Below are 461,373 nucleotides of genomic sequence, written 5' to 3'. Positions count from 1 at the left end.
CCTTACCAAGGCGGGCGGTGAAAGACTCGGACGACTCAACTGGGTTGCTAACGCCGTCGCGTAGTCGATCCGGCAGGGCAGAGACCACATCTAGAAGTGCAAGGTCATCTCGACGCTCCCGCTTCTCAAACAACGGCGCCGCCGCTGCCATGAGCAGAATGGAGGAGGGGCCTTTGGTCGGCCAGTGCCAGTCTCGGAACGCTTTCAAGTAGCGAACCACGCGCTGGAATTGCTCACCCTTTTCCTCGACCTCGTTCAGAAACCAAGCCTTGATAGGCCGCGGATCAGAGGCAACCCAATCATCGACACCATGCGCAAGGAGAACCTTGTCTTTGGGCAGTGCTGACCAGGCGTCACGCTCGGCCTTGATAGCAGCCTCAGCAATGGAATCAAGGGCGTAATGCTCCATCGTTGCTTTGGCGAGGGAGGTGAACTCTTCGTCAGGAATGGCGTAGAGCGGAACATCGATATGGGCGTGCTCGGCGATCACCATGCGAATGCACGTAGGCTTTTCCGTGAGCTCCCAACCCATACGATCGGCGAGTGGTGCAAGGGCTTCCTTCGCGGCATTGAAGAACACGCGGGCCGCAATGCTTGGCCTTTTGGTCTCAGATACAAAGCTCAGCGGAAGGTAGCAGCCGTCATCCAAGTCCGCCTGTTGGGGCGGCTGCGCCGGGGCATTGATCGTCTTGTAGGCCCAGGAGCCTTGGGTAAAGAAGCGCGGTTCCGGGACATCTTTGGTGTAGCCGCGTTCGCGAAGCACCCGAGGAATGCCGGCGCGGAGACAGTTCCGAACCTCAACACGAGCGTCGGAAATCACAGAGCGCTGAGCGGGAGTGAGATCAAGCGCTTCGCGCAGGCACGAGTTGCCATCAACAGTGGTGTGGAACAGTGAGCTCAGGTCTAGCATGACGTCTCCGGCGTATTCTTGTTGGGGCCGTGATAGAAGATGGGGCTCGGAGCATGATGGTTCCGGAAGGGCAGGAAATCTGCATCTCCCAATGCCCTCTGGGCCGCATGGACGCCGCGATCGCGCAGCGTGTTGGTTGCGCCAATAGACACGCGATCAAGGGCCTTAACGTCCCGGCTTTGGTCGGGCGTAGCCTGGTCATCGATCTGGTAATACTGCTTGCCCAGTGATTGCTTGAGCATGTAGTCGACGGATGATTCTTGGGCAGAGATCACAAGGTCGAACAATCCTCCACCCCATCGGCCAAAGCCTCGATCCAGGTCCGCCCCGCCGCGAACGGTGGCGCCAATGGTCATGGTGCCAATGGACAGCACGCGGATGATTGCTTGTGGGTCAGGCGCCAAGAACGTTCTGATCTCATGAAGCCCAAACAGACCAGGTGCATTACCAACAAGCCCACCGTCTGCATAGACGCCTCGACTATTGCGCGAGAGTGGGAAGTAGACAGGTGCAGCTGCGGTCGCTAGGGCTACGTCCACCACCGACATGTGGTGGTCGAGCTCAAAGGAGGGGTGGTGGGGCGTCTTGAAGAACTGACCGCGGCCGGTGGAGTAGTTCACCGCAGGAATGAGGACCCGATGTTTAAGGTCGCCGACCAAAGTGTCGCCAAATCGGTCTTGAAGCACGCCCTTGAGCCCGGCCGAATCGTGCTTTGCCTTCAACCAGAACCCGAGCAGCCGGCGACCCAGGCCGCGGCAGCCAAAGATCTTGCTGCCATGGTCCTCAAAGAGCCCTTTAAGCTCGGCAGCGGGAATATCCGCCGCCAAGCCCAGGGCCAGCATCCCTCCTGCTGACGTGCCGCAGATCAGGTCAAAGTGCGAGGCAATCGGCCTGCCCATCACCTTTTCAAGCTCTGCCAGTACCGTGGCGGTGTAGAGGCCGCGATACCCGCCCCCAGAGAGGGCGAGCACATGGTAGGTAGGAGGGGCGCTGATCATTGCCGTTAGCCCTCCGGCGGGTAGGAGTCGGGGCCGTGGCTGTCCTTGTCCCGGATCTGGCCGTTCGGGCGGTGGATCACCAGCTCTGACTCCTGGTTGCGTGCAATCTCGCGCGCAGCGTCGATGGCCTGCTGCTGAGTGTCATGCAGTGAGGTGGCGCGCTGATTGCCAGCGCCCCTGACCGCCCAACCGTCCTGGTGGGGAACAACATGTTGGTTCTTGCCTGCCATTTCACAGCTCCTTGATCAGGTTAAACAGCACTGTTGGTGTATCTAATTGCAGTTGCCTCGGGAAAAGCGATGGCGCACAATCTGTTGCTCCTCCAGACAACACCCTGAGCGTGAATCACTCAAGCCGGAAAGGCGAAAGTGTTGTCTGGATGGGCAACACCCTAGCAGGGTCAAAACCGGGATGCAAGTCTCATTTGTGAATTTCCCCGCGGGGCGCGGGGACGGTGGAAAGCGCCCCTTGCTGACCAGGAGTAAGTAATGCCGCAAACAGGCTTAGGCCTTGCCTTAAAAACGCTACGCGAGCGAGCGACCATGTCTTTGCGCGAATTGGGCCAGCTTTCGTCAATCGATCACGCGTATGTCTATCGCTTGGAGACAGGCGAGAAGACCAGCCCATCCCCCGATCTTGTCGACAAGCTGTTGCATGTGCTCAAGCCAGGGGAAAGGGATGAGGAAATGGTGTCGTGGCTCGTTGATCATCCTGAAGCGGATCCAAAGCTTGTTGAGTTTGTGTTACAAGACCCGACAATCAGTGTCGAAGTGTTCTCAGCAGCAGCAGGCATGAGGCACCGGGGCACAGCAAGGCCAGATCCGGCTCTGCTCATATCCAGAGTTCAAAAAGCGTTTCAGGATGACGACGAGGACGAGTAGCCATGGACGAGGTTGCTGTTAGGCAGAAAGCGAGATCCTTCATTGCTCGAATCGATCTGACGACGATTCGCGATGATCTGTCTCCTTACCTAGCGGCAGCCAACGCCAAGCTGCGAACGGAAGAGCTTGGCGTTGGCGAGTCCGGCTTTACGATCACAAAGGCTAGCGGTCGAAGCATCGTGACGGTGAACGGCCAGGAGACAAGGGAGCGGCAACGCTTCACGATCTGCCACGAGATTGCTCACATCGTGCTTGGATTGCCTTCATCGCATGAAGAGGTGCCCGCTTGGTCTTATGCCAAGCGACACATCAACGAGATTGCATGTGACACGTTCGCATCCGAGCTCTTGATGCCATATCAGCTCTGGCTTCCGCGCGTTCCCAAAGAAGAGCCATCGATTGAAGTTGTCCAAGAGATGGCTGTGCACTTTGGCACGTCATTCCCAGCCGCAGCATCTCGCTACGCGAGCCTCAGCGAGCGGCCCTGCGCATTTGTGACGATGGAGCGCGGAGGTGTCAGATACGCCGCACGCTCGACGTCTCTAAGGCAGGCCGGAGCGTGGATTTCGCCCAGATCGACCATTCCGTCAGGTTCGGTAGCCCATGGGCTTCGAGCAGCAGGAAAGAGCGCGGTAGGTTACGGCGAAGTCGCTCAAGATATCTGGTTCGACAACTGGGAGAGGAGTCTGGAACTGACGGAAATCAGTCGCCATTTCGCGGGCTCGGACACCACGACCTCACTTCTATGGTTCGACGCTGATGAACTTCCGACTAGAGAGGTTGATCGTTTTGGTGCGCGCGTCGATGAGGAAGAGGCGCTCTCTGAGCTCACCGGTGAGCTGTCTTGGTCCAAGCTGGATCGGCGCCGTTGATCGGGCTGCAACAGGGCGATTGCAAATGGCCATGATGCAGGGACAGGCCCTCATGCATCCAGCGAGGTGAAGGTGCAGCTTGGCTCCTAGCGTCCATTGAACGCGTTTGAGTAAAGCCCGCGAGCTGCTGCAAATCTCCATGTAAAGCAGACAGCAGGGAAGGGGCATTCTTCTCGGCCTTTCGTTAGTCTTGGGCATACTTTCGAAGCGGATGCGCCACTTGAGTGGATCCCTCTTAGGCAACGAAAACCGTTCAAAAATAGTGCATTTCAAGCTATTGCGCTTCCTGAATCTTGAGCCATAACCAATGGACTAAGACACTGGAAGCTTCATGACCATCGAACACACACGCATCAAAACATACAGCCGGGCCAAGGGCCATTCGGCGATCGCAGCCGCTGCCTATCGAGGGGGGGGGTTGCTTATTGACCCAAAATCCGGCGCGAAGCATGACTACCGAGGTCGGGCTGGGATCATTCAGGCGTGCTGCTTGGCTCCCGCTGGGTCGCCTGCTTGGACCAATGACCCGCAGCGCCTATGGGCGGCGGCTGAAGCGGCAGAGCGTCGCCGGAACAGCACCGTCTGCCGCGACTTCACCATCGCCTTGCCGCACGAGCTCGATGATCGCGAACGGTGGAGTCTTATTCTCGACATCTCGCATGCGCTGATCGACCGGTATGGCTTTGCATTACAAGCCAGCCACCACCAGCCAACCAAGGACGATCCTCGCTACTTCTACGCCCACCTCTTAGCGACGACCAGGCGTATGGAGGCCGCTGGCCTCACTGCTAAGACGAGAGCGCTGGACGGGCGTATCAACGGGTACGGTGAGGTGCTCTGGATTCGAGCGATGATCTCTGAGCGCATCAATGCGCATCTCGGTCTAGGTGAACTCCAGGTTGAGCGTAAGACCCAGGATCTAGCGGAGCGCCTTGCCACGCGTCGGGGGGAGGGAGTCGTTGGCGACGATCAAGCGAGCTTTGAGCAACTCTTGGGCCGCTACCGAAAGGAGGGCAAGCTTCTTCCAGTCCCAGCGGGCCACACGGCTGAGCGGGCGCGTGGCGAACAGTCCAGGGCGCTCCCCATGGTTGCCGGCACTGCTGCTGACGCGATCCCGTACAGCCTTGCCGCTCTACCGGTCGGTTTGGACATCAATGAAGGTAAGGGCGGCGAAGTTCAGTCAAGAGCTCCGGCAGAGCCACCGTGCCCTCAAGATAGGCACTGAGGGCATTAGCCATATGCTCGTCCAGGCCGAAGCCGGCGACTTGCTGATCGGCAAGCCAGCTTTCCACGTGAGCGTGGCGCAGCTGAGCTTCCCGTTCGTCCAAGAGTGTCTGTGAGTGGGTCAAGTCTTGTTTCATGCTAAGAATCCGAGTTGTGGCTTGCTCTGATTCCTAGCACAAAGCCCTCTGCCGTCAAGTCCTGCTAGTGGCTATGGCGAACTTGTCACAGCGTCGGTCCATCATTGATTGCTTGGTTCAACAGCTCATACCAGCGATTCATGTCACTCTCCCGGTAGAACTTGATCGTCCACACGGGGTGATCAGCATCGCGAACGCTAAGCGTCAGCGAGCCTTGGCGCTTGGAGTTGTGCCAGTGCTTTTCCCACGCACGGACATCGTTCAGCGGATAGATCTTCGTTGCCTGAGTCGTGCGGAGCTTGATTCGGGAACGCGCCACAGACAGCGCCAGGGCGCTGTTGCTGTGGAAATAGGAATGGTCGAACTCCGCCGCGAATGCTGCTTGGTCACCGCGTGACCTGAGAGTCCTGCCCACGCCTACGGCGAAAAGTGCGCCGGCGCCTACGACGAGCAAAAGGAAGAATGTGCCGACAGTCATTTGAGCTCCTCGGATGCAGGGGGGCGATTAAGCGATTAGCGGACTACTGGACTCGGCCAGTGATCTTCCAGGTGTCACCGACCTCGGTGAAGGTGTAGACGCCATCCATCTGGTTCCCAAAGTCGCGATCCATCGCCATCACCTGGCTCGACACCGCGCAGTTGTAGCTCGGCGTGCCCTCAGATTTGGCGCATTCCGCGCTCTGGAACTCCCGAATCTTCGCTTTTTCGTTGCTGTTGTCTTTAACGTACTGCAAGAAGGCGTTTTGCCGTTCGTCATGAGATGGGCCGCTTCCAGAGCAAGCGGCAAGGCAGGCGGTCAACACGCCAACGACGGCCACACGGAGCTTCAACATGACGGGTCCTTTCAGTGCGATGGGGCTGTGCCAGAGCCCGGGGTTGCGGCCAGGCCAAGAATACGATAAACGTAGTATACGGGCAACGTAATTTACGGCGAACGTAGCTTACGTTCATGCTTGGGGCATGAGTGCCCCCAACGCCCGCAGTGTCCGTGTCGTATTCGCCGCTCGCTTGAAGGAGCAGCGGCAAGCTAACGGGCTCAGTCAAAAGGCCTTAGGAGTGGCGATGGGACTGCCAGAAGATGTGGCCGGGGTTCGGATCAACAGGTACGAACGCGCGGTGCACGATTGCGACAGCGAGACCGCCCAGAAGCTTGCGCAGGCGCTTGGGGTGTCTGTGGCCTATCTCTACGCTGAGACCGATGAACTCGCCGAGTTGATTCAAGAGTTCACGCGCCTGCCCGCGTCGGAGCAGCGGGCGATCGTACAGGAGCTTAAGAAACGATCTGCCAAGCGCTGACGCGACAAGTGACACCGTCAGACGCCTAGTGGCGAACTGCCTCGCGCGCGCGTCGATTTAAGATCGATATGCCTGCAAGGAAAAAAGGTGGCAGTTGATTGATAGTCGGCTGGCGGGCTGTGCCTGTTGCCTGCGGGCCGCGGATGCACAGTTCGCCCCTGTCGCCGGCCGGCAGGGTCACGCCGCCGCCGTCCTTCACGCAGGCGTCGTTGGACGGAATCGGGAGACCGATCGCGCCGTCGTACTCGGCCAGATTCGGCGGGTTGATGCAGGCCGCCGGCGAGGTCTCGGTCAGGCCGTAGGCTTCGATCAGTGTGGCGTCGGTCTTCTTTCAGCACTCGGCCACGGCGCGCTTCACGGCCATACTGCTCCTCAGGGTCACCTTCAGCGATCAGTTCCTTGTAAGGGCTGCTCCATCCGTGCACGTTGGACAAGAAACCAACGTAATCACGTGTGGGCCGCCCCACAAAGGCTTGACGACATATCGTGCGTTGGCTTGCGAGTTCTGTTGGATCATCGTCTGGGGCAAAGAGAATCAGCCCTTTTCAGGCAACTTCGGCTCAGACGGCATATGCTGCCTTCGAGTCGGCTGGCGTTGCTTCTTCGTCATCCTGTATGAGATGGCGGGAGGAGGGCCTGCAGAGTGGTGGCGATGTCTTGGAATGCCTCGGGTCTTTTGCCGACTAAGTAGGCAAAAATGTCTTTTTGCGTTGCAATCTTTCGCTTCAAAATCTGTCGAATGAAACTCTTTTCCTTATCAAAAGTCATTCTTGGGATATGGAAAGGGAATTCTGGATCGAGCTTGCTTTCTGCGAGAAGATCCTTTTCGATGCTTTTGAGGGGTATTAAATGAATGCCGGGTCGCTGAACGTACTTTTCGTCTTTCTGGTCACCATCGACGATACCAATAACCTGATCCCGGCGGCCAAGAAAGTTCTCACGTTCGTTATCGGCAACTAATGCTCCCACCAAAGCCCCACTTCCCACATAGATGACCTTGTGGCTAAGAAGTGACGGCGCACAACGCTCCTCTATCAAGTAGCTGATGAAGGCTGTCAGCATCTTGTCTTCAGTCACAATGCATCGATCGAATCCAGCAAAACCAAACATCTTAGCCCTGGCAAAGCTAAAAGAGGTTGGCGCTATCGAAACGTTCCCATCGATGTCGTCCATGTAGAACAGTTCACCAGGCTCAAGCCTGTGCATGAGTGCGAGTGAGTGAGTGGTAAATAGTATTTTGCACCCATACAGGTTGCAGAAACTTCGGAGCCATCCCGCAAGATTTGCTTGTGCAGCGGCGTCGAGCGAAAGATCGATCTCATCAATGACCAGGAGCTTGGCCGAACCTTTGATGGTTCGGTAAAGGTTGATCAAGAAATACTCGCCGGAACTTAAGTAATCCTCCCTGATGTAGGTGTCATTCTCGCAAACTATCGCGTAGTAGCTTTTCCCTTTGACGCGGACTTCCACCATGGTTGAGAAGCGATCCGATCCATAGATTGCTGTCAGGAAGTCGATTAGTTCATCGGGCCGTGAGAATTTTCCAAATGTAATGGCCTTTCGAATGTCTAGGTCCGCTTCGCTGGCGCTCCTAAAATAGTTGAAGCGCATCCCGTACGGCAATGGGAGCTCGGCTTCGACCAGTTGTCGAAGCGCGGGAGGGATGGAGTCCCGGCAATTTAGTGAGCGAATTTTGTCATCGTAAGCGAACGTGACGCGGGTGTCCCCTGACTTGTAAGTGATCCGACTCTTACTTGAGAATGCGTAGGGAGTGGCCGTCCTGATGAAGGTGTCAGCGTTGGAAAGATTTCGAAGAGCACGTACCAGTGTCGTTTTTCCAGCCCCGTTACGACCGACCAGGCAGACAAGTCCTGTTGAAGACAGATCAAGGTCCAGACTCATACTCTTGACGTGTTGAATCGATTCAAGGTCTACGCGCAGACGGTTCATTTTGCTGACCTGTGCAGGACGCTGTCGATGACGGTGGTTCCGAACTTCGCTCTCAACTTCTCGAGATAGGAGGGGTCTGCCACATGAACGTAGCTGACCAGCCCGCTCAGCCTCTCCAGCCCCTCTTCCCACTCTTCGTTTCGTTCTTCTCGGAAGATCTTAGCCAGTCTCGGGCGATCACTGGTGTAGAAGTGGAGCCACGATTCAATGCGATTCCTGACTTCGCGATCAATCACGATAGTGCCAGTGGGAAGTATGACGCGACCGAGCACCTTCACCTTTCTTCCGACGGTAGTCAACTTGCTCTTGGCGAGATTCAGAGTAAATCCTTCTCCAAGCTCCGAAGCCAAGCATTCTTCGATCACTGCAGCGGCGTCAATTAGCGCTGTGCGGTCATCGGCGGAAATGATGATGTCATCAGCGTAGCGCGTGTAGATCCAGTCTCGATCAATGCTGATCGAGGAAAGGCGCGCATCAAATCCAGATAGGCAGGCGTTGCTTAGAATAGGGGAGGTGGAGTATCCAATAGGGAGCTTGCCGTCGATTGTGAGCAGCGCAAGGATATGCTCGAGATGGTCGTCGAGATCCCCCACGGCAACCTCAGCTTGCTTGAGTACATTCCTGACAAGATCTGAAGTAATGCTATCGAAGAAGCGCTCAAGGTCTGTCTGGAAGAAGGCGCGACTTTGCGCATGGGGTTCCACTGCTTGGAGCAGTGTCGTCCCCTTGCGGTATGCGAAGGACACCTTCTCGTCGACCAAGAGGTGCTCCAGCACGAAGCTGTGGAGAAATCGGTGAAAGTTCTTAAGGATGCCGGAGGGCTTGTGGATGGTGCGGCCCTTCCAAGAAACGCGGGTGCGATGCTCTTCAGGCTTGAGCGCCAGGAATTCATCGAACTGATACTTTCCGTGAAACATCGCGTCAAACAGTTGATGAAGTGGCCGCGGGGTCATAGATCGCTTGCCTCGAGCTAGTTTCAATGGGGTGAAGCGTAGCCGATTGTCGCTTGGGGCGGCACATACGAAATGCCCGGTCGGGCCTGAGCCTGCGACCGGGCATGCGTAAATCAATGAAACGCCCTAGGGACCAGACTGTTGACTGGAGCTACTCCTAGTCGCTGGTATGAAAAAATCCTAGCATTGAAACCTGGACGGGTCAAGCAATTCCCTGGATCAGTTAATTCCTGGTGCCATTGAGTATTGTGTCGATTGCGTTGCGCGAACTATGAGGCTTCCTCGACCTCGACCTTGTCACGCCGGCATCCAAGTTGCATGCCATGCCAACCAAACATGGCCGGCGGAGTGCGCGGGCCATGCTGGACATTACCGATGCGGCGGGCGGTTGCGCCTCCGTCGTATCGCAATTCGCGGCGCAGGTTCTTACCGACGTTGATAGCTACGGATCACCGTTTCTGCGGCTGCTCTCAATTGCCAATGTCTCTTGGGCAATCTTCCTGGCTCGCATGAAATGGGGGGTGCCTAACAGGGTGAAGACAACGACGACGATGACAGACCAAGTAAGCAAAGATATACGCACGCCACCATAAGCTACATGCATGATTAGATAGCTGACTAGCACGAAGGCAATGGCTTGGATGAGGTAAACAATGACTGCTCGCAGGAGCGTGGCGGCTACTTTTTGCATCAGTGGCTCTTCCCCTCGATAAGGGACTCCACGGCGAACCCGAAGTTGCCCGCCCGTTCCTCTGGATCTCGGCTTTTTCACGTTAGACCAGACAGCAGTATCGCCATGTGCCGAGCCCCCAGAGGATCATCGTACCGAGTGCGGCCGCGCTTATGGGAGAGCGCTCTAATCTTGCACGTTTTTGGAGCGGAGGAGGCGGGCCGAAGTAGCTCGCCATCTCGGCCAGGGGGGGCGGGTTGCATCCGGCCTTACATCGTTGGCTTGGAATGGGAGCTAAGCTTGAAGGCTATCCCGAGCCATTCCATTGCTTCGTCCAAGTTCAAGTGTAGGCTCGCGTAGGACTTCCTGAGCAGGGTCGGGGACAGGAGTCCGTCCCATTTTTGACTTGCCATGTTCTTGGCATCAGCCAGCAGCATGTCAATGGTGGGGAGCGGTTGGGAGGTGATTTCTGCCAAGAGCTTCGCAATCTCGCCCGTGGTCTCCGACCCGCGCTTGATCTCGACCCCAAGTTTTCCTGACTGCGCCCTGAGGCCTTTGGCGTTCAGAAGGCAAGCGATGGCTTCGTTTGCATCGTCGCCGAGCCAGGTCAACAGCAGCCACTCGCTGCCCTGATTGACCAAAAGCGCGGAGTCCAACGCATGCTTCGCGTAGGTCGCGCGCCCCTCATTTAAGAAGCGTTGCGCAGTGGCGTCGAGAAAGCGCGGTTCGACCTGCCCTCGGTAGAGCGCACGCATCGTTTGGCGGATTTTGGTATGGACGCGCCCGCCGCTGCCGTTGAACAAAGGTGGTGTTCCACCCTTGGAAGGGGCGACATAGATGGTCTTATGGGCCTCATCGATCTCCTCGACGAGCCAGGTGCGCCCGCCAAACAAGATGCGTTGGCCGACTGTGAGCATCTGCGAGATGGGCAGTGTCCCAAGCGATTTGCCCCCAGCGATGATCCGGAACTCCTCATCGACGGTAAAAGCGGCGTAGAAAGAGTAGTGGTTGACGATCTTGTCGCCCACAGGGCCGTGAAGCAAGAGTCCCGATCCGTCTTGGATCAGCACGTCTTGTTGGCCTAGGTGCCGAAGAAGCTCAATGAACGCGGCCGATGAGATCCCGTCGAAGGGAGCACCCTTGGCGCAGAGCATGCTGTAAGCCTGCGCTGCTTGGAGCCCACCATACTGGGCAATGGCCGACAAGAGCTGTTGAATCAACGTCGACATATGCGCCCCGTTGACGATCGGTGGCTCAAACCATTTCTCGATGAGCAAGTGCACGACCGCAATGGCGTGAATGGTACCGAGCCGGAGTCGGGTTGGGAGATCTGACTCGGCGTCGATCGCGTTCTCGACCACATATGCACGCAAAATGGCTGGCTCGCCTTCACGGCGCCCGGAACGCCCCATCCTCTGACGCAAGCTGGCGACTGAAGGCGGAACCCCGATCTGGGCGACGCTCTTCACGGCGCCAATGTCGATTCCCAACTCCAAAGTGTTGGTGCAAATGGCTGTGGCGGGCCGCTCTTTTTGTTTGAGCGCGGCCTCTGTGTCTGTCCGGATCTCCTTCGAGAGACTGCCATGATGAGGCCAGAACTCACGCGGCCGCTTGGCACCTTCGCTCAGCTCATTGAGCAGGTAAGTGTAGCGCTCAACTTCGCGCCGACTATTGGGAAAAACGAGGTTGCTGCTGCCGGCCAAGTTCGCATAGAGGTGTGCTGCGATTGTCTTGGAGGAGCTGTCTCCGCTCTGTTTTCCAGCTTGCGGGATCGGCTCCTCGAAGCCTTTGACAACAAGTTGAAGCTCAGAGCCAGTACCGGGTGCATCAACGATGGCTGCTTGGCCGTTGGGTCGCAAGAAGCAGGCGGCAGAGCTTAGATCCCCTAACGTCGCCGAAAGCCCAATGCGCGGCACTATGCGGCCAACCACAAGCTCGATGCGATGCATCAACGATTGAAGCTGCTTGCCGCGTTCGGTGCCGATGAAGGCATGGAGCTCATCAATCACGAGGAATGAAAGAGACTTGAAGATGCCTGCAACAGCGGTGCCACGGTTGCAGAGCATTGCCTCGAGCGACTCCGGTGTGATTAACAACACCCCAAGCGGCTTCTTGAAAAATCGTTGCTTGCTCGTTGCGCCGATATCGCCATGCCATGGCCATACCGGGATGTCCAAGTTCTCGCAGAGTCGTTCCAAGCGGCCGAACTGGTCATTGATGAGCGCTTTCAGGGGGCTGATATAGATGATCAGGCCCGGCGCTGGGCGCTCCAAGAAATGCGTCAGTGCCGGGAGGAACGCGGCCTCCGTCTTGCCGGACGCGGTGCTCGCCGCCACGATGACATCTCGATCACCTGGAAGGATGAGCGGTATGGCCATTTCCTGGACATCACGCAGCGCCTCCCATTGCTCCGCCCACAAGTAGCGCTGGATCTCTGGGTGAAGGAGGTGGAAGGCGCTGGATTGGCTCATGGGATCAGAGCTTAAACGAGCTTAGCTCGTCATCGGTCTGCACATCCAGGTCAGTGTCCCCACCGTGGTCTTCCGCGACTTCCACCGAGCCGATCAGGGACTGCCAAGTCACCCCTCGGTTTTGTTCAAGAACTGCGAGGAGGTTGATGAAGGCGGTGATGGTGGTTCGTGGAGTGCGGAAGAAGCTCTCGCCAAGGCGCTTGGAGCAGTGCGCCATAAACTGTTCGATGGCTTCGTTGGGCAGCAAATACTTCGCTTCATCGCCACTGGCGTAGACATGACGGATCTTGGTCAGCAGCACGTAGAAGTCTTCCGCCGTGAGGCTGGAGAGGCGCACAACCGGCCCGCTGAAATCGACAAGCCCGTTGCCGGCGAACGTGTTTTGCGCCAGGCGGCTTTGCAGGGCCTGATAGCTATAGACGCCGCGCCTGGTGTCCATGAGGAACTCCGGCGTCCCACCCAGGACAAAGCCAAGGCCAACCGCCGTTCCTTGGAGAGAGTCATTGAGCATGCGGAGCAGTTGCTCGTAGTTCGAATTGCGCGCCTGTGCGTTCGCGAGCTTGTAGAGGTTGACGAGCTCATCTAGACAGACAAGAAGTCCACTAAAGCCCGCCAAGCGCACGAAACGCCCCATCAGTTTGAGCTGATCATAGACAGAGGCATCGTCAACGATAGTGCGAACCCCAAGCGCGGCTCTGGCGTCTGTGCGGGTGGCGAACTCGCCTCGAAGCCAACGTATCGCATCGGATTTAAGTTGTTCGTTGCCTTCATCAAAGCCTCGGCAGTAGGCGGCAATCACATCGGCAAAGTCATAGCCGTTCACAAGCTCGGTCAATTGTTCGAGCTTGGCTCTGAGGACTTGTTCGGTCGGCACTCCTTGCGCCTTGGCATCGGCCTTTGCGGTGGAGATGAATTTCTCCACCACACCGGCCAGTGCACCTCCCTCAGGCTTCGTTCGCGTCGCGAGATTGCGCATCAGCTCGGCGTAAAGCGATCGGGCCTGTCCGCCGGAAGCGTGGAGGCGCCGGTCGGGGTTGAGGTCAGCGCTGGCCACCACCAGTTTTCGTTCCATCGCAATGGCGCGAACCAAGTTGAGGAAGAAGGTTTTACCAGCGCCATATTCGCCAATGACCAATCGAAATGAGGACCCGCCATCGGCGAGGCGATCAATGTCGCTCACAAGGGTTTCCACTTCACGCGCGCGCCCGACTTGGATGAGGTGTTGTCCAGCACGAGGGACAACGCCGGCGCGAAGCGACTGGACCACGGCATCCCGGTCCTTACTGCGAATGGGGCTACTCATTGCTCAATCTTCTCGATGAATTCAGGGTTGATCTCGAAAGGGTCATCGCCTTCGGAGAAGGGAAGGTCATAGGCGTCGAAAGAGGCGTCGTTGATTTGCTCCAACGCGCCATCAAGCATCAACTCCAAGTCCGAAGCGGTATCTTGGAGCTCTGCCCGGGTCCAAGTGGGGCGGGACAACATCAGACGAAGCAACGCACTGTGAGCGTCGTCCAGGCCAATCAAGCCGGTTTCCGCTGGCTCTTCCTCGATCACCGCGAGGCCAGGTGGAGGAGCCACTGGGTCAGGGAGCTCTTCGGCAAAGATGTTGGCCAAGAGGGCGGAGACTTTCGCAGTGTCGCGTTGGAGTGCTGCAATCCTCTCTGGGTCAAGACGAAATCCTGTTGCATCTGGTGCGGCACTTGCTCGGCGCGCAGTAGGTGCATGCACATCGCTAAATACGCGCTTGGGCTCAACGCCTAAGGTCTTGTAGACCTTCTCTAAGAACCGCACTTCCTCAGGTGAAACCATGCCGTCAACTTGCGCCAAGTTGGCCATGGCTGCGGCGATCGCTTCCTTGGTGTTTTGACCCAACGGATCAAGCTTCTTCTTCAACGAAGGAAGGTTGATGGGGGCGACCGACAGGAGGAGAAGATGCGCCCGGAGCCTGCGATGGTCCGCGGCACTGAGGTGGCTCCAAGCGTCAATCTCCCCAGTCAGGTGAGCGAGTTCTTCGGTGCTAAACGAGCCGTCCGATTGCGCAACCGTTGACGCCAGTTGTAGCGTCAGGAGCGCCGTCTGGTAGGAGTCAGTGTCCGCCTGGTGCGTTTGGTCGGGCAACATGGCAAAAAGCACCACGTGGTCATCGATACCCGGTGTGCGGGCGCCTTCAAGGACATTGGGCTCGATGCCAATGTGCGCCGATTCCAGAGCCCGCGCCAGATCTCGAACCTTTTCCCGTCCGAGCGCACCTGAAAGGCCCCCGAGACGGTCAAGCACGTCGGAAAAGGGAAGTGTGATCGTCGCCTCGCCCGTGTCAGCGTAGAGCTTAGCTAGGGCTATCCGAGGTGACTCCGGCCAGATGCTTGGCGGAAGCAAGAGCAATCCATCTAAGGTGTCTCTTGCCTCGGGCGTCTTGCCAATCAGTCGGCTAAACGCTCCGAGCTCCTGGGCGCACTGATTCACAATCGACGTAAGGGTGTTCAGTGGTGCGCGCAGTGCCGTGACATCGGGGATGTCGCCAAAGGATTTGGTGACAGGAGTCGTGCCATAGAGCCCGGGCGAGGCGGCTTGCCTGGCAAATTTCAGCTTGGTCTTGTTCTTGGTAAGGACGAGCCCTGAGCCAAAGAGTTCGCGGTACCGTTCTAAAAAGAGCCGGTCGAATTCGGTCTCACAGCGCGTTGCAGCTGTACGGATGGAGATGGCAGGATTGAGTTTTGCCCATGCAAGGGCGAGGGGACCCGGGATGGGGGCGCGATCTACCGAACACTGACCGAGTGCTAGACGGATGGTGAAAGGCACATCGATGCTGCGCTCAAAGGAAGGCAGCGGCTGCAAGTAGAGCTTTTCTGTTGCCGCGTCGAGCTCCATCCAGTCAAGCAAGCTGTTGATGGAAACACGCAAAGACCCGTAGGCTCTGCCGTAGATCGCATCAAGCTGTCGAAGTGCCGATTTGATTGCTGGCCAGTCCTTCTTGCTGCCGACATCCGTTACCCCGTCCAGTAAAACGCGACGTTCAATGCCGTAGAAGAAGAGGTGTACACAACCGTACGAGCACTCAGGGTCAGTCCGATCGGAAGCCAGCCAGCTGAGGTAAGCGCGTCGTTCCATCGGCGAGAACTCGGCATAGCTCAGCCGGTGCCCGAGAGTTTGAACACGGAAGTTCCCCGTAGGAGCGACGGCCAAGACGGCGTTCACCAAGCTTGGGTCATTGCCCCCGTATTTGGTGGGGAGCTTCACCCCTGTATAGAACAAGCCACCCCGGATGGTGATGCCCGCAATTTCGATGCTGTCCTCAGGACCGACCCATCGGGTGGTTGCCCAACCCTCGGGCGGACGGGGCACGGTGAATTTCCGCTGCTCCTCGCTGGGCATCGCTATCCGGTGGAGTACGTCGTGGCTTGCGCCTTGCCCCGGTGCTGCGCTGACCATTACGGCCTGAGGTGGCGCTGCTGGGAGCGGTGGGGGAATTGGCACGGCCGAAGCCCCCGTCACTTGCAGAGTTTGGCTTTTTGTAGTCTCAGAAGCTGTGGGCGTCTGATGGTCTTCTTTGGGGCGAGGCCGAGTGAAAGAGGGCACGATGATCAAGGGATCCTCATTGCCGGAAGATCCAGAGCGAGCGACGGCGGACCTAGCCTGGCGCTCGGCGACAGCCTTCATCGCGATGGTGAGGTTTCCCAGGGTGTCCTTGGCCGGAGCAATGCTACGCATCGCCTCGCGATCGGCCCCTGCCGATTGAGATTGTCTTTCAGTGACCGCGGTCATCGCAGCCGCGAGGTTCCCCAAGTCAATTTTTTGCGGGGGTGTTGCGTCCGGCGCCCCGTCTGGCTGGACCAACTGCCGAGTCGATGAGGCGACGTCGCCGACAGTCCTCCCTTCCATCGTACGCCCGCTGGCCTTTGTTCCACGCTCAATGGGGCGTGGCCCCATGTCCCCACCATCCGGGCCCGGTGGCGTGTTGACTGTTGAGTGCAGAGGTTTTCGACGCGGAGCGGTTTGGGTCAGTTCCGCTAATGTCGGCTGGTCGTCTGTGCCTGCCGCCGGGGCGGGCACCTTATTCGATTGCCAGCGAGAGTAGGCGTAAAACACGCCGCCGACCAAGGTGACGACGCCGAGCGTGATCCAAACTTCTTTCGGGACGAGTGCGATCAGGACCAAGATACCAACGATCAAAGCCCCGCCCGATTGCTTCCTCGATGCCATGTGGCCCCCTGCCTCTGGCTTTCCTTCAATCTCTATTGTATGCCTATGGCATTTGAACTCCAGGCTAGCGCTACTGGAGGACGAGCGTTACCTGGCAAAGAATCTCCAGGGGGCCGACGAGTGAAAAATGAACGGACTCCGCCGTGTTTCTCGGAGCAAGCGGGCTTGATCAGGGAGCTTAGGCAAAAGATACCTGACAATGATAGGCCGAAGGCGCTGGCCTAGACGTGCATTGGACCGAGTCGAGCCCGGGCAGGAGACTGCTGCGTAGGCCTCTCTCTTGAATACACGTAGCCAGCGCGGCAGCTGCGTCTCCTGTCTGTGCTCCGAAAGCTGCCCCCACAGAGAGATCGAGGGTCCGGCCGCCCTGAACGGCCGCTTTTATGAGCCAGGCCCCAGCCTTCTCGGCGTCCGCCGATGGATTACCTCGATCTCGCTAATAGAAGTGTGAATGTAAGGCCAGAGCTGGGGGCGGGCAATCTCTGTTTGAGGTCCCAGGTGCCCCGCTCTTCAAGGAACTGATACCAGTGAGGCAAGGGAGCGAATGCCGGACCACACGAGTCCCCGCGCGCGCGATACGCTGGGTCCGGCTCCCATGTAAAATGGCCTGACCTATGCAGGCAAAGATCAGGGAACGATATATGCCAAGCGACAACCGGGTTCCCAAGCGGCTTTACAAGTATCGGAGTTTCAGCAACTGGACGCTGTCGATGTTGGTCGACGACAACATCTACTATGCCGATCCCCGAACCTTCAACGATCCGCTGGATGCAAAGCCGAATCTGGCTCCCGATCTAGACAATGCGGGGCTTGAAGAAATTCTGGTGCGGCTCATAGAAGGGCGCGTTCACGAGGAGATGAAATCCGCCGCCAACGCCATACGCTACAAAGGGCCAAAGACAATTAGCCACATTGCTCGGCAAAGTCTGAAAGCAGCAGAGAACCGGATTGCTAGCATTCGCTACTACTCAACGGATCCTGAGCTAAAGGGGGGCGATCCGGTTCAGCGACTTCTCGCGCTGGACATTGAGGAGGAACTTCTTCGGATTTATACGAGGGGCATAGTTTCCTTGGCGGAACGCGCGACCTGTCCGCTGATGTGGAGCCACTATGGCGACCAGCATCGAGGGATATGTCTGGGATATTCGGTTCCGGACAGTGCAGTCGATGTCAGAAAAATTCGGTACGGAGGAAGTCGGGCCGTCCTAGCGAGCGATGTCGCTGCAATGCTGGCAGGAGACGACCTTGCTAGACAAAGGGTCGATGAAGCCGTTCTGCTCCGCAAAGCCCGGCCATGGGCATATGAGCGCGAGTGGCGCTTGATCGGAAAGCAAGGCGCGCTGCCATCACCTTTGGAGCTACAAGAGGTCATCTTTGGCATGCGTTGTGATTCGGCTGTGGTGTACGCGGTCATTCAGGCACTTGCCCCGCGCAGTCGTCAGGTTCGCTTCCATGAGATCAGGGAACAGCGCAGCAAATTCGTGCTCACCAAGCGGCAGGTTGATGTTGATGAGGTTGCAAACTCTAGGCCGCATCGAAGTCGGGAGCTATTGGAGGGCCTCGATGATTTCCAAGTTCAACCCAGTCTGAGGTAGCGGGTGCTCGAATGTGATAGCTACTCCTGGTGTTCTCACGTTGTTTTTCATGCTTTCGCGAGCATTCTGCCCATTGAGCATCGATGCGTCCAAGCTGTGCGTGATGTACATTTTCTGAGCGGATTGGCTGACGATGCTTCGGCACGTATGCTGGATTTCGAAATGGTTAATAACGTCCGCGTACAGCTTTGGTTAATTTATTTTTTCGCATCCCTTGGGTTTTTTGTCGAAATGTTCTCGCGGCACATCCTAAACGCGAACTACGTTCTGAAAGGGGGGCGGCAATAGCGCACTGATGGAATTTTCGATTCTCGAAATTCCGTGCGCTGCCTGCCGGCAGTGCGGAGGCCGTTGGCCTCCTCGTGTCCCACTCCGCGGTCCACAAAGCAAGGCAAAACCCTGTGATTTCGCGCACGAAATCGCCGCTGCTGTGAAGGCCTAGACGAATAATGCAAATGGCCTTTTGTTGGCTTCTCCAAAAATGAATAGGAGAAGTCGTGGCAATTTATCACTCACATATGAAGTCGTTTGGCCGAGGCAAAGGCGATAGCTCAGTGGCAGCAGCAGCGTATCGCGCTGGATTTGATCTCGTCGACGAGGCGACCGGGCTGTCGCACTCTTACTCGCGCCGGCACGGCGTTGATCACGCCCAGATGCTCGCCCCCAAGGGTGCTCCGGCCTGGTGCTTGGACACGCAAAAGTTCTGGAACGCCAACGAGTCCGCCGAGACACGCAAGAACGCCTTAGTCGCCCGCGAAGTAGAGGTAGCTCTCCCGCAGAGCTTAGATCAAGCACAACGGAAGGGCTTGGCTCTGGACCTGGGGCAGCTCTTGGTTGATCGCTATAAGGTCGCCGTCTTGGTGGCGATCCACACGCCCAGCCGGAACGGCGACCAGCGCAACCATCATGTGCATCTTTTGATGTCCGCCAGGCAAGTTGGTCCAGAAGGCTTTGGCAAGCGCGCAGCTGCTGAGTTCGATGGGCGGCAAGGGCAGGGCAGCAATGCCGTCAAGGAGCTGCGCTTAGCGATTGCAGCCACCATCAACAGGCATCTCGACATTGCCGGCATCCAAAAGCGGGTTGATCCTAGAAAATTGAAGACCCAGGCGCGAGAAGCGGCATTAAACGGCAACTTTGAACGTGCTCGGGAGCTGACCCGCACGCCAGGCAGGCACAATGGGAAGGTCAAGACAGCCCTAGAGCGAAAGAGCCGCCTGACTTGGTCTGTCCAGGGCCTTGGCGGCAAAGATGCGGCGATGAAGCTTGTTGCCACCATCTCGGCACACCAAGCAGCACTGATAAACGATCCGGACGTGCCGGAGAGTCATAGCCACGCCGCTGCCTTGCGCGATCAAGCAAAAGCGGCCGGGCTCAGGCCGCAGCAGGCCGGGGAGGAACATCCACGTGATGTCGTTAAGCGGGTGAGGGAGCATCTTTTGGATCGCCGTCCCATAGCCGCGCGCAGCTTCGATCAATACAGCCGGCAAACCCTACATCTCAGTCGAGTGCAGCGGATCACGAGAGCATCAGGACGCGATGCCGAGGTTCTCAATGCAGAAGCGGAGCTCGTTGAAGATTGGCTTGAAGCACAGCGAGAAGTTGCTCAGGACTCATTGGAGCTACTCCGAAGCATCCCGGGTATCCAAATTGAGCCGGAGTTCCAACTTGCCCATGCCAGCATCTTGTGCCGGCGTGTCGATGACTACGCAGGCAAAGCGTTCACCTTCGAAGACACTGAGGTGCTGGCTCGATGCCTGGCGAAATATGCACACATGATGGCGCGTCCGCATCGGGCGCGAATGGAGCTCTTGGATGCTCAAGCGAAGCTATCGGAGCATCTCGATGAGCCTAAGACGCAAGCAGCGACGCGTGCTCGTCAGCGGGTCTACCGCGCGAAGACCCATGTTTCGCCCCGAATTGCTGCCATCCAGCAGTGGCGTATTGACCAAGCTAGGAAACGCATGACTGAGGCAAAGGACGTGTTGGACAAGCACTTCATGGATACCATCACGGCAACCTTGCCAAATAGTCCACACCGAGATGTCGCTCCACCGCCCGCTCGCACTGATGAAGCGGGGAACTGGGAGCATAAGATGAAGGGGCGGCGACCGACGTTCTAAGTGGCTTGGAAAAGCACTGGCAAAAAAGATCCTCGGCAATGGGGATCTTTGCTGACTATTAGCCCGGATAAGCGGGGAATTTCTCGTCAGGATGCTTGGACTTCCACTCTTTGTATGCAGCCGTGCCTTCCCATGCAGCAAATGACCTCGGCGTACGCCCCCGGCCTGACCAAGTCTCTTGAGTGTGGGGCAGCCAATACTTGGCGGCGACGGCCTTCTTAGGGCCGGCATTCTTTCGAGGCTGACCGCTGCTCGCAGCGAGTGACGCGGAAATCTCAGCTCTTTGCTTGGCGTTGAAGTTCTTAGCGTACTGAGCAATGAGGTTCAGGATCTCCCCGTGGGCATCAGACGTCTGCTCTTGACGCAGTTGAGCCTCCTGGGCCTCGAGAGCTTGGATCTCATCTTGAAGCTTTTGCTTTGCGGTGAGGATGGAGTCAAGTGTCGGCTTTGTCATACGCTACTGGCTCTTTAAAATAGTTGCAGCAGGGCTGCGGCGCTTTCGGAGTGAAGGCTGAAAGGCTCCGCTCTACGGGTGGGTTCTGATGGCACTAAGCTGGCAGCGCTCCGGGCGCGCCTGCAATGCATGGCTTAGGGGCCTTGCAAAGGCTGCTATCAAGTTCTCTAGGATCAGGCCGATTATTGCATGCCCAAAGAAATATCGGGCGCCGCTGCGTGCCATGGATGGCTGGAATTGCACTTGAATCCGGTCGTTTCGCATTATGGCACCGTACCCGCGCCAGCATGCCGCTCGAGTCTCTTGGGCCCTCTCATCTTAGGAAAAGCTCGATGGAGACTAAACCGGAGACGTCAACATTGCGACCACCTGCCCACGTTGCTGAGACGGAGGAGGGCACAAAGAAGAACTTGCGGTTGTTGCCCCTTGTCCAAGAGTGCTTAAGAGCCGCCGAGGCGGCTGTAACGGGTGGACGGCCTCGATACCTAAGCAATGCAAAGCTGGCCACGCTCATGGATGTCACGTGGAACGGCTTGGAACTCATGCTGGCTGGTGGGAAGCTGATCTCAAAGCGTCTGGGGCTCGCTTTGCTATTAGGCGTGGCTTTTCTAGTCTATGTTTCCGTGATGGAAGGTTCCACAAGGTGGTCGTTCACGCCGCTCTGCTTGCTTTTTGGGGTGGCGTGCGTCGTTCTGTCCCCGCCTAGCCGGATCGCACTGTTGGACGTGAACGAGAGCGCGGTTGACCGAGTCGCTGACTTCATTGGAGCGCAGAAACTCGGCGAAAGGTCGCTAATCACTCTCGAAGGCGCGATTGAGGCTGCCTTGGCCAGAAGCACCGCCTGGACAGGAACGTTGCGCGGTTTTATGGCGATTGTGTGGGCGGTACTGTTCTGGTTCTTGTGCGAGCGGGTTTTCGGGCTGGATCTCAAGCCAGAGATACGCTCGTATAGCTTGACCTGGGCGGCGGCGGGTTCGCTGGGGCTGCTTGCAGGCCTAGGTGCCTTGGCTGCCTACAGCGCCGCAGCCAGCGCCATCCATTTCACCCTTCGCCTTGGGTTGGCCCAGGCAAAGATTGACGTGGCTTCTAGTCAAGTATGAGCGTGTGCTCGCGCGCCGATCCATTGTTGTGCGTAAAGTCGGCCTGCTCCATCGGTGGAGGCTTTGGGCGTTCGGTCGCCGGCTCCGGATGCCTGAACGGCGTGCCGGTATCTAGCCGACTCGTCACCCCGCACACAACGTTGCATCAGCGTCTACGTTCGCCGTAGACTCCAAGGACACTCACCAGGACACAGTCCGGTTTGAGTTCTGTAGGCAGATCAATGGCTTAGGGTCGGGCACGTTTAGTCCCACTCTCTCCGCCAATCATGCATAAGTCATTAATTCTAAATATGAATTTTTGATGTGTCCTGATTGGTACGCGGAAAGCATGCAGAGGCGACAATCGCATGCGCATCCCTCACCATTTGAGTCGGTCCGAGACCGGTCGCTGGTCTTTCGTCCAGCGCGTTCCTGTTGACCTCCAAGCTGTGCTCGACTGCCGGCTGATCAAACGCACCCTCAGAACGAAAGATCGAGTCCAGGCGCACGTGCGTGCAGTGGTGCTGGGCGCAGGCTATGCTCGGCTCTTCGCACAGTTGAAGGATCAACGCGTGGCCAAGCTCAGCAAAACGGATGCTGACCTCCTCATTGATCGTTTGACGAGTGCTGAGAACCTGCGCGAGCTCACGTTGAACCGCACCCGGGCAACGGACGGGACGGTCACGGAGCAATGGCAGATCGATAGTCCGAAGGACTTGAAGCTCTACCGGCGACTCATGGAGTTGGAGGCGATGGCGGCCACGCTCCAACAACCTGCAGCAGCCCACCGTGGACCGGCCCGCGAGATATGGCCACAGGCGACCCTCGCAGCCGCAGCACCGCCACCGGCTCAGGCGATCGAGACGATCGCGCTGGGAAAGGCCCGCGACGCCTTCCTGGCGACGCTCAAGCCTTCAACTCTGCCCAAGACCTACACGATCAAGAAGACCGCGATCGAGGCATTGGTGGCGTTCTTGGGGGCAAAGGCCAAGGTCCACACCATCACGCGATCGGACTTGGCCCGCTGGTATCAGGACATGCGGGAAAAGGGGGCTTCCACGCCAACCCTGACGAACAAGCAGTCCTACATCGGCGGCAAGGGTGGCTTTTTCGAGTGGGCCATGGCCTCTGGTCACTACCCGCGGGGCGACAACCCGGCTTCGGGCCATGTGAGCTACTCCCAACGTGAGAAGCGCGCCCGGAAGAAGCTGGGTTTCAAAGCCTACGATAGGACCCAGATCCAGGCTCTGTCCGCGCCCGAGGCGCTGGCCAAGCTTTCTGAATCGGCCCGCTGGGCGTCCCTCATTGGGCTCTACACCGGTGCCAGGGCGTCCGAAGTCGGTCAGCTCCTCATCAAGGACGTGTTTGAGGAGGACGGTATCCCGTGTATCCGCATCTCAGACGACGGAGAGCGCCAGAAGGTGAAGACCGAAGTGAGCCTTCGCACCGTGCCGCTACATCCTGAATTGCTCAAGATGGGACTCTTGGAGTGGGTCGACGGGAAGCGCGCGGCAGGTGAGACGAGATTATTCCCGCCGGCCAAAGCAACGGCGGTGAACGGGCAGGGCAACTGGATCACCAAAGCATTTAGTAGGCATTTGGCCGAGGTGGGGAAGGGCTGGGAGCCAGCCAAGCGCGGGTTCCATTCGCTCAGGAAGACGTTTATCCAGGAGCTACAGGGTGCTGGCGTAGTGTCTGAACTGCGTGCGCAAATTGTTGGCCATGAGTTGGATGATGAGCATCACTCAACCTATGGCAGAGAGTTCACGGTGCTTGAGAAGCTCAGTGGACTAGGGGGGCATTCGCCAGGCCTAACTTCCGTAGTTTGGTGCTTGCGGTGACCTTTGCTGCCTAGCCGATGGGAAAGATATGACGGGCAATTCATTAGTAGGAGTCCAAGCGATCGCTACGCTGGATTCAGAAGACACTGGGTAGCCGTTTACCGATGCGGGAGTGCAGGCTGAATTTGACCCGGCGTATTTTCCTCTAAGGTCAGGCGTCGGTTTCGCTCCCCATGCACCAGCCGGGCAGCTTGAACGAAGATCTTCAACACAAAGGGCAGGGGGTGTTTCTTTAAAGGAGAAGAGGGTCTGCTTATTCTTAAATGAGTTTTGGAATGGTGCAAATCATTCGGTGATGAGAATTTTTAGCGGATGACTTTTATGTCAAGGAGTAGAGATGTCTGAGGAAGAGAGCGATATTCACGTGCAGCCGGTATACGTGGCATTTCAGGGAGGGGGCGCCAAAGGCGCGATTCATATCGGGGCTCTTAGAGCGCTTGAATCTAATATCGTAGCGGAAAACTCTTTTGGCAAGACCCTTAAAGCGGAGATAGTGGGAGTAGCCGGCACGTCAGCTGGATCTATTATGGCTGCGCTTGTTGCATGCAAATATGAGGCTAATGAACTGTTTGCGAAGGACGATGAGCTAGTTTTTCTAAAAAAAATGATGGGGGGTGGGAGGGGCTCCTTAACCAGCATGTTTACCTGGCATGGATGGCTAAAAATTAGGTTGGCAAGTTTTGTCTCTAAGTTATCCACTGTGGCAGTAATTTCTCTCTCGGTTCTCTGCTCGCTAGTAATTCTTTTGTTGGCTAGCCCTCAAATTTTGCTGCGTAATTATGGGGATGCCTATGACACGGCCCTCCTGACTTCGTCCTATGTGGCTGCGGCTAGCTTATTATTTGCTTGGATTGCTATTTATGTATTTCGGCCCGGCCTAGCTCCTCTGACGGAAGTCCGCAGTGCCATAAATAGAGCGCTTCGAGACAGTAGTATTTTAAAAGAAAAAGGTTTCGCTGATGTGACGTTTAGACAGCTTGAGGCGGCCGGTGGCAGGTCTCTTAAAATAGTTTCAACAAATCTAACTACTAAGGGTATTCAGGTTTTTTCCGCGAGAGCAACTCCTGATGTCTCAATTGCAGATGCGGTTTGCGCATCAATTTGTCTCCCTTACATATTTAAGCCATATAAGGTTGCTGTTGATTATAAGGGGAAGTGCGAATTTGTGGATGGAGGCATTCTTTCCAATTTGCCGCTCTGGGTGTTCGACGAGGAGCGGCGCGAGGATGATTCAGGAAGTTGGACCATTGGATTTTCGATTGTGGGTGGGCAGTCAAAGAAATCTCATTGGCTTGGCGCAATTATTGATGCCGTTGTTGCTGGCCCCCCAGAGATCCATGCTCGTGGGATAGATAATCTCATGGTTGTTCCACTAAGCACTTCACTTGGGATGCTTGATTTTGGGTCGCCGCTCGATAAATTTAAAAAAGAAATTGCTGATGTTGAGCGAGCTGCTGGCAGTATCATAGTATCCCGTCTTGATGAGTGGCATGTGGAAAAGGTTCTTTTGCGTCTCAGAGAATCTCTTGTCGATTCATTCAAAAGTGAGCTGAGCAAACGCGGGATAATCAAGAGGGTGAGTCTGAAGTTGGCGATCGCGTGCCCAAGCGACGATGGCTGCAGGGTCACTCGTTTCTGGAGTGGTTATCAATTTTATGACATTCGGGAGCGGGCTGTCGGGGCTGACGTAGGTTCCAGCGTCGAGTTCAATTTGGATCGTGATAAGGACGCGATAAGGTTGGGCAGCAGTAATTGGCTTGTAATCCTGCCGCTTAAATCGCAGGCGAAAATAGCTGTGCCCCCTGTCATCCTTGTGGAGTCGCCGGATTTGACATGTAGCGACGTTTGTAGTATCTATGAATGTAACGCGGAGGAAGCTTTCGATTTGTTAAAAGAAACGTTATCTGACGCGGTGGATCAAATAAATTTTGAAAAGGCAGTTGGTTTGATTGTTTTCCCGGAGATCAAAAATGAAACGTGAAATCGCTGGCGAAATTTTCGACGTCAAGATTGTCGATAAAAACCGCGATCGAACAGAGCGCGTTGTTTCGAAAAAAAAGCCAGCTTTTAGGGTAACTGTCAAGCCAGCGAGTGCGTCCGAGACGAGGCTTGGGATTGCTACCCGCGCCATTCATAAGCAAAGGGACGGGCGCGAGGCAGTCCTCAAGGACAGCCCCTTGCTTACTCCAGGTGCTAAGCGCGACAAGCCGCTGATTTGATTTTCTGGCCTCAGAAAATTCTTCCGCTTGCCGCTAGTTGTTAATTCGAACCTACAGACCTTGCTCACTAAGTCAGCAGACTATGGGGCCGCGCTAGGCGGCCCTCGCTATGTTTGAGTTATTCAGGTCACATGGTCAGTTCGGCGTAGACTAAAAACAGAAAAGTCGGCAGCCCGCTCAGGAGCGCAAAGACCCCAAATGCGCCTAGCAGGGTCAGCGGGGTCATGACCCGCCGCTGCCACCAAGCCAACCCCTTGTCCGTGGCTTGGGTCACGCGCGCCTTGACCGGATGCCCCAGGGGCGCCTTCCGGCTTCCGCGTCGGGCGATGAGCGGCCCGACGACGAATCCGAAAGGTCCCAGGAGGAGCGAGGCTCCCGAATACCACCAAAAGAACCGGTCTCGCCGCAAGCTCCCCCGGCAGCCAGACACCCGATAAGTAGAACTTTCTGGCATCTTTAACCAGCCAGGAGGTTGCATGCGCACATCAAAATTCACCGAGACGCAGATCATCACGATCCTGAAGCAGGGCGATGCCGGGCTTGCGGTGAAGGATCTATGTCGCCAGGCCGGCATCAGCACGGCGACGTATTACCAGTGGAAGAGCGAGTACGGCGGGCTTGAGGCGTCCGAGCTTCGTCGAGTCAAGGACCTCGAAGCTGAGAACGCCAAGCTCAAACGCATGTATGCGGAAATGGCGCTGGACAACGCGGCGCTGAAGGACCTGATCGCAAAAAACTGTAGGGCCGGGTCAGAAGCGTGAGGCAGTGCGTTTCCTCACCGAGGTGCACGTGCGCCCCCTGAGCCGGTCCTGCGGTTACGTGGGTTTGTCTCGTGCGGCCTGGTATGCGCCGCCACTGGACTGGACCGTGCGCGATGCGGAGTTGATCTCGGCATTGGCCCGGCTGGTCGAGGAGCGGCCCAGTCGAGGTTTCTGGAAGTGCAGCGATCAACTACGCAAGAAGCGACCGGACTGGAATCCGAAGCGGATCTATCGGGTATACAACGCGATGAAGCTCAAGCTGAGAAGAGCGGCCAAGCGCCGTCTGCCAAAGCGCGAGCGGGTGCCGCTGTATGTTCCCAGGCATCCAGATACCGTCTGGTCCATGGACTTCATGAGTGACGCGTTGGCCTGTGGCAAACGATTCCGAACGTTCAATGTGGTCGACGACTTCAACCGCGAGGTGCTGAATATCGAGGTGGATACATCACTCAACTCTGGTCGCTTGGTGCGCGTGTTCGAGCAGCTCAAACGTGATCACGGATTACCGCAGGTTCTACGGTCGGACAATGGCCCTGAGTTCCTGGGCGAAGAATTTACCCAGTGGGCCAAACTCAGCGGCGTGGCGCTGCGATACATCCAACCTGGCAAGCCCAACCAGAAGGCCTTCATCGAACGCTTCAACCGCACGTTCCGTGAGGAGGTGCTGGACCAGCACCTCTTCGCACGCCTTGAGGACTACGTGAGGCAGCGCATTGGTGGATGATCGATTACAACGAGATTCGTCCACATGACTCGCTCAGCGGCATGAGCCCCGTCGAGTACCGTACCGCTCACACCAGAAGCTCTACTTTAGAAATGTCTGCTTGACGGGGGAGCTTACGCAATGAAGCGTTAGTCCACCGATACTGCACGCGTTCCAAGACCGACTTGTGCGTCTTGAACCAGCTCGCGCTCGAAGTCAGTTAGTGATGCGACACGTCCAACATCAAGTTGTCGTAGTTGGTCAATGGCTTGATCAACAGTGTCATGATGACCGAAGTGTGGACGCAATTTCTCTGCGATCTGGAGAGGAATTCCATACTCATCCAGTGCAACCAAACCACTTGTCGTGAACATGTTCTCAATCTTTGCGGCATACACGGAGTAGTCCCCCGATTCGCCATTCCGACTCATGTAGACGGCGCGCTGGATGCGGTCGAGCACCATTAGGTAGCGGGGGAAGTGGAAGCCAGCCCAAGTTCTGACGAAATCCAAGACTTCCTCAACTGCGCGGTCGGCATCTGGAGAATCTTGGTCGGCAAGCTCAAGAGCGATCAGGCGCCTAACGCTCTTGGCTGATGCCAGGCGGCTCATCTTCCATGCGAGTTGACTTCCAGATAAAACTGCCCCTCCGATCCGCTTCTTCCCAATCAAGAACTTCCATATCAATTCACAGGCGTACTTCAATTGCCCATAGTCTGGAAAGCCCTGCCAAAGTAGCATGCCCAATCCTTCGTTGCCGGCCGCCAACAAGTGCCTGGCGAGGGCATTTTGCGCGCCAGGGTCTATTCCTGAATTTCCCCGCAAAACGTCAATGGGCAAGAGCGAGCTTTTCTGAAGCGCGGTCATGCGGGCATGGGATTCTGGCGTCAGGAAATCTTGGTCCAGCTGAATGAGCAGGGAGTCTGGCGTACGGTCATCTTGATTGACCAGAGGAATGTCCACCAGCGGCAAGTCCGCCTGAGGCGGAGCGTTGAACAGGTACACCCGGCCAACATAGTGCCGCAGCATCCGTCCTGATCGGCCTCGGATGTTGTTGAATGTAAAGAAGTCGAACTTCTTTAAGGCCACCTTGTTGTCAAAAATGACAACATTCTTTGCTTTCGTGTTTACGCCTTCAATTAGCGTTGAGGTGCAAACAAGATAGGGAAGTCTACCGTGATTGAATTGACGTACAGCGTACTGCGCGATGGCGCGCGGGACCTTGCCGTGGTGAACCCCCACGCCCGTCAAGAAACCTCGAGCAACTGCCCAGTCGGGATGATAGTTCTTGGCGAGCCAGTCATAGGCGCCTTTGAGTTTGGGCTCCCTCGTGCCCAATCCAGCTGCCGCTAGGGCCGTTGCAACTCTTCGCGCGCTTGCGGGCGAAGCGCAGTAGATGAGGGTGGATTCATGAAGCCCTTGGCAGAGTTCTACGAGTGCCTTGATGTTGTCCCCGTCCTTCGGGCTGACATTGATCTGCTCAGTCACTACGGTGGCGTAGTCAGTGTCAACGAACATAGACCCTGTCAAGCTCGAAAGCTGAGCGGAGATTTCTCTGATGCTGGGTCCTAGCATGTAAAACTGTGCGCCGGTTTTCAGTAGGCGATGCAATGCTTGGTTTAGCAGTAAAGCGCGATCCGGATCTTGTTTAGGGTCTAGTTTGTAAAATTCATCGATAACGAAGAGATCGATTGAAGGGAGCGTGTCCACATCTAAGACACGTTCCTGGGTCATCACAAAGATGTTCTTGGAAGAAAGTTCCTGCGTGGGATGGGTGATCAGCTTGAAGGTGTTTCCGAAGCGTTCCGCCAAGCGTCGCCTGGTCTCATCGATCAGCGCAATAGTCGGCACCACAACGGCAACATTGCGGTAGCGCCCCGAAGCGACTAGCGCATCAATCAGTAGACTCTTTCCGAAGCTCGTTGGGGCACTCAGAACAATGCTCTGACCAGCAACCAACCTCTGGTAAATCTCGGCCTGCTTACGGTGTAGCACCACGTCTTCCATGCCAGTGGGGCGATGCGCCTCCAGGCAAGCTCCTCTCGGACACTGAGCTCTTCATTGGCGATATAAGGAAACAGACCTCGCGCGCGTGCCAAGCTCTCTACGATGACACTGCATTGCCCGAAACTGGCTTTGTTCTCCAGCGCATACAAAACAGCCTCTTGGACCGCAGTGTCGTCGAATTCCCCCAACTCTGCTCGACTGACAAGAGATGCCAGGTGCTGGGTGGCACGGAAAGGGTCCGCCTGGATGGAGGCGGGATCTGAAAACTGAAAGACGTCCGATGTCATAGGGCTTTCATTGCCTCAAGCTTCTGATGCAGGGCTTCTACCAGAATCTTCTTCGTTTTCAACGGCACCAAGAAGAGATGAATGCGGTGTGGGACACTGACAACGAGCCTGTCGAACTTTTCCTTGATGGAGCGCATTTCTGAGACCAAGGCCTGTCTGTATGCTTCAGAGGATGCGTCATGGTCGGCGGTGGCCTGGCCGTCGTAGGTGAGGAGAACAGGGATGCAAAAAGCTTCGAACACTTGGTCTAGCGACGTTCGCTCATTCAGCAAGGCTAGAAGTTGCCGCCCATGCGGCCAATCTCTATCAACCTTGTTGAGAATTGCGACGAACTCGCTACGTAGGTAGTCAGCCATCAGGTGCTGCTCCAGCTCCTTTGTCACATCGCGAATGGCAGAACCAATCTCTTCGTAAAGTTTAACCTCACCGAGCCAGAGCTCAAGTCCTGTCTCAGAAGGAACAACATGGACCGCGTCGAATCCCTTCACCGTGTCATTTGCGGAGTCCTTGTAATAAATTTTAGACACCGCTGGCAGGGTTCCCATCGTCGTTTTAAGAATGACGTGGAGCAAAAGCTCACCAAACTCGCCCCTGTTCTTGAACTTCCCTGTGCTGTAAACCGACTTTGCCGCCTTCCTGATCATTCGCACCGCCGACTCGTGGCCGATCTGGCTGTACTCACTGTAGGTAAGGCAGAAGTCTGGAAGTGATTCCATTAGATAGTCGACCAGCGCGGAGTGCCGCCACGTCTTCCCTTCATAGCCTGCACATAGGCCTGAGATCGACCTATCGGAACCGATTTCGTGCAATACGAGTTCTAGCATCCTTGATTCTCACGGCTTGAGACGAGCCGCCCCTGTGTTCACAATAGCAGAGGGGTGGTCTTTTCCGTCAACGGCATCCATGAGCACTGATGAGAGCGCTTTGGGGTCCGTCTGGAGGTCGCTCATCTGGCGTCGCGCGACGTTTCTTGTCTTGTCCGGACGCTGATGCGGAAAGCACTCACCAAAGCGCTTTGGCGAGTGCTCATGAGGTTAACGAGGGCTCTAAAGGCGGTGACACCAAGTAACTACGCTCATATGAGAGCGTGTTGGTTCCACCGGAGCGCCAGGTCAGAGGTCTGCCAGCTTAGGGTTGGAACTGGGAAGATGGGGCGCTGCGGCGAGGCGATAGTCCTGTGGTGCGAGGCGGCAGCCGAAGGCTTGAGAGGCGGGGATGACAGCCAATCTCAATCATTTCCTCGTGGCGCATGCGCTGCCACATGGGCAGCCCAATCCGACTGTTCATCTATTTGCAGAGGTCGTGGCTGGGCGGAAGTGATCGACAATGCCCCAGACAATGCCAGCGTTCGTATCCATTCGAGCGGAGTCTTCCCCGATCCACTGGCGAAGCTCGCTAATCAACCGACTAGGGACGGGGTGTTCCCTCACCTTGTCCATCGTTCTTTACTGTTCTGGAAGGTTGCGCTTTGGTAGACGCTTGCATATGAACGCATGCGACAGGGCTTGTTGATTTGCCGTCCCATCACTTTTGTTCATTGCTTTAATGGCTGTTGGGTAGCGGACTTCTAGCGTTTTATGAGATGGCTCGGACGTCAGTAGCCCATATTGTTAATATTTGATTAAAGCTGGTGTAGTTTAGTCGCTGATGTCTTCTCTCTGCACCTGCGCAAACCGTTTGGTGCTATAGCTATCAGCAGTCCATAGAGGCAGAAGGCCATGACCGAGAAGAACGATCAGCCCAGCGGAACCGCGAACGTTCTGCATCAGATGAAGGCCTACAGAGCGCTATCCGAGGAATACGGTGCCGAGGGTGCCAACTTGCTGGGTAGCAAGAGCCTGGAGAGAAACGGAGTGACGGTTCCCCCAGAAGGAGTGGGTCATTGGGCCCGGATCAACGCGGCTGCCGAGCAGGGTCGGATGGATCTTGAGTCGGAAGGGGCCGTGGCCGCTTGCAAGGTCAATGCGTTTGTCGGGGCACTGCTTGTGAGCAACGTCCCAGGATCTAGCAGGGCGGAACAGATCCCGGATGAGCTGGACAAAGCCGTGGAAGAGGAAGAGGAAGAGGAAGAGGATTTCGCGGACGCGGACGCGGACGAGGACGAGGACGAGGACGAGGACGAGGACGAACGCCCGGACTTCGGCTACGAGGATGAGGAAGACAACGACGAAGCTGCTCTAGATCACATCCATAAAATCAGTGAGAACGCCGGTGATTGAGGTTGCGAGCTGCCGTCAATTTCGGGGGCGGAAGGGTAAGGTTAGAGTTGGACACTCCCTTGGACACACTCTGCCGAAGTCTAGGTCGAATGAACCTAATAACGTCAAACGGTTGGTTTGAGCTGCATAGTGCCCCTGTTCCGTCTACAGGGGCTGAGAACGGGAAAAAATTGACCGGAAACCTGCCAAACGGGTTTCCGTCAACCGTTGGACGGGGCAGTGCTGGCAGCGCTGCTACGGAGAGGCCAAGGCGCGCCCCCGCCGAGTCGCCCCAGGAGAGTGGCCCATCACGCGCTTGTACGCGCGACTGAAAGCAGCCTGCGACGCGTAGCCAAGACGCTCTGCCACCACTTCAATGGATAGGCTTTGCTGGGTCAGCCACTGACTCGCCAATTGCATACGCAGCTCAGTCACGTATCGCAGAGGCGCGGTTCCAATGACGGTCTGGAACCGATCCGCAAAGACAGAGCGTGAGATGTTGGATTCTGCAGCCAGTGCTTCGACGGTCCAGTCACGCCCGGGGTCCCTGTGCAGGGCAAGCAACGACAGCGATAGACGAGGGTCGCGCATGGCCATGACCAGGCCCGAGGCTCCATCGCAACCGCGCTCGACCCAGTCACGCACGATCATGGCCGCGACGGCATCCGCCAGCCGGGCGAGTATGCCTGCATAGCCAATGCGTCCGGAACACACCTCGCGCTTCATCGCGTCGACCATCGGCAACAGCCCGGGGAACTGGGTGGCGTTGCCATCGGCCAACATCACGGCCGGCATCAACTTGCTCAGCCCTTGCATGCCACCCAGATCGAACACCATGCATCCGTGGAAGAGCACGGCGCTTGGCACTGCATGTGTGCTCGGGCATGTGTCTATCCCGCTCACTGCCTCACCCAGTGGAGCGGCGACTATCGTTTCCAGGCACTGGACGGGGTGGTCCTCGTCGGACAGCAATGCGTGGCCTTCTCCGCGGGGAAGAAGCACGACATCCCCGGCGGATAGACGGTGTTTGCTGCCGTCCGCGCCTCGAAGGATCGCACTGCCCACTGCCAGGTAATGGAAGTAGGCATGGGCTGGCTTCGGGGGAAATCCAAGTCCAAAGGTCGGCCCGGTCTGGATGCGTCGGTACTGGACGCCATGCAGTCGCATGCCGGTGAGCAGCTCGCTGATCAGGTCGGTGTGCTGGGCTGGAACCTGGCTCATTGCGACGGTCCGGGGTTTCGATCAAAAATATAGGTTGGACAATCATAGATCATCCTGACCTGCCTCCCTAGACTCTCGGCTGCACGAATGCACTGGGATCTTTGATGAGCAATGACGTAGTTGATGCCGCGGACGCGCCTGATTCTGTGGCCAGGGAGAGCGGGGAGCCGTCTTCATCGGCATGGGTGGCCGTGTTTTCGCTGGCCATGGGTGTCTTTGGGCTGCTCACGGCGGAATATCTGCCTGCGAGCCTGTTGACGCCGATGGCGGCGGACCTGGGGGTGTCGGAGGCGCTGGCCGGTCAAGCAGTGACGGTCACCGCCGTAGTCGCCCTGTTCGCCGGCCTGCTGGTACCTCGCCTGACCCGCTCGATCGACAGGCGCCTGGTGCTGCTGAGTTTCACGGGTCTGATGATCCTCTCCAACGCTTTGGTGGCGTTGTCTTCCAGCATGGGCGTCCTCTTGGTGATGCGCGTCCTTCTTGGCGTCGCGCTGGGCGGTTTCTGGAGCATGGCAGCGGCCGTGGCCATGCGGTTGGTACCGCCACAGCGCGTGCCTCGCGCGCTGTCCATCATCTTCAGTGGCATTGCGGTCGGCACGGTGGTGTCGGTTCCTTTGGGGAGCTACCTCGGCGGGCTGCTGGGCTGGCGCAGCGCCTTCTGGGCAGCGACGGCGGTAGGGGGACTCACGTTTGTGTTCCAGTGGTTCACGCTGCCCCGAATGGCGCCACGCAAGGCGGCGCTGCCAGAGTCGGTGGTGGGCCTGTTGCGCCGGCCAGGCATTGCGGTCGGAATGCTGGGCTGCGTTCTGGCGCACACCGGTCAGTACTCGCTCTTCACCTATATCCGCCCAACGCTGGAGAGCCTGGGGCAGATGAGCGCTGATGGCCTCGCGCTGATTCTGCTCGGATTCGGTGTGGCGAACTTTGTCGGCACACTCCTGGCGGGCTGGCTCATGGAGCGCAGCTTGAAAGTCACGTTGGTGATCATGCCCGCTTTGGTCGGCCTCGCCGCGCTAGGCATGGTGCTGTTGCCGGTGGGTGTTGGCGGGCTGTCGATCCTGGTCGCGCTCTGGGGCCTGGCCTTCGGTGGCGTGCCTGTTGCCTGGTCGAGCTGGGTCGCGCGTGCGGTACCCGATCAGGCCGAGAGTGCGGGCGGGATGGTTGTTGCTGCGGTGCAGTCTTCCATCGCAGCGGGAGCCGCCTTGGGCGGCCTGGTGTTCGGGCTGGGGGGCATCGTGGCAGTCCTCATCGTTGCCGCGGCAGTGATGCTCCTGGCCAGCCTGCTCATTGCATTCCGCGTCAGGGTGAGCTCGCCGACGTTGTCGGCAGGCCCGGCGTTTCATAGTTAGCCGACAGTCCACCACTTCCGCTAGAGTGTCGCACCCCGTTTGAACTGGCGCTCGCACCCGGGCATGCGCTTAGAGGATGTCGTTGTTGATGGTGTTGAAAGGTCTGGTGGTGTTGTTCTTGGTGTTGGCGTCGGTTCCTTGTGTGGCAGCAGAGCTGGTCGGACGCGCGACGGTCACGGACGGGGACACGCTCACCGTGGCGAAGCAGCGCATCCGCCTGTGGGGTATCGATGCGCCGGAAAGCGCCCAGCAATGCACTGCCAACGACGGACGTCCATGGCCCTGTGGCCGACGGTCCGCTGCTGCGCTGGATGGCTATGTGCTGGACAAGACCGTTCGTTGTCAGCCCAAGGACACGGACCGCTACGGTCGGGTGGTGGCGGAGTGCTTTGTCCAAGGGCAGTCGGTCAATCGGCGGATGGTGCGCGCCGGTTGGGCGGTCGCGTATCGCCAGTACGCGACGGCATTCATCGCAGACGAAGCCGACGCGCGCCAGCACCAGCGGAATCTCTGGCAGGGTCCGTTCCAGATGCCAGCTGACTATCGTCGCAGCAAGCGTGAGCAGGCGGCACGACAATCCCCAGTGGCCTCTCCGCCGGCGGCGGGAGGATGCCGCATCAAGGGCAACATCTCCCGCGAAGGCAGGAAGATCTACCACGTGCCCGGCCAGCGGGACTACGAGCGCACGAGCATCGACCTGAGCCGCGGCGAGCGCATGTTCTGCAGCGCTGGGGATGCCATGCGCGCAGGGTGGCAGCCGGCGAAGCGCTGAGCGTCTCACACCCTCCCATGCAGGCGGCGACGCAGCGCGCCCGCCGCTGCCGCGATGGCCATCGCGGGCACCGCGAGGACCAGTGCATATACCAGCCCGGCCAGCAGCAACGGGCCAACGCCCGACATCACGGCCACCACCGGCACCTGCAGCGCCATGAGCAACAGTCCCCATAGCCACGCCTTCCGGGGGAAACAGGCGCCCAGCACTGCGGCAATGGCCAACGCGATGGGATAGACGACGGTCCAGAATGCAGCCGCGTCCCAAGGCTCGCCCCCGGGTGTCCTCCAGGCCACCAGCACCCAGAACACCACGCCGACCTTCAGCGTGACAGCACCTGCTGCAAGAAGATTTCCCGTTATCCGCATCATTGGTCTCCCGCACGAAGATGCAGGATGCCACTGTTGCGTTGACGGTGCGTGAGTCATTCAGATCGAGCGCAACGCCTTACTCGTGATGCCCCTGACGAAGTGCCTCTGCATGCTCGAACAGCGCCTTGAGAATGACGACATAGGCCTTCCCGGTCTCAGCTCCAGACGTGTTGGTGAAGAAAACAATGCCCGTGCGCAGATCAGGGGTGGCGCGCAAACGTCGTGTAACGGAATGGCCGGTGTCATTTCTCTCTCGTCCTCGGCGAACGCCAGAAACCATCCCGAATCTCATGGCAGCGGACGCGTCAGCCAACCGTCTGGACATACTCCGCGGTCTCGTCTGAAAGCGCTCCCTACAACTGCCCCTTGATCCCCCGATAATCCCGCGGCGACATCCCCACCGTCGCCTTGAACTGCCGTGCAAATGCGCTTTGGTCCGCGAAGCCGCATTGCTGCCCGATGCTGGCGATGCTCTCATCGCCATGCAGCAGGCGCATCGCCGCTTCGATCCGCAGTTTCGTGAGCAGTTGCTGCGGGGTCACCTGGAAGACGCGCCGGAAGTGGCGCTCCAGCTGCGCAACGGACAGCTCGGCGAGATTGGCCAGTGACTGCACGCGCAGCTGTTCGTCGTAATGGTTCTGCATGTGTTCCAGCACCTTGTTCAACCGCTCGAACGCCGAGTGCTTGTTGTCGGGCTGGCCGAGATCGCGTGAAACACCGATGACGCCGGAGACCTCGTCGTTCTGGCACAACGGACGTTTGAATGTCAGGCACCAGCCCGGCATGCGGTTGGGATACAGATGCACTTCCAGTTGGTTGTCGATGACTTCGCCGCACAGCACGCGGCGGTCCTGGATGGTGTAGCTGCCACCGAGGGGAAGCGGGAAGAGCTCAAGCGCGGTTCTGCCGATCACGTCGCTGCGCTGCTTGCGGCCGAGGCGTCGCACCAGGGTCAGGTTGCAGTGCGTGTAACGTCCCTCCTGGTCCTTGATGAAGAACACCACTTCAGGGAGTTCATCGAACAAAGACTGCATTTCTTTGCCGGAAAGGTTGACGTCCATCGAATCCACTGGCGGTCTGCGGGAGGGCATGTGGCTCCGATCCTAGCGCAAAGCGGGGCGCCTGCAATGGGCATGGATTGTGCAGATTTCCGCATTTGCCACCGCCATTCCACGCTAGTCGCAGTGGTGGCCGGATGGGAGCATCGTTGCCATGCATACCATCGACGTGATCGACTCCCACACCGCCGGCGAGCCTACCCGGGTCGTCCTTTCCGGCTTCCCGGACCTGGGCGAGGGCAACCTTGCGCAGTGCCGTGAGCGCTTCCGTACCGAGTTCGACCACTGGCGCAGTGCGATTGCCTGTGAGCCTCGTGGCTCGGACACGATGGTCGGCGCGCTGCTGCTGCCGCCGCGTGATCCGCGCGCCTGTGTCGGGGTGATCTTCTTCAACAATGTGGGCTATCTGGGCATGTGTGGCCACGGCACCATCGGCGTGGTCCGCACGCTGCTGGAGCTCAGGCGGATCGGACCGGGACAGCACCTGATCGAGACGCCGGTCGGTAACGTTGGTGTTGACCTGGACGCCGCTGGCAACATCGCCGTCGACAACGTGGAAAGCTACCGGCATGCTGCGGGGATCGAGGTGGAGGTGGCCGGCCATGGCCGTGTGCGCGGCGACATCGCCTGGGGCGGCAACTGGTTCTACATCACCGAGCAGTCTCCCTGTGCCCTGGAGCTGTCGAACCAGCGCGAGCTCACTGCCTATACCGAGGCCATCCGCCAGGCGCTGGAGGCCGCGGGCATCACCGGTGCAGACGGTGGCGAGATCGACCATGTCGAGGTGAATGGCCTCGCACCGGATGGCAGCGGCCAGGCGCGCAATTTCGTGTTGTGCCCGGGCCTGGCCTATGACCGCTCGCCGTGTGGCACCGGTACCAGCGCCAAGCTGGCCTGTCTGGCGGCGGACGGCAAGCTGGCCGAGGGGGCGCGCTGGATCCAGCAGGGCATCCTGGGCAGCGCTTTCGAAGGCAGCTACCGCTTGAGCGGACGTGGCATCGCACCGCGCATCACCGGCACCGCGCACCTCACTGCCCGGGCCCAGTTGTTGATCGACCCGGCCGACCCGTTCGCCTGGGGCATCGGTGCCGAGGCCGGCGCGCACGGATGAACACCTACGACCTCATCATCGTCGGCGCCGGTATTGTCGGTGCAGCGTGCGCGGAAGCCGCCGCGGCCGAAGGCCTGCGCGTGGCGGTGATCGAGCCGGGCCCGGTCGGTGGCGGCTCGACGGCGGCGGCGATGGGGCATCTGGTGGCGATGGATGACGATCCGGCGGAGTTGGCGCTGTCGGCCTACTCGCTGCGGTTGTGGGAACGCTATGCGCGCCTGAAAGAGGCCGAGTTCAGCCGATGTGGCACCTTGTGGGTGGCACGTAACGCACGCGAGCTGGAGACGGTACCGGCCAAGATCGCCCGGTTGGCGCAGGCGGGCATCGATGCGGCACTGGTCGATGCCACGCAGCTTTACCAGTTCGAGCCGAACCTGGTGCCCGGCCTGGCCGGGGGCATGCGGGTCGCCAGCGAGGCGGTGGTGTATCCACCGCGCATGGCGCGTTATCTGGTCGACCAGGCCTGCCAACACGGTGCGCAGCTGTATGCCGGGCGCCGCGTGGTCGGGCTGCTCGATCACGGGGTGCGTCTGGATGATGGCGAAGCGTTGTCCGGTCCGGTGCTGGTGGCCAGCGGCGTGGATCTGCCACAGCTGTTGCCGGAGCTGCCGATGCGTCCACGCAAGGGGCAGCTGGTCATCACCGACCGCTACCCGGGCCTGGTCCATCACCAGCTGCTGGCCTTGGACTATGCGGATTCGGCACATGGCGATGCTGACACCAGCGTTGCCTTCAACGTGCAGCCGCGGCCCACCGGACAGATCCTGATCGGCTCCTCTCGCCAATTCAATGTGTCCGATCGTGACGTGTCGTTGCCGCTGTTGCGGCAGATGCTGGGGCAGGCGTTTGCGTTCCTGCCGGTGCTGCGCGATCTGCAGGCGATCCGTATCTGGACCGGGGTGCGCCCGGCCACGCCGGATGGGCGGCCTTACGTGGGGCCGGTACCGGGGCGGCGCAGTGTATGGGTGGCAGCGGGCCATGAAGGCTTGGGTGTCACCACGGCACTGGGCACCGCGCGTTTGATCGTGGACAGCGTCCTAGGCCGCACGCCGGTGATCGACCCGGCCCCCTATCTGCCGGACCGCGCGATCACCGAAGTGGCGGCATGAGCACGCGCGTGTGTCTGTCGGTCAACGCAACGCCCGTCCAGGTGCCTGAAGGGGCAACGGTGGCGGTGGCGGTGGCGATCGCGCTCGCCGGTGGCGCCTTCCGGACGTCGCGCGGCGGGGAGCCGCGCGCGCCGTTGTGCGGCATGGGCGTGTGTTTTGAGTGCCGGGTGCGCATCGATGGAATTGCCCAGCTGCGCGCCTGCATGACCCCGGCGCGCGAAGGCATGCAGGTACGTACCGATGGCTGAGTCCGTGCGGCATTACGACGTGCTGGTGGTGGGCGCCGGTCCAGCCGGGCTGGCCGCTGCCCGCGCCGCGGCTTCGCATGGCGTGCGCGTTGGCATCGTGGATGCGCAGGCGCGCGCCGGTGGCCAGGTCTGGCGTCACGATGTGGCGCATGGTGCGCCGCCGATGGCGCGACGCGCGCTGGACATCCTCGGTGCCGGCCAGGTCGAATGGCTGGCCCAGACCCAGGTGACGATGGCGCAATCGGGCTGGCTGCTGGCCGACAGCCCTGCCGGTCCCCGCGAACTGCACTACGGCAGCCTGGTGCTGGCCACCGGCGCGCGCGAGCTGCTGTTGCCATTCCCCGGCTGGACGCTGCCCGGTGTGACGGGTGCGGGGGGCGCGCAGGCGCTGGCCAAGCAGGGCTGGCCGCTGGCGGGCCGGCGCGTGGTGGTGGCCGGCAGTGGCCCCTTGCTGTTGGCCAGCGCGGCAACACTGCGTCGCCACGGTGCACGCGTGCTGGGGATTCATGAGCAGGCCTCGCGGCGCGCGTTGGCCAGCTTTGCACTGCGGCTGCCGCGCTGGCCGACCAAGGCCCTGCAGGCCGCTGCGCTGCAGATGCAGCTGGCCGGCATCGGCTACCACGCGGGGAGCGTGGTGGTGGGTGCGTATGGCGACACGCAGCTGCGCGAAATCGAGATCGAGGGTCCGCGCGGCCGCCACCATATCGCCTGTGATCAGCTCGCGGTCGGCTACGGCCTGGTGCCGAACACTGAACTGGCTGAGCTGCTTGGCTGCCGTCTGGAACGCAGCGGTGCGCACCCGCAGGTGGCGGTCGATGCGCTGCTGCGCAGCAGTGTGGCCAATGTCTTCGCGGCAGGTGAAGCGCTGGGCATCGGCGGGCGCGACAGCGCGCTGGTCGAAGGCGCCATCGCGGGCTACATGGCGGCCGGGGGCACCGATGCCGCACAGGCGCTGCAGTCGCGGCGCCGCCAGGTGCGCGCGTTCGCCACCGAACTCCAGCGCACCTTTGCGCTGGATCCGCGCGTCCACGCCCTGGCGCAGGACGACACTCTGGTCTGCCGTTGCGAAGACGTGCCACTGCGCGCGTTGCGTGGTTTCAACGACCCGCGCGACGCCAAGCTCGCCTCGCGTTGTGGCATGGGCGCCTGCCAAGGCCGTATCTGCGGCACCGCACTGGCCGAACTCGGCCTGGGCGATGCCGAACGTTTCACCGATGGCGGCCGCCGGCCGCCCTTGTTCCCGGTCCGCCTCGCGGCGCTGGCCGACTCCTTCACCGACGACTCGCAAGGGATACATCCATGAGCAATGCCTCTTTCTGGAAGGGCGTCCTGCCCGCCATCACCACCCCGTTCCATGCCGACGGCAGCGTCGATCACGCGTTCCTGGCCAAGCACGCGGTGCAGCTGGTCGATGCCGGTTCCACCGCGATCGTGCCTCTGGGCTCGCTGGGCGAAGCGGCGACGCTGAGCTTTGATGAGAAGGTGGCCATCGTCGCCACCCTGGTGAAGGCGGTCGGCGACCGCGTGCCGGTGGTGCCGGGCATCGCCGCGCTGTCCACCGAGGAAGCGGTCAAGCTGGCGCAGGCGGTCAAGGCCGCCGGTGCAGGTGGCCTGATGGTGCTGCCGGTGTATGTGTACACGTCCGATTGGCACGAGGCTGCCGCGCATGCGCGCGCCGTGCTGGGTGCCACCGATCTGCCGTGCATCCTCTACAACAACCCGGTGGCCTACCGCACCGACATCCTGCCGGCCCAGATCGCGCAGCTGGCCGGTGAGTTCGCCAACCTGCAGGCGGTCAAGGAATCCTCGGGCGAGATCCGCCGTTTCGCAGCGATCAAGGAACTGCTGGGCGACCGCCTGGTGCTGCTGGTCGGCATGGACGATGCGATCGTGGAAGGCCTGGCGATGGGCGCCGAGGGCTGGATTGCGGGCCTGGTGAACGCGTATCCGGTGGAGTCGGTGCAGCTGTTCGAGCTGGCCCGCGATGGCGGGTATGCCGCCTCTGCCGAGCTGTACAACTGGTTCCTGCCGCTGCTGCGCCTGGATACCGTGCCCAAGTTCGTTCAGCTGATCAAACTGGTCCAGGCCAAGGTCGGGCTGGGCAGCGAAACCGTGCGCGCTCCGCGTCTGGTGGTCGAAGGCGCCGAACGTACGGACGCACTGGCCATCATCGACCACGCCATTGCAACCAAGAAGGCCTGATATGACGCATGTCGAACCGCTTCTGCTGGCGGGACGCTGGCAACCGAGCCTGTCGCTGCAGGGAAGCTTCCGCGCGGCGGATCCCACCACCGGCGAGCGCATCGGACCCGCATTCCCCGTCAGCGGTGCGGCCGACATCGAGACCGCGGTCGCGGCGGCCAGTGCGGTGGCGGCCGAGCTGGCCGCCGCACCCGTCGAGCGCGTCGCGGCCTTCCTGGAGGCTTACGCCGACGCGCTGGATGCCGATGCGGACACGCTGGTGGCACTGGCCCACGCCGAAACCGCGTTGCCGGCCCCCACGCGTCTGCGTGGCAACGAACTGCCTCGCACCACCGGCCAGCTGCGCCAGGCCGCAGCGGCGGTGCGCAGCTTCAGCTGGACCCAGCCGGTGATCGATACCGCTGCGGGACTGCGCTCGCACCTTGCGCCACTGTCCAAGCCGGTGCTGGTGCTCGGCCCCAACAATTTCCCGTTCGCGTTCAACGCGATCGCGGGCAGCGATTTCGCCTCGGCGATCGCAGCCCGCAATCCGGTGATCGCCAAAGCCCATCCGCTGCACCCGGCCACCAGCCAGCGCATGGCGCAGCTGGCCCACACCGCGTTGGTACAGGCCGGGCTGCCGGCGGCGGCGGTGCAACTGCTGTATCAGTTCGACAATCCGCTGGGCCTGGCGCTGGCCGGCGACGCGCGGCTGGGGGCGATCGGCTTCACCGGCAGCCGTGGCGGTGGCCTGGCGCTGAAAGCCGCAGCCGACGCGGCCGGTGTGCCGTTCTACGCCGAACTCTCCAGCGTCAATCCGGTCTTCATGCTGCCGGGCGTGCTGGCCGAATGCGGGGAGCCCCTCGCGCAGGAGTTCTTTGCGTCCTGCACGCTGGGCAGTGGTCAGTTCTGTACCAACCCGGGCGCGGTGGTGGTGCCACACGGTGCCGATGGCGATGCCTTCGTTGCCGCCGCCACGTCGCACTTCGCTTCGGCCGCACCGATGGTGTTGTTCTCCCAGGGCGGCCTGGACCATCTGACCCACGGGGTGGCGACGCTGCGTGAGGCCGGTGCGCAACTGCTGGCCGGCGGTGCGGCGGGCGAGGGCGGTTATCGTTATGTGCCGACGCTGCTGAGCGTGGATGCCGAGGCGTTCATCGCCCAGCCGCAGGCACTGCAGACCGAAGCCTTCGGTCCGGTCAGTCTGCTGGTGCGGGTCGCGGATGTGGATGCGATGGCGCAGGTCGCTGCGGCGTTCGAGGGCAACCTGACCGGCACGCTGTACCGTGCGGCCGATGGCAGCGACGACGCGGCGTGGCAGCGGATTGCTCCGGTACTGCGCGCGCGGGTGGGCCGCCTGATCAATTCGAAGATGCCGACCGGCGTCGCGGTGAGCGCGGCGCAGAACCACGGTGGTCCGTTCCCGAGCACCGGCCACCCCGGGTTCACCTCGGTGGGCATGCCGGGTGCGATCCACCGCTTCGCGGCGCTGCACAGCTACGACGCGGTACCCGATCCTTTGCTGCCGGTGGAACTGCGCGACCGCAATCCCGGCGGCGTGCAACGCAACATCGATGGCGTTGGCACCACGGCGGATGTGGGGAGCGCGGCATGAGCGGGCAGATCGGTGGGCTCAGCCTGGCCGAGGCACAGGCCCAGCTCAAGCCTTGGGAGGATCGTGCGCCGGCCATCGCTGCGGACGAGTATCAGGCGCGTATCGAGCATGCGCGGGCGCTGATGCAGGCGCAGGGCGTGGATGCGCTGCTGGTCGGCGCGGGCACGTCGCTGCGTTACTTCAGCGGCGTGCCGTGGGGCGCAACCGAGCGTCTGGTGGGCCTGCTGCTGACGCTCAGCGGCGAGCCGCTGCTGGTGTGCCCGGTATTCGAGGAAGGCTCGCTGGATGCCGTGCTGAAGATCCCGGCCGGAAAGCGGCTGTGGGAGGAGCACGACGATCCGTATGCACTGGTTGCCGCAGTGATGGCCGAGCGCGGTGCGCGCACGTTGGCGCTGGACCCGGGCATTGCCTTCGGCGTGCATACGGGCCTGGCCAGGCACCTGCCTGCGGCCGCGATCGGCGATGCCACCGCGATCATCGACGGGTGCCGCATGTGCAAGTCGCCGGCCGAGCTGGCGCTGATGCAGCAGGCCTGCGACATGACCCTGCAGGTACATCGCCTTGCCGCGGGCATTGCTCGTGAAGGCATCGGTACGGATGAACTCGTGCGCTTCATCGACCAGGCACACCGTGCGCTGGGCGCCGACAACGGCTCCACGTTCTGCATCGTGCAGTTCGGCCATGCCACCGCGTTTCCGCACGGCATCCCGGGTGTTCAGCATCTGGCCGAGGGCCAGCTGGTGCTGATCGATACCGGTTGCACGGTGCAGGGGTACCACTCCGATATCACGCGCACGTGGATCTTCGGCACACCCGACGACGCGCAGCGCCGCATCTGGGCGCTGGAGCATGCAGCGCAGGCGGCTGCCTTCGCGGCGGTGCGTCCCGGGGTGACCTGCGCGTCGGTCGATGCTGCCGCCCGTGCAGTGCTGGAGGCGGCCGGGCTCGGCACGGACTATCGCTTGCCGGGCCTGCCGCATCGTACCGGCCACGGCTGCGGCCTCGCCATCCATGAGGCGCCTTACCTGGTGCGCGGCAATGACACCGTTCTGCAGCCCGGCATGTGCTGCAGCAACGAACCGATGATCGTGGTGCCGGGTGCATTTGGTGTCCGGCTCGAGGACCACTTTTTCGTGACCGCGCAGGGCGCGCAGTGGTTCACCCCACCGTCGTCGGCCATCGATCGCCCGTTCGCCTGATGCCTCTTTCGTGATCGCTGCTACTGGAGTTGATGCATGGCCCTGTTCCGTCCTCTCGCCATCGGTCTGCTGGCTGCCGCGCTGGCCACTGCCTGCCAACCGTCCACCGCCCCGCCGGCGGACGTTGAAAAACCGGCCGGCGCCGATGCCGTGGCCCCTGCGGCGAAGGCCTTCGATGCGCTGCTGGATGAGCAGTGGCAGTATCAGCTGGCGCACAGCCCGGAGTTCGCCAGCATCATCGGCGACAAGCGCTACAACGATCGCTGGACCGATTACAGCCTGAGCGCTGTTGCTGCCGATCGTGCAGCAACGGCCGGGCTGCTGGCGCGCTTCGATGCGGTCGATGCCACGGCACTGGATGACCAGCGGCAGCTGAGCCTGCAGATGATGCAGCGCCAGCTGCGCGACAAGCTGACCGCGATCGATCTGAAAACACATGAGATGCCGCTGGAGCCGGTCGGCGGCATTCAGCTGGGCTTGGCCGGGATGGGCGATGCCTTCCCGTTCGAGAACGCCAAGGACTACCAGGACTACATCGCGCGGCTCAATGCCGTTCCGGCGCTGCTGGCGCAGATCATCGAGGTCTCGCGGCAGGGTGCGAAGGATGGCCTGGTGCAGCCACGCTATCTGCTCGACAAGCTGCCCGCGCAGATCGCCAGCATCGCCGCACCAGCCGGTGCCGACAGTGCGTTCGCCTCGCCGTTGAAGAAACTGGACGCGGCCGTGGCCGACCCGGCGCAGCGCGAGGCCATCCGCACCCAGCTGATGGCTGCCATTGACGGGCAGGTGCGTCCTGCCTACACCCGTCTGGCGGCCTTCGTGAAGGACGAGTACGCGGCGAAAGGGCGGGAGCACGAAGGCCTCTGGTCGCTGCCTGACGGCGACAAGCGCTATCTGTTCGCCGTGCATACCCAGACCACCACCGACAAATCGCCCGAGGAGATCCATCAGATCGGTCTGGCGGAAGTCGCGCGGATCGAAGGCGAGATGACCCGGATCGCCATCGGGCAGGGCTACCCGGACCTGGCCAGCTTCCGCAAGGCGGTGGCCACCGAGAAGCGCCACTTCGCCACCTCCAGCGACCAGATCCTGACGTTGTATCGCGGCTACATCGCCGACATGGAGCCGGAGCTTCCCAAACTGTTCGGCAACCTGCCCAAGACGCCGCTGGAGGTGCAGGGGATGCCGGCCTTCCGTCGCCAAGCGCCCGGTGCCGAGTACTGGCAGAGCAATCCGCAGGGCACCAAGCCGGCGATCGTGATGGTCAACGCCAACGATGCGACCGAACGCACGCTGGTCAACATCGAAACCACGGCGTATCACGAAGGCGTACCGGGGCATCACCTGCAGATTTCGTTGTCGCAGACATTGCCGCTGCCGCCGTTCCGCCAGCAGGCCGGGTACAACGCCTTCATCGAAGGCTGGGCGTTGTACGCCGAACAGCTGGCCGGCGAGGTCGGCTTCTTCAAGGATCCCTACAGCCGGTACGGCCACCTGGCTGGCGAGCTGCTGCGTGCCAACCGCCTGGTGCTGGACACCGGCGTGCACTACAAGCGCTGGACCCGCCAGCAGATGGTGGACTTCTTCCACGCCCATCCCTCCGACGATGAGCCCAGCATCCAGGCCGAGACCGACCGCTACATCGTCTGGCCGGGGCAGGCCCTGGGGTACAAGATCGGCCAGCTCGACATCCTCGCCCTGCGCGCCCGTGCAGAGCAGGCGCTGGGTGACCGGTTCGACATCCGCGCGTTCCACGACGCGGTGCTGGGCGGCGGCGCGATGCCGCTGGACCTGCTCGACGCCCGCATCGAGGCCTGGATCGCCCAGACCCGGGCCGCACCGGTGCGCAGCGCCGACGCCACCGCCAAGGAGACCCCATGAATCTGCGTTCCCCTCTGTCGCTTGCCCTGCTGTTGGGCATCAGCGCGACCGGCCTGATGGCCCCGTCTGCCGACGCCGCAGGCGCGGGTGCCACCGCTGGCACCGCGACCGCCAATGACGCTGCGGCACGCTTCAAGGCGCTGTACACGCGCGAATGGACCTGGCGCGCGCAACAACAGGCCGGGGGCGATGACGAGAACGGTGGCGGCCGGCCGGCAGACCACCTGCCCAAGGTCGACCCGGCGACACAGGACATGCGCACCGCGTATTGGCAGCAGGTACTGAAGGAACTGGATACCGTTGCGCAGGCGCAGCTGCCGGCGGTGGACCAGGTGAACTACCAGGTCTACCGGCAGCAGATCGAGGTGCTGCTGGACCAGCAGCGCTACCGTGCCTGGGAGATGCCGTTCAACAGTGATACCGCGTTCTGGACCGATCTGGGGTTCACCGCGCGCGGCACCTTCCATAGCGCCGATGACTATCGCCGCTATCTGGCACAGCTGGCTGACATCCCGCGCTACTTCAACGACCAGACCGCCAACATGCGGGCCGGCCTGGCGCGTGGCTTCAGTCAACCGCGGGTGACCCTCACCGGCCGCGACCAGTCGATCGCCGATGTGGCGCAGGCCACGGGCGAGGCGAATCTGTTCTACACCCCGTTCAAGCAGATGCCGGCCAGCATCCCGGCCGCGCAACAGGCCCAACTGCGGCAGCAGGCGCTGGCGGCGATCTCCGGCAGCGTGATCCCGGCCTACAGCGCCTTGCTGCGCTTCATGCGCGAGGAGTATGTGCCCAAGGCTCGCACCACGCTGGCCGGCGAAGCGCTGCCCGATGGCAAAGCGTATTACCGCGCGCAGATCCGAGAGTTCGTCACCCGCGACATGTCGCCTGCGCAGATCCACCAGATCGGCCTGGATGAAGTGGCGCGCCTGCGCGCCGAGATGCAGCAGGTGATGGACGAGGTGGGGTACAAGGGCAGCTTCGCCGATTTCCTGACCTTCCTGCGGACCGATCCGCAGTTCTATGCCAAAACGCCGCAGGAACTGCTGAACCACGCCGCCTGGATCGCCAAGACCATGGACGGCAATCTCGGCCGCTACTTCGGTCGTGTGCCGCGCCAGCGCTTCACCATCAAGCCGGTACCCGATGATCTGGCACCGTTCTACACCGGTGGGCGCGGCGGGCTGGATACCTATTGGCTCAATACCTACAACCTGCCGTCGCGGCCGCTGTACGTGCTGCCGGCACTGACCCTGCACGAATCCTCGCCCGGCCACTCGCTGCAGATGTCGCTGGCGGCCGAAGACACGGGCCTGCCCGACTTCCGTCGTTACACCTACATCTCCGCCTATGGAGAGGGCTGGGCACTGTACTGCGAATACCTTGGTCAGGAGATGGGCATGTACACCACGCCCTACGAGCGCTTCGGCTACCTGACCTACCAGATGTGGCGTGCAGCGCGGCTGGTGATCGACACCGGCGTGCACAGCCAGGGCTGGAGCCGCGAACAGGCGCTGGCCTACCTGCGCGACAACGCGGCGCTGAGCGAGCATGAAATCACCACCGAGGTCGACCGCTACATCGCCTGGCCGGGCCAGGCGTTGTCGTACTACCTCGGTGAGCTGGAGATCCTCACGCTGCGCCGGAAGGCCGAGGTTGCGCTGGGCGAGCGGTTCGACATCCGCCACTTCCATGATGCGGTGCTGTCGCTCGGGTCGGTGCCGCTGCCGGTGCTGGAGGCGCGCATCGACCGCTTCATCGCCGAGGGCGGCACGTCGCCATGGGCGGATGGCCCGCGCTGACGCATCGAACCTTCTTCGCCTGCACGTTGCGGCGCTGCTGCCGCAACGGTAACGGCCCGCAACGTTTCACCGGAGCACGCTCATGGCTTCAGCAGGAAAGTTCCACAAACGCCTCAGCCTGACCGACCTGACCTTCATCGGCCTGGGCTCGATCTTCGGCTCAGGCTGGTTGTTCGCCGCCAGTCATGTGTCTTCCATCGCCGGGCCGGCCGGCATCCTGTCGTGGATCATCGGCGGCATCGCGGTGTTCCTGCTCGGCCTGGTGTATTGCGAACTGGGCGCAGCGCTGCCGAGGGCCGGCGGCGTGGTGCGCTACCCGGAGTACTCGCATGGCACGCTGCTGGGCTGGCTGACCGGGTTCATCACGTTGATCGCGTTCTCCAGCCTGATCGCGATCGAAGTGGAGGCCTGCCGGCAGTACGCCGCGGCGTGGTTTCCCTCGCTGAGCCAGCCCGGCAGCAGCCATCCCACGTTGCTGGGCTGGCTGTTGCAGTTCGGGCTGCTGGTTCTGTTCTTCCTGTTGAACTACTTCAGCGTCAAGACGTTCGCACGGGCCAACAACATCATCAGCGTGTTCAAGTTCCTGGTGCCGCTGCTGGTGATCGTGCTGCTGCTCGCGCACTTCAATCCGGACAACCTGACCAGCCAGGGCTTTGCCCCCTCCGGCATGGCGGGCGTGGAGGCGGCGATCTCCGCCGGTGGCATCATCTTCGCCTACCTGGGGCTGACCCCGATCGTGTCGGTGGCCAGCGAGGTGCGTAATCCACAGCGAACGATCCCCATCGCGCTGATCCTCTCGGTGGCGCTGTCCACGGTGATCTATGTGCTGCTGCAGGTGTCCTTCCTCGGCGCGGTGCCCGGCGATGTGCTGGCCAACGGCTGGGCCGGAATGGACAAGGTGTTCTCGCTGCCCTATCGCGATATCGCGCTCGCCCTGGGCATGGGCTGGCTGGCGACGCTGGTGGTGGCCGACGCGGTGGTGTCACCCAGCGGCACCGGCAACATCTACATGAACGCCACGCCGCGCGTGGTGTACGGGTGGGCACGCAGCAGCGGCTTCCTCTCCGTCCTGACCCGGGTGGATGCGAAGTCGGGCATTCCGCGCCCGGCACTGTGGCTGAGCTTTGCGCTGTCGGTGTTCTGGACACTGCCGTTCCCCTCGTGGGAGACGCTGATCGGGGTGGTCTCGGCGGCGCTGGTGCTGAGCTATGCCATCGCGCCGGTCACGGTCGCCGCGCTGCGCCGCAGTGCGCCGGACCTGGAGCGCCCGTTCCGGGTGAAAGGGCTGGCCGTGCTGGGGCCGCTGTCGTTCGTGATCGCCGCCTTGATCGTCTACTGGTCGACCTGGACCACGGTCTCGTGGCTGCTTGGCCTGCAGGTCGTGATCTATGTCGGTTATGTGGTGTCGCAGCTGTTCGATCCGCAGCGGCGCGCACGCGTGGTGCGTCAGGTGCGCAGCTCGGCCTGGCTGATCGCGTTCTTCCTTCTGGTGATGGGCGTGTCGTGGCTGGGCACGTTCGGGGGCATCGGTGTGATCGCGCACCCGTGGGATACCGCCTGTGTGGCGGTGATCGCCTTTTTCATCTATCAGTGGGGCGCGCGCAGCGGCCTGAGCAGCGCGGAACTCAAACTGGAGGAAGACGATGGTGAGTAAGTGGCAGGCACGGATCGCTGTGGCCTGCATCGCGTGGGTGGCTGCTTGGGCCAATGCCGCGCCAGGCGTCGCCGACTACGAGCGATCACTGGGTCTGCGCGAGGCATGGAGCGGGCTGACCCGCGACGTCGCCTTCCCGGCGCAGTGGCGCAGCGACGGTCACTTCTACTACCGACGTACGGTGGAGGGTGGCTTTGCGTTCGTGCTTGGCACACCGGGCAGCGATGCGCTGCAGCCGGCGTTTGATGCCGCACGGCTGGCGCAGGGGCTCTCCCAGGCAAGCCAGCAACCCCAGACTGCCCTGAAGCTGCCGTTCTCGCGGTTCGACTATGTGGCCGAAGGCAACGACCCGAACGGTGCGATCCGCTTCTACCAGGACAGCGACTACACGCCCTGGCGTTGCACGCTGCGTGACTACGTCTGTGCGCCGGTCGCCACACCCGGGCGGCCTCGCGGGTTTGGCGTGGTGCGCGACCTGCGCATCGCGGCCGACAACGCGCCGCGGCGCTCCCCGGATGGCCGGTGGGAGGCCTACGCCGAAGGCTTCGACGTGGTGCTGCGATCCATCGCCGATGGCGGTGTGAAGCGACTGACGCGTGATGGCCGCAGCGATGCGTTCTACGATCCGGAGACGCTGGCCTGGTCGCCGGATTCGCAGCATCTGGCGGTCTATCGGGTGAAGCCGGGGCTGGCCCGGCTGGTCAACCGGGTTGAAACGTCACCCCGCGGGCAGCTGCAGCCGCTGCTGCAGACGCAGCTGTATCCCAAGCCGGGCGATCCGGTCGACATCGAGCAGCCGGTGCTGTTTGATGTGGATGGCACCCGCAAGGACATCGATACCCCACTGCTGGCCAACCCCTACGAGCTCTCGCCGATCCAGTGGCGCAGCGACAGCAGCAGTTTCAGCCTGCAGTACGTGCAGCGCGGCTTCCAGGCGGTGCGCGTGGTGGCCGTGGATGCGGCCAGCGGCCACGCGCATGCGGCGGTGGAGGAAACGGCGAAGACCTTCGTGTATGCCGATCGCATCTACGCCCATGATGTGGGTGGGCTGGGCAGGGAGATGCTGTGGATCTCCGAACGCGATGGCTGGCGGCACCTGTACCGTGTGGACGGTACCAGCGGCAAGGTGTTGAAGCAGATCACCCGCGGTGCGTGGGTGGTGCGCGACGTGCTGCGCGTGGACGATGCACAGCGACGGATCTGGTTCACCGCCAGCGGTATGGATGAAGGCAAGGATCCCTACCAGCGGCATCTGTTCCGGGTGGATTTCGACGGCAGGGGACTGACCCGCCTGACCGATGCGCCGGCCGACCACGACATCGCGATCTCCGACGATGGCCTGTTCTACATCGATGTGTACTCGCGCCCGGACATGGCCCCCATCGCCGAACTGCGCAGCATCGACGGCACGCGGCTGCGTGAACTTGCGCGTGGCGACATCTCTCGGTTGCTGGCCGCCGGCTGGAAGCCCCCGGAGAGCGTCGTGGCGAAGGGCCGCGACGGCAGGACCGGCATCTGGGGGATGGTGGTGCGGCCGCGGGACTACGACCCGGGCAAGCGCTACCCGGTGATCGAGAACATCTACGCCGGTCCACACGATGCGTTCGTGCCGAAGACCTTCTGGCCGTTCGGGTATCACTCCGGCGGCGACAAGCAGATCGGCATGCAGGCGCTGGCCGATCTGGGCTTCATCGTCGTGCAGATCGACGGCATGGGTACCGCCCACCGCTCCAAGGCCTTCCATGACGTGGCCTGGAAAAACCTGGGCGATTCCGGCTTCCCGGACCGCATCGCCTGGCACAAGGCGATGGCCGCCCGCGATCCGTCGTACGACATCAGCCGCGGTGTGGGCATCTACGGGGCCTCGGCCGGCGGCCAGAGCACGCTGGGCGCGCTTGAGCTGCACCCGGAGCTGTACACCGTGGGCGTGGCGATGGCGGGCTGCTTCGACAACCGCATGGACAAGATCAGCTGGAATGAGCAGTGGATGGGCTGGCCGGTGGATGAGCATTACGCGCGCGCCTCCGGTGTGGTCAACGCAGCCGGACTTCGCGGCGACCTGCTGCTGGTCGTGGGCGAGCAGGACAGCAACGTCGATCCCGCCTCGACCGCACAGGTGGTGGACGCCCTGATCCAGGCAGGCAAGGACTTTGATCTGCTGAACGTGCCGGGGGGCGAGCATTCGGTCGGCCGCTCCACCGGTCCCATCGAGTACGTGACCCGCCGCCAGTTCGACTTCTTCGTCCGCCACCTGATGAAGGCGCCGACGCCGCACTGGAATTCGCGCGCGGCGCAACAGCAATGAGGATCGCCTGCCTGACCCGGCTGCCGCTGCGCCGCGTGGTTGCTGCGGCGATCATGACATTGGCCGGCCTGTCCACGACCGCCTGGGCAGCAGAGCAGATGCCCCGCTTCGTGACCGGGAACGGCCGCCACGCGCTGTTCGTGGATGGGGCACCCTATACCGTGCTGGCCGCGCAGCTGCACAATTCCAGTGCGTGGCCGGCGGTGCTGCCAGGTGCACTGGACCAGGTAGTGGCACTGAATGCCAACACGGTGGAGGCGCCGGTGTACTGGGAACAGTTCGAGCCCATGCCGGGCCAGTACGACACCACCAACGTGGACGCGCTGATCGATCAGGCCCGCAAGCGCAACCTGCGGGTGGCGCTGCTGTGGTTCGGCAGCTGGAAGAACGGTCAGATGCACTATGTGCCGGAGTGGATCAAGCGCGATGCCGGCACCTACCCACGTGTGCTGGATGAGCGCGGCCAGCCGGTGGATGTGCTGTCGCCGTACGCCGCGGCCAATGTGCAGGCCGACGCACGTGCGTTCACGGCATTGATGCGGCACCTGCGCAAGGTTGATGGCCAACGCCATACGGTGATCCTGGTACAGGTGGAGAACGAGCCGGGCACCGTGGGCGCGGTACGCGATCACGGCGCGGCGGCCAATGCCGCGTTCGCGCAGCCGGTACCGGCGGCGATCACCACCCGGCTGGGCAAGCCCCCCGGCACGTGGCGGCAGGTGTTCGGGCCGGACGCCGACGAAGCGTTCAATGCCTATGGCACCGCGCACTACATCGAACAGGTGGCCGCGGCCGGCAAACGCGCCTACCCCATGCCGATGTACGTCAATACCTGGCTGCGCTACAAGGGCAAGAAGTTCCCGGGCGTGGACTATCCCTCCGGCGGGGCAACGGTGAATGTCTTCGACCTGTGGCGTGCGGCCACCCCGTCGATCGATTTCATCGGCACCGACATCTACACCAGCGATTACAACGAATACACCAAGGTGATCGGCCAGTACGCCCGCCCGGACAACCCGGCGTGGGTCTCCGAGACCGGCTTCGAGCCAGCCACCGCGCCGTATCTGTTCCATGTGCTGGGGCAGGGCGGCCTCGGGTTTTCGGTGTTTGGCATGGATGGCCTGGACTCGCCCGAAAAGCAGGCGGCGACCGCTGCGCATGCAGCCAATTTCGGGCAGGTGGCACCGTTCCAGCGGATCCTCGCCAAGGCCGCCTTCGAAGGCCGACTGCAGGCCGTGGCCGAACAGCCGGGCCAGCCCACGCGCACGCTGAACTTCGGCGACTGGGACGTGCAGGTTTCCTATGGCGCGCCGTACTGGGGCGATGCGGATCCGATCCTGCCCGGCAACCCCGATCACGGCGGTCGCCTGCTGGTGGTGCAGACGGCGACTGACCAGTTCCTGCTGACCGGCTTTTCCGCCCGTGCGGAGTTCGTGCGCGTGGCGGACGATGCGCGGCACGGGCAGCTGCTGCGGGTGGAGCAGGGGCGCTACGTGGACGGCCAGTGGCGGTTCGAGCGACTGCTCAACGGTGACCAGACCGACTACGGGCTCAATTTCGTGCGCGATTCGCCACCGGTGCTGCGGGTCACGGTCGGCACGTATTGACGTGTGACAGTGATCGCGACGCTGCGCTGGCGCAGGGCGGTCTATGCGGAAAACCGCATCGAAGCCAGGGGTGCGCGACAAGACGCCGGGACCTGCGCCGCGCAGCATGAAGGCTGGTCATCGCAAGGCACAGGCAACATGGATCGCAGACGTTTCCTGCGTCAGGGCATGGCGGCAACCGCTGCCGTCGGTTTTCTTCCTGCGTTGAGCAGCCGCGCTGCCGACGCGCGCGGTACGGTGTCGGCACCCCTTGCCCGGCCCGTGCTGCAGCCTGCGGCATCGCTCGATCTCACCGGTTTCACCGTGCTGGCCAGCTTCCAGCACCGTGGCGTGGCGTGGACCGCGCATGAGGATCTGCGCACGCCACAGGGCGCGCTGGTCCTGGTCTGCGCGGACGGCCTGCTCGAGCTTGGCAAACGGACCGAGGAGGTGTGGGGCAGCGACACGCCCCCCTACCTCGGCATTCCGCTGGCGAAACTGGCAATGGCCGAGGCCGACCTGCTGGCCGACGCGCTGCTGCGCGATGGCGATCCGAGCGAACAGGCGGTGCGTGACGTTGCACCGCCTCCGGCTTCCCGGCTGGACCCCAAGGATCACAACGGTCGCCTGCCGTGGACCACCTTCGTGGGCACGGTGCAGGCCAACGACACCATGCAGATCTACCCCGATGGGCGCAGCCGCACCTATCGCGCGCTGCAGTCTTTCCCGGCGCTTGCCGATGCAGACACCGTCGCGCACCGGGCCGAAGGCCTGCTCGGTGGCTGGATGCCGGCGGTGCACAAGGTGGTTCCTGCAGGGGAGGGGCGCTGGTACGACGTGCTGGTGTTCGCCGATGTGAGCGCGCAGGACCGCTTCATCGTGCAGACCTGGCACCGCACGGTGCTGGTGGAGCAGGGCAAGGCGGTACGCACGGTGGTCGGCTACAGCTACCCCGATTTCCCGCCGCGTCGCACTGGCGCCAGCGTCGAGGATTTCTATCGCGGTGTGATCGACTTCGCCGCGAGCTGGCAGGCGCAGCTGGCCCAGGCCAGTACCGCGCAGCTGCCCGATGCCAGCTGGTCGGACCTGGCCCGGTTCGCGTTCGCGCGTGAGCTGGTGGTGCGCCCGGGCGGCGTGTACCCGAAGTACGGTGCGGTTGATCGGGATTACGTCGGCAACGAGTACGACGGCTTCCAGGACACGTTCACCAGCTCGCTGTACGCCAACCTGGAATGGGGGCGGTTCGACCAGGCCAGGGCAGTGCTGGACAACTACCTGAGCGAGTACACCCAGGCCGATGGGCTGGTGAACATGCGCGGGCCGGAAATCGGCCAGTTCGGGCTGACCCTGTCCCTGCTGGCGCGCTATCTGCGCTACACCGGCGATGCCGCGCTGCTGCGCAGGCACCAGGGCAAGATCGAGGCGACCGCTGCGCTGCTGGTGGAGCTGCATGATGTCAGCCTGGCGTTGCCACGCAGCGACCGCGGGCACGGGCTGATCCATGGCTGGAGCGAGTCCGATGCCTGTCTGTATCCCGATCCCACGTTGTGGTGGAAACCGTACTTCGGCAACAGTGCGCTGACCATCCGTGGGTGGGAAGACATCGCCGCCGTATGGCCGACCATCGCCGGCGCCCAAGGGGCCAGCCGCCAGTGGCGCCAGCACGCCCGGCAATTGCGCACGCGGCTGCTGCAGAGCATCCGCGCCGATATCCGCCATGACCTTCGACCCCCGTATCTCGGGCCGCTGCCGGGCACCACTGAAACCTTCCGCCAGGCGATGTCACAGGAGGATCCCAGCAAGAGCGAGCAGCTATGGTCGCATCGCGCCTACGCCGAGCTGCTGCAGGCCGATGTATTGCCACCGGAGATTGCCCACCTGGTGATCGACTGCCTGCGCGGCCACGGTGGCACCACACTCGGCATCGTCTCCAATATCTGGAAACCGAGCCCGGAAGGGCGCGACATCCTCGGGTTCATCTCCTATGGGCATGCGCAGCAGCTGCTCCGCCTGGACCGGATCGAGGAGTACCTGTTGTTCCTGTATGCGCACCGTTACCAGGCGCATACCCGTGGCAGCTGGACGGCAGGCGAGGTGGCCGGCATCACCGGCGGGATGCCGCTGTTCTGCATGCCGGCGCAGATGACCGTGCCGCTGCTGCTGCGCTGGATGCTGGTGTTCGACCAGGACCAGGACCTGTATCTGGCCCGCGCGGTGCCGCGGGACTGGCTGGCGACCGGCAAGCTGATCGAACTGCAGGAGGCGCCTACCCCGTGGGGCAGAACCGGCGTGCGTCTGCAGGCCGATACCGGGCAGCGCCGCATCGACGCCGAACTCACGCTGCCCGTCATGCGGCCCAATGCCATCTGGCTCACACTGCGCGCGCCGACCGGGACGCAGCTGCGTGAGGTGACGGTGGACGGACGACCGGCGAAGACGGCTGGGCCCCAGCACGACCGTGTGCAGATTCCGTTCGCTGCCGGTGCCACGGTCGTGGTGCAGGCCCACTACGACTGAGGACGCCGCCCATGCCCGCACTCCATCCTGACATCACGATTGATCCGTCGCGTCGCCGCTTCCTGCAATGGAGCGCGCTGGCCGCCGCCGCCGGCATGCTGCGCTTTCCACTGGAGGTGGCAGCATCGGTCGCAGGCACGGTCACCGCGCTGCCGTTGCAGGCGGTCCGGCTCACGCCATCGATCTTCCTGGACTCACTGCTGGTCAACCGCCGCTATCTGTTTGAACTGGAACCGGATCGGCTGCTGCACAACTTCCTGCAGTACGCGGGGCTGCCGCCGAAAGGCGCCGTGTATGGTGGCTGGGAAGGCGACACCATCGCCGGGCACACGCTGGGCCATTACCTCAGCGCGCTGTCCAAACTGTATGCGCAGACCGGGGACGCCCAGGTCAAGCAACGCATCGAGTACATCGTGGCCGAGCTGGCGCGGGCCCAAGCGCAGGATCCGGATGGCTATGTCGGCGGGCTGACCCGCAAGACCGATGCGGGCGAGATCGTCGGCGGCAAGAGCGTGTTCGAGAGTGTGCGCGCCGGCGCGGTGAATGGCAGCAAGTTCAACATCAACGGCAGCTGGTCGCCGCTGTACACCGTGCACAAGCTGTTCGCCGGGCTGCTGGACGCCGATGCGCTGGCCGACACCTCCCAGGCACTGCAGGTGCTGGAGCCGTTGGCGGCGTACCTCGCCGGCGTGTTCGACGCGCTCGACCACGCGCAGATGCAGTCGCTGCTGGCCACCGAATTCGGCGGGCTCAATGAATCCTACATCGAGCTTGGCGCGCGCACCGGCAATCCGCGCTGGATCGCAATCGGCAAGCGCCTCCGGCATGAAGGAATCGTCGATCCGGCCATTGCCGGCAAGGACGATCTTCCGCATCACCACGCCAATACCCAGGTGCCCAAGTTCATCGGCGAGGCACGTCAGTTCGAGGTCACCGGTGACGCAGACAGCGCTGCGGCGGCACGGTTCTTCTGGGAGACGGTCACCGGCCACTACAGCTACGTGATCGGCGGCAATGCCGACCGCGAGTACTTCCAGCAGCCTGACACCATCGCCGCCTTCCTCACCGAGCAGACCTGCGAGCACTGCAACAGCTACAACATGCTCAAGCTGACCCGGCATCTGTACCAGTGGACGCCACAGGCGCGCTACTTCGATTACTACGAACGCACGCTGCTCAACCACACCATGGCGGCGCAGCATCCCAAGACGGGCATGTTCACCTACATGACGCCGATGATCACCGGTGCCGAGCGGGGTTTCTCCGACATGTTCGATTCCTTCTGGTGCTGTGTGGGCAGCGGCATGGAAGCGCACGCGCAGTTTGGTGACTCGATCTACTGGCATGACGGGCAGTCGCTGTACGTGAACCTCTACATTCCCTCGCAGCTGGACTGGAAGGAGGGCGGGTTGGCGCTGGAGCTGGACAGCGACGTTCCGCACACCGGCAACGTGCGCGTGCAGGTGACCGGCGCTGACGAAAAAGCCCCCCGGCGTTTGATGCTGCGTATCCCGGCCTGGGCCGACGGACGGCATGCGCTGAAGCTCAATGGGCGGACCGTGTCGGCCACGCCGATGGAGGGGTACATCGCGCTGGAACGGCGCTGGAAGGCCGGTGATGTGGTCGAATTGGCGCTGGACATGCCGCTGCGCCTGGAGCCCGCCGCTGGCGACCCGGACACGGTGGTGGTCATGCGCGGCCCACTGGCACTGGCCGCCGATCTGGGCCCGCCCGCAACGCCGTACGACGCGCTGGATCCTGCCCTGGTGGCGGACGTGTCTCCATTGTCCGGCTTTGTCGCGCTGCGCGAGCCCACCCGCTTTCTGGCCAGTACCACCCGCCCGCGGGCGCTGGAGTTTTCCCCGTTCTACGCCCAGCACGACCGTCGCAGCGCGCTGTACTTCAAGCGCATGGACCCGGCCCAGTGGGCGGAAGAAGCGCAGCGCCGGGATCGCGCCAAGGCCGAGCATGCTGAGCTTCAGGCCAGTGCGGTGGACATGATCCAGTTCGGCAACGAGGCCTCGGAGAAAGACCATCGCCTGACCAGCGACACCTCGTTCGCTGCGGCCTACCGGCGTCAGCAATGCCGCGATGTACGCGGCAAGGGAGTCGTCACGTTCGTGATGAAGGGCAGTACACAGCCCTTGGTCCTGCGACTGCGCTTCTGGGGTAGCGACAAGGGCCGCTTCAACATCCTCGTCAATGGGGCGCTGGCGGTCGAGGTGGCGGTGGAGCGCGGGCAGGTGATCGACTTCGTCGACCGTGATTACCCGCTGCCGCATGCTCTGACCCGCACGGGCCAGCCGTTGACCTTCCGCGTCGAGCCCCAGCACGGTGACACCGCCGGACCGTTGTTCGGTGGCTGGCTCATGCCTGCATGAGGTGCGCCATGCCTTATTCCGCATCCAGACGCGATAAATGCGACAAGACGCCAGGTCCAGCCACCCGGCACATTGTGACCGTGAGATGAAAACGTTGTAGGCATCCAAACACCGTCTGCCCATGTGCGCCCTGGTGTGGAACGCCAGCTCGCAAGCCCCATCGAACCGATTCACTGGCGCATGCCGGTGCGGGGGACTGTTGCCCCTCGATACCGCTGGCCTGCACATGACCGAGGAACTCCGCCATGACGCCCCATCCGTCCCCCGCACCGCACGCGTTGTCGTTGTCCCGATCTTCCTTGGCAGCCCGCCGCCCACTCGCGACCGCGGTCGCTACCGTCGTGATGCTGGCGGCCGCTGTGCCGGTGCTTGCGCAGGACACGGCCGCCGCATCCGGCAGCGCACCTACGACCCTGGACAGCATCGTCGTCACCGGCTCGCGCCTGCGCCGCGTCGATACCGAAAGCGCCAATCCGGTGGTGACCGTCACCCAGCAGCAGATCGCCGCGACCGGCAAGGCAACGGTCGGCGATCTGCTGCAGGAACTGCCATCCATTGCAGGCAACTCGACCAATCCCAACACCAACAACGGCGGCGGTACCGGCGCCTCGACCATCTCGCTGCGCGGGCTGGGTGACAAGCGCACGCTCGTGCTGGTCAATGGCGTACGCCTTGCCTACAACGACGTCAATGCGATCCCGGCCACCATGATCGAGCGCATCGAGGTGCTCAGCGACGGAGCATCGGCGGTGTATGGCTCAGACGCCATCGGTGGTGTGGTCAACTTCATCCTGCGCGACACCTTCGAGGGCGCACAGTTCACCGCGGATTTCGGCACCAGTGGTGAACGTGACGGCAATCGCCGCAATTTCTCGCTCACCGGTGGCAAGGCCTGGGATCGCGGCAGCATCGTGGCTGGCGTGTCGTATCACAACCTGGACGCGGTTTCCGCGCTGAATCGGGACTATTCCAAGGATGCCCTGTACCTGAGCAACGGCGTGGCAGTCAAACAGGGTTCGTCCGCGACACCCACCGGGTCGATCAACTTCAACGACGGCTCGGCCGCATCACGTGCGCTGGCGGCGAGCAACGGCTGTTCGCGGGTGACGTTGAACGGGGGTGTGTCCGGCGCGACGGACCCGGGCGACTTCCACTGCTACACCGCCGCCAACGACTCGTATAACTATCAGCCCTACAACCTGCTGCAGACGCCCCAGGAGCGCACCAACGCCTTCGCGCTGGGCACGTTCCGGTTCACCGACAACGTCGAGGGCTACCTCAACACCTGGTTCAGCAAAACCGAATCGGCCTCGGTGATTGCACCGATCCCGATCTTCGCCAACGGCGACAACTTCCTGGTATCCGCGCAGAGCTACTACAACCCGTTCGGGGTCAATTTCGGCACCGATCGCACCACTGGCACGTCATACAACGATCTCAATACGCGGGCCACGGTGCTTGGCAATCGCCGTTACGAGTACAAAACCGAGAACGTCCAGATCAGCCCCGGACTTCGCGGTGGCTTTGGTGACAGCTCCTGGCGGTGGGACGTCAATCTGAACTATGGCCGGGTCAAGCAGACCTCGACCAACTACGGCTTCCTGGACTACGCCGCCTTCAACCGGGCGGTCGGTCCATCCTTCCTGGACAGCGATGGCACCGTCAAGTGCGGCAGCGCCGGCAGCGTCATCGCCGGTTGCACGCCGCTCAACATCTTCAACATCAACGACCCATCCAGCCTAGGCACCCTGCAGGCCATGGTGGTCAACCCGGTGGCGACCAGTGTGTATACGGTCAAGCAGTTCGAAGCCAATGCCAACGGGGATCTGTTCGAGCTGCCGGCCGGCACGGTGGGATTGGCCGCCGGTGTGTCGTATCGCAAGGAAACCAGCACCAGCAAGGCCGACGCGCTGTGGACGGGTGACGAGAACGGCTTGTGCGGCGTGATCGAGTTCTGCGCCTCGCAGTTGAGCGGGAGTTTCGACGTCAAAGAAGCGTATGCCGAAGCGTTGTTCCCGCTGCTGAAGGATCTGCCGGGCGTGCAGTCGCTCAACCTCAGCCTGGGCACGCGCTTCTCCGATTACAGCTCCGTGGGCAGCAAAACCAACAGCAAGGTATCCATCGAGTACCGACCCATCCAGGACCTGCTGCTGCGTGGCACGGTCTCGCAGGTGTTCCGTGCGCCTAACATCAATGAGCTGTATTCGGGCGTGGTGGGCGATGCCCCGACGGTCAACGATCCGTGCAATGGCTACACCGGTGGCAACGACGTGGCCTGCGCCAACGTGCCCACCAACGGCAGCTATCACCAGGCCGATGGCCAGATTTCGGGCAAGGCCTCCGGTGCCGAGGTGGCGGGCTACCAGCTCAAGCCGGAAACCGGCAAGTCGTATGACGTGGGCTTCGTTTACGATCCGCGCTGGCTGGAGGGGCTGTCGATCAGTGCCGACTGGTGGCGGATCGATCTGGAGGACACCATCACCGGTGTATCGGCGCAGACGGTGCTGAACCAGTGTTATGCCAACCCGGCCAGCGCGTTCTGCGCGCTGATCCATCGCAATGGCAACGGCACCATCAACTATGTGGCCGAACCGACCGTCAATCTGGGCACGCTGGCGACCCGCGGGGTGGACTTCAACACGACCTATCGGTTGCCTGTCACCCGCTGGGGCACGTTCTCGGCAGGGCTGAACGGCACCTACCTGGAGCGTTACGACGTGCTGCCTGATACCACCGACCCCAGCACGGTGACCATCCGCAATGGCGGCATGTACACCTATGCGTATGGCAACTTCCCGCGCTGGCGTGCGCTGGGGACGTTGAACTGGGCGCAGGGCGACTGGAGTGCTGCCTGGCGGGCACGTTACGTCGGCAAGACCCGGATTGGCAGCAGCGACCTGGATCAGGGCCTGTCGGCCGATACCGGTGAGGCCGGCGTGGTCCGCCGGATCGGGTCGTTCGTTTACCACAACGTGCAGGTCGGCTACACCGTGGCACCGTGGCATACGAGCATCGAACTGGGCGTGGACAACCTGACCAACAAGCAGGCTCCGCTGTACTACGCCAACAATGGCGGCAACGGCAATACAGACGTCGCCACCTACGATGTGCTCGGCCGGTTCTACTGGGCCCGCATGTCGGTGAAGTTCTAAGCAGGGGAGTTGATTTCCTGCCTGCCGCTCTCTGCCCTGAACGGGTCAGAGAGCCGCGGGGTCAAGCATCAACGGCGCGCGTCGTCGCGCGCCTTGCCCACGTCGCTTTGGACTTCGCCAACGCCCTTCTGGATCTTGCCTTCCACTTCTTTCGTCTTGTTGCCGGTGACCTTGCCGACGACTTCCTTTACGGTGCCCTTGACCTGGTTCTTGGCGCCTTCAGTGCGATTCTTGTCCATGGTTGACTCCACAAATGGTGAGAGAGAGGGCCCGTGTTGCTGGGCATGTCCACCCTGACGCGAGCGCAGTGGCGCGAAGGTGAAATCCGCCGTGGGCGCGGAATCTGTTCAAGCACGGGCAAGGTTGATGCTCACGTGCGCTGCACGTCATTCATCCGCATCGCGCTCATCCCACCCATCGCCATCCCATTGCTGGGGTTCAGCGATTGATGCGGCGGCATCCGGATCGACCGGCTCCAACAGGGTGTAATCGTCACGCGAAGGATCACGAAAGGCACGGCTGACCGGATAGGCCTCCAGCGCCGGTGTGGATGTGCGGGCACGCAACGCCGCAGGCGTCTTGAAGGCGCCACTCAGCCAATCCAGTGCGGTGGCTGGCGCGATGAATATCGGTCCGTCCGGTGTGAGTGGGGAGGGGATCGCGCTGTTCGGTCCGGTCAACACCGTAAAGCTGTCCAGTTGCTGGCCATCTTCGTTTTCCCAGTGTTCCCACAGCCCTGCGGCGAGCAGGGCACGCCCGTCCTTGCGCTGCACGAACAGCGGCCAGGGGGGCCGGCGCTCACGGTCCCATTTGTAATAGCCGGTCATGGGCAGCACGCAGGGGCGCTGCGCCCACGCCTGCGCGTAGATCCTGCTTCGCGGCGCGCGATCAAGGCGCGCGGTGACGGTTGTGTACGGGGTGGCGGGTTCCTTCGACCAGCGCGGCACCAGTCCCCACATCATGTCCGCCACGACGATCGTCCCATCGTGGTCACGGGCGATCAGCGCGGCGACGCCGCCTTTGGCGATGTTGTAGTGGTCCGGCGCGGTGACCAGGGCGCGTGCCAGCGACTCGGGAAGTCCGTCAGGAAGCGACTCCGTGTCAGCAATGGCTTGTGCAAAACGACGCATGGCGTTGTCTCATGGCCCCGGCTTTCGGGGCCGCTTCGCTCAGAGCAGCGCGACGCTGGAGGTCTGCGGCGCCATGTCGTTGCGGGCATCCAGCCGTGCGTGGCTGATGGCCTGGTGCGAGCCACACTGGTGGCAGCGGAACAGCGCGCCGCCGGGCAGGTGGATCAGACTGGCATCTGCCGAGGAGGTGGTGCCGCAGGGGCCACATTCGACGGTCAGCGCGATGATGCGTTCGACCGCGCCTGTGTAGGAATAGGCGGCCTCGAAGGCATGGACAACGAAGGGACGTGCGTGGGGCATCGTTGGTCCTGAGGGAGTGGGGTGGAGTGAGCATCCACCGGCGGGTGTGATGGCGTCGTGCTGGCCCTTTCCGATCAGGGTGCGGACTGAGGATCGCCCAGCGCCGCCTTGCGTGCCTGGAACACCTCCGGCGTCTGCGGCTTGACGAACAGTGCCACCAGTTCGGGATACTCCGCTTTCACCGCCTTTTCGATACGCGTGATGCACGCCTCGATCTGCGGCGTCGTCCGATCATCCTCGAACTCCGCGCTCAGCATCGCGACCACCTGGTCCGGGCCCATCTGCATCGTGGTCACCCCGTTGGCCCGGCGCAGGTCCGCATCGTGGGTGGCCACGGCAAGGATGCGCTTGGCCACGCTGGGGTGCGCAGGCTCACCTACCAGCAGGCCCTTGGTTTCGCGGGCCAGCAGGAAGGCGGTGACGGCCAGCACGCCGGCAATGCACAACGAGGCCACACCATCCAGGATCGGCATCTCGAGCAACTGTGCGGCCAGCAGGCCGATCAGGGCAAAGCCCAGCCCGAGCAGGGCGGCGCTGTCTTCCAGCAACACCGTGAAGGTGGATGGATCCTTGCTGCGGCGGAAGGCCTCGAAGTAGCCCATCGCGCCTTTGGTCGCGCGGAACTCGCGCAGCGCGATCCACCAGGAGGTGCCCTCGAACACGAGCGAGACGCCGAGCACGATGTAGCTGATCAGGTGGTTGGTGGCCGGCTCCGGGTTACGGATGTGCTGGATGCCTTCGTAGGCCGAGACACCGGCACCGGCGGCGAACACCAGCAGCGCGACGATGAAGCTCCAGAAGTACAGCTCACGCCCATAGCCGAACGGGTGCGTGGTATCGGGTTTCTGCTCGGCCCGGCGCAGGCCATACAACAACAGCAGTTCGTTGATGGTGTCCACCAGCGAGTGAACGCCCTCGCTGAGCATCGCCGAGCTGCCCGAGATGCCGGCGGCGATGAATTTGGCGATGGCGATGGCCAGGTTGCCGGCGAGCGCGGCGTAGATGACGAGACGGGAGCCGGTAGGCTTGGCCATGAGGGAGGCGCAGGGGAGGGGAGAAGCGCATCATCCGCAACCTGTTGTCCGGGCGGCGTGCAGGCCATCGGCGGCCCGGAAAGACGGCAGGATTCCACCGGCCCTCACCTTGACGCAGAATTGCAGGCGGTGGCGTAAATTGCTTTCCCGTTCTGGTGGGCAACCCGTTGGCCGCCGCCTTCCCCCCGCGCTCTGCAATACCTTCAGTTCAAGGTCTGGTGCCCCGATGACGTCTGTCTGTCCATCCTCTCCCGCGCCCGCGCCCGCGCCCGTGCGCGGTGCGCGCGCTCCGGTGCTGCTGTGGTGGTGCGCGTGAGCGGACCGCCGGGACGCTTCCCGGGCAGTACCGGGGGGGTGGCCGAGCAGGTCCGGGCGTTGGATTGGCAGGCCACGCCGGTGGGCGCGATCGAAACCTGGCCCAGTGCGCTGCGCAATGCCATCAACCTGATCCTGGCCTCGCCCGAGAGCATGTATGTGGTCTGGGGCGATGATCTGACCTTCTTCTTCAACGATGCCTACAGCCCGATCCTGGGCCCCCGCCTGGAGGGTGCGCTGGGCGCCCCGCTGAAGCAGCTGTGGGCCGATGCGTGGGATGCGGTGCGGGGCCCGATCGAGGCGGCATTTGCCGGCAATGCCTCGCGCTACGAAAACCTGCCCATTGCCATGAACCGCCGCGGTGAGCCGGAAGAGACCTGGTGGACCTTCTCGTTCTCGCCGATCCATCTGGACGACGGCAGCGTTGGCGGCGCGTTCTGTGTCACCAACGAGGTGACCAACATCGTTGTGGCCCAGCAACGCTTGGCCCGTGAGAACGAACGGCTGATCGCGCTGTTCGACAAATCGCCGATGTTCATGGCATTCCTGAGCGGGCCGGAGCATCGGGTGGAGCTGGCCAATCCCGGTTACGAGCGGCTGGTCGGCAATCGGCACGTGCTTGGCAAGTCGATCCGTGACGCGCTGCCGGAGATCGTCGAGCAGGGCTTCCTGCCGCTGCTGGACGAGGTGTATCGCACCGGCAAGCCCTACATCGGCAACGAGGTGGTGTACGACGCCCCATACCCGTCCGACCCCTCATCGGCCAGGCGGATGCTGGATATCGTGTTCCAGCCCGTGGCCGGGGAGGATGGCACCACGGCGGGCGTGTTCGTGCAGGGCCTGGATGTCACCTCCCACATCGAGCTGCAGCGCTCGATGCGTCGGGTCGAGGCCCGCAACCGCCAGATCATCGACAGTGCGAAGGACTACGCGATCGTGGCCTCCGATCTGGAGGGCAGGGTGACGTTGTGGAACGCCGGTGCCGAGCACATTTTCGGCTGGACGGAAGCGGAGATGCTGGGCCAGAGCGTCGAGGTGATCTACACCGCCGAGGACATCCAGGCCGAACGGCTGCGACACAACCGCGCGGTCTCGATCGCATCCGGCGGGGTCAGTGGTGAACGCTGGTTGATGCGCAGGTCCGGCGAGCGCTTCTGGGCCAATGGCGCGATGACCGTGCTTCGCGGCGAAGACGGGGCGGTACTGGGCTTCGTCAAGGTCCTGGGCGATCGCACCGAAGAGCAGCGGGCGAGCGCGGCGCTGGTGCATAGCGAGCGTCGCCTCGGCGCGCTGGTGAGTGCATCCTCGCAGTCGTTGTATGCGGTGAGCGCGGACTGGCGCGAGATGCGGCAGATCCTGCCCACGGGCGCGGAGCCCTCCAGCGAAGGCTTCCCGACGATCACCGATTGGCGCGAAAAGTACGTGCATCCCGACGATCTGCTGCTGCTGGAGCAGGCCATCGCGCGCGCGATGGAGCATCGTCAGCCGCTGGCGCTGGAACACCGGACCCTGCTGGCCGATGGCAGCGTGCGCTGGGTGCAGATGCGGGCGGTCCCGCTGCTGGACAGCACGGGGGTCATCACCGAGTGGTTCGGCACGGCGGCGGATGTGACCGAGCGGCGCCAGGCCGAAGACCAGCTGCGTGAGCTGACCCAGACTCTGGAAGAGCGCGTGCAGGCCCGCAGCGCTGAGCTGCAGGTGGCCGAGGAGCGCCTGCGGCAGAGCCAGAAGATGGAAGCGGTCGGCCAGTTGACCGGCGGTCTGGCGCATGACTTCAACAATCTGCTGACCGCCATCTCGGTGGGCCTGGAACTGCTGGAGTTGCGCATCGATCAGCAGCGCTATGACGATGTAGGCCGCTATCTGGAGATGGCACAGTCCAGCGCTGCCCGCGCCACCGCGCTCACCCAGCGGCTGCTGGCCTTCTCGCGCCGGCAGACGCTGGCGCCGACGCCGGTGGTGGCCGATGCGATGGTGCGCGGGATGCTCGACATCATCTCGCGCACGCTGGGGCCGTCGATCGCGATCTCCACGCACTTGGACTCCGATCCCTGGGCCGTGCTGGTCGATGTGCCGCAGATGGAGAATGCGCTGCTGAATCTGTGCATCAATGCACGCGATGCAATGCCCGACGGTGGCCCGCTGATCATCAGCGCCGCGAACGTCACCTTGCAGGGGCAGGCGGCTGCGCTTCTGGATACGCCGCCTGGCGACTACATCCGCCTTGCGGTCAAAGACGCCGGCACCGGGATGGACGCGGCGGTCATCGAAAAGGTGTTCGAGCCGTTCTTCACGACCAAGCCGATCGGCCAGGGTACGGGGCTGGGGTTGTCGATGATCTATGGGTTCACCCGGCAATCCGGCGGGCAGGTGCGGATCGATTCCCAGCTCGGCCACGGCACGACGGTGGAGCTCTATCTGCCACGATTCATCGGCGAAGCGGCAGGCGAGGCGGCGGAAGACACCGTGCGGGACGTGCCGGCGGCATCGGCACCGAGCGTCGGCACGATTCTGGTGGTCGAAGACGAGGAGGCGATCCGTGCGCTGCTTACCGAGGTGCTGGGCGGGGCCGGTTATCGGGTTCTGCAGGCACCGGAGGGGGGGCAGGCGATCGATACCCTGCGGTCGGAGGAGACCATCGATCTGCTGATCACCGATGTCGGGCTGACCGGTGGACTCAACGGTCGCCAGGTCGCCGACGCAGGACGTCAGGTCCGTCCGGGCTTGCCGGTGTTGTTCATCACCGGCTATGCCGCCTCTGCGGCGGTGGGTGCCGGTCAGCTGGAGGAGGGCATGGAAGTTCTCACCAAGCCCTTCACCACCACCGAGCTGGAGCGCAGGGCACGCGCGCTGCTGTCTGCCAGCGGCACTCGCTGAACGCGCTCGGGGCGTCTACACCAGCGCCCGGACGGTGCTGAGCAACTGACGGAGCGTGAACGGCTTGCGCAGCAGTTTGATGCCGCAGGCCAGAAAGTCGGGGCGGGCACCTGCCTGTCCGGCGTAGCCGGTGACCAGCAGGATCGGCATGGCCGGGTGGAGCGTGGTGGCGAGCGTGGCCAGATCGCGGCCATCCATGCCGGGGAGCCCGACATCGGAGACCAGCAGGTCGAACGGTCCTTCGCGTTTCAGGCAGCCCAACGCTGTCTCGGCGTCAGCAACATCCAGGACATCGAAACCGTCCTCGCTGAGGATGTCCTTGGTCATCTCCCGGATGGGCGCATCGTCTTCGACCAGAAGCACGCGGCATCGCGGGTGGTCTGTCACAACGGTCATTGCGGTGGCTCGCCCTCATGGCATGCAGGTAACTGCGTAGCGCTCCACCTTAGCGCCCGCGCATGTTAGCCCGCCGTGCAACGCACGGGAGGCCCGCGTCATGAAGGGTAAAGAGCTGCCGCCGCAGGCAGCTCTCTACGCACCGTTCAATTCAATGCGCTGCCGGCGTGGGCGGGGCTGTCCTCGCGGAGGGCGCCAAGAATCGAGCGTGCCAGGTCCGTGCGCGTGAACGGCTTGGGCAGGATGGCGATGTTGCGTCCGACGGCGCCACTGGCCTCGATATCGCGCGGATAGCCGGAGGTGAACAGGACGCGCAGGTCCGGCTGCTGGCCGAGCGCCTGCTTGGCAAGCGCCCAGCCGGACATGCCGGGCATGACGATATCGGAGAACAGCAGATCCACGTTGGCCTCGTTGCGTTCGAGCAGGCGCAGCGCCGAAGGCCCATCGTGCGCCTCCAGTACGCGGTAGCCCAGCTGACGCAGGGTTTCCACGGTATAGGCACGGACGTCGTCGTTGTCCTCGGCTACCAGAACGGTGGTTTCGTCCTGCGCCTCGTAGGCGTTCAATGCCTGGTCATCGGCGAGCCGGACGCTGGGCAGCGCGGTGGCCGAGCGCGGGAACAGCAGCGTGATCGTGGTGCCGACGCCCTCGGTCGAATCCAGCAGGACATGCCCACCGGACTGCTTGGCGAACCCATAGACCATCGACAGCCCCAGCCCGGTGCCGCGGCCGACTTCCTTGGTGGTGAAGAACGGCTCGAACACCCGTGTCATCACGTCGGCCGACATGCCTTGGCCGGAGTCACGGACCCGGACCATCGCGTATTGTCCGGACGGTACGTCCGGGTGCTGCGCGGTGTAATCCTCATCCAGATGGATGTTGTCCACTTCGATGGTGAGGCGGCCGCCTTCGGGCATCGCATCGCGTGCGTTGACCGCCAGGTTGAGAATGGAGGCCTCCAGCTGGCTTGGGTCGATCTCCACGCACCAGATATCCGGGCTGTACACCATCTCGATCTGCACCAGCTCGCCCAGCGAGCGCTGCAGCATGTCCTGCATGCCGCGCAGCTGCACGTTGAGGTCCACCGGCATGTTCTTCAGCGGTTGGCGACGTGAGAAGGCCAGCAGCCGCTGGGTGACATTCGCCGCGCGCATGACGCCCTTCATCGCATTGTCCAGGGCGCGCGAGGAGTTGCCGGCTGAATCGCCCAGGCGGTCGGTCAGCATCTTGGCGTATTCGACGTTGCCGGCGATGACGGTCAGGATGTTGTTGAAGTCATGTGCGATGCCACCGGTCAGCTGGCCCACCGCCTCGATCTTCTGGCTCTGTCGCAGCGCCTCTTCGGCCTGGCGCCGGGCCGTGGTTTCCACCGCTTCAGACACCACGGCGGTGATCTGTCCGTTGTGATCGAGCAATGGCCGGAAGGAAAACTCGAAGGCACGTTTGCCGGTCGGCAGGCGCAGCTCCAGTTCATGCCGGGAGGCCGTACCGGCTGCGGCCTGATCGACCGCCGCACAGACCACCTGCGGCACGCCGGGTGTATCGGCAAACCAGGCGGATTCGCAGTAGATGGCATCACGTACGTCGTCCTTGTCGGCCAGGATGGCTGCCAACGACGCGGAATTGGTGTCGATGATGCGTCCGTCCAGGCTCAGCAGATTCTGGTGCTGGAAGCTGGACTCGAACAGCGCCTTGAGCCGGCTCTCGCTGCGATGCAGCTCGGCAGTGCGCTCACCCACCTGGCGCTCGAGCGATGCATTGCTGGCGGTCAGCAGCGACTGCGCCAGTTTGAGCTCGCTGATATCGCGCGCCATGGCGTAATACCCCAGGACCGACCCATCCGGCGCCAGCTCGGGGACGCAGTCGATCTGGGCGTGGCGTGGCTCGCCGATGCTGCGACGGGACAGCATTTCGAAGCTGACTTTCTCCCCGCTCAGCACGCGCTCCAGGTGACGCTGCACCTCGGCGAAGCCCTCCTCGCCGATGACCTCGCGGGTGTGCTTGCCGACCAGGCTGTCCGGCGTCAGGCCGTGCCATTCGACATAGGCATTGTTGGCAAAGCGGAAGCGGTGGTCGTGACCGAAGTAGGCGATCAGGGCCGGCAGCGAGTCGGTGATGAGCTTCAGCCGCTGATGGCTGTCGTGCAGTTCGGCCTCGACGCTCAGCAGGCGCCGACGTTCGTCAGCCTCGTGGATGGCCCGCACGACCGCATCGGGCAGACGCTGCAGGCGCGACTTGACCACATAGTCGCGGGCACCGCGCTTGAGTGCTTCGACGGCAAGCTCTTCGCTGAGCGTGCCGGACACGAAAATGAAAGGAATCTCAGGGGCCAGCTCGCTGGCCAGGGCGAGGGCAGCATCGCCGTCGAACCCGGGCAGCACGTGGTCGGCCAGGATCACATCGAAGCCCCCGGCGCCCAGTGCCTGGACCAGGCCGTCATGGGACCAGGTGCGCTCGAACGTGAAGGGCAGGCCAGCACGTCGCAGCTGCGCCGTGATCAGCTCGGCATCCAGCGCGCTGTCTTCGACCATCAGAATCCTGATGGCCTTTCCTGTGGCAGCTTCAGCCATCGTGTCTACTCTTCCCGCCGAACAATGTGCCGTGTGGTGGCGGCTGGTTGGTGATGCCCCAGAACATGCCCAGCCCCTGGATCGCCTCGAGGAACTCCTTGAAGTCCACCGGCTTGACCACGAAGGCGTTCACGCCCAGCTCGTAGCTTCGGACCAGATCCTGCTCCTCACGCGATGAGGTCAGCATGACCACCGGGGTGCTGCTCAGGGCGCGGTCGCTGCGGATTTCCTTGAGCACTTCCAGGCCATTGAGCTTGGGCAGTTTCAGATCGAGCAGAACCACCACGGGGCCGCCATGCATCGCGCCTTCGTAGGGACCCTGGCAGCGGAGATACTCCAGCGCTTCCACGCCGTCGCGCACATGGGTCACGTCGTTGAGCAGCTGGCAGCGCGCAAGCGCCGCCATGGTCAGCTCAGCGTCTTTCGGGTTGTCTTCTACGAGCAGGATCGGTCGCAGATCTCTCATAGGTGGTCTCCAGTAACAAAGGGGATGGTGAAATAGAAGGTCGCGCCGGCGCCGGCGCCGACCTGGCCGTCGGCCCAGGTCCGGCCGCCATGGCGGGTGATGATGCGGTGCACGTTGGCCAGGCCGATGCCGGTGCCTTCGTACTCATCGACGTGATGCAGCCGCTGGAACACGCCGAACAGCTTGTCCACATAGCGCATGTCGAAGCCGCAGCCATTGTCTTTCACGAAGAAGATGTCTTCCGTGTCGTTGCGGTCGTGCCCGATCTCGATGCGCGGGTCGGAGGTGTCGCGGGTGAACTTGATCGCATTGGACAGCAGGTTCTGCCACACCAGCCGCAGCATGCCGGGGTCGGCCTGTACCTTGGGCAGCGCACCGATCTGCCAATCGATGGCCCGCCCGGTGTACTCCATGTCCAGCTTGTGGCGCACGTCATCCACCAGGGCGGTCATGTCCATCGCGATCTGGCCCATCGTCGAGCGGCCCATCTGCGAGAAGCTGAGCAGGTCATCCACCAGCGTCCCTGCCGATTTTGCCGATTCCACGATGGTGTCGAGGAATCTCTTTTCTGAATCGTTCAATCTCTCGCCGGCCGAGGACCACAGCAGCTCCGAGTAGCCCACGATGTGGCGGAAGGGCGCACGCAGGTCATGGCTCACCGAATAAGAAAACGCTTCGAGCTCCTTGTTGCTGCGCAGCAGCTGCTCATTGAGCGCCGCCATTTCTTCGGCTTTGCGCAGCACGATGTCCACGATCGCCGTGCGCAGTTCGAGCGAGGCGTCCCGGTCGACATCGTTCCAGGGCAGGGACCGCCTGCGCACGGTCTGCTTCCAGCCCTCGAAGGAGGTGCGCGGCGACAACGGTTCATCGCTCTCTTCCTTGCGCGGATCACCGCCCCAGCGGACGGTGCGCACCACTTCAGGCCGGAACCAGATCACGAAGCTGTCGTGGATCTGCGAGATGGAGATGGCCAGCACGCCACTGGCCACACCGGCGAAGGCCTCGGCCTCCTTCCAGTCCAATGGCAGGGTGTCGGTGCAGAAAATGTCGCCGTCCATCTGCTGTGCGGTCAACCACTGCACCAGTTGCATGACCTGATGCTGGCTCGGGCACTCACCATGCAGTATGCACTCGCCACGGTGCACGATCGCAGCGCCGGTGGACTCGGTCAGGGCCAGCAGGTTGCGCTGGTCGCGGCCCAGTGCGGCCATGAAATCGGTGTCACCGGCCATCCTGCCCATCAGCCGCACCTGGATGGCACGGCGCGCGATGCGCTCTTCGACCAGGACCGCGCGCTGTTTGACTGAAATCTGCAGCGACAGAATCTGGCCGATGAACTCGCAGGCCGTGCGGACGTGATACGGCACGCGGCGTGCGACCTGGTTGTGGCAGGAGATCAGGCCCCACAGCTCGCCTTCGGACAACACCGAGACCGACATCGACGCTCCGGTGCCCATGTTGCGCATGTACTGCAGGTGCACGGGGGAGACGCTGCGCAACATGGCCGGACCGAGGTCGGTGGGCGGTGCATCGGCGATGGCGGGCACACGCACCAGCGGCACGGGGGTGTAATGGCTGTCGGCGATCAGCCGGACCCGGTTCTGCCGGTACAGCTCGCGCGCCTGGGCGGGGATGTCCGATTCGGGGAAGCGCAGGTCGAGGTAGGAGGGCAGCACCGTGTTGCGGTCCTCGGCCACCACGGCGCCGTTCCAGTCCGGATCGAACTGGTAGATCATCGTGCGGTCGAAGCCGGTCAGCTCGCGGATATGCGCGGCAGCGAGTTCGCACAACGCCTGGGTCGTCGGCGCCTGCTCGATGGCGGCCATGAAGCGGCGGATCGAGGGATACAGGTCTTCCAGCGAGCCCGGTTCGCCGGCGACCGGTGCCTCGAGCTCCACGATGATGTCCCTGCCGATCCGGTGCGCCACCGTGTGGTGGTTGCCCGCGCGCCCCACCGGGTGCGCGCCGAGGAACTGCGATGCACCGTCCTGGAGGGTATCGATCACCGGCCTGCACCGGGAGAGGACCCCGCCCAGCACCGCATCCAGCGGCTGGCCCAGGGGGTCGCCCAGCTGCTCCAGCAGCTCGGGCCGGGCGACCGCACGGGCATTGACCGTCAATGTGGCCTGATCAAGGACCAGGACCAGTCCGTATGGCTGGATCGCCCCCGGGGTACGAATCGGCTCACGCGCGCAGCTGGACAGATCCAAGGCGCTTGCGCCGGAATTCCTCGAGGACATTCATTGACTCCTGCTGTTTTCAGTGCTGAAACCGCCCGAATGGCACGGCATCGCCTGAAAGGCAGGAGCACACCGTCCACTGCGACCCGGTGTTGCCACAGTTCCTTTATTTTTGCATAGGCACGGGTGCTGATTTGTGAGGATGCGACGGAGTTCCTTGCGCTGCGCGCAGGTCACTCCCAGCGATAGCGCACCGTTGCCGACCACAGCCCGCCCGAGCCATCGATGGGCCCACCATTGGCGTAGCGGTAGTATTCGTTCGCCGCGAGCAGCGGCTCGGGCAGTTTCGTGACCTTGCGGTCAAAGACATTGTCGGCGTTCAGGGCAATCTCCCACCCCCCTGCCAGGGTGGCGCCGAGTTCCAGGTCCGTGATCCAGAGCCCACCGATGTCATAGGCGATCTCGGCCTGCCCGGCATAGGGACCGCTGGTGGCCACCGTGGCGGGGGAACCATAGCGTTGGATGTCGCCATAGCGGCTCTGGCGCAGGCCGACACGGTAGCGCCCCAGGTTCCAGTCCAGGCCCAGCACCTGCCGTGACTTCGGCGCCTTGTAGAGCAGGTCGTTCTGCGAGCCAGTGCTGAACACCGGCACGTTGAAGGCCGCCAGCACCGCCGGCGTCGGCGCCAGGCCGGTGATCGTCGCGCGCGTGTGGCTGCTGGCCAGCGTCCAGCGCAGGCTCCCGCCGCGGCCAAGATCCCACCGGCCTTCCAGAGTGGCCTCCACGCCCTCGGTGCGGGTGTCGGCCGCGTTGATGAAGTAGCGCACGCCATCCTGGGCGCCCAGGCCCACCGAGGTGACCAGCGCACCCGAGCCCGGGTACAGCCCCTCGCGGAAGGTGGTGGACAGCGCGATACGGTCGTCCACATCAATGCGGTAGGCATCCACGGTCAGCGAGGCGCCCTGCCACGGCTCGGCAACGATGCCCAGGCTGAGGCTGCGGGACGTTTCAGGGCGTAGTGGTTGCGCGCCGAGGGCGATGGCTTGGGGCGAGCCGGCCTGCAGGATATGGTCGGTGTAGAAGTTGCCATTGGAGGTGTTGCGGTAGGCCTGCGCCGCCAGCGACGGCGCCTGGAAGCCGTTGCTGATCGTGCCGCGCAGGGCGAGCCTGGGGTGCAGCGCGAAACGGGTGGAGAGGCGACCGGTGGTTTCGCTGCCGAAATCCGAATAGCGCTCATGGCGGCCAGCCAGATCGATGCGCCAGCGCGCGCCCAGATCGGCGGCGACCCCGACGTAGACCGCGCCGCTGTTGCGGCTGACGTCCACCGCATCCTCCGGTCGGTAGCCTGGCAGTGCCTGCGATCCCCCCAGTCCGATGCCCAGCACCGTGCCCGCATAGGGACCATCGAGCACACGCTGGCCGCCGTGTGTGTAGGACTGCACATCGCCGGCGCCGATCCGGTAGCGCTCGTCGCGGTACTCCGCGCCCGCGCTGAACTCCAGCGGGGCGGACAACCATGCCGTCTGCAACTGGCGGCGCAGGTCCAGGTTGTGGGTCCAGGCGCTGTAGCGCAGGTCGCCGATGTAGAAGTCGGTCTGGCTGTCCAGCCCGTAGGTCGGGTTGATGCTGTTGTGGAGGTTGATGTCCATCGCATCGCGCCCGTAGCCGCTGCTGAGGTCCCAATCCCACTGGCCGAGTTGCCCGCGCAGGCCGAGCGTCAGCGCGCCATCGTTCTCATCGATGTGCTCGGTAGGGGCGAAGCCATCCGGATCGATGGCACGCACGACTTCGTTGCGCAGTGGCTGGCGGAAGTTCTGCGGTGCCCACGCATCGCGCTGGGCGAGGGTCAACAGCCCGTAGGCGTCGACTGTCGCCGCAAGTGGGATGCTGGCATTGGCGGTGGCGGTCTTGGTGCGGAACGCGCGGATGCCGCGGTTGCGCCAGGCGTTGTTGTCGCGGGTGGCTTCGCGCGGATCCGGCGTGGCGCCGGCGGGCAGCGTCGGGTTGCTGGCCTGGTTGCCACCGGGCCGGATCGCCGTACCGGCGGCGTTGCGGGGGAAGTAGTACAGGAACGTGTCGCGCGCGGGGCTGGTGTAGTCGGTGGCGTGCTGGTCGTCCAGCTGGGCGGCCAGATGCAGGTAGCCGCCATCACCGATGCCGAACCCCGCATCGGCCTGGACCACGCGCGAACGTCCATCGCCGGCGAAGTAGGTGCCATCGCGGTAGGAGACGTTGCCCCCCCGTGCGGCTTTGTTGGTCACGATGTTGATCACGCCGGCGATCGCGTCCGAGCCATAGATTGCCGAAGCGCCATCACGCAGCACCTCGATGCGTTCGATCGCGCCGGTGGGGATCAAGGCCAGATCGGCCGGGGCAGCGCCACCAAAGCCGCCCGCGCCCAGCAGTGCAGTAGCGTGGCGGCGCTTGCCATCCACCAGCACCAGCACGTGGCTGGAATTCAACCCGCGTAGCTGCCCGGCGCGGACCATGCTGTTCAGATCGCCGGTTTCCAGGGGCAGGTTGAAACTCGGCACCGTGGTGTTGAGCACATCCAGCAGGCTGGTCGCGTTGGCGGCGCGGATATCCTCGGCCGACAGCACATCGATCGGCGCTGCACTTTCCCGCACGGTGCGACCCTGCGCGCGGGTACCGGTGACGGTGACGGTATCCAGGGTGGCGGTGTTGACGCTGGTGGCAGCGTCCACCTCGGGTGCGCCGTGGGCGGTGAGGGGCAGCGACAGTGCCGACAGGACGGCGACAACCAACGGCAGGCGATGGTGCGTGGACAGCATGGAGGATCCCCCGGGGAATGGTGGGCCGCTGCGGCAGCGATTGCGGCGGACAGATGGACACAGGTGCAGACATGCACACCGGCAGTCGGCGTTGAAACGGCCGGGTCAGCAGGTGTGTTGGCGCGACTGGCCTGGACAACAGCGTTGCCCCGTAGCGGCAAGGCGCACGGTGCCGATCACGGCGACCGGCCTGCAGCAGCGGCCCAGCGGGCGAGATCCGCCGGATGCAACGGTCCGTTGTGGACCTGCAGGACCTTGCCGCGCGCATCGATCAGGACCGAGAACGGCAGCGTGCCGATGCGGTTCCCGAAAGAGGCCGCGGTGCCGGGCGGGCCGTCGCCCTCCACCAGCTGCGGGTAGGTGAGCTGAAGCTGGTCGCGCAAGGCCTTGGCGGCGTCGATATCGTCCAGGGCGATGCCGACCACGTGCACGCCGTCAGGCAGGGGCGTCTGCGCCTGCGAGAAGCGCTGCAGATCGGGCAGTTCCTTCAGGCACGGCCCGCACCAGCTGGCCCAGTAGTTGAGCAGGACCGGGCGGCCGCGCCATTGCGCCAGCGTCGCAGGGCGGCCGTCCAGATCCGTCCACTGCAGGGCAGGTGCCACCTGGCCGGCGGGCGGCGCGGTGGTCAGCGGTGCGGCGCGGGAGGCGATCGGCAGGGCAACGGACAGCGCGATGGTCAGCACGATGGCGAAACGGACGTGGGGCAGGGTCATGGCGGGGAGGCCGTCGAGGAGGTCGTGCGGGCCGCGAAGCGGTCGTCGGTGAGGGTGTGCAGGAACTGCTCGATGTCATCGATCTCCGCTTCGGTCAGGTGCAGCGGGTCGCGCAGCTGCGCATCGCGGCCGATCGAATCGGGGATCACCTTGCCGGGATCGTCGTAGTAGACGATCACCTCGCGCAGGGTGTTGAACATGCCGTTGTGCATGTAGGGGGCGGTCAGCGCGACGTTGCGAAGCCCGGGCACCTTGAATTCGCCTTTCTGCGCCGGATCGCCGGTGATGCCGCCGCGACCCTCGTCGTTGAACTGGCGGCCGTTGTAGATGCCGATGTTCTTGAAGCGGTCCGAGGTGAAGTCCTCGCCGGCATGGCAGCTCACGCACTGCGCCTTGGTGATGAACAGCAGGCGGCCACGCTTGGCGGCGTCGCTGATCGCGTCTTCCTGGCCCAGGGCGTAGCGGTCGTAAGGACTGTCCACGGTATTGAGGGTCTTCTGGTAGGCCGCCAGGGCACGGCCCAGGGTGCGCGGGCTCGGCGGCGCGTTGTAGGTGTCCTGAAAGCGCGCCACCCAGGTCGCATCTGCAAGCAGACGGGCGACGGCGTCATCCACCGGCAGGTCCATCTCCAGCGGGTTGGCGATCGGGCCCAACGCCTGTTCTTCCAGGGTTTCACTGCGGCCATCCCAGAAGAACCGGGTGCGGCCGGCGCTGTTCATGACGCTGGGGGTATTGCGGGTGCCTGCGCGGCCTTCCACGCCCAGGCTGACGGCGCGGTCATCGGCGAAGGCGCGCGCAGGCTGATGGCAGCTCGCACACGAGACGGTGCGATCACGCGACAGGATGGGATCGAAAAACAGCTGCCGGCCGAGCTGGGCGCGTGGGTTGTCACTCAGGTCGCCGTCATAGGTTGGCGCATCGGCGGAGAACACCGGCACCAGTACGGCGACACCGATCAGTGTGGTCAGCAGGGCGAGGGAGCGGGCAGGACGGCGCATGACAATGCCGCGCTCAACGCGCAGCGATCTCCTGCTGAACCAGTTCGCACAGGCCGCTTTCTTCAAAGCACACCTGCGCGCGCAGGGTGCCGTTCACCGGGGCGTTGCCTGCGGCGATGGGCAGACGCAGCTGCCCACGCTCGCTGAAGTAGGTGTAGCGATAGTCACCGGCAAAGCTGCGGCCATGGCCCTCGCGTGCGTCCACCGAGCGCAGCGGGCCTTCGGTCTGTGCCCCGTTCGCCAGGCTGATCCGCGCCGCCCGCGGGCCGATCTGCGGCTGCTCGAAATCCGAGGCATACAGGATCCAGCCCGGCTCGATGCGCGCGTCGATGACCAGCTCGCGGGTGCCGTCGGCACGCGCTTCAAGCCGGGGATCGAGCGCGACCTTCGGGGTATCGGCGGCGCCTGCGCCGGCGCTGGTCAGCAGCAATGTCGTGGCGATGGCGAGGAGGCTGCGATTCACTCCTTCGCCCCCTGGCCCTCGGTGGTGATGCGCAGCTGCACCTCGTCGGCGATGTTGGGCAGGAACCCGGTGAGGCCGAACTCGCTGCGGCGGATGACGGCGGTGGCATTGAAGCCGATCGTGGGGATCTTGCGGCTGGGATGCTCGCCGACCTTGTTGAGGGTGGCGTCGAGCACGACCGGGCGGGTCACGCCATGCAGGGTCAGATCACCGGTGATTTTCAGGCGACCGGTGCCTTGCGGCACCACCGAAGTACTGCGGAAGCTGGCTTGCGGGTGCGTGGCGACATCGAACAGCTTGTCGCCCTTGACGATCTCGTCCAGTTTCGGGACGTGGGTGGCCAGCTCGGCCAGTGGCAGCTCCACCTGCACCTGCGAGGCAGCGGGCTTTGCCGCGTCGTAGATGAGCGTGCCGCTGCTGATCGCTGCGCGGCCGGTCGGGAAGGAGAAGCCGTTGTGGTTCCAGGTGAACAGCACATCGGTGTGGGTGGGGTCGAGCTGATAGGTCACCGGCGCGGCGGTCGCCACGGCGGGGGCGCCGGAAAGGGCGAGCAAGGCCAGTAGCAGGGGAGTACGCATGAGAAGGTCTCTGGGCAGTGGCGCGCAGTCGCCCGCAGCGTCAAGAAGACGCCGTGTGGGGCGTGCGGTGCAGGAGGGAAGCAGCGGCCAGGGGCTGGCCGCCGCGGGGGATTACGGCGCGACCGCCAGTGACGCCGCCGTGGCCGGTGCAGCAGCGCTGGCCGCGTACGGATCCGGTTCGGCGATCAGTCCATCGAGCAGGCTGTTGAAGCGGGTCACATAGTCCTTGTGATACTCGCCGGTCACCGTGCCGGTATAGCCGGTATATATCTCGCGGACCTTGCCGTCGCGACCGATGATGATCGTGGTCGGGAAGGCGGCCATATAGTTCAGGCCCTTGAGTTTCTCGGTCGCCACTTTCTTGTCGGCGATGCCGCCGAACACGATGTCGTAGCGGATGTCGAAGTAATCCTTGAACGTGGTCAGGGTCTTCTGGAAGTAATCGAAGTTGTCTTCCTGCTCGAAGGCCACGGCCACCGCCTCCACCCCGCGGTGCTGGTTCTGCTTGAACCACGGCGCCAGGAAGTAGGTCTGGTCGGTGCAGTTGGGGCACCAGGTGCCGATCACTTCGACGATCACCACCTTGCCGCGGTACTTGTCGTCCTGCAGCGAGACCTGCTTGCCCTGCAGATCGGGGAAGCTGAAATCGATGCGCTCCTGGCCATCCTTGAGGAAGGTGAGTTTGTACGGATCGGGCAGCTCCACCTTGTCACTCTTCTCGGCCTCGAACTTGACCACGTTGTAGATGCCGCTGCCGAACGCGCCCTGGATGTTGCCGTCCTCATCGATCGTGCCGCGGATCAGCAACGGGCTCGGACCGCTGAAGCCGGACAGGTAGAAGCGGTTGCCCTGCACGGTGCCTTCCAGCTCGCGGGTATCGCCAACCACGGTCATGAACACGCCGGAGAGGCGGTTGCCCTCCTGCTTGAGCAGGGCGACCTGGTTGCGTTTGTCCTGACGGGCGGCCTTGTCGATGGTCTGCACGGCCCACTTGCCGCTGAGGTCCGCCGCCGGCGCCTCGTCCTGGCCGGGTTTGACGAAGCGCCAGGCTGCATTGTGTTCTGCGGTGAAGGCCAGGTTGCGCGCACCGTTGCGGCTTGGCACCAGGTCCTTGTACTGGCCAACGAGATGCTTGCCATCCTCGGAAACCTTGCCCTCCAGTACGGCATCGTAGGTGTTCATCCGCACCGAGAACGTCCCGTCGTCACGCGGAGTGACCTTGAATTTATCCGTGCGAGCGCCGTTGAGCAGGGTGAAGGTCGCGTCCTGCGCGCGCTTGCCCTTCACTTCGAAATTGAAGGGAATCGGGTCGCCATCGATGGTGAACTCGCCCCGCCAGATTCCTTCGGCGGGGAACGGTGCTTTCGCTGCAGCAGGTGCAGGCGCAGCGAACAACAGGCTTGAGGCGAGGAACAGGGTCGCGACGACGCGACCGGATAATGCCAGTGTCATGAGAGTGCTTCCAGATAATCCCCTTGGTCGCGCCAAGTCGCCGGCGATGCAGCCCCCGTTCCACTGCATCCGCAGAATGGCCGTCCCTGGCCGGTCATGTGCCATCCATGGCGTGATTGGATTATTGCCACGTGAATGTCGTAAAAGTTCATCGCCGCTTGGAACGCATCTTCATCAGCATATTCAGCGGCGCGACGATGGCAGGCTGATAACCGTTTTGATATCAGCGCCGCAGGCGGCTTTGGGGCACACCGTGAGCCATCCATCGCACAGGCGACTGTCGGTGTGATCCCGGTCCCGCATCCACACCGTCTTGTTTTCAGCCTCTCGCGTATTTCACAACCTGAAGCGCAGCCTGCCGATGCGCGCTGCGTCCGCAGTGCTTGAAAAGGAGTGTCATCCGCTATGAATACCCGAGGCGATTACGCCCACCCCGAGCCCGTCGCCGCAGCGACCGTCGCCGTGGTCACCCCACCGCCGGTGGTGGATCTTCCGCGCGACAGCGCAGTGTCGTGGGGCGCGATTCTCGCCGGCGCGATCGCCGCCGCTGCGCTCTCGCTGATTCTTGTCATCCTTGGTGTTGGCTTGGGCCTGTCGTCGGTGTCGCCCTGGTCGTTTGAAGGCGTGACCGCCGAAACGTTCGGTTGGTCCAGCATCGCCTGGCTGACCTTCACTGCGATCGCAGCCTCCGGCCTGGGCGGCTATCTGGCCGGCCGCCTGCGCACGAAGTGGAGCAACATCCACGGCGATGAAACCTACTTCCGCGATACTGCGCATGGGTTCGTGTCATGGGCCGTGGCGACGTTGCTGACTGCGGCGCTGTTGACCTCGGCCATCGGCGGCATCCTCGGTGCCGGTGCCAAGGTTGCCGGCGCCACTGCCGGTGCCGCCGCCTCGACCGCAGGCGGTATCGCCGCTGCCGGTGCGGGTTCGGCTGCGATGGGCAACGATCAGGGCGACGTGCAGTACTGGGTGGATTCGCTGTTCCGTGCCAACCCGACCGCTGCGCAGCCCGCGCCGCCGGCGGGTCCCGCCGGTCCGGCCGATGCGTCCGCACCCGCCCCGGCGCCCGTTGCCAATGGTGCACCGCTGCCGCCGCGGCCGATGCCGGGTGCCGACCGTCGTCCGGACAGCCGTGAAGTGCGCACCGAGGTCAACCGCATCATTCTCAACAGCTTGAAGTCCGACACCATGGACCCGGCCGACACCCAGTATCTGGGGCAGCTGGTGGCGGCGCAGACCGGCATGAGCCAGGCTGAAGCCCAGGCCCGGGTGACCGATGTGCAGACCCGCCTGCGTGCGGCGCTGGACAACGCCAAGCAGCAGGCCAAGCAGGCGGCCGACGATGCCCGCAAGGCAACCGCCTACGCCGCGCTGTGGCTGTTCATTACGCTGCTCATCGGTGCCTTCATCGCCAGCCTGAGTGCCACCTGGGGCGGCCGTCGCCGCGACCTGTGAACCTGACCACCTGAGGGAGGAAACACCATGAAGTACATTCTGCTGTGGATGCTGGGCATTCCGATTCCGTTGTTGCTCCTGTTCGCGCTGCTGCGCTGAACGACCCATCATCAGGCCGCCTCCGGGCGGCCTGATGCGTTTGCAGGGCACCCGTTTCATCAGCCCTTCCAAACGCGGCATCGCGCCTGCATGAACCGGTCAGCGACGTGCAGATCGTCTTCACATCATCAGCATCGCCCGTAATGCCCAATCTTCCTGAATTCATTTAAGCTTTGACGCTTACGACCCCCATTCATTCGAGTGACGGGTCGCCACCACACCCGGTGTTTCCCTCATCTTCCAGGACGTTCCCATGGCGGCTTTGCAGCAGCGCACGATCGATCTCATCCGCAGCCATCAGGAGCCGTTGCTGGCGGCATGGGCGGGCACTCTGGCCGGGTCCGCCCAGGCACAGGATGGCCGCCTTTCCGCCCGCGAGCTGGACACCCAGGTCCGCGAGTTCTGGCGCCTGTTTTTGGAGGCCCTGTCCGCGGCCGACGTCAGCTCCGTCGCGCGGGCCGAGTGGAAGGACATCCGCCGCTTCCTGGAGGAGTTGTCGCGCGAGCGCGTGCTGAAGGGCTTCAATTCCTCTGAGACCGCCAGCTTCATCTTCTCGCTGAAGCGGCCGCTGTTCGAGGTGATCCAGCAGGCCTACGCGAATGATCCGGCACAGCTGGGCGATCAGCTGTGGGCGATCTCCGAACTGATCGATCAGCTGGGCCTGCACACGGTCAGCGTGTTCCAGAAAACCCGCGAAGACGTGATCCAGCGGCAGCAGGAAGAGATGCTTGAGCTGTCCACGCCGGTGGTGAAGCTGTGGGACGGCGTGCTGGCGCTGCCGATGATCGGCACGCTGGATTCGCAGCGCACCCAAGTGGTGATGGAATCGCTGCTGCAGCGCATCGTGGATACCGGTTCTGAAATCGCCATCATCGATATCACCGGCGTCCCGACCGTGGATACCCTGGTGGCCCAGCATCTGCTGAAGACGGTCACCGCGATCCGTCTGATGGGCGCCGACGCGATCATCAGCGGCGTGCGCCCGCAGATTGCCCAGACCATCGTGCACCTGGGGCTGGATCTGCAGGGCATCGTGACCAAGGCCAATCTGGCCGATGCACTGGCGCTGGCGCTCAAGCGCACCGGCCAGACCGTTACCCGGACCGCCCGCTGAGATGGAGCGCATCCCGATCCTGCAGATGGGCGATCTGCTGCTGGTGACCATCCAGGTGGACATGCATGATCAGCTCGCGCTGACCCTGCAGGACGACCTCACCGAGAAGATCCGCAGCACCTCCGCGCGCGGTGTGCTGATCGACATCTCCGCGTTGGATATCGTCGATTCGTTCATCGGGCGGATGATCGCCACGATTTCGTCGCTGGCCCGGATCATGGATGCCACCACGGTGGTGGTCGGCATGCAGCCTGCGGTGGCGATCACCCTGGTCGAGCTGGGGCTGACGCTCAGTGGCGTGCGCACCGCATTGAACGTGGAGCGGGGCATGAAGCTGCTGCAGCGAAACGACGAAGACGACGACGCCTTATGAGTGCTTCCAGTGGTTCGCTGCCGATCCGTATCGAGCAGGATGTCGTGCTGGCCCGCCAGGCCGCCCGGCAGATCTGCGTGGCGTGCAAGTTGCGCCTGATCGACCAGACCAAGCTCGTCACCGCGGCCAGCGAGCTGGCGCGCAATGCCGTCATCTACGGTGGCGGCGGGACCATGGACTGGGAAGTGGTCGAGAAAGGACTGCGCAAGGGCGTACGGCTGGTCTTCGCCGATGACGGCCCTGGCATCCCGGATGTCGCACAGGCCCTGACCGATGGCTGGTCGTCCGGCTCGGGCATGGGTCTGGGACTGTCCGGTTCGCGCCGGTTGGTGGATGAGTTCGAACTGGAGAGTGCACCGGGGCAGGGCACCCGTATCACGATCACCAAATGGAGCTGAACTTCGGCGGCCAGGTGACGCGGATCGTGGTGGTCGAGGAGTCTTCACAGGTCGGGCAGGCCCGGCGCGAAGCGCTGGCGCTGGCCGATCTGATCGGCCTGGATGAGATGGACGCTGGCCGTGCGGCATTGGTGGCCACGGAGATGGCGACCAATGTGCTCAAGCACGGCCGCAGCGGTCGCATGTTCCTGTCCGCGGTGTGTGGTAGCGGCGGTAACGGCGTGGAGCTGGTGACGGTGGATGGCGGCCCGGGCTTCTCGTTGGCCGAATGTCTCCCCGACGGTTACTCGACAGGCGGCACCCAGGGCTTGGGTCTGGGCGCGATCCAGCGCCAGGCGACGGTGCTCGATGCCTGGTCCGATGCCAAAGGCGCGGTCGTCGTGGCGCGCATCTATGCCAGCCGTGCGCCAGGCGATATCGATGTGCCCTATGGCGCGCTGCGGATTCCGATGCGCCACGAGCTGGCCTGTGGCGATGCCTGGCATCTGCGTGCCGATGCTCAGACCGTGGCGGTCACCGTGATCGACGGGCTGGGGCATGGACTGCCCGCTGCCGACGCAGCGCAGGCCGGTGTGGCTGCCGTTGCACAGGCCTCCGCCGTTGGGGCGCCGGCCTTGATCGGTGTCATGCACGCGGGGATGTCCGGCACCCGCGGCGGTGCGGCGGCGGTGGCCTGCGTGGACGTGGCGAGTGGCCAGGTGGAGTTCGCCGGTATCGGCAATATCGCCGCCAGCCTGTGCGAGCCCACCGGATCACGCGGGTTGGCTTCGCACCCGGGCATCGTCGGGGTGCAATACCGCAAGGCACAACCATTCCATTTTCACGCGGCGGCAGGCACGCTGCTGGTCATGCACAGTGATGGACTGCAGGCGCGTTGGAGCCTGCGCGACTACCCCGGCCTGTTCCACCGCCACCCCGCGTTGATCGTGGCGGTGCTGCACCGTGACTTCGATCGTGGCCGGGATGACGCCGGCATTGTCGCCCTGCGTCTTGGAGACCTGCATTGAGCGCCTCACCCCATGACCAGGAGCTGCAGCGGCTGCGCCTGGAAGCCGATGCGCTGCGCGCTGAGTTGGATGAAACCAATCAGGGTGTGCTCGCCTTGTACGCTGAGCTGGACGAGCAGGCCGAGCAGCTGCGCGAGGTGTCCGAGCTGAAGAGCCGGTTCCTGTCGTACATGAGCCATGAGTTCCGCACGCCACTGGGCTCGATCCTGAGCATGACGCGGCTGCTGGAGGATGGCATGGATGGCCCGCTGACCGCGGAGCAGCGCCGACAGGTGCGTTTCATCAGCGCCTCCACCAGTGAGCTGCGCGAGATGGTGGACGACCTGCTGGATCTGGCCAAGATCGAGGCCGGGCGCATTACCATCTCGCCGGCCTGGTTCGATCTGATGGACCTGTTCTCGGCACTGCGTGGCATGTTCCGTCCGTTGGTGGAAGGCAATCAGGTGGACCTGCTGTTCGAGGACCCGCCAGTGATGCCGATGCTGTTCACGGATGACAAGAAGCTGGCGCAGATCCTGCGCAATTTCATTTCCAATGCGCTGAAGTTCACGCCCAGCGGCCAGGTGGTGGTATCGACCCAACTGGAGGGTGAGAACGCGGTGCGCTTCAGTGTGCGCGATACCGGCATCGGCATACCGGCGGAACTGCAGTCGACCCTGTTCGAGGATTTCGTGCAGGTCGATACCCCGCTGCAGAAGCGCCTGCGCGGCACCGGGCTGGGGCTGTCGCTGTGCAAACGCTTCGCCGAGCTGCTCGGTGGCCATGTCGGCGTCGAGAGCGAAATCGGGACGGGCTCGAACTTCTACGTGGTGCTGCCGCTGACCCTGGCCACGGAGGCCGTGAATGGCGATTCCTGATCGCATCCTCGTCGTGGATGACAACGTGGCGACCCGTTACGCGGTGCGCCGCGTGCTGGAGCACCACGGGTTCCATGTGGAGGAAGCCGGTACCGGCGGTGAGGGCCTGGCACGGCTGGCCGAGCATGATTTCGGTGCGCTGGTGCTGGATGTGAACCTGCCGGACATGAGCGGCTTTGATGTGGTGCGCCAGCTGCGCGAAGACGTCCGGCTGCAGTTGCTGCCGGTGGTGCATGTCTCGGCGGCGTCGATCGCCACCGGTGACATGATCACGGGCCTCAACGCGGGCGCGGATGCCTATCTGATCCATCCGGTCGATCCGGATGTGTTGTTGGCTACGCTGCGCAGCCTGCTGCGCGCCCGTCGTGCCGAGGAAGCCCTGCGCGAGACCGAGGCGCGCTTCCGCGAAATTTTCCGTCACATCAATGCTCCGATCGCGGTATTGGATGCGTCGCTCAACGCGCACGATGCCAACGATGCCTTTACCCGTCTGCTGGGTCAGCAGGCAGGACCAGGCCAACTCGATCAGCTGCTGCAGGATCAGGTCGCGCCCCTCAGCGCATTGAAGGTGGCCTTGGCCGAAGGCGAGCGCTGGCAGGGCACCTTCAGCCTTCGTGTCGGTGGCGCCACCCGCATGACGGAATGGCGGGTGACGCCGTACCAGGCCGCCGGGCAGGGGCTGGTGCTGATTGAAGACACCACTGAACAGCATGCGCGCGCCAACGAACAGCGGCAGGAACTGGAGAGCGCCACGTCCGAGCTCGCCTTCCAGATCGCCGAGCGCGAGCGCACCGAGATCGAGTTGATGCAGGCGCAGAAGATGGACGCGCTGGGTCAGCTCACCGGCGGCATCGCGCACGATTTCAATAATCTGCTGACCACGATCATTTCCGGGCTGGACATGATCGAGATCGCCGCCTCCAGTGGTAAATGGGACAAGGCTTCGCGCTACGTCGAGATCGCCACCGGCTCGGCACACCGTGCGGCCGCGCTGACCCAGCGCATGCTCGCCTTTGCCCGCAAGCAACCGCTCGATCCGCAGACCTTCGATGTGGTCGCGCGCGTGCGCTCGCTGGAAGACATGCTGCAGCGGTCGATCGGTGAGAACATCGAACTCGAGCTGGAGCTGGGCATTGAACCGCTGATTGCGGTTGCCGACCCGAACCAGTTCGAGAACGTGATCCTCAACCTGGTCATCAATGCCCGCGATGCGTTGGCCGGCCAGGGCCTGATCCGCATCCGCGCCGGGCGTGCCGAGATCGAGCGCGACCATGAGCTGGCGCCTGGCCATTACATCACCGTGACCGTGCTCGACAACGGTGTGGGCATCCCCGCAGAGCTGTTGACCAAAGTATTCGAGCCGTTCTTCACCACCAAGCCGCAGGGCGAAGGGACCGGGCTGGGGCTGTCGATGACTTACGGGTTCGCACGCCAATCCGGCGGCAGTGCACGCATTGCCAGCGAACGTGGCGAGGGGACCGAGATCGAGCTGCTGCTGCCCGAGGGCCAGCTCCAGCCTGCAGCCCACGACACCTCGGCACCTTTACCGCTGACCCGAGGCAGCGCCGAGCGGATTCTGCTGGTCGACGATACCGATTCGGTACGCATGATGGTCCGGGAGATGCTGGTCGAGGCCGGTTACCAGGTCGTGGAAGCCATCAATGCGCAGCAGGCCTTGTTGGAGCTGCATTCGGACCGTGAGCTGGACCTGTTGTTGTCCGATGTGGGTCTGCCGGGCATGAACGGCCGGGAACTTGCTGATGCGGCGCGGGTATTGCGTCCGCATTTGCCGGTGCTGTTCGTGACCGGCTATACGGAGAGTGCGGCCGTCCGCAATGAGTTCCTGGGGCAGGGCATGTCCCTGCTGCCCAAGCCGTTCAGCGTGAACGAGCTGCTCCGGGGCGTGCGGCAGATGTTCAACCCGGGCTGAGCGGCGGCGGGCGTGGCGTGGGTACAATCGCCACTATGCCCCGGGGGAAGACCGCGATGACGCCATCAGGTATCGGCCCCGCCGCCCGCGTACTGGCGCAACGGGAGTGCGACGCCATTGCCGACGCGCTCGAGTGCCAGCCGGATGTGCATGCGGCGGTGCATCGTGCACGCAAGACCATCCGCCGCCTGCGCGCGCTGCTGGCCTTGCTGGACAACAGTGCACTGACCACGACAACGGCGGATGCCGCGCTGCGCCGTCTCGGCAATGGCCTGTCAGCGTTGCGCGATGCGCATGTCGTGGTGGAAACCTGTGAGCGGCTGGCGGCGGCGCAGCCCGCTCAGCTGTGGGAAGAGGTGTGCCACCGCCTGACCGCGCGACGCGACGCAATCCTCGCGCGGACGCTGGCACACGATCCCGGGTTTGCACGCCGCCAAGCCGCACTTCTGCGTATCGGCACCGATCTGCAGGCGCAGCCTTGGGGCCTGCTGAAAGCAGCCGACGTCCGCAGGGGGCTCGCACGCAGCGAGCGCCGAACGGCCAATGCCGCCAAGCGCGCCGCGCGCAGTCACGATGCCGAGGACCTGCATCGCTGGCGCCGCAGAGTGCGTCGTCTGCGCATGCAGCTGGAGGCGCTGCCGATGTTGGCGCCGTCCCGCGCGGTGCCGATCAAGGGACATGGGCAGAACAAGCAGGCGCGGGCCCTGCATGCGTTGAGTGATCAGCTGGGCGGGCAGCAGGACCTGCGCATGGTCCGCAATCTGGTGCGGGTGATGCCCGGCCTGTCCGAGCGGCGGGCGCTGATCGAGCAGATTGATGCGGACATGCGGGACCGCCGCTTGATCTAGCGGTAGGCCCGAGGCCCGGTGTGCGCGGTCCCGCCCGCTTTCGGCGGCTTGTACTCGCAGCGTGGGTACCCCGAGCACGACTGGAACGCGCCATACGGCCCGGTGCGCGGCACGATCACGCCCACGCTGCAGGCCGGGCAGGCCTGCTCGTGAATCGTATCGCCGGCCATCGAGGTCACGCGTACCGCGCCGTCGTTGACCAGTTCGGTCAGGAACGACGAGCGGCGTCCCTGTACGGTGAACATCGCTACCGAGCGGCGCGCACGCGTCAGCGCGACGTAGAACAGGCGACGCTCCTCGCCCAGTGGATAGGCGTCGCTCTCGGGCATCGCCAGGGCCAGTACCGGGTCGTCGGCACGCGTGTTGGGAAAGCGCCGATCCAGCATGCCGGGCAGGATGACGTAGTCCGCCTCGGTGCCCTTGGAGCGGTGCGCGGTAAGGAAGCTGACCTCCATGTGCTGCCCATGGCGTGCGCGCCACGTGGTTGGCAGCATTGCACGGTCGGCGTTGTAGCGACCGAGCACGAACACCGTGACCTTGCCATCGCGGCCTGGCGGGACCTGGCCGGTCAGCAACTGCTGGTGCAGCTGCGCCAGATACTGTTCGACCGCCCCGACCAGCCGGTCGCGTGAGGCCACCTGGAAGGCCTGCAGTACCGCCCCGTACGCGGGCGTGACCGAGTGGACCTGCTTGGGAATCTGCGCCGGATTGCGTGACACGAAGGCGCTGGAGACATCGCACAGTGCCTGCGGGCAGCGGAAGGTCTGTTCGAGCTTGAGCACCTGGCCCTGGCCGAACCACGCCACGAACCCCGTCATCACCGAGACGTCTGCGCCGGCGAACCGGTTGATGGACTGCCAGTCATCGCCGACCGCGAACAGATGCTTGCCCGGCGCCTGTACCAGCGCACGGCACAGCCGTGCACGGGCGCGCGAGGCATCCTGGAATTCGTCGGCCATCACTAGATCGAACGGCGCGACATAGCGGCTCTGTTCCAGGTGTTCGGCGGCTTGGTTGAGCATGTCCTCGAAGTCGATGCCGCCCTCGGCGACCAGCGCATCGTCCCAGCCGTCCAGGATCGGGATGATCAGTTCGAGGAAGAGGCGGTAACGGTGCTTGAAGTGATCGTCGGGCAGCCGGCGCAGCCGCTCGACCATGTCCTCCACGTGCAGGCCGTTGCTCTTGGCGTGGCTGATGAACGTCCTTACCAGGCCGATCAGCTCGGTGTCCGGCATCGGCGTTGCGCCGCCATCAGGCAGTTCGCGGTCAGGATTCGGATCGAGTTCGATGCCACGCTGCGACAAGGCCTCGCCCAGCCGCACGAACAGTTCGCCGGTACGCAACTGCAGCGGGGTGGTCTCGATCCGCTCGCTGTCATGGCCGGTGCCTGGGGTGCCCGCGCGATGCGCCGGCGCTCGCTCGTACCCTTCCAAGGGGAGGTGATCGTGATACAGCGCTATGCCCGGATAGTGGAAATCCGGGCGGTACTGGCGGTACGCATCGGTCCCGGCATCGAATGTGCTGCGTCGTGCATAGGTGTACGCCACCCCGTTGTAGAACAGCCAGTCGGCGATCACGCAGTGCTCGATGCTGCACACGCGCTCGCCCTGCAAGGTACGCACGTACCCTTGGCCGTCCTTGTCCCACTCGTCGGCCTCCAGCGGACCGCCGATGACGGGCAGATCACGGCCGAACACCAGCCGGAACATGTCCCATTGCGTGCGGAAATGGAGGGAGCGGTCTTTCAGCGCGTCGATGATCTCGGCCAGCCGATGGAACCCCTGGGTGGCATCAACGGCCCAGTCGGGCACCTGCGGCATACGCCCGGTGGCCTGGGCAATGATGTGCCGGCCCAGCGCATGGAACGTGCGTGCTTCCACCTGCACCTGGCCCAGGCCGAGACGCTGGAAGGCGCGGTCGGCACGCGCCTGCAGTTCCGTGGCGGCGTCCTTGTTGAAGGCGAGCATGACGATGCGCTCGGGCGCGACCAGGCCGCGCTCGACGGCGTAGGCGGCCTTGGCGACCATCGTCGATGTTTTGCCGGAACCGGCTGCGGCGACCACCTGGACGCGGTTGTCGAAGCAGATCACCGCACGGGCCTGCTCAGCGGTGAGCGGGCGGCTTTCGACACGGTCCAGCAGGGGCCGGCAGGCGATCAGCTCGCGCGCCTCATGGGCCTCATTGCGGCGCGCCCACCGGGCTGGCCAGTCGGCCAACCAGAGCATCAGGGCTGCTTCGATGGCCGAGGGATCGCCGTCCAGCTCGCTGCGCAGGTCGGCGTCATCGAAGACCGCCCACAGTGCATCCTCATCGAGCGGCAGGGCGGGGCGCGCCTGCAGCAGTGCCTGCTGCTGGTCGTGCGTGAGCCACAGCGACTCATCGTCGGCCAGATCGGTCGCGGTCTGCACCTGCGCAAGCCAGCGCTGGATCGCGGCATGGGCCTGCTGGAACAGCGTGACCTGGTCGCGTTGACGCAGCGCGCCACGGCGTTGGCTCAGCGCCTCGGCCAGCAGACGGGCGGCGGCAGGGGACAGGCCGCCCAGCATCAAGGGGGCCTGTCCATCGCGATGCAGGGTGAGCCGTGCCCACGGCAGGCGCGGGTGCACCTGCAGCGCGGTGAGGGGCGCATGGTACGGATGACCGTCGATGGTCAGCAGCAGCTGGTCGTCTTCCAGGCGAAGGCGCCAGTGCGGCGATCGCGTGAGGCGTTGACCCCAGTCGCTCGGGGCCCATTCGTACGTCATCGGTAAGCGCTGTTTGATCGGACACCCATGATAAGGAAATGAAAAAATCCCCGCCTGGGCGGGGATGTCGAGTCGGCCTGCGATGGACGCGGTGCGCTTACTGCTGCAGCACCGGCTCGCTGCGGGAACGGCGGTCGACCAGCATCGCCACGCCCCACAACAGCAGGCCGCCCAGCGCGGTGGCCGCACCGACGTAGCCGGTCACGGCCGGGCTGAAGCCGGCGCCGATCGCCATGCCGCCGAACCACGGGCCCAGCGCGTTGGCGGTATTGAACGCGGCATGGTTGGAGGCCGCCGCCAGGGTCTGCGCTTCCCCGGCCACATCCATCAGGCGGGTCTGCAGTACCGCGGCCAGGGCGCCCATGGTGCCCACCGCGATGATCATCGGGAACACACTCCACACCGACTGCGCGGCCAGCGGGAACGCCAGCAGCACGATGATCGACCAGACCAGCACCACCGCCGCCGCGCGGAACTGGAAGCGGTCGACCAGCCAGCCGCCCGCCACGTTGCCGATGATCGCACCGATGCCGAAGATGCCTACCGCCAGCGGCATCCACGATTCGGCCAGGCCGGTGACCTGCACCAGGGTCGGGGCGAGGTAGGTGAAGACGCAGAACATGCCGGCAAAGCCCACCGAGCCGATCGCAAGCGCCAGCCACACCTGGGTGCGGTTGAACGCGCGCAGTTCGCGCATCGGCGAGGTGCGGACTTCATCCGGATCGGGCAGCAGGAAGCGCGCGATCATGGCCACCGTGGCAATCGCCAACACGCTGACCACGGCGAATGCAGTGCGCCAGCTGAGCTGCTGGCCGAGCCACGTGGTCAGCGGATTGCCGACCAGAATGGCGACGGACAGGCCGAGCAAGACCTTCGATACCGCCGCGCCGCGCTGGGCCGGGGGACTGATCGCGGCGGCCACCAGCATCGCCACGCCGAAGTACGCGCCATGCGGCAGACCCGCGACGAACCGGGCCAGCAGCATCGTGCCGTAGTTGGGGGCCAGTGCACTGGCCAGATTGCCGATGGCGTAAAAGCCCATCAGCGCCAGCAGCAGGTTGCGGCGGGCGAAGCCTGCACCGGCGAAGGCCAGCACCGGGGCGCCGACCACCACACCGACGGCGTAGGCACTGATCAGGTGACCGACCTGGGTCTCGCTGATGGACAGCCCGCGGCTGATCTCCAGCATCAGCCCCATGCTGGCGAACTCGCTGGTGCCGATGGCAAAGCCGCCCAGCGACAAGGCCAGCAGGATCAGGGTGCGCTCGCGCGGCGAGAGCCGGGCGGCCAGGGGGACGGAAGAAGAGCTCATTCAGGCGGCGTCGAACGGGGGAGCGCGGCATTGTACTGCTGCAGCGCAGCATAATCAGTGCATCCGGTAGAACACTGGATTCGGGGGACACCGCGCACCTGCGTCAAGGGCACCCGGGTAAGCCCGGGCGCCTGTCCGGCTGGGCTATTGCCGAGTCTTCACGGATAGCGCTCGGGCCTGAACGGAAGGCCTTCCGGCACGTCCAACGGGGGGCTGACCCCATGCGCACGGCTGAGAATCTCATTGGTCCGCTTCTGTTCGGCCAGGATCTCCCGCAGCAGCCCCTTGATGCCGAAGATGGCGAAGGGAACGAAGATCCACAGCAGCCCGAACAGCGCCCAGCCGAGGCCAATCAACAGCGAGAAACCGTCCAACATGTGCATTCCTTTGTACGTGGCAGAGACGTCCGTGCGCGCATGATAGCCGCTACACCGTTCGGGCGGCATGGGGGAGGCGCAGGCTTCGGTCACGGCCAGTCTCGCTCATTCGTGCGACAATTTGCCTTCAAAGCCACCACCTTTCGATGGCTGCGCCATGTGGTCATAGGGGTTGTGATGTCTATCAGTACGGGCTTTCCAGCGCTCATCGGCTTTGATCTGCCCGGTCTGCAGGACGGGGCTGGCGCGTCACGCGTGATCGTCACCGCGCTTCTGGACGACACGCCCCCCAATGACTGGATGCGCATCCTGCACCGTCTGGCGTGGCCATCGCTGCGCCTGGATCACGGCGTCGAGCAGATCCGGTTGGTCGGGCAGGGCATCCATTTCGTCGGCGCCATCAAGGACCCGCGCGCGTTGTCCGCGTCGGTGCGCGGTCTCTTCAACGAGGTCAACGCGAAGGTGCTGGATCGCCGCTTGGCCGCGATGGAGAATCCGCTCGACGAAGACGGTCCCGGCACGGCGCCCCTGGCGGATCCTGCGATCTCGGCGGATCCGCGTCTGGACGATGTCGCGGCGCTGCTGGCGATGCCTGCCGTGCCGGGCATGCTGGAGCTGGCCAGTGCGATGACCGGCATGCGTTTTGTCGCCGTGGCACGCGTCACGGCGGATCGATGGACTGCCTGTGCGGTGCATGACCATCTGGATTTTGGTCTGCGACCCGGCGAAGACCTGGTGCTGGAAACCACCATCTGCGATGAAATCCGCGAGCATCGCCATCTGGTGCAGTTCGATCAGGCCAGCACCCACCCAGTGTTTTCCAGCCACCCCACGCCGGCGTTGTACGGGTTCGAGAGTTACATCTCGGTGCCGATGTTCCGCCGCGATGGCGGCTTCCACGGCACCCTGTGCGCGCTCGATCCAAACCCCTCCAGGCTCGATGCCGCCACGGTGAAGGCATTCGAGATCCTGGCCGGCGTCATCGGCGCGCAGCTGGAGGTGCCGGAGGCGTCCGCCGAGGCGGGCCAGAAAGTGCCCAGCATGAGCGAGGCACTGTCGGTGCTGTCCGGTCAGGTAGACGCACTGGATGCGGCGATGCTGCCGGAGCAGTTCCGCACGGTGACCGCGCGGTTGCGTGAGCTGGTGGACGCGCGACGGGCGGTCCTGGGCTGATCGCACCGCTGGGCAGCGATGCGCAGATTGTCCCCTCAGCTGTCCACCTCGGCCCGCGCAAAACGCGCACGCCACTGCCCGTCCACCTCCACCTGCGCGACGAACATCTCAAACGGGCGCACCCACAGCCCGATCTCCGCATCCAACGGCCGGTACAACACCATCGGCATCAGGGTTTCGCTGTGTCGCACGACGCCGATCACCTCGTAGTTGCCGCCCTTGAAATGGCGGTAGTGACCGAGGGGCAGGGTAGGCAGCGGAGCGAGATCGGACATGGTCGGGCAGTGAGGGAGGCGGGCCGGGCATTATCGCCTGAAGTGCCGACAACGCCGCGCAGGGTCAGCCCGCATCCGGCAGCGGCCCCGCCCGGCACACGCTGACCAGCTGCAGCACGGCGTCAGGGTGCATGGGGCGTGCGAGGTGATAGCCCTGAGCTTCGTCGCAGCCCCACAGCCGCAGCAGCGAGAGTTCGGCTTCGTTCTCCACGCCCTCGGCCACCGTGCGGTACCCGAGCTGCCGCGCCAGCTTGATGATGGCCTCCACCTTCAGTCGCGCGGTGCGCGAGCGTGCCAGTCCGGTGACCAACGTCTGGTCGATCTTGATGTGGCTGATCGGTACCTCGCTGAGGTAGCCGAAGTTGCTGTACCCACTGCCGAAATCATCAATCGCGATGCGTACCCCGGCGGCGGCCATCTCCCGCAGCTGGGGAAGGGCTGCAGGATGGTGGTTCAGCCATTGGCCTTCGGTGATCTCGATTTCGATCAGGCCCGGTGCCAATCCATGCGCGTGCAGCCGCTCGGACAGTACGCTCCACACGCGCTGGTCGTCGAAATCGCGCGGTGAAAGATTGAGCGACAGGCTGAAATCGGGCACCCGCTTCTGCCACTGCGCCGCCTGGGCCAGCGCATGGTCGATCACCCAGCGGCTGATGGCGGGCATCAGCGCGGTGCGCTCGAGGACCGGAATGAACTCCCCGGGGCTGACCGGACCGAGCATCGGATGGGTCCAGCGCAGCAGGGCCTCGGCCGATACCGGCAGTCCAGTGATCAGATCAAAGCGTGGCTGGTAGACCAGGCTGAACTGGTGCTGGGCCAGGCCGCGGCCGGCGTCGGAGGCCAACCGATAGCGGCGACGCAACGCATCGTCGCGCTCCTGCGAATACCAGCACAGGCAGCTGTCCGTCTGGATGGCGTGGTGCATGGCGACCAGGCATTTGCGCACCAGATCGCCGGTCTGCCCGGGGGCCGAGAGAAAATCGCAGACGCCGGCATGGAACTGCGGCGACATCGGGATACTGCCGGCCATCAGTGGCCGACGCATGCGGATGCGGAGCCGATCGAGCAGCGCTTCGGTCTCTTCATGCGAGTGGTCGGCCAGCAGGAACGCAAAGCGGGTCACCCCGATGTGGTAGACCTGCGCCATGTCACGCAGCACATCCTGCACGCGCAGGGCAGCCTGGCGCAGCAGGGTCTCCACCGGCTTCATGCCCAGCGCCTGGCCGGCATCATTGGCGCTCTGGAGATCGAACACATCCAGCACCACGGCAGTGAACGCACGCGTATCGGCATGCCGGGACAGGGCGTTGAGGTCGGCCTGGAACTGGTGCCGGTTGGGCAATCCGCTGATCTGCTCGCGGCGGCCCAACGACATTTTCAGTTCCATCTGCGCGACGACCACGCGCGACAAGGTCTGCAACTGCAGCTGTTCTTTAGCAGACAGCTGCCGCGGTGCGCGGTCCATGATGCACAGGGTGCCGAGCGCGACGCCCGCCTTGGTGACCAGCGGCGCGCCGGCATAGAAGCGCAGCTGCTCCGGCCCGGTCACCAGGGGATTATCGGCAAAGCGCGGGTCCTGGCGCAGATCGGCGACCTGCATGACGGTGTTGGATCCCAGCGCACGCGCGCAGATCGAGGCATGCCGATCGGTGCGGCGTAGTGCCAGGCCCACGCCCGAAATGATGTGCTGGTGATCGGCGTCGAGGATGGACACCCATGCAATCGGGACGCCAAAGCTGAAGGCAGTCAACTCGGCGATGGGATCGAGCGCGGTACCCAACGCTGGATCCATCACGTTGAGCGCCTCGATCAACGCGATCCGATCTACATCATTGCTTCTGTCCAGCATCTACCGCGCCCTGTTCCGACTACATCGCCACTATCCGGGGTGTCATGCAGAACCGGTGTGAAGCAGGTGAAACGCGGATGAAGCGTTCACGCTGGCGGCGTGGCGCCCGTTCAGGGCGAGACGGGGGACTGCAGCAGGGTGACCAGCTGGCGCAGGCGATACGGCTTGGGCAGGAATTCGACATGCTCGGGCAGCGGCGGCAGCTGCGAGCGGGCGTAACCGGAGGCCAGAATGATGCGCGCATTGGGCAGCACATCGGCCACGTGCTCGCTCAGTTCCACGCCACTCATGCCATTGGGCATGCTGATATCGCTGAACACCACATCGAACCCACCCGGATCCTGCATCAGCCGCAGCGCGGCCGGGCCGTCATCGGCGGTGTGGATCTCGATGCCGAAGTCCTGCAGCGCCTGGCCGATCAGTTCACGCAGGTCCTGCTGGTCTTCGACCATCAATACGCGTAGGGGCTCAGACATGCTCGACTTCCTCAATGACAGGTAACAACAGGCGGACGGTGGTGCCCCGTCCGGGGGCGGTTTGTACGTCGACGAAGCCGTCGCACTGGGAGACGAAGCCGAACACCTGGCTCAGGCCCAGCCCGCTGCCTTTGCCGACTTCCTTGGTGGTGAAGAATGGCTCGCTGGCGCGCTCGGCGATGTCCGGGGGCATCCCGTTGCCCTCATCGGTCACCGCGATGGCGACATAGTGGCGGCGCATGGGCTGGGACAGATCCGGCGCCAGTCGCTGTTCGACCTCGGCCGTGATCGTGACCGTGCCGCCCTGGGGCATCGCCTCGCCACTATTGAGCACCAGATTCAACACGGCGCTGTGCAACTGTACGCCATCGGTGATGATCGGGGGCAGATCCGAGGTCAGATTCAGCTTTACCTCGATGCTCGCCGGGCAGGCGCGACGCAGCACCGGCAGGGCATCAAGCAGGAATTCCTGCACCACCACCGGTTCGCGCACCAGGGTCTGATCGGAGGAAAAGGCCAGCAGCTGGCGGGTCAGCAGCGAGCCACGGTCGGCGGCTGCCTGGGCCAGGTCCACCAGCTCCTGGGTACGCCCTTCGGCACCGGGGCGCAGGGCGATCAGATCCAGTGCGTTGCCGATCGTGGTCAGCAGATTGTTGAATTCGTGGGCCAGGCCACGGGTCAGTCGACCGACATTGTCCAGTTGCCGCTGCTGCACGTGCGCGCGTTGCGCATCCTGCAGCAGGCGCTGGGCCTGGTAGCGTTCGGTGACGTCCTGGGTGACTTTGACGAAGCCGAGCAGGCAGCCGTCTTCGCGGACCGGCTCGATCACCTCACCGGCGCGGAACCGCTCGCCGTTGCAGCGCACCCGCCAGCCTTCACCGATGAAGCGGCCGTGGTCGCGGGCGTAGTCCAAAGCTTGCTGCGGCACGCCGAGCTGCTGGTCTTCGGGGGTGTAGAACAGGCCGATATGCTGGCCGATCACCGCCTCGGCGGTGTAGCCCTTGACCCGCTCGCAGCCACGGTTCCAGTTGCAGATGCGGCCCTGCGTATCGAGCAGATAGATCGCGTGGTCGCTCACGTTGTCGATCAACAGCTTCAGCTGCCGACTTTCGTCGGCAAGCGGTGCAACGCTGGATACGGCCTGGACCACGACGGCTATCGACTCCCCCGATAAGGGACCGAACCGTAGGGGGCGGGATGTGAAGAACGTGTCAAGAACGTGCGCCAAACACGCTGACTTCTGGCGCTTAACAGCCGTTTACCGCTTCGGGTACCATCAGCCCCCTTTTAAGCTGGAACACGGCATGAATTCTGCGCCCACCTCCCGTGACCGTTGGATCTGGCTTGCGTCGGCCGCCTTGATGGCCGCCACGCTGGGCACGGAGATGGTGGTACCGCTGGGCTATGCGGTCTGGCTCACCTACTTCATGGCGGTGGGCATCACGCTGTTCCAGCGCCGGATGGAAGTGCCTCTGCTGGTGGCGATCGGGTCCTGCATCCTGCTTGCGGTGGGCTACAACGTGGCGCCGTCCAGCAGCAACTCGGCCTTCTCCTTCGTCAACCGCAGCATCGGCGGCGTTGCTTTCCTGATGATGGCGCTGACCGTGATGAAGGCCATCGGTGCGCGCCGGGAAGCGGCCGATGCGCTGTGGCTGCAGGCTGGCGAAAACGTGGTGGGCACCAGTCTGCAGGGCGATCCCACCCCGCGTGAACTGGCCGACGCGGCCATGCGCGCGCTGTGCGCGCAGCTCAATGCCGATGTCGGCGCCATGTATCGCCTGCAGGGCGAGCGGCTGGTGCTGGTCGGTGGCGCCGCGCTGCCTTCGCAGCTGCCGGAGACCCTGCCGGCGCATGCCGGCCAATGGGGCGAGATCATCCGCGAGGGCCGCGCGCGTCGGCTGGAGGACAGCGACAGCCCGCTGGATATCGATACCCCGCTGGGCCGCACCACGGTGCACCAGCGCCTGCTGGGCCCGATCACGGCCGACGGCGTGGTGATCGGCGTGATTGAACTGGGCCGTGCCGGCGTCTCGCCTGCGCGTGGCCTGGAGATGGCGCTGCTGCTGCAGTGCGCCGAGCCGATCGGCATCGCGCTGCGCGCGGCGCTGCTCAATGCGCAGCTGGTGGAACTGCTGGAGGAAACCCAGCGCCAGAGCGAAGAGCTGCAGACCCAGCAGGAAGAGCTGCGCGTGGCCAACGAAGAATTGGAGGAGCAGAGCCGCAGCCTGCTGCATTCACAGGCCAACCTGGAGCAGCAGCAGGCCGAGCTGGAACAGACCAACGTGCAGCTCGAGGAGCGCACCCACGAACTGGAGTCGCGTCAGCAGGCCCTGTTGCTGGCCCAGGCACAGCTGGTGCAGAACAGCGCTGAACTGGAGGCCAGCTCGCGTTACAAATCCGAGTTCCTGGCCAACATGTCCCATGAGCTGCGCACGCCGCTCAACAGCTCGCTGATCCTGGCCAAGCTGCTGGCCGACAACAAAGAAAGCACGCTGACCGCCGAGCAGGTCAAATACGCCCAGGCGATCCATTCCTCCAACAACGACCTGCTGGCGCTGATCAACGACATTCTGGACCTGTCGCGGATCGAGGCCGGCCATGTCGAGCTGGTCGAAGAAAACCTCGCGGTGTCCAGCGTCCTGCAGCGCCTGAAGGAAACCTTCGAGCCGATGGCCGTGCAGAAGGGCTTGAGCCTGGAGATCAGCGCCACGCCGGACGCGCCTACCCAACTGCTGGCCGACAGCCAGCGCCTGCAGCAGATCCTCAAGAACCTGCTGGCCAATGCGGTCAAGTTCACCGAACACGGCAGCGTGTCGTTGACGGTGCGCAGTGCCGGGGCAGGGCGGATCCAGTTCGCGGTGTCCGATACCGGCATCGGCATTCCGGAAGAACAGACCGCGGTGATCTTCGAGGCCTTCCGCCAGGCCGATGGCAGCACCCGCCGCCGTTACGGGGGTACCGGGCTGGGGCTGTCGATCTCGCGCGATCTGGCGGCCCGCATGGGGGGCAGCATCACCGTCTCCAGCGAGCCGGGCCGGGGCAGCTGCTTCACGCTTGAACTGCCGCTGCTGGCCGGTGGCGGTACCGGCACCGCGCACAACGTCGTGCACGACGTACGCCCCGCCACCGTGGCAGCACCGGCCGTGCATGCCGCTGCTCCGCTGGGCCGTGCCCACGCCGACGCCACGCCTGCACCCGCGCCTGCGGCCAAGGTGATGGATGACCGGGGCCGCCGCAGCCGCGCGGGCCGGATGATTCTGGTGGTAGAGGACGATGCGACCTTCGCTGGCGCGCTGGTGTCGATGGCGCATGAACTGGATTTCGACTGCGTGGTCGCCGGTACTGCCGAAGAGGCATTGGGCCTGGCTACCGAGCTGCGCCCGAACGGCATCCTGCTCGATATCGGTCTGCCCGATGTGTCCGGGCTCAGCGTGCTGGAGCGTCTCAAGCGCGACCCGGCGACCCGCCATATACCGGTGCATGTGGTCTCCGGCCTGGAGCGGTCGCAGGTGGCGATGGAGCTGGGCGCGATCGGCTACGTGATCAAGCCGGCCACGCGCGAGCGCCTGGTCGGGGCGATCCAGCAGCTGGAAGCCACCAGCCAGCGCGATGTGCGCCGGCTGCTGATCGTCGAGGACGACAGCGAGCTGCGCTCCAACCTGCAGTTGCTGCTCGGCCGCGACCAGCTCGAAATCACGGCGGTGGGCACCATCACCGAAGCGATGGCCGAGCTGGCCGGCTCCACCTTCGATTGCATGGTGACCGACCTGGCGCTGCCCGACGGCACCGGCTACGACCTGCTCGAGCGCATGGCCGGCAATGATGCGGTCGCCTTCCCGCCGGTGATCGTCTACACCGGCCGCGCGCTGACCCGTGATGAAGAACAGCGCCTGCGCCGCTATTCCAAGAGCATCATCATCAAGGGCGCGCGCTCGCCCGAGCGCCTGCTCGATGAGGTGACGCTGTTCCTGCACAGCGTCGAGGCCTCGCTGCCGACCGACCAGCAGCGCCTGCTGCGTGAAGCACGCCGCCGTGATGCGGTGCTTGATGGCCGCATCGTGCTGCTGGCCGAGGATGACGTACGCAACATCTTCGCGCTGTCCAGCGTGCTCGAGCCGCTGGGTGTCACCCTGGAAATCGCGCGCAATGGTCGCGAGGCGCTGGACAAGCTGCGCCCGGAGATCGACCTGGTGCTGATGGACATCATGATGCCGGAGATGGACGGGCTGACCGCCATGCGCGAAATCCGGGCGGACAACCGCTGGCGCGACCTGCCGATCATCGCGCTGACCGCCAAGGCGATGCCCGATGACCGCGAGCACTGCCTGCAGGCTGGTGCCAACGACTACATCGCCAAGCCGATCGACGTGGACAAGCTGGTCTCGCTGTGCCGCGTGTGGTGCTCGCGCCGATGAATGAAACGGAGTTGTTCGACCTGGAGCTGAAGCTGCTGCTGGAGGCGGTGTACCAGCGCTACCACTACGACTTCCGTGACTATGCGCTGGCGTCGCTGCGGCGGCGCATGCGCCATGCCATGTCGCGGTTCGACTGCCCGACCATGGGCGCGCTGCAGCACCGCCTGCTGCATGAGCCGGAGACGTTCGCCCAGGCCATGCAGTACTTCACCGTGCAGGTCTCGGAGATGTTCCGGGATCCGCCGTACTTCAAGGTGCTGCGCGAGCATGCGGTACCGGTGCTGCGCACCTATCCCTCGATCAAGTTGTGGGTGGCCGGCTGCAGCACCGGTGAAGAAGTGTGGTCGCTGGCGATCCTGCTGCATGAGGAGGGCCTGCTGGACCGGGCCATCATCTATGCCACCGACATCAATCCCGAAGCGCTGCAGGCCGCCGAGTCCGGCGCCTTCGCGCTGGACCGGCTTGCGCAGTTCAGCCGCAACTACCTGGCCGCCGGCGGCACCGGCTCGTTGTCGGATTACTACAGCAGCGGGTATGGCAGTGTGGTCTTCGACCGCCGCCTGAAGCGCAACATCGTCTTCGCCGACCACAGCCTGGCCACCGACACCGTGTTTTCCGAAGTGCACCTGGTCTCCTGCCGCAACGTGCTGATCTATTTCCAGCGTCCGCTGCAGGACCGTGCCATCGGCCTGTTCCATGAGGCGTTGGTACACCGCGGCTTTCTCGGCCTGGGCAGCAAGGAGTCGCTGCAGTTCGGCGAGCACGCGGCCGCCTTCGAGGCCTGCGCGCGCGACCAGCGCCTGTACCGGAAGCTGGCCTGATGCTCGGGATGTCGCAGCGCAGCCGGTTCGATCTGGTGGTCATCGGTGCGTCCGCCGGCGGCGTCAGTGCGCTGCAGGCGCTGCTGTCCGCGTTCCCGGCGACGCTGGATCTGCCCGTGCTGGTCGTGCTGCATCTGCCACGCGACCGGCCCAGCCGCATCGCCGACCTGCTCGACGCCGGCTGTCCGCTGCCCGTGCGTGAGGCCGAGGACAAGCAGCCACTGCAACCCGGGACGGTGACGTTCGCGCCACCGGACTACCATCTGCTGGTGGAGGACCGCGCCACGCTGGCGCTGTCCATCGATCCGCCCGTGCTGTTCTCGCGCCCGGCGATCGACCCCCTGTTCGAGAGCGCTGCCGACGTGTTTGGCGACGGCGTGCTGGCCATCCTGCTCACCGGTGCCAGCAGCGACGGCAGTGACGGGGTCGCCGCGGTCCGCCAGGCGGGCGGCGAAGCCTGGATTCAATGCCCTGAGGAGGCGTATTCCTCGATGATGCCCGCATCGGCCCTGGCACACGCCGGCGCCGACGCAGTGCTCCCGCTCACCTCCATCTGCACGCGTATGAAAGGTCTTACCCGATGAACCTGATCGAGCCCGCCGGGTCGACTGTCACCACCGATTGCGTGAAGCTGCTGATTGTCGATGACATTCCGCAGAACCTGGTCGCGATGGAAGCGCTGCTGCGCCGCCCGGGCCTGGAGATCCTGTGTGCCCCCTCCGGCGCTGAGGCACTGGAACTGCTGTTGGAACATGAGGTCGCGCTGGCGCTGCTGGATGTGCACATGCCGGAGATCGACGGCTTTTCGCTCGCCGAACTGATGCGTGGCTCGCAGCGCAGCCGCGACGTGCCGATCATCTTCCTGACCGCCTCACCGAACGACCCGGTGCGGGCCTTCAAAGGCTACGAAACCGGGGCGGTGGATTTCCTGCACAAGCCGATCGAGCCGCAGGTGATCCTGAGCAAGGTCAACGTCTTCATCGAGCTTTACCAGCAGAAGCAGCTGCTCAAGGCGCGCAACGAGGCGCTGGAGCATGCGCTCAAGCTCAATGAAACGATGATGGCGGTGCTGACCCACGACCTGCGTACGCCGTTGGCTGCGATCCTGCTGTGTGCCGACAAGTTGTCACTGGACCTGCCCGACGACAGCCAGGTCCAACGCACGCTGGTCCATCTGGAGAACAGTGCGCAGCGCATGGTGCGGATGGTCGAGCAGCTGCTGGACTTCTCGAAGATCCGCACCGGCGGGCTGCGTCTGTACACCACTGATTGCGACCTCGCCGAGCTTGCCTCGCTGGTGGTCGCCGAGATTGGTCGGGCGCATCCCCAGGCGACGATCGAGCTGCAGGTGCAGGGCGATGCCCATCTGCAGGGGGACCCGGATCGCCTGGCGCAGCTGCTGTCCAATCTCGTGAGCAACGCCGTGCTGCACGGCGGCGATGCGCCCGTGCTGGTACGCCTGGAAGGGGAGCGTAGCGGGCCGCTGCGCGTGCAGGTGCGCAACGCGGGCCAGATTCCGGAGGCCTTGCTGCCGCGGCTGTTCGAGCCGTTCAAGGCCAGCTTCCACGACAGCCGTGGGTTGGGGCTGGGGTTGTTCATCGCCAGCGAATTCGCGCGTGCGCATGGCGGCACGCTGGTGGCTGTCAACGAGGACAGTACCGTGTTGTTCGAGACGGTATTGCAGCGTCGGCCACGGTAGCGGCCACGCCCATCCCGGCAGTTGCCGGGATGGGCCATCGGGTCAGATCGGATCGCAGCACATGCGGAAGCCGTAGCCACCGTAAGTACAGCCGATATGGAAGTCACAGCCTGCCACCGGCACCGGCTGGCTGGAGGTGGCGAATGCCTGGCCGGAAGCAAAAGCCAGGGCGAATGCGACGGCGATACCACCAAAAACCGAGACGAGCTTCTTCGACTTCATGGTGCTTCTCCTTGGGTTGGTGACGCGGGTACAACGGGCAAACAACACTCAGCCGGCGGGCGCCGCGGCTGCTTTGCGGCCGGCGCGGACAACGAATGCACCGGTGATCGCGTTGACCGAACTGTCCTTGAGCTGCCCGACGTGGCGGTAGATGACCTTGCCGTCATCGATCACCACCACCATCGGCACCAGGGTGGCGCTGTAGCGCTGGGTGATCCGGGCATCCACATCGTTGATCACCGGGAAGGCAAAGCCGTGCTGTGCGGCGTAGTCCGGTGCGGCCTCATGCGGCGGGAGGCTGACGGCTATCATCTCGAAGGCGCGGTGGCCGTTGTTCCGACCGGCTGCATCCAGCGCTTGGATCTGCGGCACCGAGGCCAGGCAGAATCTGCATGACGGTGAAAAGAAGTAGAGGACCTGGCGCCCGCTCTGCGGGCCGGCAAGCGTCAGTGCCTCCCCATTGATGGCGGTGGTGGTGAGTGCCTCTGGCTCGGCACCTTCAGGCAGGCCATGAACCGCCTTGGAAAGCTGCTCGACTTTCGTCACCAGCAGTGCCTGCTGCTGGCGGAGGTGCCGGTTCTGTATCGCCAGCAGCGTCATCATCCCGGCCAGGATCACGATCAGGGCCAAACCACCGTACGTGCGTCGCGCGGATGCGTCCATGCTGCTCCTTGGCCTTCGGCCGGGTCCATGGCTGAGTGGGTTGAATACGTATCGGGCAGAAAAAATCATTTGTCAAACACAAGATCCTGTGAATGAGAAGTCGGTTCCATTCTGGTGCTGATCTATCGCGGGATCCGCGGGCGCAGCGTTCCGGAATCCTGTCGGGACAGTCTCAAACCCCCGTGAGGTAAACTGTTCCGGCGCCGCAGCCCTTCGCCACCGGCCCATTGCTGGAGCCACCATGCCGTCGTCGACCCGTAAAGCCGCCTCGCCCCTGATCGATGCCCAGGTGCATGTCGAGGGCTTCGTGCAGGTGCGTGAAGCGCGCCGGTCCGAGCTGGTCGAGGATTACGTGGAGCTGATCGCGGACCTGATCGCCGATGGCCGAGAAGCCCGCCAGGTGGATATCGCCACCCGGCTCGGGGTTGCGCAGCCCACCGTGGCCAAGGCGCTCAAGCGGCTGGTCAAGGAGGGCTGGGCGATCCAGCGGCCGTATCGCGGGGTGTTCCTGACCCCGGCCGGCGAGCAGCTGGCGGTGGAGATGCGCGCTCGCCATCAGACCGTGGAGCAGTTCCTGCTGGCCCTGGGCGTGGACGCCGATTCGGCGCGACGCGACGCGGAAGGGATCGAGCACCACGTCAGCGAGGCCACCCTGGCCGCGTTCGAGGCCTTCGTGCGCAAGGCCAACGGCCATGGTTGAGCGCCTCGCCCCGCCACCACCACTGGGCGTGCCCGTGCACGACCAGGATGAGCATTGGATGCGTCACGCGCTGGGCCTGGCCCAGCGTGCCGAGCGTGAATTCAATGAGATTCCGGTCGGCGCAGTCCTCGTCGGTGCCGATGGCACCGTGCTCGGCGAAGGCTGGAACCTCAACATTGCCGACCATGACCCCAGCGCGCATGCCGAGATCGTGGCGATGCGGCAGGCGGGCAGGGTGATCACCAACCACCGGCTGATCGGCAGCACGCTGTACGTCACCCTGGAGCCGTGTGCGATGTGTGCCATGGCCATTGTGCACGCACGGGTGGCGCGGCTGGTGTATGCGGCCACCGACCCCAAGACCGGTGCCTGCGGCAGCGTGTTCGATCTGATCGGCGACCCCCGGCACAACCACCGTGTGGAGATCCACGGTGGCGTACTGGCCAAGGATGCGAGCACCCGGCTGACGAACTATTTCCGCGCCAAGCGCGGCAAGCCGCCGCTGCTGCTGGAGTAAAGACCCCGCAGCGACAGGGTCGTGACGGGTTGGCGGTATCATGTGGGCCTTATCCATTCCCGGTCGCGGCGCAAGCGGTGGCCCAGCACAAGGCGAGCACATGGCGGACAACGGCGCAGAAGGCGAGCGACTGATCTGGATCGATCTGGAAATGACCGGTCTGGACACGGACAACGATTCGATCATCGAGATCGCCACCGTGGTCACCGACGCGCAGTTGAATGTGCTCGCCGAAGGGCCGGAGTTCGCGATCCATCATCCGGTGGAGCGGCTGGAGGCGATGGACGAATGGAACCGCAACCAGCATCGTCGCTCGGGACTGTGGCAGCGCGTGGTCGAGAGCACCATCACGCTCGGGCAGGCCGAAGCGCAGACCATCGCCTTCCTGCAGCAGTGGATCAAAGCGGGCGCCTCGCCGATGTGCGGCAATTCGATCTGTCAGGACCGTCGCTTCCTGCACCGTGAAATGTCGCGTCTGGAAAAGTATTTCCATTACCGGAATCTGGACGTCTCCACGATCAAGGAACTGGCCAAGCGCTGGGCGCCCGGCGTGGCCGCCGGCGTCGGCAAGACCGCCAGCCACACCGCGCTGAGCGACGTGCATGATTCCATCGAAGAACTGCGCCACTACCGCCAGTTCATGGGCGCGCTGTCGGGCCTGCCGGCCTGACCCGAACGCTGGGCATTGCCCGGCAACGCGGCCTGTGCGCAGGCGTTCAGCCACCGGCAGGCGAGGCAACGAGCGGTATACATTGGCGGCGCTATGATCGCGGCCATGAACGCCATCACCTCGCCGCAACCGCCGCCGCTGTCCTCCTCGATCCTGCCCACCTCGCAGGATTGGCGCGACCTGCAACGTGCGGTGGACCTGCTCGAATCGCCCACGCTGACCGCCAAGATGGCCAACCTGATCGGTTCGCCGCTGGAGTTCGCGGTCAAGCGCCTGCCGGATTCGGTATCGCGCCGCATCCATGGCGCGGTCGAGGCCGCGTTGTTCAAATCCGCCCAGGCCGCGTTGTGGACGATGGACAACACGCCCGGTAAAGCCGCCTCGACACGCTGGCACAAGCTTGCCGCAGCCACCTCCGGTGCGGTCGGCGGCGCGTTCGGCTTCACCACGCTGTTCATCGAACTGCCGGTGTCCACCACGATCATGATGCGTTCGGTGGCCGACGTGGCCCGCAGCGAGGGCTTCGACCTTCGCGAGATGAGCACCCGGCATGCCTGTCTGGAGGTGTTTGCCTTGGGCGGCAACTCAGGCAAGGACGATGCCAGCGAGACCGGCTACTACATCACGCGTGGCTTCACTGCCGAGGTGATGCGTCACCTGTCAGCCGAGCTGGCCGGCCGCGCGGTCGGCGGCAGCCCGGTGATGATCGGGTTGACCCCGAAGGAAGCCGGAAAATGGTTGGCCAAGCTGGTGGAGAAGGTCGCCGCGCGTTTCGGCGTGGTGGTCACCGAGAAGTTCGCCGCGCAGGCGGTGCCGATCGTCGGGGCGGTGGCCGGTGCGACGCTCAACACCATGTTCACCGACTACTACCAGGACGTGGCGCGCGGTCATTTCATCGTGCGCCGGCTGGAGCGGACCTACGGGTACGAGACCGTGCGGGCCGCCTATTCGATGCTGGCGGCGGAGCGTACCTGATTGCGATGACCGCCGAGGCCTGAAGGCGCTATCGACGTCACACAAAACAACACCCCGCTTGCGCGGGGTGTTGTTTTTCATCGCATTGCCGAAAGGATCAACCCTTGGCTTTGAGCTTGGCCAGACGCAGCCAGGTATCCACCACGGTATCCGGATTCAGCGACACCGACTCGATCCCTTCCTGCATCAGCCATTCGGCCAGATCCGGGTGATCGGACGGGCCCTGGCCGCAGATGCCGACGTACTTGCCCTTGGCGCGCGCGGACTTGATCGCCATCGACAGCAGCTTCTTCACCGCCGGGTTCCGCTCGTCGAACAGGTGCGCCACGATCGAGGAGTCGCGGTCCAGGCCCAGGGTCAGCTGGGTCAGGTCGTTGGAGCCGATCGAGAAGCCGTCGAAGATCTCCAGGAACTCATCGGCGAGCAGTGCGTTGGACGGCACTTCGCACATCATGATGATCTTCAGGCCGTTTTCGCCCTGCTTGAGGCCATTCTGTTCCAGCACCTCGACGACCTTGCGGCCTTCTTCCAGGGTGCGCACAAACGGGATCATGACCCACAGGTTGTCCAGGCCCATCTCGTTGCGCACGCGCAGCACGGCCTGGCATTCCAGGGCGAAGGCGGCCGAGAAGCTCGGATCGACGTAACGGCTGGCGCCGCGGAAGCCGATCATCGGGTTTTCTTCGTGCGGCTCGTAGTTGGTACCGCCGATCAGGTTGGCGTACTCGTTGGACTTGAAGTCCGACAGGCGCACGATCACCGGGTTCGGGGCAACCGACGCGGTCAGGGTGGCGATGCCTTCAGCCAGACGACCGACGTAGAAGCTGACCGGATCAGCGTAACCGGCGATCTTCTCGTCGATCTTCTTCTTGGTCGCCGCGTCCTGGCGGTCGTACTCCAGCAGCGCGTTCGGGTGGATGCCGATGTGGCTGGCGATGATCATTTCCAGACGGGCCAGGCCGATGCCGGCGTTCGGCAGCTGGCCGAAGTCGAAGGCACGTTCCGGGTTGGCCACGTTCATCATGATCTTCAGCGGCGCTGGTGGCATGTTGCCCAGATCCGTCGTGGTGCGCTCGAACTCCAGGATCCCGTCGTAGATGAAGCCGGTGTCACCCTCGGCGCAGCTGACGGTCACTTCCTGGCCGTCCTGGATCAGCTGGGTGGCGTTGCCCGAGCCGACCACGGCCGGCACGCCCAGCTCACGCGCGATGATCGCCGCGTGGCAGGTGCGGCCGCCACGGTTGGTCACGATGGCCGAGGCGCGCTTCATCACGGGCTCCCAATCGGGATCGGTCATGTCGGCGATCAGCACGTCGCCGGGCTGCACGCGGGCCATGTCGTCCAGGGTGCGCACCACGCGGGCGGTACCGGCACCGATCTTGGCACCCACGGCGCGGCCTTCGGCCAGCACCTTGCCGTCCTTCTGGTTCAGTGCGAAACGTTCGATCTGGGTGGCATGGCCACGCGACTTCACGGTCTCCGGACGCGCCTGCACGATGAACAGCTTGCCGCTGACACCGTCCTTGGCCCACTCGATATCCATCGGGCGGCCGTAATGCTTTTCGATCACCAGCGCCTGCTTGGACAGTTCCTGCACGTCCTCGTCGCTGATCGAGAAGGTGTTGCGCAGCTCGGCCGGGGTGTCTTCGATGCGCACGCGCTCACCGGGGACATCCGAATACACCATGCGGATCGCCTTGCTGCCGAGCGAGCGGCGCAGGATCGCCGGCTTGCCCGCGCTCAAGGTGGGCTTGTAGACGTAGAACTCGTCCGGGTTGACTGCACCCTGCACGACCATTTCGCCCAGGCCGAACGAGGAGGTGACGAACACCACGTCGCGGAAGCCGGACTCGGTGTCCAGGGTGAACAGCACGCCGGAGGAGCCCACGCCCGAGCGCACCATCAGCTGCACGCCGGCGGACAGGAACACGTCCTCGTGCTTGAAGCCGTGGTGGACGCGGTAGGCGATCGCGCGGTCGTTGTAGAGCGAGGCGAACACTTCCTTGACCTTGAGCACGACATCGTCGGCGCCGGTCACGTTGAGGAAGGTCTCCTGCTGGCCGGCGAAGGACGCATCGGGCAGATCTTCGGCGGTCGCCGAGGAACGCACCGCGACCGCGACGTCGCCGCCGCCGTTTTCGCTGCACAGCTTGGCGTAGGCGGTGCGGATGTCCTGGTCCAGCGCCGGGTGGAGCGGGGCATCGATCACCCAGCCGCGGATTTCCTTGCCGGCGATCGTCAGGGCACCGACATCTTCCACGTCCAGCGTGGCCAGCTTGTCGAAGATGCGCTTGGACAGATCGTTGTGGGCGATGAAGTCCTTGAAGGCTTCAGAGGTGGTTGCGTAACCGCCGGGGACAGACACCCCCAGACCGGCAAGATTGCCGATCATTTCGCCAAGCGACGAATTCTTGCCGCCTACGCGGGCCAGATCGGCCAGGCGCAGTTCGTGCAACCACAGGATATTCTCGTTCAAGCGCGATGCTCCGTTTGGCCATCGCCCGAGGCGGGCTGGATGGCCACGTCCGTAGGAAGAAGCCGATATGATGCCGGGCAGACCGCTGTCGGCACAAGCTTGTATCGACAGCCTTTTTAAGCTTCGGAGGGGGTAAAAGCCGTATGTCGACGATCCGTCCGGTGTTCTACGTGTCCGATGGAACCGGTATCACCGCTGAAACCATTGGGCATAGCCTGCTGACCCAGTTCTCCGGGTTCAGCTTCATCACCGACCGGATGTCGTTCATCGATGATCCGGAAAAAGCGCGCGAAGCCTGTGAAAGGATCCGTGCAGCGGGGGAGCGGTACCAGGTTCGGCCCATCGTGGTCAGTTCCTGCGTGGACAGCGGGCTGAGCATCATCCTGGCCGAAAGCGGCGGGTTGATGCTGGACGTGTTCGCCCCCTTCATCGAGCCGCTGGAGCGCGAACTGGCGGTCAACCGGCATTCGAGGGTTGGCCAGGCCCACGGCATGGTCGACTTCGAGACCTACCACCGCCGCATCAACGCGATGAACTTCGCGCTGACCCACGACGACGGCATCGCCATCAACTACGACGATGCCGACGTGATCCTGGTGGCCGTGTCCCGGGCCGGCAAGACCCCGACCTGCATCTACCTGGCCCTGCATTACGGGGTCCGCGCGGCCAATTACCCGCTGACGGATGAGGATCTGGAGCAGGACCGCCTGCCGCCGCGCCTGCGCCCGTACCGCAAGAAGCTGTTTGGGCTGACCATCGACCCGGACCGCCTGCAGCAGATCCGCCAGGAGCGCCGCCCGAACTCGCGCTACGCCAACCTGGAGACCTGCCGCCGCGAGGTCGCCGCGGCCGAGACCATGTTCCGGATGGAACGGATCCCGACGCTGAGCACCACCCACACTTCGATCGAGGAGATTTCGAGCAAGGTGCTGGGCACGCTGGGGCTGCAGCGCGAGATGTATTGACCGACGTGAACCGGTTGCGGGCCGCCCCTTTGGCCGGGCGGCTGCCGCCCCCACGTTGGGAGATCAACGTGTAGGATCGACCCATGGCCCAGGCATCGCCCCGTATCGAACGCATTCCCCGGCTCAGCCGCTTGAGCTGGCTGATGGGCCTGTACGCCGAGAACTACCAGCACCTCGTGCGCCTGTTCGCCCCCGCCGAGCTCGTTCCCGGCAGCTACGTCTCCTCGATCGGCGATGGGCTGGATGTACGCCTGGACGTCATCGAGTGCCACCGCTATACGGTGGAGCTGCGCCTGACCTACGACTTCGCCGACCCGGTCACCGGGCAGCCGGATCCTTCGGCCTATGTGCGCCTGTACCGTGACGCCCGCCAGGCCGAGACCACGCATTGCTACGTCGGTCGCCGCTGGCAGGACGTGATGGGCATGTACCCGCCGCCGGCCCAACTGATCAGCCACCGCATGCGGATGAACACCTTCCTCGGCAAATGGCTGGAATACCTGGCCGAGCGCGGCCACGGCGTGGCCACGCTGCGCCGCGATGGCACGGTGACGGCACCGGCCAACGCGCGCCGCACCAGCCTTGTGCCCTGAGCCGTCCCCGGGCGGATCACGCATAATCGGGGTCTGTGTTCCCGAGCCTGTGCGAAATGCCTTATACCCCCATCGTGGCCACCCTGGGCTACGTGCTGTCCGCCGACGGCAAGCAAGTGCTGATGATCCACCGCAATGCCCGTCCGGGCGACCTGCATCTGGGCAAGTACAACGGCTTGGGCGGGAAGATGGAGCGCGATGAAGATGCCGCTGCCTGCATGCGCCGCGAGATCCGCGAAGAGGCCGGCATCGAGTGCGGCACCATGCGCCTGCGCGGCACGATCAGCTGGCCGGGCTTCGGCAAGAACGGTGAGGACTGGTTCGGCTTCGTGTTCGTCATCGATGACTTCACCGGCACGCCGCTGACCTCCAACCCGGAGGGCACGCTGGAGTGGGTGGACGTGGACAAGATCGACAGCCTGCCGCTGTGGGAGGGTGATCGCAGCTTCCTGCCGCTGGTCTTCGACGACGAACCGCGCGCCTTCCACGGGGTGATGCCCTACCGCGACGGCGCCATGCAGTCGTGGAGTTACACCCGGCTGTAGTGCGTGATTGCCGGCCGGCGGCCGGCACTACCGGCGGGCGAGCAGCAGGTGGAAGTGCTTGGTCACTTCGCGCCCGTCGTTGCTGCGCCCGGTTTCGCGATGCGTGCGCCAGGCCTGCACCGTCAAGCCGGCGCTGCGCAGTGCCGACTCGACGTCGGCCAGTTCATGCAGATGGAACCCGTGCGCGGTGAACGGCAGGGTGCGCATGAAGGCGGCATCGCCGAAGGCCAGGCAGAGCCGCCCACCGGGGCGAAGCACGCGGGTCAGTTCGGCGAACGGGAATTTCAGTTCGTCCCAGAAGTACAGGGTGTTCACCGCCAGCGCCGCATCGGTGCAGGCCGAGTCCAGGGGCAGGGCATGGGCATCGCCGAGACGGACGTCGGCACGATCCTGCAGCCCGTGCGCGGCCAGCAGCGCGTTGCCCGCATCGACCATCGCCGTTGAGACATCGACACCCACGTAGCGGCTGCGCGGCGTGCGCAGCAGGTCCGGTGCGAAGGCCGCATTGCCCGGGCCGATCTCCAGCACCTGTTCGCCAGGGGTGACGGACAGCAGGGCGATGGCGGCCCGGTTGAGGTCGCCGTTGCTGCGGTTCATGGCGTCGGCCACGGCAAGCGCATGCTCACCGTGCGGGTGGCGCAACTGGGCGGCCAGATCATCGTGGGAAAGCACGCGCAAGACTCCTGTCGGTGGACGGCAGGACCTGGCGGCGGCGGAGTCCATCTACCAGCTTAGCCGACCGGCGGCCGCGGCGGGGAGGCATGCAGAGGGGAATCGGGCCGAGGCAATGAGGATCGGTGATCAACAAATGACCATCGTCGCGTCTATTGAGATCGAGTTGTCCACAGGGGGTGTGGATGACTCGTGGGCAAGTTTGTGGATAAGCCGCTTCGGCCCCCGCTGGCACTCGCTGTCAAGATGGGTGGCCAAAAATTCACCGCAGGTCGTCCCGGCGTGAACGGCGCGGCAAGGCCGGGGTACGGTGGCGTAGGGTGGGGTGTCCCGCTGTGGGCCGCTCGCGGTACTCTCTTGCGATTGCCGCCACCCGATCTTCCATGAAACGTCATTTCTCGATGTTGCGCGAGTTCCACCTGGCCGACTGGTTCACCCTGGCCAACGCGTTCTGCGGCACTGGGGCGGTCTTTGCCGCCATGCGCTACCTGCAGGATGGCGAGCGCAGCTATCTGCTGTTCGGCATGGCCCTGATCCCCTTGGCCTTCATCTTCGACGCGCTGGACGGGCGCATCGCGCGCTGGCGCAAGTCCAGCTCCACGCTGGGCCGCGAGCTGGATTCGCTGTCGGACATCATCTCCTTCGGCGTCGCGCCGGCGGCGCTGGCCTATGCCTGCGGCATGCAGGGCGGCTGGGACTGGCTGGTGCTGAGCTACTTCGTCTGTTGTGGCGTCAGCCGCCTGGCCCGCTACAACGTGACCGCCGAAGCACTGGCCGGCGAGGGCGACAAGGTGCCGTACTTCGAAGGCACCCCGATCCCGACTAGCCTGGCGCTGGTGGTGGTGCTGGCGGTGGCGGCAAGCGTCGGCGCGACCGGCGCGGACCTGTGGCTGGGCCAGTGGCAGCTGGGGCCGTGGCAGCTGCACCCGCTGGTGCTGCTGTTCGCGCTGTCCGGCTCGCTGATGATCAGCAAGACCCTGCGCATCCCCAAGCCGTGAGGCACGGCAGCGCGGCATTGCTATCATCGTTTCCCGAGACGGGAGGACGGTCATGACCACGGCGGGCAGCGGCAGCGGCGCAGGCGATGTAGAAGCCTTGGCGCGGCAGTATTTCAGTGCCTGGGGCGATGCCCTTCGGCACGCTGCGGCACCGCCCGGCCCCAACGCCGGCCCCGAAGGCCAAGGCGGCTGGCAGCAGGCGATCGACTGGTGGGCACAGATGATGCCCAACGCCGCCAGCGGCCCGGCCGATGAAGCCGTGCACCGCTTCCGCGAGCAGGCCGGTGGCTGGTACGGCACGATGCAGCAGGTCGCCGCGCAGTTTGCTGGTCGAGACACCACCAGCGCCGAGGTGGCGCAGGCGTGGCGCACGGCGGTGCTGGGGCAGGGCGATGGACTGCTGCAGTGGATGCTGCAGGGCGCACGCGGACATACCCACGCCGAGGGGCCGGATCTGCTGCAGCTGTTGGAGACCCTGCAGCGTCAGCTCGGGCCGTGGCTGCAGAGCCCGGCGTTTGGCCCCGGCCGCGAGCACCAGGCCCGCTGGCAGGCGCTGCTGCGGGCCCAGCAGGACTACCAGGCACACTCTCGCGATTACGTGGATCAGATCAAGCAGGCGCTGGACGATGCGTTCACTCTGTTCGAGCAGCGCCTGGCCGAGCACGAACAGCCGGGCAACCAGCTGACCAGCGCGCGGGCGATGTTCGATCTGTGGATCGATGCGGCCGAGGAGGCCTACGCGAAGGTCGCGCTGTCCGAGCCGTTCCAGGCGGTGTACGCCTCGCTGGGCAATGCCCAGATGCGGCTGCGCGCGGCCACCCAGCAGGAGATCGAACGGCTGACCGAGAGTTTCGGACTGCCGACGCGCACCGAAATGGATGCAGCGCATCGCCGGATTGCCGAGCTTGAGCGGCTGGTGCGGCGCATGGCCGGCGGCGCAGCCGCGGGTGCGGCACCTGCCAGCACGGCCAAGGTGCGCAAGGCTGCAGTGAAGCCAGCCGCCACGACCCAGCGCACACCCCGCGCGTCCAAGCCCGCCAAGCCCACCAAGCCCACCAAGCCCCGGAAGCGCAGCGAATGAAAGGCCCCCTGGGCTTCAACGCCGAAGACCTGCTGCAGGAAACCCTGGCCATGCAGCGCAAGCTGATGGACGGGCTGAAGCTGCTGCCCTCCGTGGACGATGTCGATTACGGCGTGACTACCCGCGAGGAAGTCTGGCGCGACGGCAAGGTCACGCTGTACCGCTTTGTCGGCACCGAGCCGCCGGTGCGTGCCACGCCGCTGCTGATCGTCTATGCGCTGGTGAACCGGCCGTACATGGTCGACCTGCAGACCGACCGCTCGCTGGTGCAGAAACTGCTGGCACTAGGCCACGATGTCTATGTGCTGGACTGGGGCTACCCGGACCGCTCCGAGCGCTACCAGACGCTGGAGGATTACCTGCTGCGCTTCGTGGATGGCGCGGTGGATCACCTGCAGGCGCACAACGGCGGCGAGCCGATCAACATGCTGGGCATCTGCCAGGGCGGCGTGTTCGCGCTGTGCTATGCCGCGCTGCGCCAGGCCAAGCTGGGCAACCTGATCACGATGGTCACCCCGGTCGATTTCCACACGCCGGACAACATGCTCTCGCACTGGGCGCGCCAGGTGGACGTGGACCTGCTGGTGGACACGCTGGGCAACATCCCGGCCGATCTGATGAATGCCAGCTACCTGATGCTCAAGCCGTTCCGGCTCAACGTGCAGAAGTACGTGGGGCTGCTCGACATCCTGGACGACAAGGACGCGCTGGAAGATTTCCTGCGCATGGAGAAGTGGATTTTCGACTCGCCTGATCTCGCCGGCGAAGCCTTCCGTGACTTCATCAAGCAGTTCTACCAGGGCAATGGCCTGATGCATGACGGCGTACGTATCGGTGATGACACCGTCGATCTCCGACAGGTCACGTTGCCGGTACTGAACATCTATGCCGAGCAGGACCATCTGGTCCCGCCGGATGCGTCACGCGCGCTGCGCGGCCGGATCGGCAGCACGGATTACACCGAGAGCAGTTTCCGCGGCGGCCACATCGGTATCTATGTCTCCGGGCGGGCCCAGCGCGAAGTGCCCGTGACCATCACCGGTTGGTTGAACGAGCGTTCGCAATGAAGCCTCGTCGCCTTCTCTGGCTGGCTGCGGGTCTGTTGAGCATCGGTACCGCCCACGCCGCACCCAGCGAAACCGCCCGCCGCGAAATCGCCGGCCTGATCGGTGCGCTGGATGGCTCCAGTTGCCGGTTCCAGCGCAATGGCAGCTGGCACGATGCGCCTGAAGCGCGCGCCCATCTGCAGCGCAAGTACGACTACCTGCTCAAGAAGGACAAGGTCGACACGGCCGAGCAGTTCATCGAACGTGCCGCCAGCCAGAGCAGCATGAGCGGCAAGCCCTACTGGATCGCCTGCCCGGGCCAGCCGGAGCAGGCCGCCGCCGTCTGGTTCGCCACCCGGCTCAAGGCCCTGCGCCAACGCACCCCGTAGACACGGTTCGCGCTAGAGTCGGCGCATTCCGGACCGAGACCCCGTGCATGAACACACCGCCGCGCCCGCTGTCCCGTTCGCTCAACGACCGCATGATCGCCGGCGTCATGGGCGGCATCGCGCACCGTTACGGCTGGAACGTCACCCTGGTACGGGTGCTGTTCGTGCTGATCTCGATCGGTTCGGCCGCCTTCCCGGGCATCCTGGTCTACCTGATCCTGTGGCTGTTGATCCCCAACGAGGCCGATTGAGCCTCTCGCCGGGGCTGTTGCGCGCGCTGCAGGGGCTTGGCGCGCTGTGGACCTCACCCAACACCCTGATCGGCCTGGCCGCCGGCACCGCCGGGATGCTGGCCGGTGCGCGCCCGTCATGGAACGGGCGTGACTGCGCGATCGTGTTCCGCGAATTTCCGTGGGGGCCAGGCGGGGCGATCACGCTGGGCAACGTCATCCTGCACACCGGGCCGGTGCTGGACGTGCCGTGCCGCACCTATGCGCACCAGGCCGGTCACGCCACCGAGCCGGTGATCGGGCTGCACGACCACGAGCGTGCGCACGTCTACCAGTATCTGGTGCTGGGGCCGTTGTACCTGCCGGTGTACCTGATGTGCGGTGGGGTCAGCGCACGCAATCCGTTCGAGCGCGCGGCCGATGTCTATGCGCTGCAGGGGCGGGGCTGGTGGCCGTCACGGCGCGCCGCGCAGTGACGTTATCTCCACGTTAAGTTCATGTAAGAAAAACGTCGACAACGCGGCGTCATCTGCATGCAAAAAAACGTTATTAGCCTGCATGACGAATCAGTCAGGTTCGCCGGGGTAAGCTTGCATGGCTGTATGAGCAACCGTTTTTCTGGAGGAATACATCACATGGCAATCGTTCTTTATGTCGGTGGTAGCAAGGATGGCGACAAGGGCCTGGTGCCCCATGGTTTCAGCAAGTCCCAGGCCGATACCGAGCTGGGTCCGGAGATCTACACCGAGCGGTTCATGGAACTGCAGGGTGTGGGCAAGGTGCGGGTGATGGCGTTGGAGTCGATGCACGACGAGATCGTCCACCAACGCGCGGCCGTGCATTACCGGTAAGCCAGTCACACCGCAGAGGTGCCCGGTTGTCGCGGGCGCCCGCGCCGGCATCCCAGCCCCACGCAGGATGCCGGCGTGAACGCAGGACCCCTCGTGTGGTCATCGCCACGGGGCGACAGGTTCGGCCCGGCCTGTCAACGGCTTTCCCCAGCCGCCGCGCATCGCCAGAATGGGTTCTTTCCGCAAAAGCGGCTCCGGCCGGAAGCAATGCCTGACATCAAGCTCGCGCAGCAGATCGCCCAGACCATCGCCGATGAGATCGGTGCCCAGACCGCCCAGGCGCTCGCCGCCATCGCCCTGTTGGACGAAGGCGCCAGCGTTCCGTTCATCGCCCGCTACCGCAAGGAAGTCACCGGCGGCCTGGACGATACCCAGCTGCGCAACCTCGAAACGCGCCTGACCTACCTGCGTGAGCTGGAAGATCGCCGCGCCGCGGTGCTGTCCAGCATCGACGAACAGGGCAAGCTCAGCGACGAGCTGCGCAATGAGATCCTCGGCGCGGACACCAAGTCGCGCCTGGAAGATCTTTACCTGCCGTACAAGCCCAAACGCCGCACCCGTGCCCAGATCGCGCGCGAAGCCGGCCTGGAGCCGCTCGCCGATGGCCTTCTGGCCGATCCGGGCCTGGACCCGCAGGTGTTTGGCGCGACCTTTGTCGATAGCGACAAGGGGGTGGCCGACGTCAAGGCGGCCCTGGAAGGTGCGCGCGCGATCCTGATGGAGCGTTGGGGCGAAGATGCCGCGCTGGTCGGCGAGCTGCGCACCTGGCTGGGCGAGAACGGCGTGATCCGCGCACGTGTCGCCGAAGGCAAGGAAGAGCAGGGCGCCAAGTACCGCGATTACTTCGAACACGCCGAGTCTCTGGCGAAGATTCCGTCCCACCGCTTGCTGGCACTGTTCCGCGCGCGCCGCGAGGAAATCCTGTTCCTGGAACTGGACCCGGGCAGCGATGCCGAGGCCGGCAATCTGTATGCCGAAGGCCGCGTCGCGCACAACGCGGGGATCCGCGATGCCGGCCGCCCCGGCGATCGCTGGCTGCTCGACGCCTGCCGCCTGACCTGGCGCGCCAAGCTGCACATGCACCTGTTGCTTGACCTGTTCAACCAGGCGCGTGAGAAGGCCGAGGCCGAAGCCATCTCGGTCTTCGGCGACAACCTCAAGGACCTGCTGCTGTCCGCCCCGGCCGGTCCCAAGGCCGTGCTCGGCCTGGACCCGGGCATCCGCACCGGCTGCAAGATCGCCGTGGTCGATGCCACCGGCAAGCTGGTCGCCACCGACACCATCTACCCGCACGAGCCGCGCCGCCAGTGGGACCAGTCGCTGCACACGATCAAGCAGCTGTGCGTGCAGCACAACGTGGAGCTGATCGCGATCGGCAACGGTACCGCCAGCCGCGAGACCGACAAGCTGGCCGGCGACGTGATCAAGGCACTGGACGACACCAGGCTGCAGAAGATCGTGGTCAGTGAAGCCGGTGCATCGGTGTACTCGGCCTCGGAATTCGCGGCGAAGGAGTTCCCGAACCTGGACGTATCGATCCGCGGTGCGGTGTCGATTGCCCGCCGCCTGCAGGATCCGCTGGCCGAGCTGGTCAAGATCGAGCCCAAGGCGATCGGTGTGGGCCAGTACCAGCACGACGTGGACCAGTACCGCCTGGCGCGCGCGCTGGATGCGCGGGTGGAAGACTGCGTCAACGCGGTCGGCGTGCACGTCAACACCGCCTCGGCGGCGCTGCTCTCGCGCGTGTCAGGGCTGTCGTCCACCGTGGCCGAGAACATCGTGAGGCATCGCGATGACAACGGCCCGTTCAAACGCCGCAAGGACCTGCTCAAGGTGCCGCGGCTGGGCGAGAAGACCTTCGAGCAGTGCGCCGGCTTCCTGCGCATCGCCGATGGCGATCAGCCGCTGGATGCCTCCTCGGTGCACCCGGAAGCCTACCCCGTGGTGGAGCGCATCGTGGCCGCCACCGCGCGCCCGATCAAGGCGCTGATCGGCGACGGCAGCTTCCTGCGCGGGCTCAAGGCGGAGCAGTTCACTGACGCCACCTTCGGTGTGCCGACCGTGCGCGACATCCTCAAGGAACTGGAAAAACCCGGCCGCGATCCGCGGCCGGAGTTCAAGGCCGCGCGCTTCGCCGACGGGGTCGAGGAACTGAAGGACCTCAAGGTCGGCATGATCCTGGAAGGCGTGGTCAGCAACGTCGCCGCGTTCGGCGCCTTCGTGGACATCGGCGTGCATCAGGATGGCCTGATCCACATCTCCGCGCTGTCCGATACCTACGTCAAGGATCCGCGTGACGTGGTCAAGGCCGGTGACATCGTCAAGGTGAAGGTGCTGGAGGTCGACGTGGCGCGCAAGCGCATCGCGCTGACCCGCCGCCTGGATGACACCCCGGCCCCGGCCAAGGCCCCCGGTGAGCGCGATGCGCGCCCGGCGGGGGGCGGTCGCCGGGACGGCGGGGCGGGCAATGGGCCGCGCGGTGGTGGTCGTGGCACCCCGCCCGGCCCGCGGCCGGGCAGTGCGGCGCCGCCGGCCAACAACGCGCTGGCCGATGCCTTTGCGCGGGCCAAGCGCGGCGGCTGAGGCCGGCACGGGGAGTCCCAAAGGCCGCCTTCGGGCGGCCTTTGGCGTTTCCGGCGACCGGTTCATGCCGGGGGCACTTCTGGTTTGACGCGCGTTTACGCAAACTCCGCGTTGAATGCCCGTATGGTGGATGGGCGGCGGGGAGGCCAGATGACCGACAAACAGGCAGCGCCGGGCGACCGGCCGGGCCACAGTGGTGACGCCGAGGCTGCCCTGCCGGCCATGGCCGAGCACGCCCGTCGCCTGGAGATGATCATCGAGGGCACCGCGGCCGGTACCTGGGACTGGAACATTCCCGACGGCCTGATGCGGGTGAACGAACGCTGGGCGCAGATCGTTGGCTATACGCGGGAGGAGCTGGCGCCGATCACCCCGGAGACCTTCTTCCGGCTGGTCCATCCCGAGGATCTGGCGCAGTCCAATGCGCTGTTGGACGAGCATCTGCAAGGCCGCTCCGCGCATTACGAGAGTCTGTGCCGGATGCGCCACAAGCAGGGTCACTGGATCTGGGTGCAGGATCGCGGGCGCGTCTACGAGCGGGATGGGCAGGGCCGGCCGGTCTGGATGGCCGGCGCCCATGCCGATGTCACCGATCTGCAGCAGGCCCGGCAGGATGCGGCGGACATGCGGCAGCGGCTGCAGGCCGTGGTCGATGCGTCCGACGAAGTGGCGGTGATCGCCACCGACATCGACGGCGTGATCAATCTGTTCAACACCGGCGCGCAGAAGCTGCTGGGCTACGCCGCCGAGGAGGTGATCGGCCGGGTCGACCTGGGCCGGTTCCACGATCCGGATGAAATGCGTGCCTATCTGCAGGCCGACGCACCGGCGGACGGGCAAGTACCGAGCATCTTCCAGGCGCTCACCGCGCGCGCGACGCAGGGGACCTGGTCACGTCAGTGGACCTTCGTGCGCAAGGACGGTGAGCGCCGCCAGGTGCGCTTGTCGATCAGTCCGCTTGACGGTGCGGGCGGCCGGATCGGTTACGTGGGCATGGCGGTCGATCTGACCCCGCTGCTGGAAGTGCGCGAGCAGGCCCATGTGGCGGCCAAGAAGTTCGCCGGCGCGTTCTCATCGGCGGCGCTGGGCATGGCCCTGGTCTCGCTGGAAGGTCGCTGGCTGGACGTCAACGATGCGCTGTGCGGGATTCTCGGCTACACCCGCGCCGAACTGCTGCAGATCGATTTCCAGACGCTCACCCACGCCGATGACCTGAACACCGATCTGGCCCTGCTTGGCGACCTGCTGGCCGGGCGTCGCGACCACTACCACATGGAGAAACGTTACCTGGGCAAGGCCGGCAACCTGGTCTGGGGGCGCCTCTCGGTCTCGCTGGTGCGCTCGGAGAGTGGGGAGCCGCTGCATTTCGTGTCCCAGATCCAGGATGTGACGGTGCAGCGCCAGAGTGGCCAGCAACTGCGCGAATCCGAACAGCGGACCCGGGTCACACTGGATGCGGTAGCCGACATGGTGCTGACCCTGGACCTGCACGGTGGCATCCAGTACGCGAACGCGGCGGCCACGCGCGCGCTGGCCGGCGAGGGGGCCGAATCACTGGCCGGTGGTCAGCTCCAGGACGTCATGGAGCTGACCACCGAGTACGCACCGCGCTCGCCGTTGGACCTGGCCGTGCTGCTGGACCCGGAGAGCAATGCCGTCGACCTCCATTCGGATCTGCTGCTCTCGGTGGGCGCCCACCTGTTGCCGGTGGACGTCACCCGGGCCTGGCTGCGTGGCGAGGACGGGCAGACCACCGGCGCGGTCTGGGTCATCCGTGATGTCACCCAGCAGCGCGCCCGGCAGCGGGAAGCACGGCACCTGGCCGAAGTCGACCCGCTCACCGAACTGAGCAACCGGCGCGGGTTCGAAGCCCACCTGCAACAGGCCATCACCCGGGTTGCCCGGACGGGGCAGTCGGCGTCGCTGATGTACATCGACCTGGACCGGTTCAAGCCGGTCAACGATACCCATGGCCATCTCGCCGGCGATGCCGTGCTGTGGGCGGTGGCGAGTCTGCTGCGCCATGGGGTACGTGATTCGGACATCGTGGCGCGGCTGGGGGGCGATGAATTCGCGGTCATCCTGGCCGGCTGTTCGCTCAAGCGCGCGCGCCGGATCGCCAGCGACCTGCTGGAGTCCCTGCGCGGGCTGTCCATTCCCTGGGACCTGCAGCGGCTGAAGGTGGGCGCCAGCATCGGCATCGCCCGGATCGGTGGCAGCATGAGCGTGGACGATGCAGTGGCCGCCGCCGATGCGCAGTGCTACCGGGCCAAGGCGATGGGACGTGACAACGTGCAGGTGGAGACCCTGGTGGCGGGGGACGTGGAGGTGCTTGAGAGCCAGGACGGCTCGGAGGGTGGCGAGTGAGCCGGTGCGGGCTGAACCGCAGCGCGCCCTAAAGCTCGCGCAATCGCGGCCGTTATATGACTCGCAGTCATTGCCTGCACACTCACGTGGATATCTGGCTTTACACCTGTTCGAACGGTTCATTGCCGCCGCCTGTCGCGGTGTTTGAAGCGCACTGAAGTAACGTCAGCCCCACTGGCGATCTTCGTGAGTCCAGCCAACGGAATACCGCTACCGGGCCACCGCCCGGGGTTGACCTATTCGCTAAACGGACACCGAGGTCTAACGATGCTTACTTCAGGCTTGCACACGCATGTGCCCGACCGTGCCTCCGATAGAGGTGCATGGTCCCCGCGACACGCTTTCGCCGCATTGTTCGCTTCCCGCCGCGGCAGGGAGGGCGCGGTCTCCGCCGCCCGACAGCGCCAGTGCGAGCTGGAAGACCAGGTCAAGGCCCTGCATCGGGTCCAGGCCGTGATCGAGTTCGACCTGGACGGCACCATCCTGCAGGCCAACGAGAACTTCCTGCAGACGCTCGGCTACACGCTGGACGACATCCAGGGCAGGCACCACGCCATGTTCGTCGATCCCGAGTACGCCAAAAGCAGGGAATATCGGGACTTCTGGGCGAATCTGGGGCGTGGCGAATTCGATGCGGGCCAATACCGCCGCATCGGCAAAGGCGGCCGCGACATCTGGATCCAGGCGTCCTACAACCCGGTGTTCGACGCCGACGGGCGACCCTACAAGGTGGTCAAGTTCGCCACCGACATCACCGCGCAGAAATTCCAGGCCGCCGATTTTGCCGGCCAGTTGGCGGCGATCAACAAGTCCCAGGCGGTGATCGAGTTCGATCTCGACGGCCGCATCCTGGCAGCCAACGAAAACTTCCTCGCCGCCATGGGGTATACGCTGGACGAGGTGCGCGGCCAGCACCATTCGATGTTCGCCGAGCCTGGGTACCGCGACAGTGCCGAGTACCGTGCATTCTGGGCGAAACTCGGCCGTGGCGAGTACGACGCCGGCCAGTACAAGCGATTGGGCAAGAGCGGGCGCGAGGTCTGGATCCAGGCGTCGTACAACCCGATCTACGATATGAACGGTCGTCCGTTCAAGGTCGTCAAATATGCCACCGACATCACCGCCCAGGTGCGTGACACCCAGGCATTGCAGGAGGCCGTTGCACAGACGCGCGAAGTGGTGGCCGCCGCCCAGAGCGGGGACCTGACCGGGCACATCGCCACCCAGGACAAAACCGGCCCGATCGCCGAGCTTTGCGAGGGCATCAATGCGCTGGTCGAAGCGATGGCCGGCATCATCGCCCAGATCAAGCTGGCCGCAGATACTATCGCCGTGGGTGCCAGCGAGATCGCCGAAGGCAACAGCGACCTCTCCGTGCGCACCGAGCAGCAGGCGGCCGCCCTGGAAGAAACGGCCGTTTCGATGAAGGGACTGACGGCTACCGTGCGGCGGACGGCCGACAATGCCGTGCAGGCCAACCAACTGGTGGGTGGGGCGGTGGAGGTGGCTGCGCAGGGTGGCCAGGTGGTGTACGAGGTGGTCTCGACCATGTCGCTGATCAACGACTCCTCGCGCCGCATCGTCGACATCATCGGGGTGATCGACGGCATCGCCTTCCAGACCAATATCCTTGCGCTCAATGCGGCCGTTGAAGCGGCGCGTGCCGGCGAGCACGGTCGCGGCTTTGCCGTAGTGGCGTCGGAAATCCGCTCGCTGTCGCAGCGCTCGGCCGAGGCGGCCAAGGAGATCAAGCAGCTGATCGGGGATTCGGTCGAGAAGGTGGGCGCGGGCACGCGCCAGGTCGAAAGTGCCGGGCGCACGATGGACGAGATTGTCGTCAGTGTGAGGCGGGTGAGCGATCTGATGGCCGACATCAGTACGGCCGCGCGTGAGCAGAGCGACAGCATCGAGCAGATCAACCAGGTGGTCGAGCATATCGACGAGAGCACCCAGCAGAATGCCGCCCTGGTGGAGGAAGCCTCGGCCGCCGCGCGCAGCATGGAAGAGCAGTCCACCCAGTTGCTGCAGACGGTGGCGGCGTTCCGGGTGGGGACGACGGGTGCGGTGGCGCGAGCGGCGGCGGCCAATGCCGTGCACGGGGGGCAGCCGCCGTTGCGGCTGGTCTGACTGCAATGCGGGAAACCCCCACCGCGCGCCGCGGTAAACCGTGATGCACACGGCGCGCGGCTTTGGGATACTCGATCTTCCAAGGACAGGTCGGAGTATCACAATGCGTATTGCACCACGGTTGAACATGCTGCTGGTCATTGGGATGGCCCTGCCTTGCACTGCGGGCGCGGCGTCGGCGGTGTTTTACGACGCACACACCGGTGCCTACGGCTATTCAATGAACAAACGCAGCATCAGCACGGCCATGCAACAGGCGCTGGGGTATTGCGCGCAGCGCTCACCTGACTGCAGCACTGTGGCCAGCACCTCGGAGGGCGGTTACTCGGCGCTGTATACGGGCACGGGTGCCATGGGTATTGCCCTGTCCGCACAGGACGATGCCGCTGCTCAGCGCAAGGCCGAGGCGATGTGCCGGCGAAAGGCAGGGGACTGCCGGCTGGTACTACTGTGGCGCGAAGAACCGGTGGCGCCGTCCGTGCCGCCGGTTCCTGCGATCCCGCCACATACCCTGCCTCCCATCGGGCCGGCCGGGTAACGGTCGCGGCGCTGCCGATCGGAATGAAAAAACGCCCCGGATCCGTCGATCCGGGGCGTTCTGGTTTTCCATGGTGCCGAAGGTGGGACTCGAACCCACACGCTTTTAAGGGCGGCGGATTTTGAGTCCGCTGCGTCTACCGATTCCGCCACTTCGGCTGGCTGGCCGCGTAGTGTATACAAAATTCACACATCTGTGCAGACCTGAATGCTTAAGTTCCTGTCAGGGTTTCACCTACACAGGACGCTATACTCATCGCGCTGAACCATACAGGGAGTCGTCATGAGCGCGCTGCAGGATCTTCGGGTACTGGTGGTCGAGAACGACGAAATGAGCGCGGCCCTGCTGCAGATGCAGCTGGTCCAGTCCGGCGCCATCGTGGTCGGGCTGGCGGCCTCGGTGGGCGAGGCGTTACGCCTGCTGGGCGAGACCCAGCCGCAGGTTGCCCTGCTGGACTATCGGCTGGCCAACAACGAAACCAGCGAGCCCGTCGCCCAGGCATTGGCGGCGCGCCAGATTCCCTTCGTGCTGGCGACCGGCATGGCCACCGCGCATCTGCCCGATGCCTTCCGTTCGGGCGTGATCCTGAGCAAGCCGTACCTGACTGCTGAATTGAACGCTGCCCTGGCGCGCGCGCAGGTCGGCGATTCCGTCGCCGGCTGAGCAGCGCTCACGCGGCTTCGGCGTGGGCGAGTGCCACCGGCTCGCGGTCGTCCAGGATCCGGTACAGCGCCGCAAGGTCCTGCGGATCCGGGTTCAACCAGGCATCCAGATGCGCCGGCCGGATCGGCACAATGCAGCGGTCATGGCCGGTGCGCGCCACGTCCATCGGCGGCGCGTCGGTAATGGCGGCAAACGACAGCAGCCGGCCTTCCGGCCCTTCCCACTCCGACCACAGGCAGGCGATCAGCAGGTCGCGCGGCGGCTGCGGGCTGAATTCCAGGACAACATTCTCGGCTGTTTCGCCTGGCGACAGCAGCCGCTGTTCCAGGGCGTGCCGCGGCACGTGCTCGTAGAACGATTGCACCACCACCACGCCATGCTGATGGCCAAACGCGGATTTCCAATACGCCTCGAGGCTGTCGCGGCGCGCGTTGTAGGTGCCGGGATACAGCACGTCGTTGCGCGCGGGCTTGTCCGGCAGCCGGCATTGGTAGCGCATCGGTTTGATCACGCGCTGGCCCTGCTCGGACACGATCACCGGTGCGTACACGCCTGGGAAGATGCGGCTGTCGCGTGGGACCAGGCCGGCGCGTTGCAGATCGGACAGGCGTGTCTGTGCGCGCTCGATGCGGTTGCCCGCGACGCGTACCTCGTTGCGTGCCTTCTGTGTGGGGCGCGCGGCCAGTTGCGCCTCGGCCGCCTTCAATCGCGCGCCCTGCAGCCGAACTTCTTCGTCGAGTGCCTGCATTTCCTCGGCATGCCACTGCTGGATCCGCGCCACGATCTCCTGGCCTTGGGGCGTGCGCGCGCCAGCGAAGCCATCGTCCATCGCCTTGGGGGTTTTGGGTCGCTGTTTGCCGGCGTCGTGGGCATACAGCTGGGCGAAGTCGTCCAGCGACAGCATGGCGCCGTACTCACGGACCAGCTTGGTGTAGTCGGCGCGGATCTGGGCGGAATAGCACATGGCAGGCAAACAGGGCGGGCAGGGGGACAGGATAGGCCTGTGGGTCGCACATCCTGCGAATCCGTTCGGGCATGCTGAGCGTCCATTCAGTACTGGATCCGCGTCATGTCGCTGCCCGTTGGTGTTCACTGCATTCCGGTGCCGCCCAGCGTGGAGGAGTATCGCGCGCTGCGGGTACTCGCCGGGCTGAGCCCCAAGACGGCCGAGGCGGCGGCACGTGGCCTGCCCAACACGGTCTTCGGTGTGAGCCTGCGCGAGGGGGATCGGCTGTTGGCCATGGGCCGGATCATCGGCGACGGTGGCTGCTTCCTGCAGGTGGTGGATATCGCGGTCGTGCCTGACCGCCAGGGGCAGGGCCTGGGCAAGGCCGTGATGCGTCGGCTGGATGGCTGGCTGCGGGAGAATGCGGTCGGTGCGTATGTGAGCCTGATCGCCGATGGCCAGGCGCACCGCCTGTATGCGCAGTTCGGTTTTGCCTTGACCGCGCCGCGATCGGCAGGGATGGCCAAGGTCGTGGCGTAAGGCCCATAAACAAACAGCCCCGACCGAAGTCAGGGCTGTTTGTTTGAAGCTGGCGTCCCCACGGGGATTCGAACCCCGGTCGCCACCGTGAAAGGGTGATGTCCTAGGCCTCTAGACGATGGGGACGCGTTAAACCGAATTTTTTGCTTCTATCGGACGGCCTGTGTCCGGAGAAGTGGTGGAGCCAGGCGGGATCGAACCGCCGACCTCCTGCATGCCATGCAGGCGCTCTCCCAGCTGAGCTATGGCCCCACAGTTGTGCTGCGAGCCGCCTATCATAGCGGCGGTCTTGCCGAATGGGAAGGGGTTGGTCAAACAAAAAGCCCCGACCGAGGTCAGGGCTGTTTGTTTGAAGCTGGCGTCCCCACGGGGATTCGAACCCCGGTCGCCACCGTGAAAGGGTGATGTCCTAGGCCTCTAGACGATGGGGACGCGTTAAACCGAATTTTGGCTTCTATCGGACGGCCTGTGTCCGGAGAAGTGGTGGAGCCAGGCGGGATCGAACCGCCGACCTCCTGCATGCCATGCAGGCGCTCTCCCAGCTGAGCTATGGCCCCACGTTGTACCGCGAGCCGCCTAGTATATCTGCCTGTTCACGTTTGTGGAAGCCTTTGAGGCATCCGCATCGCAACCGCAGTAGGCGGTGAACAAAAAGACCCGGCATGCCGGGCCTCGGTGTTCTTCTGATGAGTGGCGTCCCCACGGGGATTCGAACCCCGGTCGCCACCGTGAAAGGGTGATGTCCTAGGCCTCTAGACGATGGGGACGCATAAACTCATCAAATTGTTCAGCACACCCGAACGGCCTAAGGTCCGGAGTGGTGGAGCCAGGCGGGATCGAACCGCCGACCTCCTGCATGCCATGCAGGCGCTCTCCCAGCTGAGCTATGGCCCCACGATGCTGGAGGCGGAATTCTACGCGGCCGTGAAGCGTTCGCCAAGTCTTTTTTCTGAAATAACGAACAAAGCATGCACGCAGTGTCCAACGGCAGAGGCTGGCCTTTGCCCAGGCGAGTGCATCGACAGGTACGCGAAAAAACACCCCGCCGATGACGACCATGGATTGTGGTGTCACAAACAAAAAGCCCCGACCGAGGTCAGGGCTTAGTGCGTTGCAATTGGCGTCCCCACGGGGATTCGAACCCCGGTCGCCACCGTGAAAGGGTGATGTCCTAGGCCTCTAGACGATGGGGACGCACGAAAACTTCAAATTTTGTCACTGCAATCTGATCGGCCTAATGATCGGATTGGTGGAGCCAGGCGGGATCGAACCGCCGACCTCCTGCATGCCATGCAGGCGCTCTCCCAGCTGAGCTATGGCCCCACGTCGTGAGGAGCGAAATCATAGCGACGACGTTTTGGATTGGCAAGGAAAAAGTGAAGAAAGTTCATCATGCATGCGCGCTCATCGGCTGGGCAGTCGTTGATGGCGTAGACGCAATGCGTTGCTGATCACCGATACCGAACTCAAGCTCATCGCAACCGCGGCCAACATCGGCGACAACGCGATGCCGAGCGGATACAGCACGCCGGCCGCAACCGGAATGCCCAGCCCGTTGTAGAGAAACGCAAAACCCAGGTTCTGGCGCATGTTGCGCACGCTCGCCGTCGATAGCTGGCGTGCACGCAGGATGCTGCGCAGGTCGCCTTTCACCAGCGTGACCTGCGCGCTCGACATCGCCACGTCGGTGCCGTTGCCCATCGCGATACCGACATCGGCACTCGCCAGTGCCGGGGCGTCGTTGATGCCATCGCCGGCCATCGCCACCTTGCGCCCCTGCGCCTGCAGCGAACGGATCAGCTCGGCCTTGTCGGCGGGGCGCATCTCACCGTGCACCTCATCCAGGCCGAGCTCCGCGGCGACCGCGTTGGCCGTGGCGAGGCCATCGCCGGTCGCCATCACGATACGCAGGCCATCGCGATGCAACTGCGCGATCGCCTCAGCGGTGGAGGCCTTGATCGGATCGGCCACGGCGAGCAGACCGCCGAGTCGACCATCCACCGCGAGGTACATCACGCTTGCCGCGGCAGCACGCAGGTGCTCGGCATCGTCACGCAACGCGTCCAGCGCAATGCCGTGCGCATCCATCAGTGCCGTATTGCCCAGCAACAATCGCTTGCCCTCGACCACACCCTGTGCGCCCATGCCGGTGAGTGAATCGAAATCGACCACCTGGGCCAGCGTGACACCACGCGCACGCGCTTCGGCAACGATCGCTGCGGCCAGCGGATGTTCGCTGCCCTGGTCCAGGCTCGCCGCCCAGCGCAACACCGCAGCGGCGTCGAACGGTGCAACCGCCTGCACCGCGCGGAATGCCGGCCGGCCTTCCGTCAGCGTGCCGGTCTTGTCGATCACCAGCGTGTCGATCTGGCGCAATGCTTCAATCGCCTCGGCATCGCGGAACAGCACGCCATGCTGCGCGGCCCGGCCGGTGGCGACCATGATCGTCATCGGCGTCGCCAGCCCAAGCGCGCAGGGGCAGGCGATGATCAACACCGCCACAGCGCTCAGCACGGCGTGCGTCCAGGACGGTTCCGGCCCGAACAGACCCCAGCCGAAGAAGGTGATCACCGCGACGGAAAGCACGGCGAGTACGAACCAGTACGCGACGGTGTCGGCCATGCGCTGCATCGGCGCACGCGAGCGCTGGGCCTGCGCCACCAACTGCACGATCTGCGCCAGCATGCTGTCATCGCCGAGGCGGTCGGCACGGATCACCAGGCTGCCGGTGCCGTTGAGGGTGGCGCCGATCACCGTGTCACCGACGGCCTTGCCGACCGGGACGGGTTCGCCGGTGAGCATCGATTCATCGATGGAAGAGCGGCCTTCCAGCACTGTGCCATCCACCGGTACTTTCTCACCGGGGCGGACGCGCAGGCGATCGCCGGGTTGCAGGGCGGTGATGTCCACGTCCTCTTCGTGGCCATCGTCGCGCAGGACGCGGGCGGTTTTCGGCGCGAGGCCGAGCAGTGCCTTGATCGCGGCAGAGGTCTTGGCACGCGCCCGCAGCTCCATCAGCTGGCCCAACAGGGTCAGCGAGATGATCACGGCAGCGGCTTCGAAATACACCCCGACATGCCCATGCTGCTGGAACGAGGGTGGGAACAGGCCCGGTGCGATCGTGGCAACCACGCTGTAGCCATAGGCGGCCAGTACACCGGTCCCGATCAGCGTCCACATGTTCGGACTGCGGTTGCGGATCGACTGCGCCCAACGTTGCAGGAACGGCCAGCCGGCCCACAGCACCACCGGAGTAGCCAGCGCCAACTCGATCCACACCCGCAGGTCAGGCGACAAGCCATGCAGCAGCGGCGTCATCGCCAGCATGGCCAGCGTCATCGTGGCCACACTCAGTGGCAGGCTCCACCAGAAACGCCGGCGGAAGTCGGTGAGTTCCGGGCTTTCGCCCTCGTCGAGGGTGGGCATCATCGGCTCCAGCGCCATGCCGCAGATGGGGCAGGTGCCCGGGCCTTCCTGCACGATCTCCGGGTCCATCGGGCAGGTGTACATCGTGCCGGCCGGTACCGGCTCGGCCACATGCGAGGAGGGATCCAGGTAGCGCTGGGGATCGGTGATGAACTTGCGCCGGCATCCGTCGCTGCAGAAGTGGTGGTCGCTGCCGTCATGCCGGGCGTGATGGGCAGTGGTGGCGGGATCAACCGCCATGCCGCAGACCAGGTCTTTCACGGTGTTGGCACCGGCGGCCGCCTTGGTGCCGCAGCAACTGCCGCCGCCATGCGCGTGGGGAGTGCTCATGCGCGCGTCTCCGTCAGCGCCGCAAGGATTGGACACTGCTCCAGATCGCCATGGCCGGGGCACGCATCCACCAACTGCTTGAGCGCGGCGTGCATCCGCTGGAGTTCGCGGATGCGTGTCTCGATGTCGGTGAGTTTGACCACCGCGCTGTCGCGGACCTGGGCCATATCCTGGCCGCGTTGATCGCTGAGGCCGAGCAGTTCGCCGATTTCCTCCAGGGTGAAGCCCAATGCCTTGGCCCGCCGGATGAACTGCAGGCGGGTGAGGTCGTTGGCGCTGAAGACGCGGTAGCCGCCCGCGCTGCGTTGCGCAGTGGGAAGCAGGTGCTGCCGCTCGTAGTAGCGGACGGTATCGATAGGTACGCCGGCCTGGCGTGCGAGCTGTCCAATGTTCATGACCACCTCCTGGATGATGGGGTCATTCTGAACCTTGGAGTCTGGTCAAGAGTCAAGCCTTACTGAAACCCCACTGAAAATTCAGTCCGCGTGAAATTTGCAACTAGTTGCATGGCTGTCCATCCGGGACGGCCGTAGCCTCAGGCCATCTTACGTACCGCCCAGGTGTGCCGGGCCCCACGCCCGGCCGCAACGTTTCAGGAGTTTGGCCATGGATGCACCCCGTAACACGCTCCAGCCCGATCGCCGGCTGGACACCCCGACCCTGATGGAAGTGGCTGTAGTGGAATTTCCTGGCAGCCTGCGTGCTGCCGCGTCGGTGTTGTCCGAGCTGGCCCAGCGCTGCAATCGCACCGTCGCGGCAGGACGGCGCACCGGTGCCCGGATGCTGGTGACCCGCTGGACGATGTCCTCACGCGGCATGCAGCGCGTCGCCGGTGCCGAACTGTTCGGCGATGCGTTGCCCACGATCATCGTGATCCCGGGCAGCGAGTCCAGCTGGGCAATGGCGCCGCCGGATGAGCGCCTGCTGGCCTGGCTGCGTGAATGCCATGAGGGCTGCAGCCTGCTGGCCGGCTGCGACGAAGGCGGCCTGCTGCTGGCCGCTTCCGGCGTGCTGGCGGGCCGCTCGGTGAGTGTGCCCGATCCCGCGCGCTGCCCGGCACTGCGCACGATGGTGCCCAGCTGGCTGCCCAGTGAGCGCACCCTGGTTGACGATGGCGATCTGCTCACTGCCGCCGGGCAGGAGGCGTGGAAGTACCTCAGCCTGCGTCTTCTGGCCCGTGTGTACGGGCAGAGTGTGATGAACACGGTGATCCAGCAGCTGCAGCTGATGATTCCGCGCAACGAGCTGGACGATCTGGAGCGCTTCAGCCCCAACTTCGCGCATGGCGACCGCTGCGTACTCAAGGCGCAGCGCTGGCTGCACGGCATCGCCGCCCGTGGCGTGGGCCTGGACGACATCTGTACGCAGGCCGGGCTCGAGCCGCGCACGCTGCAGCGGCGTTTCCTGAAGGCCACCGGCATGCGCCCGATCGAATACTGCCAGCGGTTGCGCATCGCCAAGGCGCAGCTGCTGCTGCAGAGCGGGGGCGTGGTCGACCAGGTGGCGTGGGCGGTGGGTTACTCCGATCAGAGCGCGTTCCGCCGTCTGTTCCTGCGCATCGTCGGGCTGACACCGGCGCGTTATCGGCGGCAGGTGGCGGCGCAGCACCGCGAGCGTGCTACCAGCGGCCCATCCGGACGGCTGGCGGAGCCGATCCGCTCGGCTGCCTGAATCGTGCAGGGTCTTCGTGCTTGATCCCCCAGGGCCTTGCGGTGACCATGCCCGCGGGCCCCATGCAATGCAGCTGTCGCCCGGAAACAACCTGAGCGACGGTGGAGACGACGAATGATCAGTAGTGCAGGCCCGGTACCGCTTGCGGTGGTGTGGGTATTGGTGGCCACCGGCATCGCGATGCTGGTGGCCAGCGTCATGCGGGGGACGACAACCGAAGGCGCGCCGCGTCCTCGGTCGGTGGTGGTGGACATGCTGCTGCTGGGCCTGCTGGCGGGACGCGCCGGCTTTGTGATCCGGCATGCGGGCGACTATGCCGCCGATCCCTGGGCGATGCTGCGGATCGGCGATGGTGGATTCCTTCTGTGGCCGGCGCTGCTGGTGGGGTTGGGATGGGGCGCATGGCGTCTGCGTCGCTGGCCCGCACTGCGCCGTCGCGTGGGTGCCGCTGCGCTGGCGGGTCTGCTGAGCTGGGCGGTGCTGTCGACCGGTGCCGGGTGGCTTCAGCAATCACGGGTGACGTTGCCGGCGATCACGCTGAGCTCGCTGGAGGGGCGCCCGACCGCGCTGAACGATACGCAGGGCAAGCCGGTGGTGATCAATCTCTGGGCCAGCTGGTGCGGCCCGTGCCGCCGCGAAATGCCGGTGCTCGCCCGCGCGCAGCAGCGCCACCCGGATATCGGATTCCTGTTCGTCAACCAGGGGGAAACGCGCGACGAGGTCGACGCGTTCATGGCGGCCGAGCAGCTGTCGCTGCACAACGTACTGCTTGATGAAGACGCGCTCACCGCCGAGCAGCTGCAGGTCCACGCGTATCCGACTACCCTGTTCTTCGATGGGCAGGGCCGCCTGCGGCACCTGCACCTGGGCGAGCTGACCGCCGCGGGCCTGCAATCCAAGCTCGACGATCTGTAACGGTCGCGGGTCGTTTGTTCCATGAATCCTGGAGTTTCCATGACGTTGAATTCCCCGCGCACGCTGGTCACCGCGTTGCTCATCGCACTGGCCGGTTGCAGCCAGGCGCAGACGCCGAAGGCCGGCGATGCGGCAACGGTTCCAGCCGGCGGTGATCGCCCAGCGGTTCTGAAGGGCATCGAGAAGCATGGCTTTGAAGTGATCGGCGAGTTCGATGCGCCGGGTGGGCTGCGCGGGTTCGCCGGCGTGGTCGGCGGGCAGCAGCCGGCGGCCGCATATGTAACCGCAGACGGCAAGCACGTCGTGGTCGGCAGCCTGTTCGATGCCAACGGCCAGGACGTGGGCGAGGCACCGCTGGAAAAACTGGTGGCCAAGCCGATGTCCGAGCGTGCCTGGAAGAAGCTCGACGAGAGTGCCTGGGTGCGCGATGGCCGCGCCGACGCCCCGCGCGTGGTCTACACCTTCAGCGATGCCAATTGCCCCTACTGTCATCGCTTCTGGGAAGCAGCGCGCCCGTGGGTCGACGCCGGCAAGGTGCAGTTGCGCCACGTCATGGTCGGCGTCATCCGCGAAGACAGCCCGGCCAAGGCCGCGGCCATTCTTACTGCGCCCAACCCCAGCGCAGCACTGCTGGAGAACGAGCGGCTGTTTGACCGCGGCGGCATTAAGCCGGCGGCGTCGTTGACCGCCGAGGTAGCCAACAAGCTTGATGCCAATCAGGTCTTGATGATCGAACTGGGCTTCCAGGGCACTCCGGGCATCCTGTTCAAGGATGCGCAGGGCATGGTGCAGCGCCGCTCGGGCCTGCCGCAGGGCGATGACATGACGGTGGTGCTCGGCCCGCGCTGAGCGGCCCTTCATACGCTGCATCCCGCGCCGGGTCCTGCCCGGCGCGATGCGTCATGCCTTGCGCTGCAGCGTGGTGCGATCAACTTGATCTGAATCAAGGCCGCGTTTGCGTGGCTCGCTACGCTGGCCTCCATGCGCACTCTCCTGCATTGCCTGGCCCCTCCCACAAGCGCGCGCGTTCAGTCAGGAAACTGCCTTCAGACGTTCACGACGTTCTCACTGCCCGCTTGGTACTCAAGCCGCTGGCAGCGCTGCGCTGGCAGTGTTGCCCTCAGGGATGAGGGGATCCCGTGCGAGCGTACCCATGGCCCGCGACGTCATCGACGCCGGCTGGCGAGGGTGCATCCGGCTGTGTACGGGTCATGGAGGATGGGGTGATGCGCTTTGCCGTGTGGACGATCGCATGCGTGGCAGCGGTGGCTGCCGCGCCGGTGAATGCACAGGATTCGGCCGCGTCATTGCGGCAGGACATCCAGACACTCCGGCAGACGCTGGACCAGATGGAGCGACGCCTGCAGGCGATCGAATCGGGGAAGCCTCCGCCCATCCAGACGCGGATCGCGGCTCCCGCGGTACCCGGCACGATGGATCTTCCCGCTGCACCCCCGGCCGCGTTGGCGGCCCAGGCACAGGTGCCGGGCATGGGCCAGGCGATCCTCCCGCAACGCGACTCCGTTGCGGATCCGTCCACCGCCGCGTCCCGCCCGGACAGCGCTGCCGGTCCGACCGATCCCGAGCTGAAAGGCTTCTTCGCGATCCCCAACACCGACACCCTGATCCGCATCGGCGGCTACGCCAAGCTTGATGCGATCGCCGATGCGCGTGCGGCCGGCGACCAGGAACAGTTCATCACCTCGTCCATTCCGGTCGGCAGCGCGCACCGCGATGTCGCCAATTTCACCCTGCATGCCAAGCAGACCCGCTTCAGCTTCGAAGCACGGCGCCCGACCACGCATGGCAACCTGCGCTTCTATCTGGAGAACGACTTCTTCGGCAGCAGTGACAGCTATCAGTTCCGCCTGCGCCATGCTTACGGGCAGCTCGGTAATACCTACGCCGGCTATGGCTATTCGACCTTCATGGATGCCGACAGCCTGCCCGACACCCTGGATTTCGCCGGACCAGGTGGGGCGGGCTACCTGCTGGTGGCCGGCATCCACCATAGCTTCGCGATGGGCAAGGGCAACACGCTGACCGTGGCTGCCGAAGATCCGGATACCCAGTTGAGCAACCCTGCCGCGGGGATCATGCCGGTCGATCAACTGCCGGATGTCACCGTTACCGCCCGCATGGAGCGCGACTGGGGCCATCTGCAGTTGGGTGCGGTCGCACGCAGCCTCGGCTACGACGGTGATGCCGGTGATGGGCGTCGTGTCGCCGGTGGCCTGCAGCTCAGCGGCTCGGCTGCGGTGGGCGAACAGGACCTGCTGCTGTTCGGCATGCTCGGCGGCAAGGGCCTGGCGCGCTACACGGCCGATCTCACCGGCTCGGGCATGGATGCGGTGGTGGCCGCAGACGGGCGCCTGCAGGCGTTGTCGCTGTACGGCGGCTTCGTCGGGTACACGCACTACTGGTCGCCGCTCTGGCGCTCGAACCTGATCTACGGCCAGCTCACCAGCGGACGCAACGCGGCGCTGGCTGCCGATGCGTTCCGCCAGAGCCGCTATGGCGTCTTCAACCTGCTCTGGAGCCCGGCGCCGTCCTGGACGATGGGCATGGAACTGCTTTACGGACAACTGGAAGAGCAAAGCGGGCAACGCGGCGACACGATGCGGCTGCAGGGCAGCCTGCAATACAACTTCATCAAGTAACTCCATCCGCCCGGCATGACCGGGTCCCTGCCTGGCAAAGGAGCAAGCGTCATGGCACAAGCAAAGAAAATCGGGGTCGTCGGCGCCACCTTCCTGGTGGCCGGCAACATGATGGGGTCGGGGGTGTTCCTGCTGCCCTCCAGCCTGGCCAAGATCGGCACCGCCTCGATCTGGGGCTGGCTGATCACCACCGCCGGTGCGCTGCTGCTGGCCTTCGTGTTCGCCAAGCTCGGCAAACTGGCGCCCAAGGCCGGTGGACCGTATGCCCATGCGCGTGACTGGTTCGGACCCTACATGGGCTTCCAGACCAACGCCGTCTACTGGTTCGCCAACTGGATCGGCAATGTCGCCATCCCGATCGCAGCGGTGGGCTACTTCAGCTACTTCTTCCCGATCCTGTCCGAACCACTCCCGCGCTGCATCGCGGTGCTGGCGCTGGTGTGGGCGCTGAGCTTCGCCAACGTCATCGGCCCGTCGTTCGTCAGCAAGCTGCAGACGGTGACCACCAGCTTCGCGCTGGTGCCGATCCTGGGTATCGCGATCTTCGGCTGGTTCTTCTTTGATCCGACCATTTTCAAGGGGGCCTACAACGTCTCCGGTGAATCCAATTTCGGCGCGATTTCCAGTGCAGCGGCGTTGACGCTGTGGGCGTTCATTGGCGTGGAATCGGCGTCGGTGACCGCGGGTGTGGTCGAGAACCCGGAGAAGAACGTGGCCCGCGCGACGCTGGCCGGCGTGTTCCTGGCCGCGATCGCCTACATCGCCAGCTCCTCGGTGATCATGGGCATGGTGCCCAATGGCGACCTGCAGGTGTCCGATGCGCCGTTCGCGCTGGCGGCGGCCAATGCGGTGGGCGGCTGGGGCGGGGCGCTGGTGAGTCTGTGCGCCTTCGTGGGGGCGGCCGGCTCGCTCGGTGGCTGGATCCTGCTGACCGCGCAGAGTGCCAAGGCGGCCTCGGATGACGGCCTGTTCCCCAGCATCTTCAGCAAGACCAACAAGAACGATGTGCCGGTCAAGGGCGTGCTGATCGTGGCGGTACTGATGACCCTGGCGGTGCTGGTCACCTCCACGTCCAAGACCGCCTCGGCCCAGTTCGATGTGATCACCTCCGCGGCGGTGGTGTTGACCCTGCTGCCGTACATCTACTCCTGCGTGGCCTGCTATTTCGTGGTGGAGCGCTCGCACACGCTGGTCCATACCGGCGCGTTCTGGCTGCTGACCAGTGTCACCGTCGTGTACTGCCTGTGGGCGATCTTCGGCTCGGCCGGCAACATCGTGCAGTACGCCTTCCTGTTCGTGTTGTTCATCACGGTGTTCTATCCGTTCTTCAGCGAGAAGCGTCGCCGCCAGCGCGGCCAGCTGCCCGCGCTTGACGCCGCCGTCCGCACGACGCTTTCGTGATCTTCCCCCAGGAGAATCCCCGTGTACTTCAAGTCCCTTGATTACCCGATCATCGTCATCGACGACGACTACGAATCCCCGCGCATCGGCGGCATCCTGATCCGTGCGCTGGTGGACGAGTTGCGCAAGAACGGCCAGCGCGTCCTATGCGGCCTGACCCTGGCCGATGCGCAGGCCGGTGCGCGCACCTATGTGGCGGCCTCGGCGGTGCTGATCTCCATCGATGGCACCGAGGAAAATCCCGAGCAGTTCCAGCGGCTGCTGGGCTTCCTGCGTGAGCAGACGGCCCGGCGCGCCAACCTGCCGGTCTTTCTGTACGGCGAACGGCGCACCATCGAGAAGGTGCCGAGCAAGCTGCTGAAATTCGTGCACGGCTACATCTTCCTGTTCGAAGACACCAAGAGCTTCATCTCTCGCCAGGTGATGCGTGCGGCCGAAGACTACATGGCCAATCTGCTGCCACCGTTCTTCAAGGCCCTGATCCACCACACGGCCGAGTCCAACTACTCCTGGCACACGCCGGGGCATGCCGGCGGCGTAGCGTTCACCAAGTCGCCGGTCGGGCGTGCGTTCCACCAGTTCTACGGTGAGAACACGCTGCGCAGCGATCTGTCGATCTCGGTGCCGGAGCTCGGTTCACTGCTCGATCACACCGGCCCGATCAAGGAGGCCGAGAACGAGGCGGCGCGCAACTTCGGCGCCGACCATACCTTCTTCGTCACCAACGGCACCTCCACCGCCAACAAGATCGTCTGGCACGGGACCGTGGGGCGGGGCGATGTGGTGTTCGTCGACCGCAACTGCCACAAGTCGCTGCTGCACTCGCTGATCATGACCGGCGGCATCCCGGTGTACTTCACTCCGAGCCGCAACGCGCACGGCATCATCGGCCCGATCAGCCTGGATCAGTTCACCCCCGCGTCGCTGCAGCAGGCCATCGCCGCCAACCCGCTGGCCAGCAAGGCGTACAAGGCCGGGTCAAAGCCGCGCATCGCGGTGGTGACCAACTCGACCTACGACGGGCTCTGCTACAACGCGGAGAAAATCGCCGAGGAGATCGGCAGCGCGGTCGACTTCCTGCATTTCGACGAAGCCTGGTATGCCTACGCCGCGTTCCATCCGTTCTACGAGAACCATTACGGCATGGCCAAGGGCAAGCCGCGCGAGCAGGATGCGATCATCTTCACCACGCACTCCACCCACAAGCTGCTGGCCGCCTTCTCGCAGGCCTCGATGATCCACGTGCGCAATGCGGCCTCCCGTGAGCTCGATGCGGAGCGCTTCAACGAAGCCTTCATGATGCACACCACGACCAGCCCGCATTACGGGGTGATCGCCGCGTGCGATGTAGCCTCGAAGATGATGGAAGGGGCGGCCGGTGAGTCGCTGGTGCAGGAGATGCATGACGAAGCGATCGCCTTCCGCCGCGCGATGCTGCACGTGCGCGAGGATCTGGGTCGCGACGATTGGTGGTTCAGCGTCTGGCAGCCGGACAAGCTGGAGCGCTCGCTGGCCAAGGGCGATGCGCCGGCCCCGATGGTGGCCAAGCGAAGCGAGTGGTACCTGCAGCCGGGCGCGCACTGGCACGGCTTTGATGGCCTGGTCGATGATTACGTGCTGATCGATCCGATCAAGGTGACCCTGCTCACGCCGGGGCTGTCGATGGACGGCGAGATGGGCCAGCGCGGCATTCCGGCTGCGGTACTGAGCAAGTTCCTGTGGACTCGTGGCATCACGGTGGAGAAGACCAACCTCTATTCGGTGCTGTTCCTGTTCTCGATGGGCATCACCAAGGGCAAGTGGAGCACCCTGGTCACCGAGTTGATGGCCTTCAAGGAGCTCTACGACAGCAACGCGCCGCTGACCCGCGCATTGCCGCAGCTCGCCGCCGAGTTCCCGATCGCCTACGCCGGCTGGGGCCTGCGCGATCTGTGCGATGCGCTGCATGCCTTCAACGATGAGTTCGGCGTGGCCCAGGTGATGCGCGCGATGTACGTGGATCTGCCCGAACCGGTGATGACCCCGGCCGAGGCTTACGACCACCTGGTGCGCGGCCAGATCGAGCGGGTCGATATCGAGCAGATCAGCGGTCGTATTGCCGGCACCATGCTGGTGCCGTATCCGCCTGGCATTCCGACCATCATGCCGGGTGAGCGCTTCGGCGCCAGCGATGAGCCGATCATCCAGTCGCTGCGGATCGCCCGCGAGCAGAACGCGCGCTTCCCGGGCTTCGAGTCGGATGTGCACGGGCTTATCATCGACACCGACGGCGACGCGCCGAGCTACAAGGTGGAGGTGCTGAAGGTCTGACGCCTGCGCGGAGGACCTTCGGCCAGCGATGGATACAGCACGCGAGCAGCGGGTCCTCACATTCTCCATCGGGGTGACGATGGCGGTCAGCGCCATCGGCTTCATCGGCGGCCTGTTGGTGGGATCGCAGGCCATCCTGTTCGACGGCGTCTACAGCCTGGTGGATGTGGCGCTGACCCTGGTGGCGCTGTCGGTGCTGCGGCTGGTGGCGCGGGAAGAAAGCCCGCGCTTCCAGTATGGGTACTGGCACCTGGAGCCGATGGTGGAGGCGCTCGGCGGCGCGATCCTGTCGCTGGCCTGCATCTATGCGTTGGCCAACTCGGTGATCGGGCTGACCACCGGGGGTCATGAGGTCAAGGCTGGGCCTGCGCTGCTGTGGGCCGCCGTACTGTGCGCGAGCAACCTGGCCATGGCGGCGTTCGTGCGTACCCGTGCGATGCAGCTGCATTCGGCGCTGCTGTGGCTGGACGTGCGCGCCTGGCTGCTCAGCGGGCTGATGAGCCTGGCCGTGGTGTTGGCGTTCGCGATCGCGCTGCTGCTGCGCGGTGGCGAGCACGCCCACTGGATTCCCTACCTGGATCCACTGGTGCTGGCCGCAATCAGTGTCGCGGTGCTGCCGGTACCGCTGCGCAGCGCCTGGAAGGCCATGCGCGAAGTGCTGCAGGTGGCGCCGGATACGCTGGATGCGCGCGTGCAGGCGGTGATGAAGGACTTCGTCGCCGAGCACGGCTATCTGGATTTCACCAGCCACGTGGCCAAGATGGGCCGCATGCGGTTCGTGGAAATCCACATCCTGACCCGTCCGGAAACGGTGATCGGCACCATCGGCAACGTGGACGCGATGCGCGACGAGATCGCCGAGCGATTGGATGCGCGCGGCAGCGAGTTCTGGCTGACCATCGATTTCACGGCCGATCCGGCCTGGACCTGAGGCCGGGGACGGGACTCAGGGTCGCCCCAACAGGCGGCGCCACCAGGGTGCGGGCGGCGCGGGGTCGGGCAGGTGGGCCGGGGGCAGGCTGGCCCAGATGGGCTCGAAGAAGGCGATGTCCCCGTTGTCCGGGGCCATCCGCTTGGAGACCGAAGCCACCGGGAACAGCGTGAGCTTGGCGGGGCCGACCACCACCGGGTCGGTGCCGTAGGCGTCGGTCTGCATGCGCCAATCGCCGCCGCGATGGGCAATCACGTAATCACCGAAGAGGATGCCCAGGCCGCACGCCACGACGTTGTCGGCAGGGCGCTGGGCGACATCGTCGGCCTTCCAACGCCGGAAGGCCGTGTCCAGCGCGTTCGGGGTGACCTCGCTCGTGCCGGCATAGATCGTCAGCAGTTGTCGGCCCAGATCCCTGGATTCCTGTGCCCACGCGCTTTCCCGGTCCGAAAACCCGGCCAATGCCACGTCCTTGTCGCTCATGCGGTTCTCCGGCTGCCCGGTCGCGATTCTGGCAGCTCTGCACGGGCAATGCGACGGCGCATCGCAGCGTTGCAGTGCGCGCCGTTGACCTCAACCGCAGTTGAGGCCGGAGACTGCGCACTCACTCCCCGACGACGCCTCCCCTATGTTGACCGATACCCCTGTTGCGCCTGCTGGCCTGTTTGGTTTCATCAATCCGTCCGGGCTGTACGACCCGACCGCGAACGGCTATTCCCACGTTGCCGTGGTGCGGCTGCCCGCCCGCGTGATCCACATCGCCGGGCAGGGCGGGGAGACCGCCGATGGCGCGTTGTCGCCGCGCTTCGAGGCGCAGGTCGTCCAGGCGCTGGACAACCTGAGCCTGGCGCTGGCGTCGGCCGGTGCCACCCTGGCCGACGTGGCCACGCTGACCGTGCTGGTGGTGGATCACGATCAGGACCGGCTCGGCATCCTCTCTGATCAGATCGGCCGCCGCTGGCCCTTGGGCCGTGCGCCGACCTGCACGCTCATCCCGGTGCCGCGGCTGGCGCTGGAGGGCATGCTGTTCGAGATCGCGGCGACGGCGTACACCGGCTGAGCGATCCGGGTCGGGCCTTCTCATGTGATATACGAAACATATATGATGTGTATATCACTTCAGAGGGCTCGCCCATGGGTATCGTCAACATCGACGACGAACTGCACGACAACCTGCGCCGCGCCAGCGGCGTCTCGGGCCGCTCGATCAATGCCCAGGCGGGGTTCTGGATCAAGATCGGCATGCTGTGTGAAATGAATCCGGGTATGAGCTACCAGGAGATCGTCAGCCGTGAACTGCGTGCCGCCGGGGTCGAACCGGGCGCGTTGCGGGTGGCCGAGGCATGATCAAGACCGCTGAAGAACAGGCACTGATGCGCGCATCGGGACGCCTGCTGGCACAGGTGTTCGAAGCGCTGGACGAGCTGCCGCTGGAGGGCATGAGCACGCTGCAGGTGAACGATTGGGTCGAGCGTTTCATCGTCGATCAGCTGCACGCGCGCCCGGCGAGCAAGGGCCAGTACGGCTTTGCCTACGTGCTCAATTCCTCCATCGACAACGTGGTCTGCCATGGCGTGCCCTCACCGGATGTGATCCTGCGCAGCGGCAGCATCGTCAATCTGGACATCACGCTGGAGAAGGACGGTTACATCGCCGACTCCAGCAAGACCTATCTGATCGGCGAGGTGGACTACGCGGCCAAGCGGCTGGTGCGTGTGACCCGCGAGGCGATGTGGAAGGGGATCGGCGTGGTGCGCCCAGGGGCGACGCTGGGCGACATCGGTTTTGCGATCCAGCAGCATGCCAAGGCGCATGGCTACAGCGTGGTCCGCGAATTCTGCGGCCATGGCATCGGCCAGGAGATGCACGAAGAACCGCAGGTGCTGCATTACGGGCGCCGCGGCGACGGGCTGGAGCTGGAGGAGGGCATGACCTTCACCATCGAGCCGATGATCAACCAGGGCCGCGCCGCCATCGACATGAGTGACGACGGCTGGACCGTGACCACCCGCGACGGGAAACTGTCGGCGCAGGCCGAGCATACGGTGCTGGTGACTGCCGATGGCGTCGACGTACTAACGTTGCGGGCAGACGAGCGCGTGGTGCGCTGACGCGGCCACCGGACCTGGCTCGGCGACCTCATTCGCTGCGCGTGGACACCAGTTTGAGGAACGCCTCGTTCTGATAGCGGCTCATGCGCAGCTGCTGGCCGGTGTCCATGGTCACCACGTGGTGACCGTTGAACCACGGATGGATCGCCTTGACCCGGCGCACGTTGACGATCGCCGAGCGATGCACGCGCGCGAAATGCCGCGGATCCAGCCGGGCAGCGAGAGTGGTCATGGTCTCGCGCAGCTCGTGCATGCGGTCGACCAGGTGGATCTCGACCGTGTTGCGTGCCGCCTTGATCCAGACGATGTCCTCCACCGCCACCAGCACCACATGCTCATCGACCCGCACCGGGATGCGCTGCAGGTAGTCGTCCCGCTGGCGCAGTGCATCCAGCGCCTGCAGGATCTGCGCCGAGGCCTGTGCGCCCACGCCGCTCGCCGCCGACAGCCGCGCCTTCGCCCGCTGCAGCGTGGCGGCAAAGCGCTCCCGGCTGAACGGCTTGACCAGATAGTCCACTGCATTGGCCTCGAAGGCCTTCACTGCGTACTGCTCGTACGCGGTGACGAACACGGTGGCCGGCATTCGCGCCGCGCCGATTGTGGCCACCACGTCCATGCCGTTGATCGCGGGCATCTGGATGTCCAGGAACACCAGGTCCGGTGAGTGGCTGCGGATCGCGCCGACCGCCGAGATGCCATCGCCGCATTCGCCGACGATGTCGATCTCGGGATCATCGCGCAGCAACCGCACGATCGCATGCCGGGCGATCGGCTCATCATCGACCACCAGCACGGTCAGGCTCATGCCGGCGCGATCCCCGGCGTTGTACCCGGGGTGAATTCGGGTGCCTCGTCGGCACTGTCCAGTTCACGGAACGGCACGCGGATGCGGCAGGCCACGCCCTCTGGCCAGAGCATGTCCAGCCGGACATCGGCGGCATCGCCGTACAGTTCCTTCAGGCGCAGGCGTGTATTGGACATGCCGATGCCGTGCCCGGCCGATGCCGTTGGTTCGGCCGAAAGGGTGCTGTTGCGGTTGCGCACTTCGATGCACAGCGTGTCGCCATCGCGGCGGGCCTCGATCTCGATCGTGTCGCTGCCCACGCGCTGGCCGATGCCATGGCGCAGCGCGTTCTCCACCAGCGGCTGCAGGATCAGGCTGGGCACCGCGCAGTCCAGCGTGTCCGGAGCGATGTACGTGCGGGTGGTGAGCCGATCCTTGAAGCGGGTGCGCTGGATGCCCAGGTACAGCTCGATCAGGTCCAGTTCCTGGCGCAGGCTGATTTCCTGGCCGTCGTAGTCTTCCAGGAACGCGCGCAGCAGGTCGCTCAGGCGCAACAGCATGTCTTCTGCCGAGACCTTGTCCTCGTCGAGCAGGGTAATGATCGCGTGCAGGGTGTTGAACAGAAAGTGCGGCTGCAGCTGGGACTTCAGCGAGAGCAGACGCGACTGCGCCAGCTCGGTGGCCAGGTGGCTCGCCTCCAGTTCACGGCGGGCCTTCTCGGCGTGGAAATGGATGGCCTGCTGGATCGCGAACAGGGTCCAGTAGGTCAGCAGCCCGATGGCGAAGTGCTGCTCCAGGAAGTAACCCAGCTGCTCGAAGAAACCGCTCGGCTCGAACAAGGTGGAGACCATCGCGCCCACGACCATGGCGATGAACGTCATGCCGACGCTGGCCACCACCTGTGCGCCGAGCCCGTGCAGGCGCCCGCTGCCGCGTACCGGAAAGCGCTCGGCGAGGCGGAAGACCGTGGGTGCCAGGGCAGCCCAGGTGTACCACTGGATCAGCGACCAGCGCAGGAGATCCCAGAGGGGTTGTTGGCTGTTCGGCAGGCCGGCGTTGATCGAGGTCTGCAGGGCGAACACCACGGCCACCGCCGTCCACAGGGCGAGGTAGCGGGACAGGCGGATCCGGGTGCTGCCGAGGCGAATGTACATGGTCGATTCCGGGCCAGGCATCTCTGGCGACGCTCATCTTAGGCAGGCGGCGGGAGGGCGGGAAGCGCCATGACGGCCCATTACGATTGGCCTGGTCGTGGCGACGATTCGTCCCGGATCGGTTGGCCGATCCGGCCGGCGGGCGCGTGATGCGGGTGTCCATCACCTGCCTGGAGCACCGCCATGATCCTGATCCGCCCCCTTCTGCTCGTTTCGTTGCTGCTCGCCGGTGCCGCCCACGGCGGACAGGCGCGTTACTTGGGTCTGCTCAACCGGGCGCACGACAGCGTGGTGACCGTCGATGTCGCGCCAGCTGGCACGGAAGCGTTTGCGCCGCGGTCGATCGATATTCTTGCGGGTGGCGGCGGCAGCACCATGATCCGCCTGGCCGACGAAGGCTGCCGGTTCGACCTTCGCGTGGCGTTCCGCAACGGACGACGGGTGGTCTACCGCGATGTGGATGTGTGCAGGGGCGACACACTGGTCATCGCGCCGCTGAAGAAAACACCCGATGATCGTGCGGTTGCGCTGGAGTCACAGACGCCAACGCGTGGCCGGTAGCAGGGGGCGCGGCGAGTGCCGTTCGCCGTCCGCGCTTACGGACGCATACGCGGCATGCGCTGCTCCACCAGTGCCGCGACCCAGTCGATGAAGACCCGAAGCTTGGCGCTGACATGCCGGTTCGGGGGAAACGCAAGGTGCAGCGGCATCGCATCGATGCGCCACTCCGGGAACAGTCGGACCAGCTCGCCCGCGGCCACATGCGGGGCGGCCATGTAGTCGGGGAGCCACAGCGCGCCCAGGCCCGCCACGCCCGCGGCGAGATACGCGTTGCCATCATCGACCGCGAGCAGGCGGTGCCCCTTCACGGTGACCTGTTCGTCGCCGCGCTGGAGGGTGTAGGGCAGAACCGTGCCACTGCGCGAGCGCAGGTAGCCGACCACGCGATGCGGGGGCTGCTCCAGGTCCTGCGGATGCGCGGGGATGCCCGCCTGCTGCAGGTAGGCAGGCGAGGCGTGGATGCCGGCCTGCAGATCGCCGATATGGCGGGCGACCAGCGATTGATCGGTGATCTGTCCACCCCGGATCACGCAGTCCACGTTCTCGTCGATCAGGTCCACGTGGCGATCGCTGACGCCCAGATCGAGCTGGATCTCCGGATAGCGGGCAAGGAAGTCGGGCAGGGCCGGCACCAGCACCAGCCGCGCGAATGGGGCGGGCACGTCCACCCGCAGGCGCCCGCGAGGCGCCGCCGCCGCAGTGGACAGGCTGGTTTCAGCGTCGTCGATGTCGGCCAGCAGCCGGATCACCCGTGCGTAGTAGGCCGCGCCATCGGCGGTGACATTCACCTGCCGGGTGGTGCGGTTCAACAGGCGCACCCGCAGCCGGGCCTCCAGGTGCTGTACCAGCTGCGTGACCGTCGTGCGGCTCATCTGCAGCGTGTCGGCGGCCTTGGTGAAGCTGCCGGTTTCCACCACCCTGGCGAAGGCCTGCATTGCGTCGAACCGGTCCATCTGCATTCCACGGGGGCTGATTGTTTGGATTCTACAAACAATGTTGGCGGGGCGGCCGCGTTTATCAGGTGCCCATGGCGGTCTACTGTGGCGTTTCATTCATGACGAGCCGTTCATCGGCCCAGGGCAGAGGTTGACCATGGCAACACGTGACGTCGTTTTCCCGCCGGGCCGCCAGGCCCTGTACGAGCGCAACCGCTACTCGCCGGCAGTACGGTCCAATGGCTTCCTGTTCGTGTCCGGGCAGGTTGGTAGCCGCGAAGATGGTTCGCCCGAGCCCGAGCTGGAGGCGCAGGTACGGCGTGCGTTCGACAACCTCAATGCGGTGCTTGGCGCGGCCGGGTGCACGTTCGATGATGTCGTCGACGTGACCGTGTTCCTGGTCAATCCCGAGCAGATCTTCGAGCGGGTGTGGGCCGTCGTTCCGGAGTACTGGGGCGAGGCGCCGTATCCCACGCTCACCGGTATCGGCGTGACCTGGCTGTATGGATTCGACGTGGAGATCAAGGTGATCGCGAAGCTTCCGTAGCACGCCTTCACGCGATCACGGCTGCATTTTGCCGATAGTGGGCCGTCATCCTGCTTCCTGTTGCGGACCCACATGCCCCTGATTCCCGAGCGCGTGCAGCGCTGGCCCCGGCCGTGGCGCGTGGCGTTGCTGTCGCTGCTGGCGCTGTATGCGCTGTACCTGCTGGCGGGCAATGTGTTCCTCAATACGCCGCTGTTCGATGCGGTCACCAACCGCAAACCTGAAAAGTTCACCATGCAGACCGGGCCGGCGCTGACCCTGCTGCCCGGGCAGGCCGTGGTCTGGAACATCCGCATGCGCGGCCAGGCCAATCGCACGCAGTATGTGTTCCGTGCCGACCGGGCGAGTGCCTGGATCGATCTGCCGGCGCTGTTGCGCAAGGAAGTGCGCATTCCGCGCATTGATGCCACGGGGGTTGAAGCCGAGGTCGAGCGGGTTGAAAAGGCCATTCCCCCGCCGCCGCGGGGTGACCGTGGCTGGACGCTGCGGTTCGATGCGATCCACAGCGACACCATCCGCAGTGGGCGCTTCGGCAAGTTGCTGATCGTCGGTCAAGGGCGCGGCAATGTCGGTTTCCTCAAGCAGCTCAAGGGCGGGCCGTCGGAGCTGTTCGATTCCACGGCAGGCTTCGATGATGCCCAGGTCAGTTTCGACGGGGTCAACGTGCTGGACGATGCCCATATCGCCGCGCGCTTCCACTTCCCGCGGCACTATCGTGACGACGCGCCGGGACTGCAGAAACTTGGCATCACCTGGGCGCAGCTGCAGATCGATGCCCGCAGCCAAGGCCTGCGCATCGACACCGGTGGCCCGCACGTCAAAGTGGGCAGTGCGGTCTCCAATGCCCGCCTCACCGCGGACGTGACCCTGGAAGAGGGCGCGCTGCGACCGGGCAGCCGGCTGGTCTGGCGGCTGCCCCTGCATGCCGGCGTGCACGCCGATGACCGTGGCCTGCTGTCGCTGCAACTGGACGTGGCGCAGGACATGCGCGTCCAGGCCCGGCTCCCGCGTGACCCGGAAACGGGCAGCGAACTCAATGCCGATCTGCGCGTGACCGGCCGGAAGATTCCGTTCCAGGCGCCGGCCGAGCTGCTTCCACGGCTGTCTGGCAAAGTGCAGGGCGCCTGGCAGTTCCAGTCGCTCAACTGGATCAGCGATCTGTTCGTGAAAAAGCCGTGGTTCCACCTTGATGGCGGTGGGCTGCTCAAGGCAGACGTCATCCTCGCCGATGGTCAACTGGCGCCGGGCAGCACGGTGGATATCCCGCAGGTGGCTGCCGTGGCCGAGGTTGCAGGGGTCAGGATGCGCGGCGACGCCCACGCACAGGGCCGGATCGTGGAGGGCGAACCACCGCAGGCAGAACTGAAGGTGCAGATCCCGCGCTTCCAGGCTGCGCCCACCAATGCGCCGAAGGCGGTGCTGTTCGATGGACGCCAGCTGGCGCTGACCCTGCGCGGCGATGCGCGGTTGAAGGAATTGAGTGATGGTATGCGCGCCCAGCTGCGCTTCACCGATGCGCGGGTGCCCGACCTCACCGCCTACAACCGTTATCTGGGCAACGACAACGTGCGCCTGCTCGGCGGTACCGGTCTGCTCAGCGGTGATGTGTCGTTGGATGCCTCCGGTCGGGTAGGCAAGGGCAGTGCCGATCTACGCGGCACCGGGGCCCGGCTCAGTGTGGCGGGCATCGCGATGCGCGGCGATGCGCAACTGCGGGCGCGTCTGCAGCGTGCGGATTTCGACAGCCGCCAGTTTGATCTTGGTGGCACCACCGTGGACCTGCGCAACATCCACGTGGGTGATGAAAAAAGTGACGGACGTTGGTGGGGCAAGGTGGCCATCCGCAGTGGCCACATCGATGCGGCCGCGCCGTTCCAGGTGGATGGCCTGGCCGACCTGCGCCTGCGCGATGCCGGGCCATTGCTCGGCGTGTTCGCCCAGCGCAGCGAGTACCCGCGCTGGGTGCTCGGGATGCTGGATTCCGGGGAGGTGCAGGCCAGTGGGCAACTGCGCTGGCGCAGTGGCGAGCTGATCGTGGAGGATCTGCAGGCCGAGAACGAGCGGCTGTCCCTGCAGGCGCGGCTGGATCTGAGTCATGGCAAGCGCCGCGGCGATCTCTACCTGCGCTGGGGCGTGCTGGGGGCCGGCATCGAGCTGCAGGGCGAGCAGCGCAAGTGGCACCTTGCCGGCGCCCGCGACTGGTATGCCGAGCAGCCGCGGCTGCTGCCGGCCAAGCAGGCCGCCACGAAGCAGGGCAACGGCACGCCCTGAGGGAGTGATTGGCTCCCCTCGGTGGGCCCGGCTTGGTATCCTCGCCGCGCCCACTGTCTGGTGACAGCGTGCCTCTCGCCGTCATCGACCCGTTATCCCATGAGCAACAGCCCCCACCGCGTCCAAGGCCTCAACAACGATGAGGTGGCCGCCGATTGGCCCGCCATCACCGACCGGGAGGTCACCTGGCTGCGTGACCGGTTTCCGCAGCTGGGCGAAGCGAGCCAGGTGCTGTGGCACAGCCCGCGGCCGATGTCTGCCGCCGCCATTGTCGAGAGCGAACAGGGCAGGGTGTTCGTCAAGCGTCACCATGGCAGCGTACGCAGCGCGGCCGGGCTGACCGAAGAGCATCGCCTGCTCCAGCACCTCGCCGCTCAGGGCGTACCCGTGGTCGAGGTATTGCATGATCGGGACGGCGCAACCGCGGTCGAACACGATGGCTGGACCTACGAGCTGCATACCGTAGGCCGTGGCCAGGACATCTACCGCGATGCGCCGTCCTGGACGTTGCTGACCGACGCCGCACAGGCGCGCGAGGCCGGCCGGATGCTGGCGCGACTGCATCATGCGTCCGCCAGCCATCACGCGCCCCAGCGCAACACCCATCTGCTGGTCGCGCGCGATGATCTGATCCGCGCCGCTGATCCCATCGCCACCCTTCAGGCCGGACTCGACGATCGTCCGGGCTTGGCGGCCTACCTCGCGCGCCAGGATTGGCAGGCCGATCTGCAGCGGGCGGTGCTGCCGTGGCACGCCGGATTGGCCAAACGGCTGCAGGCCGAACCCCGCCTCTGGGCGCATAACGACTGGCATGTGTCCAACCTGCTCTGGCGTCCGGACGGCGAGAGTTACGTGGTGGATACCGTGCTCGATGTCGGCCTGGCGTCACCGACCAGTGCCTTGTTCGACCTGGCCACCGCCATTGAACGCAACGCGGTGGCCTGGCTGGCGCTGGAAAGCGGCGAGGCGGCCGTGCGCGTGGATATCGCGCTGGCCCTGCTGGCCGGCTACCGCGAGATCGTGCCGCTGTGTGCTGAGCGCGTGCACCTGCTGGCCGATCTGCTTCCTATCGTCCAGCTCGACTTCGCGCTGTCGGAAGTGGAGTACTTCGAGGGCGTGACGCACTCGCCGGCCAATGCCGACGTGGCCTACCACACCTTCCTGCTCGGGCATGCTGACTGGTTCAGCACCCCGGCAGGGCAGGGCCTGCTGAAGGCGCTGCATGCCGCCGCCTGAGGGCAGGCTCGCAAATCCGTACGGTTTGTAGTGAAATAGTCACAGAAGCGGGGGTGCCTGGTGAAACCAGGCTGAGAGAGTCCCTTGGAACCTGATCCGGTTTGCACCGGCGTAGGGAGCTTTGAGCAGCAGGCATACCGCCGTGATGGGTCGGTGCGCGTGCGTGCCTTCGCTTCGTCTCCCCCAGCTGATGACGAATCGAATGAACCGTTGCTTCCGCCCCACGCTGTTGTCCGCCGCCCTCTGCGCCGCGCTGCCTCTTCATGCCAACGATCTCGCGGACGCGCCCGAGCGCTCGCCGACCGAGCTCGCCGCCGTGCGCGTGCAGGCGCATCAGCCGGCAGCTACCACCACGCAGACCAGCAGTTTCGGCGCGGGTGACTGGAAGAGCACCCCGGCCTCGGTGAACGTCCTGGATCGCGATCTGCTGGACAGCCGCCAGGTGCGCACGTTGTCCGAACTGGCCAGCAACGATGCCTCGCTGGGCGACAGCTACGCGCCGGTCGGTTACTACCAGAACATCGCGATCCGCGGCTTCCCGCTGGATACCGGTACCGGCTACCGTTTCAACGGGCTGGCCATCACCGGCGAGCAGCGCCTGGCGCTGGAGAACATCCAGTCGGTGGAGATCCTCAAGGGTGAGGCAGGGCTCGCCGCGGGCGTCATGGCGCCCGGCGGCATCATCAATTACGTGGGCAAGCGCACGGCCGAGGTCCGCAACGTCACCCTCGGCACCGATTCGGAAGGCTCCCGCTACACCGCCGTGGATGTCGGCCACTGGCTGTCGCCTCGCTTCGGCGTGCGCTTCAATGCCGCATGGGAAGACACCGATTCCTACATCGACCATGCCGACGGCCGCCGCAACTTCTACTCGCTGGCCACCGACTGGCTGATCGGCGAACGCGGCAAGCTCGAGGTGGATGCCAACTACCAGACCAGCGCGCAGCGCTCAGCCTCGGGCTATCAGCTGCTGGGCGCCACCGAGTTGCCGCGCGGCGTGGACCGCAAGCACATGCTGGGCTATCAGGCCTGGCAGCGGCCGGTCGGCATCGACAGCACCAACCTCACTGCACTGCATACCTACGACTTCAGCCCGACGTGGCAATCGCGGGTGTCGGCCAGCTACAGCCGCTCGGTGATCGACGACAACGTCGCCTTCGCCTACGGCTGCTACTACGCCGCCGGCTGTGCCGATGGCAGCGTGCCGGGCAACTACTTCGCGCCCAACGGCGACTACGACATCTACGATTACCGCAGCCCGGACGACACCCGCCGCAACCTGGAATTCCGTGCCGAACTGCGCGGCAGTTTCGCCACCGGCGATATCCGGCACGAGCTGAGTGTGGGTGTGGACCGTTTCGAGCGCACCGTGGACAAGCGACGCAATGTCAATGAGTACGTGGGCACCGCCAACATCCACGATGCGCAGGTGCCGCAGTTCGAACCGTCGCCGCTGATGCCGGGCCCCTCCGCGCGGCGTCTGGACAGCGCGCAGACCGCGGTGTTCGCACTGGACCGCATGAGCTTCGGCGAGTGGCAGTGGCTGGCCGGCGGGCGTTTTGTCCGCCTGGACGAGCGTGCCTACGACAAGCGTGGCAACCCCGAGCGCCACAGCCGCCTGTCGCGCTTCCTGCCGCAGACCGCGCTGGTCTGGAAGGCGACCGACGAGGTCAACGCGTATGTCAGCTACGTGCGGGGCATTTCGCTCGGCCAGGAAGCGCCGTTCTGGACCTCCAACGAAGGCACGTTCCTGCCCGCGGTGCTGTCGCGCCAGACCGAAGTGGGCGTCAAGTATGTGCGCAGCGATGCGCTGACGTTGGGTGCCGCTCTGTTCCGCACTTCGCAGCCGTTCCAGTACGCCAAGCCGGACGGCAGTGATGCCGGCTACAGCTTCGTCCAGGAGGGGCAGCAGACCCATACCGGGCTGGAGCTCACCGCGCAGGGCCAGCTCACCGAGCGCCTGTCGCTGACCGCCAGCGCCAGTGTGCTGCGCGCCCGCGCCCGCGATGCCGGCACGCCGGACTACGAAGGCCACCAGCTGATCAACGTGCCCAGGACGCGCGCGACCGTGCATGCCGAATACCAGCTGCCGTTCGTGACCGGCCTGGGGCTGACCGGCGGCTGGCGTTACGCGGCCTCCAACGTGGCCACCGCCGATGGCCGCGTGAGCGCACCGGCGTACAGCGTGTTGGATGCCGGCCTGCGCTTCAGACATCAGGTGGGTGAGCATCCGGTGACCTGGAACCTCTCGGTGGACAACCTGTTCAACCGCTTCTACTGGCGTGACACCGGCAGCAGCTCGGGCGACTACTACCTGTTCCCGGGCGCACCGCGTCAGGCCCGGCTGTCGGTCACGTTCGCGCTATGAACCCGGCACTCCTGGAATGGTCGGCCGCGATCGTCAGCATGCTTGGCGTGTGGCTGATGACGCGCCGGGTGACCCTCGCCTGGCCGGTCGGGCTGATTTCGGTCGCGCTGTATGCACTGGTCTTTGTCGACGCACGGTTGTACTCGGACACGTTGCTGCAGGTCGTGTTCGGTGGCTTCCTGGTCTACGGCTGGGTGCGCTGGCGTGGCCAGGTGGAGGACGATGGCCGGGTCGCGATCATGCCGCTGGCGCGGGCGGCCATGTGGCGTGACCTCGGCATCGGCGTCGCCTTCGGCATCGCGCTCGGCGCGGCGATGCACTTCCTCACCAATGCAGCGCTGCCGTGGCTGGATGCAATGCTGGCTGCGCTGAGCCTGGTCGCCCAGTGGTGGCAGGCGCGGCGTCACACGGCCGCATGGTGGCTGTGGATCCTGGTCGACGTTGTCTACGTCGGCATGTACATGGTCAAGTCACTGCACGTGACCGCGGTGCTGTATCTGGTGTTCGTCGGCCTGGCCGTGATGGGGTTGCGGGCATGGACGGTGGCGCGCAACGACGCGCTGCTCCACAACGCAGAAGGGCGGCGCGGTTAAGTCCGCGCCGCCCTTCGTTGCTTCAGGTCTGCACTCGACCCGGCACGGTCAGAACCGCGCCGTGGCACCCACGAAGAAGGTGCGTGCGCCGCCGTCGTAGTTGTTGCCTTCCTCGATGGTGGAGACATCGCCGAGGTTGAGCACGCCCGCGCGCACGGTCAGGTGCTCGTTGACGTCGTAGCCGGTGACCAGGTCCCAGGTGGTGTACGCCTTGGCGAACGTGGCGCTGGTGGAGGACACCAGCTGCTCGCCGATGTGCTGCGCGCTCAGGTTGAGTGACCAGGCATCGGTCACCTGCCAGTCCAGCGAGGTATTGGCGGTCAGCTTGGGCACCACCAGCAGGCTGGCGCCGGTGGTGCGGTTCTTCGATTCCAGCATGCGCGTGGCGTTGGTGACCCAGTTCAGTCGCTCATGCAGGGGCACGGTCACACTGGCTTCGACGCCGCGGGTGCGGGCCTTCTGGATGTTCTGCGCGACCGTCCACCAGAATCCGTTGACGAAGCTGGTCGTCTGGCCGGGGATGTCACGCAGCGGGACCTGCTGGATCTTGTCATCGAAGTCGGTCAGGAAGTAGGTGGCCGAGGCCGACCAGCCGTTCTTGTCGTAGCCGACGCCCAGCTCGTAGTTTGTGCTGGTTTCCGGTTCCAGGTTCGGATTGCCGGCCATGTAGCAGCCGGTGGTGCCATCGGCGCTGATCGAGCGGTTGGTCCAGCCTTCCACGGTCAACGCGGTGCAGCCGTTGCCACCGGACTGGGTCGCAGCGCCCGCGGTGCCCTGCTTCAGGGTGGGCGCGCGGAAGCCCTGCGAGACACCGCCGCGCACAGTCCAGTCATCGGACGGGTGCCAGACGCCGTAGACGCGCGGGCTCAGGTTGTCGTCGTAATTGTCGGTGTTGTCCCAACGCAGGCCCACGGTCAGGATGAAGCGCTCGTGCAGCGTGATGTGATCTTCGGCGAACAGCGCCCAGGAGTCGGCCTCACTGACCGGGCTGATCCGCCCGGTACCGGTCCAGGTGACCGGCACGGTGCCGATGGTGTCGCCGTTCTTCAACTCTTCGCGCTTCCACTGCCCACCCACATTCAGGCTCTGCTCGAAGCCCCAATGGAAGCTGCGGGTGAACGCGGTATCGAACACCGTCTCCTTGGAGTGGTTGCCGACCACGCTGCCCTTGTCTTCGTAATCGTTCTGCACCAGCGTCGTCTTGGACGTGGCGGCATCGCCGTAGCGACCATCGTGCATGACCACGTAGCCGGTCTGCACCAGCTTGGACAGACCCCACGCACCGACCGCGCCGGCACCGCTGTTGCGCTGCTCGCCACGCGAGGCTTCAACGCCCACGGTGTGGTCATCGTTGACGCGCCAGTTCAGCAGGGCGTTGGCGTTCTCGGCCTTGTTGCCGGGCGTCTGGCGGCGGCCGGTATCCGATTCGCGGTTGGTGACATTGGCACCGACGCGCAGGCCCAGGTTCTCGGTCAGCGGACCACTGAACAGCGCGCCCATCTGGGTGGTATCGCCGCGGGTCGGGGAATCGGGCTTGCTGTAGTTGAAGGTGACAGAGCCGCCCCAGTCGTCGGCGATCTTGCGGGTGATGATGTTGATCACCCCGCCCATCGCATCCGAGCCGTACAACGAGGACATCGGCCCGCGGACCACCTCGATGCGCTCGATCATGTCCGGCGAGAGCCAGTTCAGATCCTGCGGACCCAGGTCATCGCGGTAGTTCACGCCGGAGGAATTGCCCTGGCGGCGGCCGTCGATGAGGATCAGGGTGTACTGCTCGGGCAGGCCGCGCAGGCGGATCTTGGACTGCGCGCCTGACAGCGCGTAGCCGCCGGTCACGCCGGGAACGGTGCTCAGCAGTTGGCCGATGCTGCTGACCGGCTTGCGTTCGATCTCCTCGCGGGTGATCACGCTGATGCTGGCGGGGGCGTCCTTGATCCACTGCTGGGCGCCGGTGGCGGTGACGACGACCGTGTCCATCTGCTTGGCCGAGGCGGCATCTGCGGAGGCATCTGCATGCGCTTGGCTCGCCAGAGCAAGGCCGATGGCGACAGTCAGGGTGGCAACGGAACGGCGGGAACGGGGAGAGGGGGGCAACATCGACGCAGTACTCCTGGGAAAAAGGGGTCCGCTGGCGATGGCTTGGGGACGTCCGTGTGGGGAATTTCAACAACTCTTAACAATCGTATCACGAACCATTCGCATTTGAAATGTAACGATACGTTTGCTGTGTGTCCCCTTTATCAGCGCCAGCTCGGCGGTTCCCCTTTCTTCCAGCAGATCAGGACGAGCGCTACCACGACCGTCCACGTGCACACCTGGAATGCCACCGGTTCTTTGAAGGGCGAGAACACGAACGGCCCGGCCGCCAGAAGGGCGAACGCGATGGCGTAAACCACCCATCCCTGCCAGGCGCACGGAAGGCCCCATCCCCAGCCATGGGACCGCGCGACAAACCAGTAGGGCTTGTCTTTCATTCCACCAAGACCAATTGTCCAGCAACCACCGGCCGCAGTGCCACCTTGTGGGTGATGCTGGTGATGGTCCGGCGCGGGTCGGTCGGGTGCGGCCGTGAGGCGGTGCTGCTTCTGCCCTGGCGCCACAGCCCGAACATCACGATCTCCGCGCCCACCGGGAAGGACTTCAGCCATGCCGCATCGGCGTGCCCGACGCTCACTTCGTAGAAGTCCCTGCGGTCGGTCACGCCGGTCTGCTGATACTTCGGAGCACAGTTGAGGAAGGTGACGCCATGGGGATCACCGGGCTGCGGCGTGCGATGTGACCGCACCGTCCCGAGCAGCGCCAGCGGCAGCTCGCTGGATGCCGTGCCCAGCCGTTCCCATGCTTCGTCGTAGCGGTCCTGGCCGTAAAGGAAATTCGCCCAGTCGACCCGCTTCTTGCCCAGGCGCAGGGTCAATTGCGAGGTCAGCAGCGCGTCGTCCTCGCACATCGCCTGCAGGATCAGCAGGTCGGTGAGGGTGCGCAGGTAACCGTCGAGTGGCGCGTCGGCCGGGAGCAGGGTCGGTCCGGCGCTGCGGCGCTTCAGGGCCTGCTGGAGAATCAACAGTCGCAGCTCATACGCGCCATCACCCAAGGCGGGCAGGAACTCGGGATCGGTTCCGCTGGCGAGCAGGGTCTGGAGATGTGAGGGGGCGTTGTAGCGGCACCCTGGCAGGTGCTCAGTCCCCTTGTTCAACGCGATGTACGCAGGAACCGAGGCGGGAAAGGCGCCGTCGGCACCGCTCCTGTCGTGCGCGGGGACGAATCGGACCGGCACGGCGCAGCCATCGCAGAGCAACGTGGGCAGGGTCTGCTGCGCGTCATGCCGCTTCTGCAGGTCGACCAACCGGTGCAGGGTGCCGTGCGTCCCCACGGCCTTGCGCATCTTGATTCCGCGACTCATGTGCAACCACTGCTTCGTTCAATGGCGACCATCATAGTCGCTTCGATCAGTCGCCCTGCGTCGCCAAACGCGGTGCCTGCTCAGCCCGGGTAGGACGGGAAGCGCTGATCCGGGTGCGTCTTCTTCCATTCGGTGTGCGCCACGGTGCCCTCCCACGCAAGGAACGCACCGGGGATGCGCCCGCGGCCGGACCAGGTCGCACCGCTGTGCGGCAGCCAGAAGCGCGGCGGCAGTGCTTCGCGGGGAATCTTGGCCGGCTTGGCGCGCGGGGTGGGACTGGCCGACCCCGCGTTCCCTACCGCTGCTCGGATCCTGCGCTGCTGTTCCGGGCTGAAATCGGCGTAGGAGGCGGTAAGCAGCACGAGTGCGCGCTCGAACGCCTCCTTCGTGGCGGCCCGCAGCAGCGCGCTTTCATCCATTCCCGATCGCGCGACCGCCGCTGCGAGGCTGGCGTTGATCTTAGATGCAGAGGGGGCGGTGGAGGACGTACGGGGCATGGGATTCCAAGGAAGCAGGGATGGACGGAGGGCACGATAGCAAATGCCAGCGTGAAGCCATCGGTTTGCGCAGGCTTACTCGTCGATCCTGCTGCCGGTCAGCAGCAGGCGGGCCTGCGACTGCCACCCGCCAATGAACAGATCGGGCTTGCCATCCCCATCCAGATCACCGCGCACCATGCTCCAGCTGCGCCCCACCGTGGTGCGGGGGATCACCGAGGCAGTGACGTCGGTGAAGTTGCCCTTGCCATCGTTCTGCCAGGCGCGAACCTGCAGCGGTACGAAACCGGGCACGTCGATCGCGCTGACGACCAGGTCCGGATGGCCATCCTCGTTGAAATCCACCACCGTCCCGCCCCAGCTGGAGAAACGATGCGCGGGCAGACGTGCGGCGGTGTCATCCTTGAAACGGGCCTCGCCTTGATTGATCAGCAGGCGCGTCTGCGGATCCTTGTCCCAGGCCTGGTTGTTGCTGGTGAGGTTGAAGAAGACCAGGTCCAGCCGCCCATCACCGTTCGCGTCGAACGCATGGACTTCCCGCGTCTCGGTGGGAATCTGCGCTCCCAGGCGATCGGTGGCATCGGTGAAGCGGCCGCTGCCATCGTTGATCAGCAGGCGGTTGACGGGATCCTGGCTGGCAATGGCCATGTCCAGATCGCCATCGCCATCCAGATCGGCCAGGGTAATGCCTTGTGCCTGCACGTTGATCGCGGGCAGGTGGCTGGTAGTGGCATCAACGAAGTAGCCCGGGCGCGCGCGGTCATTGAGCCAGAGGAACGGTTGCGCCACACCGGCTTTGCCCTCCGTCGTGTTGCCCACCACGATGTCGGGCAGGCCATCGCCGTTGACATCGCCGATGGCGACGCCGTTGGCCTGGCTCATCGCAGGAAGGCGCTCGCTGACCCGTACGAATCCACCCTTGCCGTCACCCAGGAACAGGTTGTGCTGCTCGGTGTCTTCAGCGATGAACAGCACATCGATATGACCGTCACCATCAACATCGGCCACGCGTACATGCTCGTTGTCGCCGGTGATCGCGCCGAACGCATCGGACGCATGTGCGAGCTTGCCGGCGCCATCATTGAGATAGAGCCGGTTGGCGCCATTCTCCACCGCCACCGCGACATCCAGATCGCCATCGCCATCGGCATCCAGCAACGCCGCATCCAGTGCATGGAGGTCCGCGTCGGTGGGAACATGGGTGGCGGTAACGTCGGTAAAAATGGTGCGCGACGGTTGCGAAGGGGCAGCGCACGCCGTGACCGAGACGCCTGAAAGAGAGGCGGCGAGGGCGAGGGCGGGGATCGGTGAGTGCATGCGGCTCGGGCTCCGAAGCGGTCATTGAGTGCGTCCGTTGCGCGGGACACGCGTGCCACTGTAGAGGCGCTGGCGTCGGCTTGGCGCGAGGGCATGGCCCCGCCAAGCTGTACTTTCGCCAAACTGAACAGGGGGCGGTTCATCCGCGGGTGCGCAATGTTCCGGCAATCTTCGGCCACCAGATTCGATTCCACACCGATACGTTTGGAGGATCCAACGATGCTCACCTCAACCGCTTTCAGCTTCCGTGGCCTGGCCATGGCATTGGCTCTGACCGCTGGCGTCATCGCCGCAGGCGATGCCTCCGCGCTGTCGCGCAAGGACAAGAACACACTGGTGGGTGCCGTCGTGGGTGGCGTCGCGGGGCACGTGCTGTCCAACGGCGACCCGATGATGACCGCAGGCGGTGCTGTGGCCGGCGGCGCGATCGGCAATGTGACCACCAAGGATCGCCGGGACAACCGCGACTATCGCCATGATCGTGATCGCCGCTATGACCGCGACCATCGTTACGAGCGCACCAGCCGCCACGATCGTCGTCACGACCAGCGTCGCTGGGACCATGACCGCCGCAACCACAACCGCGGCTGGCGCTGATCGGGGCAGAGCGGGGGCCGTCTGCTGGGCGACGGTTGATCATTCCGGGTTGCGGAGATCGACCGACGTCCTCTGAGCTTGGCCCAAAGCGGTCCCGCTTCGGACCGACAAGGATGTCGTGGCTTACAATCCCCCCGGGCTGATCCATTTCATCGGAACGAATCAGGGGGCGTCATGAGGACCGCAGTTCTTGCATTGATTTCGATCGTATCCCTCAGCGGGTGCGCCACCGTCGATCAGAAAACGACGTTCGATGGCAGCGATGGCAGTGCGTTCGTGGTTGTAGCCGTGGACAAGCTGCCCGAGCGGGTCGTGGGCAGCTACACCTTGCTTTTCAGCAGGGTCGACATGCAGTCGTCAACCTTCCAGTCCGAATGGTTTTCCATTGTTTTTGACGCTGGTGCGGGGACGTTCGTTGTCGATGAATTGAAGAAGCCCGAGAGCGTCTCCACGACGCTGCGTTTTGGTGCTCATTCGGTGGTGCCAGGCGACTATGCGTATGCAGCGAGGAGCGATCTTCAAGGCAATGTGGTGATGGAGAACTGCTATTCCGAAGGCGCGCCCGTGTTTCGCGTCGCTCCCGGCAAGGTCAGTGTAATTTCACTTGGTGACGTATTGAGCAACATGGGCGCCGGTTCCGCAGATGTACTGGATGAGGGTGCAAAGGTCCTGGCGGCGTACCCGAAGATCAACGCGCCGCTCGTACTGGCGCAGCAGGTTGGCTCGATCACATTCACGTCTGGCAAGGCCGTGGGCTACTCGACGTGTCGGAATCAGAACGTCAAAGGCTTGGAGGTCGTTTCGGCAAAGCCGTAGTGCATCCAGGGTATCGGTGTCGTCCGGCATGTCTGCACACGGCAGATGGGGATCAGGCGAGGCCACTGCCAGTGCGGTCTTCCCCTGCTTGGCGGCTGGCCAGCGCGAACACCTCCACAGGACCACTGATATCCAGTGAATGGGCGCCCGTGCAGGTCAGCATGCAGAGGGTGCGAGCAGGGGCCTGCACACCATGGCGGGCTGTCCCCCGGAAATGGCAGTCGGTCGGTTGTGCCCAATGGGTGCTCTTGAGGCTTTCGATCAGCCCATGCTCATTGCCATGGGCGACGCATCATCACTTACCGCCAAGTCGCGCGATCTGGCGATACTGCTGGCGCGTAGCCCTCCGCTGCTTTTTGGCCAGCCACCAGGTTCCGAGGGCCCAGAGGACGGCCCACATTGCCAGGCGGAGGGCGGCCTGCTGCCAGTCGGCGGTTGCGACCAGGTAACAGGTGACCACACTGACCAGCGCGTAGGCGCATAGCGCAAGGGAGGCCATTCGGGCCAGCCTCAGGTGCCGCAGCCTGTTGCGCAGCTGCACTTTCCGGATCGTCACGTACACCGACATCGGCTGATGGGCGGCGACCCGCTGATCGTACCCCTGTCGCAGCAGAATGCTCCAGCTCGTGATGAGGAACACCGAGAAAAAGGGGATCAGCAGCCATTGGCCAGGTGACAGTCCGCCGCTGGCTGCAGGCCAGCTGAGCAGCGCGATGCCACCGATCGTCACCGCGACATCGAGGGCGCGGCGCAGCTTCTCAAGGCGATGGTGCCTGCGGACCTTTCGCGCCATCGTGTCGGCAAGGTCTGACGGAGGTTGTTGGCGTTGCCAGAGCGTGCGGAGCGCGTCGTCATTGATGTCCATCGTGGATATCCTGTAGTGCCTTGCGGGCACGGTGCGCCCGCACGCCGACGTTGTCGGTACTGATGCCGAGCATCCCGGCGATCTCTTTGTAATCGAAGCCCTCCAGCTGCAGCAGGAGTACCTGGCGCTGGGGTAGCGGAATCAATCGCAGCGCGTCCAGCAGCCATTGCGTATCCGCATCGCCGGGGGCGGAGGATGCATCGGCAATCAACGCCAAGGCGTCTGGATCCACGCGCGGATGTTCGGGGTTGCGAACGGCTTGGCGTACGTGGCTGGCGCCAAGGTTATGCGCGATGCGAAGCATGTAGGCGCGAAGCCGGGCAGGGTCACGCAGTCGCGGCAATCCCTGCCAGACGGCCAGCAGCACTTCCTGCACCAGGTCCTCCTGCGCGGCAGGGTCCCGCTCGTAGGCGCGCACCGCCCGCCATATCAGGGGCAGATGCTGCTGGACGTCGGACCACAAGGGGTGCATCAGGGCGGAGTCTCCATGGGCTACACACCCACAGTCGTCGGGGGGAGACGATTTCTTACACGCTGTGTTGAGTTGATTGAGCAGTAAGAAACCGGTCCGCGGAGGTTACTACCAAGGGACTGGAATGCTCACGGTGAGCAGGTTCCGGCGAATCCCTCAGACAAGGACACGATGATGAAGGCGAAGATGAGACAACCTGTCGCGGAGGTGCAGCGGTGGATGGCAATTCCACTGTTCTGCGCATTCCTCGTCGGCTGCGCATCCAATGCAACGAGAAGCCTGGCACCAACGGGCGTCCTCTACCACGGCTTCGCTCTGCTCGATCCCACTGCGGAACGTGTGGTGGACAACGCCTACATCCTTGTTGCCCACGGAAAGATAGCAGCCGTCGGGACGGGGGAGTGGAAGGGCCGGGCCCCGCAGCGCGCCGTGGATATGACGGGACACTACGCCTTGCCTGGGCTGATTGATGGACATGCCCATATCACTTCGGGCCCCCACAGCATTGAAGTGATCGATGGCGCCAACGTCATCACCATCCCGAGTGTCGATGCGATCACCCGGCACAACGCAGCAGTCGCGCTTGCCTTTGGCGTCACCACCGTTCGCAACCCCGGCGGCGATCCTGCGGCGAACGCGCGCTACGACGCGCAGATCCGGAGTGGCGCCTGGCGTGGTCCAGAGGCGCTTCACGCCGGCTCGGTCATCCAGCCTCCCCCCTTTGGCGGTGGCGCGTTCGCCTATCCGCGCTCGGAGGCCGCATGGGACGCGGAGGCCCGACGGCAGGCGGAGATGGGCATGCGCTACTTCAAGCTCTACAGCGGCCTGGATGCCGATGAACTCAACCTGGGCATCCAGGCGGCGCACCGCAACGGTCTAAAGGCCATCGCTCATCTGGATGCCATCAGCTGGACGCAGGCGGCGCGGCTCGGCATCGATGGCCTGGAACATACGCTGCCCACCAGTGCAGCGCTGCTTGAGCCCGAACAGCGCGCCACCTACCTTGCAGAGCGTGGCGCAGACGCGCGCTATCTTTTCCGCTGGTTTGAACTGGCTGACTTCGATGGCCAACTCATACAGGAGATGCTCGCCGAGCTGGCCCAGCGCGGCGTAGTAGTAAGCACGACGCTGGGGGTGAATGAGCTGGCTTACAACAGTGATCGTCTGGACAGCGTGCTTCCGGCCGAAGACCGGATGTACGTCCATCCGGCCAACCTCGAGGCCCTGTTGTCTTTCCTGCCGCGCATGACTGAGCAGGACCACCGGCAGGCGAGGGCAGTGATGCCGAAGGTGCTTGAACTTGCTCGAAGGCTATATGTTGCGGGCGTACCCATTCTGGTGGGCACTGACGGGAATGGCGGAGGCCCGGCATACAGCCGCGAGCTGGAGCTTCACCGGCGTGCGGGCATCAGTCAGTGGGCTGTGCTGCGACTGGCGACGTCGGATGCAGCGGAAGCGCTTGGCATCGGCAGCCGCACAGGGCGTATCGAGCGGGGCATGGAGGCAGATGTCGTGTTCTTCGGGAGTAACCCGCTTGATGACCTTGGGGGACTGCGGAACCTGACACTGATCCTGAGTGATGGAGAGTCTGGAACCCCGAAGGAGATTCTTGGTACCGTGGACCTGGCCCCACCGCGATAAAGGTTGTTGCTCTAAGATCCCGCCGTATCAACGCGGTGACATAACATTCCATCGTCGCGAGAATCAGAATCGGCGGGAAACCTGCCATCGGACCGTCAAGGAGACGCGCCTGCAATGAGAAGGATGTCCATCCCCACTCTCCGTGGCGTAGCGATTGCCGTCGTCTGGTTGATGCCGTGACCGGGCCGGCGTACGGCGTTCTGCTGGATCGTTGGTCCCCACGCTGGCGCAGCGGCCTGTCGACCACGTCCGACCTGCCCGGGCTGCTGGCCGATCAACTCGATATGCCGCCCAGCGCATCCGATCTCGAGGACATCGGGCGCGGTTATGGGATGGACGAGGTACGTGCGCAGGAGCAGGAGCGCTGCTAACCGCAGGTAGAAGAGGTTCTGGATCGCCTGCGACCTACCGCATCTCCACCACCACCTTGCCCTTGGCCCGGCCACTCTCGACATGGGCCAAGGCGCTCTGGGTCTCCTGGAACGGAAAGACCCTGTCGATGACCGGGCGGATCGCACCAGCCTCCACCAGCGAGGTGATCTCACCCAACTGCTGCCCACTGGCCCGCATGAACACGAACGTGTAGGTCACGCCCTTCTGCCTGGCCTTGCTGCGGATGCCATGGCTGAGCAGGCGAATGACCTGCTTGAGCGGCCAGGCCAAGCCGCGCGCAGTGGCAAACGCGGGCGTGGGTGGCCTCGAGATGGAGATCAGATGCCCGCCCGGCCTGAGGATCTGCAGCGAGCGGGTCAGCTCATCCTTGCCAAGGCTGTTGAGCACCACATCGTAGTCACGCAGTTCCGTCGCGAAATCCTGCTGTTTGTAATCGATGACGACGTCTGCGCCGAGATCCTTCACCCACGCGACGTTGGCGGTACTGGTGGTGGTGGCCACCAAGGCGCCCAGATGTTTGGCCAGCTGGATCGCCACCGTCCCGACACCGCCGGAGCCGGCCTGGATGAAGACCTTCTGCCCGGGTTTGAGCTGGGCGGTTTCGACCAGCGCCTGCCATGCGGTCAGTGCGACCAGGGGCAGCGAGGCGGCCTCCACCATGGTGAGGTTGCCGGGTTTGAGCGCCACCGAGGCAGCATTGACCGCAATGAACTCGGCGAACGTGCCGATGCGATCATCGTCGGGACGGGCATACACCTCATCGCCGGGTTTGAAGTGGTGCACCCCGGCGCCGACACTTACCACCGTACCGGCCATATCGTTGCCAAGAATCAGCGGCAGGCGATAAGGCAGGATCAGCTTGAACTCCCCGGTGCGGATCTTGGTGTCCAGTGCATTCACGCTGGCAGCGTGCACGCGGATGAGAACATCGTCATCGCGCAGAGGCGGCTGCGGCGCGTCACCGATGCGGCCGGTCTCCTTTTTGCCATAACGGTCGATGAGGAAGGCTTTCATGGGCGGTGTGTCTCTGGTTGAGGGATGCCGTCGGGTTGCGGGGCGGGGAACGTGGTGGGCGCATCAGTTATCGAGGAACGCCAGCGCGTCCCGTACAAACTCACCGTGATACTGGAAGATCCCGCCATGACCGGCGTCGTCGTAGAGGACCAGCGTCGCATCGGGAATGCGGTGGGCCAGATCCCCACTGTTGGGCGTGGGGACCATGATGTCGCTGTCCCCATTGGCGATCAGTACCGGGATACGGATGTCGCCCAGGTCCTGGGGCGATTGCCTGCCCCACGCGGTGATCGCCTTCAGTTGCCGCAGGAACGCCCCGGGTGAGGCTGGCCTGTCGCGATCATTCGTGCGTTCCTTCAACCGTTGCAGGAACGCGGTGGCCGCCTGTCGGCTGCGGGCGCTGGCGGTGAAGAACAGGTAGTACTTGGGATCGCGCCGCGTCAGCAGGCCCTTGAGGATCAAGGGCCAGGACACGCGGCCCACCCGGTCGATGCCGTGGCCACCCGCCGGCCCGGTGCCGGTCAGCATGAGCCGCCGCACCAGGTCAGGCGCGTCCAGCACCACCTGCTGCGCAACGAAGCCGCCGAGCGAAAAGCCAAGCAGATCGACGCGGCCCAAGCCCATCGTGCGAATCAGCGCGATCGTGTCCTTCGCCATTTCCGCGACGGTTACCGGTGCTTTGCCACCTGATCCTCCAATGCCACGGTAGTCGATGGCGATGACGCGATGCCTGCTGGCCAGGCCATCCACGATGCGCGGGTCGAAGTTGTCCAGCACCGCGCCCCAGTGGTTGAGCATGACCAGCGGGATGCCGTGCTGCGGCCCCAGTTCGCGGTATGCGAACCGGGTGCCATCGACCTCCAGCGAGCGGGTCGGTGCACTCTCGAACGAACGTCTGGAGTCGGGGGGCGTGCTGGGAAGCGTCATGGTCGCGTACCTGTGGGGTCAGGGTTTCACTCAGTGGGGCGATAGCGTTCCGCCGCCTGCGCCTGCCGGATGTCCGAGAGCAGGCCCTGACGCGATGCGTCCAGCGTGTCCCAGCGTTCGGCCACATGCAGCGGTGGAATCGTGACGGTCTCGCGGCGATCAAAGCCGACCAGTGCCGCATCCACCAGCTCGCCGACATCCATCACCTCCGACAGCGTGTTGATGTCGATACCGGCCCGCTCCCAGATCTCGGTGCGTGTCGCCGCAGGCAGCACGGCCTGCACATAGACGCCCTTGGGCGACAGCTCCAGGCTCAGTCCCTGTGACAGGAACAGCACGAAGGCCTTGGTCGCACCGTAGACGGACATGCCGAACTCCGGCGCCAGGCCGACCACCGAGCCAATGTTGACGATCGCGCCTTCGCCGGCGCTGGCCAGCCGTGGTGCAACGGCAGCGGCAAGGCGGGTCAGGGCGAGGGTGTTCAGCGTGATCAGTTGTTCGATGCTGTCGGCCGACTGCTCGGTGAAGCCACCGGATTGGGCGATGCCCGCGTTGTTGACCAGGATGCCGATGCGGGCATCGTCGCGCAGGCGGGTTTCAACGGCGGCCAGGTCGGCGCGCTGGGTGAGGTCGGCCGGAAGTACGTCGATGGCAACGCCGGTGTCGTGGCGCAGGCGCGCGGCCAGTGCGTCCAGCCGCGCCGTGTCGCGCGCGACCAGTACCAGATCGTGGCCGCGGCGCGCGAAACGTTCGGCGTAAACGGTGCCGATGCCGCTGGAGGCGCCGGTGATGAGGACAGCAGGAAGCAGGCTCATGGTGTGTCTCTTGAAATGTAATGGGGCAACGGGGATGCAGCGCGGCGATGGCGACGGAGTTACTGCGCGAGCGTGTCGGTCAGGGCGGGGTAGTCGGTGTAGCCCTCCGCGCCGCCGCCATACAACGTGGCCGGGTTCAGGGCGTTCAAGGGCGCGCCGGTCTTCAGGCGTTCGACCAGATCCGGATTGCTGATGAAGGCACGGCCGAAGGCGAACAGGTCGGCCTTGCCACTGGCCAGATGCGCGTTGGCCAGTTCCAGGTCATAACCGTTGTTGGCCAGGTAGGTGCCGGTGAAACGGCGGCGCAGGCCGTCGAAGTCGAACGGGGCGACATCGCGCGGGCCGCCCGTCGCGCCTTCGACCACATGCAGGTAGACGATGCCCAGCGCGCTGAGCTGATCGACGATGTAGTCGTACTGCGGCTGCGGATCGCTGATGGTCGCGATGGCGTTGGCCGGCGAGACCGGCGAGAGGCGCACGCCGGTGCGATCGGCGCCGATCTCGGCTGCCACGGCCGCAGTGACTTCCAGCAGCAGGCGCGCACGGTTTTCGATCGAGCCGCCGTAGGCGTCGGTGCGCTGGTTGGCGCCGTCCTTGATGAACTGTTCGAGCAGGTAGCCGTTGGCACCGTGGAGTTCCACGCCATCGAACCCGGCGGCGATCGCATTGGCGGCGGCCTGACGGAAGTCGTTGACGATGGCCGGTAGTTCGTCGATCTCCAGTGCACGCGGCTCGGACACATCGACAAAGCCGTTGTGGACGAAGGTCTTGGTCTGCGCCCGGATGGCCGAGGCGGACACGGGCGCGGCGTTGCCGGGCTGCAGATCCACGTGGGAGATGCGGCCCACGTGCCACAGCTGCACGAAGATGCGTCCGCCGCGCGCGTGCACGGCGTCGGTGACCTTGCGCCAGCCATCGATCTGATCCTGCGTGTACAGCCCCGGCGTGTCCTGGTAGCCCTGGGCCTGCGCCGAGATCTGGGTGGCCTCGGTGATGATCAGGCCGGCCGAGGCGCGCTGGGCGTAGTAGGTGGCGGCGAGCGGACCGGGCACCAGACCGGCACCGGCGCGGTTGCGCGTCAGCGGTGCCATCACGATGCGGTTGGCCAGGGTCAGCGGGCCAAGGGGGTAGGGCTGGAAGAGTGTCGAGGTCGTCATGGCGGGTGGGGGGTCGTGGTCGTTGAGGGGTTGGCGCGGGCGGGCCGGCAGTGGCGTCGCCTGGAAGTGCTGCAATGATGATGACCATAATCTTAGATGTCAATGGTTTGATGATGATGGTCATCTATCCGTGGTAAAGTGCGGGTCTATCGCGGAAGAGCGGCAAGAGACAACGAGTCATGAAGGTCACCAAGGCACAGGCGCAGGCCAACCGGGCGCACATCGTCGACACCGCTTCCACGCTTTTCAGGGAGCGGGGCTACGACGGTGTGGGCGTGGCAGACCTCATGGCGGCGGCCGGCTTTACCCATGGCGGCTTCTACAAGCACTTCGGCTCCAAGGCCGACCTGATGGCGGAGGCGGCGAGCTGCGGCCTGGCGAAATCGGCCGATGCCGCGGCCGACATGGACCTGGCGAGCTTCATGAGCCATTACCTTTCCCGGCAGCATCGGGACGCGCCAGGCCAGGGTTGCACCATGTCAGCGCTGTGCACCGACGCGGCGCGTCAGCCGGATCCGGTCAAGGCGGCCTTCGCGGCAGGTATCGAGGCGCAGCTGGCCGTATCCCCCTACCCGGAAGGCCAGTCAGACGGCCTCACGTCCGAACAGGCGCGTGCGCGGCGTATCGCCTTGATGGCCCAGGCTGTCGGCGCGATGGTGTTGTCCAGGTCCTGCCCGGACGACTCGCCGCTGGCGGACGAGATCCTGGATGCGTGCCGGGAAGACGTGCTGGCGCGGCTGGGTGGTGTGCCCAACAGCCGCCGCTAGGGGTTTCCCCGCGAACACCCGATTCGCCGCCGCCACCAGCGGCACCGCCGTGATGCGGTGAGTGGCATCACGGTCATTCGCCGCGTGTTGCTTCAAAGCGGTAGGGATTGCCCTGATCGGAAAAGCGCAGCAAGTAGCGCGCAATGCGTGTCTTGCCATCGGACAACACATAGTCCACTTGCAGGCCGGTCCGAGGGTGTTCCTGCTCAGCACCGAGGTAGGTGTTGCTCGGATAGCTGAAGCCGCCATGGGGCGCCTCCCGTACGGCTGCACACGTGGCAAACAGCGGTGGCAGCGTGTACAGGCGCTCACCATGCAACAACAGCACCACTGTGTAGCGGACGGCTGTGCCACTGCTGGAATAGCGCATATCCAGGCAAACCGACGTGCCGCGCTGCCAGGCCGTTACGGCCGTCAGGTTCTCCGGGTCGATCGCCGTCTCGCTGCGCCAGTGCGATGACGCCAGGCTCACGGCACGGCTCAGGGGCCAGCGCCGCGTCCCCACCATCAACGCTTGGCCATCAAAGGCAACATCGATTCCACCCTTGGGCGGCGTCATGGGTAGATCGCCGGGCGTGGTCCACAACGGTTGGTCGTACCGGCGCAGCGCCTGGTGCATGGAGGTCACCCAGATGCAGTGCCGGGGTGATTCCGTGCAAGGCATGGCCAGCGACGTTCCCGATTCCGGAAACAAGGCACCGCCGAGTGACCGGTAGAAATCGCCATGACTGGTAAAGAAAACAGGTTCGGCCTGCGCCGCCGCCGGCAGGCACACGCTCAGCAGGACAGCCAACGCACGGGGTAGGGGGGACATTGTGCATTCCATGCGTGTATGGGCATCCAGGGTCTTGCGCATTTTTCAGGGGATGGCCGATCTGCCTGCGATGGACATCCGGTGAAAGGTACGAAGTAGTGCAGGCGAACCCGCGGAAGTGAGCGGGCACAGGATGATCAACGAGGCATCGACGATCCGCAAGGCTGGGTGCCGGGGGAGCTTGCGATCGCGGGGACCGGCTAGACGCTGGCTTGTTAGCTGCACCCAGCCACCCTAAGATCCAGCTTCCATGCCCTAGGACGATTGGTGTTGCAACTGCTGATCGCCCTGGATTCACTGGGCATGTTCGAGATGGCGCGACTTTTTTAAGTTACATGGAGCAGCGTTATTACGACCCCCGGCTTGGTGTCTTTCTATCAATAGACGAGGTCACCGCTGAGAGCGATCCGGTGGGCATGTTCAATCGATACCGGTACGCTGCAAATAATCCATATCGATATGCAGATCCGAATGGTCGCTTCTACACCAGCACCGGACAGTGCATGACTGAAGCGGAGTTCGACCGCGCTTGGAGGGGGGGCAAGGCGAGTGCTAAACGCAATTGGAAGTCCCCTTGGGACTGCCTTGGATATCGCAGATGGCGATTTTCAAGGTGCAATTGTCGGCGTGGCGCTATCGAGAGTTCCGGGTGGGAGGCAAGGTGCAGAGGCAGTTCATGCTGGTGGATTCGTGTTCAAAGGCCTTGGAGCAACACCAAAGCCGGGTGAGAGAACATTTAAGGGGATTATTTAGAAAGTAAAAGACGCATTTGGTGGAAATCCTACGGTATCTGGAGGAGGCCAAGACATCGGGCGCTATCGCACGGATGGACATGGATTTGATGGGCCAAGTGTTACTCCAAGAAATTCCCGGAATGTGGATCCGAGTGGTAATGTCAGGTGGGGGAATGGACAGGACAGAGCCCCCGCAAATAGAGGCATGAGAGAGCTAGGTAAGATCAAGGGGCGGGAGGTAGTATGTATCAGATTGGAATCGCGCTTGGTAGCGGGGGCGGCAATCGCGGCGAAGCGTCCGACGTTGATGGAGGGTGGGGGGATGTAATAAAGCCAGGGATCGAAGAGTTTTGGGGTGAGTTGCGCCCTGGCATTGAGCGCCTCTTTGATAAGTTTGGATGGTTCTGGCTGGCGCGAGTTGACATTGTTGCCGGTGATGAGAGCTTTAGTGTCGTAAAGTCTAAGTTGCTGGGTTTACTTCGAGAATTTGTCATGGATGACAAGGTGGATGGTTTTGAGAAATTCGTTTTCTTCTTGTCCGATTGGCCGGAGGATGATGTTGTAAGGTATGGTTCTGGAAGTATTGGTGATTTAAGTGGATACTTATCTCTCTTCTTCGATTGGGATGAGTGCACTTATATTCTTGGCCTGGATATATTCCAGCAAGGCGAAGGTACCCCCTTGCTCGTGAAATTGATCGAATCGCCCGCGGGGTGAAGCCATTTGCCAGCCGAGAGGTCGTCGGCTGTTAGATGGTGCTGGTGATTCGACCAGCCGGCCGGGCTTTCCTGGTTACAACAAAAGGCCCGCTATCAGACAAAGGACTTTGCGTATCAACCAGACAGATGCAGCCGAAATCGCGGTTCGCGGGCTCAGCGCTTACTGTTAGTACCCACCGACTCGTTCGGATGCTGTGCGAGGTAGGTCCTCTTCGCGTAGTCACACGCGCTGCTGCTTGCTAGTGAATTGGTCGTGGGTTCTGACGCGCTGATTGGGTTGATGCGATTCGGGGGCAGACTTCCCGTCGGCTTGGCGAGGGGAGGCTGAATCGCAAGCGCTGAAGTAGGCGGTTGCCAATGGTGTCTGCTGCTGGCCGAAAGCAGACATCGGCACATTGAGCCTCTGGGCCGAATTGAGTGGCGCGCCCCAGCCACGGCCGGGAGCAGTAGTTCTACTGACAACACTGCGGTAGTTATTCAGATTGCGGCTGGGTTCTTCCCGGCGACAATGATCAGAACTCGAATCGGGGATCTGTATGGACTGCTCAGCACTAGTCATCTTTGCCGCGATCTCTGCGCAGGCTCATGCACCTACAAGCGATCAGCCCATCAAGGTGACCCCTGACAACTTCGTTCGGGCCGAGACTGACATGTACATGGCGAAGGCCGTCGAGGAAGGCGCATTCGGGAAGCTCGTGCACGTGCGGAGTGCCCCTGCGATCGAAAAGCAATCAATCGTTCGGATGAATCGTGACACGCTCTACTCTCAAGGCGTGTTCGATCTGGACGCGGGACCGGTCACCATCAAGCTCCCGGATTCGGGGAAGCGCTTCCAGTCACTACAGGTTCTTTCTGAAGATCAGTACACAATCAAAGTCGTTTACGCTCCCGGCACGTTTACTTTCGACCGGGCAAGCGTCGGAACGCGATACATGTACCTGATCGCACGCACCCTCGCCGACCCTGGCAATAGCCAGGACCTCACGGCCGCACATGCGGCGCAGGATGGGATTAAAGTTCAGCAGGAGACAAACGGCTCGTTCCATATCCCTAAATGGGACACGGCCTCCAGAGACGGCGTCCGCAACGCGCTGAAAATCCTTGCGGCTCAGGGTGGTGGTACTGAGAAAGCGTTTGGCAATCGCACCGAGGTTGACCCGGTGCAACATCTCATTGGGGCAGCGGTTGGATGGGGCGGCAACCCGCTTTACGCGGCAAAGTACATCCTGGTGTATCCACCCGCCAATGACGGCACAACTGTGCACACGCTGCAGGTGAACGATGTCCCGGTAGACGGCTTCTGGTCGATCAGCGTGCACAACGCTGATGGGCTCTTCGAGAAGAACGATCTTGACGCCTATTCCCTCAACAACCTAACCGCCACGCCGGAAAAGGATGGGACCTACAAGATCCAGTTCGGCGGCTGCACCCGGGACACGCCTAATTGCCTGCCGATCGTCAAGGGTTGGAATTACACTGTTCGGCTGTACAGAGCCCGACCCGCCGCAATCGACGGCACATGGTCCTTCCCCGAAGCAAGGCCGGTGAAGTAGCTCGCATTGTGAATGGTCAGGGCGCGTCCTCTCCTGGCCGAAAGCTGACATGAGGACTACCTTAGCAACCCGCCAGTGCTACTGTTGGCTATCGACCCAGAGCATGCCGGGTGTCAATTGGATAATCTGTCCCGTGCGTTCAAATATTAAGTGGCTAGGTGCTAATGTCCGTCTTCGAGTTCAGGGCAAGGTGGAAGGAAGAATTGGTCTGCACCGGGCCGGGCGGCACGTTCGTGCTTGAGTTGCCAATGGGAATTCTTACTGCCTACCTCCCAACTGAAGATGCGTTCAAGAGAGCGGCGCCCTCATGGGCCGAGCACCTTTGGCTGGAGCTTAGAAGTGAGCTTGCACAGTGGTGCGTAACCAACAAGGCGCAACTGATCATAGACCCGACAGCAGGAGTCTACTAATTGATCGCAGCAGTCAAGCGCCAAGGTGGTTGTTGATAGTCGGACGACGTCTTGGATGTCTGCTTCTGGCCTTAACCGGACATGGAAGAACGGAACCGGGCATGTGGCGGTGTGATCGGTGTGCAGTGCATGGTGAGCGTGAACCCATACTCGAATGGTCACTGTTTGCCCGCATCGGCACACGGCGCTACCCTTGCCCGATGTCTATTTCACCCTCCGCAGCACTGGACGCCGGGCGCGGCCCCGCTGAGCACGACGTGCGCACGCAGATCATCGAGGCTGCCACCGCGCATTTCAGCCATTACGGCTACGACAAGACCACGGTCTCGGACCTGGCCAAGGCCATTGGCTTCTCCAAGGCCTACATCTACAAGTTTTTCGCCTCCAAGCAGGCGATCGGGGAGGTGATCTGCGCCAATTGCCTCGCCCAGATCGAGAGCGATGTGCATGCGGCCTTGCAGGGAGTGGACGCTGCGCCGGACCGGCTGCGGGTGCTCTTCACCGCCATCGTGGAGGCCAGTCTTCGCTTGTTTCTCCAGGATCGCCGCCTCTATGAAATCGCTGTGGCGGCCGCGACGGATCGATGGCCGTCGACCCAGGCCTACCAAGGCCGCATCCGGCAGCTTGTCGAGGTCATTTTGAAAGATGGCCGCGCCTCCGGGGCGTTTGAGAACCAGACACCGCTCGATCAGACCAGTCGCGCGGTGTACCAGATCCTGGTTCCGTATCTGAATCCGGTGACGCTTCCACACCTGTCGGTCATGCACGAAGAATCGCCCACCGCCCTGCAGGAGCTGGTTCTCAGGAGCCTTTCACCCCAACGGGTGTGACTATTGACGAAAACGGTCACTAGGAACAGAATGCGTCCGGATATCCCACTCCGGAAGGCCGTATGCGTCGCCGTTTTGTAGTCCTAGCCATCTCCTGCGTTGCTCCGTTGTTCCTTGTGGCCTGCGGCACGTCGGACGACATCGACCCCCGCACCGCGCCCCCCATCGTCCGGCTTGCCCAGGTCCAAGCGGGCGCGGGAAATGCACGCACGTTTACGGGCACGATCGCCGCGCGGGTGCAGAGCGATCTCGCTTTCCGAGTGGGTGGCAAGATCACTGAACGCCTCGTCGAGACCGGGCAGACGGTCAAGCGTGGCGATGTGCTTTACCGGATTGATCCGATCGATCTGAATCTGGCAGCGGCATCCCAGCAGCAAGCGGTGATTGCGGCTCGTGCGCAAAGCGTTCAGGCCATTGCCGACGAAGCGCGGTATCGAGATCTGGCCGCAAAGGGTGTCGTGTCCCGATCGGCCTACGATCAGATCAAAGCGGGGGCAGACGCAGCAACGGCGCAGCTCAAAGCAGCCGAAGCGCAAGCCCGGGTAGCGCGTAATGCCAGTCAATACACCGCGCTCGTTGCAGATGCCGATGGGGTGGTCATGGCCATCTCCGCTGAGCCCGGTCAGGTTGTGGCGGCGGGGCAGATCGTCGCCCGGCTTGCCCGTGCTGGGAGCAGGGAAGCGGTTGTTCAGCTCCCAGAGACGCTTCGTCCCCAGATCGGCTCTGTGGCCTCAGCATCCTCGTTCGGGGGCAGCGGCAAGATCCCGGCACGGTTGCGCGTGCTCTCTCAATCGGCAGACCCTGCCACCCGAACTTTCGAAGCCCGTTACACGCTGGAAGAGGGCAACACCCCATTGCCGCTGGGTTCAACGGTGGCCGTAGAGCTTGCAGGCGCCGCAGCTGTCGGCGTCTCGGCCGGAGTTGAGGTTCCGCTGGGCGCACTGTTCGATCCTGGCACCGGAACCGGCGTATGGGTGATCAACGGTGAGCCGCTCAAAGCCCGTTGGACGCCGGTCGCCGTCAAGCAGCTGGGCGATGATCACGCCTTGGTCGAAGGCGCATTGAAGGCCTCTGATCGCGTGGCGGCGCTTGGCGCACATATGCTCCGCGAAGGGCAGGTGGTTCGCCTGGCTGACAGCGCCAAGAGTGCCGCTGCAAACGGTGCCCATCAGTGAGTGGGTTCAATCTGTCGGCGCTTGCGGTGCGCGAGCGCGCCATCACTGTTTTCCTGATCTTTCTGATCTCCGTGGCCGGCATCGTGTCCTTCTTCCAGCTCGGCCGCGCTGAGGACCCTGCGTTCACGGTCAAGGTCATGACCATCGTGACGGCCTGGCCGGGTGCCACGCCCACGGAAATGCAGGACCAGGTCGCCGAGAAGCTGGAAAAGCGATTGCAGGAGCTTCGCTGGTATGACCGCAGCGAAACCTACACGCGGCCTGGGCTGTCCTTCACCACGCTGACGTTGCAGGACGGCACGCCGCCTTCGGAGGTGCAGGAGGAGTTCTACCAGGCGCGCAAGAAGATGGATGACGAAGCGGCGAAGCTGCCCGCAGGCGTGATCGGCCCGATGGTCAACGACGAATATGCGGACGTCACCTTCGCTCTGTTCGCACTGAAAGCGAAGGGTGAGCCGTTCCGCCTGCTTGCGCGTGATGCCGAGACGCTGCGTCAGCGATTGCTGCACGTTCCTGGCGTGAAAAAGGTCAACATCATCGGTGAGCAATCCGAGCGGATCTATGTGGAGCTGTCCCACGAGCGGTTGGCGAACCTCGGTATCACGCCACAGGAGGTCTTCGGAGCGCTGAACGGACAGAATGCCCTGACCCCCGCAGGCTCGGTCGAGGCCAAGGGTCCACAGATCTTCATTCGCCTCGATGGCGCACTGGATCAGCTGGACAAGATTCGCGATACGCCCATCGTTGCACAGGGAAAGACCCTCAAATTGCAGGACATTGCCACCGTCAAGCGGGGGTATGAGGATCCATCGACCTTCATGATCCGTAACGGCGGCGAGCCGGCCATGCTGCTGGGTATCGTCATGCGTGACGGCTGGAATGGCCTGGATCTTGGTGAATCCCTCGACGCGGAGGTCAAGAAGATCAATGACGGGCTTCCTGTGGGCATGGCACTGGACAAGGTCACCGATCAGGCCGTGAACATCAGCGCGTCGGTCGACGAGTTCATGATGAAGTTCTTCGCCGCGCTGCTGGTGGTGATGCTGGTGTGCTTTGTCAGCATGGGGTGGCGAGTGGGGGTCGTAGTGGCGGCGGCCGTGCCGCTGACGCTGGCTGCGGTGTTCATGGTCATGGCCGCAACCGGCAAGAACTTTGACCGCATCACGCTCGGCTCGCTGATCCTGGCACTGGGTCTGCTGGTCGACGATGCGATCATTGCCATCGAAATGATGGTCGTGAAGATGGAAGAAGGTTACAGCCGGGTCAAGGCATCGGCCTACGCGTGGAGCCATACGGCAGCGCCGATGTTGGCTGGCACCTTGGTGACTGCGGTGGGCTTCATGCCCAATGGCTTTGCACGGTCCACCGCTGGCGAATACACCAGCAACATGTTCTGGATCGTGGGCATTGCGCTGATCGTGTCGTGGGTAGTGGCGGTGTTCTTTACGCCGTACCTGGGCGTGAAGCTTCTGCCTGAACTCAAGACCGTGGAAGGGGGGCACAGCAGTCTTTACGACACGCCGCGCTACAACCGCTTCCGGTCGATCCTGGCGCGCGTGATTGCACGCAAGTGGCTTGCGGCGGGTTCGGTGATCGGCCTGTTCGTGCTTGCTGTGGTGGGCATGGGGCTGGTGAAAAAGCAGTTCTTCCCCATTTCCGATCGCCCGGAGGTGTTGGTCGAAGTGCAGATGCCCTACGGCACGGCGATCGAACAGACCAACCTGGCCACCAGGAAGGTGGAGCAGTGGCTCGCTGGGCAGGAAGAAGCGAAGATCGTCACGGCCTACATCGGTCAGGGCGCGCCCCGGTTCTACCTGGCCATTTCCCCGGAACTGCCGGACCCGGCGTTTGCCAAGATCGTGGTTCGCACCGACAGCCAGGAACAGCGCGATGCACTGAAAGCCAAGCTCCGTCAGGCCGTGGCCGAGGGCTTGGCGCCTGAGGCGCGGGTGCGCGTGACCCAGCTGGTGTTTGGGCCTTACTCGCCCTATCCGGTGGCTTACCGTGTCAGTGGTCCGGATCCGGACGTCGTTCGGGGCATTGCGGCCAAGGTCGAGCAGACCCTGCACGCCAGCCCGATGATGCGCACTGTGAATACCGATTGGGGCGTGCGCACGCCGACGCTGCACTTCACGCTGGATCAGGACCGTCTGCAGGCGATGGGGATGACGTCGGCATCCGTCTCACAGCAATTGCAGTTCTTCCTGAGCGGGGTGCCGGTCACTGCCGTGCGTGAGGACATCCGCACCGTCGAGGTTGTTGCTCGGTCAGGCGGGGACATGCGCCTGGATCCTGCCCGGATTGCGGACTTCACCCTGGTCGGGGCTGCTGGCCAGCGCGTGCCGCTGTCCCAGATCGGCTCGGTCGAGGTTCGGATGGAAGAGCCGGTGCTGCGCCGCCGTGATCGGGTGCCCACGATCACCGTGCGCGGTGACATTGACGATGCGTTGCAGCCACCGGACGCATCGGCAGCGATCAGCAAGCAGCTTGAACCCCTCATTGCCTCGCTGCCCGAGGGCTACGCCATTGCCCAGGCCGGGTCCATCGAGGAATCAGGCAAGGCAATGAGCGCCATGCTGCCGCTGTTCCCGATCATGCTGGCGGTAACGCTGCTGATCATCATCCTGCAGGTGCGGTCCATCTCGGCAATGATCATGGTCTTCATGACCAGTCCGTTGGGGCTGATCGGCGTGGTGCCAACCCTGCTGTTGTTCCAGCAGCCGTTCGGCATCAACGCGCTGGTGGGGTTGATTGCCTTGTCAGGCATCTTGATGCGCAACACGCTCATCCTCATCGGGCAGATCCACGAGAACGAAGAGGCAGGAATGGAGACCTTCCACGCCATCATCGAGGCGACGGTTCACCGAGCGCGCCCGGTGATCCTGACCTCATCGGCTGCGGTGCTTGCCTTCATTCCGCTGACCCATTCGGTGTTCTGGGGAACGCTTGCCTACACGTTGATCGGCGGCACCATCGCCGGCACGGTGATGACGCTGGTCTTCCTTCCGGCGATGTATGCCATCTGGTTCAAGGTCCGAGCGGAGAAGACCCCCGTTGCCTGACATTGGCCCGGACCTCTTTTATATGGGAAGTGATTCATGAGCATTGCTGACAAGGACCGCATCGTGGTGACCGGAATGGGCGTGGTCAGCCCACTCGGCTGCGGGGTCGAGACCGTCTGGTCGCGCCTACTGGCCGGGCGCTCCGGCATCGGGTCGCTGAGTGCTGATCTCTCCGCGGGAACCGGCTGCGAAGTCGGTGGACGGGTGCCTGACCGCGTTCAAGACCCGGAGGCGGGCTTTGATTCCACCGGCATCATCGCGCCGAAAGATCTCAAGAAGATGGATCGCTTCGTTGAGTTCGCGCTGGTCGCGGCCCATGAAGCGCTGGAGCAGGCGGGGTGGCGTGACGCCGACGAGCAGGGGCTGCTGCGCACGGCGACCGTGATTGCCACGGGCATCGGTGGCTTCGGATCCATCGTCAATGCGGTCCACACCACCGAAAGCCGTGGGCCTGGCCGGCTGTCGCCCTTCACCGCGCCGACCTTCCTGGCCAACATGGCGGCGGGGCAGGCGTCGATCCGTTACGGGTTCAAGGGCCCGCAGGGCGCGCCCGTGACGGCGTGCGCAGCGGGCGTCCAGGCGATCGGCGACGCAGCGCGCCTCATCCGGGCCGGAGAGGCGGACATCGCGCTGTGCGGTGGGGCGGAGGCCGCGATGCACCGGGTCAGCCTGGGCGGCTTCGCGGCTGCCAAGGCACTGAGCACGTCGTTCAACGACACGCCCCGTGCTGCATCTCGCCCCTTTGATGAACAGCGGGACGGGTTTGTCATGTCCGAAGGGGCAGGGTTGCTGGTGATCGAGCGCCTGGACCACGCCCTGGCGCGTGGCGCCAAGCCGCTTGCCGAACTGGTGGGCTACGGCACAGCCTCTGATGCCCACCATCTGACGGCCGGCCCCGACGACGGCAGTGGCGCGCGGCGGGCGATGGAGATTGCGCTGGCGCAGGCGGGTATCACGCCGGATCAGGTTGATCACATCAATGCGCATGCGACGTCCACCCAGGTGGGTGATCGGGCGGAGCTTGCGGCGATGCGGGCGCTGTTTGGTTCCCGCCCCGATCTTCTGATCTCTGCCACCAAGTCCAGCACGGGCCACCTGCTTGGGGCGGCTGGCGGCATCGAAGCCATTTTCACCGTGCTCGCGCTGCGCGATCAGGTCGCGCCGGCGACGCTCAACCTCCTCAGCCCAGATCCCTTGGCGGAAGGGCTGTCAATCGTCGCCGGGGAACCCCGTCATGCCGGCATGACGTTTGCGCTGACCAATGGTTTTGGCTTTGGTGGCGTGAATGCCAGTGCAGTATTCCGGCGCCTGTGAACAGGTCGATGAGCACGGGTGAGTCACCCACCTTCCCAAGCAAAACCGCGTTGCGCTGGAAGCGGGCGAGGGCGGAGAGCCGGCAGTGCATCCTGGACGCGGCCGGTACCGTCTTCGCGGAGGAGGGCTTTGAGCACACCACGATGAAGCGAATCGCCAGCGTGTGTGGTGTCACCAAAGTGACGAGCGCGTTTCTGTCGGCTCGACCTGCTCCGGCGACGGGGAGCGGTTTGTCAGCCTCCTTCTTGCAGAGCATGGCTTGCCTCAGGGGCGCAGGCGAGCGTCTGACAGTCATGCAACGGCCGCGCTGTTCCTACGCGCCTGCGACCTACGCGTCAGGTAAGCAGGGAGCCCGCTCCTCATGCAGGATGCATGGGTATGTCGGCTTCCCGCGCAGCGCCCTCGAACTGCGGGCGGCCGAACCAGTAGCCTTGCATCAGCCGGATGCCGAGATCGGACAGACAGTTCGCCTCATCACCGGTTTCTATACCTTCAGCAATCACATCGATATCCAATTGCCCGCACATGAATACCACGCCGGCCACGATGGCACGGCGTGACGCGCTTTGGTCGATGCCCCGGATCAACGCCATGTCCAGCTTGACCATGTCCGGCTGGAAATCGGCCAGCAGGTTCAGACCGGCAAACCCGGCACCGAAATCATCAATCGCGGTCTTGAAGCCCATCCGTTTGTATTCACTCAGGATCTCAGCCAGCCATTTTCCATCGCTGACCTGCTCTCCCTCAACGGTCTCGAAGATGATTCGCTCAACCGGGAAGCCGTGCCGATCCGCGGCCTGAAGCGTAGAGCGGATGCACACCTCGGGCCGGTAGATTGCATTGGGCAGAAAATTGATTGAAAGATGGGACGGTAGATTCAACGACGCAGCGATCCGGATCGCCTTCTCGCGACAGGCCTGGTCGAACGAATAGCGGTTGTCCGCGGTGATACGTGACAGTACCGAACTTGCGGGTTCCCCGGCAGGGCCGCGCACCAGCGCTTCATGTGCGAACACCTTTCGTGCATGAACATCCACGATGGGCTGGAATGCGTAACTGAAGTCGAACTGCAGCGGATTCGCATCGCGACAAAGGGCACATCCAGCGCGCACATCGATGGACGCCATGCGGTTTATTCCGTGTTCTGGTCAATGCGAGAAGGATAGCCGACGCCCATCACGGCCATGTCGACGCCGCCCCATCTCGGGGGCGTCGCGGTGCTGACCAGCCTGTCGATTTCCCGGTGGACGGGAACCTGAACAGGCGAACGGTGCTTCTGACGCTCACCGCGTTGATGGCGGTATCCGGCCTGGTGGTCTACATGATCGGCCGTGCGCTGATTGGCGTAGTGATCGGAGGATTCTGGTCATTCACCGACAACGCTGAGGCGGTGGCGGGTTGATCGTTGCGGTGGTGCAGTGTTCGACCGCGCTCGGATCGACCCTCGGCGGGTTGTTGTTGGATAGCGTCGGCTTGGCTTTTTCGTTTCTGGCCAGTGCGGGTGCTGGCGTCCGCGGCGGTGCTTGCCTATGTCACGGCTGCCGACGCTGCGGCCATCGATTCGGCGGTCGCTGCGCAGGCGCAGTGCTGATCCAGCAAGCTGCCCCGTCCTGACTTCTGCCTCGAGCGGAACGCTGCGTCTTGTATCACGGCCGCGGCAAGCCGTCATCACACTCCCTCTACGTCTCCCAGCTTCAACTGAATGCCGGTCATGGCGCTGGCGAAAACGCCGCTATAGTCCGAACACCCCAGACAAAGGAGGCACTGCAATGTTTCTGACCACAAAACAAATGACGACGGCGCGTACGCTGGCTGTGGCAATCATCGCTACCGTAGGCCTCAGTTCCTGCGCCACGTACAAGGACGAGTTCGCAACGATCAACTCACGCCTTGATCAACTCGATACGAAGGTGCAGGGCGCGGCCCAGAGCGCCGAGTCCGCCAATCAATCCGCACAGCAGGCCAACCAGCGTCTTGATCAGATTGAAGGCCGCGTCCAGCAGCTGGAACAGGCACCTCGCCGCAAGCCGCGCGGTTGATCGCTCCTGCACCATTGGTGAGGAACGTCTGAATCAGGGACCAGTGGCCCATGCAGGCCGCTGGTTTCCTTTGGCGGTACCGTCTGCATTGAAAGGAAGTGTCCCATTCGTACGCACTCATACCCCGTGAACCGTGCCCTTGCTGGTGCGTTGGCAATGGCGTTGGCATTTGCAAGTATCGGCACCGCTGGCGCTGAGGATGCGGCCGCGCCGCCGGCGGCTGCGGTTGACGAGCTGCCGCAAGGCCAAGAGGTGTCCGAGACGGTGATCGAGCTTGCCGGCTGGGTGGTCGCAAGCAAGGATGCGCAAGGCTATCCGTTCGCGATCATGGACAAGGCGGCGGCGCAGGTGCTGGTGTTTGATGGCAACGGCCGGCTTCGCGGCGCGGCGTCCGGTCTGTTTGGCTCGGCGACCGGCGACCACACCGCTCCCGGTGTTGCCGGGCTCGCGCTTCGCGAGATTCCGGGGCGGGACCGCACGACACCTGCAGGTCGCTTCGTGGGCGGTTACGGCCCGTCGATTGACGCGGGGCGCGTGCTCTGGGTGGACTACGAGTCCGCCGTCTCCATTCACCCGACCGCTACCGGCGTGCCGGCCGAGAAGCGCGCCGAACGCCTCGCATCGCCTTCGCCCGACGACAACCGCGTGACGCACGGCTGCATCAATGTCTCGCCAGGATTCTACGAACAGGTCATCCGTTCCACCTTCGAGCGGGGCGGTGTGTTCTATGTCCTGCCCGATAACGCATCGATAGCGGAAACCTTCCCGGAGTTCGCGAAAAGCCGTGAGGCTGCGCAGGACAGCGAAGCAAGCGGCGCACGTTCCGCTCGCAAGTAAAGCAGCAGCTTCTCGGGCCATCAGCGTCCAAGAGCATGCGTCCTAGAAGTAAAACCCGATGTTGAGGTTGAACCGGGAGTGCCAGCCTGTGCCGGCGCCGTCATCGATCCCGACCCCATTGCCGCCGGCAAACCACATGTTCTTGCCGGCGATCCAGTCAGCGTAGGTCAGCATCGCGCCCTTCTGCACACTGCAGCCGGTGACGTTCTGCCAGGAGTTCCGCAGCTGCGGAGCATCCTGCACGGGCAAGGTCATGCTCAGGTTGTTGTAGCAGGTGACGTTGTCCAGCCAGCGCGTCTTGCCGAAGGAATAGGCCACATTGGCGGTGGGGACATCGGCCTCTGCCGCGATCTCGAACGGCGCAAGGAACGCCGACATGGCGATGCGATCGCCCGGGATGCTGTAGCGGTAGCGCGCCCACTGCAGCTGTGTGGTCCAGCTGTCGCGCGTCCATTGCGCGTGCACGGCCGCCGCATGATGGCCGTAACGCTGCCCGGTCCGCACGTTCTCAACCCGTCCACTGAACGCAGAGCCGCCCAGCAGCAGGTCGCCGCCGGCCCAGGCCCGGCTGTGTTCGTAACGCAGGTGCAGCCTCCCGCGCTCACGGTAGGGCAGTGTGTCTGTCTGGGCCACGTCGAAGGAGTAGCGATCACTGCGTGCGCCGGTGCCGTATTCGTCGCCGACGAACCAGCCCAGGTGCCATTGGTCTGCGCCATCGCGGTGACGGATCACCATGCCGGGATCGTAGTCATCCTCGATGCCCAGGTAATAGCCGGAGCCGAACCAGAAACTCTGCGCGGCAAAGGGCAGCAGTCCGAACGGAACCTGCTGGATCCCGGCCTGCACGATGGTGTCCTCGCTCGCGTTCCAACCGACATAGGCATGGTGCACGGCATCGAACCCGTCATACCAGCGGTACTGCGCGGACAGGAACAGCGGGCCTGCACCGGCGTCGATATCTGCACGCAGCAGCTCCAGCTGCAGGCGGCTGGTGGGGCCGTAGTCCAGCCAGCCATAGTTGAAGCGCACCGCACCGCCGATGTCCACGTGCGGTTCTGTTGTCGAGGTGGATTCAGCGGCGTGCGCCGCAGAGGAGAGGATCGCGATCAACGCGAAGGTCAGCGACAGCGTGGAACGGTTTTTCATGGCAGTGGAAGACGTAGATCGCAGAAACATCGGCGCGCACTATAGCCTGCGTTCTCTGGTCACGCGCATGTCGAATGGTTCTTAAAGAACGTCGCCTTCACGCCGTTATCGCATGACGGTGCACTGCGTCCATTCCGGACCGTGGCCATTTTCATTCGAGTGCCATCCATGGGTTTTTCGTTGATTCGCCGTGACAGTGTCGCCGCACGTCTGATGCTCGGTACCGGTCTGCTTGCATTGGCCTGCTTCACCTTTACCGCGGTGGTCATTTACTGGCGAAGCAGTGATGCGCTGTCGACGTCAGCGCAGGACATGCTGCGCGAGGTGGCGCGGCACGAGGCGCGCAACATCTCCAGCGAGCTTGAGTTGGGCTTCGATACCGCCGCGTCGCTGGCCAATGCGCTGCGCACGCAGCACACTGATCCCCGCTTCAGCCGCGAGACCGCAGCGGTCGTGCTGCGCGAGCAGCTGCGTGCGCACAAGGACTGGCTGGGCATCAGCAGCACCTGGGAGCCGGACGCCTTCGATGGCAAGGACAGTGCGTTCGCCGACACCGAGGGCCATGATGTCAGCGGACGGTTCATGGCCTATTGGTCGTGGCAGAACGGAACGCTCGTGCGCGAGACGTTGCGTGACTACGACGTCCCGGGTGTCGGCGACTGGTACCTGAAGAGCCGCAACACCCATCGGCCCAATGTCATCGAGCCCTACGTCTACCCGCTGGCCGGCGTGGACACGCTGATGACCACGCTGAGCACGCCGATCATGGACGGCGAGCGCTTCCTGGGCACGGTCAACGTGACGCTGGCGCTGGATGCGCTGCAGAAGCGCATCGCCCAGCTGCATCCGTTGGGCGTGGGCGAGGCCAGCCTGCTGTCGCCGGCAGGCGCTGTCATGGCCAGCGCCGATGCGTCGGAGGTCGGCAAGATCCGTGACGACGCCGATACCCGCAAGGTGCTCGACGTCACCCGCAAAGGCGAGGTGATTGCCGATCAGGTCAGTGTGCGTGGTGTCGACTCACTGCGTTTGGTGGTGCCTCTGCGTCTTGGCGATGCGCCGGAGGTCTTCGCGCTGGGCATCACGGTCCCCACGAGCCACGTGATGGCGCCGGCGCGGTCGCTGCTGATGGTGATCATCCTGGTGGGCCTGCTCTCGGCGGCATTGTTGTGTGCAGCACTGTTCCTGTTGATCCGCCGCCAGGTGCTTGCGCCGCTGGCCGAGGCGGTGCGTGTCTCCAGTGCGGTCGCATCCGGGCGCCTTGACAGCCCGATTGCACCGCGGCGCATGGACGAGATGGGCCAACTGCTGCAGTCGATGGGGCATCTGCAGAATCAGCTGCGCAGCGTGATCGACGCCCAGGGCGAGATGGCCACGCGCCATGACCAGGGTGAGATGGGGTACCGGATGGAGGCATCCGCGTTTCCGGGTGACTACGGACGCATGGTGGCCGGCACCAACGCTCTGGTGGCCGCGCATGTCCAGGTGCAGCGCCAACTGGTGGAGGTGATGTCGCGTTATGCGGTGGGTGATATGACCGTGGACATGCCGGCGCTGCCTGGCGAAAAGGCCGCCATCAGCGACGCGATGGTGGCGACCAAGTGGAATCTGCAGGCCATCAACACCCAGATTCTCGCGCTGGCCCAGGCGGCTGCCGCCGGCGATTTCAGCAAGCGCGGCGACGCAGAGGCCTTCTCGCACGACTTCCGCGGCATGGTGGGCGGCCTCAATGCCCTGATGCAGACCACCGACACAAATTTGGCCGAGCTGTCGCGTCTGCTGCGCGCCATTGCCGCCGGCGACCTCAGCATCCGCATGGTCGGCGACTTCCAGGGTGTCTTCGCGCAGATGCGGGACGACGCCGATGCGACCGTGGAGCAGCTGACCGCCATTGTCGGCCGCATCCAGCAGAGCAGCGGCGCGATCAATCTGGCCGCCAGCGAGATCGTGGCGGGTAATGACGATCTGTCGCGCCGTACCGAGCAGCAGGCGGCCAGCCTGGAAGAGACCGCCGCGTCGATGGAGGAGCTGACCTCCACGGTGCGCCAGAATGCCGACCATGCGCGCAAGGCCGACGAGCTGGTGCAGAGCACGGCGCAGGTAGCCGGGCAGGGCGGCGAGGTGGTCGCCCAGGTGGTCACCACGATGGCGGGGATCGAGACGTCATCGCGACGCATCGCTGACATCATTTCGGTCATCGACGGCATTGCGTTCCAGACCAACATTCTGGCGCTCAATGCCGCCGTGGAAGCGGCCCGCGCCGGTGAGCAGGGCCGAGGCTTTGCCGTGGTGGCCAGCGAGGTGCGCACCCTGGCGCAGCGTTCAGCGGATGCCGCGCGCGAGATCAAGAGCCTGATCGAAGACTCTGTGGGCCAGGTGGAGGGTGGTGCGGTGATGGTGCGCCGTGCAGGCGCCACCATGGAGGAGATCGTCGCGTCGGTGCAGCAGGTCACGCAGATCATGGCCGAGATCTCCGCAGCGTCGCAGGAACAGAGCGCCGGCATCGAGCAGGTCAGCCAGACCGTGATCCAGATGGACGAGGCCACCCAGCAGAATGCCGCACTGGTGGAAGAAGCCAACGCCGCAGCGCGCTCGATGGAGAGCCAGTCCCAGGCGCTTCAAGGGGCGGTGGCGATCTTCAAGCTGGGTGACGCGCGCCGCTGACCGGTGCTGGATAAGGGCCGGATGCTCAGCGTATCCGGCCCGCCGCGTGCGGTTGTCTTATCGGCGCGGCGGCATCAACCGTCGAAATGCGCGCTCAGCGTCTCGATCTGCTGCTCGTGGACCACGGCGGCGACGTAACCATCCGGGCGCACCAGCACCCACTCGCCCGGCTGCCAGGGGTGATGCGCCCGGTACGGGGCTCGCCCGCTAGCGAGAGCGATGCGTCCGCGTACCCGAGATCGAGCTGCTGGACCTCCCGGCTGCGCGGCTGGATACCTTTGCCGCGTGAGCCGTGGAAGGGTCGGTCCCGCTGCTCCAGCAGCCGGAATGCCACGCCGCGGCGAGCCAGCTCTATGGCCAGGGTGAGGCCGGTAGCGCCAGCGCCACAGATCACTACATCAAGGTTGTTGCTCATGCCTCGCTCCAGCTGTGTGTAATATGCACGTACTTGGAGGAGATGCTATGCCCGTGAAAAAGAGGGTGCAAGATACACATAAGTCGGCCGAGCTGAAGTCGCTGCACCTCTCCATGGTCAGCCTTGCCAGCGTGATGAACCGCCCGCGCAATGATGAAATGCTGATCCAGGCCGCCGGCCTGAAGCTGGACCAGGCGCTGTTCCGCCTGCTGGTGATGATCGAGCGGGTCGGCCCGATCGGGGTGGTGGATCTGGCCGACCGGCTGGGCCGCGATTACACGACCATCAGTCGCCAGGTCGCCAAACTGGCGTCGATGGAACTGGTCACGCGTCGCGGCAATCCAGAAGACCGTCGCATCCGCGAGGCGACCATCGCGCCGAAAGGCAAAGACATGACGGACCGGCTGGACGCGGCCCGCGAGCGGATCGGACGGGAGATCTTCGCCTCATGGTCCGCGCAGGACGTATCGGAGCTGGTGCGATTGATGGCAAAGTTCGCCGGCGCGCTGGAATCCCGTGAGCGTGAGCCGTAACGGCACACCCGGCCAGCCTGCGGTGCCGCGCCCGGCATCTTGATCCCGCTGTCGAAACCTCACAAGGCATCACATATGAAGCGATTGTTGTTACTCGGGGTGCTGCTCGCCGTGTCCTCAACTGCCCATGCCATCGTCATCCGGCATGACGTGGATGATGCGAAGTATCGCGCTCCCGCTACCGAGTTTCCCGCACTCGTGGACATGCCCGGCGAGGGTCACGGCGCGCTGATCGCACCACAATGGGTGCTGACGGCCGCGCACACGCTGCCGATGCATGCCGACCTCAAGCAGGTAGTGATCAACGGAACGGCCCGGGACGTTGAGCGCGTTGTCGTCCATCCCGGCTACAGGACGCTGCCACAGACATTGATCGATCAGGCGATGGCCAGTGGCGAGGCAATGTTGATCGTGGTGTTCCTTGCATCGGGCGACGATGTTGCGTTGATCAGGCTGAAGGCGCCGGTGACCGACGTTGCGCCTGTGGCCATTTACAGTGGCACCGACGAGGCCGGTCAGATCGCGAAGATTCTGGGAAAGGGGGCTACGGGGACGGGCGCCACCGGGCATTCTCCCAGCGGCCCCAATCGCACCGAGCTGCGGCGCGCGTTCAACACGATCACCAGTGCCTACGACCGCTGGCTCTGCTATGTCTTCGACGAACCGCCGCAAGCGCTGCCCCTGGAAGGCGTGCTGGGCAACGGCGACAGCGGTGGCCCCGTGCTCATCGAGCGCGATGGTCAGTGGCTGCTGGCCGGGCAGGGCGCGTGGAAGGTCGTCCAGGGCAATGTGCTCACCGCCCGGCCCGGGCGCTATAGGCAGGTCACCTGCAATGTGCGTGTGAATCACTATCGTGACTGGATCGAGCGCATCATGGCCGAACCGGCGCAGACAACCGCAGTGGGTTCGATCCAGCCGATTGCACGTCCTGCCAGTGGCGAGCGCCGGCATGCGCCATGCAGCGCGTGACGTGTGGGCCATCCGTGGCCGACACGCGACACGCTGGTCAGATCAGCCCGCCTGACCCAACCGCACCTTCAACTGATCGATCTCCGCCTCGCTGACGCCGATGGACTTCAGATAGCCCTCGGCACCGCCGTACTGCGTATGCAGAGCGGCGAGAAACATCGCCATGTTCTCTGGCGCGGTGCCGGACATGCCGGCCATCTTCCTGCCGATCTCCGGGTTCTGCTTGATCAGCTCCATGATCTGCGCGTTCATCGCGCTGTCCTTGGGCTGGCCTTCGAGGTAGTGCGCGGAAATCGCATAGTTGTGCACGATCTCCGCCCGGGACACGCCCGCCAGGTCCAGCAGCAGCCCGGCGATGATGCCGGTGCGGTCCTTGCCCGCGGTGCAGTGGAACAGCACCGTGCCGTCGCGCTCGGCGGCAATGCGCTGGAAGACCTGCTTGAACTGCGGCTGGCTGTGATCCAGCCACTGCACATAGGCTGCGCCCAGCGAGTCGGGGAAGGTGGTCACCATTTTCTGCAGGTCCATCTTCTCGGTGCCCATCAGCGAGGTGCGCTGGTAGGCGAAGCGCGCGTCGCTGGCCAGCAGGTCAGGCGACTGCGCCTGCTCATCGGCGGTACGCAGGTCGATATCCAGCGTGACACCGGCAGCGGCGAGTGCGTCGCGGTCGGCCGCAGTCAGACGGCCCAGGTCCGAGGTGCGCACGAAGGCGCTGGCCGGGATCGGGCCATGGCTGCCTTGCAGGCCCGCAAAGGTACGCGTGTTCCAGGCGCCCTGCAGCGGGATGACGCGCTGCGCATCGGCGGCAACCGGCTGCACGTTGGCGCTTGCCGCAGTGGTGGGCGCGGCGGCGGCGGTATCGGTGACGGGCGAGCGGGCCAGTGCGAGGCCGGCGCCAGCGAGCATCGGCAGGCTGAGGGCAACGGCAAGGGCAAGGTGGGTGCGGCGCAGGTGCATCAGGATCTCCAGGGCGATCAGAAGGTGACGGTGACGTCCAGGCCATAGGTGCGCGGGTCATTGAAGATCCCGCTCTGGCCCAGTGAGGCGTTGTTGAGCTTGTAGAACAGGTGCTCTTCGTCCAGCAGGTTGCGCGCCCACAGTGAGACGGCCATGGTCGAGCCCGTGCTGTTGAGGGGGACGTCGATCAGGGCGACACGGGCGTTCACGATGAAGGAACTGTCGGTGAGCATCTGGTCGTACTCGCTGGTGTAGTACCCATCGGACCAGTTGCCATCCAGGTGGAACTTCAGCGCGGAGAAGTTGGCGAACGGCACCAGATAGTCCAGCGACACGCTGCCGGCGTTCTTCGGCGCCAGCAATGGCTGCACCGTGACCTGCACGCCGGCGCCGAACGGGTCGACCGCGCTCTGCGCATCGATGCGGGTGTAGGCGTAGTTCAACCCCACGGTGACGTTGTCCACCGGCATCACGTTGAACTCCAGCTCCGCACCGCGCGAGGTGCCGTTGCTGAGCGCGTTGGTGGTGACCATCGTGGTGCGGGTTTCGCCGCTGTTGGGATCGAACGGCAGCGAGAAATCCATCTGCTTGTGTTCGATCTTCGAATCGAACAGGGCCAGGTTCAGGCGCGCGCGGTTGTCCCAGAACTGCGACTTGAGCCCCAGCTCGATCGCCGTCACCTCTTCGGGCGCGAAGGCGGTATAGGTTGTCGAGCGCGAGTTGGCACCGCCTGCCTTGAACCCGGTGCTGTATTTTGCATAGACCATGGCGTTCTCGCCGAGGTCGTAGGCGATGTTCACCATCGGATCGAAGCGGCCCCAGGCATCATCGAAGGCGAGGTCTTTAGCCGCCCCATTGACGATGTACAGGCTGCCCTTCTTGTCATCGCGCGTGTAGCGGCCACCGGCGGTCAGGTGCAGGCGTTCGAGCGAGGCCGGCGTCCAGGTGGCTTGGCCGAAGATGCCCAGGCTGTCCGTCCACGCCTTGCTGGCGCGGTCGATGCGTACGTTGCCCAGGTTCAAGGGGTTGGTGGCCGGGTTGAGCGTGTAGCTGTTGCCGCCCGGGCCCCACAGCAGCATGTTGGGTGTCTGCGCGTTGTCGCCGGCGGTTTCGTGATAGTAGAAGGCACCGGCCAGGAACTGCACCTGCGAGGTGGTGCCGATCAGCTGGAATTCCTGGCTGTACTGGTGCTGGTAGACCTGGGCGAGGCTGTAGCGGCCGAACGGCGTGTTGGGGCCGCCATAGGCGGAGATCGCGTCGACCAGACCCATGTCGAACTGGCCCTGGGTCAGTTCACGGTAGGAACTGATCGACTTCAGTTCCAGGCTGTCGTTCAGGGTCCAACCAAGGTTGAGCAGATGCCCGCTGGTACGGCCGATGTTGTCTTCCTGCGGGCCACCGAGGATGGCGGAATCGCGTCGATCCTCGCTGGCGCCGGCTTTCTGCAGCGGACTCACGTAGGCGCCCGGCACCAGCAACTGGGTGTGGTACGGCGTGGTGGCATCGTAGGAGCGGTCGAAGGCATACAGCGCGGAGAAATCATCGCTGGGCTGCCACAGCGCGCTGAAGCGTGCGCCGCGCTTGTCGTAGCTGTTGAAGTCGCGCTCACCACGCATCGGGTTGTCGGTGGTACCGCCGCGTTTGGCCTGCACGGCGTCGATCTTGAAGCTCACATCGCCCACCTTCGGCAGGTCCAGATGCAGGCCGGTGGTGTAGCCGCTGTAGTTGGAGACGCCGGCGCTGACGCTGCCGCCAAACTCGCCGGTGGGCGGTCTGGTGACGATGCTGATCGCACCGCCTTCGGTGTTGCGGCCGAACAGGGTGCCCTGCGGGCCCTTCAACACCTCGATGCGCTCTACGTCATACAGCATGCTTCCCAGGCCCTGCGCGCGGCCCATGAACACGCCATCGACATACACGCCGACGCCGGCATCGCGCGCCGGCTGGTTGGCGTCACCGGAGGCACCGATCCCGCGGATGCCGATGTTCAGCGCCGAGCTGCGTGTGGCGAAGGGGGTGACACGCAGTGAGGGGATCGAGCCATCGGAGAGGCTGCCGATCGAGATCGCACTGCGGTCCTTCAGCGCTTCGGCATCCACCACAGACACGGAGATAGGGGTGTCCTGCAGATTGGCAGCACGCTTCTGGGCGGTGACGACCACCTGGTCCAGCGCGACCACATCGCGGGCGGCGGTATCGGCGGTGGCGACAGTGGTGACGTCATTGGCCACGGCGAGGCCGGGCAGGGCGGTAGCGATGGCAAGAGCTAACAGGCGGCGGTGCAGCTGGGCGTGGCGCATCGGGTTCGTTCACGGGAGGAGGGGGCCGGCGCAGTCTGTGCGCGCAGAATGACAGATGAATGACCGTTCATTCAGCCCCTGCGTGTCGTACCATCACCCCTCAACTGGACGCCATCTACGACGAGCAATGACGCTTACCCCCCTTTCCGGCACCCCTGCCGAAGACGCTGCAGCCGTGCGTGCCGAAGCGCAGCGCCAGCGGATCCTGGACGCCGCGCAACGCTGTTTCATCGCCCGCGGCTTCCATGCCGGCTCGATCAGTGACATCGCCGCAGAGGCGGAGATCAGCCAGGGCCTGATGTACCGCTACTTCGAGAACAAACGTGCGCTGATCCTGGCGCTGATCGAACGACAGCTCGCCTACGACCAGGACGCAATCGGCCACATGCCGGCGGCGGCCGATCTGGTTGACGGACTCCTGCGTTGCTACCAGCTGTGGGCGCGCGGGGAGACGCTGGAAACCCGTGGCAACGCGATCGCCAATGTCGCGCTGTATGCGGAGATCACCGCTGAGGCGCACCGCGATCCGGTGGTCGCGCAGGTGCTGCGCCGGCACGACAGGCAGACCAGCGAGGCCATTACCGGCTGGCTTCGGCAGCACGACATCGCGCGTGGGCGCACGCCGGAGGATGCCGATCTGGAACGGCGTACGTTGCTGATGCGGTTGCTGGTCGAGGGGCTGGCGATGCGCGCAGTGCGCGATCCAGACCTCGCGGCGGACACCGTGCGGGGCGTGCTCGCGCGCGCGATTGCGAGCGTACTGGACGAGTGAGGTACCCGCCGATCAGGGTGATTTAACAGGACGGTACAGCGCCGTACGCACACTGGTCTGGTCTGCAATGCCCCTCATGCACCCGAACCGGAGATCCCATGACCTTCAACGCCCTTCTTGCGACCAAAAGCGGTGACGCCATCAGTGCCGGCGTCGTCGACCTGACCGAGCAGGACCTGATGCCCGGCGACGTCACCGTTGCCGTGGAGTACTCCACGGTGAATTACAAGGACGCGCTGGCGCTGAGCGGCCGTTCGCCGGTGATCCGCACCTTCCCGCTGATCCCCGGCATCGATCTGGCCGGTGTGGTCGAAACCTCCACTCATCCCGGTTTCGCGCCGGGCGACCGTGTATTGGTCAACGGCTGGGGCTTGAGCCAGACCCATCATGGCGGCTATGCCCAGAAGGCGCGTGTACCGGGCGAGTGGCTGGTGAAAACGCCCGCTGCGTTTTCCAGCCAGGAAGCAATGGCCATCGGCACCGCCGGTTACACCGCGATGCTCTCGGTGCTGGCGCTGGAGCATGGCGGCGTGTCACCGGGGCAGGGCGACATTCTGGTCACGGGCGCCAATGGCGGTGCCGGGTCCATTGCGATCGCGCTGCTCTCCACGCTGGGTTACCGGGTCGTCGCGTCAACCGGCCGACGGGAGGAATCCGCCTATCTCAAGGAACTCGGCGCGGCGGAGATCATCGACCGCGCGACGCTTTCCGAGGCCGGAGCCCCGATCGCCAAGGAGCGCTGGGCCGGTGCGATCGATGCGGTGGGCAGCCACACCCTGGCCAATGTGCTGGCGCAGACCCGCTATCGCGGCGTGGTGGCTGCATTTGGTTTGGCCCAGGGCGCGGATCTGCCGGGCTCCGTCCTTCCCTTCATCCTGCGCAACGTGACCCTGGCGGGCATTGATTCGGTCAATGCGCCCTACGCTGCGCGAGAGCAGGCCTGGACGCGGCTGGCCACCGATCTGGATCTGGGCAAATTGGCCCGCACCACGCGGATGATCGGCCTGGCCGAGGTGCCGGCACTGGCCGAGCAGGTGCTGCAGGGGCGTGTGCAGGGCCGCACGGTGGTCGACGTCAACGCGTGATCCTGCCGCCGGACGCTGGCGAGGGGCGTTGGTTCCAGCCTCTCGCCAGTGCGCTAGGCCGAAGGCGGGTGGGGGCCCGGCAGCTGCTTGACCAGCTGTTCGGCCATGGCCTTGTAGATCGGCACGCGGCAGACCAGCCCGGAGACGCCGCGCGCAATCAGGACGGTCGCCAGAATGGGCAGCAGCATGTCGCTGCTGTCCGTCAGTTCCAGCGAGATGACCGCAGAGGTCAGCGGGGCCTGGGTCACCCCGGTCAGATAGGCGCACATGCCGAGCAGGACAAAGATGCGCTCATCGACGGACGGCATGATGGCGGCAAGGTTGTGTCCCAGCCCGGCACCAACGGCCAGTGCGGGCGAGAACAATCCGCCCGGAATGCCGGCAACGTACGACACCAGATTGGCGAGAAGTTTCATCAGGCCGAATTCGTGACCGACGGTTGCGCCGCCCTGGACCAGTCCCCTGGCCTGCTCGTAGCCGGTACCGAACGCACCCGCGCCGAAGGCGGCACCGAGCAGCACCAACGCAAGTCCGCACAGGGTGGCCAGCAGTACCGGGTGCCGCTGGCGCAGCCTGCCCAGCCATCGCGGTCGGCCCTCCATGGTGAGCAGTACCGCCTTGGCGAACACGCCACCGAGCAGACCTGCGACCGTGCCGCACACCAGGATCGCCAGCCATGCCTGCCCCAACGGGAGCGTGGCACTTACTTTGCCGAAGTAGGTGTAGTTGCCGAGCAGGCCCAGCGACACCACGCCCCCGACGATGACGGCAGTGAGCAACGTGCCTGAAAAACGGTGCTCGAAGCGGCCACTGAGCTCTTCAATGGCGAACACGATGCCAGCCAGCGGTGTATTGAACGCGGCGGCGATACCGGCTGCGCCGCCGGCCAGCAGGAAATGCGACAGCTCCTTCGGGTCACGGAAGCCGAACCAGCGCCCGAACATGTACATCAGGCTGGCACCGACGTGCACCGTGGGGCCTTCACGGCCCACCGATGCACCTCCGAGCAGGGACAGTGTGGTCAGCGCCAGTTTGCCGGCCGATACCTTCAGCGAGAGGTTGTCGCGCCGGAACTCGGGCGTGGCAACGTCCAGTGCGGCGATCACCTGTGGAATCCCGCTGCCACGCGTCGGCTTGAGTGCGCCACTGGTCAGCCATGCCAACAGGGCGAACACCGCTGGCGTCACCAGCAGCGCCCACCAGATCGAATGGGCGATGATCCACTGGAACACCCGGAAGGCCGCGTCGCTGGCCTTGGCGAACACGATCGCGACCAGGGCGACGGCTACCGCGCCGCCCCACAGCGCGGCACGCCGCTTCCACGCGTCCCTGGACAGGAGCGGGCGTTGAGAGTCCGGTGAAGTCATGAACCACATTGTCTCACGGGGGTCTGGCAGGCTTTTTCACTCAATCTGTCGGTTGGGTGATCGCCATGGATTACCGTCGCCCGTTGAGCGTGGAGGTGCCGAAGATCAACTGCTGGGCCATGGGCCGCCCGATGAAGCGTGCAGGGAAGATCGGTGCCGGGGCACTGGCCTCATCCAGCCGTCTCAGTTGCACATCGCTCAGCACCACGGTGAGCGCGCCGAGGTTGTCTTCTGCCTGCGCCACGGTGCGTGCGCCGATGATCGGTGAGACCACGGCCGGGTTGGCAAGCGTCCAGGCGATGGCCACCTGCGAGCGGGAGACTCCCAGTTCCTCGGCCACCTCACCCACTACCTCGGCGATGGCCAATGAGCGTTCGTTGAGATGACCGATCGATGCGATCACGCCTTTGCGGCTGCTCGCCACGTCCGCGCCATTTTCGTCGGACAGATCCTCGCGCGTGTATTTGCCGGTCAGGATGCCGCCGCCCAGTGGCGACCGGGGAAGTACACCCAGGCCCAGGGCCTGCGCCATCGGCAGCAGCTCATGTTCCACCGTGCGTTCCACCAGACTGTATTCGATCTGCAGCGCCACCAACGGGGCCCAGCCACGCAGGTCGGCCAGGGTCTGCAGTTCGGCCACGCGCCAGGCAGGGGTGTTGCAGATGCCCAGGTACAGCACTTTGCCACCTCGCACGAGATCGTCGAGTGCGCGCATCACTTCGTCCGGCTGGGTGGTGAAGTCCCACGCATGCAGGTACATCAGGTCGATCCGGTCGGTATCCAACTGGCGCAGGCTGGTCTCCACCGAGCGCACCAGGTTGTAGCGATGGTTGCCGCCGGCGTTGATGTTGGTGGGATCGCGGGCCATCGTGAATTTGGTGGCCAGCACCAGCCGGTCGCGCTGGGCCTTGGCGAAACGACCGAGGATCTGCTCGGCGGCTCCGTTGGTGTAGTTGACCGCGGTGTCGATGAAGTTGCCGCCACGGTCGAGGTAGGCATCGAAGATCCGCCGGGCCTCGGCGTCGTCTGCACCCCAACCCCAGTCGGCGCCGAAGGTCATCGTGCCCAGTGAAAGCGGCGAGACGCGCAGGCCGGAGCGGCCCAGCAGGCGATAGTGATCGAGCGAGGTGGGTGAGGTCATGCGGGCGTTCTCCATGGCGGGACAGGGCGGTGCCTGCGTGGCCCCATTGTTCCGGCAGCCCATGCCGGGCCGGTAGCAACGTCCTCCGGAATGCTTGCACGATCGTCCGGATGCGACGGATGATGGGGTCGCCCAGCGCATGATCGGAGATCCTTGGCATGACCTCATTGGCGCAGTTCCGTGACGCCATCGCCCGGCACGCGCCGAGGGATGGCACCTTCGCCTCCGTGCTGCCCGGGGTGAGATTGATCCGCTGCGCCACGCCGACGATGCCGATGCCGGTCATCTATGAGCCGACCGTCTGCTTCGTGGCACAGGGCCGCAAGCGCGCGACGCTGGGCGCCAGCGTGCTTCACTACGATCCCACCAGTTACCTGATGGCCTCGGTGGGTCTGCCGGTGATGGGCGCCGTGATCGAGGCGACGCCGGCGCACCCTTATCTGAGCCTTCAACTCGATCTGGATCCGGCACTGCTGAGTGAGCTTGCGCTGCAACACCCTCGACCGGCGGGCGAGCGCGCGGTCGCCGCGGGTCTGACCCTCACTGCAATGACGCCTGGGCTGCTGGACGCGTGTGCCCGGTTGGTCGCCTTGCTGGATGCGCCGGACGACGCACGGGCCCTGGGCGACCTGATCGTCCGGGAAATCCTGTACCGGCTGCTGACCGGCCCGAATGGTGGCGTGCTGCAGGCGATGACACGGGCCGACGGCCGGCAGGGGCAGATTGCCCGGGCGATTGTATGGATCCGGGCGAACTTCACGGGCGCCTGCCGGGTAGAAGAGCTGGCACGTGTGGCGGGCATGAGCCGATCCACCTTCCACCAGCATTTTCGGGCCGTCACGGCGATGAGTCCGCTGGATTTCAGGACGCAATTACGCATGCAGGAAGCAAGGCGCCTGATGGTGGGCGACGGGATGGAGGCGGCCAATGCCGGCTATGCGGTGGGCTATGACAGTCCCTCGCAGTTCAGCCGGGATTATTCGCGACTGTTCGGTGCGCCGCCGGCAACGGATGCCAGCCGCCTGCGGCTGGAAAGCAGGGCATCGCGCGTACGCAACTGAACACGCCGCCTTTCGGCGGCTCGTCCATCTTCTTTCTGCAGGCTCAGGGCGCGGGCATGTCCCGATAGAGCGCTTGGCTGCTCAGTACCTTCAATCCATCTGGACCGCTGTGGAGCAACCGCTGCTCGCCGACGGCCTGCTGCCACTGCAGCTGGAACCCTTCGGCGCCGGGCAGCCGGGCGGCCAAGGCGAGAAGATGCTCACGCGCCTGCGGACCGTCGCTGTCGAACTGCCCCCAGCGTTGGTCGTGGCAATGAACGATCAGACGATAGCTGCTCATGCGTGGGCCTTCTCAGTGTCGGCAGTGCGAACAGGCAACGCATCCAGCCAGCTGCCGAACAGATCGCGGGCGGCTGCCGCCAGCGGCGCGGCGTAGCGCTGGGCCTGCTCGCGCAGGGTGCGTGGGTCGATGCCTGCATGATCCAGTTCGTCGGCGTGGCCGATCAGCCAGGTTTCCAGGCGGGTGGCGTCCACTTCGGGGTGGCATTGCAGCGCGAGCGTATGGCGGCCGACGGCAAAGGCCTGCTGGGCGCAGGCGGCGGTCGCCGCCAATCGCGTTGCTCCGGCCGGCAGGCTGAAGCCCTCGCCATGCCAATGCAGGACAGGGATTCCAACCAGCGCGCGCAACGGCGACGCCAGTCCGGCATCGGTCAGCGACAGCGGTGCGAAGCCGATCTCCTTGCCGCCCATCGGCGTCACCGTGGCACCCATTGCGCGGGCGATCAGCTGTGCGCCCAAGCAGATGCCCACGGTCGGACGATGCGCCAACAGTCGATCCTGCAGCATCGACTGCAAGCGAACCAGGTGCGGGTATTTGTCGTGGTCATTGGCGCTGATGGGGCCACCCAGCACGATCAGCAGGTCGGCATGTTCGGCAGCCTCCAGTGGATCGATGCCCGCCTGGAGGCGCTGCAGCGCCCAGCCGCGCTCGGCAAGCAAGGGTGCCAGGGTCCCACTGTCTTCGAAGGCGACGTGATGGATGGCCACGGCGTGGCGACGTGCAGCAGGCATCATGGCGCGCCCTCCGTCGCAGGCGCTGGCCAATAGAAACTGTCCGGCGTCGAGCGCGCGCCGAAGATGGCCTGGCCCACGCGCACGACGGTTGCGCCTTCCTCGATGGCAATCTCCAGGTCACCGGACATGCCCATCGAAAGGTCGTCAAGGCGGATGCCCGGCGGCAGCGTGGGGCGCAGCCGTTCGCGTAGCTCGCGCAGACGCGCAAAGCAGGGGCGTACCTGTTCCGGGTCGGATGAGAACAGCGCCAGGGTCATCAAACCGCGTACACGCAGGTTGGAGAAGGCGGGCAGCTGCTGCACGAAGTCGGCGACCTCGATCGGGTCCAGGCCGTACTTGCTGTCTTCGCCGGAAGTGTTGACCTGCACGAACACATCCAGCGTGCGCTGCTCCAGTTCAAGACGCTGATCCAGTGCCTGCGCCACGCGCAGGCTGTCCAGTGCCTGGAACTCGCTGGCGAAGCGCGCGACGTCGCGTGCCTTGTTGGTCTGCAGATGGCCGATCACCGACCAGCGCAGGCCGGGCAGGTCGGCCAAGGCAGCCGCTTTGCGCTGGGCTTCCTGAACTTTGTTCTCACCCAGTTCGTGGCAACCGGCGTCCCAGGCCAGGCGCAGCCGGGCTTCGTCAACGGTCTTGCTGACCGGCAGCAGTCGCACGCTGGCCGGGTCGCGGCCGGCAAGCGCGCAGGCGCGGGCGATGCGCTCGCGTACCGCCTCGAGGTTGTGACGGATCTCGTCGACGGTGGTGGCCTGTGGCCAGGTGGGGGCAGCAATGGGCATGGACAGCTCCGGAGGCGGGGACGGCTGCACGGCGGCGGCGCACATGCAACACTGTCCCGTGACGATGGATATATTGGCATAGGACAAAATGAAAATCATCGGCCAGACCGCCAGTGCGGTGTTCGAGAGCATTCGTCAGCAGGTGCTCAGTGGTGCGTTGGCACCCGGGCAGCTGCTGCCACCGGTCCGTGACCTCGCGCTCGCGCTGGGAATCAACCGCAACACGGTCGCGTCCGCGTACAAACGACTGGATGCCGCAGGGCTGGCCCAGACCCAGGGCCGGCGTGGCACGGTAGTCAGCGCACGGCCCAGCCAAGGCGCGCAGGAAGGCACGCAGCCGGGCTCGGCGCTGCACGATCTGGCCAGTGGCAATCCTGATCCGCGCTGCCTGCCGGATCTGCGCGCGCTGTTGCCGGCGCGGTCGCCGCGTCTGTATGGCACACCGACGATCGATCCGGTCCTGGCCGCGCTCGCGCATCAACAGTTGGCCGGTGATTGTCCGTCCGGATATGCGCTGGAACTGGCACATGGGGCGGTTGACGCGATCGAGCGGGTGCTGGCGTGCTGGCTGGTGGCTGACGATCCAGTGGCGGTGGAGAATCCGTGCTTCCTCGGCAGCCTCAATACCTTGCGTGCCGCCGGTTACGACGCGCTGGCCGTGGCAATCGACGAAGAGGGCATGCAGGCCGAGGCACTTGAGCAGGCCCTGGCGACGGGCGCGCGGGCAGTGCTGCTGACCCCGCGGGCGCACAACCCGACCGGCGCCAGCCTCAGCCGGCGCCGTGCGCGCGCGCTGCGGCAGGTGCTGGAACGGTACCCACAGGTGCTGGTGCTGGTCGATGACCATTTCGCATGGTTGTCCCGGCAGCCGTATCACGCCGTGATTCCGCCAACGACCCGCCGCTGGGCACTGGTGCGCTCGCTGTCCAAGTCACTGGGGCCGGACCTGCGCCTGGCCCTGATCGGGTGCGATGCCGAGACGGCGGCACGGCTGCGCCTGCGGATGGCGCCGGGTACTGGCTGGGTGAGCCATCTGTTGCAGGACGCGGCGGCGGCGGCGCTGGGGTCGCCGCGGGTCGCTACGCGGATGAAGCGGGCCGGGGACGATTACCAAGCGCGGCGGGAACTGCTTCGCCAGGCGTTGCAGGATGAAGGCGTCGCGGTGCCTGCGGCGATGGATGGGTTGAATCTGTGGTTGCCGTTGAAGCAGGACAGCCAACCGCTGGTGATGGCCCTGGCCCAGCGTGGCTGGCAGGTGCGGGCCGGCGAGGTGTTCTCGGTGAATATGCCCGTGCACGGGCTGCGTATCACCACTGCAACGCTCACTGCCACGGAGGCACGACGCTTCGCCAAGGATCTGGGCGAGGCGATGGCCGGCTGAGCTCAGGGGGCGGCGGCGGCGTTCGGGCTGACGTAGTGCGACTGTCCGTTGTCATTGACGAAGATCAGTTCCGGCTTGCCCTGCCAGGAGGTCAGCATCGCACCGGTGCTGTTCTGGTGCTTGATCACCAGGGTCGCGCCACGGTCCGGATTGGCGGTCACCTTGAACACCTCGGTGGTGCCGGTGGCATCGTCCAGGGTGAGGATCGCCTCATCGCCGAGATCGGCGGTGCCGAAGCCGCCACGCTCGGCGCCATCCGCGCCCAGCAGGACCATGCCGGACAACGGTGAGGCGCGCGGACCTTGGCCGGCGTCCTGGGTGAGCGGATCGGGGACGGGGGCGCCGAGGATCACCCGTGCCTGGCCAGTGGCATCGCGGATCACCAGGCCGCGTGCGGTGATGACGCGCTCATCGGACTGGCTCTGATGCAGTTGCAGCGCGGTCCAGCCGGAGACAGCCAGAGCGAGGCTGGAAATGACCAGCGTGGTGACAGTCAACGCGCGCGACATGCAGTTCTCCGGATCCTTGGAAGGCTGCGACGATACCGGATAGGCCGTTCACGACACCAGTCGGAAAAGTCTGGAATTGCATTCAGAGCGTGAAGTCGGTCACGGGATGGCTCAGCGGAAATCGCGGCTGTGGGTGCGCACACCGTCGATCAGGGTGTCGATGTTGTGCATCTGGCGGACGATCAGGTGCTGCACGCCGTCCACGCGTTCGAGCCGGCCGTCGATCTGCATCAGTTGCGCTTCAACCAGCACGCGATGCTGGCGGTCGGCGATCTTGCGCCAGACCACCGCATTGACCATGCCGCATTCGTCTTCCAGGGTGAGGAAGGTGACCCCGCTGGCGGTCTGTGGGCGCTGGCGCATGCGCACCAGCCCGGCAAAGCGCACGCTGCGCCCGTGTGGCAGGGCGGCCAGTTCGTCGGAGCGGTGGCAGCGGCGCTGGCGCAGCTGGCTGCGGATGAAGGAAACCATGTGCCGGCCCAGCGTGGTGCCGGTGGTGTTGTAGTCGGCCTGCATGTCCTCGAACGCGCTGGGCAGCGGCAGCGGGACGGCGGCTTCGGCGGTGGCGCGTGCAGCCTCGAACAGCGGCAGCGGCTTTTCCACGCCGGAAACCTCCCAGCGCGCACGATGGCGATGGCCGCTCAATCCCTTGAGTGCACCGGCATCGGCCAGCAGGCCCTGGTGGCGACGGTCCAGCTGTGCGCGCTGGCTCAGATCGGCCACGCTCTCAAAGGGCGAACGGTGGCGTGCCTGCACCACGCCGGTGGCGACCGCCTCGCTGAAGCCATCGACCATGCGCAGCCCCAGCCGGATGCCGAACGGCCGTCCCGACGAGGTGGGCGGCACCAGCGTGCAGTCCCAGTCGCTGTAGCGTACGTCCACCGGCAGCACCGGCACGCCATGGCGGCGCGCGTCCTGCAGGATCTGGTCCGGGGTATAGAACCCCAGCGGCTGGCTGTTGATCAGGCTGGCGGCGAATGCAGAGTGGTGATGGCACTTGAGCCAGCAGCTGACATAGGTGATCAGCGCGAAGCTGGCCGCATGGCTTTCCGGGAAGCCATAACTGCCGAAGCCTTTGATCTGCTCGAACAGGCGCTCGCCGTATTCGCGGCTGTAATTGTTGGCGGCCATGCCGGCGAGCAGCTTGTCGCGGTGCGGCTCCAGTCCGCCGTGGCGCTTCCAGGCGGCCATCGAGCGGCGCAGTGCGTCGGCCTGCCCGGGGCTGAAACCGGCGGCGGCGACCGCCAGCTGCATCACCTGTTCCTGGAACAGTGGCACGCCCAAGGTACGCTTGAAGACCTTCTCCAGCTCGGGCGGGTAGTCGACCTCTTCGATGCCTTCTTCCTTGAGCTTCTTCCGTCGGTTCAGATACGGATGGACCATGTCGCCCTGGATCGGGCCAGGGCGCACGATCGCCACTTCGATCACCAGATCGTAGAAGCAGCGCGGTTGCATGCGCGGCAGCATCGCCATCTGCGCGCGCGACTCGATCTGGAACACGCCCAGGGTGTCGGCGCGGCAGATCATGTCGTAGGTGGGCCCATCGTCCTGCGGAATCTTCGCCATGGTCATCGCCGGTCCGCCATGCGCCTCCAGCATGGCCAGGCATTTGCGTACCGCGGTGAGCATGCCCAGCGCCAGGCAGTCGACCTTCATCAGGCCGGTGACATCCAGATCATCCTTGTCCCACTGGATCACGGTGCGGTTGTCCATGGCCGCGTTCTCCACCGGCACCATTGTGGACAGGGGGTGTTCGGAGATCACGAAACCACCCGGGTGCTGGGACAGGTGGCGCGGGAAGTCGACCAGTTCGGCGGTCAGGGCGACCACGCGCCGCATCAGCGGGGTCTCCGGATCGAAGCCGCGCTCGCGCAGGGCCTCGGGCAGTGGCTCGTGGCTGCTCCAGCGGTCCAGGCAGGCAGCCAGTTCGTTGACCTGGTCCGGCGGCAGGCCCAGTACACGCGCCACATCGCGCACCGCGCTGCGGCCACGGTAGCTGATCGCCACGGCGGTCAAGGCGGCGCGCTCGCGGCCGTAGCGGTTGAACACGTACTGCAGCACTTCCTCGCGGCGTTCGTGTTCGAAGTCGATGTCGATATCCGGCGGCTCATCGCGTTCGGCGGAGATGAAGCGCTCGAACAGCAGCGCCATTTCGCTGGGGTCGATCTCGGTCACGCCCAGCACGTAACACACCGAGGAATTGGCGGCCGAGCCGCGGCCCTGGCACAGGATCTGTTGGCCGCGCGCGAAGCGCACGATGTCGTGCACGGTCAGGAAGTACGACTCGTACTGCTTGGTGTGGATCAGTGCCAGTTCGTGTTCGATCTGGTGGCGCTGCTGGGGCGTCTCGCCCGCTGGCCAACGCCATTGCATGCCTTCTTCCACCAGCACCCGCAGCCAGCTGGCCGGGTCGTGACCGGCCGGCACCAGCTCGCGCGGGTAGGTGTACTTCAGTTGTTTGAGATCGAAGTGGCAGCGCTCGGCGATGCGCACGGTTTCGGCCAGCAGCTCGGGCGGATACAGCGTGGCCAGGGCCTGACGGGTGCGCAGGTGGCGCTCGCCGTTGGGAAACAACCGCCAGCCGGCTTCGCCGAGCGTGCAGTGGTGGCGGATCGCGGTGAGGGTGTCCTGCAGCGCGCGGCGGCGGCGCACGTGCATGTGCACATCGCCGCTGGCCACCAGTGGAATGCCCTGGTCGCGGCCGAAACGACGCAGGCGCTGCAGGCGCGCGCGATCATCGGCCTCGCGGTGCAACTCGACTGCCAGCCACAGCCGCTGCGGAAAGCAGGCCTGCAGCCACTGCGCATCCTCGATGCCCGGGGTAGGGTCTGCCCACAGGCACAGCAGGCCGGCGTGCAGCTGTGCGATGTCGCTGCGCAGGCAGCGGTACTCGCCCTTGGGCGCACGCCGGCGGCAGGTGGTGATCAGCTGGCACAACGCGGCGTAGCTGCCCTGGTCGGTGCACAGCAGCACCAGTTTCGGGCCGTCCTCCAGCTGGAATTCGGCACCGGTGATCAGGGGCAGTGCGTGCTTCTTCGCGGCCTGCCAGGCGCGCACGATGCCGGCCAGCGAGCACTCATCGGTGATCGCCAGCGCATGGTAGCCCTGGCCCTTGGCGCGCGCGAACAACTCTTCGGCGATGGACGCGCCGCGCTGGAAACTGAAGGCCGACAGGCAATGCAGCTCGGCGTATCCGGGCAGCGGTGCGCTCATGCGAACCAGCCGTGCAGCATGAACGGTCCGCTGCGTGCATCGGCGGCGGTGTAGGCCCAGCCGCGCTGGCCTTGCGTGGTTTCGACCACGTAATAATCGCGGCGGATGTCGTCGGCATCCCACCAACCCGACTCGATCCGCTCCGGCCCGGACAGGATGCGCAGGTGCGGATCCTGCAATGCCTGCGGCTTGGCCAGCAGCCAGCCCGGGCGCATAGGCAGTGCCGGGGGCGGGGCCTTGGGCACGCCCTGGGTGTCACCGGTCGCGCGTTCGGGCCGATGGTCGGCGCGCAGTCCCAGCCCCTGCACGGCGTCATCGCCGAGCCGGGCGCGAAGACGCTCGCGCAGCTGTTCCCAGGGCATTGCCTGCTGCGGGCGCGGGTCGAACAGATCGCGTGCGGCTGGGACGAACGGCGGCAGTTGCTCGGCTTGGAGGCGCAGGCCGCGGCTGCCGGCCGGCAACTGCAGATGATCCACGCGGTTGCGGGCCAGCTCGAACAGCATCGCCGGTTCGCGCTCGGGCGCGAGCAGGCCGATCGAGAGCCGCGTATCGGGATGGTGTTCGTGTTCGAACCACAGATCGAACTGCAGCACGCCGCCATCGCGTGAGCACAGGAATGCGGCCAGATCGGCCGTCAGACGCCGCAACGGAAACAGCATGGCCTGGGTGGACTCGACCTCGTACTCGAACTCGATGCGCGCATCGAAACGGTCCGGCGGCTGGAAGTAGCGCAGTGGCGGCGTGCTGATCCCACGCAGCGCATCCAGATGCGCCAGGACCTGCGGTGGGAAGCGCCGGGCCAGGCTCTCGCGCGGCAGACCGAAGGCGGCGCCCAGCGTTCGCAGGCCCGAGCGCGCCAGCACCGTAACCGCTTCGACCGGCAACCCGCTGCGTTCGATCGGCACCTGTGCCAGCGCGGCATCCAACTGATGTGCATCCACGCCGAGCCGGCCATGCACGCGGGCCAGCACGCTGGCGGCATGCGGATTGGGTGCGGCCACCAGCCGATGCCGGAAACCCAGTTCGGTCAGGCCACGGGTGAGCCGCTGCTCGACCTTCGGCCAATCACCAAACAGCGCGCGACTGGCGCGGATCTCCAACGCCAGCGCGTGCGGGAAATCCAGGCTGACCTGCGAGCTGATGCCGTACAACCAACTGGCCAACAGCTGCCGGGTGGCCTGTTCGGCGCGCGGGTCGTACTCCACGGTGAGCATGTCGCGGGTGAGCACCTGCGCGGCCGAAAGCAGCATGCCGCGGCGCAGCCCCCGCTGCCGCGCAGAGGGGCTGACCGCATGCAGCACGCGCCGCTGCGCCGGGCCGGTGACCAGCACCAGCGGCGCGGCCGGGCCCGGTTGCTGGCGCAGGGCAGCATCCAGCGCCAAGTGCGGCAGCAGCAGGCAGGCCCAGTCCATGGCGGCGGCTCAATGGGCCACGGCCAGCGGCAGCGGCTGGGCCGGTGCCAGCCCGCCACGGCATTTGAGGACACGCACCTGGCCATCGTCGAGCTGCAGGCGCAGCGCGGCCGGGGAGGGATTGCGCGCGTGCCGGGCATCGCGGAAGGAAAAGCCCAGGCACTGGCCGGTTTCGGCGGCCACCTGCAGCCGGCGCAGCGCCCGGTCATCGGCCTGCTGCGGCCAGCACAGCACCGCCGCGCACGCGGCCGAGCGGAGGCATTGTTCGGCGGCCCACAACGCATCGCGCGGGCTGGCCTGGACCACCTGCACCTGGCTCAGTGCCAGTCCCGCGCGGGCCCAGGCCGGGGCATGCGGCAGGTGCGGCGGGGCAATCAGCACCACGGTCTGCTGTTGCTGGCTCAGCCGCGCCAGGGTCGGCCAGACCAGGGCCAGCTCACCGACCCCGGGCGAGGCCAGCAGCACCTCCGACAGCGCCGAGGGCGGCCAGCCGCCGCCGGGCAGGCGGGCATCCAGCGCGGGGTGCCCGGTCGGGTGGGGCGCCACCTCCGGGAAGGCCGCACGCGGTTGCCCCCGCCAGACCCGGCGGGTTTCCAGCAGCCGGTCCAGGGCCAGCACGGCGCCCATCAGCGGGCCACCCGGCAGGGCTGGAACAGACGGAAACGGGCAGGAATCAAGGGCATGGCGGCGAGTATCGGCAGCACGCGTGTCAAAGGCTGAGACCGACAATCCTACCCGCAATTAGTAAAAATGCTAACGAATTCGGCAGCCGGATTCCGAACCGGTTGAGGGTGCTGAATGCTTCAGCAGCGCCGCCACGCAGGGCGTGGATCTCTGCGGGGCGGGGGACTCAGCGCCCCTGCGGATCGGGCCGGTGATGCACGTACTCGACCACGGTGCCGTCCGGATGCACGGCGTTGAAGGCCGCGCCAGTGGGCACGACCTGCAGTGGAAAGATGATCTGCGCCCCCGCCGCCACCAGCCGGTCGTAATAGGGCTGCACGTCATCCACCAGCAGCGTGCCGGTGGTGGAGGTGAACGGGGCCAGCTTGTCCGGCGCGCCTTCGATCAGCAGGAATGCCCCGACCATCGCCAGGCGCAGGCCGGCCTCGGGGAACGGAAAGCCCGCATCGGCGACCACGCCCTGCAACTGCTCGTAGAACGCCACGCGTGCTTCCAGTTCGCCCGGGCCGACGAACACCCGGATCAGCACCCGCGGGCTGCGTTGCCGGGAGGTATCGTTGCGGTCGCGCCAGAGTTGATCGAAGTGGCGGTGTGGGGGCATGCGGCGGCTCCGGGACGTGATCGCTCATTATCGAGCCGCGATCCGGCGGGAACCGGGAGGGACTCATGACCACCGGTGATGGTGTGATAACCCGTCATCGCCCACCACACCACCAGCGCGAGCAGCGACACACCGGCACCCGCCATGCAGACCCCGGGCCAGCCGAACGCGGCATGCAACGCACTGCCGGCCAGCGCACCCAGCCCGCTGCCGGCAGCGTAGAACAGCATGTAGGCGGCGATCACCTGGGCCTGTGCGTGCGCGGCTGCGGCCAGAATCCGGCTCTGGTTGGTCACATGCAGCGCCTGCACCGCCAGATCCAGCAGCAACACGCCGAGCACCAGCCAGCCCAGGTGGCGGGACATCGCGGCGATCAGCAGCCAGCTCAGCAGCATCAGCCACAGGGCACCGGTGGTGATCCGCCCGGCATGGCCCCGGTCACTCCAGTGCCCACTGCGTGCCGCCGCCAACGCACCGAGCAGGCCGACCAGCGCGAAGGCGCCGATGGCGGTGTGGCTGAGGACATAGGGCGGCGCGCCCAGCGGCAGGCTCATGCTGCTCCAGAACAGGCCGAACACGGTGAACAGCAGCAGGCCCAGCACGCCGCGCTGGCGCAGCACCGGCTGTTGCCGCAGCAAGGCTATCAACCCGGTTCGCGCGGTGGGAGGCGTCGAGACCGGCAGCCGTGGCAGGCGTGCCCACAGCAAGGTGCCCGTCACCACCATCAGCGCCGCAGAGAGCAGGTACACCGCCCGCCATCCGCCCAGATCGGCTACCGCACCGGCCACCACGCGCGCCATCAACAACCCGACCACCACGCCCGCCTGTGCGGCGCCGACCACGCGGCCGCGCTCGTGCTTGCCTGCAGCGGCGGCGGCATAGGCGATCAGCCCCTGGGTCATCGCGGTGCCGAGCAGGCCGACCGCCAGCATGCTCAGCAGCAGACTCCACGCCTGGGCGGCCAGCGCGACGGCCAGCAGGGCCAGCACCAGGCCACCGGTCTGGATCGCCATCAGGCGGCGACGGTCCATGCGGTCGCCGAGCGGGACCACCCACAGCAGCGCGGCGACCGAACCCAGCTGAGTCGCGGCGATCACCGCGCCGATGCGGGCGGTGCTGATCTGGAGATCGGCGGCCAGGGCGTCCAGCAAGGGCTGGGCGTAATAGACATTGGCCACGTTCAGGCCCGCGGCGCAGGCAAACAACAGCAGCAGGGCGAACGGGAGGCGGGAGGTAGGGGGTTGGGCGATGATCGCCATTATTTAGTCTCAAAATAGAACCAGTTGATTCTGGGTCATCTGGTTCTAAAATGAAACTTAGAAAGGAGTCCGCTCATGACAACCGATGCCACTACCTCCTGCCCGGTGGGGCGCGCGCTGGATCTGGTCGGCGACCGCTGGTCGCTGCTGATCGTGCGTGAGGCCTTCGATGGGGCGCGCCGTTTCAGTGACTTCCAACGCCGCTTGGGGATGTCGCGCAGCATGCTCAGCCAGCGCCTGCAGGCCTTGCTGGAGGCGGACGTGCTGGCCCAGCAGCCCTTGGGCGAGGGCCGGGGCTATCAGGAGTACGTGCTCACCGAGCGCGGCCGCGCGCTGTTCCCGCTGGTGGTGGCGCTGCGCCAATGGGGCGAGGCATTCCTGTTCGGGCCGGGCGAGCCGCGCTCGGTACTGCAGGCCGCCAGCGATGGGTTGCCGCTGGCACCGATGCAGCCGCGTGACCAACGCGGGCAGGTCGTGGAGGCCGCCGCTACAGCAGTGATCAAGCCGGTTTCGGCGTAAAAGGGAACGCCCCTGGCGTCTCAAATGTAAGCATCCTGTTGACAGGCATGAACAGGCTCGGACACTCTTCGGGGGTGAGGCGCTGGTCAGGGCCTCCCGGGTGGTGCGGCTGTCACGACGGGCGGAGGGGCCTGGACGTAGCCGTCATCGCCTTGCGTTGTAAACGGTTCCGCGCGCCCGCGCGTGGTTCCCGCCGACATGGCGCTGCACCCTTCTGCGGCAAGACTCCCTGGATTTATTGCGCAAGCAAAGGTGTTTCGTCCGCTCATGAAAACGATTTCAAAGCCCCTGGCCCTGACGGCCGCCATCGCGCTCTCGCTGAGCGCTTCCGCCTGGGCTGCCGCCCCGGTCGCCACCACCGACGCGTTCACCGTGCTCACCCTGGAACAGACCCCGGGTGATCTGGATGCGGCCGTGGTTGCCGCACAGTTGGAACAGCTGCAGGTCGATGCCCTGACCGTGCGCAACGTGGAGCGCCGCGCCGACCGCGTGGATCCGCTGCAGAGCCTGGCCGATGCGCTGGGTTATCACTATCGTTTCGTGACCGCCGATCCGGCCGCTGCGCAGCAGACCGGCAGCGTCGTGCTGACCCGCCTGCCGATCGAGGCCGAGTCGGGCACCGAGCGGCCATCGCTGAATTACCTGCGCCTCAACGATGGCCGCCACGTGGTCGCGCTGTACACCAGCGCCGCCGATGCCGCAGCACTGCCGCCGCTGGTCACCGGCTCGCGCCTGGGTGCACCGGCCGTGCTGCTGGGCGCGGTCAGCGCCGATGCGGCCACCACCGCGGGCTTTGATCCGTCGCGCGTCGCGCTGGAAGCCAACGAAAGCTACTTCAGCGATGGCTTCCAGTCCGCCACGTCGGCGGCGATCAAGCTGCGCACCCATGACGGCAAGAAGGGCACCACCGCAGCCACGCTGCTGACCCTGGGCTATGCCGCGCCGGTCGGTGGCGAAACGCCGTGGATGGACACTGGCCTGAACGCCGATGCCCGTGCCAAGGCGCTGGTCGCGCAGATGACCGTGGACGAAAAGTTCCAGATGCTGCACAGCTACTTCGGGCTGGGCAAAGACGGCGGTCCGCTGCCGGAAGGCGCGGTCGGCTCGGCCGGTTTCGTGCCGGGCGTGCCGCGCCTGGGCATTCCCTCGCAGCAGTCGGCCGATGCCGGTGTTGGCGTGACCAACCCGGGCGGCATCCGCAAGGGCGACCACGCCACCGCGATGCCGTCCGGCCCGTCCACGGCCTCCAGCTGGAACCCGGATATCGCCTTTGCTGGCGGCGCCACCATGGGTCGCGAAGCCTGGCAGCAGCGCTTCAACATCCTGCTGGCCGGCAGCGTCAACCTGCAGCGCGATCCGCGCAACGGCCGCAACTTCGAATATGCCGGTGAAGATCCGCTGCTGGCCGGTGTGCTGGTCGGTGAGTCGATCCGCGGCGTGCAGAGCCAGCACGTCATCTCCACGATGAAGCACTTCGCGCTCAACGACATGGAGACCTCGCGCAATTTCCACAGCGCCGAGATCGGCGAGCAGGCGATGCGTGAATCGGACCTGCTGGCCTTCGAGATCGCCATGGACATCGGCAAGCCCGGTTCGGCGATGTGCTCGTACAACCGCATCAACGGCACCTACGGCTGCGAACACGATTACCTCATGAACGAGGTGCTCAAGCAGGAATGGAAGTTCCCCGGTTTCGTGATGTCCGATTGGGGCGGCGTGCACAGCGGCTCCAAGGCGGCGCTGGCCGGTCTGGACCAGCAGTCGGCCGGTGAGGTGTTCGACAAGGCGGTCTATTTCGACGAGCCGCTGCGCCTGGCCGTGGCCGGTGGCGTGGTGCCGCAGGCGCGCCTGGACGACATGGTCGGTCGCATCCTGCGCACCATGTTCGCGCACGGCAACTTCGATCTGCCGCCGGTGCATGAGCCGATCGATGATGAGGCCGGCTTCCACGCCGCGCAGCGCACCGTTGAAGAAGGCAGCGTGCTGCTGCGCAATGCCGATGATCTGCTGCCGCTGGGCAAGGACGTGCAGCGCATCGTGATCATCGGTGGCCATGCCGACAAGGGCGTGATCGGTGGGGGTGGTTCGTCGATGGTGGGTTGGACCGCGCGGGGCACCAATGCGGTGCCGGGCGTGATGCCGACCACCTGGCCGGGCCCGGTGATCTTCCACCCGTCCTCGCCGCTGGAAGCGCTGCGCGCCGAGCGTCCGGATGCTCGCATCGATTACGTGGATGGCCGCGATGTGGCTGCCGCCGCGCGCGCTGCCGCTGCCGCCGATGTGGCCATCGTGTTCGCCACGCAGTGGTCGGCCGAATCGGTCGATCTGCCGCACATGCAGCTGCCGGACAACCAGGACAAGCTGATCGCCGGGGTGGCCAAGGCCAACCCGAAGACCGTGGTGGTGCTGGAAACCAATGGCCCGGTCGAGCTGCCGTGGCTGCAGCAGGTGCCGGCCATCCTGCAGGCCTGGTACCCGGGCATCCGGGGCGGTGAAGGCATCGCCGCGCTGCTGACCGGCAAGGTCAATCCGTCCGGTCGCCTGCCGGTGACCTGGCCGACCGATGTCAGCCAGCTGCCGCGCCCGCACGTCAATGGCCTGGGCTTCAACCCGAAGAACAAGCCGGATGACACCATCGATTACGACATCGAAGGCGCCAACGTCGGCTACAAGTGGTTCGCCGCCAAGGGCCTGACGCCGCAGTACGCGTTCGGCCATGGCCTGTCCTACACCAGCTTCGGCTACGACAACCTGCAGGTGGTGGTGGAAGGCCAGCGTGTGGTCGCCAGCGTGGACGTGCGCAACACCGGCAAGGTCGCTGGTGCGGACGTACCGCAGCTGTACCTGCAGCTGCCGCAGGGCAGCACCACGCCGATCCGCCTGATCGGCTTCCAGAAGGTGACGCTGCAGCCGGGCGAAAGCCGCCGGATCCGCATCGAAGCCGAGCCGAAGACGCTGGCCAGCTTCGATACCGCTGCCAAGCAGTGGAAGATCGCCGGTGGGCAGTACGAAGTGCAGCTCTCGCGCGCGGCCAATGCACCGGTGCAGCGCGTGCCGCTGGAGCTGGCCGAGCAGGTGGTCCGCTGAGCTGACGGGCAGGGCACGACCGTGGGTCGTGCCTCCGGTCACCCCGGCAGATGCTCGCGCAGGTGCGCCAGCAGCAGCCGGACCCGGCGCGAGGGCTGTGCAGTGTTGGGAAACACCGCATAGACGCCCTGGCGCGGGAAACGATGACGGCGCAGGATCGGCAGCAGCCGGCCCTGCGCCAGATCGTCATCGATCAACCACTGCGGCAACACGGTCGCGCCGGCCCCGGCCAGCGCGAATGCACGCAGGGTGGAGGCGTTATCGACCGTAACCACCGCATGGGCGGGGTTGCAGGCAAACAGCTGGTCGCTGCCATCGGGCGCCACCAGCGGCAGATCCGCCAGGCGCGGATACCCCAATCGCGGCAGCGTACGGACCCAGTCCGGATCATCGCGCGCGGCATCATCCGGCAGCATGGACAACAACGACGGCGCGGCGACCGCGTACAGCGCGTGTTCGTCCAGCAGAGTCGCGCGCAGCTGCGAGTCCTGCAGCCGCCCCAACCGGATCGCCAGATCGAACCGCTCGGGAATCAGGTCCGCCGGCGCCGGTGAGGTGGACAGGTGCAGGCGCAGCTCGGGATGCAGGGCACGGAACGACTCCAGCACCGGCACGACCCGGGCGATCGCGTACTCCGGCGTGGTGGTCAGCCGCAGCGTGCCACGCAGCTGCAGCTGTTCGCTGCGGGCCTCATCGATCGCCAGCTCGGCAGTCGCCAACAGGGCGGTGCAGTGCTGGTAGAAGCGTTCGCCGGCCTCGGTCAGTGCCAGGCTGCGGGTATTGCGCACCAGCAGGGTCACGCCCAGTTCCTGCTCCAGCCGTTTGAGGTTGAAGCTCACCACGGCCCGGCTCTGGCCAAGGCGCTGCGCGGCAGCGGTCAGGCTGCCGGCATCGACAATCGCCTTGAAGGTCTCGAAGCGGTCCAGGCTGACCATGGCGGCGCTCTGACTGTCAAAAATGGTTTGACAGTCTTGCATCCGGTTGCCCGTTTATCCAGCCGCCGCCAACGCGCATGCTGCCGCCTCGCAATCGGAGCACCGCATGACATACCGGGCCAGGGTGGAAACGCTGTACCTGCTGGGATTCTCGCTGGACCTGGTGAACATGTTCATCGGTACCGTCGCGTATCCGGCCATCGCCGCCGACCTGAAGGCCTCCGTGCCGCAGCTGGCGTGGATCGGCAACGCCTACATGCTCGGCCTGACCCTGGTGATTCCACTGGGCAGCTGGCTGGCCGCGCGCCTTGGCGAGCGCCGTGTGCTGTGCCTCTCGCTGGCCCTGTTTACCGTGGCCGCTGTGCTGGCAGGCACCGCGCCGAGCATTGAGTGGCTGATCGGCTGGCGCCTGCTGCAGGGGCTGGGTGGCGGATTGTTGATTCCGGTGGGGCAGGCGATGGCCTACCGCGAATGCCCGCCGGCCGATCGTGCGCGACTGACCGCCCGCATCATGGCTGTCGCGCTGCTGGTGCCGGCGCTGTCGCCCACACTGGGCGGCGTGCTGGTGGAGTGGGGCTCATGGCGGGGCGTGTTGCTGGTGAGTGTGCCGTTGGCCGTGGTGGGCTTGGTGCTGGCGGCGTGGTGGGTGGGTCCGGGGGCGCAGGTGGCAGTGCCGGCGCTGGACCGTCGCGGGCTGTTGCTGGGCTCCGTGGGCCTGAGCGTGTTGCTGGTCGCGCTGAGCCTGGTGGCCGAAGCGGGCCAGCGGATGTTGGGCGCCGCGTTGTTGGTGGTCGCCGGGCTGGTGTTGGCCTTCTATGCGCGCAGTGCGCGCCGTACGGCTCATCCGGTCCTGCACTGGTCGCTGCTGCGACATGCCTCGCTGCGGCTGGCGATGCTGGTCTATCTACTGGTGCCGGGCACCTTCATCGGCACGCAACTGGTGGCGACGCTGATGCTGCATCGGCAGGGTTACGGCGCCGCGGCCATCGGTGGCTTCATGCTCCCGTGGGCGATCGCCTCGGCCTGCGCGATCGCCATCACACGGCACTGGCTGCCACGGATCGGCGCACGCCCGCTGTTGAGCGTCGGCATGGGGTGCCAGGCCGTCGGCATCGTGCTGCTGATCGGTGTTCAGACCGGTCAGCTTTGGCTGCCCGCGGTGGCCTTCGCGCTGATGGGTCTGGGCGGGAGCCTGTGCAGCAGCAGCGCGCAGACGCTCGCCTTCCAGGGGCTGGCGGACGCGGAGCTGCTGCCGGGCAGCGCGCTGTGGAATCTCAACCGCCAGCTCAGTTTCTGCATGGCCGCCGCACTGCTGGCCTGTGTGCTGGCGGTGCTGTCCTCCGTGCTGCCAACGCACGCGTTCCCGCTCACCCTGATGCTGGCGACGGCCATGAGCCTGCTGCCGATGCTTCTGCTATGGCGCCTGCCGGCGTCTTCCCTTGCCTTGAGAGCCTCCCCATGAATGACACGCTTGCCTTCACCGAAATCCATGACCTGCATGTGCTGATCGAAGACTGGTTCACCGGCCGCTCGCCGGTGGCTGCGCTGGGCACACTGCTCGCCCGTTTCAGCGAGGACTTCAGCATGGTAGGGATCCGTGGCATCCGCCTGGACAAGCCCGCGCTCGCCGACCTCTTCGCCTCCGCCCATGGCAGCCGGCCCGGGCTGCAGATCACGGTCGATGCGATGCAGTACCTGCCGCTCGCGCCAGCCGCCTGCGCGGTGCGCTATCGCGAGGATCAGATCGGCGCGGATGGCACCGGCAATCGACGTGAGGCCTTGGCGGTTCTCGTGAGCCGCCCGGACGGCACGCTGCGCTGGCAGGCTTTGCACGAAACGGTGGTTGGCGGCTGAATGCGCGAAACAGCCCGACAGCACGCCGATCGGCATCTACCGGCGCAGGCCGCGCGGCGCTAGGCTGCGGGAGTTGCCATCACTGCCGGGAGAGCCCCATGCGTGTGCGTGTATTGCCAGTTGCGCTGTTGAGTCTGATGGTGGCCGCCAGTGTGTCGGCGCAGACCTCGCCGATGACCCCGGATATTCCCGCCAAAGGATTTGTGACGCCCACGGCGCAGGACAACTACGACAAGCGCGTGGTGATGGTGCCGATGCGTGACGGAACGAAACTCTACACGGTGATCGTGGTGCCCAAGGGCGCCAGGCACGCGCCGATCCTGCTGACCCGCACGCCGTACGATGCCGCCAACCGCGCCAAACGCATGGATTCGCCGAACATGCGCGACATCCTGCAGCAAGGCGACGAGGTGTTCGTCGATGGCGGGTACATCCGGGTGTTCCAGGACATCCGCGGCAAGTATGGCTCCGAGGGCGATTACGTGATGACCCGGCCGCTGCGTGGGCCGCTCAACACCACGAAGGTGGACCACGCAACCGACGCGTGGGACACCATCGATTGGCTGGTCAAGCACGTGCCCGAGAGCAATGGCAAGGTCGGCATGCTGGGCTCGTCCTATGAGGGCTTCACCGTGGTGATGGCGCTGACCAACCCGCACCCGGCATTGAAGGTGGCTGCGCCGCAGAGCCCGATGATCGATGGCTGGATGGGGGATGATTGGCTCAACTACGGCGCGTTCCGGCAGGTCAATTTCGGTTACTTCACCGGGCAGCTGGCCAAGCGCGGCAAAGGGCCGTCCATTCCCAGCGTGGGCTACGACGACTACACCACCTTCCTGCGCGCCGGCTCGGCCGGGGACTACGCCAAGGCCAATGGCCTGGATCAGTTGCCGTGGTGGCACAAGCTGATCGAGCACCCCAGCTACGACGCGTTCTGGCAGGAACAGGCGCTGGACGCGCGCATGGCCAGGACCGAGCTGAAGGTGCCCACGATGTGGCTGCAGGGCCTGTGGGACCAGGAAGACATGTGGGGCGCGGTGCACAGCTATGCGGCGATGGAGCCGCGCGACACCGGCAATACGCTGAACTATCTGGTGATGGGGCCGTGGCGGCACAGCCAGGTCAACTATGACGGCAGCAGTCTGGGCGCCTTGAAGTTCGACGGCGACACCGCGCTGCAGTTCCGCCGCGATGTGCTCAAACCGTTCTTCGATCAGTACCTGGTGGATGGCGCGCCCACGGCGCAGACGCCGCCGGTGCTGATCTACAACACCGGTGAAAACCACTGGGACAAACTGCAGCAATGGCCGCGCAGCGTGGCGCAGTCCAAGCCGTTGTATCTGCGCGCGGGCGGCAAGCTGTCCTTCGAGGCACCGCAGGCCGGTGAGGCGACCTTTGAGGCGTATGTGTCCGATCCGGCCAAGCCGGTGCCGTTCGTGCCGCGCCCGGTGCGGTTCGCCGACCGCGATATGTGGACGAGCTGGTTGGTGAAGGATCAGCGCTTCGTGGATGGCCGGCCGGACGTGCTGACCTTCGTCAGTGAGCCCTTGACCGAACCGCTGCGGATCGGTGGTGCGCCGCAGGTCAATCTGCAGGCGGCCACAAGCGGCAGCGACAGCGACTGGGTGGTGAAGCTGATCGATGTGTATCCCGACCAGACGCCGTCGACACCGGAGATGGGCGGTTACGAGCTGTCGGTCTCGATGGCGATCTTCCGTGGCCGGTACCGCGAGAGCTTCAGCGACCCGAAGGCGATCGCAAGCAACCAGGTGCTGGACTATAAATTCGGTCTGCCGACCGCGAACCATGTGTTCCAGCCGGGCCATCGGGTCATGGTGCAGGTGCAGTCGAGCCTGTTCCCGCTGTATGACCGCAATCCGCAGACGTTCGTGCCGAACATCTATCTTGCCAAGCCGGGCGATTACCAGAAGGCGACGCAGCAGATCTGGCACGCGCCGCAGCAGGCCAGCTTCATTTCATTGCCGGTGTACTGAGCGCAAGCGCGTTCCCGGTGCCACGCCGCGGCAGGGGAATGCCGCGCGCGTGGGGAGTGCCGACTGCATTGCATCGTCAAGGCACAGGCGCTAGCGTGCAGCTCCACTTTGTCTGATGCGACCGATGAAAAGGATGTTCGTGGTAAGCGCGCTGGTCTGGCTGGCAGGCGGCGCGCAGGCGCAGTCGTTCACCGCACTGGGCAACAGTTTCGGCGCCGAGGCGTTGGTGTCCATCGAGGGCCGCCTGCTGGTGCCGCCCAATGGCGCGCGCATGCAGCGCCTGTCCGCTGACCGTTGGATGCGTGCGCAGGGCCCGGCCACGCCGCAACAGTGGTATGACGATGCAGGACGCCTGCTGCGCGAGGACCGTGGTTACACCGAGTACCAGGAACCGTTCGTGCTACCGCAGGCCGCACCCGGTGATCCGTTGTGGAAGGCGTTCATCAAGCCGGACGGAGAGCCCACCGGCGGTTGGGGCGTAGTGGATGCGCTGGGGCAGGTCCGTCTTCCGGCGCTGAAGGATGGCGAGTGGGTGCCGTTGGCGGTACCCGATCGCGTGCTGTGGAACGCCCGTCGTGGTCCGCTGCGCTTCCGTGACCTGCACGGGCGCGCGGTCATGGAACTGGATGAGCGACAGGTCCAGTGGGTGGCCGGGCCCTTCGCCGGCCGCCACGTCTATGTTGCGTGCAGTGTCCAGGTACCTGAGCACTGCGACGTGCGGGATGAAGACGGCACGACGGTGTTTTCCGATGACATCGATGCGCTGTTGCCGGTACGCGACGGTGGCTGGTGGCTGCGGCAGGGCGAGCTGTGGCGGCGGGTGGATGCACAGGGCAGGACGACGGACAATGCGCGATACCAGCAGGATGGTCTGTATCCCCGGTACCGACAGTATGGCGGTACCGCAGGCCGGCGCGACTGGCCCGAGCGGGTCAACCGGCATGCCACCGGCAGCGCCGACGACACGCCCGAGCCCGGCTGGCTGATGGCCGACGGACACTTCGCCGCACAGCACGGCAACGTTCGCCTGGACTACTGTGGTGGCCGCTGGCAGGTGCTGGACGAGGAGGGTGTCCGCCCGCCCACCGCCGCCCCGGCCGCGCTGGCAGCGGTGCTCGACGAACCCGATGCAGAACAGCGGCAGGCACCGCCGTGGCGGGTGCGCCATGCCACCGGGAACGACACCGCAGCGGTGCTGGACTGCGACGGCGAGGTGGTGTTCGCGCCGCCGAACGTGGACAGCTTCGATGCGGTTGCGGGCGGGTTGCTGGGCACATTCGTCGGCGAGTCCTCACCCCGCCTGTGGTGGGATGGACGCACGGCCCACACGGTGCCTGCCGACATGGCCATCGACGATGACCACGTCACTCCGCCGTTGCTGTTGCTCCGGGAGCAGGCCGCCAGCGTCAACCACCTGTACAACCTGGAGCGTGGCCGCATCGTGGGTTGTCCGTTCGAAGGTGTGGTGCGCATGGACGGTGGCCGGGTGGTGTTCCGGCGGGACGGAAAACTGGGCATGCTGCTGGCCGATGGCAGCGAAGCGGCGCCGCCAGAGAGCTTCGATATCCTGCCCTGGGGCACGGACCGCACCTGGACGCGCCGCTATCTGGACGGGGGCGATGAGGAACTGGTCCTGCTGGATGCCAACCATCAGGTGCTGCTGCGGCGGCGCCTGCTGTTCAGCGGCGTCGAACTGCAGTCCACCTGGCAAGGGGACGTGGAAAGCCAGGCGCTGACGCTGGTGAATCTCGGCACGATGCGCTTTGCCGATGGCGAGTACTTCGTCCAGCAATGGCTGGATCGCGACGGACAGGTGCTGCTCAGTGACATCAGCTGTCCGGCACCCGGCAATGGCCCGCCCTCGAAGGGGAAGGGCGTCCTGCTCGGGCGCGGGTGGCGCGTGGACAGTGTGCCCACGCGCCCCTGCAAGTTACCTGCGGCGCTGCTGCCGGTGCTTGCCGGCGGCGATGTGACCGATGCGATGCGCGACCGGTAACCGCGCGCGGATCAGCCGGAAACGCTGGGGTAGTCGGTATAGCCGTGCGCACCGCCGCCGTACAACGTCTCCTGGTCCAGCTCGGACAGCGCTACGCCGAGACGGAAGCGCTCGACCAGATCCGGGTTGGCGATAAAAGGGCGACCGAAGGCGATCATGTCCGCATAGCCCGACGCCACGGCGGCTTCCGCGCGTGCCTGGTCATAGCCGTTGTTGGCGATCCAGGCACCGGTGAACCTGGCGCGCAGGGCGGCGTAGTCGAAGGCGATGTTGTCGCGTGGGCCACCGGTCGCCCCTTCGATCACATGGATGAAGGCGAGCGGGCCGATGGCATCCAGGCGCTCCACGGCGCGTTCGAACAACGGCTGCGGGTTGGAATCCTCCGCGTCGTTGGCTGGTGTCACCGGCGACAGGCGCACGCCAGTGCGTTCGGCGCCGATTTCCGAAACGATCGCGCGGACCACTTCATCGAGCAGGCGGGTACGGTTCTCGATGCTGCCACCGTATTCGTCGGTGCGCTGGTTGCTGCCATCGCGCAGGAACTGATCGATCAGGTAGCCATTGGCGGCATGCACTTCCACGCCGTCAAAGCCGGCGGTGATCGCGTTGCGCGCGGCCTGGCGGAAGTCCTGGATCAGGCCGGGAATTTCGTCCAGGCGCAGGGCACGTGGTTCGGAAACCTCTTCAAAGCCCTTGGCCGTGAACGTTTTGGTGTTGGCACGCAGTGCACTCGGTGCCACCGGGACCTCGCCCTCGGGCAGCAGGCTGGTGTGCGAGATGCGGCCGACATGCCACAACTGCAGCACGATCTTGCCGCCGCGTGCATGCACCGCATCGGTGACCTTCTTCCAGGCGTCGATCTGGGCTTGGCTGTAGATGCCGGGCGTGTCGAGATAGCCCTGGCCCATCGGGCTGATCTGGGTGGCCTCGGCAATGATCAAGCCAGCACTGGCGCGCTGCTCGTAGTACTGGATCGCAAGCGGATTGGGGATGCGGTCGTTGATCGCGCGGTTGCGCGTCAGCGGTGCCATCGCGACGCGGTTGGCAACGTCGATGGCCCCCAGACGGGTGGGGGAGAACAACTTGCCGTCATTGGAGTCTGTCATGGGTTTACCTTGGGGGAGGGCTGCCGCCATCGGCGGAGGAATCAGGTATGTGGGCGTACGACCCCGAGCATAGGCCCAGGTGCGTTGCAGCGATGGGAAGGATTGTTGCGGAGCCTGCTGTGCACGTTCTGTAACGTTTTCGCGGCGTAAGGTCTAGGCATGGGCAGGCACTGCCCGCAGCCTTATTCCAACCCGAGGAACAACGCGATGATTGATTATCAACTCAAGGGAAAGGTCGCCATCGTCACCGGCGGCGTCTCCGGCATTGGCCTGGCCGTGGCTGAACTGCTGGCCGATTCCGGTGCGGCGGTGGCGGTGTGGGATCTCAAGGCCGACGCCGTCGAGAAGACCGCCGAGGCGCTGCGCAAGAAAGGCGTGAAGTCGATCGGCATCGCCTTGAACGTCACCGATGAGCACGCCGTTGAAGCGGCGGTGAAGCAGACCGTCGAGGAACTCGGCGGGCTGGATATCGCAGTGAACAATGCGGGTATCGGCGGGCCGTCCGCGGCCAGCGGTGACTACCCGGTGGATGGCTGGAAGAACGTCATCGACGTCAATCTCAACAGCGTGTTCCTGTGCCAGCGGGCGCAGATCCAGGCGATGCGCAGCGCGGGCAAGGGTGGCAGCATCATCAATATGGCCTCCATCCTGGGCCAGGTGGGGTTCGGCAACTCCTCCGCCTACGCGGCTGCCAAGCACGGTGTGGTCGGGTTGACCCAGACGGCCGCGTGGGAACATGCCGCGGACAAGATCCGCATCAATGCGGTGGGCCCCGGTTTCATCGCCACGCCGCTGCTGGACAAGATGGACCCGAAGGTGAAACAGGCGCTGGAGAGCAAGCATGCGCTCGGCCGGCTCGGCAAGCCGGAGGAAGTGGCTGCCCTGGTGGCCTGGCTGGCCAGCGCGGACGCCGGCTTTGCGACCGGCACGTACTACGCCATCGATGGCGGTTATCTGGCGCAGTAAGCCCTGCGACGGCAGGCTCACCGAGGCCTGCCGTCGGCTTCACGGTCCTCAGACGCCCCTGTCTGCGACGCTCCGTTCATTGCCGGATGAGAGACGTAGATGGGACTGGAACAAGATCTATCAATCCTGCTGCGGATTGCCGTGGCAATGCTGTTGGGCGCCACGCTCGGCATCGAGCGCGAGATGGGCAAGCACGCCGCCGGGCTGCGGACACACATGCTTATCGCAGGCGCGGCTGCGTTGATTGTCGGGCTGGGTGACAGCATCGCCGAACACTTCCAGGAAGAGCGTTACCGCGACCTGCTGCAGGTCGATCCGGTCCGTCTGATCGAAGCGGTGGTGGCCTGCGTCGGCTTCGTCGCAGCCGGTACGATCCTGCGGGGCTCGCGCGATGATCAGGTCAGCGGATTGACCACCGCCAGCTCGTTGATCATGGCCGCCGCCATCGGCATCGCGGTTGGCATCGGCGAGTACGTGATCGCCACGGGTGTGAGTGTGCTGTGCCTGATCGTGCTGGTCGTATTCAGCCGTATCGCCAAGAAACTGGAGTCCTCATGAGCAGCGAACGACCGTTCAACATTCAGCGCATCGACCATGTGGTGCTCCGCGTGCAGGATCTGGCGCGGGCCGTACACTTCTATCGCGACATCCTCGGCTGCACCGTGGCCCGCGAGCGCCCTTCGCTGGGCATGGTGCATCTGCATGCGGGCGAATCGATGATCGACCTTGTCAGCGTGGACGGCCCCTTGGGCGTCAAGGGCGGTGCGGCGCCGGGACGCGAAGGACGCAACCTCGATCATCTGTGCCTGCGCGTGGAGCCCTTCGATGAGGCAGACGTGCGCGCGCATCTGGAGGGGCAGCAGCTCACGCTGGAAGGGAAGGCCGAGCGCAACTACGGCGCGGAAGGCGATGGGCTGTCGCTGCGCCTGCGTGACCCCGACGGTAATCTGGTGGAACTGAAGGGTCGCTCCAGCGACTGCGGCTGATACCCCGCAGGGCGGCCGGAAAGGCGCTCGACCAATGGTCTGGTTGGCATGCCCTGCATTCTGCGGTTCACTGGAGGCCGTTCCAGCGCAGATGAGCCATGATCATTTCCGCCTCCACCGATTACCGCGCCGCGGCGCAACGCCGCCTGCCGCCGTTCCTGTTCCACTACATCGATGGCGGCGCGTACGCCGAGCACACCCTGAAGCGCAACGTTGCCGACCTGTCGGACATCGCGCTGCGCCAGCGGATCCTGCGCAACATGTCCGATCTGAGCCTAGAAACAGAGCTGTTCGGTGAGCGCCTGGCCATGCCGGTGGCGCTTGCGCCGGTCGGGCTGACCGGCATGTACGCGCGCCGCGGTGAGGTGCAGGCGGCGCGGGCGGCAGCGAGCCGGGGAGTCCCGTTCACCCTGTCCACCGTGTCGGTCTGTCCGATCGAGGAAGTAGCCCCGGCCATCGATCGGCCAATGTGGTTCCAGCTGTATGTGCTCAAGGACCGCGGCTTCATGCGCAATGCGCTGGAGCGGGCCAAGGCGGCCGGCGTGACTACGCTGGTGTTCACCGTGGACATGCCGACGCCGGGTGCACGTTACCGCGATGCGCATTCGGGCATGAGTGGCCCACACGCGTCAGCACGGCGCATGCTGCAGGCGGTCACCCACCCGCGCTGGGCGTGGGACGTCGGTCTGTTCGGCCGCCCGCATGACCTGGGCAACATCTCCACTTACCGCGGCAGCCCGACCGGCTTGGCCGACTACATCGGCTGGCTGGGCAACAACTTCGATCCGTCCATTTCGTGGAAAGACCTGGAGTGGATCCGCGAGTTCTGGACTGGCCCGATGGTGATCAAGGGCATCCTCGATCCGGAGGATGCGCGTGATGCCGTGCGCTTTGGTGCCGATGGCATCGTGGTCTCCAACCACGGTGGGCGCCAGCTCGACGGTGTGCTGTCCACCGCGCGGGCGCTGCCGGCGATCGCCGATGCGGTCAAGGGCGAGCTGAAGATCCTGGCCGACTCCGGCATCCGCAACGGTCTGGACGTGGTCCGCATGATTGCCCTCGGCGCGGACAGCGTGCTGCTGGGGCGTGCCTTCGTCTATGCGCTCGCCGCGCATGGCGAGGCCGGCGTCGCCAATCTGCTGGATCTTATTGCCAAGGAAATGCGCGTGGCGATGACGCTTACCGGCGCCAGGACCATCGCCGATATCGGTGCCGATTCGCTGGTGGACGCCACCCAACGGCGCCAACCACCGGTAGAGCCACCCCATGGGTGGCTGCACGAAAACCCTGCCATCTAGTGGCCAAGCCACCCGTGGGGTGGCTCTACCTGCGGGGAATCACTCGCAGCGGACGGCGGTGATGACGTTGTCCTTGTCGATGAACACCCGCAGGCGGTCCTGGCGCAGGTCACGGGTGGTGATCGTGGCCGGGCCGATCGGATTGATCAGGCCGGCGCCGCTCTGCACCAGCAGCTTGCGCATGTTGGCTTCGTCGGCCTTCTGGCCCACGGCCCAGCCCAGCGCATCGGCCTTGCACAGGCCCGGCCCTTTGATTTCCGGCCCCGGCGTGCTGACGCAGGCCGTCAGTGACAGGGTGCCTGCGAACATGATCGCGGCGAGGGGATAACGGGTAAGGGATGCCATCGGGTCGCTCCTGCGGGGTCAGGCGCCGACCATACCACCGCGGTGCGCACGGACGTGTGGTGGCCACCGCGACTGTTCGACGCAGCGTGGATCGCGCGCGCGGGGCAGGGCGCCGCCGGCCTGGCGTTACACTGGATACCCGCTCAACATCGGTCATGCCGGGAGTCGCAGGTGCTGCACGTGTTCATGCTTGGTGGGCGGCACGCCCGCGCCCGGATCGAGGTCCACGATGTGGCCTTCGCCAACGTCGATGTCATCGAGGACGCCTACCCGCAGCTGCGCCAGGACTGGTTCGGCGAGCGCAAAGGGCTGCATGTCGATGGCTGGCTCGCCGTGGATGGAGTGGAGGAGTACCGGGTTCGCTTCGCCGATGTGGCTCCGGCTGTCGGTGGGCCGCGGCTGTATTTTCTCAATCTCGGTGGGTATGCCGCCGGCGCGCTGGGCGAGGCGCATGACTACCGGCTGCTGGTCGCCACCAGTGTCGAAGAGGCCAAGCACAAGGCCAAGGCGCTGCGCGATGCCAGCTGGTTCAAGCCGCATACCGATGCGCTGCTGGAAGTGGATGACTGCATCGCCATCGATCAGGTCGGCGGCCGCCACGTGCAGCTCGAACGCGGGGACCACCAGGGCATCACCCTGGTCAGTGACTACATCGTGATCGGCTGAGCGGCACCGATTGCCCGTCGGCCTGTCGCTGGCGCATAGTGTCGCGGTCTTGTGAGGTCCGGCGGTATCGCCGCGACAGGTCAACCAACGGAAACAGAGCATGCAGAGCAGGAAGATCACGGCCGCCTTGATCGTGACGGTGGGAATGGCCTTGGCAGGCAGCGTATCGGCCGCCGAGCCGGAGGCGCCGGTGTTTGGCAGCTGGCGCAACCTGCATTCGGCCAATGGCGCATCGCCGTTGCTGGAGAATCTGCCGTTCGCGATCCTGCCGCGCGATGTGGCCAAGGGCAGTCGTTTTGCGATCCTGGACCGTGAGAACAAGCAGGCGGTGTGCTGCCTGGTCGTCGACAGCGAGCGCCTCGATGCGATCGGGCTGGAAACCCGCTACCGCCTGCCGGGCGTCTGGATTGCCGATCTGCTCGGCAACGAGGACTTCAACCAGCGTCATGGCGACCGCCATGTGTTCGCGATGAAGCGCGAGGACGCCTTGCTGGACCACGTTTTCTCCGATGCCGGGGGCGCCTACAGCGATCTGGGCGGGCTGCTGCTGCCGGCCGGCGCCGCGTTGGAAGAGGGCGGCAACATCAAGCTCGGTGCGACCAGCTACCGCCTGCAGACCCAGTCGCAGCGGTTCGCCGATGACAACGGCGCGCTGGATCGCTACACCCTGCAGCCGCCTGGTCCCGCCGCCCCGGTGGTGGTCGAGGTGCCGTACAGCACCTACTGACACGGAAGCGACAGAAACGGCACGGTACAATCGCGCCCGCCCGCCGGCAGTGCCTGGCTGGGCTTGCATCCCTGTACGAGCCTGTCCGTGATCGCCCGAGTGTCCTTGTCCTGTGCGCTGCTGCTGTTGACCGCCTGCGCAACGCCGATGTTGCCGCCAGCAAAACCCCAGCCCAACCCGGACGCCCTGTGGGGCATCATCCAGCGCGACTGCGCCGGCGAGGCAGCTCCCCGTGGCAGCTGCCTGGCCGTCGCCGCCGAGGCACGGCGACGCGACGTCCTGCTGAAGGACTCGCACGGCCACTACCAGTTCCTGCTGCTGCCGCTGGATCGTGTGTCGGGCATCGAGAGCCCGGCGCTGCTGCGGGCCGGTGCACCCAATTATTTCGCCGCTGCCTGGGCGGCCCGCAGCCACACCGAGCAGGCGCTGGGCCGGCCGTTACCCCGTGACGTGGCCAGCCTGGCCCTGAACTCACCCCACGGACGCTCCCAGCACCAGCTGCACATCCACGTGGACTGCCTGCGGGCCGATGTCCTGACGCAATTGCGCCGCCTGCAGCCTGCCATCGGCAGCACCTGGCAGCCGCTGCCCGAGCCCTTGCGTGGGCATGCGTATCTGGGCCGCCACCTGCCGGGTGCCGAGCTGACGGGAAATCCGGTCCGCTTGCTTGCCGACTATCTGCAAGACCCCGCCGATATCGGCAACTGGTCGCTGGTGGTGGCCGGGCAGACCGACGCGGCGGGTGCGCCCGGTTTCCTTCTTCTGGCAACCCGGCTGGATCTTGATACCGGCAACAAGGCCAGCGGTGAGGAGCTTCAGGACCACGCCTGCGCCGCCCTGACCGGTGCGGCAGGCCCGCTGGATGGCGTGCTCTGAGGCCTGGCACGTTATAGTGGCCTTTCAATGCGATTCCCGCTTTCGCGCCCGGGCTTACTGGCGCGTCGTATTCGACTTATTCCATGACTGCTGAAACCACGACTCCGCCCACCGCTGCGCCGTCCCAGGCCACCGGTCCGCTGTTTTACCAACAGGCTGTGCCGCTGCGTTCGGACGAGCACGCCAATTGGCGCCTGCTGCCGGAAACGGCGAACTTCGCGGCTGACACCAACGCGATCCCGGCCGTGATCGGCGAGTTCGGCTCGCTGGCGCAGCACTACCCGATCATCTTCACCGGCCAGGATGCGATGCCGCTGGTGGCCGTGGGCCTGTCCCAGCGCAATCTGTTTGTCGCCGATGGCGTATGGGATGAACAGAGCTACGTGCCGGCGTATGTGCGCCGCTATCCGTTCGTGTTCATGCAGGCCGGTGAGCCGGACAACTACGTGCTCGCCGTGGATGCGGCCGCCAAGCAGGTCAACCAGGGCGACAGCGAAGAAGGCCTGCCGCTGTTCCAGGATGGCAAGGCGACCGAGCTGGTCGACAACGCGATGCGTTTCTGCAGCGATTACACCCGCGAGCATGAGCATACCCGTCGCTTCACCGCCGCCCTCATCGAGAACGAGCTGCTGATCGACCGCAACATCGATGTCACTCTGGCCGATGGCCGGAAGATGTCGGTCAACGGTTTCCAGGTGGTGGATGTGGAGAAGTTCGCCGCGTTGCCCGATGCCACCGTCGTGGCATGGCACCGCAGCGGCTGGCTGGCCCTGGTGCATCACCACCTGAGCTCGCTGGCGCGCTTCAGCGCGCTGGTGAACCGCCAGAGCCAGGTGCCTGCCGAGGCCTGAGTCCCGGCACGTAGGCAGTAGCAGAAACGGCGGCCGCAGGGCCGCCGTTTTTCGTTGTTGGGGACCGCCGCGATCAGTCGCGGGTGCTGACTTCCCAGTTGGCGTGCACCACCCCCGGCTGACGCTGCAGCCGAGCGACCACGGCGTCGAGCTCGTCGGCGGCGACCGCTGTGCTGACCAGGATCGCCACCAGCTCGACCGGGCCGTCGCCGTGCTCGATCACCTGCACATCGCTGACCGGATACTGTGCGGCCTCCAGCGCGTCGACGAGGCGTTCGCGTGCCAGGGGCGTGGCGGCAGGGTCCACGCTCAGGCGCACCTCGTAGGTTGCTTCAGAGGCGGCCTCATTGATCGGGATGCGGTTGATCGCGTTGACCAAGGGCCGCAGCAGGGTGTTGCCGGCGATGATCAACACCGTCAGCAGCGCGCCCTCGGCCAGCATGTCCGCACCGGTGCACGCACCGACCGCCGCCGAACACCACAGCGTCGCGGCGGTGTCGAGGCCGCGCACGTTCATGCCTTCCTTCATGATCACGCCCGCGCCCAGGAAGCCGACCCCGGACACCACGTAGGAAATCACCCGTACCGCCTCGACACTGCCGGCGATGCGCATGCCCAGATCCACGAAGGCCGCCGCGCCGACCGCCACCAGCACATTGGTGCGCAGCCCGGCGGTGCGCTGGCGGTACTGCCGCTCGGCGCCGATCAGCGTGCCCAGCACGAAGGCAGCCGCCAGGCTGACCACGGTGTCCAGGAAGGGATACAGCTGGAAGGTCTGGATGAAGCGCATGCGGAGTCCTTGCAGGGCAGGGCTTAGGCGAAATCCCGATAAGCATATCCCGGTCGGTCATTTCCTCCTTTCCCGCCTGTTCAGCAGAATCCCGACCCTCTCTCCACCACGATCCGGCGCGGGCCTGCCCGCGCTGGCGCGTTCTTATTTACCGGAAATCTGCATGTCTGTGCTGTATCGCCCGCTGCGTCGGCGGGTCCTGGTTGTGTCGTTGTTGCCCCTGCTTGGCGCGAGTTCACTGGTCCACGCCGCCGATCCGCCCACGCAGCTGGATGCGGTCACGGTCACCGGCTCGCGCATCCCCCGCGCCAGCGTGGAAGGCCCCTCCCCGGTCACCGTGATCACCCAGGAACAGATCGAGGCCCAGGGCTACCGCAGCGCCTTCGAAGCGCTCAGCGCGCTGACCGAGAACACCGGCAACGTGCAGGGTGAGGATTTCGGGAATACGTTCACGCCGGCCGCCAACACCATCAATCTGCGTGGCCTCGGCCCCAACCGCACCCTGGTGCTGGTCAACGGTCGCCGCCAGTCGGATTACCCGCTGGCCTACGAAGGCTCGGTCAATGTGGTCAACCTGGCCAACATTCCAAGCGCGCTGATCGATCGGATCGAAGTGCTGGCTGGCGGTGCCTCGGCGGTATATGGCTCCGATGCGATCGCCGGTGTGGTCAACATCATTCTCAATAAGACCTATGACGGCGTCGGCATCAATGTGCGCGCCGGCACCACCGAACAGGGCGGCGGCGACAATCAGCGCCTGCAGGCGGTCGGCGGCGGGTCGGGCCAGCAGTGGGACGCGATCTTCGGCCTGGAGATCGCCAACCGCAAGGCGATCTACGGCTCTCAGCGCGATTTCATGGATTCGCTGACCGATGACCCGCGGGGCGTGGCGCCGCTGGCGACGGCGGTGGCGTATCGCCGCAACGCCTCCACCAATAATTACATCGATCCCGGTACCGACGGCTGTGATGCCTCCAGCACCCTGTACGGTGGCAGCGTGTTCCGCGAGCAGAATCCGCGCCAGGGCTGGTACTGCGGCAGCAATGAAGCGTCGCCCACGTTCTGGACCGTGCAGACCGAGAAGCGCAACATCGATGCGTACAGCGCGGTGACCTGGCGCTTGAACGACCGCCAGGAACTGTTCGCCGATGCGGCCATCGGTACCGCACGCATCTACAACAACACCCGTGCGCCGAGCTGGACCTCCTCGCGCAATTACTTCTACAACCAGAACAGCGGGCAGCTGGAAAGCTGGTACCGGCGTTTCGCACCGGAAGAAATCGGCGGCGTACAGCGCAATGCCAACCGGTTCCTGGAGCAGTCCTGGTCGTTCAACGTGGGCGCGCGTGGCAGCATCGGCGGTTCGGACTGGGATTACGAGGCGGCCTACAGCCGCTCGCGCTATGAGAACAAGACGCAGCGCCCGGGCCTGCTGGTCGACATCAATACGTACCTGCTCGGCCCGCAGCTGGGCACCCGCGATGGCGTGGAGGTGTATGCGCCGGATCCGTCGCGCCTGTACCAGCCGCTGACCTCGGGCGAATATGAAGCCCTGTCGGGCCGGTACGAGAGCCGCAACGCCGCGTGGCTGCAGACGGCCAGCGTCAGCGTCAACGGGCAACTGTTCGATCTGCCCGGTGGCCGTGCCGCGCTGGCAGCGGTCGTTGAAGCGGGCAGCCAGGGCTACCGCAACCGCCCGGACCCGGCGCTGGCGCAGGGCGTGTTCTGGAACCTCAACGCGGGCATCCCCGCCGGTGGTGAGCGTGACCGGTATGCGGCCGGTGTGGAACTGCAGCTGCCGTTGCTGGAGCGCCTGACCGCCACGGTGGCCGGTCGTTATGACCAGTACCGTGCGGCCGGTGATCACCTGGGCAAGGCGACCTGGAGCACCGGCCTGGAGTTCCGTCCATTCGAAACACTGCTGCTGCGCGCCAGTGCGGCGACCAGCTTCCGGGCGCCGGACATGAACTACGTGTTCGCGACCGAAACGCGTGGCTACAACCCCGGGATGACTGACTATTGGCGGTGCCGCAGTGCGGGCCAGGCGTATGACGACTGTGACTTCAGCGGGCTGGCGATCGACTACACCAGCGGCGCCAACCCGCAGCTGCAGCCGGAAACCGCCACATCGTATGGCCTGGGCTTCGTGTGGTCGCCCTCGGCCAACGTGGACTTCACGGCGGACTACTACGACATCCGCATCGACGATGAGGTCACCAACCTCGATGCGACCCGCATCCTGAAGGACGAAGCGGACTGCCGCCTCGGCCAGACCGTCGGCGGGGATGCACGCGATATCGGCTCGGCGCAGTGCCAGGACGCGCTGCGCCGGGTGATCCGCAACCCGGCCGATGCCGCCGTGCAGCCCAACCAGGTGGTGCGCGTGCTGATCAATCCGATCAACGCCGCCTCCGAAACCGTGCGCGGCATCGACCTGAAGTCGAACCTGCGCTGGGATGCGGGCCGTTACGGTCGTTTCTCGGCACGTGTGGCGTACTCGCTGGTGATCGATCACAGCTACCGCCAGTTCGCTGGCGATGACGTGCAGGACCAGCGCAATTCACTGGATTCCTACCAGTGGCGCAGCAAGGTCAACGGCAGCGTCACCTGGGCGATCAACGACTGGACCGCCACCCTGTACGGCATGCGCTACGGCTCGTTGCCCAAGACCGACGGCAGCGGCCGCATCGCCCCGTACATGACCTACAACGCGAGCCTGTACCGCAAGCTCAACGACAACGCCACGCTCGGCCTGATCGTCAATAACCTGCGCGACAGCCGCCCACCGGCGGACAAGAACGGCGGTGGCTGGCCGTTCTATCCGGTCGGCAACTACGACCCTTACGGCCGCCAGTTGTGGCTGGAGTTCGACTACCGCTTTCTGTGATCGCCTCGCGGGCCCGGCAATGCCGGGCCCGCTGCGTTTGGGGCGGACGTATCGCTGGGGCTCAGATCACCATCCTGCCCAGCACCGCCAGGGCCAGGGCGATGAGCAGGACACCGGACAGGCGCTCGATCCACGGCAATGCGTCGTTGAACCGTTCCATCACCGCGGCGCGTCCTGCCAGACCGGCGATCAGCAGGTCCCAGCCAAGCACCACCGAGAACATCCACACCCCGTAGAACCACCGTGTTCCGGCACCGTTGTCCGGCCCGCTCAACATGGCCGCGAGGCTGGCGTAGAACAGGGCATTCTTGGGGTTGAGCAGGGCGGACATTGCGCCGAGCCCGAAGGCACGGAACCACGCGGATCCTGGTGCTGGGCGGGACGGGGACGACACGGCCGGCTGCCCTGCTGGAGCCCGCAGCGTCGCTGCCCCCGCATGGCGCAGGAACAGCACGCCGACATACAGCAGGAAGACGCATCCGGCCACCTGGATCAGCTGGAACAGCACGCTGTCCGGTTGCAGCCCGGCTACTCCGGAGAATGCCAGCGCGATATAGGCACCATTGGCGAGCGCCACGCCGAGGCACGCACCGCTGGCAATGCGCCAGCCCTGATGGATCGCCGTGCGTGCGATGAGGAAGAAATCCGGGCCCGGCGACAGTAACGCCAGAAAGTGCACGGCAGCAACGAGCAGAAACTGTTCCATGAGGGCTGGCGTCAACGGGGCGCATCACTGTGCCGGTGTTGCGTGATGACGTATTGCACGATATTGCGCGGCACTCAGCGGCGATAGCGGCCTGGGGTAATGCCGGCGTGGGCCTTGAACAGGCGTTGGAAATGGCTCTGGTCAGCAAAGCCGAGGGCATGTGCGACCTCGGCTAGCGGTTGCCCTTGACCCAGCCGCTCCCGGGCAACATTGATCCGCCGGTTGAGTTGCCAGGCATGTGGCGTAAGTCCGGTGGCAGTGCGGAACGCACGGATCATCGCGTAGCGGTCCATACCGGTGCAGCTGGCCAGATCGTCCAGCGATACGCTCGACATCGGCGCGGCGTCCAGCAGGGCGAATGCCGGCTGCAGTCGCCGGTGCTGTTGCGGGCTTGCGTGCGGGGCAGGAACCGGTGTCGCAGCGGCGACGTCGAGGTCGTCGATGAAAGAGACGACCGCTGCTTCCTTTTCCGCAGGATCGGCACTGGAGAACAGCAGCGCATTCATGTGGCAGAACATCCGATAGCGCGCCGCGCTGAGCTCGATCCGGATCAACGACGCTGTTGCGGCGTCTGCGTCGGGCGGCTGCGTGTCTGCACTGACTGCCTCCACCCATGCCGCATCCAGATGCAGCATCTGATAGCTCCAGGCGGTGTCGGGCGCTGGATTGCAGGCATGTACACGGTGCGCCGGCACGATGACCAACGTGCCCGGTTGAAGGCGGTGCTGTCCGCCCGGAGCGCCGCTGAAGATGCTCTCGCCCGCATCCACGGCGCCGATCGACCAGGTGGGGTGACTGTGCGGGCGGTAACAGGCCCGGCTGTTGCACGCGCGGCGTGACTCAACCCACGGCAGGCGAGCATCGCGCCAGAACTCCGCCGCCGAGGTCATATCGCTGGCGAGTGGGCTGCGCACGCTCGGCGCGTCGCGTATGCTCACCGCCTGAAACTTACTGCAGTCCATGCGCCATGGTAAATCACATCCACTACCGCCGCGCGCTACCCGACGATGCCGCTGCCTGCATCGATCTGCGTGGCCGCACCCGCGAGAATGCCTTTTCCGCGGCCGACCTTGCCGAGCTTGGCATCACCGAAGGCAGCTGGGCCGCCGGTATCCGTGACGGTGCACTGCCGGGACATATCGCGCTGGATGGCGAGCGTATGGTCGGCTACTGCTTCGGCGATCGCGAGGGCGGCGAGATCGTGGTGCTCGCATTGCTCCCGGCGTATGAAGGGCAGGGCATCGGTCGGCGCTTGCTGGATCTGTCCATCGCCGATCTGGTGCAGGCCGGGCATTCGCGTCTGATCCTGGGGTGCGCGGCCGATCCGGCGGTACGCTCGCATGGGTTCTACCGCTACCTGGGCTGGCAGCCGACCGGCGAAATCGATGCGCTGGGCGATGAAGTGCTGGAACTGCACGTAGGCGCGACGCCGTAACAGGTGCGTAGGGCGTGGCAGTGATTCCGTGTCGGGATCCTGCGCATCGCGCGGCCAGCGTGCGGTCGGTCACGGCCATGGGCCACGGGACGAAGCCATGCTGCAGCCATCCTGGATGGAGCTGAGCCATGCCTGTGTGGATGTTCGCCATGATGATGGGTGCTGTGGTGAACCTACCTGCGCCGCGACAGGTACATACCTGTGTCGTGGATGGCCTCCGCCAGTACCAGTCCATGCCCTGCACAGGCCCGACCGAGCGCATCCGCGAGATGCCGCCGGCGACCGATACCTGGGCCAATGCGCTGTACATCGAATCGCTTCGCCAGTCGCTCAAGGCCAGACAGCGCGAAAAAGCGACGCCGGTGCGCCCGCGCCGATCGCAGCGGCCCGGCCTGCGGCCGCTGCCTGCCATCCGGGGTGCCGTCATCTCCGTGCATGCCGATCCGGTCCGTTGCGCCGCCGCGCGCCGTCAGCGCGAGGTGACCTACCGCAAGGCAGGCGACCGGCCGAGCCTGGCGCTGAGCCGGAAGATGGATGACCTGGTGCACGATGCCTGCCGCTGAGGTCCAGTCATCGTGAACGATCACTGTCCTCGGTCGCGCTCCATCAGATATCGAGCCACGGCATCGAACGCCGGCAGGGTGGTCGGGTCATTCGCGCTGTTGGCGGCCACCGGGTGCGAGCCGAACCGCGCGATCACTACCCGTGCGGTGGGATCGATGTACAGCGCCTGGCCATGCACGCCACGCGCCATGTAGGCACCGTGGTCGTTGTGCGAGATCCACCACATGCCGCGATAGCTCCAGCCCGATAGTTGTGGATAGCCGGCCTTGGCGAAGGCCTGCGTGTTGCCGCCGGCGCGGATCCGGTCGATCGCCGCGGCGGGGACCACGGTCTGGCCGTCCACCTTGCCCTCGTCGAGCAGCAGCTGTCCAACCCGGGCCAGATCGCGCAGGCCGGCATTGAAGCCTCCGCCCGCAAACGGTGTGCCTGTGGAATCGACGGTGTAATAGGCGTCCTGCTCGGCGCCGATACGTTGCCAGATCCGCGATTGCAGCAACTGCGCCAACGATTGACCGGTGCGGCGGGCGATGATCCAGCCGAGGGCGTCGGTGTTGATCGTCTTGTAGCCGAACGCCTCGCCGTGGCGACCCTGTTTCTGCACGGTCTGCAGGTACTCGTAGTAGCTGCGGGGGCCCGTGTAGCCGGCGGGCGGGGGCAGGGTGCTGCCGGCGGCGGCGTACGCCCAGACCTCGGCATTGGGATCGGCGTAGTCTTCGCTGTAGCGCAGCGCGGTGGTCATCTCCAACACCTGCTTGACCGTGGCATCACCGAAGGCGCTGTCCTTCAATTCGGGAATGATCGCGCCGACACGCTGGGTCTCATCGATCGCGCCTTCCGCGACCAGCATTTCACTGAGCAGCCCGGTGATCGATTTGGTGACGGACATCGCGCCGTGCTGGCCGAGCTCGTCCAGGCAGCCGCTATAACGTTCGTACACCACCACGCCGTCATGCAGCACCACGATGCCATCGGTGTAGTTGGCGGCCAACGACTGCGCCCAGGTCATGCGGGTGTTGCTGCCGGTGGGTGTAAATGGCAACGCATCGATCGCGTCGTCCAGCCGGCGCGGCAGCGCACGGGCAGCGCCAGGGCCACGGCTGACGCCGACGGTGGGCATCAGCTGACGGAAGTGACAGGCCGTCCAGCGCAGCTTGGGGAAGCTGAAATAGTCGTCGTCGGTGTAGCGGATGCGCTTGTCTTCCGGCGGCGGCGCGCCCTGCATCCAGCCAAGCCGTTTCGGATCGGAGGCTTCTGCCGACAGCGGTGATGAGGCAGGCGAGACCGGGGCAGCCGCGGTGGCACCTGGCAGCGCGAGCATCGCGACCAGCGCCGCGGCCAGCTGGGCGCGCGATGATGCCTGTGACCAGCGTGCGCGCGACAGGGTGATGCGAGGACGTGAAACAGGCATGGTGCACTCCTTGCTGAGGCGCAGTACGTCTGCGCCGCCAAGGGTACTGCACCCCAAAGAAAGACGGCGCCATCGGCGCCGTCCGTCAGGTGGCCTGTCGAGGCAGGCCGTTCAGTGCCGCTACGGGCTGCCCGGGTTGCCCTGCGGCGCTGGTTGCGAGGTGGCCGCCTCGGCCGAGGGAAGCGACAGGGCCGGGTTCAGCTGCTGGGCCTGCAGCGTCTGGATGCGCTGGTTCAACGCGTCCAGTTCACTGTGGCTGCTGCGCAGGTCCGTGCTCAGGCTGACCGCCTGCTGTTTGGCCTGTTCCAGCGCGGCACTGACCTGCAGCGACTGCTGGCGCTGCAGATCCGCTTCCTGCTGCAGGCTGCGCAGGCGCTCTTCGTTGTAGGCGACCAGGTTTTCCGTATAGCGTTTGCCGGCCTGCAGGCGGGTGGTGTCGATATACACCTGGGCCAGCTGTTCGGTCTGTTCGACGAACGTGCGGTAGACCTTTTCGGCGTTGTCCACCGAATCGGTCTTGATCACGCGCCAGAAGTCTTTCTCGTGGAACAGCGCCACGTAGTAATTCAGCGTGCTGGTATTGAACAGCAGGCTGGCACCATAACTGCCGTTATAGGTGGTCCGAAGTTCGGTCAGCTGTTTGGAGTCCACCAGCTGGCGCAGTTCGTCCACGGTATTGCGGACCGCCGGCGCCTGGCGCGCTTCGGCGTCGACCGCCGGCTCGGCACGCGTCGCGCGCGCGGCCAGCGCCTGCGGTACAACGCTCAACGACAGCAGCACAACCATTCCACCGGTCAGCGTGTGCGTGACGATGGAAGCAACCCCTTTTCTCTCTCGCATATTCAGGCCATCCACAAGTGGATTATCAGTGAAGTAATGTCCCCAGCCGGAGTCTAGCATGCACTTTCCCCCGGTCTGCATTCCACGGCTGCGTCAGTAAACCAACTGTGCCGGCGTGCATTGAATCGATTGCATGTGCACGTCGGTCCGCCCCAGCTCCACGCCGAGTATCTGCCCAAGCGTCTGCGAGAGGAGTGTGCCGACGCCATTGAGCAGTGGCTTGAGCGTTTCCAGTACCGGTGTCAGTGCCAGGCACAGCAGGCCGCTGCACCGGACTTGATCGGTGCCGGGGTCGGTCACCCCGGTGCCGCCGCCCAGGTCCTGCAGACCACCGGGCCGGGTCTGCAGGTACGAGGTCAGATTGGATTTGACGCAGTTGTTGTAGTTGAGCAGCGTGCTGAGCAGGCTGTTGCAGCGGTTGATCAATAATCCGCCGAGAATGGGGCCCAATACACCACTCAGTCCGCCCATGCCTTCACCGGTGACTGTGGCGTTGTAACCGACCCAGACCGAGCCCGGCTTGAAACAGGTTTCAAGATTCAGAAGGCCGCACGGATAGGGCACGCCGTTGGGGACGTCCCAGTCACCCAACGCACCGATGCCACGGGCCGGATCACCATTGCGCAGCAGCTCGATGGTTTTTTTTGCATCGTAGAACCCGTTACCCGGATTGGCTGCCTTGAGATACTGATCTGCCAGGCGGGTGGCCGTGGCGGCATCGGTACTGCCCTGCTTGCCCGGGGTGACCACATTGCTCAGCACGCGCAGCAGCTCGCTCACCAGCCCGGAAACCGCAGCGCCTACCTGGGCCTGGTTGAAGCGGGTGGAGGCGGTCTCGCCCGCGGCCAGGGTGACACTCTCGGTGTGCGTCAACGTATCGAGCATGATCTTGTCGGTCACCAGCGGCGCGCCGAGCAGGGTCAGCAGCTGTTCGTTCTGCAGCCCGGCATCGCAGACGTTGCGTTGGGAGAACTGATTCGCTTCGCCGACCTTGCCGACGCAGGCGCGCAGCAGCGAGGACTGCACACGCACCGTCGCGGTGGGCGGGGTGGCGCCGCACTGCAGCGATTCCAGCGTGCCCATCGCGTTGGTCACGTCGGCATGGATCGGCAGATTGAGGCGGATGCCCAGCCCGCTGAGTACCGGTCCGAGCAGCGTCATTCCGGCGGTATCGATGTGGATCTTCAACCGGACCTGTGCGTTGTAAGCGCGTGTGCCGACCCCACCGATCGCGATGGATGGCGGCTCGATGATCGCCGCACGGGTCTGGACCAGGCCCAGGATGTCCAGGTTGTTCACTGCAACGCCATTGCCGCCGCTGGCGATGCCGATGCTGGTGGTGATCAGGTCCAGCGCGCTGACGTCGGCCTGCAGGGCGGGCGATGCAGGGCCCTCGGGTGCCACGACGCGCGCGAACAGGCCGCCCGTGCTGTCGGTGCTGCCGAGCTGCACGTTGAGCTGGTTCAGATCCATCCGTGCGGCGAGCGCAGCGCGCAGTGCAGTGAGATCCACGTTGGCGACCCCGCTGTTGGTGAGCACCGTGGCCGTGGCATCGAGCAGTTGCCCGAGCGACACGCGATGGGCAGCCAGCAGCGCGTTGAACTCGGCGACGCCGATATCGGCTTTTACCGGAATGCCCAGTGCCTGGAGCAGGCCGCCGGGGGTGATCGTAGCCTGGGCAAGACCGTCATAGCCGAGCAGGGTGGTCTGGTCGAGGTTCACTCCGACCAGGCTGAGCACGTTGCCCAGCGGCGTACCGCCATTGACCCGCAGCAGCTGCGAGCCCACCGAAAACACGGCCATTGGTGGTGCGCGCGTCGCCACCGCCTGTGCGCGGATCATCGGCAGGCGGGCGTTCTGGCCGAAGAACGGCACGATCGAGCGGGTCGCCTCGACCTTGACCGCATTGAGCGGGTTGCCCGCATCCAGCGTCACGGTGAAATGATCATGGCTGCTGTGCGAGGGATTCCAGTTGCCGCACTGGATCGTCAGCGTGCCCGCAAAGCCGTTGTCGCCCTCTGCGTTGCCGCGTGCGGCACTGTTGTCGCGGTGGTCGGCAGCGCACAGGTCCAGCCGCTGCGCACCGGCGAGCGCGGCCAGATCGACCACCTTCTGCGCATCACGCTTGGCCCAGTACAGATAGCCCACTTCCACCAGGCCGAGCATGCCGACCAAGCCAAACAGGACCAGCATCATGGTGACCGACATCCCGCCGCGCAGCCGTTGCCTGGAGGGGCGCGGCGCACGGGCGCTGGACTGGTACATGGCCTCAACCTCCCTAGTTGGTACCGCTGACGTCCTTTTTCACGCTGGTTTTGAGGAACTCGGGAATCTCATGTTCGAAGCTTTTCAGGTAGCGCTGGTAGCTGGCGGCGGCCTGATCGCCCAGGATGGGCAGGCGCGGCCCGGCGTGTGCCCCTTCGGCCTGCATGCGCAGCAGATCGCGGGTGGTCTGGCCGATCTCGGTCCGTGATGGCGGTGGCGGAGGCGTGTACCGCTCGACCGGCGCGCTCGCCGCGGTGAGCGGGGCAGGTCCTGCCGGCGGAGCGACAGGGAGTGGCGCAGGGGCGGCTGGGGCGGCGTTGTGTCCCCCCAGCATCTGGCCCGTCAGGGGGGGCTGCTGCGCAGCCGCGAGCGCGGGCAGCACAGCGACCAGAAGCACCGTGGTCGTCCCAACGCGCCGCAACGGGGCAGAAAGACGTGGCAACCGGGTCATGGGGTGATCTCGCTGGCAGGGGTGGAGGCGCCGAAGCGCTCGAGCATGGACGGGGCAAGCCGCGCGTCGGCGCTGCTGCGGCGTTCGGTATCGAGCGCGACGCGGCGTGCTGCTGCGGGCACTCGCGCGGCGCGGGGTGTGGGCGTGACGTCCGTTGCTGCCACGCTGGCCGGGGCGCGTTGGATCGAGGGGGCGGGGGTCGCCTGCTGGCGGAGCTGGTCGGCCAGGCGGCGGACTTCGGCCTGCGCGGCATCGGTCAGCCGTGCATTGCGCATGATCGTCTCGGCCATCTCATTCTGGCCGCGCAGCAGAGCCCACACCGCCAGATTCGCATTCGCCTTGGCGCTGCCCGGAGACAGCTCGGCGGCCTTGGCCAAGGGTTCCTGCGCGCGCGACCAGTCGCCCGCGCGAAGCCGCGCGAACCCAAGATCGCCTAGGTAGCCGGTGTTCAGTGGTTGCAGCTGGACGGCGCGGGCCAGCGCCTGTTCGGCGCGGGCAGCGTCACCATCACGGGCGGCGATCAGGCCAAGCCCGTGCCAGGCGGCGGCGGCCTGCGGCCCGTTGGTAAGGCTGCTGTACATGGCCACGGCGGCCTCGCGCTGACCGGTCTCGCGCAGGGCGTCAGCGTTCAAGAGTCGAAGCTGCGGGCTGTCGCCATAGCGCTGGCGGTAGGCATCCACATGCGCCAGCGAGGCGTAGTACGCGCCCTGCTGCTGCATTTTGGCGATCAGCTCGGCATACAGCTGCTTGTCATCCTGCGGCGGGACCTCGGGCGAGGCGAGCGCCATCGGGTCCTGACGGTAACCGTTGCGCACGTTTGAACACGCGGTGCACACCACGGTGGCGGCGAGCAGCAGGCAGGCGCGGGACAGCACGGCATGGCGCATGGTGGTCAGTCCAGTTTGGTCAGGGCGGAGGCGAGGGCGATGATGGCCGGGCCGGCCAGCACCAGCATCAGCGCTGGCAGCAGCGTCAACATCATCACGACGGTCATCTTTACGGAGAGCTTGCCGACCTTCTCCTTGAGGGTGGACCGGCGCTGTTCGCGCAGGCGGAGGCTGAACTGACGCAGCGGCTCCTGCACCGCGCCGCCGTGTGCGTGGACCTGCAGGATGAGCTGCACCAGGCTGCGCAGATCCTCGTCATCGAAGGATTCACCCAGCCGGCGCAGTGACTGCTCGCGGCTGCGCCCGTGCATGTAGGCGAGGTTGGCCTGGTGGATTTCACGGCCGAGCACCGGAATGGCGTTGCGCAGCTTGTCGCCGAGCGTCTGCAGGCTCTGGTCCATGCTGAAGCCGACGCCCTGCAGCAGGCGCAGCAGGTCGATCAGCAGCGGCAGTTCGGCACGGACCTGCTTGCGCAGTCGCATGGCCCATGCACGCAGGGCGAACTTGGGCAACAGGATGCCGAACGCCAGTGCTCCGAATATCACCATGACGCGGCTGAAGCCGGTGCTCTCATTGAAGGCGAGCACCGCCAGTACGGTGGCCACGGCGATCAGCACGCGCAGACCCAGGAAGATCGCGGTACCGGCCTGGGTGTTCCACCCGGCCTGGTCAAGCAGCAGACGATCTTCCGGCGCCAGCAGGGCAGCCTCGATGCGCCCGCCGTTGAAGCGCTCGCCGAACGCGGCGATAGCATCGAGCCAGTGCTGCCGCAGCGACCGCCTGGGCGTGGGCGGCGCTGCTGGTGTGGCTGCGGCATCGCGGGGGCGCAGGGCGGACTGCAGGGCCTGCTGGCTGCGTTGATCACGGTTGCTCACCACCCAGCCGCGCAGGCCCAGCAGGGCGATCCCGGCGGAAAGCGCCAGCAGGGCCGCGATCCACCAGTGATCGGCGGTCATCGATGGCCCCCTTGGGCAGGCGTGCTGCGAAGACCTGTCATATCGATTTCGCCAGGCGGTACAGCAGGAAGCCGCCAATCATTTCCAGGCCCAGCGCCCACAGCAGCAGCTTGTGGCCGAGCGGCTCGTGGATGATGGGTTGGAAGAAGTCCGGGCTGGTGATCGCCATGAGCACGGCGCTGATCGGTGGCAGCAGGCCAAGCACCCACGCCGACATGCGCGTCTCGGAGGTGGTGGCCATCAGTTCCTGCTGAGCCTGATCCAGGTCGCGCATGAAATCGGCCATGCGCTGCAGGATCTGGTCGGCACGCCCACCGATGCGCACGCTGACCCCGAGCACGACCGACAGCACGTTCAACGCTTCGAGCCGATAGGGCTGGGCGGCCTGCGCCAGGGCACGATCGAGGTCCAGCCCGCTGCGCGTGTAGGACAGCGTCGTGTCGAGCAGCCCGCGCAACGGCATCGGCACCTGTGCCGCCGAGGTCTGGAAGGCCATCTGCAGGCTGTTGCCGAGGGCCGCCAGGCGGACCAGGTTGTCCAGGAAGTCCGGCAGCTGGCGCAGCAGCTTGGACTGCAGGCGGGAGATCCGTCGCGATATCCAGAACCCGCTTGCCAGTGCGCTCAGCACCAGGACGATCGGCACCGCCCACGCAGTGTCCAGGCGTGCGGCGGTGATCCATGCCAGCAACGCGGCGCCCGCAAGGATCAGCAACGGTACCCGCCAGCCGGTCGGCATGGCGGCACGGCGCATCAGTGCGTCCCACGGCGCACCGGCCGGCACGGCGCTGCTGACCGGCATCGGTGCGGGCGCGTCGCCCAGCCCTGCCAGCCGCGGTGCGCTGTCGGCCCGGGTCAGGCGCTGCTCGGCGTGCTGCGTGGAGAGCCGGCGCTGCTCGCGCGCACTGGCACTGCTCCACAGGCCGACGGCAAGCGCCACCAGCACCAGCGCCGCACTGCACAGGAGCAGGACCGTGACCATGCTCAGAAACCTCCACCGAGCGCTTCGCGCAATTGACGACGGAACGGCTCAAGCTTGTGCGAATGCGGCTGGAAACCCAGCCCGACCCAGCGGTCGTATTCCTTGCCGTCGGCATCGAGCTGCACTTCGTGGCGGAACATCTCCTGGGTCGCGATCATGTTGTCGGTGACGCCGGTGATTTCCGTGATCGAGACCAGCACCCGGCGGCCGCTGCCCAGACGCGAAATCTGCACGATGAAATCAATGGCACTGGCGATCTGCCGGCGCAGGCTGTCCTCGCTGCCCTGGAAACCGGCGAAGCCGGCCAGCATCTCGATGCGGTAGAGACAGTCGCGCGGCGAATTGGCGTGGATGGTGGCCATGGATCCGTCATGCCCGGTGTTCATCGCCTGCAGCATTTCCAGCACTTCGGCGCCACGCACTTCGCCGACCACGATCCGGTCCGGGCGCATGCGCAGGCTGTTGCGGACCAGATCGCGGATGCTGATCGCGCCGTTGCCGTCGGCACCGCCGATTCGGCTTTCCAGGCGCACCACGTGCGGGTGGTTGAGCGAGAGCTCGGCCGTGTCCTCCACGGTGATCACACGCTCATTGGCCGGAATGTAGTTGGCCAGTGCATTGAGCAGCGAGGTTTTGCCCGAGCTGGTGCCACCGGACACGAGAATGTTGCAGCGGCCCAGCACCATCGCGTGCAGCAGTGCCTGCATCGGCCGGTCGAAGGTGCCCATGCGCAGCAGCTCGTCCGGCGTGAACGGGTCTTTGCGGAACTTGCGGATGGAGACCATCGGCCCATCCACAGCCAGCGGCGAGATGATGGCGTTGAGGCGCCCACCATTGGGCAGGCGGGCATCCACCATCGGGTTGGATTCGTCCAGGCGGCGCCCGAGCGGGGCCAGGATGCGGCGCAGGATGCGCAGCAGGTGGCTGTCATCGCTGAAGCGCTGCGGCGCGCGCTTGAGCATGCCGCCCTGGGAGACGTGGATGTCTTTGTAGCCGTTGATCAGGATGTCCTCGATCTCCGGATCGTGCAGCAGGTCATCAAGCGGGCCGAAGCCGGTCAGCTCCTTGACCAGCGCATTGGCCACGATGTCCTTCTCCGCTTCGTTGATCGGGATACGCCATTCGTGGACGAAGCCGGCGGTCTGCGCGTGCACATAGCGCGACACGGTATCCGGCGCCCACGCGTCGATGTCGATGCGCTCATCCTCGATGCTGTTGAGCAGGTGCTCATGCGCGGCGATCAGTACCTTCTGGTACTGCTCGGACTGCTCGAACGAGGGCGGCTGGCCGTCCGGTTCGGGACCGGCGTCGGCACGCGTGGCACCGGAAGGGAACGGGGTCACTTTGTCTTCCATGGGGAACCACTCAGGCGAAGGGCGAGGTGTTCCCGCCAGCCCCTGGCCGGCGCGGGAGCCGCCGGGTCCAGGTGCGACAACAGCGGGGCAAGGGCACGCACATACGGGTCACGGGGGGCATCCTGAAGCAACAGGCGGCCATGGCTGGCACTGGAGCGCAGGGCGGCGCGGTCGGGCAGGGTGGCCAGCAGGGGCAGCGAGAAGCGCGCGGCGATCTGGTCCGGGCTCAGTCCGCTGGCATCGTCGTGGCGGTTGATCACCAATTGCAGGCGGGCGTCGCGTGCACCGACCTGTTCCAGGTGGCGCAGCAGCTGATCGAGCGAGACCAGCGTGCCGATCGACTGATCGGCGATGAGCCAGATTTCGTCGGCGCTGTTGAGCAGAGAGATCGGCAACTGGCGCGGGCAGATGCCGCCCAGATCGCACAGCACGGTATGGAAGACCCCGCGCAGGCGCTGCATGAGCATGCCCGGATCGGCCAGTGCGGTGCCTTCCATGCCCGGTGGTTGGCCCAGCAGGGTCAGCCCGGTGGGATGCTGCGTCATCGCGGTGCGGACGAGGGTGGCATCGATCCGACCCACGTTGCGCAGCGCATCCTCGTAGTGGAAGGTCGCGTCGACATTGAGGTACAGCGCTGCATCGCCGGTGGGCTGGCCCAGGTCCAACAGCAGCAGATGGTTGCCGGGGTGTGCGGCATCGGGTGGCGGCGTCTGACTGGCGGCCAGTTGCTGGTCCAGTACGCCCAGGTGCGCAGCCAGCGTACTGCTGCCCACGCCGGGGCGGGCACCGAGCAGCAGCACCATCCGCGCCTTGGCCGGTGCCGGGAGCGCGGCCGTGGCGGCGCCCTCGCCGCGCAGGGCCAGTGCAGCGGCGCGGCGCAGCACCGCCTCCATTTCCTGCGGCGCACCGTCCAGATCGAGGAGATCGCGCAGCCCCGCTCGCAGCGCGGCGACCACGCCGTCCATGTGCTCGGCATGGGTGGATCCGATCGCCACCAGTGGCAGCTCCGGTGCCTGCGCCTGCAGCTGACGGGTCAGCGCTGCGGAAAACGCCGCGTGCTGATGACGGAAATCGAGCAGCACCACGCAGCCGGTATCGCGCAGCGGTTCCAGCGCCGAGGCCGGCGCCGCGCTGTCCAGCCACTGCACGCCCAGCGACGGCAGCAACGCCGACAACAGCGTGGCCAGCTCGCGATCGGGCGCGAACAGTACGAGCTTCATCGACGCATCCCGGGGGTGGACAAGCTGCAGGGCGGTGGAAATGACGGGCGGGTTCCTGGCATCGGGTTCAGCGCGAGAACCCGGGCAGCTGGTCCGAAGAGGCCGGGCTCAACAGCCAGGCGCCCCAGACCGGCAGGTTCGGCGATGCCTCACGCTGACCCGGCAACGGAACTTCCGTGCCCTGGGCCAGCGGCTGCACCAGCCGTGGCGTGACGATGATGACGAGTTCTTTTTCCTCTTTCTTGTAATTGAGCGTGCGGAAGAACGAGCCGATGATCGGAAGATCGCCGAGCAGCGGCACCTTGTCCACGTTGGACGAGACGTTGTTGCTGACCAGGCCGCCGATCACGAAGGTCTCACCATCGCCAAGCTCCACGGTGGTATCCGCGCGGCGCGTGGTGATCGATGGCACCTGCACATCGTTGTAGGTGATGCCGGCGGCATAGTTCAGATCGCTCGCTTCCGGGGCTACCTTCAGCGCGATGCGATTGGGTCCGAGCACGGTGGGGGTCACGGTAAGGCCGATGCCGAATGGTTTGAAGGTCACCGTGGTGGTGCCCAGTCCCTGCGGTTCCAGGATCGGGAGTTCGCCACCGGCGAGGAAGCTCGCGCTCTGCCCGGAGAGCGCGACCAGGGTCGGTTCGGCCAGCACGCGGGCCATGCCGTTGCTCTGCAGCAGTTCGATGTTGGCATCCCACCCGTGGGTGAGGGATTTGAACACCAGCCCGAATGCGGAGGAGAGCGGGTTGGTGACGATCAGGTCATCACCTGCCGGCTCTCCGGCCGGCAGCACGCCGGGCAGGGTCGCGCCCGGGCGGGTGATGCCGTAATAGAAGCCGTTGTTGCGGTTGAAGTTCTTGTTGCCGAAGCTCATGCCGATCTGGCGCAGCACCGACTTGTTGAACTCCACGATCTTCACCTCCACCTGGACCACGCCGCCGCTGGCGATGGTCGAGATGTCGGCCAGCTGACCTTCCTTGCCCACCGCCATCGCCGCGGCTTTGATGCTGTTCTGGTGATCCAGCAGTGACGGACTCAGGCCCTGCAGCAGGCCCTGGCCATCCTGCACGATCAGCCCGGTGCCGCCGCCCCGTGCGGTCAACGCGCCCTGTACAGCGCTGCGCACCTCGATCTGCAGCCGCTCCGGCTCGCGGTTGCCGTTGCGCCACAGCAGCAGCGTAGTGCTGCCCGGCGCTTTGCCGACCAGCAGGGCCTCGCGGCCGCGCAGCATGACCACGTCGGCCACGCTGGGGTCGGCAATCGCCACCCGCTCCAGGTTGGCGGGCAATGACCACGGACGCTGCTCGCGCGTCTGCAGCACCAGCTCGCCATCGGCGCTGGCCAGCAACGGGCTGCCGATCAACATGGCCAGCAGCAGGCAGCGTGGCAGGGCGTGGCGAAGGGGGTGCGCGGAGGTGTGGCGTTCGGTCATGGGCTGTCTCGGCATGGGCTCAACGCGACCCGCTGTGGGAGGAAACATCGCCACGGATGATTTCGATGCCGCGATCCGCTCGCGGTGATGCACGGCGCGGCGTGCTGGATGGACCGGGCAGCGCCGCCACACTGCTGCGCCCACGTCCGGCCAGTGCGTCGGTATCCAGCCCCGCATAGGCATCGTTCTCGGGTCGCTGCAGCGCCAACCGTTCCTCGGCGGACAGTTCCCGGCGCGGGCTGAGCACGCGCCCTGGCGCGGGGTACAGGGACGGGTCAGGCAGGCCGATATCGGCGGGGTTGCGCAGGGCCAGGAACAGCTTTCCCTGCTGCGCGCCGAGCAGCAGCCTGTTCGCCTCGGCGACCGGCACCGCCAGCACGGCGCTGCGTGCCGGGGCTGTGGCCGTGTCGCTGCGCGAACTGCTGGTGCGCCCACCGCCGGTGATGTCCTGCGCGCGGCTGTCCGTGGTCGCCTGGCTGCCATCGGTGGCAAGGTCGGTCGCGGTCTGCAGATCGTGCGCGCCATAGCTGAGCACGCGCAGGCGCGACAACAGCAACCGCGTCTGGGCGTCTCCGTCGTTGCGCAGTCCGCCGGAGGCGCGCAGGTTGAGGAATACGTCCACGAAGTCGCCCGGCTGGATGCGGTTGCCGGCCGCGGCCAGTTCATCGACCGGCACGGCCAGCGCACGCTCGCCCGGGTTCAGGCGCAGTGAGAAGCCCTGGGCGATCTGGCCGGTGGTGATGCGGGTCCCCATGGCGATGTCCTGCGTGGGGACCGCGCCGACCAGTGCATTGATCGATGTGTAGCCGCCGGTCGGTTGTTCAGCGTGGCCGGTGAGACGCAGATCGCTGGACGCGATAGGGCGTCCGGCCGGCAATGCGGCGGCGGCCTCGACCACCGGCCAGGTGGCTGGCTGGGCCGGCGCACTGGCCGTGGCAGGGATCCCCGGCGGCACCGGCGCGGCGCGGCGGCTGATCCCGAAGGCGACGATCGCCAGGATCACTGCCAGTCCGATCAGCAGTACCGCGGCGACGCGGGTCAACTTGAGCATGGGGTTCTCCGGAGAATCATCAGTTGCCGCCCAGATCCAGCTGCGACACGGCGGTGCTGCGCAAGGGCGTGTGCATCACCCAGCCATACACACGCCCGGTGCCGGGCAGGAAGGGGTGCGTGCGGTAGTCGTAGCTCACCTGCACGCTGATGCACTGCGCGCTGGGCAGGTCCGCGCATGGGGCAGGGGAAGAGACATTGATCGGTGCGGCGCCCGGCGTGGTGCAGCTGGGCGCCTGTCTGGAGTAGGTCAGCAGCCACTGCATCGAGCGGCGCGCTGCCAGGCAGGCCGCGGTGCGCCGCTCTGTGGGCGTCGCATGCCGGAAGGCGGCGCGTGCGCCCTCCGCCGAAGCGGCCGAGAGGGTCTGCTGCACGGCCATGATCATCACGCCGGAGTACATCACCAGCAGCAAGGGCAACAGACCGAACAACAGCATCAGCGCGAACTCGAGCGTGGCGATGCCGTGCTGCCGCCGTTTGGTTCCGGGGTGCGGGAAGCCGCTTCTCATCTGAAAGCTCCCGGATACTGCTGCAATACCCACCCCATGCTGGCAAGTGCAAGGTAGGCGGCGTACGGAATGCCGACGCGCCCTTGGCGGGCCTGCCGCCACTGCGCGAAGACCGGCTGCAGCCGGCGTGTCAGCGGGCCGTTTGCATCGACAAGCGGCAGCCCCGCCAGGCGCGGCGCCAGTCGACGCCCCACGATCACGCACACCGCGTGCGCACCGGCGAGCAGGCTGGCGACAATCCAGATCGGCAGCAACGGCGCGGCCCCGAGCAGCAGCCCAAGCACGGCGAAGTACTTCACATCTCCCGCGCCCATCCAGCCGATCGCGTAGAACGGCAACAGCGACAGCAGGCCCAACGCGAAGCCGATCAGATGCGTGGCAGGGAAGCCCCGAGCGGCGCCAAGCCACTGCCAGGCCAACCCGACCAGCGCTGCTGCCGAGGCAATCAGCAACCCGCGGTTGGACACGCGCCGGGCGTACAGGTCGTTGATCACCACCTGTACGCCCAGCACCAGTGCCACCAGGGGAAGAAGTTCCATATGCGTTGAGTCCCCCGAATCGGTCGTGCGACGTTCCGGCCCACGCTGCGCTGTCGCCGCGGCAGCACCGGGCGACAGGCTCGCAGTCAACACCGCTGGATCAGGCGGCTTTCGCGGTGGCGTCGTCGACGACTTCGCCCAGCTTGGTGAACAGATTCTCGAAGAAATCCGTGATCTGGTCTTTGCCCACCGCTACCAGAATGCCCGCGATCACCGCGGCCAGCAGGCCGTACTCGAGTGCGGTCACACCATCTTCTTCCACGAGGAACTTGCGAACGGATGCATTCATGACGGTTTCTCCCTTTCCCAATCAGAGCCCGAACGGGCGGATACAGCCCCTGTACCGATGGCGTTGCCTGGCTCCGCCAGGACTGCCATCCCGACCACGCGTCCTGCGTGGTGCGGCCATTACTGGCCTGCGCTGTCGGCCGGGCAGCGCCCGGTCGACGTCATTGGTGGCAGATCGCGTTGGACAATGCGGTCACTGTTGCCGATGCGCGGCATCGGCGGTGACGGCAGTTGCGGTGAAGGTTGCTGTCCATGGCGTTCCCCCTTTTGTTTCTCTACGTCGTGATGACCGCTTCGGTGCAGCCGGGCGTCCTGATCTGGATGCTCGGCGAATCACACGGTATCCAATGCACAAAATCGGCAGGCATCGCGTCAACTTGAGCAGATATCCATGCCACGTGCTTGCGATGGATAGGGACCCATGTAATTGCCGCAAAGTGAAACACGGGTGCACATTATGTGATGGCCGCGTGATGTCATTTAATTGACGCGCTCGCGCGGCGCATAAACGCTGGGTTTCGCAGTGCTGGGCCGTATTTGTGACGTCCAGCGTGATTCTGTTTATCCTGCGTGCAGGTCGGGCATACTTGCCAAAAATGCGCATTGATAATCCCGTGCGCAGCCGGGAGGTAACCTGGTGGAGTGACTTAATCGGCAGCGCCGGCTGATTTACCAAGGCGATGCCGGTGGACATCGTCGCGGCAGGTGCGCTGCAACACAAGGCGCAACAGGAAACGCAGGAGTGCGAACCCGGTAGGCGTGCAGCAGTGGCACCGGGGATCCAGGCCAGAGGGGGCATCACTGTCATGGTAGATGGTGTAGTGGACAACCGGATCGAGAACGGGCTGAGGGCATTCGACCTGGCCACGCTTAGCGGCGTGCTGCGTGTCTGCGATCTGGAAATGGTGCTGCTGGACGGAAACGGCCCGCGCGCGTCGATCGAATCGCAGGTCCACGACCAGGCGCTGTTCTGCACCGCAACGAGCGGCTTCCACTTCCGCGGCCGCTTCATGCTGCCCCAGGACTGGTGCCTGCTGGGCTTGATCCATGACACCGACGAGGCCATCAGCTGGTGTCACGGAATGCCGCTGGCGGCAGGCATGGCCTTGACCGTACTGCCGGAAGGCATCAGCGAGTTCACACTCAGTGCCGGCACCCATCTGACGTTGTTGCTGGCACCGGTGCAGCGCGTGCAGCGCAAACTCACCGAGCTCAGCCTGCGCAATACACTGCCTTCCGGCCAGGGCCTCTCATTGTTCCAGACCGGTGGCGGGCCTGTCGGTATCCGGTTGCGGGAACGCTATGCAGCACTGCACCACTGCCTGATCGTGCAGCAGGAACCGCTCGCCACCGATGCCGTGGACACGCTGCTGCACGACCACATCCAAGCGCTGCTTGGCGCCGGTGGCGATGACCACCCGGTCTGCAGCCGTGGCCGGCGGACGCATTACCTGATTGCGCAGCGGGCCGAGAATTTCATGCGGCTGAATCTGCGTCGTTATATCTATATGAATGAAATCTGTGATGCGGCCGGTGTCAGCGAACGGGCGCTGCGCTATGCGTTCGAAGATCTTTTCGGAACCTCGCCCAACCGCTATCTCTCGATGCTTCGCCTGTGCGCAGCGTGCCGTGGCCTGTCCATGGCCGATTCAAGCCGGAAATCGGTCAAGGCCATCGCACTGAGCTGCGGCCTGTGGGACCTCTCGCGCTTTGCCGACAACTACCGTCGGGTATTCGGTGAATTGCCGAGAGATACCTTGATGCGCGCGCCTGCGCAGATGGGCAGCCCGGCCTGATCGTCTTCGTTTGATTCACTTCTGCACCGCGCCGATGCGGCGTGCACATATTCGGCAACCTGCCGGAATTGCCTATGCCGCTGCCGGTTTTACCCGTCGTCTTGCCGGAACGCACGTTCGTGCTGCCGGAATGAAGTGCCCGCGGTTTGACCCCTCGTCTGTAATGACATCCACGTGCCCTCAGGCACCGGTGATGTTCAACGCGTTCGTACACGGGGGAATACCTGATGAACCGTATCTTTCGATTGGTGTGGAGCCACCGGCTGAATGCCCTGGTGGTCGTCTCCGAAATCGCCACCGCGCGCGGCAGCCTGGCCGCGGGCCCGGTGGTGGTGCACCTGAAGGTGCCGATGTCGGTCCTGTCGCTGGGCTTGTCGCTGGCGCTGTGCACAGGCAGTGCATGGGCTGGAGAAAACCAGACGCTCACTGATCTCCAGGCACTGGCGGCGAAGTACACCGCGCCGTTGCCGGTCAAGCTGGACGCCGAGGTTGCTCTGGCGGCGGCCGCACGGGACCGTGGCACCGCGCCGCTGCTGAGTGCCGATGCCAACGTCCATCTTACGCTCGGCACACCGCCGGCCAGCCAACCGGCGCCGCCAACGCGCGTTGCCGCACCCGCGGTGCGTGCAGAGGTCCGCACAAACGCGAACGTCGCCGTTGCGGCGTCGCCGTCCGCGCGCAAGGCTGCCCTGTCCACCAAGGTCGATGTTGCCGCACAGGCACGCTTGGCGGCGGCCGATGTGGAGGCGACGGCGGCGCTCATCGCCGACGCAACCGTCACGCCGGATGCACCTGACGCAGTAAACGGAGCGCTGGCCGGCAACGTAGCCGGCCGTGTGCGTGTGGATGCGCTCGGCCATGTGGTCGATGCCGCCGACCGTAATCCCAAACGTGTCGATGCCGGCATCACGGCAGTGCAGACCAGCTCAATGGCGCTGGCACCCAATGGGCTGGGCAACGCACTGGGGGGCCTGCTTGATGGCGTAGGTGGCGCTGTGGGCGGCTTGCTCGATGGCGTCGGCAGCACGGTGGGCGCGATCACCTCGCCGGTCCTCGGGGCGGTGGGCACGATCACCTCGCCGATCATCGGTACGGTACTTCCGCCACCGACCTCCTTGCCGGCGGGTCACCCCAAGGCCCCGGCGCCGGCCGACCCGAATGCCGGGCTGATCATCGGTACCGGCGGGCTGGTCGGCTCGCTGTCGCAACTGGTGGGTCCGACCGGGCAGGGGCTGCTGGGCGGCGATGGCTATGTGCGCAACGGCAACCTGGCGGTCAGCAGCGCCAACGTCATGCAGACGTATGCGGTGACCAACGTGCTGGGCATCCCGACCGTGAACCTGACGCCGGTGGGTACGCTGCTCGATGGTCTGGGCAATGCGAGCACGGGCGGAAGCTCGCACCTCACCCTGATTGGTGGCGTCACCTCCGACAGCTACATCCACAACATCAACAACGGCAACCCGAATGGCCTGCTGGGGCTGCTGCTGCCGGACGGCTCGCCGGCCTGGTCGAACACCTGCGTCAACGCACTCATCGCCAGCGTGGACTGCTGGGCGGTCAATGCGGCACAGGACTATCAGGTGCTGGTGGGTGATGGCGCGTATGCCAACGGGTCCAAGGAGGTCGTGATCGGTGCCAATGCGCGGCACGAGCTGCCCGGGCAGGATGCCAACCTGGCCTTCCCGGGAGCGGGCCTGAACGACGCGACCGATCCAACCGGCGTACCGACCGCGGACTACGCAGCGCGCATGGGTCATTCCGTGATCGTCGGTGACAGTGCATTGGGCACGGCCAACGGCCAGACCATCCTGGGCGCGGAGGCTACCTCCAGCCAGGCCAACAGCGTGGCATTGGGCTACCGTTCGGCGGCCAACCGGGGTGCACAGGCCAGCTACACCGCATTCGGCCTGAGTGGCACGCAGGTGTCGGCCGGTGAAGTGTCGGTCGGCTTCGCCGGCGGGGAACGCCAGATCAGCAATGTCGCTGCGGGCAGCGCGGCCAACGATGCGGTGAATGTCGCCCAGTTGCAGGGTGCTATCTCGCAGATCGACGCGGTCGGCACGCTGGCGGTGACCTATGACGACGACGGCACCGGCGCGGCGGACTTCCGCCGCATCACCCTCGGTGGCGGCACCGGGACGACCACGATCGCCAACCTTGCCACCGGCGCGGTCGATGCGACCAGCACCGAGGCGATCAACGGCGCCCAGTTGTTCGATACCAACAGCGCGATCGTCGACTACTTCGGGGGTGCCACCGCCTATGACCCGGGAACCGGTGCGTGGACCGCGCCGAGCTTCCAGATCTCCACGGTGTCCACTGGGGGCGCTGTCGCCCAGGGTGTGTACGACAACGCCAGCGATGCCTTCTCTGCCGTCGACGGTTCGCTGGTCAACCTCAACACCCAGATCACCGACATCCGCAACGGCGCAGGCAGCCGCTACCTCAAGGTGAATTCGATCGGAGCCGACGCTGCCGCCACCGGGCTGGACAGCATCGCAGTGGGCACCGGGGCAACGGCGGTGGCGGCCAACAGCATTGCCGTCGGCGCCGGCGCGATGGCTGACCGGGATGGCACGGTGTCCGTTGGCGCGGTCGGTGCAGAGCGCCAGGTGGTCAACGTCGCCGCTGGCACCCAGGCGACCGACGCGGTCAACCTGGGACAGCTGCTCAATGCGAACCAGGCCGTGGCCACCCGTCTTGGTGGCGGCGCGGCACTGGATGCCAATGGCCAGGTCACCGCGCCGACGTACACCCTCAACAGCGTGGCTACTGATGGCCAGGTCACGTCAGGTACCTACGACAACGTCGGCAGTGCGTTCGATGCGGTCAGCAGCTCGCTGGCCAACGTCGCTGACCAGGCCGGCGCTGTGGATCGGCTGGCGGTGAAGTACGACGCCGATGCCGGTGGCAACGCCACCAATACCATCACGCTGGCCGGCGATGCCAGCGGTGCGGCCGTGACGCTGGCCAATGTTGCCGACGGCCGCGTGCTGGCCGGCAGCCTGGAGGCGATCAACGGCAACCAGCTGTTCCAGACCAACAACGCGCTGGTCGGCTACTTTGGTGGCACCACCAACGTCGACGGCAACACCGGCATCTGGACCGCGCCGACGTTCCGCATCTCCTCGATCGCCACCGATGGCAGCGTGATCGCCAACGACTACAGCGACGTCACCGTGGCGTTCTCGGCGGTGGATACCTCGCTGACCACCCTCAACACCCGCATCGACCAGATGCAGCCGGGCGGCAACAGCCAGTACGTGCAGATCAACTCGACCAAGGCGGCGGCCAGCGCAGGGGGAGCAGACAGTGTCGCGATCGGGCCGCTGGCCAGCGCGGCGGGCAGCGGCAGTGCGGCCATCGGTGACGGCGCCAATGCCAGTGCGGACAACAGCGTCGCGCTCGGTGCCGGTTCGGTGGCGAGCGTGGGGGCACAGACCGGTTACACCGGTGCCTACGGCCAGGCCGGGGCCAGCAACTCTGTGGGTGAAGTGGCCGTCGGCAGCATCGGGGCCGAGCGCAAGGTCACCCATGTCGCCGATGGCTCGGAGCGCTACGACGCGGTCAACGTCGGCCAGCTGCAGAACGGCGTGAACTACGCGATCAGCGAGTCCAGGACCTACACCGATACGCAGATCAACAACATCAACAACGGTACGTCCGGCATGTTCCAGGTCAACAACACGCAGACCCTGGCTGCGCCGGCAGCGACCGGCGACAATGCCGTAGCCGGTGGCGCCGGTGCCAGCGCCGCAGGCAACAACGCGACGGCACTGGGCAACGGTGCCAGCGCGCAGGGCAGCAACAGCGTCGCGTTGGGGGCGGGTTCGGTGGCCGACCGCGCCAACACGGTCTCGGTCGGCAGCAGTGGCGCGGAGCGGCAGATCGCCAACGTCGCCGATGGCAGCCAGGCCACCGACGCGGTCAACGTCCGCCAGCTGCAGGCGTCGCAGCAGGGCACGATCCGCTATGACAGCAACATCAATGGAACCACCAACCTCAACAGTGTGACCCTGGGCAGCACCGCCACCGGCCCGACCACGGTGCGCAATGTCGCCGCCGGCACCGCCGGTACCGATGCCGTCAACGTGGATCAGTTGCGTACCGGCATGGCGCAGACCCTGGACTGGTCCAAGGCCTACACCGACGAGCGCATGGATTCGTTCGATCGGAACCTGCAGAAGACTGACAACCGCGCCTCGGCCGGCGTCGCCTCGGCGATGGCAGTGGCGGCCTTGCCGCAGCCCTATGAGGCTGGCCGCAGCATGGCCTCGCTTGCCGCAGGCAGCTTCAACGGCGAATCCGGCGTGGCGGTGGGCATTTCGGGGGTGTCGGAGGGCGGGCGCTGGATCTACAAGTTCAGCGGTTCTACCAACAGCCGCGGCGAGGGTGGCGTCGCGGTAGGTGCCGGCATCCAGTGGTGATCGTATCCGGTGCCGGCCAGCCGCCGGCACCGGGTTCGCAGCCCGCATTCAACGCTTACAGGGGGAACACCATGTGCACGCAACCCACATCCACCGCCCAGCCGCTGATGCGGTCGCTGGGGCTGAGCCTGGCCGCACTGCTGATGAGTGCCTGCGCCAGTCACGGCGACCCGCGTCCGGCATCGCCCGGCACTACCGCCGGAACCGACGCAGACAACTTCCCGGATCCGGGCAACGCCACCTTGAAGGAGGGACTGTTCGTGGACGTCGACAACCTGCGCCTGTTCGCCCGTGGCATGAGCAAACGCCAGCTGTACGCACTGCTGGGCACGCCACACTTTGGTGAGGGTATGTGGGGCGTGCGCGAGTGGAATTACCTGTTCAACTTCCGCAGCAGCCCGGGCGGCGACTACTTCACCTGTCAGTTCAAGGTCGAGTTCGACGGCAAGGGCATCGCCCAGGCCGCGCACTGGAAGCCGCAGGCCTGCGCGGCCGTGCTGGAACCGCCACGTCCACCCGCACCTCCGGCACCTGCGCCGATGCCGGCTGAGCCACTGCGCCTGTCCGCCGATGCGATGTTCGCCTTTGACAGTGCCGTTCTCACATCCGAAGGGCGCGACAATGTCACGGCACTGCTGCAGCAAGTGCGAGATGCCAGCCGGGTGCAGACCATCCAGGTAATCGGCTATACAGACCGGATCGGCAGCGACCGGTACAACCTGGTGCTGTCCCAGCGTCGCGCCGAAGCGGTGCGCAATGCACTGATCGCTGGCGGCGTGCCAGCAGCGGCCATCGTTGCCGAAGGACGCGGCAAAGCGGACCCCCTGGTGCAGTGCGAGCAGGCGCAGCGTAATGCCTTGATTGTCTGCCTGGCGCCCAACCGCCGCGTGGAGTTGTCGGGCAGGGCACTGCCGCGCTGAACCGCGGCGTCATGACAAACGACGACACTCCCGCATACCCCGTCGGCGCAAACGTGCGCCGGCGAGGGACCGTCTTGACCTGGCGCGCCGTTCGCACAGCGTGATGTCTCCCCCGTCATCGTTCTGAAGACGGCGCGCCAGGTCATCTCTTCCTCCCACCCGGGGCGGCCGCAGGCATGCTGCGACCGCCGTATCCGGTTACGGCATCAGCACCTTGTTGATCACGTGGATCACGCCATTGCTCTGCTTCACATCGGCAATGGTGACGTTGGCTACCTGACCCTTGCTGTCGGTCAGGGTGATGCCCTTGCCGACCACGCGGGCCGTCAGCGCTTCACCTTCGACGGTGGTGAGGCTGGCCTTGCCACCACCCTGCTTGATCTTGGCCATCAGGTCGGTGCTGGTGACCGCGCCCGGCACGACGTGATAGGTCAGGATCTTGGTCAGGTCGGCCTTTTTCTCAGGCTTCAGCAAGCCTTCCACCGTACCCTTGGGCAGGGCGGAGAATGCCGCATTGGTCGGTGCGAACACGGTGAACGGGCCGGCGCCTTTGAGCGTATCGACCAGACCGGCTGCTTTGACCGCAGCCACCAGGGTAGTGTGGTCCTTGGAATTGACGGCGTTGTCGATGATGTCCTTGTTGGCATACATCGCTGCGCCGCCCACCATCGGGTTGCTGTGCTGCGCGCCCGCCATGGGGGCCGGCGCCTGCGCGAAGACGAGCGGGGATGCGGTAGCAGCGAGACAGCCGATCAGTACAAGGCCTGCAAACTGGATCTTCATGACCAAACTCCCAAATGGATGCGCCGGTATGACGCACCTTCAATTACGGCGGGAGTGTCGGGGCGGATGCAGTGCGATCGACTTATTTTTATCTGTCAGTGCTGGGTGAGGGTGGCGTCGATGCCGCGCGAAGATGGTCCACCTACTGCGATCCATGCCTCCACCGCCTGGGTGACCACCGTCATCGGCAGGGCCCCATTGCCCAGGATGAGATCGTGGAAGGCGCGGATGTCGAAACGCTCGCCCAGTTCCCTGCGTGCCTGCTCACGCAATTCCAGCAGCCGCAGTTGGCCCATCTTGTAGGAAGCGGCCTGGCCAGGCTGTACCAGGTAGCGGTAAACCTCGATGCGCACGTCGGCCGGGGTCATGCCGGTCTTGTCCTGCATGTAGGCGATGGCCTGCTCGGGTGTCCACTGTTTGCGATGCAGGCCGGTATCGACCACCAGCCGCACCGAGCGGAACATCTCGGCCTGCAGACGGCCCAGATCACCGGCGGGGTCATCGCGGTACACGCCGGTTTCGGCCATCAGCTGCTCGGCATACAGCGCCCAGCCTTCACTGAAGGCACTCGGGTTGAGACTCCGCCGCAGCATCGGCAGATCGGTCAGGGTCTGGCCGATCGAGATCTGGAAATGATGCCCCGGCGATCCCTCGTGGTAGGTGAGGGTCGGAATGCTCCATCGCGTATTGGAGGTGATGTCGCCCAGGTTGATGAAGAACGTGCCCGGCCGTGAGCCGTCCATCGCCGGTGGGTAGTAGTAGCCGCCGGGCGAGGTGGCCTGCATGTGCGTGGGTACCGGCTGCACCAGCAGCTTCTGCGTCGGCAGATGGCCGAAGTAGGTTGGGAGGATCGGATCGAGATTCTGCAGTCGCTGTTCGATGTCGCCGATCAGCTGCCTGCGGCCGGCGTCGCTGTCCTCGTAAAGATAACGCGTGTCCTTGCGTAGCTGTTCGATGCGGGCGGCCACGCTGCCCTCGCGCAGGCCAAGCTGCTTCAGGCGTTCATCCATCGTCTTGTCCAGCCGGGCCACTTCGCGCAGCCCGATCTGGTGGATCGCATCGGCATCCAGATCGGTGCTGGTGTACCAGCGCAGTGCCGCGTCGTAGTACGCCTTGCCCTCCGGCAGCGCCCATACGCCTTTGTTGCCGGGGTGGGTCGCCAGCGTGGCCTGCACGTTGTCGAGCAGGCGTTGATACCCCGGATTCACTGCGTCTCGCACCGCGGCCGTTGCCTGCGCGATCAGTTCAGCGCGCCGGGCCGCCGGGATGGACGGTACCTTGTCCAGCTTGCGCTGCAATGACTGCACCCACAGGCTGTCCTGCGGCGCCGGTTTCAGCAGGGCACGGTACTGGTTGGCCGCGCCTTCCAGTGCAACCGCCGGCGGCACCACGCCCTGTCGGGCCTGCATGTCGACGTTGGCGCGGACCTGGTCCAGCTTGGTGCCCATCGCCTGCAGCCGTTCAATGTAGCGGCGGGCGCTGGTGTCGTCGGTCACCGCATGCTGGTTGTCCATGAACTGTGGCAGGTTGACCGGCAGGCTGAACAATTGGTCAATCGCGTAGGTGCTACCGCCGACCGGCAACCAGGCCGCGGCCCATGGCACGGCCATCAGATCGATCTGGGTCTGGTAGAACCAGCGCGCCAGGCCGTCGCTGAGGCGTTGCTGCGGGTCCAGCGGTGCGCCTTTCCATGCACGGATCTGCGCCAGGTTTTCGACAAGAAAGCGGCGGTTGATCTCGCGCCGGGCCAGCGAGACGTCGGTCAGCTGGCCGGACAGATCACCGCCCGCATCGCCGCTGATGCCGAGCATCGTGCGCAGTTCCGGATCGGCGTTGATCGCGGCCATCGTCTGCGCATCGAGCAGGGCGTTGAACGAGGTGGTGGCCGGTGTGGTTGCCGTGGACGGCGCCTGCGCATGCGCCCCGGCGGATGCAAGCGTGAGGGTCCCGGCGATGGCGAGTGCGAGCAGGGCGGGAAGTCGGCGGGCGGGCGTGGTCGGAATCACAGGGCGATCTCCGTTGGCGGGCAGGCTGCGGGCAGGCTACGCCAGCACGTATGCAAGCGCACGTATTGATCGTCACGCGTGCGCAGCCGGCTGGATGCATCCTGCGTTCCGTTGCCTCGCCCGAGCACCGTTGGCTATGTGGATATGCCCGTGCGTAAGGGCGCTTTCGGTAAAAAGACGGGCCCCAGTGAATCAAATCAAGCACTTGATCGGTGGCGGTCCTGCACGCCATTCCACCCGCGCGGGGGCACGCCCCGCGGCGGATTGACGCTCTGCAACAAGTTTGCAACAAGTGCCTCCAGGTCACCTGGGGGAACCTGCCTTGCCTGCTCCGTACCTGCCACGGCGATGTCGCCGCTGACGTACCGCCTGCGCCGCCTCATCGTCTTCTTCGGGCGTAACGCCCGACCTCTGCGGAAACCACCATGAATCCTCGCGCCACCGTGCTGCGACGTCGCCGTCTGTCCGTCGCCGTGCTTGCCAGCCTGTTCACCGCCGTTCCGGTCCATGCTCAAACCGCGGCAAGTGCGCCGGGAGTCACCCAGCTCGACCAGCTCACCGTCCTCGGCAACCGTACCCAGGCCCGCACCGTGCTCGAATCGCCGGTGCCGATCGATGTGCTGGGCGCGCAGGACATCCGCAGCAGCGGCTACACCGATATCAGCCAGATCCTGCAGTCGCTGTTGCCCTCGTTCAACTTCCCGCACCCGACCACCCCGGATGGCAACACCCACATCCGCTCGGCGACGCTGCGCGGGCTGTCGCCGGACCAGACCCTGGTGCTGGTCAACGGCAAGCGCCGGCATGCCAGTGCCTGGGTCAACACCGGCGGCACGGTGGGCAAGGGCGCGGTCTCCACGGATCTCAATGCGATCCCGGTGAGTGCGATCGAGCGGATCGAAGTGCTGCGTGATGGCGCGTCTGCCCAGTACGGTTCCGATGCGATTGCCGGGGTGATCAACATCGTGCTGCGCGAGGACGCCGGCTTCGAAGGGCGGGTCAGCCGCGGCACCACCCGCGATGGCGGCGGTGGCACCACGTCCGTCGCCCTGGACACCGGCGTCGCCTTTGCCGATGGCGGCGGCCTGCACCTTACCTGGGACTATCGTGACCGCAAGGCCGCCAACCGCGCGTTGCCCGATACCCGGCAGCAGTACTTCGGGATCGGCCGCAATGGTGCGCCGGTGGCGCCGTCGGGCACCTTCGGCTCCGGCACCGGCCTGGCCCCGATCGGGGGCGCGGCGGCGGGTGCCGTGGCCGACCCACGCGAAGCCACCCTCGACCGCGATGCCCTGTGGCGCTTCGCCGACTCGGCCGACACCGTGGAAAAGACCGTGTTCGGCAACCTGCGCAAGCCGCTCGCCTGGGCTGAGGGACTGGAGGCGTATGCCTTCGGCGGCTACGGGGTAAGCGAGGGCAGTTCCAACGCCTCCCTGCGCCGCGCCGGTCAGGTCGAGAACGTGCGCGCGATCTACCCGGACGGGTTCCTGCCGTGGGTCGATACCCAGAGCACCAACGCCTCGCTCGGCGCAGGCATCAAAGGTCTGCTCGGCGACTGGCATTGGGACCTGAGCAGCGTCTACGGCCGCAACAAGCTGGTCTACCGTACCCGCAACACGCTCAATGCCACGCTGGGTGCGGCCAGCCCCACCGCGTTCTACAACGGTGCGCTGGAGGCCTCGCAGTGGACCACCAATCTGGATGCGAACAACAGCATCGAGCTGGGCTGGCATGCACCGCTGCGGCTGGCGCTCGGGGCAGAGTTCCGCCGCGATACCTACGGCATTTCACCCGGTGAGCTGAACTCATACGTGTGGGGCCCGGCGCGGGTGCTTGATGGCCCATTGGCTGGTGCGGTGCCGACGATCGGCTCGCAGGGCTTCGCGGGCATCCAGCCGGCGGACGCCGGCAACCATCACCGTCACAACGTCTCCGCCTACGCCGAAGCGGAAACCGATGTGACGGATCGCTTCCTGGTCTCGCTGGCCGGGCGCTGGGAGGATTACAGCGATTTCGGCAGCACCACCAACGGCAAGCTGGCCCTGCGCTACCAGCTCGATGGCGGGGTGGCGGTGCGCGCCTCGGTCAGCACCGGCTTCCATGCGCCGGCCTTGGCCCAGCAGTACTTCAGTTCGACCAGCAGCCGCACGCTCAACAACGCGGTGACCGGGGTGCCCGAGTATGTGTTGGTGCGCACTGCACCGGTGGATACGGTGGAAGCGCGTGCCCTGGGGGCGCGCTCGCTGGAGCCGGAGCAGGCGACCAACCTCACCGCGGGCCTCACCTGGGGCATCGGTGGGCTGAGCGCGTCGGTGGATGTGTACCGGATCGACATCGACGATCGGATCTTCCTCTCCAGCAACTTCGTCGATGCGGCCGGGTCCACCGCGATCCGTGACTACCTGGCTGCGTTGGGCTCGCCCGGCGTGACCAGCGTGCGCTACTTCAGCAACGCCGCCGATACCCGCACCACCGGCGTGGACGCTTCCGCGCGCTACCGTTGGGAGCTGGCGGACCATGGCAGGCTCACCGCCACCGTGGCCTATAACCGCAACAAGACCGAGTTGACCCACGTCGCCTCGACCCCTGCGCAGCTCACCGCGCTCGGCGTGCGCACGCCGTTGTTCGATGTCACCGAGCGCACCCGCGTGGAGAAAGGCCAGCCGCGCGACAACCTGACGCTCGCGCTGGGCTGGGATGTCGGCCGCTGGGGCATCCACCTCGGCACGCACCGCTACGGTGAGATCGAAGGCGTGGCGGCAACCAACCAGAGCGCGGCCAATGTCGCCGCCTTTGCGCAGGGCTCGACCCGGTTCCGTACGCTGCCGACCGAAGCGGGTAGTGCTGGCAATGTCGACGTGATCCAGACACTGGAGGCGCGCTGGGTCACCGATCTGGACATCGCCTTCCGCGCCACCGACACGGTCACTCTCGTGCTGGGCGCCAACAACCTCTTCAACACCTATCCCACCCGCAACATCGCCACCACCCCACAGGTCTCCGGCGCGGATACCTTTGGCGTGTTCCCGTACAGCGAGCTGTCGCCGTTCGGTTGGAGTGGCACCTACTACTACGCACGCCTGGAGGCGCGTTTCCAATGACCCGTTCCACGACTGCAGGCCACCTGCCTGCCGACCCGCAGCGCCGCTACTGGCTGCGCGCCGGGCTGACCAGTGCCGCAGCCGTCGCGCTGGCGCCGGCCGCTGGATCCGCTGCGCCGGCCGCCGTGACGGCCGCCGGACGCACCACGGACCTGCTGCGGCTGGACCTCAATGAAAGCAGCTACGGCCCGTCACCTCGGGTCGGGCCCGCGTTAGAGCGCGCGCTGGCGGAGGCACCGCGATATGTCAGCGCCGCGCAGCTGCAGGCGTTGCAGAGCCAGATCGCCACGCTGGAAGGGGTCGCGCCCGAACAGGTCATCGTCGGTGAGGTACTGGAAGCCCTCGGCCAGCATCTGGCGCTGAACCAGGGCGCGGGCGGTTTCATCTACAGCGTGCCCGGGTATGGCGCCCTGGTGGATGCGGCCAGGCCCTTTGGCGGCCGGGCGGTGGAAGTGCCGTTGAACGCGCGGCTGGAGAATGATCTGCCCGCATTGCTGGCGGCGATCGCGCCGGATACCCGCGCGCTGTTCGTGGTCAATCCGCACAACCCGTCCGGCACGCTGGGCCCCGGGGCCGAGTTCGATCGTTTCGTGACCGCCGCGCAGGCGCGCACGCTGGTGATCGTCGACGAGGCGTACCTCGACTACCGCGAGGATGCCGCCACGTTGAGCGCGGTGCGCCTGCTGCGGCAGGGCCAGAACGTGGTGGTGTTCCGCACGCTGGGCAAGATCCATGCCCTGGCCGGGCTGCAGGTCGGGTATGCGCTGGTGCCTGCGGCGCTCGCCGAGGCACTGCGCCAGCGCGGCGTCGGCGGCGCGCACGCGCAGAACCAGTTGTCGCTGGCCGCTGCATCAGCCGCACTAGCCGATCCCGCCCACGTGGCCCAGGTCCGGCGCAGCGTGGCGGCCGAGCGGCAGCACTGGCAGCAGGTCCTGAGTGGGCTGCGCCTGCGCTCGACCGAGGCAGCCGGCAATTTCGTGTTCGTCGACACCGGACATCCGCATGCAGTCGTCGCCGCCAGGCTGCTGCAGCAGGGCGTGCGCATCGCCCGTGTGTTCGCCCCGTATGACACCTGGGTGCGGATCACCGTCGGCACGCCGGCGGAGAACCGGCGTGCGCAGCAGGCGTTGCGCAGCGTGCTCGCCCAGCTGGGCAAGGCCCAGAATGGGGCGGCGGCGTAGACGCTGCCCGACGCGCCGTCAGCCGCCGATGCGCTCGAAGCCATCCGCGCTCCAGTCCTCACTGCCCACACCGTGATGGATCACGAACAGGCCCTGCGGATCGTAGCGGCGCTTGGCGGCCTGCAGCCGTGGGTAGTTCGGCCCCCAGAACGCCTGCTGCCAGTCCTTCTGGAAGTAATCGCTCTCCGAGACATAGGCCGGGGCCGAGGGCGCCACCACGCTCAGGGCCTGGTAGGCGCGCGCCACGTTCAAGGCGCCCCGGCGTGCACGGGGCTCATCCACCGTGCGCCCCAGGCCCGGATACACCGGCCCGCTGGCATTACCGATGATCGCCAGCGCGAAGGCGTCCAGCACGGCCGGATGGGTGGCCGTGTCGCGGCTGGCGGCCAGCGCCGCAGCCGGCGCACCGAACAGGCCCTTGTTGCAGTGCAGGCCGACATCCATGTGATCGGCGGCCGCACAGATCGCGGCGGCGGCCTGCTCACGCTGCGCATCGTCCAGCAGCCCCGACGGCAGCCACGCCGATGCGTAGCCATGCAGGAACCAGCCGACCTGGCCCTGGTCGCCCTTCCACAGCATGTGCCGGGAGGAGGCGTCATCGCGGGTGTCTTCGGCGATGAGGGCAGGGGCGTGCTGGCGGAAGAAGTCCGCGTCCCAGAAGTCTCTGGCCGGCATCGCCAGTGCCTGCAAGGGTTCGGTGATGGTGTAGGCCGGCCGGGCGCGGATCCAGTCCAGGAACGGCGTCCAGGTCGCTTCGGCCGCGTCGCGCAACAGGCCCTGGAACACCATCGAGATCGACAGCCGGCGCGTGTCTTTGAAGGTGAACTGCTCGCCCCAGTGCGGGTTGCACAGCGTGTCGCGGTAGAAGCGGAGCATCTCCGCCGCCAGTGCCCGCCAGCTGGCGTCGTCGCTGGCCTGGATCTGGCAGGAGACGCCGCCGAAGGTATCGGGCAGGTCATGGGTGCGCAGCGTCATCCGGGTGACGATCCCGAAACTCGCGGCGCAGCCGCCCTTCAACGCCCAGAACAGCTCCGGGTCGTTGTCGGCGTTGACGGTGCGGATCTGCCCGTCGGCGGTGACGATCTCGGCTTCGAGTAGGCTGGCCGCGGCCGTGCCATGCGCTTTGGAGAAACTGCCGAAGCCGCCGCCGGTGACCAGGCCGGTCACGCCTACCGAGGTGCAGCCGCCGCCCTGGACATAGCGTCCGCCTCGGGTGGTGACTGCATCGTAGGCATCGATCCACATCGCCCCGGCGCCCACGCTGACCGCCGGCTGCGGCGCCGTACCCGGGCGGGCGTTGTGGGCGACGAAGGCATCGTGCAGCTCGACCTGGTTCATCGCGCGGGTCCAGACCAGCAGCGAATCCGGCGCGCAGGAGGTGCCGTGATAGCTGTGCCCGCCGCCTTTGACCACCAGCCGCAGGCGGTGGGTGCGGGCGAAGTTCACCGCAGCGGCCACATCAGCGCTGTTGGCGGCGGCCACCACCTTCGCGCTGGGCACTGACCGCCATGCGCCGAAGTAACCACTGGTCTGGGTGAGCGCGGGCGCATCGCCGAGGAAGAACGGATTCTGCAGCTGCTCCAGCGCGGCGGCGCGGGTAGCGGCGTCAGCGAGAAAAGGGGACTGCGGGACCGACAGCCGACCGCCGACTGCCCGCGACAACTGGTCCCAGTCGGCGGTTGCGGGCCACCCCGCAGCGCCCGGCCGGACCCTCGCACGCGTCGCTGCGACGGCAGGGCCGGCCTTGAGCAGCATCGGCAGCAGCGGCAGGGTCAGTCCGGCCTTGAGACAATCGCGTCGTTTCATGAGGGTGGTTCCTGCGGCAGCAGCGTGGTTGATGCCAGCGAGTGTGTTCCCGCAGAGCCCCGCGGGCCCTGGCCTGGGGCCGGATGTCGGTGATGAAGGGACGAGTGGCGGGGGCTCAGGGGCGGGTGGTGCCAGCCGCAGACACGTCGGTCCCGCGCCGATTGACGGATGCCCGACGCGGCATACCCTAGTCTGGTTCCATTGCGCTCGCGGCCGTCGCTGGGCGAGCGCCCCACGACATCCGGATCCATGCCCACCTCGAACGACCCCGCCCCCGGCGCACTGGCCACCTTCACCCCGGCCACGCGCGATTGGTTCACGGCCGCCTTCGCTGCGCCCACGCCAGTGCAGGACCATGCCTGGGCGGCGATCAGCGCCGGCCAGCACACCCTGGTCATCGCGCCGACCGGCTCGGGCAAGACCCTGGCTGCGTTCCTGCACGCGATCGACCAGCTGTTCCGCAGCGGTGAGCAGCAGGGCGGTGGACGGCCGGCGACGGCGACGTCCACCAAGCGCGGCACCCGTGTGTTGTATCTCTCGCCGATCAAGGCGCTCGGCGCCGATGTCGAGCGCAACCTGCAGAGGCCCCTGCAGGGGGTGAGCGCCGAACGCGAGCGGCGCGGCAATCCGGCGGTCACCCTGTCCGTCGCGATCCGCACCGGCGACACCACCCCGGCGGAGCGGGCGCGGCTGCTGCGGCGTCCGCCCGACATCCTGATCACCACACCCGAATCGCTGTTCCTGATGCTCACCTCACAGGCGCGCGAGACGTTGCGCGACGTGCATACCGTCATCATCGATGAGATCCACGCGGTGGCCGGCAGCAAGCGCGGCACCCACCTGGCGTTGAGCCTGGAGCGCCTGGACGCCTTGTTGCAGGTGCCCGCGCAGCGCATCGGGCTCTCGGCCACGGTGCGCCCGGTGGAGGAGGTCGCGCGGTTCCTCGGCGGCGACCGTCCGGTCAGCGTGGTCCATCCGCCGTCGCAGCGGGCGCTGGAGGTCCGGATCGTGGTGCCGGTCGAGGACATGGCCGACATTCCGCCGCATCCCGCTGTCGCCGATGCACCCGCCTCCGCCGGCCGGGTCGGCTCGATCTGGCCGCATGTGGAGGCCAGCATCCTGGACCAGGTGCTGGCGCGACGTTCGACGATCGTGTTCGCCAACTCACGGGGCGTGGCCGAAAAGCTGACTGCCCGGTTGAATGAACTGCATGCCGACCGTGTCGCCCGTGGCCAGCTCCCGTCGCTTGCCTCGACGGCGGCGGCTGCCCCCGAGCACTACGGGTCGTTCAACGGCGGCACCGCCGGGCGGGCCGCCGGAGCGGACGCGCTGATCGCCCGGTCGCACCATGGCTCGGTGTCCAAGGAACAGCGCCGCGAGATCGAACAGGCGCTCAAGTCCGGCGAGCTGCGCTGTGTCGTGGCCACCTCCAGCCTGGAGCTGGGCATCGACATGGGGCTGGTTGATCTGGTGATCCAGGTCGCCGCGCCGCCTTCGGTCGCCAGTGCGCTGCAGCGGGTGGGGCGGGCCAGCCATCAGGTCGGGGGCATCTCCACTGGCCTGGTCTACCCACGCACGCGGCGCGACCTGATCGATGCGTCCGTGGCGGTCGAGCGCATGCTGGCCGGTGAGATCGAAGCGATCGATCCGCCGCGCAATCCGCTGGACGTACTGGCCCAGCAGACAGTGGCCGCCGCGGCGATGGAGACACTGGACGTGGACGCCTGGTATGCGCGCGTACGGCGTGCCGCGCCGTACCGTTCGCTGCCGCGCAGCGCGTTCGATGCCACCCTGGACATGCTGGCCGGGCGTTATCCCTCCGATGATTTCGCCGGCTTCCGCCCGCGGCTGGTCTGGAACCGCGACACCGGTTCGCTGAGCGCGCGGCCGGGCGCGAAACAGCTGGCGGTCACCAGCGGGGGCACCATCCCGGACCGCGGCATGTTCGGCGTGGTGCTTCCGGAAGGCGAGGAGCGTGCCGGATCGCGCCGGGTCGGTGAACTGGATGAGGAGATGGTCCACGAATCACGGGTCAACGATGTGATCACCTTGGGGGCCACCTCGTGGCGGATCGAGCAGATCACCCATGACCAGGTCGTGGTGACTCCCGCACCGGGGCGTTCGGCCCGCTTGCCGTTCTGGCGCGGTGAGGGCGTAGGCCGCCCGGCCGAACTGGGCGAGGCGGTGGGTGCCTTCATCGGTGCGCTGGATGCCGGTGTTGCCGAAGCGGGCATGCCGGCCGGGCTGCGGGAGCGGCTGCAGGCCTGCGGATTGGCGGACAACGCGATCACCAACATCGCCGGCCTGCTGGCCGAACAGCGTGAAGCCACCGGCGTGCTGCCCACCGATCGCACGCTGGTGCTGGAGCGCTGCCGCGATGAGGCCGGTGACTGGCGGCTGATGTTGCATTCCCCCTATGGGCGGCGCGTACACGATCCCTGGGCGCTGGCGGTGGCCGCGCGCATCCGCGAACGCTGGGGGGTGGATCCGGCGGTGGTGGCCAGCGACGACGGCATCATCGCCCGGCTGCCCGACGCGGAAGGGCGCCTGCCGGGGGCGGAGTTGTTCCTGTTCGAGCCGGAGCGGCTGCGCAGCGACGTCACGCGCGCCGTGGGCGGCTCGGCCCTGTTCGCCGCGCGCTTCCGCGAATGTGCCGCACGCGCGTTGTTGCTGCCGCGGCGCACGCCGGGTCGTCGCTCGCCGCTGTGGCAGCAGCGCCTGCGCGCCGGTGAACTGCTGGCCATCGCGCAGGGCTATCCCGAGTTCCCGATCCTGATCGAGACCGCGCGTGAGTGCCTGCAGGACGTCTACGATCTCGATGCGCTGGGGGCGCTGATGCAGCGGCTGACCGACGGCCGCGTGGCGATCGCCGATGTCACCACCGAGGTGCCGTCGCCATTCGCGGCGAATCTGCTGTTCGGCTACGTCGCCGAGTTCATGTACGGCACCGATGTGCCACTGGCCGAGCGACGCGCGTCGGTGCTGTCACTGGACAGCGGCGTGCTGGGGGATCTGCTCGGCCAGGTCGATCTGGGCGAACTGCTGGATGCGGCCGTGGTGGAGCAGGTGGGCAGCGAGCTGCAGCGCCTGGCGCCCGACCGCCAGGCGCGCGGCAAGGAAGGGGCGGCCGATCTGCTGCGCGAACTGGGCCCGCTCACCGATGAAGCGATGGCGCTGCGGCGGGTCGATGACGATCCTGCTGGGCATCTGCACGATCTCGCTGCGGAGCGGCGTGCGATCCAGGTCCAGATCGCCGGCCGCCTGCACTGGGCGGCCATCGAAGATGCCGCGCGCCTGCGCGATGCGCTGGGGGTCACCCTTGCGCGCGGCATCCCCGAGACCTTCCTGCAGGCCTCATCGGACCCGCTGGGCGAGCTGCTGGGCCGATATGCGCGTACCCATGCGCCGTTCACCACGGCCGAGGTGGCGGCCGCGTTCGGATTGGGCGTGGCGGTGGCCGATGCGGCACTCACGCAGCTGGAGACGCAGGGCAGGCTGCTCAAGGGTCGTTTCGGTGTGGCGCGTCGCGACGCCGAGGCCGTCGGCGCGGCCGCCGAGCCGGCGCCGCTGGCCCGTCACGAATGGGTGGGTGAGGCGGTATTCCGTCGGTTGCGGGTGCGCTCGCTGCAGGCGGCACGCGAGGCGACCCGGCCGGTCACGCGCGACGCCTATGCCCTGTTGTTGCTGGAGCGGCATGGGCTGCTGGCCGATGCCGAACAGGCTGCACGTGGCATCACTCACCGCGGGCCGGGTGCGCTGGAGGGCATCGACGGCGTGCTGCGCGTGGTGGAACTCCTGGCGGGCGTGGCATTGCCGGCGTCGGTGTGGGAACAGCAGGTTCTGCCCGCGCGCGTGGTCGATTACGCGCCGGCGATGCTCGATGAGCTGCTCGCTACGGGCACCGTGGTGTGGGCCGGGCACGGGCGGCTTGGCGAGGAGGATGGCCTGGTCTCGCTGCAGCTGCAGGAATTCGCGGCAGAAACGCTGCCCGCGCTTGCGGGGGCAACCGCGCTGTCGCCGCTGCAGGACGCGCTGCTGCAGGTGCTGGCCGACGGGGGTGCGTACTTCGCGCGCCAGCTGGCCACCGCGGTGGGCACGCACGGGGCGCGGACCGGCAACCCGCCCATGGAGATCACCGCCGCGCAGCTGCACGACGCCTTGTGGGGCCTGGCCTGGTCGGGGCACCTGACCACGGATCTGTGGGCGCCGCTGCGTGGCATGGCCGGGGCCCGCGCGCCACGGCCGCGGGTCGCGCGCGGCTCGCGGCGCGGTCGACGCGTCCGTGGCATCCCGATGCACGACACGCCCTTGGCCGACGGCGCGCCGGCCGTGATCGCCAGCTTTGCGGCCCCCGCGCTGGCCGGGCGCTGGTCGCTGTTGCAGCGTGAGGCGATCAGTGACACGGCGCGCGCGGTGGCGCTGGCCGAGGGGCTGCTGGACCGGCACGGCATCGTGACCCGCGGGGCCGCGATGGCCGAAGGGATCGCCGGCGGCTTCCCGGCGCTGCAACAGGTGTATCGCGGCATGGAGGATGCGGGCCGGGTGCTGCGGGGGCGCTTCGTGGAAGGGCTGGGCGGGGCCCAGTTCGCCGATCGCCTGATCGTGGATCGACTGCGTGGCGTCGCCGATGCCCTGCGGCCCGGTGCTGGCGAGGTGGCGATCGGGCTGTCCGCGGTGGACCCGGCCAACCCGTTCGGTACCGTGGTGCCCTGGCCGGTGCACGGCTCGGCGGTCCGGCCGGTGCGACGTGCCGGCGCCGTGGTGGTGATCGGCGGTGGGCGCCTGTTGATGTACCTGGCCCAGGGGGGCCGCCAGCTGCTGACGTTCTTCGATGCGGACGATGTGTCCCTGACCGGCACGACGGCTGCCGCGGCGCAGGCGCTGGTCGGTGCACTGCGGCGGGGGCGGCGCATCTCGTTCACGGTGGAGCTGATCAACGATGCGCCGGCGCGGCGCGATGGAACGATGGACGCACTGCGGGCCGCCGGGTTCTCCAGTGCGCCCAAAGGCATCAGCTGGGAAGGATGAGCAGGGAGATGCGAATTCCGTCAGGCGGCCTCGGAGGCTGCCTGTGCGTGGGTCGGGGCGTACGCCGGGTAGTCGATATACCCGGTGGCGCCGCCACCATAGAACGTGTCCCGATCGGCGGGCGCCAGCGGCCAGCCGTTCTGCAGGCGCGCCACCAGATCCGGGTTGCTGATGAACGGGGTGCCGAAGGCCGCCAGGTCGATCAGGCCAGCCTCGATCAGTTGCTCGGCGCGCTCACGGGTCATGCCGCCGGCAAGGATGAGGGCGGTCCCGGGCAGGTGCGGCTTCAACGTGCGCAACAGGCCGCTGAAGCCCGAATCGCCAGCGCCATCGACCGATTTCTGGCCGACCTTGAAACCGGACTGGTCCATGAGGTGCACGTAGGCCAGGCCACGCTGCCCGATCGCCTGGATCAGTGCGGTATAGGTGGCGTCGATTTCCGGGTAGTGCGGCATGTCGAACAACTGGCCATAGGGCGAGAGCCGGATGGCGGTCCGTGCGGCGCCGATACGTGCGACCACGGCGTCGATCACCTCCAGCGTGAAGCGCAGGCGATTGTCCAGCGACTGCGGACCGTACTGGTCGGTGCGGTCATTCACCTGCGGATTGATGAACTGCTCGTGCAGGTAGCCGTTGGCGCCGTGGATTTCCACGCCGTCGAAGCCGGCCTCGATGGCATTGGCGGCTGCCTGCGCGAACTCCGCCACGATGCGCGGAATCTCTTCGGTCTCCAGCTGGCGCGGCGCCGGGGCGGCGACCAGCGCCGGTTGGCCCTGCTCGTTATAGCCGAACGCCTGGGCGCCGACCGGCAGCTTCGAACTGGCACTGACCGGGCGCGCATCGTTGGCCTGGATGGTGGGGTGCGAGACGCGCCCGACATGCCAGATCTGCGCGAACATCCGGCTGCCCAGCGCATGGACCGAATCGGTGGTCAGGCGCCAGCCGGCGATCTGCTCGGCCGTGAAGATGCAGGGATTGAACAGGTAGCCCTGGCCCTCTCGGGAAATGGGCGTGCCTTCGCTGACGATCAGGCCGGCGGTGGCACGCTGGGCGTAGTACAGGGCAGTTCGCTCATCGGCGGCATCCTGCGGGGCGCGTGCACGGGTCAGCGGGGCCATGACCACGCGGTTGCGCAGCGGGATGCCCGCGAGGTCGAATGTATTGAAAAGGGAGCTCATGGGGGTTCCTGAGGGGGCGAGGGGGGGGGCGTGGCGGGTTCGCCATGCGCTTCACTTCATCGTATGGGCGTGCTATGTCGGCCACAATGCGGCTATTCGGCAAATGACTATTGCTGAAACAGCAATCACGATTCCAAGGCGCCCGCCATGCAGCTCAAAGCCCTCCGCTATTTCCTCACCGTCGCCGCCACCGGCAGCTTCCTGGCCACGGCGCGCCAGTACCGGGTGCCAGCCTCATCGGTGTCGCGCTTCATCGCGGCGCTTGAACAGGACGTGGGGCACCAGCTGTTCTACCGAAGCACCCGGGCGGTGCGGTTGACCGAAGCGGGCGAGCAGTTCCATCAGCAGGTGCGAGACGCCGTGGACCTGCTCGATGACGCGGTCGGGCAGCTGGAAGGGCGCGATGCCGAGCTGCGGGGCCTGATCCGCATCAACGCCCCCGAGTCACTGGGGCGGCTGCACATCGCACACATCGTCAATACGTTGCAGGCGCGGTATCCCGAGTTGATCGTCGAGCTGACCCTGACCGACACGCTGATCGATCCCGTCCAGGAAGGCGTGGATATCATCATCCGGGTCGGGCTGCTGATGGATTCGGGCCTGATCGGCAAGGTCATCGCGCCCCACCGCAACATCCTCGCCGCCAGCCCGGCCTACCTTGCCGCGCATGGCACGCCGGTGGTGCCGGAGGACCTGCTGCAGCATCAATGTCTGGTCTACAAAGGGCAGCTGGGCATCCAGAAGTGGTACTTCCGTTCCTCGCCGGAGGTGCCGTTCAAGGCGGTGAACGTGACCGGCCCCCTGCGCAGCAACAATGCCGAAGCGCTGCTGGCGGCGGCCATTGCCGGGCGTGGCGTGGTGCTGTTCCCCACCTGGCTGTTCAACGCAGAAACGCTGCACAGTGGCAGCATGGTCACGCTGCTCGGCGACTGGGAGTTCTCCCCGCAATCCGAACGGGTGTATCTGCAGCTGCTCTCGCCGGAAAACAGACTGCGCTCACGCAAGGTGCGCGAGGTGTCGACCTTCCTCACCGAGGCGATCGGATCGCCGCCGTACTGGGATCGTGCTGATCGGTGAGTCATGGGCACCCCCATCACACCGGGGATGGCAGGATCGGGTGAGATTCGCCCCTCACCAGGAGACCACCATGGCTTCGACCGTTGTCCTGACCCGATCGTGGGTCATCCATCCCTTCCACGCCGCTGTACTGGGCGGGGTGCTGCCGTTGTTCCTGGCGGCGCTGCTGGCCGACTACGCGTACTGGAGCACGTACGAGATCCAGTGGGCGAACTTTGCCTCCTGGCTGCTGATCGGCGCGATGGTGATGACAACGCTCGCCTTGCTGTGCGGGATCGTCGGCCTGGTCCGTCGCAGCCGCAACCTGGCGTATGTCGTGATTCTGGCGGTGACCTGGGGCGTGGGTTTCATCAACTGCCTCCACCACGCGCGCGACGCGTGGGCGGTGATGCCGGCGGGCCTGGTGCTCTCGGTGATCCTGACAGTGCTGGCGCTGATCGCCACCTGGGTGGGACTGTCCAGCCTGCGCGTGGGAGGTGTGCGATGAGCCGCCAGACGACGCTCCGGATCCTCTCGCTGTCCGCGCTGGCGGTCGCTCTGGCGGCCTGCAGCAGCAAGGCGCCCCCGCTTGACCAGTACGGCGGCAGCCCGGAGATGCCCGCGCCGCATCGCGGGTTGATGCCGGACATGACCATCGCCAAGCCGGCGCAGTGGGGCGATACCTTGCCGACGGTGCCCAAGGGCTACCGCATTTCGGCGATCGCCACCGATCTGAACATCCCGCGGCAGACCCTCATGCTGCCCAATGGCGACATCCTGGTGGCTGAAGGTCGCGGCGGCAGCGCGCCCGCGCTCAAGCCGAAGGATGTGATTGCCGGCAAGATCAAGGCCAAGGGCAATACCTCGGTCAAGAGTGGCAATCGACTGACCCTGCTGCGCGACGCCGATGGCGACGGCACCTATGAACTGAAGACGGTGTTTGCCGACAATCTCAACGCGCCCTATGGCCTGGCGCTGATCGGCAATGCCATCTATGTGGCGAATCAGGACGCGGTGGTGCGCTTCGACTATCAGGACGGGCAGACCAAGGCGGGCGCGGCGCCGGTCAAGCTGACCGATCTGCCGTCGGCGATCAACCACCACTGGACCAAGGCGATGACCGCCAGCGCCGATGGCCGTTATCTGTACGTGGGTATCGGTTCCAACAGCAACATCACCGAACGCGGCATGGCGGTGGAGATCGATCGCGCGCGGATATGGCAGATCGACGTGGCCACCGGTGCGCACAAGGATTACGCCACCGGTATCCGCAATCCCACCGCGCTGGCGATCCAGCCGGGCACCGGCACGCTGTGGGCCGTGGTCAATGAACGCGATGAGATCGGCCCGAACCTCGTGCCCGATTACCTCACCTCGGTGAAGGAGGGCGGCTTCTATGGCTGGCCTTACAGCTACTGGGGCAAGAATGTGGATCGCCGCGTGATGCCGCAGAACCCGGAGAAGGTCGCCTCGGCGATCGCCCCGGATTACGCACTGGGCTCGCATGTGGCCGCACTGGGTGTGGCCTTCTCGTCCGAGGTGATGGGTACGCAGTTTGCCGATGGCGTGTTTGTGGGCGAGCACGGCAGCTGGAACCGCAATCCGCCGGTCGGCTACAAGGTCGTGTTCGTGCCCTTCAGCAATGGCCGTCCGGCCGGCGAGCCGATCGATTTCGTGAGCGGCTTCTTCGGCGAAGACGGCAAGACCCGCGGCCGCCCGGTGGGCGTCACGGTCGACCCGCGTGGCGCGCTGATCGTCGCCGATGACCTCTCCAACACCATCTGGCGGGTCACCCGCGACGGCGCTCAGTAACCCCTTAACCGGGACGGAGGTAATTAATAACTACCTCCGTCCCTGTTATTTCAGCGCAGCTGCTTCAGCAGGACCTGGGCCGCCTCTGCAGACGAGGCGGGGTTCTGGCCGGTGATCAGCAGGCCATCGGTAACCACATAGGAACCCCAGTCCGGGCCCTTGGAGTACGTTCCGCCTGCGGCCTTGAGCATGTCTTCTACCAGGAAGGGCACCACGTTGGTGAGGCCCACGCCTTCTTCTTCCGTGTTGGTGAAGCCAGTGACGTTCTTGCCCTGGACCAGCGGCGCACCCTCGGCAGTCTTGACGTCACGCAGCACGCCCGGGGCATGGCAGACCAGCGCGACCGGCTTGCCGGCGGCGATGAACGCCTCGATCAGGGCAATGGAGTGGGCGTCTTCGGCAAGGTCCCACAGCGGGCCATGGCCGCCGGGATAGAACACGGTGTCGAAATCGGCCTGTGAGACGCTGTCCAGGCGGACGGTGTTGGCCAGCTGTGCGTTGGCATCGGCGTCGGCTTCAAAGCGACGGGTCGCGTCGGTCTTGAAGTCCGGCTCGTTGCTCTTGGGATCCAGCGGCGGCTGCCCACCCTTGGGCGAGGCCAGCACGATCTCCGCGCCGGCATCCTTGAAGGTGTAGTAGGGCGCGGCCAGCTCTTCCAGCCAGAAACCGGTCTTCTTGCCGGTGGTGCCGAGTTCGTCGTGCGAGGTCAGAACGATGAGGACTTTCATGGGTGATGCTCCTGTGGGTGCTTGATTAGACTGGTCGTCTAGTGATGGGGCCGAGAAAAACACGCCGATGGGGGCGTGCGCGAGACATCTCCCTTGTCAGGGGGCGGTATGGAGAAGGCGGGCGGTCAACGCCACGGCGTCGTCAAACGGGCGGGTGCTGCGGGCGATCTTGACCATGATGCTGGTCCCGAGCCACAGCTGGTACAGGCTGCGCGCGACAGCGTCGGGCGGGTCCTGGATCGTCACTGAGCCGTCGGCGACGCCCGCTGCCACGGCACGCGCCAGACGATCGGTGATTCCCGTGGTGCCACGTTGAAGGGCGGCGCGCATGGACTCGGACAGGTCGGCGACTTCCGCACCGAGCTTCACGGCCAGGCACTTGCCCTGGCAGTCCTCGAAGGACTGGCTGTCCTGCCAGGCGCGGAAGTAGGCTTCCAGCTGCGAGGCCTTGGTCTGTCCAGGCTGACGGAAGATACGGTCCATATCAGCGAGATAGGCGGTGAAGTAGTCCTCCAGCATCGCCTCGCCGAAGGCTTCCTTCGAGGCGAAGTAGTGGTAGAACGAACCCTTGGGCACGCCGGCCGCGGCGAGGACCTCGTTGAGGCCGACCGCGGAAAAGCCCTTGGCGCTCATGATCCGCTGGCCGGTGGTCAGGAGGGTGTCGCGAACCGGAGAGCTGGCGGTGGGGGAGTTCATGGACGCCACTGTACGCCTGATTAGACCGGTCGTCTAGTGTCGGCTTGCGTGGTCTATGAGGAGCTGGCCAGCGGCCGGCACTACCCCGTCCCCGGGCGGCGGTTGCCGACGGGGAGGGGGCAGATCAAGGTATATTCCCCGGCCCCATTTTCCTTGCCAGATATCGCCCCGCCATGAGCACGCCCCGCAAACACTACAAACACCCCGCAGAATCCGAGATCGGCAACGGCACGATCTACCTCGAGGCGCAGGGCGATGTGATCGTGCGGCAGGTGGAGAGCTACCGCAGCGTGCTGGTCTGGGCCGACAAAACCGGACAGGCCGATGAACGCTTTCCGCTGTCCGATCAGCCGCTGTCCTGGCTGGATCTGGATTCGGATGACGCGATCACCGCCAGTCAGTTTGAGGCCGTGTGGAAGCAGGCCAAAGCCGTTTCAGGCTGAGTGGGCCGGTAGGCTGGCGTCATACCGTCCAACCCGTGCTTTCCGCCGCCGCCACATGCATCAGTTGATCCAGCTGGCGCAGCGCCCGGTGCAGTTCCTGGCGGTTGGCGGCGGCACCCAATGAAATCCGCACCGCATCGTTGATCGCCACGCCCTCCGGCGTGAATGCCGATGACGGTGCGATGCCCAGGCCCTGCAGCCGTGCGGCGTGGGTCAGGCTGGCATCGGTCCAGTGCGCGGGAAGGCGGCACCAGGCGTGTACGCCCGCGCAGTGCTGCAGGAACCGTGGCGACAACGCCGACTGCGCCAGATAGCGGCGCTCGGCGGCTTCGTCCTGCACCAGTTTCAGCATCGCCTGCGCGGAGCCATCCAGGATCAGCTGCGTCACCAGTGCGTTCATCAGGGGTGGGGCCATCAGATTGACGGCGCGCAGGGCATCCAGCACGCCTTGGCGCGAGACGCCATCGGGCAGCTGCACAAAGCCGGTGTGCAGGCCCGGGCTCAGGCATTTGGACAGCGTGGAGATGTAGCAGGTGTGCTGCGGCGCCAGCAGCGCAAGCGGGGCAGGGGCCTGGTTCTCCAGCAGCCAGTAAGGGTCGTCTTCGATCAATCGCAGATTCTGCGCGCGCACCACCTCGGCCAGCGCTTCACGGCGTTCCTGCGGCAGCGTGTGGCCCGTGGGATTCTGTGCGGTCGGGTTGAGATAGACCACCCGCGCGCTGTGTTTCCTCGCGGCACGCGCCAGTGCATCCGGGCGCATGCCGTGCGCATCGCACTCGACCACCTGCAGGCGACGCTGCAGCACCCGCGCGGCATGCAGCAGGCCCGGGTAGACCAGCGGCTCGCACAGAATCGTGTCACCGGCGTCGGTGAGAGCCAGCAACAGGGCTGACAGCGCGGCCTGCGCGCCTTCCGTGACCACCAGTGCCTCGGCATCCACCTTCCCGAGCATCGGCTTGAGCCACTGCTGCGCCGCCAGTTGATCCGCGCGGCTGCCGCCGCCGACGTGATACGTCATCAGATTGCCCGCATCGCTGCGGGTCAGCACCGAGGACAGGCCACGTCGCAGCATGTCCGCGACCTGGCCGCCACCGGGGCTGGGTGGCAGATTCATGCTCAGGTCCACCAGCTGCGCCAGTTCCACCTTGGGGGGCGCGACGAACGACCCCAGCGGGCCGCGTGCATCGATCAACCCACGCGTACGCGCCTCGTTGAACGCGCGGGTCACCGTGGTGAGATCCACGCCCAGTTCGGTCGCCAGCGCGCGCTGTGCAGGCAGGCGTTGGCCGGGGCGCAGCGCACCCGACCAGACCGCACGCTCCAGCGCCTGCACGATGCGCAGGTAGACGGGCCCGTGGCCGTCGACGATGAGGGAGCTCCATTCCATGCGCGCATGGTACGCGCGCCGGGGAGAGCGGCTGCGACAGTGTGTCGCATCATGTATGGATCATGTCGTTGCCTAACGTACGCGGCTGCGGCGGGCACCCCCCATGCATATCGGTCATGCAGGGGGGTGTTCGCCACTTTTCATGATCCGGGCCGCCCGGCCCGGCACTGCGTTGGAAGGGCCGTCACGCATGAACCCCGCTACACACTCCGCTCGCCGCGCCACGCTGGCCGGTCGAGCCCGCGCCGGACGCTGGTTCGGCCTGGCAGCGCTGCTGCCGCTGCTCACAGGCTGCAGGAACCTGGAGCTGTTCAACCCCATGGGCAGCATCGCCGAGCAGGAAATGCAGCTGATCCTGGTCTGCACCGGCTTGATGCTGCTGGTGGTGATCCCGGTGATCATCCTCACGCTGTACTTCGCGTGGCACTACCGCGAGTCGAATAAAGAGGCCACCTACGCACCGACCTGGTCGCATTCCACCGCGATCGAAGTGGTGGTGTGGACGATTCCGTGCCTGATCGTGGTCGTCCTCGGCGTGTTGATCTGGAAGAGTACCCACGCACTGGACCCGTACCGCCCGATCGAATCGGACAAGGCGCCGCTGCGCGTGGAAGTGGTCTCGCTCAACTGGAAGTGGTTGTTCATCTATCCGGACCACAACGTGGCCACGGTCAACGAGCTGGTGATGCCGGTCGATACGCCGGTTGCGTTCAAGCTGACCTCCGAGTCGATGATGAACGCCTTTTTCGTGCCGCAGCTGGGCAGCATGGTGTACACCATGCCGGCCATGCAGAGTCGCCTGCATCTGATCGGGCACACGCCCGGCACCTATGCCGGCATGTCCTCGGCGTACAGCGGCGCGGGCTTCTCGGACATGAAGTTCGATGCGCGGGTGATGACCGAGGCGGACTTCGAGCAATGGCTGGCACAGTCGCGTGGCACTGCCCAGCACCTGGGCCAGGCACGCCTGGCTGAACTGGAGAAGCCGACCCATGGCGCACCGATGCAGCGTTTCGCCAGCGTGGACACCGGTTTGTTCGACAGCATCCTGCGCCGGTATGGCGGCATGCCCGACGACGAAATCTGCCTGCCCGGTGAAGAACCCGGCGCGAAAACCCAACTCGTGAGCCTGGCCGCACCTGCCAGCCGTACCGCGGAGAACTGATTGTGCTTGGAAAGTTGAACCTCGAAGCGATTCCCTACCACGACCCGATCATCATGTCGGCGCTGGCGGGCTCGCTGCTGCTGGGGGTGGCGATCATCGCGGCCATCACGTACTACAAGAAGTGGAGCTACCTCTGGACCGAGTGGATCACCTCGGTGGACCACAAGAAAATCGGCGTGATGTACATCATCCTGGCCCTGGTCATGCTGGTGCGTGGGTTCGCCGATGCGCTGATGATGCGTGCCCAACAGGCCATCGCCGCCAATGACAGCGCCGGCTACCTGCCGCCGGAGCACTACGACCAGATCTTCACCGCGCATGGCGTGATCATGATCTTCTTCGTGGCCACGCCGCTCATCGTGGGCCTGATGAACATCGTGGTGCCGCTGCAGATCGGCGCGCGCGACGTGGCATTCCCGTTCGTCAACTCGCTCAGCTTCTGGCTGTCGGCGGTGGGGGCGGTGCTGGTGATGCTGTCGATGTTCGTCGGTGATTTCGCCGCGACCGGCTGGGTGGCGTATCCGCCGCTGTCCGGCATCGAGTACAGCCCCACGGTGGGCGTGGACTACTACATCTGGTCACTGCAGGTCTCCGGCATCGGCACCACGCTGACCGGCCTGAACTTCATCGTCACCATCCTCAAGATGCGTGCGCCGGGCATGGACCTGATGAAGATGCCGGTGTTCACCTGGACCGCATTGATCACCAACATCCTGATCGTGGCGATCTTCCCGGTGCTGACCGCGACCTTGTTGCTGCTGAGCATGGACCGTTACTTCGGCATGCACTTCTTCACCAATGACGCCGGCGGCAACGCCATGATGTACGTCAACCTGATCTGGATCTGGGGCCACCCGGAAGTCTACGTCCTCATCCTGCCGTGCTTCGGTGCGTTCTCGGAGATCATCGCCACGTTCTCGGGCAAGCCGCTGTTCGGCTACCGCTCGATGGTCTATGCAACTTCGTCGATCGGCATCCTGTCGTTCTTCGTGTGGCTGCACCACTTCTTCACCATGGGCTCGGGTGCGAACGTCAATGCCTTCTTCGGCATCATGACCTCCATCATCTCGATCCCCACCGGGGTGAAGCTGTTCAACTGGCTGTTCACCATGTACCGCGGGCGGATCCGCTACCACTCCTCGACGTTGTGGACGATCGGCTTCATGGTCACCTTCGCGCTGGGCGGCATGACCGGTGTGATGCTGGCGATCCCGGGTGCGGATTTCGTGCTGCACAACAGCCTGTTCCTGATCGCGCACTTCCATAACGTGATCATCGGCGGCGTGGTGTTCGGCTGCCTGGCCGGCATCAGCTTCTGGTTCCCGAAGGCCTTTGGCTTCACCCTCAACGAGCGCTGGGGCAAGATCTCGTTCTGGTGCTGGCTGGTCGGCTTCTATCTGGCCTTCATGCCGCTGTACGTGCTGGGCTTCAAGGGCATGACCCGCCGCATGAACCACTACGGGGTGGAGGGCTACCAGCCGTGGCTGATCGTGGCGGCCATCGGTGCGCTGGTGATCGCCGCGGGTATCGCCGCGATGTTCATCCAGTTCTATGTCAGCGTGCGTGACCGCAAGGCCAACATGGATCTCACCGGCGACCCGTGGAATGCGCGCAGCCTGGAGTGGGCCACGTCCTCGCCGCCGCCGTTCTACAACTTCGCCACGCTGCCGGCGATCACCTCGCTGGAGCAGCATTGGGACGACAAGCAGCACGGCCGTGCCTGGCAGCGCCAGGACACCTACGAAGACATCCACATGCCGCGCAATACCGCGTCGGGTGTGGTGATCTCGGTGTTCAGCCTGGTGCTGTGCTTCGCCCTGGTCTGGCATATGTGGGTGCTGGCCGGCATTGGCCTGATCGGTGTGATCGCGACCTTCGTGCTGCGCTCGTATGACCGTGATGTGGACTACTACGTGCCCGCCGCTGAGGTGAAGCGCATCGAAGACGCGCACGTCGCGCAGATGGAAGGAGCCAAGGCATGAGCGGCGATACCCTGACCGCTGCCACGCAGCGCGGGCAGCTTGCGGCCGGTCATCACGACCACGCCCATGAGCACCACGACGACGGCAACAAGACCGTCGTCGGGTTCTGGATGTACCTGATGGGTGACTGCCTGATCTTCGCGGTGCTGTTCGCCACCTTCGGCGTGCTGCTCAACGGGACGGCCGATGGCCCCAGTGGCAAGGAACTGTTCAAGCTTGGCTTCGTGCTCTCCGAAACGGTGGTGCTGCTGCTCAGCAGCTTCACCTTTGGCCTGGCGATGCTTGGCATGCAGGCCGGCAAACGCAACCAGGTGGTGGGCTGGCTGGCCGTGACCGGCGTGCTCGGTGCGGTCTTCATCGGCATGGAGCTGTATGAGTTCGCCGAGCTGATCCATGAAGGCGCCACCCCGGACGTGAGTGCGTATCTGTCGGCGTACTTCACGCTGGTGGCCACCCACGGCCTGCACGTCACCTTCGGCCTGCTGTGGCTGGCGATCCTGATCCACCAGGTGCTCAAGTTCGGCCTGGACGGCATCGTGCGTCGCCGCCTGGCCTGCCTGAGCCTGTTCTGGCACTTCCTGGATCTGATCTGGATCTGTGTGTTCACCTTCGTCTACCTGCGGGAGTTCGTATGAGCGGCCACGCCACCCTCAAGGGCTACATCCTCGGCCTGCTGCTGTGCCTGGTGCTCACCGGTGCCTCGTTCGGCGTGGTCATGACCGATCTGGTCCCGCAGCCGCTGCGTCTGACCGCCATCGTGGTGCTGTGCGTGGTGCAGCTGGTCGCCCAGCTGGTGCTGTTCCTGCACATCGGGGCAGGGCGCAGCCAGCGCGAGAACACCGGCATCTTCCTGTGCACCGCGTTCCTGATCGCCATCGTGGTGGCCGGCTCGCTGTGGGTGATGCACAACGCCAACCTCAACATGATGCCGATGCAGATGTCGGCCGCGCCATGAGCTGGTCACGCTGCGGTGCCATGCTGATCGCACTGGTCCTGTCCGTTTCCGTGATGCCGGTGGTGGCCGCGGCCCCGCAGACCCGCACCGCGGCAACGGTGTCGGTCAGCAACCCGTGGATCCGTCTGCCACCGCCGGCCGCGAACGTGGCGGCCGGCTACATGCAACTGCATAACGGTGGTGGCGCCGACCGCCTGTTGTCGGCCACCTCTTCAGCCTTCGCCGAGGTGCAGGTCCATGCCATGCGCATGGACGGTGAAGTGATGCGCATGCAGGCGCTGCCTGAAGGGCTGGCCCTGCCGGAAGGCCGCACGGTCGCGCTGGAGCCGGGCGGGTATCACCTGATGCTGCTGACCCCGAAGCGGCCGCTGCCGGTGGGGCAGACGGTCCGGGTGACGCTCACGTTTGCCCGCGGCGCAGACCAGGTGGTGGACTTCACCGTGCGCGATGGCCTGATCGCGCATGGAGGGGCCAAATGAAGCGCTGGTTGGCGTCAAGCGTCGTGGCTGCGGCGCTGCTGGCCGGCTGCGCCGACGGCCAGGCACCGGTGATGGGCCAGGCGGCACTCGCTGCGGTCAAGCTGGAGAGCAGCGACGGGCGCACGCTTGCGATACGGGATCTGCAGGGCAAACCGACGCTGCTGTTCTTCGGCTTCACCCATTGCCCGGAAGTGTGTCCGCTGAGCCTGGTCAAGGCGGTGCAGATCAAGCGGTTGCTCGGGCCCGCCGCCGATGACCTGCAGGTCGCCTTTGTCACGGTGGATCCGCAGCGTGATACCCCGGCGCATCTGCGCGACTACCTGTCCGCCTTCGATACGACATTCCTGGGCCTGGCCGGCGACGAGGCGGGCACCCGTGCCATCGCCGAGAGCCTGGGCGTGAACTATCGCCGGGTCGGCGAAGGCGAGACGGCCACCTTCGAGCACACGGCATCGTGGTTCCTGCTCGGTGCCGACGGGCAACTGCAGGAGGTATACGGTTACGCGATGAGCGAGCAGGCGATTGTGGAGAAGCTGCGCATGCGGCTGCCATGATCGCCGGGGTGCCGGCCGTGGGCCGGTGCCCCTCCGCAACGGCTCACCACGCCCGCGCCCGCACCTCCCAGCAGGCTGCGGTGAAGGTCACTGCATCGCCCTCGATGAAAGGGGCGAACGCCGTCATGACCGCCTCCAGCACCTGCGTGCGGGTTGCTCCATCCAGATCCGTCCCCCTCAGCGCGCTTCCGACCGGCCCCAGCAACGCCACATACGTAGCCAGGTCCGCCCGGTCGATGCGGCAGATCACGTCCAGCGGCAGCACCTCGATATCTTCCCAGCCGCTGTCTTTCAGTATGCGCTCGACCCGCGCGCGATCGGCGAACGCAAACTGTCCTGGTGCCTCGGGCTGACGTGGCGGCAACGCCAACCACGGCGCGGCCGCGCGCTCGGCCGTGGTCATGAAGGGATTCTGGTCCGGCCCGCGCCAGGCCAGGACGTGCAGCACGCCGCCCCGTCTGGCGGCGCGCTGCAACTGCCCGAAGGCCTGCACCGGGTCATCGAAGAACATCACGCCGAAGCGCGACACGATCCGGTCAAGGCTGCCCGGCGGGAAGGCGTGGTGCTGCGCATCGGCGACGATGACGTCCACGGCCAGGCCGGCCTGCTGCGCGCGTGTTCGGGCCATCGTGACCATCGGCGCCGAGATGTCGACCCCGGTGACATGCCCCTGCGGACCCAGTTGCCCGGCGATGGCCAGCGCCACCGCGCCGGTCCCGCAGCCCACGTCCAGCACGTGCAGATCGTCGCCCGGTGGGATCGCCTCCAGCAGGTGGGTGGCGAGCGGTGCGAACATCTGATCGAGGATGCGCTGCGCCTCCACCCAGGCCTCACCGGCCGGGCCATTCCATAACGCATGCTGCGAGGTGTCGGTCATTGCAGGGCTCGGTCTGGCATTGCCAGTGGGATGAGGAGGCTGCACTGTGCCACCTCAACCAACGTTGAGGTCAAGTGGCCAGGCCTCAGCCCCGCCACACATCCACGAGCAGTTTCACGTTCAAGACGATGATCAGGCCGCCGATCAGCCACGACAGCACGATCAGCCAGCGCGGCGCCACCAGTGCCCCCATCTTGCCCTTGTCCGAGACGAACCGCACCAGCGGCACCACCGCGAACGGCAGCTGCATCGAGAGCAGCACCTGGCTCAACACCAGCAGGCGCGCGGTGCCTTGCTCGCCATAGATCGCGGTCACCACCACTACCGGGACGATCGCGATGCCGCGGGTGATCAGCCGCCGCGCCCATGGTGCGATCCGCAGGCGCAGGAAACCCTCCATCACGATCTGGCCGGCCAGCGTCGCCGTCACGGTGGAGTTGATGCCTGAGGCAAGCAGGGCGACCGCGAACAGGGTCGAGGCCAGCCCCACACCGAGCATCGGCGCCAGCAGCTCATACGCCTGCTCGATCTCCTGCACGTCGGTGCGGCCCTGCGCGTGGAACACGGCGGCGGCCAGGATCAGGATCGAGGCGTTGATGAACAGTGCGAGCATCAACGCAATGGTGCTGTCGGTCACCGCCCAGCGCAGTGCACTGCGGCGCCCGGCATCGGTGCGCGGATAGGCGCGGGTCTGCACGATGGAGGAGTGCAGGTACAGATTGTGCGGCATCACGGTGGCACCGATGATGCCGATCGCCAGGTACAGCGCCTTGGGATCGGTCACCACCTGCGCATGCGGAATGAACCCGGCCAGCACTGCCTGCAGCGGCGGCGCCGCGATGACCATCTGGATCGCAAAGCAACCGAAAATCACCAGCAGCAGCGCGATCACGAAGGCTTCCAGGGCGCGGAAACCGCGGTTCATGAGCAGCAGCACCAGCACCACGTCCACCGCGGTGATGATCGCGCCGGCCAGCAAGGGGATGCCGAACAGCAACTTCAATGCGATCGCGGTGCCGATCACCTCGGCCAGGTCGCAGGCGATGATCGCGATCTCGCACAGCAGCCACAGCCCGAGGTTCACCGGGCGCGAGTAGTGGGCGCGGCAGGCCTGCGCCAGATCGCGCCCGGTCGCGATGCCCAGGCGTGCCGAGAGTCCCTGCAGCACGATGGCCATCAGGTTGGAGAGCAGGATCACCGAGAGCAGCAGATAGCCGAACTGCGCGCCTCCGGCGATGTCCGTGGCCCAGTTGCCGGGGTCCATGTAGCCGACCGAGATCATGTAGCCCGGGCCGAGGAACGCCAGCAGGCGGAACCACCAGTGGCCGTCCGTAGGCACCGCGACGCTGGCGTTCATTTCGCCCAGGCTGGGGGTGTGCCCGGTCGATGAAGGCCAGGCGGGGGGATGCTCGGGGCGGCGCTGGATGTCCACGGCCGCAATATAGCAGAGGCTAAGTTACTAAGGCTTTGCAATCTGAGGCATCCCAACGCCTTAACCCTGAACCGCGTATCGTCACCGCTCTTTTCAGCTGGAGTGGGTGCATGCGTTGGATCGTGTTGTTGGCCGCCTTGGCCATGCCCGTGGTGGCGTGGTTCTCACAGACCGGCATGTTCGGCCCGACCAACGGTGCAATCTCCGACCAGTACCCGACGCTGCTGGTCGCGGCCGGGTACGCCTTCGCGATCTGGGGCGTGATCTTCCTGTGGGATGTGCTGTTCGGGTTCTGGCAGCTGCGCCTGCGCAAGCCGGACATCACCGGGGTGCGCCCGTGGGCCGCGGCGGGCTTCGCGCTGACCGCCGCCTGGATGCCGGTGTTCTCCAACCAATGGTTCCTGCCGGCGCTGGCCATCATCTGGGCCGCCCTGCTCTGCCTGATCGTAGCCGCTTACCGCGCCTCGCCGATCACCGCCCCGGGCGGGCAGCGTGCCTGGGCGGCGTACCCGCTCGGACTGCATGCCGGCTGGCTGTCCTTGGCGGCCTACCTCAATACCGCCCAGGTGATCGTCGCCTACCGCTGGCTGCCGACCGACAACATGCTTGGCTGGAGCCTGGTGCTGCTGGTCCTGGCTACCCTGCTGGTGCTGGTGGTCAACCAGCTGCTGCGCGGGCATTTCGCCTATCCAGCCGCCGTCATCTGGGCGCTGGCCGGCATGTACGTCAAACAGTCCGGCTGGGACCTGCCGGGCGCGGCCAACATCGCCACCCTGGCGCTGGTGTTGATCATCATCGTGGTGATCCAGACCGTGTGGCTGCGCGTTCGCGCGTACCGCCAGCCGCGCGCGATCGCCGCCGCCCACCGTCATCGTCGTTGATTTTTTCTGCAGGAGACCCCCCATGAACATCGTGATGAAGGAGCGCCACTGATGCGCGCTGCGATCCATACCACTTTTGGCGATCCCACCCAGGTCCTGCACGGCGGTGATGTGCCGCAGCCGGCCCCCGCTGCCGGTGAGGTGCGCATCCGCACCGTGCTCACCCCCATCCACAACCACGACCTGTGGACCGTGCGTGGCCAGTACGGCTACAAGCCCGAGCTTCCCGCTATCGGTGGCAGCGAAGGCACCGGCGTCATCGACGCGCTGGGCGAGGGCGTCGACGGCCTGAAGGTCGGCCAGCGGGTCAGCGCTGCCTCGGTGCATGGCACCTGGGCCGAATACTTCATCGCGCCGGCGCGGATGGTCATCCCCATGCCGGACAGCATCGACGACAACACCGCCGCGCAGCTGATCGCCATGCCGCTCAGTGCGCTGATGCTGCTGGAATTCCTGCAGGTGAAGGAAGGCCAGTGGATTCTCCAGAACGCCGCCAATGGCGCGGTCGGCAAGGCGTTGGCGATGCTGGCCAAGGCGCGTGGGGTGCACTGCATCAACCTGGTGCGGCGCGATGCCGGCGTGGCCGAGATGACCAACCTCGGCATCGACCACACCATCTCCACCGCGCAGTCTGACTGGATGGCCCAGGTGCAGGCCAAGGTCGGCAAGGCCTCGATCGCCGCCGCGGTGGATTCGGTTGGCGGACGCGCCAGCAGCGAGCTGATGACGTTGCTGGGCGACGGCGGCACGCTGGTCTCGTTCGGCTCGATGACCGGCGAGCCGATGCAGCTCAGCTCGGGCGATGTGATCTTCAAGCAGGCCACGGTGAAGGGCTTCTGGGGCAGCAAGGTCAGCCAGGCGATGGCGCCGGAAGACAAGCGTCGCCTCGTTGGCGAACTGCTGCAGCTCGCCGCACGCGGTGGATTGAGCCTGCCGGTGGACGGCGTGTTCGGGCTGGATGAGGTGGGCGATGCCGCCAAGGCCAGCCTGGAACCGGGCCGCAACGGCAAGGTGCTGCTGCGCCCCTGACCAACGGTCGGCGTTACCGGTCCGCGCGCAGTGCTTCGATAACGACCTTCATGGCGCTCGAGGATTGCCGGCGGCTGGGGTAGTAGGCGTAGTACCCATCGAAGGGATCGCACCAGTCCTCCATGACACGCCGCAACGCACCGGCGGCGATGTCATCAAGCACCATGTCCTCGGGCAAATAGGCCAGGCCCGCACCGGCCAGCGCCGCGCGATGGATCGCACTGCTGCCGTTGAAGGTCCATTGGCCATCCACGCGCACGTTCACTTCCTCGCCGTCCTTCTCCAGATCCCACACCATCAGCCCGCCGTGGGTAGGCAGGCGCAGGCCGATGCAGTTGTGCGCGGCCAGGTCGGCCGGCAGCTGCGGCGCGGTGTTCGTCGTGAAGTAGGCCGGGCTGGCCACGATGGCCATGCGCAGCGGCGGGCTGATCGGCACTGCGATCATGTCCTTGGCGACGCGGCCACCCAACCGGATGCCGATGTCGTAGCGCTGGGCGACGATGTCGGCCAGGCCATAGTCGATGGTCAGTTCCACATGCAGATCGGGGTAGGCGGGCAGCACGGCGGACAGCCGGGGCCACACGAGCGTGTTGGCGGCATGCTCGGCCGTGGTGATGCGGATCGTGCCAGCGGGCCGGTCACGGTACTCGCTGATCGCGGCGACCTCGGCCTCGATCTCCCGCATGCGCGGTGCGACGGTGTCGTACAGCCGTTCACCGGCCTCGGTCATGGAGACGCTGCGCGTGGTGCGGGTCAGCAGGCGCACGCCGAGGCGCTCTTCCAGCCCGCGCACGGTGTGGCTGAGCGCGGACTGCGAGACGCCCAGCTGCGCCGCGGCACGGGTGAAGCTGCGCTCGCGCGCGACGGTGACGAACACCTGCAGATCGTTGAAATTCTCGCGGGCCATGGGGCAGGGCCAAGAGCGCATGGCAGTCATGCGCGCCCATGATGAGCGCGGCCGACTGATGAACTCAAGCGGCTTTGTTTCGTGATTGATGAGCTTCAGTTATGGCTGCATGCCGATCGGGGCGGCTAGTGCCCGCGCGGGGGCAGGCCTACAGTGGGTGTCCCCGGCGGGCGCCGCCGTTCCTTCAGGAGAGGCCTCCATGGACCTGTTCACTGCCGCACTGTCGCTTTCGATGGCCGCCGTCGTGCCCGCCGAAACGGCACCGATCCGCATCACCAGCGCGGGCACCGCCCCTTCGGCCGCCGGCCCGGCGGACTATTTCACCGGTCGTGTGCGCATCGATGCGCCGTTCCAGACCGATGCCCCTGCACGCGTCGGCGGCGCTACCGTCACCTTCGAGCCCGGCGCACGCACCGCCTGGCATACCCATCCACTGGGTCAGACCCTGATCGTCACCGCAGGGCTGGGCAGCGTGCAGGAATGGGGCAAGCCCGCGCGCGATATCCGCCCGGGCGACGTCGTCTGGATCCCGCCGGGCGTCAAACATTGGCATGGTGCCAAGCCTGCCACCGCGATGACGCATATCGCGATCGCCGAAGCGGTCGATGGATCACCGGTGACGTGGATGGAGCAGGTCAGCGACGCGCAGTACAGCGGCAACTGAACCATGCTCCGCGATGGGGACGGTCGTGTCACATCCACCTGCGTACCCTCGTAGGCCGATCGAAACAGGAGAACCGTCTTGAGTACCGTTTTCATCGTCGGCGCGGCCGGCAAGGTCGGCCGTCACCTGGTCAAGCAGTTGGCCGACAAGCAGCATCGAGTGCTCGCGCTGCATCGCCGCGCCGAGCAGGCCGCTGAACTGGACGCACTCGGCGCTACGCCGGTCACCGGTGATCTCACCGCGACCGACGTGGGCACGCTGGTCGGCCAGATGCGCGGCAGTGACGTGGTTGTTTTCACGGCCGGTGCCGGTGGCGCAGGGGTGGAAGTGACCAACGCCATCGACGGCCGCGGCCTGGAGCTCGCGGTGGATGCCGCCCGGCAGGCGGGCGTGCGCCGCTTCCTGCTGGTCTCGGCATTCCCGGAAGCCGGCCGCAACAAGGGGATGGGCGAGGGTTTCGAGAATTACATGACGGTCAAGAAGCGCGCCGATGTGTATCTGGCCGCGACCGATCTGGACTGGGTGATCCTGCGCCCCGGCACCTTGAGCGATGCGCCGGGCACCGGCCGCGTCACGGCTGGCCCGGCGATCGCGTACGGCGATGTGCCACGCGCCGATGTGGCCGCCACGCTGGTGGCGCTGGTGGAGCAGCCGGGCGTCGCGCGGGTCATCATCGAGCTCACCGAGGGTGAGACGCCGGTCGATGAGGCGGTCCGGGCGCAGTCGCGCCACCAGGCCTGATCAGCGCAACGAGGCCATCAGTGCCTCGGCCCCCTTGTCCGCGCCGGTCAATGCGGCGCTCAAGCGGCCGCTGCTGGCCTTGATGTTCATGGCGTTTGGATATTGGGTCTCCACATACGCCGCCAGCAACTGGTTGTTCTGTGCATCGTAGATTTCCACCGCGTAGGCCAACCAGCCGGAGAGTGCGCCAGGGCGGCCGCGCGCGGACTGCACGGCGTTGTAGGGCGCGCCGGCCAGATCGAACTTCATCGCCGTGCTCAGGAATCGCGTGGTTGGCTTGGCGCCGGTCAGCACCAGTTGCACGCGCAAGGTGCATGGGCCTGGCTGCTGGGTCGGCTCGAAGCGCGTCGCGAGCGCCTCGCCAAAGGCGCGGAACATGTGGTCGCTGATCACACGTGTGTCGGCATCGCTGAGCTTCTCGAACTCTGCCTCGGGCTGCGGATAGATCTCCACGGGCTCCAGCACGAAGCGTTGGTAATCGCTCCAGCGGACATTGGACTGGTAGGCGTAGGGGCGGCGGTCCCCGCGGCTTCCCTCGTAGGCCTTGAGGTAGGTGGCAGAGGGCAGGCCGGGGTAAGCCACGCGCGGGGCGCTGGCACAGCCGGTGAGGGCGATGGCAACGACAAGGGCGTTGAACAAGGGGGCGATCGAGGGCATGGTCGGTATCCAGAGCGAAGAAAAAGGCATGGCGACACTAGTGGCCGGTGAGCAGCAGCAGCGGCAGCAGTGCCAGCAGGGCGAGCAGGCAGGCGCCAGCCATCAAGGTGAACATCCATCGCCGCGGGCAGCGCCGGGCGTGTGCCGGCCGGGGCAGGTCGGGCAGGTCCAACCACGCCGCGCGGCTCATTGCCGAAGCGCGGGAGCGGCGGTGTTGCACAGCACGGGAGGCAGTCATGGCGCGGTTCCACATCGGGGGGAAACGGACGCCGGCATCCCGGGTCCTGCAGCGCATGCTAGGCAGCAGATGTTCGGGAAATATTCGAGAAACGCATCAGTGCATCAGCGCTGCGGCATGATCGCGGGAAAGACCACGCGCACGCGCAGGCCACGCCCATCCATGCCGCTGTCGCACTCGATGCGTGCGCCATGCTGCGCGGCGATGGTGGCGACCAGCGACAGCCCGATCCCACTGCCCGGCTCGGTGGTGCCCGGCACGCGGTAGAAGCGCTCGAAGGCACGCGGGCGTTCGCTTTCGGCGATGCCCGGGCCGTCATCAAGCACTTCCAGATAGGGGTGCAGCGCGTCGCCGTCGCATTGATGGCCGCTGCTGACCTCGATGATGCTGCAGCGCCCGGCATAGCGGATGGCGTTGTCCACCAGGTTGCGCAGCAGAATGCCGATGGCATCGATATCGCAGCGGATGCGGCACGGCGCCAGTCGCTGGAACAGACTGATCATCTGCGCATCGGCCTGGATGCTGAACTCGCCGAGCAGATGCCGGACCAGCTCGGGCGCATCGGCCTCCACCCAGTTCGCCGGTTGCGGGCCCGATTCCAGCCGTGCCTGGTCCAGCAGCTGGTCCGCCAGCCGACTGGTGCGTGCGGCGGCATCGATCAGCCGTCGCAGCAACGCGTCCTTCTCGGCGATGTCATCGGTCAGCAGTGCGACCTCGGCATAGGTGTGCAGCGCCGACATCGGCGTCCGCAATTCGTGAGCGGCCTGCGCGATAAAGTAACGCTCGGACTGCATCGACGCCTCCACGCGCGCGAGCAGCGAGTTGAACGCCCCGATCAGCGGCGCGATTTCGCCGGGCACGCGGTCCTGCGCGATCGGCGTGGTGTCCGAGGGGGGGCGCTGGGCGACCTCCGCCGACAGCCGTTTCAACGGCCGCAGCGACAGAACGACCGAGCCGCCAAGCAGTACACCGACGGCGAGCAGCTGCAGGGTGTTTAGCGTCAACGCCGTCAGGATGTTGCCGGGTTCGCCGGTGTCATCCCGGACGGCGGGCAACGGCGACCGCACGGTGCTGGAGGATGCCGCCGCGGTCAGTGCGTTGGCGACGGGATCGGGGAGGGCCAACAGGAGCTGGTCGCCCAGGTGGGCCAGGCCCGCCTTCCAGGGGCTGTCGCTGCCATGCTGCCAGTACGCGGCCAGCATCGCGAAGAACACACACCAGATCAGCAAGGTGGCTGCCGCCAACGCAGTCCACAGGCGCTGCTTGATCGAGCTCATGCCGGCTGGCCTCCGATGCTGTAGCCATGCCCATGGACCGTGGTGATCAGGGTGTCGCCCAGTTTCCGGCGCAACTGGTGGACCAGCACGGTGATCGCACTGCGGCTGCCGTCGGCATCGACGCCGTAGACCACGGACTCGAGGTAGTCACGCCCGACCACGCGGCCACAGCGCTGGAGCAGGGCCACCAGCAGCGCGTACTCATGCGGGGTCAGCCCGATCACCTGCGTGCCGCGGGTCACCACGCGGGCGACCGGGTCCAGGCTCACCTCGCCATGCGTGAGCTTGGGCACCACCCAGCCCTGGCTGCGGCGTGCCACCGCCCGCACGCGCGCAATCAGCTCGTCCAGCTGGAACGGTTTGACCAGGTAGTCGTCCGCGCCCGCATCGAGCCCGCGGATGCGATCACTCAGTTGGCCGCGTGCAGTGAGCACGATGACAGGCGTGTCGTCGTAGCGCTCGCGCAGGAACTGGATGACCGTCAGGCCCGACGGCCCCGGCAGGCCGAGATCGAGCAGGACGGCGGCGAAGGCATGGTCGATCAGCGCGGCGCGGGCGGCCGGCGCACTGCCCGCACAGGCGACCTCCCACCCCTGCCGGCTCAGCCCCGCCTGGGTGGCGGCGGACAACATCGGATCGTCTTCAACGAGCAGCAGGCGCATGGGGCGGGGCATCGGCGGAGTCAGGGCGAGAAGATCGCAGCATGCCGCATGAATATTCGGAAAGTGTTGGCTGATAAAATCGGGGCTTTCCGCCACAGCCCGAGCACGCCATGACCAACGCCCCCTTCTATCCCATCGGCACCCCCGGCCAGCCCTGGGGCGCAGCGGAGAAGGCGCAGTGGCGCGCCCGTCAGGTGCCGCAGCGGCGTTACGCCGAAGACGTGCTGCCAGCGGTCGACGCGCTGCGCGATGCGTTCGAGGTGACCCAGTACGGCACGCTCGATTACGCGCCGGACCAATACCCGCTGTTTGCCGTGCGCAGCCGCGACTGGAATCCGGCGTTGCCGACGATGCTGGTCACCGGCGGTATCCACGGTTACGAAACCAGTGGCGTGCAGGGTGCGCTGCAGTTCCTGCAGACCCGTGCAGCGGACTACGCCGGGCGCGCCAACCTGCTGGTCGTGCCCTGCGTCAGCCCGTGGGGCTATGAGCGCATCCAGCGCTGGAACGCCGATGCGATCGATCCGAACCGCTCGTTCATCGCCAACAGCCCGGCGGCTGAATCGGCCGCGCTGATCGCGCTGGTCGCGCCCCTGCGCGGCAGCATCGTGATGCATATCGACCTGCACGAAACAACCGATACCGATGAAACCGAGTTCCGGCCGGCCTTGGCCGCGCGCGACGGCAAGTCGTTCGAGCCGGGCCTGATTCCGGATGGCTTCTACCTGGTCGATGACACCGAAAACCCGCAGCCGGCCTTCCAGACCGCAGTGAACGCAGCGGTCGAGCAGGTTACCCACATCGCCCCGGCGGACGAGAAGGGCGAGATCATCGGTTCCCCGGTGGTCGCCCCGGGGGTGATCGAGTACCCGCTGGAAAAACTGGGCCTGTGCGCCAGCGTCAGTGGTGCCAGGTACACCACTACCACCGAGGTGTATCCGGACAGCCCGCGCGCGACCCCGCAGCAGTGCAACGATGCCCAGGTGGCCGCGATCTGCGCGGCGATCGATTACGCGCTGGCCGCACCCAGGAACTGATCCAGCAACCACAGCGCCGCTGGCCCCAGCGGCGCGTCCCTGCGCCACACCGCGTCTGTAGAGACCAACCGTGGCCAGCCGGGCAGAGGCAATTCCACCAGCATGTCCCTGCCGTACCGAGCCACCAGGGCGCGCGGCAGTTCGGCCCAGCCGAAGCCATCCTCGGCCATCTCCAGCACCATCAGATAATCCGAGGCCGACCAGGTGCGTCCGCGCGCATGGCCCTCGCGCGCCGCATCGCCACTCAGGCAGATCTGGCGATGGCTGGCCAGGTCGGATTCCTCCGGTGCCTGCAGTGCGGCCAGCGGATGACCGGCAGCAACAAACACCGCCATCTCCGCGCGCAGGGGCAGGGCGCGCACCGCCAGTTCGGACGGGTAGGCTGGCTGATGCGGGATCAGCCCGAGATGGGCGCGCCCACGCTGCACAACGTCCAGTACATCGCTACCTTCGGCATCCAGCCACTCCAGTTCGATATCCGGAAAACGCTGCTCGAACCGCCGCAGCAGATGCTGGTCCGGATTGAGCTGGTAGATGTCCGAGAACACCAGGCTCAGGCGCGGCTCCACCTCGTCGGCGAGGCGGATGCTGAGCTGCTCCAGACGGTCGGCGGCGGCCAGGATTTCCTGTGCATGGCCGAGCACCTTGCGGCCGTCTTCGGTCAGGACCGGATAACGGCCACTGCGGTCGAACAGGGTCAGGCCCAGGTCCGCCTCCAGCGTGGCGATGGCCGTGCTGATGGTCGACTGCGTCTTTTTCAGGCGGCGAGCGGCAGCGGAGAACGAGCCGAGCGCGGCCGCTTCCACGAAGGCGTGCAGGGATTCGGGACCGTAGCGCATGGATGTATCGCCTTTAACGATGGATTCCATCTTTGGTCTGATGGAAACGACGATGATAATGGGCGCGTCGCCTGGGTGTCATGCCACGGCCGCAATCAAGGAGCTTTCCATGCACACACAGGTGCATTCCCAACCCCGTGCCCGTGGCGGTCTGATCGCCTGGGCCTGCCTGACCGTGGCGATCGTCGCTGAAGTGGTCGGCACCTCGTTCATGGCCGATGCCGCCCGTCATGGGGGCTATGTCGGCTATGTCGTCATGGCCGTGGCGTTGGCCATTTCGTATTACTTCCTGGCCCTGTCGGTGGGCGGCATCGCGGTGGGCGTGGCTTACGCCGTGTGGGAAGGCCTGGGCCTGACCCTGCTGACCCTGGTCGGCCTGTTCGTATTCAAGGACAGTCTCTCGGTGCAGCAGATGATCGGGCTGGTGATGGCGGCGGTCGGCATCGTCTGCGTCACCCTCGGCGAGGCGCACGCGTCATGAACCTCACCGCCTTCCTGTTCGTACTCTGCTCGGCACTGATCGACATCGCGGCCAACATGATGGTCGCCAAATCCGATGGCTTCCGTAAGCCGGCGTGGGGTTTCGCCGCGATCGTGCTGGTGTGGATCGCCTTCGCGCTGCTTGGCCAGGCGGTCAAGACCATGGACCTGGCCACCGCCTATGCGATGTGGGGCGCCATCGGCGTGATCGGCACCGCCGTCTGCGGGCGCGTGCTGTTCGGCAACCGCCTGCGCCCGATCGGCTGGGTGGGGATCGCGCTGGTCACGGGTGCGGTGGTGGTGCTGTCGAGCCACTGATTGCGATCAGCGGAACAACTGATTCAGCGCCGCCCCGGAGGCCGCATCGGCGAACCCATCGAAGCGGCCTTCGTCCATCAGCAACTGCGAGGCCCGCATCATGCCGCCCCATGCGGTGCGCGCCATCGCACCGCCCACGCTGACCCGCCGCACGCCCATGCCGGCAATGTCCTGCAGGCTGAAAGGCGATGCACTGCCGACCAGCAGGTTGACCGGTCGCGGCGCCACCGCGGCCACCACGGCCTCGATCTGCTCGCGGGTGGTGATCCCGGGTGCATAAAGACAGTCGGCACCGGCCTCGGCATAAGCGCGCAGGCGGGTGATCGCATCGTCCAGGTCGGGGCGACCAACGAAGAAGTTCTCGGCGCGGCCGATCAGCAGCACGTCCTCGCCGGATGCGTCGATCGCGCGGCGGGCGGCGCGCACCCGGGCCACCGCATCGTCCAGCGGGCGCAACGGATGCGCCGGATCCAGGCTGGCGTCTTCAATGGAGATACCGGCCACGCCGGTGGCGATGGCGCGGATGACGTTGCCGCCCACCGCGTCCAGCGTACCGAAGCCATCGCCGAAATCGGCATTCAGTGGCAATGGGGTGGCGGCCGCGAGGCTGCGCAGGTGGGCGAGGGTTTCGTCCAGCGTCAGCGTGCCATCGGCCTGGGCCTGGCTCCATGCATAACCGGAGCTGGTCGAGGCCAGCGCCTGGAAGCCCAGACTGTGCAGATATCGTGCACTGCCCGGATCCCACGGGTTGGGCAGCACGAAGCAGCCGTCGTCGTGCAGCGCACGGAAGGCGGCGCGGCGCGGGCGGGGATCGAAGGGCAGGGACGTCATGGTGCGCATCCGGTAAGCAGTGACCCGATGGTAACGCCATCGTTGCGCACGTCCGTCAGGCCCGTACCCAGCGTGCCGCCAAGCCGATGCAGACCAGTGTCACCGCCACCGCGCTGAACGCGAACACCAGGCTGCTGGCCTGGGCGACGAAGCCGATCAGCGCTGGGCCGGCCAATACGCCGGCATACCCGAGCGTGGTGATGGCCGGGATGGCCAGACTCTCGGGCATGACCTTCTGGTTGCCCGCCATCGAGAACAGCGCCGGCACGATGTTCGCGCAGCCCAGGCCCACCAGCGCATAGCCGCACAATGCCAACGGCAGCCAGGTGGCGAAGGTGGCCAGCGCGAAGCCGGCGGCGGCGATCAGGCTGCCGATCAGGATTGAACGATGCCGGCCCAGCCTGGCCACCACGCCATCGCCGACCAGGCGGGTCACGGTCATCGCGATGGCGAAGGCCAGATAGCCCAGCCCGGCGCGGGAAGGATCCACCTGCTGCACTTCATGCAGGAACACCGCACTCCAGTCGAGTACCGAGCCTTCGGCCAGGAACGCCACGAAACACAGCACGCCGATCGCCAGCACCACCCCGTGCGGCACCGCGAACAGCGGCGCATCACTGGACGCCTTGTCGGTACGCCAGTGCGGCAGCGCGATGGCCAGCAGGGCAGCGATCACCGCCGAGGCGAGCAGGCACACCAGCCACGGTGACAGGTGCAGGGCCAACAGTGCGGTCATCGCGCCTGCACCGACTGCGCCGCCGATACTGTAGAACGCGTGGAAGCCGGACATCATCGGTCGGCCGCTGTCGCGCTCGACCATGATCGCCTGCATATTCATCACGCAGTCGCACGCACCCACCCCAGCGCCGAACACGAACAAGGCCAACCCCAGCGTCCAGGGCGTGGGCGCGATGGCCAACAGGGGCAGGCTGGCGATCACCATCATGAGCGTGGCGATCATGACCGCGCGGCAACCATGGCGTGCGGCGAGCATCCCGGCGATCGGCATCGCCAGCAGGGAACCTGCACCCAGGCACAGCAGGACCAGGCCGAGCGAGCCCTCATCCAGGGCCGTGCGGAGTTTGGCGAAGGGGACCAGCGGTGCCCAGGCAGCGGTGGCGAAGCCGGGAAGGAAGAAGGCAGCACGGGTGGCGTGCTGCTGCGCGCGCGCGGTGCGCGTCGGAATGGAGGTCATGGGTCGTCGAGGTGGAAGGAAAAGGTCAGCGCCGTGGGGCGAGCTGGATATCCACGCCGCGCTGGGCGAACGCGTCGATCTGTGGCTGAGGGGTATCGGCCTCGAGCACCAGCACATCGATGTCCTCCACCGCGCCGATGCGATGGTTGGCCTGTGCGCCGAGCTTGTCGCGCGTGGCGACCACGATGCAACGACTGCTCGCGGCAAGCATCGCCCGTTTCAGCGCGGCTTCTTCGCCGTCCACCGCCCACAGGCCGTGCTGCGCATCCACCGCGCAGGTGCCCACGAAGAAGATATCGACGCGCAATCCGCTGACGGCTTCCAGCGCCTGTGCGCCAACGCTTGCACCGATACGCGGGTCGAGCCGGCCGCCGATCAGCGTCACTTCGATGCCGGCACGCCCCATCAAGGTCAACGCGATGTCCGGGACGTTGGTGATGACGCGGAGATTCTGGTGCTCCGGCAGGCAGGCGGCGATGGCGCTGTTGGTGGAGCCGGCGTCGAGCAGGATGCTGTCACCGGCGCGGACCTGCTCGGCGGCATGGCGGGCCAGTGCCTGTTTCTGCCGTTTCTGCACGGTTTGCCGCTCGGTCAGGGGCGGGAACGTCGGCGTGGCGGGCAGCGCACCGCCATAGACCTTCCGGCACAGGCCCTGCTGGGCGAGCTCGCGCAGATCGCGGCGGATCGAGTCTTCCGAGACTTGCATATCAACAGCCAGTTGGGCTGAGAGAACGCGGCCCTGTCGCTGAAGCAGCTCTAGGATCGCCTGCTGGCGCTCGCTGGGGAGGGTGTCAGGGGAGGGCGTCATGGCTGAAAGACACATCCGTCACGGTGCATGGTGGTGCCGAGTGTATGGAAGTGGGCAACATCGTGCAATAGGCCGGCTACGTGTGTGCGCGGCGGAGGTACCCCGAGATGGCCCCACGACGACGCCCGTTCCGGGCACGTTGCGGTGTCGGGTCGGCGTGCGTCACCGGTCGTGGTCCAGCTCGCGACGGACTACGCCAGCCACCCAGTCCATGAACGCCGCTACGCGTCGGGGCAGGTGGCGGCGTTGTGCGTACAGGAGCGTGACCGGCATCGGCTCGGCTTTCACGTCGGCCAGGATTTCCACCAGGGCTCCCGAGGCCAGCGCCTGGCGCACGCCGAGCAGCGGCACCTGGATGATGCCCAGCCCGGCCAAGGCTGCCGCGGTATAGCCTTCACCACTGTTGACCGTCACCGCGCCCGCCATCGGCAGGCTGCGATAGACCTGTCCATCGTGATACTCGAAACCGGGCGAACGCTGCCCCAGGGTGCCGACGTAGTGGACCAGCGCGTGACCGGCCAGATCGCCCAGCGTGGTCGGTGCGCCACGAGCGGCGAGATAGGCAGGACTGGCGCAGTTGACGATCGGCAGCTGTCCCAACGGGCGGGCCACCAGCGTGTTGTCATCCAGCGGCCCGACCCGCAGCACGCAGTCGAAGCCCTCGCGGATCAGGTCGACCCGGCGATCGGTACCGCTCACTTCCATCTCCACCCCGGGATGCTGGGCGAGGAAGGCGGGCAACTGCGGAATCACCAGTTGCCGGGCCAGTCCGCTGGACATGTCCACGCGCAGGCGCCCCTTGAGCTGAGAGGTATCGATCCGGAACATGCCCTGCAGATCGTCCATGTCATGCAGCAGATCGTGCGCCCGCGCCTGGAACTGGGCGCCGTCTGCGGTCAGCTGCACCCGGCGGGTGGTCCGGTGCAGCAATTGCACACCGACGTCTGCTTCCAACCGCTGCACGGCCAGCGACACGCTGGCTTTGGGCAGCCCCAGACTGTCGGCAGCGCCGGTGAACGAGCCAAGTTCAGCAACCCGGAGAAAGCACCGCAGGTGATCGAGGCGATCCATGGATTGTTCGCGATTCGTGGACAGTCAAATCAGCATCCGCCGATTTATCTGGCCGTGCAACACCAATAGGCTGGCAACCATTCCCAAACGCAGGTGCACTGACATGAGCAACGCAACCCGAGTCGTCCTGATCACCGGTGGCAGCCGTGGCCTCGGCCGCAACGCCGCCCTCGCGCTGGCGGCCGACGGTGCCGACATCGTGCTGACGTACCGCAGCCAGGCCGAGGCCGCCCAGGAGGTGGTCGCCCAGATCGAAGCGCTCGGTCGCCGTGCCGCGGCGATTCCACTGGACGTGGCCGACAGCGCGGGCTTTGGTGACTTCGCCGCCAAGGTCCGCACGGTGTTGGGCGGGTGGGGCGCAACGCAGTTGCAGGGCCTGCTCAACAACGCCGGCGAAGGCCTGCACGCAATGATCGCCGACACCACCGTCGACCAGTTCGATGCACTGGTCGCGGTGCATCTGAAGGGCCCGTACTTCCTGACCCAGGCATTGTTGCCACTCATCGCTGATGGCGGTCGCATCCTCAACGTGTCCAGCGGTCTGGCGCGTTTCTCGCTGCCGGGCAGTTCGGCCTACGCGATGATGAAGGGGGGCATCGAAGTGTTCACCCGCTACCTGGCCAAAGAACTGGGGGCACGTGGGATCAGTGCCAACACCCTGGCGCCGGGCGCGATCGAAACCGACTTCGGTGGTGGCCGCGTGCGCGACGATGCGCAGGTCAACGCGATGGTGTCCTCGGTCACCGCGATGGGGCGGCCGGGCAAGCCGGATGACATCGGTCCCGTCGCCGTGGCGCTGCTGTCGCCGCAGACCGCGTGGATCAACGCGCAGCGGGTGGAAGCATCGGGCGGCATGTTCGTCTGAGGCCGCCGCCAGTCAAGCGGTCATCGTGCAGCGCGTGCGGGCGTCATCGCTGGCGATGTATCGAGGGTAGGTCACGACCGTTGGTCGTGACGCTCTTGGATGCTCGTGTGAGAATGGTTCGCATCAAACGCCATCGCTGGCTATGATGCCGGTCCTTTCCCGTTACGACCCGAGCCCATCTTGAAGCGTGCCTTGCCAATCAGTCCCATGGGCCGCGTGTTCGCCACGGTCGCCTTCATCGAAGCCCTGACCTGGGCCGGCCTGTTGATCGGCATGTACCTCAAGTACCACGCGGCAGACCCGACGCCCGTCGGCGTCAAGATCTTCGGCCCGGTGCACGGTGTGGCCTTCATGGTCTACGTGGTTGTGTCGGTGCTCGCCGCCATCCGCCTGCGTTGGCCGTGGTGGGCCGCGCTGCTGGCATTGGCGGCTGCGGTGCCGCCGCTGGTGACGCTGCCGTTGGAGTGGTGGTTCAAGCGTCGTGGGCTGTTGTCGGCATCGGTGCGATAACGCACGCGCAATGAGGCCTCTGCCACTGCAGGGGCCTCCTTGGCTCAGGCGTCACCCAGCCCCCAACACCGCCAGAATCTGCTTCGGCGACTGGAACCCCGCCAGTCGCGCCGTTTCGTGACCGTCCCGCACCACCAGCAGCGTCGGCGTCTGCCGCAGCCCCAGTTCGCGGAACAGTCCCTCACCAACCGTTTCCAGCTTGACCTTCAGCAGCGTCATCCCCGCCTCCGCGATGGCGCCAGCGACACTGGCCAACGACATCTCCAGCATCCGGCACCCCGGGCAGTCGTCCTTATGGAAATCCACCAGCAGGGCCGGGTGCTCGCGCAGGGCGGCGTGGTAATCCTCAGCGGTCTGGGCGTACAGGGTCAGCATGTCGTAGGGCTCTCGGTATGGGCCAACACGGTGTCGGCCCAGTGGTGGATGGTGTGGGTGTCTTCGGCGCCGTGCGGCATCTGCTCGATCTCCAGCACTGGATACGAGGAGCCGAAGAACCGCGCCAGCCGGTGGGCGGCGCCGCAGTAGTACTCCTCGCCCCATTGGGTCTCGCCGGTACCGAATACCGCCACCGGGAACGGCAGTGGCAGCCCGAAGTGATCACGCAGCGCGGCCACGCAGTCCTTCATCTCCGCCGGGGTACGCCCGGCGTTGTCCGTCCAGGAACCGACCAGGCACAGGGCAGGCGGCTCTCCCGCCAGCGCCACGGCAACGTCGCCGGCATCCACGTCGACCCAGTCCACACGGTGCCCCAGAGCCTCGCAGCGCGCCCGGATCAGCGCAGCCAACTCACGGGTGTTGCCGCTCAGCGAGGCGAAGGCCAGCAGGATGTGCATTTGCACGCCTCCTTACAGGTCGTCAAACCCATTGTCCGCATTGGTCTTCTTGTAACTGGCGTTGCGCATTTCGAAGAAGTCGGTCTTGGTCTCGGTGAAGTTGTCGGCGTAGGCCTTGATCCACGGCATCACGTTGACATTGGTCTCGCTGTACAGCTTCTCGATGCCGAGCATGCCGGCCATCTTGTTGGCGCGGTACTTCACGTAGCGGATCATTTCGTCCACGTCGATGCCGTCGATGCCGTCCAGCACTTCGCCGGTCCAGCGCGTTTCCAGCTGGATGGCGTGCTCGAAGGCCTCATGCACGTAGGCGGTCAGCTGCTCGCCCTGCAGCGCTGGATTCTCGCCGATGATGGCGCGGATCAGTTCGCTGATGAACTTGGTGTGGGCCAGCTCGTCGCGGTTGATGAAGCTGATGATCTTGCCGGTGCCGGTCATCCGGTTCTGGCGGACCAGGTTGTAGAAGAACGCGAAGCCGGAGTAGAAGTTGATACCTTCCAGGATCGAGGACTGGATCAATGCGCGGATCAGTGTCTCGGCGGTCTTCTCGCGCATGAAGTCGTCGTAGGACTGCATGATCGGCGCGTTGCGGGCCAGGATGGTCGGGTGGGTGCGGGCGATCTCGAACACCCGGTTCTGGTCGGCCAGCCCGGCGATCGAGGCGAGCACGTAGCTGTAGCTTTCGTTGTGGATCACTTCCTGCTGGCCGATGATCGCCGCATTGGCATGGGCGGCGGGATCGGTGATGTACTCGGCAACGTTGTAGATGAAGCGCGTCTGCGGCGAGTCCAACGTGGCCAGCAAGCCGATGATCGAGTCGTAGGCGTTCTTCTCGCGCGCATTGAACTCGCCGTACTGGCGCGCGTCGCCCTTCATGTCGACTTCGTCCGGAATCCAGAAGTTGGTCGAGAGCTCCTTGTACGCCCGGTAGAAGGACGGGTAGGGAATGTCGTTCCAGTTGAGGATGCCGCTGGTGCGGCCGTTGATGATGCCGGTGGAGCGGTTGGGGTGGCGCGGTTCGAGGATCTTGATGCGTTCGAGGGGGATGGCCATCGGGGTGTGTCCTTGTTTCTCTTCGGGCAGTGCGAGTTGCCGGCCAGCGGCCGGCACTACCGGGGCATGTGTGGGGTTGCCGGCCAGCGGCCGGCACTACCGTTCAGTGCGCTGACGACCAACGGTCGTCAGCTAGCGGGCTGACGTGCGTCAGCTGCTGCACCATTCGCACTCGGCAATATCGATGTCGTTGGAGCGAACGTAGTAGGTCGTCTTGAGCCCTTCGCGCCAGGCACTCATGTGCAGCGCGAGCAGGGTGCTGGCGCGGATGGTGCTCGGCACGTACAGGTTGAAGCTGATCGACTGGTCCACGTGGCGCTGGCGGCGGGCGTTCTGGCGGATGCTGGCGAACTGGTCCACCCGGTAGGCGCCTTTTTCGTAGTAAGGGTAGGTCTCCAGCGAGAGCCCCGGTGCGGCGACCGGGCGGCGGAAGTCCTTCTTTTCTTCGTAGTAGAACGCGCCGTATACCGGGTCGATCGAGGCCGTGGAGCCGGCGATCTGCGCGGTGCTCATGTTGGGGGCGACCGCCATCAGCCAGCCGTTGCGCAGGCCGTTGACACCCACCTGCGCCGCCAGTTCCCGCCAGGCCGGGCTGTCATAGCCACGGGCGCGGAAGTACTCACCGTTCTGCCAGTCGCTGCCGACAAAGGCGCTATAGCGTCCCTTTTCCTTGGCCAGGGCCATGCTGGCCTGGATGGTCAGGTAGTTGATGCGCTCGTACAGGCTGTCGGCGTAGTCCTCGGCCTGGGCGGAGTTCCATTCGATCTGCTGCAGGGCCAGCAGGTGATGCCAGCCGAACGTGCCCAGTCCGATCGCGCGGTACTTGCGGTTGGTGATGGTGGCCTGCGGCACCGGCAGCTGGTTGAGGTCGATCACGTTGTCCAGCATCCGCACCTGGATCGGCACCAGCCGCTCCAGCACGTCGCTGCTCAGCAGGTCCGGGGCGGCTGTCACCGCGCGGCCCAGGTTGATCGAAGACAGGTTGCACACCACGAAATCGCCGGCCTGTTTGGTCGTCACGATCTGGTCGCCGCTGATCATTTCCTGGATCATGCGGGTGGGGCTCATGTTCTGCAGGATCTCCGTGCACAGGTTGCTGGAGTAGATGCTGCCGGCATGCTTGTTCGGGTTCATCCGGTTCACCTCGTCCCGGTAGAACATGAAGGGGTTGCCGGTCTCCAGCTGGCTGACCATGATCCGCTTGAACAGATCGATGGCCTTGATGGTGCGCCGGCTGATGCGCTCGTCGGCCACCACCTCCTCGTACTTCTCGCGGAAGCTGCCCTGGCCGCGCTGCTCATCGTGGAAGTCCTGCAGGTACCAGCCCTTGATCCGCTTCACCTCATACGGGTCGAACAGGTACCAGTCGCCGCGCCGTTCCACCGCTTCCATGAACAGGTCCGGCAGGCACACCGAGGTAAACACATCGTGCGCGCGCAGGCGCTGGTCGCCGTTGTTCAGGCGCAGATCGAGGAAGGCCTCGATGTCGCGGTGCCAGACATCCAGATACACCGCGATCGCGCCCTTGCGCTGGCCCAGCTGATCTACGCTGACGGCCGTGTTGTTGAGCTGTTTGATCCACGGCACCACGCCGCCGGAGGAATTGGCCACGCCGCGGATCGAGGAACCGGCCGAGCGGACATAGCCGAGATAGGCGCCCACGCCGCCGCCGTGCTTGGAGACCCGGGCTACGTCGGTGTTGGAGTCGTAGATGCCCTGCAGGCTGTCGTCCACCGTGTCGATGAAGCACGAGGACAGCTGGCCGCCGACCTTGCCGGCATTGGCAAGCGTCGGTGTTGCCACCGTCATGTACAGGTTGGACAGCGCCCAGTAGGCCTCGCGGACCAGCAGCATGCGCCGTCGGCGCGAGCGCTCGCCGTGCTCGTGTTCGTGCTGCATCAGGTACAGCGCGATGGTCAGCCAGCGCTCCTGCGGCAGCTCGTAGACGGCGCGCGAGTGATCGGTGGCGAGGTAGCGGGTGGCCAGCAGGTACAGGCCGTTGTAGGCGAACAAGGTGTCGCGCTCGGGCTCGATCATCTGCCCGGCTTCCTCCAGTTCGTCCTTGGAATAGGCCTTGAGGATGGCGATCGAATACACGTTGCGGTCGGCCAGGCTCTCCTGCAGACCTACATACGAGCCGTACTTCAGCGTGGCATCGTAGAACCGGTTCTTGCTGGCGCGCTTGTACAGTCGGCGCAGGTACAGGCGGGCGGCGAAGTGTTCCCAGTCCGGCGCGGTCAGGTCGATGCGCGATTCCGCTTCGCGGATCAGCAGGTCCACCATTTCATCGGCGCTGAGCTGCTGGCGACGTGCGATCTGCCCCAGCACGCTGCGCAGGTAGTTGGCCACGTCCAGCTGCGGGAACTCGCCATGCACGCTGTGCACGGTACGCGCCAGCCGCGCCTGGTCGAACGGCATGCGTCGGTTGCCGCCCTCCTTGGTGATCCACAGCGTGTCACTGCCGGTGGCCGCATCAACGGGGGTGTCAATGGACGGGGTGAGGGTGGAAGCGACGGTGTCGTCGGTGTTCATGCGTTCTCCATGCATGGCGCAGAGCCCAGCAGGCGGCGCGGCAGAGCCGTGCGGCAGCCGGACAGAAGGCGTGATTGGTGGGCAGGCCCTGCGTGTGCAGGAATACGTCGCCGCTGGCTCACATCGTTGGCGACGGGCCTTGCTTCCAGGCGCCGGTCAGGTGGGCGCAACGGGGCGTTTACAGCACGCGGCGTTGCGACGATGCACCGGACCTGGCGGAAGCGGGGAGCCGATGGGCACAACATAGTGGGGTGTGAGCGGATCGTCAACCGAATATGTAGTGCTTTTTTGTCGCAGGGTGGGCTCGCCTGCACACATGAACGTCCCATACACATGCACTATCAAACGCAAATGCGAGCCGTTATCATTTAATGGATCACAGGGCGGTGATGCGTTCGTAACCGGATGGCAGAACCGCGCGCGCGTCGGCGCACCGCGTGGTTCAACTTCTTATTGGCTGTGGTGTTCAATGTCTTCACGTCCCGTCGTTTCCGGTTTGCCCGCGCTCGTTTCCGCCGCGTTGCTCGGCACCATGGCGATGATGGCGTTCGTGTCCGTGATCGGTCCGGTGGTGCGGGTGTTGGGCCTGGCCGAGTGGCATGCCGGCCTCTCGGTCACCGCGGCGGGGGTGTTGTGGATGCTGTCGGCGCGCCGCTGGGGCGCACTCAGTGATCGCATCGGGCGCAAGCGCGTGCTGCTGATCGCACTGGCGGCCTACGCGGTGATCTACGTGGCGCTGGCGGTGTTCGTAGATGTGGCGCTGACCTCGCCGCCAGCGATCTGGCTCTCCGTGCTGGTCCTGGTCGGCACGCGTGCCCTGGTCGGGCTGTTCTACGCCGCCGTGCCGCCGACCGCCGCGGCCATCATCGCCGACCAGGCCGCCCCGGGGCAGCGCGGCAGCGTGATGGCCAAGCTTGGCACCGCCAATGCGCTGGGCATGGTGCTGGGCCCGGCCGCCGCCGGTTGGATCGCCTACCAGAATCTCTCGCTCACCCTGTATGTGGCCGCGTTGCTGCCGCTGTTGTCGCTGATGATGATCTGGTGGCGCCTGCCGAACACGCCGCCGGTCGCGCCGACGCACACCGGCCCCAAACCGACGCTCGGCCTGGGCGATGCGCGCCTGCGCCTGCCGTTGCTGGCGGTGTTCGTCGCGATGATCTCGGTCACCGTCGCGCAGGTGACGGTCGGCTTCTTCGCGATTGATCGCCTGCAGCTCTCCCCGGCAGACGGCGCACGCATGGCCGGGCTGGCCCTGACCGCCGTCGGTGTCGGCCTGATCTTCGCGCAGGGCTTGGTGATGAAGCTCAAGGACATCCGCCCGACGCGCTGGATCCTGGTGGGTGCGCTGATCTCCGGGCTGGGCTTTGCGTCGGTGGCGCTGGTCAGCGTGCCGTGGCAGCTGCTGGCTAGTTACGCGATCGCTGCGTTCGGCATGGGTTTCGTGTTTCCCAATTTCCAGGCGCTGGCGGCTGATTCGGTGGAGGCGCACGAGCAGGGCGCTGCCGCAGGTACGGTCGCGTCGGTGCAGGGCATGGGCATGGTGGTCGGGCCGATGATCGGCACACTGCTGTATCGGTGGTCGCCGAGCGCACCGTACCTGTTGGTAGGCGCGGTGCTGCTGGTCCTGGCAGTCTCTGCCGCCCTGCATCGCGCGCGGGGCGCGGCATGAACGAGATGCTCGCCACGGGTGTGACCGATGAGGTGACCGACACCGCCACCGTTGATGCGGCCGACGCCCCGTATTTCCTGCTGCGCAGCCCGCAGCAGGCGATGGAAGCGCACGGCGTCCGTGCGCGGCTGCCGTCCGGTGCCACCGCCACCTTGGCCGAGCGCGTCGCCGCGTTCTTCGCCGCGCCGCGCTCCGGCCCGCGCCTGTTGGTGGGGGCGGTGCCGTTTGATCCCCAGCAGGGCGATGCGCTCTATCAGCCGGATCAGGTGTCTGGCCAGCCCACGGTGGTCCGGGTGGAAACGCCGACGCTGGTCGGCGATGTGCTCGCCGAACCGTCTGCCGATGCGTATGCGCAGGCGGTGGCGGCCGCAGTCACGGAACTGCAGCGCACCGACAGCCCGCTGGAAAAAGTCGTGCTTGCGCGCAGCCTGCGGGTCACCACAGCGCAACCGCTGCATCCGCGCGTGCTGGCCGCGCGCCTGGGCAAAGACCCCAGCGTGGCGACCTACGTGGTGCCGGTACCTGCGGCACGCCCAAAGGACGCGGCCTGGCTGGTCGGCGCCACGCCGGAGCTGCTGGTCTCCAGGCGCGGTGACCGTGTGCTCTCGCATCCACTGGCCGGCTCAGCCCGTCGTTCGGCCGATCCGGCCGAGGATGCACGCGCCGCGGAGACGCTTCTGGCGTCGGCCAAGGACCATGACGAGCATCGCCATGTGGTCGAGGCCATCGTGGCCGCGCTGGCACCGCTGTGCCTTCACGTCGAGGCACAGCCGCGGCCGACACTGCACGCCACTGCCACCATGTGGCATCTCGGTACCCGCATCCACGGCACGCTGAAGGACGCCTCGGTGTCTTCTGCCGCCCTGGTCGCGCTGCTGCATCCCACCCCGGCGGTCTGCGGCACGCCGCGCCAGCCGGCACTTGAGCTGATCCGTCAGGCCGAACCGGTCGCACGGGGCTTCTATGCCGGCGCCGTTGGCTGGACCGATGCGCAAGGCGATGGCGACTGGTATGTGGCGATCCGCTGCGCTCGCGTGCAGGGCACCGAAGTGCGCCTGTATGCCGGGGCCGGCATCGTCGCCGAGTCCCAACCCGAACTCGAGGTGGCCGAAACGGCTGCCAAGTTCATGGCCCTGCTGACCGCGCTCGGCGTCCATGACGTTCGTCCTTTCTGATGTGCGGGAGCTGTCCATGAACGCATCCTTTTCTTCCTCCCGGGTGCCGCTGCGCCAGGTCTGGCCGCCGGCCCTGGTCGCGCGCTATCGCGCGGCCGGCCATTGGCGCGGCGAGACCTTTCCGGGCTTCCTGCGCGAGCGTGCCGAGCGCTTCGCGGGTGATATCGCGGTGGTCGGCGGTGATACGCGCCTGACCTACGCCCAGCTGTGGCAGGAGGCCGGCCGCATCGGCGCCGGCCTGCTCGCGCAAGGGCTGGTCCCGGGTGATCGCGTGGTAGTGCAGCTTGGCAACGTGCCGGAATTCGTGACCGTGGTCTGCGGGTTGTTTCGCGCGGGTTTGATCCCCGTGTATGCATTGCCTGCGCACCGCATCACCGAGGTTGCGCACTTCGCGCGCAAGGCCGAGGCCAATGCCTATATCACTGCGTCCAGCTACGAGGGGTTTGACTACCGCACCCTCGCGCACGCGCTGCAGGCGCAGGTGCCCGAGGTGCAGCACGTCATCATCGCCGGTGACGCGGCCGGGTTCACCGCGCTGGCATCGCTGGCAGGCGACCTTGATCAGCTGCCCGCCGATCCCGACCCGCAATCGGTTGCGTTCCTGCAGATCTCCGGGGGCAGCACGGGGCTGTCCAAGCTGATCCCGCGCACGCACGACGACTACCTGTATTCCTTCCGCGCCAGCAACGCGATCTGCGGCATCACCCAGGACAGCGTCTATCTGGTCGCGCTGCCGGCCGCGCACAACTTCCCGATGAGCTCGCCGGGGTTCTTCGGCACGCTCTACGCCGGTGGCCGTGTGGTGATGAGCCCTGGCGCGGGCCCGGAGACCGCGTTCGGCCTGATCGCGCGCGAGCGGGTGACCTGTGTCGGCCTGGTGCCGCCGCTGGCGCTGCTGTGGGCGCAGGCCGCCGCAACCACCACGCAGGACCTCTCCAGTCTTCAGGTGGTGCAGGTCGGCGGGGCCAAGCTGGTGCCGGAAGCCGCGCGGCGAGTGATCGCCGGGCTGGGCTGCACCCTGCAGCAGGTGTTTGGCATGGCCGAGGGCATGGTCAACTACACCCGCCTGCACGACAGCGAGGAGATCATCGTTTCCACCCAGGGCCGCCCGATCAGTGAAGACGACGAGGTGCTGGTGGTCGATGACCACGGCAACCCGGTTGCAGAAGGTGAGACCGGCCATCTGCTTACCCGCGGCCCGTACACCATCCGCGGCTATCACAACGATCCCGCCGCCAACGCACGCGCCTTCACCGAGGATGGCTTCTACCGCACCGGCGACAGGGTGCAGCGCCTGCCGGGTGGCTATCTGGTGGTGCAGGGCAGGGCCACTGACCACATCAACCGTGCCGGCGAGAAGATCTCCGCCGAAGAGATCGAAGACCACCTGCTGGCGCACCCGAGCGTGTTCGATGCGGCGGTGGTCTCCATTCCCGATGCCTACCTTGGTGAACGCAGCTGCGCCTTCATCATTGCCCAGGGCGAGCCGACCAAGGCCGCCAGCCTCAAGGCCTGGGTGCGCAGCCGCGGCCTGGCGGCGTTCAAAGTGCCGGACCAGATCGTGTTCGTCGATGCCTTCGGCACCACCGCGGTCGGAAAGATCAGCCGCCGCGAGCTGCGTGCCCAGCTGCGCGAACGTTTCATGCAACAGACAGGAGAACCGCGCTGATGGCGCTGCCCAAGATCCAACCGTACCCCCTGCCGACCCAGGCCGACCTGCCCACCCCGCGCGGCGCCTGGCAGCCGCAGACCGAGCGCCTGGCGCTGCTGGTGCATGACATGCAGCGCTACTTCCTGGCCGCCTTCGCGCCGGATGCCGCGCCGCTGGCACCGGCCGTGGCGAACATCGCGCGCCTGCTCACGCATTGCCGCGCGCGTGGCATTCCGGTGTTCTATACCGCCCAGCGTGGCAACCAGGACCGCCGCGATCGAGGCCTGCAGGCCGATCTGTGGGGACCCGGCATGTCGGCCACCGAAGAACACGAGGCCATCCTCGAGGCCGTGGCCCCGGCAGAGGGCGACCATGTGCTGGTCAAGCACCGCTACAGCGCCTTCCAGCGCAGCAATCTGGAGACGATGATGCGCGCCCGTGGCCGCGACCAGCTGCTGGTCACCGGCGTGTACGCACACATCGGCTGCACCGCCACCGTTGCCGAGGGCTTCCAGCGTGACATCGAGAGTTTCATCGCCGCCGATGCCGTCGCCGATTTCTCGCGTGCCGACCACGACCTCGCCCTGCATTGGATCGCGCGCACCTGCGGCGGACCAATGACCACCGATCACCTGCTGGAGACCCTCGCATGACCGCACTGACCCTGGAGCGCATGCGCGCCGATGTCGCCGAGATGCTGGGCGAAGCACCGGAGGACATCGGCAACGATGAGAACCTGATGGACCTCGGGTTGGATTCGATGCGGGTGCTCGGCCTGGTGCTGGCCTGGGGCAACACCGGCATCCCACTGGAGTTCGGCCATCTGGCCGAGCACGCCACCCTCCGCGGATGGTGGAGTGTGGTGCAGCGCCTGCAGAACCGGGGCGCAGCCGGCCCATGAATGCCGCTGCGCTGCCCGACGCGACGTGGCCGCAGGCGCGCGGCCTGACCGAGGCTCAGGCAGGGCTGTGGTACGCGCAGCGGCTTGCGCCGGACAATCCGGCCTTCAATACCGCTCATGCGGTCTGGATCGAAGGGATGCTGGATGTCGCCGCCTTCGGGCGCGCGGCTGACCGGGCTGCGCTGGAGGCGCACGCGCTGTCGCTGCGCATTGCCGAGGATGGGCAGGGTACGCCGGTGCAGTGGATCGACCCGCAGCACCGTCCGCTGCTGGACGTGGTCGACCTGTCCGCACATGAAGACCCCAGGCAGGCGGCGCAGACCGCGATGCGGCGCGACCACCTTACGCCGGTCGACCCCTCACGTGATCGACTGAGCCAGCAGCGGCTGTTCGTGCTCGGTCCTTCGCACTACGTCTGGTACCTGCGCGTGCATCACCTTGCCGCCGACGGCTATGGCATGGCGCTGTTCTCCGAACGGGTCTGCGCGCTGTATGCCGCGCAGCACGACGATGCCGCGCTGGCACCGCTGCTGCCGGTGCTGGAGGAGGACGCGCAGTATCGTGACGGCGAGCGCCGGGTGCGCGACGCCGCGTACTGGCTTGCAACCATGGCGGATGCACCGGCGGCCGCCGGCCTCGGCGCGGGCATCGCACCACCGGCAGCGCAGGCACTGCGTGTCGTGCAGTCCATTGGACCCGCCCTGCGCCAGCGCATCCTCGAGGCGGCCACACGCATCGGCCAGCCATGGCCGGACGTGTTGACCGCCTTGTCCGCCGAGTACTGCCGCCGCATCAGTGGCGAAGCCGAGGCCATCATCGGCGTGCCCTTCATGGGCCGCCTGGGCAGCGTCTCCGCCCGGGTGCCCGCAATGGTGATGAACGTGCTGCCGCTGCGTATGGGGCCCCCACAGGGCAGTGTCGATGAGCGGGTTCGTGACGTGGGACTAGGCTTGATGCGCAGCCGCCGCCACGGCCGCTACCGAGGCGAGCAGCTGCGCCGTGACCTCGGCCTGATCGGCGGTCACCGGCGCCTGCACGGCCCGCTGGTCAATGTGCAGCCGTTCTACCGGCCGCTGCAGCTGGAAGGTGTGGAGGCCACGCTGGAGGTGCTGTGCACCGGTCCGGTAGACGATGTGACGCTTGGCTTCCGGGGCGATGGCACAACCGTGCTGGATCTGGAGATCGAGGCCAACCCCACGCTGTACACGCAGGCCCGGATCGAGGCGCACGCCACGCGCCTGCTGCACTTCATCGCGGCCGCGCTGGAGGCACAGGCCGCTGGCGCCATGCTCGCCACCGTGCCACTGGCCACCCCGGCCGAGCAGCAGCGTTATCTCCATGACGTCAACGCTACCGATCATCCGGTCCCGGACGTCACTCTGGTCGAGCTGATCACCGCGCGCATGGCGCAGAGGCCGGACGCCATTGCCGTGGTGTTCGGCGCGGAATCGCTCACCTTTGCCCAGCTCGAACGCCGCAGCCGTGCGCTGGCAGTGCAACTGCGGGCGCAGGGCGTGGGCCGGGAGTCGCGCGTGGTCGTCGCGTTGCCCAGGTCGCTGGCGCTCATCGTCGCCCTGGTCGCCATCCAGCGTGCTGGCGGTGCCTACCTGCCGGTGGATCTGGCGCACCCCGATGCGCGCATCGCCCGCATCCTGCACTCGGCGCAGCCAGCCTGCGTACTGGCGCTGCCGGAAGACCGCCAGCGTTTCGCTCCGGTCCCCGTCCTGACTCCCTCGGAATGGGTGCCGGCGCCCGAGGCAACGCTGGACACTCTGCCGCAGCCAGCGGACGCGGCCTATGTGATCTACACCTCCGGCTCCACCGGCGAACCCAAGGGCGTGCTGATCGAGCACCGCGCCATCGTCAACCGGTTGGAATGGATGCGGGTGCACTACGGCATCCAACCGGACGATCGTATCCTGCAGAAGACGCCGGCCACCTTCGATGTGTCCGTCTGGGAGTTCTTCCTGCCGCTGATCAGCGGTGCCACCCTGGTGGTGGCGCCGCCGGAGGCACATCGCGACCCACTGGCGCTGGCCGGGCTGATCCGCGCGCATGGCGTTACCACCCTGCATTTCGTGCCGTCCATGCTGGAGGCCTTCCTCGCAGCACAGGCCTGCCATGGCCTGCAGTTGCGCCGCGTGTTCACCAGTGGCGAAGCGCTGGATGCCGATCTGCGCGACCGCTTCCACGCGACCGTCCACGCCGAGTTGCACAACCTGTATGGCCCCACCGAAGCCGCCGTGGATGTCAGTTTCTGGCCAGCCAGCGCCGAGGACGCATCTCGGCCGGTCCCGATCGGCTACCCGGTCTGGAATACGCGCTTGTACATCCTTGATGCGGGCATGCAGCCGTTGCCGCCGGGCGTGGCCGGTGACCTTTATCTGGGCGGCGTGCAGCTGGCGCGCGGCTACCTGGGGCGCGACGATCTCACCGCCGAGCGTTTTGTTCCCGATCCGTTCGTCACCGGCGGACGCCTGTACCGCACCGGCGATGTCGCCCGGTGGCGCGACGATGGCGCGGCGGAGTATCTGGGCCGCAGCGATCACCAGATCAAATTGCGTGGCCTGCGCATCGAGCTGGGCGACATCGATGTCGCGTTGCGCACCGCACCGGGCGTCACCCGCGGTGAGGTGCTGATGCGCGAAGACCGCCCCGGCGAGCGCCGGCTGGTGGCCTATGTATCGCCCGGTGCGCCCGATGCAGGGGTGCTGCGCGCGCACCTTGCCAGAATGCTGCCGGATTACATGGTGCCGTCCGCGTTCGTGGCCATCGATCACTGGCCGGTCACCGCCAACGGCAAGCTGGACCGTAACGCCCTGCCGGCGCCTGCGCAGACGAACAGTGCAGGGATAGCCGCCCGGACCGACACCGAGCATGACCTTGCTGCGTTGTTTGCGCAGACGCTCGGCATCCAGGGCCCCATCGGCATCGAGGCGGACTTCTTCACGCTTGGCGGCGATTCGCTGAGCGCGGTGCACCTGCTGCTGGCGATCCAGCAGCGCTGGCGGTGCGACCTCGGCCTGGGTGCGGTGTTTGCTGCACCGACCGTCGCCGGTCTGGCGGCGCGCATCGACGCGCCACCAGCAGCGACCGATCACGGTCTGGGGCCATTGATCCAGCTCGCCACCGGTGACGCCAGGCTGCCGCCGCTGTTCGTGATCCATCCTGCTGGCGGCATCGCCTGGAACTATCGCGACCTGGCCCGTGCGCTGGCACCGGCCCGCGACGTGCATGGGCTGCAATCGCCGGCGCTGGACGCGGAGCAGCCCATGCCAGCGACGATTGATGCGTTGGCCGCCCACTACGTGGCGCGGATCCTGGCCCTGAATACCCCGGGGCCGGTGCATCTGCTGGGCTGGTCGGTCGGTGGCATTCTGGCGCAGGCCATGGCAGTGCGCCTGCGCGAGCTCGGCCATGACGTCGGTTTGCTGGCCCTGCTGGATGCCTACCCCAGTGAATGCTGGCGGGCCGAGCCCGAGCCGGACCCGATCGCAGCGCTGCGGGCACTGCTCGCCATCGCCGGGCACGATCCCGATGCGCACCCGGCGCTGGACACCCGCGAGCGCATCCTCGCCTTCCTGCGGCGTGGCGACGGCGCACTGGGCAATCTGCCCGACGCGGTGCTCGATGGTGTGGTCCGCGCGGTCACCGGCACCAACCGGTTGATCCGTGCCCATCATCATCGCCGTTACGAGGGCCTACTGCTGCACGTTCGCGCTGGTCGCGATCACGCCGCGCGCCCGCAGCTCCAATCCCTGCTCTGGCAGCCCCATGCCGCTCAGGTGGACACGCTTGAGCTGCCGTTCCTGCATGCCGAACTGACCGGCCGCGACGCCGTCGCCCAGCTCATCCCTCACCTCAACACACGGCTCCAGCATTGGGACCGTCACCTCGGGACCCGCGCATGAAACTCACTGGCTTCAGCAACACCATCGCCTTGGTCACCGGCGCCGGCGGGGGCATAGGTGCAGCCTTGGTCACGCAATTGCGCGAGAGTGGCTGCACCGTGATCGCCACCGACGTGGCGGCACCGGCCATCGTTGACGGGGCAGGGCAGACGCCGGTCCACGCCAAGGCGCTCGATGTGACCGACCCGACCGCCGTGGATGCACTCGTGGCGTGGGTTGAAGCCGAGGTTGGCCCGATCGGCTTCGGCATCAACGTCGCCGGCGTACTGCAGACGGGTACCGTCTCGGAAACGGAGGATGCGCAATGGCGCAGGGTCTTCGCGGTGAATGCGGACGGCGTGTTCCATGTGTCCCGTGCGCTGGCACGGGTGATGTCACCGCGCCGGACGGGAGCCATTGTGACGGTCAGCTCCAACGCAGCCGGTGTCCCGCGCCACGGCATGGCCGCCTATGCTGCCTCCAAGGCGGCCGCCACGATGTTCACGCGCTGCCTTGGGCTGGAGCTGGCGCCGCTGGGCATCCGCTGCAACATCGTTGCACCTGGATCAACGGTGACGCCCATGCAGACCGCGATGTGGGTGGACGGGCAGGGCGCAGCACGTGTCATCGAGGGAAGTTTGGAGACCTATAAAGCAGGTATCCCCTTGCAGAAACTTGCCAGCCCTGAAGACGTTGCCAATGCCGTCATGTTCCTGCTCTCCGATCAGGCCGGGCACATCGCCATGAGCGATGTCTACGTGGATGGTGGTGCCACCCTGCGCGGGTGATCCTGCCCGGATTGAATGCAGGCGGCGCGCTGCGCCGTGATGCTCAGCGTGCCCCATCCCTCGGGTCACGCCAACTGCGATAGAGCACGCAAAAACCAATTTTATACAAGTTGGTTCATAGAGAACCGGCCGTCGCCTCGCTTATGGTGATCGATCGCCGAAATGACAGAAGAGGCACTGTTGCGAACCTCATGATTGACCAGCGTCAACACGCGTGCGGCGGCCGCCTGGCGGGCCGCGGCGCGCCGGGCCTTGCGGCACGCGCGCGAGATGCCCAGCAGGAAGGCCAGCATCACCAGGCAGAGCAGGATGATCGGGATGCGGTAGTAAGTGGCCACCGCGCGGACCGTCGGCGGGGCGCGATACACCGCATTGAGGGTGCGCTCGAGGATGTCCTTGTGGATGTCCAACGGCAGCGCCAGCAACGCCTGATGCGCCATGCTGACCTCGACCGCCCGCTCTGGCACGTAGGCAACGCGCAGCTCCACCGGGGGACCATCGTGCGCGGCATGCACCTCCAGGATGGCGTTGTGATCCCGCCGTGCCAGCGGTACCAGAATGCCATCGGCACCGAGTGCCGCATCGGCGGCACCGCTGTCCAGTGCGGCCAGCATGTCGGCGGGCGAGGCGAGGGGAAGGACGTTGATATCCGGAAAGTGCCGCGCCAGATACGCGCGATATTCGCCATTGTCGATCACTGCCACCCGCCGGCCGGCCAGGGATGCCAGCGAGCGGTAGGCCGATGTGCGGCGACTGACGAGGACCGAGCTGCCCGTGTAGAACGGCGCCGAGACAACCGCCGAGCCAGGCAGCATGGGGCGGGTCGACGGCAGCGAGAAGGCCACGCCATCCACGGCGCCCGAACTCAGCAGCGCGATGGCGCTCTCGATGGAAGAGGAGCGCCGCAGCTCCAGGCGCACCCCGGCGATGGCCTCCAGTGCTTCCATGTACGCGCGGGGGCCACCTTGCGCGGCCGAGCCGCCCAGGCCCTGCGAGATCGCCATCTGCGGCCCGATGGCGAGCCGGAACGTGGCATGCCGCTGCGGCGGGGACACCAGTGTCAGCAGGACCAGGCAGGCCACGGTGACGACGATACCGACAAGCAACAGGACTCTGCCGAGGGTAGTACGGGATGCAACGGTGTTCACATGGGTGTCTCAAGTAGGCCCGTGGCTGCCGCCGCAGCGGCGGGTGAGTCGCCTCGCCGCCACGCGCGGGCCGCGCCTCGGCACATTTCAGATGTTTGAAGAAAACATGCTCGATAGAGATACACGCGCCACCGCTGCGGCGGTATGCAACAAATACGAAAGCGCCGGCGAACCTCGAGAACTGAGGCATGGAGCAGCTTTGGACGCTGTGGCAGCGGGAGATGCACGCGCCGTGGCCGCCAAAACGACGGGCCACACCGACTGGCTCGCCTATACAATAGAGGCCGCCTATGGATAAAGTCGGATAGGACGAGGGCACCGTGCCGGTGAAACGCCGCAACGATGCGTGACTGCCTCCATCAGCTGGATAGGGAAGATGCCGGAGAGAGATGTGGTGACAGCAGCGAGGCAGGAGCTGGCCATCGCGCGTGAGCGCGTAGAGCGGGGGCAGGGTATGGAGGGGCGTTTCAGGTGTTTTCATCGGTTTGACACCGGTAGGTCGAATGCTGTGGTCTCCCGGGTCTGCGCGCACGCCTGCGCCCGTCCCAGCGCCTCCCATTGACACCGTTCCTGCTGGAGCTCGACGTTGCCACGACCCTCGATTGCCCACCGCTACCGCATTGCGCTGGAAGGACGAGCGCCCTTCGTCACCCTGACGGCGATCGCGGTGCTGGGCGTTACCCTGCTGAGCGCACAGGCGATGCTGGTGCAGCGCGACCGCGCGTTGCTGGATGCGTACGCCGACCGCCTCCTGCTCCAGGCCGAATCCGTGGCGGCCGCCTCCTCACTGACGTTGGAGCAGGCGGCCGCGCTGACGACCGCACCGTGCACGCGGGAGGATCTGTCCGAACTGCGGTTGCTGGCCTTCAAATCGCGCTATGTGCGTGATGTGGGCCGGCTGCATGAGGATCGGCTGATCTGCTCGGCGGCATGGGGAATCCTGGCCGCTCCGGCGCAGATGCCCGAACCGGACCGCCGCGTCCGCGGTTACCGGCTGTGGGGCGGCGTCTCGGGCATTGTCGATGCGCGGGTGGCCGCCGATATGTCAGCCAAGGGCGATGTCATCGTCACCACGTCGCCGAGTGCGTTCGATCGTGTGGACCAGGTGGGGCCGGGCATGGGCGCCTTGGTGCTTACGCGTGACGCGCGGCATATCTTCCAGCGCTTCGGCAATGTGACCGCGCTGGATCCGTTCCGCGAGGAAAGCTGGGTCGATCTTGGCAGCACACGGCATTCGCGCCGTTGCAGCCACACGTTCGATATCTGTGTGGCAGCGCGGGCGCAGCAGTCGAGCCTGTTCTCCGAGTCGCCGTGGATACTGATCGGCCTGTGCCTGCTGGGCGGGTTCGCCGGCAGTGGACTTGGGCTGCTGATCAGCGCTTACCAGCGTCACCGCCGCTCGTTGCCCAAGCAGTTGGAGCGGGCGATTCTGGGCGACGGCCTGACGCTGGTGTATCAGCCGCTTCGGGCACTGGCAGACCGGCGGCTGGTCGGCGTGGAAACGCTGTCGCGCTGGCGCAATGAGCAGGGCGAGCAGGTGCCGCCGGATACGTTCGTGCCGATGGCCGAACACCAGCGGCTGGGTGGTGCACTGGCGCGCCAGGTGGTGCGCAAGGCGCTGGCCGAGCTGGGCGACCGGCTGCGCGCGGACCCTGCGTTTTATGTCAGCTTCAACGTTTCGGCGACCGATGTGGTCGATGCGGGGTTCCGGGCCTACTTGAACGCTGCCACGGCGCAGAACCGGGTGGCGCGCGAACAGGTGGTACTGGAGATCACCGAGCGCTCGACAACGCGGCATAGCGATCTGGCCGATGGCATGGCGCGGCTTCGCGAGGACGGCTATCCGTTCTACATCGACGACTTCGGTACCGGCTACTCCAACTTCGCCTACCTGGCCGAGCTGCCGCTGGATGCGATCAAGATGGATCAGCGCTTCACCCGTGCGATCGGTACAGGGTCTGCCATCAGCCAGATCATCGAAGCGATCTGCGCGATGACGCGTACGCTGGAGATCGGCCTGGTGGTGGAAGGGGTGGAAACCGAAGAACAGGCGCAGGCGATGCTGGAGCTGATGCCCTCGGCGGTGGCGCAGGGCTGGCTGCTTGGCCGCCCGGTGGCGGCGGATGCGCTGCCGGTGGCGTGACGGACAGCGGTATGGCGCTCTCGCCATCGTCACGATGATTCCACGCAGCGCTGCCTGGCGAGAACCTAAGCTCGAGTCTCCTCAACACGATGTTCCCGCGACCATGACTACTGCACTGCATGATCTCGACGCGCTTGAACCCATCGACATCGATGGGCTGAAGGCACAGGGCGTGCCACCGGTCGCTCAATACCTGGTGGACCAGGACAAATTCGTACTGCTTGGTGGCAAGCGCGGCATCTACCGTCTGGCGGGTACGGAGACGGTTTGCTATTTCACCAGCCTGGACCAGCTTCGCCTGCACCTGCTGGGGCAATCGCTGACGCGGTTGACGGTGGAGTTGGTATAGGCGCAGCGTGCTTTCGCACGCTTAGATACCGCCCTGCCTGGGCAACGGCGCGGGCACGTTCAACTGCCCGCCAGCCGCAACATACGCAGCCAGCGCTTCACCCTGACTGAGCAGGTGACGATTCATCATCTGCTCGGCGGCTTCGGCATCGCGGTTGCGGATGCACTCCATCAGCGCGCGATGCTCGGCCAGGGACTGCGCCATGCGCCCGGGGGTCAACAGCTGACGCCCGCGATGCATCTTCAGGATGCGATGCAGATCGTGCGTGACCCGGATCAACCACGGATTACCGGCATGCGTCTGCAGGCTTTCGTGGATCAGATAATTGTTGCGATAATACTCGGCCAGATCGCCGGCCGCCGCGGCCACTTCCATCGCGTCATGCAGGGCCTGCAGCTGCACCACCCCTTCATCGTCGACGCGCTTGACCGCTTCATGCACGCAGCGACCTTCCAGCATGGCCATCACCGGGAACAGCTGGTTGAGATCTTCCAGCGTGAGCCGGGTGACGCGGCTGCCGCGGCCTGCATCCAGCTGCACCAGGCCTTCCGCCGCCAGCAGCTTCAGGCTCTCGCGCAGTGGCGTCCGGCTGATGCCGAGTTCTTCGGCGAGCATCGGCTCATCGATCCATTCACCCGGCGGCAGCTCGTAGTCATAGATCTTCTGGCGCAGGCGTTCGGCCACTTCTTCATAGAGCGGCACGCGTTTCTTCGACAGACGGGGACCAGGAGCCAGCGGCATGGCAGGAGTTCTTGTGCAGGTGTGCAGCATTCTAACGGGTCACGGCGGGCCTGCCTGAGCAGGCCCGCCGTGGGTTCACATCCAGCCAGGCACCACGAACAGCAGCCATGCCAGCAGCGGACCGAAGGCAACGACCAGACCGCTGTAGACCAGGAAGCGGCGGAACAGGGCTTCGCGCTCTTCCTTCGCCGCCGAGGCCACAACCAGCGCACCGTTGGTCGAGAACGGACTCACGTCCACCACGGTGGAGGAGATCGCCAGGGCGCAGATCACACCCGCAGCGCTCAGATGCCCCTGCATCAGGAACGGCACTGCCAGCGGAATCGTGGCGCCCAGCACGGCGGCCGAGGAAGCGAACGCCGACACGATGCCACCGACATAGCAGACCAGCAGCGCGCCCAGCAGCGGAATGCCGATCGCACCCACGCCGTGGCCGATGTAATCCACCGCGCCGGCCTGCTGCAGCACGGCCACGTAGGTGACCACGCCGCTGATCAGCAGCACGGTCGACCAGCTGATGCCATCCACCGCGCCCTTCTGCGAGTTGGGCGAGAGCAGGGCCAGCACCACCGCGACGGTGATCGAGACCAGGCCGACGTTGAGGTTGTAGACCAGTGCGGCGATCCCCAGGCCGAGCAGGCCGATCAGGGTGAACACACGCTCGCGGTTGATGCGCACGTCATCCAGCGCACCCGGATCGTTGGAGAGCGTGCCGCCACCGGCCGAGACCAGGGCGCCGTGACCTTCGATCGCGAACTGGCGCGAGGAGGCCTGGCTGCCGGCCACCAGCGGCTCGGTCGCGGTCGGCGCACGACGCATCAACGCCACGCCGCCGAAGGCGAAGAAACAGATGATGCCCATCAGCAGGTTGAAGCCCAGGCTGGTCAGGAACACGGCCATTTCCGTGACTTCCAGGCCGGCCTTCTGCACCACTTGGTTGGTGATGCCGCCATACACGCTGATCGGCGAGAAGCCACCGGCCTGCGCGCCATGGATCACCAGCAGGCCCATCATCAGCGGGTTGATCCTGTACTGCTTGGCAAAACGCAGTGCGACCGGACCGATGATGGCCACTGCGGCCGGGCCGAGCGCACCGAAGGCGGTCAGCACGGCGGTCACCACGAACATCACCCACGGAATGGCCACGATGTGTCCGCGCACGGCCTTGACCGCCCAATGCACGAGCAGGTCGATGGTGCCGTTCTTCTGCGCGATGGCAAACAGATATGTGATGCCGACCAAGGTCAGGAACAGGTCGCCCGGGAACCCGGCCAAGACCTCCTTGCCCTCCATTCCGACGAACAGGCCGCCGATGATGAAGGCCAGCGCGAAGGCGACTGCACCCATGTTGATGGGTAGCGCAGTGGCCACGATGAACATGATCACCAAGCCGATGATCGTTGCGATTTGCGGACTCATGCGCCCTCCCGAGACACTTGATACGCGTGCAGCATGATGGCGACCCGCCACCTGGGGTTTACGTGATGCAACTCTTACCGGCGAGCCCTCATGCGCGTGCGCATGCGCGGTCCACCCACTCCAGAACACCCTCCAGCGTCTGGAAATCCTCGACGGAACGGGCCTCGAGCTGCGGATGCAGCTCGCGGGCGCGACGACTCAACGCCGCCCCAGGGCCCAGTTCCAGAAACACGCGCCCACCGCGCTCGACCGCCTGCTGCAGCACGACGTGCCATTGCAGCGGCTGGGAAATCTGCGCCGACAGGGTCGCCACCACCCGTTCGACATCGCCGACCACACGACCATCGATGCCCGCCAGCAGCCGCAGCCCGGGCGGGCGCAGCGTGACCGAGTGCAGCGCATCTTCGAATCCCTGCGCGGCAACTGTCAGCAGCGGGGTGTGCGCCGGCACGCAGACCGGCAGGGGCACCACACGCGCACCGCTGGTGGCGGCCTCTGCCGATGCCGCGGTGAGCGCTGCGCGCGTGCCACCCAGCACGACATGGTCCGGTCCGTTGACGATGGCAAGGAAAATGCCGTGCGCCGCGCACAGGCGTGCGATCCGTACGTCATCCAGCCCGATCACCGCCAGCAGGCCGGCGTCGCCCGGCGTCGCTGCATCCATGAGACGTGCGCGTTTCAGTGCCAGGCGCAGACAGGTCGCCGTGTCGAAGCTGCCGGCGACCGCATGCGCCGCCAGTTCGCCTGCGCTGTACCCGGCAACGGCGGTAACAGGGGGCAGCGCGTCACGCAGCCCTTCCCAATGAGCAAGCGCGGCCGCGCACACCAGTGGCTGGGCGACGGCATTTCGGAAGCGCCCGTCTTCCGCGGCGATCTGCTCGATCGGCGTGCCGAGCAGCTCGCTGGCAAGATTGAGTACCGGCTGCGCTCTTGCGTTACCACCCACGCGCTCGAACATGCCAGGGTGCTGCCCGCCTTGGCCAGAACAGAGCAGGACCAGGCTCATGCAGCCTCCTGCTGGTGCAGGAACCAGGCACAGGCCAGCAGATCGGCACTGCCACCCGGGCTCAGGCGCTTGGCCTCGAAGGCATCGCACACCGGCCCGAGCCGTGCCCGCCAGCCGGGCTGCAGTGCGCCGCCCTCCGCGAGAAAACGTCGTGCGTGCTGCTGTGCGAAAGCCAATCCACGCTCGCCGCCGCGATGCAGCAGGTTGAGATCGGCAGTCACCGCGACGAGGGACATCAGGGTGTGGACCATGGCCGCCTGCCGATCTTCCGTGTCACGCAGTGCGGCCTGCAAGGCAGGCAGGGCGACCTCGCGCAGCAGCGGAAACCCCTGCGCCGCCTGCTCGCGGACACCGGCGACGCCATGGCGCTGGCGGGCACGTTGACCGGGGCTGTCGCTGTTCAACGGTGCAGTGAGCAGGGCGGACGCCCACTGCTCGCGGACGCCCAGACAGACCTCAACCCCCTGGGGGGGCCTTCCCCCGGTGTGGCGAAGTTGGGCGGATGCCGCGACCAGCAGCCCGAGGCTGAAGATGGCACCGCGGTGGGTATTGATGCCGCCAGTGGCGCGCAGCATGGCCGCCTCGGCGTCGATGCCATACGCGCGCAGGTGTTCAAAGGGCGTGCCATGCGCGCCAGCGGCAGCGACAGCCACGAAGTAGCCGCGCAGGGCGAACAGGCTGAGCAGGAAGGTGCCGGCGTCCATATCCTGGTGGCTGCCCCGGCTCCATGGCGTCACCAGGCCCGGTTTGGGGGCGCAGGCCAGCTCGGCGTGCAGGCTGGTAATGGCCAGCCGACCCAACCGATGCGCCGCCGCCGTGGGGGAGGGCGGTGGCGCCGGAACCGGGTGCAGGACCGCGTTCATGCAGCGGCCTGCAGCGAAAGCAGTGTGTCGCGCGATGACAGCCAGCAGGCGTCACCGGTTTTGACCATCACCCGCGCGGCGCCGCTGGCGTATTCCCGCCAGCTGACGGCACGCTCGCCCGGAAAGCGCAGTTCGCCGTCGATGCGCAGGCGGTGCTCACGCTCCCAGCGCTGCATGCGGGCGGCCTGTCGATCCGCGTGAGCGTGATCCTCCACCTCCCAGAGCAGGTCCAGATCCGAGCTGGCCCGCAGATAGAGAAGGCCGGTCAGGTGTTGCCAGGCGAAACTGCCGAACACGCGCGGGGGCACGTCCAGATCGCGGGTATCGGCCAACAGCAGGCCTACCTCGTCGCGCCAGGGCGCAGGGAGGCCTTCGGCGACCTCGGCCAAGGCCGGCGGCGGCGTAGTACGCAGTACATGGCCTGGTTCGATCCGCAGCGACAGCCGCCGGCGTTGTTCGGCCAAGGGCAAGGGCACACCCAGCCGCAGCTGATCGCCATCGGTGGCCGGATCGCGTCGCGCCACGACGAAGGGTAGGCGTGCTTCGGCCCACGCCCTCAGGCGCGCGTCCGCGCCCGGGGTCAGCACATGCCACGGTGCCTGCGGATCGAGCCAGACCAGGTCGTGACGGCGCATGGTTCAGGCCTCGCCTGCGGCCACGGCAGCGGCGACATCGCGCGCCAACAGGCGGCCACCGCGCTCGGCGCCCCGTTCGCGGCGTTGGTCGCCGGTGACCGGGGCGTTCAGTGCATCCACCAGCGCCTGCGCGAGGTCGCCCTCCCAGACGGCCTCCACGGCGCCCATGCGGACGTAGTTCGCCACGCCCGGCGCGAACACCGGCGAGCTCTGGCTCAGTGCCTGCAGTTTTTCCAGCGATTGCTTGGTGACGCGGGCCATCGCGCGCAGATCCATCACCCGCACCTGCGCTTCGGGCAGGGCGAAGATGCGATCGGCCATCAGCCCGAACGACAGGAAGCCGCCACTCACGGACTCGCCATACACCAGGCTGACCAGTGGCGCGCCGCGGCGACGGGCCAGATCCAGCGTGCGCGCCAGGTGCGCGAAGTAACTGTTGATGCCGAGCATTTCATCGCGGCGGGCCAGGCGCTGACCGGCGGTATCGACGAGCATCACGATCGGCCGCTGCGGATGTGCGCGGGTGCTGGCGAGCACGGTGGCGGCCAGCGTCAGTGCGTGATCGACACCCACCTCCAGCTTGTTGGCGGTGCCGATCACAGTGACCTCGCCTGCGGCGGTGGTGGCGGTACCGCCCAGCACAGCGTCCTCGCGGGTGACCGCATGGCCGAGCGGGAATAGGGCATCGAGCAGGGGCGTCAGTTCCATGGCAGGCTCCGGTCCTTGACGGCGTCAAGGAAGTCAGCGGTGTCCAGCAATGGCAGCTGCTCGGCATCGGCATTGCCCTGCAGACGCCAGACCTCCAGGCCATCGCGGCAGCCGCCATAGGCGTTGATCCGTGCACCCAGCTGGGCCTGCGCCTGTTCCAGCGCGTCCAGCGGATCCTGCGGCTCGGCATGCGCGGTCATCAGCGCCGTTGCGGCATCGGCAAAGGCCTCGATGCGATCCGGCACCAACTGCACGGCATCGCCGATCAGATAGCGGTGCTTGCCCCCGGTCACGCGCCAGACCAGGGCGCGGTCGCGCGAGTCGAACTCTTCCACGCCGCGCACGGTCTCGATCACTTCCGGGCCGGACAGCGACAGACGGCCTTCTTCGGACATCACCACCGCGGTGCAGCAGCGGGCGACGATGCCCATGCCACCGAAGGCGCCGTTGCCGCTGCCGATCAGCGCGAACACGGGAATGCCGGCGGCGCGCGTGGCCAGTACCGCACGCATGATTTCGGACATGGCGATCAGGCCCGCGTTGGCTTCATGCAGGCGCACGCCGCCACTGTCGAGCAGCAGCAGCACCGCCTCTGGACGCACCGCAACGGCACGCTCCAGCAGGCCGGTGAGCTTGGCGCCGTGCACTTCGCCCACGCCGCCGCCCATGAACTGGCCCTGCTGCGCGGCGATCAGCACGCTGCGACCGTTCAAACTGCCCGCGCCGACCACGATGCCGTCATCGAACGCGCCCGGTTGATCCAGCTGGGCCAGGTGTGGGCTGATGATGCGGCGGGCCGGGCCGACGAACTCGCTGAAGCTGCCGGCCTCGAGCAGGCCGTGGATACGCTCGCGGGCATCGGCCTCGTAAAAGCTGTGACTGCTCACGCGGCGTCTCCTTCCTGCAGGGTTTCCAGCGCCTGCTGCAACCGCAGGCTGACCACCGCCGGCGTGGCACCGGCGTCGTTGATCGACAAGCGCACGTTGCGCAGCGGGTGGCGGGCAGCAAAATCGGCCAGTACCGCCTGCCAGATGGTGTCGAAGCCGGTGGCAGAGGTAATAACCTCGATCTCCATTGCGCCGTCCAGCGGGGTGGGTTCGATCAGCACTTCGAGGTTGCCCGAGGCGACCACGCCGACCAGCGCGTGGCGATCGCGCTCGCTGAGATCGTGCTGCCCGGGGAAGCGATAACGCACTGTTTCCATGGCGTGCCCCTTACCAGTTGCGGAAGCGTTTGGGCGGGTTGTACAACCCACCGGACCAGCGCACGAGATCCTTGACCGAGCGCGCGGCGAGCAGGTCGCGGCTGGCATCACGGGTGCGGATGCCGAGGTCTTCCGGGCGCCGGATGATGCCGCGGTCGCGCAGGTTCTCGACCATCGCGCGGTCACGTCCCAGGCCGACCGCGGTGTAGCCGGCCACGCCGCGGATCGCCTGCTCGCGTTCCTCCGGGCTGCGGCACAGCAGCAGATTCGCGATGCCTTCTTCAGTCAGTACGTGAGTGACGTCGTCGCCGTAGATCATCACCGGCGGCAGCGGCATCTTTGCGCGTTCGGCCAGCTCCCAGGCATCCAGACGGTCGACGAAGGCCGGCGCCATGTGCTCGCGGAAGGTTTCCACCATCTGCACCACCAGCTTGCGCCCGCGCGGCATCTGCCCGGGCAGCGCCGCTTCCTGCCCAGCCTTCAGCCAGGCCGGGCTGGCATGGCGGCGACCGCGGGCATCCGAGCCCATGTTGGGCGCGCCGCCGAAGCCGGCGATGCGGTCGCGGGTGGCGGTGGAACTGTTGCCCTGCAGATCGATCTGCAGGGTGGAACCGATGAACATGTCGCAGGCGTACAGACCGGCGGTCTGCGAGAAGGCGCGGTTGGAGCGCATGCTGCCGTCGCTGCCGGTGAAGAACACATCCGCGCGCGCTTCGATGTAGCGCTCCATGCCCAGCTCCGAGCCGAACGAATGCACGGACTGCACGAAGCCTGATTCAATCGCCGGGATCAGTGCCGGATGCGGATTGAGTGCCCAGTGCGTGCCTATCTTGCCCTTCAGCCCCAGTGATTCGGCATACGTGGGCAGCAGCAGCTCAATCGCCGCGGTATCGAAACCGATGCCGTGGTTGAGGCGCTGCACGCCGTACTCGGCGTAGATGCCCTTGATGGCCATCATCGCCATCAGCACCTGGATCTCGGAGATCTGCGCCGGGTCGCGGGTGAACAGCGGCTCGATGTAATTGGGGCGCGGCGCCTCGGTGACGAAGTTGACCCAATCGGCCGGGATATCGACGCGGGGGAGGGTGTCGACGATTTCGTTGACCTGCGCGATCACGATGCCGCCCCGGAACGCGGTGGACTCGACGATCACGGGGGTGTCTTCGGTATTCGGGCCGGTATAAAGGTTGCCGTGGCGGTCGGCGGCCTGGGCAGCGATCAGCGCGACCTGCGGGGTGAGATCGATGAAGTAGCGGCCAAACAGCTCGAGGTAGGTATGGATGGCCCCGATCTCGATCCGGCCTTCGGCGACCAGCGTGGCCAGCCGTCCGCTCTGCGGGCCGGAGAAGGAGAAGTCCAGGCGCTGGGCGATGCCGCGCTCGAAGACATCCAGATGCGAGGGGAGCGACAGCACGGACTGGACCATGTGCAGGCCGTGGACCTGCGCGGGATCGAGCTGGGCCAGGCACTCGGCCAGGAAATCGGCCTGCTTCTGGTTGTTGCCCTCCAGGCAGACCCGGTCGCCGGGTTCCAGCACGGTGTGCAGGAGCTGGGTGATCCCGGCGTGAGGCACCAGGCGCCCAAGGCCGGCATCGGTGGCCCGCTGCAGCCTTGCCTGGCGGCGATCCGCAAGCGTGTTCCAGTCTCGAGCCATCTGCTGCCTCTTCATAATTACGCTGTAATTACCAAACTACCACCGCGATTTGGCGGGGACAAGAGGGGCGGGGGGGGGGCAAGGCTGGGGAAGCGCATTCAGGTAGAGTGGCCCTAGAACGGAGTGAAGGGGAGTTTCAATCCATGTGGCGACAACTTGGGGCGTTGCTTCTGTTGCTGGCATTGGTATTCGGGGCCGCGTATTTCCTGGGCATCTCAGTAGTGGCTCGAAGTAATTTTGCATTCGACACAAGCGACGTGCTGTCCTCGGCTGCCGGCATGTGGTTCGCGCTGTTTGGCGGGCTTATCGCAAGGCAGTACCGGTTCGCGATCATCGTCGGCGTGCTGTACGTCTGTCTCTGGGGAATGGCGACTTACTTCGTCAACGCGGGAACCCAGGCAGGCTTCCTGCCAATCTTCCGCATCAATGCGCCGAACGTCGTGGTGTCCGTCCTGAGTGGCATGGCGGGCGCATGCGTTGGCGTGTTTGTTCGAAGCGGGCCACGGCGCGCCGAAGAGGAGGTCCATTCTGAACCATGACATTTGACGAGGCAGTGCCCGCTCCTAAGCCTGCGCCGCGATCATGAACCCAAGGAGTGAAGTCTGATGGACCATTTTTCGGATGAGTGGTTTCGGTCCGAATGGAGAAAGCTCCGCTTCTACTATGAGGTCGACCATGCCGCCAAGCAGTGGACAATCACGGGGGAAGTGGGCGGGCTGGAGGCCTTCGTTGCCGCTGTTCGCCTCTATGCTTCCGATCCAGGCAATGATTGGATTTCATGCCACTGCAATCTGGGTCCGTATGACTATCTTGAGATTGGCACATGGACGTCACCAGTCATCGATAGCCATTGGATCGCAGGCCCCCTGAGCGAGCTGGCGAGTCTCGCCGACCATATTCAGGCGTGGCTGGAGGGCGCGCAGTCGGGCGAGTCAATCCTTGCGAGAGAGTTCTTCAGTCCCTCGTCGCCCTATGACCTGTGCCTGCACTTGATCGGCGCTGGTTTTGATCCCTCATCCCTGGATTCTGCGCTCACAGGTTAATGAGAAACCTCAGTTTGCTGCCTTGCCCGCACGCGGCCGCCGCGGCTTCGCCCCTCGCGGCACAACCTTCGGCGTCGCCACCAGCACGCCCCACTGATGCAGGTGCTCCATGCCCGACAGCGCATCCAGGTACGCCATGAAATGCGTCAGGTAGCCGGGCGAGGTCTCTTTCATCAGCGTCAGGGCGCGATGGACCAGTACACCGGAGTTCAACGGCCCACCATTGGTGGGCATCTGGGCCAGTGATTCCTTGAGTTGGCTGGCATTGCGAAGCCTGGCCCACGTCGCCCGGACCTCGCCCAGCACCGGCAATTCCGGATACGCAGCACTGTGCTGCACGGTTAATTCCGTGACCAGCGCCTGCAGGCCGATGCGACCCGATAACAGGCCCGGCGCGGTCACTACCGATGCCGACGCATCGGCAACCCGCTCAGCGTAACCCGCGACCAACGCGTCCAGCTTCCGTTGCAACAGCGCCCGCACCTCACCGTCATGCATCTGTGCGCGGGCATGCAACGCTTCAATCATGGCAAAGCGCGTGCGGTCGAGCTGGTCGAGCTTGTCCGCTCGCCAACGCTGGAGAAGCTCAGCGGTTGCGACAGGATTACGTGGCATCCGCGGCCTTGCTCGCCTTGGGTTTCGGGATCGGGGCGATTTCGACGCGGCGGTTCTTGGCGCGGCCATCCTCGTCGGCGTTGGAACTCACCGGCTGCTCCGAGCCAAACGCCGCGGCAAACACCGCATCCGACGGCACGCCCTCGGCGATCAGGGTGCGGGTGACGGTCAACGCACGCTCGGCGGAGAGTTCCCAGTTGTCGGCGAAGCGCCAGTTGCCATCGCGCACCTGCTGGTCGTCGGTGAAGCCGCTGACCATGAGGATCTCCTCGCGCGAGGCCAGGTAACCCTTCAGCGGCCCGGCCAGGCTCTTGAGGACGTCGGCACCTTCCGGTTGCAGCTGATCCGAGTTCAACGCGAACAGCACATTGCCGCGGATGCCGATGCGGCCATCCACCAGCGTCACGCGCCCGGCCGCGAGCGGACCGGCAAGGGCCTGCTCCAAGGTCTGGCGGCGCTGCACTTCGGCCTGGCGCTGCTTGACCTCTTCATCCAGCCGGTGGGTCAGCTCCAGCTGCAGCGCGACCACGCCGACCAGAATCAGGACGAACGCACCGAGCAGCACCGACATCAGGTCGCCGAAGGCGGCCCAGATCGGCGCACCTCCGTCGGCCTCGACTTCGATCTCGTCGCTCATGCCGAGGCGACCCCGGCCTTGCTGCTGCGGCGGCCGGCCAGCTGCTGCAGCTCATCGATGATCTGCTTCTGCGAGAGCACGCTGAGGTCGATCACCTCACGCGCCTGGGCAACGTAGTAGGCGAGCTGCTCGTCGCTGCGCGCCAGCGAGCCGTCCAGCGAGGCGGCGATCTGGGCCAGCCGCTCGTTGAGACCGTCGCTGGCCGTCCCGAAGGACTGCACGGCGCTGCCGAGCGCATCGGCCAGGCTCGCGACTTCCACCGCGCTGCCGGTGACCTGCGCGGCCACGCTGCCCAGCTTGCCGGTCTCGGCTTCGATGTGATCGGTGAAGCGGGTGCCGACCCGGTCCAACAGCTCGGCCGAGGTCGATACCAGTGCATCGACGGCGACGCGCTGTTCGTTGGCGGCGTGGTTGACCGCATCCAGCAGGGTCTCCACGGTCGCCAGCAGACGGCTGCGTTCTTCCAGCGTAGCGGTGTCGCGGACTAGGCTGTCGGAGAGTTTGCTGCGCAGTTCGGCGACGACATCGGCCGCGGCCTTGGGCGCTTCCGAGGCGGCTTGGACAAGGCGCGAGATCTCGCTGATCGTCTCGCTGGCGTGCGCCTGGGCCTGCTGGGTGATGTCGTTGGCGGTGCGGGCGAGGGTGTCGCAGATCTCCTGCTGATGGCTGGCGACGCTGGCGCCGGTCTGCTCCCAGCGTTCGCCGAGGCTGGCGCTCATGCCGGTGAAGGCATCGGTCCACACGCTCAGGCGCTGTTGATCGCGTGCTTCCAGTGCGTCCTGCAGCTGGCTATGCGAGTGCTGCATCGCCTCGCCGAGCGAGAGCGCCTGCGCCTGCAGCGTCGCGGCGGCGGCATCCAGCGCGTGCTGGTGACGCTCGCTCACTGCAGTCGCGGCGGCATCCTGGCGGCCGAGCGCCTGCTGCCATGCCTCGGCGATCTGCGCGGTCGTGGCGTCCATGCGGCTGCCGACCGCGTCGATCAGGCCGGTGGCCCGGGCGTCATGTGTTTCGGTGAAGCTGGCCAGCGCCGTGCGCAGGTCGCCGGTGAGCGCAGCATGGGTCTGCTGCTGCGCAGCCTGAGCCTCCTGCCAGCGCTGCGCGGTCGCGCTGAGCTCGGTCGAGACTGCCTCAAGCAACGCGCTGGAGCGCTCGCCATGCTGTTCGGCGAACTGGGTCAGTGCACTGCGCAGCTCAGCCGCCATGGCTTCATTCGTCTGCTGCTGTGCGGACTGGGCCGCCTGCCAACCATCAGCGGTGCTGACCAGCTTCGTGGAAACGGCATCGAGCAGGCCAAGCGCGCGTTGATCGTGCTGCGCGGCGAACCCATCCAGCGCGGCGCGCAGGTCCGTGGTCAGTGCCGTGTTGGTCCGCTGCTGGCTGTCCAGCGCGGCCTGCCAGGACGCGGCAGTGGCGACACGGCTGGCGTCGAAACCCTCGGTCAAGCCGGCCAGCTGGCGCTGCACTGCATCGGTCACCGTCTCGTGCATGGTGGCGTTGGCGCGGGCGATGCCGGCGAGTGTGGTATCCATCACCGGCTGCAAGGCCGCACCGACCGCGCGTGCGCTTTCGGCGACGCTGTCCTTGAGCGACTGCTCGATCGCGGCGGTCAGGCGGGCATATTCCTCGTCGGCCTTGGCATGGAAGCTCTGCTGGTTCGCCAGCATCCGCTCGCCCGAGACGTTGCTCTGCTGCTCGATCGCGGTGGTCATGGCCTGCAGCCGTTCCACCAGCGCCGGCATCAGTTCGGCCTGCTGCTGCAGCAACCGGAAAGCTTCATTGCGCTGCCAGGACTGCGAATGCGTGTGCAGGGTGGTCGCGATCTCCACGTCCAGTTGCTGCACCGCTTCCAGGCGCTCACGCCGGCACAGGGCCGAGAGCAGGCCCAGCATCGCGGAGGTGGCGACACCGGCGATCGAGGTGCCGAACGCGACCGCAAGGCCTTCCACCGGCGCACCCAGTGAGCCGCGGATCGCCTGCAGGTCGGTCGCGCTTTCCAGCGCCAGTCCGGTCCCGCGCAACGTCGCCATCATGCCGAGCAGGGTGCCGAGCATGCCCAGCAGCACCAGCAGCCCGACCAGGTACGGCGTCAGGACCGGACCGGGCAGGGCAACGCGCTCGCCTTCCACGCGCAGACGCACAGCATTGCGCAGGCTGGGATGCAGCTGGCCCAGCCAGGTGGCGAGCCCGGCGCTGGCGGTGCCAGCACTGGCGCTGGCCGCCGTGAGCGAGGCGGTGGCCTGTCGGTAGCGATACAGCTCGAGGCCACCGGCGAGGTAGCAGACGGCGATCAGCAGGGCGACAGCGAAACCGACCGGATTGGTGCTGGCATAGCCCGCCCCGATCCAGCACACCGCAACAAGGCCAAGCAGGAAAACAACGGAGTGAAGACTGGTTCTGAACATGACGTCCCGGTTAGTGGGTGCGAAGCGCTGCAAGCAGGCCTTCGATCGGTTGAAAACGGATATCCAGCTCGGCCAGCAGCAGGCTCTGCATGTCACGGCGGAACACCTCGAGCCAGCCATCATCGCTGCCGGCATCGCGCAGGCGCTCGAAATGCACCCCGAGCAGCACCGGCACCTTGGCCAGCAGGCTGTACTCCCGCGCGCTCAGGGTCTGCTCCATCAGTGCGTCGACTTCGGCGAGCCTGGCCATCTCAGGCGAGGTGCGGGTCAACATGTCGCGCAGGCGACCGCGCAGACGGCTGGTGGCACTGAGCATGGCGCGCTGCTGGGTCAGGTAGCGCTCGCGGAACACGGTGTACTCGACAGGGGCGTCGCCACCGTCGGCCGCCACGACCCGGCGAGGGTGCCTGGCGCCCTGAGGTTCCTGAACAATGGTCGCCTCCAGCGCAGCGCGTATCCGCTGGCACTCGGCGTCCTCGTCGGCATCGAAATCCGGGCCCTCCACGGCGGGTGGGAGCCGGCCATCGAGCGCCTTGGACAGGGTGACCGCCCGCGTCCAGTCCACCCACTCGCTGAGCCGGTCTGACAGGGCAGGGCCCGTCGAAGACAGGTTGCTTTCAGCGAGGCGGGCGAGCAGCCGGATGAAGGCCGGGCCCGGGACAGGCGTCCGTTGCGCGGTTTTGGCCATTGTTCCGGTTAAAACGACGAATTTTACACCGTAATGACCACGGGCCGCCGGGCGCTGGGGTTCAGCCTCGCCGGCCACTTACTTCGCCAGCGGGAGCCGGTCGCTGACCAGTTGCCTTCGCTGGCGGGCACTCGGCTCTCCAGCCAGCGTGCCACGTGTCCCGCGTCGCGCAGGCAACGACTATTCTGTGATTCGATTTCGGATGGGGAGTGCAGCAGATGGATTGGACCCGGGCGTTCGCGCTCATGGCGCTGTTGGCGGCCTTCAGCGTCAACGTCATGGCAGCCACGCCCGCGCCCTCGCAGGCGGACGGTGTGCGGAGGGTGCCGGCGTTCGCGCTGCCGCTGTCCCGGTATCTGAGCCCCGAAGCACAGGCCGCGATGCGCAGCGCCGTCGTCAACGGCGACCCGGTCGCGAAGATGGACAACGCCACCGTGCTCAAGGAGCTGGCGACGATCCGCAAGGGTGCCGATGACTGGGCCTACGGCGAGATCAAGGCGCTGCGCCAGCGCTATGCGGTGGTGCTGCACCACGAAACCTGGAATGGCGTGCCGGTGGTCCGTGTCGAGCCACGCAGTGCGCCAGCCGATCCGGCGCAGCGGCGTCTGTTGATCGAACTGCATGGCGGCGCGTTCGTGTTCGGGCGTGCAGACAGCCTCGGTCTGCTTGAGGCGATCCCGGTCGCGGCGATGACCGGGGCCACCGTCGTAGCGGTGGAGTACCGGCAAGGCCCGGAGCATCAGTTCCCGGCTGCGAGTGAGGATGTGGCGGCGGTCTACCGTGCGGCGCTGGAGAAGATGCCGGCACGTCACATCGGTCTGTTCGGCTGCTCGGCCGGCGGCGTGCTGACGGGCGAATCGCTGGCGTGGTTCGCCAAGGAGAAGCTGCCGATGCCGGCCGCAGCCGGCCTGTTCTGCGCCGGCGGCGATGCACGCTATGGCGGCGACTCCCGTTATGTGGCCGCGGCCGTGACCGATGCACTGCTGCCGCATGCCGATGGCACGCTGCCGATCATGGAAGATCTGTACTACGGGAAGGTGGATTTCCATGATCCGCTGGTGTCGCCGGTGTTCTCCGATGCGGTCCTCGCACAGTTCCCGCCGACCCTGTTCATCACTGCCACCCGTGCGGCGGAGCTGAGCAACGTGTCCTTTACGCATTCCCGCCTGGTGGACCTGGGCCGCGAGTCGGATCTGCACGTCTGGGACGGCCTGGGCCACGCGTTTCACCTGGATGCCCGGCTGCCGGAGAGCCAGCAGGCTTACCGGGTGATGGCCCGGTTCTTCAGCCGCCACCTGGACATGCCGCTACCGCCAGCGCCTGTGGAGTAGGGCGCACAGGCGCTGCATACGGAATGCATACATCCGTATGCACGGTGCTTACATGAGGTTGCCTACGGTGGAACCCGAGTGCACCCGCGCTCGGTTTTCCCCATAAGGAGTAGATGATGAGCCAGCAGATTCCCGAAGGTACCCTCGTTGTTGTCGCCGATGGCGGCTCGGCCCGCGTGTTCACCAACGTTGGCACCGCGCACAAGCTTCAGCTCAAGCAGGAGGGGGAACTTCAGCTGCAGGCCGTTAGTGAGACCGGCGCCTCGGGGCAGGGCCCGTCCGGCTCGGTGCCACAGGACATGACGATCTCCCAGCTCAACGAAGCCACGTTTGCCAAGCAGGTCGCCGCGCAGTTGAACGAAGATGCGCTGAAGAACCGCTATGCGCACCTGATCCTGATCGCCGATCCGCAGACGCTGGGCCGCATCCGGCCGTTGCTGCACAAGGAAACCCAGGAGCGGCTGATCAAGGATCTTGCGAAGGACTACACCAACGCACCGCTGGAGGACATCCAGCGCGCACTGTCCTGAGCACCGCCCGTGACCTTCGTTCGTGAGTACAGCCCCTCCGACATCACCCGTGCCGACATCGATGCGGGCAGCGGATGGGTGCTGCTGGAATTCGGAACGGGTTGGTGCGGCCATTGCAGTGCCGCCCAGCCCCTGCTGCAGAAGTTTCTGGGTGGCTACGACGCGACGCACCTGAAGGTCGAGGATGGCAAGGGGCGGCCGCTGGGCCGTTCCTTTGCGGTGAAACTGTGGCCGACCGTCATCCTGTTGCGCGACGGCCAGGAGATCGCGCGTGCGGTGCGGCCACACGAGCGCGACGATCTCGCGCCGCTTATCGATGCGCTCGAGCGCGGACAGTAACGCGCCGCCCGCTCTCGAGCGACATTGCCTGCGTGATCGTCGTCAGCGCAACACATTTACCGCATTCCCACCGCTCCCCGAGTGTGTGTGCATCGCGTGAAAAGGAATCAAAACAGCCTGAAACATGCTGTTCCACGCTGCCGACCGGAGCAGTACGGGCCTCGCGCTTGACAAATGTAGTAACATGGCTCGCTTGATCACCCCCGGGCCATTGCCCGCTTCCTGGTCATCCATCCCGCAGCGTCGCTGAGTCCACGCGGCCGTCCGGGATCGTCTGTTGCAACCCCTCTTCGCGCATCGCGCTGTGTCATCAGAGGCGGTATTTCCTGTGCCGTGCGCGGGACCTCGGGCGCCGCGATGGCCTGCTTCCAGGAGAAAGCAGATGCAGGACCTGCCTGCCGCACACGCTCATTTCGGCTGGTTCAAACGCCGCCGCCAGATGCATGTCGACGAAGTCACCGTCGTTGATCGCCCCATGTTGAAGAAGGCCGTTGGCGCTGCGGCGCTCGGCAACGCGATGGAGTGGTTCGATTTCGGCGTCTACGGCTACCTCGCCGTCACCCTCGGCCACGTGTTCTTCCCCGACAGCAGCCCGACCGCGCAGCTGATCGCCACCTTCGCCACCTTTACCGTCGCCTTCCTGGTGCGCCCGCTGGGCGGCCTGGTGTTCGGTCCGCTGGGCGACAAGTACGGGCGGCAGAAGGTGCTCGCGGCCACCATGATCCTGATGGCCGCCGGTACCTTCAGCATCGGCCTGATTCCCTCGTACGACCGTATCGGCATCTGGGCGCCGGCGCTGCTGCTGCTTGCCCGCATCGTGCAGGGATTCTCCACCGGCGGTGAGTACGGCGGCGCGGCGACGTTCATCGCCGAGTATTCGACCGACCGCAACCGCGGCCTGATGGGCAGCTGGCTGGAGTTCGGTACGCTGGGCGGCTACATCGCCGGTGCCGGCACGGTCACCGCACTGCACATGGCCCTGAGCAGCGCGCAGATGCTGGACTGGGGCTGGCGCATTCCGTTCCTTGTGGCCGGCCCGCTGGGTCTGCTTGGCCTGTACATGCGCATGAAGCTGGAAGAGACGCCGGCCTTCCGCGCGTATGCCGAGGAGGCCGAGAAGCGCGATCACGAGCGCCCGGGTCTGGGCGCGCTGTTCCGCGTGCATTGGGCACAGCTGCTGATCTGCGTCGGCCTGGTGCTGGTGTTCAACGTCACCGATTACATGCTGCTGACCTACATGCCCAGCTACCTCAGCGTCACGATGGGCTATGCCGAAAGCAAAGGCCTGCTGCTGATCATCATCGTGATGCTGGTGATGATGCCGCTGAATGTGGTGGGTGGATTGTTCAGCGATCGCCTGGGCCGTCGCCCGATGATCATCGGTGCCTGCATCGCGCTGTTCCTGCTGGCGATCCCGTGCCTGAAACTGGTGGGCAGCGGCAATGACTGGCTGATCTTCCTGGGGCTGATGCTGCTCGGGCTGGCGCTGGTGTGCTTCACCAGCTCGATGCCGTCCACGCTCCCGGCGCTGTTCTACACGCCGGTGCGCTACAGCGCGCTGTCGATCGCCTTCAACGTATCGGTCTCGCTGTTCGGTGGCACCACGCCGCTGGTGACCGCTTGGCTGGTGGAGCGCACCGGTGATCCGCTGGTACCCGCCTATTACCTGATGGGCGCGGCGGTGATCGGCGTGATCACCATGCTGTTCGTCCGCGAGACCGCCGGCATGCCACTGCGCGGCTCTCCGCCGGCGGTGGCGAGCGAAGCCGAAGCGCGTGCCCTGATGCGCAGTGATGAGCCGGTCACGGTGGATGCGACCCAGCCCATGCTGCCCGAGGCGGCGGTGCCGGACTCGGCACGCCCGGCGTAAACCGGGCCCTGGTACGCCCTGCCTGCGATGGACTACGGACGGGCGACCAAGCGGTAATGGTCGTCCAGTTCCGGGCCGCCGCCGCGATTGCCGCTGCCGGCGACGACATGCAGCGCCCCGTCCAGTACGGCTGCCTGCATGCCGTGCCGCCCCACCGGCAGCGCCGGCAGCGCTTCCCAGTGTTGTGTTGCTGGGCTCCAGGCCTCGACTTCCGCGTGTGCGATGGTGTGCGCATCGCTTTCGCCACCGATCACGACCAGCCTGTCATTCCAGGCGACCGCGGCAGTGCCTGAGCGCGGCGTAGGCAGGGGCGAGGGCAGTGTGGACCAGCGGCCCGAGGCAATGTCGAACACGTCCACCGCCGCCACCGACTGCATTCCCGATGCGCCGCTGCCATGGGCGCTGACCCGGCCACCGGCGGCGTAGAGCGCCCCGTCCAGCACCGCGGCGTGGAAGTGATCACGGGCATGCGGTGCATCCGGCAGCGCCGTCCACCTTGCCGTCGCGGGATCGAAGACATCCAGCCAAGGCACCACGCCACCCGTGTGTCCACGCGTGACGCCACCGACCAGGTAGATCCGTCCTGCGTGCAACGCAACGCCGCTGGCTCCGCGTGCGCGGCCTGCAGGCAGCGGTGGCCCTTGTTGCCACGCATCCGCTGAGGGGTCGTAGACCCAGAGGGTGGGCACCGCGGGCTCGGCCGGGAAATCGCCGGTCAACGCCCCCAGCACCCAGATGCGGCCGTCGTAGGCCAGCGCCTGCGCGTGGTGGAGCTGATCCAGTGGCGGTCGTGCACCGCGCGTCCAGCGTCCGCTCGAGGGATCGAAGATCTCCAGGGGGCGCTCACCGCGTCCCCCCAGGAGGTAGAGCTTGCCGTCGAGCGCGACCAACGCACTTTCGTGGCGCGCAGTGGGTGGATGCCCGCCTTCGTGCGCCTTCCATGTCAGCGCGGCCGCCGGTGATTCGGAGGCACCGGCTGTTGTCGTCAGGCCGCTGGGCGCGGTGCGTCCCGCACAGGCGGCGAGCAGGGCAGCGGTGATGAGGGGGATTGTCAGCAGGCGGGTGAGGCGGCGCAACACCATGCAGGTCTTCCCGGAAACGAACCGGACGCCAGCGTAGCAAGCCGCGTCCCTCGGTGTCGTCAGCCGCACCGCAACATGCCCCTCCGTCACGCCGGTGCTAGGATCAACCTCACCTGAATCGATCTAAATTCAACGCCATGACAAAAACGGGGATGGTGCGGTGGTTGGGGCTCGCAGTAGGGGCGATGTTGGTGGCCGGCACAGCCACAGCGGCGCCAACGAAACTTGGCGAGCGCGCCTACGCGGCGGTAGATCCGTTCATCGGTACGGCCGGGGAGGGGCACACCTATCCCGGCGCCACGGTCCCGTTCGGCATGGTCCAGCTCAGTCCGGACACCCGTATCCAGCCGCGCGAGAAGGCGTATGGCTGGGCGGCAGGCTACCGGCATGACGACACGAGCATCGTCGGCTTCTCGCACACGCATTTCTCCGGTAGCGGCCATTCCGATCTGGGCGATGTGCTGCTGATGCCGGTGCGCACCGATGCCAGCCTGGAGCGTGGCGATCCGGACAAGCCCGGCAGCGGCTATACCTCGCGCTTCCGCCACGATGACGAGCGCGCCGAGCCGGGCTACTACGCCGTCACCCTGGATGATCCCAAGGTGCGCGCGGAGCTGACCACCAGCACCCGCGTGGGCGTGCACCGTTACACCTATCCGGCCAACCAGCCGGCGCGCGTGCTGCTCGACCTGCGTACCAGCCTCTACGATTACCCGGGCAAGATCATGTGGTCACGCCTGCGCGCCCGCGAGGACGGCACCGTCACCGGTTTTCGCGAGACCCGCGGCTGGGCGCCAGGTCGCCAGCTGTATTTCGCGATGCGTTTCTCGCGTCCGCTGACCGGTCACGCGTTCCACAACACCGAGACCGACATCGCCTACAAAGGCTTCCCGCCGCCGGGGCACCAGAGCCCGGCCCAGCGTGCGCAGATCGAAGGCCGCCAGCTCGTGGGTACCTTCGATTTCGGCACGCTCGACACGCCCTTGGTGGTGACGGTGGCGATCTCGTCGGTCAGCGAGGCCGGGGCCATCGCCAACCTGGAGAGCGAAGTGCCGGGCTTCGATTTCGACCGCGTCCGTGCCGAGGCGAAAGCGCAGTGGACGCAGGCGCTGTCGGTGCTGGATATCGACGGCCCCGAGCATGACCGTCGCAGCGCGTACACCGCGCTGTACCACAGCCTGCTGGGGCCGACCGTTTTCATGGACAGCGATGGCCAGTACCGTGGCTCGGACAATGCCGTGCATCGCGCCGAGGGTTATACCAACTACTCGACGTTCTCGCTGTGGGACACCTACCGCGCCCTGCATCCACTGCTCACCCTGGTGCAGCCGGAGAAACGCAATAGCGATTTCATCAATTCGCTGCTCGCGCACCAGCACAACAGCGCCTACGGGATGCTGCCGGTGTGGGCGTTCCACGGCCAGGAAACCTGGTGCATGATCGGCTACCACGCCGTGCCGGTGATCGCCGATGCCTACCTCAAGGGCATCCGTGGCTTCGATGAAAACAAGGCGCTCGCCGCCATGGTGGCCACCGCCGATTACGGCCCGTACGATGGCATCGCGCAGTACCGCGAGCTGGGCTGGGTGCCGATCGATGAGGAAGGTGAAGCGGCTAGCAAGACGCTGGAGTACGCCTTCGACGACTGGACCATCGCGCGCATGGCCAAGGCCATGGGCAACACGAAGGTCGCCGGTGAGTTCGAGAAGCGCGCCACCAACTGGCGCAACGCGTACGACAAGGACACCGGCTTCATGCGCGCGCGCAAGCGCGATGGCAGCTTCCGCACGCCGTTCGACCCGAGCGCCAGCGGCTACGGCACGGATTACACCGAAGGCAACGCCTGGCAGTACTCGTGGTATGTGCCGCACGATGTGGCCGGCCTGGCCGCCGCGCACGGGGGCAGCGACAGACTGCTGGCCCGGCTGGACGAGGTGTTCGAGGCCAAGGTCGACCCTTCGATCTTCGAACACATGGAAGACATCACTGGCCTGATCGGCTGGTACGCGCACGGCAACGAGCCCAGCCACCACGTGGCCTACCTGTATGCCCATGCCGGACAGCCGTGGCGCACCCAGGCGCGCCTGAAGCAGATCATGGACACCCAGTACGCCGACCGTCCCGACGGCCTGGCTGGCAATGACGACCTTGGCCAGATGTCGGCCTGGTACGTGTTCACCGCGCTGGGCTTCTACCCGGTGGCGCCGGGCAGCGGCGAGTACATCATTGGCCGTCCGTTCCTGCCCAAGGCAGCGCTGCATCTGCCCAACGGCAGGACCTTCACCATCGTCACCGACGGGCTGGGCAAGGGCCACGACTATGTCGGTTCGGTGACCCTCAATGGCCAGCCGCTGCAGCGCACCTTCCTGCGCCACGACGAGATCCTGGCCGGCGGAGAGCTGCGCTTCACCCTGCAGGCCGAGCCGAACAAGGCCTGGCCGGGGCAGGGCGCCGAGCAGCCGTATTCGATGTCCCACTGACCGGGAGCCCGCATCTCCTTTCTGGCCAAAATGGGATTTATGTCCAATTTGGCCAGAAAGGGTATAGTGGGCACATCCCGTCCTGGAGCGTGCTATGACCCTGCCACTGGATCTGCCCGGCCTTGAGAAGGCCACGGCCTCGTCGGTGAAAACCCGCGGCTGGCCCAGCCTGATGCGCACGGTGCGCGAGAAGCAGGCGCTGGTGATCACCAATCACAATCACCCCGAAGCGGTGATCGTGGACATCAAAACCTACCAGGAACTGTTGGCCAAGGCCGCCGGCGGCGATACCGACGAGCGGTTGGGCGAGCTGGAGCGCCTGCGCGCCGCCTTCGATACCACGCTGGCCAGTCTTGGCCGCGATGGCGGGTTGGGCAAGGTACTGGGGCAGCCGATCCGCCGCGGCCGCAAGGTCGCGCTCGGCAGCCCGCTCTGACCGATGGGACGCATTCTGGTGCTGGCCGGCGTCAATGGTGCCGGCAAGAGTTCGCTGCTGGGCATGTGGCTGGAAGAAGAAGGCCTGACCTGGTTCAACCCGGATACGTTCACCCGGCGCCTGGTGGAGACTGGCTGGTCGCTGGGCGAGGCCAATGCTGCGGCCTGGAACGAGGGCGCGCGTCGGCTGCGGCAGGCGATCGACGAGGGCACCGACTTCGCGTTTGAAACCACCTTGGGCGGCAATACGATTCCGCGCCTGCTACGCGAAGCCTGCGGCCGGCACGACGTGGCGATCTGGTTCTGCGGCCTGCAGAGCGTGGAACTTCATATGGAACGTGTCGCAGCACGGGTCAGCCGCGGCGGACATGACATTCCCGCCGACAAGATCCGTGCCCGCTACGATTCGTCCCGTGAGAACCTCTTGGCGCTGTTGCCGCATCTGGCCGAGCTGCATGTCTACGACAACAGTGCGCCGGCCGACGCCGATGGCGCCGAGCCGTTGCCGGTGCTGCAATTGGACCGCACCGGACTGCACTATCCGGCCTCGGCGATCGAGCTGCTGCAGACGCCTGACTGGGCCAAGCCGATCGTGATGCGCGCCATGGAGCTGCATGGCATCCGGTGAGGCAACACCTCGCGGCTGCGCCTGAAGGCGGCCTCAGCCCACCGGCTCGTGGATTGGACACCCATTGAACCGCGAGCGGAATTGACGTGAGGCAGCCATCACCACGCGGCGCGCGCGGTTCAACCCGCCGAGCGGACGATGCTCGGCCAACGCATGCCATGGTGCGAACGCCAGTGCATCCTCGATGCCGGGAGAGGTGTCAGGCTGCCACGCCTTCTGCTGCGCCACGCTCAGGCGTGCGACCGGCAGGAACGGGCTGTCCGCCTCGGGCCACACTACCGATGCGTCCTCGATCGGCATCTGCTCCACGTCGCGGCACAACTGCACGCGCAGTTCCCATTCCACTGGATTGGGAAGATCGGTGAAGAAGGTGACCACCGCCTCGCGTTGCGCGTCGGCGTCCGAGCCGATCTTGTCCCCGGTCAGCGCGAGCAGCTCGGGTGAGATCGGGGCCAGCGAGAACTTGGCCATGTACGGGCCGTAGAGGAACGGTACCTGACTGAAGAAGGTCTCGCCCAATGGATGATGCTGCGGCTCGCCGCCCATGCCCTTCAACGTGGCGCTTTGCCCGCCGACTGCCTCCAGCGCCGCTTCGGCGCCACGCAGCGTGGTCGAAATCATCCGCTTGGTGCGCGGCATCCGCTCGGTGGTGGCGGCCAGTAGCTTGGCTGAGCGCAGGAAGCCGGCCACGCCCGGCGTGTTGAACGCTGGTCCATTGACCATCAGGAAATCCTGCGTGTGTTCTTCCTGGGCGCCTTCCGCGCGGGGCCCGTCCACGCCAATGACTTTGAGCGCCATCGCCCGCGGGGTGGAGACCGAATCCGGAAGCTGCTCAGCGGGCGGCGACGACAGGCGAACCAGCGCGTCGTAGCTGCCAGGCCGCGCAAAAAGACCGTGGCGCAGCTCTGCAGGCAACCCATCCAACACCCGCAGCCGCCCCTTCAGCAGGCCCTGGCCTTTGGCATGCACCGCGCGGTGCGCATGACCTTCCTGCTCGGCAACGGTCAGCGCCATCCGCGCGAATACCTCGGCCAGCTCATGGATGTGCGTCGTTTCCTCCGCGTCTGCATGTTCGAGGGAGGCGTGGTAGAGAACGGGTGGGCGCAGCGACATTGGGGCTCCTGTGGGGTCAAGTGCAATAACGAACACCGCGCTGCGCGGGGAGTCCGGCTCCCCGGCAGCGGCTTCCATCGAAATCAGGCTGCAGCAGCCTTTGCATTGCCACCACCGGCCAGGGCCAGCAGGGTCAGCTTTTCGTCGGTGGCCTTCTCTTCCTCCAACGTTTCCAGCAGCAACGGTACAGCCGCCTTGTAACCCAGTTGCTTGGCCATCGCGGCGATGGTGCCGTAGGAGGCGATTTCGTAGTGCTCCACTTTCTGCGCACCACCGATCAGCGCGGCATCGCGCACCGGGCCTTCCTCAATGCTGTCGATGGCCTCCTTGCCTTCTTCGACCAGGCCCTCCATCGCGGCACATTTGATCCGCTTGAGCCGAATGCCCAGCAGTTCGACCACCTGATCGATGCGCTCGATCTGGCCCTGGGTTTCTTCCAGGTGCAGGGTGAAGGCGGCAGCGAGGTCTGGATTGGACGCAGCGCGTGCGAGCTTCGGCAGCGCCTTGGTAAGCTGCTTTTCTGCGCTGTAGATATCCGAGAGCTCGTGGATGAACAGATCTTCTGCGGTCTTGATCGCCATGGAGGTACTGCCGGTAGGTGGTGAGTCACCGACGCTAGGCGCATCGGTGTTAGTCCAGCGCGCGTTGTTGTGAAGGGGGCCTGCACGCCGTCAGGGCGCATCCCGCCATGCCTTCAGGAGCGGCAGCGGATCGTAGGCGCCGTCGGTACCGTAGATACCCCAATGCAGATGCGGCGGCGTGCCCTTGGCATTGCCGGTGTCGCCGACATAGCCCAGCACCGTGCCTTGCTCGATGACCTGACCTCGTTCCAATCCTTCATGCCAGTCGTCCAGGTGGGCGTAGTAGTAGCGCTCGCGCGCCGGGCCCATCACCCACACCTGACGCCCACCCAGGCCACCCTCGCGAATATCCGTGACGATGCCCGGTGTGGCGCTGCGCACCTCGGTGCCGCGTTTGGCGAAGATGTCGACACCGGCATGCGTGCGGTCACGGCCACGGGGAGCGCCGAACGTATCGGCGACCTGGCGAGCCGAAACCCCGGCCACGGGAACGGGCAGGGCGGTGGGTGCTCGCATCTGCGACAGGCGCCAGAGCGCCCGGGGCGATTCGGCGATGGGGCTGTTCCACAGCACGCCTGCCACCACAATGCAGGCGACAAGAATGAACACGCGCACGAGCCAGCGTCGTACGCGGCGGGCCGGAGAGGTGGCCGATAGCGGGGATTTCACGATAGGGTCCCGCCCGTCTTCTTCGCCCCGGTGCGTCCCGACACGTGCAGGTGCGCCGGCACGTGCCAGCGCCACGGAAAGTCGATTGCCTTGGTGATGCCGATCCGTGGCCCGACCCCCGGGGCCTCCGGTGGCGCCATGCCATCGGACACGAGGCGGATGCCACGGTCATTGCGCACCAGATCCGCGCCATCCAAGGCCTTGGTGATGCCCATCGCCTGCGACAACCGCCCCGGCCCGCTGGCCAGATCACGCTCACGCTTGATTGCCGGGCGCGCCTCGCGGATCAGCTCCAGCCCGGCGACCGGCTCCAGAGCGCGCAGCAGTACGCCCCAGCCCTGGCCGACGTCACCACACACTGCGTTCGAGCCCCAATGTATGCCGTAGCTGAAATACACGTACAGATGCCCGGCTTCACCGAACATCGTGGCGGTGCGCGCGGTCATGCCGCGATAGGAATGCGCGGCCGGATCCTGCTCACCTGCATACGCTTCAACCTCCACGATGCGGCCTGCGCGACCGTCATCGCGCACCAGCAGCTTGTTGAGCAGCTCGGGCGCCACCTCGGCTGGGTGGCGCTGGTAAAAGCGCCGCGGCAGCACCTTCCAGGTTTTCATGATCCTCCGCGCAATGGATGCACCGTACCGGTCCGAAACGAGGGCTTACTGTGACGCGGATAGGGTCAATGCACGATCAACGCGCCGCCATCGTCACGCCATGCTCGCCCGGCACTCGCGCCAGGTTGATTGATGCAGGGCAATCCTCAACCTCTTTGACCGCCGCGATGAAGCGCGCCATGCCCAACAGAAAGCGCCTGAAAATCGTGACCTTCAATGTCAACGGCGTGCTGACGCGGCTGCCGCATCTGCTCGCATGGCTGGCGCGCGAACAACCGGACATCGTAGCGTTGCAGGAACTCAAGGCGACGCAGGAAGCCTTTCCGGAAGCGGCCATCCGCGACGCTGGATACGGCTGCATCTGGCAGGGGCAGCGCTCGTGGAACGGCGTTGCGCTGCTGGCCCGCGGGCAGGACCCGATCGAAAGCCGGCGCGGGTTGCCCGGGGACCCCAAAGATCATCAGAGTCGTTATCTGGAAGCGGCAGCGCATGGTGTGATCGTGGGCGGTCTGTACCTACCCAACGGCAATCCGCGGCCGGGGCCCAAGTTCGATTACAAGCTGACGTGGATGCAACGCCTGCATCGGCACGCGAAAAGCCTGGTCGCGCTGCCGCACCCGGTCGCGTTGATCGGCGATTTCAACGTCGTGCCCACGGATGTGGATATCTACGACCCCAAATCGTGGCGCAAGGACGCGCTGCTGCAGCCCGAGGTCCGCGAGGCCTACCAGGCGCTGCTCGACCAGGGCTGGACCGACAGCCTGCGCGCGGTGCATGGCGATGCCCAGATCTTCACCTTCTGGGACTACTTCCGTGAGCACTTCGCCCGCGACCGCGGGCTACGCATCGATCATCTGCTGCTCAATCCGGTGCTTGCGCCTCGCCTCAAGGACGCAGGCGTTGACGGTTGGGTGCGGGCGCTGGAAAAGCCAAGCGATCACGCGCCGACCTGGATCGAGGTACTGGCGCCGCCGAAGCCCCGATAGCCGTAGCGGACCGATATCGAAAACACCCCTGACGCGGTAGAGTCGTCTGGCAGGCCGTTTGCGAGGGTATTGCCATGCCATATCGGAAAAGAGACATCGCCGCGGGTGTCGGCGAAGGCAAGCGGCTGCCTGCCGGTCCAGAGACCCCCGTGTTCTGCCGAGCGCGTGAGTATCCCGCCGGAACGATCATCGCCTTGCATCATCATCCAGACCGCCATCAGCTGGTCTATGCCGAAACCGGCGTGCTGGTGGTCCAGGCCGGGACAGGGCGCTGGGTCGGCCCGAGCACGCGCGCGGTCTGGATCCCGGCCGGCATGGGGCACAAAGTCAGCTGCATCGGCACGGTCGGCATGCGCAGCCTGTACATCCTGCCGCAGGCGATTGCCCAGCCTCCGGCCGGTGCGTCGACGGTCTCGGTCACGCCTTTGCTGGCGGCCCTGATCCACGCGGCGATGGATGTCGCCGCACCGTACCAGGCCGATTCGCGCGATGGCAGGCTGATGCAATTGATCCTGGATGAGCTGCAGCTACTGCCGGTACTGCCACTGCACCTGCCTCAGCCCACCGACCCACGCCTGCAGCTCATCGGTCAGCAGCTGGAATCCACGCCTGACGACCCATCGACGCTTCAGGACTGGGCCCGGCGTGTGGGCGTGGACGTCAAAACCATCCAGCGCCTGTGCGCACGCGAGCTGGGCATGACCTTCGGGCAATGGCGCCAACAGGCGCGGCTGCTGCGCGCTTTGGAACAGTTGGCGCACGGTGAGAAGGTGATCGACGTGGCGCTCGCGCTGGGCTATGCCAGTCCGAGCGCCTTTACCGCGATGTTCAAGAAGCGCTTCGGCCAGCTCCCCAGTCAGTTCTTCCACTAAGGCCCGAGCTGCACGTCCCTTGTTCAGTTTTCACGCCAACGAGGCGACCGGGACGTTCGTGCAAGGCAGGGCCAACGGAGTGGCACTGCTAAGACGGGTCGCGTTACGCCGCCCTCGTTGCTATCCGACAATCGGCTTGATCTTATGAGCCAGGTCGGTCAAGGCATCCTCGACTCCAACCTCGGGAGCGACGACCTTGTGCAGCTGGTTAGTGAGTACGTTCAGGCCTTCTTCGCCGTAGACAGAGTAATACAGGCGCGCTACGCGACGCAGCTCTTCTAGGGCGACAGCGGCAGTGTCCAACGATGCGGTTAGGCCGGAGTGGGGCTTGCCTTCGCTTCTGCCTACTGGCAGAAGGAGGCCTGCGCCTGCTTGCGTCAGTACTACTATGAGGCCCGCTGCACGATTGGAGAGTTCCAGTAGCCCAAGAGCTTGCGCACGGGAAAGCACTTCCATCGCATAGTCCGATGGGTATGGCCAACGCTGAAGCAGCTCATCCATCGAGACCTCGCCCCCAGCCTGGGATGCGTAGTTACGAAATACCTCGCCGATGGAGACCAGCCCCTGGGCTTGAGTAGGGCGGCGCCTGATTTCTGGTAGATCAGCGCTATGTGTTTCGAAGTCCATTGTCATTGACTCGGTCGATCTGCGATTAAGAACTAGAGGTTCCCTATCACTTGCGATGCTTAGGGGGCCTCAACGCGGGGCACATTACCCGTCGGAGCCTGACTTTCCCAGTCCGATAGATGTCAGAGCGTTGTGGACCCTCTGAAAGATCTTGTTGACGCCTTATAGCTAAGGGGCGTGGCCTGGGGACGTCGGATAGCGTGACGCTCATTGACGTGTCGCCTATGGCCCTGCGCCTACGCTGGTCCGCGAAGCTGATCGAGACTTCTGCGCTGTAACCAACGAACCAAGTCGAAACCAGCGCGCGTTTTCAGCAGTAGCGAGCATGTGGTCAAACCCGACATGCACTGACGGGATTATCCGCCTGCCGCGACCCAGCCTGGCAAATTTCCCGGTTCGGAACCAACTTCCGGAAACGGAACCAACTTGCGGCCAAAAGTTCACGCTGTTGAGGTCGCACTCTATCACTGGCTAACGCACCTCAAGTGGTTGAGGTAGGTGAAAGATCCAGCGTGCGGGCCTACCGTGGTCACCCCTTCCACGCTGAGACGAATGCAGCACAACGGAGCGCCTCTGAATCCCGAGCCTCCATAATCAATCACCTGGGAGCAGACGGCCCTCGGGAATCCCAGTCACTTATGTCAACAGCATGCAACAAACGCGCTACCCATGTCGCCGCATGACCTCCAGGGCAGCGAGCGATCCCTTCCGTCTTGGGAATGACAGCTCCATCGCACGAAGTCCCAGTACAGGGTTCTTAACCGACCGAAGGTGTGAGTTCAGCCTCATGGGCCACATCGGCGTGCACTAACTATTGTCGCTTTAGGCCAGCTTAAAGCCAGGCGTGCAAAAGCTCTGGAAGGGAGTTCCTTTCCGGATTCTATATCTTAGTTCAGTCAACTTCCGCTTGGCGGCCAAACTAACGGCTCTTCATTCGGAGCATATTGCAGTGTCCTGCTGCGTTGGAGACGTAATGCTCAAGAAACGCGAAAACTTCACCGATCAATGGACCGATAGGATGGTTGAGCATCAAGAGGAGCGAATTGTCCTCGATTTGCCGGTTGACTACCCAAAGGAAATTGTTCGGGTGGATGAGGCCATGCGCGCCTTGGTAAAGTCCAAGGGTGATCTGTTTAAGCTGAAGCGGTTCGGGTCGCATAGCTCTGTGGAGATTGACCCGGTAGCAGTGGCTGTGCGGCGCTGCGCCACCGTTGATTTTTTCGCTATAAAATCCTTCTTCAATAAGCAAAAGCTCAGTCCGTACTTCGAACTCCTGGCCAGAGAGTTCGAGTCCTTCAAAGCCACCGCGATTACATTCGGCTCCGCCGACATCGGCGTGGCGAATGCATGGGTGGATAGAATTCGCGAAGAAGCCAAAGGTTGCGCGTTTTCGAGTCTTCTCAGTGGCCAGGAGCGAAGTTCGAGAAAGAACGCTCGCGCCGCGACGTGCTACATCACGGAACTTTTTGCGAGAAATTCGCGGCTTTGCGTGGCTCGCTTTGATCTTGCTTACAGCAGTGAGTACCGAAACACCCTTCCGGGAGGTGACGTTGACTCTGCTCGGATCAAGCGGGACCTGGCGATCTTCCTCCGCGGAATGCGGGACAGGCATCCGACGCTTGTCGGCTACATCTGGAAGTTGGAGTACGGTCAACTCAAGTCATACCACATCCACGTGGTTGCCTTCTTCAATGGGAACGAAACATGCCAGGACGTTGCGATCGCTAGATCCCTCGGTGAGTACTGGCGTGACGAGGTCACGCGGGGCGAGGGGGGGTACTGGAACAGCAACGCCAAGAAGGCATTCTACGAGCGCTTTAAAGGGGTTGGGATCGGCATGGTTGCCTACGACGATCTTGAGAAGCGCGAACGGCTCGAGCATGCCGTCCTCTACCTCACCAAGGTGGACTACTACGTCAAGCTCAACGAGCCGGAGATCGGCCGTACGTTCGGAAAGGGGCAACTGGCCGCTTACGGTGAGCCGAGGAAGGGGCGCCCTAGGCGGCGGGCCGCCTAGCTGTCGTCGCTGCGGGCCTGTCCTCGCCTAGCAGTAAACGGGCGCAGCTGGATGCGCGTTGCCAGCCAGCCACTGTGAAAGCAGGCGCCAAGTGGTCACTGCCGCAGGTTGCGATCGCCAGAACGAAGTGGCCCATCTCCGCCTATAGCAACCAACAGGTGACGGCGCCGGGCCGCTTTGTGACCTTGGCCGCCGACTTCTATTTCGCGCGAGATGCCCGAGTGTTTAGGTCTCCTGCGACCACGCGGACCAGCTCGCGACGGATGTCGGCATCACCGTTCGTCCAACGCCTGATCAACTGCGCTGGGTTGTAGCTCTTGCCGTGACTACTCTTCCCTGGCTTGCCGCGTCTATCGAACGTATCCCTGTAGATATCTATCGGGTCGCGTCCCCAGCGCTTCACCTGCATTTGCTGTTTGATCTCCTTTTCGTTGGCTGGAGTGAAAGACTCCATTTCTGGTAGTAGGATCTCCCACACATCCTGCTTCTTCGGATAGGCATCAGTCTGCATGCTCCTGAGTTTTTCCAGCACCATGTTCTTTAGCTGGAGTGTTCGTTGTGCAGAATGCCTGCCCCCTCTGGCTGCGCGCTCACGCTTTGTTTCATGGGCACTGCACATGCCCAAGTAATAGTTGCAGCGAACCAGAGCCGCCCAAGCGCGCTGGGGGTCATGATTGTCGAAAGAGAGCTTGGCTTCTAGCCACAGGACAATTGGCACACGAATCAGCGCGAAGACCTCCGGTAGTGCGCCATACACACGCAGAATTTCCGCAGTTTCGTCCCACTCGGTTGCTGTTTCTCCATCGGCAAACATGCGCTCGCAGAGCGTATTCCAATCATTCGTGAACGATGCTTTGGGATCAAGGAGCTTGGCCCGTACCTCGTACTGGTCCTCGATCTCCTTCCTTGCGCGCTTGAGGCAATCAGCGAGCGGCGGGGTCATTTCCGATGTCCGGTAAGCGCCGTAGCCGTACATGGTCTTTCCTGGATGGCTGTAATGCGGCGAGCTTGTCCCACTTCAACCAAGTTGCCTAGGGATCTGAGATCCACGCGCGGTAGAAACCTTGTCGCACATGACGATTTGCGACTGAATAGCGTGTCGCAAGAGGCCTCTGTTTTGTCGACGATCGGGTGTTCCCCCTCGATCTAGCTCCTAGCCATGCCTTGAGCTCCAACTTGTAATGAAACACCTCGCTCGTTGCGTCGCTCTGGGCCGAAAAGTCGATTCAAAGGATTTTGAGATCCGTACTACACGGATGAACCTGGTCGACGCGAGCGAAGCATACGTCCGTGGTGATGGAGCGAACGCAGACTGGATTCAAATGCTTTTCAAACCCGTACTACTCGCATGACGCTCGTGGTAGCGGGTTTTGCATATGGCACTAACGGACATGACGAGAGAGGAGTTTCATGGTGATGAAGCACAAGGTCGAGCTGATCTATTGCGTGATGGTGGTAGCGACAGCGGTGATGGCTGGGATTGTCAAATGTGCCACAACAGTTATCTGTCCCCGTTGTAGTGATCCCCTCGACTACTGAACTTCCATTCGAACGATTTACAAGGCCCGGCTTGTCCGGGCCTTGTGCGTTTTGTACCCATTCAAGAGGTATTGACAATGCACTTGGTTGAAACGACGGCCTATACAGGCCAAACGCCGTGGCATGGATTGGGCAATAAGCTGAGCAAGCAGCAATCCATCGAGGTCTGGAAGCGTAGCGCTGGCATGGACTGGAGCATCGAAGAGTCAGAAGTCCAGTTTGCAACAGAAGAGTCTGGACTCCATAGTTTCCCCGAGAACAAGGTCCTGTTCCGCTCTGACACAAGGGCCCCGTTGGCGGTTGTGTCCAAGCGGTTTCAGGTTGTCCAGCCGGGCGAAATCCTGGAGTTCTACCGTGATCTGACGCAGGAGAGCGGCTTTGAGCTTGAGACCGCCGGCGTACTTCGCCAGGGGCGCAAATTTTGGGCTTTGGCGCGTACCGGTCAGTCGGTCGCACTCAGGGGGCGTGATCGAGTGAATGGCTATCTGCTGCTTGCGACCGCGTGCGATGGGACCTTGGCTACCACAGCTCAGCTCACCTCTATTCGGGTCGTGTGCAACAACACCCTCGCCATTTCCTTGCGCCATGGAGAGGGGGCAATCAAGGTGCCGCATCGGAGTCAATTCGACCCCGCAGTGGTGAAGCGCCAACTCGGCATCACGGTCTCTGCTTGGGGAGAGTTCTCGAACCGTATCAAGGTCCTGTCCGAGTGCCGGGTAGATCCGGACTCGGCTGAAGGTCTGTTGCGGCGGGTGCTGACCTACACCTCTCAAGGTGCAAACCCCGTGGTCAACGAGAGGGCGGTCTCGAACGTGAGGTCCTTGTTTCAGGGAGCAGGGCGTGGCGCCCAATTTGACTCCAGCCAAGGGACGGCCTGGGGACTTCTCAACGGGATCACCGAGTACGTGGATCACCATCGCCGTGCCTACAGCAGAGACCATCGCATGGACGCGGCGTGGTTTGGACAGGGCGCGAGGCTCAAGGAGCGAGCCTGGAAGGAGGTGTGGGGGTTGGTGGCATGACTGGCCTCGGCACGATTGATCCGCTACCCCCTGGGCGCTGTATCCGTATGAAGGATGATGAGTCCCGAGCAGAGGAGGACAAGATCGTTTCTCGGGCTCTCCGGATTGTCGAGGGGCGTGCCAGAGTCCCAGGCCGCCCAATGGGCGATCCGGAATCCTGTGGCGCTTACTTCCGACTTCGCCTTGGCAACGAGGAGAGGGAGCATTTCGAAGCGGCATTTTTGGACTCCCGCAATCGCCTCATCGCTACCGAGAGACTGTTCTCGGGCACGATTGACGGTACGCAGGTCTCACCGAGGATCGTTGCTCAGCGCGCTTTGGCGCTGAATGCGACAGCGGTTGTCTTGGCTCATAACCACCCAAGCGGTCACCCGGAGCCGTCCTCAGCTGATCGGGCGATCACGGCTCACCTGAAGGACATCCTGCAGATGCTGGATGTGAGGCTGCTCGACCACTTCGTGGTTACCGCAGATCAGGCAGTTTCGTTGGCTGTTCGAGGTCTGCTGTAGGGATCGAGCCGATCGTCGCTCTGATGACTAGCCTTGTCTCGATCGGAGATGCCTCACAAAGAGCCTAAGTAGGCTGGCTTCTGGGGAAGCTATTTCCGGACCTTGGCCCTTAGCTCTGCGGCCAACTTCCGCTGCTCAGCCGCAGGCATGTTGGCTGCTGAAAGAATGATGTCTGCAAGGATGTCGCTGTCGGCGAGTAAGTAAGCCAGGGGAACACCAAGCTCCTTGGCTAGTCGGCCTGCCGTTGCAAAGTCTGGCTCAGAGGTACCCAGTTCGTATCTAGTCACCCTACTGGACACAACATCCTCCGACAGTCCGATCCGACGCCCAAGCTCGCGTTGAGAGATGCCTAGCGCCAATCGCGCCTCTTTCAGGCGTTTGGTGAACGTGCTGCTTAGTTTGGGAGGCGCCATGAGCTCTGTCGAAGCCATCCTTTGATGGCGTACAGGATGGCGCCCCCGACGCAGCCCGTATGCTACATTATCTGTAGCACCGGTCAGCAACGAGATCCGAGAAATGGGTGGACAGGGGCGCGGCGTTTACTCGATCGCTTTCTCCAGCTCCGAGGGTAGGACTCTCGCAAAGAAGAGTCGCCTTGCGCCCTATTTTTCCAGGCGCATCCAATTTACAAGTCGGTGTTCCACAAAAGAGCTGTCAACCATAAGAAGCATTCCCATTAAAGGAGCAACGCCATGGGCGTCATGATCTACAACTTCGCACTCATCCTCTTCATCATTCCGGTTTCGATCAGGGCGTACCTGAGCCTGAAGAAAGGGCGCTTCCCACTTCCATACTTCCAGAACAATGTCGTAATTAACCGGATCAAGCTACGCAAAGCAATTGGAGTGCTCTCTCCGACGCTTTTCTGGGTTTTCCATGGGCTGTGGCTAGTGTTGAACGTATCAATTGATGCATGGCTAGGTGCGCTTGCCACCGTCGCATACATGGTCGTCAGCACCATGTTGTCCGAGCAGATCAAGGACAAGCAGGTCGGCGTGATCCCGGAGCAGGCCGGGATAGATAGTTCAGAGCAAGGTTGAGCGGTTCCAGTAGCGAGCCACAAGAGCTCCTTCCCGCAGCCTGAAGGTGCGGGATGGGAATGAATGCACTCCAGACTCCGGAGTAAAGGAATGAAAAAAAAGTGCAGATCAGCGCAGGGCGGCCTGGGCGAGTAGCAAGGCTGCAGAACTATGGAGGCGCGTCGATGACTTGTGCGCCGTCACTGGTGGGAACTGGCAGGCTCGTGCACGCCGGCGGCACGCAGTCGATCGTCTGATCAGTCAAGCTGCACTCTATGAGCGTGTGGCCGCATCAGTGGACGTCCAAGACACTTTGGAAGAAGAGCTGCCATTCTAGGTCACAGGCAAGAGCACTGTATGTTTTGTCTGGAGTAGCAGGGACTAGTCCCTGCTGCTTTTTTTTTTGAACGACGGGCTGATCCGACAGCATTGCCGAGTGCTCGCCAATATTGCGCTTTCCTGACAAGCGAGCAGCGATCCACTCAGTGCATGTTCGTCTTCGGCAGGAACGCCGTCGCCAGCCCGAGCAGCGGCAGGTACGAGGTGAAGTGGTAGACCCACACGATCCCATGCACGTCCGCCAGGTTGCCCAGCCCCGACGCGCCGATACCACCGATGCCGAACATCAGGCCCGAGACCATGCCCACGCGCCCCGGCACCACTTCCTGCGCATACACCACGAGCGCAGCGAACGCCGAGGACATCACCAGCCCGATCACCACCGCCAGCACCGCCTTGCCCATCAGTCTGGCATAGGGCAGGGCGATCGCGAATGGGGCCACCCCCAGGGAGGAAGTCAAGATCACCTCTTCGCGCCCGATGCGGCCCCTGACCGGACCCCCGATGAAGGTGCCGAGCGCGACCGAGGCCAGGAAGACGAAGAGGTAGATATGGCTCCGCTGCACGCTCAGGCCGAAACTCTCCATCAGGTAAAAGGCGAAGTAGTTGGTGAACGAGGCGATGTAAACGAACTTGGCGAACATCAGCACCGCGATCACCTGGATCACCTAGATCACCTGAGCGCAACTCAACCCGATGCCGTGGCATCCAGCCCGTGAGGCCGTCGCGAGCAGCGGGCCGATCGCCAACCCGCTGGGCTATGCCGGTCCGAGCGCGTTCGCCGCGATGTTCAAGAAGCGCTTCGGGCAGCTGCCGAGTCAGTTTTTTCACTGAAGGCGGCCGCAGGAATCCTCTCCAGGAACAGCTGGAGACCTTGCTGGAAGGGGGCGGGCTCCATCGCCTCGGACCGCTTCGGAATCCAGCAGGCCTTGCCGCGGCGATGCAGCGCGGCGCAGGCGATGCGATGGAAGTGCTCGGTTTCGGCCGCGTGCACGAGCTCGGTCCAGGCCAACGTCACCGGGTTCTGAGGGTCGCGGCCCAGGCGGAAGCCGTGGTCATCGAAGCGGAGCACGTAGTTGCCTTCCTGCGACGCCAGTCGTGTGCGCAGGGTGATCTCGGCCAATCGCAGGCTGAGCGCACCCAGACGGCCGGCGCGCCTGCCTGCACGCATCTCGATGCGCCGGTGGAGGGGCGCGAGGAGGCGATCGGCAAGACGCCACAGCGGCAGCGTGAGCAGTGCAAGCACGACCGCGGTGACCATCGTGGTGGATGTCGCATCGCGTTGCAGCAGCAGATACGCGCTGGCCACAGGAAACGGCAGCAACAGCACAAGCTTGAGTGCACCCGGCTGGCCGCGCGCCACCGCATCCAGCAACGCCGCGTCCTTTCGGGCCTCGTGCGCCAAGGCCTCGGCCACGCGCAGCCGGGTCATCGCCGGGGTGAGGGTGTAGTGCAGTTCGACAGGGGTCACGGCAGTCTGGTCTTCGGCAGGAACGCGGTCGCCAGTCCAAGCAGTGGCAGGTACGAGGTGAAGTGGTAGACCCACACCAGACCGTGCACGTCGGCCAGATTGCCTAAACCGGCCGCACCGATACCGCCGATGCCGAACATCAGGCCGAACATCAGCCCCGAAACCATGCCCACGCGCCCGGGCACCGCTTCCTGCGCATACACCACGAGCGCAGCGAACGCCGAGGACATCACCAGCCCGATCACCACCGCCAGCACGGCCGTGCCCATCAGGTTGGCATAGGGCAGGGCGATCGCGAACGGGGCCACGCCCAGGAAGGAAATCCAGATCACCGCTTTGCGCCCGATCCGGTCCCCGACCGGACCCCCGATGAAGGTGCCGAGCGCGACCGAGGCCAGGAAGATGAAGAGGTAAATCTGGCTCTGCTGCACGCTCAGACCGAAGCGCTCGATCAGGTAGAAGGTGAAGTAGTTGGTGAACGAGGCGATGTAGACGAACTTGGCGAACATCAGCACCGCGATGACCGCGATCGCCTGGATGACCTTGCCGCGACTCAAGCCGATGCCGTGGCTTTTGGCCAGGCCCTTCATCTTGGCCTGGCCGTGCTGGATGGTCCAACCCGTGAGGCGGAACAGCACGGTGATGGCCAGCGCGGCGGCGAGCATGAACCAGGCGATCGCCCGCTGCCCGTGCGGAATCACGATGGCCGCCGCCAGCAGCGGGCCGATCGCCGAGCCGGTGTTGCCACCCACCTGGAAGGTGGACTGCGCCGTACCGAAGCGACCGCCCGAGGCCATCCGCGCCACGCGCGAGGCCTCCGGATGGAAGGTGGCCGAACCGATGCCGACCACGGCTGCGGCGACAAGCAGCATTTCGTAACGGGTCGCCGTGGCCATCAGGGCGATGCCGACGAAGGTCGCGATCATGCCGGACGGCAGCAGATAGGGCAGCGGCCGTTTGTCGGTGTACATGCCCACCCAGGGCTGCAGCAGCGAGGCGGTGACCTGGTACACCAGGCCGATGATGCCGATCTGCCCGAAGGTGAGCGAGAACTGGCTCTTGAACATCGGATAGACCGCCGGCAGCACCGCCTGGATCATGTCGTTGAGCAGGTGGGCGAAGGCCGCCGCGCCGACGATGCGCACCGCGAAGCCCTGGTTCGGGGCGGGGCTGAGGGGTTCGGCGGGAATTACGGGCGGGGCAGCGGTTTCAGGGGGCATGAGGGCACGATCAGGAACGGGGGAGCCAAGGCGCGCTGGCTACGCTGCAGCTGCGAGGGGAGGCAGGACGCGTAGCGTAGGCCCGAGTCCGGGTCCCGTCTCTCGCGAATTGGGCATCCGTCGTCGCGTTCAGGACATCGATGCGGCTGTGGATTTACAACTAATTGCATATCCGCAGCAAGGCAGCGCACCTAAAGTCGCCGGCTACATAGAGACCGGCTATTCCTGCATGACCTCTCGCGCCCCCCGCCCCCTGAACCGTCTGCGCCCCCTTTCGCTCGCCATCGCGGTGGCCTGTACGTGCAGCGCGCCCGTCCTGGCGCAGAGTCTGGGGCCGGTGGTCGCCGATGGTCACCAGCTCGACGTCATCGCCGGCAGCTATGCGTCGACCGATGACGGCGTCGCCGGACATGTCTTCCACGCCCTCAACGGGGGCAGCATCGGCTCCGGCGGGCCCGTATCGCTCAACGCCATCGGTGCCAACACGGCCGCGGCCCGCGCCGAAAGTGCAGGCACGCTCGTCTTCGCTGCGGGTGACATCACCACCTCGGGGGCCAGTGCGGTTGGGCTTTCTGTCGCCACGGGCGGCCGCATTGAGCTGCAGGCAGACGCCGCCGGGCAGGGCACGACGGTAACCACCCGCGGCCTGCGCAGCACCGCGGCCCAGATCAATGCGGGCACCCTGGTCATGCGCAATGCGACGCTGGAGACCACCGGTGACGGATCGCACGGGCTGCTGGCCACTGGCAACGCGCAGGTGGACATGGTGGGGGGGCGCATCCAGACCAGCGGCAGCCAATCTCACGCGGTGATGGCGGACAACGGCACGGTGACACTGCGGGATGCGCAGATCCAGACCGGCTCCTTCGGATCCGATGCTCTGTATACGCTGAATGGTGGGCGCATCGAGGGCGACAATCTGGACGTCAGCACCGTGGGCTATGGCAGCGCGGCGGCCCGGGTCCACGTTGGTTCCGTCCTGTCGCTGATCAACAGCCGCATCCACACCCAAGGCGATGACGCCGCGGGAGTTGCCGGCGGCGGTGCCGTCACGCTGATCGATTCCGACATCCATGTCTCCGGGAGCCAGTCCCGCGCTGTTGTGCTCAGCGGTGGCACGTTGCGCATCGAGAACAGCAAACTGCGCTCGGACCACGAGCGCAGCACGGGCGTATTCCTGTGGGCCAACAACCAGGTCGACATCATCGGGACGACGATCACCGCGGGCACCTACGGCATCAACGTCAACGGCGATGGCAGCGATGTACGGCTGAGCGACGTGGATATCACCACGGACGGCTTCATCGGTACGGGCATCTGGTTGCCCAGTGAATCCACGTTGACCATGCAGGGTGGCAGCATCACCACCGGCAGCAATGCCGGCGTGGGCATCGACAGCCGCGAAGGCCTTGCGACGCTGGATGGTCTGACGATGCGCACCGGTGGCGCCTCGGCACACGGTCTTTATGCCTCCCAGGACACTGGCGGGCGGCGGCCGATCTTTGAGGCCGATCGTGTGGACGTCACCACCACCGGCGCAGGCAGCATCGGCGCGATTGCACGCCTTGGTGGTGCCGTGCAATTGCGCGACAGCAGCATCTTGACCACCGGCATCAAGGGGTACGGCGTGCTCAGCGGTGGCCCGGGAGAGTTGACACTTCACAATACCCACGTGCGCACACAGGGTCTGGATGCCTATGCAGGCGTGGTCAATGCCAACGGCCGGCTGGTCATCGATGGCGGCTCGCTGATCAGTGAACGGCATGCCGCGTTGTGGGTGCGTACCGCACGCGAGGTAGCGGTACGCAACGGCGCCCGACTGATCGGCGGCAATGGCACGCTGATGGCGGTGGATGCTGCGTTTGCCAGCCCGTTCGAGCTCAGCCTGGATCAGGATGTCCATGCACAGGGCGATATCGTGATCACCCCGGAGGACATCGCCGCTGGCGTACCCGTCGTGGCCGACATCCGCGTGCGCCTCAACGGCCGCTCGCACTGGGTGGGCGCCAGTTCGGTAGTCAACCAGGTGGCACTGTCCGACGACAGCCGCTGGACCCTGACCGGTGACGCCAGCGTAGGCCAGCTGAGCCTGCAGGACAGCACCCTGGCCTTGTCGGCAGGGGCCAGCACGACATTCAACCGACTCACCGTGTCCGGCAACGTCGAGACAAGCAACGCGCTGCTGATCTTCAATGGAGCACTGGGTGATGACACCTCCCGGATCGACTTCCTGCACGTGCGTGGCGATACCCGTGGCAGCGCCGGCATCCAGGTGAACAATGTGCACGGTCTGGGCGCGCAGACGACCAACGGCATCCAGTTGATCCAGGTCGATGGCCAGTCCGATGCGGTCTACACATTGAACGGACGCGCCGTGGCGGGCAGCTATGACTACTTCCTGCACAAGGGCGGTGCCACCACGCCCGGCGATGGGGGTTGGTACCTGCGCTCTGCGCTGTCGCCGACTCCGCCGGACCCCTGCGATCTTGACCCCGGTGGCCCAGGCTGCGCCGAGCCACCGCCACCGCCACCGCCGCCGGAGCCGTGTGACCTGGACCCGGCCGGCCCCGGCTGCGTTGGACCGGTGCCAGAACCGTGTGAGGCGGACCCCAGCGGCCCCGGCTGTGGCATCGTGCCGCCGGATCCCTGCGAAGCCGCGGAAGGCGATGCCAACTGCAATCGCCCGCAACCGCCGCAGATCGTGCGACCTGAAGCGGGTGCCTACCTGGCCAACCAGGCGGGCGCTGTGTTCCTGTTCCAGCACCGGCTGCAGGACCGCGACGGCGCTGACGCCATGGCCGGAGCACGCGGTGACGGTTGGCTGCGGGTCAACAGCAGCCACACGCGGCAGGACGTCGCCGGTCAGCTGGCGCTGACGGGGCGTGCGTCGGTGCTGATGGGAGGCATGGATGTGTTGCACTGGGGCGGCGCCAGCCGAGGCCGCGCCGGTGTACTGCTGGCCGCCGGGCAGTCCTCGGCCGATGTGCAGTCGCAGCTGAGTGGCTACACCGCGACGGGCACGGTAAAGGGCGCCGCGCTGGGGATCTACGCAACATGGCTGCAGCGTCCGGACGAAGGAACGGGGGCCTACGCCGATGGCTGGGTCCAGCACGGACGCTACCGCAACACCGTGCAGGGGATGGGTCTGGCGAAGGAGCGCCAGGATGCCCAGACGCAGGCCGCCTCGCTTGAGACGGGCTACACGTGGGCCCTGCGCACGCGCAGCGGGGCCCACCTGATGGTGCAGCCGCAACTGCAGGTCATCCATACCGACTACCGCGCCGACCGTCTTACCGAGCTTAACGGCACCCAGGTGGTCACCGCTGCCGCCGGTGGGCTTTCCTCGCGGGTGGGGATACGCCTGAGTGGTGATGTGCGCAGCGAGGATCGCCGCGTGCAGCCGTTCATTGCTGCGCATTGGCTGCACGACGGCGGCGGCAACCGCATCTGGATGGACGATGCTCTGATCGTGGGCGCGGTGTCGAAGAACCGCTACGAAGTGCGTGGCGGCGCGATGCTGCAGCTTGGGAAGCGCTGGTCGGCGTGGGGCGATCTTGGCCTGCAGCGTGGTGATGGCGGCTACCGCAGTGCGAGCGCACAGCTGGGGCTGAAAGCGAGTTGGTAAGCAACGGCAGTACGCCAAGGACAGGGATCATGAGCAGCGTCTGGATGGGGCTGGCTGCCGTGCTGGGCGGGTGGATGCTCGTCGCGGTGGGGTTGGAACCGTTGCTTGCCCGATGGATGCACATGCAGCGCGGATGAGGCGCCCGCATGCATAATCCACCCCACTGACGGGCGGCAGCTCAGTGGACGGGAGAACAGGATGTTGTTGATCAGAATGCTCACCTTTGCGCTGCTGTTCTTCAGCGCCACCGCCTGGGCCGCTACACCGGCGGCTCCGGTGTCGGCCAAACAGATCTTCAATCGTTGGCTTACCGCCTATAACGCCGGCGATACAAACGCACTGCAGACCGTGCTGTCGGCCGCCGGGATCGACCACACCGCGCAGCGATACCTGGACATCCGCGAGACCTTCGGCCCGTTCGAGGTGCTGACCACCACCGTGGACACACCCGATACCGTCGCGAGCATCGTGCGCGGCACATCGAGCGACCGCGGGGTGCTGATCACCGTGGCCATCGATCCTGCCAACAGGCCGCGGCTCAAGACGTTGCAACTGGAAGGCGTGGCGATACCCGACGCGTTCAAGCCCGCGCGGCTTGAGTTGCCCGCGCTCATCGCGCAGAGCCGTGCGCGTCTGGACACGCTGGCGGCACAGGACAAGCTCTCCGGCAGCTTTCTGCTGGCGCAGGACGGCAAGGTGCTGATGGCGTGGCATGGCGGGCGGGCTGACCGGGAGCAGGGTATTGCGGTCGATAGCACCACGACGTTCCGGCTCGCCTCGTTGAACAAGATGTTCACCGCGGTGGCGATCCTGCAGTTGGCCGAGGCTGGCAAGCTGACACTGGACGATAGGATTGCCCAGCATCTGAAGCATTACCCCAACCTGGCCGTCGCCACCGGTGTCACGATCCGGCAGCTGCTCAACCACACCAGTGGCCTGGGAGAGATCTTCGACGAGGCGTTCGAGGCGCGGAAGGCATCGCTCAAGACGCTGGCCGACTATTGGCCCATCTATGGCGCCGCGGCACCGGCCTTCAAACCCGGCACCCAGGACCAGTATTCCAACTACGGCTACATTCTGCTTGGCTCGATCATCGAGGCGGCGTCGGGACAGTCGTACGACGCCTACGTCGAACAGCACATCTTTGCGCCGGCGGGCATGACTTCCACGGGAGCGGCGCCCGAGGCGACCCTGGTGCCAGGCCGCGCGGTGCCCTACATGCTGAGCGAGGGCCATTGGGTGCGCGAGACCAAGAGCCTGCCGTTGCGCGGTACGTCGGCGGGCGGCGGTTACAGCACCGCCCAGGATCTGCTGCGGTTCGCCGAGGCGTTGCGCAGTGGCCGGCTGATCCCGGCCGCGGCATTGGACGCGGCCACCTCACCGCAGAATACCAAGGGCTGGTACGGCTACGGCTTCATGGTGAGCGGTGAGGGAGAGCAGCGCCAGTATGGCCACGAGGGTGGGGCGCCCGGTGCGAATGCCGCGCTCGTCGCGCTGCCGAGCAACGGCTACGTAGTGATCGGGCTGAGCAATGTCGATCCCGATGCGATGGAGAACGTGGTCAACTTCGTCGGCAACCGTCTGCCGCTGTCGCAGCGCGGCCTCAGCGCCAGCCCAGCAGCGCCGGCAATGACGAGGCCAGCAGCGCTATCCCGGACACGGTGAGCAGGCTGAGCACGATCTGCCGGAACCGCAGGTCGCTGATGCCGATGTAGAGGCGGGTGCCGAGCAGGGTCGGGATCAACATGGCTGGCGCGACGATGGCGAACATCGGCAGCATCTCGCGGGTGACGATGCCGGTGCCGACATAGGTGCCCATGGTCACCAGCAGCATGGACAGGTTGAAGTTCTGGACCACGGAGCGCTGCACGTCACGCTCGTAACCGCGCAGCGTGCACCACAGCGTCGGCAGGGTGCCGGTGAATCCTCCAAGACCGCCCATGATGCCGCCGGCAAATCCCACCACACCATCGGCCGCGCGCCCACCCGCCGTGACACGCGGCAGCTGACGTGACAGCAGCATCGCCGGGCACCACAGCACCAGCAAGGTGCCCAGGATCGCCTTGAGCCAGTTCATGTCGAGCAGGGGCAGCAGGTAGACGCCCAGCGGAATCCCGGCCAACCCGCCCAGCACAAAAGGCAGCAGGATCTTCAGATTGAAGCCGCGGCGCACGGTGAAGGCCGCCAGCAGCTGGCCGGTCAGGGCACCGAACACGGAGAGGGTGGCCGCCAGCTTGGGATCCAGCACCCACGCCCAGAAGGAGAGCGCCACCAGCCCGAACGCGAAGCCCGACAGGCCCTGCACAAAGCCCGCCACGATGGCGCCCAACGCCACCACCAGGTAGATCGAATCCATGATGATTCCTTACTGCGCGTCCGCGAAGGCATCCGTCGCGCGCACCAAAGCATCGGCGGTCGCCGGCTCGGTTGCGCTGTGACCGGACACCACCATCTGCAGCGAGGCCTCGGGCCAGGCACAGGCCAGGTCCCACGCGCTGCGCGCCGGGCAGATGATGTCGTAGCGGCCCTGCACGATCACGCCCGGCAGATGCCGGATGCGGTCGATATCGCGCAGCAGCTGCGCATGATCGAGGAAGGCATGGTTGCGGAAGTAGTGCGCTTCGATGCGCGCCTTGGCCAGGGTGTGCAGCGGATCGTCACCGGACACCGCGTCGACGTCGTGTTCCAGCGTGGCCGCGTGATCCTCCCACCCCAGCCAGGCCTGCGCGGCGGCGATGCGGGTCGCTTCGTCCGGGCTGTCCAGACGACGCCAGTATGCGGCGATCATGTCGCCGCGTTCGTCTTCAGGGATATGCGCCTCGTAGGCCGCCCAGCGCTCCGGGAACACCCAGCGCGCACCGCCGTCGGCCTCGGCGAACCAGCGGTTCTCCTCGGCGCGACCGAGATAGACGCCGCGCACGATGATGCCGGTGGCACGTTCTGGATGTGCCTGCGCGTACGCCAATGCCAGGGTCGAACCCCAGGAACCGCCAAACACCAGCCAGCGCTCGATGCCGAGCAGTTTGCGGATGGTGTCCACGTCGGTGACCAGGTGCTGCGTCGTGTTGTCACGCAGCTCGCCGAACGGGGTGGAGCGGCCGCTGCCGCGCTGGTCGATCAGGACGATGCGATAACGTGACGGGTCAAAGAAGCGCCGGTGGGTGGGTGATACGCCGGCACCCGGCCCGCCATGCAGGAACACCACCGGGATGCCGTCAGGCGTGCCGCACTCCTCGACGAACAAGGTGTGCAGGTCATCGACCGCCACCTGATGGGTGCGGAAGGGTGTGATCGCCGGATAGAGCGTGCGCATGGGGGCGTCCTACGGAAAACTGACCCCACATGATACCGCCCGGGTTCGTCGAGCCGCCTCCGTGACGCGTCACAATGGCGGCGGACTGTCCCTGTCGCGCTGAACGCGTGTCCGGTACGCGCGCACGTTGTCGCCACGGATGCGCCGTTCCTGCGTACCCGTGATGGTATCGACCTTGCAATCCGCGCCGGTCACCGGTTTGGCATCGATGGTCGTTTCGTGCTCGAAGGCATGTGATTTATCGGTATTGCGGTAGTACCGGTACAACGCCCAGTACAACGCCGTTGCACCGGCGGGGCCGGCGGCGAGCAACCAGAGTCCACTGTCATCGCTCATGCGGCAGCTACCAGGAAGAAGAGAACGAGGGCTTCAATGATCGTGCCGGTGGTGAGCGCGGCCAGCAGCAGCTTCCACTGCTGCACCGGCACGCTGCCCATGGTTTCACCGGTGCGGCCATTCACCGCGATGTAGTGCAGCATGCCGCCGTTGCGGCCCGGCTGGTGATACGAGTACAGCCACACCGGCAGGTACATGGAGACCCAGCGGGTGCCGTGCACATCCACCCGCTCGCGCTCCCAGCGCACACCACGGTCGTAGCGGCGTACCGAGCCTTCCACCTGCGCGCGGGCGATCGACAGCAGCTGATCCTCCAGGCGCGGGCGCAGCGTCTCGACGTCCACGTTGCGCTTTTCCGAGGTGAAGCCGGCCAGATAGGAGGCGTTCCACTTCAGGGCGTTCTTGGTGTCGAACGGCAGGATCGCGTTGATGATGTTGTTGGTGTTGGTCTGCGTATCGAGGTTGCCACGCTCGGCCGAGGATTCCATGGTGAGATCGTCCACGGTGAAATCCACCTGGCGATCCACCTGGTAGATATCGGCGTCGTAGTACGTTTTCTTGTTCTTCTCGGTGCCGCGGGTGTACTGCCGCGTCTGGATCTCGCCCTTGCCGGACACGCTGGCGCTGATATTGCTGTCCACGATCATGTAGGGCAGATAGACGCCGGTGACGTTCTCCGGTGTGAACTGGTCCTTGAACGCCTTGAGCGCGAACAGGCGGCGCTTGTCCACGAACTGGCGGATCCGCGCGACCGCATCGTCCTTGCTGATATGGAACGGCAGTACCGCGTCGGGCGCCGCGCCGTTGGAGATCTGCTCGTTGACCCCGAACACATGGCGGCACCAGTGGCAGCGTGCGGTCATCGTACTTTCGGTGTTGATGGTGACTTCGGCGCCGCAACCGGTGCACTTGAAGCTCATCAGGCTGGCGGTATCGGCGTCGATGTCGCGTGCACCGGACGCAATGACCGTACCGCGCAGCTGATCGATCCCTTCGCCAAACCCGAAGGCCTCCTCAACGCGGTCGCCGTGCCATTCGTGACGGCAGAACTGGCAGATCAGCAGATCGCTGCCGAGCTTGAGCCGGATATCGCTGGAGCCGCATTTCGGGCAGCGGTTGAGGCCATCCCTGAGTTCTGCCGCCGAGGTGTCCAGGGCCACCGGGTCCGGCGCCTGCACCTCATCACGGATGGGCTGGGGCAGGGTGGCTGGATCGACCGGGAAACTGCCCGGCAGTGGTGGCACATCCCGGGGCGAGCCCGGGCCGGTGACCGGCGCCGCAGGAGAGGGCGGCAACGGCGGCGGGACCGCCGGGATCGGCGGGGGCATCTTGGGGTCGGACATGGTGTCGGTGCGCTCGGTGTCTTACAGCCCCAGCGCCTTGGCCTTGAGCTTGTCGTAGTCGTCCTGGGTGATCAGGCCGAGGTCCAGCATCTCTTTGGCCTTCTTCAGCTTGGCGACCGGATCATCCGCCGCCGGGGCGACCGGCTGCTGCATGCCGCCGACCCCGAGCATGCCCGAGGCCATGCCCACGCCGACCAGGCCGGCCGCGCCGCCGTTCTCGCCCGCCGACTGGATGCCTTGGGCAACACTGGCCTGCAGGTTGGAATTGCCACGCGAGCCGGCCAGCGCATCGGCGCGCTGCACGGTCTTGAGCAGCTCGCGGGTGTTGGCGTCGTACTCGATCGAGACAATGGCGGTCTTGACGATGGCCAGGCCACGGTCGGACTTCCACTGGTAACCCTGCTCGACGGCAGCGGACAGGCTCTGTGCAAAGCCGAGCGAATCCTGCTGCAGCTTGGTGATGCGGTTGCCCTTGCCCGGATCGTTCGTATACAGGCTGAAGGCTGGCGCGAGCGAGCCCACCACTTCATTGAACAGCTGGCTGGCGGCGGCGTTGTCCAGATCGGTGAAATCGAACACCTGGCCGGGCTGCAGGTAGCTGGCCGGCACAAAATTCTTCACGAACAGGATCGGATCGACGATCTTCAGCGTGTACGAGCCGCGTGTGACCGCGCCGACCTGCGTGCCGAGGAAACCATCGTCCCAGTAGATTTCGGACTGCGTGCCGAAGCGGTTGTCCGGCAGTTCCTTCAGGGAGACGAAGAACGCCGCCTGCTGCGACCCCGGCTGGCCACCGAACTTGAAGCGTTCCCAGCTCTGCTTGATCAGCGGGCTGACGAAACCGTCGCCGGCGAAGATCGACTGCGAGTTCAGATCATCCGAGCGCCATTCATAGCCACCCGGTTCGGCGACAAAGCCGGTGATCGCGCCGTCCTGGAACAGCAGCAGGCCATACCCTTCGGGCACGACGATCTTCGACCCGTTGGTGATGATGTTGGAGGAGGCGCTGGTGTTGGAGCCGCGCCAGCCATTGGTGCCACGCGGCACCGCCGCGAACAGCGCTGCCGTCGAGGGCAGGCCCGTCGGCACAGTGTAGAAATCCTTCCACTGGTCGGCCAGAACACCACCGACTGCCCCTGCCACTGCCTGACGAAGACCCATGACCCACTCCCTGCGATTCGTGGACGGGCACCGTGCCCATCGTGCTCACCGCACTATATCAGCAGCCAGTGCGCCGGTAGTGACCCAGCGCGGGCCAGGGCAGCATGTGCGGCCGCCCGGGGCCGATCAGCCGGGCAGGTCGCACTTCAGCTTGCCGTCAACGTAGTACGGCTTGGGCACATCCGGGTTCTCGCTGGTCTTCTCGAAGACCACTTCGAACGAGCCCATATCCGGCGTGCCTTTGCGGTCGGTGCACGCATCCTGCAGTTTCTTCTTCACCGCCGCGATACCTGCATCGCGATTGGCGCCGTCGGCGCTGTTGGTGAGGTTGGCCACGTCGGCAAACGCCACCGGACTGGCGGCGAGCAGGCAGCTTGCGAACAGCGCGGCACACAGCGTCTTCATCAGCACTCCTTTCTATGATCGCGACCCATGACCGGTCGGGGATGGTCAGCATAAAGAGCGTGGGTTAAGACCATGTCGCGTGGTGGATGTGCAGGCCATCGCGACGGCCTGCACGGTGTCTCTGCCCGATTCAGGCGCTGGTGTGTGTGTGGTAGATCTTGCTGACGACCGTCCAGCGACCCTCCACTTTCAGCAGATTGAAGAAATCCGTGAAGTGGAAGCCGGAGATGTCGTCGGTATCGACCCTGGCACTTGCCGCCGTGCCGACGATGTCGATGCGCGCGATCGCCGCGCGTGCCTCCGGCGAGGGACGAAATGCCGTGTCGATCGTGTCGAACAGACCCTGGATGGGGCCGCCGACGAGTGCATTGTCTGCATCAACGCCGAAGATCGTGGCCTGCTCGCTGAAGGCAGGTTTCATGATGCTGCTCTTGGCCTGCTTGCCGCCCTCGTTGTACTGATTCAGTACGTCGACGATGGCGTTGTAGTCCTGCACGTAGGTCGGGTTGCTCATGGTGAATCCTCTGGGGGTTGGGATGAGGCGTGGGGGAGGGGGCGAAGCATCATTCGGTTGCAGTGGGCCAGTCGGTGTAGCCCTTGGCGCCGCCGCCGTAATAGGACTCACGCGGTGCGATGGTCAGCTGCGTACCGCGGCGAAGGCGTTCGACGAGGTCCGGGTTCGAGATGAACAGCCGACCGAACGCGACCGCATCGATGCGGCCCTCGGCACGCCGCGAGATGGCCATCTCCAGGTCGTAGTTGTTGTTGCCGATGAAGGCGCCGTTGAACGTGGCACTCAAGGCGTCCAGGTCAACCCCCTCGGGAACGCTGCGCGTGGTTGCGGTCGCGCCCTCGACAAAATGCAGATAGGCCAGGTTGAAGCGGTTCAACTGCGTGATGAGGTAGCCGTAGGTCGCCATGACGTTGCTGTCCGGCGGCGTGTTGCCCGCGTCCGGGGTGACGGGTGACAGGCGGATACCGACGCGGTCACTGCCCCAGAGGTTCACGACCGCCTCGGTCACCTCCAGCGTCAGCCTGGCGCGGTTCTTGATCGAGCCACCGTAGCCATCGGTGCGATGGTTGGTGGAATCACGCAGGAACTGGTCCAGCAGATAGCTGTTGGCCGCATGGACTTCCACACCATCGAAGCCGGCGCGCTGTGCATTGCGGGCAGCCAGCTCGAACTGGGCAACGATCCCGGGGATCTCATCGGTCTCCAAGGCGCGCGGCATCGAAACCGGCACGAAGCCATCGGCGGTGTAGGTGTCGCCTTCGGCCTTGATCGCCGACGGCGCGACCGGGGCCTGGCCGCCAGGTTGCAAGGCCACGCTCGAGAACCGCCCGACGTGCCAGAGCTGGCTGACGATCTTTCCGCCGGCGGCATGCACTGCATCGGTGACCTGTTTCCAGCCGGCTACCTGCGCATCGCTCCAGAGGCCGGGTGTGGCGGCATACCCGCGCCCTTGGGGCGAGATGTTGGTCGCCTCGGCGACGATCAACCCGGCACTGGCGCGCTGGGCGTAATACGTGGCGTGGAGCGCATTGGGAACACCGTCTTCGCCGTAGCGGCTGCGGGTGATCGGCGCCATCACGATACGGTTGGCCAGCTGGAGTGCACCCATGTGGGTGGGTGCGAAGAGGTCGGTACGAAACGTGGTGTCCTTCATCAGAATGAGCCTTTTATATGTGACCGGTCGTCTAGTAACCGGGTAAAACCAGGTCACGACAGCAGGGTGCGTGACGCGGCCAGTGCGGTGTCGAACGGGGCCGTGGAGTCGTTGAGCTTGGCCAGCAGCGAGGCGCCCAGCCAGAGTTGATACAGCGATTCGGCCAGCTCCGGGGCCGGGACGGCCGGGGAGATGGAACCATCGGTCTGACCGCGTGCGGCGCAACGGGTGATGCGCTGGATGATCGCGTCGGTGCCCTTTCTGAGTACCGTGCGCATGTCCTCGGACAGATCGCACATCTCCGGGCCGAGTTTGACCACCAGACACTTGTCGTCGGGGAAATCCGAGCCCTGCGTCTCTTTCCAATACTGGAAGTACGCCATCAGGCGCTCCGCGCCGGCGCCCTCTGCGGCCAACAACCGATCGACCGTGGCCAGGTATGCGGAGAAGTATTCGTCCAGCAGGGCCAGGCCGAACTCTTCCTTGGATTTGAAGTAATAGTAGAACGAGCCCTTCGGCACTCCGGCAGCCGCGACGACCTCGGCCAGGCCTACGGCCGTATACCCCTTGCGGGTCATCAGCGCCCGGGTGACGTCGAGAATGTGCTGACGGGTTTCGTGGGCGGGCTTCTTCATGGCCCTGACGATACGCTGCATCTGACCGGTCGTCTAGTATCGTGAGTGACCCGGGCGGGCAAGCATTCAGCCCCGCCCAGCCGCCTTCCTGACCTCGGCGGCGACCCGTGCCTTGATCCGGTCCACCTCTGGGCTGTTCGGGCGGGTGTAATCGAAAGCCTGGATCAGAAACACGGTCTGATCGCCTGCGGTCACGCAATACGCGACCAGTGAGCGGCCGTCACCCGGCGGGGCGGAGACATGCACCACCAGGGTCTTCTGGTCCTGATCCACCCGGGTGGTGTAGCCCACGGCGGTCGCACCACGCGACAGGGCGCTGCGGCAGGCCTGCAGGCTGAGCGCCTTGGCCGGGAAGCGGTCGACGTCGTAGCCCAGACTGAAGTCCTGGGCGCCCGCCGGCGAGATCCCTGCCACCGAGGCCATGATGGCAAGTGCAGCGACTGCTGTTTTTCTCATGCGTATCTCCTGTGCAGCCGGGTTGATGAAGGGGCGAAGTGCTTTACGTGCGTACGAATATCTCCACCCGGCGATTCATCTGACGTCCGGCGGGGTTGTCCTTGCCGTCCAACTGGTTGGGGGCGACCGGCTCGGATTCACCGAACCCCGTGGCCGTGGCGTCCTGGGCCGCGCCGCGCTGCCTGAGCGCGTTCACCACCGACGACGCACGGCGCTCGGACAGCGCCTGGTTGTACGCGTCATCGCCCTTGGCATCGGTGTGACCGCGGACGTCCATCCGTTTCGCACCCACCCCGGTCAAGGCAGTGGCGAGCGTATCCAGCAGGTGGCTGGCATCGGGCCGGATGTCGTCCTTGTCGAAATCGAACAGCACGCGGTCGTTGAGCGTGATCAGGTAGCCGCACGGCGCGCCCGGCGGTGCGAATTTCTTCAGCGGCGGGAACCGACCGGCAGGCTGCAGTCGCGGCATCGGCGGCATCTTTACTGCCCGTGCGGGCGGGCCGATGGTGCCGGTGCCGTCGCCATGATTGGTGATCAGGCCCGCCTCGCCATTCCACGTGCCCGAACCGTCCGCATTGATGCGCAGCAGGCCCTGCGGGCCATTCCAGGTGCCGCTGCCGTCGCCATTGTTGGTGATCAGGCCGCTGTCGCCGTTCCAGGTCCCTGCGCCTTTGCCATCCAGGCTGATCAGGCCGGCAGGGCCGTTGTAGGTGCCCGAACCATCGGCCTGCACACGGATGATGGCGCCCGAGCCATCGCCGCTGCCGCCCGCCGTGCCGTTGATGGTGCCGCTGCCATCGGCATTGACGCGGACCAGACCACCTTCGAAATTGGCGGTGCCGCTGCCGTCGGCATTGATGATGAAGATGCCCTCATCACCGTTGCGCATCAGCTGCCCCGACTCGTCCACGCGGGTGATGCCCCCGTCATTGATGAGCGCGCCACCGCTGCCACAGCGGGCAGGGGAGACCGTTATGCCGGCGACCGGGTCCAGGATCGACTGCATCGAGGTTTCCAGCGCTCGCTGGGCCGGCGTCACCCCGATGATGTCCGGGACGACGATGTTCGGGACCACGGGAAAGGCGGGCACGTCGCTGGGCGCGTCTTCGTCAGCGACCGCGGATGATGCCGTGACTGCGCTGGAAGGGCCGTCGGGCGGGACGGCGGCAGCCCCATCGGGCGCCTGCGGGGCCTTGGAGCAGCCTGCCATGCAGAGCAGCAGGAGGGGAATGATCGGGAAGGGCAGTTCAGCGTTCGATGGGCTCATGAATCCGGGAGGTCCGCGATGATGACTGGCAGCGAGTCTTGTCCAGCCGGCCTTGGGATCGCGTGAAGCCGCAGCGCCCACCCGTGGCGCCCGCACGGCGCGCAGGGGTTGCATCCAAACCGCGCGGCCGTCCGTACACACGTCCATGAAGCCCATGTCCCCGATCTGCCGGAACTCGCCTACGATGGACACCGACCCGTCCACCGCCAGGATGACGCCCTTCGAGGCAGCCCGGATGATTGCCGTTCCCGCTCAACCCGGCCCGGAGCTGAAAACCTGGGCGGCCGACATGGCCGGCGTCGCCACGTCGCGCGATCGAGAGTGCTTCATGCGCATCTACGATCACTTCATGCCGCGCCTGTGCCGCTACCTGAGTGGGCTGGGGGCGCCCGATGGCGTGGCCGAGGATCTGGCCCAGGAAGTGCTGCTGAAACTGTGGAACCGGGCCGAGCTCTATGATCCGGCGCGCAGCAGCCTGGGCACGTGGCTCTACCGGGTGGCGCGCAATCTGCATATCGACCGGGTACGTCGCGAACATATCTGGGTGCATGCCCATGAGGTGGTCGAGCAGGCGGCGGAGGAAGAGGACGGCGGTGGCTCTCTGGCCGAACGGCATACAGAGCACGTCAGGCTCAAGCAGCGGCTGGACGAACTCTCCGCAACGCAGGCCCGATTGATCCGGATGTCCTACTTCGAAGCTAAAACCCACGCCGAGATCGCCAACGAGCTGCATATGCCACTGGGCACCGTGAAATCCCATATCCGACGTGCGTTTCTTCAGCTGCAGTCCTTGATGGGAGAGCGGCAGTGAACCCTCGTCACCATCTGGATCCGACCACCGTCCTGGGCTTTGCCACCGGGACCTTGGCCGCGGAAATGTCCGTGGTCGCCGCCGCGCATCTGGAAGCCTGCGCCCACTGCCGGCAGCACCTGCGCTCGGCCGAACGGGTGGGCGGGCTGCTGCTGGAGCAGCAATTGTCGCCGCCTTCGGCAGAGGATCGCCAGGCCGCACTGCGGCAGACCATGCTGGAGCGCCTGGATACTGCCGCGCCTGCGGGTGGCGTGCATGACGACACGGTGGCCCGCAGCGCCGCTGGTCACGATCCGGATCAACTGCCGGCCGCGCTGGCACCACATTTCGGGACGTCCTACCGCTCGCTGAAATGGCGCTGGATGGCGCCGGGTGTCCACTGCATCCGTGCACCGGCGCACCCGTCGTTGATCATGCTCAAGATCGCCCCCGGCAAATGCCTGCCCATGCACAGCCATGGCAACAGCGAGCTGACCCAGATTCTCCGCGGCGCCTATGACGATTCACTGGGGCATTTCGCCCCCGGCGATGTGGCCGATCTGGACAGCGACGTCGAGCATCAGCCCGTGACCACCCCCGGTGTGGCGTGCATCTGTGTGTCAGCGCTGGATGCGCCGCTGGTCTTCAGCGGGTGGTTCGCGCGCAAGCTGCAGCAGGTGTTCAAACTTTGACGGGGCGCGGTGTGATCGCGGCCTGTTCGAACACCTGCATCACCGCCGCCGGCGCCATGGGTCGGGCAAGCAGGTAGCCCTGGACTTGGTCGATCCCCATGTCTGCCAGCACGTCCATCTGCGCCTCCTGCTCAACCCCTTCGGCCACGGTCAGATAGCCCAGCTCGTGCGCAAGATGATGGATGGCAGAGACCTTGGCGCGGGCACGCGAGCTGCTGGCGATGCCATCGATCAGTGACTTGTCCAGCTTGACGGTGTGGATGGGAAGGTCGGACAGGTAGCTGAAATTGCTGTAGCCACTGCCGAAGTCATCAATCGCCACCGTGATGCCGGCCTGTGCCATCGCCGCAATGTGGCCGATGGCCGGCGACCCCGGACGCAGCCATTCGCCTTCGGTGATCTCCAGTTCGATCATCGAGAACGGCAGCGCCCTGTGCTCAAGCTTGCTGCGGATGTCATGCCAGGCCGAGGCATTGGACAGATAACTGCTGGACAGGTTGATCGAGACCGGAATGTCCTGCCCTTGGGCGCGCCACGCCCGGACCTGATCCAGCGCCGTGTCCAGCACCCAGTTGGTCACCTCATCGATCAGTGCGGTCCGCTCGAAGACCGGAATGAACTCGCCCGGGCTTATCGGCCCCAGGGTGGGGTGGTTCCATCGGATCAACGCTTCGGCCGAGACCGGGCGCCGACCGTCAAGGGTGAAGCGCGGCTGGTAGTCCAGATGGAAGTCGCCGTTCTGCAGGCCGCGTTCGGCATCCGAGGCCAGGCGGTAGGCGCGGTGCATCTTTTCGTCGCGCTGTGCGGAATACCAGCAGAATGGCTGCCGCGCGTCGAACGCGCCATGCATGCTCACCAGCAGCCGCCGCAGCAGGTCGTGGCTGTCTTCTTCATCCGGATCGACCGCACAGATGCCGGCATGGAAACGGGGGGACATCGGGACCGCGGCGGCCATCAGCGGACGCAACATGCGCGTTCTCAGCTCCAGCACCAGGCTCTCGACGTGGCCTGCGGTCGGCATCTCGACCACGAAGGCGAACCGGGTCACCCCGACGTGGTACACGGTCGCGACGTCCTCCAGCGCGGTGCGCAGCCGGACGCCGGCACGCCGGATCAGGGCTTCCAGCGGGCGCAGGCCCAGCACCTGGCCCACCTGGTTGGCCCGCGGAATGTCGAGGATGTCCACCGCAATGGCATACGCCGTTCCTTCGGCGCATCGCGCGAGGATGCCGGGCAGATCCGCATGGAACTGGTGCCGGCTTGGCAGGCCACTGGTCGGGTCGAGGTTACCGGAAAGGTTGCGTAGTTCCAGTTGCGCGATCACCAGCTCGGCCAGAGTGGCCAACTGCTCCTGATCCCGCTCGTCAAAGGTGCGCGGGCGGGTGTCCATGACGCACAGCGCACCGATGGCCACACCATTTTTAGCCACCAGCGGCGCGCCCGCATAGAAACGCAGGTGGGGACTGTGCGTCACCAGCGGGTTGTCGCGGAAACGCGGATCCTGCTCGAGGTCCGGGACGACCAGAACGCCGCCGGAGGTGACGGCGTGGGCGCAGATCGACGAGCGCATGTCGGTCTGCGCCATGGGTAGCCCGATCAGGGAAATGAACCGCTGCTTCACATCCCCCAGGACCGAGACGAAGGCCACCGGCGCGTTGAACGTGTAGCCGGCAAGCGCGGTGATCCGGTCCAGCGCGGGCAGCGACGCCACGCCGTCGACCTGCATGGCGCAAAGCACCGCGCGTCGTTCATCCAGGGGGGAGGGTGTGGGGCTCATTTCGTATCGACTGGGGGCGGGGCGCGAGCGGCCGTCTGTCCACTCTATACGCACCGAACGTGGTTCCGGATGCAGTTACCAGTCGGTCGGCGCGTAGTCCTTCAGGAACTGACCCCAGACGTGTTCGCCGGTGTTGAACCCGTGGATGATCGGATCAACGATGCGCGCGGCGCCGTCGACGATATCCAGCGGCGGATGGAAGCGCTCTTCCTTCACTTTCTTGGCCGCGATGTCCGCCGGATCCTCGTCGGTCACCCAGCCGGTGTCGACACTGTTCATGTGGATGCCGTCGTTCTGGTAATCGGCCGCCGAGGTGCGCGTCATCATGTTCAGCGCGGCCTTGGCCATGTTGGTGTGCGGGTGGCGTGTGGTCTTGAAGTTGCGGTAGAACTGCCCCTCCATCGCCGAGACGTTCACGATGTGCTTGTCACGCTCAGGCGTGCGCAGCATCAGCGGCTTCAGGCGCGCATTGATGATGAATGGCGCGATGGCGTTGACCAGCTGGGTTTCCAGCAGCTCCACCGACGGCACTTCGGCCATCAGCATGCGCCAGGAGTTGCGGCCGCGCAGATCCACCTGCTGCAGGTCCTGATCCAGCCGACCATCCGGGAACAGATGCTGCTGGGCGACCAGCTCGTCCTCCAGCAGCGGCACCTGCGACAGCTCGGCGGCACGGGTCAGGCCATTGGCGGCGTTGAAATCACGCCCCTGGACCACCGGCAGCGCGGCCGAGGCGGTGGTGCCGAGCAGTTCGGCACTGCGCAGGCCCTCGTAATCGCCGATCAGCTTGCGCAGCGTCTCGGGTACCTCATGCAGCGCGGCGGTTTCGCCGGCCATCATGTGCGCATAGAACTGCGGCGGGCGGCGCACGGTCTGGCAGGCGTTGTTGATGATGAAATCCAGGCGCGAACGGGTGGCCAGCAGCTCGTTGCAGAAGGCCTCCACGCTCGGGGTATGGCGCAGGTCCAGGCCGTACACCTGCAGGCGATGGCCCCACACGCCGAAGTCCGGCTCTTCGGCGTAACGCGCGGCCGAATCCCGCGGGAAGCGCGTGGTCACGATCAGCTCGGCACCGGCCCGCAGCAGCTTCAGGCCCGCCTGGTAGCCGATCTTGACCCGGCCGCCGGTCAGCAGCGCGACGCGACCGGTGAGGTCCGCCGTCTCGGTGCGCTTGACGAAGTTCAGCTCGGCGCAGGCCGGGCACATCTGGTCATAGAAGTGGTGCAGCTGGGTGAACTTCTGCTTGCACACGTAGCAGTGGCGCAGTTCCGGGGAATGCACCGGTTCCGGCGTGGCCGTCGCATTCTCGCCATTGGAGGCGTCATGCAGGCCGGGCGCATGCGGCGGGAAGTAGTTCGGGGTGCTGAACACCGGCTTGCGACGCAGGGCGCGGATACCGGTCTGGGCCAGCAGCGCCTCGGACTTGGCCACCTTTTCCTGATGCCGCGCCTTGGCCTGCTGCTTCAGCTTGGCCCGGCGGGCCTTGGGCTCGGGGTGATACACCTTGGCCACCACCTGGTGCAGGCGGACGCGATCAGCCTCGGGCAGCGTATCGAGCACGCTGCGGTCGGCTTCGATGGCCTCCAGCAGGTCCAGCGCGGTGCGCAGGCGGTCGGTCAGGGGCAGGTCGTCGTCGGCAAGGGGCAGGGCGGTGGTATTCAATTCGGATCCGGAAAGCAGCAGGAAGACAGGCATGGGGCGCTGCTCGACGGCCCCTGATGGGGGCATCCGCCAGCAGCCCGCGGCATACGGTGGGCCGCCATTGTCACTGATCCTGCGTCCGCTTGCTTTCCCGTTGCCATCAACCTGAATGGAGAAAGCGTGTGCGGGCCGATTTCAGGGTCACACCGTCCCGCTTGCCCTTGGGCACCAGCTTCAGTCCTTCAGGATCGATGGTGAGCGTATAGGCTTCATCCTCGATCAGGACTTCCCGGCGCAGGGGTTTATCGAGTGGCGTCATGACGGCCTACCGCTTCGGTGGCGAATCGCGCGTGGGCTCTGCCGGGGCTTCCGTGCCATGCCCGGAATCCTGCGTTTCGGAGGCCGCCGTCCCACTGCCACCGCCGGGCACGTTGCGCGAGGACGCGTTGCCCGCCGGTGCAGGTGCAGGCTGCTCGATGGTATCGGCGTGCTTGCCCTGATCGGTGGGCTCGGCCTTGTTGCAGCCCGCCAACGCCATCGCCGCAAGGGCACTGAACAACACGGTTCGCATGGCGATTCTCCGGAAGTGAGACGAGCCCGGTTTGTAACGCCGATGCCGTGCGCGGTGCGTGAGTCATCACTTATCACTCCGTGATGACAGACAGGGGGAGTAGCCTTGTCGCCGTCGAAGCTTAGCCGTTCCGTGGTCTACGGGCGGGGAGCCGGCGTGTTACGGAGCAGAGTTCACATCATGAGTATTCCCGAGGGATTGGACGAGCATCGTCGGGGGCAAGGCCTCACACGACGAGGCTTCCTTCTTGCGGTCGGTTCGGTTTCGCTGCTCGCGGCCTGCCGTGACAAAGCGCCTGCGGTGGCAGCGCCGGCTGCAACGGCGCCTGCGGCCAAGACCGGCACCGCCTTCCTCGACCTCTCTCACGCGTTGACCGGCAAGACCGATCTGAACCCGGCCACGGCCGACCGGATCGAGCAGGCGTTCGCCCATCTTCAGCCCGAGCTGCATGCGCAGTTCCCCACCCTGGTCACTCTGGCAGGGCAGGTGACTGGCGCACAGGCGCTGATCGCGGCGGCGGGCGACGCGAAACCCGCCGCGTTGGCCATCATCACCGCGTGGTACACGGGCACCGTTGGCAAGGGCGTGCACGCCGTGACCGTGTCCTACCGCGATGCGCTGATGCAGCGTTGCGTGGATGACGGTCTTTCACCACCGACCTACGCCCAAGGCGGCCCCGCCTGGTGGACCGCTGAGCCGCCGGCCCCGATTCGAGCACGCGCCTAAGTCCGCGCGGCCCTCTCTCTTCTGTTCCAGATCTGGATTCCTCTCATGAAAGCTCCGGTTTTCCGTGATGGCGACGCCGATGCCGACGTCGTGATCGTCGGCTCTGGCGTGGTCGGTGCCTTGATCGCCCACCAGTTGGTGCGTGCTGGCAAATCCGTGCTTGTGCTCGAAGCCGGGCCGCGCCTGAATCGCGCCGACGTGGTCGAAAACTGGCGCAACGTTAGCTTCGAGCGGCGCATCGGCAGCGATTTCCAAGGGCCGTTCCCGCAATCGAAATTCGCGACGGCGCCACTGTACTTCCCGGCCAACGATTACGTCGGCCTGACCGGCCCCGATGCCAGCAGCTTCCATCAGGGCTTCATCAAGGCGGTCGGTGGCACGACCTGGCACTGGGCTGCCTCCTGCTGGCGGCATCTGCCGGTCGACTTCAAGATGCAGTCCGCCTACGGGGTCGGACGCGATTGGCCGATCAGCTACGAGGACATCGAGCCGTACTACTGCCGCGCTGAAGAGGCCATGGGCGTCTCCGGCCCGAATGATCCCGCGCAGCAGAGCCCCTCGCAGCGCTCCAAGCCGTACCTGGCCGACATGATTCCGTGGGGCAACGGCGACAAGGTGTTTGCCGAGGTGGTCAATCCACACGGCTACAACCTGGTGCCGATTCCGCAGGGGCGCATGATCAAGCCCTGGAATGATCGCCCCGCGTGCTGTGGCAACAACAACTGCCAGCCGATCTGCCCGATCGGGGCCATGTACAACGGCGTCCACACCGTGCAGGCCGCCGAAGCGCTGGGCGCCAAGGTGCTGGCTGAAGCGGTGGCCTACAAGATCGACACCGATGCGCAGAACCGGGTGACCGCCATTCACTGGTATGACAGCGACAAGGTCAGCCACAAGGCCACCGGGCGCAGTTTCGTGATCGCCTGCAACGCGCTGGAGACGCCGCGTCTGCTGCTGCTGGCCGCCAACGCACAGAACCCGAACGGCATCGCCAATTCGTCCGACCAGGTCGGGCGCAACATGCTGGACCACTCCGGCTTCCACTGCTCCTTCATCGCGGACCGCCCGATCTGGCTCGGGCGTGGCCCGGCGCAGTCCAGCTGCATGGTCGGGCCGCGTGATGGTGCGTTCCGGTCGGAGTATTCGGCGACCAAGATCATCCTCAACAACATCAGTCGGGTGGCGATCGCCACCGACCAGGCATTGAAGATGGGGCTGGCCGGTGAGGCGCTGGACGCGGAAATCCGACGCCGCGCGATCTACGGGGTGGACCTGTCGATCAGCCTGGAGCCGCTGCCCGACCCGAGCAACCGGCTGACGCTGTCCAAGACCCGCGTCGATGGCCATGGCCTGGCCTGCCCGGACATCCATTACTCGCTGGGCGATTACGCGCGCAAGGGCTACGACAAATCCTGCGAGCAGCTGCGGCACATCGGCACGCTGTTCAACGCCGAAGAATTCGTGATCACCACGGCGCTCAATGCCAACAACCACATCATGGGCTCGACCATCATGGGTGCGGATCCGCGCGATTCCGTGGTCGATGGCGATTGTCGCGCGCATGATCATCCGAACCTGTGGCTGCCGGGCGGCAGCGCGATGGTCTCGGCCAGCGTCGTCAACAGCACCTTGACCATGGCTGCGTTGGCCCTGCGCGCGGCCGATGCCATCGAGCGTGCCGCATGAAGACCGTCGTGCTCATCGCATTGGGCCTGTTGGCCGGCGTCAGCCACACTGCGCGCGCCGATGACACCGTCGAACGTGGGCGCTACCTGTCCGTGGCCGCGGACTGCGTGGCGTGCCACACCAGCCCGAAGCAGGGCAGGCCTTACGCCGGCGGCTACGCGATCGCCTCGCCGCTGGGCGAGATCTGGGCGAGCAATATCACCCCGTCCAAGTCCCACGGCATTGGCAACTACACGGAGGCCGATTTCGCCAAGGCGGTCCGTGAGGGCGTGCGCAAGGATGGTGCCCATCTGTATCCGGCGATGCCGTACACCTCTTACGCCAAGCTGACCGACGAGGATATCCACGCGCTGTACGTCTACTTCATGCAGGCGGTCGCACCGGTCGATGAGGAGGCACGTACCACCGAGCTGCCATTCCCCTTCAGCGTGCGCTCGTCCATGGCTGTGTGGAATCTGCTGTTCCTGGACAAGACCCCGTTCAAACCTGATACGGCGCAGAGTGCCCAATGGAATCGGGGTGCCTACCTGGTGGAAGGGTTGGCGCACTGCTCCAGCTGCCACAGTCCACGCGGCCTGATGATGCAGGAAGTGGGCGGCAAAGCCTTTGCCGGTGGTTCGCTGGGCGATTGGTACGCGCCCAACATCACGTCGCATCCGATCAGCGGGATCGGCGGATGGACCGATGACGAACTGGCCGAGTACCTGAAGACCGGCCGGGTTGAGGGCAAAGGTCAGGCCGGTGGCGGTATGGCCGAGGCGGTCACGAACAGCCTTTCCAAACTGCGCGACGACGACATCAGCGCGATCGTGACCTATCTGCGGACGGTGCCGGCCGTGGCTGACAAGGATGCCACCCGTGCTGCGTTCGCCTGGGGCGATGCCGCCACGGCACCGGGCGAGCCCGCGATTCGCGGCACGGACGCGCCCATCGCCTCCGGTGCCGTGCTGTATTCCGGCCTCTGCGCCAGCTGCCATGGCTCCCGGGGCGAGGGCAGCAACGACGGCTACTACCCGTCGCTGGTGCACAACAGCACCGTCGGCATGGTCCGGCCACAGAACCTGGTGGCGACCATCATCGGCGGCATCGACCGCGAGGTGGACGGTAAGCACGTAGTGATGCCGCACTTTTCGGAAGGTTCCTACGTACAGGCGCTGAGCGATGCCGACATCGCCGCGGTCGCCAGCTACGTGCGGACCACCTTCGGCCCTGGCGACCAGGTCACCGCTGCCCAGGTCGCGCTGATCCGCGATGGTGGCGAGAAACCGCTGCTGGCCAAGATCGCGCGCCTTTGGCTGCCGTTGCTCATCCTGGCGCTTGCGGCTTTCGTGGTGGTGATCCTGCTGGTGCGACGCGCGTGGACCAGACGCAAGCAGCGGAGGGCTTCGGCATGAAGCGCACCTCCTTCGTTGTAAGCCTCGGGCTGATGGCCTCCGCGGCCGTCTTGCCGGCATGGGCGGCTGAACCAGAGGTCCCCAAACCCAAGGCCGTGGACACCATTGCCCAGACACCGCTCAGTGCGGACTGGGTGGCCCGCATCTGGCTGCAGGATCGTGGCGTGACCCCGAGCGCACGCATCGTGATCGCCACCGGCGTCAACAGCGATGGCTACAAGGGTTCCGGCTGGTCCACGGCCGAGCACGTTGATTTCGGTGCCATGATCGATACCGGCAAGGCCTTCGGTTTCGACGGCACGATGCGGGTGGTGTTCTCCGACCGCTTCGGCAATGCGGTCAATGACCGCTCGACCGGTTCCTACGTGCAGAACCAGGCGTTCTATGGCCAAGGGCAGAACCTGCGCTTCAACGAGCTCTCCTACGAGCGCTGGCTGCTGGACAAGCGGTTGAGCCTGAAGGGCGGCTTCTACTCGATGGGCAACGACTTCGGCGGTTTGCCGTACACCTGCAACTTCAACAACAACGGCCAGTGCGGCCATCCGCTGGGCCCGATCTACAGCTCCGGTTGGCTGGACAATCCGACCGGCCAGTGGGGCCTGCGGGTGAAGTGGGCTGATCCCTCGGGCTGGTACGCACAGACCGGCATTTACGATGTCGTGCCGATGCGCAAGCAGGAGGGCAGTGGCTTCCGCGTGTCCGACCGTGGCAAGACCGGCCTGTTCCTGCCCGTGGAAGTGGGCTACAGCCACGGCAACACCGGCGAGCATTATGGTGGCACCTACAAGGTCGGCTATTACCTGGACACGTCCAACGCGGACGACATCGGCAATCCGGCCGCACCGCGCGCGTCGCATCGCAGCGGTTCGTACATCCAGCTGGCGCAGCGCGTGCTGAAGCCCGAAGGCGACACCGTGCGCGGTCTGTCGGTATTCGGCGTGGCCACGCGTGCGGATGCCAAGACCGGCCTCATGCGGTATTCGTGGGAAGCCGGCCTGAGTTGGCGCGGTGTGGTGGCATCCCGCGAGGATGATGTGCTGAGCCTGGCATGGACCCGGCTGGACATCTCCGACCGCCTTGCCCAGTACCAGCGCATCACCGGCAAGGACGTGCAGCGCAACGAGCAGTTCGTGGAGCTCAATTACGGTGTGCAGGTCACTCCGTGGCTGATCCTGCGGCCTGCGGTGCAGTATGTGGCCCGCCCCGGGGCGTATGAGAGCCGCCCGGACAGCTGGGTGTTCACGCTGCAGGCGCAGGCCACGCTGTGATCACGCGGCACGGTCGTCCAGTGCACGTACGCTCCACATGTGGATGCCTAAAGTGATGCCCTCACCATCGAGGCTGGCACGCGTGAACCTGCAGACGACCGTTTCCCCACCGTTTCCCCGCCGTGCGATGCCCGACAGCTGCCACTTCGACCTGCTGGATGTGAGCGCGCTGCAGGACCCCTGCAGCGGTCGCATCGTTCACCTGTATTCGATGGTGGCGCGCTGCCTGTCGTGTGAGGTGATCTTCAAGGCGCAGGAAGGCGCTGGCTTTGTCAGCAACGCGGCGTCACGGGTACTGCGTTGCCCGACCGGCTGCGGCGAGCAGTCGCTCAAAGCCGCCACGCTGCGCCAGTGGACCCCTAAAGCCGCCTGAGCGTGTCGGCGTCACGGCATTGCCGCGACGCCACGCGATCATCAGAGCAGCAGCAACGCCGCGATCAATGCCGGTGGCATCACGAGCATGCCCAGCTTGAAGAACTGCAGCGCGCTGACGTTCTCGCCCTCCCGACGCAGCGCGACCAGCCACAGCATTGTGGCCAGCGACCCGGTCACCGAGAGGTTCGGCCCCAGATCGACGCCGATGAGCAGCGCCGCGCGGGTGTGCACCGGCAGGTCCGCCATCTGCCCCAGCGAGCCGGCCACCAGCCCGATGGGCAGGTTGTTGGCCAGATTGCTCGCCACCGCTGCCGCGATCCCTGCCACCCAGCTGGCTTCCGAAGGCGAGGTCCGTGCCAGCGCATCCAATGCGTGCGCCGCCGTGCGGATCACCCCGGTCTGGGCAACGGCTTCGACCAGCACGAACAGGCCAGCCACCAGGGGCAGCACCCCCCAGGCGACGTGACGCAGTATCGGCAGCGGGCTGCGACGCTGGCGCAGGCGAACCGCCGCCAAGGTGAGCGCACCTGCGCAGAAGGTCGTCACGCCTAGCGGGCCGTTCATCGCCGAGGTCACCAGCAGCACGATGCCGGTGAGCCCGACACCGATGGCGCACAGGCGACCGCCGTCGGACAGGGCGCGGTGCTCGATCCGCTCCGCCAGCGGGTGGGCGATCTGTCGGCGTTGAGCCAGGCGCAGCACCAGATACGTCATCAGGATCGCGGCCAGCGACGGCAGGCTGAACTGCCGCAGCCATTCTGGCAGCGAGGGCATGTGGCTGCCGAACACCACAAGGTTGGCGGGATTGGAGATGGGCAGCACGAAGCTGGCTGCGTTGGCAATGAACGCGCAGACGAACAGGTAGGGCAGTGGATTGGCGCGGGCCGCTTTGCAGGCCGCGTAAACCGCCGGTGTGAGCACCACGGCGGTGGCGTCGTTGGACAGGAAAATGGTCACCAGCGTGCCAACCAGGAAGACCAGATCAAACAGGCGCCGCCCGGATCCCTTGGCGTGCTGGACGGCATACATGGCCAGCCAGTCGAACAGCCCCTCGTGACGCGCCAGCTCGGCCAGCACCATCATGCCGATCAGGAACAGGTAGACGTCGCCGCCTTCGGCCACCGCCGCGATGGCCGTGGGGATGGGCACCAGGCCTGTCGCCACCAGCACCACGGCAGCGCCCAGTGCCCAGACATACTCGGGGATCCGCCAAGGACGAAAGATGACACCGCTGGTGGCAACGGCGGTCACCATCCAGATGATCAGGGAGGTTGTGGGGACGTGCATGCATGGCTCAGGAAAAACGCAGTGGCTGGCGTCAGGTCGCGTCCGTCGGTGCTGCCACCGTGGAAGCGCGGCCTGTGTGAGGTCGGGTCTCCGGCATGGCCATTGCCAGCACGAAGGCCAGGGCTGCAATCGCCGCCAGGGTCAGGAACGCGACATCATACCCAGCGAACTGCACGATCACCCCGGCCAAGCCCGGACTGAGCGCAGCACCCAGCCCGAAGACCGTCGAGACTGCACCGAGCGTGACGTTGAATCGGCCGGTTCCCTGGGTCAGATCACTGACCATGACGGGGAGCAGCGCCCCGAAGATACCCGCACCGATGCCATCCAGCAGTTGCACACCCAGCAGCCATGCCGGCGCATCGGACAGTGGATAAAGTACGCCACGGATCGGCAGGATCAGAAAGCCGGCCAACAGCAGTGGCTTGCGTCCCCACACATCGGCCCGTGTTCCGACCAGCATCGCGGCCGGCACCATGACCAGTTGTGCCGCGACGATGCACGCCGCCGTCAAGGTGGTGGCCAACGCAGGGTTGGTCTGGGAGAGTTTCTGACCGACCAGGGGCAGCATCGCCGCGTTGGCCAGGTGGAACAGCGCACAGCACGCTGCCAGCGTGAGCAGGGTACGGTCGCGCAGGAGCATGCCAAAGGAGGATGGCCCCGGCTGTCGCTCCGGTGCGGCCGGCGATCCGCGCGCCTGCTCATGGTCGATGGCCTTGGCCGGCACCATCAGCACCGCGGCCACGCTGGCCAGGGTGAGTGCGGCCATCAGGTAGAACACCACGACCGGGCCTCCGATGTACGCCAGCCCCCCGGCCAGGACCGCCGCAACGGCGTTCCCTGCGTGATTGAACGTCTCATTGCGACCCATGCGCCGCGCGAACGCCCGTGGCCCGACGATGCCCAGCGAGATGGCCGCGATGGCCGGGGCAAAGACGGTACCCGCGACGGCGCTGACAGCCTGGGTCGCGGCCACCAGCGTGAACGAGGTGATCCACGGCAGCACGACGCAACTGCCGGTGACCAGAAGGGCAGCGATGACGACCGTGGCCCGCTTGGCGTTGACCCGATCCATCAGCGCGCCTGCCGGCGTCTGCGCCAGCAGGGCAGCGAGTCCCCCCACCGTCATCACCAGGCCGATGCTGGCTGGGTCCCATTTGTGCACGGCCAACAGGTAGATCGCAAGATATGGCCCCAATCCATCGCGGACATCGGCCAGGAAAAAGTTCACCGCGTCGAGCGAGCGATCAGCCGAGCGCACGGGCAAGGGGGCAGGGGGAGGTGGGTTCACGTGCGTTGGCTCGATGCTCGCTGGGTCAGCCCCGATACCGGTGGGGGGCGCATGTTATGCGCGTCCGCCTGTGAGGGTCGTGTGGCGCCACACGCAGAAGAGCCCCGGAATCTCCAGGGCTCTGGGTACCATGTGCTTCAGACCGACCGGGTTTTACAGCCCCCACTTCTCCGGGTCGGCGTGCTTCTCTTTGTAGATCACACCCGAGAAGTCCACATGGAGCTCGGTCCACTCGCCACCCTTACGGCGTGCGAGCACTTCGAAGTGCTTGGGCTTGCGCGCGGGCTCGCCGGTTGGCGTCCAGCCATCCTTCTTCACTGCGGCCACGGCGACACGAGGATCCGCCGGCCCCTCCGGGTGACGATGCTTGGGGCCGTGATGCGGCTTCTTGTGCTCCACCTCTACAAAGCTGCCGCCCTTCCTGGCGATACGGGCCACTTTGATTTCCGACGGACGCTGTTCCCCTTCCAGCCTGACGGCAACGCCTTCCTTGAGCGCAAACGCCTCTGCCCCTTTGGGGCCGAGGTCTGCCAGATACGCCTGATCGTTGCAGATCAGGGTGAAGCGGTGCGCGAACACGTGTTCGATGACGCCAGCGAGGGCGACCTTTTCATGGTGCGGCATGCATTTCTCCTGAGAGCGCCCAACCGCGGGCGCTCTGGTTCAATGCGTCTGTCCGCCACTGATTCAAGCGGCGCGCCCGCGGCGTTCAGGTGGCCGCAAGCCGGCCCACCGACCCTGTCGGCGTGAACACTGCGCCAACGCGTTAAAATGGCACACCGCCGACGCCGTTCCAGGGCCCATCGCAATGCCATACACCACCCGCGACGCGATCCAGCGGCTGCGCGAGCAGATCCCGACCTTCCGCTGCATCGTGGGGTGTACGGACTGTTGTGGCCCGGTCACCGCCTCAAGTGAGGAAGTGGCGCGGCTGCCGGTCAAGAGCGATGCCGAGCACGCTGCCGCGCTGGCGGACCTGAGCTGTCCCTATCTCGGCAAGCAGGGCTGTGAGGTGTACGAAGAACGCCCCTTGATCTGCCGCATGTTCGGGACGACCCCCAGCCTGCGCTGCCCCAACGGCCAGCGGCCGGTCTACATGCTGGATGAATCGGTGGAGAAGGAGATCCATCAGTTTCTTCGCAGCACCCGGCAGGTGCTCATCTAGCAGCGCTGGGCCACCAGCGAGGCTCAAGGTCAGTTCGGCCTGCGTGCGCCCAGCCGCCATATCGCCAGACCACCGTAAAGCGCCAGCAGCGCGAGCAGGGTCCAGAGCTCGTGGCTGACTTCACCCAGGCTGGCATCCATCTGATTCAACCGCACCATCAGGTTGATGCCGGGCGTGGTCGGCAGCAGGTGGGCCAAGGCCACCAGCACGGGCGGGGAGGTGACCGCCGGCCAGGACAGGTTGGCCAGGAAGAACAGCGGGATGGAGCAGGCGACGACCACCTGGAAGGCACGTTCGCGGGTCGCGAAAAAGCTGCCGATGAACAGCCCGAACGCCACCGTGGCGGCGATGAACAACGTGCCGCCCAGCAACTGCCCGAGTGGATTGCCACCACGCGGGTAGTCCTGCACCCACGCGGTGAAACCGGCGTAATACAGCAGCCCGAGCAGGCCGATGGCACCGAAGCCAATCGCCATGCCGGCCAGTGTCGGCATGTCAAAGCGCAGGCGCCGGCCCAACGCCAACCGTCGCGCGCCGAGCAGTACGCCGATGCCCATCAGCAGCGTCTGATGCACGATCAGCTCCGCCACGCCGGGCACGATGGCGCTGCCGTACCCTTCCTGCGTATTGAACAGCGGGCGCTGCACCAACGTGATCGGCGGTGCCTGCGGCGCCCCCATGAACGCCGCCTGGGACACGGCCGCCTCGCGCGCGAAGGCGGTCAGGGCCTCGGCCACGCCGCCGAGCACCCAACTGGCGCGGCCGAGGTAGGCACCGTTGCCCATCAACACCAGATAGCCGTGGCTGCCGCGCAGAATGTCGCGTTCAAGGTTGGCCGGGATCAGCAGAATGCCTTCGGCCTTGCCGGTTTCCAGCACATGGCGTGCCTGGTCGATGCTGGCCGGCTGATCAACAATGCGTACCGTGTGCAGCGCGTCCACCCGCCGCAGCAATTCTCGACTGGTGGCACTCTGGTCGTGGTCGACCACCACGATGGGCAGGTTGCTGGCCACCTGGTGGCGGTACGCAGCAGGGTAGAAGAACGAGTAAAGCACCACCGCGCCGACCATCAGCACGACCGCATACCGATCGGTGAGCACGGTGCGCAGGGTCAGGCGCAGGCTGTCGACGAAGCGGTTCATGCGCGGGTCTCGCGTGGTGTACCCGGCACCACCGGATCGGCGCTGCGCGCGGCAGCAATCAATCGCCAGCCACCGATGCCACCGGCCACCACCACCATCAGCAGCAGCGTCCCCAGTGGCCACAGCGAGACACTCCACGGCGCGCCCACGAACTGCTGCTGGGTCTGCAGCTTCACGTAAGCGGTCAGTGGCAGCAGGAGATTCCAGACCCGGGTGAACAGCGGCGCATCGACCACCGGGAAGGTGGCGCCGGAGAACGCCAGCGCGGTGCCGATGCTCAGGCCGATCGCCGACAGTGACGTGCCCATGTCCCGGGTGAGCCCGACAAACAGCAGGGCCACCGCCGCGCAGGCCAGGTAGAACACCGGTTGCCCCAGCATCAGCAGCAGGGCACTGCCGGCGATGCCATCGCCACGCAGCAGGGCAAGGTAAAGCACCCCGAGTGCACCGTAGACCGAGAACAGCAGCACGTACGGCACGACCTTGCCGGCGATCGCCGACCATGGGGTGTCGCCCAGCCAGTCGCGCAGGTGTCCATCGCGGACCTCACGGCCTAGGCTGGCTGCAACCGCCAGTGCCAGCCCCAGGGAGAGGATCGCCGGAAACAGCAAAGGCAGCAGGAACAGCTCATAGCTGCGCGCGGGGTTGTGCAGAATGTCCGATTGCACGGCGATCGGCGGCGCGCGCAGCTTGGCCGGTCCCACCTGCTTGCCGATGCGTTCGCCCAGCAGCCGCGCGTTCCAGGCGCTGACCGCTTCGGCGATATCGCGCACGGCGGATTGGCCGGTGGTGAGGTAGGTGGCGTTGTAGTACGCGAACACCGTGCCCTGTTCGCCGCGCAGTGCCTGTCGCGTGGCATCGCGCGGCACCAGTACGATCGCAAAGACGTCCAACCGGCGCAGCTGCGATTGCGCCTCGGCCAGGCTGGACGGCTGGCTGGCCACGCTCACGCCGGGGCTGGCATCGAGCATGCGGGCCAGCTGGCGGCTTTCAGCGCTGCGGTCCAGGTCGACCATGGCGATGGGGATGTCGCGCATCACCGAGGAGGCGAACAACCATGCCATCAGCCCCAGCATCACCGCAGGCAGCAGCGTGATCAGCAGCAGATCGGCACGATCGCGGCGCAGGTGCTGAACCTCGCGCTGGAACGAGGCCGCAGCGCTCGCCCACACCGGCCGGCTCATCCCTGCGGCCACCCGAACAACACGCTCATCCCGGGGCGGAAGCCTTCGATCGGGGCGACCGGGCGCAGCCGGATCTCGAAGCTGCGCACGTCATAGCCGGAGGATTGTCGGGTGGCACGCCACGTGGCGTAGTCACCGGCGGGATTGATGAAATACACCTCGAATTCGGCGTCACGATCCAGTGCGGGCACGTTGCCGCGCAGGCGGGTACCGACCTTCAGGCCCCGCATCTGCGATTCGCGCAGGTTCACCGACACCCACATGCGGTCGATGTCGACCAGGGTGAAGACCGGGTAGCCGGCCGGCACCAGTTCGCCGATATCCGACATGCGTTTGTTGATCTCGCCAGCCATGGGCGCGCGGCCATTGACCTCGTCGCGGGCCGCATCCACCTCGGCCACCGCACCCTGCGCCTGGCGGACCTGGCCCTGCGCGGCGCGCTTGTCCTGATCGCGCGCGCCGGCCAGCGCCTGGTCGTACTGCGCCCGTGCGGCATTGGACAGCTCGCGCGAACTGCGCGCCTGGGCCAATGCCTCGTCACGTTTCTGGCGGGTCATCACGCCTTCGTTGAAGAGGTTCTGCACGCGCTGATAGGTGGCATCGGCCAGGGTGGCACCGGCCTCGGCGCGTTTCCAGTTGGCCTGCGCAGCACGGATGTCCTCGCTGCGTGCCCCTTCGTCGGCCTTGTCGGCCACCGCCCGCGCTGCCTCCAGCGCGCCTTGGGCCTGTTGCTCCTTGGCCGCCACTTCGGGGCTGTCCAGCACGAACAGCACCTGGCCGGCGGTGACCCGGTCGCCCTCGCGCACCTTCAGCTCGGCCAGCCGCGCGGTGATCTTGGCGGCCACGTTGATCGTGTCGGCGTCGGCCATGCCCTGCAGCTGTTCGGCCGGGGTGCGCCAGGCCAGCCACAGGCCGACTACGACCACGATCGACAGCACCAGCGCGATGACGATCCCGAGCCTGCGCTTCTTCGGCGGCGGCGCGTCGGCCGGTGCCTGCAATGTGTCATTCATGGGTGATCACCTCGTCGCCGCGGCGGCGGAACTCTTCATATCGATCCATCTGTCCACTGATCTCCAGCAGTTGTGCCAGCGCCACGTCATAGTGGTAGGCCGCCTGGGCACGCTCGACCTGCGCGCCACCCAGACCCAGGCGCGCATCGATCACGTCCAGCGAGGTGGCTTGGCCCTCACGGAAGGCAAGCTCCTGCAGCCGCAGGTTCTCGCGGTTCTGTTCGATGCTGCTGTCCAGCAGCAGGAACTGCTGGCGGGCGGTGTCCAGTTCGTACCAGGCCTTGCGCACGCCCAGCGTCACCTGGTTCTCGGCTTCGCGCAGGCCGGCTTCGGCCTGATCCTGCTGCGCGCGGGCGGCGCTGATCTGGGCGGGGCGCGAGGTGGGCGAGAGGAACGTGTACTTGAGGCCGATGCCGAACGCCCAGTCCGGGTCGGTCAACATTTCGTCGCGACGGCGGAAATCGTACTGGCCAAACAGGAACACGGTGGGTTTCAGCTTGGCCTGCTGCACGCGCACGCCTTGCTCGGCCTGGGCCACCAGGGCGCGCAGCCGGGCAATCTGGGGCTGCCGGGCCTGTGCATCGCGTTCGAAGGTGGGCAGGGCACCGATCGGCGCGCGATGCACAAACAAGGGTGACAGCGGGCGGACGTCGCCACCGCTGCGGAGCAGGGTGGCCAATGCGGCCTTCAGCGTCTCCAGATCATTCAGGGATTTCTGGTACTCGCGCTCGGCCTTGTCGCGGGCGACGTTGGCCTGCAGGCGCTGGGCGCGGGTGGCAAAGCCTTCGCGTTCCAGTTTCTGGGCATCGTCGAGGTGTTGCTGCAGCCCATCGCGCACCTCGCGGCGCACGTCCACGGCCTGCTCGGCGAGACGCTGGCCGAAGTAGGCCTGGACCAGCTGCACGCTCAGCGACTGACGCTGCGACTCGCGCTCGGCGCTGGCCTGGTCGGTCGCGCCTGCTGCGGCCTGTTGGGCCGCCGGGATCAAGCCACCGGTGTACAGCGGCAACACCGCCGTGACCACCGGGCGGGTGCGCCAATCGCGCTCGGTGAACTGCAACGGCGAGTCGATGCCGAACGCCTCAGCGACCGGCGTCAAGGAGCCCAGGGGCAGGGTGAGGGTCTTCTGGAACTGCAGCCGGCGCACTTCACCGGTGATCTCTGGAAGACGCAGCAGACGCGTGGCGTCCTGCAGGTCCTGCTTGTTGCGCACCGACGCATCCGCCGCGGCCAGGGCATCGGACACCTGCTCCAGCCGCTGCTGGGACTGCTGCCAATCCAAGGCGGGGACCGCGGCGCCGTCCGGTGCGGGCTGGGCGATGGCCGCGCCACTCAATAGAATCAGGGAAAAACAGGTAAGTCCTTTTAACGCGCGCGTTGGCGGCCAATGCCGGCTCACGAGGGGCAGCTCCATGGGGTGTGACGGCAAGAGAGTAGTGTGCGCCGCGTGAAGTGTGGGTCTTCACGTCTGGCGCCAGCCACGGGTGGCGAGGTAATCCAGAACACCCACGACCAACAGCGACAGGCCCACCAGCGGGAACACCACGCCACCGATGCACAGCAGCACGAAGACACCCGCCACGCTTCGCCCGTGCTTCGGCAGTGGCGGCACGCCGATCCCACCGATGGGCCGCCGCTTCCACCACATCACCGCACCGCTGAGGCAGAGCAGGAGGATCGCTGCGCACGCGACGATCAGCACCACACGGTTGACCGTGCCGTACTCGTTGCCGAGATGGACGTTGATGCCCCATTCCAGTCCACGCCCAAGTGCACCGTAATCGGCGTAGCCCATGTCCAGCAGAACCCGGCCGCTGTACTGGTCCAGATGCACCACCCGCTGGCGCGAAAGATCCTCCGGATAGACCGAGGCGGTGTAAACCCCCATCGGCCCACGCGGCAGCGCGATGCTGTAACCCGGCGCAAGGCCGAGTGCGTTGAACCGGCGCATGGCCCCGTCGATGCCGAGCGCGCCGGGCTGCGGCGACAGGTCCCCGAGTGGGCCGCCACCATGTGCGGCATGCCCGTCATCGGCAGCGGCGTGCTGGACATGCGGCACCGCCGAGACCGGCAGCTGTGCCTGCTCCATCGACCACGCTGGCGTGGTGGTGTCGGCTAGCCGATGCGCGGACATCGGCACGTCCACACGCACCCCGGCCGGGTAACCATAGTCGTGACCGTTCGCCCAGGCATTGACCTGGTTGCCCCAGACCACCGACCACGGCATGCCGGTCACGGCCAGGAACACGAGCACACCGCCCACCCAGACGCCGGTCACCGCATGCAGGTCGCGCCAGAACAGCCGCTGTCGCGGCTGCCCGCGAACCGTGGTGATCCCACCGTTCTGTCCGCGCGGCCACCACAGGTACACGCCGGTCGCCACCAGAAGGATGGCCCAGCCGGCGGCGATCTCGATCAGGGCACTGGCGTAATCACCGAGCAGATCGAGGCTATGCAGCTGCCGCACCACGCCCGAGAACGTTCCCTTGTCCGGCAGGTGCCCGAGCACCTGCGCGGTGCCCGGTTCGACGTAGTAGACCTGCCGTCGACCGTCGGCCTCTTGTACGCCGATCTCGATGCTGCCGTCGGCGTACTCCGGGGTGGTGTAACGGAAGATCTCCCCGTGACTGACGGCGTTGACGCCCGCCAGCTGGGCGCTGGCAGGCGAGGGTGGCACCGCTGCGTTCTGCACTACCTTCAGATCGTGATGGATCCAGCGATCGATCGGCTTCTGGTAGACGTATACCGCGCCGGTCAGCGCCAGCCAGGCGATGAAGGGCAGCACGAACAGGCCGGCATAGAAGTGCCACCGCCACACCGCGCGGTAGAAACGCCAGCGATCCGATGCACGCGGGGTAGCAGGGGTTGGCATGTCAGAGCTCCCGGGTCCAGCTCAGGTACAGCGCCCGGCCGTCACCGGGTGAGTAACCCGAGGAACCGCTGTCGTACCAGGCATACACGTAGAAACGATCTGTCGCATTTTTCAACTGCAGGGCCAGGCTGTTGCGCGCGTCCAGCCGATACGTGGCGCTCAGGTTCAACAGTGCATAGCCGCCGTAGCGTCCCAGCGTGTTGGTCCTTTCCACGAAGTAGTCGCCCTGGCCATTGCCCCAGGCGCTGAAGGCCCAGTCGGCCGTCGGGGCGTAGTCCACACCCGCGCTGGCCAGCCAGTTCGGCACGTTCTCGATCTGCCGCCCGCGGGTCTGCGGCGCACTGGGGTCGGGCACCTCGATCACCGCCTTCTGCCGCGAGTACGCGGCCCAGGCGCGCCACTGTGCGCTGGCCTGCCACGTCAGCTGGGCGTCCCAACCGCGGCGCAGCGTCTGGCCCACGTTGCCGACCTCATTGGCCCCGACCACGCCATTGACGCCCAGGACGGTGGCGACCTCATCGCTGGCCCGCTGCTCCCAGTACGCGATGCGGGTCTGCAGCCCCTGCACGGGCGCCCATTTCATCCCGGCCTCCCAGCCTTCGTTGAGGGACGGAGCAAGATCGTTCAGCTGCGTTCGATACGCGCCATTGCCGCTGCCGATCTGGAACGTTCGCCCCCAGTTGGCGTACGCAACCGTGGTCGGGCTGAGATCGTAGGACACACTCAGCTTGGGTTGTTTGATCAGGCCATAGTCGTACACCGGTGCGCGCAGGCCGGTCGCCCCATTGTGGAAGTCGCCATACATGCGATCGACCCGGTAGGCGGGCACGATCTTCAGCGCGTCCATCGGCCTGATCACCGCCTGCACGTAGGCACCCCGGGTATCGAGGGTGTAGTCCCAATCGCGCAGGGTCGCCTGGCGCTCGCGCGCGACGGTCCTGTAGCGGCGGGCCGTGTTGTCCTGCCACTGCCCATCCACGCCGGCATCGAGGACGAACTCGGCCAGCCGCGAGTCCGGGCGCCAGGTGGTGTTCAAGAGCAGGCCGCGATGGGTCTCATCGTTGAAACGTTCCTGTTGAGCGCCCCCCGCGGTGAACGTCACCCAGCGTTGGTTGCGATAGTCGTTCTGGTAGGCCTTGGCGTTCCAGCTCCAGTCGCTGCCCAGTGCGCCATCGATGTGCACGGCGGTCTGGACCGTCTCGCGCTCACTGCGGTCATCGCGTGCGTAGGCCGGCGATTGCGTCGGATTGGCCTGCACCTCCGGATAGCTGAGGTAGCCGGCTTCCAGTGCGGCGTTCTTGTAGTAGCGGCTGGTCAGCCCTGCGCGCCACCGGCCGTCAGGGTCGGTGTAGAACCACTTGCCGGCGAAGCTGCGCTGCGTGCCATCGGCATGGTCGCGCTCGCCGTCGGACGTGCGCCAGCCGACGAAATAGTTCTGTGACCAGGCGCCGCTTTCGAACCCTTTGGCCAATTGCATATCCTGCGTGCCAAAGCTGCCGGCGGTGATGCTCAGCTGGCCGTCATTGCCACCCTGGCGGGTCAACACATTCACGTCACCGGCAATCGCATGCAGCCCGTAGCGGGCATCGTTGGTGCCGCGCACGATCTCGAGCGCGGCGATGTCCAGCGGAAACACCGCATCCAGGTAGGGCATGCCGCCCGAATTGTCATTGCTCGGAATACCGTCGATCAGCAGCTTGACCGCGTTGATACGGCCCTCGCCGTTGAAACCCCGGAAGGAAAAGCGGCCGGCGTCGGTGCCCATCTTGAACTGGGTGACCTGCACGCCCGGGGCATTCATCAGCAGCTCCCAGCTATGGTCGACCTTCTGCGGTTGAAGGACATCGCCGCCGATGAGATCCACCGAGGTGAATACCGAGCGGGCCGACAGCTCGCGCTCGGCGGCCGAACGCGCCTGCACGGTGCCCAGGGTCAGCACGGTACCGTTCTGGGCAGCGACGGTGGCGGGAAGAAGAAGGGCAGCGGCAAGCACGGCCGTGATGGCCTTGGCCAAAGGTCGATACGAAAAAGAAGGTGTCATGGTCCACAGCATTCGATGCCGCGGTCAGCGTGACCGGGGCAGGGACAAGGTCCGGCCGACGGGCCGGATGGCGCAGAGCGTTGGGCACGAGCCGGCAGGGCGCAGCAAGGCTGCACCGGATCCGTGCCGGATCAGCAGACCAGAACAGGTGGGCCGCGGGCGCCGAGGGTGCCGTGAGCGGGAGCGCGACGACGCTCGACCAGACCTGACAGCGATCGAAACACGGCCGGCCACTGCGTCAGCAGCAGGAGCAGCGCCACGAGCAGGCTGATGAGACGGGCCGCGATCAGGCAGTACTCGCAGTCCACGCCCATGTCATGGTTGGCGTGCGGATCGGCAGGCGCTTCGGCAGCGGGGCGGGCCTCGCCCTGATCCTTATCGTGATGCGCGTGATGGCCCGCGTGCGCGTCGGCATCCGTCATGGCGTGATGCGCCGCATGGGAATGGGGTGCAGGCGAGGCTTCAATGACGGGCGCGGTCACCGGCGCCAATGCCCGGCTGACCATGGGCGCGACGATCACCAGCGCAATCGCCAGGAAGGCCCAGGCATGAAGCCAGCGGTGGAGGAGGGACGTATGCACCGGCCCGATGGTAAGGCATGGTCGTCGGATTCCCGGCGAAAATGCCCGTTTTGTGCTCAATTGCGACGGTTTGTCGCAGTCTGGCGCTGGGCGGCGTGCACTCTGGAGCGGCTCACGGACCGGCCTCGTGCCCGCACTGCACATTGACAATTCTCCAAATAGGACGCTTATATCCTATGTGGGCCTGAATCCATCCCCATCGTTTGCGTTGGCAGGGCAGCCAGGTCACAGGATTCTCAACCGCTTGCGTCCCAACGCAGGCTTCAGCACGCCATTCAAGAGAGCACGACATGACAGCAGTGAAGGGTTGGCGGCCGTTTCGTCGGTGGGTGAAGTGGATCGTGCTCGGTCTGCTGGCGGTCGTGGTCCTGCTCACCCTCATCGGGGTGGTCTACGAGGCTTTGGCGCGCCGGAGCGCGGCGACCGATCATCCACTGCGCGGCCAGATGGTTGATGTCGGCGGACGCCAGATGCATATCGAGTGTCGCGGCAGTGGCACCCCGACCGTGATCTTCGAGTCCGGCCTCGGCACGGGCGGCACGATGGACTGGACCCGGGTGCACGACCGGATCGCCCGCTTCACCCGCGCCTGTGCCTACGACCGCGCCGGCATCATGCGCAGCGATGCCAAGGACACCCCGCAGCGTGCGTCAGCCGTGGCCGATGACCTGCACGCCCTGTTGAAAGGTGCGGGCATCACCGATCCGCTGGTGCTGGTCGGCCATTCCATCGGCGGGCCGTATACCCGCACCTATGTGGGGCGCTACGGCGAGCAGGTTGCCGGGCTGGTGATGGTCGACCCCTCGCATCCGGATCAGATCGCCCGGCTCGGCAGCGTGGTGAGCATCGATGTCCACCCGAAGAAGGTGTCGCTGTTGATGCATACCGCCACGGCACTGTCCCGGACCGGCCTGGTGCGCTTCCTGTTCTCGCGCGCCGATCATGGTCCACGCCCGAAGGATGAGGCCGCGGAGATCACCGCCTTCTCCAGTGCCTCGGTCACGGGCGCGACCGCTGAGCTCGACGGCTTCGACAGCACCATGGACGATGCCCGGGCGGTCACCTCGTTTGGCGACCGCCCGGTGATCGTGCTGACCGCGTTGAAGCCGTTCAAGCCCGACGAGCTGAAAAAGATGGGGCTGACGGCAGAGGAGGGCGCCCGGTTCAAGCAGGAATGGCGCACCTTGCATGCCGAACAGGCCGCCCTGTCCAGCCGCGGGCGGCAACAGATCGTGAGCGATTCCGGTCACTACATCCAGATCGATCAGCCTGATCGCGTGGTGGATGCGGTTCGCGAGGTCGTGGATGACGTGCGTGCGCAGGCGCGCACCAACAAGGAGATGCAATGATGAAGCGCACCCTGCTGTGGGCGGGCGTATCGATGCTGTTCGCCGCCAACGCGGCCGCCGCCGACTATGACCTGGTGATCCGCGGTGGACGCGTGCTCGACGGTGCCGGCAATCCGTGGGTCCGTGCCGATGTGGCCGTCAAGGAGGGGCGCGTGGTCCAGGTGGGCCAAGTCCCCGGGCAGGGCACCCGCGAGATCGACGCGACGGGGCGCTATGTGTCGCCGGGCTTCATCGACATGATGGATCAGTCCGGCGCGGCGCTGCTCAAGGACGGCGCGGCCGAGAACAAATTGCGGATGGGCGTGACCACACTGATCGGCGGCGAGGGCGGACCGCCGGTGCCTGCGGCGGGGATGCCGGGCTACTTCAAGCAGCTTGAAACGCAGGGCATCGCGGTCAACTTCGGCACGTACTACTCCTCCACCCAGGCGCGCGTGCATGTCATGGGCGATGCCGCCGGTGCGCCGACGCGCAAGCAGCTGGAGGCCATGGGCGAGCAGGTGAAGATGGCGATGGAGGCCGGCGCGTTCGGCATCTCCAGCGCCCTCATCTATGCACCCAGCAGCTTCCAGAGCACCTCGGATCTGATCTCGCTGGCCAAAGTGGCCGCGCAATGCGACGGCTTCTACGCTACGCATATGCGTGACGAGAGCGAGGGCGTGGTCAAGGCCATCGAGGAGGCCATCGAGATCGGCGAGAAGGGCGGCGTCAAGGTGGAGATCTTCCACCTCAAGGCAGCCTATGCACCGGAGTGGGGCAAGCTGATGCCGCAGGCGCTGGCGACGATCAATGCCGCGCGCGACCGCGGGGTCGATGTAGCCGCCGATCTGTATCCGTACACCGCAGGCGGCACCGGGCTGGAAATCATCGCGCCGAGCTGGGTCTGGGCCGATGGGCTCGAGAAGGGCATCGAGCGCGTGCGCGATCCCAAGGTGCGCGAGCGCATGAAGAAGGAGGTCGCCGCCGGTTCGATGCCGGGCTGGTCGAACCTGGTACACGCGTCGGGTGGTTTCCAGAACGTGCGTCTGGCCAATAGTTTCAGTGAGAAGTACCGGCGCTTCCACGGCAAGACGCTGGCCGAGATCGGTGCCGAGCTGAATCTGGATCCGGCCGATGCCGCCTGGGATATTGCGCTGGAAGGGTTGCCCAATCGCGCGGTGGCGCTGTATTTCATGATCAGCGAAGCGGATGTGCAGCTCGCGCTGCGCCAGCCCTGGGTCAGCATCGGCAGTGATGCCGCCGCGGCGGTGAACTACGGCAGCGACGGCGCCATCGGCCTGCCGCACCCGCGCGCGTACGGCACGTTCCCGCGCATCCTCGCCGAGTATGTGAAGCGACGCCAGGTACTGACGCTGGAAGACGCGGTCCGCAAGATGACGAGCTGGCCCGCACAGCGGATGGGATTGAGCGATCGCGGGCTGATCCGCGAGGGGATGCGCGCCGATATCGTGCTGTTCGATCTGGACACACTGGACGATGTGGCGAGCTGGGACGCGCCCGCCGGCGCGCCGACCGGCATCGAGACCGTGATCGTCAACGGTGTGGTGAGCTTCGAGGGCGGCAAGCACACCGGCGCCCGGGCCGGCTCGGCGCTGCGCCACCCCTGCCGCACGCGCTGATCCACGTGCGCGCCCCAACTACCACAGGACACAATTCATGATCCGATATTCCACCGGCGGCAGCCTTCTTGCCCTCGCGCTCGCCGCGTCCGCGCCGGCACTCGCGGCCGCACCACCGATCACCAGCGCGGACGATCTCGGCACGGCGGTCTCCGCACAGATCGCCTGCGCTGGCATTTTCGTGGCCAACCGTGCCGAGGCTGACGTACTGCGCGACGACATCCACGCGCTGGCGCCATTTACCAAGGCGGTGGCGCTGTCGGTTGATCGCAAGGCCGGGACGGTCACCGCTTCAGCGCCTGGCGCGGCCACGCGTACCGCGCTGCATCGACCGGCCGTCGGCTGTACGTTGACCACCGGCGATGTGCCGCTGAAGACGCTCGATGCCCAGGCCGCACGGCTCTCACCGCTGCGGCAGCTGTCGGCACGACCCTGGCCGCAGGGTGACCTGCCGGCTCCGGCGCTGCAGGCGGCCGCCGAGACGAAGCTCGACCGCGCCGCACTGGATGCGGCCGTGAGTGCGGCGTTCGCGGAGCAGAACGTGGGCGGCTACCCGGACACCCGGGCGATCGTGGTGGTGCAGGGTGGGGCGATCGTCGCCGAGCGCTATGCGCCGGGGTTCAATCAGGACACCCGCATGCTCGGCTGGTCAGCCACCAAGAGCATCATGGGTACGCTGGTCGGCCTGCTGGTCGATGACGGCGTGCTTAAGCTGGATGACCCGGCACCGGTTCCCGAGTGGCAGGGCAAGGGCGACCCGCGGGGCGCCATCACGCTGCGCCAGTTGCTGACGATGTCGAGCGGGCTCACCTTCGTGGAGAGTTACAAGCCAGGCAACGAGTCGATCAAGATGCTGTTCGAGGCGGGCGACATGGCCGCGCTGGCCGCCGCAATGCCGCTTGAACACGCCCCCGGCACGCACTGGAGCTATTCCTCGGGCACCACCAACATCCTCTCGCGCATTGTCTTCGACGCAACCGGCGGCACGCTGGAAGGCATGACCCGGTTTGCGCAGACCCGTCTGTTCGAGCCGGCGGGCATGCGCAGCGCGCTGATCGAGCCGGACGAATCGGGCGTGCTGGTCGGCAGTTCCTATGGCTACGCCACGGCTCGCGATTGGGCGCGCTACGGGCTGCTGCATCTCAACCACGGCGAAGCGGGTGGCAAGCGCCTGCTGTCGAAACAATGGCTGGCGTTCGCCCTGACCCCCACCCCCGCATCACCGCGCCCCTCGTACGGCGCGCAGCTCTGGTTGAACCGGGCGGCGCCAGATGAAGAAGGGCGCAAGGTGCTGCAGGACGTTCCACCCGATGCCTTCATGGCGATGGGCCACAACCACCAGATCGTGGCCGTGATCCCGTCGCAGGATGCGGTGATCGTGCGGCTGGGCTGGACGCCGGAAGGTCAGAAGTTCGACTGGAACAAGCATGTCTCGCGGATCGCAGCCGCGCTCGCTCCGGCCGCTGCGCCGTCGAGTGAGGTTGCCCTGATGCGCAGGCAGGGCGCCGACCGCGGCGCCCATTGACAGTTCTCTTTATGGAGAACTACTGTCTCAATGTGAGAAATGCTCACCTTGAGGCAGGGAAACCAGATGTGCTCGATCACGCTATTGGCAACGCCCCCATTGAGTCGTGACCCCGCTGCAACCGGGGTCAACGCCTGATGGCCCCCCTGAAACTCGGCATCGCGGTGGATGCGCTTCGTCTGGCCGCCCCCTTCCGCATTGCCAGTCACGTGTTCGACAGCCGGCTGGCCATCCTCGTCACCCTGGATGACGGCGTGCATATCGGTCGGGGCGAGGCCACCGGCGTTTACTACCTTGGCGAAGACCTCGACAGCATGCGCGCCCAGATTGAAGCGGCGCGCGATGCGATCCAGGCACACCCCACGCGCGAGGAACTGCGTTCGATCCTGCCGGCAGGGGGTGCCCGCAATGCTGTCGACGCCGCCCTGTGGGAGCTGGAATCAAAGCAGTCGGGCAGGCCCGTCTGGGCGCTTGCCGGACTCGCGGCGCCGCGACCGCTGCCGACGACCTTCACCGTGGGCGCCGATGCGCCATCGGCCATGGCGGCCGCTGCGCTGGCATATCGGCAGGCGCGCTCGATCAAGGTCAAATTGACCGGCGATCTGGATCTGGACATTGCCCGCGTCGAGGCCATCCGCGCAGTGCGTCCGGACGTGTGGCTCGGTGTGGATGCCAATCAGGGCTACCAGATCGCCGATCTCGACCGTCTGGTGACCGCCATGCTCGCCGCTGACGTATCCCTCATCGAGCAGCCGCTGGCGCGCGGGCGCGAGTCCGATCTGGACGGGTTTGCATCGCCCATTCCCTTGGCCGCAGACGAAAGCGCGCTGACGCTGGCGGACGTCGAGGGACTCAAGGGTCGCTTCAACGTGTTCAACATCAAGTTGGACAAATGCGGCGGTCTCACCGAGGCGCTGCTGATCGCCGCCGCGGCGCGGGAAGCTGGGCTGGGCGTGATGGTCGGCTGCATGGTGTGCAGCAGCCTGGGCGCCGCGCCCGGCTTCGTGGTCGGCCAACTGTGCGACCTGGTCGATCTGGATGGCCCGACCTTCCTCAAGCAGGACCGCACGCCCGGCGTGGTGTATCGGGACGGCACGATCTGGTGCGACGAGGCCGTCTGGGGCAGCTGACCGTGGGAGTGGGAGCCGTCCTGGCACACAGTTTCATGTCGATGTTGCGACGCGGGATTGACAGTTCTCTGAACAGGATTATTGTGTCCTACATGGGCTTATAAGCATCCATCATTTCCCAGGAGCGTCACTGCCAGGCCGGCATGCCCCTGAACCCCGGGGCGCCCTGACTGCCGCACTTCGTGCCCATTGCCGTGGGCTTCCTGCTCGCTACCGAGGTCTCATCACATGAGTCACTGTTCGCCCCGAATCAACGCGTTGTCGCTGGCCTGCGCTGCAGGCATCCTCGCCCTGGGCTGCAGCGCCCCGGTCATGGCGCAGGTGGCCGCTGAAAAAACCAATCGTGACGACGTGCATACCCTGGGCACGGTCACCGCCACCGCACAGAAACGCGTGGAAGTGGTGACCGATATCCCGATGTCGATCAGCGTCATCAGCGAAGAACAGCTGGACCGTCTGCAGGTCAACAACATGAACGACCTCGCCGGACTGGTGCCGGGCCTGCAGGTCACCAGCCTGGGCGCGCCGGGCCGCTCGACGATCTCCATCCGCGGCATTACCCCGATGGGCAACACCGCCGCCACGTCGATCTATGTGGACGACGTGCCGCTGACCGCCAATGGCTCGCTGTCCGGCGCCACCTCGGGCATGTTCGATCTGCTGCCCTACGACGTACAGAACGTGGAAGTGCTGCGTGGCCCGCAGGGCACGCTGTACGGCGCGAGTGCGCTGGGCGGCGTGGTCAAATACGTGACCAAGCGGCCGGACCTGGAGTACTTCGCTGGCCGTGCAGGCGCCACCATGCGCGTGGTGGACGACGGCGGTCGGGTCGGGCACTCCGAGCGCGCGGCGGTCAATGTGCCGCTGGTGAAGGGCACCCTGGCCCTGCGCGCCAGCTACGCCGAGCAGACCAGCCCCGGCTGGATCGACAACACCGTCCTGCATCGTCGCGACACCAACGATGTGCACCAGAATGCCGGTCGCGTCTCGCTGCTGTGGAAAGCCTCGGACACCGTGGACGTCCTGCTGACCGCGATGCGCCAGGAGAACAAGGGCGACAATTTCGCAACCGTGGCACTGGATCCTGTCACCTTCAAGCCGAAGCTGCCGGGTTACGCCAACGAGTATCTGTTCCTGCAGCCGAGCACGATCAAGTACGACGTCTACGGGCTGACGGTGGACTGGGATCTGGGTTGGGCGGATTTCACCTCTGCCAGCAGCTGGATGAAATCCAACTCGTGGCGCCTGCAGGACCAGTCCGTCGAGTACATTCCGCTGCTGGGCCAGCGCCCCGGCGTGGGCCCGGTGATGGCGTACGCCGCGCTCGACACCGACATCGAACTCAAGAAGTGGACCCAGGAACTGCGCCTGACCTCCAAGGGCGACAGCCGCCTGCAGTGGCAGGTCGGCGCGTTCTACACCGATGAGGACGCGGCCTATATCGAAGATGGCAGCGCACTGAGCCCGGCGTTCGCCCCGGTGCTCAATCTGTTCAAGGCCTCCGTGCTGACCAGCTATAAAGAGAAGGCGCTGTTCGGCAACACCACCTGGAAGTTCACCGATCGCTTCGATCTGGCCTTGGGCGTGCGCCATGCGCGCAACGATCAGGTCTTCCGCCAGACGCTGGGCGGCCCGCTGGGCGGCGACGGCGTGCAGCGCGTCACCGAGTCGTCGGAAAGCGTGACCACCTGGAGCGCCAGCCCGCGGCTGTTCCTGGGCGAGGACACCATGGCCTACCTGCGTGTGGCCACCGGCTACCGTGCCGGCAGCCCGAACCCCATCCTGCCGGCCGCGCCGGATGTGCCTTCGCAGGTCAAGTCCGATACCTTGATCAACTACGAAGCCGGCGTGAAAAGTCACTTCTGGGATCGTCGTGCGCTGATCGAAGTGGCTGCGTTCCGGATCGACTGGGATGACATCCGCCTGAACCTGCTCACCCCGCAGGGCATTTCCTATGGCGTCAACGGCGGCAGCGCACGCAGCCAGGGCGTGGAATTCACCGGCGCGCTGATGCCCGTCGACGGCCTGCGCCTGAGTGCCAGCCTGGCCTATACCGATGCCCAGCTGACTTCGCCGATTCCGCCGGCGCGTCCGGGCGGCGCCAATCAGGCCGAATCCGGTGCGCAGCTGCCGCAGGTACCGGAGTGGGCAGGCAGCCTGCAGGCCGACTACCAGTTCCCCACCAGTGGCGACTGGGGCTGGAGTGTCGGCGGCGCGCTGCGTTATTACGGCGAGCGCGAGGCCTCGGTGGCGTCTGCGCAGTCCTTCGAGCTGCCCAGCTACACCACGGTCGATCTGACCGCCGAAGTGAGCAGCCAGAACACGACCGTGCGGTTCTTCATCACCAACCTCACCAACAAGGACATCTACGTCGCCGCCGGCAGGACCATTCCCGCTGGCACGGCGCAGAACTACCGCCGCTGGAACGCGGTGATGATGCAGCCGCGTACGGTGGGCGTGTCGCTGGACTACAGCTTCTGATCGGCGCCTGATGAAACGCGCGGCACCTTCGGGTGCCGCGCAGGGCGGGTTACTTGGAGAACTCCGCCGGCAGGAAGCCCAGCCACAGCAGCAGCAACACCAGCCAGAGCCATCGCCAACGGCCCATGCCACGCCACGCGGCACGCCAGGGACCGGGTGTCTTCCGCTGGCTCATACCGCCGCCTTTCGCGCACGCGCACGCAAGGCATCGGCGGTGCGCAGGCCGTAGATGTACACGCCGGTGAAACACAGCGAGGTGAGCAGGGCACCGGCCACGAACCACAGCAGGCGAATCGGCCAGCCGCCGAAACTGCCGAAATGGAGCGGGTCGGCCATTTCCGCGATGCGTTGGTGCACGCCCAGATCGCCGCCGTCATGGCGGCCCAGCACAGTGCCGTCCTGCAGATCCAGCGCGATGTTGTTGGCCCGTTCGCGCACCAGCCAGGCAGTGGCCTCACCCATCAGGACCAGCCCGCGACCATCGCGACTCACGAGCGCGCCGGTGGGCGTGAACGCTGGCCATTGCTCCGATACGTGACGCACGGCGGCATCCACCGCCGCAGGGTCCACGGGGCGCGGTGGCGCGTCGCCATCGGCCAGGCGCGTGACCGGGGCCGCCGGCGCATCGCCACCCAGGGATTCGACCAGATACCACGCCCCGGTGATGCCGATCAGCAGCAGGAACCACATCGACCACACGCCGGCCAAGCGATGCAGATCACCCCAGAGGCGGCGCGGGCGCGCGGTATCGGGACGCTTGAAGAAGCCGCGCCACCATTTCTTGTAGATGTACAGACTGCCCAGCCAGGACAGCAGCAACGGCACCGAGAGTGCCGTCACCAACGGCACCCCATAGATGACCGGCAGCATCAGATGGCGATGGGTGTTGCGCAGCAGGCGCTGCACATTGAACCAGCCGGTGTCGCCGGTGACCTGCGCGGTGTAGGGGTTGATCCACACAAAGCGCCTGCGGCCATCGGGCAGGCGCATCTGCGCGCGGGCCGCGAACAAGCGGGTGTGCCCGGCGCTGATCCCCTCCAGCTCCCAAGCCGGCCGAGCGCGCTGCGCAGCCGAAATGATGCGTCCCCAACTGGCGGTGTCACCACCGTCGGCCACCCGCATCGGCTTGTGCAGCAGCCAGTCGATCTCCTGCGAAAACACCGCGAGCGTGCCGGTCAGGCAGACGAAGCCCATGAACAGACACAGTTTCAGCCCGATCCAGCTGTGCAGCTCGAACCAGCGCCGACGCCCGCCACCGGTTGCGGGCAGGGCGGGCAGGGGCGCTGGCGAAGGCTGGCGCGTGGCGTTCATCAGAAGGTATAGGCCGCTTGGACATACACACGACGCGGTTCGCCCGGGAAATGGCCCGTGCGCCCGGTGAAGCCGCTGGCCGCGTAGACCTTGTCGAACACGTTCTTGATGTTGGCCTGGAACTGCCACTGCTGCCACTGCGTTTTCCAGCTGACATCGAACGTGGTGTATGGCTTCACCGTCTGCCCATCCAGGCTGATGCGCTCGTCCACATGGTCGGCACCGAAGCCCACGGCCGACTGGATCGCCGGGAAGTCATAGCGGGTCCACAGACCCAGCTTGTTGCGTGGTGCGTTGGCAAAGCGATCGCCCGACGCATTGGTGATGCCACCGGTGCCGGCATCCTTCACCACAGCATCGTTGTAGGCGTAGGTGAGATTGACCACCCAGCGGTCGGTCACGTCGGCCAGCAGGTCCAGTTCCATGCCCTCGCTGCGCACCAGCCCCAGCGTCGACAGCTGGTTCACGCCATCGATCACCGCGCCGGTGGCCTGCACGATGTTGCTGCGCTCGATACGGTACGCGGCCAGGTTCAGGGTGATGCGCTCGGCCAGCAGGCTCTTCATGCCCACTTCCCACTGCCGGCTGCGCTCGGGATCGAACGGCCCACCGGCGGCGGCATTCTGGTTGGCTGCCGATTGCGGCACGAAGCCGCTGGCCACGTTGGCATACAGGTTTACCCCGTCGCGGACCACGAACGTGCTGCCCAGGCGCCAGCTGATGTCATCGCCATCCACGCTGCTGCCGGCGATGCGATCGTCATCCTTGAAGCCATCCCAGCGCAGCCCGGCCAGGATGTGCCAGCGCGGGGTCAGGGTGATCTCGTCCTGCAGGTAGCCGCCATACCGCTTGCTGCGGGTGCTGGTCGCACGCCAGGGCAGGGCGGCCAGGTTGTAGTCGTGATAGGAGGTCACGCCATACACCGGGTTGAACAGGTCGATGCCCGGGACAGGGCCGGCACCGCGAGCGAGGTCCGCGCTGTTCGCGGTCTGGGCGTTGAAGTCCGCGTCCATCTGGTACACGTCGGCGCCGAACAGCACCTTGTGGTCCACGCCTCCGGTGCTGAGCCGCCAGACGGCGTTGGCGTTGGCGGCGAAGGCGTCATTGGCGCGGATCTGGTTGCGCAGCTGGCGTGTCATCCACTCGGCGGTGCCATCACGATCGCGGTCGATCAGGCCCATCGGCTCGTGGTACATCTGGTGTTCGTTGTTCTCGAACCAGCGCGCCGCGACGTCCAGATCCAGGCTGGAGGTGGGCGAGAAACGGTACTGGGCCAGCACCACCTTGGCATCCATATCGAGGAAGTCGGTGGCCTCGTTGTGGTTCCAGCGGCGATCGGTCAGGAAGGTGCCTGCATCGTTCACCGGCACGCCGCGCAGGCGATTGCCCCCCAGCTTCTGCGTGATGTCGGTGTACTGCAGCACCAGCTCGCCGGTCTCGCCCACGTCGAACGCAATCGACGCATCACCGATCACGCTTTCGCTGTCGGTATTCCAGCGCACGCCGTCTTCGGTGTCGCTGTAGAGGCCAGCGCGGTAGCGCACGCTGCCGGTGGTGTTCAGTGCACCGGTGGCTTCGACGGAGGCGGCGCGGAAATCGTTGTTGCCGACCTGCACCTCCACCCGGCGCTCGGCCTTGGCCGACGGCTTGCGGGTCACATAGTTGATGACGCCGCCCGCATCACCGCCACCGTACAGCGCGCCGGCCGGACCCTTCAGCACTTCGACGCGCTCGATGTTGAACAGCTGCGGCACCGAGAAGCCCGCGTAGGGATCACCACGCAGCCCGTCATACAGCACATTCTCCTGGCGGAAGCCGCGCAGGGTGACACCGGCATAGCTGAAGAAGCTGATGCCACTGATGCTGCGATACAGATCGGTGACCTGGCGCGCGGCCTGATCGTCGATCAGCTCGCGGGGCAACACCTGGATGGACTGTGGCACCAGGTCCAGCGGGGTATCCGTTCGGGTGCCCACCGCCGCGTCATTCACGCGATACAGGGTCTGCGCCCGCCCCAGCACCTGGACCTTGTCCAGTTCCTTCACCTCCGGCGGGGTGTCGACCTCGGCTGCGTGAAGGGCAGTACTGCCGGAGAGCGCGATGGCGAGGGAAAGAACGTTGCGGGCAAAGAGGGGCATCGGGGGAGGGGGGAATCGAAGGTGGGAATGAGACATATTACCATTTGACGCACTTTGATACATGCGCCGCTGCAGCCTGCCCGGATGGGGTGATATCGGTGAGCGCGCGTGCGGCGCGGGGTTGCCTGGGCATCGGACACCGGTAACAGTAAAGCGTGACCCGTCGATCCAAAGGACTGTGATGACCCGAATTGCATTGGCCCTGCTTGCCCTGCTCGCCGTGGCGCCCACCGCGCTGGCGGTACCTTCGTGGGGCGCGAAGACGTCCCGTCCGGCCGATACCGTGCCGGCGGCATTGCACCCTGGCGAGTGGGTCTGGGGCGGCGACGCGAAGGCGATGGGGCCGATGGCCGTGGTCGTGAGTCTCACCGAGCAGCGGGCCTACGTGTACCGCAACGGGCTGCTGGTCGCGGTCTCGACGGTGAGCACCGGCAAACCCGGGCATGAGACGCCCACCGGGGTGTTCACCATCCTGCAGAAGGACAAGGACCACCGGTCGAGCAAGTACAACGACGCGCCCATGCCTTACCAGGAGCGGCTCACCTGGGATGGCGTGGCCCTGCACGCCGGCGGGTTGCCCGGCTACCCCGTATCGCATGGCTGCGTGCACCTGCCCACCGAATTCGCGCGCCTTCTGTTCGGTGCGACCAACATGGGGATGGTGGTGGTGATCGCCAAAGAGGGCGTGTCGCCATCAGAGCTGGTCCATCCACGTGTGGCCAGTCCGATCGATCCCGGTACCGGCAAGGAAGTTCTGGCCGCCCCCTTGGGCGTGCAGGAGCAGTTCCGCTGGCAGCCGGAACGTGCGCCGACCGGCGTGTTGTCGCTACTGCTGAGCACCTCGGACGGCAGGCTGTTTGCGTATCGTGATGGCAAGGAGATCGGGCGGGCGAGGGTGGGCTTCCGCGACGGGGCGGCGCCAGCGGGAACGCGGGCTTTCATGGTCGCCGATGGCGTTGCACCGGCAACGGCTCCGTCATGGGTGGAGATCGGTATCCCCGGACAGGAAGCGGCCAGCGGAACGGTGGTTGCCCGGGCAGAGGAGGATAAGATCCTGCTGCCACCGGGTTTCCGTTCCCAACTGCAGCCACTGCTGCGCCCGGGCGTGGTGCTGCTGGTCACTGACAAACACGTGCTCGCCGACACCACCGGCGCGTCCCTGCAGGTCCTCAACGCGGATCCGCCGGAGCTGTAACGGCACTCCTTCTCAACCGCTATGCTTGTACGGATACCACCCTCCACCCGTACAGGCACGGCAGGCCGCATCACGATGAACGTGAAAACAAGCACCGCAATGCGTTCTACCGTGCTGCTGCTGTCAGCGGCCTTGCTTGCCAGTGGCTGCACGCGAACCAAGCGTGAAACGGTGCTCTCGTCGGACACGCTGAAAGTCGTGGCGGTCACCGAAAGCAGGCTGGATATCAACGTCAGCAAGTACCAGCACTACACGACGTTCGAGCTGTATGTCGATGGCGGAAAGCTCTCCGACAGGGCTTTCGCAGCACTCCTTAAAGATCCTGGCGCCGCTGACGATCGCTTCGTCCATACCGATGCGGTCGTCCTCGACGACCACGCGGTGCTGCTCGCGTCACACAACCGGGACAGCCTGCGCTGCTGGACAACACGCCTGTCCACCAGCGGCGGAACGCCGAGGGTGGAGGAACTCATGACCGGTACGGTCGACTGCTCCATCCGCCCGGCACCCGCTGGATGGAAAACGCTTTACGAAGAACCCGGCGACCTGATCCTGATCCGGGAGCACCCCTTCCAGCGCCATCCGATTGCAGGCTACTGGTACGTGCTCTGGATCGAGGGAGACGTCGCAGCGCTGTATCAGAAAGACCGGGAGCATGAGCGGCTTGTTGTCAGGCTTGCCCGGATTTCCTCGGACACGTCCCTCGCAGAGCAGGCGCTGCCCATGCAGCAGTACGCAGAGCCTGACCTGCTGTACGCCTCGCCGGAGGCGCGCAGGCAATGGCTGTTTGATAACTTCAGGGTCTCCATGGGGCACACGCCCTCGATCCAGCTGCGTGCAGACAATCGGCTGGAAACCATCACGCCGGAGGTCTGGGCGCAGTACCAGGCGATTGATCGGGAGAACCGGGAGCTGGATGCCCGCGCGCGCGCCGAAGGAGAGGCCTGGAACGACGCACAGCGCAAGGCGCTGGACGCCGGAACGTCGGAGCAATCGCCTGCCCGATAGCACCTCCTCCCGGAAGAACGCTGTCGGCTGCATCGACCCGCCTGCCGCTGGTATCGTCAGCATCCAGGGCCCCACATCACATGGTCAGGACTCACATGGACGTCGTTGCACACTCTGTCTGCCCTGATCTGGGCGACCGCATCATCAAGGTCAATCATGCTGGGGAGCATGGTGCCATTGCGATTTACACCGGACAGATTCTGTTGGCCCGGCTGACCGCACCCGCACTGGTGGATGAGCTACGTGAGTTCCGTTCGCACGAGGAACGACATCGCGCCGTCTTCGGCGCGGAGCTGCAGCGACGCGGTCGTCCTCGGTGCCGAAGCTACTGGCTCTGCGGCGTGGGTGGTTTTGTCCTCGGCGTCGCGACCGGCCTGCTGGGGCGAGGGGCTATTTCCGCAACCACGACAGCCGTAGAGCGTGTGGTGCTGCGCCACCTCCAGCACCAGATTGTGGTGCTGGAAGGGCATGACCCTGCCGCAGTGCTGGCCATCTCATCCATCATTGCGGACGAGCAACAGCATCACGATCAAGCCCTGGCGCATAGCCAGGCAGGCGCGTTCTGGCCCAAGGTGCTCGGCCCTGTCGTGTCCGGCGCGACGGAAGCCGTCATCTGGCTGGGCATGCGGTTGTAAATCAGGCCCGCACCGGGTAGTCGGTGTAGCCGCGCGCTTCGCCCTGGTAGAACGTCGCCGGATCCGGCGCCGTCCACGGATTCCCGTGGCGGATGCGCTCGACCAGGTCGGGATTGGCGATGAAGGGGGTGCCGAAGGCGATCATGTCTGCCTCCCCAGCGATCAGCGCCGCTTCAGCCCGATCGGCCGTATAGCCGCCGTTGGCGATGTAGGTGCCACCAAAGCGCTGTTTCAGTTCGGCGAAATCGAACGGGACGCTCGCCGCCTGGATCACATGCAGGTAGGCAAGCCCGTACTGGCTCAGCACGTCGGCTGCATGTCCAAACGTGGCCTGCGGATCGCTGTCGCTCATCGAGAAGACGTTCAGCGCCGGGGACAGCCGTACTCCAACGCGATCCGCGCCGAACACCGGGATCACGGCCTCCACCACCTCGCGCAGCAAGCGGACACGGTTCTCTGCAGAACCGCCGTAGCCATCGGTCCGGAGGTTGGCGCCATCACGAAGGAACTGGTCGATCAGGTAACCATTAGCGCCATGCAGTTCAACGCCATCGAATCCTGCCAGCCTGGCGTTCTCGGCGCCCACGCGGAACTGATCGACCACCCCGGCAATTTCATCGCTGGCCAGTGCGCGCGGTGCCTCGTACGGCTTCAGTCCTTCGGACGTGTAGAGCTCCCCGTCGGGCGCCAGCGCTGACGGTGCGACCGGCCGTTCGCCGTTGGCCTGGACCAGCGGATGCGAGAGCCGGCCGACGTGCCACAACTGCAGGAACATCCGGCCACCCTGCGCATGGACGGCATCGGTGACGGCCTTCCAGCCCGCGATCTGGGCCGCAGAGAAGATACCGGGTGTGCGGGGATAGCCCTTGCCCTGTGGCGAGACCTGCGAACCCTCGGTGACGATCAGCCCGGCACTGGCACGTTGGCGGTAATACTCGACGACCAGGGGCGTAGGAACATCACCGTCGCCGGCGCGGCTGCGCGTCATCGGCGCCATGACGATGCGGTTGGGAAGGGCAAGATGGCCGATGACGGCAGGGGAGAGCAGGTGGTTGGACGGTTGCATGGGGTGATCTCGTTGTTGATGGGGAGAGAGGTTCAGCCGACGTCGCCGTCGCGCCGAAGCTCGCGGCCAATGCGACGGATTTCCGCTTCGCCTTGGGCAAGGGCCTGTGCACTGGTATGCACGGAGTACGTGCCGGTGATCAGATCGTGTGGGTGGCTGACCGCAGAACCCAGCACGAAGGTGGTGTCGTGGATGGCGTCGACGTCGATGGCCTGTTCACTCGCTTCGAACACCACCAGTTCGCCGGCGTGGATCGGCTCGGGTGCCGCCAGCTGCCCAGTGCTCAACGCCAGCCACGCAACGGTATGGCCCGACGGCGGGGAATAGCGCCAGCGTTCACCGGCCTTCAATGTCACGGCCAGGTAGGTCATGTTCGAGGGCGGCTCGATCACGCTGTCCGCGGCACCGAACTGGCCCAGCAGCACCCGTGCCGGGCCTTTCAGGTCGATCTGCGACGGCGCGATGTACTGGCTCTGGGCCGGGGCGTTTTCACTTTCGGCAGGCAGTGCGATCCAGAGCTGGAATCCGAGTGCATTCGCGTGACCGAGGGCCGCGCCGGTATGCCAGACACCGTTGCCCGCCCGCATCCACTCCACACCCCCGGCGGGCAGTACGCCCTGTTGGCCGGTCGAGTCTTCGTACGCGATTTCGCCGTTGATGAGATAGGTCAGGGTGGCAATGCCGGAATGCGGATGCATGCCGAAGGCTGGGGCATCCTCGCTCGCATCGAGGCGGAACAGGTCCAGGAAGACGAACGGTTTGAGCAGGCGGCCGAGGTCGCCAGGGCTGAACAGCCGCGTGATCGGGCCGTGGGTCCTACCGCGCGTACGGAACACGATGGGGCGCGGCTCACCCGCCCGCAGGGGTTCGGGGGCGGGTTCTGCGAAGGCCAGGACCTGAGCGGGGTGGCGAAGGGCGTTCATCGGTGACTCCAGAGCGGGACAGGGCGGGCAGCGGTACCTGCGTTAGCAGGTGCGCACCGTTGCCGAGCGTCCAACAATAGGCGCCGTCGAATGCTTTGATTAGACGACGCAATGGGATTGCAGTCGTCCATTTGAGGTGGTAATAAGGCGCATGTTTGATTTCAACGACATCGCGCTCTTCGTGGAAGTGGTCCGCTGCGGAAGCTTCGCCGAGGCAGGGCGCAGGATGGGAATGGCGCCCAACACCCTGAGCCGGCGTATCCAGGGCCTGGAACAGGCGCTGGGCACGCGCCTGCTGCAACGCTCCACCCGCAAGCTGGTGCTCACCGCCGCCGGGGAGCAGTTCCATGCGCGCTGCGTGGAGGCAGTGGACACGCTGGGCAGCGCAGGCGTGGATCTGTCGATGGGAAGTCAGGAGATCGCGGGGCTCGTGCGCATCGCGGCCCCTGCGGATTTCTTCCACTTCTTCGAGATGGAGTGGGTGGCCGAGTTCCTCGAACAGCATCCGAAACTGCGGCTTGATTTCATTCTGAGCGATGCCAAGGCCGATCTCATTGGCGACCGGATCGACGTGGCCTTCCGTGGCGGACAGCCGCAGGACTCCGCCTATGTGGGACGGCAGATCCTGCCGTCCGGATACGGCGGTCTGTTCGCCAGCCCGGCCTACCTGGCCGCACGGGGCACCCCCGAGACCCTGCAGCAGTTGGGCCAGCACGAAGGTGTCTGTTTTTCCCAGCAGGGCGGAAGCGTCAGCTGGTCGCTGGCGGGGCCAGACGGCGTGGATGTGCGGGTGGAGGTCGCCACGCGATTCAGTGGCAACACCATTCAAGCCTTGCGCCGGGCTGCACTGGCGGGCTTGGGAATTGCACTGCTGCCCAGCGCGATCGCGCGCCACGATCTGGCGACGGGTGCGCTGCTCCCAGTCCTGCCCATGTATCGGCGTCCGGGCCGCGGTATGCATGTGCTCTACCCAAGCCGCCGACACCTGCCTCTGGCCGCCGCTGCGGTGATCGATCTGGTCACGGAGCGATTGAACGCCGCATTGCAGCGCCACGACGAATCACCACCATGACGTCGGCTCAGTGCAACCCGGCCGCCTTGCACGCGTCAACGAATGCCGCGCCCTTTTTGTCCATCAGCGTTCTCACCAATTGATTGGCTTTCATCAGCGTGGCGCTGGGCTTGGCCCATTGCGTCTCGGGTAACGGCTGCGACCACGCCGTCACCTGCTCCGGCATCGCGGGCCGCCCCCTGCGATGGGTCCATTCCGCAAGAACATAGGGCAGCTTCCAGAAGGTCAGCACACGCCACAGATACCAGCGACGAAGCGGCCACCAGGAGCGCTTGTCGTAGCCGTAATGCGCCCGCTGCTCAGGCGTCAGGTCGTCACCGCCATCATCCAGGGAGCCCATCGCGCGCGCATCTTCGCGCTCGATCTCAAACGTGTGCATGCCCTCATAGGGCTTCAGCCGATCCTCGGTCGGGACCAGGCCCAATGCTTGGAACCAGGGATTGGGCGCGTTGAACAACTGCCCGTCCTCCATGTAGTTCCGGATCGACGCCCACAGGCCCAGCGAGTGCGAATCACTGGGCTGTGGCAGCAGGACAAACTGCACGGTGTCCCGCTCCTCATCCTCCAGGCCCATGCCGAAGGTGTACTGGCGCGTCGCGCCGTACGGGGTGACGCCCTGTGCATTGGACACCCAGGCAACGACACTCTCCCAGGGCACGATCAGGGCGCGACCGCTGTTGCGGTCGATGTAGCACACCTCGCGACGCTGGCGGTTGAAGCGCACCGGGTAGGGCTTTGCGCCTTTGAACTCGTCGCCGAACATTCCGTAAGCGAATGCTCCCAACGGAAGGAGGCCGAGCAGCGCGCCAGCGGAGAAGACCTGGATGAACATCTTCAACTCCGCCAGCGGCGCCGGGAAGTTCCCCGGGTAGGCGAGCACGAGGTAGAGCATGATGAGCGCTGGCACGATGAACGCCAACACCAGCAGGCCGACGATGCCACGGGCCAGCATCTTGACGCCCTCTACCGTTCCCCAGTTGCTTCCGCCCAGATCCAGGAACACCTCATTGATGTCCGAGAACTGTCGACGGGAGCCCTGGACCTGACCGGTGTACACCGGCAAGGGAGACAGGAACAGCGTTTCGGTCACGCCTTCCACGCGGATCTCTCCCGCAGAAGGGCGTTTACTCCGCACGTCGAGCGCAGCGGTCGCCGCCGCCTTCGTACTGTTTTTCTTGAAGAATCGCTTGAACACACACGCTCGCCGCACGGCCAACGTTGCATGATTTCACAGGGGGAATTGGCTGTCACCAAACCCTGAAATCCCCCCGGGTATAGTGATCCATCCTCACCAAAAGGATCGACGCTATGCAGAAGGGCTCGGATCTACTGGTCAAGGCGCTGGAGAACGAAGGCGTAGACCGCATCTTTGGCGTGCCGGGCGAGGAGAACCTGGACTTCCTGGAGTCGCTGCGGACCTCGCACATCGAGCTGGTGCTTACCCGCCACGAGCAGGCCGCCGCGTTCATGGCCGCCACCCATGGCCGGCTCACGGGCAGGCCGGGCGTCTGCCTGGCCACGCTCGGCCCCGGCGCGCTGAATTTCTCCACTGGCGCGGCCTATGCCCACCTCGGCGCGTGGCCGATGATTCTCATCACAGGGCAGAAGCCGGTGATGAGCGCCAAGCAGGCACGGTTCCAGATCGTGGATATCGTGGCCTCGATGAAGCCGCTCACGAAAATGACGCGTCAGATCGTCAGCCCGGCCGCGATTCCGGCCACCGTGCGCGATGCCTTCCGCGTGGCCATGGAAGAGCGGCCCGGGCCAGTGCATCTGGAGCTTCCAGAGGATGTCGCCGGCGAGGAGGTGGAGGATATCCCCGTCATCCCAGTCCATCCGCTGGAGCGTCCGATCGCACCGTCTGCCGCGCTCGACCGCGCAGAGGCAGCCATCCTGGCCGCCAAACGACCGCTGGTGATGATCGGCGCGGCCGGAAGCCGCCCGTGGCTCACCGAAGCGCTTTCCGCGTTCGTCGCGCGGACCCGCCTGCCGTTTTTCAACACGCAGATGGGCAAGGGCGCCGTCACCGGCGGCTCCAACCTGTACATGGGAACGGCCGCGCTCTCCGAAGGCGACTATGTCCACGAAGCCGTCGCCCGCACGGACCTGATCATCGCCATCGGCCATGACACCGTCGAAAAGCCGCCCTTCCTGATGAAGAGCAGTGGTGGGCCCAAGGTCATCCATATCAGCTTCCAGTCCGCCACTGTCGAGCAGGTCTACCATCCGGATATCGAAGTGCTGGGCGACATCGGCGCCTCGGTGGATGCCCTGGCCGAGCGGCTGGACGGCCGCCTGACGGCGGACGAAGGCATGGTCGCGCTGCGCCAGAAGATCCTCGCCCGTCTCAACGACCGCGCCGAGGAGGACCGCTTCCCGATCACGCCGCAACGGGTCGTGCATGACGTGCGCGAGGCCATGCCGGAGGATGGCATCGTCTGTCTCGACAACGGCATGTACAAGATCTGGTTCGCCCGTAACTACCGCACGCATGTCGCCAATACACTGCTGCTCGACAACGCACTCGCCACGATGGGGGCCGGCCTGCCGTCGGCCATGATGGCGGCGATGCTGTACCCGAAACGCCGCGTCATGGCCGTGTGCGGTGACGGCGGCTTCATGATGAACTCGCAGGAGATGGAAACCGCCGTGCGGCTGGGACTCAACCTGGTCGTGGTGATCCTCAACGACAGCGCCTACGGCATGATCCGCTGGAAGCAGGCGGTGGATGGCTTCGAGGATTTCGGGATGCGCTTTGGCAATCCGGATTTCGTGAAGTATGCCGAGGCCTATGGCGCAAAAGGGAGCCGGGTGACCGCGGTAAGCGACCTGGTGCCCATGATCGAAGCCGCCTTCGCTGGCGGCGGCGTCCACGTTCTGGATGTGCCGATCGACTATGCCGAAAACACCCGCGTGCTGGTGGATGAGCTGCGCAACCGCACGCCGGATGTGGGCTGCGCATGATCGCCACTGCTGATCCTTCCGAGAGGAGCTCAAGATGTTGACCGTCGTACAGGCCTTTGACCGCGCGCCCATCGCCGAGATCGGGTTCGACACTGCCACAGCGCTGGAGCGCAAGCTCGACGCCGCCGAGCGGGTCTTCAAGAACCGCGACGGCTGGCTCCATCCGCACCAGCGCATTGCCATCCTGCGCAGACTTGCCGCCTTGATGGACGCCAAGCGCGACCATCTGGCCCTGCAGATTGCACGCGAGGGTGGCAAGCCGTTGCCGGATGCCATCGTTGAAACCACGCGCGCCATCGATGGCGTCCACAACGCCGCCGACGAACTGCGCAACTTCGCCGGCCGCGAAATCCCGATGGGGCTGTCGGCCGCGTCGGAAGCGCGCTGGGCCTTCACCACGCGCGAACCCATCGGCGTCGTTGCGGCGATCTCGGCGTTCAATCACCCACTGAATCTGATCGTCCACCAGTTGGCCCCGGCCATCGCAGTGGGTTGCCCGGTCATCATCAAGCCCGCGTCCGCGACGCCACTGTCCTGCCTCGAATTCGTGGCGATGGTGCATGAGGCCGGACTGCCCGAGGCGTGGTGCCAGAGTTTCCTGCCGGAGGGCAATGACCTGGCCGAAGCGTTGGCCACCGACAAGCGCATTGCCTTCCTCAGCTTCATCGGCTCGGCGAGGGTAGGGTGGTCGCTGCACGCCAAGCTGGCACACGGCGCACGCTCGGCGCTCGAACACGGCGGGGTGGCACCGGCCATCGTCGACCGCAGTGCGGACCTGGGCAGAATCATCGAGCCGATCGTCAAGGGCGGCTACTACCACGCCGGCCAGGTATGCGTGTCCACGCAGCGCATCTTCGTCCACCACGACATTGCCGACGACTTCACCGAGGCCCTCATCGCGCGCGTCGAACGGCTGCGAACCGGCGACCCGACCCTGAAGGACACCGAGGTGGGCCCGCTGATCCAGCCGCGCGAGGCGGACCGCGTCGCCGAATGGATCGAGGAGGCCGTGCGCGGCGGCGCGCAGCTCGCCACGGGCGGCAAGCGACTTTCCGAGACCACACTGCAGCCCACCGTGCTGCTCGATCCGGCCAGCGACGCGCGGGTGACCACGCAGGAAGTCTTCGGCCCGGTGGTGGCCGTCTATCGCTACACCGACCTCGACGAGGCGATCGCGCGCGCCAACTCCCTGCCTACCGCATTCCAGGCCAGCGTGTTCGCGCAGGATATCGACATCGCCCTGCGCGCCGCCAACCGGCTGGATGCCTCGGCCGTGATGATCAACGACCCCACCGCGTTCCGCACCGACTGGATGCCGTTCGCCGGCCGCCGCGAGTCTGGCTACGGCACCGGGGGCATTCCGTACACGATGCGGGACATGTCGCAGGAGAAGATGATCCTGATGCGGCGGGGCTGAGCCGCCCTGTACTCCCAGATGCCTGACAGCTGTCACTTGTGATGGGTGGGTGCAACGCGAGAATGTTGCCACTCCCGCACGGCACTCCATGGCCGGCACCCCTCTACATCAAGGACGTCCTGTGAGCATGCTGCAGCAACTCGTGTCGAATACCCCCGTGTGGGTCTGGGCGATCCTGATCTTCCTGGTCACCCGTGGCGTCGCGGCCATGAAGCCCGGTGAAACCTCGCTTGCCAAACTGGCCATCGTGCCGGCGCTGTTCACCGCGTGGGGCCTCTGGTCGCTGGCCCATCGCTTCGGCGCGTCCTGGGAGGCCTGGGGCGAGTGGCTGGTGGGCATCGCGGTGGGCATGGGTCTGGGGTGGTTGCTGCTGCGGCGGGCAACGCTGACGCTCAATGCGGCGTCGGGGACGCTGTGGCGCAGTGCGGATTACAGCCTGCTGCCGTTGCTGCTGGTCACCTTTGCGGTGAAGTACGGCTTCGAGGTCGCGCTGTCCGTGTCCCCATCGCTCAACGTCGATGCTGGTTTCCGTGCCGCTTACCTGCTGCTGTCAGGTGGGTTCACCGGCATCTTCATCGGGAAGTACCTGCGATACCTGCGTGCCTCGCGCCAGGTGCCAGCTGCCGTGATCCCGACCGTGTAGGACGGGCGACGGACGCCCGCGTGACCAGCTGGTGCGCAAGGACCTGATTGATGGTGCCCTGCACCGAGGAGGCGGGGCGTCGGATCTCCCGCAGGAGGATGTCGATGGCGGTGTCGGCCATCTCCGCCACGGGCTGATGGATCGTGGTCAGTTCCGGCCACACCATCGTGGAGGCGGAGGTGTCATCGAAGCCCACCACCGACAGATCACGCGGCACATCGAGGCCGCGACGATGCGCGACGGAAACCACGGCCGACGCCATGTCATCGTTGCTGGCAAAGATCGCGCTGGGCGGCAGATGAAGGGCCAACAGCCGTTCGGCCGCCTCCAGCCCCGAGCGATACGTGAAGTAACCGGGCTGGATGAGTGCGTCGTCGTAGCCGATCCCTGCATCGGCGAGCGCATCGCGGTAGCCCTGCCAGCGGTGCGCACTGGCCGTCTGGTTCGGATCGCCGGTGATGTAGCCGATGCGGGTATGCCCGTGCGCGATCAGATGCGACACCATCTCGTGGCTGGCGCGACGATCATCGATGCGCACGCAGGACAGCCTGTCGCTGAAATGGCTGGAGGCGATGGAGACGACGGGAATACCCGCGGTCACGAATTCGTCGACGAGGTCGTTCGATTCGCACAGGGGCGGAGGAAGAATCACGCCCGCCACGCTGCTGGCAAGTTGCCGCGCGGCGTCGCGACGCGCCTGGGCGCCCAGCTCATCCCAGGTAGCGATCACCAGCTGCGCCGCGGCCCGGGTGGAGCCGCGCAGCGCGCCGACCAGCAGTTCGCGCAGGTAGCTGGCGCTGGGGTTGGTGTAGATCAACGCGATGCAGGTGTGTTGCGCTGCCGCCAGCGTGCTGGCCGCCAGATTGGGCCGGTAGTCCAGTTCGCGCACGCTGCGCATGACGCGCGCGCGGTTGCCTTCGCGCACGCCGGCATGGCCGTTGATCACACGCGACACCGTCATGGCCGAGACGCCTGCATGCGCGGCAACATCATCGATGGTGAGGGCGCTTGCCTTGCGGCGGGCCGCTTTGGGGCTGTGCTTCACGACGTGGACTCCTTTGCTGCGCTGCATGATGACAAGCGCGACCGCGGGTGATTAGTCTGCGCCCGTGACGTGATGGTAGCGCTACCACTGTGCCGGGGTAAGGCCAGCGGGTACCCCCCCCTTTACCACGCGGCTGTTCTGGCAAGCCTGAAAGCGAGTGTGAGTCGCAGCACGCGCACAAAGCGCGCTGCGATGTTCGGTGTGGAAGACGGGCATCGCCCGTACGTGCCCCCAGGAGGGGCGGTACATCCATTCGATCGTTATGTCAGAGGGGAGAGTCATGAGCGCTTCTACGTTCCGTCGTACCCAAGGCCGGGGGGCTCGTTCATGAGCCGCACGCTGGCGAAGTTCACCTCCAGGGCCATGTTTACGTTTGTCGGTGGCGTCCTGGTCATCAATCCCGCATTTGCCCAGGACACGCCAACGCCCGCACCGGTGGCCCAGTCGCAGGGCCAGCCCAGCCCGACACAGCTGGACACCGTGCAGGTCACCGGCATCCGCAACAGCCTCAGCCAGGCGATGGACATCAAGCGCGACTCGGCCGGCGTGGTGGATGCCATCAGTGCCGAGGACATCGGCAAGTTCCCGGACACCAACCTGGCCGAGTCGCTGCAGCGCATCACCGGTATCTCCATCGAACGCCGTGATGGTGAAGGTGCACAGGTCACTGCGCGTGGCTTTGGTCCACAGTTCAACATGGTCACGCTCAACGGGCGGCAGATGCCGGGCGCGGATGCGTTCGGCGCGTCCGGGCAGGTCGCCATCGGCGGTGTGGACGGAGGTACCCGTGCCTTCAACTTCGCCCAGCTGGCCGCCGAATCCATCAATGGCATCGAGGTGTACAAGACCAGCCAGGCCAATGTCCCCAGCGGCGGTATCGGCGCCACCATCAACATCCTGACCGGACGCCCGTTCGATCATGACGGCACCGTCGCCAGTGCCGGTGCCAAGGTCGTCTCCGACCAGAGCCAGCCGTTCGACAGCGACCTGACGCCCGAATTGTCCGGCATCTTCAGCTACAGCAACCCGGACAAGACCTTCGGCGTTGGCGTGAGTGCGAGCTACCAGAAGCGCAAGGGTGGCTCGGTGCAGGCTACCAACAACTACTGGAACATCCAGCCGTGGACCGGCACGATGCCCGGCAACCCGACCGTGGTCAATGCACCGGCGGTGGGCGCGCTGTACGGGCGTCCGAACGACCTCCGCTATGCGTTCTCCGAGTTCGAACGTGAGCGCATCAATGGCCAGGCGGTGCTGCAGTTCGCACCGACCGATGCGGTGACCCTGACCTTGGACTACACCTATTCGACGAATGAGATCACCGAGAATCGTGGCGAACAGGGCATGTGGCTGCAGAACAGCAACTACACCGATGTCACGTTCGACACCAGCGGTGCGGTCGCAACCCCGGTCTATATCCGTGAAATCGCCGGGATCAAGGATTTCGGGCTTGAACAGCAGCGCAGCATGCAGAAGTACAAGCTGGGATCGCTCGGCTTCAATGCACTGTGGAACGTCACCGACCGGTTCAAGCTGACCTTCGACGCGCACAATTCAAAGAACGAAAGTCGGCCGAACGATCCGCTCACCGGGGGCGGCTCCATCTTCAGCAGCATCGCCGGCACCAACAACTGCACCAGCGGGCCGCACTGCGGTGGATCTTGGGTGCAGGAAATGAACTTCAACAACGGCTTGCCCGTGGGCACCCAGGTCTGGTACCCGAGCACGGCCGATGCCATCGCCAAAACCAACGGCGTGGTCAACCCCGGCTTCGTGCCGGGCGAGATTGGTTCGCAGGTGCTGCGCATCAATTCGCAGACCCAGGTCAGCGAGATCAAGCAGGGACGCGTCGACGGTGAATGGAGCTTCGACCGGGGGCGCTTCCAGTTTGGCGTCGACTCCAGCAAGCAGACCACCCACCGGATCCAGGCCGCGGAGAATTACAACACCCTGGGCGACTGGGGCGTGGCCAACGTTGACGGGGATGTGGCCAACGGGCTGATGGACCTGTTGCAGCCGGTCAACATTGTCGGGTTGTTCAACGACTTCAATGTCAACAGCTTCACCGCCTGGCGCGGCGATGCGGGCCGCCTGGCGCAATGGGCGGCGGACAACTATGGCGCCAGTCTCGGCGTGAGCCCGCAGCGCGCCGCCGACAACCTGGTGGAGGAGAAGACCAAGTCGGCTTATTTCCAGGTCGAGCTGGACGGCGAGCTGGGCGGCCTGCGCACCAATACCCGCCTGGGCGTGCGCTACGAAACCACCGATGTGGTGTCAACGTCCGTCATCGCCATCCCGGAGGCCATCGAATGGCAGTCCAACAACGACTTCCGCGTGGTGTTGTCCGATGAGCAACAGCCGTTCACCGAAAAGAACAGCTACAGCTACATCCTGCCCAACCTCGACTTCAGCATCGACCTCATGGACGATCTGAAGGCCCGCGTCTCGTTCGGCAAGAGCATCGCGCGCGCGCCGATCGGCAACCTCTACGCAGGCCCGACCGCACAGCAACCGTTTGGCTCGGTGCTGATCGATCCGTCTTCGCGGGCCAGCGGGACCGCACAGAACCCGCAGCTGAAGCCGCTGGAGTCGGACAATCTCGACCTGGCACTGGAGTGGTACTTCGCCGACGCCAGCTACGTGTCGTTGACGTACTGGAACAAGTCCGTCAACAACTTCATCGGCAACACCATCGTGCAGGAGAATCTGTATGGGCTGAGGGATCCCACCGCCGGTCCGGATGCGCAGGCCGCATTGGCGTTCCTCAACAGCGGCGCCTGTATCACCCAGGTCGGTGCGGCCAATGCGGCGGCCTGCTCGGCCAACGATACGGCCCTGTTCACCGCGCTGGCGTTGCTGCGCAACAATCCGGCCGGACTGGGCGCCTATAACGGCACCGACGCGCAGGTTCTGGCGACCGAGGCGGCCTATGACCTGTACGGGGAGGGCGATGATCCGCTCTACCAGTTCAGCGTCAACCGTCCCATCAACCAGAACCAGGCAAAACTGCACGGTTGGGAGCTCGGTGGCCAGTACTTCTTCGGCGATACCGGCTTCGGCGTCCTCGCCAACTACACCCTGGTGGATGGCGATGTCGGCTACAACAACGGGGGCGATCCGCTCATCGACCAGTTCGCGCTGACCGGCCTCAGTGACACCGCAAACGCCGTGCTAATGTACGAAAAATATGGTTGGTCGGTACGTTTGGCGTGGAACTGGCGTGACCAGTACCTGATCCTCGCCAACCAGGGAACCAGTCGCAATCCGTACTACGTGGAAGCGTACGAACAGTGGGATCTCAGTGTGAACTACACCCTGGATGATCACTGGTCGTTCGGTCTTGAGGCGATCAACCTGACCGGTGAGGACGTCCGTTGGCGCTCGCGCACCTCGCAGATGATCGTGAAGCTGGCGGACCAGAGCCCACGTTACATGCTCGGCGTTCGTTACAGGTTCTGAACGGTGGGTGCCGCTGCAGAGGCAGCGGCACCTGTTCACGGCTCCTGATGGGATTGGACAACACCATGCCGCGTTACGAAATGCTCAACAACATCGCCCATCGCGACCTCCGAGTGACCACCGGTTTCGGACCTGAATTCGGCGATGCGGTGGGCATGGTGCCGGCCTACCCGAGTGAGTTCGCCGAGCTGCAGCGCGAATATCCGCTCTTCCTCCGCAAGGACACCACGACCGGTGACTGGCAGTCGGTGGCCCTGCTGGGGTTCGAGCAGCACGAGAATCTTTTCCTGCAGGACGGGCGCTGGAATGCGTCCTATCTGCCCGGGGCTGCGGCCAAGGGGCCGTTCCTCATCGGTTTCCAGGAGAACCGGATCGACGGCGAGCTTACCCAGGAAGCCGTGCTGCACGTAGACCTGGACCATCCGCGCGTCAACGCGATGCAGGGTGAGCCGGTGTTCCTGCCGCAGGGGGGCAACACGCCCTATCTGGACCACATCGCAGGCGTGCTGCGTGGCATTCACGATGGCCATGCCTTTGGTGCGCAGATGTTTGCCACGCTCGATGCACACGGGCTGATTCAACCGATCACGCTCGACGTGCAGCTCGATCCGCAGCACCGGATCGGTGTCAACGGCCTGCACGCGATCGACCGTGACCGCCTGGCCCTGCTGGACGGTCCCGCGCTGGCCGAACTCAACCGCGCCGGCTATCTGGAAGGCACTTACCTGATCCTGTCATCGCTGCACAACATGCGACGCCTGATCGCCGAAAAGCAGCGCCGCCTGCGCATGTCCGATAGTGCTGCCGCCGCGGGCAGGAACTGACCGGTGCTCGACGCCGTTGCCATGCAGACACTGGAAGACCTGGAGCCCGGCGCGCTTCCGCTGGAGGCGCTGGTGGCCGCCGGGGAACCGGTGGTGCTGCGCGGGATCGCCCGCGACTGGGCGCTGGTACAGGCCGGGCTGCACTCCACGCAGCAGGCGATGGCCTACCTGCGCGGCTTCGAGGCCGGCGTGCCGGTGCCGTACTCCTTCGGCGGGCCGGAGATCGACGGACGTCCGTTCTACACCGCGGATTTCACGCAGTTGAATGTCGAGGTCCGGCGCGGCCTGCTGACGCAGGTGCTGGACGAGATTGCCGCGACCCTCGATGCGCCACGGCCGCCTACCTACTATGTCGCCTCGCTGCTGATCGATCGGGCACTGCCCGGGTTCGCGCAGTACAACGATGCCGGCCTGGCCGGGCAGGGCATCGACGCCTCGGCGAGCATCTGGATCGGCAACCGCGTGACCGCATCCTGCCATTTCGACACGCCCGACAACCTGGCGTGCTGCGCCGTCGGCCGGCGCCGGTTCACCCTGTTTCCGCCGGAGCAGATCGACAATCTGTACCCGGGCCCGCTGGACCCCACGCCGGGGGGACAGGTGGTCAGCGTGGTGGATGTCGATCGTCCGGATTTCACGCGCCATCCCCGGTTCCGTGATGCCCTCGCCAGCGCCCGGACCGCCGTGCTTGAGCCCGGTGATGCGATCTTCATTCCGAGCATGTGGTGGCATCACGTACGCAGCCTCGAGCCGTTCAACGTGCTGGTGAACTACTGGTGGCGCAGCTCGCCAAGTTTCCTTCCCTCACCGCTGCCGGCGCTCCAGCATGCGATGTGGGCGCTGCGCGATCTGCCGGTACGCGAGAAACAGGCGTGGGCAGCGATCTTCGATTACTACGTGTTCGGCCCGGGCGAGCGCGCAGGGCAGCACCTGCCCGACGCTGCCCGGGGTGAACTGGCACCGTTCGACGAGACGCAGGCGCGCCGCACGCGCGCGCAGTTGCTGGCTCGACTCAACCGCTGATGGGAGCATCGCATTGAACGTGGCGAACGCATCGCAAGGACGCATCCGCAAGGTCGTCATCGCCGGAGGCGGCACCGCAGGCTGGCTGGCCGGCTGTGCGCTGTCCCATCAGTTCCGCGACCAGCTGGACATCACCCTGGTGGAGTCCGAGCAGATCGGGACCGTGGGTGTCGGCGAATCCACCGTGCCGCCGATCCGGGCGTTCCATCGCTTCCTGCAGATCGATGAGCAGGAATTCCTGCAGGCTGTGGCCGGAACGTTCAAGCTGTCGATCTCGTTCGAGAACTGGCGTCGCCCCGGGGATCGCTTCATCCATCCGTTCGGTACGATCGGGCAGGGGACCTGGGCCACGCCCTTCCATCATTTCTGGCTGGACAGCCTGCGCCGTGGCATGCCCTCGGACCTGGGCGACTTCTGCCTGGAAAGCGTCGCCTCGCGTGCAGACCGGTTCTCGCTGCAGACCCAGCCACAGGTCAATTACGCGTATCACTTCGACGCCGGGCTCTATGCGAAATTCCTGCGGCGCAAGGCCGAAGCCCACGGGCTGCGCAGGGTGGAAGGCAAGATCCGCGAGGTCCGGCAACATGCCCATGACGGCGCCGTGGCGGCGCTGGTGCTGGAAGACGGACAGGTCATCGAAGGCGATCTGTTCATCGACTGCACCGGGTTCCGCGGTCTGTTGACCGAGCAGACCCTGCATACCGGCTACGAAGACTGGAATGAATGGCTGCCCAGTGATCGCGCCGTTGCGGTGCAGACCGAATCGGTCGGGCCGCCGGTTCCGTACACCCGGGCGATCGCGCACGAAGCCGGCTGGCGCTGGCATATCGCGCTCCAGCATCGGGTCGGCTGCGGGCTTGTCTTCTCCAGCCGCCACATGTCCGATGACGAGGCACAGGCCAAGCTGCTGCGCGATGTTGACGGCCCGCCCCTGCGGGACCCCTGGCTGGTGCCGTTCCGCAGTGGACGCCGGTTGAAGGCCTGGAACAAGAACGTGGTGGCACTCGGGCTTGCCAGTGGTTTCATCGAGCCGTTGGAATCGACCAGCATCCACTTGACCATCAGCGCGGTGGTGCGCCTGATCCAGCTGTTCCCGTCCGACGGCATCAGCCCGACGCTGGTGGACCTGTACAACGAGGTCAGCCGCCAGGAGATGGAACATGTGCGCGATTTCATCATCCTGCACTACCACGCCAACCAACGCGACGAGCCGATGTGGAAGGCGTGTCGCGAAATGGCGCTGCCCGAGTCTCTCGCGGTCCGGCTGAGCGCATGGCGCGAACGTGCACACGCCTGGCAGGACCCGGGTGAGCTGTTCCGCGTGGACTCGTGGACCAGCGTGTTGATGGGGCAGGGCATCCAGCCGGGAGCGCCGCATCCCCTGGCCGCTGCCATCAACGACGCGGACCTGCGCACGCTGCTGACGCGGCTCCGGCAGCCGATCGAGCAGGCGGTCGCGACGATGCCGTCGCAGGCCGCGTTCATCGAACAGTACTGCAAGGCGGCGCAGCAGGTGTGGTCACGGGGCCCGGTTGTGGCGTAACGGAACACCACGCTGTCGCACAGAAATGGTAGCGCTACCTTTTTAACAAACGGAGTGCAGGACATGGATCTGGTGGCCGGAATCGATGCAGGTACGCAGAGCCTCAAGGTCGTGGTGTACGACCCTGCCCGGCGCGGCCTGGTGGCCAGCACCAGCGCGCCGCTGAGCCTGACCTCCGCCGCCGATGGCAGCCGCGAACAGCAGCCGGCGGACTGGGTCGCGGCACTGCACGCGTGCTTCCATGCCATTGATCCATCGGTGCGATCGCAGATCACTGCGTTGGCCGTCTCGGGCCAGCAACACGGCTTCGTCCCGCTGGATGCGGCAGGGGAGGTCCTCGCGCCGGCCAAACTATGGTGCGACACCAGCACCTCCGCCGAGTGCACGCAGATCATGGAGGCGGCGGGCGGCGTGGCGCGCACCATCGCACTGGCCGGCAACCCTGTCCTGACCGGTTACACGGCCTCCAAGCTGCCCTGGACGAAAACGCACCGCCCCGACGCCTACGCGCGGCTGGCCACCATCCTGCTGCCGCACGATTACCTCAACTTCGTACTGACCGGCCAGCGCTTCTGCGAGTACGGGGATGCTTCGGGCACCGGCTGGCTGGATGTACGCACCCGCACCTGGTCGACCGAGCTGCTGCGCGCCACCGATCCGGCGCGCGCCCTGACCGCCTGCCTGCCGCGCATTGCCGCACCCGATGAGGTGTACGACATCGACCCTGCCGCCGCGGCCGAACTGGGGCTGCCCAGCGCCGTCAAGGTCGCGGTCGGGGGCGGCGACAACATGATGGCGGCCATCGGCACCGGCTGCGTCGAGCCCGGTCGCCTGGCGATGAGCCTGGGCACCTCGGGCACCCTGTTTGCCTACGCCGATACGCCGGTGGTCGATCCGGACGGCGCCTGGGCCGCATTCTGCTCCTCGACCGGCGGCTGGCTGCCGCTGATCTGCACGATGAACTGCACCGTAGCAACCGAGCAGGTCGCCGCGGCATTCGGCTTCAGCACCCGCGACGGCGATGCCCACCTGCGGGCCACGCCGCCCGGGGCCGACGGACTGGTGATGCTGCCGTTCCTCAATGGTGAGCGCACGCCGGACCTGCCGCTGGGCAAGGGTGTGCTGGCCGGTCTGGACACGACCAACATGACGCCGGCGCATATCTACCGTGCCGCCATGGAAGGGGCGACCTACAGCCTGAAGTACGGCTTTGACGCGTTCGTTCGCGCCGGCATGACGTTCGAGCGCATCGTGCTCACCGGCGGTGGCAGCAACAGCGCGCAGTGGCGGCAACTGGTCGCCGATGTGTTCGGCCTGCCAGTGGACGTCCCCATGCAAGCCGAGGGCGCGGCGTTCGGTGCCGCGTTGCAGGCGTTGTGGGCCGTGGGCCGTGCACGCGGCGATACCGCCTCGATCACCGACATCGCTGACCGGCATGTCGCGCTCGCCCCCCAGCTTTCCGCGCGCCCGGATCCGGCACGCACCCAGGCCTACGCCATGGCGTACGCCCGTTTTCTGCGCCATCTCGACGCCCTCACGCCGCTGTATCGCGGCTGATTCTTCTACGCCACCCCTCGCACAACGACAGGACACCGCACCATGAGCATGCAGCCCTTCATCGGCGCCAAGGAATACTTCCCCGGCATCGGCCGGATCCCCTTCGAAGGCCGGGGCTCGGACAACCCGCTCGCCTTCAAGGTCTACGACGCGGGCAAGATCATCGGTGGCAAGACCATGGAGGAGCATCTGCGCTTCGCGGTCTGCTACTGGCACACCTTCTGCAACGCCGGACATGATCCGTTCGGTCCGGGCACGCGCCATTTCCCCTGGGAGGTCGGCGCGCCGCTGGCATCGGCCGAGGCGAAGGTGGATGCCGCGTTTGAGTTCTTCACCAAACTGGGCGTGCCGTACTGGTGCTTCCACGATATCGACCTGGCCCCGGACGCCGAGGATGTGGGCCAGTACGAGAAGAACCTGAAACACATGGTAGGCCTGGCCAAGGCGCGCCAGGAAGCGACCGGCATGAAGCTGCTGTGGGGCACGGCCAATCTGTTCTCGCATCCGCGTTACATGAACGGTGCATCGACCAATCCCGATTTCGCGGTCGTCGCGCGTGCCGCGGTACAGGTGAAGGCGGCGCTCGAGGCGACCGTTGAACTGGGCGGCGAACATTACGTGTTCTGGGGCGGCCGGGAAGGCTATGCCTCGCTGGTGAACACCCAGATGAAGCGCGAAGTCGACCATTTCGCGCGGTTCCTGACGATGGCGCGCGACTACGGCCGCAGCATCGGCCTGAAGGGCAATTTCCTGATCGAGCCCAAGCCGATGGAGCCGATGAAGCACCAGTACGATTTCGACAGCGCGACGGTGACCGGCTTCCTGAAGGAGCATGGTCTGGACAAGGACTTCAAGCTCAACATCGAGGCCAACCACGCAACGCTTTCCGGCCACACCTTCGAACACGATCTGCAGGTGGCCTCGGACCATGGCCTGCTGGGCAGCATCGACGCCAACCGCGGCAACGCACAGAACGGCTGGGATACCGACCAGTTCCCGACCGATCTGTATGACGCGGTGGGCGCGATGCTGGTGGTCTTGCGCCAAGGGGGCCTGGAAGGCGGCTTGAACTTCGATGCCAAGGTGCGGCGTGAGTCGACTGATCTGGACGACCTGTTCATTGCCCATATCGGTGGCATGGATGCCTTCGCCCGGGGGCTGGAAGTCGCCCATGGGCTGCTCAACGACTCGCCCTGGGAGCAGTGGCGCGCCGAGCGCTATGCCAGCTTCGACAGCGGTGCCGGCAAGGAGTTTGCCCGCGGCGCGCTCAGCCTCACGGATCTGGCCGCTCTGGGTGCCAAGGGCGGCGAGCCTCGCCAGATCAGCGGCAGGCAGGAGCGCTACGAGAACCTGATCAACCAGTACCTGCTGCGCTGAGCGCCGCGGCTAGGAAGAGCGCCATGACCCACCACCCCATCACGTTCCGAGCGCGGTGTCTGATGGCGGCAAGCGTGGGCCTCGCGCGTTCAACGCTTGGAGGGGCGAGCGACCGAATCGCGCATCACCAGCCGGTGGGGCACGACATGGTCCGTCAGCACGCGCGCCTCGTCGGACCTGCGGCGGATGGTGCGCAGCAGGATATCGATGGCGGCATCGGCCATCGAGGCGATGGGCTGATGAAGGGTCGTGAGCTCCGGCCAGACGGTCGTGGCGGCCGAGGTGTCATCGAAGCCCACCACCGACAGGTCGCGGGGCACCTCCAGGCCGCGCCGGTGCGCGACGGAGATCGCCGCAGCGCCCATGTCGTCGTTGCTGGCGAAGATCGCGGTCGGCGGCCGGCGATGGGACAGCAGCGTCTCGGCCGCGGCAAGACCCGAGCGGTAGGTGTAATCGCCCGGCTGGACCAGGTCGGGGTCGACCTCCAGCCCGGCGTCATGCAGGGCGCTGACAAACCCATCGTAGCGTCGCCCACTCGCGCTGAGGTCGTTGCGGCCGCGGATGAAGCCGATCCGGCGGTGACCATGCTGGATCAGATGTTCAGCCATCTCCTTGCCCGCGTGGAAGTCGTCGATGCGGACGCAGGAGATATCGTCCCTCAGGTGCCCCGATGCGATGGCCACCACCGGGATGCCGGCCATGACCAGCTCGTTCACGGCGACCTGCGATTCGCACAGCGGGGGCGGCAGAATGACCCCGTCCACCCGGCCGGCCAAGGCACGCGCGGCCTTGCGTTCGGCGTCGGGATCGAAGTTGTCCCAGTAGTGGATCACCAGCTGGATGGCGGCGTTGGCGGCAACCCGCAGCAGGCCGACCAGCAGCTCGCGCAGGTAGGCACCGCTGGGATTGGTGTAGATCAGCGCGATGCGGGTGTGTTGCGCGGCGGCCAGCGAACTGGCGGCCAGGTTGGGCGTATAGCCCAGTTCGCGCACCGCGCGCAGGACGCGGTCGCGCGTGACATCCCGCACTTTTCCGTGGTTGATCGCGCGCGACACCGTCATCGGCGATACCCCGGCCAGCGCCGCCACCTCGTCGATCGTCACGCCACTGGTTTTGCGGCGGACCGATTTCTTCGGCTTGTCCAATCCGTCTTGCCTTTGTTCTTCGTCACGCTGCCGCGAGGCGGGCACGGCCTGAGCTTACAAGGTTTAGGGGCGACGCCACTGCACCGTTGGAATGTCGAGCGGTGTCACTGGATGCTGGTTGCTGCCGCGGTATTGCTGGCGTTCACGGCCAACGTTCGCGCGGAGGACGGCTACGGCCTCTGGATGCGCTATGCCCCGCTGGCACCTGCACTCGCGGCGGACTACCGCACGCAGCTAGGGGAGGTCGTGGCCCCTGATCAGACGCCGACGCAGCGTGCCGCACGCGAGGAGCTGCTGCGCGGCCTCAGCGGCCTGCTGGGTCGCGCGCCCCGGATGAACACAGTGGCGATCACTACCCCGACCGTGGTGCTGGGTACGCCGCAGTCGTCGGTAGTGATCGCGTCGCTGCGCACGGAGATGGACGCGCTGGGTGACGAGGGCTACCTGCTCAGGCATGCGCAGATCGACGGGCACGATGTGCTGCTGGTGGCCGCACCCCACGATATCGGCGTGCTGTACGGCGTGTTCCATCTGCTGCGACTGCTGCAGACCGGCGCCTCATTGGATGCGCTTGATGTGCGCGAATCGCCACGGCTCCGTCTGCGCCTACTCAACCACTGGGACAACCTGGACGGGTATGTAGAACGCGGCTATGCGGGTCGCTCGCTGTGGGACTGGCAGACCCTGCCGGAATGGCGCGATCCTCGTTACACGGACTACGCGCGCGCAAACGCCTCGCTGGGCATCAACGGCACGGTGCTGAACAATGTGAATGCCAGCGCGCAGAGCCTGGCGCCGGGCTATCTCGCCAAAGCAGCGGCGCTGGCCGACATCTTCCGGCCCTACGGCATCCGCGTGTACCTGAGCGCGCGCTTCAGCGCACCGATCGAGCTGGGTGGGCTGACCACCGCCGATCCGCTCGACCCGGCCGTGCAGCGTTGGTGGCGCGACAAGGCCGACGAAATCTACACGCGCATTCCGGATTTCGGCGGCTTTCTGGTGAAGGCCAACTCGGAAGGGCAACCCGGCCCGCAGGACTATGGTCGTTCGCATGCGGACGGTGCCAACCTGCTGGCCGCCGCGCTGGCACCGCACGGCGGCGTCGTGATGTGGCGGGCCTTCGTCTACGCGCACGACGTGCCGGCGGACCGCGCCACGCAGGCGTACACCGAGTTTGTTGGCCTGGACGGTGCATTCCTCCCCAACGTGATCGTGCAGGTGAAGAACGGGCCCATCGATTTCCAGCCGCGGGAGCCGTTCCATCCGTTGTTCGGCGCCATGCCACGCACGCCGCTGATGATGGAGGTCCAGATCACCAAGGAGTATCTCGGCTTCGCCACGCACCTGGTGTATCTGGGGCCTTTGTACGAGGAGGTGCTGCAAGCCGACACCCGCGCCCGCGGTGAGGGGACGACCGTGGCGCAGGTCCTGACCGGCATCGCCGGCGTGGCCAACATCGGCAATGACCGGACCTGGACGGGCTCGCACTTCGATCAGGCCAACTGGTACGCCTTTGGTCGGCTCGCGTGGAATCCGCAGCACCCAAGCCGTGACATCGCAGCGGAGTGGGCCGCCATGACGTTCGCGCCGGATCCCGAGGTGGTACAGCCCATCGTCGAGATGATGATGGACTCGCGCGAGGCGGCGGTGAACTACATGACGCCACTGGGTCTGCACCACCTGATGGCGCGCGGGCACCACTACGGGCCGGGCCCCTGGGTGGACGGCGGTCCCCGCGCGGACTGGACGTCGGTCTATTACCACCGCGCCGATCGTGATGGCATCGGCTTCGATAGGACCGCTGGTGGCAGCAATGCGGTGGGCCAGTACGCACCGGAGGTAGCCGCGGAGTATGGGGATCTGGCGCGCGTGCCGGAGCCGCTGCTGCTGTGGTTCCACCATGTGCCGTGGGATCACCGCATGGCCTCCGGACGGCCGTTGTGGGATGAACTGGTCGGGCACTACACGCAGGGCATACGCCAGGTGCAGGGCATGCAGGCGACCTGGGCCGGCCTGCAGGGCAGGGTGGATGCGCAACGACATGCGCAGGTCGCCGCCTTTCTCAGCCTCCAGCGCCGCGAAGCGCAGTGGTGGCGCGATGCCAGCGTGGCGTACTTCCAGTCGGTGAGCGGCAGGCCGTTGCCTGACGGCGAAACCGCACCGCCGCACCCGCTGGCCTGGTATGAGGCCCTGCAGTTTCCTTCCGCACCGGGAGATGGACGATGAGTCAACCACGCTGGAGTGACTGGCTTTCCCACGACCGACATCGACGCGCACCCGCGCTGCGCCTGCTGTTGGCTGCGGCACTTCTGCTGCTGTCCGCAGCGCCGGCGCTGGCCGCCACGCCTGCGCCACCGGTGTACTTCGATTGGTTCGAGTATGCCGGTCACGATGCGGCCTTTGAGGCGCCGCTGCCCGCCGGTTACTACCGCAACCCGATCCTGGCCGGCTTCCATGCGGACCCGAGCATCGTCCGCGCCAACGATCGGTTCTATCTGGTCAATTCCAGCTTCACCTACTTCCCGGGCATTCCAGTATTCGAAAGCGTCGATCTGGTGCACTGGAAGCAGATCGGCAACGTGATCGATCGCCCCACGCAGCTGGACTTCGATGGCCTGAACGTCTCCCGTGGCATCTTCGCGCCGGCCATCGAGTACCACGACGGCGTGTTCTATGTGGTCACCACGGCGGTCGACAGCGGCGGCAACTTCATCGCGACCGCGCGCGATCCCGCCGGCCCCTGGTCTGATCCGCACTGGCTGCCCAGCATCGATGGCATCGACCCGTCGCTGTTCTTCGACGACGACGGTGCCGTCTACCTGGTGAACAATGATGTTCCGCCCGGTCCGCCACGCTACGAGGGTCACCGCGCGATCTGGATGCAGCAGATCGATCTGGCCGCGTTCACACCGGTCGGGCCGCGCAGGGTGTTGATCGACGGCGGGGTGGAGCCGGCGAAGAATCCGATCTGGATCGAGGGGCCGCACGTCTACAAGCACGACGGCTGGTACTACCTCTCCGACGCGGAGGGCGGTACCGGCCCGCAGCATTCCCAGGTGGTTCTGCGCAGCCGCCAGGTGTGGGGGCCGTACCTCCCGTATGCGGGCAATCCGATTCTCACCCAGCGCGACCTGCCCGACGACCGGCCGCTGCCGATCACCAATGCCGGGCACGCCGACCTCGTGGAAGGTCCGGACGGCACCTGGTGGGCCGTGTTCCTGGCCAGCCGCAACTACCAGACGCGGCACTACAACACGGGGCGGGAGACGTATCTGCTTCCCGTGCAATGGCGTGACGGCTGGCCGGTGATCCTGCCGGCAGAGCAGGCCATTCCGTATGCGGCCAAGGCACCGTCATGGATGCAGGGCGATGCCTCGCAGGCACCGTCGACCGGCAATTTCGTCGATCGCGACGGCTTCGATGCACCCACGCTTGGCACCGGATGGGTGCAGGTACGCGTCCCCAAACAGGCCTGGGCAGACCTCAGCCTGCGTCCGGGCACGCTGGCCGTGCATCCGCTGCCGGAGAACCTGGACACGCTGCGCAATCCCGCCTTCCTCGGGCGTCGCCAGCAGCACCTGCGCTTCGAGGCCAGCACCGACATGACGCGGCCTGCCGCGGGTGTGGCGGCAGGCCTTGCCGCCTTCCAGAACGAGGCGTACTGGTACTTCCTTGGCGTGCGCAGCCTCGGCGGGGACCGCGTGGCGATCTTCCTTGAAGCGCGCGACGGCAGCGGCGTGACCCGCACGTTGGCCACGCGCGAGGTGACCGCATCCACATCGCTGCGCTTGCAGATCGCCGGTGACGAGGGGCGCTATGCCTTCGCGTTCGATACGGACGACGGGCGTGGCTGGCAGACCCTCGCGGGCGATGTGGACGGAACGGTATTGAGTACGGATCGCGCAGGCGGCTTTGTCGGCGCCCTGCTGGGACCATTCGCGCGCGACGAGCGCGCTTTGAGGAGCAAATGATGACGCGTACGTCTTCCCTCCACAGCGGCCGTCGCGGCCCCATCTTCCGCACGTTGGCGCTGTGCGCTGCCATGACAGTGGCGAGCACCGGTCACGCCGCCGACGCCCAGTCGTGGCTGGATACATCGGCCAGCTTTGAAACCCGCGCCGCCGCGCTGGTGGGGCAGATGACCCTGGAGGAAAAGGCCGCCCAGATGCAGAACGCCGCGCCCGCCATCGAGCGCCTGGGCGTTCCGGCCTACGACTGGTGGAACGAAGGCCTGCATGGCGTGGCACGGGCAGGGCAGGCGACAGTGTTCCCGCAGGCCATCGGGCTGGCCGCCACGTTCGACGTGCCCTTGATGAGGCAGGTGGCCACCACCATCAGCGACGAGGCGCGGGCCAAGCATCACCAGTTCGTCCGTGAAGGCTTGCATGGCCGCTATCAGGGACTGACCTACTGGTCGCCCAACATCAACATCTTCCGCGACCCGCGCTGGGGGCGGGGCCAGGAGACCTATGGCGAGGACCCGTACCTCACCGCGCGCATGGGCGTCGCCTTCGTGCAGGGCCTGCAGGGCGACGACCCGGTGTACCGCAAGCTGGACGCCACGGCCAAGCACCTGGCCGTGCACAGCGGCCCCGAGGCCGACCGCCACCACTTCGATGCCCGCCCCAGCAAGCGCGATCTGTACGACACCTACCTGCCGGCCTTCGAGGCGCTGGTGAAGGAGGGCCAGGTGGATGCGGTGATGGGGGCCTACAACCGGGTATACGGCGAATCCGCCAGCGCCAGCCAGTTCCTGCTGCGCGACGTGCTGCGCCGCGACTGGGGATTCAAGGGCTACGTGGTGTCGGACTGCTGGGCCATCGTGGATATCTGGAAGCATCACAACATCGTCCCCACCCGCGAAGCTGCGGCGGCGCTGGCCGTCAAGAACGGCACCGAGCTGGAGTGCGGCCAGGAGTACGCCACGCTGCCGGCCGCGGTGCGCCAGGGTCTGATCAGCGAAGCCGAGATCGACGACGCGGTGACGCGCCTGTTCACCGCGCGGATGCGGCTGGGCATGTTCGATCCGCCCGAGCGCGTGCGCTGGGCGCAGATTCCGGCCTCGGTGAACCAGGCCCCGGCGCACGATGCGCTGGCCCTGAAGGCCGCGCAGGCATCACTGGTGCTGCTGAAGAACGATGGCGTGCTGCCGCTGCCGCGCAACCTCAAGCGCATCGCTGTGGTCGGCCCGACCGCCGATGACACCATGGCATTGCTCGGCAATTACTTCGGCACACCGGCGGCGCCGGTGACGATCCTGCAGGGCATCCGCGATGCGGCGAAGGGCATCGAGGTGCGCTATGCGCGTGGCGTGGACCTGGTCGAAGGGCGCGACGATCCCAGCGCGACGCCACTGATCGAGGCGGCGTATCTGCGGCCCTCGGCCGACTCCCCGGAACGCGGCCTGCGTGGTGAGTACTTCCGTACGCCGGATCTGTCAGGGTCGCCGGCGCTGGTGCGTACCGATGCCCAGATCGGGTTCCGCTGGGACCGCGGCTCGCCGACCGACAACCTGCTGGCCCGCGGCGAAGCGGCGCCGGGGCAGGGCATTCCCAAGGATGGCTTCAGCATCCGCTGGCGTGGCCAGCTGCTGCCGCCGGTATCGGGCCGCTACCGGATCGAGGCGGCGGCCGACGACGGCTTCCGCCTCTACGTGGATGGCAAGCGGGTGCTGGACCACTGGGCCAACAGTGATCGCCTGCGCAGCGACGGTGTCGATCTGGACCTGCAGGCGGGACGTGCCTATGAGCTGACGCTGGAGTACTACGATGCCGAGCGCGACGCCGGCGTGCGGCTGGGCTGGCGCATGCCCGGGGCGAAGCCGCCGTTCGAAGAAGCCGTCGATGCCGCCCGGAGTGCGGACGTGGTGGTGTTCGTCGGCGGCCTGACCGGCGATGTCGAGGGCGAAGAGATGACGGTCAACTATCCGGGCTTCGCCGGCGGCGATCGCACCGACCTGCGTCTGCCCGCTACCCAGCGCGCCCTGCTGGAAGCACTGCACGCCACGGGCAAGCCGGTGGTGATGGTGCTGACCGGAGGGTCGGCGCTGGCGGTGGAGTGGGCCCAGGCGAATCTGTCCGCGATCCTGATGAGCTGGTATCCCGGGCAACGCGGCGGCACCGCCGTGGGCGAGGCGCTGTTTGGCGACGTCAATCCGGCCGGCCGGCTGCCGGTAACGTTCTACCGCGCAGACCAGGCAATGCCCGCGTTCGATGATTACGCGATGGAAGGCCGCACCTACCGCTATTTCCACGGCACCCCGCTGTATCCCTTCGGTTACGGGCTCTCCTATACCCGGTTCGACTACGGCAAGCCAAGCCTCGACGCGCCCCGCATCGCAGACCACGGCACGCTCAAGGTGCAGGTGGAGGTGGCGAACGCCGGCAAACGCGCGGGCGATGAAGTGGTGCAGCTGTACGTGCGGCGGCTGGCGGCTGGAGCAGGCGATGCACAGCAGACGCTGCGCGGCTTCCAACGTGTTCACTTGGCTGCGGGCGAGCGGCGCACCGTGACCTTCGATCTGGACGCGCAACAGGCACTGCGCGAGTACGACGACGCGCGGGGCGCCTATGTCGTGCGGCCCGGGGCATACGAAGTGAGGATAGGCGGCTCAAGCGCCGATGCCCGGGTGCGGAGCCGTTTCACCGTGGAGGCGAGTCGTGATTGATGCCCTCCACAGCGATACCCCCGAGCACACGCTGTCGGTCCGGGAGAAGCTGGGCTACAGCCTGGGCGACCTCGCCGCCAACCTGATCTTCCAGACGCTGATCACCTACCTGGCGTTCTTCTATACCGACGTATACCGGTTGCCGCCCGCCACGGCGGCCACGATCATCTTCGTGATCGGCCTGCTGGGTGCCTTCGTGTTCACCCCGCTGATCGGCATTGCCGCCGACCGCACCGTCAGCCGGTGGGGAAAGTTCCGGCCCTGGATCCTGTGGACGGCGATCCCGTTCGGTGTGCTGTCGCTGCTCGCCTTCAGCACGCCGGACCTGGGCGCGCAGGGCAAGGTTATCTATGCCCTGGTGACCTATGGCCTGCTGATGTTCGTGTACGCGGCCAACAACCTGCCGTACTCCGCGCTCAGCGGCGTGCTCACCGGCAGCATGGCCCAGCGCAACAGCCTCTCTGCCTACCGCTTCGTGGCGGTGATGATCGCGCAGTTCATCATCCAGGTCCTGCTGTTGCCGCTGGTGCTGATCCTGGGCGACGGGGATCGGGTGCAGGGCTTCGAGCGGGTGATGACCGTGTTCGCGGTGGTGGGCACGCTGTTCTTCCTGATCACCTTCGCCACCACCCGCGAGCGCATCGTGCCGGCCAAGGAGCAGACCGGCGGCGTGATGCAGGACCTCACCGACCTGCTGCACAACCGGCCGTGGAAGGTGATGCTGGCGCTGACCGTGTTGGTCTTCATCAACCTGGCCCTGAAGGGCGGCACGTACATCTACTACTTCCAGTACTACATGAGCGAGGCCGCGCTGGCGGGCTTCCTCGACACCTCCGGCTTCAACCGCTTCATCGGCGGATTGAACGCCACGCTCAACGGGTGGGGACTGTCCGGCTTCACCTGGCCGGAGGATCCGGCGACCTCGGCGTTCAGCCTGTTCAACGCCTGCGGCATCCTGTGCATGATCCTGGGCATCGGGGTCTCCCGGCGCGTGGCCGACCGCTTCGGCAAGCGTGATGTGTTTGGTGGCGCGCTGCTGGTCTCGACCGTGTTCCTGCTGGTGTTCTACCTGTTTCCGCCTACAGCGGTGGGGGTGGCCTTTGGCGCCTTCATGCTGCACGGGTTCTGCTACGGCATCACCATCCCGCTGCTGTGGGCGATGATCGCGGACGTTGCCGACTACTCGGAATGGAAGAACCATCGCCGCGCCACCGCGATCATCTTCTCCGCGATGCTGTGCGGGCTGAAGATCGGGCTCAGCATCGGCGGTGCGCTGGTCGCCGGCATTCTTGCACACCACGGCTATCAGGCCGGCGCGGAGCAACAGCCCCAGGCCGTGGTGGACGGCATCCGCCTGACCGTGAGTATTTACTGCTCCCTCCCGTTCCTGGTCGCTGTCGCGCTGCTCTTCTTCTACAAGATCGACAAGCGCATGGAGACGCGCATCGAGCAGGACCTGCATCTGCGTCGGCAGGGAAACACCCTTGATCAGCTCGCGGCGCATGCCATCTCCCCGCCGATCGTGACCCACCTCTATACGGCCGATCCCTCGGCCCATGTATTCGAGGGGCGCCTGTACATCTATCCATCGCACGATATCGACGGCGGCGCATCCTTCGATGATGAGGGCGGGCACTTCCGCATGGAGGACTACCACGTGCTGCGGATGGACTCGCCCGAAGGTGAGGCCACCGACTGCGGCGTGGCGCTGCATGTGAACGACGTGCCCTGGGCCGCCCAGCAGATGTGGGCGCCGGATGCGGCCCACCGCGACGGACGCTACTACCTCTATTTCCCGGCCAAGGACGGGCAGGGCATGTTCCGCATCGGCGTCGCCGTGGCGGATCGTCCCGAGGGCCCGTTCACCGCCGAGCCCGAGCCGATCGAGGGCACGTACTCAATCGATCCGGCCGTGTACGAGGACGACGACGGCACGCATTACCTCTACTTCGGCGGCATCTGGGGCGGCCAGCTGCAGAAGTACCGTGACAACCGATTTGATGCGGCATATGAGGAGCCCACCGGCGACTCACCGGCACTGGGCCCGCGTGTCGGCCGGCTGGACACGGGCATGACCCGACTGGCGGAGCCTACGCGGGAGATCGTCATCCTGGACGAGCACGGACAGCCGCTGCGGGCCGATGACCACGCGCGCCGGTTCTTCGAGGGACCATGGCTGCACAAGTACGATGGGCGGTACTACCTGTCGTACTCCACGGGCGATACGCATCTGCTGTGCTACGCCGTCGGCGACAGCCCGTACGGACCGTTCACCTATGGTGGCGTGATCCTGAAGCCCGTGGTGGGCTGGACCACGCATCACTCCATCTGCGCGTTCGGGGGGCAATGGTATCTCTTCTACCACGACGCCTTGCTATCCGGCGGCGTCACCCATCTGCGCTCGGTCAAGTGCACGCCGCTGCACATGGAGCCGGACGGCAGCATCCGGACGATCGATCCGTATGGCGCTTGAAGCGGCGTCACCCGAGGATGATGCGCAGGCGCCGCTGCCAGGGGGGCGCCTGTACTGGTTGCGGGCCGGCGCGTTGGAGGTGGCATTGGCGCCTGAAGCCGGTGGGCGCATCGCCCAGATGCGGTACGACGGTGTGGACTGGCTGGTGGGTGAGGACGAGGGTGGGGCGGCCGCCATTGGATGGGGGTGCTATCCGATGGTGCCTTGGGCGGGGAGGATCCGGCGCGGGCGCTTTGTGTTTGATGGCAAGGCGTTTGAGCTCCCGCAGAACCTTGGGGCGCATGCCATCCATGGGGTAGCGTTCTCGCGGCCGTGGCGAATTGAAAACCTTGGCGCGGATACCGCGACGCTGTCACTGGCGCTTCCTGAGGATGGGTATTGGCCTTTCGGGGGGCGTGCGACGCAGGCGATCCAGGTGCTGCCCGACCGTCTGAAGCTGAGGCTGGCCGTGCAAGCCGGCGACAAGGCGATGCCGGCGGTGCTTGGCTGGCACCCGTGGTTTCGAAAGCCCGATCAGCTGCTGTTCTCGCCCAGTGCGATGTATCCACGGGACGGGGAGGGCATCGCTACATTGCCCCGTCTTACTCCCGCGCCCGCGACCGGGCCTTGGGATGACTGCTTCATCAACCAGGCGGAGGTGGTGCTGGTGTCTGGGGCGCAGCGGCTGGAGTTGCGGGCGGACTCGGAGCACTGGGTGGTGTATGACCGTGCCTCGCACGCCACCTGCGTGGAGCCGCAGACCGGCCCGCCCGACGGATTTACCCTGGCGCCGAACCACCTGCATCCAGGGCAGCGGCTGGAGCTGACGTTCGAGCTGCGGTGGGGAATCGACACTGGCGATGCTCCGGCGCCAGGGGATCGGTAGCCCGGGCACTAATCGCCTTGTTTCGCCGCTGCTCCGCCGTCGGTCGTTTTGACCACGGCGGGTGTGGCCCAGCGGCCCTCCAGCAGCGCCGGCTGCGGGCGGTAGTAGCGCATGAACATCACGAACGGTCCGTTGGGCGCGGGCAACCAGTTGGCCTGCCTCTCCTTGCCTGGCGAATCGGCCTGGATGTAGATCGTCAGCCCACCGTCGGGATCCTTCTTCAATCCAGCCAGCATCGGCGAATTGATCAGGTAGCGGTTGATCGGATTCTTGACCAGCAGCTGCTGCGGCAGTCCGTACATGGTGACCGACCAGAAGGCGTCCACGGGCGGCAGCTGGTCCTTGGCAAAGCGCAGGGTGTAGGCGCCTTTGCTGCCGTCCAGGGGCTGGCCTTCGGAATCCTTGTCCAGGATGGGGTACATCGCCTCTTCGCGGGAGTTCGCACCGATGCCCACCTGGGTCCCGGTGGCACGGGCGACGTAGTCGTTCTTCAGGAAGTCCCGGCTGCCGAACAGGGCATCCGTCTTGCCGCCCAGCGACGCACGCTTGTCATCGATCTGCTTCTGGCCTTCGGCCATACCCTCCTTGAGCGCGGCCTGCATCGGCGGCGGCAGGCGGTTCGCATCAAAGGGCTTGCCCGGCTCGATACCCAGCGTGGCGAAGCGTTGGCGCAGGGCAGCCTCACTCGGGTGGGGCGGCTGCGCGAACTGCAGCAGGAACGCCAGCTGGTTGAAGAACTCCAGCGACGTTCGATCCTGCGCCGGCGGCGTGGGCGTGATCCATGCGATTGCAGGCGCCGGCGGCGGTGCTGGCGTCCCGGCGAACGCTGACAACGGCTGCACCTTGTAGCCGGCCTGGATCTTCTTCACGTTCTCCAGGTCCGCCGCGTTGAAGAGCTGGGTGCGGCCAACCACGCTGACCAGGTCGGTCTCCGAGCGGATCACCTTGGTGATGCCCTTGGGCGCTTCACCCTTCCAGCCCGGCCCGGCGATCAGGAAGCTGCCGCCGTCATTGCCGGTCGTGCGGCTGCCGATGTAGTCGAAATTGAAGGTGTAGAGATCCATCAACTGGAAGACGAAGTAACGATCTTTCGCCATCCTGGGCACGGTGATCACCACCGGCTCTGCCCGCAGATCCAGCATGGCAAAGGAGTAGGGCGTGTCCGAATTCGGCGTCACGAATGCAGTGTCGTCCGGGGTGAACACGCGGGCGATGTTCAGGACGGCATTGAACGGCCCCTTGTACTGCGGATTGGAGGTGTCGACGTTGAACGCATAGACCGTCTTGTACGTGTCCACCATGGGAACACCGTAGACGTAGGCGTCGCGCGCGATCGTCCTGGCTTCTTCCAGCGCGGCAGTGTCTGCCGATAGCTCCTTCTCATTGTCGGACGATCGCTCGCCGCAGGCGCTGAGCATCATGCCGCTGGCCAGGGCAAGCAGCATCCCGATTCCCGTAGCCGATCGAATTCGATGGTGGTACATGCATCTCTCCTTGAATCAGGGGGTCGGGGTCGGCACCGGCTGCAGGGGAGGCAGGTTCCAGTTGCCTTCGATGGCGGCGCGGCTCGGGCCGTAAACACGCCCGACAGCGCTGTAGGGGCCGTCCGGCGCCGGCAACCAGTTGCTCTCCTCCTCCTTCCCGGGGGAGGCGTGGCCGATATACAGCGTCAGCCCGCCGTCGGCGTCGTACTTGAGTCCGGGGGTACGGTCACCGATGGAGTAGCGTTTCAGGTTGTTGGCGTACAGGAAACGGTCCGGCAGCGCGTACAGCGTGACCGACCAGAAGAACTTCGCCGGGGGCAGGGCATCCTTGCTGAAGTGGATCATCGACAGCGCGTTGCCGTCGCCGACATACCCGCCATACCAGGCCTCCTCGATCGAGTTTCCATACAACCCCTTCTCGGCCCCGATGGCACGGGTGAGGTAGTCGTTCTTGAGGAACGCGCGCGAGCCGAACAGGCCATTCGACGAGAGGGTCGCCTTGGCCTTTTCTGCCATCGCCGCCTTGGCATCGGCGACGCCGGCATCGATTGCGGCCAGACGGGCCGGGCTCAGCGCAGTGGCATCGAAGGGCTGCCCGGGACCGATACCGATCTTGGCGAAACGCGCCATCAGCCCGGCTTCGTCCGGATTCGTCGGCTGGGTGAATTGCAGCAGGAAATTCAGATAGCGGATGAAGTCGTGCGAATGCGCCTTTTCAGCGTCATACGGGGGGAACTGGATCTGCGGCGCCGCCGGAGGCGCCGGGGTCTTCAGGTAGCTGCTCAAAGGCTGCAGCTTCATCCCCTCCTGGATCTTCTTGACGTTGGCGATGTCCCCTGGGCTGTTCAACGCGGTGCGCGTGAGCGTGAGGACCAGCGAGGTTTCGGATGGAAACACCTCCTTGATGCCCGCCGGCTTGTCGCCTTTCCAGCCCGGCCCGGCAATCAGATAGCTGCCCGCCACGTTGCCGGTCGCGCGCGAACCGATGTAGGCAAAGTTGTAGGTGAACAGGTCCACCCACTGCTGCACGTAGTAACGCCCCTCGGGCACCTTGGGCACGGTCACGACCCAGGGCTCCGCACGCAGATCCAGCCAGGCCCAGGAGTAGGGCGTGTCGTTGTTGGGCGTCACCACATCGTGGTTGTCCGGCGTGTACAGCTCGGAATAGTGCCGGAACCTGCCGAAGCCGCCGACGTACTCCGGGGCCTCGGGCGTGGCCACCTGCTTGTAGAGCGTGTTGTAATTCTCGATCATCGCAAACGCATAGATGTAGGCCTCCTTCGCGATCGCGCGCGCCTCTGCCTGATCCTGGTCGTCGGCTGTCGCGGGTCGGGTCTCCGGTGACGGCGCTGGCGCTGCTTCCGACCGGGCAGGCGGGTTCTCCTGGCGCTGACAGGCGGGAAGCAGGAGGATCGACATCAGCGAAAGCGAGGACACGCAAGGCATCAGGCGCATGGCAATGGGCTCGTAAGGTTCCATGACCACTGTCGTCTGCAGCCGCACAGCGACAAGCGCGTATCCACTGTCCTGCGGTCAGTATTTTTACTGAGATGCCAAGCAGCGATGCGAAACACATGTGATGCTTCCGTCCCGAGCGCGCACTGAAGCAACGAGAGCCAGTGAACTTCCAGTGATGCACGTCGCTGAAGAATTCACGGCAGAGGAACTGCTCGAAAGCGACCCTTTACGGACCGCCTTTTGAAGTGAAGAGTCTCTTTCCATGCCCAACAAGCAACTCACCACGATCAATCCGCTGACCGAGGAAGTGGTAGCCACCTATTCCTACATGTCCGACGCCGAAGCCGCCGCCGTCGTGAAGGCAAGCCATGAAGCGTTTCTGCAATGGCGTCTGCGAAGCCTGGATGAGCGCGCAACCGTAATCGCTGGCATCGCAAAAGCACTCCGCGAGCGTAAGGAAGAGTTCGCACAGTTGATGACCGACGAGGTCGGCAAGCTCATTGAAGACAGCCGCACCGAGATCGAGCTGTGTGCCGGTATCTGTGACTACACCGCCAAGCAGGGGCCGGTCGTTCTTGCCGATGAGGAGCGCGCTGTGGAAGGTGCCACAGGCATCGTGACCCACGCGCCCATCGGCGTGGTCTACGGCATTCAGCCATGGAACTTCCCGGCCTACCAGGCGATCCGCTATTCCATTGCCAGCTTGATGGCAGGCAATGGCGTGCTGCTCAAGCATGCCGAGAGCTGCACCGGCAGCGGGCTGCTGCTGCGTGATATCTACGAAAGCGCCGGGCTACCCAAGGGGCTGTTCGGGGTGCTGTTGATCAGCCACGACCAATCCAATGACATCGTGGAAAACGACCTGGTGCGCGCGGTGACACTGACCGGCAGCGAGGCAGCCGGGCGCACCGTGGCAGCCAAGGCTGGCGCGGCCCTCAAGAAGACCGTGCTTGAGCTGGGCTCCAACGACGCCTATCTGGTGCTGGACGACGCCGACCTGGACCTGGCCGTAGCGACCTGCGTCAAGGGCCGCCTGTTCAACAACGGGCAGACCTGCGTCAACGCCAAGCGTTTCATCGTGACAAAGAAGAACTATGACGCCTTCGTCAGCGACTATGCAAAGGCGTTCGAAGCGATCCGGATGGGCGATCCGAACGCCGACGACACCCAGCTCGGCCCCATGGTCTCCAAGGCGCAGCGCGACAAGCTGCACGAACAGGTGACCAAGAGTGTCTCGCAGGGGGCGCGTCTGCTGGTGGGCGGCGAAGTGCCGGACCGCACCGGCTGGTTCTATCCGGCCACAGTGCTGGCGGATGTGGCGCCGGGGCAGGTGGCCTACGAAGATGAGCTGTTCGGTCCTGCAGCGGCCATCATCCGCGCCGAGAACGATGAGGATGCGCTGCGCATCGCCAACGACAGCCGCTATGGCCTGGGCGGCGGCATCTTCAGCCGTGACGTACAGCGTGCGCGGGAGCTGGCCAGCAAGTACTTCGACACCGGCATGGTCTTCATCAACACGTTCGACGTGGCGTCACCAGCGCTTCCGTTCGGTGGGGTGAAGGCGTCGGGGTATGGTCGCGAGCACGGCCCGGAAGGTCTGAAGGAGTTTGTGAACGTCAAGTCGATCAAGATTGCGGCGGAAACGTCGGGTTGATCTGAGCACCGATGCCTGGCCACCTGGCAAGGCTGTCCGGCGGCGAGAGCATGCCAGCATGAACACCGCCGTCGCCGTGCAGACGCCGGTGCATGAATCGATGGAGCACGCGCAGTAGATTGGCCAATCGCCACAGCAGGCAGCCCTGCTGCGGAGGGAGGAGCCTGCCCCTGCCGATGCAGGGGTCAGGCGATGGGTGGATGCCGTTCCAGTGCCTGCACCAGCTGGGTCGTCATCAGCTCGATATCGGCGAAGTAGTCGTCCCAACCTGCGTTGGGTTGCTTGCTCAGATACAGGTCGATGGTCGGGTAGACCGCCTCGCCGTCATGCACGCGGTTCAGCATCAGGGCCACCTCCACTGCCGGGGAAGCGGGCGCCGCGTTGATGGACCGTCCTACTTGCTCGAACACCGCAATGGCGCGCTTACCCTCTTCGCCATTGCGTGGAATAACGCCCACGTGCCGTTCGTCCGGCAGCCGGCCATCCGGGCGGTAGTCGTGCCCTTCGCAGCTGGTGTAGGTCACCAGGTTGTGGTCCACTGCGATCGCTACCAGGAAATCGCGCACGCCCGGTTCCACCACGGCAAGGAAGTCCGGATGGAACCGTGATGCCAGGCAGCTGCTGGCTGGGTAAGGTGCGCCATCATTGTTCATGTTGCCGAAGACAGAGCGCTTTTGTGAAATCGGTGCGCGCTGGCCGATGTGCTGCATCTGTGCATCGTCCAGTGGCAGGTCCCACAGGCGCATGAACAGCTCGACCTGATCGGACCGGTTGTGCGCGCGGGGTGGGATGCGGCGTAGACCCATGGAACAGCTCCTTGTCTAACGGATGGCGCAGGTAAGAGGGGAAGGCGCTGCAGCCTGGGGGCGCAGGCGTACGGTGCCTGCTTCCACGTGATAGACGCGGTTGGCACGGCGAATGGTCTCTGGTCGGTGGGCAATGGATACGCAGGTGATGCCGAGGCCGTCCAGGTTGTCCAGCAACCGGCGCTCCAGCGCTTCGTCCAGGTTGGCGGTGCCCTCGTCCAGGAGCAGGATACGTGGCTCGTGGTACAGCGCACGCGCCAGCAGGATCCGCTGTTTTTGTCCGCCGGAAAGGGTGGAGCCAAGATCGCCGATGCGACTATTGAACCTCATTGGCATCGCTTCGATGTCATCCAGGATCAGCGCAGCGTCCGCACATTGGCGCGCGCGTGTTTCATCAGGACTGGAGGCGAAAAAAGCGATGTTATCCAGGATGCTGCCGGACAGCAGCATGTCTTCCTGCATCACCACACCGAACAGGCGACGGTACTGCTGCAGGTCATAGCCCTGGATATCCTCGCCATTGATGCGAATCTGCCCGGATTCCAACTCCAGCAGGCCCAGCAGCGCCTTGAACAGGGTGGTCTTTCCGCTGCCGGACGGTCCCGTCAGTGCGATGAAGTCGCCCTGCTGGACCTTCAGCGAAACATTCCGCAGCACTGGCTTCTCCTGTGGTGCGAAGCGTGCGCTGATATCAACCAGTTCTATGGTGAAGTCCTGCTTCATCCGCTCCGGTACACCGCGGCTGTCAGCAGGATCCTGTTCTATCGGTGAAACGGCGATTTCCGAAAGGCGGTCCATGTGCAGGCCGACCAGCCGCAGTTCCATCGCTTGTTCCGTCAGCGCCATCGCTTTGGTGGCAAAGTGCGCCTTGTAGACGAATAGCGCGAACAACAGGCCAAGGCTGATGCTGCCCGCTGCGACCTGGGTGGCACCCACGTAGACGCTGGCCGCCATGTCCAGCCCGAGCAGCGTGACCTTGCTGGCGCCTTGCAACGAGGCCATCAGGCCCGCGCGGATGTCGGCGTTTACCAGCCTGCTGTAATGGTTGCTCCATGCGCCGAGCCGCTCGTGTTCCTTGGCGAAGATCTTGATCGGCTGCATGCCGCGCAGGGTTTCGATGACATGTGAGTTCTCTTCCGAGCGAGCCTTCACGGCTTCTTCGGTGAGCTGTCGCATGCGCTTGAACAAGCAAAGGCGGACCGCCAAGTACAGGACGAACGTTCCCAGGGCGATGCCTGCAAGCGCCGGCGACATGGCAAAGATGATGCCCAGCGCCACCAGCGCGATCAGGCCGTCCAACAGCACCCGCGGCAGAGCACCCGTGAGGATCTGGCGGACGGCGTTGGTGGATTGGTAGCGATCCACCAGGTCGCCGATGGATCGTTTCGCGTAGAAGCCGAGCGGCAGACGCATCATCCGCTGGATGAGCATTCCCATGAACTGCGCGTTGAAGCTGGAGCCAAAGTGCAGCAGCACGTAGTCACGGGCCAGCGCAACGGCGCCGTGCAGCAGCGCCACGCCGGCAAAGCCGGCAGTGATCGCAGCGATGAAGCCCATGTCCTGGCGGGCAACACCGGTGTCGATGACGGTCTTCAGCAGCAGCGGGCTGAGCAGGGCGAACAGTTCAAGGAACAGGGTGATCCACAGGACCTGGCCAGCGTAGCCGAATACGCCGCGGCTGTGCCGCAGCAGAGCGGCCAGGGTGAAGCGCTTGTCCACCCGCTGCACCTTGAACGCGGGCCGTGGCGCCAGCTCCACCGCGATACCGGTGAAATGGTGCGACACATCGGCCAGCCGCAGCCGCAGTACGCCGTGCGCTGGGTCATGGATGGTCGCGATGTCGCCGCGCGCCGCCACCAGCACGACGAAGTGCTCGAAGTCCCAGTGCAGCAGGGCGGGCAGCTGCAGGCGTGGCAGGTCGCTCATTTCGCAGCGCACTGAGCGTGCGTCGAGCTCCATCTTGTCGGCAAGCTCCACCACGTCGCGCAGGGTGGAGCCCTTCAACGAAATGGGGAAGCGTTCGCGTAGTTCCAGTAGCGGGATATCCATGCCGTGGCGTGCGCCGACCATGGCCAGGCAGGCCAGGGCGCACTCGCTGCTTTCGGCCTGGTAGATCATCGGAACAGAGCGCTTGCGCAACTTCATGACGATAGGCCTGGATCAGGGCAGCAGGAAGCGACGCGGCGCGCCGCGCACACTGGTCGGTGGCGTTGCCGCTTGCGCGCCGTGCGGGTTCCAACGCGCGATGATGCGCAGGCACGATGCCTTCGAGATAGCGCCGGGACGCGGCGGGCATGCCGCCGGTGCGGTGTCTTCGATGTGCGCCGTGCCTTGCAGCGCGGTGCCCTGCATCAGCTGGATGTCGTCTCCGGGACGGAAGTAGCGTTGGTTGCCGGGCGCAAGCAGCAGCTGCAAGGCATTGCCGCTGACCACCGCCGTGGCTTGCAGGTCTGCATGCGGCGCAATCTGCAGCGTCGCTGCACCCGCGCCTGCCAGCGCAACAGCCACGAGCGGTACAAGCGCCAGCAGTCGCAGCGGCAGGGGCCGGAACAGGGCAATCGAACCCAGGTGCCGGAAGCGTCGGAACTGTTCTGCCTCGGGGCGGAAAAATGGTCGGGTCGGCAACGGGTCAGGGCGCATGGAAGGCTCTCAGGAGGGGGGCGCTCATGCGCGTTCCAGCACCGCAACGCCGGTGTCGGCGGGCGCGTTCATTCCGACCGGCTCGCGGAATTCCAGTGCTGCGAGCCTTGCGCGCAGCGGGTGGAACAACGCCTGTCCCAGTTCGCTCAGCTCGGCCCCGTCCTGCAGCGGAACGGAGAGCTCGCGCAGGTAGCCGGCAACGGTCTCCCAGCGGATCCGTATCTGCTCCTGCAACCCGCTTGCCGCCATGCGGTCGAAGACCATCATCGCGTTGCCGAAGGCGTGATAGCCCAGCAGGATGCGGTCCAGCGGACGGTTGCAGTGCTTGAGCGGCGAATAGTACGAGCCGGCGCCGGGCACCACGGTCGGACCGAGCCAGCTGGCCATGTGGTAGTACTGGTGGGTGCACTCGTGCACCAGCATTTCGGCGGTTTCCAGCGCATTTGCCGGCACCGCCAGGTCGATGCCGCCCATGCGCAGGGCGGACGAATTGCTCGCGATGGTGTTGGCCGCCGGCCGCCGCAGCGGCGTGATTTCCTTGAGCAGGCAGCACACCCATGCCGCATGATCCGGCGCGATGTCCTGCAGCAGATCCAGCGCCGCCTCTATCTGCGGCGCCATGTCCGCGCTGGGCGCCTGAACGCGGAAGGTGTCCTGGATCCATGGGCTTGCGTGCCATCCTTCACCAACCAGGCGGATGGCGGGGCGGCCATCGCTCATGACGAAGCTGTCCGGCGCCTGCTCGTCGTTCCACACCGGTGTGCCATCGCGTTCGGCGATCCTGCACCAGTGGGTACGGGTACCATCGGCCTCGCAGACCACGATCCGCTGACCATCGGCCTGCAAGGACAGTCTGCCGCTGAGGGCGCGGCCGCAGAGCAGCAGAGGCTGGTCGACGTCCAGCGCCAGTTCCACGTCATCCAGCAGGCCCAGCGCGACGCCGCTGAGCAGGGCCTGGGCGCGGAGCCAGTCGTCGCTGGCGATGTGCCCGGGCGATGCACCCGGGGGCTTGATGCCTGCAAAGATGATACTGGCTTCCGGGGTCCAGCAGCCCAGCGATGGGGGCCGACTGCTGACCTTTTCCAGCAGCTGGGACAATGGCTCGCGGTGGTGGCCGCCTCCATCGCGGTCGGCCACGCGCTGACAGAAGGCCGCGTAATGCAGGGTGGCCAGTTCGGCGGCAAGCCAGCGATAGTTCCCTTCAAGCGGCGTTGACAGGGTGCGGAATACTTCCATCGACTCTCTCCGGACGCTTAGGCGGTGGCCACAGGGTTGAGGAAATCGCGGGCTGCATGGCGGGGAGCCGAAGCCAGGATCCCGGCCATCGTTTCCAACGCCCCTTCGCGCTGGGATACGATGCTGGCCATCGCGGTGTGGATGGAATCCAGGGTTTCGCAGAACACCGAGGCCTGGTCAAAGTGCGTGCCCGGCGCGTAGCGATTGAACAGGTCACCGGAGCGGCACGTACGATACCAGTCGCAGCTCGCGCACTTGGTGGGCGGCGTGTCGATGCTCTTGACCAGCGTTTGCCAGATGGGGCTGCCGAAGAACTGGGCCAGCGTGGTGTTGCGCACGGTGACGTCGGTGAGGCAGAACGCTTTGTCTAGGGCCATGATGTTGTCATCGGGCCCGAGGAATCCCTCGGCTGACACGGTAACGATGCCATGGCGGTTGGCGCGTTGGTAATCCAGGCCTTCAGCGTATTCTTCGGACATCAGCGCCAGCACGATCTCGGTGAGCAGGTAGATGCGCACCGGATTGCTGCCACGGGTCTGCAGCCAGTAGTCGATGACTTCGTTGAAGTACCGGATCCATTTGTCCTGCGATTGCAGGTAGGTACTGTTGTGGCCTTCGCGCGGCAACAGCAGGTTGAGGCTATGCACATCCAGCTCTTCGACGAAGTGGCGGATCACATCGCCGCCGTGCAGGTCCGGGTTGGCCACGCACAACACGCCGGTGGCCGGGATGCGGCGTTCCTTTGCGGCTTGCTGCAGCAGCTTCAGGCCGCGCACGCTGTTGTCATAGCTGCCGCGACCGCGCCGGTCCGGGCGCTGGCGATCATGCACGTCCTTGGGGCCGTCGATGCTCACGCCCACCATTACGTTGTGCTTGGCAAACAAGTCGATCCATTCGGCATCCACCAGCGTGCCATTGGTCTGCATGCCGATGTGCAGCTGGGTGCAGTCAGCCAGCTCTTCGCGGAAGATGGTGCACATGCGGTCGAAACGCTTTTTCGGCAACAGCGTCGGTTCGCCGCCGTGCAGGCCCAGGAAGATGTTCTTGATGCCCATCTCCTGCGCGCCTTGGCGAAGGAAACGGGCCGTGTCGATCACGGTCTGCTCCGGAATCAATGCACGGCTGAGCTCGGAGATGTTGTTCTCCTGCTCGAAGTAATAGCAGTAGGGACAGGCCAGGTTGCAGCGCTCGGCCAGCTTGAGTACCACGTCGAGGCGGTTGCCCCTGAAGAGTTCGGTCATCGGCGCACTTCCTGTGACTGCGCAATGGAACAGGCCATCCATACTGGCCTGTCATGGGCGCGCTGCGGTTGAGAGGGTACCGGCGAAAAGCGCCGGTACCCAAGCGTCAGGCCAGCCAATCAGGACTCTGGCCGGATCTCCACTTCACCACCACCAGCAGAGGCGTGGCCGGACTTGTGTCCGGACGTGTGGCCCGAGCCATGTGCTGCGCTTACCAGGTCCAGGTGCGCATCAACCAGATCAGTCATGTCGCTGGCACCAACCAAGGGAGTTGCAGAGCCTTCGATCCTCGACTTCAGGCGATCGGCCAACCCTTTGAGCTTGCTATCCATGAAACCTCCGTTGTCTTGACGTTGATTGGAACTTCTAATTCCCTCTGCTTCCTTTGTGGCCGGCAACGAGCCCGCCGGCCTCCTGCAGGGACAAGGCGAGATGCCTTCTCCGTGCGCGTTGTCGCCGCGAACCGTATGCACGGAACGGACGGAATGGTTGATCAGGCACTGCGCGTGGCCGTGGCCGGTTCCACGCGGCTCGCCTTCAGGGCGGGCTGGAGGATGGCCAACTGCCCAAGGGGAACCAGCACGGCCAGGCCAAGCAGCAGGTAGGCTGCGGGCAGGCGAGGCACCTCGTAGAACTGCATGAGCAACAGGTTCAGGGCCACCGCAAGCAGTGCGCCCAACAGTGATCCGCCCAGGGTCAGCAGGAGGTTCTCGGTCTGGAAATAGCGCAGGATCTGCACCCGCGTGGCGCCCAGTGCGCGGCGGATACCGATGGCGCGCGTGCGCTGCTGCACCCAGAAGCTGGCCAGGCCGACGATGCCGGCGACAGTGATGACCAGCAGAGACACGCAGATCAGCGCGAGCAGCCACGCCATCGCCTTGTCGTTGCGATAATAGCGGTCGCGCAGCGATTCAATGGACCCATTGTTGAGGCCGAAGATTCGTGGTGGACCGCTCTCGCGCAGTGCGGCGGTCGCCTGTTCCAGCACGTTGTCGCGCTGTCCGGGCTGCGTACGTACCAGGAAGTTGGCACCGGAGGTGTAGGGCACACTGACCGGGAAGATCATCGAGTACTCCATGCTGCTGGGGTCATCGGTCTCGCTTGGCCGCGTAAGCCGCTCCACCACGCCCACTACCTGGGTGGGCTGGCTGCCCCAGCTGTAGAACTGCCTGCCGACCGCGTTGCCCTGCGGGAACAGGCGGTCTGCCGTCGCCTGGGTGATGATGGCGGTGGGAATGTTGATCTCGCCCGGCGCGGTACCGGGTTGCCAGTCGATGTAGTCCTGCGCACTGAAATCACGCCCGGCGACAAGACTGAGTCCCAGCGTGGGCAGCGCCTCCGGACTGGCCAGGTACACCGATGCATCCAGCGTAGGGGCGTCCTGGTCCTGCCGCAGGTTGACGCCACTGTTGGACGAGGAATCGCCGTAAGGTATCTGGCTGACCACCGTTGCAGACTGCACGCCGGGGATGGCGCGCAGCGCGGCCAGATCGGTACGTGTCTGTGCGAGCGCGTCCTGATCGCCGCGCTTGGCGGCACTGAGCTGCAGGCGCAGGAGGCTGTCTTCGGCCAATCCGGACGGTCGCTGCACGCGTTCGATGCGCTCGGCGATGAGGAAGCCGGCGTTGCAGATCACCGCGCAGGTGAATGCGATCTCGAGCACGACCAGGCTGGCGATGATCTTGTGGCGCCGCAGCGCGGCGAGAACCAGAGAGATATCCATGAGTGGCCTTAGAGACTCTTCAGTTGGCTGGCGGGAGCCACCAGGCAGGCTCGCCAGGCAGGGAACGCCGCCGCCGCCAAGCTGGCAACCAGGGCAAGCAAGAATGTGCCGAACAGCGTGCCCGCCTCCATCCCGGCAAGCGCGGCGTAACCCACCGCCTGCTGGCGAACCAGCCACAGGCCGCACCACGCCAGTAGCAGGCCGAAGGCGCCGCCCGCGATGCCGATCAGGCCGGCTTCGACCAGGCATTGCTGGAACACAGCGCTGCGCGGTGCGCCAAGCGCCCGCCGCAGGCCGATTTCCGGCGCGCGTCGCAGGAACTTCGCCAGCAGCAGGCCCGTCGTGTTGAGCAGGCAGATGAACAGGAATCCGAACGCCAGCCAGGTCTGCAGGCGGACGTCACTGGGCACTACGCGCTTGTAATCCAGCCATTGTGGAATATTGTCCAGACGCACATTGACGGGACGCTGGTAGCGGCCGTTCTGTCGCTGCTGGCTGGAATGGTTTTCCAGGTAAGCCCGGAAGTCCGCTGCGTCCTGTGCGCTGGCCATCTCCACCCAGTACTGCACCCACGCACACGAAGAATTCAGCCCAAGCTGACCTTCTTCCTTGTCCACCTCGCCCCAGCAATCGAGGTTTCCCGCAAAGCCCATGCGCAGCGCCCGCGATGTGGAGAAGGGAAGGAACAACTGGTCCGCCTCGGCGAAGCCACCTTCACGGTTGAGGTCGTAGAAGGTCGGCTGCGGGTGCCACGGTGCAGCGACACCGATGACGCGGAACTGCTCGCCATTGATGCGGAGCAGTTTGCCCACGCTGTTGCCGCCGTTGAACACGCGCTGGTTCAGATCGGCGCCAATGACCACCACGCGTGCACGCGCCTCGTCGTCGGCTGCCGACCAGGGTTGGCCGTGCTGCAAAGGCACGCCGAACATCGGGAAGAAGTCGGACGAGGTGTAGCGGATGCGCTGGCGGAACGGCATGTCGTCGCCCTGGTCAAGCTCGATGACGCTAAAGCCGGCGTACATCATGGCCTGGCGGACGCCGCGCTTTTCTCGCAATAGCTGCTCTGCGTCGAGCCGGGTCAGCAGATCATGTGGCTCGCCGCCGGGGGCATAGCCAGACATGTCCTGTGAATCCAGTCGTGGATGGAAAACGCGCTCGCTGCGGTCCGGAAGTGGATCATTGGTGAGCACCATGAACACGGTGAGCGTGGTCATGGCCGCACCGATGCCCACGCCGATGGCAACCACCATCAGGCTGGTCAGCAGCAGGTTGCGTCGCAGGCTGGCAAGAGCCATGCGCAGGTAGTAGCCAAACAGAAGCGTGTGGGTCATGGGGGACCTCATGCCAGCGCCGACGCGTTGAGTGTCAGGGTATCGCTGACTACGGCGTCGATCTCGGAAGCAATACCGTCCAGCATCCTTATCTGCCGATGCGCCCGGGCCGCCAATGCCGTGTCATGGGTGATCAGCACCACGGTAGTGCCGGCCTGGTTGACCCCCTCCAGCATCGCCATGATCTCTTCTGCCATATGCGTATCCAGATTGCCGGTGGGCTCATCGGCAAGCAGCACGCGCGGCGAACCTGCGAGTGCGCGCGCGATGGCGACGCGCTGTTGCTGGCCACCGGATAGCTGCGTTGGAAAGTGCCGTGCGCGCGAAGCGAGACCGACACGCTCCAGCGCGGATTCAATCCGCGTGCGGCGCTCGGTTCCACCCATGCCGCGATAACGCAACGGTATGTCGCAGTTGTCGAAAATAGTGAGATCCCGCACAAGGTTGAACCCTTGGAAGACGAACCCAATCTTCTCGTTACGCAGGCGCGATCGCTCGAAATCGGACAACGTGTGGGACAGCGCGCCGTCGATCAGGTACTCGCCGGCGCTGGGCGCCTCCAGCAGGCCAAGTAGATTGAGCAGCGTCGACTTCCCGGAACCGGAAGGACCGGTGACGCTGACGAACTCACCCGGCTTCACATGAAGATCGAGGGAACGTAGCGCCGTCGTTTCCACACTTCCGGTCCGATAGATCTTGCTGACGTTGCGAAGATCGAGCATACGAGAAAAATCCCCAACAATTGGCGTTCACGACTTTAGAAACGGCAAGGGACAGCAACCCCGCGATCAATAAAATCGCGTAGGGAGCGCAAAAAAGTGGGGGAAGAGGCGGCGGCCTGCAGCGAGGCAAGCGGGTAATGCGTTCATCCTTGAACTCATTTACGTTTCCGATCCATCGGTTGTGAGTGCCTATAATTAATACAACATGAAGTCAGTACTTTGCAACGCTCATTCGAGATGTGTGTCACAAAGTTTGTGATGCGTGTGATTGCCGTGGGCTAGATGCCCCGTTCGTCAACCCTGTAGCGTTACAACACGCTGTTCCCGTCCAGCGGAAAACCTGGTGACGTGGATGACGCACGCGTTTGCTCCATGTAGAGGCGCCGGACCGCGGCTTCGATCTCGTTTTCGTTACGCAGTGGCCGAGCAAGATTCATCATCAGGCTCAGCGCCTGTATTCTCGCTATCGCAGCGCGGCGCTGCACACGGCCAGCCATGAGTTCAAGGTGCCTAGGCGCGTTCTTCAGGGCCTGTCCGTTTACATAACGGTGATCATCTTCTTGTGGTTGCGCTGGCTCTACCTTTCCAAGCCGCGCGCCGCCAAAGTGGAGCAGGGGGCCGGTGCTTCGCTGGCGGCAAGTGCCCTGGCGCCCTTGGGAGCGGCCCTCCACTCGGGATAGATCTATGGCATCTGGAACCACCGACAAGGACACGACCTGCACGTGCCTGACAGAGCAGGGCACAAAGGCCAAAGTTAGGTTGCCAGTCTGTGTCGCAATCGCTCGCGATGGCTCGGCCTACAACCCCTGCAACCAGCCAGGACAGTCCGATGAAGACATTCCCAATCGAACTTGGCGCAATGGGCGGCGCAAGGTGCTGGGCGACAAGCGGAGTCAAGCATGGGAGCCGTTCCACACGCCCTAATTACTGCTGGGGAGAGGCCTATGATCACTTTCCCCGGATGCCCCTGGTGCAACGATGAAATGAGCAACTTATCCGCGGCAGACACGTGTTGGGTTCCCAAGACGGGTGTCAGTTTTTTTCTATCGTGTCCGCTGCTAAGTAGCTGATCTCACGCTTGAACTTCAGCAGACGGGGCCAAGTAATCTAGGTCCTGCCGCCTGGAGACACGATTCAAAGAAAAAGCACTAACTAGGGACTAGATCCTGCAAACATCCCGTGCAGCAGCAGTGATCGCCGTCTGCAAAAATTCTCAAGATAAGGCGCAGGGTGTCGAAGCAAAAGTAGTCTATAGACTATAAACTGCTTACAGTTCAATGCCTTGCGATTGCGCGAAGCATCCTCGCATGCTAATTCTGCCGTGCCGCACTGTGCGGCGACTTTGATCGGCGGAGACGAGAACTATGGCCTGAAGTAACGGGATGCCTGTGGCTAGAACGACGAAAGGCCAGGGCGGCAACCCTGACCTTTCTGAACAACCGGATAATCCGCCGATTGGGGCTAGCCTTTCATGCTTCACCTTCCTTGTCAATGGGGAGGCGGGTGCCTGTTGCCTCGGGTCCTGAGGACCCATCTATGTGCCCCACAATTAGAGCCGCTCGCCCTATCAAAGACCTGGCTGTAATACCGGGTGAGCTAGTCATGTGCCACGGAAAACTGTCTCGCGTCCTAAACTGCGTCGCACCCGACAAGATTCATATCCAGGCCGAGGGAACTTCCGAGTACCAATGGGTAGGAATCGGTGATCTGTCGTCCTACAACCGGAATGCTGCCGGGAAGATCCGACACGTCACTGACGTCGACGCCGCGCAAGAAGCAGCGGCGCGACAATGGGCCCGAGCGTTAGGTTCCGCTCTGAGAAAACACGGACCACGGCTGTCGAAGCAGACGTGTGATGAACTAGCCGGTCATTTTAGCGTTTCATCTAAGACCGTAAGACGCCGCTGGCGTTTGTATCTCGATAACCCGCTGCCCGCAGCTCAGCTTCCGAGCATGCCCGGTCCGTCGCCTAAAGCGCGACTTTTGCCCGCCATCGTTGAGAGCCTGATTGCCTCAGCTATAGATGAGGTCTACATGGTCCGGGAGCCCAGCACCGTTGCAGCTGTAGTTCGTAGGTGTGCGCAACTTGCATGCGAGGCGAAAACCTCAGCTCCAAGCTACGCAGCCGTCAGAGCGCGCATCAAAGCAAGAGATCCGATGCACGTGGCGTTGAAGCGCCTCGGGAGCAACGAGGCTCACGCCACGCAGGCACCTTCCGTTCGCGGCGTGGAAGCGACGTATCCACTTGAGATCGTGCAAATAGATCACGCAATCATCGACCTAATGGTGGTCAGCGCACTGACTCGGCAAGTTATTGGCCGACCATGGATAACGCTCGCTATCGACGTTTTTTCTCGTTGCGTTGTCGGCTACTACATGAGTTTCGATCCACCAGACCAGACTTCGGTGGCACTCACGCTGGAGCACAGCTGCCTGCCTAAGGAAAAGTGGCTGCGATCAATTAACCTCGACGGCAAGGTCAAGTACCCGATATTCGGGAAGATGGCACGAATCGCGTGGGACAACGCTAAAACGTTTAAAACCGCGTCTATTCTCGCGCAGTGCGAACGATATGGAATTGAGGTCCGACCCAGGCCGGTCCGCAGGCCCCACTATGGCGCCTATATTGAGCGCTACATCGGAACGATGATGGGCGCTGTACATCTGCTCCCTGGGACAACGTTCTCGAATTCGAAGCGACGAGGTGACTACCCCTCGGAAAAGAAAGCCATGCTCAGCCTAGCGGAACTTGAGCAGTGGCTTGCACTGGAGATTGCCGGCGTCTATCACAATTCTCCCCATCGGGGGATTGGTGAAAAGACGCCTGCTCAGGTGTGGGCGGAGTACTGGATCAACGGACAGGGAGCACTCCGATTTCCACCCATGATTGGTGATCCCCGCGACTTTACACTTGGCTTCCTGCCTGTCGCCGATCGAAGGATAGGTCGCGCGGGAATTCAGCTGCACTCAATGCACTATTGGGATCCTGCACTCACTCCCTTCATCAATGACGGGATCGAACACAGAATTCATTTCAGCCAGCGGGACCTCACTAAGGTGTACTTGTACGCTGCAGGAGACTACATCGATGTGCCGCTGTTAGACCGATCCAGGGCTCCATTCTCGTTGTGGGAACTCCGCGACATCCGCAGCCACATGAGAGAGCAGGGGAGGAAAGCGGCTTCAGAGAGCGAGCTGTTTGATGCCTTGGAGCTTCAGCGAGGGTTACTGCTTGAAGCTGCGAAGACTTCCAAACATGCGCGACGAAAAGCTGCAAGGTTGCCGCCGACATTGCCAAAGAATGTCTTGACTGAAGTTGACTATACCTTGCCTGCCCATCCGATTCCGACTAGCCATGGGGTCGTCGAATGAACATCCGCCAGGAGACCTCATCTCAAGCACCCGATCTAACGGGAGACCTTCCTTTCGTGTTGAGCTCTCACTCCGTCCGGATTCTCAAGGTGCTAAGCCAGCTGCGCAACAACGAGTACCGACGCAGTCGCCCTGTTTGCCTTCATATCGCAGCCGCGGCAGGAAGCGGTAAAAGCAGGCTCCTGAGTCACTATATGTCTCAAGTGTCTGAAGCCAGAGAGACAACTGGCTCCCGCTACCGTGAGGCGATCCTGATTGAGGCGCCGTATGACGGAAATTGCACGAAGATGTGCCGGTCAATAATAAATTCATGCTTGCCTGGATTCCCTGTGCGTAAGACACAGAACATCCACGAACAGGTCTCTGATGTTCTACAGGCGTCAGGCGTAAAGCAACTTTTAATTGATGAGGCTGGACACATCCTCAATGCTGGTAGATCAGGTCAGCAATACACCCTTGCGCTAATCAAATCCATTTGCAATCTAGGCATCACGGTATGCATCGCCACCACGAAAAATATGGTGAACGTGCTTGCCGCCGACGAACAGCTTGCATCCCGCTTCAAAAGAGTGGAGCTGCCGATTTGGTCTGAATCTAACGATTTCCGCCAGTTCTTGGCTGGGATCGAGGTTGAGCTTGGCTTTTCCGAGAGGTCCCACCTCGACAGCAAGACGATGATCCGCTGGCTGACAGCCCATGACTGTTGCGTCACGTTTCGACTGTTGGAAATTGTCCTTGCCGCAGCTCGGCTTGCGCACTGTCGTGGGCTACGGCATATCACGATCGAGTTGCTCGATGAATGCTGGAAGTCCGGACTCAGTATCGAGGAGAAGAGTCTTGAGAACTGAAGACCTCCCAGTAGCAGCTACCCCTTATCCCGGTGAGAGCATCTATTCTTGGCTTGATGCCACTCGGAAGATGCTGAGGCTTGGTGTATCCGAGTGGAGTCAATGGTGTGCGTTCTCGGACGAAGAGCCGGAGCGACGAGTCGGTGGGCAGGACTGGGGGGCTCTTCCACCTGAGCTTGATCGTATCGAAGGCATCCCAGCCTCGTGGCGAATTCGCGCAGATTGGCGGGCGATGGCTTGCTCCGAGTGCTTCGTCCGGACCGCCGGTGGTCGGCGCTACCCGGTTTTGGTGAGTTGGCTGGACGCACGTGCAATTGCCTGTGTACAGCACCGTCTTTTACTCACTTACCAACCAGCCACGGAAGCCACTCCGGTTGACGCCAATGGAGAGATTCTTGCTCTTTGGGAATGGCTTGAGCGTTGGCGTGCCGGTCACCTGGCGGGGCGGGACGCCAAGCTTTGTCGGGATCTAGTCCTGGCGTCAGGGCGGAACTGGGGGATCGGGTTTGGTGGAATTGCAAGCATGCACCTCGTATGGTCAATAGAGGGCGCAGGCTGGCGGATGCCCGAACCTCAAAGGCGCTATCAACCGCTGGGGCCAGCTCGAGTCGGCGACCTTGGCCCTGCGGATCGGGCTGCAGCATTGCTGGGAGCATATAGGGCCTGGAAAGCTCTGAATGATCCTGTAGCTTCGCCGCTTCCGTCGTGGCCCCCCCCAGGCTTGGGAGTGGCTCGCTCGCCGCTGGCGATCGGGATGCGACGAGCGGCTAGGAGCTATGCTCGCAGGGATCGCGGCCGCAAGCCGGGTTGGAAGACGCTAACCCATGTCACAAGGCAGGTGGATTCCTGAATGCGTGGCTGGCGCGTGCAATCTCTAACGCCTTTTTGGCCAACGAACCCACCCGCCGGGGGAGTGGTCCTGCCCGCTGAGATGCGCATTCACCCCGAAATACAGGCGTTAGAGATTACACGCGCCGGTCAGAAGCAGCTTTCAGCCGTCGCTTTCCTCCGCTCTCTGCTGAGTTGGCTGCGATTGAATTTCGATTAGGGATCGTTATCAGGGGTAGGGCAGAGGGCCGCCTCTAACCGAGAGCGGACATGCGGCCATCGTCGGCGATTAGGGCGCGTTTTAAGGGATAAGGCAGAGTCTTTTGTACGGGGATCGTGCGCTATTGGCCTGAAGCCGGCCTGGCTACTAAATACAGGGAAAATGATGCGCACTTCGTGGATCGGCGCGCTATCGCTGGAAGGGGCGAATGCCAACCAAGATCCAGAACGTCGACGCCTCTGAGTCTGTGTGTCTAACGCGGGGCACCTGCTTGCGCGCCTCGCTTGGCCAACGCCACATTAAGTTGCCTGCTCCGCGCGTATTGAGTGTGAGTGGAAGCAAACACTAGGATTGTGTCGAAGCATGTAACAAAGTCGACACAGGTATCAGATTGCGGCCAGCGATTCGAACCACAGGCCAATCGCATACGTGCTTCCCATCGCAATTGCGCCCCAGATCATCACGCGCACGGTCCCGCGCAACTGGGATGCGCCGCCGAGCTTGGCTGCAATGGCGCCCAAGGTTCCTAAGATGACCAGCGTGATGGTCACGACCGCTGCTGCCAAGCCGCTTTGGTTCAGAAATGCGACCAACAGAACGGGTGGCAGCGCGCCAAGCACGAACGACGTTGCAGAGGCGGCCGCGGCCTGTAACGGTCTGGCCTTGGTGAGTTCGTGTATCCCAAGTTCGTCCCGGAGGTGAGCGGACAGGGGATCATGCGCAGTGAGCTCCCGAGCCACCTCCTTGGCCAGTGGGCGGCTCAGTCCTCGCTTTTCGTAGATGGTTGTCAGTTCAAGTAACTCTGCATCCGGCTGGTTGGCGAGCTCGCCACGCTCTTTCTCCGTATCGGCGTTCTCCGCGTCTGCTTGGGAGCTGACTGAAACGTATTCGCCGGCAGCCATTGAAAGTGCGCCGGCAAGAAGCCCGGATAGACCCGTGATGAGCACGGTGTGCGTTGCCGCGCCAGCACCGACCATTGCGATTATTAGACTGCTGGTCGAAAGAAGCCCATCATTCGCACCCAAAACCCCTGCGCGCAACCAGCCCCCGCGCTGGCTTCGATGAAACTCTCTATGGATCATGACTTATCCGGTGATCAGTGGCGGGCAGTCCAGCATAGTCCCAATCTCCTTTGGATGGATGTCCAAGGGAGAAGGGCCAGGAGGCAGGGGATACCGATACCAGCTTCGAGCGCGAGGAGAGCATCCCCGCTCTTAGGTCGAATCCAACCGAATCTCTTCACGCGTTGACACGCCGTTGTCGTAAATGTGCGGAAGCGCACAGATTGTTGGAAAATTCGGACGCAACGTCCAAAAGTGCCAGAGTGCGGAGCATCGCTCTATCAATGGAGCTTTATATGACCCTGCATCTGAAACCAGCTACTCGCTTCGCCAATCAGGCAGGAGTGGTGTCTCACCCGAGCCGCAGTAGACGCGTCCCATCCGTAGGTCTAGAAGGAACTACAGAGCCTGTTGTTGATGTCTACACCCTTCTGCTGCCCTCACTCCCGCGCACAAAAGCAATTCTGCTGGGTGGAGCATTCGACGGACAGGATCTGCTGGTGTCGGTGCACGAGCTCCACTGCGGCGTCCTGATCCGTTCGGGCTATGTCTACATCCGAGATGAGGCATACATTCGTCTTCGCTATGGACGACTCGATCTGGGGGGCTAAACGGTTCAGGGGCGTTGGTGCCTCGGGCCGCGCAAAGCATGGTGAGCCCGAGTCGATGCACCTGCGGCGTATGGCAGGGATTTGAATTGCTCCCAGATCAGCCAGACGCTCACGTCCGCCGTCAACCTAATTCATCGACGACGTTGGTTGCTAGCTTGGTTGCTGCCCTCTGGATGGTAATTTAACCGTCACCTTCAACCCGTTAAGGCACTGGGAAGTGCCGAGAGTGATCCCGCCGTCATGCGCGTCCAATGTCTCTTGGACGATTGATAGGCCTAGCCCGCTGCCCTCCGCGCCGCTTCCGATCACCCTGTAGAAACGGTCGAAGACGCGGTCCTGCAGGTCCTTGGGAATGCCGGGTCCACAGTCTTCCACCGTAAGAACGCATTGCTCGCCCGTCTGTTCTGTAGACACCACCACGACCCCATGCTCGGGGGTATACCGGATGGCATTCTCGACGAGGTTGCGAACCAGCAAGCCCAGCGAGAACTCGTCGCCGAAGACGTCCGCTGTGTCGAGAACGAGGTTCATTACCTGACTCTTGGAAGCTGCCAAGGCCCTGAGCTCTTCTACCTCGTTGCTCACCAGGGCGTCCAAGCTCAGCTTGCGAAATGCATCCTTGCCGATGCTGCGCTCGGTTCGGCTCAGCGACAGCAGCTGTGATACCAAACGCTCAACCCGTTCGACCCCTCGGGCAAGCAAACGCTGTGACTCTTGGCGCTCTTCATCAAACGTGGCCAGGCGCGCGTTGTCTGCATGAACCTTCACCGCGCTGATCGGCGTGCGCAGCTCGTGCGCAGCATCTGCGATGAAGCGGCGTTCGCGTGCCAATGCAAGATCAAGCCGCTGCAGCAGCTCGTTTACCGCGCGGACCAGGCCGTGGACCTCCTCTGGGAGCTTCGTGTCATCCAACGGTGTCATTCGGTCGAGGTCACGCTCACCGATGTCGGTGGAGACTTTCCGCAACGAGCGCGTCGCCCAGGCGACCGTCAGCCAGATGACCAAGGCCATCACCGGAAGCGCAAGCAACAGCGGCAGCAGTGTGCCGACGGCAATGTCCTCGGCCAGCTCTTGGCGGATGTCCGAGCGCTCGGCGGACTGAAACCATCGACCCTGTGGCGAGCGCAGCGTGAAGGTTCGCCACTGCGCCCCGTCTATGTCGACATCCGCGTAGCCCGGCGACAAGCTCGCCATTGGCGCAGTGGGCGCACTGTCCGATCGGAGCAGCATGCGACCGTCAGGCGCCCATATCTGAAACGCCAGCTTGTTTTCGTATGCGTGCCCGTCTTTGAAGGCCAATGCCTCGCCAACGCCGTCGGCGCGCCCGTGCCACCCGCGCAGGACGATGGGGTCGCCGGGGAACGCGCTCAGATCGCTGAGCGGCTCGTCGACCAGGCTCAACAGCACCCGCGAGGACTGCACCAGCCGAGCGTCGAACATTTCCCCGGCCTCCTGCAGCCCGGCACGGTAGCTCAGACCGGCCGCCAGGAGCATGAGCAGGGAGAGCACCCCCAGCAACACGACCAGCAGGCGGCGACGGATGGACGTCATGCAGCTGCATCCGAGGGGTCGCCCAAGGCGTAGCCGATTCCCCGGACGGTGCGGATGATGCCGGGATCCAGCTTCCTGCGCAGTTGGTGGACATGCACATCGACGGCGTTGCTGGCCACGTCCTCATCCCAGCCATACAGGTGCTGCTGGATGGTCTCGCGCCCAAGCGGCCTGCCTTGTTGTTCCATGAGCAGTCTGAGCAGGGCGAACTCCCTGCGGGTCAGGTCCAGTGTGTGCCCCTTCCAGATGGCGGTCAGACGAGCAGGGTCCAGGCTCAGCGCGCCGGCCTCCAGTGTCGGTGTTGCACGCCCAACGCTCCGGCGGAGCAGGGCGCGGACGCGCGCAAGCAGCTCGGGCGTGTCGAACGGCTTACCCAGATAGTCGTCGGCACCCACGTCCAGCCCAAGGGTGCGGTCAGAGGCGCGCTCGCGGGCGCTGAGGACCAGGATGGGCACGTTTCCGCCCGCTGCGCGCACCTTGCGAATGACGTCGATCCCGTCCATTCGGGGCAGACCCAGGTCCAGCACGACCAGGTCGATATCGCCATCGCCGATGGCGGTCAGCGCGGAGGCACCGTCCTGCACCCAGTCCACGGCGTATGCCGCTCGGCGCAGGGCGGTCCGGATGCCTTCCCCGAGTGATGCATCGTCTTCGGCGAGCAGGATGCGCATGCAGTCAGTCTCGTTGTCCCGCGCTTACTTGGCAAGGTGGCCCCGGACCTCGTTTAGTTTGGCGGTCGCTTCGGCACGCCGGCCGGCATCGGCGACTTCCCGGCCGGGGCGGGCAGGCGCAGCCAGGGCCTTCTCGAACGCTGTCTGGGCACCCTGCCAGCTCTTCTGGTCGCGCAGGAAATCGCCGTAGAAGTAGTTGGCATCGATCCCGTTCGGGTCCACGGCCAAACCCTTCTTCAGCATCGCCGCCGCGGTTTCGTCATTGCCGAAGCCCAACGGCCAGCCCGGAACCTGATAGTAAAGGGCGCCCAGGCTGGTGTAGGCCGCACCCTGCAGTGCGTTGGGATCTATCTTCAGGGCGGCCTCGAAGTCCGCACGTGCCTGTTTCACCAGGCTGAGCGCCTCCATGCCGCCCTTCTCGCCGGCGAGGCTGGAGAGGACGATGCCCTCCCAGATCAGTGCGCCGGCATCACGTGGCCCGGTCTGGCGGGTCTTCGCTGCCTGGCTGGCCAAGGCCTCGAACGCGGTTTGTCTCTGCGCCTTACTGGTCTGGTAGTTGATCTGGGCCCAGCGGTCGCGCAACTGGGCCACCGTCATGGGCGTTCCCGGTTCGGCAGCACAGGCAATGCCGACCAACATGACCAACGCGCTGATGAGCAGGATGAACATGGTTTTACCGTGACGTTGCTTCATGGGAGGAGTCCTCTTGGATGGGCTGCGCTTTAGAGGCGTGGCGCCTGATGATGGGAAGCTGGGCACGCAGGCTGCGGTCGACCAGCGCGGGGAACATGCCGTTGATGCGGGCGAACAGCTTTTCCGGCCAGCCAAGCTGGCGGCGCCGATCGCCTTGTGCGATGGCGTGGACAAGCGCACTGGCCACGGCCTCCGGGGCATCGCTGCCCACCTTGAGCTCGGCGTTGAGCGCATCGACGGCAGGCGTATTGAAGGCGGTGCGCGTGGCGCGCGGAGAGAGATACTGGAAGCTCAGGCCGGTGCCGTCGTGTTCACGGGAGAGCGCCTCCATCAGGCCGCGCAAGCCGAACTTGCTGGCGCTGTAGGTGGCAAAGCCGGCGAAGCCGATGCTGCCGAAGGTGGAGCCGATGGCAACCACGCTGGCCTGTTCGTGGCGGCGCAGCATCGGCAACAGGGCGTGGATGAGCAGGGCAGAGCCGACCAGGTTGGTCTGCAGCAGGTTTTCCAGCTCATCGGGGTGCTGGTCCTCAAACAGACCGAACGCGCTTTGGGCGTGGCCCAGCACCAGCACTGAAGGGGACACGTTGGCCTGTCGGATCGCGGCGATCAGGTGCGAGCGGCCCAGTGACGTGGACAGGTCGGCGACCACGGTGTGCACGCGCCCGGCCGGTAGCGCCGCGGCAAGTGTGGTGAGCCGGCTGCGGTTGCGCCCGACGGCCATTATCGAGGCGCCCGCCTGGACCAACGCGTGGCACAGCGCCACACCGATGCCGCCACTCGCGCCGGTGACGATGACGGTCCTCCCGGCGAGACTCATCACGCGGCCTCCGCCCAGCGCACGCCGTCCTGGCGAAGCGTGCGGAAGATGTCCCCGTACAGCACGTAGAACCGCCGGGCGGCATGGATGACGGCCTGCTGGTCGGCGGGGTCGTCCAGGCGGTCCATCAGCCCTTCGAAGAAGCTGACATGCTCGATGTCCAGGTCGCCGTGGGACAGCAGGTAGCTGAAAGCGTTGCGCGGCAGGCCGAGAGAGGTCTGGATGGTGTTGGCCGCACGGGTTGCCAGCGCCACGCTGGTTCCTTCCAGCACCAAGACCATGCCGAAGAAGCCGACCGGGTTGCCGCGGTGGATGGTGTCGTAGGCGTAGCTGACCATCAGTTCAGTCGCCAGTGAGGGGAGGCTGCTGGCGGCTTGGGCGCGGTCTGCACCGCAGGCAGCAAGGTCGTCCAGAACCCACTCCTGGTGGCCCATTTCTTCCTCGATGTATTCACCGATGGCGGTGCGCAGCCATTCAAGCCGAGCCGGCAGACGTGCCCCGCAGGCCATCAATAACGGTACGGTGTGCCTGACATGGTGGTAGGCCTGCCCCAGAAAGGCGACGTAGTCTTCGCGGGCGATCTGGCCCCCCAGCGCGGACTGGATGATCGGCACGGAGATCAGGGTGGCTCGCTCCTGCTGGGTCTGGGCGAGCAGTTCGGAATGGAAACTCATGCGGATACTCCCGTGGAAGGAATGGAGGCGGGACGGCGATAGCTCGCATCGACCTCGGCTTGAAAGTGGGACAGGATGGCGTCGCGACGTGGGCGGCCGTTGGCGGTGAGCAGCCCGGTGCTGACAGAGAACGGCGCCGATGCGCGCACGATGCGCGAGACGCGGGCGTAGTCGGGCAGGCCGGCGTTGACCTCGGCTACGGCGCGGGCGAGGGCGGCATCGTCCAGGTCGGCGCGACGCGGAACCAACACGGCGACGTTGTCGGCCTGTGCTTCGCCCCATACCACTGCCTGGGCCAGGTCCGAATGGGACAGCAGCTCGCTCTCCACCCATTCCGGCGAGACATTACGACCGAACGCGGTGATGAAGACATTCTTGCGGCGGCCGGTGACGTGGACGAATCCGTCAGCGTCGACGTGGCCCAGGTCGCCCGTGCGGATGGGACCGCCGGGAAGCGGTTCGGCACCGAGGTAGCCCAGTGCGCGTGCCCCATCGACCTGGATTTCATTGTCGACAATGGCGATACGAGCGTGTGGAAGCGCTTTGCCGACGCTGCCATCCAGGCTCGCACCGGGTTGATTGAGGCAGACCACCGAGGCACACTCGGTCAGCCCATAGCCTTCGAAGACCGGCAGCCCCAGGGCGCGCGCCCGGGCAAGCAACCCCGGCCCTACGCGCCCACCGCCGACGGCGATATAGCGCAGCGAGGCGGGCAGCAGAGTACCGCTTTCGGCGGCCATCACCACCGCCAGCAACAGCTGAGGCACGAGGATGACGCTCTCCGGTTGATAGCGGTGCAGGCATCGCAGCAGCGTCGGTACGTCCAGGCCCGAGGCGCCGGTGTAACCGATCTCCGCCAGTGATGGGAGCGCGATCTGGGCGTCCGAGAGCAGCGTTGCATACAACCCAGCGACGTTCTCCAATAGCGTCGAGAGCGGCATCAGGCACAGGTGGCGGCGCGGCGCAATCGCCGACGATCCTTGCACCAGTGAACTGGCGACCGTAAGCAGCGTGTCGGCCGACAGGCATACGCCTTTGGGGCGGCCGGTCGTGCCGGAGGTGTAGGTCACGCATGCGGTGCCGGTGGGAAGGTCGACCGACGTCGCCGGACAGGTCCGCCACAGGGCGAGCGTCCCGCCATCCAAAGTCCCCAGTGTGCCCATGCTGCCCGTTGGCGCAGGCGCGCCCCGGGCGGTGACCACGCATTGGGCACCGCTGGACTCCAGGGCATGAGCGATCTGCTCGGGAGAGAAGAACGTCGGCAGCGGCACATGCACGCCGCCAAGCTCGCGCACGGCAAGATCCAAGACCAGCCAGTGAATACCGTTGTCCAGCTGGCTTGCGACGCGGTCGATGCCTTGCAGGTCCAGCCGACTAGCCAATCGCAATGCGCGTTGCCGGATCTGCTCATCGCCAATTTCCGCGCTGGAAGTGAGCACGCGTGCCTTGCGCGCGCCGAGACCGGCGATCAGGGGAGAGGTCAGCGCGTTCATTGCGCCCTCACCATGGCTTGCAGAGACGAATCAGGATCCGTCTTGGCGCGCGCATCGTGTTTTCGTGTTTGATGCAAGAACGCACGTCCGGCGGCGACATTCCCGCAGACCACCTTCGGCCGGGCCTGGTAGTAGCTGCCCCATTGGGATGCATCGCCGGTGAGTCGCTCTGGGCTTGCTTCGCCAAGTTCCACCGTCACCAGATGCAGTCGGTCGAGGGTGTTGCGCAGCTGTTGGGTGGCGGCGAACAGCACCCAGCGCACGCGTGCGGCATGCAGCATCTCGGTCAACCGGACAATCAGCTCACGGGCTACGCCGGGGGTGGTGGCGGCAAAGTTGCCGATCTCAGCGATGCGGTCGCGGCCCACGTTGGCGATTTCCCGATGCGAAAGGATGGCCTGCACCGGTTCATCGAGATATTGCTCGACAAACAACGGGCCTTCGCTGCCCACGCGCATGCCGACCGCCGCCACCAGGTGCCCCTGGCCATCCCGGAACGCAAGCAGATGGGGCAGAAACGCGTGTAGGGTGGCACCGTAGCGTTCGCGGTATACGTGGGCGATGAACTGCTCCACCTCGCTGCGGCTTGGGTCTTGCGGGCCCACCACCTGCGACTGCGGCAGGATCGATGGGAACGTGACAGCGAGAGAGGTGGGGATCCAGGACATGGCGAGCATGCTGGCCGGCTTGGATTAAGGACGAATTAGCCGTTAGTTAAGCAGTCATTAGCTTTTGGGAAGACTTTCGTTGCGTTCGACCAGCCATTTTTCATATCCCCAGGCGCTCAGGAGCAAGTGCGCATCCTCGACGGGCATTCGATCAATCGCCGGCAGTACGGAGGATTAGGGATGTTTATCAGGGGTAGGGCGGATGTCCGTTTCTGGCTGAAAGCGGACGAAGGTCAAGGCTCGAGTTGAACTGCCAATCGGGCTGTCGCTGGCGCATTGCGCGCGGCGAGCAATCCCCAGCCTGTCCGCGACCAAGCATCGCGACATCTGCCGTCTGAACACGATCTCCGCAATGGGCAGTAGGTAGTTGACCCTGCCGACGTGATCCGTAAAATTGACTTACGGCGTGTGCTGCGTGCGCCCGGGGGTAGGTCCCGATTACGGAGAACGACCTGTCGTTTTCCGAGTCTACGCATGCTGATACTCCAAAGTTCCGACCATCTCGATGTCTCACAGCTCTCACAGCTCTCACAGGCTTGGGCTAGATGGCATCTTCCACACCTCGATCAACCATGAGCTGACGAACCCTTCAGGTGCGTCGAGTCTGGTCGTGCCTATCCGGTTTGTTCGCTCCTTGCTTTAAGGGAGCACGATGACAACCATAGACCGACCGCGCAGCATCTTTGCGCGCATGCTCGCTAACGAGGCATCTGCGGGTGTCGCACTAATGATGGCGTCGATGGTCGCCATCTTGCTGGCCAACAGTCCAGCAGCGGGCAGCTATTTTGCATTTCTGCATGCTTATGCCGGCCCGGTTCTCAGTGAGAAACTCGGGCCAATGACGCCGCATCTTTGGATCAACGACGGGTTGATGGCGATCTTCTTTCTTCTTGTGGGCTTGGAGATCAAGCGCGAGCTTATCAGTGGGCGGTTGTCCTCCTGGCAGCAGCGCAGACTACCGGCTGTGCCTGCGCTGCT

The 461,373-nt window shown here is 65.3% G+C and carries 400 protein-coding genes, 9 tRNA genes, 5 pseudogenes and 1 riboswitch (2 of these 415 cut by a window edge); of the genes and pseudogenes, 207 read left to right on the top strand and 207 right to left on the bottom strand.

Annotated features, from left to right (window positions below; genetic code table 11):
- The 3 genes in view from K4043_RS03810 to K4043_RS03800 are tightly spaced (at most 8 nt apart) and all read right to left on the bottom strand, a layout consistent with a single transcriptional unit that may run on beyond the window.
- Nucleotides 1–910, bottom strand: the 5' portion of a protein-coding gene (locus tag K4043_RS03810) for a cyclic GMP-AMP synthase DncV-like nucleotidyltransferase (RefSeq protein WP_102789646.1). Its footprint begins 230 nt before the window's first position; the window shows 910 of its 1,140 coding nt (coding positions 1–910); the start codon lies at nt 908–910; its stop codon lies beyond the left edge, outside the window.
- Nucleotides 904–1,905: a CBASS cGAMP-activated phospholipase gene (locus tag K4043_RS03805; protein WP_265308545.1), complete on the bottom strand. Its 1,002-nt coding sequence runs from the start codon at nt 1,903–1,905 to the stop codon at nt 904–906. Before K4043_RS03805 ends, K4043_RS03810 begins: the two co-directional genes overlap by 7 nt.
- 8 nt (nt 1,906–1,913) lie before the next feature.
- Nucleotides 1,914–2,138: a DUF2188 domain-containing protein gene (locus K4043_RS03800; protein WP_070425401.1), complete on the bottom strand. Its 225-nt coding sequence runs from the start codon at nt 2,136–2,138 to the stop codon at nt 1,914–1,916.
- A 258-nt stretch (nt 2,139–2,396) separates the two neighbouring features.
- Between K4043_RS03800 and K4043_RS03795 the strand changes: the two genes are divergently transcribed.
- The 3 genes from K4043_RS03795 to K4043_RS03785 all read left to right on the top strand — a co-directional run bounded on the left by K4043_RS03795 (nt 2,397) and on the right by K4043_RS03785 (nt 4,886).
- Complete coding sequence (locus K4043_RS03795; protein ID WP_070425400.1) at nt 2,397–2,789, top strand: helix-turn-helix transcriptional regulator; 393 nt, start codon at nt 2,397–2,399, stop codon at nt 2,787–2,789.
- Nucleotides 2,790–2,791: 2 nt separating this feature from the next.
- On the top strand, nt 2,792–3,661 hold the full coding sequence (locus tag K4043_RS03790; RefSeq protein ID WP_102789647.1) for an ImmA/IrrE family metallo-endopeptidase: 870 nt from the start codon (nt 2,792–2,794) through the stop codon (nt 3,659–3,661).
- Nucleotides 3,662–3,992: 331 nt separating this feature from the next.
- Entirely contained in the window at nt 3,993–4,886 is an 894-nt protein-coding gene (locus K4043_RS03785; protein WP_265308254.1) for a MobA/MobL family protein, read from the top strand.
- A 221-nt stretch (nt 4,887–5,107) separates the two neighbouring features.
- Here K4043_RS03785 and K4043_RS03780 read toward each other — a convergent pair whose 3' ends face one another.
- Complete coding sequence (locus K4043_RS03780) at nt 5,108–5,500, bottom strand: hypothetical protein (RefSeq protein ID WP_070425398.1); 393 nt, start codon at nt 5,498–5,500, stop codon at nt 5,108–5,110.
- Nucleotides 5,501–5,543: 43 nt separating this feature from the next.
- Nucleotides 5,544–5,855: a hypothetical protein gene (locus K4043_RS03775; RefSeq protein WP_070425397.1), complete on the bottom strand. Its 312-nt coding sequence runs from the start codon at nt 5,853–5,855 to the stop codon at nt 5,544–5,546.
- A 127-nt stretch (nt 5,856–5,982) separates the two neighbouring features.
- On the opposite strand from K4043_RS03775, the gene K4043_RS03770 reads away from it, so the two are divergent.
- On the top strand, nt 5,983–6,318 hold the full coding sequence (locus K4043_RS03770; RefSeq protein ID WP_070425396.1) for a helix-turn-helix transcriptional regulator: 336 nt from the start codon (nt 5,983–5,985) through the stop codon (nt 6,316–6,318).
- A gap of 130 nt (nt 6,319–6,448) precedes the next feature.
- Here K4043_RS03770 and K4043_RS03765 read toward each other — a convergent pair.
- From K4043_RS03765 to K4043_RS03755, 3 genes and pseudogenes are all read right to left on the bottom strand, one after another.
- Nucleotides 6,449–6,709, bottom strand: a pseudogene (locus K4043_RS03765) (AMP-binding protein); the annotation flags it as partial.
- Nucleotides 6,710–6,924: 215 nt separating this feature from the next.
- The gene (locus tag K4043_RS03760) at nt 6,925–8,268 is read right to left on the bottom strand and encodes an ATP-binding protein (protein ID WP_265308253.1); all 1,344 of its coding nucleotides are present in this window, start codon (nt 8,266–8,268) and stop codon (nt 6,925–6,927) included.
- Nucleotides 8,265–9,221 carry a reverse transcriptase domain-containing protein gene (locus tag K4043_RS03755; protein WP_102789651.1) on the bottom strand — a complete coding sequence of 319 codons (957 nt, stop codon included), beginning with the start codon at nt 9,219–9,221 and terminating at the stop codon, nt 8,265–8,267. The genes K4043_RS03760 and K4043_RS03755 overlap by 4 nt, the downstream gene beginning before the upstream one ends.
- 359 nt (nt 9,222–9,580) lie before the next feature.
- Between K4043_RS03755 and K4043_RS03750 the strand changes: the two genes are divergently transcribed.
- The gene (locus tag K4043_RS03750) at nt 9,581–9,814 is read left to right on the top strand and encodes a hypothetical protein (protein ID WP_146027641.1); all 234 of its coding nucleotides are present in this window, start codon (nt 9,581–9,583) and stop codon (nt 9,812–9,814) included.
- Between the two features lie 346 nt (nt 9,815–10,160).
- Here the strand turns inward: K4043_RS03750 and K4043_RS03745 are convergent, their stop codons facing one another.
- From K4043_RS03745 to K4043_RS03735, 3 genes are read right to left on the bottom strand one after another with little or no spacing between them, the layout of a single operon-like run.
- Nucleotides 10,161–12,362 (bottom strand): DEAD/DEAH box helicase, encoded by a 2,202-nt coding sequence (locus tag K4043_RS03745; RefSeq protein ID WP_265308252.1) that lies wholly within the window; start codon nt 12,360–12,362, stop codon nt 10,161–10,163.
- Between the two features lie 4 nt (nt 12,363–12,366).
- Entirely contained in the window at nt 12,367–13,665 is a 1,299-nt protein-coding gene (locus K4043_RS03740) for an ATP-binding protein (RefSeq protein WP_253133366.1), read from the bottom strand.
- Complete coding sequence (locus tag K4043_RS03735) at nt 13,662–15,794, bottom strand: TerB N-terminal domain-containing protein (protein WP_265308543.1); 2,133 nt, start codon at nt 15,792–15,794, stop codon at nt 13,662–13,664. The genes K4043_RS03740 and K4043_RS03735 overlap by 4 nt, the downstream gene beginning before the upstream one ends.
- A 1,412-nt stretch (nt 15,795–17,206) precedes the next feature.
- On the opposite strand from K4043_RS03735, the gene K4043_RS03730 reads away from it, so the two are divergent.
- Nucleotides 17,207–18,160, top strand: coding sequence for a DUF2971 domain-containing protein (locus tag K4043_RS03730; protein WP_265308251.1), 954 nt, complete (start codon nt 17,207–17,209; stop codon nt 18,158–18,160).
- Nucleotides 18,161–18,657: 497 nt separating this feature from the next.
- On the top strand, nt 18,658–20,280 hold the full coding sequence (locus K4043_RS03725) for a MobA/MobL family protein (protein ID WP_265308250.1): 1,623 nt from the start codon (nt 18,658–18,660) through the stop codon (nt 20,278–20,280).
- Nucleotides 20,281–20,338: 58 nt separating this feature from the next.
- Here the strand turns inward: K4043_RS03725 and K4043_RS03720 are convergent, their stop codons facing one another.
- On the bottom strand, nt 20,339–20,734 hold the full coding sequence (locus K4043_RS03720) for an H-NS family nucleoid-associated regulatory protein (protein WP_265308249.1): 396 nt from the start codon (nt 20,732–20,734) through the stop codon (nt 20,339–20,341).
- Nucleotides 20,735–21,246: 512 nt separating this feature from the next.
- On the opposite strand from K4043_RS03720, the gene K4043_RS03715 reads away from it, so the two are divergent.
- From K4043_RS03715 to K4043_RS03700, 4 genes are all read left to right on the top strand, one after another.
- Nucleotides 21,247–21,834 carry a hypothetical protein gene (locus K4043_RS03715; RefSeq protein WP_265308248.1) on the top strand — a complete coding sequence of 196 codons (588 nt, stop codon included), beginning with the start codon at nt 21,247–21,249 and terminating at the stop codon, nt 21,832–21,834.
- A gap of 347 nt (nt 21,835–22,181) precedes the next feature.
- Nucleotides 22,182–23,654: a site-specific integrase gene (locus tag K4043_RS03710; protein ID WP_265308247.1), complete on the top strand. Its 1,473-nt coding sequence runs from the start codon at nt 22,182–22,184 to the stop codon at nt 23,652–23,654.
- 337 nt (nt 23,655–23,991) lie between these two features.
- Nucleotides 23,992–25,635 carry a patatin-like phospholipase family protein gene (locus K4043_RS03705; protein WP_265308246.1) on the top strand — a complete coding sequence of 548 codons (1,644 nt, stop codon included), beginning with the start codon at nt 23,992–23,994 and terminating at the stop codon, nt 25,633–25,635.
- Nucleotides 25,625–25,873: a hypothetical protein gene (locus K4043_RS03700; RefSeq protein ID WP_265308245.1), complete on the top strand. Its 249-nt coding sequence runs from the start codon at nt 25,625–25,627 to the stop codon at nt 25,871–25,873. Before K4043_RS03705 ends, K4043_RS03700 begins: the two co-directional genes overlap by 11 nt.
- Nucleotides 25,874–26,000: 127 nt before the next feature.
- On the opposite strand, the gene K4043_RS03695 is transcribed toward K4043_RS03700, so the two are convergent.
- Nucleotides 26,001–26,327: a hypothetical protein gene (locus tag K4043_RS03695; RefSeq protein ID WP_265308542.1), complete on the bottom strand. Its 327-nt coding sequence runs from the start codon at nt 26,325–26,327 to the stop codon at nt 26,001–26,003.
- A 22-nt stretch (nt 26,328–26,349) separates the two neighbouring features.
- On the opposite strand from K4043_RS03695, the pseudogene K4043_RS03690 reads away from it, so the two are divergent.
- Nucleotides 26,350–27,462: pseudogene (locus K4043_RS03690) on the top strand (IS3 family transposase).
- A 24-nt stretch (nt 27,463–27,486) separates the two neighbouring features.
- Here the strand turns inward: K4043_RS03690 and K4043_RS03685 are convergent.
- Nucleotides 27,487–29,343 (bottom strand): DEAD/DEAH box helicase, encoded by a 1,857-nt coding sequence (locus K4043_RS03685; RefSeq protein WP_265308244.1) that lies wholly within the window; start codon nt 29,341–29,343, stop codon nt 27,487–27,489.
- 283 nt (nt 29,344–29,626) lie between these two features.
- Nucleotides 29,627–30,454: a DUF1837 domain-containing protein gene (locus K4043_RS03680; protein WP_265308243.1), complete on the bottom strand. Its 828-nt coding sequence runs from the start codon at nt 30,452–30,454 to the stop codon at nt 29,627–29,629.
- Between the two features lie 894 nt (nt 30,455–31,348).
- On the opposite strand from K4043_RS03680, the gene K4043_RS03675 reads away from it, so the two are divergent.
- Entirely contained in the window at nt 31,349–31,849 is a 501-nt protein-coding gene (locus tag K4043_RS03675) for a hypothetical protein (protein ID WP_265308242.1), read from the top strand.
- 234 nt (nt 31,850–32,083) lie between these two features.
- Here K4043_RS03675 and K4043_RS03670 read toward each other — a convergent pair whose 3' ends face one another.
- A complete protein-coding gene (locus K4043_RS03670) occupies nt 32,084–33,049 on the bottom strand; it encodes an AraC family transcriptional regulator (RefSeq protein ID WP_265308241.1) in 966 nt (321 codons plus the stop codon).
- Nucleotides 33,050–33,153: 104 nt separating this feature from the next.
- On the opposite strand from K4043_RS03670, the gene K4043_RS03665 reads away from it, so the two are divergent.
- Both K4043_RS03665 and K4043_RS03660 read left to right on the top strand, forming a co-directional pair.
- Nucleotides 33,154–34,398, top strand: coding sequence for an MFS transporter (locus tag K4043_RS03665; protein WP_265308240.1), 1,245 nt, complete (start codon nt 33,154–33,156; stop codon nt 34,396–34,398).
- Nucleotides 34,399–34,474: 76 nt separating this feature from the next.
- The gene (locus K4043_RS03660) at nt 34,475–35,170 is read left to right on the top strand and encodes a thermonuclease family protein (RefSeq protein WP_265308239.1); all 696 of its coding nucleotides are present in this window, start codon (nt 34,475–34,477) and stop codon (nt 35,168–35,170) included.
- A gap of 5 nt (nt 35,171–35,175) precedes the next feature.
- On the opposite strand, the gene K4043_RS03655 is transcribed toward K4043_RS03660, so the two are convergent.
- Both K4043_RS03655 and K4043_RS03650 read right to left on the bottom strand, forming a co-directional pair.
- Nucleotides 35,176–35,538, bottom strand: coding sequence for a hypothetical protein (locus K4043_RS03655; RefSeq protein WP_265308238.1), 363 nt, complete (start codon nt 35,536–35,538; stop codon nt 35,176–35,178).
- A 356-nt stretch (nt 35,539–35,894) separates the two neighbouring features.
- Nucleotides 35,895–36,611: an AraC family transcriptional regulator gene (locus K4043_RS03650; protein WP_123729609.1), complete on the bottom strand. Its 717-nt coding sequence runs from the start codon at nt 36,609–36,611 to the stop codon at nt 35,895–35,897.
- A 142-nt stretch (nt 36,612–36,753) separates the two neighbouring features.
- Here K4043_RS03650 and K4043_RS03645 point away from each other — a divergent pair, with 142 nt between their 5' ends.
- The 15 genes from K4043_RS03645 (at nt 36,754) to K4043_RS03575 (ending at nt 61,340) form a co-directional block, all read left to right on the top strand.
- A complete protein-coding gene (locus K4043_RS03645) occupies nt 36,754–37,710 on the top strand; it encodes a proline racemase family protein (protein ID WP_265308237.1) in 957 nt (318 codons plus the stop codon).
- Complete coding sequence (locus K4043_RS03640) at nt 37,707–38,819, top strand: FAD-dependent oxidoreductase (protein WP_265308236.1); 1,113 nt, start codon at nt 37,707–37,709, stop codon at nt 38,817–38,819. The genes K4043_RS03645 and K4043_RS03640 overlap by 4 nt, the downstream gene beginning before the upstream one ends.
- Nucleotides 38,816–39,067, top strand: coding sequence for a (2Fe-2S)-binding protein (locus K4043_RS03635; RefSeq protein WP_265308235.1), 252 nt, complete (start codon nt 38,816–38,818; stop codon nt 39,065–39,067). Before K4043_RS03640 ends, K4043_RS03635 begins: the two co-directional genes overlap by 4 nt.
- The gene (locus tag K4043_RS03630; RefSeq protein WP_265308234.1) at nt 39,060–40,370 is read left to right on the top strand and encodes an FAD/NAD(P)-binding oxidoreductase; all 1,311 of its coding nucleotides are present in this window, start codon (nt 39,060–39,062) and stop codon (nt 40,368–40,370) included. The genes K4043_RS03635 and K4043_RS03630 overlap by 8 nt, the downstream gene beginning before the upstream one ends.
- A complete protein-coding gene (locus tag K4043_RS03625) occupies nt 40,367–41,269 on the top strand; it encodes a dihydrodipicolinate synthase family protein (protein WP_123729604.1) in 903 nt (300 codons plus the stop codon). Before K4043_RS03630 ends, K4043_RS03625 begins: the two co-directional genes overlap by 4 nt.
- A 1-nt stretch (nt 41,270) precedes the next feature.
- Nucleotides 41,271–42,863, top strand: a complete 1,593-nt coding sequence (locus K4043_RS03620) for an aldehyde dehydrogenase family protein (RefSeq protein WP_265308233.1) — start codon at nt 41,271–41,273, stop codon at nt 42,861–42,863.
- Nucleotides 42,860–44,062 (top strand): Xaa-Pro peptidase family protein, encoded by a 1,203-nt coding sequence (locus K4043_RS03615; protein WP_265308232.1) that lies wholly within the window; start codon nt 42,860–42,862, stop codon nt 44,060–44,062. The genes K4043_RS03620 and K4043_RS03615 overlap by 4 nt, the downstream gene beginning before the upstream one ends.
- A gap of 36 nt (nt 44,063–44,098) precedes the next feature.
- Nucleotides 44,099–45,943 carry a DUF885 family protein gene (locus K4043_RS03610; protein WP_265308231.1) on the top strand — a complete coding sequence of 615 codons (1,845 nt, stop codon included), beginning with the start codon at nt 44,099–44,101 and terminating at the stop codon, nt 45,941–45,943.
- Entirely contained in the window at nt 45,940–47,745 is a 1,806-nt protein-coding gene (locus K4043_RS03605; protein ID WP_265308230.1) for a DUF885 family protein, read from the top strand. The genes K4043_RS03610 and K4043_RS03605 overlap by 4 nt, the downstream gene beginning before the upstream one ends.
- 82 nt (nt 47,746–47,827) lie before the next feature.
- Entirely contained in the window at nt 47,828–49,399 is a 1,572-nt protein-coding gene (locus tag K4043_RS03600) for an APC family permease (RefSeq protein WP_265308229.1), read from the top strand.
- Entirely contained in the window at nt 49,389–51,704 is a 2,316-nt protein-coding gene (locus K4043_RS03595) for a S9 family peptidase (protein ID WP_265308228.1), read from the top strand. Before K4043_RS03600 ends, K4043_RS03595 begins: the two co-directional genes overlap by 11 nt.
- 53 nt (nt 51,705–51,757) lie before the next feature.
- A complete protein-coding gene (locus tag K4043_RS03590; protein WP_265308541.1) occupies nt 51,758–53,311 on the top strand; it encodes a DUF5597 domain-containing protein in 1,554 nt (517 codons plus the stop codon).
- Between the two features lie 138 nt (nt 53,312–53,449).
- The gene (locus K4043_RS03585) at nt 53,450–55,807 is read left to right on the top strand and encodes a Tat pathway signal protein (RefSeq protein WP_265308227.1); all 2,358 of its coding nucleotides are present in this window, start codon (nt 53,450–53,452) and stop codon (nt 55,805–55,807) included.
- An 11-nt stretch (nt 55,808–55,818) separates the two neighbouring features.
- The gene (locus tag K4043_RS03580; RefSeq protein ID WP_265308226.1) at nt 55,819–58,188 is read left to right on the top strand and encodes a glycoside hydrolase family 127 protein; all 2,370 of its coding nucleotides are present in this window, start codon (nt 55,819–55,821) and stop codon (nt 58,186–58,188) included.
- A gap of 245 nt (nt 58,189–58,433) precedes the next feature.
- On the top strand, nt 58,434–61,340 hold the full coding sequence (locus K4043_RS03575) for a TonB-dependent receptor (RefSeq protein ID WP_265308225.1): 2,907 nt from the start codon (nt 58,434–58,436) through the stop codon (nt 61,338–61,340).
- Nucleotides 61,341–61,408: 68 nt separating this feature from the next.
- Here the strand turns inward: K4043_RS03575 and K4043_RS03570 are convergent, their stop codons facing one another.
- From K4043_RS03570 to K4043_RS03555, 4 genes are all read right to left on the bottom strand, one after another.
- Nucleotides 61,409–61,579: a CsbD family protein gene (locus K4043_RS03570; RefSeq protein ID WP_123729593.1), complete on the bottom strand. Its 171-nt coding sequence runs from the start codon at nt 61,577–61,579 to the stop codon at nt 61,409–61,411.
- 147 nt (nt 61,580–61,726) lie between these two features.
- Nucleotides 61,727–62,470, bottom strand: coding sequence for an SOS response-associated peptidase (locus K4043_RS03565; RefSeq protein ID WP_123729592.1), 744 nt, complete (start codon nt 62,468–62,470; stop codon nt 61,727–61,729).
- 39 nt (nt 62,471–62,509) lie between these two features.
- On the bottom strand, nt 62,510–62,770 hold the full coding sequence (locus K4043_RS03560) for a hypothetical protein (protein WP_123729591.1): 261 nt from the start codon (nt 62,768–62,770) through the stop codon (nt 62,510–62,512).
- Nucleotides 62,771–62,844: 74 nt separating this feature from the next.
- Complete coding sequence (locus K4043_RS03555) at nt 62,845–63,804, bottom strand: cation diffusion facilitator family transporter (RefSeq protein ID WP_265308224.1); 960 nt, start codon at nt 63,802–63,804, stop codon at nt 62,845–62,847.
- Nucleotides 63,805–64,158: 354 nt separating this feature from the next.
- Between K4043_RS03555 and K4043_RS03550 the strand changes: the two genes are divergently transcribed.
- Complete coding sequence (locus K4043_RS03550) at nt 64,159–66,996, top strand: PAS domain S-box protein (RefSeq protein ID WP_265308540.1); 2,838 nt, start codon at nt 64,159–64,161, stop codon at nt 66,994–66,996.
- 15 nt (nt 66,997–67,011) lie between these two features.
- Here K4043_RS03550 and K4043_RS03545 read toward each other — a convergent pair whose 3' ends face one another.
- The 10 genes from K4043_RS03545 to K4043_RS03500 form a co-directional block, all read right to left on the bottom strand.
- Nucleotides 67,012–67,392 carry a response regulator gene (locus tag K4043_RS03545; RefSeq protein ID WP_184997138.1) on the bottom strand — a complete coding sequence of 127 codons (381 nt, stop codon included), beginning with the start codon at nt 67,390–67,392 and terminating at the stop codon, nt 67,012–67,014.
- 146 nt (nt 67,393–67,538) lie between these two features.
- A complete protein-coding gene (locus K4043_RS03540) occupies nt 67,539–69,962 on the bottom strand; it encodes a hybrid sensor histidine kinase/response regulator (RefSeq protein ID WP_265308223.1) in 2,424 nt (807 codons plus the stop codon).
- Nucleotides 69,955–70,428 (bottom strand): response regulator, encoded by a 474-nt coding sequence (locus tag K4043_RS03535; RefSeq protein ID WP_123729587.1) that lies wholly within the window; start codon nt 70,426–70,428, stop codon nt 69,955–69,957. Before K4043_RS03535 ends, K4043_RS03540 begins: the two co-directional genes overlap by 8 nt.
- Nucleotides 70,425–72,668: an ATP-binding protein gene (locus tag K4043_RS03530; protein WP_265308222.1), complete on the bottom strand. Its 2,244-nt coding sequence runs from the start codon at nt 72,666–72,668 to the stop codon at nt 70,425–70,427. The genes K4043_RS03535 and K4043_RS03530 overlap by 4 nt, the downstream gene beginning before the upstream one ends.
- A gap of 173 nt (nt 72,669–72,841) precedes the next feature.
- Entirely contained in the window at nt 72,842–75,400 is a 2,559-nt protein-coding gene (locus tag K4043_RS03525) for a TonB-dependent receptor (RefSeq protein ID WP_265308221.1), read from the bottom strand.
- Between the two features lie 176 nt (nt 75,401–75,576).
- Nucleotides 75,577–76,113 (bottom strand): TlpA disulfide reductase family protein, encoded by a 537-nt coding sequence (locus K4043_RS03520; protein ID WP_265308220.1) that lies wholly within the window; start codon nt 76,111–76,113, stop codon nt 75,577–75,579.
- The gene (locus tag K4043_RS03515; protein ID WP_265308219.1) at nt 76,110–77,111 is read right to left on the bottom strand and encodes a cytochrome c peroxidase; all 1,002 of its coding nucleotides are present in this window, start codon (nt 77,109–77,111) and stop codon (nt 76,110–76,112) included. Before K4043_RS03515 ends, K4043_RS03520 begins: the two co-directional genes overlap by 4 nt.
- A 13-nt stretch (nt 77,112–77,124) precedes the next feature.
- Nucleotides 77,125–77,574 (bottom strand): protein-disulfide reductase DsbD N-terminal domain-containing protein, encoded by a 450-nt coding sequence (locus tag K4043_RS03510; RefSeq protein WP_265308218.1) that lies wholly within the window; start codon nt 77,572–77,574, stop codon nt 77,125–77,127.
- Nucleotides 77,571–78,152, bottom strand: coding sequence for a YceI family protein (locus K4043_RS03505; protein WP_123729581.1), 582 nt, complete (start codon nt 78,150–78,152; stop codon nt 77,571–77,573). The genes K4043_RS03510 and K4043_RS03505 overlap by 4 nt, the downstream gene beginning before the upstream one ends.
- 111 nt (nt 78,153–78,263) lie before the next feature.
- Nucleotides 78,264–79,604, bottom strand: coding sequence for a TlpA disulfide reductase family protein (locus tag K4043_RS03500; protein WP_265308217.1), 1,341 nt, complete (start codon nt 79,602–79,604; stop codon nt 78,264–78,266).
- A 405-nt stretch (nt 79,605–80,009) separates the two neighbouring features.
- On the opposite strand from K4043_RS03500, the gene K4043_RS03495 reads away from it, so the two are divergent.
- The 8 genes from K4043_RS03495 (at nt 80,010) to K4043_RS03460 (ending at nt 87,688) form a co-directional block, all read left to right on the top strand.
- Nucleotides 80,010–81,062, top strand: coding sequence for a hypothetical protein (locus K4043_RS03495; protein WP_123729579.1), 1,053 nt, complete (start codon nt 80,010–80,012; stop codon nt 81,060–81,062).
- Nucleotides 81,063–81,414: 352 nt separating this feature from the next.
- Nucleotides 81,415–82,275: an STAS domain-containing protein gene (locus K4043_RS03490; RefSeq protein ID WP_265308216.1), complete on the top strand. Its 861-nt coding sequence runs from the start codon at nt 81,415–81,417 to the stop codon at nt 82,273–82,275.
- A gap of 1 nt (nt 82,276) precedes the next feature.
- Nucleotides 82,277–82,648, top strand: a complete 372-nt coding sequence (locus K4043_RS03485) for an STAS domain-containing protein (RefSeq protein ID WP_123729577.1) — start codon at nt 82,277–82,279, stop codon at nt 82,646–82,648.
- Nucleotides 82,645–83,046 (top strand): anti-sigma regulatory factor, encoded by a 402-nt coding sequence (locus tag K4043_RS03480; protein ID WP_123729576.1) that lies wholly within the window; start codon nt 82,645–82,647, stop codon nt 83,044–83,046. The genes K4043_RS03485 and K4043_RS03480 overlap by 4 nt, the downstream gene beginning before the upstream one ends.
- Nucleotides 83,037–84,053 carry an ATP-binding protein gene (locus tag K4043_RS03475; protein WP_265308215.1) on the top strand — a complete coding sequence of 339 codons (1,017 nt, stop codon included), beginning with the start codon at nt 83,037–83,039 and terminating at the stop codon, nt 84,051–84,053. The genes K4043_RS03480 and K4043_RS03475 overlap by 10 nt, the downstream gene beginning before the upstream one ends.
- Nucleotides 84,050–84,910: an ATP-binding protein gene (locus tag K4043_RS03470; protein WP_265308214.1), complete on the top strand. Its 861-nt coding sequence runs from the start codon at nt 84,050–84,052 to the stop codon at nt 84,908–84,910. Before K4043_RS03475 ends, K4043_RS03470 begins: the two co-directional genes overlap by 4 nt.
- Nucleotides 84,897–86,840, top strand: coding sequence for a response regulator (locus K4043_RS03465; RefSeq protein ID WP_123729573.1), 1,944 nt, complete (start codon nt 84,897–84,899; stop codon nt 86,838–86,840). The genes K4043_RS03470 and K4043_RS03465 overlap by 14 nt, the downstream gene beginning before the upstream one ends.
- Before the next feature lie 56 nt (nt 86,841–86,896).
- Nucleotides 86,897–87,688 carry a CHAD domain-containing protein gene (locus K4043_RS03460; RefSeq protein WP_265308213.1) on the top strand — a complete coding sequence of 264 codons (792 nt, stop codon included), beginning with the start codon at nt 86,897–86,899 and terminating at the stop codon, nt 87,686–87,688.
- Here K4043_RS03460 and K4043_RS03455 read toward each other — a convergent pair.
- The 3 genes from K4043_RS03455 to K4043_RS03445 form a co-directional block, all read right to left on the bottom strand.
- Complete coding sequence (locus K4043_RS03455) at nt 87,685–90,432, bottom strand: UvrD-helicase domain-containing protein (RefSeq protein ID WP_265308212.1); 2,748 nt, start codon at nt 90,430–90,432, stop codon at nt 87,685–87,687. The genes K4043_RS03460 and K4043_RS03455 overlap by 4 nt on opposite strands.
- A 97-nt stretch (nt 90,433–90,529) precedes the next feature.
- On the bottom strand, nt 90,530–91,744 hold the full coding sequence (locus K4043_RS03450; RefSeq protein ID WP_259259710.1) for an MFS transporter: 1,215 nt from the start codon (nt 91,742–91,744) through the stop codon (nt 90,530–90,532).
- 158 nt (nt 91,745–91,902) lie between these two features.
- Nucleotides 91,903–92,121, bottom strand: coding sequence for a hypothetical protein (locus K4043_RS03445; protein ID WP_123729569.1), 219 nt, complete (start codon nt 92,119–92,121; stop codon nt 91,903–91,905).
- A gap of 177 nt (nt 92,122–92,298) precedes the next feature.
- Here K4043_RS03445 and K4043_RS03440 point away from each other — a divergent pair, with 177 nt between their 5' ends.
- Complete coding sequence (locus K4043_RS03440; RefSeq protein WP_265308211.1) at nt 92,299–93,294, top strand: GAF domain-containing protein; 996 nt, start codon at nt 92,299–92,301, stop codon at nt 93,292–93,294.
- A gap of 35 nt (nt 93,295–93,329) precedes the next feature.
- Here K4043_RS03440 and K4043_RS03435 read toward each other — a convergent pair whose 3' ends face one another.
- The 4 genes from K4043_RS03435 to K4043_RS03420 all read right to left on the bottom strand — a co-directional run bounded on the left by K4043_RS03435 (nt 93,330) and on the right by K4043_RS03420 (nt 97,044).
- Entirely contained in the window at nt 93,330–93,569 is a 240-nt protein-coding gene (locus K4043_RS03435) for a DUF1653 domain-containing protein (RefSeq protein WP_265308210.1), read from the bottom strand.
- 64 nt (nt 93,570–93,633) lie between these two features.
- Nucleotides 93,634–95,418 (bottom strand): EAL domain-containing protein, encoded by a 1,785-nt coding sequence (locus K4043_RS03430; protein WP_265308209.1) that lies wholly within the window; start codon nt 95,416–95,418, stop codon nt 93,634–93,636.
- Nucleotides 95,419–95,528: 110 nt separating this feature from the next.
- Nucleotides 95,529–95,894: a response regulator gene (locus K4043_RS03425; protein WP_123729566.1), complete on the bottom strand. Its 366-nt coding sequence runs from the start codon at nt 95,892–95,894 to the stop codon at nt 95,529–95,531.
- Entirely contained in the window at nt 95,887–97,044 is a 1,158-nt protein-coding gene (locus tag K4043_RS03420) for an ATP-binding protein (RefSeq protein ID WP_265308208.1), read from the bottom strand. The genes K4043_RS03425 and K4043_RS03420 overlap by 8 nt, the downstream gene beginning before the upstream one ends.
- A 154-nt stretch (nt 97,045–97,198) precedes the next feature.
- On the opposite strand from K4043_RS03420, the gene K4043_RS03415 reads away from it, so the two are divergent.
- The 4 genes from K4043_RS03415 to K4043_RS03400 are packed head-to-tail and all read left to right on the top strand — an operon-like array spanning nt 97,199 to nt 102,829.
- Nucleotides 97,199–100,309: a response regulator gene (locus K4043_RS03415; protein WP_265308207.1), complete on the top strand. Its 3,111-nt coding sequence runs from the start codon at nt 97,199–97,201 to the stop codon at nt 100,307–100,309.
- Nucleotides 100,282–101,130: a CheR family methyltransferase gene (locus tag K4043_RS03410; RefSeq protein WP_265308206.1), complete on the top strand. Its 849-nt coding sequence runs from the start codon at nt 100,282–100,284 to the stop codon at nt 101,128–101,130. Before K4043_RS03415 ends, K4043_RS03410 begins: the two co-directional genes overlap by 28 nt.
- Before the next feature lie 8 nt (nt 101,131–101,138).
- Nucleotides 101,139–101,714, top strand: a complete 576-nt coding sequence (locus K4043_RS03405) for a chemotaxis protein CheB (protein WP_265308539.1) — start codon at nt 101,139–101,141, stop codon at nt 101,712–101,714.
- The gene (locus K4043_RS03400) at nt 101,711–102,829 is read left to right on the top strand and encodes a hybrid sensor histidine kinase/response regulator (protein WP_265308205.1); all 1,119 of its coding nucleotides are present in this window, start codon (nt 101,711–101,713) and stop codon (nt 102,827–102,829) included. The genes K4043_RS03405 and K4043_RS03400 overlap by 4 nt, the downstream gene beginning before the upstream one ends.
- 42 nt (nt 102,830–102,871) lie before the next feature.
- Here the strand turns inward: K4043_RS03400 and K4043_RS03395 are convergent, their stop codons facing one another.
- The gene (locus K4043_RS03395; protein ID WP_179458658.1) at nt 102,872–103,051 is read right to left on the bottom strand and encodes a hypothetical protein; all 180 of its coding nucleotides are present in this window, start codon (nt 103,049–103,051) and stop codon (nt 102,872–102,874) included.
- A gap of 48 nt (nt 103,052–103,099) precedes the next feature.
- Nucleotides 103,100–103,714, bottom strand: a complete 615-nt coding sequence (locus K4043_RS03390) for a TlpA disulfide reductase family protein (RefSeq protein WP_265308204.1) — start codon at nt 103,712–103,714, stop codon at nt 103,100–103,102.
- Between the two features lie 241 nt (nt 103,715–103,955).
- Here K4043_RS03390 and mntR point away from each other — a divergent pair, with 241 nt between their 5' ends.
- From mntR to K4043_RS03370, 4 genes are all read left to right on the top strand, one after another.
- Nucleotides 103,956–104,414 (top strand): manganese-binding transcriptional regulator MntR, encoded by a 459-nt coding sequence (gene mntR / locus K4043_RS03385; protein ID WP_123729561.1) that lies wholly within the window; start codon nt 103,956–103,958, stop codon nt 104,412–104,414.
- Nucleotides 104,407–104,931 carry a tRNA adenosine(34) deaminase TadA gene (tadA, locus tag K4043_RS03380; protein ID WP_265308203.1) on the top strand — a complete coding sequence of 175 codons (525 nt, stop codon included), beginning with the start codon at nt 104,407–104,409 and terminating at the stop codon, nt 104,929–104,931. The genes mntR and tadA overlap by 8 nt, the downstream gene beginning before the upstream one ends.
- A 100-nt stretch (nt 104,932–105,031) precedes the next feature.
- Entirely contained in the window at nt 105,032–105,601 is a 570-nt protein-coding gene (orn, locus tag K4043_RS03375) for an oligoribonuclease (protein ID WP_259259725.1), read from the top strand.
- Between the two features lie 105 nt (nt 105,602–105,706).
- Nucleotides 105,707–106,576: an EcsC family protein gene (locus tag K4043_RS03370; protein ID WP_123729765.1), complete on the top strand. Its 870-nt coding sequence runs from the start codon at nt 105,707–105,709 to the stop codon at nt 106,574–106,576.
- 97 nt (nt 106,577–106,673) lie between these two features.
- Here the strand turns inward: K4043_RS03370 and ppsA are convergent, their stop codons facing one another.
- Entirely contained in the window at nt 106,674–109,052 is a 2,379-nt protein-coding gene (gene ppsA, locus K4043_RS03365; RefSeq protein WP_265308202.1) for a phosphoenolpyruvate synthase, read from the bottom strand.
- A 143-nt stretch (nt 109,053–109,195) separates the two neighbouring features.
- On the opposite strand from ppsA, the gene K4043_RS03360 reads away from it, so the two are divergent.
- The 3 genes from K4043_RS03360 to K4043_RS03350 all read left to right on the top strand — a co-directional run bounded on the left by K4043_RS03360 (nt 109,196) and on the right by K4043_RS03350 (nt 111,155).
- A complete protein-coding gene (locus K4043_RS03360) occupies nt 109,196–110,017 on the top strand; it encodes a pyruvate, water dikinase regulatory protein (RefSeq protein WP_019184148.1) in 822 nt (273 codons plus the stop codon).
- A gap of 83 nt (nt 110,018–110,100) precedes the next feature.
- Complete coding sequence (locus K4043_RS03355; RefSeq protein ID WP_265308201.1) at nt 110,101–110,610, top strand: DUF1249 domain-containing protein; 510 nt, start codon at nt 110,101–110,103, stop codon at nt 110,608–110,610.
- 56 nt (nt 110,611–110,666) lie between these two features.
- Complete coding sequence (locus K4043_RS03350) at nt 110,667–111,155, top strand: 8-oxo-dGTP diphosphatase (RefSeq protein WP_088435401.1); 489 nt, start codon at nt 110,667–110,669, stop codon at nt 111,153–111,155.
- Nucleotides 111,156–111,182: 27 nt separating this feature from the next.
- On the opposite strand, the gene K4043_RS03345 is transcribed toward K4043_RS03350, so the two are convergent.
- Nucleotides 111,183–111,833 (bottom strand): class I SAM-dependent methyltransferase, encoded by a 651-nt coding sequence (locus K4043_RS03345; RefSeq protein ID WP_260232212.1) that lies wholly within the window; start codon nt 111,831–111,833, stop codon nt 111,183–111,185.
- A gap of 377 nt (nt 111,834–112,210) precedes the next feature.
- Between K4043_RS03345 and K4043_RS03340 the strand changes: the two genes are divergently transcribed.
- From K4043_RS03340 to K4043_RS03290, 11 genes are all read left to right on the top strand, one after another.
- Complete coding sequence (locus K4043_RS03340) at nt 112,211–112,825, top strand: CDP-alcohol phosphatidyltransferase family protein (protein WP_070474651.1); 615 nt, start codon at nt 112,211–112,213, stop codon at nt 112,823–112,825.
- Nucleotides 112,826–112,877: 52 nt separating this feature from the next.
- Entirely contained in the window at nt 112,878–113,906 is a 1,029-nt protein-coding gene (phaE, locus tag K4043_RS03335) for a class III poly(R)-hydroxyalkanoic acid synthase subunit PhaE (protein WP_265308200.1), read from the top strand.
- Nucleotides 113,903–114,973 carry a class III poly(R)-hydroxyalkanoic acid synthase subunit PhaC gene (gene phaC / locus K4043_RS03330; RefSeq protein WP_265308199.1) on the top strand — a complete coding sequence of 357 codons (1,071 nt, stop codon included), beginning with the start codon at nt 113,903–113,905 and terminating at the stop codon, nt 114,971–114,973. Before phaE ends, phaC begins: the two co-directional genes overlap by 4 nt.
- Complete coding sequence (locus K4043_RS03325; protein WP_265308198.1) at nt 114,970–115,341, top strand: YfeK family protein; 372 nt, start codon at nt 114,970–114,972, stop codon at nt 115,339–115,341. Before phaC ends, K4043_RS03325 begins: the two co-directional genes overlap by 4 nt.
- Nucleotides 115,342–115,388: 47 nt before the next feature.
- Complete coding sequence (locus tag K4043_RS03320; protein WP_123729552.1) at nt 115,389–115,592, top strand: PspC domain-containing protein; 204 nt, start codon at nt 115,389–115,391, stop codon at nt 115,590–115,592.
- On the top strand, nt 115,589–116,047 hold the full coding sequence (locus K4043_RS03315) for a hypothetical protein (RefSeq protein ID WP_265308197.1): 459 nt from the start codon (nt 115,589–115,591) through the stop codon (nt 116,045–116,047). Before K4043_RS03320 ends, K4043_RS03315 begins: the two co-directional genes overlap by 4 nt.
- A gap of 159 nt (nt 116,048–116,206) precedes the next feature.
- Nucleotides 116,207–116,422, top strand: coding sequence for a hypothetical protein (locus tag K4043_RS03310; protein WP_259259734.1), 216 nt, complete (start codon nt 116,207–116,209; stop codon nt 116,420–116,422).
- A gap of 207 nt (nt 116,423–116,629) precedes the next feature.
- Complete coding sequence (locus K4043_RS03305) at nt 116,630–119,005, top strand: Tex family protein (RefSeq protein WP_265308196.1); 2,376 nt, start codon at nt 116,630–116,632, stop codon at nt 119,003–119,005.
- 222 nt (nt 119,006–119,227) lie between these two features.
- The gene (locus tag K4043_RS03300; RefSeq protein WP_260232233.1) at nt 119,228–121,372 is read left to right on the top strand and encodes a PAS domain S-box protein; all 2,145 of its coding nucleotides are present in this window, start codon (nt 119,228–119,230) and stop codon (nt 121,370–121,372) included.
- Nucleotides 121,373–121,639: 267 nt separating this feature from the next.
- Nucleotides 121,640–123,499, top strand: coding sequence for a methyl-accepting chemotaxis protein (locus K4043_RS03295; RefSeq protein ID WP_265308195.1), 1,860 nt, complete (start codon nt 121,640–121,642; stop codon nt 123,497–123,499).
- A gap of 103 nt (nt 123,500–123,602) precedes the next feature.
- Nucleotides 123,603–124,037, top strand: coding sequence for a DUF4189 domain-containing protein (locus K4043_RS03290; protein ID WP_265308194.1), 435 nt, complete (start codon nt 123,603–123,605; stop codon nt 124,035–124,037).
- A gap of 71 nt (nt 124,038–124,108) precedes the next feature.
- Here the strand turns inward: K4043_RS03290 and K4043_RS03285 are convergent.
- Nucleotides 124,109–124,195 (bottom strand) — tRNA-Leu (locus tag K4043_RS03285).
- Nucleotides 124,196–124,319: 124 nt separating this feature from the next.
- On the opposite strand from K4043_RS03285, the gene K4043_RS03280 reads away from it, so the two are divergent.
- Nucleotides 124,320–124,700, top strand: coding sequence for a response regulator (locus K4043_RS03280; protein ID WP_123729545.1), 381 nt, complete (start codon nt 124,320–124,322; stop codon nt 124,698–124,700).
- 7 nt (nt 124,701–124,707) lie between these two features.
- Here K4043_RS03280 and K4043_RS03275 read toward each other — a convergent pair whose 3' ends face one another.
- Nucleotides 124,708–125,664: an SOS response-associated peptidase gene (locus K4043_RS03275; RefSeq protein WP_265308193.1), complete on the bottom strand. Its 957-nt coding sequence runs from the start codon at nt 125,662–125,664 to the stop codon at nt 124,708–124,710.
- A gap of 105 nt (nt 125,665–125,769) precedes the next feature.
- Between K4043_RS03275 and K4043_RS03270 the strand changes: the two genes are divergently transcribed.
- Nucleotides 125,770–126,186 carry a GNAT family N-acetyltransferase gene (locus K4043_RS03270; protein WP_265308192.1) on the top strand — a complete coding sequence of 139 codons (417 nt, stop codon included), beginning with the start codon at nt 125,770–125,772 and terminating at the stop codon, nt 126,184–126,186.
- A gap of 50 nt (nt 126,187–126,236) precedes the next feature.
- On the opposite strand, the gene K4043_RS03265 is transcribed toward K4043_RS03270, so the two are convergent.
- From K4043_RS03265 to K4043_RS03220, 10 genes are all read right to left on the bottom strand, one after another.
- Nucleotides 126,237–126,312 (bottom strand) — tRNA-Glu (locus K4043_RS03265).
- A gap of 50 nt (nt 126,313–126,362) precedes the next feature.
- Nucleotides 126,363–126,438: transfer RNA gene (locus tag K4043_RS03260), tRNA-Ala, on the bottom strand.
- Nucleotides 126,439–126,542: 104 nt separating this feature from the next.
- Nucleotides 126,543–126,618, bottom strand: a tRNA-Glu gene (locus tag K4043_RS03255).
- A gap of 49 nt (nt 126,619–126,667) precedes the next feature.
- Nucleotides 126,668–126,743, bottom strand: a tRNA-Ala gene (locus K4043_RS03250).
- Between the two features lie 134 nt (nt 126,744–126,877).
- Nucleotides 126,878–126,953: transfer RNA gene (locus K4043_RS03245), tRNA-Glu, on the bottom strand.
- Nucleotides 126,954–127,004: 51 nt separating this feature from the next.
- Nucleotides 127,005–127,080, bottom strand: a tRNA-Ala gene (locus K4043_RS03240).
- Between the two features lie 224 nt (nt 127,081–127,304).
- Nucleotides 127,305–127,380: transfer RNA gene (locus K4043_RS03235), tRNA-Glu, on the bottom strand.
- 53 nt (nt 127,381–127,433) lie between these two features.
- Nucleotides 127,434–127,509 (bottom strand) — tRNA-Ala (locus tag K4043_RS03230).
- Between the two features lie 81 nt (nt 127,510–127,590).
- A complete protein-coding gene (locus K4043_RS03225) occupies nt 127,591–129,942 on the bottom strand; it encodes a heavy metal translocating P-type ATPase (RefSeq protein WP_265308191.1) in 2,352 nt (783 codons plus the stop codon).
- On the bottom strand, nt 129,939–130,337 hold the full coding sequence (locus tag K4043_RS03220) for a heavy metal-responsive transcriptional regulator (RefSeq protein ID WP_265308190.1): 399 nt from the start codon (nt 130,335–130,337) through the stop codon (nt 129,939–129,941). The genes K4043_RS03225 and K4043_RS03220 overlap by 4 nt, the downstream gene beginning before the upstream one ends.
- 211 nt (nt 130,338–130,548) lie before the next feature.
- Here K4043_RS03220 and K4043_RS03215 point away from each other — a divergent pair, with 211 nt between their 5' ends.
- From K4043_RS03215 to K4043_RS03185, 7 genes are all read left to right on the top strand, one after another.
- Nucleotides 130,549–131,613, top strand: coding sequence for a helix-turn-helix domain-containing protein (locus K4043_RS03215; RefSeq protein WP_265308189.1), 1,065 nt, complete (start codon nt 130,549–130,551; stop codon nt 131,611–131,613).
- Between the two features lie 114 nt (nt 131,614–131,727).
- Complete coding sequence (locus tag K4043_RS03210; RefSeq protein WP_265308188.1) at nt 131,728–132,528, top strand: TlpA disulfide reductase family protein; 801 nt, start codon at nt 131,728–131,730, stop codon at nt 132,526–132,528.
- A gap of 39 nt (nt 132,529–132,567) precedes the next feature.
- The gene (dsbG, locus tag K4043_RS03205) at nt 132,568–133,377 is read left to right on the top strand and encodes a thiol:disulfide interchange protein DsbG (RefSeq protein WP_265308187.1); all 810 of its coding nucleotides are present in this window, start codon (nt 132,568–132,570) and stop codon (nt 133,375–133,377) included.
- A gap of 377 nt (nt 133,378–133,754) precedes the next feature.
- A complete protein-coding gene (locus K4043_RS03200) occupies nt 133,755–135,188 on the top strand; it encodes a porin (protein WP_265308186.1) in 1,434 nt (477 codons plus the stop codon).
- A 51-nt stretch (nt 135,189–135,239) separates the two neighbouring features.
- Nucleotides 135,240–136,589 carry an arginine/agmatine antiporter gene (gene adiC / locus K4043_RS03195; RefSeq protein WP_265308185.1) on the top strand — a complete coding sequence of 450 codons (1,350 nt, stop codon included), beginning with the start codon at nt 135,240–135,242 and terminating at the stop codon, nt 136,587–136,589.
- 21 nt (nt 136,590–136,610) lie between these two features.
- Nucleotides 136,611–138,899 (top strand): Orn/Lys/Arg decarboxylase N-terminal domain-containing protein, encoded by a 2,289-nt coding sequence (locus tag K4043_RS03190; RefSeq protein ID WP_265308184.1) that lies wholly within the window; start codon nt 136,611–136,613, stop codon nt 138,897–138,899.
- A 28-nt stretch (nt 138,900–138,927) separates the two neighbouring features.
- A complete protein-coding gene (locus K4043_RS03185; protein WP_265308183.1) occupies nt 138,928–139,830 on the top strand; it encodes a cation diffusion facilitator family transporter in 903 nt (300 codons plus the stop codon).
- A 15-nt stretch (nt 139,831–139,845) separates the two neighbouring features.
- On the opposite strand, the gene K4043_RS03180 is transcribed toward K4043_RS03185, so the two are convergent.
- On the bottom strand, nt 139,846–140,313 hold the full coding sequence (locus K4043_RS03180; RefSeq protein WP_265308182.1) for a DUF3806 domain-containing protein: 468 nt from the start codon (nt 140,311–140,313) through the stop codon (nt 139,846–139,848).
- Nucleotides 140,314–140,458: 145 nt separating this feature from the next.
- Between K4043_RS03180 and K4043_RS03175 the strand changes: the two genes are divergently transcribed.
- From K4043_RS03175 to map, 3 genes are all read left to right on the top strand, one after another.
- Nucleotides 140,459–140,890, top strand: a complete 432-nt coding sequence (locus K4043_RS03175; RefSeq protein WP_265308181.1) for a RidA family protein — start codon at nt 140,459–140,461, stop codon at nt 140,888–140,890.
- Between the two features lie 74 nt (nt 140,891–140,964).
- Nucleotides 140,965–141,177, top strand: a complete 213-nt coding sequence (locus K4043_RS03170) for a ParD-like family protein (RefSeq protein ID WP_088433419.1) — start codon at nt 140,965–140,967, stop codon at nt 141,175–141,177.
- Entirely contained in the window at nt 141,174–141,941 is a 768-nt protein-coding gene (gene map, locus K4043_RS03165; protein WP_265308180.1) for a type I methionyl aminopeptidase, read from the top strand. The genes K4043_RS03170 and map overlap by 4 nt, the downstream gene beginning before the upstream one ends.
- Before the next feature lie 28 nt (nt 141,942–141,969).
- On the opposite strand, the gene K4043_RS03160 is transcribed toward map, so the two are convergent.
- Together K4043_RS03160 and K4043_RS03155 are read right to left on the bottom strand one after the other, a co-directional pair.
- The gene (locus K4043_RS03160) at nt 141,970–142,746 is read right to left on the bottom strand and encodes a response regulator (protein WP_265308179.1); all 777 of its coding nucleotides are present in this window, start codon (nt 142,744–142,746) and stop codon (nt 141,970–141,972) included.
- Nucleotides 142,743–143,879, bottom strand: a complete 1,137-nt coding sequence (locus K4043_RS03155; protein ID WP_265308178.1) for a histidine kinase — start codon at nt 143,877–143,879, stop codon at nt 142,743–142,745. Before K4043_RS03155 ends, K4043_RS03160 begins: the two co-directional genes overlap by 4 nt.
- Before the next feature lie 183 nt (nt 143,880–144,062).
- On the opposite strand from K4043_RS03155, the gene K4043_RS03150 reads away from it, so the two are divergent.
- On the top strand, nt 144,063–144,440 hold the full coding sequence (locus tag K4043_RS03150; protein WP_265308177.1) for a hypothetical protein: 378 nt from the start codon (nt 144,063–144,065) through the stop codon (nt 144,438–144,440).
- A gap of 35 nt (nt 144,441–144,475) precedes the next feature.
- Here the strand turns inward: K4043_RS03150 and K4043_RS03145 are convergent, their stop codons facing one another.
- A complete protein-coding gene (locus tag K4043_RS03145; RefSeq protein WP_265308176.1) occupies nt 144,476–145,393 on the bottom strand; it encodes a LysR family transcriptional regulator in 918 nt (305 codons plus the stop codon).
- 139 nt (nt 145,394–145,532) lie between these two features.
- Between K4043_RS03145 and K4043_RS03140 the strand changes: the two genes are divergently transcribed.
- From K4043_RS03140 to pnuC, 5 genes are all read left to right on the top strand, one after another.
- Nucleotides 145,533–145,922, top strand: a complete 390-nt coding sequence (locus K4043_RS03140; protein ID WP_265308175.1) for a RidA family protein — start codon at nt 145,533–145,535, stop codon at nt 145,920–145,922.
- Nucleotides 145,923–145,994: 72 nt separating this feature from the next.
- Nucleotides 145,995–148,193: a hypothetical protein gene (locus tag K4043_RS03135; RefSeq protein WP_265308174.1), complete on the top strand. Its 2,199-nt coding sequence runs from the start codon at nt 145,995–145,997 to the stop codon at nt 148,191–148,193.
- Nucleotides 148,194–148,292: 99 nt separating this feature from the next.
- Complete coding sequence (locus K4043_RS03130) at nt 148,293–149,429, top strand: phosphotransferase (RefSeq protein WP_265308173.1); 1,137 nt, start codon at nt 148,293–148,295, stop codon at nt 149,427–149,429.
- Between the two features lie 39 nt (nt 149,430–149,468).
- A riboswitch (TPP riboswitch) is annotated at nt 149,469–149,564 on the top strand.
- A 67-nt stretch (nt 149,565–149,631) separates the two neighbouring features.
- Nucleotides 149,632–151,797: a TonB-dependent siderophore receptor gene (locus K4043_RS03125; RefSeq protein ID WP_265308172.1), complete on the top strand. Its 2,166-nt coding sequence runs from the start codon at nt 149,632–149,634 to the stop codon at nt 151,795–151,797.
- Entirely contained in the window at nt 151,794–152,390 is a 597-nt protein-coding gene (pnuC, locus tag K4043_RS03120) for a nicotinamide riboside transporter PnuC (RefSeq protein WP_123729524.1), read from the top strand. Before K4043_RS03125 ends, pnuC begins: the two co-directional genes overlap by 4 nt.
- Nucleotides 152,391–152,438: 48 nt before the next feature.
- Here pnuC and K4043_RS03115 read toward each other — a convergent pair whose 3' ends face one another.
- The 5 genes from K4043_RS03115 to K4043_RS03095 form a co-directional block, all read right to left on the bottom strand.
- A complete protein-coding gene (locus tag K4043_RS03115) occupies nt 152,439–154,490 on the bottom strand; it encodes a TonB-dependent receptor (protein WP_265308171.1) in 2,052 nt (683 codons plus the stop codon).
- A gap of 143 nt (nt 154,491–154,633) precedes the next feature.
- Nucleotides 154,634–154,867, bottom strand: coding sequence for a hypothetical protein (locus tag K4043_RS03110; RefSeq protein WP_123729523.1), 234 nt, complete (start codon nt 154,865–154,867; stop codon nt 154,634–154,636).
- Nucleotides 154,864–155,793, bottom strand: a complete 930-nt coding sequence (locus K4043_RS03105; RefSeq protein WP_265308170.1) for a hypothetical protein — start codon at nt 155,791–155,793, stop codon at nt 154,864–154,866. Before K4043_RS03105 ends, K4043_RS03110 begins: the two co-directional genes overlap by 4 nt.
- Before the next feature lie 80 nt (nt 155,794–155,873).
- Complete coding sequence (locus K4043_RS03100) at nt 155,874–156,290, bottom strand: H-NS family nucleoid-associated regulatory protein (protein WP_265308169.1); 417 nt, start codon at nt 156,288–156,290, stop codon at nt 155,874–155,876.
- Between the two features lie 75 nt (nt 156,291–156,365).
- Nucleotides 156,366–157,607, bottom strand: a complete 1,242-nt coding sequence (locus K4043_RS03095; protein WP_265308168.1) for a VCBS repeat-containing protein — start codon at nt 157,605–157,607, stop codon at nt 156,366–156,368.
- 219 nt (nt 157,608–157,826) lie between these two features.
- On the opposite strand from K4043_RS03095, the gene K4043_RS03090 reads away from it, so the two are divergent.
- Together K4043_RS03090 and K4043_RS03085 are read left to right on the top strand one after the other, a co-directional pair.
- On the top strand, nt 157,827–158,204 hold the full coding sequence (locus K4043_RS03090) for a hypothetical protein (RefSeq protein ID WP_259259764.1): 378 nt from the start codon (nt 157,827–157,829) through the stop codon (nt 158,202–158,204).
- Between the two features lie 174 nt (nt 158,205–158,378).
- Nucleotides 158,379–159,020, top strand: coding sequence for a hypothetical protein (locus tag K4043_RS03085; RefSeq protein WP_265308167.1), 642 nt, complete (start codon nt 158,379–158,381; stop codon nt 159,018–159,020).
- A 295-nt stretch (nt 159,021–159,315) separates the two neighbouring features.
- On the opposite strand, the gene K4043_RS03080 is transcribed toward K4043_RS03085, so the two are convergent.
- Both K4043_RS03080 and K4043_RS03075 read right to left on the bottom strand, forming a co-directional pair.
- Nucleotides 159,316–159,885: a hypothetical protein gene (locus K4043_RS03080; RefSeq protein ID WP_265308166.1), complete on the bottom strand. Its 570-nt coding sequence runs from the start codon at nt 159,883–159,885 to the stop codon at nt 159,316–159,318.
- Nucleotides 159,872–160,357: a sigma-70 family RNA polymerase sigma factor gene (locus K4043_RS03075; RefSeq protein ID WP_265308165.1), complete on the bottom strand. Its 486-nt coding sequence runs from the start codon at nt 160,355–160,357 to the stop codon at nt 159,872–159,874. Before K4043_RS03075 ends, K4043_RS03080 begins: the two co-directional genes overlap by 14 nt.
- 174 nt (nt 160,358–160,531) lie before the next feature.
- Here K4043_RS03075 and K4043_RS03070 point away from each other — a divergent pair, with 174 nt between their 5' ends.
- Nucleotides 160,532–161,998, top strand: a complete 1,467-nt coding sequence (locus K4043_RS03070; RefSeq protein WP_265308164.1) for an amidohydrolase family protein — start codon at nt 160,532–160,534, stop codon at nt 161,996–161,998.
- A gap of 176 nt (nt 161,999–162,174) precedes the next feature.
- Entirely contained in the window at nt 162,175–162,369 is a 195-nt protein-coding gene (locus tag K4043_RS03065) for a hypothetical protein (protein WP_265308163.1), read from the top strand.
- 34 nt (nt 162,370–162,403) lie between these two features.
- Here the strand turns inward: K4043_RS03065 and K4043_RS03060 are convergent, their stop codons facing one another.
- The 4 genes from K4043_RS03060 to K4043_RS03045 form a co-directional block, all read right to left on the bottom strand.
- Nucleotides 162,404–163,405 (bottom strand): NADP-dependent oxidoreductase, encoded by a 1,002-nt coding sequence (locus K4043_RS03060; RefSeq protein ID WP_265308162.1) that lies wholly within the window; start codon nt 163,403–163,405, stop codon nt 162,404–162,406.
- Nucleotides 163,406–163,468: 63 nt separating this feature from the next.
- The gene (locus K4043_RS03055; protein ID WP_265308161.1) at nt 163,469–164,332 is read right to left on the bottom strand and encodes an alpha/beta hydrolase; all 864 of its coding nucleotides are present in this window, start codon (nt 164,330–164,332) and stop codon (nt 163,469–163,471) included.
- Nucleotides 164,333–164,358: 26 nt separating this feature from the next.
- Nucleotides 164,359–165,147: an SDR family oxidoreductase gene (locus K4043_RS03050; RefSeq protein ID WP_265308160.1), complete on the bottom strand. Its 789-nt coding sequence runs from the start codon at nt 165,145–165,147 to the stop codon at nt 164,359–164,361.
- 59 nt (nt 165,148–165,206) lie between these two features.
- Entirely contained in the window at nt 165,207–166,304 is a 1,098-nt protein-coding gene (locus tag K4043_RS03045; protein WP_265308159.1) for an alkene reductase, read from the bottom strand.
- Nucleotides 166,305–166,483: 179 nt separating this feature from the next.
- Here K4043_RS03045 and K4043_RS03040 point away from each other — a divergent pair, with 179 nt between their 5' ends.
- Nucleotides 166,484–167,071, top strand: a complete 588-nt coding sequence (locus K4043_RS03040; protein WP_265308158.1) for a TetR family transcriptional regulator — start codon at nt 166,484–166,486, stop codon at nt 167,069–167,071.
- Between the two features lie 73 nt (nt 167,072–167,144).
- Here the strand turns inward: K4043_RS03040 and K4043_RS03035 are convergent, their stop codons facing one another.
- Nucleotides 167,145–167,927 (bottom strand): hypothetical protein, encoded by a 783-nt coding sequence (locus tag K4043_RS03035; RefSeq protein ID WP_265308157.1) that lies wholly within the window; start codon nt 167,925–167,927, stop codon nt 167,145–167,147.
- Between the two features lie 170 nt (nt 167,928–168,097).
- Between K4043_RS03035 and K4043_RS03030 the strand changes: the two genes are divergently transcribed.
- From K4043_RS03030 to fabF, 7 genes are all read left to right on the top strand, one after another.
- Nucleotides 168,098–168,613 carry an RHS repeat-associated core domain-containing protein gene (locus K4043_RS03030; protein ID WP_265308156.1) on the top strand — a complete coding sequence of 172 codons (516 nt, stop codon included), beginning with the start codon at nt 168,098–168,100 and terminating at the stop codon, nt 168,611–168,613.
- Nucleotides 168,614–168,862: 249 nt separating this feature from the next.
- A complete protein-coding gene (locus K4043_RS03025; RefSeq protein ID WP_265308155.1) occupies nt 168,863–169,336 on the top strand; it encodes a hypothetical protein in 474 nt (157 codons plus the stop codon).
- A gap of 658 nt (nt 169,337–169,994) precedes the next feature.
- Nucleotides 169,995–170,891, top strand: a complete 897-nt coding sequence (locus K4043_RS03020; RefSeq protein WP_265308154.1) for a DUF1254 domain-containing protein — start codon at nt 169,995–169,997, stop codon at nt 170,889–170,891.
- Nucleotides 170,892–171,501: 610 nt separating this feature from the next.
- Nucleotides 171,502–172,131 carry a TetR/AcrR family transcriptional regulator gene (locus K4043_RS03015; protein ID WP_265308153.1) on the top strand — a complete coding sequence of 210 codons (630 nt, stop codon included), beginning with the start codon at nt 171,502–171,504 and terminating at the stop codon, nt 172,129–172,131.
- 62 nt (nt 172,132–172,193) lie between these two features.
- A complete protein-coding gene (locus K4043_RS03010; protein WP_265308152.1) occupies nt 172,194–173,306 on the top strand; it encodes an efflux RND transporter periplasmic adaptor subunit in 1,113 nt (370 codons plus the stop codon).
- Nucleotides 173,303–176,368, top strand: a complete 3,066-nt coding sequence (locus K4043_RS03005) for an efflux RND transporter permease subunit (RefSeq protein ID WP_265308151.1) — start codon at nt 173,303–173,305, stop codon at nt 176,366–176,368. Before K4043_RS03010 ends, K4043_RS03005 begins: the two co-directional genes overlap by 4 nt.
- 36 nt (nt 176,369–176,404) lie before the next feature.
- Nucleotides 176,405–177,682, top strand: coding sequence for a beta-ketoacyl-ACP synthase II (fabF, locus tag K4043_RS03000; protein WP_265308150.1), 1,278 nt, complete (start codon nt 176,405–176,407; stop codon nt 177,680–177,682).
- A 359-nt stretch (nt 177,683–178,041) separates the two neighbouring features.
- Here the strand turns inward: fabF and K4043_RS02995 are convergent, their stop codons facing one another.
- Nucleotides 178,042–178,809 carry an EAL domain-containing protein gene (locus K4043_RS02995; protein ID WP_123729501.1) on the bottom strand — a complete coding sequence of 256 codons (768 nt, stop codon included), beginning with the start codon at nt 178,807–178,809 and terminating at the stop codon, nt 178,042–178,044.
- Between the two features lie 143 nt (nt 178,810–178,952).
- Between K4043_RS02995 and K4043_RS02990 the strand changes: the two genes are divergently transcribed.
- The 3 genes from K4043_RS02990 (at nt 178,953) to K4043_RS02980 (ending at nt 180,558) form a co-directional block, all read left to right on the top strand.
- Nucleotides 178,953–179,084 carry a hypothetical protein gene (locus K4043_RS02990; RefSeq protein ID WP_265308149.1) on the top strand — a complete coding sequence of 44 codons (132 nt, stop codon included), beginning with the start codon at nt 178,953–178,955 and terminating at the stop codon, nt 179,082–179,084.
- A gap of 367 nt (nt 179,085–179,451) precedes the next feature.
- A complete protein-coding gene (locus K4043_RS02985) occupies nt 179,452–179,721 on the top strand; it encodes a hypothetical protein (protein ID WP_121037094.1) in 270 nt (89 codons plus the stop codon).
- A gap of 156 nt (nt 179,722–179,877) precedes the next feature.
- Nucleotides 179,878–180,558 carry a hypothetical protein gene (locus tag K4043_RS02980; protein ID WP_321160130.1) on the top strand — a complete coding sequence of 227 codons (681 nt, stop codon included), beginning with the start codon at nt 179,878–179,880 and terminating at the stop codon, nt 180,556–180,558.
- Between the two features lie 42 nt (nt 180,559–180,600).
- Here the strand turns inward: K4043_RS02980 and K4043_RS02975 are convergent, their stop codons facing one another.
- Complete coding sequence (locus tag K4043_RS02975) at nt 180,601–181,704, bottom strand: hypothetical protein (RefSeq protein WP_265308148.1); 1,104 nt, start codon at nt 181,702–181,704, stop codon at nt 180,601–180,603.
- 168 nt (nt 181,705–181,872) lie between these two features.
- Here K4043_RS02975 and K4043_RS02970 point away from each other — a divergent pair, with 168 nt between their 5' ends.
- Complete coding sequence (locus K4043_RS02970) at nt 181,873–184,365, top strand: methyl-accepting chemotaxis protein (RefSeq protein WP_265308147.1); 2,493 nt, start codon at nt 181,873–181,875, stop codon at nt 184,363–184,365.
- 94 nt (nt 184,366–184,459) lie between these two features.
- Here K4043_RS02970 and K4043_RS02965 read toward each other — a convergent pair whose 3' ends face one another.
- The gene (locus K4043_RS02965; RefSeq protein ID WP_265308146.1) at nt 184,460–184,780 is read right to left on the bottom strand and encodes an FAD-dependent oxidoreductase; all 321 of its coding nucleotides are present in this window, start codon (nt 184,778–184,780) and stop codon (nt 184,460–184,462) included.
- Nucleotides 184,781–184,845: 65 nt separating this feature from the next.
- On the opposite strand from K4043_RS02965, the gene K4043_RS02960 reads away from it, so the two are divergent.
- Entirely contained in the window at nt 184,846–185,313 is a 468-nt protein-coding gene (locus tag K4043_RS02960; protein ID WP_265308145.1) for a MarR family transcriptional regulator, read from the top strand.
- Nucleotides 185,314–185,388: 75 nt separating this feature from the next.
- The gene (locus K4043_RS02955) at nt 185,389–186,282 is read left to right on the top strand and encodes a trypsin-like serine protease (RefSeq protein WP_265308144.1); all 894 of its coding nucleotides are present in this window, start codon (nt 185,389–185,391) and stop codon (nt 186,280–186,282) included.
- A gap of 42 nt (nt 186,283–186,324) precedes the next feature.
- Here K4043_RS02955 and K4043_RS02950 read toward each other — a convergent pair whose 3' ends face one another.
- Both K4043_RS02950 and K4043_RS02945 read right to left on the bottom strand, forming a co-directional pair.
- A complete protein-coding gene (locus tag K4043_RS02950; protein ID WP_265308143.1) occupies nt 186,325–187,239 on the bottom strand; it encodes a tyrosine-protein phosphatase in 915 nt (304 codons plus the stop codon).
- Nucleotides 187,240–187,256: 17 nt separating this feature from the next.
- Nucleotides 187,257–189,539, bottom strand: a complete 2,283-nt coding sequence (locus K4043_RS02945; protein WP_265308142.1) for a TonB-dependent receptor — start codon at nt 189,537–189,539, stop codon at nt 187,257–187,259.
- 127 nt (nt 189,540–189,666) lie between these two features.
- Between K4043_RS02945 and K4043_RS02940 the strand changes: the two genes are divergently transcribed.
- Nucleotides 189,667–190,311, top strand: coding sequence for a TetR/AcrR family transcriptional regulator (locus K4043_RS02940; protein ID WP_265308141.1), 645 nt, complete (start codon nt 189,667–189,669; stop codon nt 190,309–190,311).
- 98 nt (nt 190,312–190,409) lie between these two features.
- Nucleotides 190,410–191,396, top strand: coding sequence for an MDR family oxidoreductase (locus tag K4043_RS02935; protein WP_265308140.1), 987 nt, complete (start codon nt 190,410–190,412; stop codon nt 191,394–191,396).
- A gap of 89 nt (nt 191,397–191,485) precedes the next feature.
- Here the strand turns inward: K4043_RS02935 and K4043_RS02930 are convergent.
- Nucleotides 191,486–192,772 (bottom strand): annotated as a pseudogene (locus K4043_RS02930) (chloride channel protein); the annotation flags it as partial.
- A gap of 61 nt (nt 192,773–192,833) precedes the next feature.
- Entirely contained in the window at nt 192,834–193,904 is a 1,071-nt protein-coding gene (locus tag K4043_RS02925) for an aldo/keto reductase (RefSeq protein ID WP_265308139.1), read from the bottom strand.
- A 158-nt stretch (nt 193,905–194,062) separates the two neighbouring features.
- Here K4043_RS02925 and K4043_RS02920 point away from each other — a divergent pair, with 158 nt between their 5' ends.
- Nucleotides 194,063–194,965, top strand: coding sequence for an AraC family transcriptional regulator (locus K4043_RS02920; RefSeq protein WP_265308138.1), 903 nt, complete (start codon nt 194,063–194,065; stop codon nt 194,963–194,965).
- A 43-nt stretch (nt 194,966–195,008) separates the two neighbouring features.
- On the opposite strand, the gene K4043_RS02915 is transcribed toward K4043_RS02920, so the two are convergent.
- Genes K4043_RS02915 through K4043_RS02905 form a run of 3 tightly spaced genes read right to left on the bottom strand, consistent with a single transcriptional unit; the run spans nt 195,009 to nt 196,758 of the window.
- Nucleotides 195,009–195,245 carry a hypothetical protein gene (locus K4043_RS02915; protein ID WP_123729491.1) on the bottom strand — a complete coding sequence of 79 codons (237 nt, stop codon included), beginning with the start codon at nt 195,243–195,245 and terminating at the stop codon, nt 195,009–195,011.
- Complete coding sequence (locus tag K4043_RS02910) at nt 195,242–195,979, bottom strand: glutamine amidotransferase (protein WP_265308137.1); 738 nt, start codon at nt 195,977–195,979, stop codon at nt 195,242–195,244. The genes K4043_RS02915 and K4043_RS02910 overlap by 4 nt, the downstream gene beginning before the upstream one ends.
- Nucleotides 195,976–196,758 carry a YggS family pyridoxal phosphate-dependent enzyme gene (locus tag K4043_RS02905; RefSeq protein ID WP_265308136.1) on the bottom strand — a complete coding sequence of 261 codons (783 nt, stop codon included), beginning with the start codon at nt 196,756–196,758 and terminating at the stop codon, nt 195,976–195,978. Before K4043_RS02905 ends, K4043_RS02910 begins: the two co-directional genes overlap by 4 nt.
- Before the next feature lie 88 nt (nt 196,759–196,846).
- On the opposite strand from K4043_RS02905, the gene ptsJ reads away from it, so the two are divergent.
- Nucleotides 196,847–198,139, top strand: a complete 1,293-nt coding sequence (gene ptsJ / locus K4043_RS02900; RefSeq protein ID WP_265308135.1) for a transcriptional regulator PtsJ — start codon at nt 196,847–196,849, stop codon at nt 198,137–198,139.
- Nucleotides 198,140–198,141: 2 nt separating this feature from the next.
- Here ptsJ and K4043_RS02895 read toward each other — a convergent pair whose 3' ends face one another.
- The 6 genes from K4043_RS02895 to K4043_RS02870 all read right to left on the bottom strand — a co-directional run bounded on the left by K4043_RS02895 (nt 198,142) and on the right by K4043_RS02870 (nt 205,817).
- Complete coding sequence (locus K4043_RS02895) at nt 198,142–198,648, bottom strand: hypothetical protein (protein ID WP_123729489.1); 507 nt, start codon at nt 198,646–198,648, stop codon at nt 198,142–198,144.
- Nucleotides 198,649–198,759: 111 nt separating this feature from the next.
- Complete coding sequence (locus K4043_RS02890; protein ID WP_265308134.1) at nt 198,760–201,861, bottom strand: error-prone DNA polymerase; 3,102 nt, start codon at nt 201,859–201,861, stop codon at nt 198,760–198,762.
- The gene (locus K4043_RS02885; RefSeq protein ID WP_265308133.1) at nt 201,858–203,273 is read right to left on the bottom strand and encodes a DNA polymerase Y family protein; all 1,416 of its coding nucleotides are present in this window, start codon (nt 203,271–203,273) and stop codon (nt 201,858–201,860) included. Before K4043_RS02885 ends, K4043_RS02890 begins: the two co-directional genes overlap by 4 nt.
- 9 nt (nt 203,274–203,282) lie before the next feature.
- Nucleotides 203,283–203,900: a translesion DNA synthesis-associated protein ImuA gene (imuA, locus tag K4043_RS02880; RefSeq protein WP_123729486.1), complete on the bottom strand. Its 618-nt coding sequence runs from the start codon at nt 203,898–203,900 to the stop codon at nt 203,283–203,285.
- 223 nt (nt 203,901–204,123) lie between these two features.
- Nucleotides 204,124–204,558, bottom strand: a complete 435-nt coding sequence (locus K4043_RS02875; protein WP_070425312.1) for a glyoxalase — start codon at nt 204,556–204,558, stop codon at nt 204,124–204,126.
- Nucleotides 204,480–205,817: an MFS transporter gene (locus tag K4043_RS02870; RefSeq protein ID WP_265308132.1), complete on the bottom strand. Its 1,338-nt coding sequence runs from the start codon at nt 205,815–205,817 to the stop codon at nt 204,480–204,482. Before K4043_RS02870 ends, K4043_RS02875 begins: the two co-directional genes overlap by 79 nt.
- A gap of 75 nt (nt 205,818–205,892) precedes the next feature.
- Here K4043_RS02870 and K4043_RS02865 point away from each other — a divergent pair, with 75 nt between their 5' ends.
- Nucleotides 205,893–206,336, top strand: coding sequence for a helix-turn-helix domain-containing protein (locus tag K4043_RS02865; protein ID WP_265308131.1), 444 nt, complete (start codon nt 205,893–205,895; stop codon nt 206,334–206,336).
- Nucleotides 206,337–206,603: 267 nt separating this feature from the next.
- Nucleotides 206,604–209,423 carry a glycoside hydrolase family 3 C-terminal domain-containing protein gene (locus tag K4043_RS02860; protein WP_123729483.1) on the top strand — a complete coding sequence of 940 codons (2,820 nt, stop codon included), beginning with the start codon at nt 206,604–206,606 and terminating at the stop codon, nt 209,421–209,423.
- Between the two features lie 38 nt (nt 209,424–209,461).
- Here the strand turns inward: K4043_RS02860 and K4043_RS02855 are convergent, their stop codons facing one another.
- Nucleotides 209,462–210,358 (bottom strand): LysR family transcriptional regulator, encoded by an 897-nt coding sequence (locus K4043_RS02855; RefSeq protein ID WP_265308130.1) that lies wholly within the window; start codon nt 210,356–210,358, stop codon nt 209,462–209,464.
- 106 nt (nt 210,359–210,464) lie between these two features.
- On the opposite strand from K4043_RS02855, the gene K4043_RS02850 reads away from it, so the two are divergent.
- From K4043_RS02850 to K4043_RS02835, 4 genes are all read left to right on the top strand, one after another.
- Nucleotides 210,465–211,820: an MFS transporter gene (locus K4043_RS02850; RefSeq protein WP_265308129.1), complete on the top strand. Its 1,356-nt coding sequence runs from the start codon at nt 210,465–210,467 to the stop codon at nt 211,818–211,820.
- Nucleotides 211,817–212,212 (top strand): hypothetical protein, encoded by a 396-nt coding sequence (locus tag K4043_RS02845; RefSeq protein ID WP_265308128.1) that lies wholly within the window; start codon nt 211,817–211,819, stop codon nt 212,210–212,212. The genes K4043_RS02850 and K4043_RS02845 overlap by 4 nt, the downstream gene beginning before the upstream one ends.
- Nucleotides 212,213–212,310: 98 nt before the next feature.
- Nucleotides 212,311–214,206 (top strand): CocE/NonD family hydrolase, encoded by a 1,896-nt coding sequence (locus tag K4043_RS02840; RefSeq protein ID WP_265308127.1) that lies wholly within the window; start codon nt 212,311–212,313, stop codon nt 214,204–214,206.
- A gap of 124 nt (nt 214,207–214,330) precedes the next feature.
- Complete coding sequence (locus K4043_RS02835) at nt 214,331–216,202, top strand: hypothetical protein (protein ID WP_265308126.1); 1,872 nt, start codon at nt 214,331–214,333, stop codon at nt 216,200–216,202.
- Nucleotides 216,203–216,213: 11 nt separating this feature from the next.
- Here K4043_RS02835 and K4043_RS02830 read toward each other — a convergent pair whose 3' ends face one another.
- Nucleotides 216,214–217,308: an alkene reductase gene (locus K4043_RS02830; protein ID WP_265308125.1), complete on the bottom strand. Its 1,095-nt coding sequence runs from the start codon at nt 217,306–217,308 to the stop codon at nt 216,214–216,216.
- A gap of 207 nt (nt 217,309–217,515) precedes the next feature.
- On the opposite strand from K4043_RS02830, the gene K4043_RS02825 reads away from it, so the two are divergent.
- The 4 genes from K4043_RS02825 to lldD all read left to right on the top strand — a co-directional run bounded on the left by K4043_RS02825 (nt 217,516) and on the right by lldD (nt 220,558).
- Nucleotides 217,516–218,274: an SDR family NAD(P)-dependent oxidoreductase gene (locus tag K4043_RS02825; RefSeq protein ID WP_265308124.1), complete on the top strand. Its 759-nt coding sequence runs from the start codon at nt 217,516–217,518 to the stop codon at nt 218,272–218,274.
- A gap of 99 nt (nt 218,275–218,373) precedes the next feature.
- Nucleotides 218,374–218,832 carry an MgtC/SapB family protein gene (locus tag K4043_RS02820; RefSeq protein WP_123729475.1) on the top strand — a complete coding sequence of 153 codons (459 nt, stop codon included), beginning with the start codon at nt 218,374–218,376 and terminating at the stop codon, nt 218,830–218,832.
- The gene (locus K4043_RS02815; RefSeq protein WP_265308123.1) at nt 218,829–219,260 is read left to right on the top strand and encodes a VOC family protein; all 432 of its coding nucleotides are present in this window, start codon (nt 218,829–218,831) and stop codon (nt 219,258–219,260) included. Before K4043_RS02820 ends, K4043_RS02815 begins: the two co-directional genes overlap by 4 nt.
- Before the next feature lie 98 nt (nt 219,261–219,358).
- On the top strand, nt 219,359–220,558 hold the full coding sequence (lldD, locus tag K4043_RS02810; protein WP_265308122.1) for an FMN-dependent L-lactate dehydrogenase LldD: 1,200 nt from the start codon (nt 219,359–219,361) through the stop codon (nt 220,556–220,558).
- 39 nt (nt 220,559–220,597) lie between these two features.
- On the opposite strand, the gene K4043_RS02805 is transcribed toward lldD, so the two are convergent.
- A complete protein-coding gene (locus K4043_RS02805) occupies nt 220,598–220,903 on the bottom strand; it encodes a hypothetical protein (RefSeq protein ID WP_123729472.1) in 306 nt (101 codons plus the stop codon).
- Between the two features lie 171 nt (nt 220,904–221,074).
- On the opposite strand from K4043_RS02805, the gene K4043_RS02800 reads away from it, so the two are divergent.
- The 4 genes from K4043_RS02800 to K4043_RS02785 all read left to right on the top strand — a co-directional run bounded on the left by K4043_RS02800 (nt 221,075) and on the right by K4043_RS02785 (nt 224,023).
- Nucleotides 221,075–221,569, top strand: coding sequence for a DUF1543 domain-containing protein (locus K4043_RS02800; RefSeq protein WP_265308121.1), 495 nt, complete (start codon nt 221,075–221,077; stop codon nt 221,567–221,569).
- A 100-nt stretch (nt 221,570–221,669) separates the two neighbouring features.
- Entirely contained in the window at nt 221,670–222,296 is a 627-nt protein-coding gene (locus K4043_RS02795) for a decarboxylase (protein ID WP_265308120.1), read from the top strand.
- 99 nt (nt 222,297–222,395) lie between these two features.
- Nucleotides 222,396–223,172, top strand: coding sequence for a CDP-diacylglycerol diphosphatase (locus tag K4043_RS02790; RefSeq protein WP_265308119.1), 777 nt, complete (start codon nt 222,396–222,398; stop codon nt 223,170–223,172).
- Nucleotides 223,173–223,255: 83 nt separating this feature from the next.
- Entirely contained in the window at nt 223,256–224,023 is a 768-nt protein-coding gene (locus tag K4043_RS02785; RefSeq protein WP_265308118.1) for a SapC family protein, read from the top strand.
- Between the two features lie 73 nt (nt 224,024–224,096).
- Here K4043_RS02785 and K4043_RS02780 read toward each other — a convergent pair whose 3' ends face one another.
- Nucleotides 224,097–224,813, bottom strand: coding sequence for an MgtC/SapB family protein (locus tag K4043_RS02780; protein WP_265308117.1), 717 nt, complete (start codon nt 224,811–224,813; stop codon nt 224,097–224,099).
- Nucleotides 224,814–224,976: 163 nt separating this feature from the next.
- On the opposite strand from K4043_RS02780, the gene K4043_RS02775 reads away from it, so the two are divergent.
- Entirely contained in the window at nt 224,977–227,700 is a 2,724-nt protein-coding gene (locus K4043_RS02775; RefSeq protein WP_265308116.1) for a TonB-dependent receptor, read from the top strand.
- Nucleotides 227,701–227,761: 61 nt separating this feature from the next.
- On the opposite strand, the gene K4043_RS02770 is transcribed toward K4043_RS02775, so the two are convergent.
- Both K4043_RS02770 and K4043_RS02765 read right to left on the bottom strand, forming a co-directional pair.
- Complete coding sequence (locus tag K4043_RS02770; RefSeq protein WP_265308115.1) at nt 227,762–228,406, bottom strand: LysE family translocator; 645 nt, start codon at nt 228,404–228,406, stop codon at nt 227,762–227,764.
- A gap of 74 nt (nt 228,407–228,480) precedes the next feature.
- Nucleotides 228,481–229,368 (bottom strand): AraC family transcriptional regulator, encoded by an 888-nt coding sequence (locus tag K4043_RS02765; RefSeq protein WP_265308114.1) that lies wholly within the window; start codon nt 229,366–229,368, stop codon nt 228,481–228,483.
- A gap of 5 nt (nt 229,369–229,373) precedes the next feature.
- Between K4043_RS02765 and K4043_RS02760 the strand changes: the two genes are divergently transcribed.
- Both K4043_RS02760 and K4043_RS02755 read left to right on the top strand, forming a co-directional pair.
- Entirely contained in the window at nt 229,374–229,841 is a 468-nt protein-coding gene (locus tag K4043_RS02760) for a GNAT family N-acetyltransferase (protein WP_265308113.1), read from the top strand.
- A 140-nt stretch (nt 229,842–229,981) separates the two neighbouring features.
- The gene (locus K4043_RS02755; protein WP_148045925.1) at nt 229,982–230,404 is read left to right on the top strand and encodes a hypothetical protein; all 423 of its coding nucleotides are present in this window, start codon (nt 229,982–229,984) and stop codon (nt 230,402–230,404) included.
- Between the two features lie 20 nt (nt 230,405–230,424).
- Here K4043_RS02755 and K4043_RS02750 read toward each other — a convergent pair whose 3' ends face one another.
- From K4043_RS02750 to K4043_RS02685, 14 genes are all read right to left on the bottom strand, one after another.
- Nucleotides 230,425–231,813 (bottom strand): serine hydrolase, encoded by a 1,389-nt coding sequence (locus K4043_RS02750; RefSeq protein ID WP_265308112.1) that lies wholly within the window; start codon nt 231,811–231,813, stop codon nt 230,425–230,427.
- A gap of 120 nt (nt 231,814–231,933) precedes the next feature.
- Complete coding sequence (locus K4043_RS02745) at nt 231,934–232,599, bottom strand: DUF2968 domain-containing protein (protein ID WP_184997119.1); 666 nt, start codon at nt 232,597–232,599, stop codon at nt 231,934–231,936.
- A 147-nt stretch (nt 232,600–232,746) separates the two neighbouring features.
- The gene (locus K4043_RS02740) at nt 232,747–234,918 is read right to left on the bottom strand and encodes a TadG family pilus assembly protein (RefSeq protein ID WP_321160129.1); all 2,172 of its coding nucleotides are present in this window, start codon (nt 234,916–234,918) and stop codon (nt 232,747–232,749) included.
- A 13-nt stretch (nt 234,919–234,931) separates the two neighbouring features.
- Nucleotides 234,932–235,084 (bottom strand): DUF3613 domain-containing protein, encoded by a 153-nt coding sequence (locus K4043_RS02735; protein WP_265308535.1) that lies wholly within the window; start codon nt 235,082–235,084, stop codon nt 234,932–234,934.
- Nucleotides 235,085–235,365: 281 nt separating this feature from the next.
- Nucleotides 235,366–236,256 carry a Flp pilus assembly protein TadD gene (locus tag K4043_RS02730; protein ID WP_265308111.1) on the bottom strand — a complete coding sequence of 297 codons (891 nt, stop codon included), beginning with the start codon at nt 236,254–236,256 and terminating at the stop codon, nt 235,366–235,368.
- Nucleotides 236,257–236,261: 5 nt separating this feature from the next.
- On the bottom strand, nt 236,262–237,212 hold the full coding sequence (locus K4043_RS02725) for a type II secretion system F family protein (protein WP_265308110.1): 951 nt from the start codon (nt 237,210–237,212) through the stop codon (nt 236,262–236,264).
- Nucleotides 237,213–237,249: 37 nt separating this feature from the next.
- Nucleotides 237,250–238,191 (bottom strand): type II secretion system F family protein, encoded by a 942-nt coding sequence (locus K4043_RS02720; protein WP_265308109.1) that lies wholly within the window; start codon nt 238,189–238,191, stop codon nt 237,250–237,252.
- A 2-nt stretch (nt 238,192–238,193) separates the two neighbouring features.
- Nucleotides 238,194–239,546 carry a CpaF family protein gene (locus tag K4043_RS02715; RefSeq protein WP_123729456.1) on the bottom strand — a complete coding sequence of 451 codons (1,353 nt, stop codon included), beginning with the start codon at nt 239,544–239,546 and terminating at the stop codon, nt 238,194–238,196.
- Nucleotides 239,531–240,766 carry a fimbrial protein gene (locus tag K4043_RS02710; RefSeq protein WP_265308108.1) on the bottom strand — a complete coding sequence of 412 codons (1,236 nt, stop codon included), beginning with the start codon at nt 240,764–240,766 and terminating at the stop codon, nt 239,531–239,533. The genes K4043_RS02715 and K4043_RS02710 overlap by 16 nt, the downstream gene beginning before the upstream one ends.
- A 67-nt stretch (nt 240,767–240,833) precedes the next feature.
- Nucleotides 240,834–242,198, bottom strand: a complete 1,365-nt coding sequence (locus tag K4043_RS02705) for a type II and III secretion system protein family protein (protein WP_265308107.1) — start codon at nt 242,196–242,198, stop codon at nt 240,834–240,836.
- A 19-nt stretch (nt 242,199–242,217) separates the two neighbouring features.
- Nucleotides 242,218–243,249: a Flp pilus assembly protein CpaB gene (cpaB, locus tag K4043_RS02700; protein WP_265308106.1), complete on the bottom strand. Its 1,032-nt coding sequence runs from the start codon at nt 243,247–243,249 to the stop codon at nt 242,218–242,220.
- A gap of 19 nt (nt 243,250–243,268) precedes the next feature.
- Nucleotides 243,269–243,757, bottom strand: coding sequence for a pilus assembly protein (locus K4043_RS02695; protein ID WP_123729453.1), 489 nt, complete (start codon nt 243,755–243,757; stop codon nt 243,269–243,271).
- A complete protein-coding gene (locus tag K4043_RS02690) occupies nt 243,754–244,296 on the bottom strand; it encodes a prepilin peptidase (RefSeq protein ID WP_123729452.1) in 543 nt (180 codons plus the stop codon). Before K4043_RS02690 ends, K4043_RS02695 begins: the two co-directional genes overlap by 4 nt.
- A gap of 100 nt (nt 244,297–244,396) precedes the next feature.
- Nucleotides 244,397–244,585 carry a Flp family type IVb pilin gene (locus K4043_RS02685; protein ID WP_123729451.1) on the bottom strand — a complete coding sequence of 63 codons (189 nt, stop codon included), beginning with the start codon at nt 244,583–244,585 and terminating at the stop codon, nt 244,397–244,399.
- An 805-nt stretch (nt 244,586–245,390) separates the two neighbouring features.
- Here K4043_RS02685 and K4043_RS02680 point away from each other — a divergent pair.
- The 3 genes from K4043_RS02680 to K4043_RS02670 all read left to right on the top strand — a co-directional run bounded on the left by K4043_RS02680 (nt 245,391) and on the right by K4043_RS02670 (nt 251,730).
- A complete protein-coding gene (locus K4043_RS02680) occupies nt 245,391–246,380 on the top strand; it encodes a helix-turn-helix domain-containing protein (protein WP_265308105.1) in 990 nt (329 codons plus the stop codon).
- A gap of 227 nt (nt 246,381–246,607) precedes the next feature.
- Nucleotides 246,608–250,810: a YadA-like family protein gene (locus K4043_RS02675; RefSeq protein WP_265308104.1), complete on the top strand. Its 4,203-nt coding sequence runs from the start codon at nt 246,608–246,610 to the stop codon at nt 250,808–250,810.
- A 71-nt stretch (nt 250,811–250,881) separates the two neighbouring features.
- Nucleotides 250,882–251,730 carry an OmpA family protein gene (locus K4043_RS02670; protein ID WP_265308103.1) on the top strand — a complete coding sequence of 283 codons (849 nt, stop codon included), beginning with the start codon at nt 250,882–250,884 and terminating at the stop codon, nt 251,728–251,730.
- 198 nt (nt 251,731–251,928) lie between these two features.
- Here the strand turns inward: K4043_RS02670 and K4043_RS02665 are convergent, their stop codons facing one another.
- Nucleotides 251,929–252,426: a fasciclin domain-containing protein gene (locus tag K4043_RS02665; RefSeq protein WP_265308533.1), complete on the bottom strand. Its 498-nt coding sequence runs from the start codon at nt 252,424–252,426 to the stop codon at nt 251,929–251,931.
- Nucleotides 252,427–252,608: 182 nt separating this feature from the next.
- Nucleotides 252,609–254,519 carry a DUF885 domain-containing protein gene (locus K4043_RS02660; protein WP_265308102.1) on the bottom strand — a complete coding sequence of 637 codons (1,911 nt, stop codon included), beginning with the start codon at nt 254,517–254,519 and terminating at the stop codon, nt 252,609–252,611.
- A gap of 425 nt (nt 254,520–254,944) precedes the next feature.
- Here K4043_RS02660 and K4043_RS02655 point away from each other — a divergent pair, with 425 nt between their 5' ends.
- Nucleotides 254,945–257,620 (top strand): TonB-dependent receptor, encoded by a 2,676-nt coding sequence (locus K4043_RS02655; RefSeq protein ID WP_265308101.1) that lies wholly within the window; start codon nt 254,945–254,947, stop codon nt 257,618–257,620.
- Entirely contained in the window at nt 257,617–258,801 is a 1,185-nt protein-coding gene (locus K4043_RS02650) for a histidinol-phosphate transaminase (protein WP_265308100.1), read from the top strand. The genes K4043_RS02655 and K4043_RS02650 overlap by 4 nt, the downstream gene beginning before the upstream one ends.
- Before the next feature lie 18 nt (nt 258,802–258,819).
- On the opposite strand, the gene K4043_RS02645 is transcribed toward K4043_RS02650, so the two are convergent.
- Nucleotides 258,820–260,607 (bottom strand): FAD-binding protein, encoded by a 1,788-nt coding sequence (locus K4043_RS02645; protein WP_265308099.1) that lies wholly within the window; start codon nt 260,605–260,607, stop codon nt 258,820–258,822.
- A 249-nt stretch (nt 260,608–260,856) separates the two neighbouring features.
- Between K4043_RS02645 and K4043_RS02640 the strand changes: the two genes are divergently transcribed.
- Nucleotides 260,857–265,635, top strand: a complete 4,779-nt coding sequence (locus K4043_RS02640) for an ATP-dependent helicase (protein ID WP_265308098.1) — start codon at nt 260,857–260,859, stop codon at nt 265,633–265,635.
- A gap of 20 nt (nt 265,636–265,655) precedes the next feature.
- Here K4043_RS02640 and K4043_RS02635 read toward each other — a convergent pair whose 3' ends face one another.
- Entirely contained in the window at nt 265,656–266,813 is a 1,158-nt protein-coding gene (locus tag K4043_RS02635; protein ID WP_265308097.1) for an alkene reductase, read from the bottom strand.
- 147 nt (nt 266,814–266,960) lie between these two features.
- Here K4043_RS02635 and K4043_RS02630 point away from each other — a divergent pair, with 147 nt between their 5' ends.
- From K4043_RS02630 to K4043_RS02620, 3 genes are all read left to right on the top strand, one after another.
- The gene (locus K4043_RS02630) at nt 266,961–267,890 is read left to right on the top strand and encodes a LysR family transcriptional regulator (RefSeq protein ID WP_265308096.1); all 930 of its coding nucleotides are present in this window, start codon (nt 266,961–266,963) and stop codon (nt 267,888–267,890) included.
- 70 nt (nt 267,891–267,960) lie between these two features.
- Nucleotides 267,961–268,377 (top strand): DUF2231 domain-containing protein, encoded by a 417-nt coding sequence (locus K4043_RS02625; protein ID WP_123729422.1) that lies wholly within the window; start codon nt 267,961–267,963, stop codon nt 268,375–268,377.
- The gene (locus K4043_RS02620; RefSeq protein ID WP_265308095.1) at nt 268,374–269,681 is read left to right on the top strand and encodes a sorbosone dehydrogenase family protein; all 1,308 of its coding nucleotides are present in this window, start codon (nt 268,374–268,376) and stop codon (nt 269,679–269,681) included. The genes K4043_RS02625 and K4043_RS02620 overlap by 4 nt, the downstream gene beginning before the upstream one ends.
- 50 nt (nt 269,682–269,731) lie before the next feature.
- Here the strand turns inward: K4043_RS02620 and K4043_RS02615 are convergent, their stop codons facing one another.
- Nucleotides 269,732–270,409 carry a type 1 glutamine amidotransferase domain-containing protein gene (locus K4043_RS02615; protein WP_265308094.1) on the bottom strand — a complete coding sequence of 226 codons (678 nt, stop codon included), beginning with the start codon at nt 270,407–270,409 and terminating at the stop codon, nt 269,732–269,734.
- Between the two features lie 96 nt (nt 270,410–270,505).
- Nucleotides 270,506–271,105 carry a TetR/AcrR family transcriptional regulator gene (locus tag K4043_RS02610; RefSeq protein WP_265308093.1) on the bottom strand — a complete coding sequence of 200 codons (600 nt, stop codon included), beginning with the start codon at nt 271,103–271,105 and terminating at the stop codon, nt 270,506–270,508.
- Nucleotides 271,106–271,278: 173 nt separating this feature from the next.
- Here K4043_RS02610 and K4043_RS02605 point away from each other — a divergent pair, with 173 nt between their 5' ends.
- Nucleotides 271,279–271,548, top strand: a complete 270-nt coding sequence (locus tag K4043_RS02605) for a hypothetical protein (protein ID WP_121036968.1) — start codon at nt 271,279–271,281, stop codon at nt 271,546–271,548.
- Nucleotides 271,549–271,567: 19 nt separating this feature from the next.
- Here the strand turns inward: K4043_RS02605 and K4043_RS02600 are convergent, their stop codons facing one another.
- Nucleotides 271,568–272,935, bottom strand: coding sequence for a PLP-dependent aminotransferase family protein (locus K4043_RS02600; protein ID WP_265308092.1), 1,368 nt, complete (start codon nt 272,933–272,935; stop codon nt 271,568–271,570).
- Nucleotides 272,936–273,125: 190 nt separating this feature from the next.
- On the opposite strand from K4043_RS02600, the gene cyoA reads away from it, so the two are divergent.
- Genes cyoA through K4043_RS02570 form a run of 6 tightly spaced genes read left to right on the top strand, consistent with a single transcriptional unit; the run spans nt 273,126 to nt 278,070 of the window.
- Entirely contained in the window at nt 273,126–274,100 is a 975-nt protein-coding gene (gene cyoA, locus K4043_RS02595) for a ubiquinol oxidase subunit II (protein WP_265308091.1), read from the top strand.
- A gap of 2 nt (nt 274,101–274,102) precedes the next feature.
- The gene (cyoB, locus tag K4043_RS02590) at nt 274,103–276,082 is read left to right on the top strand and encodes a cytochrome o ubiquinol oxidase subunit I (protein WP_265308090.1); all 1,980 of its coding nucleotides are present in this window, start codon (nt 274,103–274,105) and stop codon (nt 276,080–276,082) included.
- Nucleotides 276,079–276,717: a cytochrome o ubiquinol oxidase subunit III gene (gene cyoC / locus K4043_RS02585; RefSeq protein WP_265308089.1), complete on the top strand. Its 639-nt coding sequence runs from the start codon at nt 276,079–276,081 to the stop codon at nt 276,715–276,717. The genes cyoB and cyoC overlap by 4 nt, the downstream gene beginning before the upstream one ends.
- Complete coding sequence (gene cyoD, locus K4043_RS02580) at nt 276,714–277,037, top strand: cytochrome o ubiquinol oxidase subunit IV (RefSeq protein ID WP_121036963.1); 324 nt, start codon at nt 276,714–276,716, stop codon at nt 277,035–277,037. Before cyoC ends, cyoD begins: the two co-directional genes overlap by 4 nt.
- Complete coding sequence (locus K4043_RS02575; RefSeq protein WP_265308088.1) at nt 277,034–277,516, top strand: copper chaperone PCu(A)C; 483 nt, start codon at nt 277,034–277,036, stop codon at nt 277,514–277,516. The genes cyoD and K4043_RS02575 overlap by 4 nt, the downstream gene beginning before the upstream one ends.
- A complete protein-coding gene (locus tag K4043_RS02570; RefSeq protein WP_265308087.1) occupies nt 277,513–278,070 on the top strand; it encodes an SCO family protein in 558 nt (185 codons plus the stop codon). The genes K4043_RS02575 and K4043_RS02570 overlap by 4 nt, the downstream gene beginning before the upstream one ends.
- Before the next feature lie 43 nt (nt 278,071–278,113).
- On the opposite strand, the gene K4043_RS02565 is transcribed toward K4043_RS02570, so the two are convergent.
- On the bottom strand, nt 278,114–278,947 hold the full coding sequence (locus K4043_RS02565) for a class I SAM-dependent methyltransferase (protein ID WP_265308086.1): 834 nt from the start codon (nt 278,945–278,947) through the stop codon (nt 278,114–278,116).
- A gap of 85 nt (nt 278,948–279,032) precedes the next feature.
- A complete protein-coding gene (locus tag K4043_RS02560) occupies nt 279,033–280,373 on the bottom strand; it encodes an Nramp family divalent metal transporter (RefSeq protein WP_123729749.1) in 1,341 nt (446 codons plus the stop codon).
- Between the two features lie 116 nt (nt 280,374–280,489).
- Here K4043_RS02560 and K4043_RS02555 point away from each other — a divergent pair, with 116 nt between their 5' ends.
- Both K4043_RS02555 and K4043_RS02550 read left to right on the top strand, forming a co-directional pair.
- Entirely contained in the window at nt 280,490–281,260 is a 771-nt protein-coding gene (locus K4043_RS02555; RefSeq protein ID WP_123729411.1) for a hypothetical protein, read from the top strand.
- A 51-nt stretch (nt 281,261–281,311) separates the two neighbouring features.
- The gene (locus K4043_RS02550; RefSeq protein WP_265308085.1) at nt 281,312–282,289 is read left to right on the top strand and encodes a zinc-binding dehydrogenase; all 978 of its coding nucleotides are present in this window, start codon (nt 281,312–281,314) and stop codon (nt 282,287–282,289) included.
- A gap of 13 nt (nt 282,290–282,302) precedes the next feature.
- On the opposite strand, the gene K4043_RS02545 is transcribed toward K4043_RS02550, so the two are convergent.
- A complete protein-coding gene (locus K4043_RS02545) occupies nt 282,303–283,196 on the bottom strand; it encodes a LysR family transcriptional regulator (protein WP_265308084.1) in 894 nt (297 codons plus the stop codon).
- Between the two features lie 199 nt (nt 283,197–283,395).
- Here K4043_RS02545 and K4043_RS02540 point away from each other — a divergent pair, with 199 nt between their 5' ends.
- The gene (locus K4043_RS02540; RefSeq protein ID WP_265308083.1) at nt 283,396–283,860 is read left to right on the top strand and encodes a cupin domain-containing protein; all 465 of its coding nucleotides are present in this window, start codon (nt 283,396–283,398) and stop codon (nt 283,858–283,860) included.
- A gap of 78 nt (nt 283,861–283,938) precedes the next feature.
- A complete protein-coding gene (locus K4043_RS02535) occupies nt 283,939–284,601 on the top strand; it encodes an SDR family oxidoreductase (RefSeq protein ID WP_265308082.1) in 663 nt (220 codons plus the stop codon).
- Here K4043_RS02535 and K4043_RS02530 read toward each other — a convergent pair whose 3' ends face one another.
- The 4 genes from K4043_RS02530 to K4043_RS02515 form a co-directional block, all read right to left on the bottom strand.
- Nucleotides 284,602–285,258 carry a DUF3313 domain-containing protein gene (locus K4043_RS02530; RefSeq protein WP_265308081.1) on the bottom strand — a complete coding sequence of 219 codons (657 nt, stop codon included), beginning with the start codon at nt 285,256–285,258 and terminating at the stop codon, nt 284,602–284,604.
- Between the two features lie 37 nt (nt 285,259–285,295).
- Nucleotides 285,296–285,496, bottom strand: coding sequence for a hypothetical protein (locus K4043_RS02525; RefSeq protein WP_265308080.1), 201 nt, complete (start codon nt 285,494–285,496; stop codon nt 285,296–285,298).
- Nucleotides 285,497–285,600: 104 nt separating this feature from the next.
- Nucleotides 285,601–286,773: an ATP-binding protein gene (locus K4043_RS02520; protein WP_265308079.1), complete on the bottom strand. Its 1,173-nt coding sequence runs from the start codon at nt 286,771–286,773 to the stop codon at nt 285,601–285,603.
- Nucleotides 286,770–287,435: a response regulator transcription factor gene (locus K4043_RS02515; protein ID WP_265308532.1), complete on the bottom strand. Its 666-nt coding sequence runs from the start codon at nt 287,433–287,435 to the stop codon at nt 286,770–286,772. The genes K4043_RS02520 and K4043_RS02515 overlap by 4 nt, the downstream gene beginning before the upstream one ends.
- 110 nt (nt 287,436–287,545) lie before the next feature.
- On the opposite strand from K4043_RS02515, the gene K4043_RS02510 reads away from it, so the two are divergent.
- A complete protein-coding gene (locus tag K4043_RS02510; protein WP_265308078.1) occupies nt 287,546–288,472 on the top strand; it encodes a M14 family metallocarboxypeptidase in 927 nt (308 codons plus the stop codon).
- Here K4043_RS02510 and K4043_RS02505 read toward each other — a convergent pair.
- Nucleotides 288,445–289,311, bottom strand: a complete 867-nt coding sequence (locus K4043_RS02505; protein ID WP_265308077.1) for a LysR family transcriptional regulator — start codon at nt 289,309–289,311, stop codon at nt 288,445–288,447. The two genes, K4043_RS02510 and K4043_RS02505, sit on opposite strands and share 28 nt — an antisense overlap.
- A 109-nt stretch (nt 289,312–289,420) precedes the next feature.
- On the opposite strand from K4043_RS02505, the gene K4043_RS02500 reads away from it, so the two are divergent.
- Together K4043_RS02500 and K4043_RS02495 are read left to right on the top strand one after the other, a co-directional pair.
- Complete coding sequence (locus K4043_RS02500; RefSeq protein WP_265308076.1) at nt 289,421–289,792, top strand: SMR family transporter; 372 nt, start codon at nt 289,421–289,423, stop codon at nt 289,790–289,792.
- Nucleotides 289,789–290,109 carry a multidrug efflux SMR transporter gene (locus K4043_RS02495; RefSeq protein ID WP_265308075.1) on the top strand — a complete coding sequence of 107 codons (321 nt, stop codon included), beginning with the start codon at nt 289,789–289,791 and terminating at the stop codon, nt 290,107–290,109. Before K4043_RS02500 ends, K4043_RS02495 begins: the two co-directional genes overlap by 4 nt.
- Nucleotides 290,110–290,115: 6 nt before the next feature.
- Here the strand turns inward: K4043_RS02495 and K4043_RS02490 are convergent, their stop codons facing one another.
- The 4 genes from K4043_RS02490 to K4043_RS02475 form a co-directional block, all read right to left on the bottom strand.
- A complete protein-coding gene (locus K4043_RS02490) occupies nt 290,116–290,940 on the bottom strand; it encodes an isocitrate lyase/phosphoenolpyruvate mutase family protein (protein ID WP_265308074.1) in 825 nt (274 codons plus the stop codon).
- 55 nt (nt 290,941–290,995) lie between these two features.
- A complete protein-coding gene (locus K4043_RS02485; protein ID WP_265308531.1) occupies nt 290,996–292,126 on the bottom strand; it encodes an MFS transporter in 1,131 nt (376 codons plus the stop codon).
- A gap of 34 nt (nt 292,127–292,160) precedes the next feature.
- The gene (locus K4043_RS02480) at nt 292,161–292,943 is read right to left on the bottom strand and encodes a DeoR/GlpR family DNA-binding transcription regulator (RefSeq protein WP_265308073.1); all 783 of its coding nucleotides are present in this window, start codon (nt 292,941–292,943) and stop codon (nt 292,161–292,163) included.
- Nucleotides 292,944–293,105: 162 nt separating this feature from the next.
- Nucleotides 293,106–294,014: a LysR family transcriptional regulator gene (locus tag K4043_RS02475; RefSeq protein ID WP_265308072.1), complete on the bottom strand. Its 909-nt coding sequence runs from the start codon at nt 294,012–294,014 to the stop codon at nt 293,106–293,108.
- A gap of 103 nt (nt 294,015–294,117) precedes the next feature.
- On the opposite strand from K4043_RS02475, the gene K4043_RS02470 reads away from it, so the two are divergent.
- Both K4043_RS02470 and K4043_RS02465 read left to right on the top strand, forming a co-directional pair.
- Nucleotides 294,118–294,879, top strand: a complete 762-nt coding sequence (locus K4043_RS02470; protein ID WP_265308071.1) for an SDR family oxidoreductase — start codon at nt 294,118–294,120, stop codon at nt 294,877–294,879.
- 198 nt (nt 294,880–295,077) lie between these two features.
- A complete protein-coding gene (locus tag K4043_RS02465) occupies nt 295,078–295,389 on the top strand; it encodes a DUF3817 domain-containing protein (RefSeq protein WP_265308530.1) in 312 nt (103 codons plus the stop codon).
- A gap of 51 nt (nt 295,390–295,440) precedes the next feature.
- On the opposite strand, the gene K4043_RS02460 is transcribed toward K4043_RS02465, so the two are convergent.
- From K4043_RS02460 to K4043_RS02445, 4 genes are all read right to left on the bottom strand, one after another.
- Nucleotides 295,441–295,764 (bottom strand): thioredoxin family protein, encoded by a 324-nt coding sequence (locus K4043_RS02460; protein WP_265308070.1) that lies wholly within the window; start codon nt 295,762–295,764, stop codon nt 295,441–295,443.
- Complete coding sequence (locus K4043_RS02455) at nt 295,758–296,222, bottom strand: flavodoxin (protein ID WP_265308069.1); 465 nt, start codon at nt 296,220–296,222, stop codon at nt 295,758–295,760. Before K4043_RS02455 ends, K4043_RS02460 begins: the two co-directional genes overlap by 7 nt.
- Nucleotides 296,223–296,234: 12 nt before the next feature.
- Complete coding sequence (locus K4043_RS02450; protein WP_265308068.1) at nt 296,235–297,275, bottom strand: ribonucleotide-diphosphate reductase subunit beta; 1,041 nt, start codon at nt 297,273–297,275, stop codon at nt 296,235–296,237.
- A gap of 150 nt (nt 297,276–297,425) precedes the next feature.
- Nucleotides 297,426–299,807: a ribonucleoside-diphosphate reductase subunit alpha gene (locus tag K4043_RS02445; RefSeq protein WP_321160128.1), complete on the bottom strand. Its 2,382-nt coding sequence runs from the start codon at nt 299,805–299,807 to the stop codon at nt 297,426–297,428.
- 469 nt (nt 299,808–300,276) lie between these two features.
- Between K4043_RS02445 and K4043_RS02440 the strand changes: the two genes are divergently transcribed.
- The 7 genes from K4043_RS02440 to K4043_RS02410 are packed head-to-tail and all read left to right on the top strand — an operon-like array spanning nt 300,277 to nt 309,881.
- Entirely contained in the window at nt 300,277–301,476 is a 1,200-nt protein-coding gene (locus K4043_RS02440) for an MFS transporter (protein WP_265308067.1), read from the top strand.
- Nucleotides 301,473–302,651 (top strand): isochorismate synthase, encoded by a 1,179-nt coding sequence (locus tag K4043_RS02435; RefSeq protein ID WP_265308066.1) that lies wholly within the window; start codon nt 301,473–301,475, stop codon nt 302,649–302,651. Before K4043_RS02440 ends, K4043_RS02435 begins: the two co-directional genes overlap by 4 nt.
- 16 nt (nt 302,652–302,667) lie before the next feature.
- A complete protein-coding gene (locus K4043_RS02430) occupies nt 302,668–304,320 on the top strand; it encodes an AMP-binding protein (RefSeq protein WP_265308065.1) in 1,653 nt (550 codons plus the stop codon).
- Entirely contained in the window at nt 304,320–304,955 is a 636-nt protein-coding gene (locus tag K4043_RS02425) for an isochorismatase family protein (protein WP_265308064.1), read from the top strand. Before K4043_RS02430 ends, K4043_RS02425 begins: the two co-directional genes overlap by 1 nt.
- Nucleotides 304,952–305,203, top strand: coding sequence for a phosphopantetheine-binding protein (locus tag K4043_RS02420; RefSeq protein WP_265308063.1), 252 nt, complete (start codon nt 304,952–304,954; stop codon nt 305,201–305,203). The genes K4043_RS02425 and K4043_RS02420 overlap by 4 nt, the downstream gene beginning before the upstream one ends.
- Nucleotides 305,200–309,114, top strand: coding sequence for an amino acid adenylation domain-containing protein (locus K4043_RS02415; RefSeq protein ID WP_265308062.1), 3,915 nt, complete (start codon nt 305,200–305,202; stop codon nt 309,112–309,114). Before K4043_RS02420 ends, K4043_RS02415 begins: the two co-directional genes overlap by 4 nt.
- Nucleotides 309,111–309,881, top strand: a complete 771-nt coding sequence (locus K4043_RS02410; protein ID WP_265308061.1) for a 2,3-dihydro-2,3-dihydroxybenzoate dehydrogenase — start codon at nt 309,111–309,113, stop codon at nt 309,879–309,881. Before K4043_RS02415 ends, K4043_RS02410 begins: the two co-directional genes overlap by 4 nt.
- 101 nt (nt 309,882–309,982) lie before the next feature.
- Here the strand turns inward: K4043_RS02410 and K4043_RS02405 are convergent, their stop codons facing one another.
- Complete coding sequence (locus K4043_RS02405) at nt 309,983–311,029, bottom strand: transporter substrate-binding domain-containing protein (protein WP_265308060.1); 1,047 nt, start codon at nt 311,027–311,029, stop codon at nt 309,983–309,985.
- Between the two features lie 586 nt (nt 311,030–311,615).
- Here K4043_RS02405 and K4043_RS02400 point away from each other — a divergent pair.
- Both K4043_RS02400 and K4043_RS02395 read left to right on the top strand, forming a co-directional pair.
- Nucleotides 311,616–313,172, top strand: a complete 1,557-nt coding sequence (locus K4043_RS02400) for an EAL domain-containing protein (RefSeq protein WP_265308059.1) — start codon at nt 311,616–311,618, stop codon at nt 313,170–313,172.
- A gap of 103 nt (nt 313,173–313,275) precedes the next feature.
- Nucleotides 313,276–313,521, top strand: coding sequence for a hypothetical protein (locus tag K4043_RS02395; protein ID WP_265308058.1), 246 nt, complete (start codon nt 313,276–313,278; stop codon nt 313,519–313,521).
- Between the two features lie 21 nt (nt 313,522–313,542).
- Here K4043_RS02395 and K4043_RS02390 read toward each other — a convergent pair whose 3' ends face one another.
- The 9 genes from K4043_RS02390 to mdcA all read right to left on the bottom strand — a co-directional run bounded on the left by K4043_RS02390 (nt 313,543) and on the right by mdcA (nt 321,751).
- Nucleotides 313,543–314,262, bottom strand: a complete 720-nt coding sequence (locus K4043_RS02390) for a GntR family transcriptional regulator (protein ID WP_265308057.1) — start codon at nt 314,260–314,262, stop codon at nt 313,543–313,545.
- 75 nt (nt 314,263–314,337) lie between these two features.
- Entirely contained in the window at nt 314,338–315,681 is a 1,344-nt protein-coding gene (locus K4043_RS02385; protein WP_265308056.1) for an SLC13 family permease, read from the bottom strand.
- 88 nt (nt 315,682–315,769) lie between these two features.
- Complete coding sequence (mdcH, locus tag K4043_RS02380; RefSeq protein WP_265308055.1) at nt 315,770–316,687, bottom strand: malonate decarboxylase subunit epsilon; 918 nt, start codon at nt 316,685–316,687, stop codon at nt 315,770–315,772.
- Nucleotides 316,684–317,550: a triphosphoribosyl-dephospho-CoA synthase MdcB gene (gene mdcB, locus K4043_RS02375; RefSeq protein WP_265308054.1), complete on the bottom strand. Its 867-nt coding sequence runs from the start codon at nt 317,548–317,550 to the stop codon at nt 316,684–316,686. The genes mdcH and mdcB overlap by 4 nt, the downstream gene beginning before the upstream one ends.
- Nucleotides 317,547–318,185: a malonate decarboxylase holo-[acyl-carrier-protein] synthase gene (gene mdcG / locus K4043_RS02370; protein ID WP_265308053.1), complete on the bottom strand. Its 639-nt coding sequence runs from the start codon at nt 318,183–318,185 to the stop codon at nt 317,547–317,549. Before mdcG ends, mdcB begins: the two co-directional genes overlap by 4 nt.
- Nucleotides 318,186–318,188: 3 nt before the next feature.
- Complete coding sequence (gene mdcE / locus K4043_RS02365; protein ID WP_265308052.1) at nt 318,189–318,893, bottom strand: biotin-independent malonate decarboxylase subunit gamma; 705 nt, start codon at nt 318,891–318,893, stop codon at nt 318,189–318,191.
- Nucleotides 318,884–319,780: a biotin-independent malonate decarboxylase subunit beta gene (locus tag K4043_RS02360; protein ID WP_265308051.1), complete on the bottom strand. Its 897-nt coding sequence runs from the start codon at nt 319,778–319,780 to the stop codon at nt 318,884–318,886. Before K4043_RS02360 ends, mdcE begins: the two co-directional genes overlap by 10 nt.
- A complete protein-coding gene (gene mdcC, locus K4043_RS02355; RefSeq protein ID WP_265308050.1) occupies nt 319,777–320,097 on the bottom strand; it encodes a malonate decarboxylase acyl carrier protein in 321 nt (106 codons plus the stop codon). The genes K4043_RS02360 and mdcC overlap by 4 nt, the downstream gene beginning before the upstream one ends.
- A 10-nt stretch (nt 320,098–320,107) precedes the next feature.
- Nucleotides 320,108–321,751, bottom strand: a complete 1,644-nt coding sequence (gene mdcA, locus K4043_RS02350) for a malonate decarboxylase subunit alpha (RefSeq protein WP_265308049.1) — start codon at nt 321,749–321,751, stop codon at nt 320,108–320,110.
- 143 nt (nt 321,752–321,894) lie between these two features.
- Between mdcA and K4043_RS02345 the strand changes: the two genes are divergently transcribed.
- Both K4043_RS02345 and K4043_RS02340 read left to right on the top strand, forming a co-directional pair.
- Nucleotides 321,895–322,290, top strand: a complete 396-nt coding sequence (locus K4043_RS02345) for a hypothetical protein (protein WP_265308048.1) — start codon at nt 321,895–321,897, stop codon at nt 322,288–322,290.
- Between the two features lie 66 nt (nt 322,291–322,356).
- Nucleotides 322,357–322,794, top strand: a complete 438-nt coding sequence (locus K4043_RS02340) for a hypothetical protein (protein ID WP_265308047.1) — start codon at nt 322,357–322,359, stop codon at nt 322,792–322,794.
- Between the two features lie 9 nt (nt 322,795–322,803).
- On the opposite strand, the gene K4043_RS02335 is transcribed toward K4043_RS02340, so the two are convergent.
- Genes K4043_RS02335 through K4043_RS02320 form a run of 4 tightly spaced genes read right to left on the bottom strand, consistent with a single transcriptional unit; the run spans nt 322,804 to nt 327,136 of the window.
- Nucleotides 322,804–323,409, bottom strand: coding sequence for a DUF2894 domain-containing protein (locus K4043_RS02335; protein WP_265308046.1), 606 nt, complete (start codon nt 323,407–323,409; stop codon nt 322,804–322,806).
- Nucleotides 323,399–324,046: an OmpA family protein gene (locus K4043_RS02330; protein ID WP_265308045.1), complete on the bottom strand. Its 648-nt coding sequence runs from the start codon at nt 324,044–324,046 to the stop codon at nt 323,399–323,401. The genes K4043_RS02335 and K4043_RS02330 overlap by 11 nt, the downstream gene beginning before the upstream one ends.
- On the bottom strand, nt 324,043–326,448 hold the full coding sequence (locus tag K4043_RS02325) for a DUF802 domain-containing protein (RefSeq protein WP_265308044.1): 2,406 nt from the start codon (nt 326,446–326,448) through the stop codon (nt 324,043–324,045). The genes K4043_RS02330 and K4043_RS02325 overlap by 4 nt, the downstream gene beginning before the upstream one ends.
- A gap of 10 nt (nt 326,449–326,458) precedes the next feature.
- Nucleotides 326,459–327,136, bottom strand: a complete 678-nt coding sequence (locus K4043_RS02320) for a DUF3348 domain-containing protein (protein WP_265308043.1) — start codon at nt 327,134–327,136, stop codon at nt 326,459–326,461.
- A 278-nt stretch (nt 327,137–327,414) separates the two neighbouring features.
- Here K4043_RS02320 and K4043_RS02315 point away from each other — a divergent pair, with 278 nt between their 5' ends.
- The 4 genes from K4043_RS02315 (at nt 327,415) to proP (ending at nt 331,206) form a co-directional block, all read left to right on the top strand.
- The gene (locus K4043_RS02315) at nt 327,415–328,467 is read left to right on the top strand and encodes an alpha/beta hydrolase (protein WP_265308529.1); all 1,053 of its coding nucleotides are present in this window, start codon (nt 327,415–327,417) and stop codon (nt 328,465–328,467) included.
- Nucleotides 328,468–328,583: 116 nt separating this feature from the next.
- A complete protein-coding gene (locus K4043_RS02310; protein ID WP_123729359.1) occupies nt 328,584–328,997 on the top strand; it encodes a host attachment family protein in 414 nt (137 codons plus the stop codon).
- A gap of 9 nt (nt 328,998–329,006) precedes the next feature.
- Nucleotides 329,007–329,336 carry a thioredoxin family protein gene (locus K4043_RS02305; protein WP_123729358.1) on the top strand — a complete coding sequence of 110 codons (330 nt, stop codon included), beginning with the start codon at nt 329,007–329,009 and terminating at the stop codon, nt 329,334–329,336.
- A 382-nt stretch (nt 329,337–329,718) separates the two neighbouring features.
- Nucleotides 329,719–331,206: a glycine betaine/L-proline transporter ProP gene (proP, locus tag K4043_RS02300; protein ID WP_265308042.1), complete on the top strand. Its 1,488-nt coding sequence runs from the start codon at nt 329,719–329,721 to the stop codon at nt 331,204–331,206.
- 32 nt (nt 331,207–331,238) lie between these two features.
- Here the strand turns inward: proP and K4043_RS02295 are convergent, their stop codons facing one another.
- On the bottom strand, nt 331,239–332,288 hold the full coding sequence (locus K4043_RS02295) for a kelch repeat-containing protein (protein WP_265308041.1): 1,050 nt from the start codon (nt 332,286–332,288) through the stop codon (nt 331,239–331,241).
- 185 nt (nt 332,289–332,473) lie between these two features.
- On the opposite strand from K4043_RS02295, the gene K4043_RS02290 reads away from it, so the two are divergent.
- The 3 genes from K4043_RS02290 (at nt 332,474) to K4043_RS02280 (ending at nt 335,831) form a co-directional block, all read left to right on the top strand.
- Entirely contained in the window at nt 332,474–334,768 is a 2,295-nt protein-coding gene (locus K4043_RS02290) for a GH92 family glycosyl hydrolase (RefSeq protein WP_265308040.1), read from the top strand.
- A gap of 94 nt (nt 334,769–334,862) precedes the next feature.
- Nucleotides 334,863–335,204 (top strand): type II toxin-antitoxin system prevent-host-death family antitoxin, encoded by a 342-nt coding sequence (locus K4043_RS02285; protein WP_123729354.1) that lies wholly within the window; start codon nt 334,863–334,865, stop codon nt 335,202–335,204.
- A 3-nt stretch (nt 335,205–335,207) separates the two neighbouring features.
- A complete protein-coding gene (locus K4043_RS02280; RefSeq protein ID WP_265308039.1) occupies nt 335,208–335,831 on the top strand; it encodes a hypothetical protein in 624 nt (207 codons plus the stop codon).
- A 33-nt stretch (nt 335,832–335,864) separates the two neighbouring features.
- Here the strand turns inward: K4043_RS02280 and K4043_RS02275 are convergent, their stop codons facing one another.
- The 4 genes from K4043_RS02275 to K4043_RS02260 all read right to left on the bottom strand — a co-directional run bounded on the left by K4043_RS02275 (nt 335,865) and on the right by K4043_RS02260 (nt 338,811).
- A complete protein-coding gene (locus K4043_RS02275; RefSeq protein ID WP_265308038.1) occupies nt 335,865–337,022 on the bottom strand; it encodes a catalase family protein in 1,158 nt (385 codons plus the stop codon).
- A gap of 5 nt (nt 337,023–337,027) precedes the next feature.
- The gene (locus K4043_RS02270) at nt 337,028–337,525 is read right to left on the bottom strand and encodes a DUF892 family protein (RefSeq protein ID WP_265308037.1); all 498 of its coding nucleotides are present in this window, start codon (nt 337,523–337,525) and stop codon (nt 337,028–337,030) included.
- 90 nt (nt 337,526–337,615) lie between these two features.
- Nucleotides 337,616–338,194 (bottom strand): M23 family metallopeptidase, encoded by a 579-nt coding sequence (locus tag K4043_RS02265; protein WP_265308036.1) that lies wholly within the window; start codon nt 338,192–338,194, stop codon nt 337,616–337,618.
- Complete coding sequence (locus tag K4043_RS02260; RefSeq protein ID WP_265308035.1) at nt 338,191–338,811, bottom strand: DNA-3-methyladenine glycosylase; 621 nt, start codon at nt 338,809–338,811, stop codon at nt 338,191–338,193. The genes K4043_RS02265 and K4043_RS02260 overlap by 4 nt, the downstream gene beginning before the upstream one ends.
- Before the next feature lie 179 nt (nt 338,812–338,990).
- On the opposite strand from K4043_RS02260, the pseudogene xth reads away from it, so the two are divergent.
- Both xth and K4043_RS02250 read left to right on the top strand, forming a co-directional pair.
- Nucleotides 338,991–339,773: pseudogene (xth, locus tag K4043_RS02255) on the top strand (exodeoxyribonuclease III); the annotation flags it as partial.
- Nucleotides 339,774–339,871: 98 nt separating this feature from the next.
- Nucleotides 339,872–340,669, top strand: a complete 798-nt coding sequence (locus K4043_RS02250; protein WP_321160127.1) for a helix-turn-helix transcriptional regulator — start codon at nt 339,872–339,874, stop codon at nt 340,667–340,669.
- 120 nt (nt 340,670–340,789) lie between these two features.
- Here K4043_RS02250 and K4043_RS02245 read toward each other — a convergent pair whose 3' ends face one another.
- A complete protein-coding gene (locus K4043_RS02245; protein ID WP_265308033.1) occupies nt 340,790–341,296 on the bottom strand; it encodes a hypothetical protein in 507 nt (168 codons plus the stop codon).
- A 973-nt stretch (nt 341,297–342,269) separates the two neighbouring features.
- Here K4043_RS02245 and K4043_RS02240 point away from each other — a divergent pair.
- A complete protein-coding gene (locus K4043_RS02240; protein ID WP_265308032.1) occupies nt 342,270–343,313 on the top strand; it encodes an inovirus Gp2 family protein in 1,044 nt (347 codons plus the stop codon).
- Nucleotides 343,314–343,512: 199 nt separating this feature from the next.
- On the opposite strand, the gene K4043_RS02235 is transcribed toward K4043_RS02240, so the two are convergent.
- Entirely contained in the window at nt 343,513–344,289 is a 777-nt protein-coding gene (locus K4043_RS02235) for a hypothetical protein (protein WP_265308031.1), read from the bottom strand.
- Nucleotides 344,290–344,929: 640 nt separating this feature from the next.
- On the opposite strand from K4043_RS02235, the gene K4043_RS02230 reads away from it, so the two are divergent.
- On the top strand, nt 344,930–345,874 hold the full coding sequence (locus K4043_RS02230) for a DUF932 domain-containing protein (RefSeq protein ID WP_265308030.1): 945 nt from the start codon (nt 344,930–344,932) through the stop codon (nt 345,872–345,874).
- Nucleotides 345,875–346,014: 140 nt separating this feature from the next.
- Entirely contained in the window at nt 346,015–346,383 is a 369-nt protein-coding gene (locus K4043_RS02225) for a JAB domain-containing protein (RefSeq protein ID WP_265308029.1), read from the top strand.
- A gap of 89 nt (nt 346,384–346,472) precedes the next feature.
- Here K4043_RS02225 and K4043_RS02220 read toward each other — a convergent pair whose 3' ends face one another.
- Nucleotides 346,473–346,796: a helix-turn-helix transcriptional regulator gene (locus tag K4043_RS02220; protein ID WP_265308028.1), complete on the bottom strand. Its 324-nt coding sequence runs from the start codon at nt 346,794–346,796 to the stop codon at nt 346,473–346,475.
- Between the two features lie 279 nt (nt 346,797–347,075).
- Here K4043_RS02220 and K4043_RS02215 point away from each other — a divergent pair, with 279 nt between their 5' ends.
- Entirely contained in the window at nt 347,076–347,423 is a 348-nt protein-coding gene (locus tag K4043_RS02215; RefSeq protein WP_265308027.1) for a hypothetical protein, read from the top strand.
- A gap of 461 nt (nt 347,424–347,884) precedes the next feature.
- On the opposite strand, the gene K4043_RS02210 is transcribed toward K4043_RS02215, so the two are convergent.
- The 3 genes from K4043_RS02210 to K4043_RS02200 all read right to left on the bottom strand — a co-directional run bounded on the left by K4043_RS02210 (nt 347,885) and on the right by K4043_RS02200 (nt 350,432).
- A complete protein-coding gene (locus tag K4043_RS02210; RefSeq protein WP_265308026.1) occupies nt 347,885–348,409 on the bottom strand; it encodes a hypothetical protein in 525 nt (174 codons plus the stop codon).
- Nucleotides 348,410–348,531: 122 nt separating this feature from the next.
- On the bottom strand, nt 348,532–349,212 hold the full coding sequence (locus tag K4043_RS02205) for a hypothetical protein (RefSeq protein ID WP_265308025.1): 681 nt from the start codon (nt 349,210–349,212) through the stop codon (nt 348,532–348,534).
- On the bottom strand, nt 349,209–350,432 hold the full coding sequence (locus K4043_RS02200; protein ID WP_265308024.1) for an MFS transporter: 1,224 nt from the start codon (nt 350,430–350,432) through the stop codon (nt 349,209–349,211). The genes K4043_RS02205 and K4043_RS02200 overlap by 4 nt, the downstream gene beginning before the upstream one ends.
- A 229-nt stretch (nt 350,433–350,661) precedes the next feature.
- On the opposite strand from K4043_RS02200, the gene K4043_RS02195 reads away from it, so the two are divergent.
- Nucleotides 350,662–354,057: an autotransporter outer membrane beta-barrel domain-containing protein gene (locus K4043_RS02195; protein WP_265308023.1), complete on the top strand. Its 3,396-nt coding sequence runs from the start codon at nt 350,662–350,664 to the stop codon at nt 354,055–354,057.
- Between the two features lie 198 nt (nt 354,058–354,255).
- A complete protein-coding gene (locus tag K4043_RS02190; RefSeq protein WP_265308022.1) occupies nt 354,256–355,722 on the top strand; it encodes a serine hydrolase domain-containing protein in 1,467 nt (488 codons plus the stop codon).
- Here the strand turns inward: K4043_RS02190 and K4043_RS02185 are convergent.
- The 11 genes from K4043_RS02185 to K4043_RS02135 all read right to left on the bottom strand — a co-directional run bounded on the left by K4043_RS02185 (nt 355,661) and on the right by K4043_RS02135 (nt 364,640).
- Nucleotides 355,661–356,413, bottom strand: a complete 753-nt coding sequence (locus K4043_RS02185) for a sulfite exporter TauE/SafE family protein (protein ID WP_123729343.1) — start codon at nt 356,411–356,413, stop codon at nt 355,661–355,663. The genes K4043_RS02190 and K4043_RS02185 overlap by 62 nt on opposite strands.
- Nucleotides 356,414–356,422: 9 nt before the next feature.
- Nucleotides 356,423–357,370, bottom strand: coding sequence for a prolyl aminopeptidase (gene pip, locus K4043_RS02180; RefSeq protein ID WP_123729342.1), 948 nt, complete (start codon nt 357,368–357,370; stop codon nt 356,423–356,425).
- Between the two features lie 69 nt (nt 357,371–357,439).
- The gene (locus tag K4043_RS02175; protein WP_265308021.1) at nt 357,440–357,706 is read right to left on the bottom strand and encodes a hypothetical protein; all 267 of its coding nucleotides are present in this window, start codon (nt 357,704–357,706) and stop codon (nt 357,440–357,442) included.
- Nucleotides 357,703–359,049, bottom strand: coding sequence for a TFIIB-type zinc ribbon-containing protein (locus tag K4043_RS02170; protein WP_265308020.1), 1,347 nt, complete (start codon nt 359,047–359,049; stop codon nt 357,703–357,705). The genes K4043_RS02175 and K4043_RS02170 overlap by 4 nt, the downstream gene beginning before the upstream one ends.
- Nucleotides 359,050–359,070: 21 nt before the next feature.
- Nucleotides 359,071–360,210, bottom strand: coding sequence for an SPFH domain-containing protein (locus tag K4043_RS02165; RefSeq protein WP_265308019.1), 1,140 nt, complete (start codon nt 360,208–360,210; stop codon nt 359,071–359,073).
- A gap of 126 nt (nt 360,211–360,336) precedes the next feature.
- On the bottom strand, nt 360,337–360,615 hold the full coding sequence (locus K4043_RS02160; RefSeq protein WP_123729338.1) for a hypothetical protein: 279 nt from the start codon (nt 360,613–360,615) through the stop codon (nt 360,337–360,339).
- Between the two features lie 130 nt (nt 360,616–360,745).
- Entirely contained in the window at nt 360,746–361,129 is a 384-nt protein-coding gene (locus tag K4043_RS02155) for a nuclear transport factor 2 family protein (RefSeq protein WP_265308018.1), read from the bottom strand.
- A 49-nt stretch (nt 361,130–361,178) separates the two neighbouring features.
- On the bottom strand, nt 361,179–362,282 hold the full coding sequence (locus K4043_RS02150; RefSeq protein WP_265308017.1) for an alkene reductase: 1,104 nt from the start codon (nt 362,280–362,282) through the stop codon (nt 361,179–361,181).
- Between the two features lie 53 nt (nt 362,283–362,335).
- Nucleotides 362,336–362,917, bottom strand: coding sequence for a TetR/AcrR family transcriptional regulator (locus K4043_RS02145; RefSeq protein ID WP_265308016.1), 582 nt, complete (start codon nt 362,915–362,917; stop codon nt 362,336–362,338).
- 66 nt (nt 362,918–362,983) lie between these two features.
- Nucleotides 362,984–363,373, bottom strand: a complete 390-nt coding sequence (locus K4043_RS02140) for a DUF6180 family protein (protein ID WP_265308015.1) — start codon at nt 363,371–363,373, stop codon at nt 362,984–362,986.
- 43 nt (nt 363,374–363,416) lie between these two features.
- A complete protein-coding gene (locus K4043_RS02135) occupies nt 363,417–364,640 on the bottom strand; it encodes an OmpA family protein (RefSeq protein WP_265308014.1) in 1,224 nt (407 codons plus the stop codon).
- 184 nt (nt 364,641–364,824) lie between these two features.
- Here K4043_RS02135 and K4043_RS02130 point away from each other — a divergent pair, with 184 nt between their 5' ends.
- Together K4043_RS02130 and K4043_RS02125 are read left to right on the top strand one after the other, a co-directional pair.
- Nucleotides 364,825–365,451 carry a sigma-70 family RNA polymerase sigma factor gene (locus tag K4043_RS02130; protein WP_123729332.1) on the top strand — a complete coding sequence of 209 codons (627 nt, stop codon included), beginning with the start codon at nt 364,825–364,827 and terminating at the stop codon, nt 365,449–365,451.
- Nucleotides 365,448–366,122, top strand: a complete 675-nt coding sequence (locus K4043_RS02125) for a ChrR family anti-sigma-E factor (protein WP_123729331.1) — start codon at nt 365,448–365,450, stop codon at nt 366,120–366,122. Before K4043_RS02130 ends, K4043_RS02125 begins: the two co-directional genes overlap by 4 nt.
- Here K4043_RS02125 and K4043_RS02120 read toward each other — a convergent pair.
- The 4 genes from K4043_RS02120 to K4043_RS02105 all read right to left on the bottom strand — a co-directional run bounded on the left by K4043_RS02120 (nt 366,112) and on the right by K4043_RS02105 (nt 370,111).
- On the bottom strand, nt 366,112–367,899 hold the full coding sequence (locus K4043_RS02120) for a sensor domain-containing phosphodiesterase (RefSeq protein ID WP_265308013.1): 1,788 nt from the start codon (nt 367,897–367,899) through the stop codon (nt 366,112–366,114). The genes K4043_RS02125 and K4043_RS02120 overlap by 11 nt on opposite strands.
- 75 nt (nt 367,900–367,974) lie before the next feature.
- Nucleotides 367,975–369,561, bottom strand: coding sequence for an SDR family oxidoreductase (locus K4043_RS02115; RefSeq protein ID WP_265308012.1), 1,587 nt, complete (start codon nt 369,559–369,561; stop codon nt 367,975–367,977).
- Nucleotides 369,562–369,700: 139 nt separating this feature from the next.
- Nucleotides 369,701–369,859: a hypothetical protein gene (locus tag K4043_RS02110; protein WP_265308562.1), complete on the bottom strand. Its 159-nt coding sequence runs from the start codon at nt 369,857–369,859 to the stop codon at nt 369,701–369,703.
- Nucleotides 369,860–369,865: 6 nt separating this feature from the next.
- Nucleotides 369,866–370,111 carry a hypothetical protein gene (locus K4043_RS02105; RefSeq protein WP_123729329.1) on the bottom strand — a complete coding sequence of 82 codons (246 nt, stop codon included), beginning with the start codon at nt 370,109–370,111 and terminating at the stop codon, nt 369,866–369,868.
- A 180-nt stretch (nt 370,112–370,291) separates the two neighbouring features.
- On the opposite strand from K4043_RS02105, the gene K4043_RS02100 reads away from it, so the two are divergent.
- The 5 genes from K4043_RS02100 to K4043_RS02080 all read left to right on the top strand — a co-directional run bounded on the left by K4043_RS02100 (nt 370,292) and on the right by K4043_RS02080 (nt 375,558).
- Entirely contained in the window at nt 370,292–370,837 is a 546-nt protein-coding gene (locus K4043_RS02100) for a sugar dehydrogenase complex small subunit (RefSeq protein ID WP_123729328.1), read from the top strand.
- A 45-nt stretch (nt 370,838–370,882) separates the two neighbouring features.
- On the top strand, nt 370,883–372,523 hold the full coding sequence (locus K4043_RS02095; RefSeq protein ID WP_265308011.1) for a GMC family oxidoreductase: 1,641 nt from the start codon (nt 370,883–370,885) through the stop codon (nt 372,521–372,523).
- Nucleotides 372,520–373,917 (top strand): cytochrome c, encoded by a 1,398-nt coding sequence (locus K4043_RS02090; protein ID WP_265308010.1) that lies wholly within the window; start codon nt 372,520–372,522, stop codon nt 373,915–373,917. The genes K4043_RS02095 and K4043_RS02090 overlap by 4 nt, the downstream gene beginning before the upstream one ends.
- Nucleotides 373,914–375,185 carry a carbohydrate porin gene (locus tag K4043_RS02085; RefSeq protein WP_265308009.1) on the top strand — a complete coding sequence of 424 codons (1,272 nt, stop codon included), beginning with the start codon at nt 373,914–373,916 and terminating at the stop codon, nt 375,183–375,185. The genes K4043_RS02090 and K4043_RS02085 overlap by 4 nt, the downstream gene beginning before the upstream one ends.
- 82 nt (nt 375,186–375,267) lie before the next feature.
- Nucleotides 375,268–375,558: a hypothetical protein gene (locus K4043_RS02080; protein ID WP_265308008.1), complete on the top strand. Its 291-nt coding sequence runs from the start codon at nt 375,268–375,270 to the stop codon at nt 375,556–375,558.
- Between the two features lie 41 nt (nt 375,559–375,599).
- Here the strand turns inward: K4043_RS02080 and K4043_RS02075 are convergent, their stop codons facing one another.
- The 3 genes from K4043_RS02075 to K4043_RS02065 form a co-directional block, all read right to left on the bottom strand.
- On the bottom strand, nt 375,600–376,847 hold the full coding sequence (locus K4043_RS02075) for an arsenic transporter (RefSeq protein WP_265308007.1): 1,248 nt from the start codon (nt 376,845–376,847) through the stop codon (nt 375,600–375,602).
- 31 nt (nt 376,848–376,878) lie between these two features.
- Complete coding sequence (locus K4043_RS02070; protein WP_260232230.1) at nt 376,879–378,108, bottom strand: MFS transporter; 1,230 nt, start codon at nt 378,106–378,108, stop codon at nt 376,879–376,881.
- A gap of 183 nt (nt 378,109–378,291) precedes the next feature.
- A complete protein-coding gene (locus K4043_RS02065; RefSeq protein ID WP_265308006.1) occupies nt 378,292–378,762 on the bottom strand; it encodes a hypothetical protein in 471 nt (156 codons plus the stop codon).
- A gap of 184 nt (nt 378,763–378,946) precedes the next feature.
- On the opposite strand from K4043_RS02065, the gene K4043_RS02060 reads away from it, so the two are divergent.
- Nucleotides 378,947–379,303 carry a YkgJ family cysteine cluster protein gene (locus K4043_RS02060; protein WP_123729320.1) on the top strand — a complete coding sequence of 119 codons (357 nt, stop codon included), beginning with the start codon at nt 378,947–378,949 and terminating at the stop codon, nt 379,301–379,303.
- 29 nt (nt 379,304–379,332) lie between these two features.
- Here the strand turns inward: K4043_RS02060 and K4043_RS02055 are convergent, their stop codons facing one another.
- From K4043_RS02055 to K4043_RS02025, 7 genes are all read right to left on the bottom strand, one after another.
- Complete coding sequence (locus tag K4043_RS02055) at nt 379,333–380,445, bottom strand: ABC transporter permease (protein ID WP_265308005.1); 1,113 nt, start codon at nt 380,443–380,445, stop codon at nt 379,333–379,335.
- A complete protein-coding gene (locus K4043_RS02050; RefSeq protein ID WP_265308004.1) occupies nt 380,442–381,629 on the bottom strand; it encodes an ABC transporter permease in 1,188 nt (395 codons plus the stop codon). The genes K4043_RS02055 and K4043_RS02050 overlap by 4 nt, the downstream gene beginning before the upstream one ends.
- Nucleotides 381,626–382,642: an efflux RND transporter periplasmic adaptor subunit gene (locus K4043_RS02045; protein WP_265308003.1), complete on the bottom strand. Its 1,017-nt coding sequence runs from the start codon at nt 382,640–382,642 to the stop codon at nt 381,626–381,628. Before K4043_RS02045 ends, K4043_RS02050 begins: the two co-directional genes overlap by 4 nt.
- On the bottom strand, nt 382,635–384,041 hold the full coding sequence (locus K4043_RS02040) for a TolC family protein (protein WP_265308002.1): 1,407 nt from the start codon (nt 384,039–384,041) through the stop codon (nt 382,635–382,637). Before K4043_RS02040 ends, K4043_RS02045 begins: the two co-directional genes overlap by 8 nt.
- A gap of 63 nt (nt 384,042–384,104) precedes the next feature.
- Nucleotides 384,105–385,514, bottom strand: coding sequence for a PepSY domain-containing protein (locus K4043_RS02035; RefSeq protein ID WP_265308001.1), 1,410 nt, complete (start codon nt 385,512–385,514; stop codon nt 384,105–384,107).
- A gap of 1 nt (nt 385,515) precedes the next feature.
- Nucleotides 385,516–387,555, bottom strand: a complete 2,040-nt coding sequence (locus tag K4043_RS02030) for a TonB-dependent receptor (protein WP_265308000.1) — start codon at nt 387,553–387,555, stop codon at nt 385,516–385,518.
- Nucleotides 387,556–387,686: 131 nt separating this feature from the next.
- Nucleotides 387,687–388,136 (bottom strand): DUF2946 family protein, encoded by a 450-nt coding sequence (locus K4043_RS02025; RefSeq protein ID WP_321160126.1) that lies wholly within the window; start codon nt 388,134–388,136, stop codon nt 387,687–387,689.
- Nucleotides 388,137–388,426: 290 nt separating this feature from the next.
- Here K4043_RS02025 and K4043_RS02020 point away from each other — a divergent pair, with 290 nt between their 5' ends.
- The 5 genes from K4043_RS02020 (at nt 388,427) to K4043_RS02000 (ending at nt 396,240) form a co-directional block, all read left to right on the top strand.
- On the top strand, nt 388,427–389,485 hold the full coding sequence (locus tag K4043_RS02020) for an alpha/beta hydrolase (RefSeq protein WP_265307999.1): 1,059 nt from the start codon (nt 388,427–388,429) through the stop codon (nt 389,483–389,485).
- Nucleotides 389,485–391,104 (top strand): D-aminoacylase, encoded by a 1,620-nt coding sequence (locus K4043_RS02015; protein ID WP_265307998.1) that lies wholly within the window; start codon nt 389,485–389,487, stop codon nt 391,102–391,104. Before K4043_RS02020 ends, K4043_RS02015 begins: the two co-directional genes overlap by 1 nt.
- Nucleotides 391,105–391,141: 37 nt before the next feature.
- On the top strand, nt 391,142–392,629 hold the full coding sequence (locus tag K4043_RS02010; RefSeq protein WP_265307997.1) for a serine hydrolase: 1,488 nt from the start codon (nt 391,142–391,144) through the stop codon (nt 392,627–392,629).
- A 137-nt stretch (nt 392,630–392,766) separates the two neighbouring features.
- Nucleotides 392,767–393,759, top strand: a complete 993-nt coding sequence (locus tag K4043_RS02005; protein WP_265307996.1) for a dipeptide epimerase — start codon at nt 392,767–392,769, stop codon at nt 393,757–393,759.
- Nucleotides 393,760–393,987: 228 nt separating this feature from the next.
- Nucleotides 393,988–396,240 carry a TonB-dependent receptor gene (locus K4043_RS02000; RefSeq protein ID WP_123729309.1) on the top strand — a complete coding sequence of 751 codons (2,253 nt, stop codon included), beginning with the start codon at nt 393,988–393,990 and terminating at the stop codon, nt 396,238–396,240.
- 49 nt (nt 396,241–396,289) lie between these two features.
- Here the strand turns inward: K4043_RS02000 and K4043_RS01995 are convergent, their stop codons facing one another.
- The 3 genes from K4043_RS01995 to K4043_RS01985 are packed head-to-tail and all read right to left on the bottom strand — an operon-like array spanning nt 396,290 to nt 399,689.
- The gene (locus tag K4043_RS01995; RefSeq protein WP_265307995.1) at nt 396,290–396,415 is read right to left on the bottom strand and encodes a hypothetical protein; all 126 of its coding nucleotides are present in this window, start codon (nt 396,413–396,415) and stop codon (nt 396,290–396,292) included.
- Complete coding sequence (locus K4043_RS01990) at nt 396,412–397,551, bottom strand: PepSY-associated TM helix domain-containing protein (RefSeq protein ID WP_265307994.1); 1,140 nt, start codon at nt 397,549–397,551, stop codon at nt 396,412–396,414. Before K4043_RS01990 ends, K4043_RS01995 begins: the two co-directional genes overlap by 4 nt.
- Entirely contained in the window at nt 397,551–399,689 is a 2,139-nt protein-coding gene (locus tag K4043_RS01985; RefSeq protein ID WP_265307993.1) for a TonB-dependent receptor, read from the bottom strand. The genes K4043_RS01990 and K4043_RS01985 overlap by 1 nt, the downstream gene beginning before the upstream one ends.
- Before the next feature lie 181 nt (nt 399,690–399,870).
- Between K4043_RS01985 and K4043_RS01980 the strand changes: the two genes are divergently transcribed.
- The 3 genes from K4043_RS01980 (at nt 399,871) to K4043_RS01970 (ending at nt 402,527) form a co-directional block, all read left to right on the top strand.
- A complete protein-coding gene (locus K4043_RS01980) occupies nt 399,871–400,884 on the top strand; it encodes a L,D-transpeptidase (protein ID WP_265307992.1) in 1,014 nt (337 codons plus the stop codon).
- Nucleotides 400,885–400,959: 75 nt separating this feature from the next.
- Nucleotides 400,960–401,892, top strand: a complete 933-nt coding sequence (locus tag K4043_RS01975; RefSeq protein WP_265307991.1) for a hypothetical protein — start codon at nt 400,960–400,962, stop codon at nt 401,890–401,892.
- Nucleotides 401,893–401,987: 95 nt separating this feature from the next.
- A complete protein-coding gene (locus K4043_RS01970; RefSeq protein ID WP_123729304.1) occupies nt 401,988–402,527 on the top strand; it encodes a demethoxyubiquinone hydroxylase family protein in 540 nt (179 codons plus the stop codon).
- A gap of 1 nt (nt 402,528) precedes the next feature.
- Here the strand turns inward: K4043_RS01970 and K4043_RS01965 are convergent, their stop codons facing one another.
- Both K4043_RS01965 and K4043_RS01960 read right to left on the bottom strand, forming a co-directional pair.
- On the bottom strand, nt 402,529–403,593 hold the full coding sequence (locus K4043_RS01965) for an alkene reductase (protein ID WP_265307990.1): 1,065 nt from the start codon (nt 403,591–403,593) through the stop codon (nt 402,529–402,531).
- Between the two features lie 32 nt (nt 403,594–403,625).
- A complete protein-coding gene (locus K4043_RS01960) occupies nt 403,626–404,516 on the bottom strand; it encodes a pirin family protein (protein ID WP_265307989.1) in 891 nt (296 codons plus the stop codon).
- Nucleotides 404,517–404,667: 151 nt separating this feature from the next.
- On the opposite strand from K4043_RS01960, the gene K4043_RS01955 reads away from it, so the two are divergent.
- A complete protein-coding gene (locus K4043_RS01955) occupies nt 404,668–405,588 on the top strand; it encodes a LysR family transcriptional regulator (RefSeq protein WP_265307988.1) in 921 nt (306 codons plus the stop codon).
- A 7-nt stretch (nt 405,589–405,595) separates the two neighbouring features.
- Here K4043_RS01955 and K4043_RS01950 read toward each other — a convergent pair whose 3' ends face one another.
- Nucleotides 405,596–406,783, bottom strand: a complete 1,188-nt coding sequence (locus K4043_RS01950; RefSeq protein ID WP_265307987.1) for a hypothetical protein — start codon at nt 406,781–406,783, stop codon at nt 405,596–405,598.
- 113 nt (nt 406,784–406,896) lie between these two features.
- Between K4043_RS01950 and K4043_RS01945 the strand changes: the two genes are divergently transcribed.
- The 3 genes from K4043_RS01945 to K4043_RS01935 all read left to right on the top strand — a co-directional run bounded on the left by K4043_RS01945 (nt 406,897) and on the right by K4043_RS01935 (nt 410,612).
- Nucleotides 406,897–408,552 carry an acetolactate synthase large subunit gene (locus K4043_RS01945; protein WP_265307986.1) on the top strand — a complete coding sequence of 552 codons (1,656 nt, stop codon included), beginning with the start codon at nt 406,897–406,899 and terminating at the stop codon, nt 408,550–408,552.
- 34 nt (nt 408,553–408,586) lie between these two features.
- Nucleotides 408,587–409,969 (top strand): aldehyde dehydrogenase family protein, encoded by a 1,383-nt coding sequence (locus tag K4043_RS01940; RefSeq protein WP_265307985.1) that lies wholly within the window; start codon nt 408,587–408,589, stop codon nt 409,967–409,969.
- A 127-nt stretch (nt 409,970–410,096) separates the two neighbouring features.
- Nucleotides 410,097–410,612: a DUF6622 family protein gene (locus K4043_RS01935; RefSeq protein WP_265307984.1), complete on the top strand. Its 516-nt coding sequence runs from the start codon at nt 410,097–410,099 to the stop codon at nt 410,610–410,612.
- On the opposite strand, the gene K4043_RS01930 is transcribed toward K4043_RS01935, so the two are convergent.
- Nucleotides 410,542–411,684, bottom strand: a complete 1,143-nt coding sequence (locus K4043_RS01930) for a LacI family DNA-binding transcriptional regulator (RefSeq protein ID WP_265307983.1) — start codon at nt 411,682–411,684, stop codon at nt 410,542–410,544. The genes K4043_RS01935 and K4043_RS01930 overlap by 71 nt on opposite strands.
- 300 nt (nt 411,685–411,984) lie before the next feature.
- On the opposite strand from K4043_RS01930, the gene K4043_RS01925 reads away from it, so the two are divergent.
- From K4043_RS01925 to xylA, 6 genes are all read left to right on the top strand, one after another.
- The gene (locus tag K4043_RS01925) at nt 411,985–415,116 is read left to right on the top strand and encodes a TonB-dependent receptor (RefSeq protein ID WP_265307982.1); all 3,132 of its coding nucleotides are present in this window, start codon (nt 411,985–411,987) and stop codon (nt 415,114–415,116) included.
- A 65-nt stretch (nt 415,117–415,181) separates the two neighbouring features.
- On the top strand, nt 415,182–415,940 hold the full coding sequence (locus K4043_RS01920) for a SapC family protein (RefSeq protein ID WP_265307981.1): 759 nt from the start codon (nt 415,182–415,184) through the stop codon (nt 415,938–415,940).
- Nucleotides 415,941–415,943: 3 nt separating this feature from the next.
- Complete coding sequence (locus tag K4043_RS01915) at nt 415,944–416,963, top strand: cupin-like domain-containing protein (protein WP_265307980.1); 1,020 nt, start codon at nt 415,944–415,946, stop codon at nt 416,961–416,963.
- A gap of 13 nt (nt 416,964–416,976) precedes the next feature.
- Nucleotides 416,977–418,506 (top strand): tryptophan halogenase family protein, encoded by a 1,530-nt coding sequence (locus K4043_RS01910; protein ID WP_265307979.1) that lies wholly within the window; start codon nt 416,977–416,979, stop codon nt 418,504–418,506.
- 63 nt (nt 418,507–418,569) lie between these two features.
- Nucleotides 418,570–420,063: a xylulokinase gene (xylB, locus tag K4043_RS01905; RefSeq protein ID WP_265307978.1), complete on the top strand. Its 1,494-nt coding sequence runs from the start codon at nt 418,570–418,572 to the stop codon at nt 420,061–420,063.
- A gap of 42 nt (nt 420,064–420,105) precedes the next feature.
- The gene (gene xylA / locus K4043_RS01900; RefSeq protein ID WP_123729293.1) at nt 420,106–421,440 is read left to right on the top strand and encodes a xylose isomerase; all 1,335 of its coding nucleotides are present in this window, start codon (nt 420,106–420,108) and stop codon (nt 421,438–421,440) included.
- 89 nt (nt 421,441–421,529) lie between these two features.
- Here the strand turns inward: xylA and K4043_RS01895 are convergent, their stop codons facing one another.
- On the bottom strand, nt 421,530–422,585 hold the full coding sequence (locus tag K4043_RS01895; RefSeq protein WP_265307977.1) for a LacI family DNA-binding transcriptional regulator: 1,056 nt from the start codon (nt 422,583–422,585) through the stop codon (nt 421,530–421,532).
- A 111-nt stretch (nt 422,586–422,696) separates the two neighbouring features.
- Between K4043_RS01895 and K4043_RS01890 the strand changes: the two genes are divergently transcribed.
- The 6 genes and pseudogenes from K4043_RS01890 (at nt 422,697) to K4043_RS01865 (ending at nt 432,590) form a co-directional block, all read left to right on the top strand.
- Nucleotides 422,697–424,811, top strand: coding sequence for an alpha-glucuronidase family glycosyl hydrolase (locus K4043_RS01890; RefSeq protein ID WP_265307976.1), 2,115 nt, complete (start codon nt 422,697–422,699; stop codon nt 424,809–424,811).
- A gap of 56 nt (nt 424,812–424,867) precedes the next feature.
- Entirely contained in the window at nt 424,868–426,556 is a 1,689-nt protein-coding gene (locus K4043_RS01885) for a glycoside hydrolase family 43 protein (RefSeq protein WP_265308527.1), read from the top strand.
- A gap of 71 nt (nt 426,557–426,627) precedes the next feature.
- Nucleotides 426,628–429,252: a glycoside hydrolase family 3 protein gene (locus K4043_RS01880; protein WP_265308526.1), complete on the top strand. Its 2,625-nt coding sequence runs from the start codon at nt 426,628–426,630 to the stop codon at nt 429,250–429,252.
- Nucleotides 429,245–430,726 (top strand): annotated as a pseudogene (locus K4043_RS01875) (MFS transporter); the annotation flags it as partial. The gene K4043_RS01880 and the pseudogene K4043_RS01875, both read left to right, overlap by 8 nt.
- The gene (locus K4043_RS01870) at nt 430,709–431,725 is read left to right on the top strand and encodes a glycoside hydrolase family 43 protein (protein WP_321160134.1); all 1,017 of its coding nucleotides are present in this window, start codon (nt 430,709–430,711) and stop codon (nt 431,723–431,725) included. The pseudogene K4043_RS01875 and the gene K4043_RS01870, both read left to right, overlap by 18 nt.
- Entirely contained in the window at nt 431,715–432,590 is an 876-nt protein-coding gene (locus tag K4043_RS01865; RefSeq protein WP_265307975.1) for an aldose epimerase, read from the top strand. Before K4043_RS01870 ends, K4043_RS01865 begins: the two co-directional genes overlap by 11 nt.
- Before the next feature lie 8 nt (nt 432,591–432,598).
- On the opposite strand, the gene K4043_RS01860 is transcribed toward K4043_RS01865, so the two are convergent.
- Nucleotides 432,599–434,035 carry a DUF1254 domain-containing protein gene (locus tag K4043_RS01860; protein WP_265307974.1) on the bottom strand — a complete coding sequence of 479 codons (1,437 nt, stop codon included), beginning with the start codon at nt 434,033–434,035 and terminating at the stop codon, nt 432,599–432,601.
- A gap of 54 nt (nt 434,036–434,089) precedes the next feature.
- On the bottom strand, nt 434,090–435,577 hold the full coding sequence (locus K4043_RS01855; protein ID WP_265307973.1) for a DUF1254 domain-containing protein: 1,488 nt from the start codon (nt 435,575–435,577) through the stop codon (nt 434,090–434,092).
- A gap of 217 nt (nt 435,578–435,794) precedes the next feature.
- On the opposite strand from K4043_RS01855, the gene K4043_RS01850 reads away from it, so the two are divergent.
- On the top strand, nt 435,795–437,186 hold the full coding sequence (locus K4043_RS01850; RefSeq protein WP_265307972.1) for an aldehyde dehydrogenase family protein: 1,392 nt from the start codon (nt 435,795–435,797) through the stop codon (nt 437,184–437,186).
- Between the two features lie 185 nt (nt 437,187–437,371).
- Here the strand turns inward: K4043_RS01850 and K4043_RS01845 are convergent, their stop codons facing one another.
- The 9 genes from K4043_RS01845 to K4043_RS01805 form a co-directional block, all read right to left on the bottom strand.
- Nucleotides 437,372–437,992, bottom strand: a complete 621-nt coding sequence (locus K4043_RS01845; protein ID WP_265307971.1) for a hypothetical protein — start codon at nt 437,990–437,992, stop codon at nt 437,372–437,374.
- Between the two features lie 15 nt (nt 437,993–438,007).
- Nucleotides 438,008–440,137 carry a peptidase domain-containing ABC transporter gene (locus tag K4043_RS01840; protein WP_265307970.1) on the bottom strand — a complete coding sequence of 710 codons (2,130 nt, stop codon included), beginning with the start codon at nt 440,135–440,137 and terminating at the stop codon, nt 438,008–438,010.
- 15 nt (nt 440,138–440,152) lie between these two features.
- The gene (locus tag K4043_RS01835; RefSeq protein WP_265307969.1) at nt 440,153–440,632 is read right to left on the bottom strand and encodes a hypothetical protein; all 480 of its coding nucleotides are present in this window, start codon (nt 440,630–440,632) and stop codon (nt 440,153–440,155) included.
- Between the two features lie 24 nt (nt 440,633–440,656).
- A complete protein-coding gene (locus K4043_RS01830) occupies nt 440,657–441,868 on the bottom strand; it encodes an HEXXH motif-containing putative peptide modification protein (RefSeq protein WP_265307968.1) in 1,212 nt (403 codons plus the stop codon).
- A 17-nt stretch (nt 441,869–441,885) separates the two neighbouring features.
- Entirely contained in the window at nt 441,886–443,109 is a 1,224-nt protein-coding gene (locus tag K4043_RS01825; RefSeq protein ID WP_265307967.1) for a radical SAM protein, read from the bottom strand.
- A 119-nt stretch (nt 443,110–443,228) separates the two neighbouring features.
- Nucleotides 443,229–443,441 carry a hypothetical protein gene (locus K4043_RS01820; protein WP_148045917.1) on the bottom strand — a complete coding sequence of 71 codons (213 nt, stop codon included), beginning with the start codon at nt 443,439–443,441 and terminating at the stop codon, nt 443,229–443,231.
- Between the two features lie 161 nt (nt 443,442–443,602).
- Nucleotides 443,603–444,832, bottom strand: coding sequence for an FtsX-like permease family protein (locus K4043_RS01815; RefSeq protein ID WP_123729280.1), 1,230 nt, complete (start codon nt 444,830–444,832; stop codon nt 443,603–443,605).
- Nucleotides 444,833–444,840: 8 nt separating this feature from the next.
- On the bottom strand, nt 444,841–446,151 hold the full coding sequence (locus K4043_RS01810; protein WP_265308524.1) for an ABC transporter permease: 1,311 nt from the start codon (nt 446,149–446,151) through the stop codon (nt 444,841–444,843).
- A gap of 23 nt (nt 446,152–446,174) precedes the next feature.
- Nucleotides 446,175–446,888 (bottom strand): ABC transporter ATP-binding protein, encoded by a 714-nt coding sequence (locus tag K4043_RS01805; RefSeq protein WP_265307966.1) that lies wholly within the window; start codon nt 446,886–446,888, stop codon nt 446,175–446,177.
- Nucleotides 446,889–449,045: 2,157 nt separating this feature from the next.
- On the opposite strand from K4043_RS01805, the gene K4043_RS01800 reads away from it, so the two are divergent.
- Nucleotides 449,046–450,260, top strand: coding sequence for a Mu transposase C-terminal domain-containing protein (locus K4043_RS01800; RefSeq protein ID WP_265307965.1), 1,215 nt, complete (start codon nt 449,046–449,048; stop codon nt 450,258–450,260).
- Complete coding sequence (locus K4043_RS01795; protein WP_265307964.1) at nt 450,257–451,108, top strand: TniB family NTP-binding protein; 852 nt, start codon at nt 450,257–450,259, stop codon at nt 451,106–451,108. Before K4043_RS01800 ends, K4043_RS01795 begins: the two co-directional genes overlap by 4 nt.
- A gap of 1,434 nt (nt 451,109–452,542) precedes the next feature.
- Here the strand turns inward: K4043_RS01795 and K4043_RS01790 are convergent.
- Complete coding sequence (locus K4043_RS01790; RefSeq protein WP_265307963.1) at nt 452,543–453,238, bottom strand: VIT family protein; 696 nt, start codon at nt 453,236–453,238, stop codon at nt 452,543–452,545.
- A 275-nt stretch (nt 453,239–453,513) separates the two neighbouring features.
- On the opposite strand from K4043_RS01790, the gene K4043_RS01785 reads away from it, so the two are divergent.
- On the top strand, nt 453,514–453,828 hold the full coding sequence (locus tag K4043_RS01785; protein WP_265307962.1) for a hypothetical protein: 315 nt from the start codon (nt 453,514–453,516) through the stop codon (nt 453,826–453,828).
- 150 nt (nt 453,829–453,978) lie between these two features.
- Here K4043_RS01785 and K4043_RS01780 read toward each other — a convergent pair whose 3' ends face one another.
- Genes K4043_RS01780 through K4043_RS01750 form a run of 7 tightly spaced genes read right to left on the bottom strand, consistent with a single transcriptional unit; the run spans nt 453,979 to nt 460,395 of the window.
- Nucleotides 453,979–455,358, bottom strand: a complete 1,380-nt coding sequence (locus K4043_RS01780; RefSeq protein WP_265308523.1) for an ATP-binding protein — start codon at nt 455,356–455,358, stop codon at nt 453,979–453,981.
- Between the two features lie 17 nt (nt 455,359–455,375).
- Entirely contained in the window at nt 455,376–456,050 is a 675-nt protein-coding gene (locus K4043_RS01775) for a response regulator transcription factor (protein ID WP_265307961.1), read from the bottom strand.
- Nucleotides 456,051–456,074: 24 nt separating this feature from the next.
- Nucleotides 456,075–456,689 carry a hypothetical protein gene (locus K4043_RS01770; protein WP_265308522.1) on the bottom strand — a complete coding sequence of 205 codons (615 nt, stop codon included), beginning with the start codon at nt 456,687–456,689 and terminating at the stop codon, nt 456,075–456,077.
- Between the two features lie 34 nt (nt 456,690–456,723).
- The gene (locus tag K4043_RS01765; RefSeq protein ID WP_265307960.1) at nt 456,724–457,560 is read right to left on the bottom strand and encodes an SDR family oxidoreductase; all 837 of its coding nucleotides are present in this window, start codon (nt 457,558–457,560) and stop codon (nt 456,724–456,726) included.
- Nucleotides 457,560–458,234 (bottom strand): iron-containing redox enzyme family protein, encoded by a 675-nt coding sequence (locus tag K4043_RS01760; RefSeq protein WP_265307959.1) that lies wholly within the window; start codon nt 458,232–458,234, stop codon nt 457,560–457,562. Before K4043_RS01760 ends, K4043_RS01765 begins: the two co-directional genes overlap by 1 nt.
- Nucleotides 458,231–459,727, bottom strand: a complete 1,497-nt coding sequence (locus tag K4043_RS01755; RefSeq protein WP_265307958.1) for an AMP-binding protein — start codon at nt 459,725–459,727, stop codon at nt 458,231–458,233. The genes K4043_RS01760 and K4043_RS01755 overlap by 4 nt, the downstream gene beginning before the upstream one ends.
- Nucleotides 459,724–460,395, bottom strand: coding sequence for a thermostable hemolysin (locus K4043_RS01750; RefSeq protein WP_265307957.1), 672 nt, complete (start codon nt 460,393–460,395; stop codon nt 459,724–459,726). Before K4043_RS01750 ends, K4043_RS01755 begins: the two co-directional genes overlap by 4 nt.
- 652 nt (nt 460,396–461,047) lie before the next feature.
- On the opposite strand from K4043_RS01750, the gene nhaA reads away from it, so the two are divergent.
- Nucleotides 461,048–461,373, top strand: partial view of a Na+/H+ antiporter NhaA gene (gene nhaA / locus K4043_RS01745; protein ID WP_259260818.1) — the beginning only. The gene runs 847 nt beyond the window's last position; the window shows 326 of its 1,173 coding nt (coding positions 1–326); it begins with the start codon at nt 461,048–461,050; the stop codon falls past the right edge of the window.

This window comes from Stenotrophomonas sp. SRS1 (genome assembly GCF_026130205.1).
GTDB classification, from domain to species: Bacteria; Pseudomonadota; Gammaproteobacteria; order Xanthomonadales; family Xanthomonadaceae; genus Stenotrophomonas; species Stenotrophomonas rhizophila_B.
This window is presented reverse-complemented; position numbering and strand designations above follow the sequence as displayed.

Bases quoted from the DNA above. Each gene is read 5' to 3' on its own strand.
- K4043_RS03800 (WP_070425401.1), bottom strand. From the start codon at position 2,138: ATGGCAGGCAAGAACCAACATGTTGTTCCCCACCAGGACGGTTGGGCG.
- K4043_RS03795 (WP_070425400.1), top strand. From the start codon at position 2,397: ATGCCGCAAACAGGCTTAGGCCTTGCCTTAAAAACGCTACGCGAGCGA.
- K4043_RS03790 (WP_102789647.1), top strand. From the start codon at position 2,792: ATGGACGAGGTTGCTGTTAGGCAGAAAGCGAGATCCTTCATTGCTCGA.
- K4043_RS03785 (WP_265308254.1), top strand. From the start codon at position 3,993: ATGACCATCGAACACACACGCATCAAAACATACAGCCGGGCCAAGGGC.
- K4043_RS03780 (WP_070425398.1), bottom strand. From the start codon at position 5,500: ATGACTGTCGGCACATTCTTCCTTTTGCTCGTCGTAGGCGCCGGCGCA.
- K4043_RS03775 (WP_070425397.1), bottom strand. From the start codon at position 5,855: ATGTTGAAGCTCCGTGTGGCCGTCGTTGGCGTGTTGACCGCCTGCCTT.
- K4043_RS03770 (WP_070425396.1), top strand. From the start codon at position 5,983: ATGAGTGCCCCCAACGCCCGCAGTGTCCGTGTCGTATTCGCCGCTCGC.
- K4043_RS03760 (WP_265308253.1), bottom strand. From the start codon at position 8,268: ATGAACCGTCTGCGCGTAGACCTTGAATCGATTCAACACGTCAAGAGT.
- K4043_RS03755 (WP_102789651.1), bottom strand. From the start codon at position 9,221: ATGACCCCGCGGCCACTTCATCAACTGTTTGACGCGATGTTTCACGGA.
- K4043_RS03750 (WP_146027641.1), top strand. From the start codon at position 9,581: ATGCTGGACATTACCGATGCGGCGGGCGGTTGCGCCTCCGTCGTATCG.
- K4043_RS03745 (WP_265308252.1), bottom strand. From the start codon at position 12,362: ATGAGCCAATCCAGCGCCTTCCACCTCCTTCACCCAGAGATCCAGCGC.
- K4043_RS03740 (WP_253133366.1), bottom strand. From the start codon at position 13,665: ATGAGTAGCCCCATTCGCAGTAAGGACCGGGATGCCGTGGTCCAGTCG.
- K4043_RS03735 (WP_265308543.1), bottom strand. From the start codon at position 15,794: ATGGTCAGCGCAGCACCGGGGCAAGGCGCAAGCCACGACGTACTCCAC.
- K4043_RS03730 (WP_265308251.1), top strand. From the start codon at position 17,207: ATGCCAAGCGACAACCGGGTTCCCAAGCGGCTTTACAAGTATCGGAGT.
- K4043_RS03720 (WP_265308249.1), bottom strand. From the start codon at position 20,734: ATGACAAAGCCGACACTTGACTCCATCCTCACCGCAAAGCAAAAGCTT.
- K4043_RS03715 (WP_265308248.1), top strand. From the start codon at position 21,247: ATGGATGTCACGTGGAACGGCTTGGAACTCATGCTGGCTGGTGGGAAG.
- K4043_RS03710 (WP_265308247.1), top strand. From the start codon at position 22,182: ATGCGCATCCCTCACCATTTGAGTCGGTCCGAGACCGGTCGCTGGTCT.
- K4043_RS03705 (WP_265308246.1), top strand. From the start codon at position 23,992: ATGTCTGAGGAAGAGAGCGATATTCACGTGCAGCCGGTATACGTGGCA.
- K4043_RS03700 (WP_265308245.1), top strand. From the start codon at position 25,625: ATGAAACGTGAAATCGCTGGCGAAATTTTCGACGTCAAGATTGTCGAT.
- K4043_RS03695 (WP_265308542.1), bottom strand. From the start codon at position 26,327: ATGCCAGAAAGTTCTACTTATCGGGTGTCTGGCTGCCGGGGGAGCTTG.
- K4043_RS03685 (WP_265308244.1), bottom strand. From the start codon at position 29,343: ATGGAAGACGTGGTGCTACACCGTAAGCAGGCCGAGATTTACCAGAGG.
- K4043_RS03680 (WP_265308243.1), bottom strand. From the start codon at position 30,454: ATGCTAGAACTCGTATTGCACGAAATCGGTTCCGATAGGTCGATCTCA.
- K4043_RS03675 (WP_265308242.1), top strand. From the start codon at position 31,349: ATGACCGAGAAGAACGATCAGCCCAGCGGAACCGCGAACGTTCTGCAT.
- K4043_RS03670 (WP_265308241.1), bottom strand. From the start codon at position 33,049: ATGAGCCAGGTTCCAGCCCAGCACACCGACCTGATCAGCGAGCTGCTC.
- K4043_RS03665 (WP_265308240.1), top strand. From the start codon at position 33,154: ATGAGCAATGACGTAGTTGATGCCGCGGACGCGCCTGATTCTGTGGCC.
- K4043_RS03660 (WP_265308239.1), top strand. From the start codon at position 34,475: ATGTCGTTGTTGATGGTGTTGAAAGGTCTGGTGGTGTTGTTCTTGGTG.
- K4043_RS03655 (WP_265308238.1), bottom strand. From the start codon at position 35,538: ATGCGGATAACGGGAAATCTTCTTGCAGCAGGTGCTGTCACGCTGAAG.
- K4043_RS03645 (WP_265308237.1), top strand. From the start codon at position 36,754: ATGCATACCATCGACGTGATCGACTCCCACACCGCCGGCGAGCCTACC.
- K4043_RS03640 (WP_265308236.1), top strand. From the start codon at position 37,707: ATGAACACCTACGACCTCATCATCGTCGGCGCCGGTATTGTCGGTGCA.
- K4043_RS03635 (WP_265308235.1), top strand. From the start codon at position 38,816: ATGAGCACGCGCGTGTGTCTGTCGGTCAACGCAACGCCCGTCCAGGTG.
- K4043_RS03630 (WP_265308234.1), top strand. From the start codon at position 39,060: ATGGCTGAGTCCGTGCGGCATTACGACGTGCTGGTGGTGGGCGCCGGT.
- K4043_RS03625 (WP_123729604.1), top strand. From the start codon at position 40,367: ATGAGCAATGCCTCTTTCTGGAAGGGCGTCCTGCCCGCCATCACCACC.
- K4043_RS03620 (WP_265308233.1), top strand. From the start codon at position 41,271: ATGACGCATGTCGAACCGCTTCTGCTGGCGGGACGCTGGCAACCGAGC.
- K4043_RS03615 (WP_265308232.1), top strand. From the start codon at position 42,860: ATGAGCGGGCAGATCGGTGGGCTCAGCCTGGCCGAGGCACAGGCCCAG.
- K4043_RS03610 (WP_265308231.1), top strand. From the start codon at position 44,099: ATGGCCCTGTTCCGTCCTCTCGCCATCGGTCTGCTGGCTGCCGCGCTG.
- K4043_RS03605 (WP_265308230.1), top strand. From the start codon at position 45,940: ATGAATCTGCGTTCCCCTCTGTCGCTTGCCCTGCTGTTGGGCATCAGC.
- K4043_RS03600 (WP_265308229.1), top strand. From the start codon at position 47,828: ATGGCTTCAGCAGGAAAGTTCCACAAACGCCTCAGCCTGACCGACCTG.
- K4043_RS03595 (WP_265308228.1), top strand. From the start codon at position 49,389: ATGGTGAGTAAGTGGCAGGCACGGATCGCTGTGGCCTGCATCGCGTGG.
- K4043_RS03590 (WP_265308541.1), top strand. From the start codon at position 51,758: ATGACATTGGCCGGCCTGTCCACGACCGCCTGGGCAGCAGAGCAGATG.
- K4043_RS03585 (WP_265308227.1), top strand. From the start codon at position 53,450: ATGGATCGCAGACGTTTCCTGCGTCAGGGCATGGCGGCAACCGCTGCC.
- K4043_RS03580 (WP_265308226.1), top strand. From the start codon at position 55,819: ATGCCCGCACTCCATCCTGACATCACGATTGATCCGTCGCGTCGCCGC.
- K4043_RS03575 (WP_265308225.1), top strand. From the start codon at position 58,434: ATGACGCCCCATCCGTCCCCCGCACCGCACGCGTTGTCGTTGTCCCGA.
- K4043_RS03570 (WP_123729593.1), bottom strand. From the start codon at position 61,579: ATGGACAAGAATCGCACTGAAGGCGCCAAGAACCAGGTCAAGGGCACC.
- K4043_RS03565 (WP_123729592.1), bottom strand. From the start codon at position 62,470: ATGCGTCGTTTTGCACAAGCCATTGCTGACACGGAGTCGCTTCCTGAC.
- K4043_RS03560 (WP_123729591.1), bottom strand. From the start codon at position 62,770: ATGCCCCACGCACGTCCCTTCGTTGTCCATGCCTTCGAGGCCGCCTAT.
- K4043_RS03555 (WP_265308224.1), bottom strand. From the start codon at position 63,804: ATGGCCAAGCCTACCGGCTCCCGTCTCGTCATCTACGCCGCGCTCGCC.
- K4043_RS03545 (WP_184997138.1), bottom strand. From the start codon at position 67,392: ATGACCGTTGTGACAGACCACCCGCGATGCCGCGTGCTTCTGGTCGAA.
- K4043_RS03540 (WP_265308223.1), bottom strand. From the start codon at position 69,962: ATGGCTGAAGCTGCCACAGGAAAGGCCATCAGGATTCTGATGGTCGAA.
- K4043_RS03535 (WP_123729587.1), bottom strand. From the start codon at position 70,428: ATGAGAGATCTGCGACCGATCCTGCTCGTAGAAGACAACCCGAAAGAC.
- K4043_RS03530 (WP_265308222.1), bottom strand. From the start codon at position 72,668: ATGTCCTCGAGGAATTCCGGCGCAAGCGCCTTGGATCTGTCCAGCTGC.
- K4043_RS03525 (WP_265308221.1), bottom strand. From the start codon at position 75,400: ATGCTGTCCACGCACCATCGCCTGCCGTTGGTTGTCGCCGTCCTGTCG.
- K4043_RS03520 (WP_265308220.1), bottom strand. From the start codon at position 76,113: ATGACCCTGCCCCACGTCCGTTTCGCCATCGTGCTGACCATCGCGCTG.
- K4043_RS03515 (WP_265308219.1), bottom strand. From the start codon at position 77,111: ATGCGCCGTCCTGCCCGCTCCCTCGCCCTGCTGACCACACTGATCGGT.
- K4043_RS03505 (WP_123729581.1), bottom strand. From the start codon at position 78,152: ATGCGTACTCCCCTGCTACTGGCCTTGCTCGCCCTTTCCGGCGCCCCC.
- K4043_RS03500 (WP_265308217.1), bottom strand. From the start codon at position 79,604: ATGACACTGGCATTATCCGGTCGCGTCGTCGCGACCCTGTTCCTCGCC.
- K4043_RS03495 (WP_123729579.1), top strand. From the start codon at position 80,010: ATGAATACCCGAGGCGATTACGCCCACCCCGAGCCCGTCGCCGCAGCG.
- K4043_RS03490 (WP_265308216.1), top strand. From the start codon at position 81,415: ATGGCGGCTTTGCAGCAGCGCACGATCGATCTCATCCGCAGCCATCAG.
- K4043_RS03485 (WP_123729577.1), top strand. From the start codon at position 82,277: ATGGAGCGCATCCCGATCCTGCAGATGGGCGATCTGCTGCTGGTGACC.
- K4043_RS03480 (WP_123729576.1), top strand. From the start codon at position 82,645: ATGAGTGCTTCCAGTGGTTCGCTGCCGATCCGTATCGAGCAGGATGTC.
- K4043_RS03475 (WP_265308215.1), top strand. From the start codon at position 83,037: ATGGAGCTGAACTTCGGCGGCCAGGTGACGCGGATCGTGGTGGTCGAG.
- K4043_RS03465 (WP_123729573.1), top strand. From the start codon at position 84,897: ATGGCGATTCCTGATCGCATCCTCGTCGTGGATGACAACGTGGCGACC.
- K4043_RS03460 (WP_265308213.1), top strand. From the start codon at position 86,897: ATGACGCCATCAGGTATCGGCCCCGCCGCCCGCGTACTGGCGCAACGG.
- K4043_RS03455 (WP_265308212.1), bottom strand. From the start codon at position 90,432: ATGACGTACGAATGGGCCCCGAGCGACTGGGGTCAACGCCTCACGCGA.
- K4043_RS03450 (WP_259259710.1), bottom strand. From the start codon at position 91,744: ATGAGCTCTTCTTCCGTCCCCCTGGCCGCCCGGCTCTCGCCGCGCGAG.
- K4043_RS03445 (WP_123729569.1), bottom strand. From the start codon at position 92,121: ATGTTGGACGGTTTCTCGCTGTTGATTGGCCTCGGCTGGGCGCTGTTC.
- K4043_RS03440 (WP_265308211.1), top strand. From the start codon at position 92,299: ATGTCTATCAGTACGGGCTTTCCAGCGCTCATCGGCTTTGATCTGCCC.
- K4043_RS03435 (WP_265308210.1), bottom strand. From the start codon at position 93,569: ATGTCCGATCTCGCTCCGCTGCCTACCCTGCCCCTCGGTCACTACCGC.
- K4043_RS03430 (WP_265308209.1), bottom strand. From the start codon at position 95,418: ATGCTGGACAGAAGCAATGATGTAGATCGGATCGCGTTGATCGAGGCG.
- K4043_RS03425 (WP_123729566.1), bottom strand. From the start codon at position 95,894: ATGTCTGAGCCCCTACGCGTATTGATGGTCGAAGACCAGCAGGACCTG.
- K4043_RS03415 (WP_265308207.1), top strand. From the start codon at position 97,199: ATGAATTCTGCGCCCACCTCCCGTGACCGTTGGATCTGGCTTGCGTCG.
- K4043_RS03405 (WP_265308539.1), top strand. From the start codon at position 101,139: ATGTCGCAGCGCAGCCGGTTCGATCTGGTGGTCATCGGTGCGTCCGCC.
- K4043_RS03400 (WP_265308205.1), top strand. From the start codon at position 101,711: ATGAACCTGATCGAGCCCGCCGGGTCGACTGTCACCACCGATTGCGTG.
- K4043_RS03395 (WP_179458658.1), bottom strand. From the start codon at position 103,051: ATGAAGTCGAAGAAGCTCGTCTCGGTTTTTGGTGGTATCGCCGTCGCA.
- K4043_RS03390 (WP_265308204.1), bottom strand. From the start codon at position 103,714: ATGGACGCATCCGCGCGACGCACGTACGGTGGTTTGGCCCTGATCGTG.
- mntR (WP_123729561.1), top strand. From the start codon at position 103,956: ATGCCGTCGTCGACCCGTAAAGCCGCCTCGCCCCTGATCGATGCCCAG.
- tadA (WP_265308203.1), top strand. From the start codon at position 104,407: ATGGTTGAGCGCCTCGCCCCGCCACCACCACTGGGCGTGCCCGTGCAC.
- orn (WP_259259725.1), top strand. From the start codon at position 105,032: ATGGCGGACAACGGCGCAGAAGGCGAGCGACTGATCTGGATCGATCTG.
- K4043_RS03370 (WP_123729765.1), top strand. From the start codon at position 105,707: ATGAACGCCATCACCTCGCCGCAACCGCCGCCGCTGTCCTCCTCGATC.
- K4043_RS03360 (WP_019184148.1), top strand. From the start codon at position 109,196: ATGTCGACGATCCGTCCGGTGTTCTACGTGTCCGATGGAACCGGTATC.
- K4043_RS03355 (WP_265308201.1), top strand. From the start codon at position 110,101: ATGGCCCAGGCATCGCCCCGTATCGAACGCATTCCCCGGCTCAGCCGC.
- K4043_RS03350 (WP_088435401.1), top strand. From the start codon at position 110,667: ATGCCTTATACCCCCATCGTGGCCACCCTGGGCTACGTGCTGTCCGCC.
- K4043_RS03340 (WP_070474651.1), top strand. From the start codon at position 112,211: ATGAAACGTCATTTCTCGATGTTGCGCGAGTTCCACCTGGCCGACTGG.
- phaE (WP_265308200.1), top strand. From the start codon at position 112,878: ATGACCACGGCGGGCAGCGGCAGCGGCGCAGGCGATGTAGAAGCCTTG.
- phaC (WP_265308199.1), top strand. From the start codon at position 113,903: ATGAAAGGCCCCCTGGGCTTCAACGCCGAAGACCTGCTGCAGGAAACC.
- K4043_RS03325 (WP_265308198.1), top strand. From the start codon at position 114,970: ATGAAGCCTCGTCGCCTTCTCTGGCTGGCTGCGGGTCTGTTGAGCATC.
- K4043_RS03320 (WP_123729552.1), top strand. From the start codon at position 115,389: ATGAACACACCGCCGCGCCCGCTGTCCCGTTCGCTCAACGACCGCATG.
- K4043_RS03310 (WP_259259734.1), top strand. From the start codon at position 116,207: ATGGCAATCGTTCTTTATGTCGGTGGTAGCAAGGATGGCGACAAGGGC.
- K4043_RS03305 (WP_265308196.1), top strand. From the start codon at position 116,630: ATGCCTGACATCAAGCTCGCGCAGCAGATCGCCCAGACCATCGCCGAT.
- K4043_RS03300 (WP_260232233.1), top strand. From the start codon at position 119,228: ATGGCCGAGCACGCCCGTCGCCTGGAGATGATCATCGAGGGCACCGCG.
- K4043_RS03295 (WP_265308195.1), top strand. From the start codon at position 121,640: ATGCTTACTTCAGGCTTGCACACGCATGTGCCCGACCGTGCCTCCGAT.
- K4043_RS03290 (WP_265308194.1), top strand. From the start codon at position 123,603: ATGCGTATTGCACCACGGTTGAACATGCTGCTGGTCATTGGGATGGCC.
- K4043_RS03280 (WP_123729545.1), top strand. From the start codon at position 124,320: ATGAGCGCGCTGCAGGATCTTCGGGTACTGGTGGTCGAGAACGACGAA.
- K4043_RS03275 (WP_265308193.1), bottom strand. From the start codon at position 125,664: ATGTGCTATTCCGCCCAGATCCGCGCCGACTACACCAAGCTGGTCCGT.
- K4043_RS03270 (WP_265308192.1), top strand. From the start codon at position 125,770: ATGTCGCTGCCCGTTGGTGTTCACTGCATTCCGGTGCCGCCCAGCGTG.
- K4043_RS03225 (WP_265308191.1), bottom strand. From the start codon at position 129,942: ATGAGCACTCCCCACGCGCATGGCGGCGGCAGTTGCTGCGGCACCAAG.
- K4043_RS03220 (WP_265308190.1), bottom strand. From the start codon at position 130,337: ATGAACATTGGACAGCTCGCACGCCAGGCCGGCGTACCTATCGATACC.
- K4043_RS03215 (WP_265308189.1), top strand. From the start codon at position 130,549: ATGGATGCACCCCGTAACACGCTCCAGCCCGATCGCCGGCTGGACACC.
- K4043_RS03210 (WP_265308188.1), top strand. From the start codon at position 131,728: ATGATCAGTAGTGCAGGCCCGGTACCGCTTGCGGTGGTGTGGGTATTG.
- dsbG (WP_265308187.1), top strand. From the start codon at position 132,568: ATGACGTTGAATTCCCCGCGCACGCTGGTCACCGCGTTGCTCATCGCA.
- K4043_RS03200 (WP_265308186.1), top strand. From the start codon at position 133,755: ATGCGCTTTGCCGTGTGGACGATCGCATGCGTGGCAGCGGTGGCTGCC.
- adiC (WP_265308185.1), top strand. From the start codon at position 135,240: ATGGCACAAGCAAAGAAAATCGGGGTCGTCGGCGCCACCTTCCTGGTG.
- K4043_RS03185 (WP_265308183.1), top strand. From the start codon at position 138,928: ATGGATACAGCACGCGAGCAGCGGGTCCTCACATTCTCCATCGGGGTG.
- K4043_RS03180 (WP_265308182.1), bottom strand. From the start codon at position 140,313: ATGAGCGACAAGGACGTGGCATTGGCCGGGTTTTCGGACCGGGAAAGC.
- K4043_RS03175 (WP_265308181.1), top strand. From the start codon at position 140,459: ATGTTGACCGATACCCCTGTTGCGCCTGCTGGCCTGTTTGGTTTCATC.
- K4043_RS03170 (WP_088433419.1), top strand. From the start codon at position 140,965: ATGGGTATCGTCAACATCGACGACGAACTGCACGACAACCTGCGCCGC.
- map (WP_265308180.1), top strand. From the start codon at position 141,174: ATGATCAAGACCGCTGAAGAACAGGCACTGATGCGCGCATCGGGACGC.
- K4043_RS03160 (WP_265308179.1), bottom strand. From the start codon at position 142,746: ATGAGCCTGACCGTGCTGGTGGTCGATGATGAGCCGATCGCCCGGCAT.
- K4043_RS03155 (WP_265308178.1), bottom strand. From the start codon at position 143,879: ATGTACATTCGCCTCGGCAGCACCCGGATCCGCCTGTCCCGCTACCTC.
- K4043_RS03150 (WP_265308177.1), top strand. From the start codon at position 144,063: ATGATCCTGATCCGCCCCCTTCTGCTCGTTTCGTTGCTGCTCGCCGGT.
- K4043_RS03145 (WP_265308176.1), bottom strand. From the start codon at position 145,393: ATGGACCGGTTCGACGCAATGCAGGCCTTCGCCAGGGTGGTGGAAACC.
- K4043_RS03140 (WP_265308175.1), top strand. From the start codon at position 145,533: ATGGCAACACGTGACGTCGTTTTCCCGCCGGGCCGCCAGGCCCTGTAC.
- K4043_RS03135 (WP_265308174.1), top strand. From the start codon at position 145,995: ATGCCCCTGATTCCCGAGCGCGTGCAGCGCTGGCCCCGGCCGTGGCGC.
- K4043_RS03130 (WP_265308173.1), top strand. From the start codon at position 148,293: ATGAGCAACAGCCCCCACCGCGTCCAAGGCCTCAACAACGATGAGGTG.
- K4043_RS03125 (WP_265308172.1), top strand. From the start codon at position 149,632: ATGAACCGTTGCTTCCGCCCCACGCTGTTGTCCGCCGCCCTCTGCGCC.
- pnuC (WP_123729524.1), top strand. From the start codon at position 151,794: ATGAACCCGGCACTCCTGGAATGGTCGGCCGCGATCGTCAGCATGCTT.
- K4043_RS03115 (WP_265308171.1), bottom strand. From the start codon at position 154,490: ATGTTGCCCCCCTCTCCCCGTTCCCGCCGTTCCGTTGCCACCCTGACT.
- K4043_RS03110 (WP_123729523.1), bottom strand. From the start codon at position 154,867: ATGAAAGACAAGCCCTACTGGTTTGTCGCGCGGTCCCATGGCTGGGGA.
- K4043_RS03105 (WP_265308170.1), bottom strand. From the start codon at position 155,793: ATGAGTCGCGGAATCAAGATGCGCAAGGCCGTGGGGACGCACGGCACC.
- K4043_RS03100 (WP_265308169.1), bottom strand. From the start codon at position 156,290: ATGCCCCGTACGTCCTCCACCGCCCCCTCTGCATCTAAGATCAACGCC.
- K4043_RS03095 (WP_265308168.1), bottom strand. From the start codon at position 157,607: ATGCACTCACCGATCCCCGCCCTCGCCCTCGCCGCCTCTCTTTCAGGC.
- K4043_RS03090 (WP_259259764.1), top strand. From the start codon at position 157,827: ATGCTCACCTCAACCGCTTTCAGCTTCCGTGGCCTGGCCATGGCATTG.
- K4043_RS03085 (WP_265308167.1), top strand. From the start codon at position 158,379: ATGAGGACCGCAGTTCTTGCATTGATTTCGATCGTATCCCTCAGCGGG.
- K4043_RS03080 (WP_265308166.1), bottom strand. From the start codon at position 159,885: ATGGACATCAATGACGACGCGCTCCGCACGCTCTGGCAACGCCAACAA.
- K4043_RS03075 (WP_265308165.1), bottom strand. From the start codon at position 160,357: ATGCACCCCTTGTGGTCCGACGTCCAGCAGCATCTGCCCCTGATATGG.
- K4043_RS03070 (WP_265308164.1), top strand. From the start codon at position 160,532: ATGAAGGCGAAGATGAGACAACCTGTCGCGGAGGTGCAGCGGTGGATG.
- K4043_RS03060 (WP_265308162.1), bottom strand. From the start codon at position 163,405: ATGAAAGCCTTCCTCATCGACCGTTATGGCAAAAAGGAGACCGGCCGC.
- K4043_RS03055 (WP_265308161.1), bottom strand. From the start codon at position 164,332: ATGACGCTTCCCAGCACGCCCCCCGACTCCAGACGTTCGTTCGAGAGT.
- K4043_RS03050 (WP_265308160.1), bottom strand. From the start codon at position 165,147: ATGAGCCTGCTTCCTGCTGTCCTCATCACCGGCGCCTCCAGCGGCATC.
- K4043_RS03045 (WP_265308159.1), bottom strand. From the start codon at position 166,304: ATGACGACCTCGACACTCTTCCAGCCCTACCCCCTTGGCCCGCTGACC.
- K4043_RS03040 (WP_265308158.1), top strand. From the start codon at position 166,484: ATGAAGGTCACCAAGGCACAGGCGCAGGCCAACCGGGCGCACATCGTC.
- K4043_RS03035 (WP_265308157.1), bottom strand. From the start codon at position 167,927: ATGCGCAAGACCCTGGATGCCCATACACGCATGGAATGCACAATGTCC.
- K4043_RS03025 (WP_265308155.1), top strand. From the start codon at position 168,863: ATGTATCAGATTGGAATCGCGCTTGGTAGCGGGGGCGGCAATCGCGGC.
- K4043_RS03020 (WP_265308154.1), top strand. From the start codon at position 169,995: ATGGCGAAGGCCGTCGAGGAAGGCGCATTCGGGAAGCTCGTGCACGTG.
- K4043_RS03015 (WP_265308153.1), top strand. From the start codon at position 171,502: ATGTCTATTTCACCCTCCGCAGCACTGGACGCCGGGCGCGGCCCCGCT.
- K4043_RS03010 (WP_265308152.1), top strand. From the start codon at position 172,194: ATGCGTCGCCGTTTTGTAGTCCTAGCCATCTCCTGCGTTGCTCCGTTG.
- fabF (WP_265308150.1), top strand. From the start codon at position 176,405: ATGAGCATTGCTGACAAGGACCGCATCGTGGTGACCGGAATGGGCGTG.
- K4043_RS02995 (WP_123729501.1), bottom strand. From the start codon at position 178,809: ATGGCGTCCATCGATGTGCGCGCTGGATGTGCCCTTTGTCGCGATGCG.
- K4043_RS02985 (WP_121037094.1), top strand. From the start codon at position 179,452: ATGTTTCTGACCACAAAACAAATGACGACGGCGCGTACGCTGGCTGTG.
- K4043_RS02980 (WP_321160130.1), top strand. From the start codon at position 179,878: ATGGCGTTGGCATTTGCAAGTATCGGCACCGCTGGCGCTGAGGATGCG.
- K4043_RS02975 (WP_265308148.1), bottom strand. From the start codon at position 181,704: ATGAAAAACCGTTCCACGCTGTCGCTGACCTTCGCGTTGATCGCGATC.
- K4043_RS02970 (WP_265308147.1), top strand. From the start codon at position 181,873: ATGGGTTTTTCGTTGATTCGCCGTGACAGTGTCGCCGCACGTCTGATG.
- K4043_RS02965 (WP_265308146.1), bottom strand. From the start codon at position 184,780: ATGAGCAACAACCTTGATGTAGTGATCTGTGGCGCTGGCGCTACCGGC.
- K4043_RS02955 (WP_265308144.1), top strand. From the start codon at position 185,389: ATGAAGCGATTGTTGTTACTCGGGGTGCTGCTCGCCGTGTCCTCAACT.
- K4043_RS02950 (WP_265308143.1), bottom strand. From the start codon at position 187,239: ATGCACCTGCGCCGCACCCACCTTGCCCTTGCCGTTGCCCTCAGCCTG.
- K4043_RS02945 (WP_265308142.1), bottom strand. From the start codon at position 189,539: ATGCGCCACGCCCAGCTGCACCGCCGCCTGTTAGCTCTTGCCATCGCT.
- K4043_RS02940 (WP_265308141.1), top strand. From the start codon at position 189,667: ATGACGCTTACCCCCCTTTCCGGCACCCCTGCCGAAGACGCTGCAGCC.
- K4043_RS02935 (WP_265308140.1), top strand. From the start codon at position 190,410: ATGACCTTCAACGCCCTTCTTGCGACCAAAAGCGGTGACGCCATCAGT.
- K4043_RS02925 (WP_265308139.1), bottom strand. From the start codon at position 193,904: ATGACCTCACCCACCTCGCTCGATCACTATCGCCTGCTGGGCCGCTCC.
- K4043_RS02920 (WP_265308138.1), top strand. From the start codon at position 194,063: ATGACCTCATTGGCGCAGTTCCGTGACGCCATCGCCCGGCACGCGCCG.
- K4043_RS02915 (WP_123729491.1), bottom strand. From the start codon at position 195,245: ATGAGCAGCTATCGTCTGATCGTTCATTGCCACGACCAACGCTGGGGG.
- K4043_RS02910 (WP_265308137.1), bottom strand. From the start codon at position 195,979: ATGATGCCTGCTGCACGTCGCCACGCCGTGGCCATCCATCACGTCGCC.
- K4043_RS02905 (WP_265308136.1), bottom strand. From the start codon at position 196,758: ATGCCCATTGCTGCCCCCACCTGGCCACAGGCCACCACCGTCGACGAG.
- ptsJ (WP_265308135.1), top strand. From the start codon at position 196,847: ATGAAAATCATCGGCCAGACCGCCAGTGCGGTGTTCGAGAGCATTCGT.
- K4043_RS02895 (WP_123729489.1), bottom strand. From the start codon at position 198,648: ATGTCGCGCGCGTTGACTGTCACCACGCTGGTCATTTCCAGCCTCGCT.
- K4043_RS02890 (WP_265308134.1), bottom strand. From the start codon at position 201,861: ATGAGCGCACCGCTGCCCGGATACGCCGAGCTGCATTGCCTGTCGGCC.
- K4043_RS02885 (WP_265308133.1), bottom strand. From the start codon at position 203,273: ATGGACTGGGCCTGCCTGCTGCTGCCGCACTTGGCGCTGGATGCTGCC.
- imuA (WP_123729486.1), bottom strand. From the start codon at position 203,900: ATGGGCGCCGTGCTGGCCCTGGACCGGCTGCTGGAAACCCGCCGGGTC.
- K4043_RS02875 (WP_070425312.1), bottom strand. From the start codon at position 204,558: ATGCCCCCACACCGCCACTTCGATCAACTCTGGCGCGACCGCAACGAT.
- K4043_RS02870 (WP_265308132.1), bottom strand. From the start codon at position 205,817: ATGGCGATCATCGCCCAACCCCCTACCTCCCGCCTCCCGTTCGCCCTG.
- K4043_RS02865 (WP_265308131.1), top strand. From the start codon at position 205,893: ATGACAACCGATGCCACTACCTCCTGCCCGGTGGGGCGCGCGCTGGAT.
- K4043_RS02860 (WP_123729483.1), top strand. From the start codon at position 206,604: ATGAAAACGATTTCAAAGCCCCTGGCCCTGACGGCCGCCATCGCGCTC.
- K4043_RS02855 (WP_265308130.1), bottom strand. From the start codon at position 210,358: ATGGTCAGCCTGGACCGCTTCGAGACCTTCAAGGCGATTGTCGATGCC.
- K4043_RS02850 (WP_265308129.1), top strand. From the start codon at position 210,465: ATGACATACCGGGCCAGGGTGGAAACGCTGTACCTGCTGGGATTCTCG.
- K4043_RS02845 (WP_265308128.1), top strand. From the start codon at position 211,817: ATGAATGACACGCTTGCCTTCACCGAAATCCATGACCTGCATGTGCTG.
- K4043_RS02840 (WP_265308127.1), top strand. From the start codon at position 212,311: ATGCGTGTGCGTGTATTGCCAGTTGCGCTGTTGAGTCTGATGGTGGCC.
- K4043_RS02835 (WP_265308126.1), top strand. From the start codon at position 214,331: ATGAAAAGGATGTTCGTGGTAAGCGCGCTGGTCTGGCTGGCAGGCGGC.
- K4043_RS02830 (WP_265308125.1), bottom strand. From the start codon at position 217,308: ATGACAGACTCCAATGACGGCAAGTTGTTCTCCCCCACCCGTCTGGGG.
- K4043_RS02825 (WP_265308124.1), top strand. From the start codon at position 217,516: ATGATTGATTATCAACTCAAGGGAAAGGTCGCCATCGTCACCGGCGGC.
- K4043_RS02820 (WP_123729475.1), top strand. From the start codon at position 218,374: ATGGGACTGGAACAAGATCTATCAATCCTGCTGCGGATTGCCGTGGCA.
- K4043_RS02815 (WP_265308123.1), top strand. From the start codon at position 218,829: ATGAGCAGCGAACGACCGTTCAACATTCAGCGCATCGACCATGTGGTG.
- lldD (WP_265308122.1), top strand. From the start codon at position 219,359: ATGATCATTTCCGCCTCCACCGATTACCGCGCCGCGGCGCAACGCCGC.
- K4043_RS02805 (WP_123729472.1), bottom strand. From the start codon at position 220,903: ATGGCATCCCTTACCCGTTATCCCCTCGCCGCGATCATGTTCGCAGGC.
- K4043_RS02795 (WP_265308120.1), top strand. From the start codon at position 221,670: ATGCAGAGCAGGAAGATCACGGCCGCCTTGATCGTGACGGTGGGAATG.
- K4043_RS02785 (WP_265308118.1), top strand. From the start codon at position 223,256: ATGACTGCTGAAACCACGACTCCGCCCACCGCTGCGCCGTCCCAGGCC.
- K4043_RS02780 (WP_265308117.1), bottom strand. From the start codon at position 224,813: ATGCGCTTCATCCAGACCTTCCAGCTGTATCCCTTCCTGGACACCGTG.
- K4043_RS02775 (WP_265308116.1), top strand. From the start codon at position 224,977: ATGTCTGTGCTGTATCGCCCGCTGCGTCGGCGGGTCCTGGTTGTGTCG.
- K4043_RS02770 (WP_265308115.1), bottom strand. From the start codon at position 228,406: ATGGAACAGTTTCTGCTCGTTGCTGCCGTGCACTTTCTGGCGTTACTG.
- K4043_RS02765 (WP_265308114.1), bottom strand. From the start codon at position 229,368: ATGGACTGCAGTAAGTTTCAGGCGGTGAGCATACGCGACGCGCCGAGC.
- K4043_RS02760 (WP_265308113.1), top strand. From the start codon at position 229,374: ATGGTAAATCACATCCACTACCGCCGCGCGCTACCCGACGATGCCGCT.
- K4043_RS02755 (WP_148045925.1), top strand. From the start codon at position 229,982: ATGTTCGCCATGATGATGGGTGCTGTGGTGAACCTACCTGCGCCGCGA.
- K4043_RS02750 (WP_265308112.1), bottom strand. From the start codon at position 231,813: ATGCCTGTTTCACGTCCTCGCATCACCCTGTCGCGCGCACGCTGGTCA.
- K4043_RS02745 (WP_184997119.1), bottom strand. From the start codon at position 232,599: ATGGTTGTGCTGCTGTCGTTGAGCGTTGTACCGCAGGCGCTGGCCGCG.
- K4043_RS02740 (WP_321160129.1), bottom strand. From the start codon at position 234,918: ATGTACCAGTCCAGCGCCCGTGCGCCGCGCCCCTCCAGGCAACGGCTG.
- K4043_RS02735 (WP_265308535.1), bottom strand. From the start codon at position 235,084: ATGCAGGCCGAAGGGGCACACGCCGGGCCGCGCCTGCCCATCCTGGGC.
- K4043_RS02730 (WP_265308111.1), bottom strand. From the start codon at position 236,256: ATGCGCCATGCCGTGCTGTCCCGCGCCTGCCTGCTGCTCGCCGCCACC.
- K4043_RS02725 (WP_265308110.1), bottom strand. From the start codon at position 237,212: ATGACCGCCGATCACTGGTGGATCGCGGCCCTGCTGGCGCTTTCCGCC.
- K4043_RS02720 (WP_265308109.1), bottom strand. From the start codon at position 238,191: ATGGTCACGGTCCTGCTCCTGTGCAGTGCGGCGCTGGTGCTGGTGGCG.
- K4043_RS02715 (WP_123729456.1), bottom strand. From the start codon at position 239,546: ATGGAAGACAAAGTGACCCCGTTCCCTTCCGGTGCCACGCGTGCCGAC.
- K4043_RS02710 (WP_265308108.1), bottom strand. From the start codon at position 240,766: ATGAAGCTCGTACTGTTCGCGCCCGATCGCGAGCTGGCCACGCTGTTG.
- K4043_RS02705 (WP_265308107.1), bottom strand. From the start codon at position 242,198: ATGACCGAACGCCACACCTCCGCGCACCCCCTTCGCCACGCCCTGCCA.
- cpaB (WP_265308106.1), bottom strand. From the start codon at position 243,249: ATGCTCAAGTTGACCCGCGTCGCCGCGGTACTGCTGATCGGACTGGCA.
- K4043_RS02695 (WP_123729453.1), bottom strand. From the start codon at position 243,757: ATGAGAAGCGGCTTCCCGCACCCCGGAACCAAACGGCGGCAGCACGGC.
- K4043_RS02690 (WP_123729452.1), bottom strand. From the start codon at position 244,296: ATGGAACTTCTTCCCCTGGTGGCACTGGTGCTGGGCGTACAGGTGGTG.
- K4043_RS02685 (WP_123729451.1), bottom strand. From the start codon at position 244,585: ATGAATGCATCCGTTCGCAAGTTCCTCGTGGAAGAAGATGGTGTGACC.
- K4043_RS02680 (WP_265308105.1), top strand. From the start codon at position 245,391: ATGGTAGATGGTGTAGTGGACAACCGGATCGAGAACGGGCTGAGGGCA.
- K4043_RS02675 (WP_265308104.1), top strand. From the start codon at position 246,608: ATGAACCGTATCTTTCGATTGGTGTGGAGCCACCGGCTGAATGCCCTG.
- K4043_RS02670 (WP_265308103.1), top strand. From the start codon at position 250,882: ATGTGCACGCAACCCACATCCACCGCCCAGCCGCTGATGCGGTCGCTG.
- K4043_RS02665 (WP_265308533.1), bottom strand. From the start codon at position 252,426: ATGGCGGGCGCGCAGCACAGCAACCCGATGGTGGGCGGCGCAGCGATG.
- K4043_RS02655 (WP_265308101.1), top strand. From the start codon at position 254,945: ATGAATCCTCGCGCCACCGTGCTGCGACGTCGCCGTCTGTCCGTCGCC.
- K4043_RS02650 (WP_265308100.1), top strand. From the start codon at position 257,617: ATGACCCGTTCCACGACTGCAGGCCACCTGCCTGCCGACCCGCAGCGC.
- K4043_RS02645 (WP_265308099.1), bottom strand. From the start codon at position 260,607: ATGAAACGACGCGATTGTCTCAAGGCCGGACTGACCCTGCCGCTGCTG.
- K4043_RS02640 (WP_265308098.1), top strand. From the start codon at position 260,857: ATGCCCACCTCGAACGACCCCGCCCCCGGCGCACTGGCCACCTTCACC.
- K4043_RS02635 (WP_265308097.1), bottom strand. From the start codon at position 266,813: ATGAGCTCCCTTTTCAATACATTCGACCTCGCGGGCATCCCGCTGCGC.
- K4043_RS02630 (WP_265308096.1), top strand. From the start codon at position 266,961: ATGCAGCTCAAAGCCCTCCGCTATTTCCTCACCGTCGCCGCCACCGGC.
- K4043_RS02625 (WP_123729422.1), top strand. From the start codon at position 267,961: ATGGCTTCGACCGTTGTCCTGACCCGATCGTGGGTCATCCATCCCTTC.
- K4043_RS02620 (WP_265308095.1), top strand. From the start codon at position 268,374: ATGAGCCGCCAGACGACGCTCCGGATCCTCTCGCTGTCCGCGCTGGCG.
- K4043_RS02615 (WP_265308094.1), bottom strand. From the start codon at position 270,409: ATGAAAGTCCTCATCGTTCTGACCTCGCACGACGAACTCGGCACCACC.
- K4043_RS02610 (WP_265308093.1), bottom strand. From the start codon at position 271,105: ATGAACTCCCCCACCGCCAGCTCTCCGGTTCGCGACACCCTCCTGACC.
- K4043_RS02605 (WP_121036968.1), top strand. From the start codon at position 271,279: ATGAGCACGCCCCGCAAACACTACAAACACCCCGCAGAATCCGAGATC.
- K4043_RS02600 (WP_265308092.1), bottom strand. From the start codon at position 272,935: ATGGAATGGAGCTCCCTCATCGTCGACGGCCACGGGCCCGTCTACCTG.
- cyoA (WP_265308091.1), top strand. From the start codon at position 273,126: ATGAACCCCGCTACACACTCCGCTCGCCGCGCCACGCTGGCCGGTCGA.
- cyoC (WP_265308089.1), top strand. From the start codon at position 276,079: ATGAGCGGCGATACCCTGACCGCTGCCACGCAGCGCGGGCAGCTTGCG.
- cyoD (WP_121036963.1), top strand. From the start codon at position 276,714: ATGAGCGGCCACGCCACCCTCAAGGGCTACATCCTCGGCCTGCTGCTG.
- K4043_RS02575 (WP_265308088.1), top strand. From the start codon at position 277,034: ATGAGCTGGTCACGCTGCGGTGCCATGCTGATCGCACTGGTCCTGTCC.
- K4043_RS02570 (WP_265308087.1), top strand. From the start codon at position 277,513: ATGAAGCGCTGGTTGGCGTCAAGCGTCGTGGCTGCGGCGCTGCTGGCC.
- K4043_RS02565 (WP_265308086.1), bottom strand. From the start codon at position 278,947: ATGACCGACACCTCGCAGCATGCGTTATGGAATGGCCCGGCCGGTGAG.
- K4043_RS02555 (WP_123729411.1), top strand. From the start codon at position 280,490: ATGCGTTGGATCGTGTTGTTGGCCGCCTTGGCCATGCCCGTGGTGGCG.
- K4043_RS02550 (WP_265308085.1), top strand. From the start codon at position 281,312: ATGCGCGCTGCGATCCATACCACTTTTGGCGATCCCACCCAGGTCCTG.
- K4043_RS02545 (WP_265308084.1), bottom strand. From the start codon at position 283,196: ATGGCCCGCGAGAATTTCAACGATCTGCAGGTGTTCGTCACCGTCGCG.
- K4043_RS02540 (WP_265308083.1), top strand. From the start codon at position 283,396: ATGGACCTGTTCACTGCCGCACTGTCGCTTTCGATGGCCGCCGTCGTG.
- K4043_RS02530 (WP_265308081.1), bottom strand. From the start codon at position 285,258: ATGCCCTCGATCGCCCCCTTGTTCAACGCCCTTGTCGTTGCCATCGCC.
- K4043_RS02525 (WP_265308080.1), bottom strand. From the start codon at position 285,496: ATGACTGCCTCCCGTGCTGTGCAACACCGCCGCTCCCGCGCTTCGGCA.
- K4043_RS02520 (WP_265308079.1), bottom strand. From the start codon at position 286,773: ATGAGCTCGATCAAGCAGCGCCTGTGGACTGCGTTGGCGGCAGCCACC.
- K4043_RS02515 (WP_265308532.1), bottom strand. From the start codon at position 287,435: ATGCGCCTGCTGCTCGTTGAAGACGATCCGATGTTGTCCGCCGCCACC.
- K4043_RS02510 (WP_265308078.1), top strand. From the start codon at position 287,546: ATGACCAACGCCCCCTTCTATCCCATCGGCACCCCCGGCCAGCCCTGG.
- K4043_RS02505 (WP_265308077.1), bottom strand. From the start codon at position 289,311: ATGCGCTACGGTCCCGAATCCCTGCACGCCTTCGTGGAAGCGGCCGCG.
- K4043_RS02500 (WP_265308076.1), top strand. From the start codon at position 289,421: ATGCACACACAGGTGCATTCCCAACCCCGTGCCCGTGGCGGTCTGATC.
- K4043_RS02495 (WP_265308075.1), top strand. From the start codon at position 289,789: ATGAACCTCACCGCCTTCCTGTTCGTACTCTGCTCGGCACTGATCGAC.
- K4043_RS02490 (WP_265308074.1), bottom strand. From the start codon at position 290,940: ATGACGTCCCTGCCCTTCGATCCCCGCCCGCGCCGCGCCGCCTTCCGT.
- K4043_RS02480 (WP_265308073.1), bottom strand. From the start codon at position 292,943: ATGACGCCCTCCCCTGACACCCTCCCCAGCGAGCGCCAGCAGGCGATC.
- K4043_RS02475 (WP_265308072.1), bottom strand. From the start codon at position 294,014: ATGGATCGCCTCGATCACCTGCGGTGCTTTCTCCGGGTTGCTGAACTT.
- K4043_RS02470 (WP_265308071.1), top strand. From the start codon at position 294,118: ATGAGCAACGCAACCCGAGTCGTCCTGATCACCGGTGGCAGCCGTGGC.
- K4043_RS02460 (WP_265308070.1), bottom strand. From the start codon at position 295,764: ATGCTGACCCTGTACGCCCAGACCGCTGAGGATTACCACGCCGCCCTG.
- K4043_RS02455 (WP_265308069.1), bottom strand. From the start codon at position 296,222: ATGCACATCCTGCTGGCCTTCGCCTCGCTGAGCGGCAACACCCGTGAG.
- K4043_RS02450 (WP_265308068.1), bottom strand. From the start codon at position 297,275: ATGGCCATCCCCCTCGAACGCATCAAGATCCTCGAACCGCGCCACCCC.
- K4043_RS02445 (WP_321160128.1), bottom strand. From the start codon at position 299,807: ATGAACACCGACGACACCGTCGCTTCCACCCTCACCCCGTCCATTGAC.
- K4043_RS02440 (WP_265308067.1), top strand. From the start codon at position 300,277: ATGTCTTCACGTCCCGTCGTTTCCGGTTTGCCCGCGCTCGTTTCCGCC.
- K4043_RS02435 (WP_265308066.1), top strand. From the start codon at position 301,473: ATGAACGAGATGCTCGCCACGGGTGTGACCGATGAGGTGACCGACACC.
- K4043_RS02430 (WP_265308065.1), top strand. From the start codon at position 302,668: ATGAACGCATCCTTTTCTTCCTCCCGGGTGCCGCTGCGCCAGGTCTGG.
- K4043_RS02425 (WP_265308064.1), top strand. From the start codon at position 304,320: ATGGCGCTGCCCAAGATCCAACCGTACCCCCTGCCGACCCAGGCCGAC.
- K4043_RS02420 (WP_265308063.1), top strand. From the start codon at position 304,952: ATGACCGCACTGACCCTGGAGCGCATGCGCGCCGATGTCGCCGAGATG.
- K4043_RS02415 (WP_265308062.1), top strand. From the start codon at position 305,200: ATGAATGCCGCTGCGCTGCCCGACGCGACGTGGCCGCAGGCGCGCGGC.
- K4043_RS02410 (WP_265308061.1), top strand. From the start codon at position 309,111: ATGAAACTCACTGGCTTCAGCAACACCATCGCCTTGGTCACCGGCGCC.
- K4043_RS02395 (WP_265308058.1), top strand. From the start codon at position 313,276: ATGACTACTGCACTGCATGATCTCGACGCGCTTGAACCCATCGACATC.
- K4043_RS02390 (WP_265308057.1), bottom strand. From the start codon at position 314,262: ATGCCGCTGGCTCCTGGTCCCCGTCTGTCGAAGAAACGCGTGCCGCTC.
- K4043_RS02385 (WP_265308056.1), bottom strand. From the start codon at position 315,681: ATGAGTCCGCAAATCGCAACGATCATCGGCTTGGTGATCATGTTCATC.
- mdcH (WP_265308055.1), bottom strand. From the start codon at position 316,687: ATGAGCCTGGTCCTGCTCTGTTCTGGCCAAGGCGGGCAGCACCCTGGC.
- mdcB (WP_265308054.1), bottom strand. From the start codon at position 317,550: ATGAACGCGGTCCTGCACCCGGTTCCGGCGCCACCGCCCTCCCCCACG.
- mdcG (WP_265308053.1), bottom strand. From the start codon at position 318,185: ATGCGCCGTCACGACCTGGTCTGGCTCGATCCGCAGGCACCGTGGCAT.
- mdcE (WP_265308052.1), bottom strand. From the start codon at position 318,893: ATGGAACTGACGCCCCTGCTCGATGCCCTATTCCCGCTCGGCCATGCG.
- mdcC (WP_265308050.1), bottom strand. From the start codon at position 320,097: ATGGAAACAGTGCGTTATCGCTTCCCCGGGCAGCACGATCTCAGCGAG.
- mdcA (WP_265308049.1), bottom strand. From the start codon at position 321,751: ATGGCTCGAGACTGGAACACGCTTGCGGATCGCCGCCAGGCAAGGCTG.
- K4043_RS02345 (WP_265308048.1), top strand. From the start codon at position 321,895: ATGTGGCGACAACTTGGGGCGTTGCTTCTGTTGCTGGCATTGGTATTC.
- K4043_RS02340 (WP_265308047.1), top strand. From the start codon at position 322,357: ATGGACCATTTTTCGGATGAGTGGTTTCGGTCCGAATGGAGAAAGCTC.
- K4043_RS02335 (WP_265308046.1), bottom strand. From the start codon at position 323,409: ATGCCACGTAATCCTGTCGCAACCGCTGAGCTTCTCCAGCGTTGGCGA.
- K4043_RS02330 (WP_265308045.1), bottom strand. From the start codon at position 324,046: ATGAGCGACGAGATCGAAGTCGAGGCCGACGGAGGTGCGCCGATCTGG.
- K4043_RS02325 (WP_265308044.1), bottom strand. From the start codon at position 326,448: ATGTTCAGAACCAGTCTTCACTCCGTTGTTTTCCTGCTTGGCCTTGTT.
- K4043_RS02320 (WP_265308043.1), bottom strand. From the start codon at position 327,136: ATGGCCAAAACCGCGCAACGGACGCCTGTCCCGGGCCCGGCCTTCATC.
- K4043_RS02315 (WP_265308529.1), top strand. From the start codon at position 327,415: ATGGCAGCCACGCCCGCGCCCTCGCAGGCGGACGGTGTGCGGAGGGTG.
- K4043_RS02310 (WP_123729359.1), top strand. From the start codon at position 328,584: ATGAGCCAGCAGATTCCCGAAGGTACCCTCGTTGTTGTCGCCGATGGC.
- proP (WP_265308042.1), top strand. From the start codon at position 329,719: ATGCAGGACCTGCCTGCCGCACACGCTCATTTCGGCTGGTTCAAACGC.
- K4043_RS02295 (WP_265308041.1), bottom strand. From the start codon at position 332,288: ATGGTGTTGCGCCGCCTCACCCGCCTGCTGACAATCCCCCTCATCACC.
- K4043_RS02290 (WP_265308040.1), top strand. From the start codon at position 332,474: ATGTTGGTGGCCGGCACAGCCACAGCGGCGCCAACGAAACTTGGCGAG.
- K4043_RS02285 (WP_123729354.1), top strand. From the start codon at position 334,863: ATGACCCTGCCACTGGATCTGCCCGGCCTTGAGAAGGCCACGGCCTCG.
- K4043_RS02280 (WP_265308039.1), top strand. From the start codon at position 335,208: ATGGGACGCATTCTGGTGCTGGCCGGCGTCAATGGTGCCGGCAAGAGT.
- K4043_RS02275 (WP_265308038.1), bottom strand. From the start codon at position 337,022: ATGGAAGCCGCTGCCGGGGAGCCGGACTCCCCGCGCAGCGCGGTGTTC.
- K4043_RS02270 (WP_265308037.1), bottom strand. From the start codon at position 337,525: ATGGCGATCAAGACCGCAGAAGATCTGTTCATCCACGAGCTCTCGGAT.
- K4043_RS02260 (WP_265308035.1), bottom strand. From the start codon at position 338,811: ATGAAAACCTGGAAGGTGCTGCCGCGGCGCTTTTACCAGCGCCACCCA.
- K4043_RS02250 (WP_321160127.1), top strand. From the start codon at position 339,872: ATGCCATATCGGAAAAGAGACATCGCCGCGGGTGTCGGCGAAGGCAAG.
- K4043_RS02245 (WP_265308033.1), bottom strand. From the start codon at position 341,296: ATGGACTTCGAAACACATAGCGCTGATCTACCAGAAATCAGGCGCCGC.
- K4043_RS02240 (WP_265308032.1), top strand. From the start codon at position 342,270: ATGCTCAAGAAACGCGAAAACTTCACCGATCAATGGACCGATAGGATG.
- K4043_RS02235 (WP_265308031.1), bottom strand. From the start codon at position 344,289: ATGTACGGCTACGGCGCTTACCGGACATCGGAAATGACCCCGCCGCTC.
- K4043_RS02230 (WP_265308030.1), top strand. From the start codon at position 344,930: ATGCACTTGGTTGAAACGACGGCCTATACAGGCCAAACGCCGTGGCAT.
- K4043_RS02225 (WP_265308029.1), top strand. From the start codon at position 346,015: ATGGGCGATCCGGAATCCTGTGGCGCTTACTTCCGACTTCGCCTTGGC.
- K4043_RS02220 (WP_265308028.1), bottom strand. From the start codon at position 346,796: ATGGCGCCTCCCAAACTAAGCAGCACGTTCACCAAACGCCTGAAAGAG.
- K4043_RS02215 (WP_265308027.1), top strand. From the start codon at position 347,076: ATGGGCGTCATGATCTACAACTTCGCACTCATCCTCTTCATCATTCCG.
- K4043_RS02200 (WP_265308024.1), bottom strand. From the start codon at position 350,432: ATGCCCCCTGAAACCGCTGCCCCGCCCGTAATTCCCGCCGAACCCCTC.
- K4043_RS02195 (WP_265308023.1), top strand. From the start codon at position 350,662: ATGACCTCTCGCGCCCCCCGCCCCCTGAACCGTCTGCGCCCCCTTTCG.
- K4043_RS02190 (WP_265308022.1), top strand. From the start codon at position 354,256: ATGTTGTTGATCAGAATGCTCACCTTTGCGCTGCTGTTCTTCAGCGCC.
- K4043_RS02185 (WP_123729343.1), bottom strand. From the start codon at position 356,413: ATGGATTCGATCTACCTGGTGGTGGCGTTGGGCGCCATCGTGGCGGGC.
- pip (WP_123729342.1), bottom strand. From the start codon at position 357,370: ATGCGCACGCTCTATCCGGCGATCACACCCTTCCGCACCCATCAGGTG.
- K4043_RS02175 (WP_265308021.1), bottom strand. From the start codon at position 357,706: ATGAGCGATGACAGTGGACTCTGGTTGCTCGCCGCCGGCCCCGCCGGT.
- K4043_RS02170 (WP_265308020.1), bottom strand. From the start codon at position 359,049: ATGTCCGACCCCAAGATGCCCCCGCCGATCCCGGCGGTCCCGCCGCCG.
- K4043_RS02165 (WP_265308019.1), bottom strand. From the start codon at position 360,210: ATGGGTCTTCGTCAGGCAGTGGCAGGGGCAGTCGGTGGTGTTCTGGCC.
- K4043_RS02160 (WP_123729338.1), bottom strand. From the start codon at position 360,615: ATGAAGACGCTGTGTGCCGCGCTGTTCGCAAGCTGCCTGCTCGCCGCC.
- K4043_RS02155 (WP_265308018.1), bottom strand. From the start codon at position 361,129: ATGAGCAACCCGACCTACGTGCAGGACTACAACGCCATCGTCGACGTA.
- K4043_RS02150 (WP_265308017.1), bottom strand. From the start codon at position 362,282: ATGAAGGACACCACGTTTCGTACCGACCTCTTCGCACCCACCCACATG.
- K4043_RS02145 (WP_265308016.1), bottom strand. From the start codon at position 362,917: ATGAAGAAGCCCGCCCACGAAACCCGTCAGCACATTCTCGACGTCACC.
- K4043_RS02140 (WP_265308015.1), bottom strand. From the start codon at position 363,373: ATGAGAAAAACAGCAGTCGCTGCACTTGCCATCATGGCCTCGGTGGCA.
- K4043_RS02135 (WP_265308014.1), bottom strand. From the start codon at position 364,640: ATGAGCCCATCGAACGCTGAACTGCCCTTCCCGATCATTCCCCTCCTG.
- K4043_RS02130 (WP_123729332.1), top strand. From the start codon at position 364,825: ATGGACACCGACCCGTCCACCGCCAGGATGACGCCCTTCGAGGCAGCC.
- K4043_RS02120 (WP_265308013.1), bottom strand. From the start codon at position 367,899: ATGAGCCCCACACCCTCCCCCCTGGATGAACGACGCGCGGTGCTTTGC.
- K4043_RS02110 (WP_265308562.1), bottom strand. From the start codon at position 369,859: ATGACGCCACTCGATAAACCCCTGCGCCGGGAAGTCCTGATCGAGGAT.
- K4043_RS02105 (WP_123729329.1), bottom strand. From the start codon at position 370,111: ATGCGAACCGTGTTGTTCAGTGCCCTTGCGGCGATGGCGTTGGCGGGC.
- K4043_RS02100 (WP_123729328.1), top strand. From the start codon at position 370,292: ATGAGTATTCCCGAGGGATTGGACGAGCATCGTCGGGGGCAAGGCCTC.
- K4043_RS02095 (WP_265308011.1), top strand. From the start codon at position 370,883: ATGAAAGCTCCGGTTTTCCGTGATGGCGACGCCGATGCCGACGTCGTG.
- K4043_RS02090 (WP_265308010.1), top strand. From the start codon at position 372,520: ATGAAGACCGTCGTGCTCATCGCATTGGGCCTGTTGGCCGGCGTCAGC.
- K4043_RS02085 (WP_265308009.1), top strand. From the start codon at position 373,914: ATGAAGCGCACCTCCTTCGTTGTAAGCCTCGGGCTGATGGCCTCCGCG.
- K4043_RS02075 (WP_265308007.1), bottom strand. From the start codon at position 376,847: ATGCACGTCCCCACAACCTCCCTGATCATCTGGATGGTGACCGCCGTT.
- K4043_RS02065 (WP_265308006.1), bottom strand. From the start codon at position 378,762: ATGCCGCACCATGAAAAGGTCGCCCTCGCTGGCGTCATCGAACACGTG.
- K4043_RS02060 (WP_123729320.1), top strand. From the start codon at position 378,947: ATGCCATACACCACCCGCGACGCGATCCAGCGGCTGCGCGAGCAGATC.
- K4043_RS02055 (WP_265308005.1), bottom strand. From the start codon at position 380,445: ATGAACCGCTTCGTCGACAGCCTGCGCCTGACCCTGCGCACCGTGCTC.
- K4043_RS02050 (WP_265308004.1), bottom strand. From the start codon at position 381,629: ATGAGCCGGCCGGTGTGGGCGAGCGCTGCGGCCTCGTTCCAGCGCGAG.
- K4043_RS02045 (WP_265308003.1), bottom strand. From the start codon at position 382,642: ATGAATGACACATTGCAGGCACCGGCCGACGCGCCGCCGCCGAAGAAG.
- K4043_RS02035 (WP_265308001.1), bottom strand. From the start codon at position 385,514: ATGCCAACCCCTGCTACCCCGCGTGCATCGGATCGCTGGCGTTTCTAC.
- K4043_RS02030 (WP_265308000.1), bottom strand. From the start codon at position 387,555: ATGACACCTTCTTTTTCGTATCGACCTTTGGCCAAGGCCATCACGGCC.
- K4043_RS02020 (WP_265307999.1), top strand. From the start codon at position 388,427: ATGACAGCAGTGAAGGGTTGGCGGCCGTTTCGTCGGTGGGTGAAGTGG.
- K4043_RS02015 (WP_265307998.1), top strand. From the start codon at position 389,485: ATGAAGCGCACCCTGCTGTGGGCGGGCGTATCGATGCTGTTCGCCGCC.
- K4043_RS02010 (WP_265307997.1), top strand. From the start codon at position 391,142: ATGATCCGATATTCCACCGGCGGCAGCCTTCTTGCCCTCGCGCTCGCC.
- K4043_RS02005 (WP_265307996.1), top strand. From the start codon at position 392,767: ATGGCCCCCCTGAAACTCGGCATCGCGGTGGATGCGCTTCGTCTGGCC.
- K4043_RS02000 (WP_123729309.1), top strand. From the start codon at position 393,988: ATGAGTCACTGTTCGCCCCGAATCAACGCGTTGTCGCTGGCCTGCGCT.
- K4043_RS01995 (WP_265307995.1), bottom strand. From the start codon at position 396,415: ATGAGCCAGCGGAAGACACCCGGTCCCTGGCGTGCCGCGTGGCGTGGC.
- K4043_RS01990 (WP_265307994.1), bottom strand. From the start codon at position 397,551: ATGAACGCCACGCGCCAGCCTTCGCCAGCGCCCCTGCCCGCCCTGCCC.
- K4043_RS01985 (WP_265307993.1), bottom strand. From the start codon at position 399,689: ATGCCCCTCTTTGCCCGCAACGTTCTTTCCCTCGCCATCGCGCTCTCC.
- K4043_RS01980 (WP_265307992.1), top strand. From the start codon at position 399,871: ATGACCCGAATTGCATTGGCCCTGCTTGCCCTGCTCGCCGTGGCGCCC.
- K4043_RS01975 (WP_265307991.1), top strand. From the start codon at position 400,960: ATGAACGTGAAAACAAGCACCGCAATGCGTTCTACCGTGCTGCTGCTG.
- K4043_RS01970 (WP_123729304.1), top strand. From the start codon at position 401,988: ATGGACGTCGTTGCACACTCTGTCTGCCCTGATCTGGGCGACCGCATC.
- K4043_RS01965 (WP_265307990.1), bottom strand. From the start codon at position 403,593: ATGCAACCGTCCAACCACCTGCTCTCCCCTGCCGTCATCGGCCATCTT.
- K4043_RS01960 (WP_265307989.1), bottom strand. From the start codon at position 404,516: ATGAACGCCCTTCGCCACCCCGCTCAGGTCCTGGCCTTCGCAGAACCC.
- K4043_RS01955 (WP_265307988.1), top strand. From the start codon at position 404,668: ATGTTTGATTTCAACGACATCGCGCTCTTCGTGGAAGTGGTCCGCTGC.
- K4043_RS01945 (WP_265307986.1), top strand. From the start codon at position 406,897: ATGCAGAAGGGCTCGGATCTACTGGTCAAGGCGCTGGAGAACGAAGGC.
- K4043_RS01940 (WP_265307985.1), top strand. From the start codon at position 408,587: ATGTTGACCGTCGTACAGGCCTTTGACCGCGCGCCCATCGCCGAGATC.
- K4043_RS01935 (WP_265307984.1), top strand. From the start codon at position 410,097: ATGCTGCAGCAACTCGTGTCGAATACCCCCGTGTGGGTCTGGGCGATC.
- K4043_RS01930 (WP_265307983.1), bottom strand. From the start codon at position 411,684: ATGCAGCGCAGCAAAGGAGTCCACGTCGTGAAGCACAGCCCCAAAGCG.
- K4043_RS01925 (WP_265307982.1), top strand. From the start codon at position 411,985: ATGAGCCGCACGCTGGCGAAGTTCACCTCCAGGGCCATGTTTACGTTT.
- K4043_RS01920 (WP_265307981.1), top strand. From the start codon at position 415,182: ATGCCGCGTTACGAAATGCTCAACAACATCGCCCATCGCGACCTCCGA.
- xylB (WP_265307978.1), top strand. From the start codon at position 418,570: ATGGATCTGGTGGCCGGAATCGATGCAGGTACGCAGAGCCTCAAGGTC.
- xylA (WP_123729293.1), top strand. From the start codon at position 420,106: ATGAGCATGCAGCCCTTCATCGGCGCCAAGGAATACTTCCCCGGCATC.
- K4043_RS01890 (WP_265307976.1), top strand. From the start codon at position 422,697: ATGCTGGTTGCTGCCGCGGTATTGCTGGCGTTCACGGCCAACGTTCGC.
- K4043_RS01880 (WP_265308526.1), top strand. From the start codon at position 426,628: ATGACAGTGGCGAGCACCGGTCACGCCGCCGACGCCCAGTCGTGGCTG.
- K4043_RS01865 (WP_265307975.1), top strand. From the start codon at position 431,715: ATGGCGCTTGAAGCGGCGTCACCCGAGGATGATGCGCAGGCGCCGCTG.
- K4043_RS01860 (WP_265307974.1), bottom strand. From the start codon at position 434,035: ATGCTGCTTGCCCTGGCCAGCGGCATGATGCTCAGCGCCTGCGGCGAG.
- K4043_RS01850 (WP_265307972.1), top strand. From the start codon at position 435,795: ATGCCCAACAAGCAACTCACCACGATCAATCCGCTGACCGAGGAAGTG.
- K4043_RS01845 (WP_265307971.1), bottom strand. From the start codon at position 437,992: ATGGGTCTACGCCGCATCCCACCCCGCGCGCACAACCGGTCCGATCAG.
- K4043_RS01840 (WP_265307970.1), bottom strand. From the start codon at position 440,137: ATGAAGTTGCGCAAGCGCTCTGTTCCGATGATCTACCAGGCCGAAAGC.
- K4043_RS01835 (WP_265307969.1), bottom strand. From the start codon at position 440,632: ATGCGCCCTGACCCGTTGCCGACCCGACCATTTTTCCGCCCCGAGGCA.
- K4043_RS01830 (WP_265307968.1), bottom strand. From the start codon at position 441,868: ATGGAAGTATTCCGCACCCTGTCAACGCCGCTTGAAGGGAACTATCGC.
- K4043_RS01825 (WP_265307967.1), bottom strand. From the start codon at position 443,109: ATGACCGAACTCTTCAGGGGCAACCGCCTCGACGTGGTACTCAAGCTG.
- K4043_RS01820 (WP_148045917.1), bottom strand. From the start codon at position 443,441: ATGGATAGCAAGCTCAAAGGGTTGGCCGATCGCCTGAAGTCGAGGATC.
- K4043_RS01815 (WP_123729280.1), bottom strand. From the start codon at position 444,832: ATGGATATCTCTCTGGTTCTCGCCGCGCTGCGGCGCCACAAGATCATC.
- K4043_RS01805 (WP_265307966.1), bottom strand. From the start codon at position 446,888: ATGCTCGATCTTCGCAACGTCAGCAAGATCTATCGGACCGGAAGTGTG.
- K4043_RS01800 (WP_265307965.1), top strand. From the start codon at position 449,046: ATGCACGTGGCGTTGAAGCGCCTCGGGAGCAACGAGGCTCACGCCACG.
- K4043_RS01795 (WP_265307964.1), top strand. From the start codon at position 450,257: ATGAACATCCGCCAGGAGACCTCATCTCAAGCACCCGATCTAACGGGA.
- K4043_RS01790 (WP_265307963.1), bottom strand. From the start codon at position 453,238: ATGATCCATAGAGAGTTTCATCGAAGCCAGCGCGGGGGCTGGTTGCGC.
- K4043_RS01785 (WP_265307962.1), top strand. From the start codon at position 453,514: ATGACCCTGCATCTGAAACCAGCTACTCGCTTCGCCAATCAGGCAGGA.
- K4043_RS01775 (WP_265307961.1), bottom strand. From the start codon at position 456,050: ATGCGCATCCTGCTCGCCGAAGACGATGCATCACTCGGGGAAGGCATC.
- K4043_RS01770 (WP_265308522.1), bottom strand. From the start codon at position 456,689: ATGTTGGTCGGCATTGCCTGTGCTGCCGAACCGGGAACGCCCATGACG.
- K4043_RS01765 (WP_265307960.1), bottom strand. From the start codon at position 457,560: ATGAGTCTCGCCGGGAGGACCGTCATCGTCACCGGCGCGAGTGGCGGC.
- K4043_RS01760 (WP_265307959.1), bottom strand. From the start codon at position 458,234: ATGAGTTTCCATTCCGAACTGCTCGCCCAGACCCAGCAGGAGCGAGCC.
- K4043_RS01755 (WP_265307958.1), bottom strand. From the start codon at position 459,727: ATGAACGCGCTGACCTCTCCCCTGATCGCCGGTCTCGGCGCGCGCAAG.
- K4043_RS01750 (WP_265307957.1), bottom strand. From the start codon at position 460,395: ATGTCCTGGATCCCCACCTCTCTCGCTGTCACGTTCCCATCGATCCTG.